General features: G+C 58.4%; 425 protein-coding genes, 15 pseudogenes and 4 riboswitches (1 of these 444 cut by a window edge). Of the genes and pseudogenes, 228 read left to right on the top strand and 212 right to left on the bottom strand.

The genetic code is table 11. The features are described 5' to 3' along the window. Nucleotides 1-274, bottom strand: partial view of a glycine betaine ABC transporter substrate-binding protein gene (locus BLQ41_RS18400; RefSeq protein ID WP_090183055.1) — the beginning only. 635 nt of this gene lie to the left of the window's left edge; 274 of the gene's 909 nt are visible here — the first part of the coding sequence; it begins with the start codon at nt 272-274; the stop codon falls past the left edge of the window. A 295-nt stretch (nt 275-569) separates the two neighbouring features. Between BLQ41_RS18400 and BLQ41_RS18395 the strand changes: the two genes are divergently transcribed. Beyond that, nucleotides 570-2606 (top strand): NADH:flavin oxidoreductase, encoded by a 2037-nt coding sequence (locus tag BLQ41_RS18395; protein ID WP_090183053.1) that lies wholly within the window; start codon nt 570-572, stop codon nt 2604-2606. Between the two features lie 39 nt (nt 2607-2645). Here BLQ41_RS18395 and BLQ41_RS18390 read toward each other — a convergent pair whose 3' ends face one another. The 5 genes from BLQ41_RS18390 to BLQ41_RS18370 all read right to left on the bottom strand — a co-directional run bounded on the left by BLQ41_RS18390 (nt 2646) and on the right by BLQ41_RS18370 (nt 7874). Then, on the bottom strand, nt 2646-3422 hold the full coding sequence (locus BLQ41_RS18390; RefSeq protein ID WP_090183052.1) for a pyrroline-5-carboxylate reductase family protein: 777 nt from the start codon (nt 3420-3422) through the stop codon (nt 2646-2648). Next, nucleotides 3412-4119, bottom strand: coding sequence for a TetR/AcrR family transcriptional regulator (locus BLQ41_RS18385; protein ID WP_090183051.1), 708 nt, complete (start codon nt 4117-4119; stop codon nt 3412-3414). The genes BLQ41_RS18390 and BLQ41_RS18385 overlap by 11 nt, the downstream gene beginning before the upstream one ends. Before the next feature lie 141 nt (nt 4120-4260). Next, the gene (locus BLQ41_RS18380; RefSeq protein WP_090183049.1) at nt 4261-5190 is read right to left on the bottom strand and encodes a LysR substrate-binding domain-containing protein; all 930 of its coding nucleotides are present in this window, start codon (nt 5188-5190) and stop codon (nt 4261-4263) included. Nucleotides 5191-5196: 6 nt separating this feature from the next. Next, complete coding sequence (locus tag BLQ41_RS18375; protein WP_090183048.1) at nt 5197-7410, bottom strand: xanthine dehydrogenase family protein molybdopterin-binding subunit; 2214 nt, start codon at nt 7408-7410, stop codon at nt 5197-5199. Next, the gene (locus BLQ41_RS18370) at nt 7410-7874 is read right to left on the bottom strand and encodes a (2Fe-2S)-binding protein (protein ID WP_090183046.1); all 465 of its coding nucleotides are present in this window, start codon (nt 7872-7874) and stop codon (nt 7410-7412) included. The genes BLQ41_RS18375 and BLQ41_RS18370 overlap by 1 nt, the downstream gene beginning before the upstream one ends. Nucleotides 7875-7992: 118 nt before the next feature. Here BLQ41_RS18370 and BLQ41_RS18365 point away from each other — a divergent pair, with 118 nt between their 5' ends. The 8 genes from BLQ41_RS18365 to BLQ41_RS18330 all read left to right on the top strand — a co-directional run bounded on the left by BLQ41_RS18365 (nt 7993) and on the right by BLQ41_RS18330 (nt 17137). Further along, nucleotides 7993-8883, top strand: coding sequence for a LysR substrate-binding domain-containing protein (locus tag BLQ41_RS18365; protein WP_090183045.1), 891 nt, complete (start codon nt 7993-7995; stop codon nt 8881-8883). A 305-nt stretch (nt 8884-9188) separates the two neighbouring features. Then, nucleotides 9189-10118, top strand: coding sequence for an amidohydrolase family protein (locus tag BLQ41_RS18360; protein ID WP_090183042.1), 930 nt, complete (start codon nt 9189-9191; stop codon nt 10116-10118). A 4-nt stretch (nt 10119-10122) separates the two neighbouring features. Next, complete coding sequence (locus BLQ41_RS18355; RefSeq protein WP_003224037.1) at nt 10123-11028, top strand: amidohydrolase family protein; 906 nt, start codon at nt 10123-10125, stop codon at nt 11026-11028. A gap of 132 nt (nt 11029-11160) precedes the next feature. Beyond that, a complete protein-coding gene (locus BLQ41_RS18350; protein WP_090183040.1) occupies nt 11161-12546 on the top strand; it encodes a UbiD family decarboxylase in 1386 nt (461 codons plus the stop codon). Continuing rightward, nucleotides 12543-13160 (top strand): UbiX family flavin prenyltransferase, encoded by a 618-nt coding sequence (locus BLQ41_RS18345; protein WP_090183038.1) that lies wholly within the window; start codon nt 12543-12545, stop codon nt 13158-13160. The genes BLQ41_RS18350 and BLQ41_RS18345 overlap by 4 nt, the downstream gene beginning before the upstream one ends. Nucleotides 13161-13238: 78 nt before the next feature. Continuing rightward, complete coding sequence (locus BLQ41_RS18340; protein ID WP_090183036.1) at nt 13239-14276, top strand: CobW family GTP-binding protein; 1038 nt, start codon at nt 13239-13241, stop codon at nt 14274-14276. Nucleotides 14277-14368: 92 nt separating this feature from the next. Beyond that, nucleotides 14369-15736, top strand: coding sequence for a nucleobase:cation symporter-2 family protein (locus BLQ41_RS18335; protein ID WP_090183035.1), 1368 nt, complete (start codon nt 14369-14371; stop codon nt 15734-15736). Between the two features lie 12 nt (nt 15737-15748). Continuing rightward, nucleotides 15749-17137, top strand: a complete 1389-nt coding sequence (locus BLQ41_RS18330; protein WP_090183033.1) for an amidohydrolase family protein — start codon at nt 15749-15751, stop codon at nt 17135-17137. A 416-nt stretch (nt 17138-17553) separates the two neighbouring features. Here the strand turns inward: BLQ41_RS18330 and BLQ41_RS18325 are convergent, their stop codons facing one another. Then, complete coding sequence (locus BLQ41_RS18325) at nt 17554-18438, bottom strand: LysR family transcriptional regulator (protein ID WP_090183031.1); 885 nt, start codon at nt 18436-18438, stop codon at nt 17554-17556. A gap of 133 nt (nt 18439-18571) precedes the next feature. Between BLQ41_RS18325 and BLQ41_RS18320 the strand changes: the two genes are divergently transcribed. The 3 genes from BLQ41_RS18320 to lldD all read left to right on the top strand — a co-directional run bounded on the left by BLQ41_RS18320 (nt 18572) and on the right by lldD (nt 23248). Beyond that, nucleotides 18572-20233 (top strand): GMC family oxidoreductase, encoded by a 1662-nt coding sequence (locus tag BLQ41_RS18320; RefSeq protein ID WP_090183029.1) that lies wholly within the window; start codon nt 18572-18574, stop codon nt 20231-20233. Nucleotides 20234-20374: 141 nt separating this feature from the next. After that, entirely contained in the window at nt 20375-21997 is a 1623-nt protein-coding gene (locus BLQ41_RS18315; protein ID WP_090183027.1) for an MFS transporter, read from the top strand. A 105-nt stretch (nt 21998-22102) separates the two neighbouring features. Beyond that, nucleotides 22103-23248 carry an FMN-dependent L-lactate dehydrogenase LldD gene (gene lldD / locus BLQ41_RS18310; protein ID WP_090183025.1) on the top strand — a complete coding sequence of 382 codons (1146 nt, stop codon included), beginning with the start codon at nt 22103-22105 and terminating at the stop codon, nt 23246-23248. 352 nt (nt 23249-23600) lie between these two features. On the opposite strand, the gene BLQ41_RS18305 is transcribed toward lldD, so the two are convergent. After that, on the bottom strand, nt 23601-23969 hold the full coding sequence (locus BLQ41_RS18305) for a DUF427 domain-containing protein (protein ID WP_090183023.1): 369 nt from the start codon (nt 23967-23969) through the stop codon (nt 23601-23603). 247 nt (nt 23970-24216) lie between these two features. Here BLQ41_RS18305 and BLQ41_RS18300 point away from each other — a divergent pair, with 247 nt between their 5' ends. From BLQ41_RS18300 to BLQ41_RS18280, 5 genes are all read left to right on the top strand, one after another. Next, nucleotides 24217-26166, top strand: coding sequence for a DNA topoisomerase III (locus BLQ41_RS18300; RefSeq protein ID WP_090183022.1), 1950 nt, complete (start codon nt 24217-24219; stop codon nt 26164-26166). 113 nt (nt 26167-26279) lie between these two features. Next, nucleotides 26280-26909 (top strand): glutathione S-transferase family protein, encoded by a 630-nt coding sequence (locus BLQ41_RS18295; protein WP_090183020.1) that lies wholly within the window; start codon nt 26280-26282, stop codon nt 26907-26909. 49 nt (nt 26910-26958) lie between these two features. Further along, nucleotides 26959-27462 carry a GNAT family N-acetyltransferase gene (locus BLQ41_RS18290; protein WP_090183018.1) on the top strand — a complete coding sequence of 168 codons (504 nt, stop codon included), beginning with the start codon at nt 26959-26961 and terminating at the stop codon, nt 27460-27462. Between the two features lie 519 nt (nt 27463-27981). Next, a complete protein-coding gene (locus BLQ41_RS18285; protein WP_090188653.1) occupies nt 27982-28311 on the top strand; it encodes a hypothetical protein in 330 nt (109 codons plus the stop codon). A gap of 144 nt (nt 28312-28455) precedes the next feature. Then, a complete protein-coding gene (locus BLQ41_RS18280) occupies nt 28456-28755 on the top strand; it encodes a hypothetical protein (protein ID WP_090183016.1) in 300 nt (99 codons plus the stop codon). Nucleotides 28756-28764: 9 nt separating this feature from the next. Here BLQ41_RS18280 and cynR read toward each other — a convergent pair whose 3' ends face one another. Next, nucleotides 28765-29646, bottom strand: coding sequence for a transcriptional regulator CynR (cynR, locus tag BLQ41_RS18275; RefSeq protein ID WP_090183014.1), 882 nt, complete (start codon nt 29644-29646; stop codon nt 28765-28767). Between the two features lie 122 nt (nt 29647-29768). On the opposite strand from cynR, the gene cynS reads away from it, so the two are divergent. From cynS to BLQ41_RS18260, 3 genes are all read left to right on the top strand, one after another. Then, the gene (gene cynS / locus BLQ41_RS18270; protein WP_008043963.1) at nt 29769-30236 is read left to right on the top strand and encodes a cyanase; all 468 of its coding nucleotides are present in this window, start codon (nt 29769-29771) and stop codon (nt 30234-30236) included. An 88-nt stretch (nt 30237-30324) separates the two neighbouring features. After that, nucleotides 30325-30561: a DUF2790 domain-containing protein gene (locus BLQ41_RS18265; RefSeq protein ID WP_090183012.1), complete on the top strand. Its 237-nt coding sequence runs from the start codon at nt 30325-30327 to the stop codon at nt 30559-30561. Nucleotides 30562-30595: 34 nt separating this feature from the next. After that, nucleotides 30596-31255 carry a carbonic anhydrase gene (locus BLQ41_RS18260; RefSeq protein ID WP_090183010.1) on the top strand — a complete coding sequence of 220 codons (660 nt, stop codon included), beginning with the start codon at nt 30596-30598 and terminating at the stop codon, nt 31253-31255. Nucleotides 31256-31336: 81 nt separating this feature from the next. On the opposite strand, the gene BLQ41_RS18255 is transcribed toward BLQ41_RS18260, so the two are convergent. The 3 genes from BLQ41_RS18255 to glsB all read right to left on the bottom strand — a co-directional run bounded on the left by BLQ41_RS18255 (nt 31337) and on the right by glsB (nt 34258). Further along, a complete protein-coding gene (locus BLQ41_RS18255) occupies nt 31337-31687 on the bottom strand; it encodes a BON domain-containing protein (protein ID WP_090183008.1) in 351 nt (116 codons plus the stop codon). 75 nt (nt 31688-31762) lie between these two features. Beyond that, entirely contained in the window at nt 31763-33265 is a 1503-nt protein-coding gene (locus BLQ41_RS18250; protein WP_090183007.1) for an aldehyde dehydrogenase family protein, read from the bottom strand. A gap of 84 nt (nt 33266-33349) precedes the next feature. After that, complete coding sequence (glsB, locus tag BLQ41_RS18245; protein WP_090183005.1) at nt 33350-34258, bottom strand: glutaminase B; 909 nt, start codon at nt 34256-34258, stop codon at nt 33350-33352. Nucleotides 34259-34636: 378 nt separating this feature from the next. Between glsB and BLQ41_RS18240 the strand changes: the two genes are divergently transcribed. From BLQ41_RS18240 to BLQ41_RS18220, 5 genes are all read left to right on the top strand, one after another. Beyond that, nucleotides 34637-34840 carry an HvfA family oxazolone/thioamide-modified RiPP metallophore gene (locus BLQ41_RS18240; RefSeq protein WP_090183003.1) on the top strand — a complete coding sequence of 68 codons (204 nt, stop codon included), beginning with the start codon at nt 34637-34639 and terminating at the stop codon, nt 34838-34840. Nucleotides 34841-34896: 56 nt separating this feature from the next. After that, nucleotides 34897-35412 (top strand): HvfX family Cu-binding RiPP maturation protein, encoded by a 516-nt coding sequence (locus BLQ41_RS18235; RefSeq protein WP_090183001.1) that lies wholly within the window; start codon nt 34897-34899, stop codon nt 35410-35412. A gap of 54 nt (nt 35413-35466) precedes the next feature. Further along, complete coding sequence (locus BLQ41_RS18230) at nt 35467-36090, top strand: glutathione S-transferase family protein (protein WP_090182999.1); 624 nt, start codon at nt 35467-35469, stop codon at nt 36088-36090. A gap of 37 nt (nt 36091-36127) precedes the next feature. Beyond that, nucleotides 36128-36826 (top strand): dienelactone hydrolase family protein, encoded by a 699-nt coding sequence (locus tag BLQ41_RS18225; RefSeq protein WP_090182997.1) that lies wholly within the window; start codon nt 36128-36130, stop codon nt 36824-36826. Nucleotides 36827-37264: 438 nt separating this feature from the next. Then, nucleotides 37265-40750 (top strand): hypothetical protein, encoded by a 3486-nt coding sequence (locus BLQ41_RS18220; protein ID WP_090182995.1) that lies wholly within the window; start codon nt 37265-37267, stop codon nt 40748-40750. Nucleotides 40751-40774: 24 nt separating this feature from the next. Here BLQ41_RS18220 and BLQ41_RS18215 read toward each other — a convergent pair whose 3' ends face one another. Next, nucleotides 40775-41395, bottom strand: a complete 621-nt coding sequence (locus tag BLQ41_RS18215) for a cell wall hydrolase (protein ID WP_090182993.1) — start codon at nt 41393-41395, stop codon at nt 40775-40777. Between the two features lie 139 nt (nt 41396-41534). Here BLQ41_RS18215 and BLQ41_RS18210 point away from each other — a divergent pair, with 139 nt between their 5' ends. Beyond that, nucleotides 41535-42386, top strand: coding sequence for a CAP domain-containing protein (locus BLQ41_RS18210; protein ID WP_090182991.1), 852 nt, complete (start codon nt 41535-41537; stop codon nt 42384-42386). Between the two features lie 31 nt (nt 42387-42417). On the opposite strand, the gene BLQ41_RS18205 is transcribed toward BLQ41_RS18210, so the two are convergent. Next, entirely contained in the window at nt 42418-42654 is a 237-nt protein-coding gene (locus BLQ41_RS18205; protein ID WP_090188651.1) for a hypothetical protein, read from the bottom strand. Nucleotides 42655-42861: 207 nt separating this feature from the next. Here BLQ41_RS18205 and BLQ41_RS18200 point away from each other — a divergent pair, with 207 nt between their 5' ends. Continuing rightward, nucleotides 42862-44625 carry an L-lactate permease gene (locus tag BLQ41_RS18200; RefSeq protein WP_090182989.1) on the top strand — a complete coding sequence of 588 codons (1764 nt, stop codon included), beginning with the start codon at nt 42862-42864 and terminating at the stop codon, nt 44623-44625. A 141-nt stretch (nt 44626-44766) separates the two neighbouring features. Beyond that, entirely contained in the window at nt 44767-45654 is an 888-nt protein-coding gene (gene yghX / locus BLQ41_RS18195) for a YghX family hydrolase (protein ID WP_090182988.1), read from the top strand. Between the two features lie 271 nt (nt 45655-45925). Here the strand turns inward: yghX and BLQ41_RS18185 are convergent, their stop codons facing one another. Further along, nucleotides 45926-46714: a DeoR/GlpR family DNA-binding transcription regulator gene (locus BLQ41_RS18185; RefSeq protein ID WP_090182985.1), complete on the bottom strand. Its 789-nt coding sequence runs from the start codon at nt 46712-46714 to the stop codon at nt 45926-45928. Nucleotides 46715-47097: 383 nt separating this feature from the next. On the opposite strand from BLQ41_RS18185, the gene BLQ41_RS18180 reads away from it, so the two are divergent. Then, nucleotides 47098-47976, top strand: a complete 879-nt coding sequence (locus tag BLQ41_RS18180) for a DUF1906 domain-containing protein (protein ID WP_090182982.1) — start codon at nt 47098-47100, stop codon at nt 47974-47976. A 15-nt stretch (nt 47977-47991) separates the two neighbouring features. Here the strand turns inward: BLQ41_RS18180 and BLQ41_RS18175 are convergent, their stop codons facing one another. Beyond that, nucleotides 47992-48660, bottom strand: a complete 669-nt coding sequence (locus BLQ41_RS18175) for an ATPase (protein WP_090182980.1) — start codon at nt 48658-48660, stop codon at nt 47992-47994. Between the two features lie 306 nt (nt 48661-48966). Between BLQ41_RS18175 and BLQ41_RS18170 the strand changes: the two genes are divergently transcribed. The 4 genes from BLQ41_RS18170 (at nt 48967) to BLQ41_RS18155 (ending at nt 52674) form a co-directional block, all read left to right on the top strand. Beyond that, nucleotides 48967-50643 carry an MFS transporter gene (locus tag BLQ41_RS18170; RefSeq protein ID WP_090182979.1) on the top strand — a complete coding sequence of 559 codons (1677 nt, stop codon included), beginning with the start codon at nt 48967-48969 and terminating at the stop codon, nt 50641-50643. 172 nt (nt 50644-50815) lie between these two features. Then, nucleotides 50816-51241, top strand: a complete 426-nt coding sequence (locus BLQ41_RS18165; protein ID WP_090182977.1) for a hypothetical protein — start codon at nt 50816-50818, stop codon at nt 51239-51241. A gap of 192 nt (nt 51242-51433) precedes the next feature. Then, nucleotides 51434-51682: a hypothetical protein gene (locus BLQ41_RS18160; RefSeq protein ID WP_090182976.1), complete on the top strand. Its 249-nt coding sequence runs from the start codon at nt 51434-51436 to the stop codon at nt 51680-51682. A 248-nt stretch (nt 51683-51930) separates the two neighbouring features. Further along, nucleotides 51931-52674: a hypothetical protein gene (locus tag BLQ41_RS18155; RefSeq protein WP_090182974.1), complete on the top strand. Its 744-nt coding sequence runs from the start codon at nt 51931-51933 to the stop codon at nt 52672-52674. 40 nt (nt 52675-52714) lie between these two features. Here the strand turns inward: BLQ41_RS18155 and BLQ41_RS18150 are convergent, their stop codons facing one another. After that, nucleotides 52715-53521 carry a hypothetical protein gene (locus BLQ41_RS18150; protein ID WP_090182973.1) on the bottom strand — a complete coding sequence of 269 codons (807 nt, stop codon included), beginning with the start codon at nt 53519-53521 and terminating at the stop codon, nt 52715-52717. Between the two features lie 391 nt (nt 53522-53912). Between BLQ41_RS18150 and BLQ41_RS18145 the strand changes: the two genes are divergently transcribed. Beyond that, entirely contained in the window at nt 53913-54518 is a 606-nt protein-coding gene (locus BLQ41_RS18145) for an SCO family protein (RefSeq protein WP_090182971.1), read from the top strand. Continuing rightward, nucleotides 54518-55006, top strand: a complete 489-nt coding sequence (locus BLQ41_RS18140) for a copper chaperone PCu(A)C (RefSeq protein ID WP_090182969.1) — start codon at nt 54518-54520, stop codon at nt 55004-55006. The genes BLQ41_RS18145 and BLQ41_RS18140 overlap by 1 nt, the downstream gene beginning before the upstream one ends. Nucleotides 55007-55024: 18 nt before the next feature. Here BLQ41_RS18140 and BLQ41_RS18135 read toward each other — a convergent pair whose 3' ends face one another. The 5 genes from BLQ41_RS18135 to BLQ41_RS18115 form a co-directional block, all read right to left on the bottom strand. Further along, nucleotides 55025-56008, bottom strand: a complete 984-nt coding sequence (locus tag BLQ41_RS18135) for a GlxA family transcriptional regulator (protein ID WP_090188648.1) — start codon at nt 56006-56008, stop codon at nt 55025-55027. A 155-nt stretch (nt 56009-56163) separates the two neighbouring features. Further along, a complete protein-coding gene (locus BLQ41_RS18130; protein ID WP_090182968.1) occupies nt 56164-56547 on the bottom strand; it encodes a VOC family protein in 384 nt (127 codons plus the stop codon). A gap of 38 nt (nt 56548-56585) precedes the next feature. Then, nucleotides 56586-57704, bottom strand: a complete 1119-nt coding sequence (locus tag BLQ41_RS18125) for an S-(hydroxymethyl)glutathione dehydrogenase/class III alcohol dehydrogenase (RefSeq protein ID WP_090182966.1) — start codon at nt 57702-57704, stop codon at nt 56586-56588. A 131-nt stretch (nt 57705-57835) separates the two neighbouring features. Continuing rightward, a complete protein-coding gene (locus BLQ41_RS18120; protein ID WP_090182965.1) occupies nt 57836-58804 on the bottom strand; it encodes a glycine betaine ABC transporter substrate-binding protein in 969 nt (322 codons plus the stop codon). 154 nt (nt 58805-58958) lie between these two features. Beyond that, nucleotides 58959-59798, bottom strand: a complete 840-nt coding sequence (locus BLQ41_RS18115) for a HalD/BesD family halogenase (RefSeq protein ID WP_090182962.1) — start codon at nt 59796-59798, stop codon at nt 58959-58961. A 112-nt stretch (nt 59799-59910) separates the two neighbouring features. Here BLQ41_RS18115 and BLQ41_RS18110 point away from each other — a divergent pair, with 112 nt between their 5' ends. The 9 genes and pseudogenes from BLQ41_RS18110 to BLQ41_RS18070 all read left to right on the top strand — a co-directional run bounded on the left by BLQ41_RS18110 (nt 59911) and on the right by BLQ41_RS18070 (nt 71872). Next, a complete protein-coding gene (locus BLQ41_RS18110; protein ID WP_090182960.1) occupies nt 59911-60813 on the top strand; it encodes a LysR family transcriptional regulator in 903 nt (300 codons plus the stop codon). A gap of 197 nt (nt 60814-61010) precedes the next feature. After that, nucleotides 61011-62321 carry a flavin-containing monooxygenase gene (locus BLQ41_RS18105; protein ID WP_090182958.1) on the top strand — a complete coding sequence of 437 codons (1311 nt, stop codon included), beginning with the start codon at nt 61011-61013 and terminating at the stop codon, nt 62319-62321. A 24-nt stretch (nt 62322-62345) separates the two neighbouring features. Further along, nucleotides 62346-62762, top strand: coding sequence for a RidA family protein (locus tag BLQ41_RS18100; protein WP_017338215.1), 417 nt, complete (start codon nt 62346-62348; stop codon nt 62760-62762). A gap of 156 nt (nt 62763-62918) precedes the next feature. After that, a complete protein-coding gene (locus BLQ41_RS18095) occupies nt 62919-63596 on the top strand; it encodes a DUF1028 domain-containing protein (RefSeq protein WP_090182956.1) in 678 nt (225 codons plus the stop codon). After that, complete coding sequence (gene argE / locus BLQ41_RS18090; RefSeq protein WP_090182953.1) at nt 63593-64744, top strand: acetylornithine deacetylase; 1152 nt, start codon at nt 63593-63595, stop codon at nt 64742-64744. Before BLQ41_RS18095 ends, argE (BLQ41_RS18090) begins: the two co-directional genes overlap by 4 nt. A 286-nt stretch (nt 64745-65030) precedes the next feature. After that, a pseudogene (locus BLQ41_RS18085) lies at nt 65031-66453 on the top strand (purine-cytosine permease family protein). 171 nt (nt 66454-66624) lie between these two features. Next, entirely contained in the window at nt 66625-68319 is a 1695-nt protein-coding gene (locus BLQ41_RS18080; RefSeq protein ID WP_197678892.1) for a phospholipase D-like domain-containing protein, read from the top strand. A 174-nt stretch (nt 68320-68493) separates the two neighbouring features. Next, complete coding sequence (locus BLQ41_RS18075; RefSeq protein ID WP_090182949.1) at nt 68494-68712, top strand: PLD nuclease N-terminal domain-containing protein; 219 nt, start codon at nt 68494-68496, stop codon at nt 68710-68712. A gap of 766 nt (nt 68713-69478) precedes the next feature. After that, a complete protein-coding gene (locus BLQ41_RS18070) occupies nt 69479-71872 on the top strand; it encodes a DUF4238 domain-containing protein (RefSeq protein WP_090182947.1) in 2394 nt (797 codons plus the stop codon). 108 nt (nt 71873-71980) lie between these two features. Here BLQ41_RS18070 and BLQ41_RS18065 read toward each other — a convergent pair whose 3' ends face one another. Both BLQ41_RS18065 and BLQ41_RS18060 read right to left on the bottom strand, forming a co-directional pair. Next, nucleotides 71981-73381 carry a DEAD/DEAH box helicase gene (locus BLQ41_RS18065; RefSeq protein WP_090182945.1) on the bottom strand — a complete coding sequence of 467 codons (1401 nt, stop codon included), beginning with the start codon at nt 73379-73381 and terminating at the stop codon, nt 71981-71983. Continuing rightward, the gene (locus BLQ41_RS18060; RefSeq protein ID WP_090182943.1) at nt 73378-73968 is read right to left on the bottom strand and encodes a hypothetical protein; all 591 of its coding nucleotides are present in this window, start codon (nt 73966-73968) and stop codon (nt 73378-73380) included. Before BLQ41_RS18060 ends, BLQ41_RS18065 begins: the two co-directional genes overlap by 4 nt. 104 nt (nt 73969-74072) lie before the next feature. Between BLQ41_RS18060 and BLQ41_RS18055 the strand changes: the two genes are divergently transcribed. Continuing rightward, entirely contained in the window at nt 74073-74294 is a 222-nt protein-coding gene (locus BLQ41_RS18055) for a helix-turn-helix domain-containing protein (protein WP_090182941.1), read from the top strand. Nucleotides 74295-74373: 79 nt separating this feature from the next. On the opposite strand, the gene BLQ41_RS18050 is transcribed toward BLQ41_RS18055, so the two are convergent. Continuing rightward, entirely contained in the window at nt 74374-75414 is a 1041-nt protein-coding gene (locus tag BLQ41_RS18050) for a hypothetical protein (protein ID WP_090182940.1), read from the bottom strand. Nucleotides 75415-75525: 111 nt separating this feature from the next. Between BLQ41_RS18050 and BLQ41_RS18045 the strand changes: the two genes are divergently transcribed. The 8 genes from BLQ41_RS18045 to BLQ41_RS18015 all read left to right on the top strand — a co-directional run bounded on the left by BLQ41_RS18045 (nt 75526) and on the right by BLQ41_RS18015 (nt 83791). Further along, nucleotides 75526-75813, top strand: coding sequence for a hypothetical protein (locus tag BLQ41_RS18045; RefSeq protein WP_090182938.1), 288 nt, complete (start codon nt 75526-75528; stop codon nt 75811-75813). Nucleotides 75814-76073: 260 nt separating this feature from the next. Continuing rightward, on the top strand, nt 76074-77624 hold the full coding sequence (gene istA / locus BLQ41_RS18040; protein WP_090182936.1) for an IS21 family transposase: 1551 nt from the start codon (nt 76074-76076) through the stop codon (nt 77622-77624). Beyond that, nucleotides 77621-78364 carry an IS21-like element helper ATPase IstB gene (istB, locus tag BLQ41_RS18035; RefSeq protein WP_090182935.1) on the top strand — a complete coding sequence of 248 codons (744 nt, stop codon included), beginning with the start codon at nt 77621-77623 and terminating at the stop codon, nt 78362-78364. The genes istA and istB overlap by 4 nt, the downstream gene beginning before the upstream one ends. A gap of 242 nt (nt 78365-78606) precedes the next feature. Next, nucleotides 78607-79419: an inositol monophosphatase family protein gene (locus BLQ41_RS18030; protein ID WP_090182933.1), complete on the top strand. Its 813-nt coding sequence runs from the start codon at nt 78607-78609 to the stop codon at nt 79417-79419. Nucleotides 79420-79709: 290 nt separating this feature from the next. Further along, nucleotides 79710-81083: a transposase gene (locus BLQ41_RS18025; RefSeq protein WP_090180061.1), complete on the top strand. Its 1374-nt coding sequence runs from the start codon at nt 79710-79712 to the stop codon at nt 81081-81083. Nucleotides 81084-81437: 354 nt separating this feature from the next. Further along, nucleotides 81438-81755, top strand: a complete 318-nt coding sequence (locus BLQ41_RS18020; protein ID WP_090182931.1) for a hypothetical protein — start codon at nt 81438-81440, stop codon at nt 81753-81755. After that, nucleotides 81748-82224 (top strand): metal-binding protein, encoded by a 477-nt coding sequence (locus BLQ41_RS30530; RefSeq protein WP_157695028.1) that lies wholly within the window; start codon nt 81748-81750, stop codon nt 82222-82224. The genes BLQ41_RS18020 and BLQ41_RS30530 overlap by 8 nt, the downstream gene beginning before the upstream one ends. Nucleotides 82225-82354: 130 nt before the next feature. Further along, a complete protein-coding gene (locus BLQ41_RS18015; protein ID WP_090182532.1) occupies nt 82355-83791 on the top strand; it encodes an IS1182 family transposase in 1437 nt (478 codons plus the stop codon). A gap of 247 nt (nt 83792-84038) precedes the next feature. Here BLQ41_RS18015 and BLQ41_RS18010 read toward each other — a convergent pair whose 3' ends face one another. After that, nucleotides 84039-84350 (bottom strand): hypothetical protein, encoded by a 312-nt coding sequence (locus BLQ41_RS18010; RefSeq protein WP_090182930.1) that lies wholly within the window; start codon nt 84348-84350, stop codon nt 84039-84041. Between the two features lie 223 nt (nt 84351-84573). Here BLQ41_RS18010 and BLQ41_RS18005 point away from each other — a divergent pair, with 223 nt between their 5' ends. The 3 genes from BLQ41_RS18005 to BLQ41_RS17995 all read left to right on the top strand — a co-directional run bounded on the left by BLQ41_RS18005 (nt 84574) and on the right by BLQ41_RS17995 (nt 87652). Further along, nucleotides 84574-84810 carry a hypothetical protein gene (locus BLQ41_RS18005; RefSeq protein ID WP_090182928.1) on the top strand — a complete coding sequence of 79 codons (237 nt, stop codon included), beginning with the start codon at nt 84574-84576 and terminating at the stop codon, nt 84808-84810. A gap of 146 nt (nt 84811-84956) precedes the next feature. After that, the gene (locus tag BLQ41_RS18000; RefSeq protein ID WP_090182926.1) at nt 84957-86330 is read left to right on the top strand and encodes a transposase; all 1374 of its coding nucleotides are present in this window, start codon (nt 84957-84959) and stop codon (nt 86328-86330) included. Between the two features lie 290 nt (nt 86331-86620). Then, on the top strand, nt 86621-87652 hold the full coding sequence (locus BLQ41_RS17995) for an IS110 family RNA-guided transposase (RefSeq protein ID WP_090182924.1): 1032 nt from the start codon (nt 86621-86623) through the stop codon (nt 87650-87652). Between the two features lie 271 nt (nt 87653-87923). Here BLQ41_RS17995 and BLQ41_RS17990 read toward each other — a convergent pair whose 3' ends face one another. Continuing rightward, nucleotides 87924-88850 (bottom strand): LysR family transcriptional regulator, encoded by a 927-nt coding sequence (locus BLQ41_RS17990; protein WP_090182923.1) that lies wholly within the window; start codon nt 88848-88850, stop codon nt 87924-87926. 153 nt (nt 88851-89003) lie between these two features. Between BLQ41_RS17990 and BLQ41_RS17985 the strand changes: the two genes are divergently transcribed. Next, on the top strand, nt 89004-90209 hold the full coding sequence (locus BLQ41_RS17985) for an MFS transporter (protein ID WP_090182922.1): 1206 nt from the start codon (nt 89004-89006) through the stop codon (nt 90207-90209). A 157-nt stretch (nt 90210-90366) separates the two neighbouring features. Continuing rightward, a complete protein-coding gene (locus tag BLQ41_RS17980; RefSeq protein ID WP_090182755.1) occupies nt 90367-91752 on the top strand; it encodes an IS4 family transposase in 1386 nt (461 codons plus the stop codon). A 105-nt stretch (nt 91753-91857) separates the two neighbouring features. On the opposite strand, the gene BLQ41_RS17975 is transcribed toward BLQ41_RS17980, so the two are convergent. The 6 genes from BLQ41_RS17975 to BLQ41_RS17950 all read right to left on the bottom strand — a co-directional run bounded on the left by BLQ41_RS17975 (nt 91858) and on the right by BLQ41_RS17950 (nt 98399). Beyond that, on the bottom strand, nt 91858-92280 hold the full coding sequence (locus tag BLQ41_RS17975; RefSeq protein ID WP_090182920.1) for a hypothetical protein: 423 nt from the start codon (nt 92278-92280) through the stop codon (nt 91858-91860). A 196-nt stretch (nt 92281-92476) separates the two neighbouring features. Further along, entirely contained in the window at nt 92477-92923 is a 447-nt protein-coding gene (locus BLQ41_RS17970) for an NUDIX hydrolase (RefSeq protein WP_090182918.1), read from the bottom strand. 115 nt (nt 92924-93038) lie between these two features. Next, nucleotides 93039-93587, bottom strand: a complete 549-nt coding sequence (locus BLQ41_RS17965) for a cupin domain-containing protein (protein WP_007946335.1) — start codon at nt 93585-93587, stop codon at nt 93039-93041. Nucleotides 93588-93982: 395 nt separating this feature from the next. Then, the gene (locus BLQ41_RS17960) at nt 93983-95269 is read right to left on the bottom strand and encodes an NAD(P)/FAD-dependent oxidoreductase (protein WP_090182916.1); all 1287 of its coding nucleotides are present in this window, start codon (nt 95267-95269) and stop codon (nt 93983-93985) included. 57 nt (nt 95270-95326) lie between these two features. Continuing rightward, on the bottom strand, nt 95327-96817 hold the full coding sequence (locus tag BLQ41_RS17955; protein ID WP_090182914.1) for an aldehyde dehydrogenase: 1491 nt from the start codon (nt 96815-96817) through the stop codon (nt 95327-95329). Nucleotides 96818-97022: 205 nt separating this feature from the next. Then, nucleotides 97023-98399, bottom strand: a complete 1377-nt coding sequence (locus BLQ41_RS17950; RefSeq protein WP_090182912.1) for a glutamine synthetase family protein — start codon at nt 98397-98399, stop codon at nt 97023-97025. A 280-nt stretch (nt 98400-98679) separates the two neighbouring features. Between BLQ41_RS17950 and BLQ41_RS17945 the strand changes: the two genes are divergently transcribed. The 5 genes from BLQ41_RS17945 to BLQ41_RS17925 all read left to right on the top strand — a co-directional run bounded on the left by BLQ41_RS17945 (nt 98680) and on the right by BLQ41_RS17925 (nt 103888). After that, nucleotides 98680-99441 carry a gamma-glutamyl-gamma-aminobutyrate hydrolase family protein gene (locus BLQ41_RS17945; RefSeq protein ID WP_090182911.1) on the top strand — a complete coding sequence of 254 codons (762 nt, stop codon included), beginning with the start codon at nt 98680-98682 and terminating at the stop codon, nt 99439-99441. A 369-nt stretch (nt 99442-99810) separates the two neighbouring features. Beyond that, entirely contained in the window at nt 99811-100953 is a 1143-nt protein-coding gene (potA, locus tag BLQ41_RS17940; RefSeq protein ID WP_090182909.1) for a polyamine ABC transporter ATP-binding protein, read from the top strand. 29 nt (nt 100954-100982) lie between these two features. Continuing rightward, nucleotides 100983-101864: an ABC transporter permease subunit gene (locus BLQ41_RS17935; protein WP_167360543.1), complete on the top strand. Its 882-nt coding sequence runs from the start codon at nt 100983-100985 to the stop codon at nt 101862-101864. Next, nucleotides 101861-102745: an ABC transporter permease subunit gene (locus BLQ41_RS17930; RefSeq protein ID WP_090182906.1), complete on the top strand. Its 885-nt coding sequence runs from the start codon at nt 101861-101863 to the stop codon at nt 102743-102745. Before BLQ41_RS17935 ends, BLQ41_RS17930 begins: the two co-directional genes overlap by 4 nt. A 45-nt stretch (nt 102746-102790) precedes the next feature. Then, on the top strand, nt 102791-103888 hold the full coding sequence (locus BLQ41_RS17925) for a polyamine ABC transporter substrate-binding protein (RefSeq protein ID WP_090182904.1): 1098 nt from the start codon (nt 102791-102793) through the stop codon (nt 103886-103888). Nucleotides 103889-104187: 299 nt separating this feature from the next. Here BLQ41_RS17925 and thpR read toward each other — a convergent pair whose 3' ends face one another. Continuing rightward, on the bottom strand, nt 104188-104727 hold the full coding sequence (gene thpR, locus BLQ41_RS17920) for an RNA 2',3'-cyclic phosphodiesterase (RefSeq protein ID WP_090182903.1): 540 nt from the start codon (nt 104725-104727) through the stop codon (nt 104188-104190). 59 nt (nt 104728-104786) lie between these two features. Between thpR and BLQ41_RS17915 the strand changes: the two genes are divergently transcribed. Continuing rightward, the gene (locus BLQ41_RS17915) at nt 104787-104981 is read left to right on the top strand and encodes a hypothetical protein (protein WP_090182901.1); all 195 of its coding nucleotides are present in this window, start codon (nt 104787-104789) and stop codon (nt 104979-104981) included. Between the two features lie 14 nt (nt 104982-104995). On the opposite strand, the gene BLQ41_RS17910 is transcribed toward BLQ41_RS17915, so the two are convergent. Continuing rightward, on the bottom strand, nt 104996-105349 hold the full coding sequence (locus BLQ41_RS17910) for a DUF1428 domain-containing protein (protein WP_090182900.1): 354 nt from the start codon (nt 105347-105349) through the stop codon (nt 104996-104998). Nucleotides 105350-105351: 2 nt separating this feature from the next. Then, the gene (locus BLQ41_RS17905) at nt 105352-106437 is read right to left on the bottom strand and encodes a hypothetical protein (RefSeq protein WP_090182898.1); all 1086 of its coding nucleotides are present in this window, start codon (nt 106435-106437) and stop codon (nt 105352-105354) included. A 398-nt stretch (nt 106438-106835) separates the two neighbouring features. Here BLQ41_RS17905 and BLQ41_RS17900 point away from each other — a divergent pair, with 398 nt between their 5' ends. After that, nucleotides 106836-107105: a hypothetical protein gene (locus BLQ41_RS17900; protein ID WP_090182896.1), complete on the top strand. Its 270-nt coding sequence runs from the start codon at nt 106836-106838 to the stop codon at nt 107103-107105. Here BLQ41_RS17900 and BLQ41_RS17895 read toward each other — a convergent pair. The 3 genes from BLQ41_RS17895 to BLQ41_RS17885 all read right to left on the bottom strand — a co-directional run bounded on the left by BLQ41_RS17895 (nt 107102) and on the right by BLQ41_RS17885 (nt 109933). Continuing rightward, nucleotides 107102-107740, bottom strand: a complete 639-nt coding sequence (locus BLQ41_RS17895; RefSeq protein ID WP_090182894.1) for a Vgb family protein — start codon at nt 107738-107740, stop codon at nt 107102-107104. The two genes, BLQ41_RS17900 and BLQ41_RS17895, sit on opposite strands and share 4 nt — an antisense overlap. A gap of 36 nt (nt 107741-107776) precedes the next feature. Continuing rightward, complete coding sequence (locus BLQ41_RS17890; protein ID WP_090182892.1) at nt 107777-108997, bottom strand: helix-turn-helix domain-containing protein; 1221 nt, start codon at nt 108995-108997, stop codon at nt 107777-107779. A 105-nt stretch (nt 108998-109102) separates the two neighbouring features. Next, nucleotides 109103-109933 carry an AraC family transcriptional regulator gene (locus BLQ41_RS17885; protein ID WP_090182890.1) on the bottom strand — a complete coding sequence of 277 codons (831 nt, stop codon included), beginning with the start codon at nt 109931-109933 and terminating at the stop codon, nt 109103-109105. A gap of 134 nt (nt 109934-110067) precedes the next feature. On the opposite strand from BLQ41_RS17885, the gene BLQ41_RS17880 reads away from it, so the two are divergent. From BLQ41_RS17880 to BLQ41_RS17850, 7 genes and pseudogenes are all read left to right on the top strand, one after another. Next, nucleotides 110068-110586 carry a carboxymuconolactone decarboxylase family protein gene (locus BLQ41_RS17880; protein WP_090182888.1) on the top strand — a complete coding sequence of 173 codons (519 nt, stop codon included), beginning with the start codon at nt 110068-110070 and terminating at the stop codon, nt 110584-110586. A 30-nt stretch (nt 110587-110616) separates the two neighbouring features. Next, the gene (gene grxC / locus BLQ41_RS17875; protein WP_090182886.1) at nt 110617-110868 is read left to right on the top strand and encodes a glutaredoxin 3; all 252 of its coding nucleotides are present in this window, start codon (nt 110617-110619) and stop codon (nt 110866-110868) included. A gap of 98 nt (nt 110869-110966) precedes the next feature. Beyond that, nucleotides 110967-111101 (top strand): annotated as a pseudogene (locus BLQ41_RS17870) (nuclear transport factor 2 family protein); the annotation flags it as partial. Between the two features lie 444 nt (nt 111102-111545). After that, complete coding sequence (locus BLQ41_RS17865; RefSeq protein ID WP_090182885.1) at nt 111546-111947, top strand: hypothetical protein; 402 nt, start codon at nt 111546-111548, stop codon at nt 111945-111947. A 10-nt stretch (nt 111948-111957) separates the two neighbouring features. Beyond that, nucleotides 111958-112497: an HD domain-containing protein gene (locus BLQ41_RS17860; RefSeq protein WP_090182883.1), complete on the top strand. Its 540-nt coding sequence runs from the start codon at nt 111958-111960 to the stop codon at nt 112495-112497. Nucleotides 112498-112690: 193 nt separating this feature from the next. Then, nucleotides 112691-112969 carry a DUF3303 domain-containing protein gene (locus tag BLQ41_RS17855; RefSeq protein ID WP_090182882.1) on the top strand — a complete coding sequence of 93 codons (279 nt, stop codon included), beginning with the start codon at nt 112691-112693 and terminating at the stop codon, nt 112967-112969. A 277-nt stretch (nt 112970-113246) separates the two neighbouring features. Beyond that, on the top strand, nt 113247-113702 hold the full coding sequence (locus BLQ41_RS17850) for an outer membrane lipoprotein (protein WP_090182880.1): 456 nt from the start codon (nt 113247-113249) through the stop codon (nt 113700-113702). 49 nt (nt 113703-113751) lie between these two features. On the opposite strand, the gene BLQ41_RS17845 is transcribed toward BLQ41_RS17850, so the two are convergent. Together BLQ41_RS17845 and BLQ41_RS17840 are read right to left on the bottom strand one after the other, a co-directional pair. Continuing rightward, entirely contained in the window at nt 113752-114567 is an 816-nt protein-coding gene (locus BLQ41_RS17845) for a hypothetical protein (RefSeq protein WP_090182879.1), read from the bottom strand. Nucleotides 114568-114583: 16 nt separating this feature from the next. Then, nucleotides 114584-115402 carry a DUF2092 domain-containing protein gene (locus BLQ41_RS17840; protein WP_090182877.1) on the bottom strand — a complete coding sequence of 273 codons (819 nt, stop codon included), beginning with the start codon at nt 115400-115402 and terminating at the stop codon, nt 114584-114586. A gap of 349 nt (nt 115403-115751) precedes the next feature. Here BLQ41_RS17840 and BLQ41_RS17835 point away from each other — a divergent pair, with 349 nt between their 5' ends. Together BLQ41_RS17835 and BLQ41_RS17830 are read left to right on the top strand one after the other, a co-directional pair. Next, nucleotides 115752-117365 carry an arylsulfatase gene (locus tag BLQ41_RS17835; RefSeq protein WP_090182876.1) on the top strand — a complete coding sequence of 538 codons (1614 nt, stop codon included), beginning with the start codon at nt 115752-115754 and terminating at the stop codon, nt 117363-117365. Between the two features lie 117 nt (nt 117366-117482). Beyond that, nucleotides 117483-118148 (top strand): DUF3313 domain-containing protein, encoded by a 666-nt coding sequence (locus BLQ41_RS17830; protein WP_090182874.1) that lies wholly within the window; start codon nt 117483-117485, stop codon nt 118146-118148. Here the strand turns inward: BLQ41_RS17830 and ligD are convergent, their stop codons facing one another. From ligD to BLQ41_RS17815, 3 genes are read right to left on the bottom strand one after another with little or no spacing between them, the layout of a single operon-like run. After that, nucleotides 118149-120728, bottom strand: coding sequence for a DNA ligase D (gene ligD / locus BLQ41_RS17825; RefSeq protein ID WP_090182873.1), 2580 nt, complete (start codon nt 120726-120728; stop codon nt 118149-118151). After that, on the bottom strand, nt 120725-121717 hold the full coding sequence (locus BLQ41_RS17820; protein WP_090182871.1) for a methyltransferase: 993 nt from the start codon (nt 121715-121717) through the stop codon (nt 120725-120727). Before BLQ41_RS17820 ends, ligD begins: the two co-directional genes overlap by 4 nt. 10 nt (nt 121718-121727) lie before the next feature. Next, nucleotides 121728-123113, bottom strand: a complete 1386-nt coding sequence (locus tag BLQ41_RS17815; RefSeq protein WP_090182869.1) for an iron-containing redox enzyme family protein — start codon at nt 123111-123113, stop codon at nt 121728-121730. Between the two features lie 194 nt (nt 123114-123307). On the opposite strand from BLQ41_RS17815, the gene BLQ41_RS17810 reads away from it, so the two are divergent. Then, the gene (locus tag BLQ41_RS17810; RefSeq protein WP_090182868.1) at nt 123308-123745 is read left to right on the top strand and encodes a cupin domain-containing protein; all 438 of its coding nucleotides are present in this window, start codon (nt 123308-123310) and stop codon (nt 123743-123745) included. Between the two features lie 130 nt (nt 123746-123875). On the opposite strand, the gene BLQ41_RS17805 is transcribed toward BLQ41_RS17810, so the two are convergent. Both BLQ41_RS17805 and BLQ41_RS17800 read right to left on the bottom strand, forming a co-directional pair. Beyond that, on the bottom strand, nt 123876-124319 hold the full coding sequence (locus tag BLQ41_RS17805; protein ID WP_090182866.1) for a hypothetical protein: 444 nt from the start codon (nt 124317-124319) through the stop codon (nt 123876-123878). Between the two features lie 114 nt (nt 124320-124433). After that, a complete protein-coding gene (locus BLQ41_RS17800; RefSeq protein ID WP_090182865.1) occupies nt 124434-125159 on the bottom strand; it encodes a tellurite resistance TerB family protein in 726 nt (241 codons plus the stop codon). A 298-nt stretch (nt 125160-125457) separates the two neighbouring features. Between BLQ41_RS17800 and pcsA the strand changes: the two genes are divergently transcribed. From pcsA to BLQ41_RS17785, 3 genes are all read left to right on the top strand, one after another. Continuing rightward, entirely contained in the window at nt 125458-126180 is a 723-nt protein-coding gene (gene pcsA, locus BLQ41_RS17795) for a phosphatidylcholine synthase (protein WP_090188645.1), read from the top strand. Nucleotides 126181-126184: 4 nt separating this feature from the next. Further along, nucleotides 126185-126571 carry a DUF488 domain-containing protein gene (locus tag BLQ41_RS17790; RefSeq protein ID WP_090182863.1) on the top strand — a complete coding sequence of 129 codons (387 nt, stop codon included), beginning with the start codon at nt 126185-126187 and terminating at the stop codon, nt 126569-126571. A gap of 235 nt (nt 126572-126806) precedes the next feature. Then, on the top strand, nt 126807-127733 hold the full coding sequence (locus tag BLQ41_RS17785) for a universal stress protein (protein ID WP_090182862.1): 927 nt from the start codon (nt 126807-126809) through the stop codon (nt 127731-127733). 143 nt (nt 127734-127876) lie between these two features. Here BLQ41_RS17785 and BLQ41_RS17780 read toward each other — a convergent pair whose 3' ends face one another. Together BLQ41_RS17780 and BLQ41_RS17775 are read right to left on the bottom strand one after the other, a co-directional pair. Next, a complete protein-coding gene (locus BLQ41_RS17780) occupies nt 127877-128689 on the bottom strand; it encodes a class I SAM-dependent methyltransferase (RefSeq protein WP_090182860.1) in 813 nt (270 codons plus the stop codon). Between the two features lie 30 nt (nt 128690-128719). Continuing rightward, nucleotides 128720-128989, bottom strand: a complete 270-nt coding sequence (locus tag BLQ41_RS17775) for a DUF4242 domain-containing protein (protein ID WP_090182858.1) — start codon at nt 128987-128989, stop codon at nt 128720-128722. Between the two features lie 182 nt (nt 128990-129171). Here BLQ41_RS17775 and BLQ41_RS17770 point away from each other — a divergent pair, with 182 nt between their 5' ends. Next, nucleotides 129172-130164 carry an AraC family transcriptional regulator gene (locus BLQ41_RS17770; RefSeq protein WP_090182856.1) on the top strand — a complete coding sequence of 331 codons (993 nt, stop codon included), beginning with the start codon at nt 129172-129174 and terminating at the stop codon, nt 130162-130164. 9 nt (nt 130165-130173) lie between these two features. Here the strand turns inward: BLQ41_RS17770 and BLQ41_RS17765 are convergent, their stop codons facing one another. From BLQ41_RS17765 to BLQ41_RS17755, 3 genes are all read right to left on the bottom strand, one after another. Then, a complete protein-coding gene (locus BLQ41_RS17765) occupies nt 130174-131385 on the bottom strand; it encodes a cytochrome c biogenesis protein DipZ (protein WP_090182854.1) in 1212 nt (403 codons plus the stop codon). A 183-nt stretch (nt 131386-131568) separates the two neighbouring features. Beyond that, on the bottom strand, nt 131569-131781 hold the full coding sequence (locus BLQ41_RS17760) for a hypothetical protein (RefSeq protein WP_090182852.1): 213 nt from the start codon (nt 131779-131781) through the stop codon (nt 131569-131571). A 37-nt stretch (nt 131782-131818) separates the two neighbouring features. Further along, nucleotides 131819-132085, bottom strand: a complete 267-nt coding sequence (locus BLQ41_RS17755; RefSeq protein ID WP_090182851.1) for a DUF2790 domain-containing protein — start codon at nt 132083-132085, stop codon at nt 131819-131821. A 311-nt stretch (nt 132086-132396) separates the two neighbouring features. On the opposite strand from BLQ41_RS17755, the gene BLQ41_RS17750 reads away from it, so the two are divergent. The 5 genes from BLQ41_RS17750 to BLQ41_RS17730 all read left to right on the top strand — a co-directional run bounded on the left by BLQ41_RS17750 (nt 132397) and on the right by BLQ41_RS17730 (nt 136712). Continuing rightward, nucleotides 132397-133137 (top strand): response regulator, encoded by a 741-nt coding sequence (locus BLQ41_RS17750; RefSeq protein ID WP_090182850.1) that lies wholly within the window; start codon nt 132397-132399, stop codon nt 133135-133137. Further along, on the top strand, nt 133134-134444 hold the full coding sequence (locus BLQ41_RS17745; RefSeq protein ID WP_090182848.1) for a sensor histidine kinase: 1311 nt from the start codon (nt 133134-133136) through the stop codon (nt 134442-134444). The genes BLQ41_RS17750 and BLQ41_RS17745 overlap by 4 nt, the downstream gene beginning before the upstream one ends. 105 nt (nt 134445-134549) lie before the next feature. Then, nucleotides 134550-135182, top strand: coding sequence for a CDP-alcohol phosphatidyltransferase family protein (locus BLQ41_RS17740; protein ID WP_090182846.1), 633 nt, complete (start codon nt 134550-134552; stop codon nt 135180-135182). After that, complete coding sequence (locus tag BLQ41_RS17735; protein WP_090182845.1) at nt 135169-135768, top strand: lysophospholipid acyltransferase family protein; 600 nt, start codon at nt 135169-135171, stop codon at nt 135766-135768. The genes BLQ41_RS17740 and BLQ41_RS17735 overlap by 14 nt, the downstream gene beginning before the upstream one ends. After that, the gene (locus BLQ41_RS17730) at nt 135765-136712 is read left to right on the top strand and encodes a phosphatidate cytidylyltransferase (protein ID WP_090182843.1); all 948 of its coding nucleotides are present in this window, start codon (nt 135765-135767) and stop codon (nt 136710-136712) included. Before BLQ41_RS17735 ends, BLQ41_RS17730 begins: the two co-directional genes overlap by 4 nt. Before the next feature lie 141 nt (nt 136713-136853). Here the strand turns inward: BLQ41_RS17730 and BLQ41_RS17725 are convergent, their stop codons facing one another. The 3 genes from BLQ41_RS17725 to BLQ41_RS17715 all read right to left on the bottom strand — a co-directional run bounded on the left by BLQ41_RS17725 (nt 136854) and on the right by BLQ41_RS17715 (nt 139917). Continuing rightward, complete coding sequence (locus tag BLQ41_RS17725) at nt 136854-137612, bottom strand: HvfC family RiPP maturation protein (RefSeq protein WP_090182842.1); 759 nt, start codon at nt 137610-137612, stop codon at nt 136854-136856. Beyond that, nucleotides 137605-138444 (bottom strand): HvfB family MNIO-type RiPP peptide maturase, encoded by an 840-nt coding sequence (locus BLQ41_RS17720; RefSeq protein WP_090182841.1) that lies wholly within the window; start codon nt 138442-138444, stop codon nt 137605-137607. Before BLQ41_RS17720 ends, BLQ41_RS17725 begins: the two co-directional genes overlap by 8 nt. A 144-nt stretch (nt 138445-138588) precedes the next feature. After that, on the bottom strand, nt 138589-139917 hold the full coding sequence (locus tag BLQ41_RS17715; RefSeq protein ID WP_090182839.1) for an acetamidase/formamidase family protein: 1329 nt from the start codon (nt 139915-139917) through the stop codon (nt 138589-138591). Nucleotides 139918-140418: 501 nt separating this feature from the next. Here BLQ41_RS17715 and BLQ41_RS17710 point away from each other — a divergent pair. Next, on the top strand, nt 140419-141465 hold the full coding sequence (locus BLQ41_RS17710) for a class I SAM-dependent methyltransferase (RefSeq protein ID WP_090182838.1): 1047 nt from the start codon (nt 140419-140421) through the stop codon (nt 141463-141465). Nucleotides 141466-141652: 187 nt separating this feature from the next. Then, on the top strand, nt 141653-142495 hold the full coding sequence (locus BLQ41_RS17705) for an NAD-dependent protein deacetylase (protein WP_090182836.1): 843 nt from the start codon (nt 141653-141655) through the stop codon (nt 142493-142495). A 115-nt stretch (nt 142496-142610) separates the two neighbouring features. Here the strand turns inward: BLQ41_RS17705 and BLQ41_RS17700 are convergent, their stop codons facing one another. After that, the gene (locus tag BLQ41_RS17700; protein ID WP_090182834.1) at nt 142611-143513 is read right to left on the bottom strand and encodes a LysR family transcriptional regulator; all 903 of its coding nucleotides are present in this window, start codon (nt 143511-143513) and stop codon (nt 142611-142613) included. Nucleotides 143514-143690: 177 nt separating this feature from the next. Here BLQ41_RS17700 and BLQ41_RS17695 point away from each other — a divergent pair, with 177 nt between their 5' ends. The 3 genes from BLQ41_RS17695 to BLQ41_RS17685 are packed head-to-tail and all read left to right on the top strand — an operon-like array spanning nt 143691 to nt 146284. Further along, nucleotides 143691-144389, top strand: coding sequence for a CoA transferase subunit A (locus tag BLQ41_RS17695; protein ID WP_090182832.1), 699 nt, complete (start codon nt 143691-143693; stop codon nt 144387-144389). Nucleotides 144390-144425: 36 nt separating this feature from the next. Further along, nucleotides 144426-145091 (top strand): CoA transferase subunit B, encoded by a 666-nt coding sequence (locus BLQ41_RS17690; protein ID WP_090182831.1) that lies wholly within the window; start codon nt 144426-144428, stop codon nt 145089-145091. An 11-nt stretch (nt 145092-145102) separates the two neighbouring features. After that, nucleotides 145103-146284: an acetyl-CoA C-acetyltransferase gene (locus BLQ41_RS17685; RefSeq protein WP_090182829.1), complete on the top strand. Its 1182-nt coding sequence runs from the start codon at nt 145103-145105 to the stop codon at nt 146282-146284. A 101-nt stretch (nt 146285-146385) separates the two neighbouring features. On the opposite strand, the gene BLQ41_RS17680 is transcribed toward BLQ41_RS17685, so the two are convergent. Further along, nucleotides 146386-146988 (bottom strand): NADPH-dependent F420 reductase, encoded by a 603-nt coding sequence (locus BLQ41_RS17680; protein ID WP_090182828.1) that lies wholly within the window; start codon nt 146986-146988, stop codon nt 146386-146388. A 113-nt stretch (nt 146989-147101) separates the two neighbouring features. Between BLQ41_RS17680 and BLQ41_RS17675 the strand changes: the two genes are divergently transcribed. Beyond that, nucleotides 147102-147995 (top strand): LysR family transcriptional regulator, encoded by an 894-nt coding sequence (locus BLQ41_RS17675; protein WP_090182826.1) that lies wholly within the window; start codon nt 147102-147104, stop codon nt 147993-147995. A 36-nt stretch (nt 147996-148031) separates the two neighbouring features. Here BLQ41_RS17675 and BLQ41_RS17670 read toward each other — a convergent pair whose 3' ends face one another. Next, on the bottom strand, nt 148032-149351 hold the full coding sequence (locus tag BLQ41_RS17670; protein WP_090182824.1) for an Nramp family divalent metal transporter: 1320 nt from the start codon (nt 149349-149351) through the stop codon (nt 148032-148034). Between the two features lie 241 nt (nt 149352-149592). Between BLQ41_RS17670 and BLQ41_RS17665 the strand changes: the two genes are divergently transcribed. The 3 genes from BLQ41_RS17665 (at nt 149593) to BLQ41_RS17655 (ending at nt 152043) form a co-directional block, all read left to right on the top strand. Continuing rightward, a complete protein-coding gene (locus BLQ41_RS17665; RefSeq protein WP_090182822.1) occupies nt 149593-150387 on the top strand; it encodes a hypothetical protein in 795 nt (264 codons plus the stop codon). A 56-nt stretch (nt 150388-150443) separates the two neighbouring features. Continuing rightward, complete coding sequence (gene yddG, locus BLQ41_RS17660; RefSeq protein ID WP_090182820.1) at nt 150444-151367, top strand: aromatic amino acid exporter YddG; 924 nt, start codon at nt 150444-150446, stop codon at nt 151365-151367. An 88-nt stretch (nt 151368-151455) separates the two neighbouring features. Beyond that, a complete protein-coding gene (locus BLQ41_RS17655; protein WP_090182818.1) occupies nt 151456-152043 on the top strand; it encodes a DcrB/PsbP domain-containing protein in 588 nt (195 codons plus the stop codon). A gap of 2 nt (nt 152044-152045) precedes the next feature. On the opposite strand, the gene BLQ41_RS17650 is transcribed toward BLQ41_RS17655, so the two are convergent. The 3 genes from BLQ41_RS17650 to BLQ41_RS17640 all read right to left on the bottom strand — a co-directional run bounded on the left by BLQ41_RS17650 (nt 152046) and on the right by BLQ41_RS17640 (nt 155115). Next, complete coding sequence (locus tag BLQ41_RS17650) at nt 152046-152762, bottom strand: alpha/beta hydrolase (protein ID WP_090182816.1); 717 nt, start codon at nt 152760-152762, stop codon at nt 152046-152048. 297 nt (nt 152763-153059) lie between these two features. Next, on the bottom strand, nt 153060-154172 hold the full coding sequence (locus BLQ41_RS17645; protein WP_090182814.1) for a succinylglutamate desuccinylase/aspartoacylase family protein: 1113 nt from the start codon (nt 154170-154172) through the stop codon (nt 153060-153062). A 163-nt stretch (nt 154173-154335) separates the two neighbouring features. Further along, a complete protein-coding gene (locus tag BLQ41_RS17640; RefSeq protein WP_090182812.1) occupies nt 154336-155115 on the bottom strand; it encodes an ABC transporter substrate-binding protein in 780 nt (259 codons plus the stop codon). A 248-nt stretch (nt 155116-155363) separates the two neighbouring features. On the opposite strand from BLQ41_RS17640, the gene BLQ41_RS17635 reads away from it, so the two are divergent. After that, nucleotides 155364-155996: a type 1 glutamine amidotransferase gene (locus BLQ41_RS17635; protein WP_090182810.1), complete on the top strand. Its 633-nt coding sequence runs from the start codon at nt 155364-155366 to the stop codon at nt 155994-155996. 79 nt (nt 155997-156075) lie between these two features. Here BLQ41_RS17635 and BLQ41_RS17630 read toward each other — a convergent pair whose 3' ends face one another. Then, nucleotides 156076-156510, bottom strand: coding sequence for a rhodanese-like domain-containing protein (locus BLQ41_RS17630; RefSeq protein WP_090182808.1), 435 nt, complete (start codon nt 156508-156510; stop codon nt 156076-156078). A gap of 101 nt (nt 156511-156611) precedes the next feature. Here BLQ41_RS17630 and ftrA point away from each other — a divergent pair, with 101 nt between their 5' ends. Further along, nucleotides 156612-157586 carry a transcriptional regulator FtrA gene (gene ftrA / locus BLQ41_RS17625; RefSeq protein ID WP_090182806.1) on the top strand — a complete coding sequence of 325 codons (975 nt, stop codon included), beginning with the start codon at nt 156612-156614 and terminating at the stop codon, nt 157584-157586. A gap of 115 nt (nt 157587-157701) precedes the next feature. Here ftrA and cobF read toward each other — a convergent pair whose 3' ends face one another. After that, nucleotides 157702-158457, bottom strand: a complete 756-nt coding sequence (gene cobF / locus BLQ41_RS17620; protein WP_090182804.1) for a precorrin-6A synthase (deacetylating) — start codon at nt 158455-158457, stop codon at nt 157702-157704. After that, nucleotides 158457-159029: a histidine phosphatase family protein gene (locus BLQ41_RS17615; protein WP_090182802.1), complete on the bottom strand. Its 573-nt coding sequence runs from the start codon at nt 159027-159029 to the stop codon at nt 158457-158459. The genes cobF and BLQ41_RS17615 overlap by 1 nt, the downstream gene beginning before the upstream one ends. 341 nt (nt 159030-159370) lie before the next feature. Between BLQ41_RS17615 and BLQ41_RS17610 the strand changes: the two genes are divergently transcribed. From BLQ41_RS17610 to BLQ41_RS17565, 11 genes are all read left to right on the top strand, one after another. Beyond that, nucleotides 159371-160225, top strand: a complete 855-nt coding sequence (locus tag BLQ41_RS17610) for a MurR/RpiR family transcriptional regulator (protein ID WP_090182800.1) — start codon at nt 159371-159373, stop codon at nt 160223-160225. 2 nt (nt 160226-160227) lie between these two features. Further along, nucleotides 160228-160872 carry an isochorismatase family cysteine hydrolase gene (locus tag BLQ41_RS17605; RefSeq protein WP_090182798.1) on the top strand — a complete coding sequence of 215 codons (645 nt, stop codon included), beginning with the start codon at nt 160228-160230 and terminating at the stop codon, nt 160870-160872. Beyond that, a complete protein-coding gene (locus tag BLQ41_RS17600; RefSeq protein ID WP_090182796.1) occupies nt 160869-162200 on the top strand; it encodes a type I glutamate--ammonia ligase in 1332 nt (443 codons plus the stop codon). Before BLQ41_RS17605 ends, BLQ41_RS17600 begins: the two co-directional genes overlap by 4 nt. Continuing rightward, entirely contained in the window at nt 162184-162936 is a 753-nt protein-coding gene (locus BLQ41_RS17595; RefSeq protein WP_090182794.1) for an N-formylglutamate amidohydrolase, read from the top strand. Before BLQ41_RS17600 ends, BLQ41_RS17595 begins: the two co-directional genes overlap by 17 nt. Nucleotides 162937-162993: 57 nt before the next feature. After that, nucleotides 162994-164343 (top strand): APC family permease, encoded by a 1350-nt coding sequence (locus BLQ41_RS17590; RefSeq protein ID WP_090182792.1) that lies wholly within the window; start codon nt 162994-162996, stop codon nt 164341-164343. A 119-nt stretch (nt 164344-164462) separates the two neighbouring features. Continuing rightward, entirely contained in the window at nt 164463-165479 is a 1017-nt protein-coding gene (locus tag BLQ41_RS17585; protein ID WP_090182790.1) for an arginine N-succinyltransferase, read from the top strand. Nucleotides 165480-165540: 61 nt separating this feature from the next. Further along, on the top strand, nt 165541-166575 hold the full coding sequence (gene astA, locus BLQ41_RS17580; RefSeq protein ID WP_090182788.1) for an arginine N-succinyltransferase: 1035 nt from the start codon (nt 165541-165543) through the stop codon (nt 166573-166575). A gap of 301 nt (nt 166576-166876) precedes the next feature. Continuing rightward, nucleotides 166877-167653, top strand: coding sequence for a hypothetical protein (locus BLQ41_RS17575; RefSeq protein ID WP_090182786.1), 777 nt, complete (start codon nt 166877-166879; stop codon nt 167651-167653). After that, nucleotides 167650-168291, top strand: coding sequence for a transposase (locus tag BLQ41_RS17570; protein ID WP_090182784.1), 642 nt, complete (start codon nt 167650-167652; stop codon nt 168289-168291). Before BLQ41_RS17575 ends, BLQ41_RS17570 begins: the two co-directional genes overlap by 4 nt. A 39-nt stretch (nt 168292-168330) precedes the next feature. Then, complete coding sequence (locus BLQ41_RS30700) at nt 168331-168507, top strand: hypothetical protein (RefSeq protein WP_167360493.1); 177 nt, start codon at nt 168331-168333, stop codon at nt 168505-168507. 208 nt (nt 168508-168715) lie between these two features. Further along, complete coding sequence (locus tag BLQ41_RS17565) at nt 168716-169585, top strand: isocitrate lyase/PEP mutase family protein (protein ID WP_090182783.1); 870 nt, start codon at nt 168716-168718, stop codon at nt 169583-169585. Between the two features lie 152 nt (nt 169586-169737). Here the strand turns inward: BLQ41_RS17565 and BLQ41_RS17560 are convergent, their stop codons facing one another. The 3 genes from BLQ41_RS17560 to BLQ41_RS17550 all read right to left on the bottom strand — a co-directional run bounded on the left by BLQ41_RS17560 (nt 169738) and on the right by BLQ41_RS17550 (nt 172889). Then, nucleotides 169738-170040 (bottom strand): hypothetical protein, encoded by a 303-nt coding sequence (locus BLQ41_RS17560; protein WP_090182781.1) that lies wholly within the window; start codon nt 170038-170040, stop codon nt 169738-169740. A gap of 403 nt (nt 170041-170443) precedes the next feature. Then, entirely contained in the window at nt 170444-171688 is a 1245-nt protein-coding gene (locus BLQ41_RS17555) for a M20/M25/M40 family metallo-hydrolase (RefSeq protein WP_090182780.1), read from the bottom strand. Between the two features lie 127 nt (nt 171689-171815). Next, nucleotides 171816-172889, bottom strand: a complete 1074-nt coding sequence (locus tag BLQ41_RS17550; RefSeq protein ID WP_090182778.1) for a diguanylate cyclase — start codon at nt 172887-172889, stop codon at nt 171816-171818. Nucleotides 172890-173063: 174 nt separating this feature from the next. Between BLQ41_RS17550 and BLQ41_RS17545 the strand changes: the two genes are divergently transcribed. From BLQ41_RS17545 to hglS, 3 genes are all read left to right on the top strand, one after another. Continuing rightward, complete coding sequence (locus BLQ41_RS17545; RefSeq protein WP_090182776.1) at nt 173064-174518, top strand: flavin-containing monooxygenase; 1455 nt, start codon at nt 173064-173066, stop codon at nt 174516-174518. Between the two features lie 22 nt (nt 174519-174540). Continuing rightward, on the top strand, nt 174541-175488 hold the full coding sequence (locus tag BLQ41_RS17540) for an alpha/beta fold hydrolase (RefSeq protein WP_090182775.1): 948 nt from the start codon (nt 174541-174543) through the stop codon (nt 175486-175488). A gap of 144 nt (nt 175489-175632) precedes the next feature. Continuing rightward, complete coding sequence (hglS, locus tag BLQ41_RS17535; RefSeq protein WP_090182773.1) at nt 175633-177009, top strand: 2-oxoadipate dioxygenase/decarboxylase HglS; 1377 nt, start codon at nt 175633-175635, stop codon at nt 177007-177009. A 105-nt stretch (nt 177010-177114) separates the two neighbouring features. Here the strand turns inward: hglS and BLQ41_RS17530 are convergent, their stop codons facing one another. Both BLQ41_RS17530 and BLQ41_RS31150 read right to left on the bottom strand, forming a co-directional pair. Then, nucleotides 177115-177792, bottom strand: a complete 678-nt coding sequence (locus tag BLQ41_RS17530; RefSeq protein WP_090182771.1) for a type 1 glutamine amidotransferase domain-containing protein — start codon at nt 177790-177792, stop codon at nt 177115-177117. 7 nt (nt 177793-177799) lie between these two features. Beyond that, complete coding sequence (locus BLQ41_RS31150) at nt 177800-177934, bottom strand: hypothetical protein (RefSeq protein ID WP_261985142.1); 135 nt, start codon at nt 177932-177934, stop codon at nt 177800-177802. Nucleotides 177935-178208: 274 nt separating this feature from the next. On the opposite strand from BLQ41_RS31150, the gene BLQ41_RS17525 reads away from it, so the two are divergent. The 9 genes from BLQ41_RS17525 to BLQ41_RS17480 all read left to right on the top strand — a co-directional run bounded on the left by BLQ41_RS17525 (nt 178209) and on the right by BLQ41_RS17480 (nt 190256). Further along, on the top strand, nt 178209-178724 hold the full coding sequence (locus BLQ41_RS17525; RefSeq protein WP_054051032.1) for an Hcp family type VI secretion system effector: 516 nt from the start codon (nt 178209-178211) through the stop codon (nt 178722-178724). A gap of 135 nt (nt 178725-178859) precedes the next feature. Beyond that, nucleotides 178860-181166: a type VI secretion system Vgr family protein gene (tssI, locus tag BLQ41_RS17520; RefSeq protein ID WP_090182769.1), complete on the top strand. Its 2307-nt coding sequence runs from the start codon at nt 178860-178862 to the stop codon at nt 181164-181166. A gap of 181 nt (nt 181167-181347) precedes the next feature. After that, nucleotides 181348-181758, top strand: a complete 411-nt coding sequence (locus BLQ41_RS17515) for a hypothetical protein (RefSeq protein WP_090182768.1) — start codon at nt 181348-181350, stop codon at nt 181756-181758. A gap of 1 nt (nt 181759) precedes the next feature. Beyond that, entirely contained in the window at nt 181760-182086 is a 327-nt protein-coding gene (locus BLQ41_RS17510; protein WP_090182766.1) for a hypothetical protein, read from the top strand. A gap of 24 nt (nt 182087-182110) precedes the next feature. Further along, nucleotides 182111-182848, top strand: a complete 738-nt coding sequence (locus tag BLQ41_RS17505; protein ID WP_090182765.1) for a DUF4123 domain-containing protein — start codon at nt 182111-182113, stop codon at nt 182846-182848. After that, a complete protein-coding gene (locus BLQ41_RS17500) occupies nt 182848-187545 on the top strand; it encodes an RHS repeat-associated core domain-containing protein (RefSeq protein WP_231997037.1) in 4698 nt (1565 codons plus the stop codon). Before BLQ41_RS17505 ends, BLQ41_RS17500 begins: the two co-directional genes overlap by 1 nt. 1092 nt (nt 187546-188637) lie before the next feature. Then, on the top strand, nt 188638-189033 hold the full coding sequence (locus BLQ41_RS17490) for a hypothetical protein (protein ID WP_090182761.1): 396 nt from the start codon (nt 188638-188640) through the stop codon (nt 189031-189033). A 64-nt stretch (nt 189034-189097) separates the two neighbouring features. Continuing rightward, the gene (locus tag BLQ41_RS31395) at nt 189098-189487 is read left to right on the top strand and encodes an Imm50 family immunity protein (protein ID WP_090182760.1); all 390 of its coding nucleotides are present in this window, start codon (nt 189098-189100) and stop codon (nt 189485-189487) included. A gap of 337 nt (nt 189488-189824) precedes the next feature. Further along, on the top strand, nt 189825-190256 hold the full coding sequence (locus BLQ41_RS17480; protein WP_090182757.1) for a hypothetical protein: 432 nt from the start codon (nt 189825-189827) through the stop codon (nt 190254-190256). 103 nt (nt 190257-190359) lie between these two features. On the opposite strand, the gene BLQ41_RS17475 is transcribed toward BLQ41_RS17480, so the two are convergent. Then, nucleotides 190360-191745 carry an IS4 family transposase gene (locus tag BLQ41_RS17475; protein WP_090182755.1) on the bottom strand — a complete coding sequence of 462 codons (1386 nt, stop codon included), beginning with the start codon at nt 191743-191745 and terminating at the stop codon, nt 190360-190362. A gap of 182 nt (nt 191746-191927) precedes the next feature. Between BLQ41_RS17475 and BLQ41_RS17470 the strand changes: the two genes are divergently transcribed. Continuing rightward, a complete protein-coding gene (locus BLQ41_RS17470; RefSeq protein ID WP_090182753.1) occupies nt 191928-192350 on the top strand; it encodes a hypothetical protein in 423 nt (140 codons plus the stop codon). A 176-nt stretch (nt 192351-192526) separates the two neighbouring features. Next, complete coding sequence (locus BLQ41_RS17465; RefSeq protein ID WP_090182752.1) at nt 192527-193552, top strand: hypothetical protein; 1026 nt, start codon at nt 192527-192529, stop codon at nt 193550-193552. A 580-nt stretch (nt 193553-194132) separates the two neighbouring features. On the opposite strand, the gene BLQ41_RS17460 is transcribed toward BLQ41_RS17465, so the two are convergent. The 7 genes from BLQ41_RS17460 to BLQ41_RS17435 form a co-directional block, all read right to left on the bottom strand. Next, nucleotides 194133-194717 carry a hypothetical protein gene (locus BLQ41_RS17460; protein ID WP_090182750.1) on the bottom strand — a complete coding sequence of 195 codons (585 nt, stop codon included), beginning with the start codon at nt 194715-194717 and terminating at the stop codon, nt 194133-194135. Nucleotides 194718-194803: 86 nt separating this feature from the next. Then, nucleotides 194804-194971, bottom strand: coding sequence for a hypothetical protein (locus tag BLQ41_RS30695; RefSeq protein WP_167360491.1), 168 nt, complete (start codon nt 194969-194971; stop codon nt 194804-194806). An 11-nt stretch (nt 194972-194982) separates the two neighbouring features. After that, a complete protein-coding gene (locus BLQ41_RS17455; RefSeq protein WP_090182749.1) occupies nt 194983-195225 on the bottom strand; it encodes a hypothetical protein in 243 nt (80 codons plus the stop codon). Nucleotides 195226-195287: 62 nt separating this feature from the next. Next, entirely contained in the window at nt 195288-196367 is a 1080-nt protein-coding gene (locus BLQ41_RS17450) for a lipocalin-like domain-containing protein (RefSeq protein WP_090182747.1), read from the bottom strand. Then, on the bottom strand, nt 196357-198828 hold the full coding sequence (locus BLQ41_RS17445; protein ID WP_090182746.1) for an ABC transporter permease: 2472 nt from the start codon (nt 198826-198828) through the stop codon (nt 196357-196359). Before BLQ41_RS17445 ends, BLQ41_RS17450 begins: the two co-directional genes overlap by 11 nt. Before the next feature lies 1 nt (nt 198829). Continuing rightward, entirely contained in the window at nt 198830-199498 is a 669-nt protein-coding gene (locus tag BLQ41_RS17440) for an ABC transporter ATP-binding protein (RefSeq protein WP_090182744.1), read from the bottom strand. 86 nt (nt 199499-199584) lie between these two features. Then, the gene (locus BLQ41_RS17435) at nt 199585-201282 is read right to left on the bottom strand and encodes a sulfatase-like hydrolase/transferase (RefSeq protein ID WP_090182742.1); all 1698 of its coding nucleotides are present in this window, start codon (nt 201280-201282) and stop codon (nt 199585-199587) included. Between the two features lie 389 nt (nt 201283-201671). Here BLQ41_RS17435 and BLQ41_RS17430 point away from each other — a divergent pair, with 389 nt between their 5' ends. From BLQ41_RS17430 to BLQ41_RS17350, 17 genes are all read left to right on the top strand, one after another. After that, a complete protein-coding gene (locus BLQ41_RS17430; RefSeq protein ID WP_090182741.1) occupies nt 201672-203024 on the top strand; it encodes a UDP-glucose dehydrogenase family protein in 1353 nt (450 codons plus the stop codon). After that, the gene (locus BLQ41_RS17425) at nt 203021-204079 is read left to right on the top strand and encodes an NAD-dependent epimerase (protein WP_090182739.1); all 1059 of its coding nucleotides are present in this window, start codon (nt 203021-203023) and stop codon (nt 204077-204079) included. Before BLQ41_RS17430 ends, BLQ41_RS17425 begins: the two co-directional genes overlap by 4 nt. Continuing rightward, nucleotides 204076-204822, top strand: a complete 747-nt coding sequence (locus BLQ41_RS17420; RefSeq protein ID WP_090182738.1) for a sugar transferase — start codon at nt 204076-204078, stop codon at nt 204820-204822. The genes BLQ41_RS17425 and BLQ41_RS17420 overlap by 4 nt, the downstream gene beginning before the upstream one ends. Beyond that, nucleotides 204823-205470 carry a CpsD/CapB family tyrosine-protein kinase gene (locus tag BLQ41_RS17415; RefSeq protein WP_090182736.1) on the top strand — a complete coding sequence of 216 codons (648 nt, stop codon included), beginning with the start codon at nt 204823-204825 and terminating at the stop codon, nt 205468-205470. A 21-nt stretch (nt 205471-205491) separates the two neighbouring features. Then, a complete protein-coding gene (locus BLQ41_RS17410; RefSeq protein WP_090182734.1) occupies nt 205492-206520 on the top strand; it encodes a polysaccharide biosynthesis/export family protein in 1029 nt (342 codons plus the stop codon). A gap of 17 nt (nt 206521-206537) precedes the next feature. Then, complete coding sequence (locus BLQ41_RS17405) at nt 206538-208130, top strand: GumC family protein (protein ID WP_090182733.1); 1593 nt, start codon at nt 206538-206540, stop codon at nt 208128-208130. Continuing rightward, nucleotides 208127-209215: a glycosyltransferase family 4 protein gene (locus BLQ41_RS17400; RefSeq protein WP_090188639.1), complete on the top strand. Its 1089-nt coding sequence runs from the start codon at nt 208127-208129 to the stop codon at nt 209213-209215. Before BLQ41_RS17405 ends, BLQ41_RS17400 begins: the two co-directional genes overlap by 4 nt. Next, complete coding sequence (locus BLQ41_RS17395) at nt 209212-210579, top strand: O-antigen ligase family protein (protein WP_090182731.1); 1368 nt, start codon at nt 209212-209214, stop codon at nt 210577-210579. Before BLQ41_RS17400 ends, BLQ41_RS17395 begins: the two co-directional genes overlap by 4 nt. After that, nucleotides 210576-211544, top strand: a complete 969-nt coding sequence (locus BLQ41_RS17390) for a glycosyltransferase (protein ID WP_090182729.1) — start codon at nt 210576-210578, stop codon at nt 211542-211544. The genes BLQ41_RS17395 and BLQ41_RS17390 overlap by 4 nt, the downstream gene beginning before the upstream one ends. After that, nucleotides 211537-212673 carry a glycosyltransferase gene (locus BLQ41_RS17385; RefSeq protein WP_090182727.1) on the top strand — a complete coding sequence of 379 codons (1137 nt, stop codon included), beginning with the start codon at nt 211537-211539 and terminating at the stop codon, nt 212671-212673. Before BLQ41_RS17390 ends, BLQ41_RS17385 begins: the two co-directional genes overlap by 8 nt. Nucleotides 212674-212685: 12 nt before the next feature. After that, entirely contained in the window at nt 212686-213687 is a 1002-nt protein-coding gene (locus BLQ41_RS17380) for a polysaccharide deacetylase family protein (RefSeq protein ID WP_090182726.1), read from the top strand. Beyond that, a complete protein-coding gene (locus tag BLQ41_RS17375; protein ID WP_090182724.1) occupies nt 213684-214988 on the top strand; it encodes a lipopolysaccharide biosynthesis protein in 1305 nt (434 codons plus the stop codon). The genes BLQ41_RS17380 and BLQ41_RS17375 overlap by 4 nt, the downstream gene beginning before the upstream one ends. Beyond that, a complete protein-coding gene (locus tag BLQ41_RS17370; RefSeq protein ID WP_090182723.1) occupies nt 214985-216904 on the top strand; it encodes a hypothetical protein in 1920 nt (639 codons plus the stop codon). The genes BLQ41_RS17375 and BLQ41_RS17370 overlap by 4 nt, the downstream gene beginning before the upstream one ends. 86 nt (nt 216905-216990) lie before the next feature. Beyond that, nucleotides 216991-217680, top strand: coding sequence for an N-acetyltransferase (locus BLQ41_RS17365; RefSeq protein WP_090188636.1), 690 nt, complete (start codon nt 216991-216993; stop codon nt 217678-217680). A gap of 4 nt (nt 217681-217684) precedes the next feature. Then, a complete protein-coding gene (locus tag BLQ41_RS17360; RefSeq protein WP_090182721.1) occupies nt 217685-218905 on the top strand; it encodes a GNAT family N-acetyltransferase in 1221 nt (406 codons plus the stop codon). Next, nucleotides 218877-219668, top strand: a complete 792-nt coding sequence (locus BLQ41_RS17355) for a ChbG/HpnK family deacetylase (RefSeq protein WP_090182719.1) — start codon at nt 218877-218879, stop codon at nt 219666-219668. Before BLQ41_RS17360 ends, BLQ41_RS17355 begins: the two co-directional genes overlap by 29 nt. Before the next feature lie 115 nt (nt 219669-219783). Further along, complete coding sequence (locus tag BLQ41_RS17350; protein WP_090182718.1) at nt 219784-220476, top strand: GNAT family N-acetyltransferase; 693 nt, start codon at nt 219784-219786, stop codon at nt 220474-220476. Between the two features lie 883 nt (nt 220477-221359). Here BLQ41_RS17350 and BLQ41_RS17345 read toward each other — a convergent pair. Beyond that, on the bottom strand, nt 221360-222169 hold the full coding sequence (locus BLQ41_RS17345) for a class I SAM-dependent methyltransferase (protein WP_090182717.1): 810 nt from the start codon (nt 222167-222169) through the stop codon (nt 221360-221362). 177 nt (nt 222170-222346) lie between these two features. Between BLQ41_RS17345 and BLQ41_RS17340 the strand changes: the two genes are divergently transcribed. Beyond that, entirely contained in the window at nt 222347-222733 is a 387-nt protein-coding gene (locus BLQ41_RS17340) for a hypothetical protein (protein ID WP_090182715.1), read from the top strand. Nucleotide 222734: 1 nt separating this feature from the next. On the opposite strand, the gene BLQ41_RS17335 is transcribed toward BLQ41_RS17340, so the two are convergent. From BLQ41_RS17335 to BLQ41_RS17315, 5 genes are all read right to left on the bottom strand, one after another. Beyond that, nucleotides 222735-224162 carry a sigma-54-dependent transcriptional regulator gene (locus BLQ41_RS17335; protein WP_090182714.1) on the bottom strand — a complete coding sequence of 476 codons (1428 nt, stop codon included), beginning with the start codon at nt 224160-224162 and terminating at the stop codon, nt 222735-222737. Next, entirely contained in the window at nt 224131-225624 is a 1494-nt protein-coding gene (locus BLQ41_RS17330; protein ID WP_090182712.1) for a sensor histidine kinase, read from the bottom strand. The genes BLQ41_RS17335 and BLQ41_RS17330 overlap by 32 nt, the downstream gene beginning before the upstream one ends. A 100-nt stretch (nt 225625-225724) precedes the next feature. Further along, nucleotides 225725-226756, bottom strand: a complete 1032-nt coding sequence (locus tag BLQ41_RS17325) for an SCO family protein (RefSeq protein WP_090182711.1) — start codon at nt 226754-226756, stop codon at nt 225725-225727. Next, entirely contained in the window at nt 226753-229560 is a 2808-nt protein-coding gene (locus tag BLQ41_RS17320; RefSeq protein WP_090182709.1) for a multicopper oxidase domain-containing protein, read from the bottom strand. Before BLQ41_RS17320 ends, BLQ41_RS17325 begins: the two co-directional genes overlap by 4 nt. 186 nt (nt 229561-229746) lie before the next feature. Beyond that, nucleotides 229747-231195 (bottom strand): sensor histidine kinase, encoded by a 1449-nt coding sequence (locus tag BLQ41_RS17315; protein ID WP_090182708.1) that lies wholly within the window; start codon nt 231193-231195, stop codon nt 229747-229749. Nucleotides 231196-231485: 290 nt separating this feature from the next. Between BLQ41_RS17315 and BLQ41_RS17310 the strand changes: the two genes are divergently transcribed. From BLQ41_RS17310 to BLQ41_RS17295, 4 genes are read left to right on the top strand one after another with little or no spacing between them, the layout of a single operon-like run. Further along, complete coding sequence (locus tag BLQ41_RS17310) at nt 231486-232832, top strand: hypothetical protein (RefSeq protein WP_090182706.1); 1347 nt, start codon at nt 231486-231488, stop codon at nt 232830-232832. A gap of 35 nt (nt 232833-232867) precedes the next feature. Continuing rightward, a complete protein-coding gene (locus BLQ41_RS17305) occupies nt 232868-235111 on the top strand; it encodes an Ig-like domain-containing protein (protein WP_090182704.1) in 2244 nt (747 codons plus the stop codon). Nucleotides 235112-235170: 59 nt separating this feature from the next. Then, entirely contained in the window at nt 235171-235632 is a 462-nt protein-coding gene (locus BLQ41_RS17300; RefSeq protein ID WP_090182702.1) for a curlin, read from the top strand. A 27-nt stretch (nt 235633-235659) separates the two neighbouring features. After that, entirely contained in the window at nt 235660-237108 is a 1449-nt protein-coding gene (locus BLQ41_RS17295; protein ID WP_090182701.1) for a curlin, read from the top strand. A 78-nt stretch (nt 237109-237186) separates the two neighbouring features. Here BLQ41_RS17295 and BLQ41_RS17290 read toward each other — a convergent pair whose 3' ends face one another. From BLQ41_RS17290 to BLQ41_RS17190, 21 genes are all read right to left on the bottom strand, one after another. Further along, nucleotides 237187-237546 carry a DUF6124 family protein gene (locus BLQ41_RS17290; RefSeq protein WP_090182699.1) on the bottom strand — a complete coding sequence of 120 codons (360 nt, stop codon included), beginning with the start codon at nt 237544-237546 and terminating at the stop codon, nt 237187-237189. A 1085-nt stretch (nt 237547-238631) separates the two neighbouring features. After that, nucleotides 238632-239498: a CsgG/HfaB family protein gene (locus tag BLQ41_RS17285; RefSeq protein WP_090182697.1), complete on the bottom strand. Its 867-nt coding sequence runs from the start codon at nt 239496-239498 to the stop codon at nt 238632-238634. A 31-nt stretch (nt 239499-239529) separates the two neighbouring features. After that, a complete protein-coding gene (locus BLQ41_RS17280) occupies nt 239530-239949 on the bottom strand; it encodes a curli assembly protein CsgF (RefSeq protein WP_090182696.1) in 420 nt (139 codons plus the stop codon). Further along, the gene (gene csgE, locus BLQ41_RS17275; RefSeq protein WP_090182694.1) at nt 239946-240338 is read right to left on the bottom strand and encodes a curli production assembly/transport protein CsgE; all 393 of its coding nucleotides are present in this window, start codon (nt 240336-240338) and stop codon (nt 239946-239948) included. Before csgE ends, BLQ41_RS17280 begins: the two co-directional genes overlap by 4 nt. Further along, entirely contained in the window at nt 240335-240874 is a 540-nt protein-coding gene (locus BLQ41_RS17270; RefSeq protein WP_090182693.1) for a type II secretion system protein, read from the bottom strand. Before BLQ41_RS17270 ends, csgE begins: the two co-directional genes overlap by 4 nt. Then, on the bottom strand, nt 240849-241223 hold the full coding sequence (locus tag BLQ41_RS17265; RefSeq protein ID WP_090182691.1) for a type II secretion system protein: 375 nt from the start codon (nt 241221-241223) through the stop codon (nt 240849-240851). The genes BLQ41_RS17270 and BLQ41_RS17265 overlap by 26 nt, the downstream gene beginning before the upstream one ends. 3 nt (nt 241224-241226) lie before the next feature. Beyond that, nucleotides 241227-241700 carry a type II secretion system protein gene (locus BLQ41_RS17260; protein ID WP_090182689.1) on the bottom strand — a complete coding sequence of 158 codons (474 nt, stop codon included), beginning with the start codon at nt 241698-241700 and terminating at the stop codon, nt 241227-241229. Between the two features lie 2 nt (nt 241701-241702). Beyond that, nucleotides 241703-243538 (bottom strand): secretin N-terminal domain-containing protein, encoded by a 1836-nt coding sequence (locus BLQ41_RS17255; RefSeq protein WP_090182688.1) that lies wholly within the window; start codon nt 243536-243538, stop codon nt 241703-241705. Continuing rightward, nucleotides 243535-244053: a hypothetical protein gene (locus BLQ41_RS17250; protein WP_090182687.1), complete on the bottom strand. Its 519-nt coding sequence runs from the start codon at nt 244051-244053 to the stop codon at nt 243535-243537. The genes BLQ41_RS17255 and BLQ41_RS17250 overlap by 4 nt, the downstream gene beginning before the upstream one ends. Beyond that, nucleotides 244053-244601, bottom strand: coding sequence for a GspMb/PilO family protein (locus BLQ41_RS17245; RefSeq protein WP_090182685.1), 549 nt, complete (start codon nt 244599-244601; stop codon nt 244053-244055). Before BLQ41_RS17245 ends, BLQ41_RS17250 begins: the two co-directional genes overlap by 1 nt. After that, complete coding sequence (locus BLQ41_RS17240; RefSeq protein WP_090182684.1) at nt 244588-245133, bottom strand: PilN domain-containing protein; 546 nt, start codon at nt 245131-245133, stop codon at nt 244588-244590. The genes BLQ41_RS17245 and BLQ41_RS17240 overlap by 14 nt, the downstream gene beginning before the upstream one ends. 1 nt (nt 245134) lies before the next feature. Beyond that, nucleotides 245135-245938 (bottom strand): hypothetical protein, encoded by an 804-nt coding sequence (locus BLQ41_RS17235; RefSeq protein ID WP_090182683.1) that lies wholly within the window; start codon nt 245936-245938, stop codon nt 245135-245137. Further along, nucleotides 245919-247625, bottom strand: a complete 1707-nt coding sequence (locus BLQ41_RS17230) for a GspE/PulE family protein (protein WP_090182681.1) — start codon at nt 247623-247625, stop codon at nt 245919-245921. Before BLQ41_RS17230 ends, BLQ41_RS17235 begins: the two co-directional genes overlap by 20 nt. A gap of 84 nt (nt 247626-247709) precedes the next feature. After that, nucleotides 247710-248243 (bottom strand): response regulator, encoded by a 534-nt coding sequence (locus tag BLQ41_RS17225; protein ID WP_090182680.1) that lies wholly within the window; start codon nt 248241-248243, stop codon nt 247710-247712. Nucleotides 248244-248462: 219 nt separating this feature from the next. Next, a complete protein-coding gene (locus BLQ41_RS17220; RefSeq protein ID WP_090182678.1) occupies nt 248463-249416 on the bottom strand; it encodes a peptidylprolyl isomerase in 954 nt (317 codons plus the stop codon). Nucleotides 249417-249430: 14 nt separating this feature from the next. Continuing rightward, nucleotides 249431-250981 (bottom strand): cytochrome c/ABC transporter substrate-binding protein, encoded by a 1551-nt coding sequence (locus tag BLQ41_RS17215; protein WP_090182676.1) that lies wholly within the window; start codon nt 250979-250981, stop codon nt 249431-249433. Nucleotides 250982-250990: 9 nt separating this feature from the next. After that, nucleotides 250991-251611, bottom strand: a complete 621-nt coding sequence (locus BLQ41_RS17210) for an SCO family protein (RefSeq protein WP_090182674.1) — start codon at nt 251609-251611, stop codon at nt 250991-250993. Beyond that, on the bottom strand, nt 251608-252264 hold the full coding sequence (locus tag BLQ41_RS17205) for an SCO family protein (RefSeq protein WP_090182672.1): 657 nt from the start codon (nt 252262-252264) through the stop codon (nt 251608-251610). The genes BLQ41_RS17210 and BLQ41_RS17205 overlap by 4 nt, the downstream gene beginning before the upstream one ends. 13 nt (nt 252265-252277) lie before the next feature. Further along, nucleotides 252278-254230 (bottom strand): YncE family protein, encoded by a 1953-nt coding sequence (locus BLQ41_RS17200; protein WP_090182671.1) that lies wholly within the window; start codon nt 254228-254230, stop codon nt 252278-252280. Nucleotides 254231-254301: 71 nt separating this feature from the next. Further along, on the bottom strand, nt 254302-260118 hold the full coding sequence (gene mnxG, locus BLQ41_RS17195; protein ID WP_090182669.1) for a manganese-oxidizing multicopper oxidase MnxG: 5817 nt from the start codon (nt 260116-260118) through the stop codon (nt 254302-254304). A gap of 203 nt (nt 260119-260321) precedes the next feature. Continuing rightward, nucleotides 260322-260930 (bottom strand): lytic transglycosylase domain-containing protein, encoded by a 609-nt coding sequence (locus tag BLQ41_RS17190; protein WP_090182668.1) that lies wholly within the window; start codon nt 260928-260930, stop codon nt 260322-260324. Between the two features lie 195 nt (nt 260931-261125). Here BLQ41_RS17190 and gspG point away from each other — a divergent pair, with 195 nt between their 5' ends. From gspG to BLQ41_RS31145, 3 genes are all read left to right on the top strand, one after another. Beyond that, nucleotides 261126-261560: a type II secretion system major pseudopilin GspG gene (gene gspG, locus BLQ41_RS17185; RefSeq protein ID WP_090182666.1), complete on the top strand. Its 435-nt coding sequence runs from the start codon at nt 261126-261128 to the stop codon at nt 261558-261560. Between the two features lie 14 nt (nt 261561-261574). Continuing rightward, nucleotides 261575-262762 (top strand): type II secretion system F family protein, encoded by a 1188-nt coding sequence (locus BLQ41_RS17180; RefSeq protein WP_090182664.1) that lies wholly within the window; start codon nt 261575-261577, stop codon nt 262760-262762. A gap of 150 nt (nt 262763-262912) precedes the next feature. Next, a complete protein-coding gene (locus BLQ41_RS31145; RefSeq protein WP_167360490.1) occupies nt 262913-263551 on the top strand; it encodes a hypothetical protein in 639 nt (212 codons plus the stop codon). A gap of 78 nt (nt 263552-263629) precedes the next feature. On the opposite strand, the gene BLQ41_RS17170 is transcribed toward BLQ41_RS31145, so the two are convergent. Beyond that, a complete protein-coding gene (locus BLQ41_RS17170) occupies nt 263630-264526 on the bottom strand; it encodes a LysR family transcriptional regulator (RefSeq protein ID WP_090182662.1) in 897 nt (298 codons plus the stop codon). A 162-nt stretch (nt 264527-264688) separates the two neighbouring features. Between BLQ41_RS17170 and BLQ41_RS17165 the strand changes: the two genes are divergently transcribed. The 3 genes from BLQ41_RS17165 (at nt 264689) to BLQ41_RS30520 (ending at nt 267858) form a co-directional block, all read left to right on the top strand. Next, entirely contained in the window at nt 264689-265708 is a 1020-nt protein-coding gene (locus BLQ41_RS17165; RefSeq protein ID WP_090182660.1) for an alpha/beta hydrolase, read from the top strand. A gap of 176 nt (nt 265709-265884) precedes the next feature. After that, nucleotides 265885-267321: a mechanosensitive ion channel family protein gene (locus BLQ41_RS17160; RefSeq protein ID WP_090182658.1), complete on the top strand. Its 1437-nt coding sequence runs from the start codon at nt 265885-265887 to the stop codon at nt 267319-267321. A gap of 390 nt (nt 267322-267711) precedes the next feature. Next, on the top strand, nt 267712-267858 hold the full coding sequence (locus BLQ41_RS30520) for a hypothetical protein (protein ID WP_157695026.1): 147 nt from the start codon (nt 267712-267714) through the stop codon (nt 267856-267858). A gap of 454 nt (nt 267859-268312) precedes the next feature. Here the strand turns inward: BLQ41_RS30520 and ycaC are convergent, their stop codons facing one another. From ycaC to BLQ41_RS17120, 7 genes are all read right to left on the bottom strand, one after another. Continuing rightward, nucleotides 268313-268939, bottom strand: a complete 627-nt coding sequence (ycaC, locus tag BLQ41_RS17150) for an isochorismate family cysteine hydrolase YcaC (RefSeq protein ID WP_090182654.1) — start codon at nt 268937-268939, stop codon at nt 268313-268315. A 69-nt stretch (nt 268940-269008) separates the two neighbouring features. Further along, a complete protein-coding gene (locus BLQ41_RS17145; RefSeq protein WP_090182653.1) occupies nt 269009-270847 on the bottom strand; it encodes an amidohydrolase in 1839 nt (612 codons plus the stop codon). Continuing rightward, a complete protein-coding gene (locus tag BLQ41_RS17140) occupies nt 270844-271437 on the bottom strand; it encodes an antibiotic biosynthesis monooxygenase (protein WP_090182651.1) in 594 nt (197 codons plus the stop codon). The genes BLQ41_RS17145 and BLQ41_RS17140 overlap by 4 nt, the downstream gene beginning before the upstream one ends. Beyond that, on the bottom strand, nt 271430-271846 hold the full coding sequence (locus BLQ41_RS17135; RefSeq protein ID WP_090182650.1) for a DoxX family protein: 417 nt from the start codon (nt 271844-271846) through the stop codon (nt 271430-271432). Before BLQ41_RS17135 ends, BLQ41_RS17140 begins: the two co-directional genes overlap by 8 nt. A gap of 238 nt (nt 271847-272084) precedes the next feature. After that, nucleotides 272085-273722 carry a hypothetical protein gene (locus BLQ41_RS17130; protein ID WP_157695025.1) on the bottom strand — a complete coding sequence of 546 codons (1638 nt, stop codon included), beginning with the start codon at nt 273720-273722 and terminating at the stop codon, nt 272085-272087. A 762-nt stretch (nt 273723-274484) separates the two neighbouring features. Then, on the bottom strand, nt 274485-275405 hold the full coding sequence (locus tag BLQ41_RS17125; RefSeq protein WP_090182646.1) for a LysR family transcriptional regulator: 921 nt from the start codon (nt 275403-275405) through the stop codon (nt 274485-274487). Between the two features lie 34 nt (nt 275406-275439). Then, nucleotides 275440-276426 (bottom strand): MBL fold metallo-hydrolase, encoded by a 987-nt coding sequence (locus tag BLQ41_RS17120; RefSeq protein WP_090182644.1) that lies wholly within the window; start codon nt 276424-276426, stop codon nt 275440-275442. A gap of 207 nt (nt 276427-276633) precedes the next feature. Between BLQ41_RS17120 and BLQ41_RS17115 the strand changes: the two genes are divergently transcribed. Then, entirely contained in the window at nt 276634-277071 is a 438-nt protein-coding gene (locus BLQ41_RS17115; RefSeq protein WP_090182642.1) for a helix-turn-helix domain-containing protein, read from the top strand. 58 nt (nt 277072-277129) lie between these two features. Here BLQ41_RS17115 and BLQ41_RS17110 read toward each other — a convergent pair whose 3' ends face one another. From BLQ41_RS17110 to BLQ41_RS17100, 3 genes are all read right to left on the bottom strand, one after another. Further along, on the bottom strand, nt 277130-278572 hold the full coding sequence (locus tag BLQ41_RS17110) for a catalase (RefSeq protein WP_090182640.1): 1443 nt from the start codon (nt 278570-278572) through the stop codon (nt 277130-277132). A gap of 75 nt (nt 278573-278647) precedes the next feature. Continuing rightward, complete coding sequence (locus BLQ41_RS17105; protein ID WP_090182638.1) at nt 278648-279472, bottom strand: alpha/beta fold hydrolase; 825 nt, start codon at nt 279470-279472, stop codon at nt 278648-278650. Between the two features lie 32 nt (nt 279473-279504). Beyond that, the gene (locus tag BLQ41_RS17100; protein WP_090182636.1) at nt 279505-280080 is read right to left on the bottom strand and encodes a flavodoxin family protein; all 576 of its coding nucleotides are present in this window, start codon (nt 280078-280080) and stop codon (nt 279505-279507) included. Between the two features lie 404 nt (nt 280081-280484). Here BLQ41_RS17100 and BLQ41_RS17095 point away from each other — a divergent pair, with 404 nt between their 5' ends. Continuing rightward, nucleotides 280485-283322, top strand: a complete 2838-nt coding sequence (locus tag BLQ41_RS17095; RefSeq protein ID WP_090182634.1) for an ATP-binding protein — start codon at nt 280485-280487, stop codon at nt 283320-283322. Here BLQ41_RS17095 and BLQ41_RS17090 read toward each other — a convergent pair. Together BLQ41_RS17090 and BLQ41_RS17085 are read right to left on the bottom strand one after the other, a co-directional pair. After that, nucleotides 283287-284771, bottom strand: a complete 1485-nt coding sequence (locus BLQ41_RS17090) for an ATP-binding protein (RefSeq protein WP_090182632.1) — start codon at nt 284769-284771, stop codon at nt 283287-283289. The genes BLQ41_RS17095 and BLQ41_RS17090 overlap by 36 nt on opposite strands. Before the next feature lie 184 nt (nt 284772-284955). After that, on the bottom strand, nt 284956-285906 hold the full coding sequence (locus tag BLQ41_RS17085; RefSeq protein WP_090182631.1) for a GlxA family transcriptional regulator: 951 nt from the start codon (nt 285904-285906) through the stop codon (nt 284956-284958). 346 nt (nt 285907-286252) lie between these two features. Between BLQ41_RS17085 and BLQ41_RS17080 the strand changes: the two genes are divergently transcribed. Beyond that, nucleotides 286253-286975: a pirin family protein gene (locus BLQ41_RS17080; RefSeq protein WP_090182629.1), complete on the top strand. Its 723-nt coding sequence runs from the start codon at nt 286253-286255 to the stop codon at nt 286973-286975. Between the two features lie 68 nt (nt 286976-287043). On the opposite strand, the gene BLQ41_RS17075 is transcribed toward BLQ41_RS17080, so the two are convergent. Beyond that, nucleotides 287044-287919, bottom strand: a complete 876-nt coding sequence (locus BLQ41_RS17075) for a LysR family transcriptional regulator (RefSeq protein WP_090182627.1) — start codon at nt 287917-287919, stop codon at nt 287044-287046. Between the two features lie 113 nt (nt 287920-288032). Between BLQ41_RS17075 and BLQ41_RS17070 the strand changes: the two are divergent. Then, nucleotides 288033-289245, top strand: a pseudogene (locus BLQ41_RS17070) (YbfB/YjiJ family MFS transporter). 144 nt (nt 289246-289389) lie between these two features. Further along, nucleotides 289390-290388 carry an NAD(P)H-quinone oxidoreductase gene (locus tag BLQ41_RS17065; protein ID WP_090182625.1) on the top strand — a complete coding sequence of 333 codons (999 nt, stop codon included), beginning with the start codon at nt 289390-289392 and terminating at the stop codon, nt 290386-290388. On the opposite strand, the gene deoC is transcribed toward BLQ41_RS17065, so the two are convergent. Then, the gene (gene deoC, locus BLQ41_RS17060; protein ID WP_090182624.1) at nt 290389-291072 is read right to left on the bottom strand and encodes a deoxyribose-phosphate aldolase; all 684 of its coding nucleotides are present in this window, start codon (nt 291070-291072) and stop codon (nt 290389-290391) included. 121 nt (nt 291073-291193) lie between these two features. On the opposite strand from deoC, the gene deoR reads away from it, so the two are divergent. After that, a complete protein-coding gene (deoR, locus tag BLQ41_RS17055; protein ID WP_197678891.1) occupies nt 291194-291964 on the top strand; it encodes a DNA-binding transcriptional repressor DeoR in 771 nt (256 codons plus the stop codon). Here the strand turns inward: deoR and BLQ41_RS17050 are convergent. Genes BLQ41_RS17050 through rbsK form a run of 3 tightly spaced genes read right to left on the bottom strand, consistent with a single transcriptional unit; the run spans nt 291957 to nt 295313 of the window. Beyond that, the gene (locus BLQ41_RS17050; protein ID WP_090182620.1) at nt 291957-293015 is read right to left on the bottom strand and encodes an aldose 1-epimerase family protein; all 1059 of its coding nucleotides are present in this window, start codon (nt 293013-293015) and stop codon (nt 291957-291959) included. The genes deoR and BLQ41_RS17050 overlap by 8 nt on opposite strands. Next, a complete protein-coding gene (fucP, locus tag BLQ41_RS17045) occupies nt 293012-294343 on the bottom strand; it encodes an L-fucose:H+ symporter permease (RefSeq protein WP_090182619.1) in 1332 nt (443 codons plus the stop codon). The genes BLQ41_RS17050 and fucP overlap by 4 nt, the downstream gene beginning before the upstream one ends. A gap of 43 nt (nt 294344-294386) precedes the next feature. Then, nucleotides 294387-295313, bottom strand: a complete 927-nt coding sequence (gene rbsK / locus BLQ41_RS17040) for a ribokinase (RefSeq protein WP_090182617.1) — start codon at nt 295311-295313, stop codon at nt 294387-294389. A 345-nt stretch (nt 295314-295658) separates the two neighbouring features. Between rbsK and BLQ41_RS17035 the strand changes: the two genes are divergently transcribed. Next, entirely contained in the window at nt 295659-296612 is a 954-nt protein-coding gene (locus BLQ41_RS17035) for an alpha/beta hydrolase (protein WP_090182616.1), read from the top strand. Here the strand turns inward: BLQ41_RS17035 and BLQ41_RS17030 are convergent. Both BLQ41_RS17030 and BLQ41_RS17025 read right to left on the bottom strand, forming a co-directional pair. Continuing rightward, nucleotides 296584-298398, bottom strand: a complete 1815-nt coding sequence (locus BLQ41_RS17030) for an ABC transporter ATP-binding protein (protein WP_090182613.1) — start codon at nt 298396-298398, stop codon at nt 296584-296586. The genes BLQ41_RS17035 and BLQ41_RS17030 overlap by 29 nt on opposite strands. A 173-nt stretch (nt 298399-298571) precedes the next feature. Continuing rightward, nucleotides 298572-298931, bottom strand: a complete 360-nt coding sequence (locus BLQ41_RS17025) for a DUF6124 family protein (protein ID WP_090182612.1) — start codon at nt 298929-298931, stop codon at nt 298572-298574. Nucleotides 298932-299430: 499 nt separating this feature from the next. Between BLQ41_RS17025 and BLQ41_RS31550 the strand changes: the two genes are divergently transcribed. The 3 genes and pseudogenes from BLQ41_RS31550 (at nt 299431) to BLQ41_RS17015 (ending at nt 300978) form a co-directional block, all read left to right on the top strand. Beyond that, nucleotides 299431-299643, top strand: coding sequence for a hypothetical protein (locus BLQ41_RS31550; RefSeq protein ID WP_456239004.1), 213 nt, complete (start codon nt 299431-299433; stop codon nt 299641-299643). Beyond that, nucleotides 299627-300322 (top strand): annotated as a pseudogene (locus BLQ41_RS17020) (DUF2235 domain-containing protein); the annotation flags it as partial. The gene BLQ41_RS31550 and the pseudogene BLQ41_RS17020, both read left to right, overlap by 17 nt. After that, nucleotides 300322-300978, top strand: coding sequence for a DUF2931 family protein (locus BLQ41_RS17015; protein ID WP_090182610.1), 657 nt, complete (start codon nt 300322-300324; stop codon nt 300976-300978). The pseudogene BLQ41_RS17020 and the gene BLQ41_RS17015, both read left to right, overlap by 1 nt. A 107-nt stretch (nt 300979-301085) precedes the next feature. On the opposite strand, the gene BLQ41_RS17010 is transcribed toward BLQ41_RS17015, so the two are convergent. Then, on the bottom strand, nt 301086-302105 hold the full coding sequence (locus BLQ41_RS17010) for an AraC family transcriptional regulator (RefSeq protein ID WP_090182608.1): 1020 nt from the start codon (nt 302103-302105) through the stop codon (nt 301086-301088). Between the two features lie 166 nt (nt 302106-302271). Between BLQ41_RS17010 and BLQ41_RS17005 the strand changes: the two genes are divergently transcribed. From BLQ41_RS17005 to BLQ41_RS16990, 4 genes are all read left to right on the top strand, one after another. Beyond that, nucleotides 302272-303123 carry a 3-hydroxybutyryl-CoA dehydrogenase gene (locus BLQ41_RS17005; protein ID WP_090182606.1) on the top strand — a complete coding sequence of 284 codons (852 nt, stop codon included), beginning with the start codon at nt 302272-302274 and terminating at the stop codon, nt 303121-303123. Then, the gene (locus BLQ41_RS17000) at nt 303110-303715 is read left to right on the top strand and encodes a TetR/AcrR family transcriptional regulator (RefSeq protein WP_090182605.1); all 606 of its coding nucleotides are present in this window, start codon (nt 303110-303112) and stop codon (nt 303713-303715) included. Before BLQ41_RS17005 ends, BLQ41_RS17000 begins: the two co-directional genes overlap by 14 nt. A 142-nt stretch (nt 303716-303857) precedes the next feature. Next, on the top strand, nt 303858-304271 hold the full coding sequence (locus BLQ41_RS16995; RefSeq protein WP_090182604.1) for a VOC family protein: 414 nt from the start codon (nt 303858-303860) through the stop codon (nt 304269-304271). A 120-nt stretch (nt 304272-304391) separates the two neighbouring features. Further along, on the top strand, nt 304392-304820 hold the full coding sequence (locus tag BLQ41_RS16990; RefSeq protein WP_090182603.1) for a YajG family lipoprotein: 429 nt from the start codon (nt 304392-304394) through the stop codon (nt 304818-304820). Between the two features lie 108 nt (nt 304821-304928). On the opposite strand, the gene BLQ41_RS16985 is transcribed toward BLQ41_RS16990, so the two are convergent. The 6 genes from BLQ41_RS16985 to BLQ41_RS16960 all read right to left on the bottom strand — a co-directional run bounded on the left by BLQ41_RS16985 (nt 304929) and on the right by BLQ41_RS16960 (nt 311571). Next, complete coding sequence (locus BLQ41_RS16985; protein WP_090188633.1) at nt 304929-306155, bottom strand: RtcB family protein; 1227 nt, start codon at nt 306153-306155, stop codon at nt 304929-304931. Nucleotides 306156-306464: 309 nt separating this feature from the next. Further along, nucleotides 306465-306680, bottom strand: a complete 216-nt coding sequence (locus BLQ41_RS16975; protein WP_027921432.1) for a TOBE domain-containing protein — start codon at nt 306678-306680, stop codon at nt 306465-306467. 170 nt (nt 306681-306850) lie between these two features. Next, the gene (locus tag BLQ41_RS16970) at nt 306851-308296 is read right to left on the bottom strand and encodes a ComEC/Rec2 family competence protein (protein ID WP_090182601.1); all 1446 of its coding nucleotides are present in this window, start codon (nt 308294-308296) and stop codon (nt 306851-306853) included. Nucleotides 308297-308300: 4 nt separating this feature from the next. Then, nucleotides 308301-310115 carry a gluzincin family metallopeptidase gene (locus BLQ41_RS16965; protein ID WP_157695024.1) on the bottom strand — a complete coding sequence of 605 codons (1815 nt, stop codon included), beginning with the start codon at nt 310113-310115 and terminating at the stop codon, nt 308301-308303. 24 nt (nt 310116-310139) lie between these two features. Beyond that, nucleotides 310140-310262 (bottom strand): hypothetical protein, encoded by a 123-nt coding sequence (locus tag BLQ41_RS31140; protein ID WP_269458057.1) that lies wholly within the window; start codon nt 310260-310262, stop codon nt 310140-310142. Nucleotides 310263-310359: 97 nt separating this feature from the next. Beyond that, nucleotides 310360-311571 (bottom strand): patatin-like phospholipase family protein, encoded by a 1212-nt coding sequence (locus tag BLQ41_RS16960; protein ID WP_090182597.1) that lies wholly within the window; start codon nt 311569-311571, stop codon nt 310360-310362. A gap of 385 nt (nt 311572-311956) precedes the next feature. Between BLQ41_RS16960 and BLQ41_RS30940 the strand changes: the two genes are divergently transcribed. The 3 genes from BLQ41_RS30940 to BLQ41_RS16945 all read left to right on the top strand — a co-directional run bounded on the left by BLQ41_RS30940 (nt 311957) and on the right by BLQ41_RS16945 (nt 313454). Beyond that, nucleotides 311957-312163, top strand: coding sequence for a hypothetical protein (locus tag BLQ41_RS30940; RefSeq protein ID WP_090182595.1), 207 nt, complete (start codon nt 311957-311959; stop codon nt 312161-312163). Nucleotides 312164-312306: 143 nt separating this feature from the next. Next, complete coding sequence (locus BLQ41_RS16950; RefSeq protein ID WP_090182593.1) at nt 312307-313011, top strand: metallophosphoesterase; 705 nt, start codon at nt 312307-312309, stop codon at nt 313009-313011. Between the two features lie 158 nt (nt 313012-313169). After that, entirely contained in the window at nt 313170-313454 is a 285-nt protein-coding gene (locus tag BLQ41_RS16945; RefSeq protein ID WP_090182591.1) for a hypothetical protein, read from the top strand. 96 nt (nt 313455-313550) lie between these two features. Here the strand turns inward: BLQ41_RS16945 and BLQ41_RS16940 are convergent, their stop codons facing one another. Further along, nucleotides 313551-313769, bottom strand: a complete 219-nt coding sequence (locus tag BLQ41_RS16940) for a hypothetical protein (protein ID WP_090182590.1) — start codon at nt 313767-313769, stop codon at nt 313551-313553. Between the two features lie 258 nt (nt 313770-314027). On the opposite strand from BLQ41_RS16940, the gene BLQ41_RS16935 reads away from it, so the two are divergent. Further along, nucleotides 314028-314744 (top strand): SOS response-associated peptidase family protein, encoded by a 717-nt coding sequence (locus BLQ41_RS16935; protein ID WP_090182589.1) that lies wholly within the window; start codon nt 314028-314030, stop codon nt 314742-314744. 62 nt (nt 314745-314806) lie between these two features. Here the strand turns inward: BLQ41_RS16935 and BLQ41_RS16930 are convergent, their stop codons facing one another. The 7 genes from BLQ41_RS16930 to BLQ41_RS16900 all read right to left on the bottom strand — a co-directional run bounded on the left by BLQ41_RS16930 (nt 314807) and on the right by BLQ41_RS16900 (nt 320073). Then, on the bottom strand, nt 314807-315286 hold the full coding sequence (locus BLQ41_RS16930; RefSeq protein ID WP_197678890.1) for a sn-glycerol-3-phosphate transporter: 480 nt from the start codon (nt 315284-315286) through the stop codon (nt 314807-314809). Between the two features lie 143 nt (nt 315287-315429). After that, the gene (locus BLQ41_RS16925) at nt 315430-315867 is read right to left on the bottom strand and encodes a heme-binding protein (protein ID WP_090188628.1); all 438 of its coding nucleotides are present in this window, start codon (nt 315865-315867) and stop codon (nt 315430-315432) included. Nucleotides 315868-315934: 67 nt separating this feature from the next. Further along, entirely contained in the window at nt 315935-316717 is a 783-nt protein-coding gene (locus BLQ41_RS16920; RefSeq protein WP_090182588.1) for an ABC transporter substrate-binding protein, read from the bottom strand. 160 nt (nt 316718-316877) lie between these two features. Beyond that, nucleotides 316878-317231 (bottom strand): RidA family protein, encoded by a 354-nt coding sequence (locus tag BLQ41_RS16915; protein WP_090182586.1) that lies wholly within the window; start codon nt 317229-317231, stop codon nt 316878-316880. Beyond that, complete coding sequence (locus BLQ41_RS16910; RefSeq protein ID WP_090182584.1) at nt 317228-318628, bottom strand: NAD(P)/FAD-dependent oxidoreductase; 1401 nt, start codon at nt 318626-318628, stop codon at nt 317228-317230. The genes BLQ41_RS16915 and BLQ41_RS16910 overlap by 4 nt, the downstream gene beginning before the upstream one ends. Then, nucleotides 318621-318959 carry a (2Fe-2S)-binding protein gene (locus BLQ41_RS16905; RefSeq protein ID WP_090182582.1) on the bottom strand — a complete coding sequence of 113 codons (339 nt, stop codon included), beginning with the start codon at nt 318957-318959 and terminating at the stop codon, nt 318621-318623. The genes BLQ41_RS16910 and BLQ41_RS16905 overlap by 8 nt, the downstream gene beginning before the upstream one ends. Beyond that, complete coding sequence (locus BLQ41_RS16900) at nt 318949-320073, bottom strand: NAD(P)/FAD-dependent oxidoreductase (RefSeq protein WP_090182581.1); 1125 nt, start codon at nt 320071-320073, stop codon at nt 318949-318951. Before BLQ41_RS16900 ends, BLQ41_RS16905 begins: the two co-directional genes overlap by 11 nt. Nucleotides 320074-320241: 168 nt before the next feature. Between BLQ41_RS16900 and BLQ41_RS16895 the strand changes: the two genes are divergently transcribed. The 3 genes from BLQ41_RS16895 (at nt 320242) to BLQ41_RS16885 (ending at nt 322495) form a co-directional block, all read left to right on the top strand. Then, a complete protein-coding gene (locus BLQ41_RS16895; RefSeq protein WP_090182579.1) occupies nt 320242-321147 on the top strand; it encodes a LysR substrate-binding domain-containing protein in 906 nt (301 codons plus the stop codon). 234 nt (nt 321148-321381) lie between these two features. Further along, complete coding sequence (locus BLQ41_RS16890; RefSeq protein ID WP_231997036.1) at nt 321382-322134, top strand: SPOR domain-containing protein; 753 nt, start codon at nt 321382-321384, stop codon at nt 322132-322134. Nucleotides 322135-322204: 70 nt separating this feature from the next. After that, nucleotides 322205-322495 carry a DUF6388 family protein gene (locus BLQ41_RS16885; protein ID WP_090182578.1) on the top strand — a complete coding sequence of 97 codons (291 nt, stop codon included), beginning with the start codon at nt 322205-322207 and terminating at the stop codon, nt 322493-322495. Between the two features lie 105 nt (nt 322496-322600). Here BLQ41_RS16885 and BLQ41_RS16880 read toward each other — a convergent pair whose 3' ends face one another. Continuing rightward, complete coding sequence (locus BLQ41_RS16880) at nt 322601-323455, bottom strand: helix-turn-helix transcriptional regulator (protein ID WP_090182576.1); 855 nt, start codon at nt 323453-323455, stop codon at nt 322601-322603. A 188-nt stretch (nt 323456-323643) separates the two neighbouring features. After that, nucleotides 323644-324615 (bottom strand): XdhC family protein, encoded by a 972-nt coding sequence (locus BLQ41_RS16875; RefSeq protein WP_090188623.1) that lies wholly within the window; start codon nt 324613-324615, stop codon nt 323644-323646. A gap of 90 nt (nt 324616-324705) precedes the next feature. On the opposite strand from BLQ41_RS16875, the gene BLQ41_RS16870 reads away from it, so the two are divergent. Beyond that, nucleotides 324706-325491 (top strand): alpha/beta fold hydrolase, encoded by a 786-nt coding sequence (locus BLQ41_RS16870; protein ID WP_090182574.1) that lies wholly within the window; start codon nt 324706-324708, stop codon nt 325489-325491. Here BLQ41_RS16870 and BLQ41_RS16865 read toward each other — a convergent pair. The 12 genes from BLQ41_RS16865 to BLQ41_RS16810 all read right to left on the bottom strand — a co-directional run bounded on the left by BLQ41_RS16865 (nt 325484) and on the right by BLQ41_RS16810 (nt 341503). Continuing rightward, complete coding sequence (locus tag BLQ41_RS16865) at nt 325484-326836, bottom strand: MFS transporter (RefSeq protein ID WP_090188619.1); 1353 nt, start codon at nt 326834-326836, stop codon at nt 325484-325486. The genes BLQ41_RS16870 and BLQ41_RS16865 overlap by 8 nt on opposite strands. 184 nt (nt 326837-327020) lie before the next feature. Beyond that, complete coding sequence (locus BLQ41_RS16860; protein WP_090182572.1) at nt 327021-327824, bottom strand: enoyl-CoA hydratase/isomerase family protein; 804 nt, start codon at nt 327822-327824, stop codon at nt 327021-327023. Nucleotides 327825-327843: 19 nt separating this feature from the next. Next, a complete protein-coding gene (locus tag BLQ41_RS16855) occupies nt 327844-329382 on the bottom strand; it encodes an AMP-binding protein (RefSeq protein WP_090182570.1) in 1539 nt (512 codons plus the stop codon). A 5-nt stretch (nt 329383-329387) separates the two neighbouring features. Beyond that, a complete protein-coding gene (locus BLQ41_RS16850; protein WP_008060977.1) occupies nt 329388-329888 on the bottom strand; it encodes a (2Fe-2S)-binding protein in 501 nt (166 codons plus the stop codon). Nucleotides 329889-329890: 2 nt separating this feature from the next. Continuing rightward, entirely contained in the window at nt 329891-330697 is an 807-nt protein-coding gene (locus BLQ41_RS16845; RefSeq protein ID WP_090182568.1) for an FAD binding domain-containing protein, read from the bottom strand. Beyond that, nucleotides 330694-333693, bottom strand: coding sequence for a xanthine dehydrogenase family protein molybdopterin-binding subunit (locus BLQ41_RS16840; protein ID WP_090182567.1), 3000 nt, complete (start codon nt 333691-333693; stop codon nt 330694-330696). The genes BLQ41_RS16845 and BLQ41_RS16840 overlap by 4 nt, the downstream gene beginning before the upstream one ends. Nucleotides 333694-333856: 163 nt before the next feature. Next, nucleotides 333857-336070, bottom strand: a complete 2214-nt coding sequence (locus BLQ41_RS16835) for a putative bifunctional diguanylate cyclase/phosphodiesterase (RefSeq protein ID WP_090182565.1) — start codon at nt 336068-336070, stop codon at nt 333857-333859. Between the two features lie 350 nt (nt 336071-336420). Continuing rightward, nucleotides 336421-337320 (bottom strand): LysR family transcriptional regulator, encoded by a 900-nt coding sequence (locus BLQ41_RS16830; RefSeq protein WP_090182564.1) that lies wholly within the window; start codon nt 337318-337320, stop codon nt 336421-336423. 166 nt (nt 337321-337486) lie between these two features. Further along, entirely contained in the window at nt 337487-338659 is a 1173-nt protein-coding gene (locus BLQ41_RS16825) for an FAD binding domain-containing protein (protein WP_231997035.1), read from the bottom strand. Between the two features lie 19 nt (nt 338660-338678). Beyond that, entirely contained in the window at nt 338679-339791 is a 1113-nt protein-coding gene (locus tag BLQ41_RS16820; RefSeq protein ID WP_090182559.1) for an alkene reductase, read from the bottom strand. 38 nt (nt 339792-339829) lie between these two features. Then, entirely contained in the window at nt 339830-340474 is a 645-nt protein-coding gene (locus BLQ41_RS16815; protein WP_090182557.1) for a DsbA family oxidoreductase, read from the bottom strand. Between the two features lie 111 nt (nt 340475-340585). Next, nucleotides 340586-341503, bottom strand: a complete 918-nt coding sequence (locus BLQ41_RS16810; protein WP_090182555.1) for a LysR family transcriptional regulator — start codon at nt 341501-341503, stop codon at nt 340586-340588. Between the two features lie 244 nt (nt 341504-341747). On the opposite strand from BLQ41_RS16810, the gene BLQ41_RS16805 reads away from it, so the two are divergent. The 3 genes from BLQ41_RS16805 to BLQ41_RS16795 are packed head-to-tail and all read left to right on the top strand — an operon-like array spanning nt 341748 to nt 345735. Continuing rightward, nucleotides 341748-343016, top strand: a complete 1269-nt coding sequence (locus tag BLQ41_RS16805; protein WP_090182554.1) for a c-type cytochrome — start codon at nt 341748-341750, stop codon at nt 343014-343016. A gap of 2 nt (nt 343017-343018) precedes the next feature. Next, nucleotides 343019-343483: a (2Fe-2S)-binding protein gene (locus BLQ41_RS16800; protein ID WP_090182552.1), complete on the top strand. Its 465-nt coding sequence runs from the start codon at nt 343019-343021 to the stop codon at nt 343481-343483. After that, a complete protein-coding gene (locus BLQ41_RS16795) occupies nt 343480-345735 on the top strand; it encodes a xanthine dehydrogenase family protein molybdopterin-binding subunit (RefSeq protein ID WP_090182550.1) in 2256 nt (751 codons plus the stop codon). Before BLQ41_RS16800 ends, BLQ41_RS16795 begins: the two co-directional genes overlap by 4 nt. 215 nt (nt 345736-345950) lie before the next feature. Here the strand turns inward: BLQ41_RS16795 and BLQ41_RS16790 are convergent, their stop codons facing one another. The 9 genes from BLQ41_RS16790 to BLQ41_RS16750 form a co-directional block, all read right to left on the bottom strand. After that, nucleotides 345951-347288, bottom strand: a complete 1338-nt coding sequence (locus BLQ41_RS16790) for an OprD family porin (protein ID WP_090182549.1) — start codon at nt 347286-347288, stop codon at nt 345951-345953. Nucleotides 347289-347413: 125 nt separating this feature from the next. Then, nucleotides 347414-349069, bottom strand: coding sequence for a cation acetate symporter (locus BLQ41_RS16785; RefSeq protein ID WP_090182547.1), 1656 nt, complete (start codon nt 349067-349069; stop codon nt 347414-347416). Next, nucleotides 349066-349428, bottom strand: a complete 363-nt coding sequence (locus BLQ41_RS16780; RefSeq protein WP_090182546.1) for a DUF485 domain-containing protein — start codon at nt 349426-349428, stop codon at nt 349066-349068. Before BLQ41_RS16780 ends, BLQ41_RS16785 begins: the two co-directional genes overlap by 4 nt. A gap of 31 nt (nt 349429-349459) precedes the next feature. Further along, the gene (locus BLQ41_RS16775) at nt 349460-350680 is read right to left on the bottom strand and encodes an FAD binding domain-containing protein (protein ID WP_090182544.1); all 1221 of its coding nucleotides are present in this window, start codon (nt 350678-350680) and stop codon (nt 349460-349462) included. After that, nucleotides 350677-351159 (bottom strand): VOC family protein, encoded by a 483-nt coding sequence (locus BLQ41_RS16770; RefSeq protein ID WP_090182543.1) that lies wholly within the window; start codon nt 351157-351159, stop codon nt 350677-350679. Before BLQ41_RS16770 ends, BLQ41_RS16775 begins: the two co-directional genes overlap by 4 nt. 290 nt (nt 351160-351449) lie before the next feature. Further along, entirely contained in the window at nt 351450-352169 is a 720-nt protein-coding gene (locus BLQ41_RS16765) for a TetR/AcrR family transcriptional regulator (RefSeq protein WP_090182541.1), read from the bottom strand. 67 nt (nt 352170-352236) lie between these two features. Beyond that, nucleotides 352237-352881: a DsbA family protein gene (locus BLQ41_RS16760; protein ID WP_090182539.1), complete on the bottom strand. Its 645-nt coding sequence runs from the start codon at nt 352879-352881 to the stop codon at nt 352237-352239. An 86-nt stretch (nt 352882-352967) separates the two neighbouring features. Next, entirely contained in the window at nt 352968-353885 is a 918-nt protein-coding gene (locus BLQ41_RS16755; RefSeq protein ID WP_090182537.1) for a LysR family transcriptional regulator, read from the bottom strand. Nucleotides 353886-353931: 46 nt separating this feature from the next. Beyond that, the gene (locus BLQ41_RS16750) at nt 353932-355131 is read right to left on the bottom strand and encodes an MFS transporter (protein WP_090182536.1); all 1200 of its coding nucleotides are present in this window, start codon (nt 355129-355131) and stop codon (nt 353932-353934) included. Between the two features lie 304 nt (nt 355132-355435). Between BLQ41_RS16750 and BLQ41_RS16745 the strand changes: the two genes are divergently transcribed. Continuing rightward, nucleotides 355436-356296, top strand: coding sequence for an AraC family transcriptional regulator (locus BLQ41_RS16745; protein ID WP_408003513.1), 861 nt, complete (start codon nt 355436-355438; stop codon nt 356294-356296). 195 nt (nt 356297-356491) lie between these two features. Here BLQ41_RS16745 and BLQ41_RS16740 read toward each other — a convergent pair whose 3' ends face one another. The 4 genes from BLQ41_RS16740 to gabT all read right to left on the bottom strand — a co-directional run bounded on the left by BLQ41_RS16740 (nt 356492) and on the right by gabT (nt 361599). Beyond that, a complete protein-coding gene (locus tag BLQ41_RS16740; RefSeq protein WP_090182532.1) occupies nt 356492-357928 on the bottom strand; it encodes an IS1182 family transposase in 1437 nt (478 codons plus the stop codon). A 1092-nt stretch (nt 357929-359020) separates the two neighbouring features. After that, nucleotides 359021-359509: an Lrp/AsnC family transcriptional regulator gene (locus BLQ41_RS16735; RefSeq protein ID WP_090182530.1), complete on the bottom strand. Its 489-nt coding sequence runs from the start codon at nt 359507-359509 to the stop codon at nt 359021-359023. A gap of 45 nt (nt 359510-359554) precedes the next feature. Further along, nucleotides 359555-360211, bottom strand: coding sequence for a 2-haloalkanoic acid dehalogenase (locus BLQ41_RS16730; RefSeq protein WP_090182527.1), 657 nt, complete (start codon nt 360209-360211; stop codon nt 359555-359557). 95 nt (nt 360212-360306) lie between these two features. Further along, the gene (gene gabT / locus BLQ41_RS16725) at nt 360307-361599 is read right to left on the bottom strand and encodes a 4-aminobutyrate--2-oxoglutarate transaminase (RefSeq protein ID WP_090182526.1); all 1293 of its coding nucleotides are present in this window, start codon (nt 361597-361599) and stop codon (nt 360307-360309) included. Between the two features lie 273 nt (nt 361600-361872). Between gabT and BLQ41_RS16720 the strand changes: the two genes are divergently transcribed. Next, nucleotides 361873-362799 carry a 2-hydroxyacid dehydrogenase gene (locus BLQ41_RS16720; protein WP_090182525.1) on the top strand — a complete coding sequence of 309 codons (927 nt, stop codon included), beginning with the start codon at nt 361873-361875 and terminating at the stop codon, nt 362797-362799. Nucleotides 362800-362954: 155 nt separating this feature from the next. On the opposite strand, the gene BLQ41_RS16715 is transcribed toward BLQ41_RS16720, so the two are convergent. Next, nucleotides 362955-363839 carry a LysR family transcriptional regulator gene (locus tag BLQ41_RS16715; RefSeq protein ID WP_090182523.1) on the bottom strand — a complete coding sequence of 295 codons (885 nt, stop codon included), beginning with the start codon at nt 363837-363839 and terminating at the stop codon, nt 362955-362957. A gap of 95 nt (nt 363840-363934) precedes the next feature. On the opposite strand from BLQ41_RS16715, the gene BLQ41_RS16710 reads away from it, so the two are divergent. The 5 genes from BLQ41_RS16710 to BLQ41_RS16690 all read left to right on the top strand — a co-directional run bounded on the left by BLQ41_RS16710 (nt 363935) and on the right by BLQ41_RS16690 (nt 369477). Further along, nucleotides 363935-365071 carry a DSD1 family PLP-dependent enzyme gene (locus tag BLQ41_RS16710; RefSeq protein WP_090182521.1) on the top strand — a complete coding sequence of 379 codons (1137 nt, stop codon included), beginning with the start codon at nt 363935-363937 and terminating at the stop codon, nt 365069-365071. After that, nucleotides 365061-365480 carry a RidA family protein gene (locus BLQ41_RS16705; RefSeq protein WP_090182520.1) on the top strand — a complete coding sequence of 140 codons (420 nt, stop codon included), beginning with the start codon at nt 365061-365063 and terminating at the stop codon, nt 365478-365480. The genes BLQ41_RS16710 and BLQ41_RS16705 overlap by 11 nt, the downstream gene beginning before the upstream one ends. A 141-nt stretch (nt 365481-365621) precedes the next feature. Next, nucleotides 365622-366806 (top strand): NAD(P)/FAD-dependent oxidoreductase, encoded by a 1185-nt coding sequence (locus tag BLQ41_RS16700; protein ID WP_090182518.1) that lies wholly within the window; start codon nt 365622-365624, stop codon nt 366804-366806. Between the two features lie 59 nt (nt 366807-366865). Beyond that, nucleotides 366866-367723, top strand: a complete 858-nt coding sequence (locus BLQ41_RS16695; protein WP_090182516.1) for a GNAT family N-acetyltransferase — start codon at nt 366866-366868, stop codon at nt 367721-367723. A gap of 266 nt (nt 367724-367989) precedes the next feature. After that, nucleotides 367990-369477: an aldehyde dehydrogenase family protein gene (locus BLQ41_RS16690; protein WP_090182515.1), complete on the top strand. Its 1488-nt coding sequence runs from the start codon at nt 367990-367992 to the stop codon at nt 369475-369477. Between the two features lie 273 nt (nt 369478-369750). On the opposite strand, the gene BLQ41_RS16685 is transcribed toward BLQ41_RS16690, so the two are convergent. The 13 genes and pseudogenes from BLQ41_RS16685 to BLQ41_RS31225 form a co-directional block, all read right to left on the bottom strand. Continuing rightward, entirely contained in the window at nt 369751-370830 is a 1080-nt protein-coding gene (locus tag BLQ41_RS16685) for a tartrate dehydrogenase (RefSeq protein WP_090182513.1), read from the bottom strand. Between the two features lie 41 nt (nt 370831-370871). Further along, nucleotides 370872-372329: an NAD-dependent succinate-semialdehyde dehydrogenase gene (locus BLQ41_RS16680; RefSeq protein ID WP_090182512.1), complete on the bottom strand. Its 1458-nt coding sequence runs from the start codon at nt 372327-372329 to the stop codon at nt 370872-370874. Nucleotides 372330-372616: 287 nt separating this feature from the next. Further along, complete coding sequence (gene argE / locus BLQ41_RS16675) at nt 372617-373774, bottom strand: acetylornithine deacetylase (RefSeq protein WP_090182509.1); 1158 nt, start codon at nt 373772-373774, stop codon at nt 372617-372619. Then, a complete protein-coding gene (locus BLQ41_RS16670; protein WP_090182508.1) occupies nt 373771-374925 on the bottom strand; it encodes an NAD(P)/FAD-dependent oxidoreductase in 1155 nt (384 codons plus the stop codon). Before BLQ41_RS16670 ends, argE (BLQ41_RS16675) begins: the two co-directional genes overlap by 4 nt. After that, a complete protein-coding gene (locus tag BLQ41_RS16665; protein ID WP_090182506.1) occupies nt 374922-376298 on the bottom strand; it encodes an FAD/NAD(P)-dependent oxidoreductase in 1377 nt (458 codons plus the stop codon). The genes BLQ41_RS16670 and BLQ41_RS16665 overlap by 4 nt, the downstream gene beginning before the upstream one ends. Further along, entirely contained in the window at nt 376280-376588 is a 309-nt protein-coding gene (locus tag BLQ41_RS16660; protein WP_090182505.1) for a (2Fe-2S)-binding protein, read from the bottom strand. The genes BLQ41_RS16665 and BLQ41_RS16660 overlap by 19 nt, the downstream gene beginning before the upstream one ends. Beyond that, on the bottom strand, nt 376585-378426 hold the full coding sequence (locus BLQ41_RS16655) for an ABC transporter ATP-binding protein (protein ID WP_090182503.1): 1842 nt from the start codon (nt 378424-378426) through the stop codon (nt 376585-376587). Before BLQ41_RS16655 ends, BLQ41_RS16660 begins: the two co-directional genes overlap by 4 nt. 1 nt (nt 378427) lies before the next feature. Continuing rightward, complete coding sequence (locus tag BLQ41_RS16650) at nt 378428-379303, bottom strand: ABC transporter permease (RefSeq protein WP_090182502.1); 876 nt, start codon at nt 379301-379303, stop codon at nt 378428-378430. Beyond that, nucleotides 379300-380256: an ABC transporter permease gene (locus BLQ41_RS16645; protein WP_090182500.1), complete on the bottom strand. Its 957-nt coding sequence runs from the start codon at nt 380254-380256 to the stop codon at nt 379300-379302. The genes BLQ41_RS16650 and BLQ41_RS16645 overlap by 4 nt, the downstream gene beginning before the upstream one ends. A gap of 45 nt (nt 380257-380301) precedes the next feature. Then, nucleotides 380302-381939 (bottom strand): ABC transporter substrate-binding protein, encoded by a 1638-nt coding sequence (locus tag BLQ41_RS16640; protein ID WP_090182498.1) that lies wholly within the window; start codon nt 381937-381939, stop codon nt 380302-380304. A gap of 93 nt (nt 381940-382032) precedes the next feature. Then, entirely contained in the window at nt 382033-383307 is a 1275-nt protein-coding gene (locus BLQ41_RS16635) for an NAD(P)/FAD-dependent oxidoreductase (RefSeq protein ID WP_090182497.1), read from the bottom strand. Nucleotides 383308-383350: 43 nt separating this feature from the next. Continuing rightward, nucleotides 383351-384019 carry a haloacid dehalogenase type II gene (locus BLQ41_RS16630; protein ID WP_090182495.1) on the bottom strand — a complete coding sequence of 223 codons (669 nt, stop codon included), beginning with the start codon at nt 384017-384019 and terminating at the stop codon, nt 383351-383353. Nucleotides 384020-384463: 444 nt separating this feature from the next. Beyond that, a pseudogene (locus BLQ41_RS31225) lies at nt 384464-384774 on the bottom strand (aldehyde dehydrogenase family protein); the annotation flags it as partial. A gap of 241 nt (nt 384775-385015) precedes the next feature. On the opposite strand from BLQ41_RS31225, the gene BLQ41_RS16620 reads away from it, so the two are divergent. The 4 genes from BLQ41_RS16620 to BLQ41_RS16605 all read left to right on the top strand — a co-directional run bounded on the left by BLQ41_RS16620 (nt 385016) and on the right by BLQ41_RS16605 (nt 389895). Continuing rightward, on the top strand, nt 385016-385873 hold the full coding sequence (locus BLQ41_RS16620; RefSeq protein WP_090182494.1) for a GNAT family N-acetyltransferase: 858 nt from the start codon (nt 385016-385018) through the stop codon (nt 385871-385873). 61 nt (nt 385874-385934) lie between these two features. Continuing rightward, nucleotides 385935-386642 (top strand): cupin domain-containing protein, encoded by a 708-nt coding sequence (locus BLQ41_RS16615; protein ID WP_090182492.1) that lies wholly within the window; start codon nt 385935-385937, stop codon nt 386640-386642. A gap of 1158 nt (nt 386643-387800) precedes the next feature. Beyond that, the gene (locus BLQ41_RS16610; RefSeq protein WP_090182491.1) at nt 387801-389288 is read left to right on the top strand and encodes a tyrosine-type recombinase/integrase; all 1488 of its coding nucleotides are present in this window, start codon (nt 387801-387803) and stop codon (nt 389286-389288) included. Nucleotides 389289-389494: 206 nt separating this feature from the next. After that, a riboswitch (Fluoride riboswitch) is annotated at nt 389495-389556 on the bottom strand. A 129-nt stretch (nt 389557-389685) separates the two neighbouring features. Then, complete coding sequence (locus BLQ41_RS16605) at nt 389686-389895, top strand: hypothetical protein (protein ID WP_090182489.1); 210 nt, start codon at nt 389686-389688, stop codon at nt 389893-389895. Between the two features lie 230 nt (nt 389896-390125). Here BLQ41_RS16605 and BLQ41_RS16600 read toward each other — a convergent pair whose 3' ends face one another. Continuing rightward, nucleotides 390126-390713 carry a TetR/AcrR family transcriptional regulator gene (locus BLQ41_RS16600; RefSeq protein ID WP_197678889.1) on the bottom strand — a complete coding sequence of 196 codons (588 nt, stop codon included), beginning with the start codon at nt 390711-390713 and terminating at the stop codon, nt 390126-390128. A 148-nt stretch (nt 390714-390861) separates the two neighbouring features. Here BLQ41_RS16600 and BLQ41_RS16595 point away from each other — a divergent pair, with 148 nt between their 5' ends. The 4 genes from BLQ41_RS16595 to BLQ41_RS16580 all read left to right on the top strand — a co-directional run bounded on the left by BLQ41_RS16595 (nt 390862) and on the right by BLQ41_RS16580 (nt 394826). Next, nucleotides 390862-391962, top strand: a complete 1101-nt coding sequence (locus tag BLQ41_RS16595) for an alkene reductase (protein ID WP_090182486.1) — start codon at nt 390862-390864, stop codon at nt 391960-391962. Nucleotides 391963-392016: 54 nt separating this feature from the next. Further along, nucleotides 392017-392805, top strand: coding sequence for an SDR family NAD(P)-dependent oxidoreductase (locus tag BLQ41_RS16590; protein WP_090182484.1), 789 nt, complete (start codon nt 392017-392019; stop codon nt 392803-392805). Nucleotides 392806-392889: 84 nt separating this feature from the next. After that, a complete protein-coding gene (locus BLQ41_RS16585; protein WP_090182482.1) occupies nt 392890-393759 on the top strand; it encodes an alpha/beta fold hydrolase in 870 nt (289 codons plus the stop codon). A gap of 68 nt (nt 393760-393827) precedes the next feature. Continuing rightward, nucleotides 393828-394826: an NADP-dependent oxidoreductase gene (locus tag BLQ41_RS16580; protein ID WP_090182480.1), complete on the top strand. Its 999-nt coding sequence runs from the start codon at nt 393828-393830 to the stop codon at nt 394824-394826. 275 nt (nt 394827-395101) lie between these two features. Here BLQ41_RS16580 and BLQ41_RS16575 read toward each other — a convergent pair. Then, nucleotides 395102-395836 (bottom strand): annotated as a pseudogene (locus BLQ41_RS16575) (IS5 family transposase). 801 nt (nt 395837-396637) lie between these two features. Between BLQ41_RS16575 and BLQ41_RS16565 the strand changes: the two are divergent. From BLQ41_RS16565 to BLQ41_RS16530, 6 genes are all read left to right on the top strand, one after another. Continuing rightward, complete coding sequence (locus BLQ41_RS16565) at nt 396638-396889, top strand: hypothetical protein (RefSeq protein WP_090182477.1); 252 nt, start codon at nt 396638-396640, stop codon at nt 396887-396889. A 31-nt stretch (nt 396890-396920) separates the two neighbouring features. Next, entirely contained in the window at nt 396921-397148 is a 228-nt protein-coding gene (locus BLQ41_RS16560) for a hypothetical protein (RefSeq protein ID WP_090182475.1), read from the top strand. A 596-nt stretch (nt 397149-397744) separates the two neighbouring features. After that, a complete protein-coding gene (locus BLQ41_RS16555) occupies nt 397745-398404 on the top strand; it encodes a carbonic anhydrase (protein ID WP_090182474.1) in 660 nt (219 codons plus the stop codon). Nucleotides 398405-398661: 257 nt separating this feature from the next. Further along, entirely contained in the window at nt 398662-398943 is a 282-nt protein-coding gene (locus BLQ41_RS16550; protein ID WP_090182472.1) for a hypothetical protein, read from the top strand. A gap of 465 nt (nt 398944-399408) precedes the next feature. Continuing rightward, nucleotides 399409-399723, top strand: a complete 315-nt coding sequence (locus BLQ41_RS16540) for a hypothetical protein (protein WP_090182469.1) — start codon at nt 399409-399411, stop codon at nt 399721-399723. A gap of 852 nt (nt 399724-400575) precedes the next feature. After that, nucleotides 400576-400851, top strand: a complete 276-nt coding sequence (locus tag BLQ41_RS16530; protein ID WP_090188616.1) for a hypothetical protein — start codon at nt 400576-400578, stop codon at nt 400849-400851. Nucleotides 400852-400857: 6 nt separating this feature from the next. Here the strand turns inward: BLQ41_RS16530 and BLQ41_RS16525 are convergent, their stop codons facing one another. Together BLQ41_RS16525 and BLQ41_RS30930 are read right to left on the bottom strand one after the other, a co-directional pair. Beyond that, the gene (locus tag BLQ41_RS16525) at nt 400858-401088 is read right to left on the bottom strand and encodes a hypothetical protein (protein WP_090182465.1); all 231 of its coding nucleotides are present in this window, start codon (nt 401086-401088) and stop codon (nt 400858-400860) included. Between the two features lie 94 nt (nt 401089-401182). After that, nucleotides 401183-401479 (bottom strand): hypothetical protein, encoded by a 297-nt coding sequence (locus BLQ41_RS30930; RefSeq protein WP_090182464.1) that lies wholly within the window; start codon nt 401477-401479, stop codon nt 401183-401185. A gap of 391 nt (nt 401480-401870) precedes the next feature. On the opposite strand from BLQ41_RS30930, the gene BLQ41_RS16515 reads away from it, so the two are divergent. The 3 genes and pseudogenes from BLQ41_RS16515 to BLQ41_RS16500 all read left to right on the top strand — a co-directional run bounded on the left by BLQ41_RS16515 (nt 401871) and on the right by BLQ41_RS16500 (nt 404890). Continuing rightward, on the top strand, nt 401871-402074 hold the full coding sequence (locus BLQ41_RS16515) for a hypothetical protein (RefSeq protein ID WP_408003463.1): 204 nt from the start codon (nt 401871-401873) through the stop codon (nt 402072-402074). A gap of 13 nt (nt 402075-402087) precedes the next feature. Beyond that, nucleotides 402088-402414, top strand: a pseudogene (locus BLQ41_RS16510) (phage integrase Arm DNA-binding domain-containing protein); the annotation flags it as partial. 1026 nt (nt 402415-403440) lie between these two features. Beyond that, a pseudogene (locus BLQ41_RS16500) lies at nt 403441-404890 on the top strand (tyrosine-type recombinase/integrase). Between the two features lie 310 nt (nt 404891-405200). On the opposite strand, the gene BLQ41_RS16495 reads toward BLQ41_RS16500, so the two are convergent. Continuing rightward, nucleotides 405201-406175, bottom strand: a complete 975-nt coding sequence (locus BLQ41_RS16495) for a TerC family protein (protein ID WP_090182460.1) — start codon at nt 406173-406175, stop codon at nt 405201-405203. A 387-nt stretch (nt 406176-406562) separates the two neighbouring features. Here BLQ41_RS16495 and BLQ41_RS16490 point away from each other — a divergent pair, with 387 nt between their 5' ends. From BLQ41_RS16490 to BLQ41_RS30925, 3 genes are all read left to right on the top strand, one after another. After that, the gene (locus BLQ41_RS16490) at nt 406563-407465 is read left to right on the top strand and encodes a universal stress protein (protein WP_090182458.1); all 903 of its coding nucleotides are present in this window, start codon (nt 406563-406565) and stop codon (nt 407463-407465) included. A gap of 222 nt (nt 407466-407687) precedes the next feature. Further along, a riboswitch (Fluoride riboswitch) is annotated at nt 407688-407749 on the bottom strand. Nucleotides 407750-408023: 274 nt separating this feature from the next. Further along, the gene (chrA, locus tag BLQ41_RS16485) at nt 408024-409229 is read left to right on the top strand and encodes a chromate efflux transporter (RefSeq protein ID WP_090188613.1); all 1206 of its coding nucleotides are present in this window, start codon (nt 408024-408026) and stop codon (nt 409227-409229) included. A 786-nt stretch (nt 409230-410015) separates the two neighbouring features. Then, on the top strand, nt 410016-410411 hold the full coding sequence (locus tag BLQ41_RS30925) for a C2 domain-containing protein (protein WP_231997032.1): 396 nt from the start codon (nt 410016-410018) through the stop codon (nt 410409-410411). Between the two features lie 70 nt (nt 410412-410481). On the opposite strand, the gene BLQ41_RS16475 is transcribed toward BLQ41_RS30925, so the two are convergent. Then, complete coding sequence (locus BLQ41_RS16475; protein ID WP_090182457.1) at nt 410482-410685, bottom strand: hypothetical protein; 204 nt, start codon at nt 410683-410685, stop codon at nt 410482-410484. Between the two features lie 52 nt (nt 410686-410737). Then, nucleotides 410738-411007: a hypothetical protein gene (locus tag BLQ41_RS16470; protein ID WP_090182455.1), complete on the bottom strand. Its 270-nt coding sequence runs from the start codon at nt 411005-411007 to the stop codon at nt 410738-410740. Between the two features lie 447 nt (nt 411008-411454). Next, a riboswitch (Fluoride riboswitch) is annotated at nt 411455-411516 on the bottom strand. 919 nt (nt 411517-412435) lie between these two features. Between BLQ41_RS16470 and BLQ41_RS16465 the strand changes: the two genes are divergently transcribed. From BLQ41_RS16465 to BLQ41_RS16455, 3 genes are all read left to right on the top strand, one after another. After that, entirely contained in the window at nt 412436-413923 is a 1488-nt protein-coding gene (locus tag BLQ41_RS16465; protein WP_090182453.1) for a SulP family inorganic anion transporter, read from the top strand. An 11-nt stretch (nt 413924-413934) separates the two neighbouring features. Next, entirely contained in the window at nt 413935-414786 is an 852-nt protein-coding gene (locus tag BLQ41_RS16460; protein ID WP_090182451.1) for a universal stress protein, read from the top strand. A 428-nt stretch (nt 414787-415214) separates the two neighbouring features. Continuing rightward, nucleotides 415215-415760 (top strand): hypothetical protein, encoded by a 546-nt coding sequence (locus BLQ41_RS16455; protein ID WP_090182450.1) that lies wholly within the window; start codon nt 415215-415217, stop codon nt 415758-415760. A gap of 3 nt (nt 415761-415763) precedes the next feature. On the opposite strand, the gene BLQ41_RS31390 is transcribed toward BLQ41_RS16455, so the two are convergent. Together BLQ41_RS31390 and BLQ41_RS16445 are read right to left on the bottom strand one after the other, a co-directional pair. Further along, nucleotides 415764-416042, bottom strand: coding sequence for a cation diffusion facilitator family transporter (locus BLQ41_RS31390; protein WP_408003462.1), 279 nt, complete (start codon nt 416040-416042; stop codon nt 415764-415766). Between the two features lie 158 nt (nt 416043-416200). Further along, on the bottom strand, nt 416201-417016 hold the full coding sequence (locus tag BLQ41_RS16445; protein WP_090182448.1) for a class II glutamine amidotransferase: 816 nt from the start codon (nt 417014-417016) through the stop codon (nt 416201-416203). Between the two features lie 286 nt (nt 417017-417302). Between BLQ41_RS16445 and BLQ41_RS16440 the strand changes: the two are divergent. Further along, nucleotides 417303-417515: pseudogene (locus tag BLQ41_RS16440) on the top strand (IS3 family transposase); the annotation flags it as partial. A 97-nt stretch (nt 417516-417612) separates the two neighbouring features. Here the strand turns inward: BLQ41_RS16440 and BLQ41_RS16435 are convergent. Further along, the gene (locus tag BLQ41_RS16435; RefSeq protein ID WP_090182445.1) at nt 417613-417936 is read right to left on the bottom strand and encodes a DUF190 domain-containing protein; all 324 of its coding nucleotides are present in this window, start codon (nt 417934-417936) and stop codon (nt 417613-417615) included. A gap of 10 nt (nt 417937-417946) precedes the next feature. Continuing rightward, on the bottom strand, nt 417947-418330 hold the full coding sequence (crcB, locus tag BLQ41_RS16430) for a fluoride efflux transporter CrcB (RefSeq protein WP_090182443.1): 384 nt from the start codon (nt 418328-418330) through the stop codon (nt 417947-417949). A 142-nt stretch (nt 418331-418472) separates the two neighbouring features. Next, nucleotides 418473-418534: riboswitch (Fluoride riboswitch) on the bottom strand. A 178-nt stretch (nt 418535-418712) separates the two neighbouring features. Between crcB and BLQ41_RS16425 the strand changes: the two genes are divergently transcribed. The 4 genes from BLQ41_RS16425 (at nt 418713) to BLQ41_RS16410 (ending at nt 422593) form a co-directional block, all read left to right on the top strand. After that, on the top strand, nt 418713-419792 hold the full coding sequence (locus BLQ41_RS16425; protein ID WP_090182442.1) for an ArsO family NAD(P)H-dependent flavin-containing monooxygenase: 1080 nt from the start codon (nt 418713-418715) through the stop codon (nt 419790-419792). Between the two features lie 27 nt (nt 419793-419819). Continuing rightward, on the top strand, nt 419820-420857 hold the full coding sequence (locus BLQ41_RS16420; protein ID WP_090182440.1) for a permease: 1038 nt from the start codon (nt 419820-419822) through the stop codon (nt 420855-420857). 19 nt (nt 420858-420876) lie between these two features. Then, a complete protein-coding gene (locus BLQ41_RS16415; RefSeq protein WP_090181972.1) occupies nt 420877-421113 on the top strand; it encodes a thioredoxin family protein in 237 nt (78 codons plus the stop codon). Nucleotides 421114-421240: 127 nt separating this feature from the next. Further along, the gene (locus tag BLQ41_RS16410; protein ID WP_231997031.1) at nt 421241-422593 is read left to right on the top strand and encodes a hypothetical protein; all 1353 of its coding nucleotides are present in this window, start codon (nt 421241-421243) and stop codon (nt 422591-422593) included. Between the two features lie 50 nt (nt 422594-422643). On the opposite strand, the gene BLQ41_RS16405 is transcribed toward BLQ41_RS16410, so the two are convergent. The 9 genes from BLQ41_RS16405 to BLQ41_RS16365 form a co-directional block, all read right to left on the bottom strand. Then, nucleotides 422644-423543: a cation diffusion facilitator family transporter gene (locus tag BLQ41_RS16405; RefSeq protein ID WP_090182439.1), complete on the bottom strand. Its 900-nt coding sequence runs from the start codon at nt 423541-423543 to the stop codon at nt 422644-422646. A 164-nt stretch (nt 423544-423707) separates the two neighbouring features. After that, complete coding sequence (gene arsJ / locus BLQ41_RS16400; RefSeq protein ID WP_090182437.1) at nt 423708-424928, bottom strand: organoarsenical effux MFS transporter ArsJ; 1221 nt, start codon at nt 424926-424928, stop codon at nt 423708-423710. Between the two features lie 12 nt (nt 424929-424940). Then, a complete protein-coding gene (locus tag BLQ41_RS16395; RefSeq protein ID WP_090182435.1) occupies nt 424941-425945 on the bottom strand; it encodes an ArsJ-associated glyceraldehyde-3-phosphate dehydrogenase in 1005 nt (334 codons plus the stop codon). Nucleotides 425946-425979: 34 nt separating this feature from the next. After that, nucleotides 425980-426486, bottom strand: coding sequence for a phosphatase domain-containing putative toxin (locus BLQ41_RS16390; protein ID WP_090182434.1), 507 nt, complete (start codon nt 426484-426486; stop codon nt 425980-425982). A 12-nt stretch (nt 426487-426498) separates the two neighbouring features. Further along, nucleotides 426499-427215 carry an arsenical resistance protein ArsH gene (gene arsH, locus BLQ41_RS16385; protein WP_090182432.1) on the bottom strand — a complete coding sequence of 239 codons (717 nt, stop codon included), beginning with the start codon at nt 427213-427215 and terminating at the stop codon, nt 426499-426501. Between the two features lie 4 nt (nt 427216-427219). Then, entirely contained in the window at nt 427220-428281 is a 1062-nt protein-coding gene (gene arsB, locus BLQ41_RS16380) for an ACR3 family arsenite efflux transporter (RefSeq protein WP_090182431.1), read from the bottom strand. Nucleotides 428282-428297: 16 nt separating this feature from the next. Beyond that, entirely contained in the window at nt 428298-428768 is a 471-nt protein-coding gene (locus tag BLQ41_RS16375) for an arsenate reductase ArsC (RefSeq protein WP_090182429.1), read from the bottom strand. 45 nt (nt 428769-428813) lie between these two features. After that, complete coding sequence (locus BLQ41_RS16370; protein ID WP_028621210.1) at nt 428814-429170, bottom strand: metalloregulator ArsR/SmtB family transcription factor; 357 nt, start codon at nt 429168-429170, stop codon at nt 428814-428816. A 7-nt stretch (nt 429171-429177) separates the two neighbouring features. Continuing rightward, nucleotides 429178-429591, bottom strand: a complete 414-nt coding sequence (locus BLQ41_RS16365) for an arsenate reductase ArsC (RefSeq protein ID WP_090182427.1) — start codon at nt 429589-429591, stop codon at nt 429178-429180. Nucleotides 429592-429855: 264 nt separating this feature from the next. On the opposite strand from BLQ41_RS16365, the gene BLQ41_RS16360 reads away from it, so the two are divergent. The 6 genes and pseudogenes from BLQ41_RS16360 to BLQ41_RS16325 all read left to right on the top strand — a co-directional run. Continuing rightward, complete coding sequence (locus tag BLQ41_RS16360) at nt 429856-430128, top strand: hypothetical protein (protein WP_090182426.1); 273 nt, start codon at nt 429856-429858, stop codon at nt 430126-430128. 91 nt (nt 430129-430219) lie between these two features. After that, the gene (locus BLQ41_RS16355; RefSeq protein ID WP_090182424.1) at nt 430220-430567 is read left to right on the top strand and encodes an ArsR/SmtB family transcription factor; all 348 of its coding nucleotides are present in this window, start codon (nt 430220-430222) and stop codon (nt 430565-430567) included. 37 nt (nt 430568-430604) lie between these two features. Then, a complete protein-coding gene (locus BLQ41_RS16350) occupies nt 430605-431690 on the top strand; it encodes a flavin-containing monooxygenase (protein ID WP_090182423.1) in 1086 nt (361 codons plus the stop codon). 198 nt (nt 431691-431888) lie between these two features. Next, on the top strand, nt 431889-432407 hold the full coding sequence (locus BLQ41_RS16345; RefSeq protein WP_090182421.1) for an arsenate reductase (azurin) small subunit: 519 nt from the start codon (nt 431889-431891) through the stop codon (nt 432405-432407). Between the two features lie 14 nt (nt 432408-432421). Continuing rightward, complete coding sequence (locus BLQ41_RS16340; protein ID WP_090182420.1) at nt 432422-434905, top strand: arsenate reductase (azurin) large subunit; 2484 nt, start codon at nt 432422-432424, stop codon at nt 434903-434905. Between the two features lie 1051 nt (nt 434906-435956). Next, nucleotides 435957-436576: pseudogene (locus BLQ41_RS16325) on the top strand (site-specific integrase); the annotation flags it as partial. Nucleotides 436577-436659: 83 nt separating this feature from the next. Here the strand turns inward: BLQ41_RS16325 and BLQ41_RS16320 are convergent. Both BLQ41_RS16320 and BLQ41_RS16315 read right to left on the bottom strand, forming a co-directional pair. After that, on the bottom strand, nt 436660-438030 hold the full coding sequence (locus BLQ41_RS16320) for a heavy metal sensor histidine kinase (protein WP_090182414.1): 1371 nt from the start codon (nt 438028-438030) through the stop codon (nt 436660-436662). Then, nucleotides 438027-438698 carry a heavy metal response regulator transcription factor gene (locus tag BLQ41_RS16315; protein WP_077748456.1) on the bottom strand — a complete coding sequence of 224 codons (672 nt, stop codon included), beginning with the start codon at nt 438696-438698 and terminating at the stop codon, nt 438027-438029. Before BLQ41_RS16315 ends, BLQ41_RS16320 begins: the two co-directional genes overlap by 4 nt. A 150-nt stretch (nt 438699-438848) precedes the next feature. Here BLQ41_RS16315 and BLQ41_RS16310 point away from each other — a divergent pair, with 150 nt between their 5' ends. The 9 genes and pseudogenes from BLQ41_RS16310 (at nt 438849) to BLQ41_RS30910 (ending at nt 447714) form a co-directional block, all read left to right on the top strand. Further along, nucleotides 438849-439352, top strand: coding sequence for a GlcG/HbpS family heme-binding protein (locus BLQ41_RS16310; protein ID WP_090182412.1), 504 nt, complete (start codon nt 438849-438851; stop codon nt 439350-439352). Between the two features lie 10 nt (nt 439353-439362). After that, nucleotides 439363-439773 (top strand): hydroxyisourate hydrolase, encoded by a 411-nt coding sequence (gene uraH / locus BLQ41_RS16305; RefSeq protein ID WP_090182411.1) that lies wholly within the window; start codon nt 439363-439365, stop codon nt 439771-439773. Nucleotides 439774-440532: 759 nt separating this feature from the next. Beyond that, nucleotides 440533-441306, top strand: a pseudogene (locus tag BLQ41_RS31385) (PAS domain-containing protein); the annotation flags it as partial. A gap of 33 nt (nt 441307-441339) precedes the next feature. Then, nucleotides 441340-441849, top strand: coding sequence for a methyl-accepting chemotaxis protein (locus BLQ41_RS31380; RefSeq protein WP_231997119.1), 510 nt, complete (start codon nt 441340-441342; stop codon nt 441847-441849). A 71-nt stretch (nt 441850-441920) separates the two neighbouring features. Next, on the top strand, nt 441921-442691 hold the full coding sequence (locus BLQ41_RS16290) for an EAL domain-containing protein (protein WP_197678887.1): 771 nt from the start codon (nt 441921-441923) through the stop codon (nt 442689-442691). A 468-nt stretch (nt 442692-443159) separates the two neighbouring features. Further along, nucleotides 443160-443441, top strand: a pseudogene (locus BLQ41_RS31375) (PAS domain-containing protein); the annotation flags it as partial. 258 nt (nt 443442-443699) lie between these two features. Beyond that, nucleotides 443700-444725 carry a methyl-accepting chemotaxis protein gene (locus tag BLQ41_RS16285; protein WP_408003512.1) on the top strand — a complete coding sequence of 342 codons (1026 nt, stop codon included), beginning with the start codon at nt 443700-443702 and terminating at the stop codon, nt 444723-444725. A 24-nt stretch (nt 444726-444749) separates the two neighbouring features. After that, nucleotides 444750-447398, top strand: a complete 2649-nt coding sequence (locus BLQ41_RS16280) for an EAL domain-containing protein (RefSeq protein WP_269458055.1) — start codon at nt 444750-444752, stop codon at nt 447396-447398. Next, the gene (locus tag BLQ41_RS30910; RefSeq protein ID WP_408003511.1) at nt 447391-447714 is read left to right on the top strand and encodes a glycine zipper domain-containing protein; all 324 of its coding nucleotides are present in this window, start codon (nt 447391-447393) and stop codon (nt 447712-447714) included. The genes BLQ41_RS16280 and BLQ41_RS30910 overlap by 8 nt, the downstream gene beginning before the upstream one ends. Nucleotides 447715-447903: 189 nt before the next feature. Here BLQ41_RS30910 and BLQ41_RS16270 read toward each other — a convergent pair whose 3' ends face one another. The 5 genes and pseudogenes from BLQ41_RS16270 to BLQ41_RS16250 form a co-directional block, all read right to left on the bottom strand. Further along, nucleotides 447904-448827 (bottom strand): sensor domain-containing diguanylate cyclase, encoded by a 924-nt coding sequence (locus BLQ41_RS16270; protein WP_090182402.1) that lies wholly within the window; start codon nt 448825-448827, stop codon nt 447904-447906. A 645-nt stretch (nt 448828-449472) separates the two neighbouring features. Then, nucleotides 449473-449580 (bottom strand): annotated as a pseudogene (locus BLQ41_RS30905) (terminase small subunit); the annotation flags it as partial. Between the two features lie 114 nt (nt 449581-449694). Next, the gene (locus BLQ41_RS16260) at nt 449695-450015 is read right to left on the bottom strand and encodes a hypothetical protein (RefSeq protein WP_090188605.1); all 321 of its coding nucleotides are present in this window, start codon (nt 450013-450015) and stop codon (nt 449695-449697) included. A gap of 1872 nt (nt 450016-451887) precedes the next feature. Further along, nucleotides 451888-454269, bottom strand: coding sequence for a PAS domain-containing protein (locus BLQ41_RS16255; protein ID WP_090188602.1), 2382 nt, complete (start codon nt 454267-454269; stop codon nt 451888-451890). A 424-nt stretch (nt 454270-454693) separates the two neighbouring features. Further along, on the bottom strand, nt 454694-455302 hold the full coding sequence (locus BLQ41_RS16250; protein WP_090182401.1) for a LysE family translocator: 609 nt from the start codon (nt 455300-455302) through the stop codon (nt 454694-454696). A 99-nt stretch (nt 455303-455401) separates the two neighbouring features. Between BLQ41_RS16250 and BLQ41_RS16245 the strand changes: the two genes are divergently transcribed. Then, a complete protein-coding gene (locus tag BLQ41_RS16245; RefSeq protein WP_090182399.1) occupies nt 455402-455854 on the top strand; it encodes an Lrp/AsnC family transcriptional regulator in 453 nt (150 codons plus the stop codon). Between the two features lie 458 nt (nt 455855-456312). Next, complete coding sequence (locus tag BLQ41_RS16235; RefSeq protein WP_090182398.1) at nt 456313-456675, top strand: response regulator; 363 nt, start codon at nt 456313-456315, stop codon at nt 456673-456675. Nucleotides 456676-456695: 20 nt separating this feature from the next. Here BLQ41_RS16235 and BLQ41_RS30900 read toward each other — a convergent pair. Continuing rightward, nucleotides 456696-456933 (bottom strand): annotated as a pseudogene (locus BLQ41_RS30900) (hypothetical protein); the annotation flags it as partial. 10 nt (nt 456934-456943) lie between these two features. Here BLQ41_RS30900 and BLQ41_RS30505 point away from each other — a divergent pair. Beyond that, a pseudogene (locus BLQ41_RS30505) lies at nt 456944-457111 on the top strand (XdhC family protein); the annotation flags it as partial. A gap of 385 nt (nt 457112-457496) precedes the next feature. On the opposite strand, the gene BLQ41_RS16225 reads toward BLQ41_RS30505, so the two are convergent. The 4 genes from BLQ41_RS16225 to BLQ41_RS31215 form a co-directional block, all read right to left on the bottom strand. Then, a complete protein-coding gene (locus BLQ41_RS16225) occupies nt 457497-457838 on the bottom strand; it encodes a type II toxin-antitoxin system HicB family antitoxin (RefSeq protein WP_090182395.1) in 342 nt (113 codons plus the stop codon). Continuing rightward, nucleotides 457838-458086 (bottom strand): type II toxin-antitoxin system HicA family toxin, encoded by a 249-nt coding sequence (locus BLQ41_RS16220; RefSeq protein ID WP_090182394.1) that lies wholly within the window; start codon nt 458084-458086, stop codon nt 457838-457840. Before BLQ41_RS16220 ends, BLQ41_RS16225 begins: the two co-directional genes overlap by 1 nt. Before the next feature lie 115 nt (nt 458087-458201). After that, nucleotides 458202-458450 (bottom strand): hypothetical protein, encoded by a 249-nt coding sequence (locus BLQ41_RS31220; RefSeq protein ID WP_331715163.1) that lies wholly within the window; start codon nt 458448-458450, stop codon nt 458202-458204. A 111-nt stretch (nt 458451-458561) separates the two neighbouring features. Further along, nucleotides 458562-458780 carry a hypothetical protein gene (locus BLQ41_RS31215; RefSeq protein WP_331715162.1) on the bottom strand — a complete coding sequence of 73 codons (219 nt, stop codon included), beginning with the start codon at nt 458778-458780 and terminating at the stop codon, nt 458562-458564. Between the two features lie 560 nt (nt 458781-459340). On the opposite strand from BLQ41_RS31215, the gene BLQ41_RS16210 reads away from it, so the two are divergent. Both BLQ41_RS16210 and BLQ41_RS16205 read left to right on the top strand, forming a co-directional pair. Next, entirely contained in the window at nt 459341-459715 is a 375-nt protein-coding gene (locus tag BLQ41_RS16210) for a nuclear transport factor 2 family protein (protein ID WP_090182392.1), read from the top strand. Nucleotides 459716-460234: 519 nt separating this feature from the next. Continuing rightward, nucleotides 460235-460444 carry a hypothetical protein gene (locus tag BLQ41_RS16205; RefSeq protein WP_090182391.1) on the top strand — a complete coding sequence of 70 codons (210 nt, stop codon included), beginning with the start codon at nt 460235-460237 and terminating at the stop codon, nt 460442-460444. A gap of 72 nt (nt 460445-460516) precedes the next feature. Here the strand turns inward: BLQ41_RS16205 and BLQ41_RS16200 are convergent, their stop codons facing one another. Further along, complete coding sequence (locus tag BLQ41_RS16200; RefSeq protein WP_090188598.1) at nt 460517-461347, bottom strand: MinD/ParA family protein; 831 nt, start codon at nt 461345-461347, stop codon at nt 460517-460519. Nucleotides 461348-461373 lie beyond the last annotated feature (26 nt).

Below are 461373 nucleotides of genomic sequence, written 5' to 3'. Positions count from 1 at the left end.
GTAGCCAGACCATCGGGATCAGGTCGATATTGCCGTTGGCCAGGGCTTGAAACTGAATGCCAATGTCGGCCATCACCAGTTTGACCGGTTGCTTGAGATGCTCCTGCAACGCGGTGCTGGCGAGCTTGACGGTGATTTCGGTGTCAGACCAATTGACCCAGCCAATGCGTACGGGCTCGGGTTCAGCGGCCTGCGTCAGCGCAGCGCTGCTCCCCAACGCAAAACCTAACAGACAGGCACAGACTGTTTTTCGATACGGCGAATGAGCGTTCATCAGGCGTCTTCCTATTGATGTGGGATAGGCAGGTTGTCTTCGTTTGAACGGCCTTACGGTCGTGAACAGTGCAGTCTTCGCTGCTTTCAATCCGGGCACGCAATCCTTTGCCCATCTTCTATCGGCACGATTTGACGGCGGGGTCTCTGCACCCTTTCGAGCCTGATCTTATCGACGAGTTTTGCCCCACGCAAGAAAAATGTACACCTGTGTCATTGATGATTGACACAGGTGTACAGTTATCCTAATTTCAAGTCGCCCAAGCCTGATGAAGCCCACGACGGAGCTCACCACGATGTCCAGCGATCCCTTGCTGCAACCGTACAAGATCAAGCACCTGACCCTGAAAAACCGGATCATGACCACCGCGCACGAACCGGCCTACCCGGTCGATGGCATGCCGCAAGCGTTGTATCGCGCGTACCACGTCGAACGCGCCAAGGCCGGCGTGGCCTTGACCATGACCGCCGGCTCCGCAGCCGTGTCCCGGGACAGTCCTCCGGTGTTCAACAACGTGCTCGCCTACAAGGACGAAGTCGTCAAATGGATGAAGGACCTGACCGACGAATGCCATGAACACGGTGCCGCGGTGATGATCCAACTGACCCACCTGGGCCGCCGTACACGTTGGGACAAAGCCGACTGGCTCCCCGTGGTGTCACCCTCACACCGTCGCGAGGCGTCCCATCGCTCCTTCCCGAAAAAGATGGAGGATTGGGACATCGAGCGGATCATCAAGGACTACGTGGACGCGGCCGAACGCATGAAGGCGGCGGGTCTGGATGGTCTGGAGCTGCAGGCTTACGGACATCTGATGGATCAGTTCTGGTCGCCGCTGACCAACGACCTCGAAGGCCCGTACGGCGGCTCACTGGAAAACCGCATGCGCTTTACCTTCGACATCCTCAGGGGCATTCGCCAACGTGTCGGCGAGGACTTCTTGCTCGGTGTTCGCTACACCGGTGACGAAACACTGCCGGGTGGCTTCAACGCCAGTGAGGGCATGCAGGTTTCCCACATGCTCAAGGACAGCGGGCTGGTCGACTTCCTCAACGTGGTGCGGGGCCACATCGACACCGATGCAGGCCTGACCGATGTCATTCCGATCCAGGGAATGCGCAACTCGCCGCACCTGGACTTCGCTGGTGAGATTCGCTCCGCCACAGGCTTTCCGACCTTCCACGCCGCGAAGATTCCCGACGTCGCCACGGCGCGCTATGCCATCGCCTCAGGCAAGGTGGACATGGTCGGCATGACCCGCGCGCACATGACCGATCCGCACATCGTGCGCAAGATCATCGAGAAACGCGAAGAAGACATCCGCCCATGCGTGGGCGCCAATTACTGCCTGGATCGCATCTATCAGGGTGGCGCCGCTTATTGCATCCACAACCCGGCAACCGGCCGGGAAACCACCATGCCCCATGACATTCCAAAAGCAACGGTGAAGCGCAAGGTGCTGGTCATCGGCAGTGGTCCTGGCGGATTGGAGGCGGCGCGCGTAGCCGGCGAGCGTGGCCACGACGTCACCGTACTGGAGGCAGCGGACCGTCCCGGCGGACAGATCCGCCTGACGGCATTGAACGAGCGGCGCCGCGAAATGATCGGCATCATCGACTGGCGGATGAGCCAGTGCGAGCGACTGGGCGTCAAGTTCCACTTCAACACTTGGGCCGAGGCCGACACGGTGCTGGCCCATGAACCGGACGTGGTGATTGTTGCCACTGGCGGCCTGCCGCATACGGAGGTGCTGTCGCAGGGCAATGAATTAGTGGTTTCGACCTGGGACATCATTTCCGGCGACATCAAGCCGGGGCGCAACGTCTTGATCTTTGACGATGCTGGCGACCATGCTGCCCTGCAAGCCGCCGAGGTCATCGCGCAAAGCGGTGCAACCGTGGAGATCGTCACCCCTGACCGTTCGTTTGCGCCTGAAGTGATGGCCATGAACCTGGTGCCCTACATGCGCAGCCTGCAGGACCTGAACGTCACCTTCACCGTCACCTACCGGGTCGAAGCGGTTGAAAAACGCGATGGCAAGCTCGTTGCGACTTTCGGCAGCGATTACGGCAAGGTCCACAAGCAGCGCGTCGTCGATCAGGTCGTGGTCAACCACGGCACGATTCCCCTGGACGATCTGTATTTCGACCTTCGTCCTCATTCGAGCAATGAAGGCGCCGTCGAACAGCACGACCTCATCGCGGGCAAGGCACAGAACATCGTCACTAACCCTCAGGGGCGTTTCCAGTTGTTCAGGATTGGTGACGCGGTGTCCGCGCGTAATACTCACGCGGCGATCTACGACGCCTTGCGCCTGGTGAAAGACATTTAACCCGTGGGCCTCCTTCCCTGGCAGGAAGGAGGCCCACGCCTACAAACCCCGCCGTGCCACTTCTGCGCCTTGTTGCACCGCCCGTCCGACCATGGCGTCAATGCCCTGATCAGCCATCGACTGCAACACGGCCGCCGTCACGCCACGGTAAGCCATCAACGCTTTAATCATTTCCCGAGGATCGTGGCGGGCAAGTAATTGACCGCCCCCCACCACCACGCCCTGTGCGGCGTGTTGAGCGATCGCCGGAGGAATACCGGCCGCGACTGCCTGGCTCACCAGCGCTTGGTGCAACATGGCGGCCAAGGCAGGCCCGGTGCCGGAGAGCGCACTGAGGTAATCGATACAGTCCTCTTTCGGGACTTCATCCGCCGTGCCCACACACTCGAACAACCCTTGCACCAGCGCCCGGTCCTGTTCGCTCAGACTGTCAGCGCTGTACCAGGGCGTGAAGGATTGCCTGATTTCCACCGCGGCATTGGGCATGGCCCGTATCAATGCGTCGGCTCCCGTAGCAGCGTGAATGGTCGCCGCCGGGACGCCAGCCATCAGGGAAATCACTAATTTGCCTTTGGCGTTGATCTGCAGTTCGCGAAATTGCTCCGGCCGGATCGACAGGACCACCACGTCACTCAGCGCCACCAGCTGCTGATTGTCCGCCAGGAGCCGCACCGGCGGTTCGAAGGTGTGGGTGCCAGAGCGGTTGGAGACCAATAGGCGATCAGGACTGATGAAGCCGCTATCGAGCAGCGCCTCGGCAATCGCACGGCCCAGCCAGCCGGTGCCACCGATAATGCCCAGGGTTCTATTGTGCATCGGGAGTCGACTCCTCAAAGGTGTCGACCAACGACACGAAAACACCGGGCTCTTTTTCCGCGTAGCCGAACTTTCCAAAAAAACGGTCGAGCTCGCGCCGCTTCGGCGCCTTGCCGGTAAACACCGTGACGTACTGGGGGATTCGCCGGAAACGCACAACGATATCCTCGCTGGTTTTCATCGAGATGTAGCCGATCTGCGTGAGATAGATCGTCCTGGCTCGGGCGTCGGCAGCTTCTGCCTCATAACCGAACCGCCGGAACATTCCTGCCAGGGCGTTGATCCGCGCCTCATCCGCGACCGCGATTTCAGCGGCCACCTCATTGGATTGCAGCGCCCAGCTGCGCACGGCAAATTCAAACTGCGAGTCGAACAGTTCAGGGTTCAGCCAGCATTCGAAAACGTTGAGGATCGCTTCCGAAATACTCTCCGAATAACTCTCGCACTGGCTGATCAAGCCGCCAGTGTTCTTGTCCCGCCATCTGGCCAGCAGCGCTGCAAGCAACTGCTCCCGGTCTTCATAGAACCAATAAAAACTGGTACGAGACAAATTCAGCCGCTTGGCCAAAGGCATTACCCGCACGGCATCTACGCCGGACTCCTTCAGCGCATCGTAAGCCGCGTCCAGCCAGCCGTTGACGGAGCCACGCCAGCCCGCATCCTGCGCCTTGATTCGCGTTTTTCCAGTCTGCGACATGCCAGACATCCCCCTTTATCGAAAAATATCAGTCCACTGTACGCGGCAGCTTCCACGACGTACATAGAATGTACATCAGCGTACATTTTAAGGGCGTCCGAGGTCAGAGGGAGGGACTTTCTATCTTCTTTTGGCCTTGGATCAGGAAACGGAATGGGCATCGATGCCGTCCATGCTCGGGCCAACACGCTCTTGAACGATCAACTCTCGCAACGTATCGAGAAACAGCTTGAGCACCGGCGAGTCATCGTCGGCGCGGTAAGTGGCATACAACGGCACTTCCGGCAATGCTGGCGTCAGGCGGCGGAATACCAGCCCGGCCGGCGCCATCTGCTCGATGGAGGCTGGCAATAACGCCACGCCGAAACCGGCCCGCACCAGGCTGAGCAAGGTTTGAACCTCGATCACCTGCTGGCGGATTTGCGGGGTGAATCCGGCCTTGATGCAGCACTGAAAGAGAAAATCGGCAAACCGCGACTGCTTGAGTTCCAGCGCTACAAAAGGCTCTTGTGCCAGATCCGCTGGCGCCAGGTTTTCGCGTCGGGCCAAGGGATGATCAACGGGCATGACCACGCGAATCGGTTCGTAGATCAGCAGTTCATTGCGTAATTGCGGATCGTCATAGCCGACCCGAAACACACAGGCGTCGATGCGTTTTTCCTTCAACGCCATGACCTGCGCCGCCGGCGTCATTTCATGCAGACGCCACGACACCTGAGGATAACGCTCGCGAAACAGGTGCAGGGCCCGTGGCAGCACGCCCACCATCACCGAACTGATCATGCCGATTTCCAGCTCACCCAACTGACCCCGACCGGTCTGACGAGTCAGGTCCAGCGCGCGGTTCAGTTGTTCGAACACCAGTGGTGCCTGTTCCTTGAGCATGTGTCCGGCCGCTGTCAGCTCGACCCGGTGATGACTGCGTTCGAACAGCGGCGTACCCAGCTCTTCTTCCAGCAGACGAATCTGCTGGCTCAACGGCGGCTGGCAGATGTGCAGGCGCGTGGCAGCCCGGCCAAAGTGCAACTCTTCGGCAAGGGCCATGAAATACCGCAGCAATCGCAGGTCCATGCCGGATTACCCCAAGGTCAGTGGCGTCGAGCGCTGGCGCACTCCGGTCAGGCTGAACAGCGCATTGGCGATGGCCGGGGCCACTGATGGGCTGCCCAGTTCACCGACGCCACCGGGTTTGCTTGGCTCACCGTCCAGCACCAGGATGTCCACCGCTGGCATGTCGGACATGCGCGTCACCCGATAGTCATGGAAGTTGCTCTGCACCACCCTGCCCTGCTTGATGTCCATGCGGTCGAACAGCGCGTGACCCAGGCCCCACATCAAGCCGCCGTAGATCTGCTCTTCGACACCGCCCGGCGATACGGCGAGGCCGCAATCGACTACGCAGGTGAGCTTATCGACCTTGATCACACCGTCTTTTTTCGACAGCCTGGCGACCACTGCGATGAAGCTGGTGTAACCCTGATTGGTGGCAATGCCCAATGCGCTGTCTTGCGGTAATGGCTGGCCCCACCCGGCGCGTTCGGCGGCGCTTTTGAGCACCGCAACGTGCCGAGGGCGATCGTGCATATTGGCCAGGCGAAAGGCCAACGGATCCTGCCCGGCACCGTGGGCCAGTTCATCCATGAAGCTTTCCACGGCGAACACGTTGGGAATGAAGCTCACCGAACGATACCAGCCGCTGGGCACGTTGCTTTCGTGCTTGACCCAGGCCAGGTCCAGATTCGCCGGGCGATAGGCGAAATCCCACGCGGTGATGGCTTCGGTGGTGCTGTAATCCATATGGTCCGGGCGCTCGAAATAGCCCGGCTCCCACTGCTCCGGCGACGCGGGCGACACCGCGTTGAGTTGCAACGCGGTCAATTGGCCCTGTGCGTCCAAAGCGCCTTTGGCCCGATGCAACGTGGCCGGGTGCATGAACAACGCACGCATTTCGTCTTCACGGCTATTCATCAACTTGACCGGCACCTTGGCCTGTTGCGCCAGGTACGCCACTTCGAACAGCCAGTATTTGGCCTCCCGTGCGCCGAAACTGCCGCCGGACACCATCTCATTGATGGTGACCTTATCCTTGGCGATCTTGCACACCGTTTGGGCGGCCTCCAGCGCCGACGACGGCACCTGCACACCGCCCCAATACGTGATGGCGTTGTCCGCCACCTGCGCGGTGATGCACACCGGTTCCAATGGATTTTGCACCTTGTACGGCATGCGATAGTCGGCTTCGAGCAGCTTCGCGGCTATCGGCCATTGCGCGGCGACATCCCCGGCTGCCATCGCAGACACCCGCTGCGCAGCCTTGTCGTTGATCGCCGCTGCTTGCGCCGTTGCCAGCTGATCACTGTCGAACCCGGCGAGTGGCGAGTCGCTCCATTGCACGTTCAGTAACTCGCGGCCTTGATGCGCGGCCCAGTAGTTATCGGCCAGGACGGCGACGCCTGCCTGGTTGCCGCCGAGGACATCGGGCCGGCCGGGAATCGTGATCACCTTGCGTACGCCCGGCACCTGCAACGCGGCGCTGGAATCTACTTTCAACACGGTCGCGCCAATCACGGGTGTGCGCTGAATCACCGCCACCAGCATCTGCGGCAAGACGACATCGATGCTGTATTTGAAGCGTCCGCACACCTTCGCCGCCGCATCCCGTTTATGCCGCAACTTACCGATGTACCTGAACTGCGTCGGGTCCTTCAGTGTGACGTTGGCCGGTGCCGACAACTGCGCGGCAAGCCCCGCCAGTTCACCGTAACCGAGGCTGCGTCGACTGGCGGCATGCAGCACTCGACCGTCTTCGGTCGTGCAACTGTCGAGGCTGACGTTCCACTGCTGCGCGGCCGCCGTCATCAACAGCACGCGGGCCGTGGCGCCGGCCATGCGCAACCGGTCGTATTCCAGCGACACGCTGGTGCTGCCGCCGGTGGAGTAAACCTTCCAGACCGGGTGGATGTAGGCCTCGAAGAATGGATTTTCCGGAGAGATCACCTGCACGGTCATCGGGTTGACGTCCAGTTCCTCGGCCACGCACGCGGCCAGCGCGGTGTGGGTGCCAGTGCCGGAATCGTGCTTGTGCACCACCAGTTTCACCGTGCCGTCGGGCAGCACCCGAACCCAGGCATTCGGTTCGAATTCACCGGCAGTCATTGGCGCCTTGGGCTCGGTCGCGGTGAGGCCCGAGGGCAGATACAGCGCAACTGCCAGGCCTGAAGCGAGCGTAATCGCTTGCTTGAGGAAAATACGCCGCGGCAGTTCAACGTCAATGTCGTCGATAAAAGGCATCACGCCTCCTTCGGCGCAGCGGCCGCGCGCTTGATGGCTTTGTTGATTCGCCCGTAAATGCCGCAGCGGCACAGGTTGCCGGACATGGCATTGCGGATCGATTCATCGGTGACCGCCGCCCCGGTGTTGAGCAGCGCGGCGGCGGACATGATCTGACCGGATTGACAGTAACCGCATTGCGGCACATCTTCGGCAACCCAGGCCAATTGCAGCGGATGCTGTTCGGTGGGCGACAAGCCTTCGATGGTGGTGATGCGGTGCCCCGCCACGGCAGCAACCGGCAGTTGGCAGGAACGTACCGCGACACCGTCCAGGTGCACGGTGCAGGCACCGCACAGGCCCATGCCGCATCCGAACTTGGTGCCGGTGAGTTTCAAGTGATCTCGCAACACCCATAACAAGGGCATGGAGGGCGATGGCTCTACCAGCTCGTGTCGTTCGCCGTTTACCGTGAATTCGATCATTGTCAGGCTCCAAGAGAGCGGCCCGTCTTTGTGCGGGCCTGGTCGCCGATTATTGGAAGCCTGCACAAAAACGGGCCAGCGACGATTTCTGCCATCCTGTGTAAGTAGGACTAACAGCATGTACAAGCGATACCCGTCGGTGCAGTCCATGAATGCCTTCATCCAGGCTGCTCGCAGCGGAAGTTTCTCCAGCGCCGCGCGCAGACTCGACTTGACCCACAGCGCTATCAGCCAGCAGATCCGCAGCCTGGAAGACTTCATTGGCCAGCCGCTGTTCGTTCGCGAAGGCGGCGGCAGCAACCTGACCGATGCCGGTCAATTGTTTGCCAGCGTGCTGTCCGACGGCCTCGCGCAGATCGACCGGGCGCTGTCCTCGGTGAAAAACCGCAGCGTCGCGCAACGGCTGACCCTGGATGTCGACAGTGAACTGGCGCAGAGCTGGCTCAACCCGCGGCTACCGCAACTGCTTGATTTGCTGCCCGACCATGAAGTGGTCCTGCTGTCGATGCCGCGCTCGGATCGCAGCTCGTTCGAGCGGGTCGACCTGGCGTTGCGCTACGGCTATGGCGATTGGGAAGACTGCGAGATGACACAGATTTGTGGCGACAGCGTCCGCGCGGTGGCTTCGCCCGCGTTGCTGGAACGACACGGTTTACAGGTGCCCATGACTCCTGCACAAGTGTTGGAATTGCCGTTGTTGGGGTATACGCGCCGTTCGTGGATCCCCTGGCTGGAGGCCTCTGAAATGGCGCCGAGCGAGCCGGCCGCGCGTGTGATTTTTGATAACGCGGCGAACCTGATCGCCGCCGCCGAGGCCGGGGTTGGCGCGGGCCTGGTGCGCGGCTTGCTGGCCGCTGATGCATTGCGCTCGGGACGTTTGGTGGCATTGAACGACACGATGATTGCAGCGCATTACAACCTGTACGCGGTGTGGCCGCCGGGACAAGCCGAGCGAGTGGCGCCGGTGGTTGAGGTGATCAAGACTCTGGCTCGGCAGACGCTGAGCTGACGCCATCGAGCGGGCTCGCTCCCTCAACAGATCGCCTGTGGGGAGCGAGCCCGCTCGCAAAAAGGGCCACATCCCCATCACAAAAAAACCGCCCGATATCGAACACGTATCAACCCCTCGCCCAATTAATATTGTACGAACCCGATCCCCCCTTCCAATACTCCTCCCCAAGCAGACAGCGTCCCGAGCCGGATGCGACCAGGCGAGGGAATGCGCAGCAATGCGCATAGAAATGGCCGATTGCCCGGGACGTGGCTGCTGCGAACCGCAAGGTTCCCTTCCCCGCTATCAGGAGATCGACTTCAATGATCATCGATATCAGTTGCTATCCCACCGATCTGGTGGACCTCGCCTGGAGGCATGACGGTGACCCGTTCACCGGCGAGCGTCTGCTGGAGATGATGGATGGCCCGTACATGGTCAACGGCAAACCTCGCCGCATCGACAAAGCCTTCATCCAGCCGCCACAAGGCAACACCATTTACACCTGGACCGACGGCGACCTCACCGGGCGCGAATCCATCGATGCCTACATGGCTTACACACTGAAGATGGTGCAGACCTACCCGGATCGCTTCATCGGCTGCTTCGTCTACAACCCGCGCTGCGGCGTGGAAAACGGTGTCGAGGCGATCGAGCGCTACGTCAAGGAACACGGTTTCAAGATGGTCCAGATGCAGGCCAACATGCACGCCTATCGCCCGGACCGGGCGCTGGACTGGGTCCGTCCGGCCTTCGAGAAATGCGCCGAGCTGGGCATCCCGGTCAAGCTGCACACCGGCGACGGCCCCTACAGCATCCCGTCGGAGTGGGTGCCGATGATCAAGGAATTCCCCAACGTCGATTTCATCATGGCGCACTTCGGGGTGCAGACGGGCGGCGTCTATGTCTTCGAACCCATGCAATGGGCGATGGAGTTGCCCAACGTCTACTGCGAATCGGGCTGGTGCCTGCAATCGCGGATCGTCGAGTTCGCCAAGGTCTTGCCGACCCACAAAATCCTCTTCGGCACCGACACCCCTCCCAACGAACCGGGCATGTGGCTGCGCCTGCTGGAAGTGCTCTGCCATGAGCCGCCGCAAGGCCTGAACCTGGACGAGGACACTCTCGAAGAGTACCTGGGCAACAACACCGCACGGATGATCGGCCTCGAACCGACGCCGCCGCCACGTTCCGTGTCCGAAGCCGAGGCGCAGTTGAAGCGCCCTGTCACCACCCAGCTGGCCAGGAGTTGAACCGATGATTATCGATACCCATCTGCACCCCACCAACCTGGTCGATGAGGCCTGGCGCCACACCGGCGAACCGTTCACCGGCGAGCGCATGCTCAAGCTGATGGACGGCCCGTACATGATCAATGGCAAACCACGGCGCATCGACATGGGCTTCATCCAGCCGCCACCGGGCAACACCGGCTATCGCGACGGCAACCGCCGGGGCCGCGAAGGCGTCCGCGACTACATGTCCTACGTCGCCGAACTGTGCGTGAAATACCCGGATCGCTTCATCGGCAACTTCAACTTCAACCCACGCTGGGGACCGGAAAACGGTGCGGCAGAGCTGGAATTCCACATCAAGGAATACGGCTTCAAGATGCTCAAGCTGCACGCCAACATGCACGGCTATCGTCCGGACCGGGCACTGGACTGGCTGCGGCCGGCGATGAAAGTCTGCGCCAAATACAACATCGTGGTGCTGATCCACACGGGCGACGGGCCGTACACCATCCCGACCATGTTCTACCCGATCATCCGCGAGTTCCCGATGGTCAATTTCATCATCGGTCACTTCGGCATCCAGACCGGCGGCAACTACTCCTTCGAAGCGTTCTGGATGGCCATGGACACGCCGAACGTGTACTGCGAATCCGGTTGGTGCTTCCAGTCGCGGATCGTCGAATTCGCCAAGGAACTGCCACGCAACAAGATCGTCTTCGGCACCGATTCGCCGCCGAACGAACCGGGCATGTGGCTTCGTGAGCTCGAAGTCTTGTGTTCGCCAGCGCCACAAGGCCTGGGGATCGATGAGGATCACCTTGAGGACTACCTGGGCAACAACATCGCCCGGTTGTGCGGCATCGAACCGACACCGCCACCCAAGGACCTGGTCGAAGCGGACATTCGTCTGACCACGACCTACCTCTAGGCTTTTTAAACAAGCGCACAGCGACCTTTCAGGCGTTCAGATGAACCGGCGTTCGATCGACCGGCAGGCCAACGGCTTGTCGATCGAACGTCGCCGATCCCCTGCGCGCCTGCTTTTTTACGAGGTGAAACCATGACCCTCTGCACGCTCGGCGATACCCAGGATTTCCACGACTTCATCGACGCCTATCGCCGCCAATACCCGGACGATGTGCTGACCATTCACGAAAAACTGTCCGCCGACCAGGACGTCACCGCCCTGGTCGATGCCCTCGCCTCACAAGGCCGCGACCCGCTGCTGATCTGCGAAAACGTCGGCCATCTGGGTGTGCCGGTCGCGACCAACCTGTTCGCCTCCCGGACCCGCATCGCGCGGATTTTCGGGGTTGCTCCGGCGCAGTTGCACGAAACCTTTCAGGCTCGCGCCAACAGCCCGATCGCCCCGCGCTACGTTGAAACCGGACCGGTGCTGGACGAAATCTTCGAAGGCGAAGCCGTGGACCTGGCGCTGTTGCCGATGCTCAAGCACTTCGACAGCGACCGTGGCCCGTACATCACCAACGCGATCATCATCGCCGAAGACCCGGTCACCGGCATCGCCAACATGAGCTACCACCGCTCGATGCGCCATGCCCGGCAGACCCTCGCCACCAGCCTGCATTCGCGTGGCCACTTGTGGCGCATGCTGCAAACCGCCCGCGAGCGCGGCGAAGAATTGCGCGTGGCCATGGTGGTTGGCGCCCATCCGTTGTTCATGCTTGCCGCCGCTGCACGCTTGCCTTTCGGCAGTGATGAGCGCGCGGTGGCCGGCGGCCTGTTCGGTGCCCCGCTGGAACTGGTCAAGACCCCGCTTTACGGTATCGGCGTGCCGGCATTTGCCGAGTTTGTCCTCGAAGGCGCCATCGACCCCGCGGCCTATGCCGAAGAAGGTCCGTTCGGTGAGTTCAGCGGCTATTCCTCAGACCGCTCAACCAATAACGTGCTGCGGGTCGACACGCTGATGCGGCGCAAGGACGCCTGGCTGGTGGACGTGGTCGGCGGGCGCTACGCCGAACACCTGACCCTGGCGCGGCTGCCACGGGAAGCGGAGATGAGCGAAAAACTCAAGGCTCGCTTCCCTGCTGTCACCGCCGTGCATTACCCCAATTCCGGCACGCATTTTCATTGCTATGTGGCGCTGGATCAGAGCCGTGACGGCGAGGCGCGGCAGATCATGCTCGCCTTGCTCGGCTGGGACCCCTACCTCAAAACCGTGATCGCGGTGGACAGCGACATCGACATCAGCGACGACAGCCATGTGCTCTGGGCGCTGGCCACGCACTTTCAACCCCATCAGGATATTTTCGTCATCGACGGTCTACCCGGCAGTCCGCTGGACCCTTCGTCCTCGGTCAACGGCACCACCTCGCGCATGGGGCTGGACGCCACGCGCGGATCGGGCTTCGACGGGATCAAGGCGCAACTGGATCAGCACGTGGTCGAGCGCGCACTGACGCTGCTGAAGAAGTATCCATCATGAACCGCCAGCGGATGGTCGTCGGCATCAGCGGCGCGTCAGGGTTCATCTACGGCGTACGACTGCTGGAGTTGCTGGCTGAACTGAACATCGAAAGCCACTTGATCATCAGCCGTGCCGCGCTGCTGACCATGGCCCATGAAACCGACTACAAGCTGGCCGACGTCAGCGCGTTGGCCAGCCACTACCACCGCGCCGACGACGTGGCCGCCGGGATCGCCAGCGGATCGTTCCGCTGCCTGGGCATGGTGGTCGCGCCCTGCTCGATGCGTACTTTGGCGGAGATCGCCACCGGCACCTCCTCAGGGCTGATCGGCCGCGCTGCCGACGTCACCTTGAAGGAACGCCGCACCTTGGTGCTGATGGCCCGGGAAACGCCGCTGACCCTCGCCCACCTGCGCAACATGACCGCTGTCACCGAGATGGGCGGGATCATCGCCCCACCGGTGCCGGCGTTCTACGCCCGTCCGCAAAACCTTTCGCAAATGGTCGATCACAGCCTCGGCCGTGTCCTCGACCTGTTCGGCCTCGACGCCGGAACCGCGCTGCGCTGGGGTGAAGCCCCGAAACCCGGCGCGAGCGATGAAGCCAAAGCAGTTCGCAGGGGTGTCGGCTGATCTACCGCTTCGCGAGCAAGCCCGCTCCCCACAAAAAAACATCACCCGGCCAATCGATCAGTCATCAAGGAGCTCTACATGAACCTTCCATTCAACGCCCCGACCCCGAACCGCAAAATCCCGGTGACCATCCTCACCGGTTTCCTCGGCGCCGGCAAAACCACCCTCCTCAACTACATCCTCAAGGAAAACCACGGGCGCAAGATTGCCGTGATCGAAAACGAATTCGGCGAAGTCGGCATCGACGGTGACCTGGTGCTCAGTTCCGAGACCGAAGAAATCTACGAGATGGTCAACGGTTGCGTGTGCTGCACCGCCGAAGTCCGCGAAGACCTGGTGCGCATCGTCCGCGAACTGGTGGCTCGCCCGGTAAGACTCGATCACATCCTGATCGAAACCAGCGGCCTGGCCGATCCGTACCCGGTAGCACAGAGCTTCTTTATCAACGACCCGATCGCCGATGAAGTGGAACTGGACGCCATCGTGACCATGGTCGATGCCAAGCACATCGCCCAGCATCTGGAGGATTTGCACCTCGATGGCGCGGACAACCAGGCGGTGGATCAGATCGTCTGCGCCGACCGCATCGTGATCAACAAGGTCGATCTGGTCAGCGAGGACGATGTAGCCGCGCTGCGAGGCAAGATTCGCGGGTTGAACGCCACGGCGCAGCTGGTGACGTCCAGCTACGCGCAGATCGACCTGACGAAGATCCTCGGCATCGGTGCGTTCGAGTCAACGCAGAAACTGATGGAAATCGGCGCTGAACACGATCACCACGCCGACGAACATCACCCCGATCTGGATCATGAGCACGACCCGAGCGTGACGTCAGTCGGGATCGCCGTGGACGGCGCGGTGAATCTGCTCGCTTTCCACCAGTGGATCAGCGGGTTGCGCACTGAGCAGGCCGACAACCTTTACCGCATGAAAGGTGTGCTGGCCGTCGCGGATCAGGATCAGCGCTACGTGCTACAGGGCGTCCACAGCCTGGTCGAGTTCCGCGCCTCCACTGCATGGGGTACGGAACCGCGCTCCAGCAAGATTGTGTTCATCGGCCGCGACCTGGACCGCGCAGCGCTGAACCAAGGCTTTGCCGCCTGCCTGGCAAGCTGAAAGAACGGCATCGGAGCCGGTGGATGGCGGCTCCGGGCACGCAGAACGAATACCCCTCTGTACCGAATAACAACAGCTAGAGGTGTTTCCCCATGTCGTCAGCCACATCCCCATCAAAAACCCCTTCCACCGTCCACCCGGTCGACCAGATTCTGCCGGTCCGCCAAATGCTCACCCTCGGCCTGCAACACATGGCCGTCTCGTACATCGGCGCCATTGCCGTGCCGTTGATTGTCGCAAGCGCGCTGAAAATGTCCCAGGCCGACACCGTGGTGCTGATCAGCACCACCCTGTTTTGCTCGGGCATTGCCACGCTTTTGCAAACCGTCGGCTTCTGGAAATTCGGCGTGCGATTGCCGATCTTGCAAGGCGTGGCATTCAGCAGTGTCGGCCCGGTCATCGCCATCGGCACCAACCCCCAGGTGGGGTTCGCCGGGGTCTGCGGGGCCGTGATCGGCGCGGGGATCTTTACGATGCTTGTCGCGCCGTTCGTGGGCCGATTGCGCCGCTACTTTCCGCCCGTGGTCACCGGCTGCATTGTCACCGTGATTGGTTTGCAGCTGTTCCCGATTGCCTATGAGTGGGTCGGGGGTGGGCGCAACGCCAGTGACTTCGGGGCGCCGGCCTACCTGGCCGTCGCCGCCGTGGTGCTCACGACCATCCTGCTGATCAACCGCTACGGCGGGCCGATGTTGCGCAACATGGCGGTGCTGATCGGGATGCTGGTGGGCGCGGGACTGGCTTACGGGTTGGGCATGGGCAGTTTTCACAGCGTGCAGCAATCACCCTGGTTCACCGTGCCCTACCCGTTCTACTTCGGCCTGCCGACCTTCAGCCTGATCCCGATTGCCACCATCATCGTGGTGATGATCGTGCAGATGGTCGAGTCCATGGGGCTGTTCGTGGCCATCGGCGACATCGTCGACAAACCGGTGGAAGAAAAACAGGTGATCAACGGCCTGCGCGCCAATGGCCTGGCGAGCACCATCGCCGGGATGTTCGCCGCGTTTCCGTTCATTGCCTTCATGGAGAACGTCGGGTTGGTGATTTTGACCGGCGTGCGCAGTCGCTGGGTGGTGGCGATCAGCGGTTTATTGATGTGTTGCGTGGCGTTGGTGCCCAAGGCCGGGGCGATTATCGCGTCGATGCCGACGGCGGCCCTCGGCGGTGCCGGGATTGCCATGTTTGGCGTGGTCGCCGCCGCGGGCATTCAAACCCTGGCCAAAGTCGATTACGAGCACAACCGCTTCAACGTATTGATCGTCGGTTTCACCATCGCCGCCGCCCTGGTGCCGGTGCTGGCGCCCGCCCTGTTCAAACAAATGCCCGAGTGGTCGCAGCCGTTCCTGCACAGCAGCGTGGTGATTGCCTGCCTGGTGTCGGTGCTGCTCAACGCGGCGCTCAACGGCGTCAGCGTTGCCGACAGCACCGCCACCAAGCCCGCCCCCCACAGCCTCTGACTGGAGAAGCACATGACTCAACTTCAAGACATCCTGATCAAAAACCCGGCGGCGGTGATGACCGGTGTGCGCGGTCCGCGAGCCCGGGCCGGTAACGTAGACATCCGCATCGTCAACGGCCGTATCGCTGAAATGGCCGCGGGCCTGGTGGCGCGCCCCGGCGAACGAGTGATTGATGCCCGCGACTCGGTCGTCTACCCAGGCTGGATCAATACCCATCACCACCTGTTTCAAAACCTGCTTAAAGCCGTGCCCGAAGGCATGAATCAAGACTTGCAAGGCTGGCTGGCCAGCGTGCCTTACCCGCGCCTCAACCGTTTTACCCCACAACTGGCGCAGATCGCCGCACGCCTGGGCATGGCCGAGCTGCTGTTGTCGGGGGTGACGACCTGCGCCGATCACCATTACCTGTATCACGCCAACGGCACCACCGAGACCGGCGACCTGCTGTTCGACACCGCAGAGACGTTCGGCATGCGCTTTGTACTGTGTCGCGGCGGCGCACTGGAATCCGCCAGCGCTCATCCGGGATTCTCCAAAACGGCGCTGCAACCGGAGACGCTTGATCAGATGGTCGGCGACATCGAACGGCTCAAATCGCTGTATCACCAAGACACCCCGGATGCGATGCGTCGCGTGGTGGTCGCGCCGACGACACCGACCTTCTCCCTGCCGCCGACCTTGCTGCGAGAGCTTGCCCACACCGCCCGTGGTCTCGGTTTGCGCTTGCACACGCACCTCTCGGAAACGCAAAACTACGTCAATTTCTGCCGCGAAAAATACAACTGCCTGCCGGTGGAGTTCGTCGCCGAGCATGAATGGCTCGGCCCGGATGTCTGGTTCGCCCACGCGGTGCATTTGCAACCGGCGGAAATCCGCATGCTCGCGCAAACCGGCACCGGCATTTCACATTGCCCGGTGAGCAACGCACGGTTGGGCAGCGGCATCGCGCCGGTGCCACAAATGCAGGAGGCCGGGGTGCCGATATCGCTTGGGGTCGATGGCGTAGCGTCGAACGAGTCCGGGAGTATGGTCGGTGAGGCGCACACGGCATGGTTGATTCATCGGGCTGAACAAGGGGCTTCAGCCACCACCGCCGAAGAGGTGATTCATTGGGGCGCGGCCGGCGGCGCGCAGGTGTTGGGACTAGGCTCGGTCGGAACGCTGGAAATTGGCCAGGCGGCGGACCTGGTGATCTATGGTCTCGATCATCCACGGTTCTTCGGCTTCCATGATGTCGCGATTGCACCTGTAGTCGCGGGAGAGCCGATTGCCGTGCGCTACAGCATGATCGGCGGGCGACTGGTGGTCGACGACGGGGTGATTCCGGGACTGGATCTGGAACGCATGCGCGCTGAAGCGTGGGAGGGGGTGCAACAGTTGATGCATGTCGTCGACTGATACCCGCGAGCCCACTCCCCCTGTTGGAGCTGGCTGCCAGCGAGTGCCCAGGCCAAAGGCACCTCGTCAGCATCCGGCTCCTGCAGGATCCACACATATAATCGCAATGAAACAAATCGCAACCGCATTTGCAGGCGCGGCGCTGGTGGGAAGATGTTTGAAGGGACCTTGTTCAAACGCCTCCCCGTGTGGACGAAGGGACTACACGGGAGAAATTGTGGCCAGGGCACCAATCAAAATGGTTAACACCAGAAATCCACCGAGGAAAATCGCCATCTTGCCCATAGGGCCTCCTACATAATGAGTTTACGGTGCAGTGGCTGCGCGACTGCGGACCGTGGCGTCATTGTGAGCCGCAGGCCTTATGCATGACAGATGCAGATAACGATGGAAAATACGGATCAGAGCCCCGGGAGCTATCCCAATAACAGCGCCTGCTCCGCCTCACACAACGCCACCACGTAATCCCACAGCACCCGCAGCCTGACCGATTTGTGCAGCTCGCGTCGGGTGCTTATCCAGTAGCTGCGCAGGATGTTTTCATCCGGCAGCAGCGGCACCAGCTGCGGATCGGCACTGGCCATATAGCAGGGCAACACCGCGATCCCCAGTCCCGAGCGCGCTGCCTGTTGCTGGGCGATGACGCTGGTGCTGTGAAACACCACGCGCGGATTGCGGCAAAAGCTGTTGAGGAACATCAGTTCCTGGCTGAACAGCAAATCGTCGACATAGCCGATCCAGGCGTGGCGACCCAGGTCTTCTCGGCTGTTCAGCGGGGGTGCCTGGTCGAGGTAGGCCTGGCTGGCATACAGCGCCAGTCGATAGTCGGTGAGTTTGCGCGTGACCAGCATGTCGGCGGCCGGGCGTTCGAGGTGGATGCTGATCTCGGCTTCGCGGTTGAGGATGCTGACAAAGCGCGGCACCGCCACCAGTTCCACTTCCAGCCCTGGATAACGTTCGAACAGCCCGTTCATGCGGCTGGCGAGAAACATGATTCCCAGCCCTTCCGTCACGCCAACGCGGATCTTGCCCAGCGGTGCGGTGGACTGGGTGATTTCCTCCTGCGCCAGCAACGCGACGTTTTCCATGGCTTCAGCATGTTTGAGCAACGCTTCGCCTGCCGGGGTCAGCTCATAGCCTTGGGCATGCTGGACGAACAACGCCGTGCCGAGGCTCTTTTCGATGGCTTCGATGTGCCGGGCCACGGTGGCATGAGTGGTGTTCAAGCGGCGGGCAGCGGTGAGCAAACGCCCGCTGCGTTGCAATTCGAGAAAAAACCGCAGGTCATTCCAGTCGAACATGTGTCGTCCTTGGGTCTACGCTGTTGGAGGCGCTGTTTAAAAACGCACAGCGGCTGCGCAAAAACTAACATTCTTTTGACGAAAGCTAACAACTAGGATGACTGACAACAAGAACAACAATACGAGGTCAGGGATGCAGACTTCCCTTGATGAATTCGACTACATCGTGGTTGGCGCCGGGCCGGCCGGTTGTTTGCTGGCCAATCGACTGTCGGCCAACCCGCAACACCGGGTGTTGCTGCTCGAAGCCGGTGGCCGCGATAACTATGCGTGGATTCACATCCCTGTGGGTTACCTGTTCTGCATCGGCAACCCGCGCACCGACTGGTGCTTCAAGACCGAAGCGCAACCGGGCCTGCAAGGTCGGGCCTTGAGTTACCCGCGCGGCAAAGTGCTGGGCGGCTGCTCCTCGATCAACGGCATGATCTACATGCGCGGCCAGGCAGGCGACTATGACAGCTGGGCTGCCGACGGCAATCCGGGCTGGAGCTGGAACGACGTCCTGCCGCTGTTCAAGAAAAGCGAAAACCATTTTGCCGGCGACTCGCAGTTTCACGGCGCTGCCGGGGAATGGCGGATCGAGCGTCAGCGGTTGTCGTGGCCGATTCTGGACGCGTTTCGCAGTGCCGCCGAGCAAAGCGGTATCGCCAGCATCGATGACTTCAACCAGGGCGATAACGAAGGTTGCGGTTATTTCCAGGTCAATCAAAAGGCCGGGATTCGCTGGAACGCGGCCAAGGCGTTTCTCAAACCGGTGCGCAACCGCCCAAACCTCACCGTATTGACCGACGTCGACGTTGATCGCGTGCTGCTGGAGAACGGCCGGGCATCGGCGGTCAGCGCGCGCTGCCAGGGTCAGGCGAAGACCTTCAAGGCACGCAAGGAAATCGTCCTGTGCGCTGGCTCCGTTGGCTCGCCGAGTATTCTGCAACGCTCCGGGATCGGCCCTCGCCCACTCCTGGAAAAACTCGGGATCGGCGTGGCCCATGAGCTGCCCGGCGTCGGCGGCAATCTGCAGGATCACCTGCAACTGCGGCTGATCTACAAACTGGAAAATGCGCGCACCCTGAACCAGATCGCCGGCAGTGTGTGGGGCAAGATGGGCATGGGCCTGCGTTACCTGTATGACCGCAGCGGCCCGCTGTCGATGGCGCCGAGTCAGCTCGGTGCGTTTGCCCGATCCGGGCCGGAGCAAACCTCGGCCAATCTCGAATACCACGTGCAGCCGCTGTCGCTGGAACGTTTCGGCGAGCCGTTGCATGCCTTCCCCGCGTTCACCGCATCGGTCTGCGATCTACGGCCGCAAAGCCGTGGCCGGGTGGAGATTCGCTCAGCCAATGCGCAGGAAGCACCACTGATCCAACCCAATTACCTGAGCCATCCGGAAGACTTGCGGGTCGCCGCCGACGCGATTCGCCTGACCCGGCGTATCGTCGCAGCCCCTGCCTTGCAGGCGTTCAAACCGGTGGAATACCTGCCCGGCGCCAGTTTGCAGACCGAAGAACAATTGCACGAAGCCGCAGCGCGGATTGGCACGACGATTTTCCATCCGGTGGGCACCTGCCGCATGGGCAACGACGTGGACGCGGTGGTCGACGCCGAGCTGCGGGTTCACGGGATTCCCGGCCTGCGCATCGCCGATGCCTCGATCATGCCGCGCATCACCTCGGGTAACACCTGTTCGCCTACGCTGATGATTGCCGAAAAGGCCGCACAGCTGATCCTCAACCCTGCTGTACACACCGAATCTGTTGGAGCGGGCTTGCCCGCGAAAGCGGTGGATCTTCAACATTGATGTGCACTGACACTCCGCCATCGCGGGCAAGCCCGCTCCCACAAGGGATCGCATCAGATTTACGGACGTAGAACTGCCCCGCTGCAAGGAATACGCAACACCAGTGGAACAACAAAAACAATCACTGTGAGGGATACCGATATGTCAGAACATGTTCAGCCGCTGGACGCCACGCTTAGCGTCGACACCAGCCCCGACACCCGCAAAGTCATCTTCGCCTCGTCACTCGGGACGGTTTTCGAGTGGTACGACTTTTTCCTCTATGGCGCCCTCGCGGCGGTGATCAGCAAGCAGTTTTTTGCCGGGGTCAACGACACCACCGCGTTCATCTTTGCACTGATGGCGTTCGCCGCAGGCTTCATCGTCAGGCCCTTCGGCGCGTTGGTGTTCGGACGACTGGGGGACATGATCGGGCGTAAATACACGTTCCTCGCGACCATCGTCCTCATGGGCCTGGCGACCTTCTGCGTCGGGCTGCTGCCGACCTACGCCAGCATCGGCATTGCCGCGCCGATCATCCTGGTGTTGTTGCGCATGCTTCAGGGCTTGGCCCTGGGCGGTGAATATGGCGGCGCTGCCACGTATGTCGCCGAACACGCGCCAATCGGCAAACGCGGTTTTCACACCAGCTGGATTCAATCCACGGCCACCCTCGGCCTGTTGCTGTCACTGCTGGTGGTGCTCGGTTGCCGCTATTTCACCGGTGACCAGTTCGAAGTCTGGGGCTGGCGGATTCCGTTTCTGTTTTCGATCATTCTGCTGGGCATCTCGACCTGGATTCGCCTGAGCCTGCACGAATCGCCGGCCTTCGTGAAAATGAAAGAGGAAGGCAAGCTCTGCAAGTCGCCGCTGCGCGACTCCTTCGGCAAGTGGGAAAACCTCAAAGTCGTGCTGATCGCCCTGTTCAGCATCAACGCCGGGCAAGCGGTGACCTTCTATGCCGCGCAATTCTACGTACTGTTCTTCCTCACCCAATTCCTGAAAATGGACCCGGCCCTGGCCAACAGCCTGCTGATCGTCAGCGTGATCATCGGCGCGCCATTCTTCATCTTCTTTGGCTGGCTGTCGGACAAGGTCGGGCGCAAACCGGTGCTGATGATCGGCCTGCTGCTGGCCACTGCGCTGTACTTCCCGATTTTCAAATCCATCGCTCACTACGCCAACCCGGCCATCGACCAGGCCAGCCGCCAGGCACCGATCACCGTGCTGGCGGACCCGGCCACCTGCACCTTCCAGTTCGATCCGGTGGGCAAGGCGAAATTTGACAGCCCCTGCGACAAGGTCAAAACCTTCCTGGTGAAACAGGGCCTGCCTTACACCAGCGAAGCGGCCCCGGCCGGCAGCGCCGTGCAGGTGAGCGTCGGCGATGTGAAAATCGATGGCTACGATGAAGCGGCGCTGCGCGGTGCAGTGGCCCTGGGCGGGTATCCGTCACAAGCCGATACCCAGTTGGTCAACAAACCGATGATCGTGGCGCTGATCGTCGCGCTGATCATCATCTCCGCGATGTGCTACGGCCCGCTGGCGGCGCTGATGGTCGAACTGTTTCCGACGCGCATCCGCTACACCTCGATGTCCCTTCCCTACCACATCGGCAATGGCTGGTTCGGCGGGTTCCTGCCGACGGTGTCGTTCGCCCTGGTGGTGTACACCGGCGATATCTTCTACGGGCTGTGGTACCCGGTGGTGATCACTGCGGTGAGCCTGGTGGTGGGGATGATCTGTCTGCGTGAGACGAAAAACGTCGACCTCGATAAAAACTGACCGACCCCGCAGAAAAAACGCCCCGCACACGCGGGGCGTTTTCGTTAACCTGAAGCAACGCACTTCGCAGCCCCGCCACTGACCAGAACGAGGCATCAGCACCCCATGATCATTTCATCCGCATCGGATTACCGTGAGGCCGCACGCCGCAAACTTCCGCGTTTTTTGTTCGATTACATTGATGGCGGCGCTTACGCCGAGCATACCTTGCGGGCTAACAGCGCCGACCTGACTGGCATCAGCCTGCGTCAGCGAATTCTGAAAAACGTCGAAACCCTGAGCCTGGGCACCACCCTCTTCGATCAGCCGCTTTCAATGCCCATCATCCTGGCCCCGGTCGGCCTGACGGGCATGTTCGCCCGTCGAGGTGAAGTGCAGGCCGTCAAAGCGGCGCAAAACAAAGGCATCCCGCTGTGCCTGTCGACCGTATCGGTGTGTTCGATCGAGGAAGTCGCGGCGCAGAGTCAGCAGTCCATCTGGTTTCAGCTGTATGTGTTGAAGGACCGGGGCTTCATGAAAAACGCGCTGGAGCGGGCGAAGGCGGCCGGGGTGAAGAATCTGGTATTTACCGTCGACATGCCCACGCCCGGCGCTCGCTACCGGGATGCGCATTCGGGGATGTCCGGGCCTTTTGCGTCATCGCGGCGGATGTTGCAGGCCATGACTCGTCCCGACTGGGCGTTCAACGTCGGCCTCATGGGGCGCCCGCATGATCTGGGCAATATCTCGAAGTACCTGGGCAAAGCCGTCACCCTCGAAGACTACATGGGTTGGCTGGCCAACAATTTCGACCCGTCGATCAGCTGGAGCGATCTGGAGTGGATTCGTGAGTTCTGGAAAGGCCCGATGATCATCAAGGGCATCCTCGACCCTCAGGATGCCCGGGACGCGGTGAGCTTCGGCGCGGACGGGATTGTGGTGTCGAACCACGGTGGGCGGCAGCTCGATGGGGTGCTTTCTACTGCGAAGGCATTGCCGCCGATCATGCAAGCGGTGGGGAATGACCTGACGGTGCTGGTCGATTCGGGGATCCGCTCCGGGCTCGATGTGGTGCGGATGTTGGCGCTGGGTGCGAAAGGTGTATTGCTTGGTCGGTCGATGGCTTATGCGTTGGCGGCTGATGGCCAGCGTGGGGTGGAAAACATGTTGGATATTTTTGCCAGGGAAATGCGTGTGGCGATGACGTTGACCGGGGTGACTTCGATTGGTCAGATTGATGAGTCGACGTTGGTGGGGGCTGGTGTTCGGTGAGCGGGTACGCTTTGGGTGTATATCCGTTTTTTGGGTGATGGCTGCTATTGGTTCCGCTTTTACAGCGGGTCACTTGGAAGAGCGCCAAGTAACCAAGCGCTTTTGCCCCTGACGTTCGGTGCCTCGCTAAGGCTCGGCATGCCCTCGCTCCGGTCCTGCTCCGTGGGCCCGCCGCCATCGGCCATCCATGGCCGGGGGCGGCTAACCCGGCATCCATGCCGGGTTGCCCACTGCGCAGAACCTCCACTCGGCCTCTCGAGGGGGCGTGTGCATCAAGATCAAAAGCGGAAGGCGAGCTAACGCTCGACCTGATGAGTGGTGAAGAGCGGAAGCATGTTTGTCTGGAAATCCATCATTCGATATTTTTCAGAACTTCAAACGTGACTTGATCGGGATAGAACGCCACGTATCCGCCAATCTGCTCTACCGATACTTTGGGGTTTTCATAGCGCCACACCGCGTTCGCGCCCTCATGCCCCGGGATTTGCAAGCTGTAGTAAGTGGCGTCGCCCTTGTAGGGGCAATAGGTCGTGTGGTCGGTTCGCGCGAAATATTGTTCGGCGATGTCCTCCCATGGAACGTAGTACACGGGAGGATAATTGGCTTCGAGCATCACAAGCGCACGTGTCGAGGCGGCGACTTGAATACCGTGAAACTTCACCAACAGGGTGCCCGGCTGTTCCGCGATGGTGATGACAGGACTGGGGCCAGTGCTTTTCATGGAATGCATTCCTCATGACGGTGATGGACCTGTGGGGCGCGCAGCGCCGCCAAAACCTTAGACCCGGGTTTATCAGGTATAACGCAATTTTCGCGGCAATGAATATCTCACAGCCGAACGGGCCGTTTGCGCTGCCGCAACCTGACGCAACAGCTTTGCCTGTACATCCATACAGATAAAGATTGCTCCATCGCTCGCCACCGGCCATTCTGTGCGCCTCTTGCCAACTTGATGAACGATGGTGGTTATGCGGCTGTACCTCTGTGAGAAACCTTCCCAGGCCAAAGACATCGCGGCCGTGCTCGGCGCCAAGCGCCGTGGCGACGGTTGCTGGCTGGGAACGGACGTCACGGTCACCTGGTGCATCGGCCATCTACTGGAAACCGCCCCGCCGGATGCCTACGACGCGAAGTACAAGCGCTGGGTGCTGGCGGACCTGCCGATTATCCCCGACAAATGGAAGATGACCGTCAAGCCGCGCACGGCCAGCCAGTTCAAGGCGGTCAAGCGCCTGCTCGGCGAGGCCGATGAGCTGGTGATTGCCACCGACGCCGACCGTGAGGGCGAAATGATTGCCCGGGAGCTGGTGGAGCATTGCCGTTATCGTGGGCCGATCCGCCGCCTGTGGCTGTCGGCGCTGGACGATGCATCGATCCGCAAGGCGCTGGCGGCGCTCAAACCGGGTGAAGAGACCTTCAGCCTTTATCATTCGGCGCTCGGACGGTCCCGGGCCGATTGGCTGATCGGCATGAACATGAGTCGGTTGTTCACGCTACTGGGGCGCCAGTCCGGTTATCAGGGCGTATTGCCGGTGGGTCGGGTGCAGACGCCGACCTTGCGCCTGGTGGTGGATCGCGACCGCAGCATTGCCGATTTCGTGCCGGTCGCCTACTGGGGCATTGACGTGCAGCTGCTGCACGATGGCACCGCGTTCTCCGCGCAATGGCGTGCGGCATCCGACGCCTGTGACGATCAGGATCGCTGCCTGAATCAGGCGCTGGCCCAGCAAGCAGCCGACGCACTGCGCAGCGCCACGAGTGCCCGGGTGATCAAGTTGCGCACTGAACGAATGCGTGAGGTCGCACCGTTGCCGTTCGATCTGGGCACCCTGCAGGAAGTCTGCTCGAAGAAACTCGGGCTCGGCGCCCAGGAAACCCTCGACATCGCCCAGGCGCTCTATGAAACCCACAAGGTCATCACCTACCCGCGCAGCGATTGCGGTTTCCTGCCCCTGAGCCAGCACAGCGAAGCACCGGGCATACTCGCCGCGCTACGGCAGGCCGACCCGTCGCTGAACGCCTTGAACGACTACCTGGAACCCCAGCGTCGCTCGCGGGCCTGGAACGATGCCAAGGTCACCGCGCACCACGGCATCATCCCGACCGCCGCCGCCAGGAACCTCGATCGGCTGGTGGGCAAGCAACGCGCGGTCTACACGCTGATCCGCGCGCGCTATCTGGCGCAGTTCCTGCCCAACCATGAATACGACCGCACCCAGGCCGACTTCAACTGCGCCGGCGAAGCCTTGCGCGCCGTCGGCAAGCAAATCGTCGAACCCGGCTGGAAACGAGCCCTACCCGAAGCACTGGCCCCGGCGAAAGGCCGCGAGGCACCAGCGCCGCAACCGCTGCCGGCATTGGCCGAAGGGCTTGATTGCGCCGTCGCCGAGGTCAAGCTCAAAGACCTCTGGACGCAACCGCCCAAGCCGTTTACCGAAGGCGACCTGATCAAGGCGATGAAGAATGTCGCGAAACTGGTGGAGGACCCGCTGCTAAAACAAAAGCTCAAGGACACCACCGGCATCGGCACCGAGGCGACACGCGCCTCGATCATCCAGGGTCTGCTGGATCGCGGTTACCTGATCAAGAACGGCAAGGCCCTGGCCGCCACCCCGGCCGCCTTCAGCCTGATCGATGCGGTGCCGCGCGCGATTGCCGACCCCGGGACCACGGCCATCTGGGAGCAGGCGCTGGACATGGTGCAAAGTGGCGAGATGAGCCTGGAAGAGTTCGTCACCAAGCAAGCGGCGTGGATGAGCAAGCAGGTCGCTCGTTGCGCTGGCCTGAGCCTGACCATCAGCGGGCCGGCAAGCCCGGCCGGTCGTGGCGCCACACCGTGGAAAAACAAACGCAAGCCCACCAAGCGAAAGCCGTCGACGGGTACCAAGCGCGCGGCAAAACCGGCCAGTAAAGCTTGAGGGCACTTCGAATGGACTGTGATGGTCTAGTGTTCTTCAAGCTCTCGACCGCCCATTTCTGACAAGACATCGCAGCCTCGTTTCACTCGATAGCTGCCGAAGGAAAAATATTTATGATTATCGTGCACCACCTGAACAACTCCCGCTCCCAACGGATTCTCTGGTTGCTGGAAGAACTGGCCATCCCTTATGAGCTGAAAACCTACCAACGTGACCCCAAGACCAACCTGGCACCACCAGAACTGAAAGCGGTCAACGCCCTCGGCAAGTCGCCAGTCGTTGAAGACGGCGCGCAAAAAGTGATCGAGTCCGCCGCGATCATCGACTACCTGATTCGCCGTCATGGCCAGGGACGCCTGCAACCCGATCCATCCACCGCCGCCTACGATGAATACATCCAGTGGCTGCACTTTGCCGAAGGCTCGGCCATGCTGCCGCTGATGCTGAACCTGTACGTCGGGCGCCTGGGTGAAGCCGGTGCACCGTTGCATCCGCGTATCAACTCGGAAGTGGCCAACTACCTCGGCTACCTCGACACCGCACTGAGCCAGTCCCCGTACCTGCTTGGCGATGAGTTCAGCGCTGCCGATATCCAGATGAGTTTCATCGGCGAGATCGCCAGAGCCCAGGGCAAACTCAGCGACTTCCCTCATGTAACGGCGTGGATTGAACGATTCCAGGCCCGCCCTGCTTACATCGCCGCATTGAAAAAAGGTGGGAAGTACGACTTCGCGCCCCACTGAGTGATCCCGAAAGGGCCACGGATGGCCCAGCGATCAGGAGCGACCTCACATGCCTTCGATTGAGTTGCACGCCGCCCACCGCGATGAACTGGAAACCATCGAAAACCTGATGCAGTTCTACTTGTACGACTTGAGCGAATGGCTGCCGTTGAAATTCGGTGACCACGGTTTTTTCAACTTTCTGCCCTCATGGGATTACTGGCGTAAACCCGCGACCCGGCCGTTTCTGATCACGGTGGACGCAGAACTGGCCGGGTTCGTGACCATGGACGACAACACCCCTATCGACGGTGCCGAATACAACATCGGCTATCTCTTTGTCAGTCGACGCTTTCGTGGCCAAGGTGTCGCGAAGTTTGTCGTTTCCACCCTCTTGAGCCGGTTCCCCGGTCAATGGCAGATTTTCCACATCGACGCGAACCAGCCAGCTCGGCTGTTCTGGGCCAAGGTGATGCCAGAACTCGCCGACACTGACTTCACCCTGCACCAGCAGCCAGTAGACGGTTATCCCTGCACCTTCTACCGCTTCCAGCGATTGCCGCCATCGGCCTGACAGCCCTGCCTCGCATGCCATTTTTTAATTCCAAACCGCTTTGTCCGACAATATGTAGTGACCAAAAATAATCACTACATAACTGTTGACGCCTTCGATTTGCCCTTGCATGATGCAGACATCTCCCCGATCGGGAGTACAGCAACATGTTTGAGCAAGCTCGTCTGACCGCCGAGCTGTTTTTCCCGGATACACGCTGCCCACAAGGCAGATTGAAGAAGCTGACCTGGCCCGAACGTCCAGTACAAGGACGAGAAGCGCTGGCGATCAATCCTCATGAAGCTTGTGGCCGATCCTCAAAAGTCGGCAGTGGCCTCCAGGTTTTCGCTGCTTCTCCTCGTTGTGACGCTAACGCGTAGCAGTTATTCAACACGACTACATGCAACAGACGCGCAACCCCGTCGATTTGACGGCCGACCGCTGACGTCCTGGTTTCGGTGCCAGGGATCAACTAACCGATGGGCTACCTGTATTAGCGAATCAACTTTGAAAGATCACCAAATGGTCAAGGGGCATATTATGAATCTGAACAATCAACCTACTATCGATGAACTGGCTCGTATCTTCGCTGCGCAAAAAGACAGCCACGACAGCCACATTCTGTGGATCAGCAAATCGGGCCAGGTTCATATCGACTGCCTGTCGCCTCACGCTCACGAAGCGGAGTTCGACCAGAACAACCAGAACCTGCTCGCCCGACTGAAGATGTACCGTCGCGGCCAGGGCTATGTCGGCAAGAAAGCCGCAGCCGACAGGGACTTCATCGGTAACGTTCTGCAAACGCTGAAACAGGCATGGGCCTCGCTGCAGAATCAGAATGAAGTTCGGGTGATTGACCGGTTCTACTGATATCCCCTCCAGGGTTTATCCCGTGTCTCATCAATAAAAAGGCCCCGCTCGACTATTCGAGCGGGGCCTTTTTTTGTTTGTCTCGTGCGCAGCAAATACAGCTATGGTTAATCTTATTCGCTGTTGTGCCCTTGGAGACTTGCGATGAGAAATACCCTGACAGTTTTGCTGTTGCTGGCAATCGCCAATACAGCCCATGCCGATATTTCCAGCCTGCCTTTGTTCGATGCCGACTGCCCCGGAAAAATAGCGGTGCATGCGGATTCCGGAGGCCCGGTCACAATCGCCGGCAAGGAAGCCGAGACCAAATCCATCGATGATAACCACTTCGAAGCCAAGGGTTCGGGCATCACAGTTTCGATTGAAGTGATTGATGACGAAACGGTCAAGGTGACAGCCGCCGGCAAGGGCTCGAATGGTGTGTGCCCAACACTGGAAGATTGATCCTGTCGACTAACGAGCCTCCGAGCTCAACACTAGATTCATAAACGCCACCGACGCTGCGCTGTGATAGTTGTTTTTACGCCGCAGCAGCGCCGCCCCCCGGGTGGGCGCCTCTCCCCGCAACGGGATTTTGCGCAATGCCCGATCCTGGGTGGCAATGGGCTCCGGGAGAATTGTGGCAATGGCCGTGTGCCGAATGACTTCCAGCAAGGTGTTCACCGAGTTGACTTCGATAACCACCTTCGGCGTGATCTGCTCCTGGGCAAAATACTCATTGATGCGGGTACGGGTGACGAAGTCAGGCGCCAGCAGCGCGAAGTCCAGTTGCGCCACCTGTTCAGCGGACAGCGCGACCTGACTTTCATACAACGGATGATCGCGCCCCACCATCACGCCCAACGTCTCGGTAAATGCCGGGATGGATTCGATGTCGGCATTTCTGACCTGGGTAAACGCGATGGCAACGTCCAGTGAGTCATCGAGCAGCCCGGCCTCGATGTCGTCCATCGATAGCTCGAAAATCTCCAGGTGAATGTTCGGAAATTGCGCCACGTAATCGCGCACCAACGGCCCCACCAGGTACGCCATGAACGTCGGCGTCATGGCCAGGCGCAAGCTGCCGCGGGACAAGTCCTTCACGTCATGCAACGCACGTTTCCCGGCTTCCAGCTCGACCAATACCCGACGCGCACACTCTATGTAGGCCGCCCCGGCATCGGTCGGCTTGACCGTGCGCGAAGTTCGGTCGAACAGGATCACGCCGAGGGTTTCTTCCAGCTGGCGGATCTGCTGGGACAGAGTCGGCTGTGAAACGTGCAGCGCCTCGGCGGCGCGGGTGAAACCGCCGTGGTCGGCAACCGCCAGCAAATAACGCAGATGTCGCAGCAGCATGGGGCTCACCATCTATAGGAAGGACTTATGCGCAGCATTGTATATCGGTCTTGGACGCTATGGATCAATCGGCAGAAGATTGCTTCACACCCAAGCAACACAACCCCGATAGGAGAATCACCATGCAACAGTCCCACGCTTACAACGACCCAAGTCTGGCCCTGACCACATCGATTCTCGATGCCAAGGCGCGTAAAAATCTGTCCTGGCAGGACCTGACCGACGGCACCGGCCTTGGTCTGGCCTACGTCACCGCCGCCCTGCTCGGCCAGCATCCACTGCCCGAATCCGCCGCCAAAGTCATCGGCGAGAAACTGGACCTGGACGCCGACACCGTGGCCCGCCTGCAGATCATTCCATTGCGCGGCAGCCTTTCCGGTGTTCCGACCGACCCGACCATCTACCGTTTCTACGAAATGATCCAGATCTACGGCACCACGCTCAAAGCCCTGGTCCATGAACAATTTGGCGACGGCATCATCAGCGCGATCAACTTCAAGCTCGACATGAAGAAAGTCGAAGATCCAGAAGGCGGTTCCCGCGCCGTGATTACCCTGGACGGCAAGTTCCTGCCTCTGCGTCCTTTCTAAATTGAAACCGGCCCGCACTCCGGTGCGGGCCAGACCCGATACACCAAACACGCTTCTGCGCTCACCACATTCGTCTGGAGGAGGCCCCATGAAAAAAATTCTGTTGGTTGTTTCGTTGCTGGCGGGCATCTCTGCCCAGGTTCACGCCCAGGACGCCGCCGTCGCTTACCAATATGACATGCACCTGGACATTGCCCAGGTCGTGGCAATCACCCCGGTTGCCGATGTCTGCGGCGTGGTTCCGATGGAGATGACTTATCTCGACTCCAAAGGCGCAACTCACATTCTGCAATACAGCGAATTCGGCACCGGTTGCTCGAACTGAGTAGCCACTGTTTATCACTTATGAGGACATCACCATGAAAGCGCTCATCGAAGGTTTTTTGAAGTTCCAGAACGAAGCTTTTCCGCAACGCACCGATCTGTTCAAACACCTGGCCACCACCCAGCATCCCGGCACGTTGTTCATCACCTGTTCCGACAGTCGCGTGGTGCCGGAACTGCTGACCCAGCAAGAACCGGGCGAGCTGTTTGTGATCCGCAACGCCGGCAATATCGTGCCTTCCTACAGCCCGCATCCAGGTGGCGTGTCGGCCACGGTCGAATATGCCGTCGCGGTACTGGGCGTGACGGACATCGTGATCTGCGGCCATTCCGATTGCGGCGCCATGACCGCTATCGCCAAGTGCAAATGCATGGATCACCTGCCTGCCGTCAGCGGATGGTTGCAACACGCCGAGTCGGCCAAGGTTATCAACGAGTCGCGCCCTCACGCCGATGACGCGGCAAAGGTAAGTTCGATGGTGCGTGAAAACGTCATCGCTCAACTGGCCAATATCCAGACCCACCCAAGCGTGCGCCTGGCCCAGGAAAAAGGTCAGTTGAACCTGCATGGCTGGGTCTACGACATCGAGACCGGTTCGATCGATGCGCTGGAAGCCAGTAGCCGCACCTTTGTGTCGCTGGCCGAACACCCGACGACTTGCGCTGTTTATGGCAAAGCAGTTGAAGCGGCTTGATGGGTTTCAGAACGTGGCCAAAAGACGATCGATGCAGCGCTCCCGGTTGACGGGAGCGCTGCCTTTACACGATCGCGAATGTCATTTGTCGTCCAGTCTGGAGGACGATGGCGACCGACGCTCAGCGGTTTCCTCGGCGTTGGGAGCCGTTGGAACGCTGCCTGGCGTGAACACGTGAGTGAGCAATTCCCTGGCATCGATCTCGACGACCCCCTGCACCGAACGGGCCAGCGCAACGACTTGCTCACACTGTTTATGGGTGATGACACGACCGCTCAGCGCCACCGTACCCGCATGGGTTTTGACATGAACCTGCATGGCCAGGCTGGGTTCGGCCAAGGCCAGGGCCGACTTCACCCGGCTGGTGATCCAGGTGTCGTGCACGACCGCTTCCAGATCATGAGAGTATTTCTGAAATGAATGAAGTTTCATGGCGGACCTCTCTCAAAACGCAGACGCAAACACACCTTAATTATAGTGCGCCTGGCGCCTGCGGTCGGGAAGAGATCAGCGTTTCACAGTCAGGTCCGTCTGGGTCATGCGACTGCGAACGGTGAACACCCCGTCGCCCGACAGAATGGCGCTGCGGGCGAACAAACGGCCGCTCTCCCAGTTCGAAAGGCCCAACTCCGGCTTGTTCAGCGCGTATTGGCCGTCGACCCAACGGGTGATGCCATTGCCGACAAACGGCGCGTTGACCGCATTGTAGAAACGCTCATGCGCGGCCGTATCCTCACTGATCAGCGACACCGTGAACTGCGGGCTGTAGCGATTAAACAAGGCGATGGCACGGTCCAGGTCGTCGACGATGTTCAGGCTGACTTCCGGGGTTTCTTCCCATTCCCACTCGCGGCCCAACTGGTCCTCTGGCAACGGTTCGGCCAAGGCTTCGGTCTGATAGCCTTCGGCGCGGTACACCTGGACGCTCGCCGTTTGCCATTCAGCCGGCAAGTACTGTTCGCTGCCCTCGACGATGTGCAACTTGCAGCCTTGGCCCCGAGCGGTGCCGGCCTGTTGCAGCGCGTCGAGGAACAGCGGCACCAGCTCCGAAGCGCGGTCACGCTGGATCAGGCAGACGTTCAGGGTGTTGCAGACCTTGCGGTCCAGGGAATTGCGCACCACGGCGGCGAAGCGCTCGGCGTCTGCATCCTTGTCGGCAATCAGCCAGGCGCCACCGGTGCCGTGCAGGCTGACGGCGGTGCCGGCCTGTTGGGCGATGCTGCCCAGTTGGCTGACCGCGCGCCCCGAACCACGGGCCACCGCCAGTGACAAACGACGGTCGGCAAACATTGCCCAGCCAGCGGCATGATTGACGCTTTCGACCAGTGACACCGCGCCGACCGGCAGCCCGGCCTCGCTGAGTGCCGGGTTCAGTGCATGAGTGACAATTGCCTGGGCGGTGCCCAATGCATCGCTGCCAATGCGCAACACCGCGGTATTACCGGTGCGCAACACGCCAGCCGCGTCGGCGAAGACATTCGGCCGTCCTTCGAACACGAACGCGACGATGCCCAGCGGCGACACCACTTGCTCGACTTTCCAGCCGTCATGTTCGACGCAACTGATGACCTTGCCGCGAGTGGCCGGCGCATCGCGCCAGGCCAGCAGGCCGGCGATCATGTCGCGGCGCATGCGCTCATCGGCCAGCAGCCGTGTGGTGGAACGCCCACGGGATTTGGCGCGTTCGATGTCGGCCAGGTTGGCGGCCTCGATCAAGGCCCAGCAGTCCGGATTTTCCAAACGTTGTGCAAAAAGATCGAAGAACGTGCTGATCGCCTGATCGGGGACGCTCGACAGCGCGGTGAACGCCGCTTCGGCGCGCTCGATCGCGACGGCTGCCGCTTGCTGGTCCACCACCGGGATCAGCAGCAACTCGCCGCTGACCTGCTCCACCAGTAAATGGTCGCCGGGCTGGAAGCGCGCGGCCAGTTCGGGGCTGACGACCGTGACACGATTACCGGCAAAAGGGATCGGCGTGCCAGCGATTAGACGTTCGAGCGCAAGAGACATGAAGCGGTTTCACCATGCAGAGGGCGGCTGGAAAATGTATAGGAAAATCCACGGAGCGTCATTAGCCCAGCCACCCCGATTGCCTTAGAACACCGACCAGCCAATGCGCTGGCTCAACAACTCCAGCGCCGCCATCCCGGCCAGCGAATTACCGGCGGCGTTCAATTCCGGTGACCAGACGCACACCGTGAACTGCCCCGGCACCACCGCGACAATCCCCCCGCCCACGCCGCTCTTACCCGGCAAACCGACGCGATAGGCAAAGTTACCGGCCTCGTCATACAAACCGCTGGTGGCCATGATCGAGTTGACCTGCTGAGTCTGGCGGGCGCTGAGAATCTGTTCGCCGCTGTGCTTGCAGAACCCGTCGTTGGCCAGGAAGCAGAACGCCCGGGCCAGGTCGACGCAATTCATGCGCAACGCGCAGTGGCTGAAATAGCTGCGCAACACCGCCTCGACGTCGTTGTGAAAGTTACCGAACGACTGCATCAGGTAAGCCATCGCCGCGTTACGCGCTCGGTGCTGGTATTCGGATTCGGCGACCTTGCCGTCCACCATCACCTGCGGGTTGCCGGACAGCCGACGGACAAAATCGCGCATCGACAACGCTGGCGCGGCAAAGCGTGACTGGTTGATGTCGCAGATCACCAGGGCACCGGCATTGATGAAGGGATTGCGCGGGCGGCCGCGCTCGAACTCCAGCTGCACCAGCGAGTTGAACGGTTGGCCGGACGGCTCGTGGCCGAGGCGTTCCCAGATCGCTTCACCCGAATGCTCGATGGCCTGCACCAGGCTGAACACCTTGGAAATACTTTGTACCGAAAACGGCGTCTCGGCATCGCCAGCGCAATACAGCTCGCCGTCGTTGCCATACACGGCAATGCCCAACTGATTGGCCGGGACCGTGCCTAGGGCCGGAATGTAGTCAGCCACCTTGCCCTGACCGATCAGCGGCCGGACGGCGTCAAGAATTTCGTTCAACAGCGCTTGCATGCCGGGTTCCGAAGTCTCGCCCCGTGGGATTGCGGGGACACGGAGGCTAGACGCTGCTGATTGGCGCTGGATCACAGATTGCTTAAACACCTCTCGCAAAATCACGAACATCCCCTGTGGGAGCGGGCTTGCCCGCGATTGCGGACTGCCAGTCAACATCATCGTTGAATGACACACCGTTATCGCGGGCAAGCCCGCTCCCACAAGGATTGATGGTGGCTATGTATCGGAGTGTGTACAGACCCGCCTGCGACACACCCCATCCATAAAACCCCGCACCCGCGACACATCGCAGATACACCCGCTTGATGAACTGTGCCTGTCGATCGGCCACGCCGATCAAAGCGCTCAACTCACTCAATCCTGCGGAGTATCACCATGTTCAAGCTCTCGACTTCTTCCCTGACCCTCGGCCTGATCATCGCGGGCGGCCTGGCCCTTTCCAATGTGGCGTCGGCCTCCGAATCCGAGGCATTCAGCATGAAACAGCTGGCCCACGGCTACAGCCAGGTCCAGGCCGACAGCGCGGAAAAACCCGCTGAAGGCAAATGTGGTGAAGGCAAGTGCGGTGCCGGCGAGTAACCCATTGCATGGGGCAACGCGTTGCCCCGCTTCCCTGACAGAACGGAGACCAGCCCATGACTTCTGCAATTTCGTCGGCCGTGAAAAGCCTGCACCTGAACCTCGACCGGGCCGGCAGCTGGCTCGCGCCATTGACGCTACGGCTGTTCATTGCCTGGGAATTTTTCGAATCGGGCCTGGAAAAATGGAACGGCGAAAACTGGTTCGCCGACATCCAGGATGCCTTTCCGTTTCCGTTCAATCACGTCCCGGCCACCTTGAACTGGGAACTGTCGATGTGGGCCGAGCTGATTTGTGCCCTGGCCATACTCGTCGGCCTGGGGACCCGTATGTCGGCAATCATCCTGATTATCGTCACGGTCGTTGCGACCGCTGCCGTTCACTGGCCGGCCGATTGGTCTACATTGAGTGAGCTTGCTCAGGGTTACGCCATCAGCAACAAGGGGCACGGCAACTTCAAGCTGCCGCTGATCTACCTCGCAGCCCTTATGCCGCTGTTGCTCTCGGGTGCCGGCAAGCTCAGCCTGGATGCACTGCTGGCCCGATTCGTCTGGCGTCGCACTCACATTTGACCGACCAGAGGCTCGGGCGCGTCCCCCACTCCCTGAAAAAACGGAGCAATCGCCATGAGCCTCACTCTCTACGGTTTTGACGGCAGTACGTATGTGCGCACTGTGAAGATGCTGCTGTCAGAAAAAGACGCGGACTACGAACAGGTCCAGGTCAACGTGATCAAGGGCGAGCCGCACCTGCCAGAGCATTTGGTGCGCCACCCTTTCGGCAAGGTGCCGGTCATCGATCATGACGGATTCCGGGTGATCGAAACCGGCGCGATCGTCGCCTATCTGGACGAAGTCCTGCCCGGACCGTCCATCACCCCGGATAACGCCCACGACCGCGCCCGCACGCACATGGCCCAGGGGATTTACGATTCCTATGGCTATGGCAACCTGGTACAGGTGTTCGGCTATCATCTTTTTCCTGACTTCATTGGCGGGCAGAATGAGGAAGCGCGCCGCAAAGGCATCGAAAACTCGAAACGGGTGCTGCGCGAACTGATGAAAATAAAAGGCACCGATCCGTATATTGCAGGTCTTGAACCCAGTATCGGCGACTTTTACCTCGCGCCGGGCTGCGCCTACATCGCGATGACGCCGGATGCGCCACAGGTGTTTGCGGTGGAAGGTTTCGACGGATGGTGGAAACGCATGCAGTCTCTGCCAAGCTTCAAGGCCACACAGCCGCATTAAGCTTCAACCCACTTCACTTGCGAAAACAGGAGCCACCATGAGCGTGACCACCCAATGGATCGAGATCGACAGCGACGAAGGCACATTCGGCGCTTACCTGGCCATTCCGCATACCCGCAAAGGTCCGGGGATTGTGCTGATCCAGGAGATCTTCGGCGTGAATGAACACATCCGCTCGGTCGCCGAGCAATACGCCGCCGACGGCTACCTGGTCATCGCACCGGACCTGTTCTGGCGCAACGGCCACCGCATCGAGCTGGGCTACGACGAAGCCGGCTGGAAACGCGCCGTCGAGTTGATGAACGCCACCGACATCGACAAGGCACAAGCCGACATCAAACTGGCCATCGACGCACTCGATGCGCAGCCAGGCCTGGACGGCGGCATTGCCTCCATCGGTTATTGCTTTGGCGGCTTGCTGTCGTACCTCACCGCCGCCAACGGCCTGGTGGAAGTGGCCGTGGCCTATTACGGCGGTGGCATCCAGAACCATCTGGACCGCGCCGATGAAATCGAGGTGCCATTGCTGATGCACTTCGGCGAACAGGACAGCCACATTCCACTGGAAGCCGTGGAGAAAATCGCCGAGCGTTTCGATAACAACGACAACGTGGAAATTGTTGTGTATCCGGAAGCCGAACATGGCTTCAACTGCTCGCACCGTGAAAGCTATAACCAGCGCGCCGCCGCTGAAGCCCATGGCAATACACTGATCTTCTTGGGTCAGGAACTGTAAAAGCAAAACTGGAAAAAGGGGACTTCCATCGCTCGGTGGAAGTCCCCTTTTTTTCAGCGTCTTTGATGGACCCATCGTCGAAACGCCATGTTCACGAACGCAACGACCCGCCGAAATTGGCGGTAATGGCAGCGTTCTCACTGAAGTAATGGGGCTCCAACGAGACCTGGATGACACAAATCATATTTTGCCTTGAATATCGAAGCCCCCACCTTTCAGAACACCTTGTAGGAGCTGTCGAGTGAAACGAGGCTGCGATCTTTTGATCTTGATTTTTCGGTGGATTCGAAATTGCTAAAGATCAAAAGATCGCAGCCTCGTTTCACTCGACAGCTCCTACACAGCTCCTACACAGCTCCTACACATCCGGCGAAAAACCAACTTGCTAATTGGGTCTATAACTAACGTTGTAACCGTCGGCCATTCGAGGGAAAGGCCATGGACACCTCTAAGGATTCAGGCCCTAACCTGGCCTTCTGGCTGCCTGGCAGTGCGGTCATCCTGAGTCTGGTGGTCTCGACGTTCGCCCTGACCCGCGAACCGTTCCTTGAACCGCGTCCCATCGGCGCACAATTTCAGGCGCAACTGCCAATCGAAGCGCGGTTGTGGCAGGACCCGTTTGATGCGCTGGAGCGTTATCGCAAAAAGCTCAACGACGCCAAAAGTCCCGACGCCGGCCATTTATGCAAACCCTTGATCGCCCTGCCGCCCGAGGAATCAACGGTTCCAGACATGATGGTGGCGCTGGTCGAGGGCGGCCCCTATGCCGATGAAGTCGAACGGCGGCGGCGCATTCGTTACGCGTTGCTGGCAGGTTTCAAGAACTCGCACCGGGTGCCGGATCAAGAGCAATACATCCAGTGCCTGAAACTTCCCGCTGATCTCTCGACGGATTCACCCAACGAGACCAATTTCACCGACATTCCCTATGAAATGTTTGTCGATAATCCCTTCGATCCACCGACCGATCCCCAAGACAAACCACTGCCGCCCAAACGCACGATCGTGTTCTGGCTGAAACAGGACGCACTCGGCACCACCCCGCTGCAAACCCTGGATAAATTGAACAAGACCCTGAACGCCACACTTCAGTCGAGGTGTACCGCTCAAGCGTGTCCCCAACGGTCCGACGATGCCATTTTGAAAGTCATTGGCCCGGCCACTTCAACGGTCTTGCGCGGCATGTACCAGGATGAAGCCAACGCCCACGCCACACCGAACATCGAGATCTATTCCCCCCTGGCCACTGCCGACAACGAGACACTCGCCAAAAGCATCCAGACCCCGGCGATAGAGCCGCCGAATAAACCACCGATGAAACTGCTGCGCACCGTCAGCGACGACGGCACCATGACGCAACTGATGCTGGAGGAACTGAAACTGCGTCATGTCGATCCGGCAACCGGTTTGAAGTGCAATAAAGGCAGCTTGCGGCGAGTGGGGTCCGATTGCGCCCGGACCCGGTGGCCGCGCGCCGACCGTATCGCATTGATTTCCGAGTGGGACAGTTTCTACAGTCGCGCGTTGATCGAAAGCTTCAAAGCCCAGGTCGCAGCGGATGCCGGCCTGCGCGAGAACAAGGAAAAAGCCGCGATCGATCGCTGGATTCTGCGTTTCAGCTATTTGCGTGGTCTGGACGGACGTCTTCCGGAGGAAGCCGCCAGCACTGACAAGGCGGCCAGCCCCGATGCCGGCAAAAGCAAGGACGCCACCGCTATTGATCTGAGTCCGCTGGAAAAAGCCGACGGCAACTCCCAACTGGATTATCTGCGCCGCCTGGCCGATCACATCGCCAGCGAAGACGCGACCTATAGACGCAACGGTGAAAGCGGCATCGGCGCCATCGGCATTCTGGGGGTCGATGCCTACGACAAACTGTTGGTGTTGCAGGCGCTCAAGAGCCGGATGCCGTACAAACTGTACTTTTCCACCGACCTCGACGCCCGCATGCTGCAGCGGGGCCAGGCGCAAACCACCCGCAACCTGATACTGGCAGCGCCTTACGGGCTGACGCTGACGCGAGCCCTGCAGCAAGACGTGCCGCCGTTTCGCGACAGCTTGCAAAGCTCGGTGTTCGTCTCCGTCCTCGCGGCGCTGGCGCCACAATCCTTCGACGCCAAGCGGGCGAAATTCGATTATTCAAAATCGGAGCTGCTCTCGCCCGGCATCTACGAGGTCGGCATCAGCGGTTTCATTCCCTTGGCGAGCCCGGTCACCGGCATACGCCCGGTGAGTTGCGAAGCGCCGACATTGCTTTCGCGCTCGGACAGCGACTTGCGTCCACACGACTTGATGGCGTTGCGTTGCCTTCAAGACCCCTCGCCCCCGCCCTACCCGCAGGCCTCCCAGGCCGTGCGCGAGCAGTTCAAAGCCATTCAGTCGTTCTTCTGGGCCGGGCCGCTGACGTTCACGCTGCTGCTGATGGCTGGATTTATTGTCTGGCGGTGGATCTCGGGGCCGAAGATCGACCCTGACACCAAGCTGGCCTGGGTGCGCGGCGTGCCCGTGACGTTGTACATGGTCGCGGTGGCCTGCGCCTTTATCGCCACGCGCTTCTGGCATGCCGAGTTTCTGTGGTTCACATTCGTGCTGATCCTGCTGGGCATCATCTCGTCGAACCTGATCCGTCGTTCCCGGCAACACGCCCACAGCAAAGACACGACGGCCAGCGCAGACAGCGGTTTTTACGACGCCTCGGCGTGGTACATCGTCGTGCCCCTCGTGGGGTTCATCCTTGCGTTGATGCTGGCGTATCAAATGCGCAGCACATTGACCGGCGAGGGCCTGGGTGAGCCGATGTTCCTGTTCGAAGGCATCAGTGCCTGGCCGACCGTGGCGCTGCGCGTGGCCGCCGTACTGATATCGCTCTCGGCGCTGGCATGGGGCTGGCGCAACCTGCGCGTCAACAGAGCCGAAATCGAAAGCGCCTACCATTTGCGCCAGTACATGCGCCGCTACCGGATCGGTGTGTGTGGGCAGGTTCTTCGCTTCCTACGCCACTGCAAACGCTGGAACCTGCGGCGCGGGTGCAATGAACTGGGGAACGGCCTGCTGCTGATATTTTTCCCGTTGATGAGCGCCAATGACGACTGGTCAAAACCCTGTCAGTCCGCAGAGGCCACCTGCGAGGACGGGCGCAAAATGATCTCCATTGCACGCTTCTGGGGTGAACACTGCGTATGCGGATCGTTCGGTGCCCGACTGCTGCGCGCCCTGCTCGCCACCTGGGTTTTCGTTGTGGTCACCAGCGTGCTGTTTGTGGTGTGGCCCATGGAGCGCATTCCCGTGCGCGGCGATTCAATCGTGTGGATGCTCAGCTGGCTGGTCCCCACCCTGGTGTTCCAGGTGCTGGTGTTCTGGGTCGTGGATGCCAATCTGCTGCTGACGCGTTTCATTCGGCACCTGAGCACACATCATGCGATCTGGCCCAAGTCGCTGCAGCTGGAACACCAGAAGATTTTCGGCATGCTCAAACATCCCTGCATCGACGAGTGGGTCGACATGCAGTTGATCGCCACCCGTACCTCGGCGGTCAGTCGTCTGATCTATGCGCCGACGGTGGTCATGTTGATCCTGTTGGCGGCGCGCAGCAGCGTGTTCGATAACTGGCCGACACCGCCCAGCATGGTCATTTCGTTTTTAATCACGGCGCTGATCCTGCTCGCCTCCGCGCTGTCATTACGCCGGGCTGCGGAAAAAGCCCGCACAGTCGCGTTGCAACGGATCGATGCCTACCTGCTGCAAACGCCGAAAGCGCCAGGCCCCTACGAGAAATTCCAGATCATTCGCGAGCGCGTCGCAACGCTCAATAAAGGCTCGTTCTCGCGTTACTCCGAGGACCCGCTGATTCGCGCACTGTTGCTGTCGCTGACCGGCATCGGCGGTTCGGCGATTGTCGATGCGTTGAACTATGCGAAGTTCTAAGCGCCCGGCATGGGCGCTGCGTGCCTACTTCGCCGACCCGTCATGCGGCTTGTAAAACTTGAACATCCCGATTTCCGCCGTTTTGATGTACTCCTTGGCCCAGTCCGGCTTTACCGTGCGGTCATGGAAATACATGGCGCCACCGGTGCGGTCCGGCAGTTGTTTATTCAGGGCCTTGCGCGCGATTTCCTTGGCGAGCGCATATTGGGTCTCTTCCTGGGCCGTGTCCGGGCGCCCGTCGCACCACCAGGAGAACTGACATTTCTTGGTTTCGGAGCCTTGCTTGACCACCGCACACACCGTGTCAGGAAAACCTTCGTGACCGAGGCGATTCATCACAACATTGGCGACCGCTTCCATGTCGGCGGTGTCCTTGCCTTTGGCTTCCCAGTAAATGGAGCGGGCCAGGCAGGTAATCGTCTCATCCAGCGGTGCCTTGCCGGACGGGTCGACCGCCTGAACCTCGGACTGGGTGATCTTCTCGGACTTGGGCACGGGCACGTTGTCGCCCTTTTCCGCCGCTTTCTGCTCAAGCACCTGAGCCTTGTCTTGAGCCACTTCTTTTTTTTGTTCCTGGTCGTCGGCGATGGCTTGGCCGGCGAGCAGGGTCACGGCGAGTAACGCTGCGATCCATTTAACGGACATGGTGGAAACACTCTTAGAGTCGTCGATTCAGTGTAGTAGCCAAATCATGTCAAAGGTTAATCAACAATCTGCAAAAAGCCATTGCCTTGAACGGGGTGAGTTCGCGCATTATGGGCGCACTCAGTCAAAGGGGATTTCCATGCGCGTTCCGTCATCCGTTTTGCGTCTTGCCGCGTTGCCGTTGGGCCTGGTGTTTGCCGCCACTGCCATGGCAACCGAGGATTCGCAACTGGTCGAATCGATCAACGTTTACCGCAGCCAGGCGCAACGCTGTGCCAACCAGGCTTCATCGGAACTGCCACCGCTGACGAGCGACCCGCGCCTGGTTTTGTCGCCCATCGGCAACGTCGATTTGCAGCAGGCGATGGCTCGTGCGTCGTACCCGATGGTCAACGTGCAGGCGATCAGCATGTCCGGACCGCGTGATGCGACCTCCGCCATGGCAGCGATCAAGGAGAGCTTTTGCCAGGTGGTGCTGAACCCGCAATTCATCGACGTCGGTGTCAGCCATGAGGGGCGCGACTGGCGCATCGTGCTGGCGCGTCCGCTGTTGACCGCGCGCCTGGGCGACGCCACGGCAGAAGGCCAGAAGCTTCTGGAAACGCTCAACGCCGCTCGCAGCCAACCTCGCCAGTGTGGCGGTCAACCGTTTGCCGCGGCCTCGCCGCTGGCTTGGAACGCGACCTTGGCGGCAGCGGCCGAAAAGCATTCCCGGTCCATGGCCAACAACAATTTCTTCGACCACAAGGACCGCGACGGTCGTACGCCCGGCGACCGTGCCGAACTGGAAGGTTATAGCGGCCAGCAAGTCGGCGAGAACATTGCCGCCGGGCAAGACACCGTGCGCAAGGTCGTCGATGGCTGGCTGGCCAGCCCCGGTCATTGCGCCAACCTGATGAACCCGCAATATCGCGAGTTGGGCGCCGCCTACGCAGTCGATCCGAAGAGTGATGCCGGGATCTACTGGACAGCCATGTTCGGTGCGCAATAAGGGCGATGGCCAGAGCGGTGATTCACCGCTCTTACAACGTGTGTTGTTTGTTACCGATGCCTTTGGCTATGTCGATGGCCCAATCCATGGCCCCTTCGAGGTCCAGCAAGTGCGGGGACGGATGCTCGTCCTCTTCAATCACCGAGCCGTCCGGCCGGTAAACGCCGATGAACATTTTCAGGGAGCCGTCCCCCAATATCTCGGCTCTCACCTCGATCTTGCATCCATTGGAAAGCGTTTCCTTGTGCTTCTCATGGCGTTCAGTCATCGCTGTCTCCCTCTCGTCGTGGATAGCAGGGTTTGCCGTCATTCTTTCTGAGCGTAGTAGAAGTTCGACCGGGATTATCGCGGGACGCTGGCAGGCGGTTTTACCGGCCACGAGCCTCACAGGACAGCGGCGCAATGCCACCTATACTCCATTCCACCAACCCCGCCCGGGGCCTGCACTACCAACAATAAAAAGCAGAGGTGGAACATGGTCTGGCAGCAAGTCTACGATCCCTTTGGCAACCCGGTGCTCTCAACCATTATGGCCGCAGTGCCGGTTGTGGTGATGCTGGCATCCCTTGCGTTTTTCCATATCAAGGCGCATCTGGCGGCATTGCTGGCCCTTGGTTCTGCCTTGTTGATCGCCATCTTCGCCTTCGGCATGCCCGCGAACATGGCCGGCACGGCGGCGCTATTCGGCGCCGCCAACGGCCTGCTGCCGATTGGCTGGATCGTGCTCAACATCATCTTTCTGCACCGGCTGACCACTGAGAACGGCTCGTTCAAAGTGTTGCAGGATTCCCTCGCGCGCATCACCGACGACCGACGCCTGCAATTGCTGCTGATTGCCTTCTGTTTCGGTGCTTTCTTCGAAGGCGCTGCCGGGTTCGGCACGCCGGTGGCGGTGACCGGCGCAATCCTGATCGGCCTGGGTTTCTCGCCCCTGGCGGCCTCCGGCCTGGCGTTGATCGCCAACACTGCGCCCGTGGCGTTCGGCGCCTTGGGCACGCCCATCATCACCCTCGCCAAGGTGACCGGGCTGGATGAAATGGAACTGTCGATGATGGTCGGCCGGCAATTGCCATTCTTCTCGGTGCTGGTGCCGTTCTGGCTGATCTGGGCCTTTGCCGGTTGGCGCAAGATGCTGGAAATCTGGCCGGCCATCATGGTCGCCGGTGTCAGCTTTGCCGTGCCGCAGTTCCTGGTGTCCAACTACCACGGGCCGATGCTGGTCGACGTGATCGCCGCGCTGATCTCCATGGCCTGCCTGACCTTGTTCCTGAAAGTCTGGAAACCGGCAACGATCCACACTTCCGCCGCGCTGTCGGGGCGTGTCGATACTTCAAAAATCGATGCCGAACATGAGCAGAAACCCGAAGTCAGCGGCACGTTTGCCAGCGATGCAAAACCGGCGGTGATGCGTGCGTGGATGCCGTGGATCATCCTCACGGTCTTCGTTTTCGCCTGGGGCACCCAAGGCTTCAAAAACATGTTCGACACTCGCCCGGCGATCGACCCGGCCACCCAATCGGCCAAGCTCGACCCACAAGGCAAACCGTTGCGCGAAGCCAATCCGCTGTTCGCCCCGGCCGTGACCTTCACCACCTTGCACCTGCAAGTCGAGAAGGTTCCACCGGTGGTGCCTGCACCAAAAACCGAGGAAGCGATCTACAAATTCACCTGGTTCACCAGCACTGGCAGCGGCATCCTCCTGGCGGCCATCGTCGGCGGGCTGCTGATGGGCTATTCGATCCCGCAACTGGCCCGCCAATACCTGCGAACGCTATGGGTGGTGCGCTATTCGCTGATCACCATCGCGGCGATGTTGGCCCTGGGCTTCCTCACCCGCTACTCGGGACTGGACGCGACCATGGGCCTGGCCTTCGCCGCCACCGGCATCTTCTACCCCATGTTCGGCACCCTGCTCGGCTGGCTCGGCGTCGCCTTGACCGGCTCGGACACGGCCTCCAACGTGCTGTTTGGCGGCTTGCAACGGGTGACGTCCGAACAACTGGGACTCAGCCCGGTGTTGATGGCCGCGGCCAACAGCTCCGGTGGGGTCATGGGCAAAATGGTCGACGCCCAGTCGATCGTGGTGGCGTCCACGGCGACTCGCTGGTACGGGCATGAAGGGGAAATCCTGCGCTACGTGTTCTTCCACTCCATCATCCTGGCGATTCTGGTCGGTGGTCTGGTCACGTTGCAGGCGTATGTCGCACCGTTCAGCCATATGGTGGTGGGCGGGCATTGATGAGCTGAGGTAAGTGTGTGATCCACACCCGGCGATCTGGCCGGGTTGTGGCGAACGATGCGGTGCGCGGGTGAATGAGCTTTCCAGTGTGCTAAACCCTGCTTTACTGATTCAAAGCCTGAACCCATGGGAAGCGCACCGATGGAACGCCTGACCGCCAAAGACTTCGCCCCGGAACTGCTTGAGCTCTACGACTATTACGCCCACGGCAAAATCAATCGGCGCGAGTTTCTTGACCGGGCGGCGCTGTTCACCTTGGGCGGCCTGACGGCCAGTGCTCTGCTCGCGACTCTGAGCCCCAATTACGCGTTGGCCGAACAAGTGGAGTTCACTGACCCGGACATCCTCGCCGAGTACATCAGCTACCCCTCACCCAAAGGCCATGGCAATGTCCGTGGCTATCTGGTGCGTCCGGCCAAAGCCACCGGCAAAGTGCCGACGGTGCTGGTCGTGCATGAAAACCGTGGGCTCAACCCCTACATCGAAGACGTCGCCCGGCGCGTCGCCAAAGCGGGATTTATTGCACTCGCCCCTGACGGCCTGAGTTCGGTGGGAGGTTATCCCGGCAATGACGACAAAGGCCGCGAGTTACAAGCGACTGTCGATCCTGAAAAGCTCATGAATGATTTTTTCGCCGCCATTGAATGGCTGATGAAACTGGATGGCGCCACGGGCAAGGTCGGGATTACCGGTTTCTGCTATGGCGGCGGTGTCGCCAACGCCGCTGCCGTGGCGTATCCAGAGTTGGCTGCCGCCGTGCCCTTCTATGGCCGCCAGCCCAAGGCCGAAGATGTGCCGAAGATCAAGGCGCCACTGCTGCTGCATTACGGTGAACTGGACAAAGCCATCAATGAAGGCTGGCCGGCGTATGAAAAAGCGTTGAAAGCGGCGGGCAAGACATACGAGGCGTATATCTATCCCGGCTGCAATCATGGTTTTCATAACGACTCCACACCTCGTTATGATGAAGCCGCAGCGAAACTCGCGTGGGACAGGACGGTGGCCTGGTTTCGTAAATACTTGGTGTAGCGTCGATGCTTTGAGGTCAAAAGATCGCAGCCTCGTTTCACTCGACAGCTCCTACAGGAGGGGCTTGTAGGTGTGGCTTGCGCAACTATCAATTCCTTCGATCTTTTACATCATGAAGCCGAATTTTTTATTTTTCAGCGGCATGTTCAAGATAGCGCCACTTCTAATAATTTCGGACGAAAGCTTCATGAACATAAATTTTGCATTTGCGTGTTTGATCGTCGTGTCCTTTGCCATCGCCCTGGGCCACGGCTGATAGCGCGTCCCTGGCTCAATCGTCCGTTTGCACCACTTCCAGGCCAAGCTTTCGATAGTCCCCGACATCACCCGAGGCGACATGCCGCTCGGTGATCAGCGTGTGAATACGATTGCACGGCGCGACCACAAAAGGCTCGACCGCCCCCAGTTTGTCCGCGGTTGTCACCGCCACCACATGGGACGCGCTGTCGAGCATCGCCAGCTTTATCGGCACCTCATCGAAATGCAGCGAGCTGATGCCGACTTCCGGGTGGATCGCACAGACCCCGGTGAACAGCAGATCAGCCTTGATGCCATCGATCAGTCGCAGCGTTTCATGTCCGCTGGCAGACATCGTCGCCGGGTTGAGTTGGCCACCGGCCAGGATCACCTTGATGCCGGGGTATTCGGCCAACGTGATGGCGATCATTGGCGATGCCGTTATAGCCGTGATGACAATGTCCGAGGGCAACGACCGGGCGATCTGCAGCGTAGTGCTGCCCGAATCGAACACCACGATCTGGCCGTTGCGCACTCGACTGGCCGCGAGTTGCGCCAGGCGGGTTTTCACCTCATCGGTTTCGTTCACCCGGGTAAAGAAGTCCTTGCCGGTGTCCTTCGGACGAGGCAACGCCCCACCATGCACGCGCTGCACCAGGCCAGCGGCGTGCAGCTCCGCTAGGTCGCGGCGGATGGTGTCTTCGGAAACGGCAAAATGCTGGCTCAACTCCGAAGCCATGACCTTGCCGTCTCGCTCCAGGAGCAGGAGGATTTTTTGCCGACGCACCGAAGGAAGCTCGACTGCCGAATGCTGATCTTGCATGTTAATGCCTGTTTTTGCGTGTTTGTGCGAGATTAGCCAAGCGACGATCCAAAAACAATGGATTCGGGAAAACGATGTGTTGTTTGGCCACCACCCTCCAGCCCACTTATCGGTGAGCGCCCATAAAAAATATCGCCAAAAAGTTGCTTAACTCCAGCGCAACTTTTAATAAAGCCAGAAACTAAAACCCATAAATCTCATTTTTTTATCAAACTTTGTTGCACTTGCTTAACACTGATTCAAACCTCTTACACCTTTCGTTAAAAGTTGCACGTGCCTGCATTGACGAGTTCCTTAAACGCGCTTTTCATTGACCCAATGGGCCGAGCAGACCTCACTCGGCCGCATCGCAAAAGCGCAAGACTCGCCAGAGGACATTGATCATGCTCATTATCGACACGCCCTATAACACGACGGCGAAACTTGGCTGTCTCGCAAAAGAAAATGTACAAACCATCATTCGTTACTACAACTTCAGCAACTCAAGAAGTTTTCCCGACAAATGTTTAACGCTGATGGAAGCACAATCCATTTGTTCCCAGGGAATGAACATTGCCGTGGTGTTCCAGCAACGACAAAACAGCGCAGACGACTTCTCGGAGACCAAAGGTTATGAAGCAGGACGCAGGGCCTATCGCTATGCCAGCAACGACATAGGGCAACCCGAGGGGTCGGGGATCTATTTTTCCGTCGACTTCGATGCCAGCCCCGCCGACATCACCGGCAGCATCATTCCTTTTTTCCAGGGCATCCAACGGGCCTTCGAAGAATTATCCGGCAATCAGCCAGCCTATCGGGTCGGCGTCTATGGCTCGGGAGCCACCGCCGCTGCGTTGTCGAAGAACAACTTGTGCGCGCTGGTCTGGCTCGCGATGTCATCGGGGTTTCGAGGGACGAAAGACGCAATAAAGAATGGCGCCTACCACATTCAGCAAAAGGCACCGGAAGCCACATTGTGCGGCTTGGGGCTCGACTACAACCTCATCAATCCTCAACAGAGTGATTTCGGCGCGTTTGTTGTCCCTGTCGAAACGTCGTCAGTCCCGACTGCTGTTTCTGCGCCCACCCATGAGGTGATATCGCGAACCAGTCTGAGACTGCGCGGTGGTCCCGGCACTGAATACAGCGTGCTGGGTAGCTTGAAGCCCAGACAGCTGGTCGTGGCGAAACCGGTCAATCCCGAGTGGTCGAGTATCGATCTTCAGGGTGATGGCTTGATCGATGGGTTTGCGGCTTCAGCATTTCTAAAAGAGTTGAGTTGAACGGTGCAGCGAAGGTCAGTTAGAGGCAACCTGACCCTTGCTTGCGGATGTCACCAACACCTTCAGCGAAGCATCGAACTGCTTCAACGCATCGACCTGCACCCCGTTTTGCTGGTCAATCTGCGCAGCGATCTCCGGAGCGGCCTTGCCATGCACCCAGACCGAAGGCATCTGTTGTTCCCGTGAGCCTTCGGCCTTGCCGATGTATTGCAAGTTCGAGTCGTAGAACTTGGCGAGGAAGCGCGCTTCGACCTGGTTGTTGCGTTTGGACACCAGGCGGCTGTAGGTGTCCAGCATCACCACGACGTCCGGATGGGCTTGCACCACTGCGTCGAGGCTGTCGTAGACGGTCACCGAGGCAAATTCTTTTTGCAGCGAGCCCTTGAGCCAATTGATCGCCAGTGTCGGATCGGAACTCTTGACGAAGGCGTTGCTGATGCGCGAATCCAGTGCAGGGTTCTTCGCGCCGTTGAGTGCCACAGCATGGTACTGCTCAAGGTATTCGATCGTGTTGAGGGTGTTCTCGCTGTAGAGCACGCCCACCGATTGAGTGCGCTGCAAGCTGGCGGTGCTGTCGCCCACCGGCAGGAAATGGCAGGCCGGATCGGCCGCGTAAGCCGGTACGGTGGCGGCAACGCCGGCGGTCAATACGGCGACAAGCGCCAGCAAGGTAGACATTCTCATCGCGCAGGTTCCTTCAGAGGCGACTTTGGTATGACGCTATCCTCCTCTCATGACAGAAAAACAGAACTTGCATTCCTTGATGGTGATTATTGATCAAACGAATGGTTGCGTGGGGTTGAACGGGATGGCCAGTGGATATCTGCGCGAAGCCGATTATGCTTCTAGAAAGCCTGCTGCGATGCGAGGCCGTCAGCCTGTGCGCATGCTTCGCGCAATGTGTAATCCGACGACATCAGCCCAAGGGCCTGGGTGCGGCAAACGATAGTGAGGTACTCCGGCCTACAACAAGAAAGACGGAGAAGACTCATGGCCGCAATCGACAGTGCAACCGCGGGCCGCGTGCCCAACCACGGAATCACCAAAGAGGAGCGCAAGGTCATTTTCGCCTCCTCCCTGGGCACCGTGTTCGAATGGTATGACTTCTACCTGTACGGTTCCCTCGCGGCGATTATCGCCAAGCACTTCTTCGCCGGCGTCAACGAGACGACCTCGTTCATCTTCGCGCTGCTCGCCTTCGCCGCGGGCTTCGCCGTACGTCCTTTCGGTGCCATCGTGTTCGGCCGACTGGGCGACATGATCGGGCGCAAGCACACCTTCCTCATCACCATTGTCATCATGGGTCTGTCCACGGCTGTGGTGGGCTTCCTGCCCGGCTACGCAACCATCGGCGTGGCGGCGCCGATCATCCTGATCACCCTGCGCCTGCTGCAAGGCCTGGCGCTGGGCGGTGAGTACGGCGGCGCGGCGACCTACGTGGCCGAACATGCACCAAAGGGCCGGCGCGGCTACTTCACCTCGTGGATTCAAACCACGGCCACCCTTGGACTGTTTCTCTCGCTGCTGGTGATCCTCGCCTGCCGCACCGCGCTGGGCACCGAAGCCTTCGAGGCCTGGGGCTGGCGGATTCCGTTCCTGCTGTCGATCCTGTTGCTGATCGTCTCGGTGTACATCCGCCTGCAACTCAGCGAGTCGCCGGTGTTCCTGAGAATGAAAGCCGAGGGCAAGTCCTCCAAGGCGCCGCTGACCGAGTCCTTCGCTCGCTGGGAGAACCTCAAGATCGTCATCATGGCGCTGCTCGGCGGCACCGCCGGCCAGGCTGTCGTCTGGTACACCGGGCAGTTCTATGCGCTGTTCTTCCTGCTGCAGACACTGAAGATCGACCCACAGACCGCCAACCTGCTGATTGCCGGTTCGCTGCTGATCGGCACGCCGTTCTTCGTCATCTTCGGCAGCCTGTCCGACCGGATCGGGCGCAAAGGGATCATCATGGCCGGCTGCATCCTGGCGGCGGTGACCTACTTCCCGATCTTCCATGCGTTGACCCAATACGGTAACCCCGACGTGTTCATCGCCCAGGAGAAGAACCCGGTCACGGTGGTGGCGGATCCTGCGCTGTGCTCGTTCCAGTTCGACCCGGTGGGCAAAGCCAAATTCACCAGTTCCTGCGACCTCGCCAAGACCGTACTGGCGAAACGGGCCATCCCCTACAAGAACCTCAAGGCTGAACCGGGCACCGTCGCGCAAGTGCGCATCGGCGATAGAGTCATTCAGAGCTTCGAGGGCACCGGCATGCCGGCCGCCGACTTCAAGACCAGGAACGACGCCTTCGCCGCCACGCTTGGCACAGCACTCAAGGACGCCGGCTACCCCGAGAAGGCCGACCCGGCCAAGACCAATTACCCGATGGTGTTGCTGCTCCTGACGATCCTGGTGATCTACGTGACCATGGTCTACGGCCCGATTGCCGCCTGGCTGGTGGAACTGTTCCCGGCGCGCATCCGCTACACCTCGATGTCGCTGCCCTACCACATCGGCAACGGCTGGTTCGGCGGCTTCCTGCCGACGGTGGCGTTCGCCATGGTCGCGGCCACGGGGGATATCTACTATGGGCTGTGGTATCCGATCGTCATCGCCGTGATGACGGCCATTCTTGGCACCTTCTTCCTGCCGGAAACCAAGGATCGGGAAATTCACCACACTTGAACGGACAAGCGCCCTCTCCCTTCCGGGAGGGGGCTCTTCCTGACGGAACGCACCCTGGGTCCGTTGCAGTTGCTGATCATCAAACGAATTGAACCGCGGGCCGCATCGTGTTTTCGAAACCCTATCAGCGCTGATCGTTGCCACGAGCAGTGCCATTGGAGAGGAAATCCCGATGAACAGTAAATGGCTGTTTCTGCTCGCCTGCCTTTGCCCCGCCCTGGTCTTCGCTGAAGGTTGCGATGTCCTGACCCGCTCTCAAAGCCCTTCCGTTCCGGTCATCGAATCCCATAGTTGCTATGAGTACGAGGGCATGCCGGTCAACGCCATCGATTGGTCATGCAGCAACGAAAGCAAGGACATGCTGACCAGCACCAAGAAAAAAGTCGAACAGTGCGGCGACCACTATCAGGCCACCTGCATTGCGACGCTGACCCAGGAATCGCTGGCCAATCCTCATTCCACCAGCAAGGACAAGAACAGCACCTCTTTCAACATTCCCGACAATGCTCAAGTCACCACGTATTACTACGATGCGGAACACTTGAACCAGGCCAGGATTGATTGCGAGTCGGGGGGTGGTCACTGGAAAGCGCAGTGACGACGCTGGCTGATACGTCGCTGTTACATCAGTCGATCAGCCTGGTTGCGTGTTGTTACCTCAGCGACCGTGTTGTCACTTCTGCGTCGCTCGACAGGCCAATAAAGTAAGGCCTTCGGTGTGCTGGCGGGGACGAGAGGTCTCATCGGCCCTGCTGTGCGCCGATCCCCCCATCACGGAAGAGGTGACACCATGAGTTTCGTAACCGTTGAAAAGAACCAGAGCAGTGCCCCGTCGGAAGCCGATCTGAAAAAAGCCATGGTCGAGTCTGGCGGCAAACCGGGCGAGGTCACCGGGACCAACGCCGCGCGCAAGCTGACCTACACCGGCACGGTCAATCAAACTGTGTATGAGAACAAGCTGATCGAGATTGCCAAAGGCAAGCGCACCAGCTGGAACTTCGTCTGGGCCGACGCGAAGGTGAGCACACCGGCGCATTGAGGCCACGGTGGGGCGGTCAAACGGCCGCCCCACCGTTTCATAGCGCCGACTCACTTGATACAACCCCGTTACGCTGACTGTTACCTTCAAGGTTTGCACCCGGTTCATGACCCTCCCGTCTGTAACGCCGAGATACTTCGCCGTCCTGCTCCTCCCGCCTACAGTGAAGCCGTCAATGTGTTTAGAGGGTGCTGATTCGCTGCCCGCTGCGCATTGATTGCCTAACACAACCAAGGAAGAGGGAAACCATGAGCAAGTCAACCGCAGTCAGCAACCAGAGCCAACAACTGCACAGTGAGGTGCAAGCGGCCCTCAAATCGTTCCAGAGTCTGGCCCCCACGGCCCTGAAAACGTCGGACTACAGCAAGGTACTGAACTCAACCCTGGCGGCCACCCAAAAGTCGGTCAAAATCCAGATTGCCGCCGGTGACCTGACCACGCTCAAACAATCAGGCTACAAGCTGTGCTTTGCCAAAAAAGTCGGAACGGAAGCCTATAACGTGGTCTGGCAGTCTTACGTCAACTACCTGAGCAATAACACCTTCAGCTGGACGCCTCAGTACCAGTTGTTCGGTTCCAACTCGTTCCAGGCCAATGTGCAGGTGGATGTTTCCACCAACCTCATCACCATCGGCCTGGGGCAACAGTCAGTGCTCGACAATTCCGGTTTGCTGGGCCCGGCCACCACCGGTGGTCCCGACACGTCCATTACCCTGGTGAACAACTACGGCGCGATCCACCCAGGCATCAGCCAATTGTCCACGGGCATCGATGGCAAGGTCATCAGTACGCCAATTTATGTGGCCACCAACCAGGTGGTAATGGGTTCGACCCAGTTGACTCCGGTCGAAACCATCCTTGTCTGGTTCGAACAGAATGTGCAGACAAGCACCATGTTCAGCACCTCACGTTCCCAGTCGGTCGAAGTCGACCTGACCTTTGATAACAACGCAACCCGCCTCTACTCCGGCGGCAGCTGGACCGTCGTGTAAGTGCAGCCAACGGGGCAACTTCGCAGTTGCCCCGCTTTACTCAGAAAACGTCATTTCCACCCCGGGAGAAATACCCGGTCAACGACCGACAGATCGACTCCGCCAGGTCTTCCTGAGTGGCGATGCCATAAGGCCGATTGCGATCAAATTGCTCCGACCAGCGGATCCGCCCCTGAGCCACATCAATCAGGCGCACCGAGGTACGGACACGGCTCGGCTCCACCCGCACGCTGCCTTCCAGCGAGTAATTGCCGCGCCCGGCCCGCATGACGTCCGAGGCGGTGACATTGCTGCGCGCCACCTTCATCAACACATGGTTGGTGCGGCTTTGCGTCTGTTCGAACGACTCGAACAGCCGGCAGCTCAACTCCTCGCACAGGCCACGGGTAAAGTCATCGCCGTCACGGGTGATGCAGGTAAACGGCTGAATTTGCAGCACTGGATGGCGAGTCGCGACGCCCTTGGGCCTGAGCCGTTGATACGCCAGGCGATAACAACCGGGCGGTATGCTCAGGTGCACCGGGTCCGACTGCCCCGTGGTGGTGTAATGCGTTGCAAGCTTGCGCCGCAATCGGCCCACCTGCACCCGCACCACCGGATCGTCGCCCGTGCAATACACCGCCGGGTCACGGCGAAACACCGCAAGGCCGATGGCATGCTCGGTGAGCGGCGTGTTCGAACTTTGAAGGTCGTGCTCGACCAGAAAGCGCAGCAGACTGCCCATCCGCCGGGACTTGGCGAACACCGGGCTGGCCAGCAGCAGCGCCAGCACGCGCTCCATCTCTTCACGATCGAGCGGCTCGGGAACCCCCTCTGCACTCGAATTGCCAACGTGTTTGATCACCATTGCCTGCCTCCGTGCAGGTTACCGACAATCGCTGGCCACCCCGATGGGGTGGATATGGATACTGAAGTCGTACTCCATGGCTACGCGCAACGCCCGACCGTTGAGTCACTCGGGCGCTGCAACGTCGAAGCTTAGCAGCCGTAAAGCAATGTCGAGGATATTGTGACGATCGTCACACTGGCCGCCGCCTGGAGCTGGAATGTGTCCGCAGTATTTGGAATGCCCTCGTCTACTGATCCGTATTTTTCCGCGCTGGCTGCCTCTGTACCAAAACGGCCCCTCGTCCAACAATGAGCGACGCACGGGCACAGTTTGTTAATATCCATGCGCTTTTTTCGTCTGACTCATCAGACGCAGTCGTTCTCAAGTCGCAACACAGGAATGCTTTTCCATGAGTACGTTGTATACCCGTCGCACGGTCCTGCGCGGCATGAGCCTGTTGAGCCTGGGTCTGCTCGCCGGCTGCGATGACAGCAGCAAACTGTCGTTCAAGTACGGCAAGGACCTCAGCGACAAGATCATGGGGCGTACCTTCAAGCTCAAGGACGCCCAGGGCGAAACGAAGATGCTGACCAGCTATCGCGGCCTGATGCCGATGGTGTTCTTCGGCTTCACCCAGTGCCCGGCGGTCTGCCCGACGACGCTGGCCCGGGCGGCGCAGGCGAAGAAGCTGATGGGGCGCGACGGCGAAAAGCTGCAAGTGATCTTCATCACCCTCGACCCCGAACGCGATACGCCGCAGATGCTCGACGCTTACGTCAAATCGTTCGATCCGAGTTTTGAAGCGCTGCATGGCTCGCTCGAAGAAACCGCTGAAACCGCCAAAGAGTTCGGCGTGTTCTTTGAAAAGATCCCCAGCGGGTCGAGCTACACCCTGTCCCACACGGCTACCAGCTTCGTCTTCGACTCCCGGGGCAATTTGCGCCTGGGGCTGTCCGCGTCCCTTACCGCCCAAGAGTGTGCAGACGATCTGCTCACCGTCATGGAAGTCTGCTAATGAATTCGATGTGCGCAAAAACCGCTGTCTCGCGACGTATCAAACAACTGGTCCTGGGCTGCTCCCTGATCGGCCTGGCGTGGCAGGTTTCCGCGCAAACCCAGGTGCAAGACGCCTGGGTCCGCGCAACGGTTGCCGGCCAGCCATCGACCGGCGCCTTCATGACCCTGCAAGCTGACAGCGACAGCAAATTGCTCAGCGTGCAGTCGCCCGCCGCAAAAACCGTGCAGATTCACCAATCCACCATGAAAGACGATGTGATGAGCATGCGTCAGGTCGAGTCCGTCGCGCTGCCGGCCGGCAAACCGGTGAGCTTTGATCCCCACGGCTACCACATCATGCTGATTGACCTGACGGCCCAGGTTCAGGAAGGCAGCAAAGTGCCCCTGACGCTGATAGTGGAAAACGCCAAGGGCGAGAAAGAAACGATTGAAGTGCAAGCCGACGCCCGGGCACTCGGCATGGCGGATCACAGCAAGATGCATTGACGGTTGGGCGAGCGGCTCTTATTTGACGAGTCGCTTTTCCTTGGAAGGCCGGTAGCCGAAATACGAGCTGTAGCACTTGCTGAAATGGCTCGGCGACACAAAACCACACGCTACCAGCACGTCCACTTGCGATAGCTCGGTGTGCTGGAGCAATCGACGTGCCTCGGTGATGCGCAATTCCATGTAATAGCGCTGCGGCGTCGTGCCCAGTTGCTCCTTGAACAAGCGTTCCAGTTGTCGCCGTGAACGCCCGGCATAGACCGCCAGTTGCTCCAGCTCCAAAGGCTCCTCGAGGTTGGCGTCCATCAGTTTCACCACCTCGCGCAGGGGCGCGCTCACGCAGATGTTTTCCGTCGGTTTGATGCGCCGGTAGCGCGACTCCTCAAACGCCAGAATGTCTTCGATCCCCTCGACCAGCGCTTTGCCGTGCTGGCTTTTGATCCAGTCCAGCGCCATGTGGAAGGCCCCGGACGGGCTGGAGGCTGTCAATCGGTCTCGATCAATGATGTAGGGTTCGCTGCTGACCTGCGTAACCTTGCAGAAATCGGCGAGCGCGGGGCGATGTTCGGGGTGAATCGCGCAACGGTAGCCGTCAAGCAAACCGGCCTTGCCCAGAAACCATGCACCGTTCCACAACCCGGCCAGGCTGACGCCCTGGTCTGCCGCCGTGCGCAACAGGGTGATAAAGCCCTCGCTGGCTTTCAGTTCAGTCCGGTAGCCGCCACACACGACCAGCAGGTCCAGCTCCTTGATCGCCGCACAATCGATACGCGCGTCGGGCCGAATGACCAGGCCCAGGTCGCTGACGACCTCCCCGTCATTCAAGCCGAAGGTGCGCGAAGAGAACGTGTCGGGCCGCAGCAGATTCGCCGTGACCAGCGTATCCAGCGCCTGGGTAAACGCGGGCAACGAGAAATGTTCGAGCAGCAGGAAGCCGGCCCGAACCGTTTGCCTGGTTTCGCCGGGTTGCTCATTCAGGTAGCGCAGGTTTTTTCCCTTCATGCCTCCGCTGAATTGGCGTCGTTCGATCAATGTCCGATCACTCCGTTGCGTTCACGAACCTATAGTTTGATGCATTCCTGATGTTTACCACCAGAAGCGAATAAAAAAGCCCCGTCCATTGCTGGCGGGGCCTTGGGTCATGCATCAGATTTCATTCAAACGGGCTTGAAGCAGTAGACCGCCAGTTTGTTTCCATCCAGGTCCCGGGCGTAGGCGGCATAGGCATGCGGCGCCCAGTCACGCGGGCCTGGCGCGCCTTCATTGATACCACCGGCCGCCAAAGCGCTGGCATGGAAGGCATCAATGGCGGCGCGATCCGGTGCTTCGAAGCTGACGGTGACACCGTTGCCGACGCTTGCAGGCGCGCCGTTCGCCGGCTTCAAGACGAAAAACGAAGGGGCGCTCTCGCCCCAGATCGAGCCGTTCTCGCCCAGATCGGCAATGCGCTTGTGGCCGAGTTGGGCCAGCACGCTGTCGTAGAAACGGCGGGCTTTTTCCAGGTCGTTGGTGCCGACAGTAACGTGAGTGAAAATGCTCATCTTAAAGATCTCTCGGGTTCAAAAATGGTGGGTGGGTTTTATCGGTTGAAATGAACAACGGTGCGAATGCTCTGGCCTTTGTGCATCAGCTCAAAAGCCTGATTGATCTCCTCCAGACCGAGGGTATGAGTGATGAACGTCTCCAGCGGGATTTCACCGGTTTGCGACTTTTCGACATAGCTGGGCAGTTCACTGCGACCTTTCACGCCGCCAAACGCCGAGCCGCGCCAGACGCGCCCGGTGACCAACTGGAAAGGACGGGTACTGATTTCCTGACCAGCACCGGCGACGCCAATAATCACCGACTCGCCCCAGCCCTTGTGGCAGCTCTCCAGGGCCGCACGCATGAGATTGACGTTGCCAATGCATTCGAAGGAGTAATCCACGCCGCCTTCAGTCAGCTCGACGATCACGTCCTGGATCGGCCGGTCGTAATCCTTCGGGTTGATGAAGTCGGTGGCGCCCAATTGCCGGGCGATCTCGAACTTGGCCGGGTTGATATCGATCGCGATGATGCGGCCGGCCTTGGCCATGGTCGCGCCGATGATGGCGGCCAGGCCGATGCCGCCCAGCCCGAAAATGGCCACGCTGGCGCCCTCTTCCACCTTGGCCGTGTTGAGCACCGCGCCAATCCCGGTGGTCACGCCGCAACCGAGCAGGCAAACCTTCTCCAGCGGCGCCTCCTGCGGAATTTTCGCCAGGGAAATTTCCGGCAGCACGGTGTACTCGCAAAAAGTCGAGGTGCCCATGTAGTGGAAGATGGGTTGGCCCTTGTAGGAAAAGCGGCTGGTGCCGTCCGGCATCAAGCCTTTGCCCTGCGTGGCGCGAATTTTCTGGCAGAGGTTGGTCTTGCCCGAGGTGCAGAATTTGCACTCGCCACATTCCGGGGTGTACAGCGGGATCACATGATCGCCCACCGCCACGGAGGTCACACCCTCGCCAATCGCCTCGACGATGCCGCCACCTTCGTGACCGAGGATCACCGGGAAGAGGCCTTCAGGATCCGCCCCGGACAGGGTGAATGCATCGGTATGGCAGACGCCGGTGGCAATGATGCGCACCAATACTTCCCCGGCCTGCGGCGGAGCCACGTCGACTTCGACGATTTGCAGGGGCTGGTTAGGCGCAAAGGCTACGGCAGCGCGTGATTTGATCATATTCATAATTTCCGGGCGCAAAGAGACGCCGCCTCTGTGTGGAAGCAAAAAACTCAGTCTTAAGAGTGTGTTTACGCGGATCGAGTCGAGGAGCAATACAACGGGCAAGGCATCCTTGCCTTCATTGCCGATTACAAGGTTGCGTCGATTTTTTTCGCGGCGGTTTCACTGACCCAGGCGTGCCAGACCTCCGGGTGCTCCTTGAGGAAAATCCTCGCCAGCTTCGGTGATTCAATACGTTCCTTGGTCATCCGCGCCAGGTTCAGATTCAACAGGTCAATGGGGATGTTGACCTTCTCCAGTACCGCCACCAGTTCGGGTGCCTGCTCATTAAAAGCCTTGGAGATGCCGACTCGAGTGATGACGTTCTTGTCGACACCCGGTTTTTCTTCGAGCCTGATCGCATCGATCTGCCCCATCAGCGGTGTCGGTGACCAGTAGTAAAACAGCACCGGCTCGCCGCGCTTGTAGCTCGACAGCACGGCCGCATCCAATGCCGCCCCGGTGCCTGGGCGGAAGTTGGTGTAGCTGCTTTCAAGACCGTACTCTTTCAACATCTCGGTATTGTCCTGCTCACAAATCCAACCCGCGGGGCAGTTGTAGAAGCGTCCTTTGGAAGGCTCCTCCGAGTCGCGAAACACTTCGGGATACTTGCTCAGGTCGGCCACCGACTTGAGGTCTGGAGCGCGAGCGGGCTTGTTGCGTTTTGCGTCCCCCTCAACGACATAACGCGGGACATACCAGCCCTGAACCGCACCGACGATGGGTGCGCCAACCGCCACCACCTTCCCTGCTGCCGCGGCTTTTTTCCAGACCTCGCTGCGCTCCATCCATTCTTCGCCAAACACTTGAATGTCGTTGCTGGCCAGAGCGGTCTCCAGAATGATGGTGTTACCCACCAACTGGTCGGTTTCACAGCCGTAGCCATCCTTGAGCACGATCATCATGATGTCGGTGAGGAGCATCCCGCTCTCCCAGTTCAAACCGGCAAACTTCACCGACTTGCCTGAGTCACACCAGCCGGAAGCCTGGCTTGAAACACTACCGACGAGCAGGCCAAGGGTGACTAACGATGCCAGCAAATTCTTCTTGTACTTCATGATCAGACGCTCCAAAACAGTATTGGGGGCAGGAAGCTCTTGCTTGCCACACACGGGGCCAGCGAGTGCCATCAGATCTAACGTGGACAGGTGCCTGTACAAACACGTGAAGCGATGGAGTCAATGAATGGATTCATTGTTAATGGGGCGTCACTTAAACCAATGGGTCTACGCTGGTACGTCCGTAAAACAACTGGCGGGCGTAGGCGCTGAATTCGACATTCGGCTGATCCACGTAGGCAAACACAGCGTTGAGCCTCAACCGGTCACCCTCTACTGGCGTGACTCGATGCAATGAATAGCGGCCGCGAAACAAGGTCAGCGTTCCAGGCACTTGAGGCAGGACTTCTATCGTCTGGGTCTCGGGATCATCAAGGAATTGCCGGACCGCGTCATAACAGTCGTCATCCTCGTTGCGAAGCATGCGTACGTACTCGAAATCCCCTCCGGCGCTGGCCGCCTGGAGTGACAGCGTGACGCTGAAGTCGGAACGGTCAAAGTGCCAGCCCAATTGCTGCCCCGTCGTGAAGCCCTGCAAGTTAAGCGCGGCCAACGGATCGGCATGGCGGTAAAGCGTGTCCAGACCCAATACATCCTTGATGAACGACAGCACCTCGTCGGATTCATAGATGTTGCGAATCACATTGTCGGCCGGAATGTCCGCGTAGGCGACGGTATCTTTCTCGGTTTTCATCAACCGCCGCAGCGGATGCCTTGAGTCAACGCCGTCTTCTTGAGGCTTGAAATAAACCGTGTGGTTTTCCCGAAAATGGAACATGCGTGGGTGCAGGGCAAGCGTCTGGTCCGCCATTGTGGCGACCATTTTGTCACGGACAAATCCCGGGAAGATCGCAACGCCTTCCTTGCCCAGTAATGCCTGGCTGTCAGCGACCAACGCCAGGTAAGCCGGGTTGGATCGATCAGTAATGGGATAGCGCTCCAGGTCGATGATATCGCCCAGGGTTGCGCCGGTTGTGAGAGGAAGCAAAGTCATGATTGTTGTTCTCCGTTGGCTCTTGCTGGAGTCAGATTGCATCGGAGGCAAAAACAAGTCACGCTCATATTTTTACGCAATTTTGTGAATTATTTTCAGGTCGCCCTCCCCTATGAGACTCACCCTGGATCACCTCGTCATGCTGCAAACCCTGTCCGAAGTCGATTCGATCACGGCGGTTGCCGAGCGTTTATGGCTGACGCCGTCAGCCGTCAGTCATCGCATGCGGGAGGCGGAACGGCGACTGGGGGTGCCCCTCACGGAGCGATCCGGCGGAAAGTTGAGACTGAGCCCCGCCGGCGTGCGCCTCGAACGCGCCGCCAGAGACATCATCGCCATTCTTAACGAAGCGGAGGCCGAGGCCCGGTCGATGGCCGGCGGGGTGACCGCCTTCGTACGCATGGGGGTCACCTCATACGGTCCGTTTCGCTGGATTCCGAAATTCATCAAACACTATTCGAGCCTGCGTCCAGACATCGAAATAACCCTGGTCACGGTGCCCCGTAACGACGTCTACGCGAGCCTGATGCAAGGAAGGATCGATGTATCGATCATCGACGACGGTATGGTGCCCAGCGGGGTCGCCAAGTTGCCGCTGTTTCGCGACGACTTGATCGCGATCATGGCCACCGATCATCCACTGGCCGGGAGGAAAAACATCTACGCCGAAGACTTCAAGACTTACAACCTGGTGACCTACTCGACCGACCGTGCCAGTGGTTGGGAATATGACCGTTTCTTCGCGCCCGCCAGTATTCTGCCAAGGCGAATGATCACCGTGGAGTTGATCGAAGCCATTGTCGAATTAGTGCGTTCAGGCTACGGAATCAGCATCTTGCAACGGGATTTGGTGACACCCAGTCTTGAGCGCGGAGAGCTCGCCTGGGCAGCCCTGAATGACGGCCTGGATATCGCCTGGAACGCTATCATTCGCCCCTCTGAGCCCGAAGCGAGTGAGGTCCATAAAATGGTCGGGGAGCTGGCCAGTTGGGTCGAAACCCTGGGTAAACCCTAGTCGAGGCGATTCCCTTCAGCCGCGGCGCGACCTGGCCTGCGCATAACGCGCAGCGCTTAGGCAAACGCTCTGCCTCAGTTATTTATACTCAAATGCCAGCTTAATAATATTTTACCGATACCAGGGTCATCCCTAGTCTTGAGCCCAAGAAATGGCAGGTCGTTCGCGACCGAACTCCAACTTCGAAGGGTATTGAGATGACCTCTGAAAAAATAAAAACAGATACGCTGATTGTTGGCGCCGGTCAGGCTGGCGTGGCCATGAGTGAACACTTGAGCAAACTCGGCGTGCCGCACCTGGTGCTGGAGCGCAACCGTATTGCCGAGCGCTGGCGCACCGGGCGCTGGGATTCGCTGGTCGCGAACGGTCCGGCGTGGCATGACCGCTTTCCTGGCCTTGATTTCGACGACCTCAGCCCTGACGCCTTTGCGCCCAAAGAACGCGTAGCCGATTACTTCGAAGCCTACGCGAAGAAATTCAATGCGCCGATCCGCACCGGCGTGGACGTACTGAAAGTCGAGCGCAATGTCGGGCGCCCGGGCTTCACCATTGAAACCTCGCAAGGTGTGATCGAAGCCAACCGTGTGGTGGCGGCCACCGGGCCTTTCCAGCGGCCGGTCATCCCGCCTATTGCGCCGAACGACCAGCCCTTCCTGCAGATCCACTCGGCGGACTACCGCAACCCGGCGCAACTGCCCGAAGGCGCGGTGTTGGTGGTCGGCGCGGGCTCGTCCGGCGTGCAGATCGCCGATGAATTGCAGCGGGCCGGCAAGAAGGTTTACCTCTCCGTCGGCGCCCACGACCGCCCGCCTCGCGCCTACCGCAACCGGGATTTCTGCTGGTGGCTGGGCGTGCTTGGCGAGTGGGACCAAGCGGCGATGAAACCGGGCCGCGAACACGTCACCATCGCGGTGAGCGGCGCCCACGGCGGCCGCACCGTGGACTTCCGTGGGCTGGCGCATCGCGGCATGACCCTGGTCGGCCTGACCCAATCGTTCAACGGTGCCGTGGCGACCTTTCAGCCAAACTTGGCGGAGAACCTTGCCCGTGGCGACGAGAACTATCTGGCGCTGCTCAATGCCGCCGATGCCTACATCGAACGCAATGGCCTGGACCTGCCGGAAGAACCGGAAGCGCGCCACACCTTTCCTGATCCGGAGTGTGTGACCCAGCCGATTCTTGAGCTCGACCTGGCCAAGGCCGGCGTGACTTCGATCATCTGGGCCACCGGTTTTGCCACCGACTACAGCTGGCTCAAGGTCAATGCCTTCGACGACAAAGGCAAGCCACAGCATCAGCGCGGCGTGTCGAGCGAGCCGGGGGTGTATTTCCTCGGGCTGCCATGGCAGTCGCGTCGCGGGTCTTCGTTCATCTGGGGCGTTTGGCACGACGCCAAGTACGTGGCGGATCACATCGCCATCCAGCGCTCTTATCTCGACTACCACGATGCGGCGCAACGCGAGGCTGAACAGGCCCCGGTCGCCCACAAAACCACGGTCAGCGCTTAAGCCTTTTTCTGTCAGGAGCTAAAAATGTCCACGCCAACCCATACCCGTATTCGCATGTTCAACACCAAGGAAACCTACCCGAACCAGAGCCTGGACAATGATCTGTGCCAGGCCGTCCGGGCCGGCAACACCGTTTATGTTCGTGGCCAGGTCGGCACCGATTTCGAAGGCAGACTGGTGGGCCTGGGTGACCCGCGTGCGCAAGCAGAGCAAGCCATGCGCAACGTCAAGCAGTTGCTGGAAGAGGCCGGCAGCGACCTGAGCCACATCGTCAAAACCACGACTTACCTGATCGATCCGCGGTATCGCGAGCCGGTGTATCAGGAAGTCGGGAAGTGGCTTAAAGGCGTGTTCCCGATTTCCACCGGGCTGGTGGTGTCGGCACTCGGGCAGCCGCAGTGGTTGATGGAGATTGATGTGATTGCGGTGATTCCTGAGTAAAGACCGCGTCGCGGCCATCGCTGGCAAGCCAGCTCCCACAGGGTTAATCGTAGGTCACACATTTGTGGCCACTGCAAATCCCTGTGGGAGCGGGCTTGCCAGCGATGAGGCCAGCCCAGACAACTTATTTGCCAAGGCAAACCAAGGAGCAAAACCATGACCTTCTCCATCGCCGCCCGTTGCCCCGAAACCGGTCAGTTCGGCATCGCGATCAGTTCCTCCAGCATCGCCGTCGGCGCCCGTTGCCCCTGGCTGCTGCCGGGTGTCGGTGCGGTCTCCACGCAAAACATCACCCTGCCCTCGTTGGGCCCGGACGTCCTTGCCCTGATGGAGCAAGGCCTCGCCCCCGCGGAGGCGCTGGACAAGGTGCTTACGCGCAACGGCTACAGCCAATACCGCCAGATCACCGCCATCGACCACCTCGGCCAGACCGCGCATTTCAGCGGCTCGCAAACCCTGGGCAACCACAACGCCGTGTCCGGCGAGCAGTGCGTGGCCGCCGGCAATATGCTCGCGGACCGCTCGGTGATCGCGGCGATGGTCGAGGCATTCGAGCATGGTGAAGGTCAACTCGCCGACCGCTTGCTCGCGGCCATGAAAGCCGCCATCGCCGCCGGCGGTGAAGCCGGGCCGGTGCATTCGGCAGCGCTGGTGGTGGTCGGCGAACTGACCTGGCCGATCATCAACCTGCGGGTCGATTGGGCGGACGAAAACCCCATCGGCGCGTTGGAAAAACTCTGGGACGCCTATCGCCCACAGGTCCAGGACTACATCGACCGCGCCCTCGCGCCCGATAAATCCCCAGGCTATGGCGTCGCCGGAGACGACCGATGAGCAGCAGCCGCGATTTGCTGCAAACCCTGGTGGCGTTCGACACCACGAGCCGCGAATCCAACCTGCAACTCATCGAGTTCGTGCGCGACTACCTCGCCGGCTTCGACGTGCCGTGCGAGCTGATCTACAACGAGCAACGCAGCAAGGCCAATCTGTTCGCCACCATCGGCCCGGCAAAGTTGTCGGGCATCGTGCTGTCGGGGCACACCGACGTGGTACCGGTCGATGGCCAGCCGTGGACCGTGGCGCCGTTCGAACTCACCGAGCGCGACGGCAACCTGTACGGTCGCGGCACGGCGGACATGAAAGGCTACATCGCCTGCGTGCTGGCCCTCGTCCCTTCCCTGGTAAAGGCATCGCTGCGGCTGCCGGTGCACATCGCGCTGTCCTACGATGAAGAAATCGGCTGCCTCGGCGTGCGCTCGTTGCTGGCGGAGCTGGAAAAGCGTCCGGTCAAACCGATGCTCTGCATCATTGGCGAGCCGACCGAACTCAAACCGGTGCTCGGGCATAAAGGCAAACTGGCGATGCGTTGCGACATTCACGGCGAAGCCTGCCACTCCGCCTATGCGCCGCTCGGGGTCAACGCCATCGAATACGCCGCCGAACTGATCGGTGAACTGGGGCGAATCGGCACCCGACTCAAAGCGCCCGAACACCATGACGCGCGGTTCGATCCGCCCTTCAGCACCGTGCAAACCGGTGTGATATCCGGCGGTAAGGCACTGAACATCGTCCCCGCCGATTGCCGCTTCGACTTCGAAATCCGCGCCCTGCCCTCGCATGATCCCAGTGAGGTCGCGCAGTCGCTTCAAGCCTATGCCGAGCAGCACATGTTGCCGCGCATGCGCGCCGTGAGTGAGCAGAGCGACATTCGCTTTAGCGAGTTGTCGGCGTACCCCGGCTTGGCGACGGATGCGCAGAGTGAAGCCGCTGAATTGATTGCGGCGTTCTGCGGTTCCCGAGAGTTCGGCACCGTGGCGTTTGGAACCGAGGGCGGCCTGTTCGACGCGGCCGGCATTCCCACCGTTGTCTGTGGCCCCGGCAGCATGGACCAAGGCCATAAACCGGACGAATTCGTCAGCCTCGAACAACTCACTGCCTGCGACGCCATGCTGCAAAGGATGCTGCTATCGATCAGCGCCTGACAAAGATTTCAAACACCCAAAAATCCCCTGTGGGAGCGGGCTTGCCCGCGATAGCGGTCTGTCAGCCAATATTTATTTGACTGACAGACCGCTATCGCGGGCAAGCCCGCTCCCACAGGTTTTTCGGCTACCCAACGGCATACATTTTTTAACGTCTATACCCACAATCTTACTAATTTATCTATCCGCCCCCACCCCACATCATCCACTCCAACAAGAAAAGCGTCGCCCTCGCGTGGCGCTCACCGAAGTACGTCCACGTACTCAAATTGCCTTGGAGTCCGTCATGGTTACCGCTGCAACAACCTCCGCCCCGCTCATCGAGAAACACACCATCGGCTACGTGCCGCCCGAAGATCGCCACGGCAAAACCCGCGACCTGTTCACCCTCTGGTTCGGCGGCAACATCGCGCCGCTGCCCATCGTCACCGGCGCCCTCGGCGTGCAGATGTTTCACCTGAACCTGGTGTGGGGCATCGTCGCCATCCTCGTCGGCCACCTGGTCGGCGGTGTGCTGATGGCGCTGCATTCGGCGCAAGGCCCGCAGATGGGCATCCCGCAAATGATCCAGAGCCGCGCCCAGTTCGGCTCCCTCGGCGCCCTGCTGGTGGTGCTGATCGCCGGCGTCATGTACATCGGCTTCTTCGCCTCCAACATCGTCCTCGCTGGCAAGTCCCTGCATGGCGTGGTCGACAGCGTCCCTGTGCCCGTCGGCATCGTCATCGGTGCGCTCGGTTCGGGCATCATCGGCATCATCGGCTACCGCTTCATCCACGTGCTAAACCGCATCGGCACCTGGGTGCTCGGCGCCGGCATCGTGCTCGGTTTCGGCTACATCTTCACCCACGTGCAGACCGCCGACTTCCTCACCCGCGGCAGCTTCAACATCTCCGGCTGGCTGGCCACCGTGTCCCTCGCCGCGCTCTGGCAAATCGCCTTCGCACCGTACGTGTCCGACTACTCGCGCTACCTGCCAGCCAACGTACCCGTGGCCGCCACATTCTGGACCACGTACCTGGGCACCGTGCTCGGCTCCAGCCTCTCGTTCATCTTCGGCGCCGTCGCCGTGCTCGCCACACCGGTCGGCATGGACACCATGGACGCCGTCAAACTCGCCACCGGCTCCATCGGCCCGTTGATGCTCGTGCTGTTTTTGCTCAGCGTCATCAGCCACAACGCCCTCAACCTCTACGGCGCCGTGCTGTCACTGATCACCCTGGTGCAAACCTTCGCCTACCGCTGGATCCCTACCGCCAGAAGCCGCGCCGTGCTCTCGGTCATCGTCCTCGCCGCTTGCTGCTTGCTGCTTCGCCGCCGTCGGCGCCTCGGCCAACTTCATCGGCCACTTCGTCGACATGGTGCTGGTGCTGCTCGTGGTGCTGGTGCCGTGGACCGCGATCAACCTGATCGACTTCTATGCGATTCACAAAGGTCAGTACGATATTGGTTCGATCTTCAAGGTCGACGGCGGCATCTACGGCCGCTACAACCCGCAGGCGTTGCTGGCGTATGCGATCGGGATCGTGGTGCAGATTCCGTTCATGAACACGCCGCTGTACGTCGGTCCGATTTCGGAACACATCAATGGTGCGGATTTGTCCTGGCTGGTCGGCCTGCTGATCACCTCGCCGCTCTACTACTGGCTGGCGAACCGTGACAGCGCGTACAAGCGTCGTCTCTCCACCGGAAAGCTCGCCAACAGTATGTAAACCGCTAGACAGCGAGGGCAGATCACCACGTGCTCTGCCCTCCTCGCCATAGAAATGTCACGAAGCCATCGCCGTCTTGCTCTACGCTGAACCAGGCCAGATAACCTCGCGTCACACACTCGAGTACTTACCATGACTGATTTCATCGCAAGGACGACCGACGGATTCACCATGAAACTTTGGCGCGGCGAGCGCACCTGCCTGATCGGCTTCGATGTCGAAGCCCCCGCCGCAACCTTCGTCGGGTTTGCCATTGAGTGCAAATTCCCCGGCGCCGCGGACTTCACCCCCCTGCCCAATCGCATCGCCTTCGAGTACGACAAACCCACCGCAGAAGCCGTCAGCGGCGCGCGCAAGTTTTCGTCGCTCACCGCACCGTTCCAGAAATTTCGCTGGATTCACTTCCCCCACGAAACCGGACACGGGACGTTCGTCTACCGGGGCACCCTGATGCACATGCCCGCAGACGGCCAACTGGTTGCCGGCACGTCCATTGAACTGGCGATTGATCTGGACCCCATCAGCTACGAAGGCATCGTCGATATCGGCTTTACCCGTGGCTTCACCTCTTCCCAGGCGTTTGTTGATCGAGTGCCCAAAGGCATGAACGTCAATGACTACGGAAGGAGCCTGATTCCATCGAAGACCGAAGACAGTCTCGACCACAAGAAGACCGACCCGGCAATCTATGAGTGGCTGGGTTTTGAAGCCGTCGAGATGATCTTCGGCTTGCTCAACGAAGTCCTTGAGGACAAGACCACCACGCTCGATGTGTTCGCCTATGACCTCAACGAGCCCGACATTGTCGGTTCATTCGAGAAACTCGGCAGTCGTCTGCGAATCATCATCGACGACGCTGGCGATCACCACGCACCTACCAGCTGCGAGACAAGAGCCGCCCTCCGCCTGGCCACCTCCGCTGGCGCGGCCAACGTCCACCGCACTCATTTCAAAGGGCTGCAACACCATAAAGTGCTCATCGCCCGGCGCAATGGCGTGCCTTACAAAGTCCTGTGCGGCTCCACCAACTTCAGCTTTCGCGGCTGCTACGTGCAAAACAACAATGCGCTGCTGTTCTCGGAACCGGCGGTGGCCGCGCTATTCGGACAAGTCTTCGACGCCTCTTTCGCAGACCCGGACCACTTCGCCGCCAGCGATCTGGCCAAGAAATGGCACGTCATCGAAACCCAAGGCCCGCGCCTGCACTTCTGCTTCTCACCCCACGAAAGCGCAAACCTCTCACTTGGTCCGTTAGGAGGCGCAATCGACCAAGCCACCAGTTCGGTGCTGTTCAACATCGCCTTCCTCAACCAAATCGTTTCGGGGCCCACATTCGATTCGATCACCCGCCTCTATAAACGGCCGATATTCAGCTATGGCGTCAGCGACAAACCCTCGGGCATGAACGTGACCAAGCCCGATGGCACCTCGGCTGAAGTCGATTTCGCATACCTGGCCAAGAACGCACCGGAACCCTTCCGCAGCGAATGGGCAGGCGGCAGCGGCGTTTCCGTGCACAACAAATTCGTGGTCACCGACTTCAACCTGCCCAGCGCCAAAGTCTTCACCGGCTCCTCGAACCTCTCCGTTGCCGGCGAAGAACACAACGGCGACCACCTGATCCTGATCGAGGATGGCCGAATTGCGCTGGCCTACGCCATTGAAGCGCTGCTGGTGTTCGATCACCTGCACTTTCGCACCGACATGAAAAAAGCCTTCGAACCGGCCGCTGGAGGCGTTGCCGGACACCCGCCGCCCATGACGCTGCGCAAACCCACCGCCATCACCGGCCAGCCCGCCTGGTTTGAGGATGACTACGTCGAGGGTTCACAAAAAGAACGAGACCGGCAGTTGTTCTCTCACTGACGGCTAGCGCTAGCCGGTAAACCTGTGGGAGCGAGCCTGCTCGCGATGACGCACTGACAGCCAATATCCATTTGCCTGACAGCCAGCCACCGCGAGCAACGTCTCGTCTCCCGAAATTTAATGAACCCTGCCGACCACCACCCGCCTAACGAAAGACTATCTGGAGGGTGACCCATGCAAATCGAAACAATCTGGATCGTACTGACAGCCGTTCTGTTGCTGATCGAGTTGTGGGCGATCAACCGGGTGCGCAAAGCCCAGGGCAAATCGAGCAACAAACTGTTATGGATCGTGGTGATCGTGTTTGTGCCACTGATTGGGGTGATCGCGTGGGCAGTCGCGGGACCGAAACACACCGAACACAACCCGCATGCGCCGCAGGCTGGGCAATGACATCGGAGCGTTTGCGCTAAAGATCTGGAAACTGCGTGATTCCAAACAACAAAGCCCAGACAACCTGAGCTTTGTTGTCCCCCCACCACAAGCCCACTGTAGGAGCTGTCGAGTGAAACGAGGCTGCGATCTCTTGACCTTGACGTCCGAATTTCGCGTAGGAAACAACCCTCTACACCGAAGGACCTAACCCCCATCACCCGAAGACCCCGCCCCACTCCCTACAAAGCGCTTAAACAACACCAAATCCCGTAACAACCAGCGAAGCCTGCGTTCGCCTGCGCTGCCGCCGTAATCCCGGCGCGCACGGTTCAGGTGACACTAAACACGTAGTGATTTCACGTTGGGTAATTGCACTGACTTGACCACTCGTTTGCATAGGACCTGACCAGCTGTTTGCATGGGACTTGACCAGTTGAGCTTCTAACCGTAATCGACCAGGAATGGTCATCAGCCGCATTTCCCCTAGCAGTGTAAAAAACGGGTTTACACGATTCGGTATACCCGCTCGAGATTTGCCACTCCAGGCAATCAGCCAGTCCTGACTGGTTGGCTTCGAGTAGTTTCTCCAGCGTGCTGGCGTTATCGCGCAAAAATATGCTTTTGACTCTGTTCAACCGTGGACGGGAGTACGGGGGCTAGCTATCGTCGATAGTCATCATTCATTTTAAAGGAGGCCGCCCGTTAGGCTCCGTGATCTTTAGCGCCCACCTGACGATGTGAAGCCGGCTATGTATCAACCCAAGCCTCTGGAAACCTCTATCAAATGGACCAACACACCCACGAAAACCACTACGTACCAATCTGGTACCAGAAGCGTTTCCTTCCCGCGCCTGGAGCGCAGTTTTTCTATCTTGATCTGTCACCCACCATCTATCGGAATGGCCCAGGAAAATCGGTCTCCAAACGCGTCCCGAAGAGCAGCTTCAAAAAAACTGATCTCTACACTACCTGGCCTGGTGGACAGCCCAATGATGAAATCGAACGTTTGCTTTTTGGAGAGATCGACAACTCTGGAGCCGTTGCGATTCGTCAACTGACTGGTGGTAAGCCAGAAGAAGTTCATGATGCGTTTAAGCCTTTTTTCGAGTACTTGGGTGCACAGAAGTTACGTACACCGAAAGGTCTAGATTGGATCAATGCGCACTACTCGCAGCTTGATCAGTTCGGGCTAATGAGAGAAATGCAGCAACTGTTGACACTGAACTTGACCATCTGGAGTGAAGGGGTTCGAGAGATCGTCTCCGCAGAAAAGTCGGACGTTAAATTCATCATTTCCGACAATCCTGTCACCCTTTACAACGCTGCCTGCCCTCCAGATGCACCGACATGTCACTACCCAAATGAGCCGTCCGTGCAATGGAACGGTACACAGACGATTTTCCCTCTAGATGCCGAGCATTGCCTAATCCTTAGCCACCTCGACTACGCGAAGCAGGCAGACGGTGTCGACCTGTTAGCCGAGAGACAGAATGCCCGCAACTTTGGAGAAAGCCTGGTTCGAACGGATGCATGGATCCGATCCAGGTCGCTGTCCAGAGAGCAAGTGCTGGCAATCAACTACCTTCTAAAATCTCGCGCCTGCAAACATGTGGCAGCGCCTGTGGAAGATTGGCTCTATCCGGAACAGGAATACGCCGGCGATTGGGGCAAGATCGCGGAAGTGCTTCGCCCACCAGCTGACGAGCTTTGGCATTTCGGCGGGGAAATGTACGTTGGGTACGAAGATGGCTCTACCCACTATCAGGACCCTTACGGGCGTACGTCAGGCAGCCATGAGTACCTGAAGAAATCGCCTCCCTCAGAACTCATCGATGATGAAGCCGAATGCGGTTGCGGTAGCGGGTATTCGTTTACAGCGTGTTGCAAGGATATTCCTGAAGCGCATAGGCCTACCTGGTCTGTTGCAAGCATTCGAGAGCGGAACCTAATGTTCGTCGGCAAGGTGAAAAACATCCTTGGACTGGACAGCGGCAAAAGCTGGAACGACGTGCGCGCAGAACTCAACGACGAGCACGTAACGCAAATTTATCGGTGCCTTCAAGCACTGTGGCCAACTGATACAAACTTCAGGGAGCTTTGGCGGCGGCCGGATCCTCGGATTTTCCGGGCGGTTTACATGGGGTGTATCGACCCTCGCACTGTGGTTACCAGTGTGCTGAGTTGGTCCAGCTACTTCGACGAGGTAGTTTTACTCAACCCGTTTATCAATCCGGCGTGTGTACGCCCCGAGTTCAGCCCTGTCGAAAACCCGTCTCAACACCGGGTGCAGACCCTGAAAAATGTAATGCTCCTACTGGAGCTTGAGCCCTTCATTCGGGCAGGTATAGTTCATTTTGTTCCTGACCCAGGGGAGGTGGAATTCGCTTTTGGTAAAGCGATACGGGACATGGCGCAAGCTCGCGTCAGTGATGCAGGGGACATTCACGATGACACCGGTATGTTTAAGCGGCTTGCCGAGGACGACACTGAGCGACTGTTCTCACGGCTACCACTTGGCTCTATCAGCAGTATCATCCGCCAATCGTCGCCTCATCTTAATAATGCCGCTGTCGATGAAATGGCGCGAAAGTTCAAGAAGCTTGGGGATGATGACCCATTGGCGCTGCTACAGCCGACTCAGCCAGGAAAGGATCATAGCCAGCTCATGGCGTTTCGCTGTGCACCGCTTGAACTTTCGATGTTCCTGGCGCAAGTGACCGGCGCCGCAATATTTACGGACCTTCCGATTTTCTGGCGGCAGTTGCATGCCGCAACGCAAGCTCAACCTACATCTGCATACTGGCTGCCGTTTACAAATTTGACCGACCAGTTGCTCTTCTCCCTGGCAGAGGTACCGCACGAAATCTATCGAATGCGGACATCTGTAGATTTAGCCAATTTCCGAGCGGTTTTTAGATCTGTATCAAAGTTGCTTATCGCGCCTGAGGGCGAGATTGCAGGCCAAGTTGAGCAGCTTGCAAATGACACTGGTATTGCCTCTCTGGTCGCTCAGGATTTTTGGGCAAGGGAATGTCCCGCTGTTTTTACACGACGACTCAGAGTTACGATACCCGATGAAGGATTTGCCTATGCCGGTGTGCAACGCCAGGTCCTAACCTATGGACATGAGGACGCACTCAAGACCGTTCCACTGGCTCTGTTGATAGAATTGCCATAAAAACTGTATTTCGAATGTGGCAGCTTTTTCATGCGTACGATCTGCTCAAGCGGTTGGGATCTATCTGTAAACGATGACCCCTTTTTCGTTGAGCTCTTGAGCCTCTCCCTACAAATAGGCTAGCAATTGCTGCCTGAAATGCTGGGAAAAACTCACCTGGTAGCTAGGTCCAGTTGCGCCCACGCCTAGTGAGACGATGTTTGTAGGGGCGGCACCGATGAATTGCTGATCTTCGCTTTCAATGTTTTTACCCAGGCCATTGTCATTGCCAACCGGGTCACTCATTCCTAGTTCTGAGCTGAAGCTGAAAGCTGGCACCTGCACCTCATTTAGCACCGCCAGATCATCCGGCAAGTCTTCTGCAATTCGCTCGGCAAAGCCTTGTAGCGTCGGCTCCGCTAGCATGAATAGCCAAGCCTGATTATCCGATTCACCTGTACGTCGAAGCACTCGTCCTAACACTTGCCGATAATGCAATTCAGTGCGGATGCGGCTGAGATAGCAGCACACTTGCAGGCGTGGTACGTCGGTGCCTTCACTGATCATCCCAACGGCGACAATCCAACGACAAGAACTTTGTCTGAATGCATTGATCACTTGCTGAGCATCAGGAGTTTTGTTGGTAACGATGCGGCAAGCTTCCCCTCTGGCATTCAGGGCCTGAGCAATTTCTTGAGCGTGCTCAATGTCGGTGGCTACTACCAACCCCGCGGCATCCGGCTTAGTCTCGCGAACCTCTCTCAGCTTGCTGCAGCCAAGATCGAGCAGTTGAGCGATCACCTCATTATGCCGAAGCAGTTCTTCGTAGGTGATTGGAGATTCTCCCAAGAGATTGGCAATGCTGGGAAACACCCTTACGGAGCTATCAGCACCTATTTCCTCAGTGAGTTTGACTTTCTTGTTGTCGAGTAGGGTAATTCGAGGAGAGCGACAAACACCGTCTGCAATTGCTTCTTTTAGGCCATAGCGGTAGTCGCAGATCAAGTGCCCTTCGGGTGTGGAGTATCTTGCCAATGCAATGGCTCGATCATCAGAGCGCCATGGGGTTCCGGAGAGGGCCAACGTAAAGGCAGCGCGATCCTGTATTCGGTGTAGGATCTGCTGTCCCCAAGCGTTGCAGAGCAGCGGATCATGGCCAGCACAGTGGTGGATCTCATCGAAGACCACGAGCACACGATAGTCATCAAGAAGCTGCCAGAAAGCTTCATCTCGATGTTCCATGGCTTGGTAGGTGAATGCCGCACCCGCGGCACCGATCCGACCGTCAAGGCGCCTGCCAAGTACGGCAGCAAAGGTTGAGCGAAAACCCTCCACAACCTGGCAGGACGGCGCGAAGCACAAAACTAGCTCGATTCTATCTTGCTCGAGCAATCGGCTAGCCAACTCTGCCGCCATACGCGTTTTGCCGGCGCCAGGCGTTGCCTGGCAGAAAAAATGTGGCATGACAGTAAAGTGGGCCAACGCCGTGTTGATACATCTGTGTTGCCAGTCTCGGAGCGATCTGATCATTGTGTGGCGGCTAGCGTCTTGAGTGTTTTCTCGATCGCGCGGAGATGGCCCAGCAAACGCGAACTGCGGTCTCTCGCTTCTAGATACTCGCTCTCGACCTTGTCACGCAGATACGGCATCTCATCCAGAAGCAGCTTGTACCGCTCCGCCTCGCCCATCGAAGACAGGAAGTCCAAACGGATTTCTTTATGGAGCGATTTTAAACGTTGATCTGAACCTGTCGGAGGGGCTAGAGGTGCGGCCGCATCATCGAGCACTAAAGGTTCCTGGTGTGGTTCCGGCGCAGTTTTAAGGCTGCTCTCAAAGCCGTTATCGATAAGCTCCAACTGCAAGTGGGCCGGAATGGGTTGTAGGTGGTAGACCTGTCCCCGCGCAAGACGCTCTTCATCGTGTGCAAGCCAGCCAATGCGTAACATTCGGCGGATCTGCTCATACACATAGCGGCGCACATCACCGATACGAAAAGTCATGCCATCCAGGCGTTTGGCATACGCATCACGAAGTTCCCGAGTCGTAAACGTTGAATGCCCTTCCTCGTGAAGCAGCCCATACAGACGCTTATCGAAGATATACGAGGCAGATTTCATTGAGGCACCAGAAGAGTTAACGCAAAAGAAATACGGATTATAATCCGTGGCTCCTGCGTCCGCAAACACACGATAGTGCCGCCTCATGTGAAATTGAGGCGGGCATGGATACGTTGGCGAAAGCGTTAGGGGAACTCATTCGGGCACAGAGAAAGGCCCGCAGGGTTTCTCAAGATGCATTAGCTCTAGCCTGCAACATCGACCGTAGCTATATGGGGCGGATTGAGCGTGGTGAAGTAAACATCACGGTTGAGAAGCTGTATCGCATCGCAAGCGAGCTCGCTTGTGATCCATCCTGCCTATTACCTCAGATGTCAGAGCTGTAGATCTGCATCTAGTCAGGAGCTGCTCTCAAGAAGGCCTGAGGTTGCCACCACTGTCATCTTGCTTCGTGCACGCGTGCTGTCAGAGGAAGAGCTCAGCCGGCGGGAAGGGTTCTGAACGTCCTTCAAGAATACATTTCCAACCCCAGCTCCGAAATTTAGAGGCGCTCTCAAAGTCTTTGATATCCTCTGGTGAAATATCCTTAATGTCAGACCTAAGCTCAAATCTTGGTCTCATGGCAAACTCAACGTCCATCCCCATTTTACCGTGAATTAACCGATGCATAACTTTGACGCGCTGAGGCCATTCCAGGCTTTTCCCTCTGCGGCTTTTATTTTGATAAACCATTGCGTTCAAATAAGCTGAAGCTTGCACGTAGTCACTGCTCACCATCGAAACTTTCAAGTGAGGCAGCACTCCTAGGGGCAATATATGCCTAATAACCCAATCTAAGAATGGAAGTGCTATATGACGAGACTGCAGTTCAATTCCAATCATTAAAAGTACATTATGCAAAGTATTTGCCGTTTTTACAGCCGTGGAATCGCGATTTTGCTGAATTGCTTCAAGAATCAAGCAAATGAGGCAAGCCATACTGTCGAGACTGGCACGTTTTTCAAGCTTATCTAACAGCCGCTGTGTGACAGGTTCGCGTTTCGAATACGCACACAAACCTGAAAAGCCTGACGAATAGATCGCCTCTTGCACATCGACACTAAGTTCTCTCATGTGCGTGTCTAATTCGATATCTTTCTTGGCTACATGCCGCATTATTTCCCAAAGAGGGTGTTCCACTTCTCGAGTTGAACCAGGCGCAAGCAGCTCAACGCGTTTAAGCGTTTTCGATTTCGGGGTGTTGAGGTCGTTGTCGTAACCTTCCCACTTACTTCGATAATGTCGAATGGTCCCATCACTGTTTCGTTGGAACGACTCCTTTTCGAAGTATTTCTCCAGTGCATATGCGGTCGACAAGTGAGTGCGTTGCTTGAGCCCTTCGTACCAGTAGCGAGTTCGCATCGTATCAATCGGACTTCGTAGCGGCGATTTTTCTTCACTTGAAAAATTCCGCATCTCATCTGGAAACGCTGCATAGATTTCAGCTATCCGTTTAAAATCAGTCATTTACACCGGTCTCTCGAAAGTCCATACCGTAAAAAATGTAGAAGTCTTACGGCTGGAAGGCAAGAGCTTGGTTTATTAAAATTATGCGTGACTACACGGGACAATTGCGTCATGCGAGAAGACATTGAAATAGAGGCTCTCGCCTCCGAATTGGAGGACGACCTTGTGGACCGTTACGGGCTTATGCTCGGAAGCAATGCGCTGTCGCGGGAGTTGGGCTACGCATCGCATGAGGCATTTCGCAAAGCCAAACAGCGAGGGCGAATCGAGGTGCCATTATTTGATGTGCCAAACCGACGCGGTTCCTTTGCGTTATCGAAAGAGGTGGCTACATGGATTGCCAAGCAGCGTTTGTCGCTTGCGAAGCTGCCAGACGGTATGCAAGAAGAGGCTCAATGACGTGATCGATATGATCTGCTACAGGAAAAAGAGGGAATGATATGAGAGCTGACTGAACCCTAATACGGTGGTTCTGGAGCACAAAAAAGCCCGGGGTTGGCGCCCCAGGCTTTTTTTGGTTATGTCAGGTTTCGACGCCAAGACATCGCCATTCTGTGTTCCCTTGCGTTCGGCGTCAAGCCGGCCAAACCCCGTTCATCTGTAAATTTCACACGGCGCGATTTGTGAGGCGTTCACACGCCTGTCGCGGGGGAGCAACGATGAAACTACCAGTAGAGAAGCAGCGCGAGGTATTGCGCCTTTTGTGTGATCTATCGCTTTCTAACCGAGCCATTGGCCGATTAGCGCAGGTATCTCACAATACGGTTCGTTCACTTCGAGATCAATTAAACCAAAGTGGCGAAACCTGGGAGAGTCTCAAGATTCTCGACAACAAAATGCTCACTGCTCGGCTATACAGCGACGCAAAAGAATCAGTTAATAGAAAAGTTTGTCCACAGTGGCTACATATCCACGAACAGCTTCAATTATCTGATATGACTCTGGAATTGTTATGGCAAGAGTATCGGGAAAATGAGCCTCTGGGAGTTTCTTATGCTCAATTTACGCGTCTCTATAAGGCTTGGCTAAACACCCAAAAGATCAGCATGAGACAGATACACTTACCAGGCGACAAGATGTTCGTCGACTTTTGCGGGCGAACGATGCCTGTAACAGACCCAGTAACAGGACTTGTCAGCAATGCTCAAATTTTCGTAGCTACATTGGGAGCTTCGGGGTACACATTCGCTACAGCCGTTTCAAGTCAGACGACTTCGGATTGGCTTCGTTGTCATGTGCGAGCTTTCGAGTTCTTTGAAGGTACACCCAAATTTGTTGTTCCCGATAATTTGAAGGCAGCAGTACTTAAGACGACACGTGACCAAATTATATTGAATCGTGCGTACTCCGAACTTTCAGAGCACTACGGCGTAGCCGTTACGCCAGCTAGGCCTCGAAGACCTAAGGATAAATCATTGGGTGAGATAGGCGTTCAAATTGTTCAAAGATTCGTGCTTGCGAGGCTTCGCACACGTACATTTTTCTCACTAGAAGAACTCAATGAGCAAATATTTCACTGGATCGGTGTTTTGAACGATAGGATTACTCGAACTTATCCAAAAAGCCGGATGACGCGTTTCCTTGAGATTGACTTGCCAGCTTTGCAACCACTACCTGAGAAAAGCTACAACTACAGTCAATGGGTTTACCACGTCCGCGTGGGCAAGGATTACCACGTTGAGTTCAATGAGCATAATTATTCGGTCCCTTATCAGTTCGCAAATCAGATTGTAGACCTGCGCGTAAGCGATGAGTGGCTTGAAGTCTGCTTTCAACGGCAAATCATCAGTACTCATCGTGTAGGTCACAGTAGAGGGTTCAGCACATTAAGAGAGCATTTATCTCCCAACCATGGGTACTTTCAGGATTCCCAACCTGAAATGTTATTGGTATGGGCAGAGAGTGTCGGTCCCGAAACTTTATATTACGTCAAAAAAAATCTCGAGGATCGTAGGGACTTCGCCACTGGGCTCCGGGCTGTGGCTGCACTTAAGCGCGACGTACGTAAAGGAAAAATTTTGTCTTCTCGGTTGGAGTCGGCTTGCGCTTACGCCAATTCGTTGAACATCCTGAGCTCGGAACGCCTGCGATCAATTTTACGTAACGAGTCTGATCTGCGCCCTTCGTTCAGAGTTTCAACACCACTCATCGAGCACTCAAACATTCGCGGCGCCCAATATTACGCCACGCAAGGAGATGAACAGGTATGAAACAATCAATGAACACTTCTCAGGGGTTGCTGAGCCTTGGTTTGTCGGGAATGGCAATGGCTTACGAGCGCCAACTGGAGGAGCCATCCCTGCTCAAACAGCCCTTCGATACACGATTGGGTCTGATGATGGAGGCAGAGACATCCGAACGCGAGACTAGAAAGATTGAGCGCTTGCTAAGAGCAGCCAAGCTGCGCGAGTCGGAAGCAACCCTTGAAAATATTGAATTCAAAGCCAGTCGGGGGCTTGATCGCAATGAAGTCATTGCTCTGGGTGAATGCGAATGGCTGCGACGTCGACAAAACTTAATCATCACCGGTGCAACCGGTACCGGAAAAACCTGGTTGGCTTGTGCCTTTGGAAATCAGGCCTGTCGATTTGGCAAAACTGTGGTCTATCGCACCGCCATAAAATTATTCGAAGAAATATCCCTATCTTGGGCGGACCACACGCTCCCGAAACTGCGTCGTCAATTGATCCGAGCCGAGCTACTGATCATTGATGATCTTGGTATTGGAGGCATCGATGCACAGCTTGGTCCATTTCTCCTAGATGTTATTGATCAACAGGCTCAAAATGGCTCGTTGCTAATCACCAGCCAATATCCAAAGGAGAAATGGTACGACCTGTTCTCTGACCCAACGATTGCAGACGCTATCCTTGACCGAATCGTGCACAAATCTCATGTTCTTCAGCTCAAGGGTGAGTCTATGCGCAAGGTCAAAAGCCGCAAGCGCTAAGCCTTTCGCCAGGCGGGAGGTGGGGCTGGTAGTGGAAGCGTCAAAAGCCCTCCGACCGGTGATGTCCAATGCACTGGTCAGATCGAATGCAATTGGTCAGATCGAATGCAAATGCCTGGTCAAATGGTATGCAACTAACTGTTTTGTAGGATGTTTCATGGATGAAGCCGTCTGCCCACGACCTATAATGTTTCGGCTGCGTTTGAGGAATTCACTGGCGGCCGTCATTTTTTTGGAGCGTTATGGCCAGTCAAAATCTTTCAAATCTCCTCGCTCAAGTCACCCAGATCGTTGAACTCACAGGCGTTTTGCTCTCGAAGGAGTGGAATCGTGCGGATGGACCCCGCGGCCAGGGCGACAAGGCCTTAGTTGACGTAGAAATCGAAGATATTTTGAGGCCTGAACTTCTCAACCTACTTGGGTGCGATTTTTGGGGTGAAGAGACGGGGCACTTGCTCGCGGGGCATGCCTGGTGTTGGGTTGTAGACCCAAACGACGGCACAAGTGATTTCTTGAAGGGGCTAAAGGGGTCTGCTCTGTCGGTGGGTCTGCTGCATGAGACTATCCCAGTGCTCGGGGTTGTGTATGCCCCTGTCACTCCTGAGGGGCTTCCTGATTGCATCGGTTGGGCAGAAGGTGTTCCACACTTGATTCGCAACGGCAAACCAGTAAGCGTACGTCTTGCTGATAAAAAGCTCTCGAAAGGCAGCACAGTAATGGTCAGCGCCGCGGCGGTGAATAAACCGGAGCTCAATCGTGAGCTGTGCGCACCGGCGTGTTTTCATGCAATGCCGTCAATTGCATACAGACTAGCAAGAGTCGCCGTCGGCGATGCTGTATGTGGCGTCTCGCTCTATCCTGTCTCAGCTCATGACGTCGTAGCTGGGCATGCGCTATTGAGAGGTGCAGGAGGGGTGTTGCTGGACGAAAACGGAGTCTGTATCCGTTACACGACAGAGGCCGAAATGGCGACTGTATCGAAACGATGCTTCGGCGGATCACCTTCAGCGTGTCACAAATTAGCAACTCGTGAATGGGAACGAGTGCTTCGATAACATTTCATACGAAAGCACAGCTGCGTGTTCCGAGTACAACCTGCGTACCCCGTGTAGTGTCATCAACGCTTCGACGTTCCATTGTATGCGAAATTGCACTCCACTTGAGCACCCGTTTGCATTCGACCTGACCAGTCATTTGCATTCGTTCGGGCCATCGATTGCATCGGATTTGACCAACACGCTTTCCAACCATGATAGGTAGAGAACGGCCGATTCTGTTGAAAAAGTAGCTCCCCTGGCTGGCCTCCGGCAAAATCTCCGCATTGGCCGGAGGGGGATCACACAGCATGATGGGACAGTTATCGAGTGGGCAGGAGCGACTGTTTTACTCGTTCAACCTTGAAGATCACATCCCAGCCAATCACCTTCTGCGCAGCATTGATCAGTGTCTTGATCTGAGCGACCTGCGCCATTACCTCGCCGATTTCTATAGCCCGATTGGGCGTCCGTCGATTGATCCCGAACTGATGATTCGCATGCTGATCGTCGGCTATTGCTACGGCATTCGCTCAGAGCGGCGGTTGTGCGAAGAGGCCCATTTGAACCTGGCGTATCGCTGGTTCTGCCGGTTGAGCCTTGAAGACGAAATCCCCAACCACTCGACCTTTTCCAAAAATCGACACGGCCGTTTTCGGGACAGTGATCTGTTTCGCTGGTTGTTCAATGAAGTCCTGCGTCGCTGCATGGACGCCGGTCTGGTCAAGGGCGAAGGCTTTGCCGTGGACGCCAGCATCATCAAAGCGGATGCGAGTCGGCAGCGCGGCGTACCGGGAGATGAACCGGTCAACTGGAGCGATCCATCCCTGAGCACCCGCGCCGTGCGTGAGTATCTTGAGGCACTCGATGAAGAGGCTCTGGCCGAAACGCTACCGAAGCGCCTGTCGCTGACGGATCCTCAGGCCCGCTGGACCGCTGCTTCAGGCGGCCCAGCTTTCTACGCTTACTCCACGAATTATCTGATCGATACCGAGCACGGCGTGATCATGGATGTGGAACCCACACCGGCTCATCGAACCGCAGAAGTCGAGAGCACCAAGACGATGATCGATCGGGTCGAAGCGCAGTTCGACATCAAGCCAGAGCGCCTCATCGGCGACACCGCTTACGGTACAGCTCCGATGCTGGCCTGGATGGTGGAGGAAAAAGACATCGAGCCGCATGTGCCGGTGTGGGACAAAACCGAGCGCAAGAACGACAGCTTTTCGAGTAACGATTTCCACTGGAATGAAGAGGCTGAGGAATACCGCTGCCCGGCCGGCAACCCATTGCGCAGCGAATGGCGAGCCTTCAAGAATGAGCGTTCACACGTCACCAAAGCCAACACCATCATCTTCCGATCCCGACAGGCCGACTGCGCTACGTGTCCGATGAAAGCCAAGTGCTGCCCGAACACTGCGTTCCGCAAGATCGCTCGCAGCGTCCATGAAGCCGCTCGCGATGTGGCTCGACGCATCGCGGCGACGCCGGAGTATGTGCGCTCTCGCCACGAACGTAAGAAGGTTGAAATGTTGTTTGCCCACCTCAAGCGCATCCTGAAACTGGATCGCTTGCGACTACGTGGCATGAGTGGCGCGTCCGATGAGTTCACGCTGGCGGCCGCGGTACAGAACCTGCGACGTCTGGCCAAACTTGCATCTCAAGGGCCACCTTCTACGGGATAGGTGCGCCTGCACGAAGCAAAAAACCTCAAATTAACCCAATAACAGAGCAGCAAAGGTCAACGAAGGGCCGAGAAACCACTGAATGTGGTGAGTAGGTTCTCCGGTGGTGGTCGTGCCTGAGTTCAGGCGAGCTGAAAATCCGACTTTTTCAACAGAATCGGCCACTCTCTGCCTGTCATCACCGGCATCAATCGACCCAAAAGCATTCGCTTGGAAAGGTGAAGGAACGACCAAAAGCTGACGATACTGTGATGCATTGATAGTCTGTATACGCGCTCAGTCGAGTAGGCCTTTTCCTCATAAACTACTCAGGCTCCACTCGCAACACCGAACGCATGACACAAGGATATCCCTATGACACTCGCTGACTTGCAACGGCTATCCGTATCTCAAAGCGAACTGGTTCTTCCCTATCCCCTCGCGATTACAGCTTTGCAACTCCTGGAGGCAACCGGCGCTATCCTGATGGGATGGGAGGGGTGTTTACGCTACCCAGACGGCAGGTTGGGACATTCCGACATGCACCAAGGCACCACTAACACTTCAGCGCTTTCTTCATCAGAGGCGTATAGCTGGGCCAAAGTCTCCATGAGACTGTCGCAAAAGGAATACGAACTCCAGAACGAGACCACCGATATCAAGCTGCTTTTTTGCATCATTTTGAATGCTTGAAAATGCGCCGCTGAACGATTTAGCAAATCTGTTTCGTCGTCAGGTTGAATCCGGCCAGGAACGGACGATCGAGTCTGGTGAAAAGCTCAGTATTAGGAGTGAAGCAATGCAATGTAGTTGTGGCAGTCGGGGCGACCTCGTAGAGATTGGTCATCACTATTCGGAGTTTGTCGCTGGTTTACGCTGCCTTGAGATAGGCCAATGGATCAAACTATTGCAGTGCCTTGATTGTGGTCAGTTTTGGCGAACGGATGAATGGGATAAACACCAAACCCTGTATGCGTTGAAGTTGAGTTCGCCAAAGGGCTGGGAGTCGGTCGATATAAAATCCTTGATAATAGAGCGTATGGTTGAGAATCACGGCGGATTAGATGCGTCTTTTTGTCTAGCTAAGAACTGCAAGCTACACGCACTCAAAGGGCGAGCATATTGCGGCCAACATTTTTACGACACTGGTGCAAGAGCTTGAGCAAGCTGATAGGGCTGACTGAAATCTGCCAATTGCCGCCTGTCGCCACCGTCCGTTTTGGGTCCAGGCTGTGTGAAAACGCCTGCGATTGTCTAATCTTCTGATCGTTTAGATCGTGGCGGGGACGATCATGAAGCGATTCATTGAAGGTGAGGCTCGGACGCAAGTCACCTTGCTGCCGGAGTGTCTGGACGATTACGTAGCCGAAGAAAATCCAGTGCGCGTGGTCGACGTTTTCGTCGATGAACTCGACTTGGGGGCACTTGGGTTTGAAGGTGTTGATCCTGCTGCAACGGGTCGTCCGGCCTACCACCCAGCGGTGTTGCTGAAGATCTATATCTACGGCTACCTCAATCGGATTCAGTCCAGCCGCCGGCTTGAGCGTGAGGCCGAGCGCAACGTCGAGTTGATGTGGCTAACGGGGCGTTTGGCTCCGGACTTCAAAACCATTGCCGACTTTCGCAAAGACAACGGTAAAGCCATTCGCAGCGTATGCCGCCAGTTCGTAGTGCTTTGCCGTAACCTCAATCTCTTCTCTCAATCGATCATCGCCATCGACGGCAGCAAGTTCAAAGCCGTCAATAATCGCGACCGCAACTTCACTCAGGGCAAGGTGAAGGCACGCATGCAGCAGATTGAACAGAGCATTGATCGCTATCTGGCGGCGATGGATTCGGCGGATCGGGCAACGCCCGAAGTGGCCGAGGCCAAAGCAGAGCGGTTGAAAGAAAAGATAGAAACACTGAAAAAGCAGATGCAGAAACTCAAGGAAATCGAGGCGCAGCTCCACGAAAGTCCAGACCAGCAGATTTCCCTCACAGATCCTGATGCACGTTCAATGGCCACGAGCGGCCGAGGCACCGGAACGGTCGGCTACAACGTACAAACAGCGGTCGACGACAAACACCATCTGATCGTTGCCCATGAGGTGACCAACGTTGGTAATGATCGTGGGCAACTGAGCAATATGGCGAGCCAGGCGCGTGAAGAAATTGGAGCTGAATCGCTAACGGTGGTGGCTGATCGAGGCTATTACAAAGGTCTGGAAATCCTTGCTTGCGAGCAAGCCGGCATCACTACCTTCGTACCGAAACCCCTCACATCTGGCAGCAAAGCGGAAGGCAGATTCGGCAAGCAGGATTTCATCTATCTTGCGGCGTCGGACGAGTATCGATGCCCTGCGGGGCAGTTACTAACCAGGAGACATTCGTCGACGGAAGACGGCATGTTATTGCATTGTTATTACTTCTCAGGCTGCCAGTCCTGCGCAATGCAAAAGCAATGTACGACGGGTAAGGAGCGTCGGGTGAAGCGCTGGGAACATGAGGCTGTAGTCGATGCGATGCAGGTTCGGCTAGAACATGATCCAGCGATGATGAGGGTTCGTCGACAGACCGTTGAACATCCTTTTGGAACGCTCAAGTACTGGATGGGAAGTACCCACTTCCTGACCAAAACCCTGCCGAGGGTGAGCACTGAGATGAGCCTTCATGTGCTCGCCTACAACCTCAAACGAATGATGAGCATCTTCGGCATCTTGGGATTGCTTGAAGCGATCAGGGCGTGATCATCCCGCTGGATCGTCGGTAAGTGGCTGTTGGGACCGCTGACGCGGCCCCAACAGCCATATGAGCGCCGATGTTGGTCGCACGGACCAATCTTTACTTCCTACTACCGACTTCGCAGGCAATCCAAGAAAATCTCAGCGTTGAACGTATCAAGTGTGTTTTCACACAGCCTGGGTCGTTTGCGGCCTGTCGCGATGGGCAGAAAACGACCCAGAGCTGCCTCTCAGAGAGCTAAAACTGAGGTTGTCACTTGTCAAACAGAGTCCAGCCATGGCAAATGCCGTCAAAGTCTTTTGCCGTAAAAAATAATACAAGTTCCTCTGGGTCAAATTTTGTGTACAGCCAGTGCCCAGGAACAGGGCCTCTCGTTATCACGTATTCCAAGCGGTACTTTTGAACAGCTGCAGAACTGAGAGAAGCTGAATTCAACTCAAATCTGTCACCTTGATTGAGCGCCCATAGCTTTCCAACAAGGCTATCATCAAGTACCACCTCTTCAGCTGTCTCCATCAGATGCCGTGTATGCAGTTTTTTTTGAAGCCTAACGCTTCTGGCCATGGATCAACCTACCTATAAACAGTCCGAAGATCGGCATAATAATACTGAAACGCGGAGATGACCGCTTTGGGGCGATTTCAGCCGATTCCAACAGGCAGCTATTGGCCGATTCTGTTGAAAAAGTCGGCGTTCGGATTCAGTCTCTTCTACAGAGCCGATCCATAACGGCCGTTCCATCAGAGTTTCGGGCACCATAACGACCTTAAAAAACAGAACCTCGAATATGAATCATGAACTTTGGCTGGAACCTGATGGCTGTCAGACCTTTTGTCTAGCCGGTGCTCAAGGTGATGGTGCGCGTGCGCTTATGCATTCGGAAGCGAAGCTTGTTTGGGAGGTCGAGGCTGAAAGTCATTTCGAAGCGATGACTAAATATTATTCGCACATGCAGTGGGGTGAGTACCTGACGGACTTTCCTGAACAAGACAAGACTTCCTACAGAAAACTGGGCTGGAAATGACCAGTCAAGAGTCGGATAAAACTGCGGAACCCTCTCAATCTGATAACCACTAGCCATGGTCTGCTTTGGGTCGACTTTGCTAAGAATGGCGCTCCTGTGTCGTCTACGGCAAAATCAGTCTATCGGCCAGCGAGAGAGTACGCAGCATGATGGGACAGTTATCGAGTGGGCAGGAGCGACTGTTTTACTCGTTCAACCTTGAAGATCACATCCCAGCCAATCACCTTCTGCGCAGCATTGATCAATGTCTCGATCTGAGTGACCTGCGCCACTACCTTGCCGATTTTTATAGCCCGATTGGGCGTCCGTCGATTGATCCAGAACTGATGATTCGCATGCTGATCGTGGGCTATTGCTACGGCATTCGCTCAGAGCGGCGGTTGTGCGAAGAAGCCCATTTGAACCTTGCGTATCGCTGGTTCTGCCGGTTGAGCCTTGAAGATGAAATCCCCAACCACTCGACCTTTTCCAAAAATCGACACGGCCGTTTTCGGGAAAGCGATTTGTTTCGCTGGTTGTTCAACGAGGTGCTGCGTCGTTGCATGGACGCCGGCCTGGTCAAAGGCGAAGGATTTGCTGTGGACGCCAGCATCATTAAAGCGGATGCGAGCCGGCAGCGCGGCGTACCGGGGGATGAACAGGTCAACTGGAGCGATCCGTCCCTGAGCACGCGCGCCGTGCGCGAGTACCTTGAGGCACTTGATGAAGAGGCTTTGGTCGAAACGCTGCCGAAGCGTTTATCACTGACTGATCCTCAGGCTCGCTGGACTGCTGCTCCAGGCGGCCCAGCGTTCTACGCTTACTCCACAAATTATCTGATCGATACCGAGCACGGCATCATCATGGATGTGGAACCCACACCGGCTCATCGCACGGCCGAGGTCGAGAGCACCAAGACGATGATCGATCGCGTTGAAGCGCAATTCGACATCAAGCCGGATCGCCTCATCGGCGATACCGCTTACGGCACCGCCCCGATGCTAGCCTGGATGGTGGAGGAAAAAGACATCGAACCGCACGTGCCGGTGTGGGACAAAACCGAGCGCAAGAACGACAGTTTTTCGAGCAACGATTTCCACTGGAATGAAGAGGCTGAAGAATACTGCTGCCCGGCCGGCAAGGCATTGCGCAGTGAATGGCGAGCCTTCAAGAATGAGCGTTCGCACGTTACCAAAGCCAGCACCATCATCTTCCGATCCAGGCAGACCGATTGCGTAACGTGTCCGATGAAAGCCCAGTGCTGCCCGAACACAACGTTCCGCAAGATCGCTCGCAGCGTCCATGAAGCCGCTCGTGATGTGGCGCGGCGCATTGCAGCAACGCCGGCGTATCAGCGCTCTCGCCACGAACGTAAAAAGGTCGAAATGTTGTTTGCCCACCTCAAGCGAATCCTGAAACTGGATCGCCTGCGGCTACGTGGCATAAGTGGTGCGACCGATGAGTTCACGCTGGCCGCTGCGGTGCAGAACCTGCGACGGCTGGCCAAATTTACCTCTCAAGGGCCACCGGTCCCGGGATAGGTGCGCCTGCACTAAGCCAAAAACCTCAAACTAACCCAATAACAACGCAGCAAAGGTCAACGAAGGGCCGAGAAACCACTCAATGTGGTGAGTAGGTTCTCCAATGGTAGTCCGTGCCTGAGTTCAGGTAATCTGAAAATCCGACTTTTTCAACAGAATCGGCCGATTGCAGCATTTCGCGACAGGCTCCAATCGGCCAGAAGCAATGGGATGGACTCCTCCTCACCTCGGCATCTTGAGTGCCAGACTGAAGGTGCGAACCACAGTCAACAGCGAGAAGGAGTCCACACATGAAGCTTATGCGAATTGGGGTCGACCTGGCCAAGAACGTGTTTCAGATCCACGGTGTGGATTGCCATGAGAAGCCGGTCTGGCGGCAGCGGCTACCACGTGATCGTTGGCTGCAAACGGTGCTGGAAAAAGTCGAACCTGGTTGTGAGATCGGAATGGAGAGTTGCGGTGGGGCCCATTATTGGGCGCGGCAACTCGAAGCTCGCGGATTCCGAGTCAAGCTAGTCGCTCCCCAGTTCGTTAAACCTTATGTCAAAAGCAACAAGAACGACGCGAACGATGCCGAGGCGATCTGTGAAGCGATGAGCCGTCCCAGCATGCGCTTCGTCGCCATCAAGACGATCGAACAACAGGATATCCAGGCAACGCATCGCATCCGGGCCGGCTTAATCGAACAGCGCACGGCCAAAGCCAATCAGATCCGTGGGCTGGTCGCCGAGTACGGCCTCGTTGCACCGAAGGAATTACTGATGCTGCGTCGGGCGATACCGTGCTGGCTGGAAGATGCGGATAACGGTTTGACGGCTCGCTTTCGTTGTCTGCTGGATGGTTTGTGGGGCGACCTTTGCACACTGGATAAGCGCGTGGGTGAACTCAATAACGAGCTATCCGCAATCGCGGCAAGCGCGCCACCTGCCGTCCGCTTGCAGCAATTACGCGGTGTTGGCCCCATGATCGCCACAGCGCTCATCGTCGCTCTCGGTGATGCCCGTCAGTTTGCCAATGGCCGACAGTTTGCCGCCTCGCTGGGACTGACACCGAGGCAACACAGTTCTGGTGGTAAGGATCGACTGCTCGGTATCAGCAAGCGCGGTGATGCGTATCTGCGAACATTGATGGTGCATGGTGCACGCTCGGCGCTACGCACAGCCAAATCCAAAGAGGATCGACTCAGCCAGTGGGCCGTTCGTTTAGCCGAGCGATCGCATCCCAATGTGGCCGCTATTGCGCTGGCCAACAAAACTGCACGCATGGCTTGGGCGATGCTGCGTTACGGCACTGATTACCAACCGGATCAGGCAGCGGCCTGATTTATTTACCCGACGTGCTCTACGAGAGAAACAACTCTTAACCACGATTGCGAAGCAACCCTAACGATGGCAAACCGGTCGAACCGGCGTCGGCAAAACCCTCAAATGTCCAGGTGCGCAAAGCACGTAGAAGCGATTGGGAGCTGGCGCGCGAATAGCCCATCATGGCCCTGCATCGAAACGATGCTGTATCCAGAGGCCGAATATACGTGTGCAGTCGGCACGGGTGCCAAAGCGAGGGGGCTTGCAATGAGGAGGAGTCCATATACGGTCATTGGGTTTTGCTAGCAGACGGCACCAAACCAGCGGCAAGTGCCTCTAATAATGCACTGACCTTGGGAAGCGCCTGACGGCTCTTTAGCCAAATCAGATTGATCGCCTGGCCATCGGTTGCCAACTGGGGAAGCACTTCAACCAATGTCCCCTCTTCAAGCTGACGTTTGATCAACCATGACGGTAACTGCGCGATCCCGCATCCCGCCGATACCGCGATTACCAGACCTTCGCCATCTCCCACAACGAACTTTGCGCCTATAGCCCTGCGTTCAATTTCGCCCGGATGCTTTCCTGAAAAACTCCAAGGGCTAACCGTTCCATCCGCCCAGCCGTAAGCGATGCACTGATGATGTTCCAGATCGCGATCGGTCACGGGCGTGCCGTGCTTACTCAAATATGCGGGAGACGCACAGAAGATATGCCACTCACTGCCCAGGTAGCGGTGCTCCAATGTGGCGGGCCAAACGTCCGAACCACCGATGCGTACGACGATATCGACACCTTCCTCGATAGGGTCGATGAAACGGTCGGAAAACGAAATGTGCGGCAGCAGCTGCGCATGTTCCTGGGCAAATCGCAGAATGACCGGAAGTGCCTGCAGGCGGCCGAATGCACCTGGAAGGTCAATGCGAATCCTGCCACGAGGCTCAGTATTTTCGGCAAGTAGGGACAGCTCAGCCTCTTCGAGCTCAGCCAGCACGCCTGTACATGTGCGATAGAACGCAATCCCCGCATCCGTCAGTGACAAGCTTCGAGTTGTTCGGTGGAACAACCGAGTCCCAAGCCTGCTCTCCAATCGAGCTATCCCTTTACTGATTGCCGAAGCCGTCAGACTCATCCGCTCGGCAGCACCTTTGAAGCTCCCGGCGTCGGCGACGCAGACAAATACATCAATGCCCTTTAAACGTTCGGAGGAAAACATGGACGCCCCGCATTCATGAATTGAGTTCTGTCGATCTGATAAAAAACATCATAAATCAGAACATAATTCCCCAGTAAGCTTGATTCGCGCATCAATCAACACTTTGCGACTGACAAACACTATCAAAACAACCTGCTGAACGATGAGGCAAGGATGCTGACCACGCTAAAAAACTATCCGACAACAATAAATTTGCTGCTATCGGCGTCCCTGATATTGACCCTGGCGCGAGCAATCACCCTGCCCTATCTGGTCATTTACCTTTCCGGCAGTTTCAGCTTAAGCGTCGCCGATATCGGCCTGGTTATAGGCAGCACACTGATCATTGGGTCGTTATTGAGTCTTTACGGTGGTTTTCTGGTCGACAAGATGTCCAGTTACCGGCTGATCCTGGCCTTCAGTGGCGTGTTCACGCTGGGGTTTCTCGGGACGTTTCTGGCTCGCGAACTTTGGCTGTTCTACAGCTGCCTGGTACTGATCAACCTGGCTTATGCGGTCATTGATATCGCGGTTAAATCAGGATTTGGCAGCCTGCTTCCCGTCACTGATCGCAGCGAAGTTTTCTCGATCAAATATACGCTGACCAACATCGGGTATGCCGTCGGCCCGTTTCTTGGCGCTGGCATGGCCAAACTGGATATCAGCTTGCCATTCCTGTTATCAGCCGGGCTTGGAGCAGGATTCTTCTTCATCTATTTCGTTTGGGCCAATAGAGACCTGAACGCCACCGATTCAGCTCAGAAACCAGTACCGTTTCTGTCCGTGGGAAAACTGTTACTCCAGGATTATCGGTTGGTGTGTTTCACCCTTGGTGGGCTGCTCAGTGCGGTGGTTTTTGGCCAGTTCACCGCTTATCTCTCCCAGTATCTGGTGGTCACTACTACACCAGAATCCACCTACCAGATCATCAGTACAGTTGTGGCGACCAATGCGCTGATGGTGATCAGTTTGCAATACTCCATAGGCAGGAAGATCTCTCACAGGCATCTGAATCTGTGGCTGGTCGCGGGACTGAGTATGTTCATGATGGGGTTGGCGGGTTTTGCCCTGTCGACCTCTATCCTGCTCTGGGTCATTTCCATAGCCATTTTTACGGTCGGCGAGATCATCGTATTCCCCGCCGAGTACATGTTCATCGACAAAATCGCTCCGGACAACCTGCGCGGCATGTATTACGGAGCACAAAACCTGTCCAACCTCGGCGCGGCGCTGGGGCCGGTGCTTTGCGGAATCGTATTGGCGACTCAGCCTCCCCACTACATCTTCTACATGCTTGCGCTCTTCATTGTTGCAGGTGGAATGTTTTACTTCCTAGGAGCTTCCAATTTGAGCGCTACAACGGATATGAATCCTGATTGAAGGGCTGCAATGAGAAAGACCAAAAAAGGGGACAGATTTGAATGGCACTTCCTTAGTAGCTAACCACTTGAGCTGAAAGCAAAAAATGAAGAAGGGCTGGTCTTGGTCTACGGTGATAGTTGCGAACACACCCCGACGAACCAAGGACACAGCCCCAATGAATCGTAGACGTCAAATTCTCCAGCATCAACAGCAACGTTTTCATCGACACGCTTCGGACTGCGATGCCTATGCGTTTTTCAATCTGCTCACTGCGCCCGAACTGTTACAGCGCGTCGAGTCTGCACTGCCGGAGTATCGGGAGCGCCTGTTTCCGCCGACTGAAACGCTGTCCATGTTTCTGGCTCAAGCGATGAGTGCCGACCGTTCCTGCCAGAACGCCGTCAACGACTTGTCCATCAAGCGGTTTTGTGGCGGCATGAAGCCCAACAGCACTCGCACGGGCGCCTACTGCAAAGCCAGAAAACGCCTGCCTGTGGAAATGGTTTCCACGCTGGTCAGGCACACAGGTGCTTCGATAAGTGACAACGCACCCTCGTCGTGGCGCTGGATGGGACGGCCTGTGCGGCTGGTGGATGGCACGACGGTCAGCATGCCCGACACAGCGGCCAATCAGGGTGCCTATCCGCAGTCACGCAGTCAGAATGTGGGGGTTGGTTTTCCGCTGTGTCGAGTGGTCGGCATCGTTTGCCTCTCCAGTGGCGCCGTTTTAGATGCCGCCCTTGGACGTTTCCGAGGCAAGGGCGGCGATGAACAGACGCTGCTCAGATCAATGCTCGACACGTTGAAAACAGGCGACATTTTGTTGGGCGATGCTTACTACGCAACCTACTTCCTTCTGTGCGAGTTGCAACGAAGAGGTATCGATGGCGTGTTCGAACAATATGGCGCTCGACGGCGCAGTACGGACTTTCGCTTGGGGCAGAGTCTCGGTTCGGAAGATCATTTGATCGAGTTGAAAAAGCCCGAAAGAAGGCCACCCTGGATGAGTCAGGCGCATTACGAACAGGCGCCTGAAAGACTGACAGTGCGGGAGCTGAAGGCTGGCGGAAAGACATTGGTGACCACGTTGCATTGCCCGAGGCAGACACCCAAAACAGCCCTCAAATCTTTGTACAAGGGGCGATGGCATGTCGAGCTGGATTTGCGAAATCTCAAAGCTACGCTGGGACTTGGAAAGTTGAGCTGCAAAACCCCAGGCATGGCAGTAAAGGAGTTATGGGTCTATCTGTTAGCTCACAATATGATCCGAATGCTGATGGCACAATCGGCTCTGTTAGCTGACTGTTTACCTCGCGAACTGAGCTTCAAACACAGCCTTCAGCTATGGCTGGCGCTGCGACAATATGGCAGCCCTGAAGAAGAGAATGGCCTTTCAAATTTATTGACGCTGATCGCTCAAAGGCGCGTTGGAAACCGGCCTGGTCGTATCGAGCCGCGAGCCATAAAACGAAGACCTCAAGCCTACCCCTTGCTGACCAAACCACGTCGGTCAGCAAGGGCAGATGTCAGGAAAAATGGGCACGCAAAACATGTTAAGTAAGTGCCATTCGTGACAGATCTATTTATTTAAACAGCTCTACCACCTTTTCCAGCCACCTTTTCTCTGTAGAAAAACCCGCACCGAGTTGCCGTTTTTTTGTTTTGTTCAGGCCTGTCTAGCTCGCGAGAGAATTGAATTCTCTATCATCGCAGCGACATCTTTCGCACCAAAACACCTGAACTTAACGCTGCCAGCGCCGGTATCAAGACGAATGATCTTCGTCATGAACCCACCTTCAATCGTGACCTTTCGGATCAATGCCAGTGGGAGTTCAATATCCAGCGTACCGTCCTGAACGACGCGGTTCATGGCATTGGCACTCAGATGAACCATTGTTTGGGTCAGCACCATCTTTCCACCAACCCAAAGTCCTCCGTATGCCTCCTTGAAAGCCTCTAGCACATCGCCCAACGCGTCAACATCGCCAGCTTCAGCCACGTAATATAAATCGTCCACGTTGGCGTAATTCACCTCAGCATCGGCGACCAGAAAATTTACCAATTTCGACTTCAAGACCTGTCCAGTCATCTTTACCTCTCCATAATTTGGGTAGCAGCCCTGGAATCCAGATGCCTGTTTTGTCCGGGGCGTACTGCACGAGTGCCCTATCGTCGCTACAAGCGCCGCCCTATTGGCAGCCAGCATTCATATTAGAAAAAAGGGAGGCAGATCTATTTATTTAAAATAGATCTGCCTCCCTTTTTTCATCTCTAATGACCGAATCTCAGCCCAGCAGTGCAACCTTCTTTAGTAGCTCGTACAACCCGGCAGGAACCAGCGGCGTATCGCCAGTAATACTGTCGAGCTGTAGCCATCGAGCAATAAAGGCAGCTCCATCGCTTTCTTGAGCGCTCAAGTGGGGCCGTCCATAGACGCTGGCATCCACGAATTTCGCATCGTAGACCTGCACAATTTCATGCCCTGGCTTGCCGGCGTACGTAAAGAGGCTTTCAAGCGTACCGAGCAAGCGAACATCGGTGACGGACAAACCGAGTTCTTCATCGACTTCACGTATTACGGCTTGGGCACTGGTTTCGCCAAATTCGATTCCGCCACCGATTGGGCGGAAGAATGGCTTTCCGGTAATGGGGTCGTGCGCTTCGTTAACCAGTATCTTGCCATCGTGATGGAAGATGCAGAGTGCGAGGGGGCGGATGCGGGGTGGGGTCATGAGGTGAAGTCCATTTACTTTAGATAAACGCTGAAACAGCTGCTTCCATTCAGCTTGGGTCTTGGATGCGGACGCAGCCTTCGGCAGCTGCTACAGGGTTGCGTCCGTATGGAGGTTAGAAGTTGGCTGGCGTGTTTGCGCTGATGATTTCAGCTTCATCCTGGCCAATATTGCGAAACTTGTGCGGCAGCGTCGTCGGAAAGTAATACCCATCCCCAGCATTCAGCACACTAATCTGCCCATCAACCGTCAACTCAACCGTCCCCCGCGTAACCAGCCCACACTCCTCCCCTTCCGAATGCACTATCGGCTCTTCCCCCGAACTCGCCCCAGGCGCGTACTGCTCGCGCAACAGCCGCATCTGCCGACTCGGCACCGAAGCGCCAATCAGCAGCAACCGCAGGCCATGACGCCCAAGATCCGGCTGTTCATTGGCGCGGAATACGTATTGGTGCTCGCGGGGCGGTTGGTCGAAGGTGAAGAAGTCCGCCAAAGACATGGGAATGCCTTCGAGCAGTTTTTTCAGGGAGCTGACGGAGGGACTGACGCGATTCTGTTCGATCAGGGAGATGGTGGCATTGGTGACGCCGCTACGCCGGGCCAGCTCGCGCTGGGACAGTTTGTAGCTTTCGCGTACTAATTTGAGTCTTGAGCCCGTGTCCATGACAGCCTTATGCGAAGAATACTTAAGGGTTATGGGGGTGGATGGCGGGCGACTTTTGGCCGCGAAAGTACCGCTTCCCTGTCCCGGAAATGTGAAAGGCGGGTATTAAATCACGTTTGGTGGTGTTGCTCAGCAGGTTCGATGAATGGGTGGGTGAAAAGGTTGTTTGGGCCTGAAATCAGGGTGTTTGGGTGGGGTTGATGGTGGCTGGTCGGGCCTCATCGCGGGCAAGCCCGCTCCCACAGGGTTCTGGTGGCGACCGCAAGATCTGTGATCGACTGGATCCCACTTGTGGGAGCGGGCTTGCCCGCGATGGCGGTGTGTCAGGCGACATTGATGGCGACTGATCGGGCCTTATCGCGGGCAAGCCCGCTCCCACAGGTTTCTGCGTTGGGTTAGATACCGAAGCGATCGCGCAGCGCGTAGTACGCGGCGCCCATGGCGGTGAGCGGGGCCTGGAAGGTGCGGCCGCCGAGCATTGGCATGTGCGGCAACGATGCGAAAGCATCGAAGCGTTCAGCGTCGCCGCGGATCATTTCCGAGATCAGTTTGCCGGCCAGGTGCGAGCAGGTGACGCCGTGGCCGCTGTAGCCTTGCATGTAGTAGGCGTTTTTCTCGATGCGGCCGAATTGCGGCATGCGCGACATGGTCAGCAGGAAGTTGCCGGTCCAGCGGTAGTCGATCTTCACGTCCTTCAGTTGCGGGAAGGTCTTGAGGATTTTCGGGCGGATCAGTTGTTCGATGTCGTCCGGTTCCCGCGCGCCGTAGACCACGCCGCCGCCGTACAGCAGGCGGTTGTCGGCGGTGAGGCGATAGTAGTCGAGCAGGTAGTTGCAGTCTTCGACGCAGTAGTTGTTTTTGATCAGGCTGCGCGCAACCTTTTCGGACAACGGTTCGGTGACGACGATTTGCGAACCGCACGGCATGCTTTTGCTGGTTACGCGATTGTCGAGGCCCTGCGGCAGGTAGGCATTACCGGCGATCAGCAGGTATTTGGCGCGGACCACGCCTTTGGCGGTGCGCACGGTGATCGGTTCGCCGTAGGTGATTTCCACCGCCGCCGATTGTTCGTAGATCTTGCCGCCCAGGCCGATGATGGCCGAGGCTTCGCCGAGGGCCAGGTTCAGCGGGTGGATGTGGCCGCCCTGCATGTCGAGCAGGCCGCCGACGTAGGCGTCGGAACTGACTTCACGCTTGATGTCGGCGGTGTCGAGCATTTTCAGGTTCTTGTTGCCGTAGCGCTCCCAGCTCTTCTTCTGCTCGGCCAGGCCTTTGAGTTGCTTCTTGTTCATCGCGGCGAAGATGCCGCCCGGCTTGTAGTCGCACTGGATGTCGTAGTGCTGTATGCGCTGACGGATGATGTCGGCGCCTTCGAAGATCATGCTGCCGAGGACTTCGGCGGTCTTGTCGCCGTAGCGCTCTTCGATCACATCGACGTCACGGCTGTAGGAGTTGACCAGTTGGCCGCCGTTGCGACCACTGGCGCCGAAGCCGACTTTGGCGGCTTCGAGGACGGTCACGCTGTAGCCCGCTTCCGCCAGGAACAGGGCCGAGGACAAGCCGGTGTAGCCGGCGCCGATCACGCAGACGTCGCATTCCACCAGCTCTTCAAGCACCGGGAATTCGCCGGTGAAGTTACGGGTGGCGGCGTAGTAGCTGTTTACATGTGTGGTGTGTTTCATACGTTTCTCCGATGGCCACCGGCAGCGTGCCGGCGACCGTCGCTTTTTTTATAGGTATTAGAGCTTGATCCAGGTCGCTTTGAGTTCGGTGTATTTGTCGAACGCATGCAGCGATTTGTCCCGACCGTTACCCGACTGCTTGTAGCCACCGAACGGCGCGGTCATGTCGCCGCCGTCGTACTGGTTGACCCAGACGCTGCCGGCGCGCAAGCCGCGAGCGAAGGTGTGGGCCTTGCTCAGGTTGCTGGTCCAGACGCCGGCGGCCAGGCCGAAGATGCTGTCGTTGGCAATCGCCAGCGCTTCTTCAGCGGTGTCGAAGGTGATCAGCGACAGCACCGGGCCGAAGATTTCTTCCCGGGCGATGGTCATGGCGTTGGTCACGCCGTCGAAAATCGCAGGTTCCACGTACAGGCCACCGGTGCTTTCGAGGGTGCGGCTGCCGCCCGCGATCAGTTGCGCGCCCTGGTCTTTACCGACCTGGATGTAGCGCAAGACGTTGTCCAGTTGACGTTGATCGACGACGGCGCCGACGGTGGTTTCCGGGTCCAGCGCATGCCCCGGTTTCCACGCTTGCAAGGCTTCCACCAGCAGCGGAATGAACTGCTCGCGAATCGAACGCTCGACCAGCAAGCGCGAACCGGCGGTGCAGACTTCGCCCTGGTTGAAGGCGATGGCGCCGGCCGCCGCTTGTGCTGCCGCGCGCAAATCCGGCGCGTCGGCGAACACCACGTTTGGACTCTTCCCCCCTGCTTCGAGCCAAACGCGTTTCATGTTGCTTTGCCCGGCGTAGATCAGCAGTTGCTTGGCAATCGCGGTGGAACCGGTGAAGGCCAGCACGTCGACGTCCATGTGCAACGCCAGCGCCTTGCCGACGGTGTGACCGTAACCTGGCAGGACGTTGAACACGCCTTTGGGGATGCCGGCATCCAGCGCCAGTTGGGCGATGCGGATCGCAGTCAGTGGCGACTTTTCCGACGGCTTGAGGATGAATGAGTTGCCCGCAGCCAAGGCCGGGGCGAACTTCCAGCTGGCCATGATCAACGGGAAGTTCCACGGCACGATGGCGGCGACGACGCCCGCAGGTTCGCGGGTGATGAGGCCGAGTTGGTCGTGCGGGGTGGCGGCGACTTCGTCGTAGATCTTGTCGATGGCTTCGGCGCTCCAGCGGATCGCGTTGGCGGTCGCCGGGATGTCGATGTTCATCGAGTCGTTGATCGGTTTGCCCATGTCGAGGGTTTCGAGCAGGGCGAGTTCTTCCTGGTTGGCCAGGATCAGGTCGGCGAAACGAATCAGGATGCGCTTGCGCTCGGCCGGGGCGAGATTGGCCCAGATGCCGGACTCGAAGGTGCGGCGTGCAACGGCGACAGCGGCATTGGCGTCGGCTTCGTCGGTGCTGGCAACGTTGGCCAGGAAGCGACCGTCGACCGGGCTCATGCATTCAAAGCTGTCGCCGCTGAGTGCCGGGCAATATTGACCGTCGATGAATGCGCGGCCTTCGATGTTGAGGGACTGGAAGCGTTGCTCCCAATCGCTGCGAGTGTTTGTCATGGTTGTGACTCGACGCAGGGGAATAGGTATTTGTTGGACATCAGTACACCGCAGTTCCCTGTGGGAGCGGGCTTGCCCGCGATAGCGGTGGGTCAGGCGACATCAATAGAGACTGTGATGACGCCATCGCGGGCAAGCCCGCTCCCACAGGGTTTAGCGGTGCACACAGGTTTTGTGTACACGCCCTCACCCGGGTTTTGGCCCATCAAACGGTGTGCAGGTACCAGTTGTACTCAAGGTCGGAGATGGAGTTCTCGAACTCAGCCAGCTCGCTTTCCTTGCACGCCACGAACACGTCGATGTACAGCGGGTCGATGTAGCGCGCCATGACTTCGCTGTCGTCCAGCTCGCGCAACGCATCGCGCAGGTTGTTCGGCAGGCTCTGTTCGTTCTGCTCGTAGCTGTTGCCTTCGACCGGGGCGCCCGGTTCGATCTGGTTGGTCAGGCCGTGGTGAATACCGGCAAGGACCGAGGCCATCAGCAGATACGGGTTGGCGTCGGCGCCGGCTACACGATGCTCAATGCGCACCGAATCGGCCGAACCGGTCGGCACACGCACCGCTACGGTACGGTTATCAATGCCCCAGCTTGGCGAGTTCGGCACGTAGAACTGTGCGCCGAAACGACGGTACGAGTTGACGTTCGGGCACAGGAACGCCATCTGCGCCGGCAGGGTCTCGAGCACACCGCCGATCGCGTGTCGCAGCGCGGCGTTCTGCTCGGGATCCTCGCTGGCAAAGATGTTGTTGCCTTCTTTGTCGAGAATCGAAATGTGCACGTGCAAACCGTTGCCCGCCTGACCAGGGTAAGGCTTGGCCATAAACGTGGTGTCCATCTCGTGGTCGTAGGCGATGTTCTTCACCAGACGCTTGAGCAACACCGCGTAATCGCAGGCCTTGATCGGGTCGTTGACGTGATGCAGGTTCACTTCGAATTGCGCCGGGGCGCTTTCCTTGACGATGGCGTCGGCAGGAATGCCCTGCTCTTTCGCGCCTTCGAGGATGTCTTGCAGGCAATCGACGTATTCGTCGAGGTCGTCGATCAGATACACCTGAGTCGACACCGGACGCTTGCCCGATACCGGCGAACGTGGCGATTGCGGACGACCGTTCACGTTGTCCTGGTCGATCAGATAGAACTCGAGTTCGAAGGCTGCGCAGATGGTCAGGCCCAGGTCATCGAACTTGCGCACGATATTGGCCAACACTTCTCGCGGGTCGGCAAAGAACGGCTGGCCTTCGAGTTCGTGCATGGTCATCAGCAACTGAGCGGTTGGGCGCTTCTGCCACGGCTCAATGCTCAGGGTACCGGGGATGGGGAAGCAGATTCGGTCAGAGTCGCCGATGTCCAGACCCAGGCCGGTGCTTTCCACCGTAGAACCGTTGATGTCCAGAGCAAACAGTGACGCCGGGAGGTTGATGCCTTTTTCGTAAACCTTATGAAGACTGGTGCGCTCGATGCGCTTGCCGCGCACCACACCGTTCATATCCGCAATCAGAAGGTCGACGTACAAAACCTCAGGATATTTCTTAAGGAATGCGTTTGCTTCGTTGAGTTGAACGGCACGCAGAGGGACCGACATGATGCACCTATTAGCTGTTAATTATTATGTTCACTACCTTGTTGCGAGCCCAGTCAACCCGAACGGCAAAGTGAAGTCAATAGCGAACACTTGGCCTTTCAACCTTTATTTTCGGGCCTTTTATGGGCACGAGAGTGCCACATTGGTCTTGCACACCGCGTAAAGCCTGAGGATCGGACGTACGGCGTTTAGAATTTTTTACATGAGAGTTGTTAATTAAAATCAACAAGGCTAAGCTCCGGAAAAGCTCGTTCAAGTGTGAAACTTCGAGGTGATAAAAATGGCATTCAAGCCATTGATCGGCGTTACAGCGTGCGTCAAACAGATTGGCCTGCACCCCTACCACATCAGCGGCGACAAGTACTTGCGTGCTGTCAGCGTCGCGGCTCTGGGGCTGCCCGTCATCATTCCTTCCCTGGGCGAACAGACTGAAATCGAGGATGTGCTGGCGCACCTTGACGGCCTGTTGCTGACCGGCTCGCCTTCGAATGTGGAACCTTTCCACTATCAAGGCCCGGCCAGCGCTCCCGGCACGGATCACGATCCGGCGCGGGACGCCACGACCCTTCCTTTATTACGTGCGGCCATTGCGGCTGGCGTGCCGGTGCTGGGCATCTGCCGCGGCTTCCAGGAAATGAACGTGGCGTTCGGCGGCAGCCTGCACCAGAAGGTGCATGAACTGCCCGGGATGCTCGATCACCGGGAAGCGGGCAGTCCGGAGCTGGCGGTGCAATACGCCCCGGCCCATGCGGTGACGGTGCAGCCGGGCGGCGTGTTCGAGGCGCTGGAGTTGCCTGCCGAGTTCATGGTCAATTCGATTCACAGCCAGGGCATCGACCGACTCGCCCCCGGCCTGCGTGCCGAAGCGATTGCGCCGGACGGTTTGATCGAAGCGATTTCGGTGGAACACAGCCCCACCTTTGCCGTCGGCGTGCAATGGCACCCGGAATGGCAGGTGCTTTCCAATCCTCCTTATTTGAGTATTTTCCAGGCGTTCGGCGATGCGTGCCGGCGACGGGCCGCGTTGCGTAAATCACGCTGACGCCAACCACGATTAATCAATTTACTGCCCCCGTGAGTCAGGCGGGCGCGCCTTTGCGCGCCCGACACTCGCGACAACAACACACTGCGATAACAACAAGTACTACCAGGCAGCCAGGACGGCGGCGCCGAATTAGCCCAAGGCGGGCGATGCCAGTGAAGCAAGCGTGAATCCCCCTGTGGGAGCGGGCTTGCCCGCGAAAGCGGTGTGTCAGCCAACGATGATATCGACTGACACAACGCCATCGCGGGCAAGCCCGCTCCCACGGAAGATCAGCGCTCTGACTGGCACCGCATGCCCCAAGGCTTGCAATCAACTATTAAGTCAGGCCGCGTTGGCCCGACGACTGAAACCTGTTGGGAGTTTCACATGGCAAACGCCTCCAGCACTTACAGGAAGGCTCTTGAAGGTCAGCAGACATCGAAAAAGGTGTTGCTGAAAGTCGACCGCGTCACCAAGAAGTTCGACGAAACCTGCGCAGTAGACGATGTCTCGCTTGAGATTCATCAAGGCGAGATCTTCGCCCTGCTCGGCGGTTCCGGTTCCGGCAAATCGACCCTGCTGCGCATGCTCGCAGGCTTCGAGCGCCCAACCGATGGACGGATTTTCCTCGATGGCGTGGACATCACTGACATGCCGCCGTACGAGCGGCCGATCAACATGATGTTCCAGTCGTACGCCTTGTTCCCGCACATGACGGTTGCGCAGAACATTGCCTTCGGCCTCAAGCAGGACCGTTTGCCAGCCAGCGAAATCGACGCTCGCGTCGAAGAGATGCTGCGCCTGGTGCACATGACCCAATACGCCAAACGCAAACCCCATCAGTTGTCCGGCGGTCAGCGTCAGCGTGTCGCCCTCGCCCGCTCCCTGGCCAAGCGTCCGAAACTGTTGCTGCTCGACGAACCGATGGGCGCACTGGATAAAAAACTGCGCTCGCAGATGCAACTGGAACTGGTCGAGATCATCGAACGCGTCGGCGTGACCTGCGTGATGGTGACCCACGATCAGGAAGAGGCCATGACCATGGCCCAACGCATCGCGATCATGCACTTGGGCTGGATCGCCCAGATCGGCAGCCCGGTCGACATTTATGAAGCACCGGTCAGCCGCATGGTCTGCGAATTCATCGGCAACGTGAACGCCTTCGACGGCACCGTGGTGGAAGACCTGGAAGGTCACGCGATCATTCACAGTCCGGACCTGGAACAGAAGATCTACGTCGGTCACGGCGTCAGCACCTCGGTGCAGGACAAGTCGATCACCTACGCCATCCGCCCGGAAAAAATGCTGGTCAGCACGATCAAGCCGGAGACTCGCTACAACTGGTCCCAGGGCAAAGTGCATGACATCGCCTACCTCGGCGGTCACTCGGTGTTTTACGTGGAATTGCCTGGCGGCAAGATCGTGCAGTCGTTCATGGCCAACGCCGAACGCCGTGGCGCCCGTCCGACCTGGGACGACAAGGTCTACGTGTGGTGGGAAGACGACAGCGGCGTGGTACTGCGCTCATGAAAACACTCAATCAGCAGTTCATGCGGCTGATGCCGAGTGGTCGAAAGCTCGTCATCGGGGTTCCATTCCTGTGGCTGTGCCTGTTTTTCCTGTTGCCGTTCTTCCTGGTGATGAAGATCAGCTTCTCGGAAGCGGCCCTGGCCATTCCTCCCTACTCTGAGATCTACACCTACGCCGAGCAGAAATTCCAGCTGCTATTGAACATCGGCAACTACGCGTTGCTGACCGACGATGAGCTGTACATCTCGGCCTACCTCGGTTCGTTGAAGGTGGCGTTTTTCAGCACGCTGATGTGCCTGGTGATCGGTTTCCCGATGGCCTACGCGATCACCAAAGCGAGCAAGGAAGCGCAAAACGTCTTGCTGTTGTTGATCATGATGCCGACTTGGACCGCGATCCTGATCCGCGTTTATGCGTGGATGGGCATTCTCAGCAACAACGGTTTGCTCAACGCGTTTTTGATGTGGACCGGGCTGACCGACCACCCGATCGAGATCCTCAACACCAACACCGCGGTGTACATCGGTGTGGTTTACGCCTACCTGCCGTTCATGGTGTTGCCGCTGTACGCCAACCTGGTCAAGCACGACCAGAGCTTGCTGGAAGCGGGTTCGGACCTGGGTTCGAGCAACTTCAACAACTTCTGGAAAATCACCGTGCCGCTGGCCAAGAACGGGATCATCGCCGGCTGCATGCTGGTGTTCATTCCGGTGGTCGGTGAGTTCGTGATTCCGGAACTGCTGGGCGGCCCGGAAACCCTGATGATCGGCCGTGTGCTGTGGCAAGAGTTCTTCAACAACCGCGACTGGCCGGTGGCGTCTGCGCTGGCGGTGGTGATGCTGTTGATCCTGATTGTGCCGATTCTGCTGTTCAACCGCAGTCAGGCCAAAGAGATGGAGGCACGGGGATGAAACGCTTCGGATTTTCAAAGTTCATGCTGATTTTCGGCTTGTCGTTTATCTACCTGCCGATGTTGATTCTGGTGATCTACTCCTTCAACGCCTCCAAACTGGTGACGGTCTGGGGCGGCTGGTCGATCAAGTGGTATGTCGGCCTGGCTGACAACACCCAACTGATGGGCTCGGTGGTGCGCTCGCTGGAAATCGCCTGCTACACCGCGATTGCCGCGGTCGCGCTGGGCACGTTGGCGGCATTCGTGCTGACCCGCGTGACGCGATTCAAGGGCCGCACGCTGTTCGGTGGCCTGGTGACCGCGCCGTTGGTGATGCCCGAAGTGATCACCGGCCTGTCGCTGTTGCTGCTGTTCGTGGCCATGGCGCAGTTGATCGGCTGGCCGCAGGAACGCGGCATCGTCACCATCTGGATTGCCCACACCACGTTCTGCGCCGCCTATGTCGCGGTGGTGGTCTCCGCCCGCCTTCGTGAGCTGGACCTGTCCATCGAAGAAGCGGCCATGGACCTGGGGGCGAAGCCGTTCAAGGTATTTTTCCTGATCACCATTCCGATGATCGCGCCGTCTCTGGCGGCTGGCGGCATGATGTCGTTTGCCTTGTCGCTGGATGACCTGGTGCTGGCGAGCTTCGTTTCCGGCCCGGGTTCGACGACCCTGCCGATGGAAGTGTTCTCGGCGGTGCGTCTGGGCGTGAAGCCTGAGATCAACGCCGTGGCCAGCCTGATTCTGCTCGCCGTCTCGATCGTAACGTTCATGGTCTGGTTCTTCAGCCGTCGCGCCGAAGCCACCCGTAAACGCGCGATCCAGGAAGCGATGGACCAGACCGCCAGCGAATCGTGGAAGCAACCTGAGAAGCAATTGGTAGAAGCGACGGCCTAGGCCGTCGCGTTTCAAACGCTTTGCGTAAAGAATGGAGTTGTACCGATGAAAATGTTTGGCAGGACTCTGCTGACACTGTCCTTATTGGGCGCAATGGCTACGGGCGCCCAGGCCAATGACAAGGTACTGCGCGTCTACAACTGGTCGGATTACATCGCCCCGGACACCGTCAAGAAATTCGAAGACGAGACCGGCATCCGCGTGACCTACGATGTGTTCGACAGTAACGAAACCCTTGAGGCACGCCTGCTCGCGGGCAAATCCGGCTACGACATCGTGGTGCCGTCCAACAGTTTCCTGGCCAAGCAGATCAAGGCTGGCGTCTATCAGACGCTGGACAAGTCGAAGCTGCCGAACTGGAAAAACCTCAACCCAGTGCTGTTGAAGAACGCCTCCGCCAGCGACCCGGATAACGGTCACGCCTTCCCGTACATGTGGGGCTCGATCGGCATCGGGTTCAATCCGCAAAAGGTCAAGGAAGTGCTCGGCACGAACGCGCCGACCAACTCCTGGGACTTGCTGTTCAAACCGGAAAACTCGCAAAAGCTCAAAGCCTGCGGGATCAGCTTCCTGGACTCGCCGACCGAGATGCTGCCGGCCGCCCTGCACTACCTGGGCTATCCGGTGAACTCTCAGGACAAAGGCCAGATCGCCGAAGCTGAAGCGCTGTTCATGAAGATTCGGCCGTCGGTGGCGTACTTCCATTCGTCGAAATACATCTCAGACCTGGCCAACGGCAACATCTGCGTCGCGGTCGGTTACTCCGGCGACGTGCTGCAGGCCAAGGCCCGCGCTCAGGAAGCGGGCGACAAGGTGAAGATCGACTACAGCATCCCCAAGGAAGGGGCCGGCAGTTTTTACGACATGGTCGCCATCCCTCGGGATGCGGCGAACGTCGAGAACGCCTACCTGTTCATGAATTTCCTGATGCGCCCGGACATCATTGCCGAGATCACCAACAACATCGGCTACAGCAATGCCAACGCGGCGGCGACGCCCTTGGTGGATGAAGCGATTCGCGATGATCCAGGGTCGTATCCGTCGCAGGAAGTGATGGCGACGTTGTATGCGATCCCGGACATGCCGATTGGTATTCAGCGAGTGATGACCCGAGGCTGGACGCGGGTGAAGCTCGGCAAATGATTCACCACTGATCCACTGATCCACTGATCGCTGATCGCTGATCAACTGATCGTTCCCACGCTCCGCGTGGGAATGCAGCCCGGGACGCTCCGCGTCCCTTCCAAAGCCGAACGCGGAGCGTCCGTGCAGGCATTCCCACGCGGAGCGTGGGAACGATCAAACGGTCAGTGGTCAGTGGTCAGTGACAACGTTTTCCGTTCACGCAGCGCCTTACCACCGCTGCACTCCTGTCAAGAACGGCCTCACCTGGCTTCCTCTCGGTTCAGGTGAATTTGGGCGCCCTCCTCGGGCGCCTTTTTTTATGGGAGCGCGAGCGGCCATTGCGCCAGTGCCCGATACCGGCCCTTATGGGATTCGAACAGCGTGAAATGATCGGCCCGCAGAAAAAACTCGGGCGGTGTCGCGGATTCAGGCACCGGCACCCGATAGTCACGCATCAACGTCAGGTGCGGCCGAAACTCCTTCGGCGAATCCTCGAAGCCAAACGGCAACATCGCCTGTTCCAGGCCGTAAACCAGTCGCAGCAATTCTGGCGATGCCTGCTCCGGCGCCAGCACCAACACCCCGGCCTTGCGCCAGACATCCAGCCGATCCAGCGCCACCCTCAAGGGCACACCGGGGACGCGAACCTTGGAAGCCGCCGTGCAGATCTCGGCGATGTGCGCCACCTCGACAGCGCCCAAAAACATCAACGTCAGGTGGAAGTTTTCCGCAGGCACCGGGCGACCGTTGCGAAGCTGCAGCGCGCTACGCCACTGAGCAATGGACTTACGCTGGGCCGGCGCACAATCCAGGGCAAAAAACAGCCGTTTCAGCGGTTCATGGGATTCGTCGCTCATACCTGGCACCTCCTGACAGGCAAGTTATAGTTCAAGCAACCGAATCAGTGGAGGGGGCCATGCGACAGATCATCAGCAAAGAGCCATGGTGGGCCGTGCCACCGAAACCCGGCCAGGATGAAGCCGAGCTGGAATGGGGCTGGCTGGTGCATTACAGCGAAGGCGAGCCGCGTTTCGAGTTTGTCAGGGAACGACCGACGGACACTGAAATCCGCAATCGCAAGAGCTGCAGGATCACCCCGACTCCGGAATGATCCTGCCGCGGGCGTCAGGCTTTGACGATTATTTCGAAACCACCAAAGATCAACCGCTGACCATCGAACGGCATCGGATTGGTGTCGGGCTGCATGCGCGGATCGTTCATGAGTTTGTCCATGCCGGCATTGCGGGTGGCCTTGTCCGGCCAGACGATCCAGGAAAACACCACGGTTTCATCCTCCTTGAGTTTCACCGCCATGGGGAACGAGGTCAGCTTGCCATCAGGCACGTCATCGCCCCAGCACTCGGTGACGCTGAGCGCACCGCTTTCCTTGAAAATCGCGGCGGCGGTTTCGGCGTGTTTCTTGAATTTTTCGCGATTGGCGGTCGGTACGGCCGCGACAAAACCATCGACGTAAGACATGGTCATTCTCCTGCGGGGGGTTGAGGGTCGATCTGCTGGTTAGTCGATTCCGGCGCGCGCCATTCGACAGCACCAGGGCCCGAGCTGACCGACGGTACATCGGCACTGCCTGCCAAACTGCCCTCAATTTGCCCCGCCATGTACAACGTGCCGGCCATCACGCCGGTCGTCGGGTTCTGCACCAGTTTCAACCAGGCTTTATCGAATGTATTGCCCAGGCTGCTGCGAATCAGCGCCTCGCTGTCTGGCCGGTCGCTGGCCTGAAGCATCGCGCGGATCCCCGCCACTCCCACGGTAATCAAACCTCCCGCGAGTTTGCCGGCCGCCGCCGCTACCGCACTGGCGGCGCCGCGCGGAGCCATTTCGGCTTCCATTCGCTGGCTGGCGCGCTTGGCCACGGGTGCCATCGCCGTGTCGGTCGACCCCACGCCTTTGTCGCCGCCCGCCTTGTGGATTTTGTCGATGAGCGCCGCGTAGGCCGGCAATGTATTCAGCGGTTGCGTATGCACCACTTGGTACAGCGAAGCATCCCGGGCCGGCGGCGGTCCCAGGGCGATGGCGGGGATTTTCTGGATTCGGGCGTTAAGTTGCTCCATCGGCACGCCGTGGCGCTGGGAAATCTTCTGCAGCTCTTCCTGAAGAATGTCGACGTAGAACGCCGTGGCCTGGCCGAGAATCGCGTCGGGATCGATCTCCACAGCGACTGGCGCCAACACGCGTTCCTGATATTGCTCCAGCAGATAGGCCGCCAGGCGCGTGGCCGAGGCATCCTGCTCACCCTTGGCGCTGAGGGTGTACCAGCTGACCTTCATCGACAGCCATTCCTGGGTCCAGTAACTGCTGAACCAGGGGATGAAGTTTTCTTCGGTCAGTTCGTAAACCCGGGTTCGCCAGTATTCCATGGCCCCGCGCGAGTAGATTTTGGTTTGTTCGGTGGCGGACTGGGAGGCAGCGACAATTTCGCGATCCACCTGGCGCCAGGTGCTCTCGGACACCACCACAACCGGCGCGACCACCGGGGCATGCGAAGACGTGGCGCAACCCGCCAACACCACCATCACGGCGACGATCAGCGAACGCAGGTTCAAGATCGCGGTTTCCTACAGTGATCCCCGAACGGTATGTCCGGCGCACGAAAAGCCTATTTATTTTGAGTATAGGTGCGGGGGTTTGTTCGCTTTGGATTGATTGCTTTCTCAAGGACCTCTTCGCGGGCAAGCCCACTCCCACAGTTCACCGCGTTCCAATGTGGGAGCGGGCTTGCCCGCGATGGAGCCCTGGAAGACACCATCATCTTTATCGATATTCACCATCGCGATGATTGCCTTCCGCTAAAAAACCGCTTGGCGCAGGATCAACCCATCCAAAGGCGAAACCCCACATCGGAGGGGAAAACCATGTTGATCCATCTGCTGACCTGCCTGGCCCTGACGGCCGTTACGCTGACTGCTTTTTCATACATTGTCCTGGCCGAGGAGCGCACCTCATGATCCACTCCGTCAATCTCGCCGTGAGTTTTCCGGTATTCGGCAACAACTACTATTCGCAAACATCCGTCTCTCGCAAAACGCTGTCACTGGTGTTCGACGAGGGCTTCGAGGCCCTGCTGATACCGGCAGCCGCCAACCACTTCAACAACGAAGTGGTCGGGCTGAACGATCAGTTCCGGTTTCTGAGCGACGTGCTGGCTGATCACCTGCTGGAGATCGAAATGGCCCGGAACGCACCTCGGTCTTCGCGTCAGTTCACCTTCTAAGAGGCGACGGGCCGGCGCACGGCCCTCACCTTGCCGCTCTTGCCACCGCCACAGAAAAACCGGTCTGCGCCATCGGACTCCAGTCCCGACACGCCGACGCCTGGCGGCATCACCACGCTTTCCAGGACCTCGCCGGTTTTCGGATCGATACGCCGCAATTCACTTTCTTCCTCTTCCCATGTGCCGTGCCACAGCGCGCCTTCGACCCAGGTCACGCCGGTGACAAAGCGGTTGGATTCGAGCGTGCGCAGCACTTTGCCGGTGTCGGGGTCGATTTGATGAATCTTGCGATCGCGATATTCGCCGACCCAAAGCGTCCCTTCCGCCCACGTCAGGCCCGAGTCGCCTCCGCCACCTGGCGCGGGAATCGTTGCGAGGACGCGGCCGGTCTGCGGGTCGATCTTGTGGATGCGATCCTCGGCGATCTGATACAGGTGCTGGCCGTCGAACGCGGTGCCGGCATGGGCAGCGACATCGATAGAGCGCAGTGTCTGCCCGCTTGCCGGGTCGAATACGTTGAGTTTTTCTCCAGAGGCAAACCAGACGTTGTGGCCGTCATAAGACACGCCATGCACGTGGTCGACGCCCGGAAACGGGCCGTATTCGCGGATGATTTCAGCTGCTGAGTGTTTCATGTCTGCGTCCTCGTCACAGGGGTGGTGAGGTGGATCCTAATCACCCGGCGCCCAAGGGGTGAGTAACAAAGTCGTCGCGAAACCGGGCATCGGCGGCGTCAACCAGCGCCGGGTTCGCCCGCGACCAAACGATTGCACCTTGCCAGACGCCGCCAGGGCATCGAGAGCCCGCTGCACGGTGCGTTGACCGGTGTTCAGCGCCAGGGCCAGCGCCGAGCTGGACCACGACTCGCCGTCGGCGAGAAAGGCCAGCAGCGCTGCTTGCGGTTCTTCGACCGGTCTGGCCAGCACCACGACGTCGTCGGCAACCTGAGGTTGCAGCGCGAACCCGCGCTTGGTCGCGGTGACACCCGCCAGCGGTTTGAGCGCCGCGCGCAGCCGGCCAATTTCCACACGCAACCGTGCGCGATGCGACTCGTCCGCAAGCTTCAAGCGAAAGGCCTGAGTGATGAGTGTTTCCCTCGCCACCTCGCCGGGCCAAGCCTCAGCCAACGCCCGTGCGAGGGTGAACAACACCGGGCGCGTGGCGAGGGACACCGACATCCCGGCGCCCCGCACAACGTAACGGCACGCATCGACCACCAGTGACGTTGACCCGAGCAGTGCTTCAACTTCGTCGAGTAACAAGGGTCGTTCCTGGCCTTGAGCAATCAGTCGCGCCACCGGGCTGTTCAACAGATGGGCAGCATTTTCGACCTCGGCGGTCAGTGCAGGAATGCCAGCCTGGAGCGCGGCGCGTTCGGCCCGTTCAAGCGCAGATCGGGCCTTCGTCGTCTCGAGCCGGCGCATCGCGATGCCTGCCACCACCAGCTCATGGGCGGCTCGCAATGCGGGCGGTAATGGCGCTGGGTCAAGCTCGGCGAGCAACGCTTCGACTTCCTCCAGTTGCCCGATCAACAACAAGCGGCGAACCTGCAAATACCGCGCGTGGGCGGCGTTGACCCAGTCGCCATGGGCTTGCAGTGTCACTCGCGCCGCTTCGAGCGCTTTCACCGGCCAGCCCAAGTCCCGTGAAGCCAGGGCGATTTCGGCCTCGGCCACCACACACCGCGCGCGGGCCATCGGCTCTTTCGGACCGAAAGCGCGGGCGGCGCGTCGGACCAGCTCCTTTGCCCGAACAAACTCGCCAAGCTGCGCCATGGCGATCCCACGCAGCGCCAGCGCCGGCGCGTCGTCGCGCAGGGCGACCCGATTTAATGCGCCAAGCGGATCACCCGCCGCGAGTGCGTGCGCTGCTGCGGTGATCAGCGAGTCCATTTGAATTGCGCCACGGCTGCCACTCCCACGGTTCGATGCCCGTTGATGAGTCTATCTCACGATCCCCCAACAGCCCGCCGGATTGAGATCCTTGTGGCGCGAGGGTCACCGTGGACGTTTACCTTCCTGCACCCACTCGCGCGGACTGACACCGGTTTTACGCCGAAAGGCCCGGGCCAGCGCCGAAGGGCTTTCATAGCCGACTTCATCGGCGATCAGCGCGATGGACTTGCCTTCACGCAAGCGTTTCTGCGCCAGGCTGATACGCCAGCTCACCAGATAATCGACCGGCGTCTGCCCCACCACCAGGCGAAAATGTTCGGCAAAACTAGCCCGGGACATGTTCGCCGCCGCCGACAATTCGGCCACGGTCCAGGCCTTGGCCGGCGCGTCGTGCATCAGGCTCATGGGGCGCGCCAGACGTGGATCGGCGAGACCGGCCATCATCCCGGGGCTTTGCTCGCGGTTGCTCAGAATGTGTCGCAGCAGCTGAATGACCAGCAGTTCGAACAACCGGTCCATCATCGCTTCGCGACCGCAGGTGCCGCCAAAGGCTTCGTTGAACAGCCAGTCCAGCGTTCCAGCCAGGGTCGGCACGCTGTCGAGGCCCAGCACCAGGTAATCCGGTAGCGCGGCCGCCAGGGCATTGCCCGCCCCGCCGTCGAAGGCCAGGGACGCGCACACCACTTGCGTGCCCGATGCTTCGTGGGCGAACAAGCGATGGCGGTATGGGCGAGGGAAAAAAATCAAGGTCGGCTGGTCGAGCCGAACCTCGCGATCATCAGCCAGCCTGAGCGTCAGTTCCCCCGCTTGAAGCAGATGCAGGTGGCCGGTGGCCTGTTCGCCGTCAAACGCAGTGGCTCCGCAAAAATGCCCGCTGTGGAAGGTTCCGGCACTGACGCCGAAATGCGTAAGCAAGGTGGATAAGCGATCCATGGAACAGCTCCCGGCGACTTATTTGGACGATCTGTCGCATATCCTCGACGATTTGCACCCTAAAAGCCAGTCTCGCCCCTTAGCATGGAGCCCGTACCCAGCGCACAACGCGCTTGAATCTACGGAGTATCACCATGAGCCGCATCACTGCCCTGAACCTCGAAAACGCCACTGAAGCCACTCGCCCGCTGCTGGAGGGTGTGCAAAAGAAAATCGGCTTTTTGCCCAATGTCTTCAAGACACTGGCCCATGCACCCGCCGTGCTGTCGGCCTATCTGCAACAGTCGGTGGCGCTGGGCAAGACGTCCCTGAGTGCGACTGAAAAGGAAGCGGTGTTTCTCGCCACCTCGCAGGCCAACGGCTGCGATTACTGCCTGGCGGCGCACACGCTGTTCGCCGGCAAGGCCGGGCTGTCCGCGCAGGACATCCTCAGTGCCCGACAAGGTCAACTCAATGCCTTTGCCGCACTGGCCCGACAAATCACCGAAAGCCGTGGCCACTTGAGCAACGAGCAGATTGAAGCGGCGCGCGCCGCCGGCATCGACGACGCCAGGATCATTGAGGTGGTCGCCCACGTCGCCTCGCAGACCCTGACCAACTACTTGAACAACCTGGCCCTGACCGACATCGATTTCCCTGCCATCGACGCCTGATCGCCGCTTTCAACCTGAGGAGACCACACCATGAACACTGTGACGCTTTACACCACCGACACCTGCCCCTATTGCCGCAACGCCAAGGCGCTGCTGGCGAACAAAGGCATCGCCACCGAAGAGATCAACGTTCAATCGGACCCTGGCAAATTCAAGGAAATGCTCGAGCGCAGCGGTCGACGTAGCGTGCCGCAGATTTTCATCGGCGACACCCATGTCGGTGGTTTCGACGACCTGGCCAAACTGGACCGGCAAGGAATCTTGCTGTCGATGCTGGCCTGAAACCCAAATGCAAACGCCCTTGCGTCTCGGCACGACCTTCATCACGGATGAACGTCGTGCCGAGTCGTTTTGCCACTACTTCAATAAAACTCTGCCAGGTGGTGCGCCCCCATTTCTCGGCCCAGGCGATCAAGGGCACCGAGCTGGTCCCGACCGAAATCGAAAACTTTCAGATCTGGCAGAAAAAGAACGGCCATTGGTTGCTGGTAGGCCGACAAGCCTTCCGTATCTGAATAAACAAATCCCGCCCCAGAACTAATGCTGTTCACTTAAGAAAGCGTTGCCGTTGATCGTTCCCATGCTCCGCGTGGGAATGCCGCCAGGGACGCTCTGCGTTCCGCTGTCGACATCAGGCTCGAGTCTTGCGCAAGGGTGACGCGGAGCGTCACGGGATGCATTCCCACGCAGAGCGTGGGAACGATCTGAACCAGGTCTGCTAACAATCAGTAGCCGTTCTGTTTTAGGTGGGAGCGAGCCTGCTCGCGATGCCGTTGATCTTGCTGTTGATCGTTCCCACGCTCCGCGTGGGAATGCCGCCGGGGACGCTATGCGTTCCGCTGTCGACACCAGGCTCGAGTCTTGCGCAAGGTGACGCGGAGCGTGGGACGATCACGATAGTTCCGACTGACGATTGACCTATGGGCAAACGGGTTGGGTGGGCTCTATGATTAGAGCCCATGACGACCTCTGTTCCGATCCGCTCCCCCTGCCCGCCCGGCGCCTGCATTTGCGGGCGAGACCCGTTGCTGGAAACACCGGGCGCGGACGTGCGCATCCTGTTTCTGACGCGCCAGGAAGAAAAGCGCCTGCTTGATCGACTGGAGAACCTGCAAAGCCTGGCCGAACTCGAGCGCTTGCAACATCGCATGTACGAACAACTGGGGATTCGCGTGGACATCGTCCCCAGCTTCAACGAAGTCCGCACCATGCGCGGCATCGGCATCACCCTCGGCGAATTACCAGGCCTGTGCCGCAAGACCCGTCAGTCGATCCCGGCCGCCATTCGCCGCAGCCTGGAAAAGCGCCCGGAAATTGCCTTCGAGATCCTCAACGCCAACGACCTGTTGCGCGATGCGTGAGGTCTGCCCCATGAATCTCATCCTCGAATTCCCCGTCACCGACGAAATACTCACGTCCTACACGCTGGCGATCGGTGCTGACCTGCCGGGCTATCGCAATCACATCTACCGCGTGCTGAACTTCTATCGCGCAATCTGCGGCATTGAAGGCCTGCCGTCCGAGGCTGTGCAGATTGCGGGGGCGTTTCACGACCTGGGGATCTGGACCGATCAAACCATCGATTACCTGGAACCGTCGGTTCGCCAGGCCACTGACTATCTCGACAAACAACACCTGTCGCACTTGGGCAGCGAAGTGGCGGCACTGATCCTCGAACACCACAAAATACGCCCCTACGCCGCCGAGCATGCCCTCAGCGTCGAGCCTTTCCGGCGCGCTGATGTGATTGATGTGTCCCTGGGCCTGCTGACGTTCGGGCTGCCACGGGCCTGGATCAAAACGGTGAAGTCGACGTTTCCTAATCATGGCTTTCACGGGATGCTGCTCAGGCAAACCGCGCGGCAATTTCTTCGTTCCCCGCTCAAGCCACTGCCGATGTTTCGCTGGTGAAACAGACGCCGGCCACGGCGTTGCTCAATTGTTGAAAATGCCCTTAAAGAGGATCAGCGGTCGTACACGCACCGCTGCGCACTGCTATGCCTTCACAGGGGACATGAAGCTGCAAACAGGCGCGCCATCGTGGTCCCGGCGCCAGCCAGGTGGCGTACTCCAACAGGTGCCAATCCGTAGCAGGAGGTGGCAAATGTTATTCATCGTCAGTTGGTCCATCAGTCCGGAAAATCGCAACACGGCCATCCAGCGTTTCCTCAAGACCGGAGGCGCTCCACCTGAGGGCGTGAAGATGCACGGACGCTGGCACGCGGTCGGTGGTTCAAGCGGTTGTGGCATAGCCGAGGCGAGTGATCTGGTACAGGTTCAGAAATGGGTGCTGGAGTGGAATGACATCATGAAGATGGAGGTTCAGGCGGCGTTGACCGATGCGCAGATGGCGCCGCTGTTGCAAGCCGCCGCCGGCAAGTAGCGCCCCCATGTCATGACCAAACCGTGTAGGAGCTGTCGAGTGAAACGAGGCTGCGATCTTTTGATCCTGTTTTGGCAATTTCAAAAATGCCGAAGATCAAAAGATCGCAGCCTCGTTTCACTCGACAGCTCCTACACGGCTCCTACATTACCGTGTGGGGTTATCGCACTTTACGCAACAGGAAGTGCGACAGCGCCTGGAAAATGTTGTGCTAGGCTTTTTTCTCACGTAACGCGATGCGTTTGAATCGACCATTCCCTGGCAGACGGAGTCCGCAATGAAAACGACTGTTTCCTGGCTAACGATCGCACTGGCCAGTCTGCTGATCAGTGCCTGTGCCGCCGTAGGTTCCAGCAACGGAGGTGCCGGCGAGACCGAGATCCGCTCTGGCAAGATCGAACAGATCACGCCCACACAGATGCAGACCAATCACGACAGCGGCGTCGGGGCCATTCTTGGCGGGCTCGCCGGCGTCGGGATCGGCAGCCTGATAGGCAGCGGCACCGGCCGCGATGTCGCCATGGTAGCCGGGGCTCTCGCCGGTGCGGCGGGCGGCAACTACGCGGAGAAAAAGCGTTATGACCAACCCAAGGACGCGCAGCAGATCATCGTTCGGGTTAGAAGCGGCGTGCTGGTATCGGTCACTCAGCCAGTCAACCCTGTGCTGAGCAAAGGCATGAACGTCTACATCGAAGGCAACGGGAACGATGCCCGGGTTGTTCCCCAAAGCTAAAAGCGCCAACAGCACAATCGGTGAGCCGGCCTGTATGGCGGCGCCTTGATTACGGCGTCGGCACGACGGTGTAGAACACGCCGTTGGCGCCGTACGCAGGTCGCACCCACGAATTGCCGCACTGATAAAAAGTCCCCGCTGCAACTGTCCTCAGCTCACATCCGGAGGGAAGGCTCGCGAAGGTTGCGCCCATGGGCATGGTCGGCGGTGCAGAAGCCACCATCCCGGCGTTATAGCCTGCCCCGTAGGCATTGTTGTTGGCAGCCCCATTGTCCACCGTGGCTACGGCAGCACCGGCCACCACCCCTGCCGCTGCCGCCGCGGCGGGATTCACGCCCTCGTTGTATCCACAGTTGTAGCAACCGCTGCTGGCATAGACAGCGGTTGGTGGATGGTAGTAACTGGTGCCGTAGGTTGCCGGATGGTAGGCCGTCGTACCATATCCGTCGGCATGGTAGCCGCTGGCGGTGGCGCCATTTTCACCTTGGGCGTGCCACGCGCCCTCGCCGCCGGACGCCGTTCCACCTTCGGCTCCGGTGCCATGCCACGAACCCTCGCCACCGGAGGCAGTGCCGCCCCTTTCGTCTGTGCCGCTCCAACTGCCGCCGCCACCCGAGGCCGAGCCGCCACGATAGCCTGACCCGCTCCAGCTCCCTTCGCCGCCGGATGCCGAGCCGCCTCGATTGCTTTCTCCACTCCAGCTGCCTCCGCCACCCGAAGCCGAGCCGTATTCACCGGAGTGACTCCAGGAACCACCACCGCCGGATGATCGACCGAAACTGGACGCGTGCGACCAGGCCAGCGCCTGGTTGCAACTGAGCAGCGCGGCGAGCAGGCCAGCGTATTTCAACGTAGATATGTTCATGGTGCAGCCTCCTCGCTCAGGGGTTCGCGACCGGTGCCTTGACCCCTGCCGGGGCACGCAAGTCGGGCGGCGGAGCAAACTCGATCCTGTGTGCATTCTCGATATGTTCGGGTTTGAAGAAGTCCGCAGTGAGCGCCGATTCGAGCTTCCAGTCACTGAACGCGACCTGGTGCCGGGATTGGGTCGGGTCGTCACGGAACACGGCACGCAGCATGCGCGGCAGCTTGTCTTGCGCACCGATCCAGGCTTGTACAAACACCACGTCATTGGCGTAGGCAATCACATCTGTCGTGGTGTCGCCGACCACCGTGGACTGACCGATGTAAAACGCCAGGCGCATGTCTCTTTCCAGATCCTTGTAGGGATCGGCAACGATGACGTCGGTAAAGGGAAAGTAGATGGCCGCGCGCTGGTAGGCCGCCTCAAGGGTCGCATCAATGGTGGGAGGTGCCTCTGCTTGCGCCAGCAGGTTTGCCTTCGGCTCATAGGCGTAGGCTTGCTTGCCGTCGTAATAGAACTCGGTCGCCGCACCGTCGCCCGAGGTCAATACGCGCAAATGATCGGGCCGCTGCATATTGACGAGTGCCACGGTGTTATAGGCCAGGGGTGGCCCCAGCCGGCTGGGCTTCTCGTAAGTGGTAATGGCTTTGAAGCTCATGCCCTGGGTGCTCGCCAGCCTGGCACTCATGGACTTCAAGATCTCCAGCGCCTTGGGCTCCAGTTGGTTCACTTGAGCATCCATGGCAGGAGGTTGGGCCGCGAGCAAGGGAGCTGCAAACACGCACATGACCAACCCGGAAACGAACAACCGGACACGCTGTAGACGGTGTGACATCGCTTGTTCTCCGCAGAGACCTGTCAGGTTTTAAAGCGTAGCAATGGAAATAGCGCCACAACGGATTAATTTTCGGCGACTCGCTGACGCCTGCGCTGTAATACCCGGTTTGGTGCCTTCGCTATTAAATCAGTCAGTAAAAACTTAGGGGCAAAGTCTGCCTGATTCAGATGTCGTCACCCTGCAAGTTGCGACTCCGCTGTAAACCCCGTGAAACACGGTAGTACCACCGTTAATTATTACTGGAAATTTCACAGTTCAAACCTACTCTCTTGCGGGGGATACATATTTAAATATAGGTCGGGGGGGGCCTGTTAAAGGTACTAACGCTAGTACACAGGAGCTTCACATGAGCCAGACAAAACTATCCAGATTGTTCGCGGTGTCGATGCTGTTGTCTGCAATGGTTCTACCTCTCACCACGCAAGCCGCCGACAAAGCGCCGAACATCGTGGTGATCATGGGCGACGATATTGGCTGGTCCAATATCGGCGTCTACAACCAAGGCATGATGGCCGGCCGCACTCCCAACCTCGACCAACTGGCCGCTGAAGGCATGCGCTTCACCGACTATTATGCCGAGGCCAGCTGCACGGCCGGACGCGCCAATTTCATTACCGGTGAACTGCCGATCCGCACGGGCATGACCACGGTCGGCCAAGCCGGCTCTCCTATCGGTATTCCCGCCGAAGCGGTCACCATCGCTACCACGCTCAAATCCATGGGTTACGCCACGGGCCAGTTCGGCAAAAACCACTTGGGCGATTTGAACGAGTTTCTGCCGACCGTACACGGCTTCGACGAATTCTTCGGCTACCTCTATCACCTCGACGCCATGGAAGACCCGGCGCACCCCAACTATCCGCAAGAGCTTTTGGCCACCGTCGGGCCGCGCAACATGGTTCACAGCTGGGCCACCGCCACCGATGACACAACGGTGATGCCACGCTGGGGCAAGGTCGGCAAACAGAAGATTGAAGACGCCGGCACGCTGTATCCTGATCGGATGAAAACGGTGGACGACGAGATCCGGGACAAGGCGTTCAGCTTTATCGACAAGGCCAAGACCGACAACAAACCGTTCTTCGTCTGGCTCAACCCGACCCGCATGCACATCGTCACGCACTTGTCTGACAAATACGAAGCGATGCGCAATGCACAAAATGGCTGGACAGAGCAGGAAGCCGGCATGGCGCAACTCGACGACATCGTCGGCGACGTCATGGCCAAGCTGAAAAAAGACGGTATGGATGACAACACCATCGTGATTTTCACCACCGACAACGGCGCAGAAAACTTCACCTGGCCGGACGGCGGCACCACGCCATTTGCCATGGGCAAAGGTACGGTGATGGAAGGTGGCTTCCGCGTACCTGCGATCATTCGCTGGCCGGGCAAAGTACCGACAAACACTGTGGCCAACGGCATCATGTCGGGCATGGACTGGTTCCCGACCCTGGTCGCGGCGGCGGGCAATCCCAACATCACCGACGAACTGCTCAAGGGCAAACAACTGGGCGATAAAACCTACAAGGTGCACCTGGACGGCTACGACCAGACACCGATGATCACCGGGAAAGGCCCGTCGAACCGGCATGAAATCTTCTACTTTGGTGAAAGCGCGCTGGGTGCCGTCCGCATCGATGACTACAAGTACCGCTTCATCGATCAACCCGGCGGCTGGATGGGCGCCAAAGTGGCGATCGATGTACCGATCCTGACCAACCTTCGTCTTGACCCGTTCGAGCGCATGGGTTGGCCGGAAAACCAGGCTGCCCAAGGTTCGCAGCAGTATTTCGACTGGTTCAAGTTTCAGTTCTGGCGTTTTGTATTCGTCCAGCAACAGGTGACCAAACTGGCTGAAACCGCGATTGAGTTCCCGCCAATGCAAAAAGGCGCGAGTTTCAACCTCGATTCAGTCAAAGCCAAGATCGCAGCGGCGCGAGCCGAGATGGCCAAGTAAAACGCCGGATCTACGGGTGGTCGACGCTGACCACCCGTTTTGGCAGTGAATATTCACAATAGCCACCTATGCTCAAACATGAGTAAACACGATGCAAACCATGGAGCACACACCACTATGAACCTGTCCCGAAATTTGTTCATCGGCGCTGCACTGGCCAGCCTGCTGCTCGGCGGGTGTACGTCAAAAGTCACTGAGAAAGACCAGTACTCAGGCTACCTGTCCAACTACAACAACCTGCAGGAAGTCACCACCACCAGCGGTGAGAAGGCGATGCGCTGGGTGAGTCCGTCGTGGAACCCCAATGCCTACGACACCGTAGCGTTCAACAAGCTGGAACTGTACCCGGCGCCAAAGCCCAACGAACGGGTCAATCGGCAAACCCTGGATGACATCCAGAACTACATGACCACCAAGACCAGATCCATTCTCGGTCAGAGATATCGCGTGGTTACCAGCGCACAACCAGGCTCGAAAACCCTGATCATGCGCGCGGCAATCACCGGGGTAACCGCCGAGAATGAAGGCATGAAGTGGTATGAAGTGGTTCCGGTCGCTGCGGTGGTGGGCGGTGTTTCTGCTGCCAGTGGTCATCGGGATCAGGACACCACGCTGTTCATCGAAGCCGAGTTCATCGACGCCAAAACCAATCAGACCGTGGCCAAGGTAGTACGCAAAGTCTTCGGCAGCACTCTGGAAAACGCCAGCCAGAAGATCACCGCCAAGGACTTCAAGGCGGCCATCGACAAACTGGGTACCGATTTGCAGGCGTTCATCCGTTAATCATTTCTTCATCCCGACCCGCCGACGCATGTCGGCGGTGATGGATTGCCGGGTTTTCTTCAGATCGGCCCACGGCTCATCGCCGACTTCAGCCAGGCGTTCATGGGCGTTGTGGATGTTCCACTGATTGCCGCCCTTGAGTTCGCCTACCTCTTCACGAAAGATCGGCATCGACACCGGCATCCCTTCGCGGGTGCGCGCCGCGTACGCGCAAATGGTCGTCGCGCCGAGCCCGTTACGCAGGTAATCGATGAAGATCCGCCCTACCCGGTTCTTCGGTCCCGACACCGCGGAAAAACGTTCCGGCAACAGCTTGGCCATATGACTGACGATGGCGTGGCTGAAGTCCTTCACCTCGTCCCAACCCAGCTTGCGAGTCAGTGGCACCACCAGGTGAATGCCTTTGCCGCCGCTGGTCTTGAGAAAGGCCTTGAGCCCCAATTCATCGAGGACCGAAAGAGTCAGTTGAGTCGCCTCGACCATGCTTTTCCAGGGCAGCGCCGGGTCCGGGTCAAGGTCGAGAACGAAGCGATCAGGTTTATCGAGGTTGTCCGTGGTGGCGTTCCAGGTGTGAAGTTCGACGGTGCTCATCTGCACGGCGCCGATCAGGGCTTCGGCATTGTTGATGATCATCACCGGTTGGCCGGTGAGTTCCTTGTCCAGCGTGGTGATCCCCGGAATCGCGAGGCGCTCGGCGTTTTTCTGGAAGAACAGCTCGCCGGTGATGCCGTCCGGGGCCCGTACCAAAGCCACCGGGCGGTCCTTGAGTTCGGGCAGAATCCACTGCGCGACGCTGGCGTAATACTCGGCCAGTTGCACTTTGGTGGTGCCGCTGCTGGCATCGATCACCCGGTCCGGGTGCGTGATGCGAACCTTGCCCGCGCCCAGTCCAATCTGCGACGGCGCGGTCTGGGCGGTTTTCTTTTCAGCGGCGGCGGCCGGTTTCTTCGCTTGAGTCTTCACCACTTTCGCGCGCTCCTCGGTGATGTTTTTGGCCGGTTTGTCATCGCGCAGACCATGGAACACCGCATGGCGCACCGAACCGTCCTTGGTCATCTCGGCGAACGCGATTTCTGCCAGCAGCACAGGTTTGAGCCAGTGCACGCCCTTGGCGTCAAATCCGGTCGGCGGATTGACCACCGATGGCTTTTTTACCTGTAAGGGTTTGAGTTGTTCGTGGATGTTTTTCAGCGTGGTTTCGTTGAACCCGGTGCCGACCTTGCCGGCGTAGCGCAACTCGCCGCTGTCACGGTCGTGTAATCCGAGTAGCAAGGCGCCGAAGGCATTTCGCGAACCTTTGGGATCGGTATAGCCGACCACCACAAACTCCTGCCGATGTTTGCATTTGAGCTTGATCCAGTCGCTGCTGCGCCGGGACACATAGGGCGACCCCAGGCGCTTGCCGATCAGCCCCTCCATTTGCATCTGGCAGGCGCTATTGAGCAGCGCTTCCGGCTCTTCGCCGAACGCGTCGGAGAAGCGCAGCAACGGGTCCTTGTTGGAATTGAGCACCGTCGCCAGCGCCACCCTTCGCTCCTCGACCGGCACCTCGCGCAGATCGACGCCGTTGAGGTAAGGCATGTCGAACAGGTAGTAAACGATAGCGCCGCTGCGACCCGACTCGAAAGCATTTTGCAGCGCCTGGAAGTCCGGCACGCCCTGCTCGTTGGCGACCACCATTTCCCCGTCGAGCCACGCGGATTCAAGCCCCAGCGCCGCCAGCGCCTCGGCTTGCGCGGGCAGCTTGTGGGTCCAGTCGTGGCCATTGCGGGTGAAGAGTTTGACCTCGCCGTGGTCGATGCGCGCCATGATCCGGTAGCCGTCGAACTTGATCTCGTAACTCCACTGGCCGCCCGGAGCTTTCTCCACCAGTGTCGCCAGTTCCGGTTTGAGCAGGTCTGGCAGTTTGGCTTTGTGGGCCCCGGTGAGTTGCGCCGACGATTCTTTAGGCGCGACCTTGCGCGCGGGTTTCTTGACCGGTTTGGGTTTATCCGCCGCTTTTGACTTGCTGGGGATGATGGTCCGGTCGCTGAGCACGCTGTCCGGCTCGGCGGCCACCACGTCGTAATCGCTTTCGGGTTTTGCCGCGTTGTCCTGATGCTTGATCAGAAACCATTGTTCCTGCTTGCCCGGCATGTGCGTGCGCACCAGGTTCCATAACCCACCGAGCTTCTCGCCTTGCAGCTCGAATTTGAGCTTGCCCTTGGCGTATGCCTCGGCCGGATCACCCTGGGGAATCCAGACGCCACGGTCCCAGACGATGACGTCACCGGCGCCGTAATGCCCTTCGGGGATGCTGCCCTCGAACGTTGCGTAGTCAATCGGATGGTCTTCGACATGCACGGCCAGGCGCTTGACCTTGGGGTCCAGCGACGGGCCCTTGGGCACCGCCCAACTCTTCAGCGCGCCATCGAGTTCCAGGCGAAAGTCGTAATGCAGGCGCGAGGCGTCGTGCTTCTGGATACAGAACTGCAACGCATGATCCTTCCCCGCTTTTTTGCCCGAGCGTTTACCGGCGGCCGGTTCCGAGGTGGCCGAAAAGTCGCGCATGCGGTTGTAATCTTCCAGGTTTTTGCTCATGGCGCACCTGCTGCTTCAACGCTTCCCCCAATGCCGGGGCCACTGCGGGTGACGATCAGCGCGACCACCGCGATGCGTTCCACCCGTTGATAACCGGCCGTCAACAGCTCTTCGCCGAACACGTCGGGATCGAGTTCGCGGTAGGTCCAGGCAAACCGTGGCGATTTCAGGAACGGGGTCAGGGCTTGCAGAAACGGATCGCGCCCCTCGATCATCGCCACCCCGGTGTACAGCACCAGGGAACCGCCGGGGGCCAGTCGATTCAAGGCTTGCTCGACGATGCGCAGCGACAGTTGCGCGCCGAATGCGCCGCCGCCATGCCGATAAGCGCGTTCGGCGGGGTCGGCCATATAGGGTGGATTGGCGACGATCAGGTCGAATTGGCCGTCGACGTCCTGCAACACATCGCTGGTCTCGACGCTGACGTTGGCCACTTCGGCAAGGGCCGCATTGACCGCCGTCAGACGCAGCGCCGCCGGGTTGATGTCCACGGCCAATACTTCGGCTTCGCGGCGTGCGCGGGCAATCACAATGGCCCCGACACCGGCACCACATCCGATGTCCACCGCGCGCCGGATCGGCGCGAAATTCTGTTGCAGGTGGGCATGTATCAACTGCGCAAAGCGATAGGTGTCGGGGCCGAAGAACACCGCGTCAGCTGCGTCGGTGGGGAAACCCGAATGCACGAACAGCAGATCGTCGAGGCTCGACCAGCGCACCCGGCTTTTCAAACGGCAGTCGTGTTCTTCGAGCACGCCGGCCTGTTGCAATTGCCGTTGCTCATCCGCCGACAGCAGACCGGGTTCGAAGGCGCGCGACCAGCCGAACACGTCGCGCAGGGTCTGGGCATTCTGCCCTTCGGCACGCTGATTGACCCGCTGATGCGTCAGCGGTGTCGGGGTGATGAAACGGTAGCCGTCGGCTTGCAAACGCCGGCCCAATTGCAGCAGCGCCAGATCGGCCGTGTCCAAATGTTCTTCCTGATTCATGTGCAGCTCCTTAGCGAAGGCTGGATTTGAGTTCGATGAACCGCCGCGTCGCCATCAATCCTGCAGGATGAGAATGTCGGCGCGCCGACAGCCACGTAATCAACGCCTGCATCTGCTCGGCAGCATCAAGCCCCTCCAGCGATTCTTGCAGGCTCTGCACATCCGGATCATTAACCGGCACTGGCGCTTCGCTGACGACACTTTTGCCCGTTCGAACCGCAGCGCCTGAACGCTCGGGTGTCCAGTCGCCAGCGATCCAGTCATGCAGCAGCTGTTTTTCATAGGGGCTGAACACCCCGAACATCGCCGCGCCGTCACCGTCGATCAATTGCCAGAAACGACTGTCTTGCGGGTCCTGGTGACGCTTGATCCAGCCCTTGTTTTGCAGGGCGTCGAGGAAACCTGGCAATTGCTCCGGCGAGGACAACCATTGGTTGACGGTCTGGCCTTCAAACCGGCAGTAGTCGGAGTGCATGTGCTGGCCGAAGGGACGTTTGCGCTCAAGCATGTTGAGCAACTCGGCGTCGAGGTCGAACGATTCGATGATCGCGCGACTGCCCTGCCCCAGGTCGTTAAGCCGATAACCCAGCGCCACCCGGCGCAGAAAGTCTTCGCGATCGCCCTCCAGCGGCAACAGCTCCAGCACCGCTTGCACCGCCTTGTGCGCATGGCCGGTGCTGGCATTGTCGATGGTCACGTGCAACGTGAAGTAATACGGATCGATGCCCAACTCACTGAGTTCGTAGGCGCTGATCAGCAAATGCAGCGGCAGCTGTTCATAGCCCAGGTTGTAGCCGATCACCTCAGGTAAAAATTCCTCGCTGCATTCGCCCAACGCCAGTTGTATCGCGCCTTGCAGGTAGTGTTCGTCAGCGATCACGCCAGTGTCTTGCAAACCATGCTCGGCGAGCAGCTTGCGGTAAATCACCACGTGATTCTGCGCCGGATTGCCGTCGCCCAGTTCTTCCAGATAGGTGCAGATCAGCCCTTCGAAACGCGGGTCGCGCCAGTGACGCAACAGGCCGTAAAGCCAGGCACCGTCGACCAGTTTGGTCGGGGCCACCGCTTGCAGGAAAAACAGCGCGTGGGCCTTGTTACTGAAGAACTGCCGCGCTCCGCCGTCCTTGCGTTGTTGCAGGTAGTCGGCGTATTGGCGAGCGACGTCGGCACTGTGTCGCTCGACCCAGTCTTGCAGCGCCGACAGCTCGCGGGGCATTTCTTCGGGCAGGTCCGCAGCGTGTTGCAACTGCACCTGCAGGAAGGCCTGGGCGAGCGCGCGTTGTTGCTCGGTATCGTCGCTCAGCAACAACTGTTCGTAGGTCTGTTTCATGCTGCCGGCAATGGAAATCGCGTGTTCGTGGGCAGGCTGGGAGTCGAGTCGTGTCAGGGCAGTCATGGGCGCTTCTCTCGGTCTAAGGCCAGTGGCAGGACGCTGAATCAACACGTCTCTACATCAGCAGAGCAATCGGGCCGGAGAAAAATTCAATCGACGTTGAAATCCCGCTGACAAACGGGCTTGTGCCGAGGTGCCGGGGGCGCACGCCAGTGAATATACTCAGCGGGTGGGGACTCACCTTTCGGAGAGCAATCATGCGAACGGTTCACGTCATCGAAAAGGCGCCCGCCCCTGTCTCTGTCGTCGGAGAAGCCATCACCATTCTCGCGGGCGGGGACTTGAGCAAGCCTTTTGAAATGCATATCCAGGAAGGCGTGCAAGGCGGCGGTCCGCCGCTGCACTATCACCCTTGGGATGAAGCGTTCTACGTCGTCGACGGACAAGTGGAAGTGACGGTCGAGGGCAAGGCCACCACCATTTCGGCCGGTGGCTACGTGCATATTCCAGGTGGATCGATTCATGCTTACAAAAACATCAGCCCCACCGCAAGAATGATCGGCGTGGTGTCCGATCCGCGAGGCGGTCAGTTCTTTGCCGCGGTGGATCGGTTGAAGGTGCCGCAGGATCTGCCCCGGATACTGCAGATTGGCGAAGAATACGGCGTCATCTTCCTGCTGCCAAAACCCCTGTAGACCTGTGGGACTGTAGGAGCTGTCGAGTGAAACGAGGCTGCGATCTTTTGATCTTGCTTTTAAACATCAAAGTCAAAAGATCGCAGCCTCGTTTCTCTCGACAGCTCCTACAAGAACGTATCGACTTTACTCAGCTCAGGGCACCGCAGAAAATATTCTGGTGACCATCAGCCGGGCTCTCACGCACCACCAGCACATAGTCGCCGGCCCGAAGGGTATCGATGGCGACCGGTGCGCTTTTCCAGAAGTACTGGAGTGACGCCTGCGAGTAGAACCGGGAGTTCGGACCGTCGTTCAGGTCATACGCCGGTTTCTCACCCAGGTTCGAACAGCTTCCTTGATAGATGTAGGCCAACAAACGACCGGGTAAAGCGCTGCCCTTAGGTTCGCCACTGACGGCGAACCAGAATGCGGTCGCATTGCCGTCGGGCATCATGATGGGTCGGGCGATATTCCCGGCATTCACGGTTGTAGCGTGCAGGGGAACGGTGCTTATCTGGTTGTCCGGTACGGTTGAGCATCCAGAGATCCACCCGACTGCTACCACCAACGCCAGCGAAGATACGATTTTCATCGTGGTACTCCCGCTTGGTTAGGACACGTTGAAGTGATCCCCCCTGTAAATTCTAGCGTTCAGGGCAAAGCAGGCATTTCTTCGGATGGTCGGTCTTGTTTCGGGAACGACCGGTCAGGCCGCGCCGCCCTTGGCCTGTTGCTCCAGATGCACTTGCAGCTCGGGCTCAATCTTCAGCGCCGCCGCCAGCTCATCCAAGTAATTGCGCTCGGCATCCCGCTGATCGTCCACCAGCATCACGCTGGCCAGGTACATCTCCGCCGCCATGCCAGGATCAGTCGCCGATTGCGCCACATCCGCGGCATCCAGTGGCCGGGCCACTTCGTCATCCAGCCATTGCTGCAATTGCGGGTCATCGGTGTGACGGCCGATTTCGGTGCTGATCATCTGCTTCTCGGCGTCATCGATCCGACCGTCAGCCTTGGCCGCCGCGATCAACGCGCGCAGGATCGCGTGACTGTGGTCCTCAATTTCCGGGCCCGACAACAAATCGACCGTCCGTGGTGCCTGCTGCGGCGCTGCGGCCTGGTTGCGCTGCCACGCTTGATACGCCTGAAAAGCTATCATGCCCAGGGACGCCAGCGCCGCATAATTGGTGCCGCCACCGGATCGACGCTGGGTCGAGCCGCCCATCGGTGAGCCGCCGCCCAGCAAACCTCCGAGCAAACCACCCAGGCCACCACCGCCCATGCCTGATCCGGCCCCGCCGCCCAACAGGCCACCCAGCAATCCGCCGAGGCCGCCGAGCCCGCCTTGAGGCGCCGCGCCACCGCCGCCCTGTTGTGACATCGAGCCCTGGCCGGCCCGCAGTAGTTGTTCGAGCAGATCGCTGGTGTTCATGACGATGTCCTCTTTGATAGGCGTGAATCAGTCAGGCAACGATAGTCCTCGCCTGTGAATGCGCCACCACCGTTTGGCTGACGTGAAATCGGCAGAACAGGCGAATCAAATACACAGAAACCCGGTTCGTGAGTACCCTGGATTTATCCGGGGTATTTTTTTGCCATCCAGCTAAGATTCACAGACGGTGAACCTTATTCCCGGATTTCCGGTCGATACCTGCAACCGAACCGGTTTGCCGCCGCCCTCAATGATGAGGGTGATGACTGGCTTGCTTCACTTTTTGGAGAACGCCCCCGTGATATCCACCTTACACATCGCCAGGCTCAAAGCATGGGGCGCCCATGGTTTTACCGCCACCGGCGTAGTCACTGCCTTCCTCGCCACCCTCGCGCTGCTGGAAAACCAGGCGACCAACTGCCTGCTGTGGCTGGGCGTCGCCTTGATCGTCGACGGGCTGGACGGCGCGCTGGCGCGCAAGGTCAACGTGCAGTCGGTGCTGCCGAGTTTCGATGGCTCGATCCTCGATCTGGTCATCGACTACCTGACGTATGTGTTTATTCCCGCCCTGTTCATCTATCGCTACATCCCGTTGCCGGACTACACGCTGCTGCTGACCGTGTCGCTGATTCTGGTCTCGTCGCTGTTCTGCTTCTGCAACGTCAACATGAAAAGCAAGGACAACTACTTCCAGGGCTTCCCCGCCGCGTGGAACGTGGTCGCCCTGTGCCTGTACATCATCGCCCCGTCGCCGTGGATCACCTTCCTCACCGTCATCGGCCTGGCATTGTTGACCGCGACGCGCATGAAGTTCCTTCATCCGTTCCGCGTGCGCAAATTCATGCCGATCAACATCGCCGTCACCGCCATCTGGCTGCTTTGCAGCTTGTCGCTGGTGGTCAACCATCCGGTCATCAATCCGCTGGTGATGGGCCTTTGGTTGCTGATGTCGGCCTATTTCCTGGGCATCTGCATCTGGCGCACGGCGCTGGAGTGGTTTGACGGGTCACGAAACAAGTAACGCCATGGCCATCCACATCGTTCGACTCGGTTCGCCCCGCACGCCTGACGAAGGCCTGCGTCTGGGCACGGTACGCCGCCCACCCCGGGGCGTGCCCAAGGCCGAGTTTGCCAGCCGTGATTTTTACGACGTCTGGCAACCGCTGCTCTCGCCCAGCGCGGAACTGGTTGCCGAAGCCAAAGCGGCGGTCGATGCAAAAGACTGGGAAGCCTTCCGACGCAAGTTCAAGGCCGAAATGAACCACCCCGCCCCCCACCAGCTGCTGGACCTGCTGGCCGCCCTCTCCCATCAAACCTCGCTGGCCGTCGGCTGCTATTGCGAGGAAGAGGCGCATTGTCACCGTTCGGTGTTGCGCGAACTGCTGGAGGCGCGGGGCGCCAAGGTTGTCTGAAAGACCAGACACCTCCCCCGTGTAGGAGCTGTGTAGGAGCTGTCGAGTGAAACGAGGCTGCGATCTTTTGATCTTGATCTTGAAAAAACAAAGTCAAAAGATCGCAGCCTCGTTTCACTCGACAGCTCCTACATAGCTTCTACATAGCTTCTACAGGCTTACGGGAAGTGGATCATGGTCAATACTTAGGGATTGAAGGACCGCTGTCTCTTCGTTCAGGCACGGGAGGTTCGTCATGTCCGAACAATCACGCTTCATGCTGGTCGCCTCGCCCCTGATGGAGCACAGCCCCGCCTTCGACCGGGCTGCGGCGCTGGCCAAGGCTGAAGGGGCGGCGCTGCACATCGTGGCGTTCGACTATCTGGAAGGCCTGGCGACCGCCAGCCTGGTCAACGAAAAGGCCCTGGAACAGATGCGCCTGGGCTACGTCGATCGCCACCGCCAGTGGCTTGAAGATCAGGCTCGCCCCTTGCGCAAGATCGGCGTGCACGTCACCACCGAGGTGGCGTGGGTCGAACGCCCGCTGGAGGAGATTCTAATTCACCTCAAAGAGCAACCGATGGACGTGCTGATCAAGGCACTGGAGCACCAATCGCTGCTGTCGCGGCTGATGTTTACCCCGCTCGACGTGCACCTGCTGCGCGAATGCCCGGTGCCACTGCATTTCGTCAGTCATGCCGTTAATGCCCTGCCTCGCAAGATCGTCGCGGCGATCGACCCCTTCCATCGCGATGATCACTACAAAACCTTCAACGACCGGATCCTTCACGAAGCCTCGAAACTGGCCAGCGCCTGTAATGCCGAGCTGGACGTGGTCTACGCCTATGACCTTTCCTCCATCACCTCCGACGAATTCGGCTTCGATAAAGGCTCGGGGTATTTCTCATCGGGCAAGGCCAAGACTCTGTTCGACTGTCAGGAGGAGGCCTTCAACGAATTGGCCGAACGCAACGGCATCGCGCCCGAGCAACGGCACATGATCATGGGCAGCCCGAGCAAAGTCCTGACTCGTTATGCCGATGCCTTTGACATCGACGTGCTCGTCATGGGCCGCATCGGCCATCGCGGGCTGGGGCGGTTTGTTGGCAGTACGGTGGAGCACTTGTTGTACAAAATGCCTTGCAGCGTGTGGGTGGTGTATACCGAGCGGCTGGATGAGTGATTGCCCCCTCGACGAAACAGCGTCGCTCCCACAGGTTGGGTACATATCCGTTTTTGGGGTAACGGCGGCTTAGGGTTCCGCCCTGACGGCGGGTCACTTGGAAAAGCGCCAAGTAACCAAAGGGGGGGTTGTGTATCGACAGTTCACCGTCGCGTAATGACAACCTCCAGATATTCACTAGGCACCACCAGCGATTTCTCTCCCGCCCGGTTCATCCGATTGATCAATTCCGTCAGGTCGTTTTCAAAGGCCTTGGCACCATCAGCAGGCAACGCCGCAAAGGCCTTGTGCAGCGGCCCGTACCAGTTGCGGAACACATCAATGAAATGCGCCGCCGACCGGTAACGGAAATTGAAAGTCCGCCGCGTAACCTGGACCAGAAAGTTGCGCTCATCGAAATGCTCATGCAGCCAGGGTTCCGACCCCCAATTCGAAGGCGATTGTGCCCCCGCCGGCGGTGGCAAGTGACGACCCAGGGTCTTGAACATCTGGCCGACAAAACCCTCAGGCGTCCAGTTCGCCAGGCCAATGCGCCCGCCAGGACGACACACCCTGGCCAGTTCCGATGCAGCCTTGGCCTGATCCGGCGCGAACATCACACCGAACGTCGACAGAACGGCATCGAAACTGCCATCGTCGAACGGCAGCGCCTCGGCGTCGGCCACCTGGAAGGTCACCTCCAGGCGTTCGGCCCGGGCGCGGTCTTCGCCGCGTTCCAGCAGCGCCGCGACATAGTCGGTCGAGGTCACGTAACAGCCACGGCGGGCGGCGGCGAGCGTCGCATTGCCGTTGCCGGCGGCAACGTCCAGCACCAACTCATCGCACAGCAGGTCGCAGGCTTCGGCCAGTTGCTCGCCGACAATCTGCAAGGTGGTGCCGATCACGGCATAGTCGCCGCTGGCCCATGCGGCCATTTGGCGGTTTTTCAGGGCAGTAAGATCAATGGGGGTACTCATCAAGTCTGCTCCGTACAGGTCTGTCGCGGCTTATTCCGCCGTGGTCGGATCGATGATGTTCATGACTTGGGAAATGCGGTTGGCTGGAAAACCACTCAGCCGGGCGTGCTCCTTGATCAGCTCTTCGCTTGGCGCGATGTACACGCAGTACAGCCTGTCACCCGTGACATAACTCTGAAGCCACTGCACCTCGGGCAAATCGCGCAACGTCCGGCAGGACTTTTGCGATGCCGCTTTCAAATCCCTTTCTGACAGTGTTCCAGCACCTGGAATATCGCGTTCTATAACGAACTTAGGCATGGCAACCTCTCATTGTTGTTATTGATGACAGGGTCAGCAGTGGCCCTGTGGGCAAACTATCGCTCTGCCAACTTACGGCGTCCTGCCCGATCGTCGGCCAACACTGTCCGATCGTCCGGAGATTTCGCACAGCGGCGCCACACGTTCACAATCGAAAGCATTCGCCTGCACGGAAAACCGTCATGGATGCCCTGTCCCAGACCCTGCGTGTCGTGCGCCTGGTCGGCGCGATTTTCATCAATGCCAGGTTCACTGCGCCCTGGTGCTATCAGTCGCCCAGCGCCGACACGGCCGCGCCGTTTCTGGAGCCCGGCGCCGAACGCGTGGTGATCTTTCACTTGATCACTGAAGGCGAGTGTTACGTCGAACTCGGTGATGAGCCGCCGCTGCTGCTGACGGCTGGCGATGTGGTGGTGTTTCCTCAAGGGGACGCCCACCGTATGAGCTCCAAACCCGGGCTTGCACCGGCCACCGGTGCGCGGCTGGACGCAGTGCTGGCACGCCGTCCCCGGCAACTGAGTTATGGCGGTGGCGGCGCGGTGACGCGCCTGGTGTGCGGCTACCTGGCATGCGACAAGCGGTTGGCGGGCATGTTGCTGACAGGGTTGCCGGCGGTGGTGCGGGTCAATGTGCGCGGTTCGAATGCGGGTATCTGGCTCGAATCTTCAGTGCGTTATGCGCTGGCCGAAGCGCGTTCGCCCAGGCCCGGTGGTGAAGGCGTGTTGGCCAAACTGGCCGAGGTGCTGTTCATCGAGGTATTGCGCCTGTACATGAACGAACACGGCGAAGGTCGGACCGGATGGCTGGCGGGTGTCAGCGACCGGATCGTCGGCGCCGCCCTCAACGCGCTGCACAAAAAACCCTGTCACGCCTGGACCCTGGAGGAACTGGCGCGCACCGCCGGCACGTCAAGGTCGGTGTTGGCAGAGCGTTTTGCGTGTCTGGTGGGGAGTTCGCCGATGCAGTACCTGACGCAATGGCGCATGTTGCTGGCCGCCAACCTGTTACGCAGCAGTAACAGTTCGTTGATGCGGATTGCCGAAGAAGTGGGTTACCAGACCGACACGGCGTTCAGCCGGGCCTTTCGTCGTGAGTACGGCGCGCCACCGGCGGCGTGGCGCCGCAGTCAGGAGAAAAAAACAATGGCCCACGGCGCGCAGCCTGTGAGCCAGTGATGTTGAGGGTTACGCGGCAGGTGCCTTGGCCTCTTCCAACAGTTGCTGAATCATCTGTTCCTGAGTCTCGTAGCTGCCTTCGCCAAAGTGGGTGTAACGCACCTGGCCCTTGGCGTCGATCAAGTAGTGAGCGGGCCAGTACTGGTTGTCGAATGCACGCCAGATCGCGTAGTTGTTATCGATGGCCACCGGGTAGGTGATGCCGAGCTTTTTCACCTGATCCTTGACGTTGTCGATGATGCGTTCGAAACCGTATTCCGGGGTGTGGACGCCAATCACCACCAGGCCATCCTTCTCGTATTTCTTCGCCCAGTCCTTCACGTACGGCAAGGTGTGCTGGCAGTTGATGCAGTCGAAGGTCCAGAAGTCCACCAGCACCACTTTGCCTTTCAGGGACTCGTTGCTCAGGGCCGGCGAGTTGAGCCATTCGACCGCGCCAGACAGCGACGGCATGGCGCCTTGGGCGTTGTCCATGGACGTATCGGCCTTGACCTTGCTGACGAAGTAGTCGACCACTTTCGGCACGGTTTCCAGCACACCTTTCTCCAGGCTGCTGACACCTTCGGACGAGGTGCCGGCCAGCAGTGTCTTGTCGGCGCCGGTGGAAATCACCGCGGCAGCGGCCAACACCGCCACACCCGCCCCCCGACGCAGCCAACCGGTGACCGGGATCGACGCTTTCAAGCGATTGACCAAACCGCGACCGGCGAAGATCAAGGTGCCCAGGGACAGCGCGCTGCCCACGCCATAAGCCAGCAACAACAAACTGGTCTGCGCATTGGCGCCTTGCAGCATGGCGCCGGTAAGAATCACCCCAAGGATCGGCCCGGCACAGGGTGCCCAAAGCAGCCCGGTGGCCACGCCAATCATCACCGATCCCAGTGGACCGGACATTTTGCGGGTGTCCGGGTCGAGGCGATTGCCCAACGCCACGAACGGGCGGGCCAGCCAGTCACCGACACGCGCGGAAATCAGCGACAGGGCGAACAACCCCATCACGATCAGGGCGATGTGACGGCCGGTGTTGTTGGCTTGTACCACCCATTCGCTGCTGACCACGGCCAGGCTGGAGATCAGCGCGAAGGTCAGGACCATGCCGCCAAGGGTCAACAAGATCGATGAACGCGTGCGTTTGACACCGGCGAACAGGAACGGCACGACCGGCAGGATGCAGGGGCTGAGGACGGTCAATATGCCGCCCAGGAACGCGATGAGAAACATGGGGTCACCTTTGAAATCAGAGGGTCGACACACCAACAATCCCTTGTAGGAGTGAGCTTGCTCAGGGCGGCATTCCGACGATGAGGCCAGAACATTCAACATCGATGTCGACTGACACTCCGTCATCGCGAGCAGGCTCACTCCCACAGGGATCGGCGGTATTTACAAAACCGTGTTTGGGCATCAAGCCGTCTGGTTATCCAGTTGTTGCCCCTGCGGCGTACGGCTCGAACCGTCCTGCGCCAGAAAGGCATTACCGGCCTGCTCCGCCACCGGCGTCAGCTGGAAGCATGTGGCACTGCCACAGGTTTTCTGTTCAACAGCGACATTGGCATGAGCCGCCGCACCAGCAATGGAGAAGGCAACAGCGGTCAAATAGCGCGTGACGTTGATCATGATGTTCTTCCTGTTTCAAAGGGGATCGGCAAAGGACTCAATTGTCGGTGGTGCAGCCATCGGCAAATTTGCTGTAATCGAGCACTTGGGTTTTGCCGTGGGAATCCAGGTAGGTCATCTGGGCATTGACGATCCCGCAGGAAGGCGTGGCGTCCTGTTTCAACGACAGCACTTTCTTGATGTCCAGGTGGGTGCCGTAGGTGTAGGTTTTGGCGGTGACATCGGCGGCTTCGGCGCGGGCCGCCAAGGTGCAGACGTTCAGGGCGGCAAACAGGCAAGCGGCATAGATGGCTTTGGTGTTCATGGTGGTTTCCTCAAGGCTTCAATGGATAGGTCGTTCATGTGGGCCGAGGCGGTCTGGTCTGGTGTGCCTCGATGGAACCTATTAGAAGCTTGCGAGGTATCTCGTCTGTGTCGAAAACAGGCGCATGTAAATCGTTGCGTATCAAAGCCGGCCCCTGATACAGAGCGATACAAAACCACTGAAAACCGGCGTTTTTGCGTCTGCGTGTATCCGTCGCCACGGCAGATACACTGCAATACAAAGGGCTGCGGGCGAGCGGGCAAAGGCTCGATAGACTGCGTGACATCCCCCATTGATAGAGGCTTGGTTCCATGGAACATGTCGATCACATTCTCATCGTCGACGATGACCGCGAGATCCGCGAGCTGGTGGGCAACTACCTGAAGAAGAACGGCTTGCGCACCACCGTCGTCGCCGACGGGCGTCAGATGCGCGCCTTTCTCGAAACCACGCCGGTGGACCTGATCGTGCTCGACATCATGATGCCGGGCGACGATGGCCTACTGCTCTGTCGCGAATTGCGCGCCGGCAAACACAAGGCCACGCCGGTGCTGATGCTGACCGCGCGCAACGATGAAACCGACCGCATCATCGGCCTGGAAATGGGCGCCGACGATTACCTGGTCAAGCCGTTCGCCGCCCGTGAACTGCTCGCGCGCATCAACGCCGTACTGCGGCGCACGCGGATGCTGCCGCCAAACCTGGTGGTCACTGAAAGTGGTCGCCTGCTGGCTTTCGGACGCTGGCGCCTGGACACCTCGGCCCGCCACCTGCTCGACCAAGACGGCACCATGGTTGCGCTCAGTGGCGCCGAATACCGCTTGCTGCGGGTGTTTCTCGATCACCCGCAACGGGTGCTCAATCGTGACCAGCTCCTCAACCTGACCCAGGGCCGCGACGCCGACCTGTTCGACCGCTCCATCGACTTGCTGGTCAGCCGCTTGCGCCAGCGCTTGCTCGACGATGCCCGCGAACCGGCCTACATCAAGACCGTGCGCAGCGAAGGCTATGTGTTTTCGCTGCCGGTGGAAGTGCTCGGTGCATCCTCATGAAGCTGGCGATTCGTTGGCCGCGCACCCTCGCCTCGCGGCTGTCGCTGATCTTCCTGATCGGCTTGATCCTCGCGCAGGCGCTGTCCTTCGGCGCGCAGTACTACGAGCGCTACGAAAGCGCGAAAAACACCATGCTGGGCAATCTGGAAACGGACGTCTCGACGTCCATCGCCATCCTTGACCGCTTGCCGGCCGATGAGCGCGCGAGCTGGCTGAAACAACTGGATCGGCGCAATTACCATTATTTGCTCAATGAAGGCTCGCCGGGCACCAGCATGCGCGACATGCCCATGGCGATGAGCTCGATCAAGGACGCCATCGGCAAGGATTACCCGATGAACGTGACTGACATTCCCGGCCCGCAAAAGCACTTTCAGGTCCACCTGAAACTGGCGGACGGCAGCCCGGTCACCATCGACGTCCGGCCATCCATGGTGCCACTGTCGCCGTGGCTGCCCGTCGTGTTGCTGGGCCAGTTGGCGCTGATGATTCTCTGCACCTGGCTGGCCGTGAAAATCGCCATCCGTCCCCTCACCCGCCTCGCCCAGGCCGTGGACAACCTCGATCCCAACACCCACGCGGTGCTGCTGGATGAAAACGGTCCGACCGAAGTCGCCCATGCCGCCATCGCCTTCAATTCGATGCAGGCGCGTATCGCGGCGTACCTCAAGGAGCGCATGCAACTGCTGGCGGCGATTTCCCACGACCTGCAAACCCCGATCACCCGCATGAAACTGCGCGCCGAATTCATGGACGACTCCAGCGAGAAAGACAAACTGTGGAACGACCTCGGTGAAATGGAGCACCTGGTGCGCGAAGGCGTGGCCTATGCCCGCAGCGTTCACGGCGCCACCGAAGAAAGCCGCCGTACCGACCTCGATTCGTTCCTCGACAGCCTGGTGTTCGACTATCAGGACATGGGCAAGGACGTGCAGCTCAGTGGCAAAAGTGGCGCGGTGATCGACACCCGGCCCCAGGCATTGAGGCGCATCCTGGTGAACCTCACGGACAACGCGCTGAAGTTTGCCGGGGCGGCTGAACTGTGGGTAGAAACGAAAAACGGCAACCTGTCGGTCAAGGTCATGGACCGCGGCCCCGGCATCGCCGAAGAGGAACTGGCCCATGTGATGGAGCCGTTTTACCGGGTGGAGAATTCACGCAATCGCAGCACTGGCGGGACCGGTTTGGGCCTGGCGATTGCCCAGCAGTTGGCATTGGCCATCGGCGGATCGTTGACCCTGAGTCAGCGTGAGGGCGGTGGACTGTGTGCGGAATTGAAGTTGCCACTTCGACCTGTCAGTCAGTAAACAGGCACAAGAGCGAAGGATAGCCTCTATAGTGTCGGGCACAGTCGCGCAACGCGCCGCTGTGCTGCTCCCGATAGCAACTGACACCTATATGGATATTGGCAAATGGATGACAACAGAAGGCCCATCAAGACACGCTCTGCGGGCTGGGCAAAATACCTCACCGACCTCTTGGTGAAACGAGACATTTCCCCCAATCAGATCTCCGTCGCCAGCATCGCCTTTGCGCTCGCTGGCGCAGTGGCGCTGAACATCGATAACGGCCTTGTCGGCTCGATCATCTGCGCAGTGGGCATCCAATTGCGCTTGCTGTGCAACCTCTTCGACGGGATGGTGGCGATCGAGGGCGGCAAGAAATCCGACATCGGCAGCCTCTATAACGAATTCCCCGACCGCATTGCCGACAGCCTGCTGATCATCGCCCTCGGGTATGCCATCGGACACGCCGACCTGGGCTGGTTCGCGGCGTTGGCCGCAGCACTGACGGCGTACGTGCGGGTATTTGGCGGCTCGATCGGTTTGAAGCAGAGCTTCATGGGGCCGATGGCCAAGCAGCATCGAATGGCCGTGATGACCGGCGCACTGCTGCTCAATGCGATCGAAACCAGCCTGTATGGCACTCACTACAGCCTGCTGGTCGCACTGATCGTGATCGCCGCCGGATCGGCCGCGACCTGCGTCACACGCACCCTGGCCATCTCCCGTCAGCTCAAGGAGAACGCCCATGTGGATCAGTAACGCACTGATTTCGGTCCTTCGATTCCTCATCGGCGTCACGGCCCGTTGGGAAAGCCCGCCAGACCTGACGCGCCAGCGCATCTATTTCGCCAACCACACCAGCCACATGGACACCCTGGCAATCATCGCGGCCCTGCCGCCCGAAGCCCGGATAAACGTGAAACCTGTGGCAGCCGCCGACTATTGGGGCAAGAACGCGTTTCTGTCGTACATCTCGCAGAAAGGCCTGAATGCGGTGCTGATCGAGCGTAATCCAGCGCCCGGCGTCAATGTGCTCGAGCCGATTTTCGATGTGGTGCGCGCCGGGCATTCGATCATCATCTTTCCGGAAGGCACCCGCGGCAACCAACCGTTGCCCGGCCCTTTCAAATCAGGGCTGTACCGCTTGGCCGAGACGTTCCCCGAGGTCGACCTGGTGCCCATCTACCTGGAAAACCTGCATCGCTCCATGCCAAAAGGCAAACACGTGCCGTTGCCCATCATCTGCACGATCCGCATCGGCGACCCGATGCAACGGATCGACGGTGAGGAAAAACAGCTGTTTCTGGACCGGGCGCGTGATGCGATTGTGAGGTTGGCGGAATGAATCTTGACCAAAAGTTTTTGTGGTTCTTCGGTGCTATCGCCGGCCTGTTGGCGATTGCCTCGATCATCGGCCGGATCCTGGCCAGCCGGGCTAAATCAGAAAGCTCGATGTCGACCATCGAGAACCTCAACCAGCGGGTCAATGCCTGGTGGGGGATGGTCATCATCTTCTTCGTGTCCTACCTGCTGGGCGGGAACGCGACGGTCATTCTGTTCGGCTTCATTTCCCTGTTCGCACTCAGGGAGTTCATCACCCTGACACCGACACGGCTGGGTGACCACAACGCGTTGTTCTCGGCGTTTTTCATTCTGATTCCGCTGCAATACGTGTTGATCGGCACGCACTGGTATTCGTTGTTCACGCTGTTGATTCCGGTGTACGCCTTCCTGCTGTTGCCGGCGATTGCGGTGCTGAGCCAGGACACCGACGCCTTCCTGGAACGGGCGGCCAAGATTCAGTGGGGGGTGATGATTTGCGTGTATTGCATCAGTCACGCCCCGGCACTGTTGCTGCTGGACCTGGAAGGCTTCAAGGGCCAGAACGCGTTGCTGCTGTTCTACCTGGTGTTTGTCGTGCAGATGAGTGACGTGCTGCAGTACGTGTTCGGCAAGCTCTTTGGCAAGCACAAGGTTGCGCCGCTGGTAAGCCCGTCGAAAACCGTGGAAGGCCTGGTGGGTGGCGGTCTGTCGGCCACGCTGATTGGCGGGTGCATGTTCTGGATGACACCGTTCAGTTTCTGGCAGTCGTTGTTGATGTCGTTGGTGATTGTGGTGATGGGGTTTCTCGGCGGGCTGGTCATGTCGGCAATCAAGCGCAGCTTGAGCGCCAAGGACTGGGGAACCATGATCAAGGGGCACGGCGGCATGCTGGACCGGATGGATTCGATCTGCTTTGCGGCACCGATCTTCTTTCACCTGACGCGGTATTTTTTCTCCGCGACATAAAACAGACACCACTAATCCCTGTGGGAGCGGGCTTGCCCGCGATGAGGCCGGCACATCCAACATTGATGTTGGCTGATGATCCGCCATCGCGGGCAAGCCCGCTCCCACAGGGCTCTCGGGTGGTTGGGAGATTGTGGTGGGTCAGGCAGTTACGCCCACCACCCCTTCCCCATGCATCTGCCGCAACAATGCCGCGCCACTCGCCATGAAATCCTGTGATCCCGCGGCCCCCGCCTCCATCGCCAGACCTTCCAGCTGCGCCCGCCCATCCAGCTCGGGAAATTCTTCGATCCGCTGCAACAAGCGCCATGCCAACGGGCTCAGTTCGGAAAACTTCACACTCCAGTCTTCTGCCCGACGCACCAACAATAACGTTGGTTGAGGCGGTGCACTGTCTGGCTGATGATCCGGCCCCACCAATTGCACCGGCCACGCATAGGCCAACGGCCAGGCCAGCGGCGACACCTGCAACGGTCGCTGCAAAATAAGCTCGACGTCGCTCGGCGCCAGCGGATCGGCGTCGGACTGCTGCAACGCCATCTCGACCCACTCGTAATGCGCCAACTCGACCATGAACGGCGGCCACACGCCCTCACTCAACGCCTGCGGTCCGGAGGCCAGGAACTCGACGAACTCCTGGGCGATTTCGCCGAACTTCGGCGTGCGCGCGCGGTAGTCCCGCAGGAAGATCCGCACCAGCGTGCGCCAGTGTTCATCACCCAATATCTTGATCAGCACCGGAAACGTCCCGCTGAGCAACGACGACAGGTTGGCGAAGATCAGGTCACGATAAACCTGTGCCCGCACGGCGTTCATTTCGCTGGGCGGCGCGCAGTGATCGGGGTCGCGCAGGTAAAGACCCATCGCCGTTTGCTGTTGAAACAGACTTGGCTTATCCACGGTTCACCCCCTCTGTTTGCAAGCGGCGAATGGTCTGCAATTCGGCGACCAGTTCAGAGAACGCCGGGAAATTGAAATCCCGTTCCAGCAACGTCGGTTGCGCGCCAAACCGGGCATACGCCTCGGCCAGCAACGACCAGACCGCCGGTTTTACCGAAGCGCCGTGGGTGTCGATTTTCAAGCTGTCCGATTCATCGAAGTGCCCGGCCACGTGCATAGCCACCACTCGGCCCGAATCGATGCCGGCCAGAAAGGCCTGCGGATCGAGGCCATGATTGATCGAGTTGACGTACACGTTGTTGACGTCGAGCAGCAGGTCGCAATCGGCTTCGCGCAACACCGCGTTGGTGAAGGTCACCTCGTCCATGTCCTGTTGCGGCGCGGCGTAATAGGAGACGTTTTCCACCGCCAGGCGCCGACCGAGAATGTCCTGGGCCTGGCGAATCCGCGCGGCAACGTGGTGCACCGCTTCTTCAGTGAACGGCAACGGCAACAGGTCATACAGGTGACCGTCGTCGCTGCAATAACTCAGGTGCTCGCTGTACAGCGGCACGTTGTAGTGATCGAGGAACATCCGCACTTCCTGAAGAAACCCGACGTCCAGTGGCGCCGGCCCGCCCAGGGACAATGACAAGCCGTGACAGGACAATGGAAAGCGCTCAGCGAGGGCTCGCAGTGCATGACCGTGGGCGCCGCCGATGCCGATCCAGTTCTCCGGCGCGACTTCCAGAAAATCGAAATCGCCGGCACCGGCGGCCTGGAGATCCTTGATTAAACCGCGACGCAGGCCCAGCCCGACGGTCGCTTTCGCTGAGGTGATGAGGGTTTGCATGCTGTCGGTCTCTCGGGTGGCCGGAACGGATTCACAGTTAACCGAAGCGGTGTATCTACTCTGTGTTCCGGTGCGGCAGAAAAGCGTGGCGAATGTATCGACGACGGGTCTGTACACACTCTGGTACAGACCCGCCGATGGGCATTACGGCAAGTCGTATTTCTCGCGTACCAGATGGCCGATGCCGATGCGGTCGAGCACGTGCATCGGACACAAGAACGTCACGCGGACGGTGCCGGGCAAGCGGCTGATGTCGATGGAGCCGGTGATGGTCGCGCGGTTGAGCACTTCGTCATACGGCAGGCCGGTGACTGAGGCGGCGCGTTTCAGGCCGTTTTCCACCGCGACGTTGAGGTTCTCGCCGCTGCCGATGAAAGTGATCGGGCCGCTCTGCTCTATGTCGTGCTGGCCCCAGCGCTCGCCCAGTTCACGGACTTTCTGCCGCTGCTCGGCGTTCATCGGCCGGGCCATCGGTGGCAGGTCGTCGAGGTTTTGCAGGAGGATCGGCCCTTCCAGCGTCAGGTTCTTCACCACTTCCACCACCACTTCGGTTTCCCCGGAGCAATCGGTGGCGTGTCCGGCGATCTCGCCGTTGCCTTGCTGGGCGTGCATGTCGCCCATGTACACGCCGGCACCCGGCACTTTTACCGGGCAGATCAGCACACAGCCTTCGCGGATCGAGTTGGTGTCCATGTGGCCGTCGGTCTTGGCCGCGTGCAGTTCTTCGCGGGTCATGCCGAAACGGTGCGGCGCATTGATCAGGTATTGGCCGAAATCGGCGCAGTTGTGCGAATCGGGCAAATCACGCGACGGCGTGGTACCGATGTTGCCGAGGAACGGGCGCATGTGGGCGGCGACGCCTGGAATGTCTGCGCGGGCCAGGGACAGGATCGAGTGTTGGGCGGCAAACTCCGGCAACGCCGACATTTCGGACGCGTTGCCGGCCAGTTGATTGGCGATGTCCTGATTGACGGTCAGGCTGACCTGATTCTGCGCATCGAACACGATTACGTAACCGTGGCTGAAGCGAAACGCGCTGACTTCGGCGCCGCAGTGGTTACAGCGAATCGAATCCTCACCGATGCCTTCGACATGGCTGGCCGGGTGCTCGGTGCCGCATTTGGCGCAGAATTTTGAAACAAACGGGTCGCCGTTGTAACGGCCCTCGACGAAGCTCATGACCCCGGACGAGGTCGCCAGGGACGTGACGCGCATGCGTTTTATCTTGATCGCCACGGCGTCGCCAATCTCGGCGCCGGCGATGGCCACCGGTTGGGTCACTTCGTGGCCGCCCTCAAAGGCCGGCGTAATCATCGGCCCCCAGCAACCCGGCGGCGTGCCAGTGATCAAGGTGCCACCGTCGGCCAGAGGGCCGAGCATCGGTTGGCTGGGGCCTATGAGGCCATTGGTGTACTGATCGACGCGCAGGCGATGGACGGGTTTCTGGTCGGTTTCAGGCAGGAGCGTGGTCATTATTGTCCCCTTGGCGGAGTCACGAGCGAAGACGGCCGCCTGGTGCGACGACCATGAAAGTGCCTCGACAGCCCCGTTTCCCGGGCGCTGAACAGCCTTTACAGTTCATCGCAGGTTTGTATCTGGTCTGTGTTCGGAGGTAGCCGGGAATGCAGCGGAATGTATCGCAACGGCGGCTGGATACAGTGCGATACACGCGCCCCTTCAGGTCACCAATGAACCCTGTGGGAGCGGGCTTGCCCGCGATGAGGCCAACGCATCCAACATATTTTTCGCCAGACACACTGCCATCGCGGGCAAGCCCGCTCCCACAGGGGCCGGTATCGTCAATGGAATGTGAGCTTTCGTCGCTCAAGGCCGCGGCGCGCGGCCCGCGAACTAAACTTACTGCACGCAGGACGAGCTTGATCGCCCTGTTCAATCCCCACGACCACCGCCCAGAGGTGAATGCCTCTACCCTCCTCGCCTCTGGACCGTGATCCTGTTGAAGGAGCACACGTGATGGACGAGGCCAGACTCAATGATTTCATGGGCAAACTGGTGGGTGACATGGGCGGCGCGGCGATGCTCGCCAACGTCATCTTGGGCGAAGAACTCGGCCTGTATCGCGCGATGGCCGACAGTCAGCCCATCACCCCAGAAGCACTTGCCGACAAAACCGGCTGCAACACCCGCCTGCTGCGCGAATGGCTCAGCGCCCACGCCGCTTCCGGTTATATGGAGCACCAAGGCGGCCAGTTCCGCCTGCCCGAAGAACAAGCCCTGGCGCTGGCCATCGAAGACTCGCCGGTCTATATCGCGGGCGGTGTCGGGGTGGTTGCATCGTTTTTCCATGACAAGGACAAACTGGTCAACGCCATGCGCGGCAATGGCGCCCTGGCCTGGGGCGATCACCATCCGTGCATGTTCAGCGGCACGGAACGGTTCTTCCGCCCTGGCTACAAAGCACACCTGGTCAACGAGTGGCTGCCGGCCCTCGACGGCGTCGTCGCCAAACTGGAGGGCGGCGCCAAAGTCGCTGACATCGGCTGCGGGCACGGCGCCTCCACGGTGATCATGGCCCAGGCGTTCCCGAACTCGCGCTTCGTCGGTTTCGACTACCACGCGCCCTCCGTCACCGTCGCCACCCAGCGCGCCGAAGAAGGTGGCGTGGGCGGACGTGCACGGTTCTTCCAGGGCACGGCAAAAAGCTTTCCCGGCAACGACTATGACCTGGTCTGCTATTTCGACTGCCTGCACGACATGGGCGACCCGGTGGGCGCGGCGAAACACGCCTACGACGCGCTGAAACCGGACGGCACGGTGCTGCTGGTGGAACCGTTCGCCAACGACAAGCTCGACGACAACATCACCCCGGTGGGCCGGCTGTACTACGCCGCTTCGACTTTCATTTGCACCCCGAACTCGCTGTCGCAAGAAGTCGGCCTGGGGCTCGGCGCCCAGGCGGGCGAGGCACGGTTGCGCAAAGTCTTCACCGACGCGGGGTTCAAAAGCTTCCGGCGAGCCACGGAAACGCCGTTCAACCTGATTCTGGAGGCGCGTAAATAACCACCCACTGAAAAACCTGTAGGAGCTGTCGAGTGCAACGAGGCTGCGATCTTTTGACTTTGATTTTTAAAAAAACAAGATCAAAAGATCGCAGCCTCGTTGCACTCGACAGCTCCTACAGGGGGTTGCGTGGGGTCAGTCGGTAAATGCTAACCTGCAAACACTCACGGCCCCCGGAGTGTTGAACATGCTCGACCGCCCCATCCGCGAACAACTCGACCGACTCCAGCAATGGATGGTCGACCAGCCGTTTATGGTCCTGACCGGTGCCGGCATCAGCACTCCCTCGGGCATTCCGGACTACCGCGACAACCAGGGCGTGCGGCGAGGCCGGCAACCGATGATGTATCAGGAGTTCCTGTCGGCCCCGGAATCGCGGCGGCGCTATTGGGCGCGGGCGATGCTCGGCTGGCCGCGCGTGCGCCAGGCGCAGCCGAACGTGGCTCACGAAGCCTTGGCCAGTTTGCAAAGCACCCGGCAGATCAGCGGGTTGATCACCCAGAACGTCGACACCTTGCACGACCAGGCCGGCAGCCATGACGTGATCGAGTTGCATGGCAGCCTGCACCGAGTGCTGTGCCTGGATTGCGGGCAACGCAGCGAACGGGATTCGATTCAGCAACTGATGGAGGCACAAAACCCCTATCTCGCCGGGGTGGATGCAGTGCAGGCGCCGGACGGCGACACGCTGCTGGATCCTGCATTCGAGGCGCGGTTCCAGGTGCCGCACTGTCCGCAGTGCGCCGGGGAACGGATGAAGCCGGACGTGGTGTTTTTTGGCGAGAACGTCGCGCAAGCGACAGCGGCCAAGGCAATGGCGGCGGTTGAACAGGCGGCGGGATTGTTGGTGGTGGGGTCATCGCTGATGGCGTATTCGGCGTTTCGGTTGTGCCGGGCGGTGGCGGATCAGGGGAAGCCGTTGATTGCGATCAACCTGGGCAAGACCCGGGCGGATGACCTTCTGGACATGAAGATTGAAGGATCGTGCGAGCAGCTGCTTCCGCTCCTGGCCCAGCGCCTCACTTCCTGATTCAACCTGAAACCCTGTGGGAGCGGGCTTGCCCGCGATGCGGTCGGCACAACCAATAAATTTGGCGACTGACACACCGCCATCGCGGGCAAGCCCGCTCCCACAGGTATTGTGTTTATCCCTCGGTCAATCGCGCGCCCAGATTTTCAGCTTTAAGGATATCGAACAACGCCTGCGCCGCCGCCGACAGTTCGATCCCCGGTTTGGTCAGCACCCCGATCGCCCGCTCCACCACCGGGTCGCGCAAGGTGATGCAGCGTGCGCCGAGTTCGCGCATCTGCCCGGCACACAACGCCGGCACCGCGCTCACGCCCAAGCCGCTGGCCACCATCCGCCCCACCGTCGCCAATTGATGGCTTTCAAACTCCACCGGCAATTTCATGCCCCGCGCCTGCAAGTGTTCTTCCAGCATCACCCGCACCGTCGACGGTCGCTGCAAGGTGATGAACGGCTCCTTGAGCAGGGTCTGCCAATCGATATCTTCCAAGTCGGCGAAAGGCGAATCCTTCGGCACGACCGCCACGAAGCGGTCCATGTACAACGGCGTGAATGCCAGCGATGAACTCTGGGTCGGCTCGAACGCCACCCCCAGTTCCACCTGCCGGTCGCGCACCATTTCCAGCACCTGCTCGTTGATCACGTCGTTCACCGTGACGTTGACCTTCGGATACCGCGCGCGAAAGGTCTTGAGGATCGGCGGCAGCAGGTTCCCGGCAAACGACGGCATCGCCGCCAGGGTCACGCGACCGCGCTGGAGGGTGAAACGCTGGCGCAGTTCGTCCTCGGCATTGTCCCAGTCGGCGATCAACCGCCGCGCCAGGGGAACCAGGGACTCGCCTTCGGCGGTCAGCGCCACGTTGCGCGTGTTGCGGGTGAACAGCCTCCCGCCCAGGCCTTCTTCCAGCGCCTTGATGGTGAGGCTCAACGCCGATTGCGACAGGTGCAACCGCTCGCATGCCACGGCAAAGCTCAGGCTCTGGGCCACGGCCAGGAATGCGCGGATCTGCTTGACGGTCATAGTCGCTTCGCTCCAGTTGTAAGCTACAAGCATTAAGCTGTAAGTTGAAAAGCCGTTATTTGTTGAGTTTTATGAATCAATCAACCTTAAAAATCAACTTAACAAATAAATCCTCCAGCGAGACACTCCTATCCCATACGGCTAGCCAGCCGCCCATCAAGAATAAAAGAGGTGCATATGGCAGGTTTCGACAAGCGCGTGAGTTCCTACGAGGAAGCTCTGGCAGGTCTTGAAGACGGCATGACCGTGATCGCCGGCGGCTTCGGCCTGTGTGGCATTCCGGAAAACCTGATCGCCGAGATCAAGCGCAAAGGCACTCGTGACCTCACCGTGGTTTCCAACAACTGCGGCGTCGACGGTTTCGGCCTCGGTGTGCTGCTGGAAGACCGGCAGATCAGCAAAGTGGTGGCCTCCTACGTCGGCGAGAACAAACTGTTCGAAGACCAACTGCTCAAAGGCGAAATCGAAGTCGTCCTGACCCCGCAAGGCACCCTCGCCGAAAAAATGCGCGCAGGCGGTGCCGGCATCCCGGCGTTCTTCACCGCCACCGGCGTCGGCACCCCGGTGGCCGAAGGCAAGGAAGTGCGCGAATTCCATGGCCGCAAGTACCTGATGGAAGAATCCATCACCGGTGACTTCGCCATCGTCAAAGGCTGGAAAGCCGACCATTTCGGTAACGTGATTTACCGCCACACCGCTCAGAACTTCAACCCGCTGGCCGCCACCGCCGGCAAGATCACCGTGGTCGAAGTCGAAGAAATCGTCGAACCCGGCGAGCTGGAGCCGTCGCAGATCCATACCCCTGGCATCTACGTCGATCGGGTCATTTGCGGCACGTTCGAGAAGCGCATCGAACAGCGCACCGTGCGTAAGTGATCCCCTGCCCCCGGACCGAATGAAGGAATAACAACAATGGCACTTTCCCGCGAACAAATGGCTCAACGCGTCGCCCGCGAAATGCAGGACGGCTTCTACGTGAACCTGGGCATCGGAATTCCGACCCTGGTCGCCAACTACATTCCCGAAGGCATGGAAGTCATGCTGCAGTCGGAAAACGGCCTGCTCGGCATGGGTCCGTTCCCGACTGAAGAAACCATCGATGCCGACATGATCAACGCCGGCAAACAAACCGTGACCGCGCGCATCGGCGCGTCGATCTTTTCCTCGGCCGAATCCTTCGCGATGATTCGCGGTGGTCATGTCGATCTGACCGTGCTGGGCGCCTTTGAAGTCGACGTCGAAGGCAACATCGCCTCGTGGATGATCCCCGGCAAGCTGGTCAAGGGCATGGGCGGCGCAATGGACCTGGTGGCCGGCGCGGACAACATCATCGTTATCATGACCCACGCCTCGAAAGACGGTGAGTCCAAGCTCTTGTCCAAATGCAGCCTGCCGCTGACCGGCGCCGGCTGCATCAAGCGTGTGCTGACCGACCTGGCTTACCTTGAAATCAAGGACGGCGCGTTCATTCTCAAGGAACGCGCACCGGGCGTCAGCGTTGAAGAGATCGTCGCCAAGACTGCCGGTAAACTGATCGTGCCGGATCACGTTCCGGAAATGCAGTTCGCTGCCCAGTGAGGAATCATTCCATGCAAGACGTCGTTATTGTTGCCGCCACCCGCACTGCCATCGGCAGCTTCCAGGGTGCGCTGGCCAGTGTGTCCGCCGTTGACCTGGGCGCTGCGGTGATCCGTCAGTTGCTGGCGCAGACCGGGCTCGACCCGGCGCAAGTCGATGAAGTGATCATGGGCCAGGTGTTGACCGCCGGTGCCGGGCAAAACCCTGCGCGCCAGTCCGCGATCAAGGCAGGCCTGCCATTTACCGTGCCGGCCATGACCCTGAACAAGGTCTGCGGTTCGGGCCTCAAGGCCCTGCACCTGGCCACTCAGGCGATTCGCTGCGGCGACGCTGACGTGATCATTGCCGGTGGCCAGGAAAACATGAGCCTGTCCAACTACGTCATGCCCGGCGCGCGCACCGGCCTGCGCATGGGTAATGCGCAAATCGTCGACACCATGATCAGCGACGGGCTGTGGGATGCGTTCAACGATTACCACATGGGCATCACCGCCGAGAACCTGGCCGAGAAATACAGCCTGACGCGCGAACAGCAGGACGCCTTCGCCGCAGCCTCGCAGCAGAAAGCCACGGCCGCCATCGAAGCCGGGCGTTTTGTAGATGAAATCACGCCGATCCTGATCCCGCAGCGCAAGGGCGATCCGCTGTCCTTCGCCACCGATGAACAGCCACGCGCCGGCACCACGGCCGAAGCGCTGGGCAAACTGAAACCGGCCTTCAAGAAGGACGGTTCGGTGACCGCCGGTAACGCTTCGTCGCTGAACGACGGCGCCGCCGCCGTGATCCTGATGAGCGCCGAAAAAGCCAAGGCCCTCGGCCTGCCGGTGCTGGCGAAAATCGCGGCTTACGCCAACGCGGGCGTCGACCCGGCGATCATGGGCATCGGCCCGGTGTCGGCCACTCGCCGCTGCCTGAGCAAGGCCGGCTGGTCCATCGACCAACTGGACCTGATCGAAGCCAACGAAGCATTCGCCGCGCAATCGCTGGCCGTGGCCAAGGACCTGGAATGGGACTTGAACAAGGTCAACGTCAACGGCGGCGCCATTGCTTTGGGCCACCCTATCGGTGCATCGGGTTGCCGGGTGCTGGTGACCTTGCTGCATGAAATGATCAAGCGCGACGCCAAGAAAGGCCTCGCCACCCTGTGCATCGGTGGTGGTCAGGGCGTGGCCCTGGCGATCGAGCGGGCGTAAAGCGTTCAACAGACTGCGCGGGGACCCACGAAGAGCCGCCGCAGTCTGGCAAAACACCCGGTGCGATTCACCTCGCACCGGGTTCTTTTTTTGTCTGGCCTTCAGGCAAATTTCACCAAATTGAGCGTGGGCAACGGGCCGCCCGGAAACTGCGCCAATTTCGCCCCGACACTCAGCGCCCCAAGATCAATCCCGAAGAAGCCCAATTGCTCGATCAGCGCAGCCACTTGAGCGTTCGCCTGGGCATCATCGCCCGAAACAAACAGCACCCGCCGTCCGCCCTCTGCCGCCGGATCGCTTTCCAGAAAACGCGCCTGCAGGTGATTGAACGCCTTGACCACGCGTGCTCCGGGCACCCATTCGGCAAACACTTCACTGGACATGCGTCCCTGCAAATCCACGGCTTTGAACGATGGCGCCTCGATTGAGTTGTTGGCATCGATGACAATCCGCCCGGCAAAATCCGGCAGACCGGCCAGTGCGCTCGGCAATTTCGACCAATTGACCGCCACCAGTACGATCGGCTGCGCGGCCGCTTCTTCACGGGTGCCGGCGCGCGCCGTTGGCCCGAGTTCTGCCACCAGCGAAGCCAGTGTTTCAGGTCCACGGCTGTTGGCGATGACCACTTCAATACCTTTGCGTGAAAGCGCCCGGGCAAAGGCCGAGCCGATGGCGCCGGCGCCGATGATTCCAATTGTGCTCATGATTGTTCACTCCGAGGGGGTTGTCGTTGGAATGAATACTGCACTTGCCATTAGCGCTTGATTAGTCGGTAATGCCTTGAATCATCTTCAAGCATTGCTATCAGGTGGAAGCCATGGAAACCCTCGCCAATCTTGAATCCTTCGTGCGCAGCGCCGAAACCGGGAGCTTTTCGGCGGCGGCACGCTTGCTCGCGCTGACACCTGCTGCGGTCAGCCGCAACGTGGCGATGCTCGAACGCAACCTCGGTGTGCGGCTATTCCAGCGTTCGACCCGCAAGCTGTCGTTGACCGAAGCCGGTGAACGTCTACTGGCGAGCATCGGCGGCAATCTGCAGGCGCTGCAATCGGCGATCAGCGCGGTGAGCAGTGACCGGAGCGAACCGGCCGGGGTGCTCAAGGTCAGCCTCGCGCCGACCTTTGGCATCGGGCATGTGTTGCCATTGCTGCCGGGGTTCCTGGCGCTTTACCCGTTGATCCGCCCTGAATGGCACTTCGAAAACCGTCAGGTGGACCTGATTGCCGAGGGCTATGACGCGGCCATCGGCGGCGGTTTCGAACTGACGCCCGGGGTCATCTCTCGAACACTGGCGGCGGCGGATATCGTGGCAGTGGCTTCCCCGGCCTATATGGCGGGGCGCGCGCTGCCCGACAGTCCGGAACACTTGCACCGATTCGACGGCATCGTGATGCGCGGCAGTCGCACGGGACGAATTCGCCAATGGGTCATGCAGGACAGCGCGGGCAATGAGGCGCAGGCGAACATCACCGAAAACATCGTGCTCAATGACCCAGCCGCGATGCGTGAAGCGGCGATCCTCGGTCTGGGGGTGACATTGCTGGTGTTGCCGGACGTGGCCGCGAATATCGAGCGCGGCGAACTGGTGCGCCTGCTGCCCGACTGGTACGCGAATGCGGGACCGATTTCGTTGTATTACCCGAGCCGGACACTGATGCCGGCCAAGACCCGAGTGTTTATCGATTTTGTGGTGGAGGCCTTTCAGCGGTAGACCGCGTCATCGCTTTTCACGAGCAGGCCCGCCCGGTCACGCCACAAACTGCAGGATCAACCAGCTGTTCGCCCCACTGATCACCACAAACAACCCCCACGACAACACCCGCGTCGGCCATTGATTCACCAACGGTCCCATGAGCTTGTGGTCGTTGGTCATGCGTATCAGCGGATACAGTGCAAACGGCAACTGCAGACTCAACACCACCTGACTCAACACCAACAGCTTGCCGATTGCGTTATCGCCCATCAGCCAGACGCCGATAAACGCCGGGATCAATGCCAGTCCCCGGGTAATCAGCCGGCGCTGATAGCAGGGAATCCGCAGGTTCAGAAAACCTTCCATTATCACCTGCCCGGCGATGGTCCCGGTAAAGGTCGAACTCTGCCCCGACGCCAGCAACGCCACGCCGAACAACACGCTGGCGAGCGCCCCGCCCACCAATGGATCGAGCAAGTGATAGGCGTCCTGGATGTCCACCACATCGGTGTGCCCGCTCTGGTGAAACGCGGCCGCCGCCAGGATCAGAATCGCCGCATTCACCAGCAACGCCAACGCCAGCGAACCGATGGTGTCGATGCGTGCCAGCTTGACCGCGTCCTGCTTGCTGGCCAGGTCCTTGCCGATCATCCGGGTCTGCACGATCGAGGTGTGCAGGTACAAGTTATGCGGCATCACCGTGGCCCCGAGAATGCCGATGGCCAGGTACAGCGGCGCAGCATCGCCAATGGCCGACAGTGACGGCGTAAAGCCGCGGGCAACGTCCGGCCAGTACGGCTTGATCAGCAGCAATTCAACGAAGAAACACACGCCGATGGTGCTCACCAGCACCAGCATGATCGCCTCCAGGCGACGGAAACCGCGGTTTTGCAGGGCCAGCACCAGCAGCGTGTCAAACGCGGTCAGTGCAATGCCGAAGGTCAGTGAACAACCCAGCAGCAGATGGAACGCCAGCGCGCAGCCGAGCACTTCTGCCAGGTCGGTGGCGATGATCGAGATTTCCGCCAGCAGCCATTGAGTCCGCGCCGTGCGCGTGCTGTAGCGCTCGCGGCACAGTTGCGCCAGATCACGGCCGGTGGCAATGCCCAGGCGCGAACACAGACATTGCACCACCATCCCCGCCAGACTCGCCAGCAACACCACGAACAACAGGCTGTAGCCAAATCGCGAGCCGGCTTCGATGGCCGTGGCCCAGTTGCCCGGGTCCATGTAGCCGATGGACACCAGCAAGCCAGGCCCGGCAAAGCGCAGGACCCGTTTGAAGAATGACGCGTTCGGGTCAACCGCAACGCTGCCGGCCACTTCCGGCGGGCAAAACGGCGCGGTGGCGACTTTGGGCAAACTGAATTTCACACAAACATCCAGAAACAGGTGGGAGGCAAAACCCTATAGGAGCGGTGTAGGAGCTGTCGAGTGAAACGAGGCTGCGATCTTTTGATCTTGATCTTTTAAAAGCAAGATCAAAAGATCGCAGCCTCGTTTCACTCGACAGCTCCTACAGGGGTTGGATTGTATACAAAATTGGTAAATCTGTGGGGCAATCTGTCGCCCGCAATGCTAACGTTGCCGCCTCACTCAGGTCGGAGACGCGTGCGTGCTGATGCTCAAACTGCTGGTGATTCCCGGTTTTCTATTGCTGATTTCCCTCGCGGGTAAACGCTGGGGGCCCAGCGTGGCCGGTTGGTTGTCGGGATTGCCTGTGGTGGTGGGGCCCATTCTGTTCTTCCTCGCCGTTGAACAAGGTGAGGCATTCGCCGCTCAGTCCGCGACGGCGGCGTTATCGGCGATGTTCGCGATGATCGCCTTTTGCGTGACCTATGCCCAGGTCGCTCAACGGAGGGGTTGGCCGTGGGCATTGAGCCTTTCACTGCTGGTCTGGGCCGGCGTGGCGGTGGCGCTCTCGCAGGTTCCGCCGTCGCTGCTGTTCTCGGTCGTCGCGGCCAGTACCGCATTGTTGGCGGCGCCTTACCTGTTTCCAAAGGTGCAGCCCATCGTGTCGGGGCCGGCGCCCAAGTCAGACAAACTGCTGCTGCGCATGATTGCCGGCGCCTTGCTGACGCTGGCCGTCACGCTTCTGGCCCGCACGGTCGGCGAAGGCTGGAGCGGTCTGCTCGCGGTGTTCCCGGTGCTGGGCAGCGTGATGGCAGTGTTTTCCCAACAGACCCGCGGCCCGGCCTTTACGGCCGCCCTGCTGCGCGCAACCGCCACCGGCATGTATTCCTTCGCGGCGTTTTGCCTGGTGTTGGCGCTGGCCTTGCCCGTTATGGGCATGAATGCATTTGTCCTGGGGGTGGCGGTGTCCGTGGGGATGCTGGGCATTACCCGACGTTTGCTGGCACGGCCGGTTAATCCGACGGTCGCAGCTGGACGTTCAGCGATCAAACGCTAAGCTCCTCCACACCCAGAGGGCCAGGATGTCGCCCGCTACGTGCTGAAGGAACAGACATGAGCCTCGCAACGCCCCTCATCCGAAGCCCCCAAGCCGCCACAACCATTGGCGTGATCGCGATAGCGCTCTGGTCCTGCCTGGCGCTGTTGACCACCCTCACCGAAGGCATTCCTCCCTTTGAACTGCTGACGCTGAGTTTCGGGATAGCGTTTGCGGTGAGCCTGGTGATTCTGGGTAGACGCGGCATCGCCGGTTTCAGCAGTTGGCGACAACCGTGGGCCGTGTGGGCAACCGGTTTCGTGGGCATTTTCGTTTATCACGGGCTGTATTTTTTCGCCCTCAAAGCCGCGCCCGCCGCCGAAGCCAGCCTGATCAATTATCTGTGGCCATTGTTGCTGGTGTTGCTCTCGGCGTTCGCCGCCGGAGAAAAGCTGCAAAAGCGGCAAATGCTCGGCGCCGTGCTGGGCCTGGCCGGCACCGCGTTCATCATGCAACAACACACCCCGGTGACGGGCGCGGCGATGCCGGTGGCCGGTTATCTCGCGGCGTTTGGCTGTGCGCTGATCTGGGCGGGATATTCGGTGATCAACCGACGGTTCAGCGAAGTGCCAAGCAGTATCATCGGCGGGATTTGCGGTTTGTCGGCGGTGTGCGGTCTGATCTGTCACCTGGCGTTCGAAACCACGGTTCGCCCCGACTTCAACCAATGGGCCGCCATCGTTGTGCTAGGCCTTGGGCCGGTGGGCATGGCATTTCTTGCCTGGGACCACGCCACCAAACACGGCAGTCTGGCGACGCTGGGGGCGCTGTCCTACCTCGCGCCGCTGATCTCGACGTTATTGCTGATCGCCGCAGGGCGCAGCCAGGCCGGACCGATCCTGATCGTTCCGGCGATATTGATCATCGCCGGGGCGGTGATCGCCACGACGCGATCAACAGAAAAGGTCAGTACGACAAGCTCGATTATTCCGAACGAGTAAAGCCCCCCACCTGACCATAGGGAGTGGAATGCATAACAGCCTCCATGGGATGATCGCCCGCAAAGCGCGACCATCCCTGGAGTTTCGAATGTCATTGTTGAGTAAAAAAGCCGTTGTCCTGTTGTTGACGGCGGCCGCCAGCCTTGGGGCGTTGAATGCCCATGCCGCCAAGGCCACCGCCAGCGATAAAGCGCCCGCACAAGAGGTCTCGATGCTCGGCGGCAAGTTCAAGTTCAGCCTGCCCAAGGGTTTCATCGCCAACCCGCTGCCCGCCGGCGATGCGGCCGCCGGAACCGCTGGGGCCACCGGCACCATGTACACCAACCAGGCCACGAAAACGGTGGTGATCGCCGCTGAAAACACCATCCCCGGCGGCGCCAATGTCAAAGACAACGACAGTCAGTTTCTCGACTCCGCCGCGTCCGACTTCGCCACCGAGCAAGCCCATGCGCTGCCGGACTTCACCAAGCTCAGCGAAAAAAGCCTGACCCAGAAAGGCACAGGTCTGGGTCTGCGGCAGATCGACAGCACCGCCACCCAGGGCGGCGGCAAGACCCTCGACACCACCGTCATGGCCGCGTCCAACACCCGCATGGCGATCGTTCAGGTGATTTCCCGTCTCAGCGACAATGCCGGCCACGAAACGCTGGTCAAGCAGATCGTATCCGGCAAGTAAAGTCAGGGGTTGAGACGCTGTAACCAGGCGTTCAAATCCGCCACCTCGGCCTCATTGATGTTGTGGCCGAGACCTTCGTAGCCATGGAACTCAGGCTTGAGTGACAGACGCTGCAACAGGCTGTCGGCGTCGGTGCCGTCTTTGTAGGGCAGGCGTTTGTCCGCGGTGCCATGACCAATGAAAATCGCCAGCTTCTGGCGTTTTTCATCCGGTTTGAGCTCGGATTTGAGCACCGGCAGAATCCGCCCGCTCAGCGCGGCAATCCCGCCCACGGCCTCGGGATGACGCAACGCCAGCTCGTAGGACATGATCGCGCCCTGACTGAAGCCCACGAGGAACACCTTGTCGGGTTCTGTCTGATATTTCTTCGCCGCCTGGGCGATGAAATCCAGCAGCACCTTGGCGCTGGTCTTCAAGTCATCGGTTTCACCGTTGTAGGCGCCTTCGCCTTTCTTGCGAAACCACTGATAACTGTCCTCATCCAACCTCACTGGCGCCTGAACCGACAGAAAGTTGTACTGCGCCGGCAACTCGTCCTTTATCCCGAACAGGTCCTGCTCGTTACTGCCGTAACCGTGGAGAAAAATCACCAGGGGCTGATGGCGGGATTCGGGGTTGGCCTGCTCCAGGTACTTGAGCGGCAGATCGTTAAGCAGCGGGGTTTGAGCCTGGACGGTGGCGGATGCCAGCAGCGTCAGCAGAGCGAGAATCTTCAACATAAACCTTCCTTCACAGCGCGCAGGATTCGGGGCAGAGCCTAACACTGTGAAGGATGTCAGGTATTTGATGATCGTTCCCACGCTCTGCGTGGGAATGCAGCCCGGGACGCTCCGCGTCCCAGAAGCCGAACGCGGAGCGTCCGTTGAGGCATTCCCACGCGGAGCGTGGGAACGATCGGACTTCGGTGTTGCTGATGGCCCCATCGCGAGCAAGCTCGCTCCCACATTTGAAATGCATTCCCCTGTGGGAGCGGGCTTGCCCGCGATGGGGCCTTATGAGCCGCCAACAATTCGGAATCAGTCGTTAATCAACTTGCCCGCCCGAATCGGCTCCCGCCCCGCCACTTTCGCCTGCCACGTCCCCGGCTGCGTATACCGTCCACGATCAATCGCGAACAACACGCCGCTGGTGCCGGCGCGCACGGTGGTCACGCGATCATTCAGCGGATCGACCACTTCAAACAGCGCATCGCCCTGCTCTACCCATTCGCCCGAATCACGCAGGAAACTCACCACACCGTGATGCGGCGCGAAAAGGTACTCAGTGCCCTCGAACGGCATGCCCTCACAGCATTCGCTCGGCGCCGCTGGCCAGGTGCCCTGGATGAAACCCTGCTCGGCGAGGAAGCCGAGAATCGCCTCGCAATTGGCCTGGGCCTGATCGACCCGGGTGTCGCACATACTGCCCAGTTCCAGCGTGGTCGCAAGGTTGGCCGGTGGAATGTTCGCCTCGGGAAAGGCCCGCGCCAGACGCAACCACGGCGAGGAACAGGACTCATCGAATGAACTGCCGCCGGAATCCTCACAGAGCAACGCCACGCCGGCCTTCAGGCGCGCCGCCAGGGACTGCCACTGAGGCCAATGTTGCGGCAAGGCATAGAGGTGAATCGCAGCATCGAAATCGCAATGCAGATCCAGGGTGATGTCGGCATCGCACGCATGACGCAGCAGCAAGCGGTGCATGGCTTCAAGTTGCGAAGCCGGTGCTGGCAAGCCGTCAAGTACCTGACCCATGGCTTGGCGAATCAACGCAATGTTGGCTTGCGCATCGTGCCCCAACTGATCGCCGATCAACGCCGCCACCGGAGCACTGAGTTCCACGAAGGAGCGGTTGAAGTTCTTGCCGCTGCCCAGTTCGAAGCGGCCCATGTGGCTGCCTTGCAAATGCTGGTCAAGACCGATTGGATTGGCCACCGGCACCAGTTCGATCACGCCCTGCAACTGGCCTTGGGTTTCGAGTTCGGTCAGGCGCTTTTTCAGCTCCCATGCGGTGCGCATGCCCGGCAGTTCATCGGCGTGCAGGCTGGCCTGGATGTAGACCTTGCGAGTGCCCGCGCCATAACGAAACACGCTGAGGGTGCGTTCGGTGCCCAGGTGGCTCCAGGGCAATGAATGGTCGATGCGTTGCATGGGTAACTCCTGAATAGCCTGAACGACGAAAATCACCTGTGGGAGCGACGGTGCGAGCAGGTCGAATCGTCGCACCGTCGCTCCCACAGGGATCTTATTTCAATGGTGAGCGCATAAAAAATGGCAACCGCGTCAACGGTTGCCACTTTTTCAAACGGCGTGATTACTCGCCGTAAACGTCAAACGCGAAGTACTTGTCCTGCACTTGCTTGTACTTGCCGTTGGCGCGGATTTCGGTGATGGCGGTGTTGAATTTGTCCGCCAGCTCTTTATCGCCTTTGCGCACCGCAATACCGGCGCCGCCGCCGAAGTACTTGGCGTCTTCGTAGGTCGGGCCAACGAAGGCGAAGCCTTTACCGGCGTCGGTTTTCAGGAAACCGTCGTCCAGGTTGACCGAGTCGGCCAGCAGCGCGTCAACGCGGCCAGAGACCATGTCCAGGTTGGCTTCCTGTTGCGAGCCATAACGCACCAGCTCGATGCCGGCCGGCACCAGCACTTCGGTGGCGAAACGGTCGTGGGTACTGGCACGCAGCACGCCGACTTTCTTGCCTTTGAGCTCGGTCAGCGGGTCTTTGATGTCGGTACCGGCCTTCATCACGAAGCGCGCCGGGGTGTGGTAGTACTTGATGGTGAAATCGACGTTCTTCTTGCGGTCGTCAGTGATGGTCATGGACGACAGGATCGCGTCGATTTTCTTCACTTTCAGCGCCGGGATCAGACCGTCGAATTCTTGCTCGACCCAGGTGCACTTCACTTTCATCTGCTCACACAGCGCATCGCCGATATCCACGTCGAAACCGGTGAGTTTGCCGTCGGGGGTTTTCATCGAGAATGGCGGGTAACCGGCTTCGATACCGATGCGGATCGGCTTGGCGTCTTCGGCCACAGCGGTCAGGGACAACATCGACAGTGCCAGGGCACCGAACATCACTAGCTTCTTCATTTATAACTCCTGTGTGCGGAGGCTTTTATTGGCAGCGTTCGATTAGCATCTTTCGGTCAGCAAAAACCGAAGTGGCCGGCAGTCTAGAGTGGCTTCATGCGAGCAAATTGTGTTTAAGCGACAAATACTTACAGAAAAACAGCGCCTGGATTCATGTCACTTGAAGCCTGCGCCAAGGCGGTGCAAAGACTGTAGGACAAACCCTTGTTTCAGACAAAAGCCACACACAAAAACGACAGAGAGCGCTGATGCCAACCTTGAATCTGATCCAGCACCACCCTGCCGAAGGCCCCGGTGCCATTGCCGACTGGGCCAAGTCCCGCGACATCCTGCTCAAGGTTTTTCGCGCCGATCTCGGGCAGCTTCCACCGGCGAGTGCGGCGCCGGTGATTGTGCTGGGCGGGCCTTATGAATCCAACGCCGGGCCGGCGTGGCTGGAGGCCGAGCGCCAGTGGCTGATGGCGAGCCTGGATCAGGGCGCGGCAGTGTTCGCGATTTGCCTGGGGGCGCAGTTACTGGCGCTGAGTCTGGGCGGGAACGTGCGGCGCATGAACCGCTACGAGACTGGCTGGACGCCGGTGACGTTCACCGATGGCCAGATGCTGAAGGTGCTCGAGTGGCACGAAGATGCGATCGACCTGCCGCCCGACGCGCAATTGCTGGCCAGCAGCGATCAATGCGCGCAGCAGATGTATCGCGTGGGCCCGACCCGGGTGGGGTTGCAGTTTCACCCTGAGTGGAATGCCGAGTCGGTGGCGATGCTCAATGCGCATTTTGGCGTTGAATCGCCGTTGCCCCGGGGACCACAGGACAGCGCCGCCCATGCAGCCGTGTTCGAGTGGTTGCAGGCGACGCTGGATGGGTGGTGGGAATCGGTTTAGGACCAGGATCAAAAGATCGCAGCCTCGTTTTACTCGACAGCTCCTACACGGGATCGAGGCTGCAAATTTTTTGGCTGAATCAACATTCGCAACCGATGGCAACGGTGGCCGGCCGTTGCACCGCACTACTCAACGCCAACCCTTCATCCAGCCACCCGGTCACGCCGCCGATCATCTCCTTGACCGGGTAACCCAACGCCGCCAGTTTCACCGCGGCCTTGTGCACACCGTTGCAGTGCGGCCCGGCGCAATAGACCACAAACACAGTGGATTTCGGGTAATCCGCCAAGCGCTCGGCGGTCAGCAATCGCCCCGGAATATTGATCGCGCCCGGCACATGGCCGCGCTCGAACGCCAGCGGTCCGCGCACGTCCACCAAGACAAAATCCACTTCGCCGGCCTGCTGGCTCGAAAAGACGTCGGAACAATCGGTTTCAAAGGTCAGGCGGTTGCTGAAATGCATCAGGGCAATCGCCGACGGGGCGGCGGGAATCTCGCGGACCAGGCTGGTCATGGGCTGTACTCCAAAGTCTCAGTGGGTGTGAGGGGACTTTATCCGCCCGACACTTGCCGCTACAGTGGCGCACAAGACACTCACCGGGAACTTTCCGCCAAATGCAGCCTGCCCCTGGATTGGTCGCAATTCTGGCCTACGACGGCCTCTGTACGTTCGAATTCGGCATCGCCGTGGAGATCTTTGGCCTGGCGCGGCCGGAGTTCGATTTCCCTTGGTATGAGCACCGTATCGTCGCCGTGGACCAGGGCCCGATGCGCGCCATGGGCGGCATTCAAGTGCTGGCCGATGGCGGCATGGAACTGCTCGAAAACGCCCGCACGATCATCGTTCCCGGTTGGCGCGACCGCCAGGCAGCGGTGCCTGAACACTTGCTCGTGGCCCTGCGCCAGGCCCACGCACGCGGGGCGCGGCTGCTGTCGATCTGCTCCGGCGTGTTTGTGCTGGCGGCGACCGGCTTGCTCGACGGCCGCAGCGCCACCACGCATTGGCGTTACACCACGGAGCTGGCGGAGCGCTTTCCCAACATCCTGGTGGACCCGGACGTGCTCTATGTCGATTCTGGTCAGTTGATCACCTCGGCCGGCAGCGCGGCGGGGATCGATGCGTGCCTGCACCTGGTGGCACGGGATTTCGGCACGCAGGTGGCGAACTCGGTGGCGCGGCGGCTGGTGATGTCGCCGCAGCGTACCGGCGGTCAGGCGCAGTTCATTCCCACACCGGTCAGCCCGACGCCGCGCAGCGATTTGTCACGCGTCATGCAATGGGCGCGCGAGCGCTTGCACGAACCGCTGGAAGTTCGCGAACTGGCCAGCGAGGCGGCCATGAGTGAACGCACCTTTCTGCGCCGGTTTACTGAAGCCACGGGCATGCCGCCCAAAGCGTGGCTGCAACACGAGCGGCTGGCGCGGGCGCGGGAGTTGCTGGAGAGCACCGGGCAGAACACCGATCAGATTGCCGAGCAGTGTGGTTATCGGTCGGTGGAGAGTTTTCGGGTGGCGTTTCGCGGGGTGGTGGGCGTGCCGCCGTCGGTGTATCGGGAGCGGTTTGGGCGTGGGGGCAAGGCCGTTTTTTGAGGTGTATTCAAGGGCCCCATCGCGGGCAAGCCCGCTCCCACAGGTTGTGTGAACACCGAATATCCCTGTGGGAGCGGGCTTGCCCGCGATGGGGCCCGCTCAGACACCAATACCTTTAAGGCTTGCGCACCAGATAGGTATCCATAATCCAGCCATTGGCCAGCCGCGCCGCCTTGCGCACCCGCTCGATCTCATCCGCCACGTCCTTGAGCTTGCCGCTGATCAAGATCTCATCCGGTGTCCCCAAGTAAGCCCCCCAGTAAATCTCGCTCTCCTGATCGGCCACCTGATGGTAGGCATCCTGCGCATCGAGCATCACCACCAGGCTGTCGGCATCGCTCACCTGCCCTGCCGCGAGCCGTCGGCCGGTGGTGATTTCAATTGATTGGCCAATGCGATTGAGCGGCACTTTATGCTGCGCCGCCAGCGCCTGAACGCTGGTGATGCCGGGGATCACTTCAAACTCGAACACGCAACGGCCCGAGGCCAGAATCGCCTGCAATATCCGAATCGTGCTGTCGTACAACGCCGGATCGCCCCACACCAGGAAACCTGCGCACTGATCATCGGACAGTTGCTCATTGATCAGTCGTTCAAAGGTGACTTGCTTGGCAAGATTCAGATCGTCCACGCTGCTCGTGTAGTCCACCTCCCCACGCTCGCGCTCAGGGCTGAGGGCTTCGACGAAGCGGTAGTCGCGGCCAGTGATGTAGCGCTCGCAGATCTCCCGGCGCAGGTCGATCAGTTTGTCTTTGGCCGGGCCCTTGTCCATCAGGAAAAACACGTCGACAAGGTTCAGCGCCTTCACGGCCTGCATCGTGATGTAGTCGGGGTTGCCGGCGCCGATGCCGATGACCAGCAGCTTTTTCATCAAAGGGCTCCTTCGGCGTCGGTGCCGAGCAAGCGTAACCTCCAGCGGCCGGTGAACCGCAACTCGATGGTCGATAACGGTTCAACGTCGATCAGGTTGAAGGCCGTTGCCTGAAGCACTTGCGTCAATGCAGCGCGAATGACAAAGGGATGGGTGATGGCAACGACATGCCCCGGTGTGGACTCCAGGGATTTGAGCCACTGCGCCACGCGCGCACCGAGTTGGGCTACCGACTCACCGCCATGCGGCGCCGACGCCGGGTCATCGAGCCAGGCCTCAAGTGCCTCGGGTTCGGCTTTTTGCAGATCGTCGATCCGTACACCTTTCCAGCGTCCGAAGTCGCAATCCCTCAGCGCCGGGACAATTTCAACGTCGTCGCCAAACAGCTCGGCCGTCTGCTGCGTCCGCAACTCCGGCGCACAGAGCAAACGCGGCGTTCCCTTGAACGGGCGACAACGCGCTCCCCTCGCCGATATCCACTCCGTTTCCAGGGGTTCGTTCGTAGGAAAGATCGCTAATTTTTGTGCGACGGTTCGAGCGTGGCACATCAGGGTCAAACGGGTCGCCTGCACGGATAATCACCCTGTCGGTGTAACAAAGAACGGCTCGACGCCGTGGATATTTGTTCAATTGTGCCGCAAGACGTGCGATCCAGGGCGTTTCGTTTCATCCGGCGACACGCACTCGCCGCCTGAGCTGATCGTTGGATTTCGGCAATCTCTGACAACTTGAAGGGCGATGGACTACACACTCAGTCGTCTTCCGTGTAGCCCACGGCGCACGCGGCTTTTGCCCCATTTCGGGGCGTTAAAAAACCACGGAAAAATTCACTAGACATGTAGCGAGCGCTACATAAATACTGTTTTAGCAATTTATGAAACGAAACCGACACCACATCCAGCAAGGAGCCCGGATGCCCTCCCTTAGAGACCTGATCACCGATCCTGGCCTGGAACTGACGCCGTCGGAACGCAAGGTCATCCGTGCCTTGCTGGACCAGTACCCGCGTAATGGGCTGGGCCCGATGTCGCGTCTGGCCGAACATGCCGGTGTCAGCGATCCGACCATCGTGCGCCTGGTCAAAAAACTCGGGTTCAGCGGTTATGCCGATTTTCAGGAGGCACTGCTCAGCGACATGGACCATCGCTTGCGGTCTCCCAGCGCGCAGTTACAGCCTCGCTCTCATCTGCAAAAAGGCGACGTCTGGAGCCAGTATCTGGCGGACAGCCATCGGGCGCTGGTGGAAACCCATGCACTGACCCAGCCCGAAGATGTGCGGATTCTGGTCGAGTGGCTGCTCGACACCCGCCATCAGGTGCACTGCTTCGGCGGGCGCTTCAGCAGTTTCCTCGCCCATTACCTGCTTAACCATTTGCGCCTGCTGCGCCCCGGCTGTTTCGCCCTGGAAGACAACGCGCAATTGCCGGACCGGCTGTTCGACGTGCAGCGCCAGGACGTGGTGCTGGTGTTCGACTATCGCCGCTACCAGTCTCAAGCGCTGCGGGTGGCGAGTGCGGCCAAGAATCGCTATGCGCGAGTGGTGCTGTTCACCGACATCTATGCTTCACCCTTGCGCGAGATGGCGGACCTGATCATCAGTGCGCCGGTGGAGTCGGTGTCAGCGTTCGACACCCTGGTCCCGGCACTGGCTCAGGTCGAGGCGCTGATCGCCTGCCTGACCTTGCGCAGCCCTGACCTGGCCGATCGCCTGGAAGGCATCGATGCGCTGCGCGCCGAATTCGACACCCACTTGCTGGAGGAAAAATAAGGATGTTTACGCTCCCCCACCATTCACCCAGGGACTTGCCGTTCACTGCCGACCACACCGCACTGTTGCTGGTGGACATGCAGCGGGCCTGGCTCGAGCCGCAGTTCGACCCGCACCTCAACGGACCGGACGCCGAATATTTCCAGACGCGCACGCACATGCAGGTGGTGCCCAATCAACGCCGGTTGCTCAGCGCCTTTCGCAGCGCACGGCAGAACGTGCTGCATACGATCATCGAAAGCCTGACCGCCGATGGCCGCGATCGCTCGCTCGATCACAAGCTCTCGGACATGCACTTGCCCAAAGGAAGTGAGCAAGCGCGCATCATCGACGACCTGACGCCGACAGAAAACGAAATCGTCCTGCCCAAGACCTCCTCCGGGGTGTTCAACTCCACCAACATTGACTACGTGCTGCGCAATCTCGAAACCCGGCACCTGATCATCGCCGGCATCGTCACCGACCAATGCGTGGACATGGCCGTGCGTGACGCCGCGGACCGCGGTTACCTGGTGACGCTGGTGGAAGATGCCTGTGCGACCTACACGCCACAACGGCATCAAGCCTGCCTGAACGCAATCAAGGGTTACTGCTGGATCACCGACACCCAGACCGTGCTCGGCCGGTTGCAGGAGCTGCAACCATGAGTGAACGCCTGTCGCCGTTGCCCATGACCACCCTCGTCACCACCGACCTGATCGGCGTGACACGCGGTCGCTCGTTTCCCACCGACGAGCTCGAACACTACCGGGTGGCGGGCTGTGGCTGGGTGCCGGCCAACAGCGCCCTGACCCCGCAAGACATCATCGCCGCCACCAACCCGTGGGGCGCTTATGGCGATTTGCGGCTGATTCCCGATTTGAGCAGCCGCGTGACGGTCAACAATGGCCCGGATGCCAAGGCCCCGGCGCTGGATTTCATCCACGGCGACATTTGCGAAACCGATGGGCGTCCGTGGGGCGCCTGCCCACGGACCTTGTTGCGCAATGAAGTGGAACGTTATCGCGCCGAGCTGGGCGTGCAGGTCAACGCCGCGTTCGAACATGAATTCAACCTGGACACTGGCGCGGCTGAACAACTGGCATTTTCCCTTGAGGCCCAGCGTCAAGGCGCCGAGTTTGGTGGCTGGCTGCTCAGTGCCTTGCGCGCAGGCGGCGTCGAACCGGAAATGTTCCTGCCCGAATACGGCAAGCATCAATACGAAATCACCTGCCGCCCGACCCTCGGCGTGGCCGCCGCCGACCGCGCAGTAAACGTGCGTGAAATCACCCGCGAGATCGCCCGGCAGATGGGCCTGGACGTGAGCTTCGCCCCCAAGACGTCCGAGCATGCAGTGTGCAACGGCGTACATCTGCATGTCAGCCTGCTGGACCTGAACGGCCAACCGCTGTTGTACGACGCCGGCACCACCAACGGCCTGTCGACCTTCGGTCAATATTGGGCCGCCGGCGTGCTGCATTATTTGCCGGCACTTTGTGCCTTTACCGCGCCGACGCCGGTGTCTTACCAGCGTTTGCAGCCGCATCACTGGAGCGCGTCGTACGCTTGCCTCGGCCAGCAGAACCGCGAAGCGGCGCTGCGGATTTGCCCGACCGTCAGCCTGGGCGGTAAATCGCTGGCGGCGCAATTCAACCTGGAGTTTCGCGCGATGGACGCCACGGCTTCGCCGCACCTGGCGATGGCCGCGCTCCTGATCGCCGGCCGCCTGGGCATCGAGCAACGCCTGGCCCTGAATGCCATCACCGACGAAGTGCCCGACTGCCTGAACGAAGAACAACGCCACGCTCGCGGCATCGTTGCCCTGCCCGCTTCCCTTGCCCAGGCACTGGACTGCCTGCGCAACAGTGAGGCACTGATCGAAAACCTGCCGAACGCGTTACTGGACACCTGGTTCGCCCTTAAAACCCAGGAGCTGACACTGACGGAACAGCTGTCGCCCGCCGAATGCTGTGAGCACTATGCGCGCCTGTACTGAATCCGCTGAACTCGGTCTTTTTACCGAGCCCGCCTACACCCTGCATCGGGAAGCCTCCGAGCACCCGCTGTTGCTGGTGTGCGAACACGCCAGTCGTTTCATCCCGGCCAGGTTAACGGACCTTGGCCTGAGTCACGACGCGGCTCGCGAGCATATCGCCTGGGACATCGGCGCCCTGGCGCTGGCCGAACGCTTGTCCGAAGCACTGGGCGCCACCTTGTTGGCCGCCAACTACTCGCGACTGCTGATCGACCTGAACCGGCCACTCGGTGCCCCGGACAGCATCCCCGCCAAAAGCGAGATTTATGACATTCCGGGCAATCGGGATCTGGATGAGGCCACCCGCGAATATCGCCGCGAATGCCTGTTCAAACCGTTTCATGACCGGCTGCAAACGTTGATCGACCAGCGTCTGGCCCAAGAGCGGCCCGTTCGCGTAGTGGGCATTCACAGCTTCACCCCGGTTTACCACGGCCAGCCGCGCACACTGGAAGCCGGCGTGCTGTTTGGCGAAGCCAAGGGCTATGCCCAACGATTGCTTGACGGATTGAGCCGGCATCCCTTGAAGGTAGCCGGTAACGAGCCGTACAAAATCAATCCGCTGGGCGACATGACCGTGCCGGTCCACGGCGATGCGAGAGGACTGGAGGCGGTGCTGATCGAGGTGCGCAACGATTTGCTACGCACACCTGAAGGCGTCGATCGCTGGACCGAATATCTGCGGCCGCTGTTGTAAAGGAATCGCGTCAAACCCGCAGCGTGCAGCTGCGTTGATCCCAAGGAGATGGGTGTTATGGAAATAGAAGAATTGGGCTACAAGCAAGAGTTGAAACGCAGCCTGACGCTGACCGACCTGGTGGTGTACGGGATGATCTTCATGATCCCCATCGCACCCTTTGGCGTGTATGGCTACGTCAATGCCGAAGCACCGGGGATGGTGCCGCTGGCCTACCTCATCGGCATGTTGGCGATGCTGTTCACGGCGCTGAGTTACGGCAGTATGGCGCGGGCCTTTCCGGTTGCCGGCTCGGTGTATTCCTACGCGCAACGCGGCCTCAATCCGCATGTCGGGTTTATCGCCGGCTGGCTGATGCTGCTCGATTACCTGCTGATTCCGCCGCTGCTCTACGTTTATGCGGCCATGGCGCTGAATCACCTTTACCCGGACATTCCCAAAGTCGGCTTCATCCTGGCCTTTCTGGTCAGTGCGACCTTCGTCAACCTGCGCGGCATCACCTTCACCGCGCGCCTGAACATCCTCTTTCTGCTCGCGCAACTCGTGGTGCTGGGGATTTTCCTGTTCTACGCCTGGAACGCCCTGTACAACGGCGGCGGCCACGGTCAGTTGACCCTCGCGCCGGTGTACAACCCTGAGACGTTTAACTTCGCCCTGCTGATGCAAGCCGTGTCGATTGCGGTGCTGTCGTTCCTCGGATTCGATGCGATTTCCACCCTCGCCGAAGAAATCAAGACTGACCCGGGCCGCAACGTTGGCAAGGCTGCGTTGATCACCCTGTTTGTGATGGGTGTGATCTTTATCGTGCAGACCTGGATCGCCACGGACCTGGCCGCCGGCATGGGCTTCACCTCGGCTGACACCGCGTTCTATGAAATCGCCGAATTGGCTGCCGGCAGTTGGCTGGCAACCCTGACCGGCGTAGCCACGGCCCTGGCCTGGGGTGTGGCGGTGGCAATCACTTCGCAAGCGGCGGTTTCGCGCCTGCTGTTCGGTATGGCCCGGGACGGCAAACTGCCGAAAGTACTGGCCAGGGTCCATCCCAAACACAACACCCCTTACCTCAGCATCTATCTGGTAGCGCTGCTGTCGCTGGTGATCTGCTACCTGTTCATCAACGCCGTGGACACCCTCACCTCGCTGGTGAACTTTGGCGCGCTGAGCGGATTCATGTTGCTGCACCTGACCGTCATCAATTATTACTGGCGTCGGAAAAAGTCCGGTCAGGTGATCCGTCACCTGATCTGCCCGGTCGTTGGCTTCATCATCGTCGCGGCCATCATGTACAACATGGGCGTCGATGCACAAAAACTCGGCTTGATCTGGATTGCCTTGGGTCTGGTGTACCTGTTTTTCCTGAACAAGCTCGGCGTCAACACAGCGTTGCCTGATCCGAGCAACGGCTGACAAGAAAAAGGGCGGCGTCTTACAAGAATTCAGGCGACCGCCGCTTTAACGCGTGGAAATTGACAGTGATAGTCAGGTTCGGTGCCAACCGCCGAACCCTTTGATACAGGAGTGCGTCCATGCTGGTCTTACGCCCAGTCGAACTAACCGACCTGCCCCAGTTGCAGCAACTGGCGCGCGACAGCCTGGTCGGCGTCACGTCCCTGCCGGACGACACCGAACGCCTGCGCATGAGGATTCTCGATTCCTGCGCCTCGTTCGAAAAAAACGTCGAGGCGCATGGCCCGGAGAACTATTTCTTCGTGCTTGAGGACCTGCAGGCCCAACGGCTGGTGGGCTGCTCGGAAATCCTGGCCACCGCCGGTTTCAACGAGCCGTTCTACAGCCTGCGCAATCGCCACTTCACCAGCGCTTCCCGGGAACTGAACATCGAGCATGGCGTGCCGGCGCTGTCGTTATGTCACGACCTCAACGGCCACACCTTGCTGCGCGGCTTTCACATCGACACCGCGCTGGTGCGAACAGCCTTTTCGCAGTTGCTGTCACGGGCACGGCTGCTGTTCATTGCCGCCCATTCGCAGCGCTTTGCCGACACGGTGATCACCGAGATCGTCGGCTTCAGCACCGATGAAGGGCAGTCGCCGTTCTGGGATGCGGTGGGCAAGCACTTCTTTGACCTGCCTTATGCCGAGGCCGAACGGCTCTGCGGCCTGGAAAGCCGGACCTTTCTCGCCGAGCTGATGCCGCAATACCCGATCTACGTGCCGATGCTGCCGCAGGCGGCGCAGGCGTGCATTGGCCGCATCCACCCCGATGGCCAGGAAGCCTTCGATATCCTCGAGCGCGAAGGATTTGAAACCAACAGCTACATCGACCTTTTCGACGGCGGGCCGACCCTGTATGCGCGCACCTCGAACATCCTTTCCATCGCCCAGAGCCAGACCGGCACGGTACAACTGGGTTCGATCATTGATGCACGCGGCAGTTACCTCGTAAGCAACGATTCACTGAAGGACTATCGGGCCATCGTCGCCGAACTGGATGTCCAGGCAGGACAGCCGGTGCAATTGAGCGCACAGATGTGCGCCGCCCTGAACGTGACCGAGGGCAGCCCGCTCCGGCTGATCGCCCTGTGAGCCTCACTCGCCCGCGTGACCAACGACAGCGCCCGAGCAGGCGCGAAGAAGGAGCTGCATCATGATTGTCCGCCCGGTTCGCGTCACCGACCTGCCTGCCTTGATGGATCTGGTGCAACAGGCCGGCCCCGGGTTCACCACCCTGCCGGCCAACGAGGAGCGCCTGGCACACCGGGTCCGCTGGGCCCAGCGCACCTTCGCCGAACAGGTCGAGCGAGCAGATGCCGATTATTTGTTCGTCCTTGAAGACGACGATCAGCAAGTGGTTGGTATCAGTGCCTTGGCCGGCGCCGTCGGCCTGCGTGAGCCCTGGTACAACTATCGGGTCGGGCTGACGGTCAGCTCGTCGCCGGACCTGGGCATCCAGCGGCAGATTCCGACGCTGTTCCTGAACAACGAGATGACCGGCCAATCGGAAATCTGCTCGCTCTTCCTGCGGCACGATCAACGCCACGGCAGTAACGGCCGGTTGCTGTCGCTGGGGCGCCTGTTGTTCGTTGCCGAATTCCCGCACTTTTTTGGCGACAAGTTAATCGCAGAACTGCGTGGCCGCGCCGATGAACATGGCTGTTCACCGTTCTGGGACAGCCTGGGCCGGCACTTCTTCAAGATGGATTTCAGCCACGCCGATCACCTGTCGGGGCTGGGCAGCAAATCGTTCATCGCCGAACTGATGCCCCGCCAACCGCTCTACACCTGCCTGCTCACCGAACAGGCCCAGGCCGTCATCGGCAAGGCACACCCCAACACCGAACCGGCGCTGAAGATCCTCAGCGCCGAAGGGTTTGCCCATCAGGGTTACATCGACATCTTCGACGCAGGCCCGGTGATCGAAGCCCAGATCGCGAAAATTCGCACCGTACGCGACAGCCAGCCACTGCTATTGGCCATCGGTACGCCAGACGAGCAGGCCCCGGTTTGGCTGATCCACAATCGGCGCCTGGAGAACTGCCGCATCACCGCAGCCCAGGCCAGACGGGTGGGCAACAGCCTGATCGTCGACCGCCTCACGGCCAAACGCCTGCAACTGCAACCCGGCGACTCGGTACGTGCCGTGTTGCTGCGCAATCAACAGCAGCAGGCTGTTGCGGCGTAATTCAACCGGGTTTGAAGGCACGGTCCAGTGGCACTCGCTAACCTGATCGCTGGATCACTTCTATTAACCCTCAACGTACTCTGCGTGAGTTGTTACAACGCCCCAAAACATCCAATAACAACTCACAACATCAACTAACAACTAACGATTTGCCTTCAATCACTGCCATCACCATACTTAAAACACACACCAACTACACCCACAGAATCAACCATGCGAGAGCCCACAAACAACTGACATAGTTGAACCAATCTATTTCTTGATACGCTCCACTTTAAAATCCAGCAAAGCAGGCCACTTCATGATCGAGACACTTTTAGACAAAGGCCTATCGCCAAGCCAAATTATAAAAAGCCTTGAAGCCCTGGACATCACCAGACACATCGAAAGACTCGCCAATCGGTTGAGCAACAACACTGCACTTACCCATGACACTTCCAGAAGTGCAGAGATCATGAAGTCGACAAACATCCATACCAGAACACTGATATTGCACTGTAACGGCGATGGCAACATCGGCCTCAAGGCACCTGACAACGCCGGTGCGTCAGAGCTGCTCTATACCGTTCCAGGAAACAGTATTCTTTTCGCTATCAACGATCAGTCTTTCCCGGTCCAGCTTTATGAAATACAGGACGACAAGTTGACGCTGGGGCAATTAATCATAGTCGACGCCGACAACCCGCTATTCATTGACGGCACGAAGGTTTTGTTCGACAGCAATCCGACAGGCCATGGGCATAAGGCCTTTATCGGCAGCATCAACCTGCCCGACCGAAGCGCAGACATTGGCGTGTTTGATCGTGCCTCATTGGACAAGATCGCCTGGTTCCCCCACGACGATAGCGCCGCACGCTACCTGGTAAGCCTTGAGTTGCTGGAGACCGCACAGGATCCAGAGGCACGTAACGTGGCCGAAGAATTGATTTATCACTACCACCCCGCTGTCGCCTGGAAGGCCTTTCAGATGATTCAGCAAGCGGACCAGCAGGCCGCACTGAATTACGCGCCACTGTTGAGGAACCTGCAAAACGACCACCTGAACTTCTTACTCGACCAACAAAGTGAAGCGGCATGAAACTCAATACATTTATTGAGCGTATAACGACTTACGATCTAGAGCGGGACAAACAAAAGATCATGGAAGATCTGCGCCAACTCGCGACCAACCGTACATTGTTGAGTGAGCACCTTTATACCGCTATTCAACAAGACGGTTTCAGCACACGGAACAGTCTCTACGGCGCTTATGCCTTTGTATTGCATTACAACGATCTGTTTACTGTCCGCTTGGGGTTTTGGTCTCCGGTCTCATCGAAAGATGAAAGTGAAACGTTCATCTATGACCTGAACCACACCCACGACTTTGAAATTTACGCCGTGGGTTATAGCGGAGACGGGTATACAACTGTTACACGAGAAATACTTGATGACGCGCCCATCCAAGCTGGGAAAAGACCAGTTCTTGGCGAAGAAAGAATACTTAAACTGGCGCCAGGGGAAATCCTGCACATGCGCCCACTGTACGAAGTGCACAAGCAGCTTCCACCCACAACAATGTCCGCATCGCTGAGTTTGCTTATTCATCCTCAACGGTCCGTTAAAACAGAGGAAGCCTGGTGCTTCGACGAGAACTATGTGCCGACCTATCCCGGCATTGCCATGCACGAAACAGCTTTCTATGAAGAAACGCTGTCGATGCTCGAACGCGGGTAGTTAATACCTGCACCCATAAATAAAAAAAGGAACAACCGTATGAACAAGCCTATGACCCAATGGAACCAAACCCCTCTGATGCACGCTGGCATCAACGTGATCAATACCCCGGTCAAGACCACTGCACTATCCCCGTGCTCCGGTTTCATGCCTCGCTATAACGTAGGCAATATCCACGAAATCAAAAACATCTGGAGCGTGCCAGCACACGGCTGAAATCGCTTTCGCTAAACGCTCCACCGAGGCTGCAGACTGATAAGGTCTGCGGTCTTTTTTGGCTTCGAAGTTAAGGCGCTGATCAATTGACTCAAGTCAGTGCAAAATTCGTCATCATCTTCACCTCCCCCGCGTGATAGCCTTTTGTTCCTTCGGCGTTGACACCTTTGCTCAAGCCTTTCCATTCCTTTGTATTGGTGGAACTCATATGTCCAGGCTCTCTCATCAAGATTTGCGCCGTAGCTTTCGCGAGCTGTTTGCGTCCAACGCTTGCTATCACACGGCGTCGGTCTTCGACCCGATGTCGGCCCGCATTGCCGCTGACCTGGGTTTTGAAGTGGGCATCCTGGGGGGATCGGTTGCGTCATTGCAGGTGCTGGGCGCCCCTGACTTCGCCTTGATCAGCCTCAGCGAGTTCGCCGAACAGGCCACGCGCATTGGCCGTGTGGCGCAATTGCCAGTGATCGCCGACGCCGACCACGGCTACGGCAACGCACTCAACGTGATGCGCACCATCGTCGAGCTGGAACGCGCCGGCATCGCTGCGCTGACCATCGAAGACACCCTGCTGCCGGCACAATTCGGCCGCAAATCCACCGACCTGATCGGGGTGGCGGAAGGCGTCGGCAAGATTCGCGCGGCCCTGGAAGCGCGGGTCGATACAGAGATGGCAATCATTGCTCGCACCAATGCCGGGATACTGCCGGTGCAGGAAGTCATCAGCCGCACCCAGCAATACCAGAAAGCCGGTGCCGACGGCATTTGCATGGTCGGCGTGCGCGACTTCGATCACCTCGAGCAGATTGCCGAACACCTGAGCGTGCCGCTGATGCTCGTCACTTACGGCAACCCGGCGCTGCGCGATGACAAACGCCTGGCTGAACTGGGCGTGCGAGTGACCATCGACGGTCACGGCGCGTACTTCGCAGCAATCAAGGCGACCTACGACAGCTTGCGCGAGCAGCGGCAGATCTTTACCCAGGCGGCGGATTTGAGCGCCACCGAGCTAACTCATACTTATACGCAGCCGGAGGAATACATCCGTTGGGCGGAAGAGTTTATGAGTGTGAAGGAGTAACTCGTTCAGCGAGTTTGAGTATATGAACCGAGCCGACGCCATCGCGAGCAGGCTCACTCCCACAGTGATTTTTTGGTGGACACATGATTTGTGTACGCCTGCAATCCAATGTGGGAGTGAGCCTGCTCGCGATGGCGTCAGTTCAATCACCGTTAAACTGCAGTCTTGAACCCCTCCTCCCGCTGCAACGCCCGCGCCTGAATCACATCCAGAATCGCACAGCCCTCGCGCATCAACAGATGCACGGCGCTCGTCACACGCGTCAAATCACAATCGGAAATGCCTTTGAGACCCAGAGTGGACAAGGTGTCAGCCAGATCGCGAACCACGGTAAAGCGATGCGCAGCGCAGGCGGCGAGATCACTGAGTTCTTTATGGGTATTGATGAAGAGCACCGGGTTTTCGGCGTCGTAGGTGTCGATGGGGAGGTAGCGCGGCATGACTTGGTCGAACATTGGTGTAACTCCAGGTTAGAACTACCACCGTTCGCGGCCAAGCGAGTAAAGGTGGCAGCCGTGTGCGGGTTGGCCGACCGGTACCTGAGACCCGGCACACCCGAAGGTGTCCCGCGCACAGCCGCCATGACGCGACGTGCTGTAGCGTTTCAGATATCGACCGGCCAAGGTCGTTCGCAGAGTATTCCGCGAGCCCGAACTATAGGGGTCGATACCGAAACGCGGCAACAGGGTACGTTGTAGGAAACGTCTTGGAAAGTTGTGCGCCACAAGTCGATCGTTCCCGCGCTCTGCGTGGGAATGCAGCCCGGGACGCTCTGCGTCCCTTCCGGAGCCGAACGCGGAGCGTCCGTTGAGGCATTCCCACGCAGACGGTTCGACGCCTCGACGTGGGAACGATCATTCAGTGAGCTTTGGCCAATTCCATAATCATCCGCGACAACAGATAAATCCGCGGCGCCACGCTTTCGACCTCCGCGTACTCCTCGGGCGTATGGATATTGCCGCCAACAATCCCGAACCCGTCCAGTGTCGGCGTGCCCACACCGGCCGATAGACTTGCGTCTGCCGCCCCGCCACTGCCTTCTTCGGTCAACTTGCGACCGATCTCACCGTAGATCCCTTGCGCCATCGCCATCAGTCGATCCGATTCCGCCGTCTGCGGCATCGGCGGCAGGCCGCGTTGGAGGGTGGTCGTGACTTGCGTATCCGCAATCAGCTTGTCCTGGGACACCCGCGCCAGGTCCTTCTCGATCCGGTCAAATTCTTCCGGCACCGCTGCCCGCACATCCGCCTTGGCCGTGGCCTGATCCGGAATCACGTTCGTGCGGTCGCCGGCCTTGAGCACGGTGAAGTTGATGGTGGTTTTCTTCGCTTCGTCGCCCAGTTTGCCGAGCTGCAGAATCTGGTGCGCGGCCTCCATCGCCGCGTTGCGCCCCAGCTCCGGCGCCACACCGGCGTGAGCGGCTTTGCCTTTGACTTCGACCACGGCGGTGGCGCTGCCTTTGCGCCACAGCACCAGGCCATCCGCCGGGCGGCCCGGTTCGAGGTTGAGGGTTACGTCGTGGGCCTTGGCGGTTTTCTTGATCAGGTCGGTGGCGATGTCCGAGCCGGTTTCTTCACTGGCGTCGAGCAGGAAAGTGATCTGCGCATAGTCCTTGAAGTCGAGATTCTTAAGGACTTTCAGCGCATAGATCCCGGCGACGATGCCGCCCTTGTCATCCATCACGCCCGGTCCGTAGGCGCGACCCTCCTTGATGTGAAACGGGCGCTCGGCGGCCGAGCCTTCCTTGAACACGGTGTCCATGTGCGCCATCAGCAGGATTTTCGCCTTGCCGGTGCCTTTGAGCGTGGCGATCACGTGGCTGCTCTTGTCCGGCGTGTTCGGCACCAGTTCGATGCTGAAGCCAAGTTTTTTCAGCTCATCGATGGCGATGTCGCGCACTTGCGTCAGGCCGGGCTCGTAGCCGGAACCGGAGTCGATGTTCACCAGCCGTTCCAGGAGTTTCAGGGCTTCACCCTTGTATTGTTCGGAATCGGCGAGGACTTGCTTGTGGGGTTCAGCGAAGGCCGCAGGGGCCAAAACGCCGAGGGCGAGGGTCAGGCCAAGGCTAGTGGCCAGCAGAGAGCGAGAGAGCTTGAGCGTCATGAATCGGTCCTTGTTTCGTGTCGGGGGTCAAAAACACCCTACCTGACTACGGCGCAAGGCTCTAGACCGAATGCGACACGCACAATTCTTACGCCGAAGATCTCCACAGGGGGATCTACGGTGAATATCAGACCGGATCGAGCAGTTCGTGCTCGGGCTGACCACCAATGCGACAGATCACGCGGTTGCGGCCGGTGGTCTTGGCTTCGTAGAGCGCCTGATCGGCGTCGTTGAGCCACAGGGTGGCGTCGGTGTGTGCCGGACTGAATGCGGCCAGACCAATGCTCAGGCTGACGTTCAGCGCCGGGTTCTGCTCGTAACCCAACGTGGCAAAGCGATCACGCAAGGCATCCATGGCGGCCGCAGCGCTGTCGAGAGGCAAGTCCGGCAGCAAAACGCAAAATTCATCACCGCCATAACGCCCCGCCACGTCAGTTGCCCGCAAGTTCTGCTTGAGCATTTTGCTCAGCTGACGCAACACAATGTCCCCGGCAACGTGGCCGTAGGTGTCATTGATGGCTTTGAAATGATCGATGTCGATCAGCGCAATCGCGGCGCCCTGTTGCTGGCGCTGGCAACGCTGGAATTCAACTTCCAGCTGATCCTTCCAGGCCCCGTGGTTCAACAGGCCGGTGAGGCTGTCGGTGCGGCTCAGGGCCAGCAGTTCACGTTTGTGCCGGCCCAGGGTGGTGGCCTGCCGAAAGCAGATCCAGCCCAGCGCCAGTGGGTACAGGATCAACAGAGGCAAACAGGCATAGAGCTGCAACGGACTGGTTTGCGCGATGAAGCCCGGAGTGAACACCAGCATGCCGACACCGATGCCGAGAGTCTGCGCGACCGTTCCCACCAGCAGGAAACGCAATCCGCCAATGGCCACGTTATTCATGGCCATCATCGAAAGAGTCGCTGCGCTCGCCAGTGGATTGAAGTGCATCGCCGCGACCCAGAATCCCCCCAGGCAAGCATCGATCAATATGTTGCGATGTTCGGCGTGAAAGGGAACCTTCGCCCGACGCGCCCATTGATAGGCAACATGCGGCCAAAGCACGCCATTGAATACCATCAGCCCCCACACCCACGGCGCCGGATCGAGTGGATACATCGCCGCGCCGACGCACAACAACCCAAGTACCAGCCCCAGGGTTCGCGATGTGTAGAGCCTCCTGGCCAGAGAAAGCCCTTTTCCTCCCGTTTTTCCCATAAGGGCCTCTGAACGAAAGCGGAAAACACCAGGGTAGCGGGTGTGCTGGGAGTCTATCAGGGCAACGTTAAATAGCCATCACCGGTGGGCAGCCAGGTTTGTGCAGGTCGACCGGCCAATGTTTGGCTATACATGAAGAGAGGGTTTAGTCAGCAACCATTACCAAGGAGGCCCATGCAGACCTTTCAAGTGTTGATCATCGGCAGCGGTTTTGGCGGTCAGTGCGCGGCGATCAATTTGCTCAAGGCAGGCATCGACGATTTTCGCCTGCTGGAACGACGGGACTTTTTTGGCGGCACCTGGTGCCAGAACACCTACCCCGGCGCCGCCGTGGACGTGCCCTCGCCGCTTTATTCACTGTCCTTCGCCCCTTACCGCTGGACGCAAATGTTCGCCGAACAGGCTGAACTGCACCACTACACCGAGTACGTGGTGGACCGCTTCGGCCTGCGGGAAAAGGTCGAGTTGCAAGCTAATGTCGAATCCATCGAATGGGACGCCGACCAACAGCGCTGGGCAGTCCACACCGGCACCAAAGGCACTTTTTATGCGCAGTTCCTGATCAATGCCACGGGGCCTTTGAGCCAACCCGTCATCCCGCGTTTTGAAGGCCAGGAACGTTTTCAAGGCAAGACTTTTCACACGAACAATTGGGATCACGCCTTCGACTACCGGCACAAACACGTCGCCATCGTCGGCAGCGGCGCCAGTGCCGCCCAGGTCATCCCGACGATTGCTCCCGACGTCGAGCACCTGCATGTGTTCCAGCGCACGCCACACTGGGTACTGCCACGCGCCGACCGTACCTTCGGTCCCTTCCAGCGTTGGCTGCTGGGCCTGAAACCGGCGTACAAGCTGCTGCGCTGGATGCTCTATTGGCAATTCGAAACCCGGGTGATTGCCTTCAAATACTCAAAACCGGCGATTCGCATGGTCCAGCAGCACGCCCTGCGCTTCCTCAAGCGCCAGGTGCCCGACCCCGAATTGCGCCGAAAACTGACCCCGGACTTCACCATCGGCTGCAAGCGCGTGATTATCTCAAGCACCCTGTACCCGGCGCTGGGTCGCAGCAACGTGACGCTGCACAGCCGCGAGCAAGGCATCGCGTCCATCGACGAAACCGGCATCGTCACCCAGGACGGCCAGCACATCGATCTGGACCTGATCGTCTGGTCCACCGGTTACGACGCCACCGACGGGGTGATTTCCTACCCGGTCACCGGCAAGAATGGCACCCGGCTCAAAGACGTCTGGGCGCAGTATCCCCGGGCGTACCTGGGCACCAGCCTGCCGGACTTTCCTAACCTGTTTATCGTCACCGGGCCCAATACCGGCATCGGTCACACCTCGGCGCTGTTCATCATCGAATCGCAGATGAACTACATCCTCGATTGCATTCGCACACTCAAAGAACGCGGTTTGCGCAGCATCGAAGTTCGCCCCGAGGCAGAACGTACCTACACTGAGATGATCCACCGGGAAATGGAACGCACCGTCTGGAAGTCCGGCGGCTGCCACAGTTGGTATCAAAGCAGGAGCGGTCACGTCGTTGCCATGTTTCCGGGGTTCAGTTTCAGCTATCACCGGTTGACCCGGGCACTGAAACCCGCCGACCACATTTTGTCCTGATCACTGCCAAGGAAAACGCCTGATGCTTGTTTTAGTTGTCGCTATCGCCGTTTTCGTAGCCTGGAGCTGGTTGAGCTACCCGGCGATCGGTTACTGGCTGTATGACTTGGACACCGCCCTGGAGGCCAAGCTGTATCGGCTGCACAAGATCGTTGTGCCGATCGCCGAAATGACCGTGTCGACCTGGCAAGGCGGGCCCTACGAAGCGTCCAGCAGCGTGCTGATGCTGCATGGCTTCAGCGCCGACAAGAATATCTGGCTACGTTTCGCCCGGCATTTTGTCGGCAACTATCGCGTGATCATCCCCGACATCGCCGGTCATGGCGAAACCGGCTTCAAGGCCGGGGGCGGCTACGACATCCCCTTGCAGGCCAAACGAATGATCCAGCTGCTGGATGTCTGCGGGGTCGATAAGGTCCATGTGATCGGCAACTCGATGGGCGGCTACATGGCGGCGTGGCTGGCGGCGACGTATCCGGAGCGGATTGCCTCGGTCGCGCTGATCGATCCGGCCGGCGTGACCGCCCCCGAAGCCAGCGACCTGGAGCGACACCTGGCCAAGGGACATAACCCGTTCCTGATTCATTCGCGGGAGGAATTCCAGCGTTTCTACGCCATGACCATGGCCGAACCGCCGTGGGTGCCGGGCGTGGTGCTGGACGCCATTGCACAGCGTTATGAACAGAGTCGCGAGGAGCTGGAGGAAATCTTCAACGATTTCCGTGCCAGCCCGCCGATGGAGCCCAAATTGCCCGACATCAAATGCCCGGCCCTGTTGCTATGGGGCCACAAGGACCGCTTGATCGATGTCAGCAGCGTGGCCGTGTGGAGTAAAGGCATCGCCGATTTGCGAGTGGTCATCTGGGACCACAGCGGCCATATGCCAATGGTCGAACAGCCGACCAATACCGCGCGCCTGTATCGGGAGTTCTTGGGATCGCTGCGCTCGGAAAGCCGTTCTCACCTGTAACCACAGGCTCGGTAGCGGCTACACCGGACGGAAGCATGCAGTCCTTGGCAGAATGAAGTCCGTAAGATTCTTCGTTTGTCGGCGCCGCAGAAGGCTGCGATCTTTTCCAACATCCTTCACGTCACCGCGCCAGGAATTTTTTTCATGAGCCACCCAAGCTTCGTCAGCCCTGACCTGATCCGCCAACGCTTCTCCAAAGCGATGTCCGACATGTACCGCGAAGAAGTGCCGCTGTACGGCGCGCTGATGGAATTGGTGGAGCAGACCAACCGCCACGTCCTGGAAAGCGAGCCGCAGATCGCCCGGCAATTGAACAGCACCGGCGAAATCGAGCGACTGGACCTTGAACGCCATGGCGCCATCCGCGTCGGCACCGCTGGTGAACTGGCCACCCTCGCCCGCCTGTTCGCGGTGATGGGCATGCAACCTGTCGGTTATTACGACCTGACCCCGGCCGGCGTACCGGTGCATTCCACTGCATTTCGCGCGGTGCACGAAGCTTCGCTGCAAGTCAGCCCGTTCCGGGTGTTCACCTCACTGCTGCGCCTGGAACTGATCGAAGACCCGGCACTGCGGGCCTTCGCCCAGTCAGTGCTGGATAAACGCCAGATCTTCACCCCGACCGCGCTGGCACTGATCGAGCGCGCTGAAACCGAAGGCGGCCTTACCGAACAAGAGGCCCTGGATTTCGTCGAACAGGCGCTGGAAACCTTTCGCTGGCACCACAGCGCCACCGTCACCGCCGAGCAGTACCAGAAACTCAGCGCACAGCACCGCCTGATCGCCGACGTGGTGGCGTTCAAAGGTCCGCACATCAATCACCTGACGCCGCGCACCCTGGACATCGACATCGTCCAGGCACAAATGCCCGCCCATGGCATCACGCCTAAAGCCGTGATCGAAGGCCCGCCCCGCCGTCAGTGCCCGATTCTGCTGCGCCAGACCAGCTTCAAGGCACTGGACGAACCGATTGCGTTCACCGATCAAGCCCAGACTCGCGGCAGCCACAGCGCACGTTTTGGTGAAATCGAACAACGGGGCGCGGCGCTCACTCCCAAGGGTCGGGCGCTGTACGACCGTTTGCTCAATGCCGCCCGCGATGAATTGAACGACTTCCCCAACGAAGCCAATGCCGCCCGTTACAACGCGCTGATGACGCAGCATTTCGGCGAATTCCCTGACACCTACGACGGCATGCGCCAACAGGAACTGGCGTACTTTCGCTATTTCGTCACGGAAAAAGGCCTGGCGGCGGATGAGCTGCAATCCTTGACCCTGGACGATTTGCTCAGCGGCGGCTATTTGCGGGTGGAACCGTTGGTGTATGAAGATTTTCTGCCGGTCAGTGCAGCGGGGATATTTCAGTCGAACCTGGGGGATGCCGCGCAGGTAAATTACGGCGTGCATTCGAACCGCCAGGCATTTGAACAGGCCCTTGGGCGGCCGACGATTGATGAACTAGGGCTGTACGCAGAAACGCAGCGTCGTTCAATTGAAGAGTGTTTTGCAGCGTTGAGCTAAACCTCAGTCGCACAAAAAAAATCGCAGCCTACGACACCTCCTACAGTTGAAAAGCGATCCAACTGTAGGAGCTGTCGAGTGAAACGAGGCTGCGATCTCTTGATCTTATTTCAACTTCGCCAACAACGCTTCGGCGGCAGCTTCAGACGACGCCGGATTCTGTCCAGTAATCAGCAACCCATCCGTAAGCACGTAACTCGCCCAATCCGCGCCCTTGGAATACACGCCACCTTTCTCCTTGAGCATGTCCTCCACCAAAAACGGCACGACCTTCGTCAGTTGCACCGCCTCTTCCTCTGTGTTGGTAAACCCGGTCACACGCTTGCCTTTAACCAGCGGCTGGCCGTCGGTGCCCTTGACGTCACGCAACACACCCGGCGCATGACAAACGGCTGCAACCGGCTTGCCCGCCTTGATAAACGCCTCGATCAGCGCGATCGAGTTCTTGTCTTCGGCCAGGTCCCACAACGGGCCATGACCGCCAGGGTAGAAAACCGCGTCATAATCTTCAGCTCGCGCGCTGCTCAGCAAAGCGGTAGACGCCAATGCAGACTGGGCGGCGGAATCTTTGCGAAAGCGATCAGTGGCCGCGGTTTGCGCGTCCGGCTCGTCACTTTTCGGGTCCAGCGGCGGCTGGCCACCTTTGGGCGAGACCAGGGTCAGTTGAGCGCCGGCATCCTTGAACGCGAAGTACGGCGCGGCGAATTCTTCCAGCCAGAAGCCGGTTTTCTTACCCGTGTCACCCAATTGATCGTGGGACGTTAAAACCATCAGGATTTTCATGTCGTTCTCACTCCATTTCAGGGTTGTTCGGACGCTCGACGGCGCTGTGTTTATGGACCACGGCGCCAGCCGATTCGTTGCAACGGATGTGCAGCGCCATCGAGTGGTAGCGCAAAGCCTTGATGCGCAAGTTCTTGCGCACTCTTCCTTCAGAACGGTCCTACCTTGGCGCTAAACACCCAGCCTGCCAAGCCTTTCAGCCAAGTGCGCAAGAAGTTGCGCAGTGGTGCGCAAGTTCTTGCGCACATTCCCCCGAGTTCTTTGTTGAACCTCGTTTCAACAACCTGAAAACAACCTCAACACTTTGATTTACATGGATTTGTCTATTTATGGCACGGACCTTGATAACAGTCAGGCACCCACCGGGCGATACCGCCTCCCGGGCACCCTCACTTTATTCAGCAAGGAGCACATCCATGGCTACACCAGCGTACATGTCCGTCACTGGCGAAAAACAAGGTCTGATCACTGCCGGCGCATTCACCGCCGACTCGGTTGGTAACACCTATCAGGAAGGTCACGAAGACCAGGTCATGGTTCAGGCTTTCAGCCACGACGTGATCATCCCGCGTGACCCGCAGTCCGGCCAGCCAACCGGCCAGCGCGTACACAAGCCAGTCGTGATCACCAAAGTCTACGACAAGGCTTCGCCACTGCTGCAAGCCGCCCTGACTTCCGGCGAGCGCATGAGCGAGATCGTTATCCAGTGGTACCGCACTTCGGCTCAAGGTACCCAAGAGCACTACTACACCACCAAACTGGAAGACGCGATCATCGTCGCCATCAACAACAAAATGCACAACTGCCAGGATCCGTCGAACTCGCACTTCACGCACCTGGAAGAAGTGCAATTCACCTACCGCAAAATCACCTGGACCCACGAAGTATCCGGTACTTCGGGTTCCGATGACTGGCGTCAGCCAGTCGCTTAATCGCGGCTGACCGCTTCACGCATCGGCCAGCTCTGCTGGTCGATGTTGTTTACGCCTTTCCAGAATTTTGCGTCTGCTGACCCCTTTTCCTGGGGGCTTTTGGCGAACGCCGCTGCACTGCACGAGGAACAAGGGATGTTCGCGCCGGCCAATCAGACTCACTTTGCCCTGACCATTGAAGGTCTTTCCAGCGACTTTCATGTGTTTTCCCTGCAAGGTCGGGAAGCCATCAGCCAGCCTTTTGTGTTTGAGGTGGAGCTGGTCAGTGAACAGCCGTCCCTGGACCTCGAAACCCTGCTGCACAAACCGGCCTTCTTGCAGCTCTCGCCTGACGGCAGCGGCATCCATGGCCAGATCTATCGCGCCGCCCAGGGTGATTCCGGCAAACGCCTGACCCGCTACGCGGTGACCCTGCGCCCGCAACTGTCCTACCTCGCGCACCGCATCAACCAACGCATCTTCCAGAACCTTACGGTGCCGAAAATCATCGGCATGGTCCTCGAAGAGCACGGCATCCAGAGCAATGCCTACGAATTCAAAGTCGGGGCGATTTATCCCGAGCGCATCTACTGCGTTCAGTACGATGAATCGGACCTGCAATTTGTCCAACGCCTGTGCGAGGAAGAAGGTATCCACTACCACTTCCAGCACAGCGCCACGGCCCACAAGCTGGTGTTCGGCGATGACCAGACGGTGTTCCCGAAACTCGCCCCCGTGGCCTATCAGCAAGACTCCGGCATGGTCGCCACCGACCCGGTGATCAAGCGTTTCGACCTGCGCCTGGAAACCCGCACCAGCCGCACCACCCGTCGCGACTACGACTTCGAAAAACCGCGCCTGACGCTGGAAAGCGAAAACCGTGGCGACGCCCTGCCCGACCTCGAAGACTATGACTATCCCGGTCGCTTCATCGACCGCGATCGCGGCAAACACCTGGCCAAACGCAACCTGGAACGCCACCGCAGCGACTTCCAGCTCGCCGAAGGCAAAAGCGATCAGCCATTGCTGGTCAGCGGCCACTTCCTGGCCCTGACCCAACACCCGAAAGCCAAATGGAACGACCTGTGGCTGCTCACTGAAGTCCTGCACGAAGGCAAACAGCCGCAAGTGCTGGAAGAATCGGTCACCAGCGACACCACCAGCCTCAAGGGCGATTTCCACCAGGGCTACCGCAACCGCTTTCAGGCCACCCCGTGGGACGTGCCGAACCGCCCGCCCCTGACGCAGAAGAAACCACGCATCCTCGGTAGCCAAAGCGCCGTGGTCACCGGCCCCAAAGGTGAAGAGATCCACTGCGACCAATACGGCCGCGTCAAAGTGCAATTCCACTGGGACCGCGAAGGCCAGGCCGACGACAAGACCAGCTGCTGGCTGCGCGTCTCCTCCGCCTGGGCCGGCGCCCACTACGGCGGCATCGCCATCCCGCGGATCGGCATGGAAGTGCTCGTCACCTTCCTCGAAGGCGACCCCGACCAACCGCTGATCAGCGGCTGCCTGTACCACAAGGAAAACGTCGTCCCCTACCCGCTGCCGGCAAACAAGACCCGCAGCACCTTCAAAACCCTCAGCTCCAAGGGCGGCGGCGGCTTCAACGAACTGCGCATCGAAGACAAAAAGGGCCAGGAACAGATCTTCCTCCACGCCCAGCGCGACTGGGACGAAAACGTCGAACACGACCAGAAAATCCGCGTCGGCAACGAACGCCACGACATCGTGGAGCAAAACAGCTACAGCGAATTCAAGGCCGAAGAACACCACACCGTCTACGCCGACCGCAAAGTCGAAGCCCGCGCCAACGACCACCTGACCGTAGGGGTCAACCAGCACATCAAGATCGGCACCGGGCAATTCATCGACGCAGGCCAAGAGATTCACTTGAGCAGCGGCATGAAAGTCGTGCTCGAAGCCGGCAGCGAACTGACCCTCAAGGGCGGCGGCAGCTTCATCAAGATCGACGCCAGCGGTGTGACCATGAGTGGGCCGGTGATCAACATGAACTCCGGCGGTGGACCGGGAAGTGGAACCGGGGCGGCGCCGTTGCTGCCGGGGGTGTTGAAGCAGGCGGATGCGGACAGGGCTGGGGCGTTGTTGACGCCGGCTCAGGTTAATACGTTGAAACGTAATGCGCCGTTTTGTGAAGAGTGTGAGAAATGCAAAGCGGGGGTTTGTGATATAGGAAGCCCCACCCAGGAATCTGAAAAAAGCACCCATGACTTAGTGTTCGTCCTGAATGACGAAGTAACAGGCAAGCCTAAGCCGGATACTCCTTACCGAATCAAGCTTGAATCTGGATTTATTGTTAAGGGTGTTACCGACAGTCAAGGAATGACCCAAAAAGTTTCATCCAACAAACCCGAAAAAGCCACCATCGAGGCCCCCTACTATGGCGACACTACAAGCGACACTCACTCCGACTGCGGATCAGACGCCTGTAGCTGTTAGTGTTTCAGCGGACGAGCCAAGCGGCGCTCAGTGGGTGGGAAGATTTCTGGGCAGCGCCAGCCTCACTACGCTTGCGTCTCCATTTCGGGAATCCGCGACCAAGTTTCTCGATGCAGTAAGAGCTGCTGGTGGGACTGTGCAAATTGCCGCAACGTACCGTCCCCCAGAAAGAGCTTATTTAATGCACTGGGCATGGAAAATCGTTAAAACGGGCTTCGATCCACAACAAGTTCCCAGTTATCCGGGTGACGTTATAAAAATCAAATGGGCACACGTTTCCGCGTCCGGCACTTATGACCAACAGGCCTCTGTACAGGGTGCCAGGGCCATGGTGAATGGCTACGGAATCAGTGGTCTTAACGTCGCCCCGGCGCTCAATTCCAGGCATACACAGAAACTGGCAATCGACATGAACATCAGTTGGAACGGGACCTTAGTGATTAATAACGCCTCTGGAACGACCGTCAGTATAAGCTCGGCCCCCAAAACCGGAATGAACAATGAGCTTCATACCGTCGGTGCCACTTATGGCGTAATCAAATTTGTTGGGGGAAGTAGTGACAAACCTCACTGGTCAAATGACGGGCATTAAAATGCACAAAATAGCGCCTTATTTTTTACTTGTTGCACTGACCTTGCCGTTGATTTCTTGCGCAGCGGAAAGCGATGGTTCAGTACCTGCCGACGTCTCCAGCTACATCCAAAGCAGAGACAACTGTGACTCTCTACGTGGCGATATTCCTGAACCGGACCCTGCCGACCCGGGAAGTCTCGATCGAGTCATCAGCGATATCAATAAATACTGCAAGGGTACGGACCAGAAGCTGAAGCAGCTGAAAGAAAAATACTCTGGAAACGAAAGCGTTGAGAAGTTGCTCTCCACTTACGAAGAAAATATTGAAGCTGACATGAGTTTTTAGATTCACTCATCAAGGACGACAGTTGTGACATCTGAAAACATCACCCCACAGATATGGCTATCCGAAACCCAACTGAGTTCGGGCGAACGACTGTACCTGATCGTCAGCGCTGCAAGCGATGCCGAAGCGCTCAAGACGCTTTATCAGAGCGACCCCACGACTCAGGCGACGCCAATTTGGGGTGGAACCCCCTACGCAGGTTGGCAACAGGTCATGCCCTACCTCGTCGAGTTGAAACCCAACTCCGGTTTTCTGCAGTGGATCGCCGAGACGGACGCGCAGGACTGGGGTTGGCTGGCGGTTTCAACCAGCTCGCCCGACGTGGTGTTCGAACACCTTCGCAGCCTGACTCAAGTGCGCATGCCTGACGGCACCGAGGTGTTTTTCCGCTTCTGGGATGGGCGGCATATTTATCCGATTCTGGAAGGATTGGATGACACGGCGGGTGAAGTGCTGCCGGTATTTGATCGGTATCTGATTAATGGGAAGCGGTTGGAAGTTGGGCCGCGAGTGGTGCCGAAGGCGAAGGATTGGCCTTGGTGGGAGGTGCCAAAGGAGTTGCTTGATGGCCTGGCGAAGAAAAACCCGTCAACCCTGGTCGGCAACTTGATGCAGTGGCTGGAAGTTGAACGTCCAGACCTCTACGCCGCTTACCCCGAGAGCAACCTGAAGCTGAAAATCGCACGTTTCGTGCGCCGCCCGGATGCTCCGAAAAACTTGAATGAAGCACTGTTAAACCACCTGATTCTGGAGCAAGGCTGATGGATCGCGTTGCCTACGTTGATAACCAACTGATTACGTTCAAGGACAGCTTGAAGCTGTATCAGGAACAAACCAAAACCTGGTACGCGAAAGTCGCCGATAAAGGCAGCCGCGCCGCAGACCTGCCCTCCCTGCTTGGCATGGAACGAGTGATTAAGGTTGGCAACACCAGTAAATCAGTGAGCACGACTGACGGCGACTTCACCTCAAACGTCGCCCAGTGTCCGCTCAAGGGGCCGTTGCTGATCGAGAGCAAATTCGAATCGGTTTACGACATCCCGTTAGGCGATATCGAAGTCGAAATCGTTGCGGTTGAAGGCGGCGCGATCAGCAAGGTCAAGCTGGATGCTCAAGGCAAAGCGGCCTGGACAGGTGGTGTTCCGGGCAAGTTCTACAAGATCCGTGTTCACAACGAAGTGACACCAGCGCAGATCGATACGCTGTTCAACTCCTATGGCGGTCTCACCGCGGACCTGGAAGGTTTCCTGCGCAAGGAGTGGGCCGGTTTCAAACCGCAATGGTCAAATGTGTCGGCTTCCGGCACCGCGATGGCTGTCGGCAACGGCATCCTTGAAGGCGGCTGGGAAGCGATAAAAGGCGTCTGGGACGGCATCAGTCTGGTGCTGGATATCCTGCAAGACCCCGGCAAATTTGCGAAGGACCTCGGTGCCGGCACTCAGAAACTGATCGATCTCGCCAAACAAACGCCCGATGTCATGAAAAAAGCCATGTTGCTGGCCAGCGACGAGGCCGCCCTGTTCTTGATGGTGCGCAGCGCCGTTATCTGGCTGGCCGGCCTGCCGCCAATGAAGATGGCCGGCGACGTCGCAAAAATGACCACGGCGGCGGTCGTCGGAATCGCCATCGACATCGTCATCTCGATCGTGCTGACCATCGCAGCGGAAGGCACTGGCGTCATTTACCTCGCTGCACGGTTGAAGAAGTACGGCGAAATCATCATCAAGGCGGTGACCGGCTTTGTGGAGTCGGTGTTCAAGATCATCAAAGGCTTCATGGAATACGTCACGAAATACACGGCGGTTGCGGCGCGTGGTGTGACGGCGCAGGTGAAGAGTGGTTTGGCGCAGTTGCGGTTTGACGGGAAGAAAAACGCGAAACTGGGCAAGGGTAAAGCCGGTGATGACGTTTCCAGACAAGCAAAGACGCCTGCTAATCAGAGCGCCGAGCCTGCCGCCAAAACCTGCACCGACAAATGCCCCGTTTCGATGGTCACGGGCGAAGAGTTGTTGACGTTGAGCGATGGCCAACTCGACGGTCTGCTGCCGTTTGAGTGGACACGCCTGTACCGAACCAGCGCCGTGGAGATCGATTGTGGTTTGGGATACGGCTGGAGCCATGCGCTGGCACACCGAATCGAAATCAACGGTGACGAAGTCATCTGGACCGACCACGAAAACCGTGCCACGCCGTTCCCGCTGCCGAGCCAACAACGCCCCGCCATTACCAACAGCCTGTCTCGAGCTGCGATATTCATCGGTGACGATCCATCGGAGCTTGTTCTGGCGCAGGCCGGAAACCGCCCCTCGTTCTACCACTTCCGTTTCAACAGCAAAGGCGCAACCTTGATTGCCATCAGCGATAGCTATGGCAACCGGTTGCACATCACTCGCGATATCCATGGGCGGATAAAGCGCCTCGACAACGGTGCCGGTCGTGCCCTCCTCCTGCGTTATGACCGCAAGCACATTGTCGCCGTCGATTATCAGCAGTTCCTTCCGGCAGACAATCTGGAAGACGCCTGGAACACCGTCCAGACGTTGGTCACCTATAGCTATGACGAGCAGCATCGCCTGATCGAAGCGAAGAACGCGGCCGGTGAAGCCGAGCGCTATCGCTACAACGATCAACACGTGATTCTTGAGCGGCAACTGGCAGGTGGCGCCAGCTTCTTCTGGGAGTGGGAGAACGAAGGCAAATTGGCGCGTTGCGTTCATCACTGGGCGAGTTTCTCGCAGATGGAAGCGCACTACGTCTGGGACGATAAAGGCAGCGTGACCGTTACCAACACCGATGGCAGCGAAGAGGTTTACACCCACGACGATAAGGCGCGGTTGATCAGCAAGATCGACCCCGATGGCGCTGAACACCTCAAAGCCTATGACGAAAAAGGCCAACTGATCGCGGAAAAAGATCCGTTGGGCGCTGTGACCGAATACCGGTACGACGAAGACGGCTTGATGACGGCCGTCATTCCTCCGGAAGATGAACCTGTCACTTATGAATACAGCAATGGATTCGTCAGTGATGTTCATCGCGGCAAAGCCATGTGGAAGTATCAACGCAACAATCAGGGCGACATCACTCAACAGATCGACCCCGACGGCAACGCCACTCTCTACAGCTACGACCGTCAGGGCCGACTGCTGGAAATCCGCCACCCCGATGGCAGCCGCCATCAATTAGGCTGGAACAACCTCGGTCAACTTCTGGAAGAAAGCCTGCCCGACGGCGGCCAGCGCAAATATCGTTACGACGCCTTGGGCAGGCAGATCACCCGCCAGGAAGAAACCGGCGCGATCACCCACTATCAATGGGACGCCGCCAATCGCCTCGCACTGGTTACCCTGCCAGGCGGCGCCACCCGAGCGTTTACCTACAACGCCTACGGCAAAGTCACCGCCGAGCGCGATGAATTGGGTCGCATCACCCGCTACGAATATGCCGATGGCCTACACCTCGTCAGCCGCCGTATCAATCCAGACGGCAGCCAGTTGCGCTACCGCTACGACAATTCGCGCTTGTTGTTGACCGAGATCGAAAACGAACGTGGCGAGCAGTATCACCTTGATTACTACGCCAACGGCCTGATCCAGCAGGAAACCGGGTTCGATAGTCGTCGCACTGCTTATGAATACGACCTCAACGGTCAGTTGCTGAAGAAAACCGAGTTCGGTGATGACGGCAGCGAACTGATTACCGCGTACCAACGCGACGCCGCTGGCCGCTTGCTGGTGAAGACCCTGGCCGATGGCGAGGAAATCCACTACAGCTACGACGCCTTCGGCCGCCTCGTAAACGTCGATGACGGCAACTGGCCGCTCGCCTACGAATACGACTTGCAGGACCGCCTCATCACCGAACACCAAGGCTGGGGCACCCTGCGCTACGAATACGACACGGTCGGTCAACTCAAACACTGCCGCCTGCCGGACGGCAGCAAACTCGATTACCACCATCAACGCGGCGGTCAACTCAGCAGCATCGACCTCAACGGTTCGCGTCTGACCACCCACCAGTTCAGCGCTGGTCAGGAACTACAGCGCCAACAAGGCTTGTTGCTGAGCCAGTACCAATACGACGAACAAGGCAGATTACAGGCGCATACCGTCAGCCAACAGGACCGCAACCTGTTCCGCCGTCGCTACGCCTACGACGCCAATGGCAACCTCGCCGGCATCGACGACAGCCGCAAAGGCAACCGCAGCTTCCACTACGATCCACTCGACCGGCTGATCAACGTTCGCGGCAGCACCCCGGAAAGCTTCGCCCACGATCCGGCCGGCAACTTGCTAGGCCAGGGCGACCAACCCGCCGCGAACCTGGCCAACGTCAAAGGCAACCGTCTGCTGATGCAGGGCGACCGCCACTACGACTACGACGCCTACGGCAACCTGACACGCGAACGTCGCGGCACCGGGCAGAAACTCGTCACCGAATACCGTTACGACTGCCAACACCGCTTGATCGGCGCCAGCCTGCCGGGTGGCAGTGTCGCGACCTACAAGTACGACGCCTTCGGCCGCCGCATTGAAAAAACCGTTGACGGCAGAACCACTGAATTCCTTTGGCAAGGCGAACGCTTGATCGCCGAAAGCGCTGACAACCGCTACCGCACTTACATCTATGAACCGGGCAGTTTCCGTCCGCTGGCGATGCTCGACGGTGAAGGCCCTCTAAAAGCCACGCCTTTCTACTACCAACTCGACCACCTTGGTACGCCGCAGGAACTGACCGATTACAGCGGTGAGATCATGTGGTCCGCCAAGTACCGCGCCTACGGCAACCTCGCCGCCCTCGACGTTGCTGAAATCGACAACCCGTTGCGGTTTCAGGGGCAGTACTTCGATGCGGAGACGGGCTTACATTACAACCGGCATCGCTACTACAATCCGGGGACCGGGCGGTTTCTGACGCCGGATCCGATCAAGCTTGCGGGTGGGTTGAATAACTACCAGTACGTGCCTAATCCTACGGGGTGGGTGGATCCGTTGGGGTTGAATGGGTGTCCTGGCGCCGGGGGCAGCCAAGATCCTACGGTAAATCCTGCGGGTAAAGCTAAGGTTGATACTAAGGAACCACCTGTTCCTGATATTCCTTGGTCAAGCCCAACTGTAAAACGTGCTTCGGATGCACTGGATCGTGGAGCGACTTCAGTAACCGTCAATAGCAGAGCCGAAGCTGAAGAACTATTTTTAGGAAAATATGTCGGTGAAGGATACAGAAACGCAGAGGAATTTAACTCCGCTACCGCAAAGACTCACTTCAGGAAAGTTCGAAACCCTGAAGATTACTATCACTGGGACGACGTGCCTGTCTCCGATATAAAAACAAGGAAGGTTACGATGGCAAATCATGACCCGAGTGACCCACACGGAGACAATCCACACTTGCAGCTTCAGCCTACTTTAGGTAAAGCAATTCGTATCTATTGGCCTAATCCTTTCGCGGGACAATAATGAACAGCCCAAAAACTATCCCAAGAAAAGTCTGGCATGGTCTTGAAAGCAAATCTTATCTTGAGATTGCACAGGAATTGCCGGATACAAACAATCTATTGCGCAAGTGGATTGCCATATATGCGGTATATCAAATCGATTTTATAAATCGACGCCCAACTCGATTGTTCTACGATTTCTTAGAAAGCGCAAAAGACTCCAATTATGTCGCGGTCGAATTCAGCATTCCACGGCACATACTTGAAACCAGAGACAGCATTGACGATAGTGACATTACAATATCCAAATGTGTGACTCTTAAAACCGAAGAAGACATTAATAGATTTCTTCAACAAAACAGTATTGATCCAGAGTTATTCACTCCGCCTTGGACATGCGAATACCCGCTAGACTAAGAACACCCAAAGGATGGATTTATTTTTCACTACAGAAAATAAATTCGTCCAGAGGGATCCCCACAAATCTACCGCAACGTCTGAGCTTGTTGATGCACATCGGTTCGCAATGCGTGATCAAGTCTCTCCCTTTTCGAAAGTTCGAGCCGCGTCCGCTGCTCCAGCATTCGAATCCCAGTCGCCCCGAAGCAAGTTCAAAAATACATGGAAAAGACCAAACAACATGAATTCCACATTAAAATATAAACTACAGCCAATTCGGGTACCAAGCTGCTGGACAATTACAATCAATAATTTATTTGAAGTAGAGCTTACTAAAGAAACTGCAGAATGGTTCAGCAGCTCAGTTCTTTTAGGAGGAGTTAGAAGAAGTACTGGTCATTGCTTTGACGCCAGGGTTTAGCCCGAGGGGGATCCGGACGGGGAATTTATTATTGAATTTCTAACAATTAAATATGACCACAAAGGTTTACCAGTAAAAAACTCCGAGGTTTTTTTAGGAGACTTCAAAACAAAGAACAAAGAGGAGTTTATTGAGAAAATTGAATCTTATATGATTAAGACTTGGCACCACTATGGAGCAACACCTGCTTATTTTTTACCAAACTTTCCTGCTATTGACCCTCACACTACAACCACACTCCCGAGAAAGATGAAAATCTCGAAAATATTGCCCAAACCAGTTTAATGGACAAATATGAGCAATAAGAAAACCATCCCGCAAAAAGTGTGGTGGGGGCTGGAAGCGAAATCTTATACGGAAATCGCGCAAGAACTCCCTACAAATGACGAGTACTTGCGCAGGTGGGTGGCCATATACGCGGTATACCACTTGAATTTCGTAGATAGATACCCCGGAGAACGCTATTACAAATTTTTGGAAGATTCAAAAAACTCAAAATTTGTCGCAATAGAATTTACCATTCCCAAGCACATACTTGAAACAAGAGATAGTATTGGTAGCAGCGACACCACAATCATAAAATGTCAAATACTAGAGTCTGAAGAGGACATAAATGTCTTTCTTCAGCAGAACAACATAAACCCAGAACTGTTCACACCACCTTGGACTTGTGAATATCCGCTGGACTGAGACCGGCAAACGGGCAACCCTTGTTTCTTTCTTTTTTTGCGTGTCTTAAATGAGTAAATAAAAGATGTGGACATCTTTAATATCCGACAAAAAACAATGGATTTCTGTTTTCGGGGATAAATACACACCTAAAAGCCTCAACATCTCCTACGCGATCTTCAAGGACAACTCTATAAAACTTAAATTATACGCTCCCATAGAGGAAAATAAATGCCCGGAAAAATGGCTAAGCAACGAACACAACAAGTATGAATTTGAGTTATTATTCAACCAGGTATGCGATGTAAAAATCTCAAACTTTAGCTTTTATGGCCCCATACATATAGACATCACAAACAATAAAAACCAAAACGACATACATATAGAAATCAATAACTATTGCAAACTTGCTTGTACAGCACAAAGCATTTCTGCGATAAATATAAAAGCCTACCACAATGATAACTCAGCCTAATCATACAACTTAAGCATAGAATATCCAATCTGAAAATAGCGGATTCGCCCTCACAACATTTTTTTGCGTTTAAAAGAAATTGATTCCCTCCCTTTTGGAGCTGAGAATCGCACTTGACAAAAAAAGGACGGATTTATTTTAACACTATACTTCATGGACAAGATCACCTGATATCGCCAGGCAATTTGCGAAAGAGGATGGACTTATTCTGGGAGTTAAAATTGGCTCCCCAAAAGAAGGGAATAAGTGGTCATGGCAGTATTCGGAAGATCGTTAGGGGGAGCAAGAAGTTCTCTTTAAAGGACCCCGCAGCGGGGAATATCGAGGTGTTTAAACCATGAACATTTTAGATTTGTTACAGCAGAATTTTCATCTCGCAGACGGCGGGATAAAATCGGCCAAACTGTTAAACAAATCAACTGAGGAAAGTTTCATTTTTAAAAACGATTACATTATAAAAAAAGCCAGCGATGCATATAAAAAAGAACTCACCACTCAAAAAGAAATTGCAAACACAACTTCATCGGTAATGCCGGGATTTGAAGAGCTTATAAATGCGCTTTCAAGTATGGCGCCTGACGCAATACTATCAATGCGTTTCATTGACAGTACCAGTTGGGACGGTCGCATTTTTTATGATGAAGAAAATACATTTATTGGCGCAATAATTGGGAAAAAGAAAAATAAAAATAAAAATTGGGAGACGCCCCCGAACTGGGACGGTTCAGAGGAAATGCTACGAACCTACAACGCACAAAAAGACAACTAAAAACCTTAATGAAACGGGGACACCCATTAGCCGGTCTCCAGTCAAGGCTAAAGGGTTTCTTCTTTCGTTTAAGACCAGGAAAGGGGACAGATTTGAATGGCACTTACTTAACATGTTTTGCGTGCCCATTTTTCCTGACATCTGCCCTTGCTGACCGACGTGGTTTGGTCAGCAAGGGGTAGGCTTGAGGTCTTCGTTTTATGGCTCGCGGCTCGATACGACCAGGCCGGTTTCCAACGCGCCTTTGAGCGATCAGCGTCAATAAATTTGAAAGGCCATTCTCTTCTTCAGGGCTGCCATATTGTCGCAGCGCCAGCCATAGCTGAAGGCTGTGTTTGAAGCTCAGTTCGCGAGGTAAACAGTCAGCTAACAGAGCCGATTGTGCCATCAGCATTCGGATCATATTGTGAGCTAACAGATAGACCCATAACTCCTTTACTGCCATGCCTGGGGTTTTGCAGCTCAACTTTCCAAGTCCCAGCGTAGCTTTGAGATTTCGCAAATCCAGCTCGACATGCCATCGCCCCTTGTACAAAGATTTGAGGGCTGTTTTGGGTGTCTGCCTCGGGCAATGCAACGTGGTCACCAATGTCTTTCCGCCAGCCTTCAGCTCCCGCACTGTCAGTCTTTCAGGCGCCTGTTCGTAATGCGCCTGACTCATCCAGGGTGGCCTTCTTTCGGGCTTTTTCAACTCGATCAAATGATCTTCCGAACCGAGACTCTGCCCCAAGCGAAAGTCCGTACTGCGCCGTCGAGCGCCATATTGTTCGAACACGCCATCGATACCTCTTCGTTGCAACTCGCACAGAAGGAAGTAGGTTGCGTAGTAAGCATCGCCCAACAAAATGTCGCCTGTTTTCAACGTGTCGAGCATTGATCTGAGCAGCGTCTGTTCATCGCCGCCCTTGCCTCGGAAACGTCCAAGGGCGGCATCTAAAACGGCGCCACTGGAGAGGCAAACGATGCCGACCACTCGACACAGCGGAAAACCAACCCCCACATTCTGACTGCGTGACTGCGGATAGGCACCCTGATTGGCCGCTGTGTCGGGCATGCTGACCGTCGTGCCATCCACCAGCCGCACAGGCCGTCCCATCCAGCGCCACGACGAGGGTGCGTTGTCACTTATCGAAGCACCTGTGTGCCTGACCAGCGTGGAAACCATTTCCACAGGCAGGCGTTTTCTGGCTTTGCAGTAGGCGCCCGTGCGAGTGCTGTTGGGCTTCATGCCGCCACAAAACCGCTTGATGGACAAGTCGTTGACGGCGTTCTGGCAGGAACGGTCGGCACTCATCGCTTGAGCCAGAAACATGGACAGCGTTTCAGTCGGCGGAAACAGGCGCTCCCGATACTCCGGCAGTGCAGACTCGACGCGCTGTAACAGTTCGGGCGCAGTGAGCAGATTGAAAAACGCATAGGCATCGCAGTCCGAAGCGTGTCGATGAAAACGTTGCTGTTGATGCTGGAGAATTTGACGTCTACGATTCATTGGGGCTGTGTCCTTGGTTCGTCGGGGTGTGTTCGCAACTATCACCGTAGACCAAGACCAGCCCTTCTTCATTTTTTGCTTTCAGCTCAAGTGGTTAGCTACTAAGGAAGTGCCATTCGGGACAGATTTATTTTCACAACAGAAATCAATCCGCCCCTTCTTGCTGATATCGAAAAAACGACATGTATAGCAAAGAGTTTGAAGAATTAAACTACTGGCTAGGCCCTGACGAAGAATCTAACTGGAATGAATACATCGCCGAGCAGGTAGCGAAAGGCGTGTTTGAGAAGTTCAGCACGGTGGATTGGAAAGAGCTCAATAGTTCCATCCTCTCAAAAGCCAAGTATTGGCAGGAGCGAAGCGCAGCCGCCTTTGGCGAGCAACGTTCAGCCTCTGCTATTGAAATTCTTAAAAAGCTTCTCGATTCGCAATACAAAGAAGTATTAATAGCTACCGCATCAGAATTAGACTGGACAGAAATTCCAATAGAACAAACATACGCCGACAAGATAAAACGAATTATAAGTAGTCTTTCAGAAGAGGTGCCTGAGTCCTGCCCTGAACTAACGAATTTATTATTGAAAGCACAAAACCCACAAGTATAAAAAATGACAGATTTATTTTTACGACCAAAATAAAAAACGAATCGATCTACTCACTTTTACAGGGCATAAAACCGTCACCTTTGGTTCTTGGAATATCCCATAAAGTTTTCACCATTTTTTTGAAAATAATCCACCTCTATACCTCCCGGATCACCACCCAACAAAGGAATGACCCCTTGTTTACCATCACACGTCTCTTTGCCCTATCATTAGCATTAACCTTCTCTCTCGAAGCCGCCGCTTTTTCCCTCCACTCAGAAAAACGCTCAGATGGTACAACGGTGCTCTTGCTCTCCAATGAGCCGGCCCCTACACAGCCGCCTAAACTCAACGAAGATCCAGCGATACGCGCGGCGCTGGTTGACTTCATGGGTTACGCGACCGGTAGTTACACCAAAGACAACTATATGATCGTGTCGCAAGTTCTGGATGCTCTGGACTCAGAGTTCTCGACGTTTGAGGAAGGAGTGCCTGCCGGGCGCAAGATGCTGACCGCCATGAATGACGGTAACAATGGCGACGAACGCGGCGCATTGTTGTTGGATGAAAAAGGTCAGCTAATCGCCGTTGGGTTGGTCAACGGACACTGCACAGTCAAATCGAGTAAAGAGACGTTGTCCTGCAACCCGAGCCCCGAAACTGTTTTGACTATCTTCCAGGCAAAAGACGCAAAGAAGAGTGACGCAGATCCAATCATCGCTTGGAGCAAACAGTTGCCGCCCATGATCGCGATTGGGGCAGAGAGTGAAGACCCCGAAACACGCGCCAAGGCGCAAAAAATTGCCACGGTCGAATACATCACAACTGCCCCGAAAAAAGACGCCTGGAGCGCCTCGCAATTACCTTCGGACTTTCCGAAAGCGATGCTTCCGCTGCTTCCAAAAAATACCTATCTCGTAGGCGCTGGCGTTGACGGTTCTTACATCACGCCCGGAATGAAAGGCGCGCCGATTTACGGCGATTTCGACGAAATGGCTGGTCGGCCGCGGCATGATTTCGAAGTCATGTTGAAGACCTATACGCCGTTCTCCGATGTCGTGGAGTTTTACCAACAGCACGCGAAGGATGCCGAGTTACGCGCCAATGACGAAAAGGCTCTAATTGACGGGGTTACTGGTGGCCGCACCTACAAAATCGAAATCAAGGATAAAGAGGAAGAAGGAACACTCATCACTTTCTCAGGGTGGAGAAAAGAGGTCTAACCCCCCCTAAACGTGCTAAAACGGGCAATCTTAAGATCGCCCGTTTTTCACAAAAGGAGATGCAAATCTACTTTAGGAGATAATAAGTACGCTCCCGTTGGCTTTCCACCGCCAATACCGCTACGAGCCTCACACAAACGACAGCCTCTCGCCTTCCATGCATCCGCACTCGCGGACCATTCACCCCAAACACCAAAAAACAAATTATCACCCCAACACAACCACCACCCCGCTTATCGACTAACCGGTCAGCTTTTTGATTAATGGCTTTGTTGTGCAGAAAAACTAGATCAAACGACAGGCACGCAACGCGCCCCAAGAAGGTGTTCGCCCAGTGTAATGGCCTTGGCAATCCATGCACCGGTAAAGAGCCCTGCCACTGGGCGAACGGGAAGTATTTTAATTGAAGTTATTGAAGTTGTCCGCACACACATCATGAATTTTATCGATACAACTTTTATTACATGTCGTTCCAAATATTATTTTTCAAACCTTCTAAACCCACCAGTTCGACCATTAAAACTGATTGTTCTTATACAAAAAATCTGTACAAGAACAATCAAACTTATAGAGCTAATACTCAACTCCCCTGTTTGCTGGTCACTTTCAGTGTGTCGGTGTAGGTCACGATGACACTCTGGCCAACTTTCAGGTCTTTCAATTTCGCTTGTATTTCGGGTCTTACGACATCAACGGTTTTGGATTGGCCGGCCGGGTTTTGGAAGGTGACCCGGTGTTTCTTCACATCGATTTTGGTGATTTTCAGCTGGACTCGTATCTGGCGGTAGGCTTCACCACCCGGGTTGTCGCTGCCTGGGGCGGCGCGGACTTCGCCGGCACTTTCGACAGTGCCTGGCAGGCCTTTATCGACATCGGTGTCGAGGGAGGCCGCGACGGAGCGGGTGACTTTGACGTTAACTTGATCGCCGACTTTCAGTTTGCCGAGGTTTTTTGCCTTGTCGGTCAGTTGCACATGAACCTGATTACCTTCAGGCCCTTCCAGGACGACTTGGTGGGCGGCAGCGTCGACCGAGACCACTTTGGTGGTGACTTGGTCTGCCTCCACAACGGCAGACAGAGGAATCTCCGCCGCCATGGCGCTGAGGCTGGCGGTGGACAGCAAGGTTGCGAGGGTGATGGCTTTGGTGAGTGCGTGGAGTTTCATAGGCGATACATTCCCTGTGATGGATGGCAGCAGACGGCTCTGGCCCTTGGGTCAGTGCTGTCTGTGCAAATCAGCATAGACGCTGATCAGGGCGTGTTCGCAGTTTCTTGCGCGGTGGATTCGCCGCTTTCTGTGCCTTTGCCGCTTTCCTTGCGTCGGTTCGGGTCGGTGGGGCGCAGGGCGTCGTTGTCGCGTTCGACTTCGCCCGGTGGGCGTGGTTCGTCGGGGTTTTCGGCATCCGGTGTGGGGTTCATGGCGGGTCTCCTCAGGCGTCGGGATCGTCAACTTCTTGGGCGACGTTCACGGCGGGCGAGTCTTTGTGGGATTGTTCGGCCTTGGCCTTCAAGGCCTGCCATTGTTCGAGGTCGATGGCGCCCTGCCCCAGCAAGTCGTCGGCCACCCGCAGCAGTTCGCTGTAATGGGCGTCGGGGGATTGCTGCCAGTAGGCCTTGTCTTCGTACAGGCGCTGCCAGGAATCGAGATCAGGCGGTTTGAGGTCTTCGCTCATGACGGGCTCCAGTGAACAGGCTTCTTAAAGTAGGAGGCCGTGGCCCGAGCGAGAGTTCCGCCTCAATACCCGGTCATTTCAAGGTACCCCGTGCCTCCGCTGAATTGCACCGGGCCTTCCCAATACGGAATGCGCAAATCCATCCAGGCATTGGGGTTGAGGGCATTGATCGTGACATCGAAGTGTTTGCCGGGGATTTTGATCGACCAGCGTACCGGCATCGAACGTCCGGCGACGTTGGCGGTGTCTTGCGGGGTGAGGATGATGTCGTCGGCGTGCAGCAATTGCGTCTGGCCCTGGGCGTCGATCCAGGTGCCGGTCAGGTAAGGCGCGCCGTCCTTTTGCCGCATGCGGTAGAGCATCACCTGTTCGCCGCTGTCCAGGTGCAGGGAGAACCAGTCCCAACCGGTTTGATTGGCGGTCAGCGGCTGGCTGCTCCACTCGCGATCGAGCCAGGCCGGGCCGCTGACTTGATAGGTCTTGCCGTCAATGACCAGCGCGCCACTGGCCTGGAAAAACGGCTGGCTGTAGTAATACGACGCCTGCCCTTGTTCGGATTTCTGACTGAAACCCTTATCCCCTTGAAGCACCAGCGGCCGTGTCGACGTGAGCCGCAGTTGATAGCTGAAATCCTTGTCCCGGGCACTGAGTTGCAGATCCGCCAAGGCATCGGCCCCCTGGCTGCTGAACCGCCAATCATCGATCCACGCATTAAAGGGCGCGACACTCACGCCCGCCTGGCCGACGCCGCCACGGGCGTAGCGCTCGGCCGCGTGATGGACCGTCGCCGAAGTGACCGCCGCATGCCCCAGCCAAATGGTCTGGTTGCCCCACCCCGGCTGCTCCGAAACGGCTTTCAATGCGCTGCGAAACAACGTCCATTGCACTCCAAACTCGCGGCCCTGCTCATCCTTGAGGTTGGCCGTGACGTACCACCATTCAATGCGAAAGCCGTCATGCGGCCCGTGATCCGCCGGGAAGCTGAAGATCCGGCCGGGCACCACCGGTGTGAATACCGAAGCCTCACCACCGAGGCCGGCAAAACCTTTCTCGGCAGGTTCCGGGTTATCGCAGCCGCTCAGCGACGCCAATAACAACGCCAATAACAATCCCAATAACGGCAAGCCGACCTTAATCCTCATGCGCAAAGGTCCTCAGCAGGTCCGCCGGTTGCGTGCGATACAACGAATACAGCGGCCACGCCGACGCCAGCAATGTCGCGAGCAACGCCAGTCCCATCAACTGCAACAGCTGCAATGGAAACACCCGTAATGGCAGTCGCCAGCCAAACGCCTGCACGTTGATCACCGCATCCAGACACCACGCCAACGCGATGCCCAACGGCAACGCCAGCACCAGCGTCAGCACCGCCAGCAGCCAGGTTTGCCCGAGGTTGAGCAACATCAATTGCCGTCGGGTCACGCCCAGTGCCCACAACGGCGCGAGTTGTCCGAGGCGACTCTGGCTCTGGGTCAGCAGGCTGATGAACAACGCCACGCCGGCAACGGCAAGGGTCAGGCTATTGAGCGCAGCGGTGGCGGCGAAGGTGCGTTCGAACACTTGCGTGGACCAACCCTTGAGCCGCGCCTGATCGACAATCCGACTGTCGTCCAGGGCGAAACGTGCTTGCAGCGTGTTCAGGAACCCGGGGATCAACGCCGGTTCGATGCGCAGGTTGAAACGATTGGGCGTGAGCTGCGGCCAGCCGCGCAGCAGGTGATCGACGTTCACCAGGATGTGGCCTTTGGGATTGCCATAGTCGGCGTAGATGCCGACGATCCGTGGCGACCATGGCCCGCCCGATGTGGGAATGGTCAGTTGATCACCCAAATGCACTTTCAAACGCCGGGCCAGTTGTTCGCTGAGCATCACGGCATCGTCCTTGGCCAAGCGATCCCACGGAGTGTCGCCCAAGGACTCGAGCAACGGCCAATGCTGTCGATAGGTCGGGTGATCGATCACGCCGAAGATATCCTCCGGCCAGCCCTGCAACTGGATCGATACCTGCCAGCTTGGCAATACGGCGGTCAGCGAAGGCTGATGTTTGAGCCAGGTATTCAGCTCTCGTGACTGAGACGGGTTTGTCGGATTGATGTAGAGCTCGGCGGTCAGCCGTTGTTCGAGCCAGTCGCTGAAGGTCTGACGGAAGCCGGCGGTCATGCTGCCCGCACCAATGTTCGCCGCCAGCGCCAACAGCAATGCCATCAGGGCCAGGCTCAGCGCGGGCAATTGCTGGCGACAATCGGCGACAAACCATTGACCGAGCACCGAGCGGCTGCGGCTCAATGCCAGGTTCAAGGCGCCATTGAGCACCACCGGCAGGGCCAGCGCCGCACCGATCAATAACGCCGCCATCAGCACGAATCCGCTGGCCAGGCTGTCACCCCAGATCAAGGCACTGAGTGCGATGACTGCGGCGAGCGACGCGACCCATCCCTGGCGGCGCAACCAGCGCGCGTGAGCCTGATGCCAGGCTTGCGGATCGGCCAGCGCCAGCAACGGCAGGCGCGCCGCCCGCAACAAACTATTGGCCCCGGCCAGCAACGCACCGAGCAAACTCAGGCCGACACCGCTGAACCACCACCAGGGACTGAGGCTCAACTGCCCCGCCACTTCGGCGCCATACAAACCGCGCAGGCTGGCGGCGACGTCCGGCAGCAGCACGCTTGCCAACAGATAACCGCTGACTACACCGGCGAGGCCGCCGATCAAAGCCAGCGCGCCCAATTCGACGGCGAGGCCCGCGATCAGCATGCGTGCGCTGACACCGCAGGCACGCAGGGTTCTGAGCAGTCCCCGGCGTTGCTCCAGCGCCAGACCGATGGCCGCGTGAACAATGAACAAGCCGACCACGAAGGATAGAAACCCCAAGGCATCGAGGTTCAGGTGAAAGCTCTCGGTCAGGCGTGAAAGGTTGTTCTCTTCACCGCTGGTTCTGAGCTGCAACTGCCCCTTGTATTGATCGGGTAATGCCGCGTTGAAATCCTTTGGCAACAGCAGGCGTGAGAGTTGATCCGGCAGGCCCAGAATCTGCTGGGCGAAGCCGATGTCGACCAACAGCACGCCGGGCGCCATGTCGGTTTGCACATGCAGCGGCGGCACCGCCACACCGCTCACGCTTACGGGCTGATCACCTTCGTGCAAACCCAGCGCCTGCAAGGTTTGCGGGGAAATCCAGGTGCTGCCCGGCGGACTGAAAAACCCCACGATCTGCTCGATCGCCAACGCCCGCCCCGCCACGGCAGAACCGGCCGGCAGCGACACCGGCTCGATACCCATCAGTTGCAATCGCTGATCTTCGTGGCCCTTGAGGATCAATCGGCCTTGCAGCACTGGCGACACCGGCCAACCTTCCCGACGCAAGTCCACAAACAGCGCCTGAGGAAAAGTCCCGCCGCCCGGCGCACTGAGGCTGGCTTGCGGCTCGCCACCTATCAATTGACTGGCCCGTGCGTAACTTTCCCGCGCCTGGCTGTTCAACGCCTGCACACCGGTCAGCAGGCTGGTGGCGAGCCAGAGCCCGGTCAGCACACTGAAAAATTGCACCGGATGCTGTCGCCAATGGCTCAGCAGCGCCCGCAGCGTCTCACCAAAAACGCGCACCTCAGCGCTCGTCCGCGCCAGCCAGGCGGCCGTGGTGCAACACCACTTTTTCCGCCAGCCGTGCGGCAACGCGGGGGCTGTGTGTGACCATCAACAACGTGGTCGGGCTGTCTTCGAGCAGTTCCAGCAGCAACTTCAAGACTTCATCGCTGGTGGCTTCATCGAGACTGCCGGTGGGCTCATCGGCCAGCAGCAGTTTCGGCTGTGATCCCAGGGCGCGGCCCAATGCAACACGCTGTTGTTGGCCGCCGGACAGTTGCTCGGGATAACGCCGCAGCAACTCGCCCAACCCCAGTCGTTGCACCAGGTGCGCCTGCCAGCGCGGATCATGCCGCCCCGCCAGACGCGCCTGAAACGCCAGGTTGTCCTCGACACGCAGACTGCCGATCAGGTTGAACTGCTGGAACACCAGGCCGATTTCGGTTCGCCGCCAGTTCGCCAGTTGCCCTTCGTTCATCTGGTCCAGCCGATGTTCACCGCTGCGGATGCTGCCCTGATCGACCTTGTCCAGCCCGGCGATCAAGTGCAGCAACGTGCTTTTACCGCTGCCCGACTCGCCCATCAGGGCCAGGCTGCTGCCGGGTTTCAGCGTGAGGTCGATGCCTTGCAGCACTGGCAATGGACCTTGCGCAGTGGCGTAGCTTTTGAAGACGCCTTGGACCGAAAGCATGGGGGGAGGCTCGCTGAAGTCAGTGAGCCTAGGATAGCGGACGGCAGTAGCGCCGCGTTATCGTTGATTGTCAGCCAATCAACACCTCACTGTCCCGCCGCCACACTCGTCGGCGCCTGCGAAGGCGTCACAATGCTGTTCAGATCAATATGCTTCCACTCAGGTTTGGCCCCCAGCCGCGCATTGAATCGATAGTTGAAGGTGAACTCGTCGGCGGTCGGCACGCTCAACGGTTTGCCATAAACGGCCTCGACCCCTGCCAGGTCATACCCCATCAACTGCAACAGCGTCGGGAAGATGTTGTAGTGACTGGAGCGATCCTTGTTCGCGGCCAGCGACTTCTGCCAATCGACGGTGCGCAACTGATCCCCTTGAATCACCACCAACGGCACCAATCCTTCCTCCTCCACCGGGTCACCGCCGCAATGGGTATTCAATCCGGGATTGCCTCGTTCATGCAGGTCCTGCCCATGATCGGAGGTGTAGATCAGCAGCGCATTGCGCATGTCCGCCTGGGCGAACACCCGTGAGAAAAACTCCCCGACGTTCCACAGCACGGTGTTTTTGTAGGCATTGCGGTACAGCATCCAGTCATCCGGCTGGCCATTGAAGCCATCGCGTTTGCCGGTGTCCGCGACCTCGACAAACTGCCCGCGCGGCAACGTCGGACGGTAGGCCATGAACGCGTCCGGGTATTTGTCGTGCACCGGGAAATGCGCGCCGACCTTGTTGATCACCACCAGCTCCGGTTTGCCGTCATTGAGCAAGTCGATCAGCTTCGCCGCCGCCGCCATGTCGCGATCACGCACGCTGGTCTGGTCGAATTGCACGAATTCGTCGATGTCCTTTTTCTCGGTCTCGCTCATCAGGTTCTGCAAGTTGCCACCGGTGCGCTGGGCATCGATGTACACGGTGCGAAGGCCAGCCTTCTTGGCGTACTGCCAGATCGACGGCTGTGTGGTGTTGATGCGCATGTAGTCGGCGCGGGTGCCGCCATAGCGCAACGTGACATTGGTGTCGGCGCTGCAATTGGCGATGGAGGCGGCGTAACCGTAATTGAAGATCTCGACGCCGGGGCGCGGTTCCTTGAGATTGCTGTGCACACCGAACGGCGCATTGATGTCCAGGTAGTTGCCGGAAATGCTCTCGTCGATGACCAGCACAATATCGTGATCCACCGCCTGCCCATTGCGCGCCAGGCTCACCGGCTCACGCGGGCCAACGGTGTTGTGCAGGGCTTCATAGGTAAACAGATTCAAGTAAGCCAACGGCGTATACATGATCGGCAGGCCACGGGCGCCCTCGCCGGCCCGCACAAACAACACCGCACTGAGCAGCAACACCCCAAGCACCGGCGCCGCCACCAGCAAACCTCCCGGCAACGGCATCCGCCGACGCGGCTTGAGCCCGATGCCAAACAGCAACAGCAAGCCGCCGACCACCCCGCTGATCAGCGCATCGCGATACTGATACGCCGCGTCCTGAATGAACCCGGCGGAATACACCAGCGACACAAAACTGCTGTAAGTCAGGTAATCGGCCGTGACACGCGTATAGACGTCGAAAAAAACCGCCGAGACGAACATCACCAGGGCAAACAGGTGGCGAACCAGCGTCTGGCGAATGTAGGCGGTCATGAACAACGCCACGGTCAGCACGACAAACATCGCGCCAAACAGCACGACCGCGAACCCAACGCCCATTGCACTAAGGCGTTCCAGGTAATAGTCGTAATTCTTGAGCAAATAGAGAACTAACAGCAGTTCTTTTAAGTATCGAATCATAGTTTTTCCGATGCTCGCGTCAGGTCGTTGGCCAATAGATTGTCGGCCATTTTTTGACACTAGCACCGGGCCATCAAAGCGCAAGAAATGTCGGACTTTTCTAAAAAGCGTCAAAAAAACGTTGACTCAAATCTGACACACTCGAACGGCTACAAGCCACGTATTTCATGCCCTACGACCGTTTATCGCTTTCTTGAAAATGTTAAAAACCCGTCAAAACCGCGGCAAATCCAGCAGCGGCAAGCACTTGATGGCAAAACGCCCCAAAAATGGGGGCTGTTATAGCAGCGCAACATGTCATTTTGCTGACACGTTTTCCCAATGCTGGGCTATACCCCTTTTGACAGTCTTATTTCCGTTCTTTCCACCGTCTTACGAGGCACGCCAATATGGACGTGAGCGTATTTGGTACGGGCTACGTTGGCCTGATACAAGCAGCGGCACTGGCCGATGTCGGACATCGTGTCCTGTGTGTCGATATTGATCCCAACAAGATCAAGCAACTGCAACAAGCGGTGCCAACGATCAGCGAACCAGGGCTGTCCGGCACGCTGGAAGAGAACATAAAGGCTGGTCGCTTGTTGTTCACCACCCAGGCCAGCGACGCGGTCGAACACGCCGAGCTGATTTTCATCGCGGTCGGTACGCCCGCCGATGAGGACGGTTCAGCCGATCTCAGCCATGTGCTGAATGTCGCCCGCCAGATCGCCAGTTTCATGGAGGCCGATCGCACCCTGATCATCAAGTCCACGGTGCCGGTCGGCACGGCGGACCAGGTGGCCGCTACCGCCAAAGAAGAACTGGTTCGCCGCGGCAAGCACGCCCTCCAGGTTCGGGTGGTGTCCAACCCCGAGTTTCTCAAGGAAGGCAGCGCGCTGGCCGATTGCATGCGCCCGGACCGGATCATCGTCGGCACCAGCGACGAGGACGCCCGCAACCAGATGAGCGATCTCTACGCGCCGTTCTGCCGCAACCATGAAAAGCTGATGTTCATGGACAACCGCAGCGCCGAGCTGACCAAGTACGCGGCCAACGCGATGCTCGCCACCCGCATCAGTTTCATGAACGAGCTGGCGAACCTCACCGAGCTGCTGGGAGCCGACATCGAAGCGGTACGCAAAGGCATTGGTTCGGACCCGCGCATCGGATACCACTTCATCTATCCGGGTTGCGGTTTTGGTGGTTCGTGCTTTCCCAAGGATCTGCGTGCCCTGCTCCATACCGCCGAACAAAACGGCATGCCCTTGCGCCTGCTGCGCAGCGTCACCGACGTGAACGACAGCCAGCGGCACATTCTCTTCAGCAAGCTCAGGGCGCAATTCCCCGACGGGCTGGCCGGTAAGTCCATCGCGATCTGGGGCCTGGCGTTCAAGCCCAACACCGATGACATGCGCGAAGCGCCCAGTCGTTACCTGATGGAAGCATTGTGGGCCGAAGGTGCGAGCGTGCAGGCCTACGACCCGGAAGCCATGTCCGAATGCCGACGCCTTTACGGCTACCGCAATGACCTGCACCTGTGCGCCACCCGCGACGACACGCTGGAAGATGCCGATGCGCTGGTGATCTGCACCGAGTGGAAGAATTTTCGCGTGGTCGACTTCGATTTGCTGGCGAGCAAACTGCGTTCGCGAATCATTGTCGACGGTCGCAATCTGTACAACCCGGAACAGGTGGCGGCGGCCGGTTTGCACTACAGCGGCATTGGCCTTCGGCACATCGCTCCCGAGGCGCCGCGACCATGAAGATACTTGTCACCGGAGCCGCCGGATTCATTGGTGCCCATTGCGTATTGCGACTGATGCGCGACGGCCACGATGTGTGCGGCCTCGACAATTTCAACGACTACTACGACCCGCAACTCAAACACGACCGTGTGCAGTGGGTGCGGGAGCAGGTCGGCCATTTCCAGCTCGCAACGGTTGACCTGGCCGACGGTCCGGCCATCGAAGCCCTGTTTGTCCGTGAAAAACCCGAGGTAGTAATTCACCTCGCGGCCCAGGCCGGGGTGCGTTACTCCCTGGAAAATCCTCGGGCTTACCTCGACAGCAATCTGAACGGCTTCCTCAACGTTCTCGAAGCCTGCCGCAACCACCCGGTCAAGCACTTGATCTACGCCTCGTCCAGTTCGGTGTACGGCGCCAACCAGCACACGCCTTATTCGGTGAAAGACGGCGTCAACCACCCGCTGTCGTTGTACGCCGCCACCAAGAAAGCCAATGAGCTGATGGCTCACAGCTACAGCCACCTGTTCAGCATTCCTTGCACCGGCCTGCGTTTTTTCACCGTGTATGGCCCCTGGGGCCGGCCGGACATGTCGCCCATCCAGTTCGCCCGGGCCATTGCCGAAGGCAAGCCACTGAAGTTGTTCAACTACGGCGAGCATCAGCGCGACTTCACCTACATAGACGACATCATCGAGAGCATCGCTCGCCTGATCGATCGTCCACCGCATGCCAACGCGCAATGGGACCGTGAACAGCCGGACCCGGCCAGCAGCATGGCGCCGTGGCGGATCTTCAATATCGGCGGCCAACACCCGGTTGAGCTCAAGCAATACCTGGCGCTGTTGGAGAAACACCTTGGAAAAAAAGCCGTCGTCGAGTTGCTGCCCCTGCAACCGGGCGATGTGCTCAACACCTATGCCGATGCCAGCGACCTGGCTCAAGCAACCGGATTTCAGCCTTGTATCGAGCTGGATGAAGGACTCAGGCGCTTTGTCGCCTGGTTCTGCGATTACTACTCACTGCCTGTCGCCCATGCGCCGTTTGCGGCTGATCTTCAGCGGAGGACTCTATGACTGGACTAGAAAAAGGTGTGCCGATCAACCAGATGCGCCGAGACAAGCGCCTGGACCCCGAGCACCGAATGCGCCTCGACTCCGCGATCCATATGCAAGGTCGCGGCTGGATGACCGGTCGCGATGGTGGGCGGCCCTGGACGCTGTCGCGCACCAACCGGGTCGTCGCCTGTATTGGCGCCTTGATGATTCTGCTGCTGCTCTCGCCTTTGCTGCTGGGCCTGGCACTGGCGATCAAGTTCAGCAGCCCGGGGCCGGTGATGTTCGTACAGAAACGCACCGGTTACCGCGGTCGCAAATTCGGCATGTACAAGTTTCGCACCATGGTGGCCAACGCCGAAGAGCTCAAGGAGTCCCTGCGTCACCTGAACAAACACGGTGCCGACGCCATCGACTTCAAGATCGACAAGGACCCGCGCATCACCGGTATCGGCGGCTTCCTGCGGCGCAGCAGCCTGGATGAGCTGCCCAACCTGATCAATGTGGTGACGGGCGACATGCGCCTGGTGGGCCCTCGGCCAACCTCGTTCAACGCCTATCGCTACAAGGACAATCACCTTGCACGCCTGAGCATCTACCCCGGCATGACCGGCCTGTGGCAGATCTCCGGGCGCAGCAATATCGACTTCGACCAGCGCGTTGAGTTGGACCTCAGCTATATCGCCGAGCAGAGCCTGTTGCTTGATCTGAAGATCCTGTTGAAAACCCCCTTCAAAGTATTTAGCGGCCACGGAGCGAGTTAAATGGACGGTTCATCAGCCAAAAGCCTAAGCATCGCAAACCCGAGCGAGTCCAATCTAACTTCGACCGTGCTCGATCAAGATCTGCGGATCCTATTCCTGACCTCCGCCAACCCCGGGGCAGGCACAACCACCAGCGCCCTGGCACTGGCCACCCAACTGGCGCAAATGAGCAGCGGCCAAGTGCTGTTGATCGACGCCAGCCAATCGGCAACCAACCTCACGCAGCAACTTGGTTTAAGCAAGGAGCGTGGTTTTCGCGACCTGGTGTTCAACACCCAGAGTCCGCCGCTGCTGCAAGATTGCGTGCTGCAAGTGGCCAGCCTGCCGTTCCACCTTCTGCCTAACGGCAAATATGTGCGCGGCAACGAACACCTGACCGCCGAACGCCTGGGCCCTCTGCTCGATCAGCTCGGCAGCCAGTACCGCTTTGTGGTGATCGACGGCGACGCGGTGTATTCCGCCGCCGACACCTTGGTCATCAGCACCCAGGTGGACGGCGTGATCATGGTTGTTCGCGCTGAAGACACGCGTTGGGAAGTGGCTCAGGCGGCAGTCCAGCGCCTGACACAGGCCGGGGCGAAACTGGTCGGCAGCGTGTTCAACCGACGCAAGTACTACATGCCCAAGTGGCTGTACAAAAACCTGTAAGCATCAGAAAAGGATGACGACATGAACGCCAAAATGCTTGTCCTGCTGTTGCTGCCGCTTGCAGGCTGCACCAGCAATACCGAAACCCAGCACATGCCGGTGAATATCCTCACGGCCTCACCGGCCAACGCCCAGGCCACCGACATGCCCAAGGTCGAACAGACCTTGCGGCCCCAGGATGTGCTGGACGTGATTTTCCACATCAGCACCAGCGGCTCGGATGCCTACCGCATCCAGTCCGGTGACCAGATCGGCCTGAATTTCACCGCCGCCAGCCAGCTCAACGGCAATCAACTGGTGCTGCCCGACGGCAGCATCGAACTGCCAGGCGCCAACACCTCGGTGAAAATCGCCGGGCTGACTTCCGAACAGGCGCGTGAGGAAATCCAGCGCGCCTATCAGCGCAAGCAGCTGTTCCAGCCCAATCGCAATCAGCTGTCCGTGCAGGTCATCAGCCCGCTGAGCAATGAGTCGAACCTCAAAAGCGCCCTCAACCACCCCGCCACCGGCATGAGCCGGGAGATCACCGTGGGCACTGACGGCTACGCCAGCTTCCCGGAAATCGGCGCCGTGCCGCTGCAAGGCATGACCGTCAATCAACTGGAAACCTTCCTCAATCAACGCTACGCGAACCTGCCAGGACGGATGACCGTCGACGTGATGCTCAAGTCCACCGCCGGCAACGAAATCTATGTGCTGGGTGAAGTCGGCCAACCGGGTTCCTACCCGATCCGCCGGCCGGTCTCGGTGCTTGAGGCACTGACCCTGGCCCGTGGCAGCAACACCAAGGCGCGGCTCGATTCGGTGATGATCATGCGCCGCAATGGCAATCAGGTGCAGGCCGTGCGCTACGACGTCGAAAAAGCCCTGGCGGGTGATGCGTCGCAGATTGCCTACCTGCAGCCGGACGACATGCTTTACGTGCCCAAGACCAAACTGGCCAGCGCCGGTGACCTCGCGCGGCAATTGGCGGATGTGGTGTTGTTCCAGGGCGTGGGCTTTAGCTTCGGCTACCGCGTCGACAACAAAGGCAGCAGTAACAGCAACTAACTCTCAGGTGACCCGACATGAATCCAAAGGAAAACTACCTGCACGAGTTCTTCAGGATCTTCTTCGCCAACAAGCAGTTGGTGAAGCGAGTCTTCCTGGTCTTTGCAGTGATCGCCCTGGTCTTGCCGCTGATGCTCAAACAGAGCTTCGATATCACCGCCCAGGTGATCGTGCAGTCCAAGAAACTTTCGCAGGGGGATGCCACCACATCCCTTACTCAAGACAACGCCACCTTTATTCCGCCTTCGCTGGCGGACATGGAAACCGAGAGCAATATCCTGCGCTCGCCCGCGTTGATTCGGCAGACCATCAGCGAGTTGCGCGACAAGGGCGAGTACACACCCGCCCCCAGCCTGCTCAGTAAACTGGTGAGCCAGCCGTTCAAGCGCTTCATCACCACCCCGCTGCGCGAGTACGTGATCAACCCGGTGAAAACCGCGTTGGGCATGGAAACCGATCCGGTGCGTGACACGACGCTGGATGCGCTGACCCAGGAAGCCGTCGACAAGCTCAAGATCGAAACCCTGCCTGGCTCCAACGTGATCTCGATCATCTACAGCTTTGGCGATCCGCATCAGGGCACGCAGTTTGTCGCCGCATTGCTGCAAAACTACCTGGCCAGCCGCCAGGAACTGCAATCGATCGACCTGCCGCAAGCCTTCTACGAAACCAAGAAGCATCAGTATCAGGTGCGTCTTGATGGCCTGGAAGGCACTCGGCTGGCGTTGCTCGAAGGCGTTGGTTCGGCGGATCCGAAGGAAGAAATCACCTTCCGCCTCAATGCCATCAACACCGAAGAGCAAGCGCTCAACCTCTACCAGGACCGCCGGTTGCAGAGCCAGCGCTGGCTCGACTACCTGAAAAGCAGCCTGGCCGCGGCGAGCAATTCCAAACTCAACGACTACACCTTCCCCTACACCTTCACCACCACTGTGGACAACGTGGCATTCGAAGACCGCGAGATCAAACAGATGGGTGAGGCACTGACCACCCAGGTCAGCCGTTACATGAACGACCTGGCGATCTTCCAGCCCGGCAGTGAACCGATGCTGCTGACCCGCGAGCAGATTTCCCGTACCCGTCAGCAGTTTTTGAAAGTGGTGAGCAACCGGATTCAGGAACGCACCAACGACCTGGCGATTGTCAGCTCGGTGATCGACCAGAAAACCGCGCGCATCGCCGAGTTCAAGAACCGCATTCACCAGTTGCAGGAAACCCAGAGCAAGCTGCGGCAGATGGACACCGAGATCGACGCCTTGCACGCGGCGTTCTCCACCTACGCCCAGCGCTTCGCCGAAAGCAGCACCGCTCGCTCGCTGGACAGCGACCTGTCCAACGCACGGGTGCTCAGCCCGCCGTATGAACCGACCGACGCGGCGTTCCCGAAACCGTTCCTGATCATTCCGTTCGGTCTGTTCACCGGTCTGCTGCTGGCCATTGCCCTGGTCTACGTGCGTGAGTTCTTCGATCATCGCTTCAAACACCCTGCGCAAATCACCCACGAACTGGGCTTGCCGGTGCTGTTGGTGATCAACGATCAGAACGTGGAACCGGTCAATCCACATGGCAACTGGTCCGTGCCTAGCCTCGTGCATTGGGTGCGCAATTGAACGCGCCGCTCATCCCTTCCCTGCCGATCATTCATTTGCTCAGCAGCGGCGGCTTCTATGGGGCTGAGCGGATGCTGCTGGACCACTGCCTGGCGACACCGGGGCAGCACCAAGTGCTGTTTCTCGATGCGCCGCCGGAACTGATCGCGCGGTTTCGCGAGGCAGGGGTCGATTGCCAGGGTTGCGCAGGGCTTGGGGAGTTGCTGGCGCATTTGCGCCAGCGCCGGGCTGAACGGCCATTGATCAATACCCACAACTTCAAGGGCCTGTTGTTCGGCTGGGTCGGCGCAACGTTGTTGCGCCTGCCGCTGGTCATCACTCAGCACGGTTTTACCCCACGCAGTCGCAAGCAGAAGTTCTACACCTGGCTGAGCCTGCAACTGTGCCGCACGGCGTCGGTGAATCGCGTGGTCTGCGTCGCCGAAAGCATCGCCGTGCTGTGCCGCCAGGCCAGTGTCCGCGCGGAAAAACTGCAAGTGATTCCCAATGGTTTGCCGGCGCCCACCGGTCCTCTGCCCCACAGCGTGACTAGCCAGCGTTGGCTGGCCGGTTACGTCGGACGGCTGAGCAGCGAAAAGGGCCCGGACCTGTTTCTCGATGCGCTGATTCCACTGTGTCAGCAACACCCGCAACTGGACGCCGTGATGCTTGGCGACGGCCCGGAACGGGACAGTCTGCTGGCGCGAATCAACGCCGCTGGTTTGCAAGATCGCATCACCCTGCCGGGTTACCAGACCGACATGGCGGTGTGGTGGCGGCGCCTCGATGGGCTGGTGATCAGCTCTCGCACCGAAGGCACGCCAATGATTCTGCTCGAAGCGATGCAGATCGGCGTGCCGGTGGTGGCGTTTGCCGTCGGTGGGATTCCCGACGTGCTGCAACATCGACACAACGGCCTGCTGGCAACACCTGCCGACGCCGCCGCACTCGCTAATCAGGTTGGCACCTTGCTGACTGAACCGGCGCTGGCACGGACGCTGATTGACAACGCAAGACGTACGCAACTGGATCGCTATGACCTCAAGGCCTTGGCCGAACGCTGGTCGCAGCTTTATATCCGTACAGCACGGGAGGCACGCGCGTGATTTTTCCGCTCTCGATTGTCAGTTTGCTCGGCCTGGTCTGCCTCGCTTTGTTGGCCAGCCCTTACCCGTATCTGGCACCGGGGGCGGTGTTGGGCCTGGTGGGTGTCACGCTGTTTTACCGAAAACCCACCTGGGGTTTGCTCGGGATCGCCGCGCTGGTGCCGTTTGAAGGGTTCTTCAAGGACAGTTCGCTGTCGGGCACCAAGTTCCTCGGTGCGTCACTGGCGGTGATCCTGATGCTGCAACTGGCCATCCACCAGATTCCGTCCGAGCGTCTGCGCAGCAACCTGTGGCGCTACCTGGTCTGGTTCATGGTCTTGTACTTCCTGAGCCTGCTCAATACCGATGACCTGGGCATGTCGTTGGGGCATTTGCGTGAGCTGAGCGTTGGCCTGGTGCTGTTTGTGATCACCTTGCTGATCGGCCGCGAATTGAACCTGGACCTGTTCGCCAAGTTCGTCACCCTCAGTGTGACGATGACCTGCATGCTGGCCATGTTCTCCAGCAAATATCAGGACCAGGGGCGGGCCGCCGGTCTGCTCGAAGACCCGAACGCCTTTGCCATGCTGATCGCATTCGCAGTACCGCTGGGCCTGCTGCTGGTGGTCCGCAGCCCGAAAATGTTGCATCGGTTGTTCTGGGGCGTTTGCTGCATCTTGCTGTTGGGCGGCATGACCAAGACCGAATCCCGTTCGGGCCTGGTGGTGCTGTTTCTCAGCTTGGTGATCGGCGCCTGGCACTACCGCACCGAGCTGGCGCGTATCCGCCCGCGGCATCTGGGGTTCGCCATGCTGGGTGTTGTGCTGGTGATTCCGCTGGCCATTGCCGTGATGCCGGCCGGTTATGTCGCGCGCATTCAATCGTTGAGCATCTTGAGCGCCGGGGCCAAGAGTCAGGACGAATCCCTGGGCCGTCGCGCCTCGTACATCGTGGTCGGCAGCCAGATGATCCGCGAGAACCCGTTGCTGGGTAGCGGGCCCGGGACCTTCCCGCTGCACTACGCCACCACCGGTTACGCCAAGGCCTTCTCCGCCAACCGCAAAGTCGGTGACTTGTACCGCCGTGCCCACAACACCTACCTGGAAATCTTCAGCGAACTGGGGATTCCCGCCGGCCTGTTGTTCGTCGGCATGCTCGCACTCGGCCTGTACAACCTGATCCGCGCCCGTCGCCTCTGGATGCAGCGAAACAACCGCGAAGAGGCGGACATGATGACGCACCTGGCCATGAGTTTTCTGTCGTTGACGCTGTTCTTGATGTTCCTCAGCGCACCCAACCAAAAGTACGTGTGGATCATGCTCGCCCTGACCAGCGTGCTGCGTTTGAAAGCTGAAGAACGCCCATTTCCGGAGGCCAAGGCATGAGCCGCATCAGTATTGTCATTCCGATGTACAACGAAGCCCGGCACATCGGGCGGACCTTGCTGGCGGCGCAAAAAGCCGCGCATGCCGCCAATCTCGAGTGCGAATTGATCGTCGTCGACAATGGCTCGCAGGATCAGGGCCCGCAGATTGCCCGCCAGTTCGGCGCCCAGGTGCTGGTGCAGCCGGGCTTGTTGATCGGCGCCCTGCGTAACCGCGGAACCGCCATCGCGACCGGCGAATGGCTGGCCTTCATCGACGCCGATGTCGAAATGCCCGAGGACTGGCTGACCCGTCTGATCGAACTCGAAGCCAGCGGCCAGGCCGACGTGTTCGGCCTGGACCTGCACACGCCAGCCCAGGCGCCCTGGTACGCCGCCGCGTGGCAACGACGCACCTTGCGCCCCTCTTCCCACGCGATTCGCGTAGTGGACTGGTTGCCCAGCTCCAACTTGCTGATGCGGCGGACATGGTTCGACAAGGTCAATGGGTTTGATGAAAGCCTACGTACTGGCGAGGACAAGGACTTCACCTTGCGCCAGCACCAGGCCGGCGCGCGGTTGTTGGCGATCAATGAATGCGTTGCCCTGCATTGGGGCTATGAAGCCAACTGGAACGAGTGGATGGGCAAGGAAATGTGGCGCCAGGGCAGCCACCTGCAACTGCTGCGCACCCATGGCGTGAGCCTGCGATTACTGCGCTTCCCGCTGCTCTCGCTCAGTGCCTGGGTGCTGGACTTGCTGGCGCTCTCGGCCTTGCTCGACGGCTTCCCTCACCATGCCGCTGTCATGCTGTCGCTGACCACCGTGCCGGCGCTGGTCATGAGCCTGCGCCAGAGCCACGAGCACCGAAACCCGTTCTTGTCCCTGCAACTCTGGGGCCTGCACTGGGTACGCCTGCACATCGCCGGCGCGGCGTTCATTCTTAGCCTTTGTCAGTGGAATGCCAGGAGACCTGCCCGTGGCTGAATTCATTTTCTGGTTGTGCCTGTTGCTTCCGGTGTATGCCTACCTGGGTTACCCATTGTTGTTGACGCTACTGTCGCCGTTGTTTGAGGCGCGGCGTCACACGGTGCCGCTGCCGATGAACGTGAGCATCGTGATTGCCGCCCACAACGAGGCGCGGCACATCGAGCACAAGCTGCGCACCCTGCTCGCGCAGGACTATGAGCCCACGTCACTGCAGATCATTCTGGCCAGCGACGGTTCGACCGATGACACCGTGGCCTGTGCGCACAAGGTCGTCGACCCGCGCATCACCGTGCTCGACCTGCCCCGCCAGGGCAAGGCCGCGACCCTCAATGCCGGCGTGGCGTTGAGCACCGGGGATATCCTGGTGTTCACCGATGCCGACAACCAATGGTCGCGCGAAACCCTCGGTCACTTGCTGGCGCCGCTGAGCGATCCGCAGGTCGGGGCCTGCGCCGGGCACATGGTGATTCCGGTCACCGGCGGTGGCCTGAGCGTCGGCGACAGCCTCTATCGACATTACGAAGGCTGGCTGCGCCGTGTGGAAAACCGCACCGGTTGCATGGTCTCCGCCGATGGCGCCCTGCTCGCCTTGCGCCGCGAGCTGTTCCAGGATGTGCCGGCCGAGGTCAACGACGACTTCTTCATCAGCACCTGCGCGCCGGTGGCGTTCAAACGCATTGTCTATGTGCCCGAAGCGCAAGTGATCGACCACGGTGTCGACGAAGCGGACAAGCAGTTCCGCCGTCGCCAGCGCGTCACCGTCGGAGGCTTGCAAAGCCTGGCCCAACGCAGCGAACTGCTCAATCCGCTGAAGCATGGCCTGTATTCGATTGCGCTGATCAGCCACAAGCTGATTCGCCGACTGGCGCCGATCCTGTTGTTGCCACTGTTCCTGAGTAATTTCTGGCTGTGGGAAGACCACGGTTTCTATCGCCTGAGCCTGATCGCGCAACTGTTCGGTTACACCGTGGCCATCGCCGGCCTGCTCGATTCGCAACACCGTTTACCCAAACCCTTTCGCCTCGCTGCGTACCTGCTGGTGACCCTTGTCGGCATGAGTATCGGCTTGTGGCAGTTCCTGCGTGGCCAGCGGTATGCCCAGTGGAATCCCGAGCAAAATCGTTGAAAGGACTGAGCCATGGCAATCAAACAACTCTTAAAAAGTACCAGTGGCTGGCTGTATCTCAATTCGTCGGTGGGGCGCAACCAATTGCAGGGCGCCGGGGTGATTCTGATGTTGCATCGGGTGCTGGCCAGCGATGACGCCGCCGACCTGCCCCACCGTAATGAGCTTTGCGTAGGACCCAAGGCCTTCGAGCATTTGTTGGGGTGGCTGAAGAAGCACTTCGATTGCGTGTCGTTGATGGAGATCCTGCAACCCGGCAAGGTCAGATCGGATCGGCCGAAAATCACCCTGACTTTCGATGACGGCTGGCGCGACAACGCCGTGAACGCTTTCCCGCTGCTGCAGAAATATCAGGTGCCAGCGAGCATTTTTCTCTCCACCGATTTCATCGGCAGCCGCCAGCGGTTCTGGTGGGAAAGCATCGGCGAAACCCTCTGGGGCAGCCACGGCGAACGGGCGCGCAAGCAATTGATCGATTGCCTGCAACAAGTCGGTCGGCCGCTGCCCGTGCCCTTCGACGAACTGCAGGTGGAACGTCGCAGCCTGGCTTTGCTGAATTTTCTGCAAAGCCTGAAAACCTTGAGCCCGCAAGACCTCAATCGACTGACCGATGAGTGCCCCGACGAGTCGTTGCCCCAAGCGCTGGACTGGCATCAGGTGCGCTCGCTGGAAGCCTCCGGGCTGGTGCGGTTCGGCCCTCACGGCGCCAGTCATGCGATTCTCACCGGCCTTGACGATCAGCGCTTGCATGAAGAACTGAGCCGCAGCCGCGATGCCTTGCTCAACGGATGCAATCGGCCGCTGCCGGTCTATTGCTACCCCAACGGCGACAACGATGCCCGGGTGCGCGAACAGGTCGCCGAGCATGATTTCCCGTTCGCCCTGGGTACCGGTACCGGGATTTATCGGCGCAACTGCGACCCCTTGAACCTGCCACGGTTCGGCGTCAGCCAGCGGGCGGCGCGCAACCCTCAGCTGCTGTCCTGGCGCTTGTATCGCGGGGCACGCGCATGAGCCGTAGCCACTACTTGAAACACCTGGCCCTGAGCATGGGCACCAAACTGGCCATGATCGGTTTGCGGCTGATGCGCAACGTGTTGCTGGCGCGGATTCTCGGACCCAGCGAACGCGGTCTGTTTGCCCTGCTCAGCACCCTGCCCGACCTGATCAGCGCCGCGACCAGCGGCGGCTTGAATTCAGCCGTGGGTTACCAGGCGGCCAAACAACGGCCCATGGGCTTGCTGTTGAGTCAGGTGCTGGTGTTCGGTTGCTTGCTGGCGGGTCTTTTGACCTTGCTCGTGGTGGCCCTGGTGCGTGAGTTCGGCAGTGAACTCGACATCACCACGCAACTGGGTCTGCTGGCCTGGCTGTTGCTGCTGGCGGTGCCGTTGACCGTGCTCAAGAGCGGTTTGCTGACGCTGCACAACGCGTCGGGTGGCGTGGTGGCATTCAATGCCTTGCGCCTTGTGGAATCGCTGGCGCCGCTGCTGCTGTTCCTGGCCTTGTTCTGGATGTGGAAAGACTCCGCGCTGGAAGCCGCGCTGATCAGTTGGCTGTCGGGGATCAGCCTGGTGGTGTTGGCCGGCTGGTTCTGGCTCAAACGCGATCAGCCCTTGAAATTGCAATGGGACCGCGCCAGCCAGAACGAACTGCTGCGCTACAGTGCCCGCAGCCATCCCGACCTGCTGTTCCAGCAAGTGATCCTGCGCTCCGATTACCTGTTCATCGGCGCCCTGCTCGGCAGCACCGCGCTCGGTCATTACGCGATGGCCAGCGCCGCCGCCGAATTGCTGCTGATCGTCCCGGAAGCCGTGACCACGCCGCTGATGAAACGCCTGCTGCAACAGGAAGAAGGCATCGACAAAGTCACGCCGCTGGCCCTACGCCTGACCGCCACGGTGATGCTCGGCGCCTGCCTGACCATGGCGGTGATCGGTGAATGGCTGATCGTGACGCTGTTCGGCGTCGCCTATCAGCCTGCCTATCCAGCCTTGCTGGCGCTGCTCCCGGGCCTGTTGGGTCTGTGTTACGCAAGCATCCTGCGCCTGGACCTGCTGGGCAAAAACCGTCCTGGCACGATTTCGCTGTTGATGGGCCTGGGGGCTTTGCTAAACCTGGCGCTGAACCTGTTGATGATTCCGGCCTACGGCATCGTCGGCGCGGCGGCGGCTTCCTCCATCGCTTATGTGGCGGTGACCTTGGCGCTGCTGGTGATGTATTGCCGGTTGAGCGGCGTGCCGGTCTGGCAAACCCTGATCATCCTGCCCAGCGATGTGACGCCGATGCTGCACATGCTGCAACGGAAGTCGGCATGAAGTATTTCGCGCTGCTGGTAGGCCTGGGCCTGTCGTTCGACGCCTGGAGTGCATCCATGCGCTGGGCCGACATTCGCGATGGCAGCCTGTACCTGCAAACGGATCGCCCCGACACGCTGACGGTGCGCTGGACTCCGGCCTGGCAAGCGGATGCCAACGAAGAACGCCTGTACCTGCTCGATGGTAAAGGCAACCTTGCGGGCGAACGGCTGATCGCCGCCAGCGAATCACGCGGCACCCAGAGCTGGCCGTTGGCGCCAGGCGCGGCCAGCTACCAGTTGGAGATTCCCGGCTACAGCTTCCGTCGCTACAAGGTCGAACACGACGAGCACACGGTGGCACTGTTCGCCCCGGCCAAGGTGCATTTCAGCGCCGAAACCCGTGACGGCGACGAGTTGTTTTTCAAGGTCGCGCCGGGAGAACACGCGGTGCTGGCCGGCAAATTCCACGGTGGCGTCAGCGCCTTGCAAGCGCAGCGGGTCGGTGACGGCAAGCAAGTGGCGCTGGCGTTGAAACCGTATCGGGCTTACTGGCAGTTCGACAAGGTCGAGTTGCCTGTCACCCGCGAGGAACAAGTCTGGCGCCTGCGCCTGCAAGGCAGCGGCAAAGTGGCGTTCTGGCTCGACGGCACGGCCAACCTGTTTGCGCAGAATCCGCAGCAACTCAAGCCCCTGCGCGAGGACGACGGCCAGACCCGTTTGACCCTGACCAAACAAGTGCTGGGGCCGACCCCGAACCTGGGCATTGCCCTGCCCTACGTCTCGCCACCGGAATCGAGTTTTGCAGTGCTCGACGCGCTCAAGCCGCAGGCGGGCACTTACTACAGCTTCGTCGACATTACGGCGAAGAACCCGCACTACGAAGACGCTTTCCGTCGGCTGTATCAAGACCGTTTCGGCATCACCCAGGACATCACCCTGTTGGCCGGTAGCGAGCGCCAAGCTGACCTGCGTGCCGACACCATGAGCAACGCCGGTCTCGACGCCTGGCTCGCGGCGACACGCGCCCTTGGCGGCAAAGGCACGCATTACATCGGTTTTGCCGACGAGCCGAACCTCAACTACCCCGACTACGCCCACTATCAAAGCATTTTCAACAGCATGGCCCGGCAAGTGCGCAGCGATCCGGCCAACGCCAAGGCGGGCGTGCGTATCGCCATGCCCGCCAGTTCACGGTTGATCAACGGACCGTTTGCCGACAACGCCGCCGACAAACGCGGCATCGATTGGGCCAAACGCCTGCTGGCCGAATCCGGCGACAACATCGACGCCCTGGCCTGGCACGAATGGATGATTCGCGACTTGCTGGCGACCCGGGTCTACCGTGATAGCGTGCGCCGCGCCGCCGATCTGGTCGGCCTCGATGCTCAGGGCCGGCCGCGCAAAGCCTTGCTGCTGGACCAGACCAACATGTCCAGCGGGTCGAGCCTCAGCCCTTACGATCAGGAAACCCACTTCGCCTCGCTGTGGTGGGCTTCGGTGGTGATCAACTCGTCTCAGGATGGCTTGCTGGAAATGCTGGGCTGGTTCCAGGCCGCCGACGAACCGAACTACCCCAAAGGCATGTTGCGCGTACTCGGCGACGACCGTTTCGAACTCAAACCGGTGGGACTGGCCCAGCAATTCATCCGGCAGCATTGGCTGCACGATGTGATTCGACTGGAGAACAGCGCCTTTGAGGTTGATGTGCTGGCCATGGCCGAGGACCTCAACCACAGCCTGCTGGGCGTCAATAAAGGCACGCGCTTGCAGCGTGTGGATCTGTCTGGAGTCAGCTGTCCGCTGGCCAAGGGTTCATTGCGCTATTTCGGCGCCGACAATCGCAGCCGCGACGCACCGTTCAACTGCCAGAACGGGCGCGTCAGCTTCGAACTGCCTGGACTGACCCTGTTCAGCCTCAGCTGGAGCGCCTCATGAATGCCCACGAATTGAAAAGCGACGCCGGTTATTGGCCGCGCCTCGCACCACTCCACTTTCGGCCCATGCCGTCAGGAGTCGATAAAATGAGTATTTTCAACAAGCTCAGCGAACACATCCGGCAAAAAGGCTTGCGCACCACCCTTAAAAAAGCCTGGAAACACTACGTATTTTCCCACGAGGAACTGCTGTGGATGGAGCGTGACCTGGTCAGTCCGGTGCCGCCGTACAAACTCAGGTCCTATCCACCGCTGCAAGTAGTCACCATCACCCCGGAGAACGCCGTGGCGTTCACCCGTTACTTCGGCGATCGCGTGGACACCATGGCCGAACTGGCCCGCGAAGGCTACACCGGGCACATGCACCTGGACGATAAGGGTGACGCGGTAGCGTTCATCTGGGGCGCCGCACGCGACTATTACGACAAGCACTATTACGGCTGCATGTTCCCAGTGAAAAAAGGTGAGTTCTTTGAATTCGGCGGCGAGCTGACCCGGGCGTATTGGGGTACCGCGCTGTCGATGGACCTACAAACGGAATTGTGGAAAGCCATGCTGGCCCAGGGCTGCAACAAGGTCGTGGATGTCTGTGAGTTCCACAATGTCCCGGCCCTCAAACTGCACATACGCACCGGTTACAACGAACAGGGGCGGATCATGAACGTCTACGAGCTGTTTGGTCGCTGGCGCTTCTACCGCGAATCCCATTACAGCGGCTCACGCCTGGATGCCTTGCGCAAACCGGCCCGTGAACCTGCCACAGCAGCGGCGACCTGACCCTATGGCAGCACGATTTGAATGGCGCACTTCGCTGTGCGCCCCTGACTTCCCGGCAACGGCGTATGAGACGTTGCGTCTGCGGGTGACGGACCACACGCCGTTCAATGCCCTGGCCTGGATGTGCGCATCCGAACAGGCATTGAAAGCCGGGGAAAGTCTGCACGTGCTGCTTGGCTGGCAAGGCAGTGAACTGGTCTTGTGCCTGCCCTTGGTGGCGTCCGTCGAGCGTTTCGGCGGACTTCCCTTTCGCGTGCTGCATCACCTTGGCTACCCCCTTACCGACCGCCTGGCCTTACTCGCCAGAATGGACCGGGAGAATGTCCGCAAGGCATTGGTCGAGATTCGCCGAAAGCTCCCCCATGCCCTGCTGCAACTCAATGAGTTATCCGAACCTGCCGGCGAAGAAAGTGCCTTGACCGAGTGGATGGTGCACTCCTCGACCGGTGAACGACGCCTCAGTTGTCGGGTGCCGGTGCACCTGATCAGCGACGCCGATCACCAGGAAGTCTCGGGCGACCCACGCTACAAATTGCGCCGGGCACGCAAACGCATCGCCGCCTGTGGCGCCCAGGTACGGCGGATCACGCCGGACGCCACGACCATGGGTCCATTGTTGCAGGCCATCAGTGAAGTCGAAGCGGTGAGCTGGAAAGGCGATGAAGGCGTCGGAATTTTTTCTGACGAACGCCACCGACAATGGATGGACCGAGCCTTCACCGCTTTGGCCGAACAAGGACTTGTGCGAGTGGTCGTGCTGGAACTGGACGGGCGCTGCATCAGCTATCGACTCGGGCTGCTGGAGCAAGGCCGGCTCTACGATTACAACCTGGCTTTCCTGCCGCAATACGCCGATCTGGGCAGCGGTCGGGTGCTGCTCGAAGAATGGATTCGCTGGGGGCTGGATGAGCACTGGCGCTGGATCGATGCGTCGCGGGTGAGCCTGGAAAACTCCAGCCATCAGCTTCACGAACGCATGACCGGGCAACTGGAACACTGGCGCTGGAGCTTCTATTCCTGGCGCCCCAGCGGTCTCGCGCTGGGTCTGGCGCTGAGGCTGTGGCAGGTGCTCAAACCCTCATTGCAAAAATGGCGAGCCAGACGTGCAGCAGCGGCTGTAGCCGTGGCACCCGCGCCGGCTCCCGTCGCCGCCCCCGTCAAGGCGGCGCCCATCGAACTGAACAGGGAGGGCGAACATGCCTCGCCAAGTCATAGTCAACGCTGACGATTTCGGTCTCAGCGCCTGCGAAAACGCGGTGATCCTGGGGGCTTTCCAGGCCGGGGTGATCAGCTCCGCCACGGCCATGGCCAACATGCCGGCCTTTGAGGCTGCCTGCGTCATGGCCCAGCATCCGTTACTGAAAAACCGGATCGGCCTGCATTTCAACCTGACGTACGGACGCCCGTTGAGTCAGTCGATCCTGGGTCGGACGAACTTCTGCGATCGCAACGGCGTGTTTGATCTCAATCTCTCCCGCCACCGTCTCTGGCTCAGTCGCCGGGACCGCGATGCGGTGCTGGAGGAGTTGCAGGCCCAATGGCAGCGTTGCGTGGACAACGGCGTTCGGCCGAGCCACATCGATTCTCATCAACACGTGCACAACATCTGGCCCATCGGCGAAATCGTCGCCTGCTTCGCTGCCAGCCAGGGCGTGGCGGTGCGCCTTGCGCGCAATCTCGGGCAAAACCTGAGCCTGCCCAAACGCGTGTTCAAGACCTTCCTCAATGGCCGACTGCAGCATCTGGCCGGTGTGACCGCCGATTACGTGTGCACCCCGGTTGACCTGCGCAATGAGGCGATGCCCACCGACGGAGTGCTGGAAATCGTGGCCCATCCGACCCAACTCGGGGCGGATTTCGGTGATGCCTATTTGCGTCCCGAGGAGTCACTGACACAGGTGCTAGAGCTGCGACTTCACGGTATTCCACGGGTGTCCTATGGCGCTGTGAACAGCGTGTCGGCCACCGCAGAAGTTGCACTCGAATGAGTTACATACGTTGCAACACATTCAAGGCCGGCGCTTTGAGATGAGTTTGCAACGTTGATCTATATCCATAAATAGCGTTTCCACACACACCCTGGCTATGGCTAAGGAGAGCTCCATGAGCACCATCGAAAAGCTTCGCGAACGTATCAAACAAAAAGGCTTGAGCCGCACGTTCAACACGCTGTGGAAACGCTACGTGTACTTCCACAGGGAACTTTTGTGGATGGAGCGCGACTTGATCAGCCCGGTACCGCCGCACAAATTGCGTCCCTATTCGGGCCTGCGTATGGAGAACATCACCCCGGAAAACGCCACGGCATTCGCCAAGCATTTTGGCGACCGCGTCGGCACCATGGCCGAGCTCGCCGCCGAAGGTTACACCGGGCACATGTACCTGGACGAAGACGGCCACGCTGTTGGATTTATCTGGGGCAGCGTGCGTGATTACCACGACCGCCACTATTACGGTTGCTGGTTCCCGGTCAAACCCGGTGAATTCTTCGAGTTTGGCGGCGAAATGACCCGGGCCTACTTCGGCACCAGCCTGTCGGTGGATGTTCAGGTCACCCTCTGGGAGGCCATGCGCGCCCAGGGTTGCCACAAAGTGGTAGACGTCTGCGAAACCCACAACATCCCGGCGCTGAAACTGCACATTCGCATGGGCTATCACGAACAGGGCCGCGTCACCCACGTCTACACCCTGTTCGGTCGCTGGCGCTTCTACCGCGAAACCACCTATAGCGGCTCACGCCTGGACCCGCTGCGCAAACCGGGGCGGCCTGTGGTGACCGGCGCGGCGAGTGCCTGACTGCTGGTACAGAGACCGGGTCGCGGCTTTCCTCGAAACGCCGCCCGGAGTAACGAATGCGGTCGTACATCTAGCTTTGAGGTGACTGGGATATCGCTATCGCGGGCAAGCCCGCTCCCACAAGGGATCTTCAGTGAACACAGCATTGGTGTTCGACGACGTTCAACTGTGGGAGCGAGCCTGCTCGCGATAGCGGTGGCACATTCAGCATTGCGGTGACTGGTATATCGCTATCGCCAGCAGGCTAGCTCCCACAAGGGATCTTCAGTGAACACAGCATTTGTGTCCGACGACGTTCAACTGTGGGAGCGAGCCTGCTCGCGATGACGGGCGTACATTCAGCATTGCGGTGACTGGTAAATCGCTATCGCCAGCAGGCTAGCTCCCACAAGGGATCTTCAGTGAACACAGCATTGGTGTTCGACGACGTTCAACTGTGGGAGCGAGCCTGCTCGCGATAGCGGTGGCACATTCAGCATTGCGGTGACTGCTAAATCGCTATCGCCAGCAGGCTAGCTCCCACGAGGGGTCTTCAGTGAACACAGCATTGGTGTTCGACGACGTTCAACTGTGGGAGCGAGCCTGCTCGCGATAGAGGTGGCACATTCAGCATTGCGGTGACGGGTATATCGCTATCGCCAGCAGGCTAGCTCCCACAAGGGATCTTCAGTGAACACAGCATTGGTGTTCGACGACGTTCAACTGTGGGAGCGGGCTTGCCCGCGATGACGGTCGTACATTTAGCATTGCGGTGACTGCTAAATCGCTATCGCCAGCAGGCTAGCTCCCACAAGGGATCTTCAGTGAACACAGCATTGGTGTTCGACAAAGATCAACTGTGGGAGCGGGCTTGCCCGCGAAGGGGTCAGCTGGTGCAACACATTTACTCGCGCTTCACCGCTACCATCGTAAAACACAATGGCAACTGCGCTTTCTGCTGTTCATACCGGTCGTAGAGTTCCTCGCGGTTGGAATGCGGGTGTTCCTTGAAGTGGCTGATCTGCAGCCCCGCTTCTATGGCACCGGTGAGGATCGCGCCCAGAGTGTGGACGAACCAGTAGGAGGAAGCCGCCGGCTGGTCGACTTTGCCTTCGTAGACGATCGGCTGGTTCTGCACGAACGGTTCGCTGCGAAAGTACGAGCTGTCCAGCCGATAGGGATCCTCAGACTCAGGGTCGAACATTTCCAGGAACGGATGGGTTTCGTACACCACCAGCGCGCCGCCGGGCTTGAGGGTGCGCGCGACATGGCGGAAAAACTGCGCAATGTCCGGCATCCAGTTCAGCACGCCGATGGTGATCAATGCCCTGTCGAACCGGTCGTGGAGCTCAGTGGGCAGGTGATGAATGTCTGCCTCGATGAATTGCGGTTCATGGGGCGAGCGGGACGCCAGTTCCCGCGCCTGAGCGAGAAACGCTTCAGACTGATCAACGCCCACCACACTGCGGGCGCCCAGGGCAAACAGCGAAATGCTTTCGCGCCCGTTGTTGCAGCCCAGTTGCACCACATCCTTGCCATCGACGCCCACCTGTTCCAGCACACCCGTCAACGTTGCATCCAGGCAGGAAAAGTCCCCCTGCCCAACGGCGATCAATAGCGTCTGCCATTCGGGGGTGTCCTTGTGGTGTCGGGCGGAGTCGTTCCAGGCATCGCGGTTGCTGGCGATGACTTTTTGGTTGGTCGGCATGTCCATTGCGCGCGTCCTCGCTCGGTCTTTATTGACCGGCACGAGTCTAGGTCAGGCCTTTGAAAAAGCCCATTTGGCGTTTGTTGGAATGTTGTAACCCGGGCATCGCGAACGCGTGCCTGTACGGCAGCTATAGTTAATGGCCTTGGGGATGTGCGGACAACCGACTTCACAGGTGTTGCCATGAAAAGAAACAATCTGACGCTGTTGATCGCCCTCAGCCTGACCGCCATCACTGGCGCCCAGGCGGACGACAGCCTGACACCCACCACCGACTACAGCAGTGAGTTCAATTATTACGGCGCCGACCAGCCCTTCGCTCACCCGGTGCCGCCGTCCATGAGCATCGTGCCGCCGGGATCGTACATCCCGACAGCCCCTCAGAATTTCATTCCGATTGCCAGTCAGCACGACTTCCACGATTCCCGGTTACCGACCGTCGCAGACGCTTCCGTGCGGGTCTTCGTTCGTTCCTACGATGCCGAACACGGCGTCTACGTGAACGAAGAAGTCCTCGACCCTTCGTGCCTGCTTGAGTGCCTCAGTCGCCAAGGGCCATTGATGCAGTGATTCACCATTGGCGTTTGTCCGGGCGCGCGAGGCCGAGCTTTTCGATCCGGTAGCGCAACATGTCGCGACTCAGGCCCAGCAGGCGTGCTGACTTGGTGACGTTCCAGTCGGTCTTGTCGAGCATCTTGCGCACCATGTCGCGCTCGACTTCCGGCAGATTCATCGACTCGTTGGCGCTGTACAGCGGACGCGGCTCGTGGTGTTGGGGTTCTTGCAGCACGATCGGATCATCCACCAGGCTCAGGCACACATTGAGCTGATGGGCCGCAATCGTGTCGCTCTGCGCCAGCAGCACGGTTTGTTCCAGCATGTTGCGCAGTTCACGCACGTTGCCCGGCCAGCTGTAGCTGAGTAGCAGTTGTTCAGCCTGATCGCTGAAATGCAGGTTCGGCTTGCCATAGCGTTTGCCGTGGGTCGCCAGGAAGTGTCGAGCCAGCAGCAGGATGTCCTCGCCACGGGCATACAGGCGCGGAACCTTGATCGAAATGATCCTCAGGCGAAAAAACAGGTCACGCCGGAATTTGCCCTGTTGAACCATCTGTTCGAGGTTGCAGTTGGTGGCGCTGATCACCCGCAGGTCGACCTTGCGCTCCTTGACCGAGCCGACCCGGCGAATGGTCCGGTCTTCCAGCAGCTTGAGCAATTTGGCTTGCAGCAGCAGGTCCATTTCCCCGACTTCATCGAGAAACAGCGTGCCGCCGTCAGCCGCTTCGACCAGACCGACACGGCGGTCCTTGGCATCGGTGAAGGCGCCCTTCTCGTGGCCGAACAGTTCCGACTCCACCAGATTGGAAGGAATCGAGGCGCAGTTGAACTCAATGAACGGGCCTTTGCTGCGCGGGCCGTCGAAGTGCAGCGCCCGGGCCACCAGTTCCTTGCCCGTACCGGTTTCACCCTCCACCAACACCGGCGGCAAATCGGTGTTGGCCATGCGCCGTTCGGCGTCGAGCAATTGAGCGATGGTGTTTTTCAGATAGTGCATCGGCGCCGATTCACCGATCAACGCTTGCACGCCAGACTTCTGCGCCTCGCGTTCCTGATAGAACGACAACGTGCGTTCCATGCGATCGGTGGCCAGGGCCTTGTCCAGCAGCAGCTTGAGTTCCGGCAAGGCCACCGGCTTGGTCACGTAATGAAACGCGCCCTCTTTCATCGCCACCACGGCGTCTTCGACGTTGCCGTAGCCGGTCATCATGATCACTTTCAGATCCGGCGCGCTGACGCGCAGCTTCTGGATCAGGTCATGACCGCTCATGCCCGGCAGCGAGTTATCGGTCAATACCACGTCTGGAGCAAATGTGCCCAATTGCTCCAACGCCTCTTCAGCCGAGTGGCAAACCGTTACCTCGAAGTCTTTGCGCTCCAGGTAGGTCTGAATATTCTCGGCCAGGAGTTCATCATCCTCGACCAGCAGTATGCTGTGCTCCATAGTCCCCTCCCGTTGCCACTTTAAAATTGAGACAGACGCGGGTTCCTTCCTGCTCCTGGCTGGTCAATTCAACCGAGCCTTCGAAGCGTTCCATTATTCGTTTGACGAGGGCCAGGCCAACGCCCAACCCGCCCTGTTTGGTTGTAAAAAACGGCTTGAAGACCATTTGCTGCTGCTGTTTGCTCATGCCTTTGCCGGTATCGCTCAACGTCATCCGCACCTCACCGGGCCGGGGTTGTTCAATATCGATATTAAGCACGCCGCCCTTGGGCATGGCCTCCAGAGCATTGGCGAACAGGCTATTGAGAATTTGCGTGAGCAGCACCTGTTGGCTGACGACCGGTGGGCAGGCCTGCGGCGTGAAGTGCACTTGCACGTTCGAACGTTTGATCAGCGCATCGAAAGCACTCAAGGTGTCATCGATGGCCAGCACCAGGTCCACGGTTTCGTAGTCGTCGTTCATGGGCCGCAATGACACCAGCAACTCCCGCACCCAGCGCGACATCCGGTCGACCTGACTGATGATGTCGCCAATGTTCCTTTGCGCCCCATCACTGGCGATTTCCTGGGCCAGTTCGGCACTGGAGCGAATGTTCGCCAGCGGATTGCGCAAGCTGTGGGCGACCGCCGAGGACATTTCCCCCAGGGCAACAAAAGTCTCGTTAGTAATCAATTGTTTCTGCTGGCTTTGCAGCAACATTGATGCGCGCCGCACAATCCAGAACAGCCCAAGGTAGATGACCAGGCCGCCAAGCGCGGTCGCCAGCCAGATGGCCTTGAAACCACGCTGGATACGCTCGACCAGGTCCGCCGGTTCCTTGTAGATCTCGACCATGGCGATGACTTTGCTCTTGTCGGCATTGAACATCGGGATGTAATTCTCGATGAACAGGTACTGGGGTTCGCGCAGCAGCATCTGTTCGGGACGCTCGTCGTCGATCTTGTGGTAGCTGGTGGACACGATTTCCTTCATTTCAAAGGACTCGTCCAGTTCCTCGTCACCTTCGACGCGCATGCCGATCATTTTCGGGTTGGTCGACCAGACCACCGTGCGATCCAGCGCATACACCACCGCCAGCAGCGTATCCGGCAGGTGTTCGACATGATCGAGAAACTCTATGCGGGCCGCCGCACGGGAACCCGGATCGACGTCGGGATAGGCATTTTCATCACGCGGATCAAGCATTTCACCCATGGTTCTTTCCAGCGTGATGCCGGCATGGCGAATTTCTCCATCACCGATGGCATGGATGAACTGCGCAGTCAGCATGGAATCACGCTCGACGCTTTCATCGACGACAAAACGCGTGGAGACATAGCCCAACCCCAACGCGACAGCCGCGATGATGAAAAAGCTGCCCAAGGAAAACCAGCGCAGCAGATTGAACTGTCCGTTGCGGCCCGGGGTGTCTGCTGCTGGCACTTCCGGTGCCGCTGTATTTTGAGTTTCCTGGGTCTGCATGGCGTTGTCCTGAAGGTATGCATCACGCCTTTAGCCGTTTCACCGATCAGTGTAGGTGGCATTGATCGCACGGGACGGCTTCACTGATAGTATTTCGCCGCTATTGCGCCTGCGCCGCTTCCATCGGTTTCTGGCGCTCGGTTTCTTCCTGCAAAAATCCCATGATTGACTGCGCAGCGTTCTCATCCAGACGCAGGTTGGGCATCGGGATTTTGTCGAAACGTTCAAACAACTCCACCGCAATCGGGTCTTTTTCCGCCAGCATCTTGTCTGGCTCACGAATCCAGCGGCTGAGCCAGGCCGGGTCGCGTTGGCGCGTCACGCCGATCAGGTCCGGACCGATGCTGCGCATGCCGATCCCCTGCCCGTCCATCGGGCCCAGGCTGTGGCACGACGCGCAACGGGTACGGAACAGTTCTTCGCCATTGCTCGGCGGGCGGATTTCAGGCGCGTTGGCGTAACTTTCTTCAACGCTGGCTTTCTTCCAGTTCTGCAACGTGTTGGCCAACTGGTCCGCGAGGATCCACGGGTTCTCGAAAGGCGAAGCTTTCATCCAGCGACCGGTGCTCTGGTTGCCGACGATCAGGCTCAGGTTGTGGTCCTTGCTGCGTCCGTTGTCGACGCCCTCGATGAACAGCCCGAGTTTTTTGCGCAGGTCAGTGACGTCGGCAAATTCTCCCGTCAGAAACTTCCAGCCGGGTCCGACCTTGAAGCGCTGAGCGTAAGCCTTGAGCACCTCGGGCGTGTCGCTGAGGGGGTCGATGCTGATGGAGTAGAAAAAGATGTCCTGGCCGACACGGTCCCCCAGCAACTTCTGCACCTGACGCAGGCGCGCGGTTTCCAGCGGGCAAGAGTCGCTGCACGAAGTGAAGATGAAGTTGATCACCACCACTTTGTCCTTGATCAGGTCATCGAAAAAATGCACCTGCCGACCGTCCTGATCGGTCAGCAGGGTGTTGGGGAAATAGTCGCCGCCCCAGGGTGTCGCCGACTCCGTCGGCGACAAGGCTCCTTCATGGGCTGTGAGCACCCGACTGACCAGCAGGCAGGTGATCAGCAACAACATCAGGTGCATGCCCAAGGCGCGGGAGCGCGGCGTGTGCACAGTCCTGTCGACGCGCTCCCGGTTCATGGCTTGACCACCACTTTAGGGCCCAGGCCATCGCCATTGCGGAAGGTTGGCAGCGCGGCGGAGTTCACGTAGCGCACGCCATCCCAGCTTGGCAGCGGTGTCGGCATCAACTGGAATTGCCCGGGTTTCTCAATGTCCCAGCGCAGCAGCATCGAGTTGTCCTCATGCTGAGTGTTGTGACAGTGCTCCATGTAGGTCCCGGCAAACTCGCGGAAGTTGATCGCCATCTCGACGTTGTCCAGCCCGTCCTTTTCCGAACCGATGCGATACACGTCTTTGCGGGCCCATTTTTCCCATTCCGGTGGCGCCTTGCCGCCGCGACTGAGAATGATCCCTTCCTCGAAGTGCACATGCACCGGGTGGCTCCAGCCCGTGCCGCCAGCCCTGATGTTCCAGACCTCCAGGGTGCCGAATCCGGCAGTCCCGGCATCGGTCGGACCGCTGGCCAGTTTGGTCGCCGCGTTCAAGCGCCGTGGGTCCATGTGGAAGCCGAAGCCGCCATCGGTCTTGACTGTCCACGGTGCCTCATCGGTGCCGTCGGAACGGCCGAAGGTGAAGGTGCGGTGACGAGCGTTGGCCAACAGGGCCTTGTCGGCGGGATTGTCGCGATGGATCTTCAGCGGAATCATCACCAGACCTTCGGCTTTACCCGGTTTGGCCGGTTCGTACGCCGCAGGGTCCATGGCCAGGTCCTGACCGGTGTAGGCCTTGACGTTGAGCTGCAAGACCTTGCCCACGCCCGGATCGCCCCTGTCCCACTGCGGACCTTTGCTGCCTTGCTTGATCACCGCCAGGTATTTTTCCGACAGCACATCACCCAGCGGGATCGGTTCTTTCGGGCCTTTGCCATCGTCGTGGGCCAGCAGGTTGACCACGAACAGTTTGTCGCCAGGCTTGATGCCGTTTTTCGCGAAGTTGACGATGATGTCGAAGCGCTCGGCGATGCCCTGGGTCGGCAGGATCGCGTTGTGATTTTGCTTATCGCCATCGGCGTCGAGGTCCATGCTGCCGTCGAACGGCACGCTGTGCTCCATGATGTTGCCGTCGTTGGCAATCATGTGGAACGGCACGCGGCTATAGGAAACGCCGGAGTTTTTCGGCCCCTGGAACTCGCCGCTGGTGCCCTTGACCTCACGCACTATCGCGAGTTTGAAGTAACGCGAGACCGAACCATTGAGGATGCGGAAACGATAACTGCGGGCGCGCACGTCGAGGGTCGGTTTCCACTGCCAGTTGACCAGCACCTGGTCACCGAGGAAGCCGTCAGTGTTGAACGGGTTGAACCACAACTGGCCGCTCTGATCCCAGGCCTTGTCGGCGAACACCAGGTTGACGTCGTAGTCGCGGTTACCCCACGGCAAGGCGCTGCCGCTGGGGAAACGCAGGTTGACGCCGTCGTTCACCGATTCGTTGCCACGGTCCAGGGCGCTGTAGTAGTTCATCATCGCCGCGTTGCCCTTGTAGACGTTCTGCGCGGTGAAATCGAGCATGTGGTCGTGGAACCAGTGGGTGCTCATGGTTTCGCGCCAGTCGCCGCGGATCTTGATCGTGCCGTGATCGCAGGTCTTGCGGCTGGGGCTCACGTCGTTGGTCCACAGGGTTTCGCCCGGTGCGCAAGGGAACGCCGCGCGTGGATCATGGGCGTCGGTGTTGATGCTGTCGTAACCGGCCAGCTGGATCGGCCAGCGATAGTCGTAATACTGCCCCGGGAAGAAAAACGCGTTGGCATAGCCATCGCTTTCCGCCGGTGCGTGGCCGTTGTGTTCATGGGTGGTGATGGTGTGCAGACCAAAGCCCATGTTGGCCGACGGGTCGATCGGCAAGCCGTTGTAGTGACGCATCAGGACCGGCTGACCGTACCGCACCATCAGCAGTTTGGGCGGCAAGGTGCCGTCGAAGGTCCAGACCGAATTGTGGTTCTGCACCGGCATGCTCGGGTGGAAACGCGCATCGACGCCTTTGGCGGTGCCATCGGTTGCCGGCACGCCCGCCACGTTGTGATAGAGGCCACCGGGGCCGAATTCGCCCACGGCATAACCATGCATCTGATGGCTGTCACGCCAACCGCTGTTGAGCCTCGCCCCGGTTTGCACGGTTTTGTAGGCCACTTGCGGGTAGAACTCGTTCCAGCGCTGATGCGACCAGCCTTTTCCCGGTGGACGACCTTCAGCCGAAGAGCCGATACGGCGGTTGAGGAACACCTCGATCTGCGCTTGCCAGGGGTTGCGGTCCACCACGTTCGAATACTGGCTGGGGAACGGCGTCAGACCCGGTTGCCGCAAAAACGCATCCAGCGCTGCGCTCGGTGGCGCACTGCGAGCCGCGTTGTTGGGGTCTTGCTGGGGCAACGGGCCCACGGCTGCCGGTGGAAATCCCAACGGCGCCGCCGGGGTGGTGGGGTCGAGTTTTTCCGGGCCGAACTCTTCGAACAACACCAGTTGCTGAGTGAACGGCTGGGCACCGAACAATGGGCTCGGCTTACCGTTGGTGGGGTAGTTGAAACTGGTCTGCACCGGCGGCGGCAGGACGTTTTCCTTGCGCGTCTCGTCCCGGGTGCCTTTGACGCCATTGGGCAAATCGAAGGAATCTACGTTGGCCTCCGGCATGGTCAAAATGGCGTTCAGGGCGGCCGGTTCGTCAGCCGGTTCGTCGTAGTAAGCCGAGGGGTCGGTAGGTTCCGGCTGTCGTTCGTCATCGATGGGGCTGGCGCGCAGTGTCGCTGTGCCTAGCGTCATTGTCAGTAGGACGCTCAATGGCGTCATCAGGCCGAACCATTTGAAGGGGTACCGCGCTTTTCTGTCCATCACCAGCCGCCTCGAAGTCATGAAGGGGGTAGTGGTGGTTTTGCAAGGAGCTCGCCAGATTTGTAACAGGTTTATACGAAAGTATTAACACTCGATAAAACAATGGCTTATCAACATCAATGTGCCATACCCGGGGAAAATGACTGGGGCCAGACACCCGCTAACGGGGAAAGTTCATACCCAGTTTCAGGGAATGCGCTTGAACGACAAACGGACCCGAGTGCCCTCGCCTTCGCGGCTATCGAGTTTCACCGCGCCACCAAAACGCTCCATGATCCGCTTCACTAGGACCAGCCCGACGCCGAGCCCGCCTTGCTTGGTGGTGAAAAAAGGCCGGAACGCCATGCTGCGCTGTTCTTCGTTCATGCCTTTGCCGGTGTCGCTCACCACCACGCCAATCCCTTTGGCATCGTTCGGTTCCAGTGTGATGGTCAGCGTACCGCCCCTGTCCATCGCTTCCACTGCGTTGGCCAGCAGGCTGTTGAGGATTTGCGTGAGCTGCACTTGCTGGCTCAGCACCATCGGCGTTTCCTTCGGCTCGAACACCACGTGGACCCCGGCCTTGGCAATCTGCTGCTCGAAAGCCATGAGGCTGTCATGCAAAGCCGCCACCAGATTCACCGGCTCGGGTTCATCATTAAGGGGTCGCAAGGACTGCAGCAATTCGCGAACCCATTTCGACATGCGATCCACCTGACCGATGATGTCGTTGATGTTCTTGTGCGCCGGACCACTGTCGAACTCCAGGGCCAGCTGGGCGCTGGAGCGAATGGTCGCCAACGGGTTGCGCAGACTATGGGCGACCGCCGATGACATCTCCCCCAGGGCCACGAAGGTTTCGTTGGTGATCAGTTGTTTTTGTTGCGTGGCCAGCAGGATCGCCGCCCGCCGCACGATCCAGTACAGCCCTGAATAAATCAGTCCACCGCCCAGCGCCGTGGCCAGCCAGATCAGCGCCAGGCCTCGTTCCATGCGCTCGATCAGGTCCTTGGGTTCCTTGTAGATCTCGACCATCGCCGTGACGTTTTCGTGGTCGGCATCGAATAGCGGTATGTAGTTTTCAATAAAGATGTAATCCGGGGGCGTTACGAACTTCTGCTCCATGCGCCCCTCGTCCACGTTGTGGTAACTGGCAGACACCGGCATCCTGGAAGCGAACGCCTGGTCGAGGTCTTCGTCGGCATGGATCGTAGTGCCCATCAGTTCCGGATTGGTCGACCAGATCACCATGCGGTCAGGGGCATAAATGTTGGCCAGGATCACGTCCGGCAAGTGCTCGACATGATCGAGGAATTCGCCACGGGCGCTGGCACGGGCCAAGGGATCGACGTCGGTAAAGTCTTTGTCTTTGCGCGGGTCCAGCAACTCGCCCATGGTCCGCACGTTGGGGATGGCAACATGGCGTACCTCGGCCGAGGCAATCGCCTGGATGAATTGCGAGGTCAGCAACGCATCGCGCTGCACGCTCTCGGTGATCACGAAACGCGTGGACACCGCCCCCAGCGCCACGGCCACCGTGCCGATCACGGCCATGCTGATCAGCGAGAACCAGCGCAGCAGATTGAACGGCTGTTTGCGCGAGCTCAGGCGGATATCGGCCTCTTCCTGCTGAAGGGGTCTGGTCTGGATATTCATGGACGTTGTTCCCCGAAACTCCCTATAGGTTTATAGCCTACTGACCGGCATTTGCCCGACTTCGGGTTTTGTCCCCCCACCAATTCCCCGTCTGCCCCGTTGCCCCCATCTACCCCCAATACTGGGGACAGTCGCCCGCTCGCGCGCTTTGCACGGTCCAGCCGATTGTGCGCCGCACGCCTTCACTGCGGGCCTCTGCCGGTGGTTTTGAAAAATTGGTATGGAAGTTGCCGAAGCCCTCCCAACTGACCCATCCCCACGGGACAGGTACTCTGATAGAGGGAATACTCATGCACCCTTTACTGTCCAAAACGGCGGCCGCCCTGGTCGTCAGCGCGCTTGCCCAAGGTATTGCCCAGGCAGCGCTGTTTGCGGTCGATCCCGGCCCCTATCAACCTGCCATCGGTTCCTTTGCCGGCTGGTATCAGGACACCCATGGTCGAACCCTCGACCTGTGCCTGTCCAAGGCGGTCAGTTCGCGCGTGCCAAGTGCTCCTGGCGCACCGACGTACATGTGCAACCTGCTGCCGGCGCCCGGAATTTTCGACGACACCAAACCACTGGTCTTTCCCACCAACTTCCCGGATGAGGCCTTCTGGTTCACCGCCGACGGTGCCATCGTCGACGCGGCCAGGGGCATCGACCTGACCTATGTCAGCGCGGTGGAAGCCGCCTTCAGCGGTGGTGACCCGGTGGAAGGTGATCAGATCAGCTTCGCCCGGATCCGCATTCGCGTCGATGTGCCCGCGGCCGGGACCTATGTCATCACCCACCCTTATGGCGTCGATGTGTTCAACGTTGACACCCCCGGGCGACGGGCGATCAACATGACCCGCGACATCGGTATCGGCGTGCCGAAAACCTACGACGGCGCCCTCAAGGGTGACGTCGGACCGTTCCTGCGCAGCGTTAACGGCCCTTACACCGAAACCAATCCGGTGACCGGTTCCGCCGAGCAATTCATCGGCGACCCGAACCTCTCGGAAGCCGTGACCGGCAGTCCGTTCAACACCAACTTCATCCGCATCGAAGGCCCCAACGGGATCGACCTGACCACCACGGCATTCGCCATCTCCGGCAAGTTGTCCACGGTCGTGCGGCCGACACCGATGATCACCCAGCGCAGCACCTATTCGCGCAAGGCCGGCGACAGTGCGCCAGTGGCCCAGCAAGACGTGTTCGTCCTGGCGCCGCCGCCTCCAGGCACCGTCGCCCTGACCAGCAACAATCCGGTGTTGAACCTGACAGAACTCAACGGCACCGGCAGCTGGTACGCCCAGTCGTCGACAAACCCGAGCTTGCCCACCACCTTGCAACTGACCGCGGACAACCACGTGGCCATCCCCAGCAGCACGCCCACCACCCTGTCGATGCCGTTATCGGATCTGGTGGTCATCCAGCGCGCCGAGTACAGCCTGAACACCGGGCAACTCACGATCGTGGCCTCCACCAGTGATGAAACCTCGCCACCGGTGCTCACCGCGACGTCCGGCAGCGGCGCCGCCATCGGCGCCCTCAGTGGTGACGGCGCAGTGAAAACCCTGGCGACCGGCATCTCGCCCATTCCACCGGCCAAGGTTCGCGTGACGTCCTCCAATGGCGGCACCGATACCGAAGAAGTGGTCATCCTGCCATGAACGCTCACATGCCCAGATCCTCATCAGGAGGCATCATGAACAACTGGCCACGCCTGGCGCTCAACGCCCTGGGACTGACTCTATCGCTGTCCGGCAGTGCTTTTGCGCAACTCGCTGCCGTCGACCCCGGCCCCTACACCTTCGCCACCGGGAAATTCCCGATGTGGTATCAGGACAACAACTTGCTGTCGATGGAACTGTGCCAGTCGCGCGCCACGAGTTCGCGGGTGCCGGCCGCCACGCCGCCGGCCTACATGTGCACCCTGCTGCCGACTCCGGGCATTTTCGATGACACCCTGCCGATGGTGTTCCCGGACAACTGGCCAGACGAAGGCTTCTGGTTCCTGGCCGACGCCACGATTCCCAATAACGCCGCTGGCTACGGGATGGACGCCTACGTGGCCGGGGTCGAAGCGGCATTCGCCTCGGGCACCCCTGTCGATGGCGATCAGCAAAGCTTCGCGCGGATCCGCATCCGGGTGAACGTGCCTACCGCCGGGACTTACACCATTACCCACCCGTACGGCGTGGAAACGGTCAACGTCACCACCCCGGGCCGTCGTGCGATCAACATCACCAAAGATGTCGGCATCGGTGCACCGGGCAATTTCACCGGAGCGCTCAACGGCGCCATCGGGCCATTCCTGCGCAGCGTCAACGGCCCTTACACTGAAGTGAACCCGGACACCGGGTCGGTAGAAACCTTTATCGGTGACCCGAACCTCACCGAAGCGGTCACCGGTAGCCCCAACAACACTAACTTCGTGCGCATCCAAGGACCGGCGGGGACCATCCAGACCAGCCTCTTCACCGTCTCCGGCAAAGTCCTCGACAACCGCGCACAGACCCATGTGGAGGTCAACCGCGCCACGTACCGCCGCACCTCCTCCGGCACCGGCAGCAGCACTCGGGTCGAAGTCTTCGGCTCTGCCGACAACAGCTCGAGCCTGTGCTTTCGCGAAACCCTCGCCCTGGTCCCCGGACCACCGCCTACGCCCTGCCAGACCAACCTGGTCGGTGACAACAATGGCTCGTTCTTCGGCAATCACCTGATCAACGGCCCCGTGCCTTCGGTCGTGGTGGTGACCGCCACCAACCCGGCCGGCACCACCCGGCCAACGGCGGTGTCGAGCAAACTCACAGACGTGGTGAAAATCCAGACTGCTCGCTACAACTGGAGCAATCACAGCCTGCTGATCGAGGCCACCTCCACGGACGAAGTAGCGGTGCCGGACATGGTTGCGCAAGGGTACGGACGCCTGTCGAAATCCGGCACCCTGCAAAAAATCACCGTTTCCGACCTGACCCAGCCACCGGCCACCGTCACCGTCAAATCCGCTGCCGGCGGCAGTGATACCGAGCCTGTCGTGGTCGTCGGGACGGCACCGGACACCGGCGAAAACCAGGCGCCGCTCTCCGTCGCCGACACCGGCAGTACCAGCTTCGGCGTGCCGATCACCCTCAACCTGCTGGCCAACGACAGTGACCCAGACGGCAACACGCCGTTGAGCATCACCGCGCTGACCCAACCGGCTGCCGGGCAAGGCACCGTGGCATTGAGCGGCACGACTGCGGTGGTCTATACCCCGCCCGCCGTGGTCAACGCACCGCTGACAACGACCTTCACCTACAAGGCCCAAGACGTCAAAGGCCTGGCCTCGACCACACCAGCCACCGTGACCATCACCGTGGCGCCTAACCGGCCACCGGTGGCAGTCAACGACGCCGTCGCGACCCTGGGCGTGGCGATACCGATCAACGTGCTGGCCAACGACACCGATCCGGAAGGCAACGTGCCGCTGGGCGTCGCCAGCCTGACGCAACCGGCAGCAGGTCGCGGCACCGTCAGCACCGACGGCACGGTGATCACCTACACGCCACCGGCCACGGTCACAACGGCCTTCACCACAACCTTCACCTACATCGCCCGGGACAGCTTCGGCGCCCTGTCGACACCGGCGACGGTCACGGTGCAAGTCTCGCCAAGGCCTGCTGCGGAAACCTTCACCGTGACCACCGCCACCGTGTCGGCCCGTTCCAACAACCGCTTCACCTGGGACTTCGCGGGCACCTCATCGGTGACCACCGGCAACACCATCACCGTGCAGGTCAGCACCCCGACCGGGCTGGCGACCCTGGGCACCACCACTGTGCCCGTGACCGGACGCTGGCGGTTGACGGTAAATAACACCACCACGGTGATCCCGTCAGCCAACCCGACAGCGACCATTAGCTCGTCCCAAGGCACCGTGCGCACCGTGACGGTCACCGCCAACTGAGCCCTCGCCCCACCCGCCGATCCGGTGGGTGGGGCTGGCCTCTTCCCAAGGACAACACCATGAAAATGTCGACCGCCACCTTGCTCTGCCTGCTTCTGCTTTGCAGCAGTGCCGGCGTGCGCGCCGACGATTTGATGGACAACGACGACCTGGCACCCGCCGCCGATCTGGGCGAGTTGCCGCCACCGGTGGGTCAGCATGCGCTGATCGACCAGAACGGCCAGGCCAACGTGGCGCTGCTGCAACAGAACGGTCAGTCGTTGCTCGGCACCATCGTCCAGTCGGGCAGCAATCAGGAAGCCTACATCCTGCAACAAGGCAGCGACCTGATGGCCATGATCACCCAGCAAGGCAGTGGCAACGCCGCCTCAATCACACAAAACGGCAGCCACAACCGCGCGCAGATTTCCCAGAACGGCAATAACAACGACGCCAGCATCGACCAGGCCGGTACGGGGCTTTCAAGCGCCGTGACCCAGTCAGGGAACGGCATGAGCGTTTCGGTCAAACAATATCGCTAAAGCACTGCACCACTTGGAGGATCCATCATGTTCAAACTGACGCCCCTCACCGCCGCCATACTGGTCATCGTCAGCGCCCAGGCAATGGCCGACGACAGCGTGTCCAACCAGTCCCAGGTCGGCACCGCCAACATCGCCGATGTGAAACAGACAGCGGCCCCGTTCAGCACCGCCACGCAACACCAACTCGGCCAGGGCAACGATGCCGCCGCGGTACAAGACACCGCCACCGGCACCATCACCCAGGATCAAATCGGCGACTACAACGCCGGCTATGCCGAGCAACTGTTCGAAGACGGCAGCACCATCACCCAACAACAGGTCGGCAGCTTCAACACCAGCCATGCCAGCCAGTCGATCGGCATGGGTGGAAACCAGGCGCTGCAACAACAGCAAGGCAGCGGCAACTTCTCGTTCGTCTATCAAGACAGCCAGGAAGCCACCAAAGGCCAGACCTTCCAGTTCGGTGACAACAACGAAGCCAACATCGAACAGATTCAACTGGGCGTCGGTAACAACGCGATGATCATCCAGTACGGCACCGCCAACTACGCGACCGCCGAACAGATCGCCCACATGGGCGGCCAGATCAACCTCAACCAGGCCGGCGAAGGCAACTACGCCTATGGCGACCAGCGCGATGGCATCGGCGGCACCATCACCGTCAACCAGTTCGGCGACTACAACGCCACGGAAGTCTGGCAAGGCGCACAAACCGCCAGCGAAGCCACCGTCAACCAGTACGGGCACACCAACGAAACCGTGGTCGACCAGAGTTTCGGCCAGAACAACAACGCCCAGGTCCTGCAAGTCGGCGACGTCAACGCCATCTACGCCGACCAGTTCGACTCCGTCGGCTCGGTCCTCGCGCTGTACCAGCAAGGCACCGGCAACGTCCACTTCACCTACCAGAGCGGCGACAGCCACGTGCTCAACGCCACTTCCGTGGGCAGCGAAAACAAGGTCTACGCCAGCAACTGGAAAGGCCCGCAACAGGGCGGCCAGTTCGGCAGCAACCAACGCGCGACCATCACCCAGGCCGGCAACGGCAACATCGCAAGCTTCAAACAAGACGGCGTCGGCCACATCATGACCACCAACCAAACCGGCAGCGGCAACAAAACCACGGTCAGCCAGGCAGACAACTACAACGAGCTGTACTTCGATCAGAACGGCAGCGATAACATCCTGATCGCCGACCAGCGCGGCACCACCAACCTGGCCCAGGGCACCAGCAACGGCTCAGGCAACACCACCGAGTTCGACCAGTCGGGCAGCGGCAACCAGGCGTACACCACGCAGCTGTATGGCAGCGACAACATGATCACCGTCAAACAGGCTGACACCATGAACGTCGCCTACGTGACCCAGGGCGGCACCGGCAACATTGCCAGTGTCGATCAGAGCGGCACGACCCAGATGGCGACGATTCAACAACTGGGGGCTGACAACCGGGCGACTGTGTTGCAGCAGTAATCTGCGCCATAAAAAAACCGCGACCCGTGAAGGGGTCGCGGTTTTTTTTGTGCCCACGCGAATGATCAGCGGCGGGGTTTACCCCTGCGGATCGACGTTATCCAGCGCCCGATTCACCGCCAACTCGCCCAGCATGATGATCTGCTGCAGCGCCAACATCGTGTTGCGTTGAGGGCCTTGCAACTGGCCCGCGAAATCACTCGCCATCACACTCGCCGAAGCCAGCGATTCGCAGGCGTTGGCCAACAGGGTTTCGGTGTCGATGTCCGGAGCGATCAGGTAAATGGTGCTGGGCTTGTGTGGTGGAATCGCGGACTTAAAGGGATTGAGATAGTGATCCAGCGCGCGGTCGGCGGCTTCGTTGAGTTTCTTCGGATCGAGGGGATCGTAGGGGGAAACGTCGTCGGGTTCAGGGGGATTGGGGGTGGATTTGAACATGGTGAATCTCCTTTGAAAAATGGCGCCACCAGCACCTGTCGCTAAACAAGTAAGGGTGGCGGCTGCATGCAGGTTAGCGAACCGGTCAAAGGCACCCGGTAGACCCGAAGGTCTCCCGCATACAGCCACCATAACGTGATTGCAGACGTCAAAAGTCTGCAAAAAAACCTGGAGCACTGATGCACTTTGGATAGCCCGGGTCGCTAAACCCGGCCGCTGAATTCAGCGACCTGGAAACGATAAAGACCAGGCCCAAAGCGCACAAGCCGGCGGATTCTGGCGCAGTCGTAGGCAACGGCGCAAGGATCTGTGGCTTTCAGGAAGTAACGTTAAACACCATTAAACAACACCCTAGAATCAGCACACATCCCCTGTGGGAGTGAGCCCGCTCGCGATAGCGGAGTATCAGCCACCACCAATGCTGAATGACACACCGCCATCGCGAGCAGGCTCGCTCCCACAGGTTCGGTGTACACCTGCAAGAGACTGGTCGGCTGGCAAGCCGTCATCGCTGGCAAGCCAGCTCCCACAGTTGGATTGAGTGCATCTGAGAGAGATTGGTCGGCTGTCAGGCCGCCATCGCTGGCAAGCCAGCTCCCACAGTAGATCGGGGTATACCGCACGCTTCTCACCACTCAACAGGCCGAGCGGTAGCTCGCCTGCAGCTCTTGATCTTGATCTGGCTTTTGATCTACCCGCCCCTTCGGGAGGCTGAGCGGAGGCGTTCATCTGGGGGGTAGGCGCGTAGCGCCGTGCGGCGAAGCCGTACACATCGAGAGGAGGTCGAAGCGAAGCCGACCGGAGGCGATGCCCCCAGATGAATGCCGGAGCGAAGGAACGCCGAGCCTAAGCGAGGGGCCGGACGCCGGGGCGAGCCTTTTTTTTGCTTACTTTTTTTGAGGCGTTTGTCAAAAAAAGTGAGTCGCCGTAAGGGCGAAACCCTAAGTGGCCGTTACCGCAGAAATGGATATGTACTCGGCCAACAAGAACCTGATCGGCTACCAGGCCGTCAAGGTCAAGATCAAGAGATCGCAGCCTCGTTGCACTCGACAGCTCCTACAGGGGACGGGGAAAGGCCGGGCGGCTCAATCGTCCTCCCCCTCAGGCACAACCTTGTTCTGAGTCAAATACCGATCCAGCGTCGCATTGTTATCAGGCGAAGAACTATCCCCCGCCACCTGCCACAAATGCCGCTCAATCCCCTGAGCCAAAAGATGCCCCACCGCAGCCTCAATCGCCGACAACACACACAACTGCGCCGGCTCGTTCGTCGTATACCCCACCTCAGCCTCAAGCAACTTCTTGAACTCGATAAACTTGAACACCCCCGCACTACGGCCCACCGAATAAATCGTCTTGCTCGTCATCACATTCGCCAACACCTGCCCACTGCGCACATCCACCGCACGAAGATTCACCGACACCTGATCCACCCGATACTCCCGAGAAAGATCAATCCCCAGATACCGCGCCCCTTCCCCGCCACTGCGCACGTTAGTGTCATAAGCAATGATCCCGCCCTCCAGCATCAGATTCGCCGCCTGCAACGGCGGCAACTCACCCTGGATATTCACCGGCGTATTAGGCTTCTTCTGCGAGGCGCGAATGATCTTGCGCTCGGTCAGCAAGTTCTGCAGCCCCTCCCGCTCCAGCACCACAAACCAGCCACTGGCCTGCAACGCATCCATCAACATGCTCGCCGCGCCCTGGGTCACACTGGTCGAAAACGAACTGGCCGGGGTCGGTTTGTACTGCCCGGTCTGATCCCGGAAACCGTACACCACCGCCATCAACCGGCCCTTGGGACGTGGCATGTTGAGCAAATCGTAATAGGTCGACGCCCGAGGTGTCAGGGTCGGTGATTCGGTGTCCTGCTCGGCTGGCATCGTGTCACGCAAACTGCACCCTTGTAATGCCGCCAACATCAGCCCTAGCGCTATTATTTTTTTCATGTCCTTAACTCCCCATCGACCCAAATGCCCCTCAAGGGGTCAGGCCATTCACCTGGATTTCCGAAACCTCACCGCTCGCTCGGTCCGTGACTTCAATGGTCAGTGCACCCGAGTCGTCGACGACGTTGACAATAAAAGCGTCGGTGGACAGGCTCCCGGTATTGCCCGTGGAGATGTTGTCCAGCAGTTGCCCCAGCAACCGCGATTGCAACTGACTGGTGAAGCGTTCCAGTGCCGACGTCCCGGCCGCCGTCGTGCGCTTCTTCAGGTCTGGATCGTCATAATCGTTTTGCGCCTGAGCGTTGTTGAGCAGCCAGGTGCCGTTCAACGGGTTACCGCCGAACGAGGGGTTGACCGGCGTGTAGACCAGCTCCGTGGCCTGGACCAGAGCCTGACTTCCGAGCCCCAGCAGCAAGCCTGCGGTGCACTGCAAGAACGTTTTCGTTTTCATAATTCGTCCCTCTCAAGGTCCGTCGTGTCCTGCAACAAGGTTTCCAGCTTGCGCTGCACAATCTGCCCGCGAACCCAGTCGGCGGCGTCATAGGCGTCATCCTTGAGTTCCACGGTGTTCGGCGGCAGGAAGCGCCGATAAACCAGTCGCTGCTGATATTCCACGGTCACCAGGCTGCCCCAGCGCGCCGAAGGCCGTTCGCGTACCACTAGGTTGAAATCCATCGGGCTGGTGGCGCGCAGGCGTTCACTGAACGAGTAGTAAAAGTCGTGGCCGATGTGCGAGATCGTGTCATCGACGATAAAGCCCAGCATCTCGTCCTCCTCAACGGCGCTGACGAGCGTCGCCACACACGCCAGGACCAGGGCCGCCAGCCATTGCCGGCTCATGGCGACAGCGCCTGGGGCAAGGTGGACTGGTTTTTCACCGGGCCGGAAGTGCCGTCGAGGAAGGCTTTCTCGGCGACAAACTGCCAGTCTGTGTAGCTCGCCATGCCGGTGAAGTCCGACCACTGGCTGGGGAAATCTGTCTGCTTGAGCGGCAGGTCCGTGGACGGGCTGTTGAGGCCGGTGATGCGTCCGTCGAAGCCGCGCATCAACGTCCATTCCCCGCCGCCGATCGGGTCCGGGTAGAGCTGGCGAAGATGGTGTTTAGGGGTCGGAAAACGCTCATCCTGCAACAGGTCTTCCAGCTCTTTGGGGTACTGCGCCAGCCCCGGCGAACTGCGGTAGTAGCTGCGCAAAGCCTGGGCGTATTGAGTGCCGACCCACAGCAACTGACGTTCGCGATCCCGGCGCGCGGCGGTCGCCCACAACTCACCGGCACTGGCCAGGCCCATGCCCATCAGCATGATCAGAAACAGCACGCCCAGGTAGGTGAAACCGGCCTCGTCGGAAGGCTTACCACTCGGAGTAAAGGCTGCCATCACGCGCCCTCCCTGTGGCACCGCTCTTGATATCGGCCACCCCGCCCGCCACGCCGTCAGGTGGCGCGACCAGCACCCAGGTGTCCTTGCGTTCGGCAATCGGGTCCGTCGGCGGGTTGCGCAGGTAACGCTGTTCCACCAGTTGTTCCAGGGAATCGGGGTAGCGCCCGGTGTCGCCGTAGTAGTGATCCAGGGCTTCGCGCATGGCCGACAGGCTCTGGCGCAGCGTGGTTTCCTTGGACGCTTCGAGGCTGTTGAAATAGCGCGGCAGGGCAATGGTCATCAAGGTTGCGATGATTGCCATGACCACCATCAGTTCCAACAGGGTAAAACCCTTCTGCCGACGCATGATTCACCACTCCCGGTAGGCGATGCCGTTGAGACCCTTGCCGCGCGCATGGGAATAAACGTCGAAGACGTCTTCGCCATCGCGCGGGTTTTCAGCCGTACTGTCGTAGGAGCGCAAGCCCCAGCCACCGTTGTCGTCACGCTTGACCGGTGTCAGCGGGTCATGCGGCAAGCGCCGTAGAAAGTAGAACTTGGCGCCCTTGGCGCTGCGCACATCACGCACGCCTTCGACCAGCACTTTCAGGTTCGGTGGATAGCCGCTGCTTTCCAGCGACTTCTCGATGTAACCGGCGTCGTAGGCACGTTTGTAGGCGTCGATGGCGTCGCGGATCTGGTACAACGCCGTGCGCAATTCCTGCTCTTTGCCCCGGCGCACCACGGTCTCGGTCAGCGGCGCGGCCATGCCGGCCAGCAGGCCGATCAGGGCCAGCGTCACCACGACTTCGATCAGGGTAAAACCACGTTGCGAGGCGTTCATGATCAGCGTTTCTCAACGACGACAGTGGTAGTGGCGGAAGCCACCGGCCGATCGATGTGTTCATTCTGGATCGGTGTTTCTATCCCGCGTTCCGGCGCCTGGATGTGCATGCTGGTTTCAGTGCCGGTGGTGAATTCCATGTCCGACGGGCTCTGGTACGGCAGGTTGCGCACCACGCGCGGTGTGATCGACAGCACCAGTTCGGACTTGCCGACGGTGTCCTTGTTGCTGCCGAACAGACGGCCCAGGCCTGGAATGTCGCCAAGCCCTGGAATCTTGTTGCCCGTGGCGCCGTGGTCGTTGCGCATCAGGCCGGCGAGGATCTGGGTTTCACCGTCATGCAGGCGCAGCGTGGTCTGGGCGTTGCGGGTGTCAACCTGCACCGGAATCGTGCCCTGACGGGTCGGTTCCAGCGGCGTGGCGTTACTGACTTCCAGGGCGATCTTGATCGCCACTTCGTTGTTCAGGTGCACGGTCGGCTGTACTTCCAGTTTAAGACCGACGTCCAGGTAGGTAACGCTTTCGGTGATGACCGGGCCCTGGGTAGAAGGCACCGAAGTGGCGCTGATGATCGGTACACGCTGACCGATGTGGATACGCGCCTGTTCGCGGTTGCTGACCCGAATGACCGGGCTGGCCAGGGTGTTGATGTCATTGTCCTGCGCGTTGATCTTGGCCTGGGGCGACGGCGAAATACTGATCCGGCTGGAGTTGATGCCTTTGAGTTGATCGAGCAGCGTCACGGCCGAGCCGTCGGTGTTGACCACGCCGAAGGTGTTCGGCCATTGCAGCCCGAGGTCGAGAATCCGTTGGGTGGCGACTTCCATCACCTCCACTTCCAGCACCACTTCGGGGTTGGACTGGTCCTGCGATTGCAGGAGTTTTTCGGCCATGCGCACCGCGTCTTCGGTGTCGCGCATGGTCAGGGTGTTGAGGCGTTCATCGACGAACACATCACGGGTCTTGAGCATGGTCTTGATCATGTTCAACGCGGTGTTGGCATCGATGCTGGTCAGGTAGAACGTGCGCATCACCAGCTCTTGATAGTCCTTGAGCTTTTGCGGCGAGTCGGGGTAGATCAGCAAGGTGTTTTCATTCACTACTTTCTGATGCAGCTGGTTCTGTTGCAGCAGCAGTTCCACAGCGTCTTCGATGCGCACGTCACGTACGAAGATGGTGGCCTTCATGTCCGGGCGCAGGTCCTTGTCGAAGATGAAGTTCAAACCGGCGACCTGGGACAGCACTTCGAAAATGGTTTTGAGGTTGGCGTCGCGAAATTCCAGGGTCACCGGCCGGTCCAGGCGAGTGCGCAGTTGCGGATACGGAATCACGTTGCGGCTCTGTACCAGGCGGATACTGCCTTGCAACTCCAGGGCGCCGTCATTCTTGGGGTCCAGTTCGAGGATCTGTTTGACTTGGCGATCGGCACCGTAGATGTCGCCGCGACGCAGGTCGCCCCGGGCCAGTTCGAGTTTGTCGTCCAGGCTGCGCATGTGCTCCAGCTGGCGCAGGCCATCCTGGGCCCGGCGGTTGTTCGGCTCCAAGGTCAACACCCGGCCATAGGTCAGGCGGGCAGAGGCGAAATCACGTTGGGCGCGGTCCATTTCGGCCTGGGTCAACAACGCCGTCACCGCACGGGCACGGCCGCTGGTCAGGGCCAGGTGCAATTCGGTGTCGCGAGGGTTTTCCTTGAGCCCTTCCTGAATACGCGCCAGGCCGGCTTCGTACTGACCCGACTCCATCAGGTCTGCCCCTTCCTGCTTGGCAACCTGCGCCGAGCTGCATGCTGCCAGCCCTGCACATATGCAAAGGTTCATCAGCAAACGGGATCTGTTCATTGCGCGCTCCCCACAGACAAGGTCTGGGACAAATGCAGAGGCAGGTAGACAAAGCGGAGTTCCACATCGGAAATCCCCTCGATCCTCCAGGTGTCGTCGATCACATCCCCTTTGCGCACGACGTATATTTTTTCGCCGTTCTGCAAGAACACTTGCAGGTCGGCACGATCATCAAGCTTGCCAATGAACTGGAAAGGCATCGGCGGCGCACTGGGGACTTGCACCACCGGGGTTTGGTTAACGGGTTGTTCGTTGACGCTGGCCAGTGTCGGTGCCGCTTTCCAGCTGTGGGCGGCGAACAGGTCGCCCGACGGGCTCAGGTCGTTGATCACGGTCGGTTTGTCACTGGCCGTAGTGGCCGGTAATGTGCCACGGGTTTTGCTTTTAGCCGGCGTGACGCTGGTCGCGACCGCCGCATCGCCCTGCTCCGAGGGCATGAAGTAATTAGGCCCCCAAGTCAGCGCCGCCGATACGCCGAAGAACGCCACCCAACCCACTACGCGTTTGGTATTCATCATGACCTCGACAGGTAAAGGGTCATGCGGATCCGCCCGGTCAGGTCGGTGTCGGCGATTTTTTTACGCTGGAACTCCACGTCCTCTACCACCACGGCCGGCAACTGGCCGAGCAAGGCGTGCAGGAAGCGCCGCAGTTGCGGGTAGCTGCCACGCACCGGCAGCAGAATCTGATAACGCGCGAGGTGGGTCTTGGGGTCGACGCCCAGCGAGTATTCACCGCGGGCCAGGGTGATGTGTTCCTGGGCCGCCAGCGCGTAGATCTTGTCGATGGCTACGGTGGCTTGTGGCTGCGACGGTAACTTGCTGCGGAAGTCATCGAGCTGACGTTGCGGCACCACCGGGGCGGCGACGCTGCCGTCTTCGACCTTGGCCAGGTACTCGCCGGCTTCGCGGGTCTGCTGGGTGAGGGTTTGCAACGAACTCCAGTCAGGCATCAGGCCACCCAAGGCCCAGACCAGTGCCAGCAACAGCATCGCCAATCCGGCCACGCCGGGCACACCCAGGCCTTGCAGGTATTCGTGGACGATCAATCTAGAGATTCGCATCGCCGATCTCCCAGTTAGCCGACAGGTTGAATAGCACCGGTTGTTCAGGGGACTTCACGACAATTTCATGGCTGAGCAGCGACACATCCGACAGTTCATCGCTGGCTTCCAGGCGGCGGTGGAAGTCGAGCATCGCTTCCAGGTCGCGCGCTTCGGCGCTGATGCGCACCTGACCTTTGCGGGCATCCGGGGTCAGGCTCAGCAAGGCAATGTTGTCGCGTGGCATGGCTTCGAGCATGGCGAACAGGCGCTCCCAGGGCCGGCGCAGTTGCTGCGAGACTTTGCGCATTTCAGCCAGGTTCTGCGCCTGCTCACGGGTTTCAGCCGGGGTCAGGGTGGACGTGGCGCCGGTGTCGCCAGTGAGGACGCGTTGGGCGTGCTGCAAATGGCCCTGCTGTTGCGAGGCCTGTTCGGTGACATGCTGTTGCGCGACAAAGCAGCTCATCACCAACACCACGCCGCCGGCCAGCAGGCTCCAGCCCAATGGGCCCGAGCGGCGGCGCGGCTGGAAGTCGAGCGTCAGGGCGCGCATGTCAGGCCACCGCCCGGGACATGACGTACAAACTATCGCGTACGCCAGTCCGGTCCTCTTCGAGGGTGCGCAGGTGCACACCGGGTACGTCAGGCTGCACATCAATGCGAGCTGGCGCGTGCAGGTAAATGTTCAGCGGCCGCTCGCTGGTGGAGGCTTGTAACTGGCTTTCACGGCCGATCAATGCACTCAGTGCGGCATCGCTGTCGTTGCTGCCGACCGAGCGCACCGAGGTCCAGCGCCCTTCCCTCGCCAGCAGCAAAACACTGCGCACCGGCTCAGCCACCACGAACAGGAAGTCGCCAGCATCGAGGCTTTTATCGAAGTGGTTGAACGCCGCCATCAGGTACGGTTGCACCGAGCGCAGACGCAGGCCGCGGCCGCTGACCAGGCTGCGCAGGCGCGCCAGCAAGTCTTCGGGCAGCGCGGTGGCGATCCGGTCGTAACCCGCAGGCTCAGCCGACAGCACCATGCTCCAGGGTTGCGTCGGTGCGCCGTAAAGGTCTTCGAAACACAGCTGGGCAAACCCGAGCAATTCGTCGGGGCTGCTGATCTGTTCGCTCCAGGGCACCAGGCAGAAGCGGCTGAAGTGACCGGAGATCACCACGCTCAATTCGGCACCGGCGGGGGCATGTTCGCCCAGCAAGCGGTCGAGGGTTTCGAGGGCGACGGCCCAGGCATGGAAGCCTTCGTCGATAAAGCCGACGCTGCCCAGCCACAGGATTTCACTGCCCTTGCGCTGACCGAGGCCGACACCACTGGCGCCGAGCACGGCGACATAACGATCACGAGACAAAAGTGACACGATTGATCTCCTCGAGCGTGGTCCGCCCCTCTGCAACCAGTTCCAGCGCCGACTCGCGCAGCAGGCGCAAGCCACGTTTGCACGCGTGTGCCTTGATTTTCGAAATGGGTTGGCGCTCGACGATCATCTGCCGCAGCTCATCGTCCAGGTGCAGCAGCTCGGCAATCGCGGTACGCCCGCGATAGCCAGTGCCACGGCAATGGCCGCAGCCTTTGCCATGGACGAAGTGGAAATGGTCGACGTTTTGCGGGTCGAGGCCGGATTGGCGCAGCTCTTCATCGCTCGGATTGCTCGGCGCGCTGCAACTGCTGCAGACCAGCCGGATCAGCCGTTGGGCCAGCACGGCGTTGAGGGCCGAGACGAGGCTGTAGGGGTCGATTTCCATCTGGGTGAACCGGCCGATCACGTCGAACACGTTGTTGGCGTGAATGGTGGTGAACACCAGGTGGCCAGTCAGTGCCGACTGCACGGCGATCTGCGCGGTATCGGGGTCGCGGATTTCACCGACCATGATCTTGTCCGGGTCATGGCGCAGGATCGAGCGCAGGCCACGGGCGAACGTCAGGCCTTTCTTTTCATTGACCGGAATTTGCAGGACGCCCGGCAGTTGGTATTCAACCGGGTCTTCGATGGTGATGATCTTGTCCACGCCGTGGTTGATCTCGGTGATCATCGCGTACAGCGTGGTGGTCTTGCCGCTACCGGTCGGGCCGGTCACCAGCACCATGCCGTAGGGTTCGGCCGCGAGCCGGCGCAGCGCACGCAGGGTTTCTTCTTCAAAGCCCAGGGCCTGCAATTGCACGCCACTGACCTTGTCCGCCAGGTCCTGTTTGTCGAGGACCCGCAACACCGCGTCTTCGCCAAAAATGCTCGGCATGATCGACACCCGAAAATCGATCTGCCGGCCGCTGATGCCGATCTTGAAGCGACCGTCCTGGGGCACGCGTTTTTCGCCGATGTCGAGTTCGGCCATGACTTTGACCCGGGAGATCACCTGCTCGGCGAACTCGCTGCCCTGGATCTTGCTGATGTTGTTGAGCACGCCATCGATCCGGTACTTGATCACCAGGCCGCTGCCGGTGGTGCCCAGGTGGATGTCGCTGGCATGCATTTTCAGCGCGTCGTACAAGGTCGAGTTGACCAGTTTGACGACAACGCTGGCATCTTCGCTGATGCTGGTCAGGGACAGGCTTTGCAGGGTATCGGTTTCGACGTTGGCGTCAGCCTGGGCATTGAGCGATTCCACCGCGTGGAAGCTCTCTTCGTGGCGAGCCAGATAGGCTTTGAGGTCGTCGGCATGCACCAGGTACAGCGGAGCACCGTGCAGGCAGTCATCGATCCAGGCCAGGCGCGTGGTATCGAAGGGGTCGGCAAATACGCCGATGACCGCATCGTCGTGACGCAGCAGGATGAATTCGCGTTTGAGGCATTGGGCCAGGGTGACCCGGTCGAACACCGGGGTGGCCTTGAACAGCGTGTCGGTGTCGAGCACCGGATAATGCAGGGTTGCGCCCAGGCACTGGATGAAGGGCATGGGGGCCAGTTCGCACAACACCCCGAGGGCTTCGAGGACCCGTTCCCCGGAACTGGTTGCCCTGGCCCGGGCCTGGGCCAGTTGCTCACTGGTAAAACGGGACGGTACACATTCCAACAGCGCCGGTTCTACGGCAAGGGATAGACGGTCCATGGCTTGCTCTCCAACGCCGGGGGCTTTGAGCCCTGTCGACGCGGCGAGCAATTTCGGTGGAGGCCGGAACCGCTGGTCGCGCCACTACTCCCCGGTGAGCAATTGTTCGTCGTCTGGTGCCATGGAAGTCGATGAGCTTCGTCGACGATCTGCCAGCACCCAACTGCCGTCGTACAACTGCAGCGGGAAACTTTCGGTCCTGCTCTGGCGTCGTTCGACGAATCCCTCGGATTGGCTTGCGCCTGCCCGGCGTTCGCGCTCCATCCCTAAAAGGTCACAGACTGCTCGGGCCAATTCCGCCATCGGAAACGGTTTGAACAGGATATGGCTGACTCCCAGTTCCCGGGCCCGCTCACAGACTTCAGCGGTGGGGTGCCCGGTAATCAGCACAAAATGACACTTCCTGTTCTGGCGGACGGCGTCGAGCACCTGAAAGCCTTCCATATCGGGCAAGCGGTAATCGAACACCATCACATCGGGTTCAAAGCGTTCGGCTTCGCCAATCGCTTCGTAACCGTTGTGCGCTATCCGGACGTTCAGCGCTTGCGCCTGCAGGTAATCCTGGAGGTTTTGTGCAAGGAGCTGTTCGTCTTCAACAACCAGTACTTTGTTTAACAAGGTGGACTCCTTGAAACCGCAGGTCCGATATTCGTGCCTGGGAGTACGCGCCTTGATTAGGCTAACGCACACTTCATGCCAGGCTGAGCGCCGGTTTTCGACCGATACAACTTATTGATTTTCGTGGAAAAAACTTTTATCTCAGGAACTCCATCCCCCAAAGGCGGGGAAGCACTCGGAATTGCCCCTGAAGCTTTCCCCACATTTGGGGGGAAACCTTCAATCATCGTCAATCCGCTCGATTCGATTGCTCGATCGAAGCTTCGCCAGAACCTGGAGACGAGCCTGAGCGTTTTGCTGTCGGGCAAGGTACGCCCGAACCATTTCAAGCCCCTGAACTTCTGAGACATCGGCTGCCTCCTGGTGGTTCTGTAGGTAGATCAAATGCCAACCCAACGGGGTACGCACCGGTGCGCTGACCTCGCCGGGGGCCAGGGCAAACGCCGCGGCGTCGAACGCCGGCATCATGCGTCCGCGAGGAAAATAGCCCAGATCCCCGCCAACGGTGGCCGTCGCGTCTTCGGAACCGGTCCGGGCCACGCTGGCGAAGTCCTCGCCCTGAGTCACTTTCACACGCATCTCTTCTAAGCGTAGTCGGGCGGCTTCAACTGTGGCGGCATCGGCTCCCTGAGGCACCTTGATCAAAATATGCCGTGCCTGGATCTGTTCGGGGCGGCTCATTTCGGCGCGATGTTCCTCAAAGAAAGCACGGACCTGCTGTTCATCCGGCTCCGCCACCCGGACCAGATCGGCAAACACCTGCTGCGCGGCCAGCTCACGGCGGGTGTACTCGGTAAAACCGGCCTCGTCGAAACCGGCATCGGCAAGACGGCGGGCGAACACCTCGGCACCGCCGATGGCCCGGCGGGTCTGGTCGATCTGGGTTTGCACCACCTCGTCACTGATCACCACCCCGCGCTTGAGCGCTTCCTGCCACAGCAACTCCTTGTCGATCAGAGCGTCCAGGGCTTTCTGGCGCAATTGCTTGTACGCCTTGGGACTGCGAATGCTGGCCACTGCCCGCCCCTGGTCCTCCAGGAATTCAGCGAAATAGCGCTCCAGGCGGAACTCGGAGATTTCCTCGCCATTGACCCGCGCGGCAGCCGGACCGTTATTGCACAACGCCACGGGGACCCACATCGTGAGCAGGATCAACAAAGCCTTGAGTTTCATTGTCAGGCCTCCGGTCAGGGTGTCGCGGCAATGGGTTTGTAAGGGGCCACCAGATAGAAGCGCTGGTCGGGTAAATCGACGGTGACGATATGGGCACCGTTCAAGCCCAGCCGGCGCCCCGGTCCGAAGCTGATCAGCGGGGTCAGCCCTGTGTCGAAATCGTGCAAGCCTTCCAGGGCGTTGATCAGCTTCTCGCGGCTGGCGTCGCGCCCGGCCTGCTTCATGCCTTCACTCAACAGCAGCATCGAACTGTAGGCACCGACTTGCAGCACCGCGTGCTCACCGCCAAGCCCCTGATGTTCGCGCAATTGCGTCAACGCCAGGCGTCCGGCCAGCGTCCAGTCACTGGGCACGAACGGATACGCCAGAAACACCCGCCGGGAAAAATCACTGGGCACCTGAAACAGATCGCCAGCGACCTGATTCGACGCCGCGAACAGGTACGGCACCTGCCCCGCCGTCTGCAAGCGCTCGGCCAGTCGGCTGAAACCGCCGCTGCTGCCCAGGTAGAACACCGAGCGCGAGCCCAACGGCAGTTCGTCCTGCGCGGAGTTGTAGGCTTGCAGCCGTACTTGCTGCCAGGCGTGGTCTTGCAGGTATTGGCCGAGGGTCTGCGCCGCCAGGCGTTGGCTCGGCTCGTCCGGGTAAGTGATCAGCGTCGGTCCCTGAAGCACGCGCAAACTGCTGGTGGCGTAGTCGGCCAGGGCGAACAGTTGCTCACGCAAGCCCGGCAGCGGTTCGAAAATCTGCCGACTGGCCTGGGGCGAGCCCTGCAGCGAGAGCGGCCCGATCAGCGGAACCCCGGCGCTTTCCAGGCGCTCGACCAGTTCCGTGTCGAGCGCCGGTGCCAACGGCGCGATCAGGGCGAACACCTGTTCCTGCCCGATCAAGCGCTCCAGCGCCTGCTCGGCACTGGCACGATCGGGCCCTGGGTCGAGGATGGTCAGGCGTAATTGCCGGCCATGAATGCCCCCCGCCTCATTGATCCGCGCCACGCAGCCCCTGAGCACCGCCGCCACCGTGGCGCCCTCTTCACTCAACGGCCCCTGGCGCGGCAGCAAGGTACCCAGGTGCAAAGTGTCGGCACTCAGGCCGGGATCGCGGTCATCGGCCACACGTTTGAGGTAGGCCGAGAGGTTGCGCTGATCATTCATCGACAACACAAACCGCGGCATGGCCGGGTCCAGTCGATTGTTGGCCGAGTCGCGTCCCTCCTGGATCGCACGGGCCAATGTGCCCTCGGTGTAGGCCGGGTAATCGCGGCCATTGACCTGCTGCTGACCGTAACTGCTGGTAAGACGCGACCAACTGATGTCCGGCGGCCTGACCCCACCCTCGGGCCGCCCCTGACCGTCGGCGCCATGACAATTGGCGCACGGCAGGCTGGTGGCTGGCAGCAGCATATCCGCCGCACCGACCCTGGCCATGATCGGCTCACCGCTCGCCGACACCCCTTCGCGGTACAGCCGTTTACCGGCGCTTTCGCTGGGGCTCAGTGGCAGCGCATCGGCGGCAAGGCTGATGCCGCCAAGGAGGAGCAGGCCGAGGACGAGGGAGGTTTTCATGGCCCGGACTCAACGGCCGGCCACGGGCATTGTCAGCAACTGCAAGCGCTGGGCAATGGCGGCAGCCGGCGCATCGGGACGAATCTTGCTCCAGCGTTTGTTGGCCACGTCACCCACGATCAACTGTGTTGAATGCTGCTCGGGGGTCGGCACGATCTGGCCGATGCGCCCCAGTACAAGGTCCATTTGGGCCTTGTCGCCGGTAAGAAAAAGCCAGTGAGGACCATCGACGCCCTGCTTCAAGGTGTAAGCCTTGAGCACCGCTGGCCTGTCCTGCAGCGGATCACTGGTAAGGGAAATAAAGGTGATGCCATCGGCCTTGTCGCCCAGCAACTCACGCACTTCCTTGAGCTTGCGGGTGATCAGCGGGCAGGCATCGGTGCAACTGGTGTAAATCACGTTGAGCAGCACCACACGGTTTTGCAGCGCATCGCTGTAGAAGCGCAGGGTGTTGCCGTTCTGGTCCTGCAACGGTGTGTCGGTAAACCAGGTTTTCGCATCATGAGTGCCGGTCGCCGGTTGTGCAGCGGCGACAGCCGGCGCGGGCTCTGCGTGTTCTTCATGGGAAAACGCGAGGAAGCTGATCACGCAGAAACACATGGTGAGGAAGATCAACGCGAGCGCTTTCATGGCTGTTGCTCCATGGCTATGGCGGTGTGTTTGGCATGGGCGTTGCGCTGGCCGCTGAGTTTCTCGACTTGGCGGGTCAGCACGGCCGGATCGGTGAAGCCGTAGTAGCGGGTCCAGTGGCGGCTGTTGCCGTCGCCGACGAGGATCAATGGCTGGTGGCTTTTGAAGTCGCCGCTGAAGGTGCCGAGGCCCTTGAGGGTTTCAGTGATCGATTGCGCGCTGCCGGTCAGCCAGCTCCAGCCCGGGCCGCGCTGGAAGTTGCGCGCGTAGTCGTTCAGACGCTTGGCGTCATCGCGCTGCGGGTCGATGCTGATCGACACCAGTTGCACTTCACCGCCAACCCGCGCGCCGAGCTGTTTCTGCACCTTGCCCATGATCGAGGACACCACCGGGCACACCGTGGTGCAGCTGGTGTAGATGAAGCTCATGACCACGATCTTGTTGGTCACCAGGTCCTTTTCAAGACGCACCGGTTTACCGTTCTGGTCCACCAGCGCGACGTCGGCGAATTTGACCTGGGCGCTTTCCGACGTGGCGCTCTTGGCCGGCATGTCATGCCCGGAATGCTCATCCGCCGAGTGCGCCAGGGCTTGACCGATACCGGCCGCCAGCAGGCAGAACGTCAGCAGTCCACGGTGTGCGAATCGCTTCATGTCGGTTTCCTCTTCAGTGGACATCGCCGGGCAACACCCGAACGCTGGCAAAGGTCGTGTCATCGAAATTCGCGCCCAGGGACGACGCCCGCACGTGCAGGTACCAGGCGCCGTCCTGGTCGAGGTTCACCGGGGCTTCGTAAATGCCGTTGCCCACTTCCAGCGCGGCGACTTGCTGGGCTCGGGACGTCGGGGCGCGGAAATAGCGCACCTGAACATCCTTGACCCCGCTGCGCTGCGCCTTCTGCTTGCCTTCGACGATGCGAAAGCGCACGACATAGGGACTGCCGAGGGCGGCGGTGGACTTGTCGAGCATGAACTCCACTTTCGGCACGCCTGCGTGCTGTTCAAGGTTCTTGTCCGGCTCTACCAGCGCGGTGAAGCAATGAATGATGTTCGGCTGGTTGAGCAGGAACGCCACGTCGAAGCGCCCCGCTGCCGGCAGCTTGATCCGCGCGCTGTACAGCCCTGGCTCGACTTCACGCAGGCTGCGGTCGATGACCATCGCTGCACGCGCCACTTGCCCGCGATTGGGGTAACCGGACATCGGCGCGTTCATGCCTTCGGCGTAGAAATAGGTGGTGTTGTCCACCGGGTTGACCACGAACACCGCATTGTCATCGCGCGACACCGCCAGGCTCGAGGCCAGTGGCAAATCACCAGCCAGCCGTGGCGCCTGAGGCCCGGCTTCAAAACCCTGGCTGATCGGCGTGCGCCCTGCCCCGAGTGACGACAGGTTGATCATCGTGACCTTGGCCGATGCCAGACCACGCACATAGGCATAAGCCTTGGTGAACACCACTTGGTAGGGTTCGGCGGACACGTCCAGTTCATGGATCAGCGAATCGGTGGCCGCATCGATCACCGCCACCTGGTTTTCCAGGGTGTTGAGGACGATGCCGAAACGCCCGTCGGCGCTGAAACCCATCGGGCCCAGGCCCAGCTTCATCTTGATCACCCGGCGCACGGCGAGGCTGCTGGTGTCGACCACGGTGACAGTGCCGTCCTGGCCATCGGCGACATAAATCGCCTGGGACAGCGGCGAGTACGCCACCGACAGCGGGTGCGAACCGGTCTTGAGCTGTTTGCTCAGGGTCAGGCTGGCAATCTCGATAATGCTCAGGGTGCCGTCGTCGCGGTTACTGACGAAGGCGTAACGGCTGTCTTTGCTGAAAGCGATTTCATGGTGCCCGGCACCGGTGGCCAGGTGTTTGAGCGGCTTGAGGCTGCGGGCGTCGATCACCGTGACGCCGGATTCCTCGACGGTTTTGGCATTGTTGCCCACCCACAGCAGGCGCTCGTCCGGTTGCAACGCCACGCGCACCGGGTTGCTGCCGGCGGCGACCGAGTCGAGCAACTTGAATTGGGCGCTGTCGATCACCGCGATTTCATTGGCCGTCGGCATGGAGACGAACACCCGCTTGTTGTCCTTGGGGGTGACCCAATCCATCGGCGGCTGCTTGATGTCGATGCGTGCCAGGGTGCTGGTGATGCCACCCACCGAGACCGAGGGATCGACCACCGAAACGCTGGCGTCGCGGCTCATCACCAACAGGAAGTAGCTGTTGAGGTCGAGCATCGGCCGTGCGCCGATACTCGATTTGAGGAAAACCCCGACCCGTGCCTTGCAGCTTTGTTCACGGCCCTGGGCCTGGTCGGCGGCGACGGTTTCCGGGTCGAGCCAGGCGCCGGGGTTCACCCCCGACAACGGCTGGCCCGAGGCACTATCGGTGACCCGGAACTGCACGTCGGCAAACTCGCCTTCACGCAACACGCCGTCTTTGGCCAATGGCTTGACCTCAAGTGCCACCGACACACCGTCACGGGAGAGGTTCTGAGCGCTCCAGGTGTCCGGCAGGGCAACCTCGCTCAGCATGCTCGGCGGCGCGGTGCGCCAGATGCCGAAGCTGATGAGCGCCACCGCAACGACCAGTACGCCAACGGTGGTTTTGATGGTCCTGTTCATACGACTCTCCCCTTACAGATCTGTGTCTGCCTTATCCCTTGTGGGAGCGGTGTCGGCCCCCATCCCTCGTCTTACGGCGCCGGCGCCGGTTCGGGCTCGTTGGTCACCCGCAACAATCCCCAAAGCCCTGCGGTGTTGCCGTACGCGCCGTAGTCGCGGAACAGGTAGTCGCCCGGTATCGCGTTGCTGCCGCCGGCGCTTGGGTGCATGAAGCTGAAGTGCGCCGCTGGCAGGATGCTTTCGTGGGCGCCGATGTACATCGACATCGGGTTGTAGCCGAAGCGCACCGACCCCACGCCAGGGGTGGCCATCGGATAACCACCGGTATCGCTCTTCTCCGACTGGAACGGGTTCACCGACCAGACGTGACCATCGAGCTGGAAGGTCGACCCACGGCTGCCACCGGTCGGCATCAGAATGTGGGTGCGGAACGGTTGCCCCGGTTTCACATAGAGCACCGGCGTTTGTGGATCGCCACCCACCAGCGCGTTGCTGAAGGCCATGTGCGCGTTGGGAACATCGCCGTAACCATGACCGTCGGCGTGGCCGAATGGCGCGTCCGGTGGCAGGCCGAAGCGGAACCACATCGGCTCGGTCTTGTAGTTGATGGCCATGCTCGAGTTGTCCTGCGGATCCGTCGGCACACCGGCTTCCGAGGCAATGCCTTCCACCGGACGACCGTTGGCCCAGCGCATGTTCAGCGCCTTCTGCCAGACCATCGCGAAATCGCGGTAGGTGGTTTGCCCGGGGGCGGTGACGGTCGCCGAGACTTTGCGTGCATCATCGACCCAGGTAGCGCCGATCGGCAGGATGCTCATCGCCCCCCCGAGGCCTTTTTGCGGCTGCTTGATCACGTCCGCCGGGGTGAAATTCAACCCGCCGAACTCCACAGCCGTGGCGTTGATGTTGTCGACGCTGCGGCCCAGCTGCGAGATCGGCTTGCCTTCGCGCTCCAGGTGCCCGGCGTAGTACTGATAGGTCCGGGTCGGGTATGCCCCGGTGCTGCCCACCCGTGGCGGCACGGTCTGGATCGGGTTGGTGCCGACGTTGGTGCCGTCGGATTTGGTGATGTCGTACGCCAGCAATTGTGCATGCAGGCCCACGGTGCTGGACGGCCGCATCAGGTTATTGCTGAAGGTGGTCGAGCCCTCGCCATCGTTGCGATCGCGCTTGACCATGCCCATCACCGTCGCGGTCTGGGTCAGGTCCGGCATCACGCTGGGCAGGCGATTTTCCAGGGTGATGTTGATGCAGTCACCCGCCGTCGCGCGCAGCACCAGCGGTTCGACAGGCACACCGGGTTTGAGCTTGCCGGTGACCGGATCGAGGTCTGACTTGCGCACATACAGGATCGCGGTCGGGTCGTGCAACGGACCGCTTTGCCCGCCAATGGTAAACGTCGTGCCGTCCTGGGGATCACTGACCGTGACCTGAGGAATATTCACAGCCCGCGAGTTGTACACCAGGGTACCGCCCGCTGCATTCAACGGCCCGCCGACGTGTTGGCCGATCCCGGCCGGGTCGGCCATGGACAGGTTCAACGGATTGCCAAGGATGTCATTGGCCAGCGCGGCAACCACTTCATAGTTGCGTTGCACCGTCGGCCGGGTGCCGATGCCGTTCGGGTTGGCGCTGATCCGTGGGCAGACGCCGTCAAACGCCACGGTGTTGCGCACACCGGCGGGTTTCGGGTTGTTCGGCAGCGCGAACAGGTCGCTACGTTGCGCGGTGTAGTTGCGCATCACGCCCCAGATCCCGCTCCAGTACCCTTCCAGCGAAGCGTCCATCGAGTACAGGTAATCGCCCGTGGTCGCCGCCGAACTGGACATCATAGAAACCGGCGCAATGAAGCCCATTTGCTCGGAGATCCCGATCATTTGCGAAGAGCGCCAGCCGGAGTTGGAACTGTTGCCGTAACCGGAACCGCTTTGCAGCCACTTCACGCCATGCAGGGTCACGTTGTGCTCTTCTTCGTGACCGCCGGCATGCACCCGCAGCCGCACGTTGTCACCGGTGTAGGTGCGCAGCATCGGGGTGAACGGGTCACCCGGTTCCGCGCCGCCACGGTTGATGTGCGGCGGGAAGAGCGTGGTGCCGCCGGTTGGACCGGTGGCGGCGGTGATCAGGTTCGGCGCCAGGTTCATCGCCGGGATCGCTCGGTCGGTGCGGCTTTGCATGGCGTACGCAAGGTCACCGCCCAGGCCGTCGGCCTGCATGCCACGCTTGCCGTCCGGGCCGACCTTGTTCGGGTCATACACCCGCAGGGCCAGCGGTTCGTTGCGGTAATTGACCACGAACATGCCAGGGTCATCGACCGAGATGGCTTGTGGGCACGGCCGGCTTGGGCAGCCAGGCATCAGTCCACCGCGAGCTTCGACCACCTGTTCAAGAAGGGTCTCGGCGTCTTTGCGCACTGGCGGGTTGATCGCGTAGCGGAAGCTGTCCGCGGTGGCCGGAAAGGCTTGCGCATTGGGCACGCCGTTGGGGCCGGCGCCGACGTACACCCCGGCTTCATAGGCGTGCTGGAAGTCACTGTATTCGAGGAAGAACTCACGGAAGCTGTCGTTCTTGCCGTCGCCGTCCAGGTCACCGGTGGACACCACCGCTTGCCATGACGTCGGCCCGCCGTCCTGCCGTGCGCCGCTGTACAACGGCTCGCCGGTTTCGGCGTGGAACCAGGTCGAACCGGCCGGTTCTGCCAGCACGGTGGCGTACAGGCCAATCTGTTGGTGAGTCGATGGGCCGAGGTGGTCGTGGGTGAAAATGGTCCCAAGGCCGCGGTCGACGCCTTTGCTGTTCACCACCGGATCGACAAACCAGCGTTGCATCGCAGTGCGCGCACCAAGCCAATCGGCTCGGCCAAACTGGCCGAAGTACGGGTGGTTCTTGGCTTTCGGACAGGCCGGCGTGCCGTCACGCGGATCGGTGCCTTGGCACTGGTTGAACTCGCGAATGGCATGGATACGTTCTTGCACGGCCCCCGGGGAAAGTACGCCGTCTTCGTAGTTCCAGCCGTTGGCCGAACCGTCGGCGGCCGTCAGGTCCCATTTCGGCAGGTGGATGTGCTGACCGATTACGTCGGTCGGTGTGCGCACTTGATAGTCGTCCATTTCATAGACGGCTGGCACCAGGTTGGTTTGCTGGTACTGCACGCAGTCGAAGGTGTTCATGCGCATCACCAGCGGCTCTGGCGGACGCTGCTTGGTGATCACCGGCCAGGCGTCTTCCCACAGCGCCAGAATGCGCGCTTGCGGGAAGTGGTAACCGACCTTGTTGTAGACCGCGTCGAACTGGATGTTCGCGGCTTTGTAGATGCGCGGCCGGTCGGCGGTGAAGGTCGACGAGCCGCTGTAGGACATGCCGTCGATACGCTCGCCACTATTGAACTCGCCGATTCCGGCACTGCTGGTCAGGCGTTTTTGCCGATCGTCCATGCACGGTTCGTAGTACGGCGCGCCGGCCATGGGCAATGCACCGTTGGTGCGGAAGTTGCGCGCCACCACTTGGTTGCCCGGCAGCACGGCGAAGCTTGGGTGTTCCTTTTTGGCGTGGTACGCCATGGCCGCCTGTTCGACTTCAGTGCCTTCTTCAGGCACGTAAAGCGGCTTGGCACGGGTCACTTCCTTGGAGAAATCCAGGGACGTGGTCACGGTGTGCGCCTGGCCACCGGAGGAAAATCCGCCCAGCGAATGACGCCCCAGACCGCCGTCCCAACCACCGGACTGCGCCGGATCGAGGTTGGCCCACAAGGCATTGCCGCTGCTTTTCAGGGCCTGCGCCTTGGCGGCGTCGAGCATGTCCAGCGGTGGGGTTGGTGGGCGTTGGCCAACCGAAGTTTCCATGCCGCCGATCCAGAACGGATAGCCCGGGTTTTTCAGGCTGCCGTCGGCATTGCGATTGGCTTCGCTGCGGTCCACCAGCGCCAGGGAACCGATAGCCTGAGCGCCGCCGCTGCCGCCGTGGTGTTCACCGTCGTCATCCGCCTCGTCGTCATCGCCACCGGCCACCAGGGTTTCGCCGATTTTCGGCACGATCGCGACTTTGCCTGGCATCGGCGCCATCGCTTTGCCTGGCAGCGGCACGACCGCAGGAATCGGCGTACCGGCAACGATTTCACCATCGGGCAAGGCCCGGGCACCGGCAGCCGGTTTACCGCTGCGCAAGGCATAAGGTTCGCTATGGAAACCGTCGGCGCCCTGTTGCGAGACTTCGAGCCTGGTGCCTTCTTCGAAGACATCGTGCACCCGCCACATGCTCCACATGCCCTGGGCAAAATGCGGATAGAAGTGGCAGTGGTAGATCGCATCGCCGGAAACGCGGTTGCGGTTGCCTGAACCGCCGTTGGCGATTTCATAGGTGTAGCCAGCACCCGGGCCGATGCCTTGGGCGTCGACATAGTCGGAGTTGTCGTCGTTGGGGTTGAACAGCCATTGGTGGCCGTGCAGGTGGAAGATGTGCTGCTCGTGGCCGTTGTGGGTGTTGCGGAATTTGACGAAATCGCCGATGTAGCTGTGGTTGACGTTGGACGGCTCGGACGGATACAGCGCCATGGTCGCTTTGACCCCGACCTGATCGGCGCGCGGTGTTTCACCGGGGCGAATGCCTTCCAGACCGGCGTTGGCCGGCACGTCCACCAGCATCGCGACGTCGCCCACGGTGTGCGAGCTGAGGAAAAACTCTTCATAGGCGCAGGACAGGCAATCGTGCATCGGCCCCACACCCAAGCGGTTGGCGAGAACCTCGGCGCCCATGCCGCCGGAGCCATAGTTGATCATGAACGCATCGCGGGTCGGCTCCAGCACGTGGGCCATGACCGGGTCCGCCCAGTAAGCGGGGAATGCCTGGGTGGCAGCCGTTTCATCCTGGAACTGCGAAGCGAAATCACGGAACGGCTCCAGGCGGTTGGGAATCGCCGGGTTGCGTTTGCCGATGGCTTCCAGCGGATAGGTTGATGGCGGGAAGCTGCCATCGGCGTTGCTGCCCATCACAATCGCGTCGCTCTCGCTGGAGATGATTTCATTGCCGTCGACCATGCTGATGATCGGCGTACCGGCCTTGCCTTCACGGATCCACGGTTGGCGCTGCGGGTAGCGCGCCTGGTAATCGACGATCGGCTGACCGGCCGGCGTGCGCCCGACACTGGCCAGGCGCATCTCTTCTTCGGTGACGGTGTTGCGGTAGGTGCGACCGCCCTTGGGCACGACCACCACCTGACCGAACAGGCCGTTGGCAACGTTGCCCGCATCGCCTTCACCACCGAAGGTCGCGCCACGGCTGCTGGCCGCGAATGCGCCTTCGCGCTCGGCGTACAAGGTGTAGGAACGGGTGCCGCCGGGAGCGATCAATGAATTGGCGTTGCGCCCGGTGTACGAGGCAATGTCATCGATGCTGTTGACCGCTTGCATGCCGTTGACCTGGAAGCCGACATGCCGGTCGGTGACTTGCTCATCGACTTTGAACTGATCGACGTCGCCGACTTTGATTTCGCCCTCGACACCACCATCGGCGTTTTCGTGGCCGCCGGGGTTGGCCTGGTAAGCCAGCAGGTTTTGCAGGTTGATGGTCAGACAGTCACCGGCGGCCACCCGCAACACCAAAGGACGCGGACGCTTGTCTGGCCGCAGCGAGACTTTGCCCGGCACTGCCGCGCCGCCCTGGGCCAGGGACATATTGTGGTCGTCGACCACGTCACGCCGCAGGGCGAACATCATGCCGTTGGCGTTCTGCGCACCGAGGCGGTTGAACATCAGCGGCTGGTCCAGGGCCACGACATTGGCCACCAGATTACGCTCGCAGCGTGCGGCGGCTTCTGCCATCTCGATGCCAAACATTGGCGCTAGAAACAGCAGCAGGTTAAGCAGGTGATGAGCGTGGGGTATGCCGGTCATGATCACGGGCCTCGCTGTGGGTGCTCACAGGGAAAATCTCGACAAAACCCTTTGAGCAAACCGCATGCCATAAATAATTCAGTTGTATTTCAGCTACTTAGCGCAACGACTTAATAACTCGGGGGATATTCCCCACTTATTCCCCACTTTTCGGCCCGGTCGTTGTTGCCCCAAACCTGGGGGAACATCCCCAAGCCTGCCGATCACAACGGCGCGTCCACGGCCAGGCCCTGCAAGCGGCGGTATTGGCGCAGCACGCTGGGCACGTAACGCTGGGTTTCGGCGAACGGCGGAATCACCCCGCCACGGCTGAGCACCGCTTGCGGCCCGGCGTTGTAAGCCGCCACGGCGAGGGCGATGTCGTTGTCGAACAGGGTCATCAGGCGCTTGAGGTATTTGGCGCCGCCCTGGATGTTGGCTTTCGGGTCGTAGACATTCTTGACCCCCATTTCCCGGGCGGTCTCAGGCATCAACTGCATCAGCCCACCGGCGCCTTTGGGCGATGTCGCATCCGAGTTGTAGCGGGACTCTTCCCGGATCACCGCGTGCAGCAGCGCCGCCGGTAATTCATTGGCCGTGGCAGCCGCCGAAACCAGTTCGGCATAGGGCTGCCGCGCAATCATCTGGGGCTGCTGATCAAGGCTGACCAGCGCCTTTTCCGGCTCATGAATGACCCGCTCATACGTGCGGCCGGGACGGTGAACGTTGGACAGCACGTAGCTGCCCTTGGCGTCCACGGAAACGAACACATCGGCCTGGACGACGCTGGTCAGCAGCAAGCAGCCGAGCAGCCCTGTGGTGAGTGTTTTCATTATTTTTCCTCCCCTGCCCGGCCCCGAAAAATGGGGGTATTGCCCCAATGGCCGGTAGTGAACCAGCCATACGCAAGCACTGTGCCGAAAGCGCAAAGCTCCGTAATACGGGGCTTTCACAAGGATGGATGGGGGTGAGCATGGCAATTGCATAGGCCTTCATGGCGACCCTTCTGCCGACTGTGTGAGGTCATCATGAATCAGCGTTTGCGTTCCGCCCCGCGTACTCAAAGCGGGTTCACCCTGCTCGAACTGTTGGTGGTGCTGGTGGTGCTGGGGCTGTTGGCCGGCATCGTCGCGCCGAAGTATTTCGCCCAGCTGGGCCGCTCCGAAGTGAAGGTGGCCAAAGCGCAAATCGAAGGCCTGGGCAAAGCCCTGGATCTTTACCGCCTGGAGGTCGGCCATTACCCGTCGACCGAACAAGGTTTGCAGGCGCTGATCACCGCGCCCAGCGATGAAACCAAATGGACCGGTCCTTACTTGCAGAAAAAATTGCCGCTGGATCCGTGGGGCCGTAGCTACACCTACCGCTACCCCGGTGAAAACGGCGAGTACGACTTGCTGTCCATGGGCAAGGACGGCCAACCCGGCGGCGAAGGCGAAAACGCCGAAATCACCAGCTGGCAGTGACGGGAGAGGCGACCATGCGCTTTCATCTCAAGGCCGTGGGCAAGGCCGGTGTGGTCTCGATGACCGTCGAGGCTCCCGGCCACAGTGAAGCCCGGCGCATCGTCGAAGACCAGGGCCTGCGGGTGGTCAGCCTGCACGTCGAGCGACACTGGCGCGCGTTGCGCTTGCAGAAGCGCGAGACCTTCAATCTGGTTTTGTTCAGCCAGGAATTGACCACGCTGCTCAACGCGGGCCTGCCGCTGATCGATGCACTGGAAAGTTTGGCGGAGAAAGAAACCGCGCCACAGGCCCGCAAAACCTTGAGTGAACTGGTGCGCCTGCTTTATGAAGGCAAATCTTTCTCCCAGGCCCTGGCACAGTTGTCGGCGGTGTTCCCGCCGTTGTATGTGGCGCTGGTGCAGTCCAGCGAGAAAACCGGCGCCGTGGGCGATGCCCTGGGCCGCTATGTCAGCTATCGCCAGCGCATGGACGAAGTTCGGCAAAAAATCATCAGCGCGTCGATCTACCCGCTGCTGTTGCTGGTGGTGGGCGGTGGCGTGGTGTTGTTTTTGATGGGCTACGTGGTGCCGCGCTTCAGCCTGGTGTTCGAAGGACTGGGGTCGAACCTGCCGTGGCTGTCGCAAGTGCTGATGAGCAGCGGGATGTTCCTGCATGCGCACCAGGGCGAATTCTTTGGCGCCTTGCTGGCAATCATCGTCGCCCTCGCCTTCCTCCAGCGCCAACCGGCCTTTCGTCGGGGCGTGGACCGCGTGATCGAAAAACTCCCGGCGGTCCATCAGCGCATCTTCATGTACGAACTGGCGCGTTTCTATCGCTCGTTGGGGATCCTGCTGCAAGGCGGCATCCCGCTCGTCACTGCCATGGGCATGGTCCGAGGCCTGCTCACCGTCGCCTCCCGCGCACGCCTGGACCAGGCCTGCGAACGGGTACGCGAGGGGCAATCGCTGTCCACCGCGCTGGAACTCAACCACCTGGTGACCCCGGTTTCCCTGCGCCTGCTGCGTGCGGGCGAACAGTCCGGCAACCTCGGCCAGATGATGGAACGCAGCGCCGACTTCTACGACGAGGAAATCAGCCGCTGGATCGAATGGTTCGTGCGCTTGTTCGAACCCTTGCTCATGACCTTCATCGGCCTGCTGATCGGGGTCATCGTGATCCTGATGTACATCCCGATTTTCGAGCTGGCCTCAAGTATTCACTGACCCTCTGGAACGGGGTTGAGTTGTACCGTTCATCGCTCATCCAAGGTGCAACTGAATTAATCGGCGCGCTGTGGTGTTCACCCAATGAATCGAGCAGCACGTTGCATTGTTCATCAACGTTCCAACCTGAATAAAAAGACGGAGAACGACATGCACATCAACAAGCTTTTACTGGCAGTAGCGATTGGCGCAGTTCTGTCGGCGTCTACCGTATTGATACCGGACAGTCTGTCCGGTGTGTCGAGTGCTCAGGCCAAGGATGGTGGTAGTGGCGGCGGAGGCGGCGGTGGTTCTGGCGGTGGTGGGGGCGGCTCTGGCGGTGGCGGATCGGGCGGCGGCGGCGGTGGCGGCAATGGCGGCGGTGGATCCGGCGGTGGCGGTGGCGGTAATGGCGGTGGTGGATCGGGCGGTGGCGGCAGTGGTGGAAGCGGTGGCGGCGGCAATGGCGGCGGTCACGGTGGAAGCGGCAGTGGCGGCAACAGTGGCAGCGGCGGCAATAGCGGCAGCGGTCACAGTGGCAGCGACCATGGCTCGGGACACTCCGGCGACTCGGCCTCATCCGGGCGCAGCGGCTCTCACTCCGAAGCGGGTGACGATCACGGCGCTCATCGCTCAGGCGAAATGGGTGATGACCACGGCGTACATCGCGCTGGCGAAATCGGTGATGACCATGGTGTCCATCGTGCCGGTGAAATCGGTGATGACCATGGCGTACATCGTGCCGGTGAAATCGGTGATGACCACGGCGTTCATCGTGCCGGTGAACCCGGCGATGATAAAAGGACCTGATAACCACTGATCGAAAGATCACTACAAAACCCTGTGGGAGCGGGCTTGCCCGCTCCCACAGTGGAATTGTGTTTGGCTCTACAACACACCTTCAGCCTGATCCAGCCGCTCACGCAAAAACTCGATCAGTGCCTGCACCGGTCGCGAACTCTGGCGATGCTGCGGGTACACCGCCGATAAAGTCAGTGGCGCCGGACGAAACTCATCCAGCACCGGCACCAGTCGGCCATCTTTCAGCGCCGAGCCGACAATGAACGTCGGCAGGTAGGTAACCCCCATCCCGGCCACCGCCGCATCCCTGAGCAATTCGCCGTTGTTGACGCGCATCCTGCCCGTTACGTTGACCGTCAGCGGCTTGCCCTGCCCTTCGAAACGCCATTGCACCTGTCGACCGTGGCCGTAGGGCAGGCAATCATGGCTGTGCAAGTCTTCGGGTTTGAGCGGCGTGCCGCGCTCGGCCAGGTAAGCCGGGCTGGCGCAATACACGCGCTGGATCGCGGCGATGCGGCGCGCAATCAGCGTAGAGTCTTCCAGGGTGCCGATGCGCAGCGCCAGGTCGTAACCCTCACCGAGCAAATCCACCGGGCGGTCGCTTAAATCCATCTCCACGGTGACGTCGCGATAGCGCTGCAAAAACAATGGCAACAAACACCCCAGATGCGCCAGCGCAAACGACAACGGTGCGCTCACCCGAATGGTCCCGCGTGGCTCGGTGGTCTGGCCGGCGATGCCCTGCTCCACTTGCTCGACTTCGCCAAGCAGGCGCAAGGCCGACTCGTAATAACTCTGCCCCAGTGGCGTGACGTCCAGCCGCCGCGTGGAACGGTTGAGCAAGCGCACGCCCAGGCGCTCTTCAAGTTGCATCAAGCGTCGGCTGACGAACTGCTTGGACAGCCCCAATTGATCCGCTGCCGAGGTGAAGCTGCCGGAGTCCATGACCTGGCAAAAAATACGCATATCTTCGAACGGGTTCATTGTCGCGCCCTGGTTGACAGTCAAACACTTTATAGCCGCTTTTTCCTTTTTCGGCACCCCATTAATCTGTGTCCACGGTGTTGCTGAGGCCTGAACGACAGAGCCGGCAGCAACCTGACCCTTAGGTACTCAACGTCGAAAAACTTAAAAAGGATTTACCCCATGAACATCGTCAAAAAAACCCTGACCGCCTCCCTCCTCGCCCTCTCCGTCGGCAACGCTTTTGCCGCGGGCAGCCCGGGTGTCGAACACACCACCCAAGCCTTCCTCGAAGCCCTGGCGGCCGGCGGTGGCAAGCCGCTTGAACAGCTGAGCCCTGTCGATGCCCGTGCGGTTCTGACCGGTGCGCAAAACTCGGTGAAGGTTGATCTGTCGGGTGTGGACGTCAGCGACCGCGCTATCAAAGTCGATGGACAAACCATCAACCTGAAAATCGTGCGGCCAGCCAAGGTCAAAGGTGAGTTGCCAGTGTTCATGTTCTTCCACGGTGGCGGCTGGGTGTTGGGCGACTACCCGACTCACCAGCGCCTGATCCACGACCTGGTGATCGGCTCCGGCGCGGTCGCGGTGTATGTCGATTACACCCCGTCGCCGGAAGCGCACTACCCGACCGCGATCAACCAGGCCTACGCCGCGACCCGTTGGGTGGCCGAGCACGGCAAGGACATCGGCGTCGACGGCAAACGCCTGGCGGTGGCCGGCAACAGCGTCGGCGGCAACATGGCGGCGGTCGTGGCCTTGATGGCCAAGGAACAGAAAACCCCGGCGCTGCGCTTCCAGCTGTTGATGTGGCCAGTGACCAACGCGCAGTTCGACAGCGGTTCGTACCAGCAATTTGCCGAGGGCCACTTCCTCACCAAAGGCATGATGAATTGGTTCTGGGACAACTACACCACCGACCAGGCCGAGCGTGCGCAGATCCATGCCTCGCCGTTGCAAGCCAGCGCCGAGCAGCTCAAAGGCCTGCCCGCCGCACTGGTGCAAACCGCCGAGTTCGACGTGTTGCGTGACGAAGGCGAAGCCTATGCCCGCCACCTCGACGCCGCCGGTGTGCCGGTCACGGCGGTGCGCTACAACGGCATGATTCACGACTTCGGCCTGCTCAATCCGCTGAGCCAGATTCCTGAAGTGAAAGCGGCGGTGCGTCAGGCGGCACTGGAACTCAAGACTCATCTGAACTGAGTTTTCCTCTCCTTCGCCACACAGGAGCTGTGTAGGAGCTGTCGAGTGCAACGAGGCTGCGATCTTTTGATCTTGTTTCTTAAAAATCAAAATCAAAAGATCGCAGCCTCGTTGCACTCGACAGCTCCTACACAGTTTCTGCACGAATCGAACGTAATCTTTCGCCGGAGTCGTCCATGTCCTTCGTCCTTGCTCATTTGCTGTCCTGGAGCGCCCTGCTGCTGGTGATCGACGCGCTGCTCTGGCAACTCGCGCCGTTCAAGCATCGCGTCACCCGGGTCGGTGTGCGGCTGGTGCTGTTTGTGATGTTCAGCGCACTGGTCATCAACGCCGGCGTCAGCCCGTTACTGGCGCCGCAGTTTGCCGAGGATCGCGTGGTGCAATTGGGCGCCACGGCGCTGGGGATTCTCTGGTGGTTGTACGCGGCACGGGTGCTCACCGAAGTCATCGGCCTGGTGCTGATGCGGCGCATCGGTCACAGCGGTCGATTGTTGCAGGATGTCATTGGTGCGCTGGTGTTTCTGGTGGCCATCGTGGCGGCGGCCGGGTATGTGTTGGAACTGCCGGTCAAAGGGTTGCTGGCGACCTCCGGGGTGGTGGCCATCGTTGTCGGTCTGGCGCTGCAAAGCACCTTGAGCGACGTGTTTTCCGGGATCGTACTAAACACCACCAAGCCGTATCAGGTCGATGACTGGATCATGATCGATGGCGTCGAAGGCAAAGTGCTCGACATTGACTGGCGCGCGACTCACCTTCTGACCAGTGCCGGCAGCACGGCGGTGGTGCCAAACTCAGTGGCGGCCAAGGCGAAAATCGTCAACCTGAGTCGGCCTACCAACATGCACGGCGTGTCGATCAGTATTCAGGTGCCCAACCACATTCGCCCGCGTCGGGTACTGGATGCACTGGAGCGCACACTGCAGGGCAGCAGCAGCTTGCTGCTCAACCCTCCCCCGAAAGCGGTGCTCAAGGAAGCCGGCGAAACCATGTCCGAATACGTGGCCAGCGGCTTTATCACCGAGCTTGGGAAAAAGAGCGAGGTGCGCAACCAACTGTTCGACCTGGCCCATCGGCACCTGGAAGCGGCGGGTATTTCCCGGCAGCTCGATGGCGTGATTGAGCCGACGACTCGCGCGCGGGCGTTGCTTGATGAAGTGAAAATCTTTCGTTCCCTGAGCGAGGATGAGCGTGACCAAATGGCCCAGTCGATGGTCCCGCAGCAGTACGCCGCAGGCCAGGTGGTATTGGCATTGGGCGACGTGCCGGACAGCTTGATGGTGATCGCCACGGGTGTGGTCAGCGCCACCGTGCCCGACGGTACCGGGCAAACCGAAGCCGGACGCATGGGCCCCAGCGAAGTGATGGGCGAACAAAGCATCCTCACCGATACGCCGTCCGAGGCGACCTTTACCACGTTGACGTCGTGCATCATTTACCGGATCGACAAGTCCCTGACTCGCCAGTGCATGGAGCAACGGGTTGAAGTGGGTCGGGCGCTGAACAAGTTGCAAGCGGTACGCACGCAAAACAGTCGGTTGGCGTTGATGGCCAAACCGGCGCCGATCAAGAAGAGTGGATTTCTGAGTTGGCTGCAGAAACGCCAACCGGTGTGACGGGTTAGACGGTCATGTTGGGTTGGGGTTGGGGTTGGGGTTGGGTACATATCCGTTTTTGGGGTCACGGCGACTATTGGTTCCGCCCTGACGGCGGGTCACTTGGAGAAGCGCCAAGTAACCAAGCGCTCTTGCCCCTGACGTACGGTGCCTCGCCTAGGCTCGGCATTCCCTCACTCCGGTCCTGCTCCGTGGGCCCGCCGCCATCGGCCATCCATGGCCGGGGGCGGCTAACCCGGCATCCATGCCGGGTTGCCCACTACGCAGAACCTGCGTTCGGCCTTCCGACGGGGCAGATCAAGATCAAGATCAAAAGCGGAAGGCGAGCTAACGCTCGACCTGATGAGTGGTGAGAAGCAAAAGCTGTGCGCCGATCTGCTTTAGGTGGGAGTGAGCCTGCTCGCAATGCTGTTGCTGTTGCTGTTGCTGTTGCTGTTGCTGTTGCTGTTGATCGTTCCCATGCTCCGCGTGGGAATGCCGCCGGGGACGCTCTGCGTTCCGCTATCGACACCAGGCTTGAGTCTTGTGCAAGGGTGACGCGGAGCGTCACGGGATGCATTCCCACGCGGAGCATCGGAACGATCAGGACGCGCAAGCGTTAAGGAACCAGGCCGGCCGGTAGGCCGCCTCGTTTTGGCTTTGGCGGTGCACGCCCCCTCGTGAGGCCGAGCGCAGGTTCTGCGCAGTGGGCAACCCGGCATGGATGCCGGGTTAGCCGCCCCCGGCCATGGATGGCCGATGGCGGCGGGCCCACGGAGCAGGACCGGAGCGAGGGCATGCCGAGCCTTAGCGAGGCACCGAACGTCAGGGGCAAGAGCCCTTTGGTTACTTTGGGGCTTTTCCAAAGTGACCCGCCGTCAGGGCGGAACCCTAAGCCGCCGTTACCGCAGAAACGGATATGCCCCCAACCCCAACCCCAACCCCAACCCCAAAACTATCGTAAGTGAACCGCATTACGCACAGTCACGGGCATTTTCATCGGCAACGAAACTTACTTCGACGTCAGTACCGAGTAGCTGTTCATCAGGTTGCGATAGTTAGGAATGCGCGGCGACAGCAGGTTCGCCAGGCCTTCCATATCGTTGCGCCAGTCGCCTTGCAGCTCGCAGGCCACCGCGAACCAGTTCACCAGTTGCGCACCCGCAGCCGACATGCGCGCCCAGGCGGCTTGCTGCACGGTTTCGTTGAACGTGCCCGAGGCGTCGGTCACCACAAACACTTCAAAGCCTTCGGCCAGCGCCGACAGCGTCGGGAACGTCACGCACACGTCAGTTACCACACCAGCGATGATCAGTTGCTTGCGGCCAGTGGCTTTCACGGCTTTGACGAAATCTTCGTTATCCCAAGCGTTGATCTGGCCTGGACGCGGGATGTACGGCGCGTCCGGGAACAGCTCCTTGAGCTCAGGCACCATTGGACCGTTAGGGCCATTTTCGAAGCTGGTGGTGAGGATGGTCGGCAGTTTGAAGAACTTGGCCAGGTCCGCAAGGGCCAGCACGTTGTTCTTGAATTCGTTCGGCGAGAAATCCTGGACCAGCGAGATCAGGCCGGTCTGGTGGTCGACCAACAGGACTACGGCATCGTCTTTGTTCAGGCGTTTGTACGGAACGTTGCTCATGTGAAGCTCCTCGATGGATGGGTATTACGTGAGGCGCCGATGCAGCCCATCGGCGCGTTTTCCTGAGAATCAGAACGCGAAGCACGAGCAGCCAAAGGCGCCCCAGAAACCCGCAAAATCACTGACCGGCGCGTTCGACAGGCGTGCTTTGTCATGGCTGTGGGCATGCACGCCGCACGGCCCGCTGCAATGGTGAACCTGCGCCTGCATCGGCGAGGTCGGCCGCCAGTGCCCCGGCACCTTCACCACCGGCGACCAGTCCGGCAGCACCGGCACGCTGGCCGGCCCGAGTTTTTCGAAATCACCGGCCGCGTACACCACCTTGCCGCCGACCACGGTCAACACCGATTCGATCCACTTGATCGCTTCTTCGTCGACGCTGAAAAAGTCCGCACTCAGCGCAGCGACGTCCGCCAGTTGGCCGACCTTGATCATGCCTTTCTTGCCCTGCTCGGAAGAGAACCAGGCGCTGCCGTGGGTGAACAGCTCCAGCGCGGTCTGCCGGGACAGGCCCTCGGCATGCAGCTCAAGCCCGCCCACTGTGCGGCCGCTGACCATCCAGTACAGCGAAGTCCATGGATTGTAGCTGGACACCCGGGTCGCGTCGGTGCCGGCGCCGACCGGCACGCCTTCGGCCAGCATGCGTTTGATCGGCGGGGTCGCTTCAGCGGCTTTGGCGCCATAACGCTCGACGAAATACTCACCCTGGAACGCCATCCGGTCCTGAATCGCGATACCGCCGCCCAGCGCCCTGACCCGCTCGATGTTCTGTGGGGTGATGGTTTCAGCGTGGTCGAAGAACCACGGCAAGCCGTTAAATGGAATGTCGCGATTAACCTTCTCGAACACGTCGAGCATGCGGCTGATGGATTCGTTGTAGGTGGCGTGCAAACGGAACGGCCAGCGTTGCTCCACCAGGTGGCGGACCACCGGTTCCAGCTCGTCTTCCATGGTTTGCGGCAGGTCCGGGCGCGGCTCGAGGAAGTCCTCGAAATCCGCCGCCGAAAACACCAGCATTTCCCCGGCGCCGTTGTGCCGCAGGAAATCGTCGCCCTGGTGCAGGGTCACGCTGCTGGTCCAGTTCTTGAAATCGCTCAGCTCTTCTTTCGGCTTCTGCGTGAACAGGTTGTAAGCGATGCGAATGGTCAGCTGCTGGTCCTTGGCCAACTGCTCGATCACCTGGTAATCGTCCGGATAATTCTGGAAACCACCCCCGGCATCGATCGCGCTGGTCAGGCCAAGACGATTGAGCTCGCGCATGAACTGGCGGGTCGAGTTGACCTGATATTCCAGCGGCAGCTTCGGCCCCTTGGCCAGCGTCGAGTAGAGAATCATCGCGTTCGGGCGAGCGACCAGCATGCCGGTCGGGTTGCCATTGGCATCCCGGACAATCTCGCCGCCCGGCGGGTTCGGCGTATCGCGGGTGTAACCGGCCACGCGCAAGGCAGCGCGGTTGAGCAAGGCACGGTCGTAGAGGTGCAGGACGAACACCGGGGTGTCCGGCGCGGCCTGGTTGAGCTCTTCCAGGGTCGGCATGCGTTTTTCAGCGAACTGGAATTCGTTCCAGCCACCGACCACGCGTACCCATTGCGGCGTCGGCGTACGGTCGGCCTGATCCTTGAGCATGCGCAGGGCATCGACCAACGACGGCACGCCTTCCCAGCGCAGTTCGAGGTTGTAGTTCAAACCGCCACGGATCAGGTGCAAGTGCGAGTCGTTGAGGCCAGGGATGACGCAGCGACCCTTGAGGTCGATGACCTGCGTACCCGACCCGCGCAGGGCCATGGCCTGGGCATCGGTGCCAACCGCGACGAAGCGACCATCGCTTATCGCAACAGCGCTGGCGCGTGGGTTTTCACGGTCAACGGTATGAAATTGGCCATTGAATAAAATCAGATCGGCGTTCATCGCGTTTCCTTGGGCTGAGTGGAAGAAGACAGCCAAGGCGCGAACAAGCGTGTGGCCCTTGGCATGAACAGGTACACCACCGAGACAACGATGGTCAGCGTGATCAGGAACGTCGCGACCACGTAATTGGACAGCACCGCGTTGAGCCGCAGCAGCGGGCCCCAGAGCAGCGGCACCAGCAACGTGTGCGGCAGAATCACCAGCAACGTGACCACGGCCTGCTTCCAGCGCGGGGGTGGTGGCGATGCGGTATCGGCTTGCGGGGCGAACCAGAACTCTTTGACCGGATTGACTTCGGTCTGGTCGCCATCGGCGAGCATCGGCGCGGCTTCGTTGACCAGCTCCAGGCGCTGCGGCGAATCGAGCCAGCGTTGCATCGCCTCGGTCGAGCAAAAGCGCAGCACGCAGGTGTACATGTCGAGCCCGGCGTTTTTACCGCGCATCACGTCCACACCCAAGTGCCCGTCCTGCTGCCCGGCAACGCTGACAATGTTGCGCAACCAGGCTTCGTAAGGCACTTCAAAACCGGCCTTGACCCGGTGCTTGATGACCAGGGTCACGACTTCTTCGAAACGGTTGGATTCAGGCATAACGCAAAGCTCCGGCGAATCGGACATTGAGCGCCAGCCGTCCCGGCCCGGCGATAAAAAGGCTGGTGAACAGAATCAGCAGCAGCCAGCCGAACTGCCCTTCATCGAGGCTCCACTGCGGATGCACGACCAACAGAGCGATCAGCAGGACACACAGAATCGGCAGGCACGCCAACCGCACCAACACCCCGACCATGATCAACAGCGGACACAACACCTCGGCAAAAATCGCCAGCATCAGCGTGACGTTCGCACCGAGGTGGAAAGGGTCCTCGATGACCTGCAACTGCGCGCTGTAGTTAAGCAGCTTGGGCAAACCGTGCACCCACAGCAGAAACAATCCGCCGCTGACCCGCAGAAAAAACAACCCGAAGTCCTGGGCCCGTTGATCCCATTGCGAAGCGTTCATGGGCTACCTGCACAAATGAAAAACCACCGGCGTCCAAGCGCCGGAACATCATTCGATAGTGCCGCTGCGGGGGCGGAAAAAATTGGATGTACGTGCTCTTTTTGGGGATCAGCCCGGGCTGAACAACTGCCGGGGCCTTCATTACCGAACGCTTTATGTCAGGCAGAAAAAACGGCCTCAATAGAGACCGTTACTTTCATCTGATACAGCCAACCACTGGCCGAGCGGCTGGCTCCCTTCAAGGTATGGCGCGAACGGTGTATTCACGCACGTCAAAGACCACCGCCGTCTCCGGGTTCGCGACCTGATCCATATTGATCCTGAATCGAATGGATAATTTGCTGCCATCTCTGAGATGCTGCAAATAGGTGTACGCAAGGGTAATGCTGTATCTACCGGTCAAGGCCCAAGTTTGATGAACTGAGTTACCCGTGCCTGTCCACAACATGCGATTGTGACTGCCTCCACTGGTGTTCGTGCCCTCCAGATCCAGCCAGATACGTTGTCCCATGGCCATATGCGGCCAGCCGCCAAACAAGAGAGTCGCACCGGTAGTGACATCTTTGAGATCCAGCACCGTCGTACCGTTCGCCTGGGTAATCACCGGAGCCACGAACTCCGCCGAGGGGATCGTCAGAACGTCAAGCACAAACGGTGGTGAAGTCACTGGAAGCGACTCCCCCCGTGTGTAGGTGAAGGTAAACACCAGTTTTTTGCCCAGGCTAAACGCCAACAATCTAACGGGCAGCGGTATTACTCTGGGCCGAATGTTGCCTGCAACCACCGGATTCGTAGTATGCGAACCCGCTGCCGGCGTGCCGGGCTCAGCGGTGCATTCCACGGTGATGCTGTCGTCGGGCTCCAGATCGACATTCAGCACGGCTGTCAGACTCTGCAAAGCCTCAAGGGGGTCCAGCGTCATACCGTCGTGCGATTCTTCAATCGACAGTTGTCGCTCCTTCAACATCACATTAATCGTCCAGGATCTGGATACCTCTCCCTCACCGTACAAGGCTTTGGCCTTCAGCTCGTGCTCTCCATCAGTCAGTCCAGTCACCAGACGTTTCCAACGCCCCGCCTCCGCCGTGGCCACGCCTTTGGAAACCAGCCCGTCAAAGATTTCCACTTGCTCCCCAGCCACCGCGGTGCCTTCTGCCGTCACACTGCCATGCCCAGTATCCGACCCATCGGCAATGTCGTCACCGAACGGATCTTTTACCGAATCGATGACTGGCCTTGTCGATCCGTTCGTGCTGACGATGTAGTTGCGATGCGCAAACCTCTGGGCAAGGGCCGGGGCCTGGTTACCCTGCAGCCCCGCCATAAACTCCAGAGTCAACGTACTGCGATCCTTGAGCCCCTTCAGCGGGTCAGCGGGGTAGTCTTGCTCATAGAAGCCTTTGCTGAATTTCTCGTCGACAACATTGTCCGGCGCACTCCAGTACAGCTCATCGAAAACGCTATCGTCGGCGTTGGTCCCTCTAAGACGCAACCAGAAATATTGACCCTCAGTTTGCAGCGGCCAAGCGTTGATCCGCAGGGTGAATTCAGTCAGCGCATTGACATCAAGGACCAAACCCGTGCCAAACCCGGGTGCCTGCGTGATAAAGGGTCTGGGCAACTCGCTTAGGGCTATGGGCAGCACGTATAAAATCAACGGCTGCGAAGTCACTGGTGCAAAGTTGCCGCGAATAACGGTATAGGTCAGCGTCACCGTCATCCCCAAATTGAAGATCACCAGCGGTATACCGCCTATCCCGACCTCCAAGGGACGCAACTCACCCACCGGGAAGAATACCGAAGTATACGAACCAGCCCCCGGAGCCCCTGCCCAGGTCACACTGACCCTGTCACCGGGCTCAATCGCATATTCCATGACAATCCTGCAGCTATGCCTGACCGCCAGTGGATTCAAAAGCTCGGAGGTCGGACTCTCCCGAATGAACAAAGGTGGCAAGTGGTCCGTGTCTAGTTCCGTATCCTGACCATTCATTATTCGTTCCCTGTACGTGATTAAACCTGCCACCTTGAGCACGCCTATCACACACCGAATCGCGAACACCGGCTACTGTCAGAACTTACAGGTCAACGACCATTACGGACGAATGGTAAAGATTGACAGAGCTGCGCTTTTTCAACTGACGACGTTACGCCCGTCCAGCCCCCCCAAATGCATTGGCGTAAACGCCCCGCCTCTAACCACTCAACAGGCCGAGCGGTAGCTCGCCTGCAGCTTTTGATCTTGATCTACCCGCCCCTTCGGAAGGCTGAGTGGAGGCGTTCATCTGGGGGGCAGGCGCGTAGCGCCGTTCGACGAAGTCGAACACATCGAGAGGAGGTCGTCGCGAAGCAGACCGGAGGCGATGCCCCCCCCGATGAATGCCGGAGCGAAGGAACACCGAGCCTAAGCGAGGGGCCGAACGCTCGGGGCGAGCGTTTTTTTGCTTACTTTTTTTAGGCGCTTGTAAAAAAAGTGAGTCGCCGTAAGGGCGAAACCCTAAGCCGCCGTTACCGCAGTAACGGATATGTACACCTGAAAGAGACTGGTCGACTGTCAGGCCGCCATCGCGGGCAAGCCCGCTCCCACAGGGTTCGATGTACACCCGAAAGAGATTGGTCGGCACAAAGGCCGCCACGTTTAAGAGGGAATAGCCAAAGGCAGCGACATAAACTGACTAATGCGAGCCCGCAACCACCGCTCCGCCGGATCATTGTCATGCACCCCACTCCAAGCCATCGACAACTGCGCAGCCTCAATCGGAAACGGCGGATCCTCAGCCCTCAACGCACAGCCCTCAACCAACGCACACGCCGCATAATCCGGCACCGTCGCAATCATCTCAGTCCCGGCCAACAACGCACGCAATCCGCTGAACTGCGGAACCCCCAACACCACCCGCCGACAGCGCCCGATTTTCGCCAGATCCAGATCAATGTTGCCGCTCAAATCCCCCGAAAACGACACCATCGCATGCGGCCGCTCACAATACTCATCCAGCGTCAGCGGTCCCGGCCGCTTGTCACCACGCAACACCTTGCACGGAATATCGCGCAAAGTCTTGCGCTTGGCATTCGCCGGCAAATCCGTGGTGTAACTCACCCCCACCGAAATTTCCCCGGACGCCAACAACGCCGGCATCAACAGATAATTCGCCCGCCGCACCACCACGACAATCCCCGGCGCCTCCTCGCGCAGCTGCGTCAACAGCGGCGGAAACAAGCCGAACTCGGCATCGTCCGACAGCCCGATACGAAACACATCGCAGCTGGTCGTCGGATCAAATTCCTTGGCCCGGCTCACCGCCCCGGAAATCACATCCATCGCCGGTTGCAGCTCCTTGAGAATCGCCAACGCCCGCGCCGTCGGCTCCATGCCGCGGCCATTGCGCAGCAACAACGGATCGTCGAACAGATCACGCAACCGTCCCAGCGCCGCACTCACCGCCGGCTGGCCCATAAACAGTTTTTCGGCCACTCGGGTGAGGTTCTTTTCGAACATCAACGCCTCGAAAATCACCAACAGGTTCATGTCGACGCGACGCAGATCGTTACGGTTCATAGGCACGATTCCCTTGTATGTTCAGCCGGCGACTTTACTCGATCAGCGGCACGTTCGCCGCACGTTTGTAAGGCCCGTATTCCACCGGCACCCATTGGAAATGCTGGCCCTGGGTGGCGATGTGACCAATGCCGGGAAACGGCAGATGCGCCGCCGTCACCCAGGTCTTGCTCGCCGCTGCGGCCGTGAACACGGTAGCGCGGCTCTTGATCGCCTGCTGGCTGTTGACGTCAAAACCGATCGACACCTCAGGGTGTTCGAACTGCACCGCCAGGTTATGCACCAGATCGCCCATGAACAGAATGCCCAGCCCCTGGGAAGTGAAACGGTAGGTGGTGCTGCCCGGCGTGTGCCCGGCTTCCAGCTCCGCATCGACCACACCCGGCACCGGCGACTGACCGGCATCGAACGTCTTGAAACGACCCTCGGCCACATACGGTGCGGTCGAGTCCTGAGCGATTTTGAAATACGGCTTGGCGCCCTCGGGTGCCTTGGCAAGCGCCTGAGGATCGAGCCAGTAAGCGGCTTCCGCCTTCGCCGCAAAGACTGTTGCATTGGCGAACACGGGTTTGTGCTGGGCGTCGACCAGCCCGCAGACATGGTCCAGATGCAGGTGCGTCAATAAAATCGTATCGACTTGCGCAGGCTCATAACCGGCGGCTTTCATGTTGTCCGAGAGCATGCCTGCCGTGGCGCCAATGCATTGGCCCGCGCCCGTATCGACCAGGATCAATTGCTTGCCGGTGTTGATCAGAAAGGCGTTGAACGCGGTCTGCACGCCCGGTGTTTCAATCGAACGGCGAGCCAGCAACGCGCGGATCTGACTCTGGGTCAGGCCCTTGAGCAGTTTGGGCGACAGGTCGTTGTAGCCGTCGAACAGCGCCGTGACTTCATAATCGCCCACTGCCAGGCGGAAATAGCCCGGCGCTTGCGTGCCGACCTGCGCAGGCGCCTGCGCCGCGCACACTCCGGCAGTCATCGCCACCGCCAGCCCCAATGCACGTACCAGAGAATGTTTCATACTTTCACCTTGATCGAGTCAGAAAAGCGGCCATACAAACGCCGCCCGATGACATCGATTGTGCACGGGACAGACCCTTGGAAATTGCAGCAATGTGCTGAGTTAGCGCTGTTGCCCACTGGCGTACACGGGCGGAATTAACAACGTTTAACTCGCCTGCCAGAGCGTCGCGACCAAGAATGAAGCTCACCGACACGGACATCTGTCATGGCCCAATCTCAGCGAAACGTCGCCCGTGCGACTGCCACTCAAACGCGAAAGAAAACCACCGGTGGCCTGACCCCGTGGCGCGAAAGCCTGGTCAAGCAGCTAATCCTCGAACGCCTCGGCGAAACCATTGAGGTGACCGAACTGGCCCGCGCCTGTGCCCTCTCGCGCAGTCATTTCTCCCGCGCATTCAAGTGCAGCACCGGGCTCTCGCCCCAGGACTGGATTCGCCACCAGCGTATTGCCCGCGCCAAGCAATTGATCCAGGACACTGAACTGACCCTGACGCAAATCAGCCTCGAATGCGGCTTCTGCGATCAGGCGCATTTCTGTCACATATTCACCCGCAGCGAAGGCATCACCCCGTTCGCCTGGCGTTGCCGTACGGTGCGCCCCCTTCCCCGCCGCCCCGCGTACGCCGCCGAACTTCACGCGTAATATTCGATGTCGCACGCTGCGTAGCAGCTGTCGAACGACAGCTGCTACGCGGGTTGCGTCAGCCCAACGGAGAAAGCCGCTCCAACGCCTCAGCCACCCCGAATCCATACGCTGGATCAGCCTTGGTGCAGTTCTCGATATGGCGCTGGCGAATCGCCTGTGGCACGCCATTCATTGCCCGTGCGGTGTTATCGAACAGCAACTGCTTGCGCACAGGGTCCAGCAATCGGAACAGGTTGCCCGGCTGCTCATAGTGGTCATTTTCAAGCCGATGGTCATAGTGCTGGGCAAAGCCTTCCACCGGCAGCGGCGGATCGGCCAGTTCCGGCGAATCAGGCCACTCGCCCACGCTGTTGGGGAAATAACTGGCGGTGCCACCCAGGTTGCCGTCGGTACGCATGGCGCCGTCGCGGTGATAGCTGTGGGACGGTGAGCGCGGTGCGTTGACCGGAATGTGATTGAAGTTGACGCCCAAGCGATAGCGCTGCGCATCACCATAGGAAAACAGCCGCGCCTGGAGCATGCGATCCGGCGAAAAGCTTACGCCTGGCACCACGTTGGCCGGCGAGAAGGCGGCCTGTTCGATCTCGGCGAAGTGGTTCTCGGCGTTGCGGTTGAGCTCCATGATGCCCACTTCGATCAGCGGGAAATCACCGTGCGGCCAGACTTTGGTCAGGTCGAATGGATTGTGCCGGTAGGTGTTGGCTTGTTCTTCCTCCATCACCTGAATGCACAATTTCCAGCGCGGGAAATTGCCCTGTTCGATGACTTCGTACAGGTCCCGCAAATTGCTCTCGCGGTCCTTGCCGACCACCGCTTGCGCCTCGGCATCCGTGAGGTTTTCGATGCCTTGCTGGCAGACAAAGTGAAACTTCACCCACACCCGTTTGTTGTCGCGGTCGATCAGGCTGAACGTGTGGCTGCCAAAACCGTGCATGTTGCGGAAACTGACGGGAATGCCGCGATCGCTCATGACGATGGTCACCTGGTGCAGCGCCTCCGGCAGCAAGCTCCAGAAATCCCAGTTGCTGGTGGCATTGCGCAGACCGGTGCGCGGGTCGCGCTTGACCACGTGATTGAGGTCGGCGAAACGCAGCGGGTCGCGGAAGAAAAACACCGGCGTGTTGTTGCCGACAATGTCCCAGTTGCCTTCGTCGGTGTAGAACTTGACCGCGAAGCCACGGATATCGCGCTCGGCATCCGCCGCGCCGCGCTCGCCGGCCACCGAGGAAAACCGCACGAACAGCGGCGTCTGCTTGCCCACGGCACTGAAAATACTGGCCTTGGTGTAGCGACTGATGTCATGTGTAACGGTGAACGTGCCGTAAGCGCCAGCGCCCTTGGCGTGCATGCGCCGCTCGGGGATAACTTCGCGGTCAAAGTGGGCAAGTTTTTCCAACAACCAGATGTCTTCTAAAAGTGCCGGCCCACGAGGGCCGGCAGTCTTGATATTGAGATTATTGGCCACCGGGGCGCCGGTGGCATTCGTCAGCTTTTTCATGGACTTGATCTCGACAGTTAGCTGCTCTCACCAGCAGCGAAAACCGGCGCGGATTTAAATCCGCGCCGGGGTTCTTCATCCCTTCAAGAACGCCAACAGCTCAGCGTTGAGCTGATCCTTGTGAGTGTCAGTCAAGCCATGGGGTGCACCGGGGTAGATTTTCAGCGTAGATCCTTTCACCAGTTTTGCCGACGCAATGCCCGCCGCCTCGATGGGCACCACCTGATCCGCGTCGCCGTGCACCACCAGCGTCGGGATATCGAACTTCTTCAAGTCCTCGGTGAAGTCGGTTTCGGAGAACGCCTTGATGCAGTCATAGGCATTCTTGTGACCGGCCATCATGCCTTGCATCCAGAACCAGTCGATCATGCCCTGGGAAGGCTTGGCGTCCGGCTTGTTGAAGCCGAAGAACGGTCCGCTGGCGAGATCGATGTACAGCTGCGAACGGTCAGTCAGGGACGCTTGGCGAATGCCGTCGAACACTTCGATTGGCAAGCCGCCGGGGTTGGCTTCGGTCTTGAGCATCAACGGCGGCACCGAGGAAATCAGCCCGGCCTTGGCCACGCGGCCAGTGCCGTGGCGACCGATGTAGCGCGCCACTTCGCCGCCGCCGGTGGAGAAGCCGAACAGCACGGCGTCCTTGAGGTCGAGCAACTCGATCAACTGCGCCAGGTCATCGGCGTAGGTGTCCATGTCGTTGCCGGTCCACGGCTGACTGGAGCGGCCATGGCCACGGCGGTCGTGGGCGATGACCCGATAACCTTTGGAGGCCAGGAAGATCATCTGCGATTCCCAGCTGTCGGCGTTCAGCGGCCAGCCGTGACTGAATACGATCGGCTGACCGGTGCCCCAGTCCTTGTAATAAATCTCGGTGCCGTCTCGGGTCGTGAATGTACTCATGCGATATCTCCTTAGCGAGTGTTGGGGGTGTTTCAAAGCGGTGAGTGGCCCATGCGCTCGGCGAGTCGCGCCACGCGCTCGCCCAGATGCGCGGCGGTGCAGCGGTCTTCTGGCGGAGGCGCCAGCTCGGGGGACTGTTCGACATTCGACTGGGCCATGACCCCGAGCGAACTGCCGAGGCGATTGAGCTGCCCGTCGAACACGCCGGTGCTCGACCGTGCCGGCAGCACGTCAAGGCCGACCCAGATCATCGAATGCTGCGCGGCGAACACCGCCAGCTGCAGCAAGGTGTTGAGTTTGTCGCCGCACAGGCAGCCGGAGTTGGTGAACCCCGCCGCCAGCTTGTTGCGCCATGGCTGGGCCAGGTAAAACGCCGCCGTGGATTCCATGAAGCTCTTGAAGGACGCCGAAGCGCTGCCCATGTAGGTCGGAGCGCCGAAAATGATGGCGTCGGCACTGTGCAACCGATCCCAGTGCTGGTCCACGTCCTCGACCGGCACCAGCAAACTGGTGCTGCCCAGGTGCCGCTCCACACCGAGGGCGACGGCCTCGGCCAAGACACGGGTGTGCCCGTAGCCACTGTGATAGACCACCACCACGTTGCTCATTCCAGCGTCCTCATGACATGTCTGATCCTCGCAGCAGCGTTGTAGGAGCTGTCGAGTGCAACGAGGCTGCGATCTTTTGATGTTGCCCTTGAGAAACAAGATCAAAAGATCGCAGCCTCGTTGCACTCGACAGCTCCTACAAGGCGCCTACTGGTGGGAGTTTTGGGCGTAGTCCACACTGAGTACGAGTTAAACGTTGTTAATTTTCCTTGGCGCGCCAAAAGCCGTAACACGTACTTTGCTACCCTCAGACCCAATGAACAGGTGCCAGAAAACGACACCCGGAACGCAACAGTCCGCACGGACACCCGACGGTCTTCCGGACACCGCGTTGCGTTCACCTCAAAACCTGAGGAATATGCTCGAAAATCGCGTACCAGACGGTTGCAAGCAGGAGTGACACGTTGACCCTTTCCCCTGAACAGGCCATCCATTTCGGCCCCTACCGGGTCTATCCCGGACAACGTCTGGTGATGGAGGCGGATCAGCCTTTGCGCCTGGGTCGGCGTGCGCTGGACATTCTGTTGATCCTGCTGGAACACGCGGGAAAAGTGGTCGCCAAGCAAGAATTGATCGCCAGGGTCTGGCCCAAAAGCGTGGTCGAAGACATCAACCTGCGGGTACACATGGCGACGCTGCGCAAAGCGCTTGGCGACGGCCAGGCCGGCCAGCGCTACATCATCACCATAGCCCAACGTGGCTACAGTTTTGTGGCGCCCTTTTCGCTGCAACAGATCGGGCAACATCCCGAGGCCGAAGAACCTGCAACAAGCGGCCACAACCTGCCCATCCGGCACACGCGCATGATTGGTCGCCAGCCACTGGTCGACAACCTGATGATGCAGCTGCCACGCCAACGTTTCATCACCCTCGTCGGCCCGGGCGGGATCGGCAAGACCACCGTGGCCCTGCGGGTCGCGGAACAACTGATTGGCCGCTACCGGGACGGCATTCGCCTGCTGGACCTGGCGCCGATCAGCGACCCGTTGATGATCGGCACTCACCTGGCCACGATGCTGGGTTTGTCGCTGCATGACGCCGAACCCGCGAGCGGCCTCGCGGCATTTCTGCGTGAACGGCAGATGCTGCTGGTGATCGACAACTGCGAACACCTGATCGACGCCATCGCGCTGCTCTGCGAAAGCCTCCTGCGCGCAGCCCCGCAGGTGCACATTCTGGCCACCAGCCGCGAGAGCCTGCGCGCCGAGGGCGAATACGTTCAGCGTCTTGACTCACTGGATTGTCCGCCGCCCATCGCCGTGCTCGACCGTGCTCAGGCGTTGACGTTTTCGGCGCTACAGCTGTTCGTCGAACGGGCCATGGCCAGCCAGGACAGCTTTGAATTGACCGAAGCAGAACTGCCGCTGGCGATTGAGATCTGTCGGCGCCTGGACGGCATTCCATTGGCCATCGAACTGGCGGCGGCGCAAGTGGACCACTTTGGCGTGAGCGGATTGCTGGCGCAATTGCAGGGCAGTTTCCGCGTGCTCACTCAGGGCTGTCAGTCGACGCTGGGCCGGCACCAGACACTGCGTGCCACCCTAGACTGGAGTTTCCAGTTGCTCAGTGCCTGCGAGCAGACATGCCTACGCCGCCTGGGTGTGTTCAAGGATGGTTTCACGCTGGAGTCGGCAGCGGCCGTAATCGTCGGCGAACACATTGAGCCCGAGGTTGTATTTGGCTCGATCACGCAACTGGTGGCCAAGTCGCTGTTGAATGTCGAGGTGGGCGACGAAGAAGTGTTCTATCGATTACTCGACACGACCCGCAGCTATGCCCTGGAAAAACTCGCCGAGGCCGCTGATCTGCCGGACACCCGTGAACGCCACGCCCAACGCTGCCTGGCCTTGATGGTTCAAGCCCGGGCAGACTGGGAACTGATTTCCACGAGCCTGTGGATCGAGCGTTACGCGCGCAGCCTGGAAGACATTCGCTCGGCCCTCGACTGGGGCTTGAATGGCCAGGGGCCGCAAGCGCTGGCCATCCGTCTGGCGGCGACGTCCACGCCTCTCTGGCAAGAACTGTCGCTGCTCAAGGAACACGGGGTCTATGTGCGCAAGGCGCTGGCCTTGCTCGACGCGAGCGCCGAGCCCTGCCCTCGATTGAAAATGGACCTGAAGCTGGCACTGGGCAGCTCCTGTTATCACACCCAAGGCGGCACCGCCGAAACCATCGAGGCGTTCGTCAGCGCCCGCACCCTGGCCAAAACCGCCAACGACGTGGCAGGCGAGCTCCGGGCGGTGTCGGGGCACATGGCGGTCAACCTCAGTTGCGGTCACTACCAAATGGCGCTGGAGCAGAGCCAACAATTCGACCGACTGGGGGGCGATGACGACGCCGTCCTGTCACTCAGTACACACCGCTTACGCGTTCTGGCGCTGCACTTTTCCGGTAATCAGTCACTGACACGGGAAAACGCCGAACAGGTCATCCAGCGCATGGCCCAAAGTGGCCACCTCAACCGTTTCACCCACGGGTTTGGCGTGCAATACGATCAGAGCGTGGCCGCCCTGACGATTCTGGCGCGCATCCTCTGGGTGCAAGGCCAGCCGGAACAAGCCTGGCGCACCGCGCGGCAGGCGCTGGACATCGCGATTCAGATCAACCACGGCACATCGATCTGCTACACCCTGGCGCTGGCCGGGTGCCTGATCGCCCACTACAACGGCGAGCCTCAGACCGCTCGCGAGCTCTTGCGCCTGTTGCTGGAGCAAGCGCAAAGACATTCGGTGCTGCTGTTTTATAACTGGGCACAACATTACGCGCAGGTGATTGATCGCGAAGAAGCGCAGCTGCCCGAGCGACCGGGGGCGGGCTTGATCGGCGAAATCATGGTCACGCTCGACAGCGGCTTTGTCGATGAAACCTTGCTGCAGCGGGCCGATACCGGAGCGGCGGGATGGAGCACGGCGGAAATATTGCGCGCCAGGGCTGATGCGTTGATGGCGCTGGACAATCCGTCGCAGGGGGATCATCGCGAGCAGGCTCGCTCCCACAACATCGAAGCGGCCGAAGAGATGCTGGTTCGGGCATTGAATGTGGCCAGGCATCAGGGTGCCCTGGCCTGGGAACTGCGCAGCGCCACCTCACTGGCGCAACTCTGGCAGCGCCAGGGCTTGTACCAGCAGGCCCATGAGTTGCTGGCGCCGGTCTACAACCGCTTCACCGAAGGTTTCGCGACGCCGGACTTGCACAAAGTCCGGTGCTTACTCGACGAGCTCCATGGACAATGGCACCCCTGAGGCCCTGCGCACGCGACTGATGTAGTGCGAGAAACGCCTCTCGAACACACGCTGTTGGCCGCTCAGTTCAAGCTTCTCCAGCGCATAGCGGCGGGTGGTGTTGAGAAAGCGATAGCGGCTGGTGCCGTTGACTTGGTCCTTTGACAGTAACGATTTGGCCACCAGTCGCTCCACCAGCGCCGCCAGCAGATCGGGTTTGAGCAGTGCGCAACTGCTCACGCCAATCGCCGCATCAAGGGTGAAAGACATCTTGAATACCGACAGACGCTGCAAGACGGTTTGCTCGCGCTCGCCGAGTCGTTCATAGCTCCAGTCCAGCGCAGCCTTGAGGGTTTGATGCCGGGGCACGGCGGTGCGCCGGCCTTGGGTCAGCAGTTGAAAACAGTTGTCCAGCTGCGCTTGCAAACCCACCAGCGCCAAGGCGTCGATCTGCCCCGCCGCCAGTTCAATCGCCAGTGGCAAACCGTCGAGCCGCCGACAGATTTCGCGCACAGCCTTGAGGTCTTGTTCGCGCAGGGCAAAACCTTGTTGACGGGCTCGGGCGCGACTGACGAACAACTGCACCGCCGAATACCCCATGGCTTCGGCGACGCTGTGCAAGGCCGATGCGGGCGGCACCGCCAGAGAGGCCAGGCGCTGGACCGTTTCCCCCACCGCCTGCAAGGGTTCGCGACTGGTCACCAGAATCGACAGGCGAGGCGCCGAGATCAATAAGTCCTCGACCAGGGTCCGACAGCGTTCCTGCAAGTGTTCGCAGTTATCGAGCACCAGCAATGTGTGCCGGTTTGCCAGCACGTCCAGCGTCGTGCCGACCTCCAGTTCAAGGGTCTGGATCAGATGATCGACCACCCGCGCCGGGTCATCGATCGCCGCGAAATCCACCAGCCACACGCCGTCTTCATAGTGCTGCAACAGCAGCTCGGCGACACGCAACGCCACCGTGGTCTTGCCGATACCGCCGGGGCCAGCCAGAGTCATGAGGCGACGGACTGGCAACTGCCGGACCAGACTGCCGACGATCGAATCCCGACCGGTCACCGGCGTCAACCGGGCCGGCAAGTTGTGCTGGTGTTTTTGCACGTTCTCGAACAATACCAGCATGCCCGCGGGCACTTGTTCCACCGGGGCGATAAAGCTGTAGCCGCGCTGGGGAATGTTGACGATGTAGCGCTGGCCATCCTGCCCGTCACCCAAGGCCCGACGCAGGGCCGCGATGTGCACACGCAGGTTGATTTCCTCGACCACGGAGGTCGGCCAGACTTGGGCAATCAGTTCATCCTTGCTGACCACGTCGCCGGCACGCTCGACCAGCACCTGCAAAATATCCAGGGCACGCCCGCCCATGCGCAGCGGTCGATCACCTTCCAGGATCAGCCGTTGCTGCAGGTGGAAGGCGTAGGGGCCGAATCGCAGCACCGCATCGCTGTTCAGATCTATGAGGCTGTTCATGTCCATTCACATGCTGCAACCTGGCTTGGCTCACCGTGCGACAACACCCATCGCATGCGCCTTCCAGGCTCCCGCACCTCCGTTGCAAAGCGTTGCCAAGTATCTTGGCAGGCCTCAGTGACGGTTCAACCGCCATGGTGGGAGTGTCACAGCCATCGCGGTGCGCATAACGGACACGAACGCTCTAGCTGAACTGTTCGCGGTACTGGCTGGGGGTCAGGCCCAGCTTTTCACTGAACAGAAAGCGCATGTGCCGCACGCTGCCAAAGCCACTTTTGAAGGCCACGGTCTTGAGTGGCAGGTCACTGGTTTCCAGCAGGTTGCGAGCGCAGTCGATGCGCGCACTTTGCAAAAACTCCATGGGCGTCATGTTCACTTCCCGGGCAAACGTGCGGGCGAAGTGCCGTTCACTCATGTTCGCGAAGCTGGCCATGCGTTCGATGCTGAAGCCTTCATCGAGGTGTTCGAGCACATGGTTCTGCACGCGGGTGATCGGCGTTTCCTGCGGTGCGACGGCGGCCATCAGGGGACTGAACTGCGCCTGTCCGCCCTGGCGTTTCATCACCACCAGCAACACCTTGGCCACGTCCTGGGCGACTTTCTTGCCGTGGTCTTCGGCGACCACCGCCAACGCCAGGTCGATACCGGCGGTCACGCCACCCGAGGTGATGAGGTTGCGGTCCTGCACGTAAATCTTGTCGGTCTCCACCGTTGCCTCGGGAAACCCCTTGATCAACCGCTCCGTGTAATGCCAATGGGTGGTGACGCGATAGCCGTCCAGCAAACCGGCATGCCCGAGGACGAACACGCCGGTGCAGATCGAGCCGTAGCGCCCTGCCCGTCCGACGGCGTCTTTGAGCCAGCACAGCAACGGCGGGTGCTTTTCGTTATAGGCCCCCGGACCACCCGGCACCAGCAACAAGTCATACGCCTGCGCAGCCTGATCGATGTGCAGATCGGCTTGCACGCTGACGCCGTTGGAGGCGCGCAACGCGCCAGGTTCAGTGCCAATGGTCGACAGCTCGTAACGCTCGTGCGCCGGCAGATAACGATTGGCGATGGAAAACACTTCCATGGGGCCGGCCATGTCCAGCAGGAGGAAGTCAGGAAACAACACCATAGCCACGGTTTTCATGGGTTCAAAATCACTGAAGTCAAAAGAAAGTCTATCTGCCAACACCCATCCCCGTGGGAGCGGGCTTGCCCGCGATGGCGGCGTCACATTCAACATTGTGGGTGACAGACACATCGCTATCGCGGGCAAGCCCGCTCCCACAGAGTCCGGTGCTCGGTAGGTAAGGGATGCTATGCATTATGGCCAAGTGTGGCGCCGGCGTCGGAGAAAAATACCTGATCGCCCACACATTACTGTCAACCTGAACAGGACAGTATTTCAATTTCCATCTACTTATTACACCAACCGATAAACATTAACCTTCTCCTCACTCGGACGAATCAACGTCCCCACAGGAGATTTCATCATGCTGACCCTTCGCAAAGCCTCGGATCGCGGCGCCGCCAATCACGGCTGGTTGAAGTCGTTCCATACCTTTTCCTTCGCCAACTATCGCAACCCCAAAGAGCAGGGTTTTTCCGACCTGCTGGTGATCAATGACGACCGCGTGACGGCCGGTAAAGGCTTCGGCCAGCACCCGCACCGCGACATGGAGATTTTCTCCTATGTGCTCGAAGGCGCTCTGGAACACAAGGACACCCTGGGCACCGGCTCGGTGATTCGTCCCGGTGACGTGCAGTTGATGAGCGCCGGCAGCGGCGTGGCGCACAGCGAATACAACCACTCGGCCACGCGGCCGGTGCACTTTCTGCAAATCTGGATCGTGCCTGAAGTCAGCGGCGCCAAACCGCGTTATCAGCAAGAGCACTTCAGCACCCAGAAAAAACGCGGGCGTCTGCAACTGATCATCTCCCCGGACGGGGCCAAGGGTTCGTTGAAGGTGCGTCAGGATGCACGGGTGTATGCCGCGCTGATCGACGGCAAGGAAAGCGCCACCCTGGAACTGGCCGCCGACCGCTACGCCTATGTGCACGTAGCCCGTGGCAGCGTCGAACTCAACGGCGTGCCGTTGCAGGAAGGCGATGGCGTGCGGATTCGCCAGGAACAGGTGCTGACCTTGAGCAATGGCGTGGATGCCGAAGTGTTGGTGTTTGATTTGCGGCCGCAAGAATTGCCTGAAATGCCGTAAATAAAAGATCGCAGCCTCGTTTCACTCGACAGTTCCTACAGGTGAACGGGGTTGCGATCTTTTGATGTTCATTCGCCGGTACCGGAAAACCCCGCGACAATTTCATCGATCACCGCGCGGACCCGGGCGGTATGCCGCAAGTCCGCGTGGGTCACCAGCCAGACATCATAGGGCACCGGTCGCGTGCGTTCCGGCCACAGCCTGACCAGCCCGTCCCTCTCCCCCATGTACACCGGAATTTCCCCCAGCCCGAGCCCCGCCGCAACGGCTCGACGCACCAGCAGGCCGGAGCCCAGGCTCGACACGATCCGCCCGCGGCTCACCGGTTCCGACACCAGCGTCATCTCCTTGTTGCCTGCCAGATAGGGCTGGTAAGCCACCAAATCATGTCCTTCAAACGCTGACCCCGGTTCCGGTACGCCGTGGCTGTCGACATACCGTTGCGAAGCGAACAGGCCCACGGGCCAACGGGCGATACGCCGGGCGATCAGGTCCGGGTTGTCCGGCCGGGCATTGCGCACCGCGATGTCGGCTTCGCGCTTGGCCAGGCTGATCATTTGCGTGGACGCGTCCAGTTGCACCCGCACATCCGGGTGTTTGTCGTGCAACCGGGCAATCGCCGGGATCAGGAAATCGATGGCCAGCGAGTCGGTGGTGCTGACCCTCACCGTACCGGTGAGCCGATCGTCCAGCCCGAGGATCTGCCGTTCCAGCTCCAACGCCGAGACCTCCATTTTTTCCACGGCCTGCAAGGCTGCTTCGCCGACCGCCGTCAGCGCGTAACCTTCGGAGGTGCGCAGGAACAGTGTCGCGCTCAAGGACTTTTCCAGCGCCGTGACCCGCCGCCCGACCGTGGCCTGATCGACCCCCAGCACCCGCGCTGCGCCACGCAGCGTCGATTCGCGGCACACCGCCAGAAACACCCGTGCGTCATCCCAATTCATGCGGCTTTCCTCGTGATGCAAGTTTGCATCACTGTATAGCGAAATCGCTGCATTACTGCATCAATAATTCTCGATACGCTGGACGCCAGAGATAACCTCACAGGACTGCTCTCATGCACAGCACATCGACCACCCCGCGCAGCGCGATCTGGCTGCCGATCTTCGCCGGCCTCGCTGCCAGCCTGGTCAGTATTGGCCTGGCCCGGTTTGCCTACACGCCGTTGATTCCGTCGCTGATTCAGGCGCACTGGTTTTCCGCCAGCGACGTGGTGTACCTCGGCGCCGCCAACCTTGTCGGATACTTGATCGGCGCACTGATCGGCCGACCGCTGGCCAACCGCACCTCCAACACCACGGCCCTGCGCCTGATGATGCTGGCCGTGACCCTGGCATTCTTTGCCTGTGGTTTTCCCTTGTCAGTGAGCTGGTTCTTCGGCTGGCGCCTGCTGTCCGGCGTTGCGGGCGGCGCGATCATGGTGTTGGTGGCTGCGACGGTATTGCCCCATGTGCCGGCGTCTCGCCGAGGGCTGGCCAGCGGCGCGATCTTCCTCGGTATCGGCCTGGGCATTGCCGGCTCGGGGACAATTGTTCCGCCGTTGCTGAGCCTTGGGTTGCAGCAAACCTGGTTTGGCCTGGGCATTCTGTCACTGGTCCTGACCGCCGCGAGCTGGTTCGGCTGGCCAAGCGGCGCACCCACAGGCCGTTGAAGTGTCGATTGAAAAATCCACGACACCGACCGATCCCGGCGTATACCTGTTGTTCGCCCAATACGCCTTCATGGCCGCCGGGCTGGTGCCGGCGATGGTCTTCCTGGTGGATTACGTGGCCCGCGGGCTCGGTGCCGGGGCGCATGTGGGTGCACTGATGTGGGTGATGTACGGCCTCGGCGCGATCATCGGGCCGGTGAGTTACGGTTTTCTGGCCGATAAGCTCGGCGCCCGGCTGAGCATCCGGCTGGTGCTTGTGGTGCAAGCGATTGCCGTGGGTTTGCTGTCGATAGCGAGTTCTTTCACGGCGCTGGCTGTGCTGGCGGTGATCCTCGGTTCGTTCCCGCCAGGCATCGTGCCACTGGCGCTGGCGCGGGTGCATGAGCTGATCCCCAACCATCACCAGCAGCAGATTGCCTGGAGCCGCGCGACGGTGTCGTTCGCCACGTTCCAGGCGATAGCAGGCTTTGCCTATTCGGCGTTGTTCAATGCCAGCGGCGGGCATCATGCGCTGTTGTTCGTTGTGGCGGCGGGTGCCATTGTGGTTGCACTGATGCTGGAACAGGCGATGCGCTTGCTGAATCGTCGCCCTCAGATGATTGCGGCGAGTTGCCCATGAAGATCAATAGATCGCAGCCTCGTTTCACTCGATAGCTCCTACATTTCGACCGCGATCCCCTTGTAGGAGCTATCGAGTGAAACGAGGCTGCGATCTTGTGATCTACCGTCCACTGACTGAACACTTTCTTGATAGGACACCCACATGACTTTGCCCCAAACCATGACCCTGATTGAAATCACCGAACCCGGTGGTCCCGACGTTCTGAAGCCGCGCCAGGAGCCGGTTCCAAGCGCCGGCGCCGGCGAAGTGCTGATTCGCGTGCATGCCGCCGGGGTCAACCGTCCCGATGTGATTCAACGCGCCGGCAAATACCCGATGAAACCCGGCATGAGCCCGATCCCGGGTCTGGAAGTGGCCGGTGAAGTGGTGGCCATCGGTGCCGGCGTCAGCGAATTCATTGTCGGCGACAAGGTCTGTGCGCTGACCAATGGCGGCGGTTACGCGCAGTATTGCGTCGCCCCGTCCAGCCAGACGTTGCCGATACCCGAAGGCATGGATTGGGTCCACGCCGCCGCAGTCCCGGAAACTTATTTTACCGTGTGGGCCAACCTGTTCGACATGGGCGGCGCCAGCAAAGGCCAGCGCGCACTGATTCACGGCGGCACCAGCGGCATCGGCACCACCGCGCTGATGCTCTGCCGCGAGTTCGGCGTCAAAGCCTTCGCCACCGCAGGCAGTGAGGAAAAATGCGCAGCGATCCGCCAGCTTGGCGCCGAGGCGATCAATTACCGTGATCAGGATTTCGTCCAGGTCATCCAGGAGAAAACCGCCGGCAAAGGCGTCAATGTCATCCTCGACATCATGGGCGGCTCGTATTTCAACCAGAACGTCGCGGCGCTGGGCATGGAAGGCCGACTGGTGATGCTGGGCTTTCTCGGCGGTGCACGCGCCAACGACGTCGATCTGTTGGGGATCATGAGCAAACGCGCGACGATCACAGGCTCCCTGCTGCGCTCGCGCACCCGCGAAGAAAAAGCCTCGATCGCCGAACAGTTGCGCGAATATGTCTGGCCGGTACTGTCCGCCGGCCGTTGCCTGCCGATGATCGACAAGGTCTATGCCTACACCGACGCAGCGCAGGCCCATGCGCGGATGGAAGCCGGCGATCACATCGGCAAGATTGTGTTGAAAGTGGACTGATCAGTAGCCCTCGCCTGCTGCTTGGGCGCCACTGATGATCGCGATGCCCGAGCTGGTGCCCAATCGCGTGGCGCCGGCTTCGATCATCGCCAGCGCAGTCGGGTAATCGCGTACGCCACCGGAGGCCTTGACGCCGATGTCAGGCCCGACGGTGCGGCGCATCAGCGCAACATCTTCCACGGTGGCGCCGCTGCGACTGAAACCGGTGGAGGTTTTGACGAAGGCGACGTTCAGCTCACGGCAAATCTCGCAGGCCTTGACCTTTTCGGCGTCGCTCAGCAGGCAGTTTTCCAGGATGACTTTCAACGGCACCTTGCCGCAGGTCTGCAAGACTTGGGCAATGTCGTCCCGCACTTGATCGTACAAACCGTCCTTCAGCCAGCCGATGTTCAACACCATGTCGACCTCCCCTGCGCCGGCGGCGATGGCCCGCTCGGCTTCGAAAGCCTTGGTGTCGCTCAGCCCGGCGCCCAGCGGAAAGCCGACCACCGCGCAGACTTTCACGGGCTGCCCTGCAAGGCATTGCGCGGCATGGGGCACCTGCCCCGAATTCACGCACACCGAATAGAAGCCGTGTTCCGTGGCTTCGCGGCACAATGTGGCGATTTGCTCGCGGGAGGCATCAGGCGCCAGCAAGGTATGATCGATGTACTGCGCCAGCGCTTGGGGTTCGAGGTGTGCCATCGCGAAAACTCCTGTTTGTATATTCAAATGCCCCTGCGCCACAATCGAGGGTGATTCGCGCAAAAACGTTGCAAAACTCACAAATAATGTTACTTAAATAACACCAACAATCAACCCCGGAATGCCTGTGGACAGTAAAAAAGCCGAGCGTCTCAAGCTGATTCAACAAGCCCTGCAAGACCAGAGCGCCATCCATTTGCGCGAGATGGCGGCATTGCTGGACGTGTCCGAGATGACCCTGCGCCGCGACCTCAGCAAGTACACCGACCACCTGCGGTTGCTCGGCGGCTACATCACTAAAATCCACGATGGCAACGAGCCCGGCGATTACCGCGTGGCCGAACAGGACACCCGCCACGTCGAGGAAAAACGCCGTATCGGCAAACTCGCCGCCGGGTTTATCCAGCCGGGCGACACGGTGTTCTTCGACTGCGGCACCACCACGCCTTTCGTGGTCGATTTCATCCCCGACGAGCTTGAGTTCACCGCCGTGTGCAACTCCCTGAACGTGCTGCTCAAACTCGCGCAAAAACCCAACTGCCAGGTCGTGATGTGCGGCGGCACGTTCCATCGCAAGAACCAGGTGTTCGAGAACACCAGCGAAACCGGCATCCTCGACAGCGTGCGCCTGACCTGGGCTTTCGTATCCGCGGCCGGCATCAGCCAGGACTTCGGCGTGACCTGCTTCAACTTCAACGAAGTGGAGGTCAAGCAGAAGGTCCTGCGCCAGGCGCAACAGCGGCTGCTGCTGGCCGACCACAGCAAGTTCGACACCGTGCGCACCGCGCATTTCGCCAACCTTGAGGATTTCCAGTTCGTGGTCAGCGACAAGAAAATTCCCAAGGCCTACCGCGACGCCATTACCGCCAGCGGCGCGCAGTTGATCATCTGATCAGCGCCTGTTGCTCCGCCGCACTCAAGTAGCCGGTGGTGACGCTGAAATCCGCCGTCGCCCCCGCCGCCAGCGACCGCACATGGCCCTTGGCGGACTCGGCGCGATAGCCTTCCGGCTCGCAGGTGGACGGCAGCACAAACGCCGCCACTTGCTGATCGGGGTTGTGCAAGATCCAGCGCGCGGCATGCTCGAACTGGTCGGGTCGATAGCCTGTGTAGAACGCCGCGCCGTCGGGATGGCTTAGCAGGAAATGCGCGTGACCACTGTCATCCGCCCGCACATCGTCGAAGAAAAACACGATTTCGGGATCGTAGAGCTGCGGCTGATCCAGACGCTTGAATTGCTGCGGATCTTGCGCCAGCGCTTGCATGTAGTCGGTCCAGGCTGGCGTCGGTTTCACGTGGGCCGGCACGCTGCTGCGCACCCGCACACGCTCAAAACCCAGGGGCTCGATGAACCGGGCACCTTCGACGTAGGCGTAGTTCATGTGCGCCATGTACATCAGGTCCATTGGTTTACCGGCAAGATTGGTCACTTGCATGGCGATGTCGAACAGCCCTGAATCAGCACGCAAGGTCACGCTCGGCCTGGCCAGGTATCGGTCACCGAAACCTTGCGCATATTCGTACTCGCCGCCGAGTCGCAGAAAGTGTCCAACCTCGTCCTCACCCACCTCCAGCCAGGCACGATCCATCGCCGCGCAAGGCATCTCGCCGTGCAGCGGATGATCGTCATCGGGGCTCGGGCAACCGTTGCGCAGCAGGCCGCTGTGGAACATGAAACAGCCGTAGGTGCCGATCACGGTCGGGCTCGGCCGGGGCTGGCTGAACAGGTTGCTCATGGTCAGGTCGCAACCGTCGAACACCGCCGACCAGATCATCTGGCCCTGATACGGCAACACCACCACGCTGCCGCGCGAGTTGGCCAATTCCACCGCCAGCACACCACTGGGATAGACCCAGGCGCTGACGGTGAACGCTGGCGATTCGAGCAAGGTCTTGCGCGCCTCACCGAACTGCGACGGATGCAGATTGATCCGCGTATTCATGAAGCCACCACCGCACCGACCGGCGCCCGTTCGCTGGCGGAGTGACGCAGGCAACGCACCGCGTACATCACGATCACGATGAAGCACAGCAACGGCACGCTGTAGGCCAGTTGCATGTTGCCGCCGCTGTAGTCGGACAGCAGGCCCTGGAAGATCGGGATCACCCCGCCACCGACGATGCTCATCACCAGCAGCGAACCGCCGACGCCGGTGTCTTCGCCCAGGCCATCAATGGTCAGGCCGTAAATGGTCGGCCAGCAAGGACCGAGGAACACGCTGACGCCCACCGCCGCATACACCGCGGTGATGTTCGGCACGAGAATGGTGTAAGCCAGCAACGCGATGCACAGCACGCCGTACACCGCCAGCACCTTGGCCGGGTGCAGTTTGCGCATCAGCACGTTGGCAATCAGCTTGCCGACGAAGTAGGCGGCGAAGGTGGTCAGCAAAAACCACGAGGCGCTGCGCTCGTTCATGCCGCCCAATTGCATGGCCAGCCGAATGGTAAAACTCCACACCCCGACCTGCGCCCCGACATACAGAAACTGCGCCAGCACGCCAAAGGTAAAGCGCTTGTTGCCCCACAGTCGCGACAGGCTCTGACCGAGGCTGGCGGTTTTCTTGCTGCTCGGTTGATTGCCCTTGCACTTCGGAAACCGGGTGACGGCGATCAGGATGAACATCAACACCAGCACTGCAATCATGTATTTGTACGGCAACAGCGTGGACTGGATCATCTGCAGTTGCTGGACCGCCGCATCAGACGCGCTCATTTGCGTGAGCTGCTCACGGGTTGCGTCGGTGTCCTTGAACATCACAAAGCTGCCGACATACACCCCGGCCATCGCGCCGAACGGGTGGAACGTCTGGGAAATATTCAGGCGACGGGTGCCGGTTTCACGCGGCCCCATCAGCGTCGAATAGGTGTTGCAGGCGGTTTCGAGAAACGACAGCCCCGCCGCAATCACAAACAGCGCCAGCAGGAACATGCCGTACTTGGCCGTCGACGCCGCCGGGAAAAACAGCAGGCAACCGAACATGTACAGCATCAATCCGATGAGGATGGTGGTCTTGTAGCTGAAACGGCGGACCACCAGCGCAGCCGGGATCGCCACGAAGAAATAGCCCAGGTAAAACGCCGATTGCACGAACGCCGTCTGGAAATCGCTGAGCAGAAAGGCCTTCTTGAAATGCGCGATGAGCACGTCGTTCATGCTCGCGGCGGCGGCCCACAGCGCGAAGATGCTGCACAGCAAAATGAAGGCGAACCAAGGCGTGCGGTTCAGGTAGAAACCATCGGACGTCTGTTGGAGCGGAGGCTTTGTCATTGTTGTTCTCCGGGATAAGCGTTGAGGGGTGAATCACTCGGCGTCAGGCGTCGAGTCGGCGCTGGAATTCAGCGAATGCAGTGGCGTCCGGGTAGGAGGTTTGAGTACCCAGACCTGTGACCGAGCAGGCGGAATAGGCCACGGCCTGGGTCATGGCGGCGCGGATGTCGCGGTCGCGACTCCAGTGATGAATGAAGCAACCGATAAAGGCGTCCCCCGCCCCGGTGGTGTCGCGTGCGGCGACCGACAGGCCGGGAATCTGAAACTCGCCCTCCTCGCCGACGTACAGCGCGCCTTGCTGGCCGAGGGTCACGATCACATGGCGAATGCCGCTGGCGACCAATGTCTGGGCGGCTTTATGGGCTGACTCGGGTGAGTCCACGACCTGGCCGGTGATCAGCGCCAGTTCGGACTCGTTGGGCACCAGGAAATCCAGGTGCGCCAGGTGTTCACGGCTCAGCCCCGACAAGGCCGGCGCCGGGTTGAGCAGCACCGGGATGTTGTGCGCGCGACCAAATTCGATGGCGTGGTAAACGGTCTCGACGTTGATTTCCAGTTGCAGAACGATCAGCGAACATTCGCGCAACGCCTGCCCGGCGACGTCGATATCCGCCGGGGCGAGGTGCGCATTGGCGCCTTTGACGATGAGGATGCTGTTGTGCGAGTCGGCCTGAACGAAGATCGGCGCCACACCGCTGGACACGCCGGGCACACGCTGCACGTAACGGGTGTCGATGCCAAAACGTTGGAAGTTGGCCAGGGTGTTGTCGGCAAACATGTCATCGCCGACCTTGGTCAGCATCAGCACATCCGCCCCAAGCTTGGCCGCGGCCACCGCCTGAATGGCGCCCTTGCCACCACAACCGAGGGCGAACCCCGGCGCTTCAAGCGTCTCGCCCTGGGCCGGCATGCGGTCGATGTAGGTGATCAGATCCACCATGTTGCTGCCGATGACTGCGATCTTGCTCATTGCTATCCCACCTTGATCCGGCTTGCCAGGCTGATGCCGGCGTTGTTGTTTTGTTATTTAAATAACATTTTATGTGATTATTCAATCTTTTTGTTGAGTGGGCCTTTGAAGCAAAGACGAATGGCTTTGCGCATGGCTTTAAAGATGTGTGGGCAGATATGGCCTCATCGCGGGCAAGCCCGCTCCCACATTGGAATGCTTAACCTGTGGGAGCGGGCTTGCCCGCGATGAGATTCGGCAAGTCACCGCCCAATCCGGCCATTCACACGACTGTCGAATTTATCCCCACGCCCCGCCAGGCATCTGTTAAAACCCGAGCTTTGATTCCCGTCACCGGACCACCGCATGTTTTCGAACCTGATGAGCCGCTTGAGCCGACGCTGGCTGCCAATCCTGTGCATGGCCGCGCTGATCCTCGGCTTGCCCGTGAGTTGTGGCGTGCTCAAGTACAAGGAGCGTGAGCTGCTGTTTCGTATCGAGCCGGGCACCGCCGGCTGGTATCACGGTTTGCCGCAGGATGTTCAGGAGTTCGACATCAAGCCTGCCAGCTTCAAGGCCGGGCAAAACCTGCATGCCTGGTGGTGGCCGGCCGCCCGTCGCGATGCGCCGTCGATCCTGTATTTGCACGGTGTGCGCTGGAACCTGACCGGCCAGGCGTTCCGCATCGAGCAGTTGCGGGCGATGGGTTATTCGGTGCTGGCCATCGATTACCGCGGCTTTGGTCAGAGCAAGGGGGACTTGCCGTCGGAAGCCAGCGTCTACGAAGACGCCCGCATCGCTTGGGAGCGCTTCACGGCGATGCAACCGGACGCCAACAAGCGCTTGATCTACGGTCATTCCCTGGGCGGTGCCGTGGCCATCGATCTCGCGGCAGACCTGGCGGCGCAGGCGAAAAAGGACCATAACGCGATACCGGTGCGCGGGCTGGTGATCGAGTCCACCTTCACCACCCTCGGCGATGCCGTGGCCGCAGTGGCCGAGAACAATCTGCCCGTGACCTGGTTGCCAGTACGCTGGCTGCTGTCGCAGAAATTCGATTCCATCGACAAGATCGTCGACATCGACATGCCGCTGCTGGTGGTCCATGGCCAGGCCGACACGTTCATGCCCTCGCGGTTCAGCCAGCAATTGTTCAATGCCGCCAGCGAACCCAAGCGCCTGTTGTTGATTCCCGGTGGTACGCACAACAACAGCATGAGCCTGAGTGGAAGCCAGTATCGTCAGGCAATCGACAGTTTAATGAAGGCAAAACCGCAGCGAGTCGCCGGGCCTAGCGGTAACCCCGGGCTTGCAGGTTGAACAACTGCGCATAGCGCCCACCCGCCGCGACCAGGCTTTCGTGATCACCGCGTTCAAGGATCGCCCCCTGATCCAGCACGATGATGTGGTCCGCGTTGCGCACGCTGGAAAACCGGTGGGAAATCAGCAGCGTCATGCGACCTTCCGTGTGTTCGCTGAAATGCTCGAACACTGCCGCTTCCGCCGCCGGGTCGAGGGCCGAAGTCGGCTCATCCAGAATCAGGATGTCAGCGTTGCGGCGCATGTAGGCGCGGGACAAGGCGATCTTCTGCCACTGCCCGCCCGACAGTTCCTGCCCACCGGCAAACCAGCGGCCCAGTTGCGTAGCGTAGCCTCGATCCAGCCCTTCGATGAACGGCGCTGCCATGCCTTCGGCGGCGGCTTCTTTCCAGCGTTGTTCGTCGTTGAACGCCAGCGTATCGCCGACGCCGATGTTCTCGCCGACGGAAAACTGGTAGCGGATGTAATCCTGAAAAATCACCCCGATGCGTCGGCGTAAAGCGTCCTCTTCCCAAGCCTGCAAGTCGCTGCCGTCGAGCAAAATACGGCCCTGATCCGGGCGGTACAGGCGGGTCAGCAACTTGATCATGGTGGTCTTGCCCGAACCGTTCTCCCCGACCAGCGCCATGCTGCGCCCCGGCACCAGGTGCAAGTCGATGCCTTCAAGGGCGGCGCGACTGGCCCCCGGATAACGAAAACCAACGTTCTCGAAACGCAAACCATCACCCGGCACCGCGCCAACGGTCAGATGCCCGGCATCGGCGACCACCGGCTCGGCGAGGTATTCATAAAGGCTCGACAGGTACAGGCCGTCTTCGTAGAGACCACTGATGGCGCTCAAACTGCTGCTCACCGCACTCTGTCCCTGCTTGAACAGCACCAGGTACATGGTCATCTGCCCCAGGCTGATATTGCCGTGGACGGTATCGACCACCACCCAGGCATAGGCCAGGTAAAAGGCGGCGGTGCCGAGCAGGCCAAGGACAAACCCCCAGCCATCGCGGCGCAAGGTCAGGCGCCGGTCTTCGGCATACAGGCGGGCAAACGTCTCACGGTAACGCATCAACAACAGCGGCGCGAAGCCGAACAGTTTGACCTCTTTGATGTAGCCCTCATGGGAGAGCAGCGTCTCGATGTAATTCTGCTGCCGGCTCTCCGGCGCACGGCGCGTGAACAGCCGAAAAGCGTCCCCGGAAAAATGCGCTTCTGCGAAGAACACCGGCAACGCGCCGACCACCAGCAACACCAGCGCCCACGGCGAAAAATGCACCAGCAACACGCCGAAGCTGATCAGCACGATCAGGTTCTGGATCAGCCCCAGCGACTTCATCACCAACGCCAAGGGCCGGGTCGACGCCTCGCGACGTACCCGCACCAACTTGTCGTAAAACTCGGAATTCTCGAACTGCACCAGCGATAACGTCTGGGCTTTCTCCAGAATCATCGTGTTGACCTTCTGCCCCAACTGCACCCGCAGCAACGATTGCTGCACCGACAGCGCCCGCTGCGCCCCGGACAACAACGCCAACACCCCCGCCTCAAACAACACATAACGAACCACCGGCCACAACGGCGCACTGCCCTGCTGCGCGTGCAATTGCATGGCGGTGACGACCGCATCGACGATGCGCTGGCCGAGCCACGCGGCCAACGCCGGCAGGACACCGGCGATCAGGGTGGCCAGTACCAGCCCCAGAAATAACCCGCGAGAAGTGCCCCAGACCAGCAGCAAGGCGCGCCGGGCCTGGTCGAGTAGTGAGGTGAAACGGGAGAGTGCCGCAGGCATGGATCGATGAACTCGGCAGAGGAAGGTCGCTGAATGCGACAGTGTCGACATGGTACTTCAGCTGGAAATTGCGCAGGTGGGAAACAACTGTGGCGAGGGCGCTTGTCGATACGCCGCAACGGCCCCAAAAAAGGGCCGCGGCATAGTTACTGATTCACCAGAGCAGACTGCACTTACTTGGGCAGATCAATTTTATCCAACACACGGTTTGCCGTGATCTCCGCCACCATGATGCTGTTGGAAATACCCAGCAAGGCGTAACGCGACTCGCCCTCCAGATGATCTACCAACTGGTGGACCATCACATCGACCGAAGCCAGTGTCTCGACCAGATAAACCGCCAGGGTTTCGGCCGTGGCTTCAGGGTCAACAGAAAACAGGGTGCTGCGGGTTCGCGGTGTGGCTTTGATGTCGGCAGTCGACGGGAAGTGGAAGTCGAGCGCTCGCTCGGCGGCTTCGTGGAATTTCTTTGTATCGGGTTCGTATGGCGAGGCTGGATCGGCGTCGGGTGGATTGGGTGTGACTTTGAACATGGCAAAACTCCTAGAGAAATGGAGCTGCCACCATTCGCTGCGAAACGACAAAGAGGTGGCAACTGTACGCGGGTTCGCAGACCAGGACTCTAGGAACCCGGCAGACCCGAAGGTCTCCCACGCACAGCCGCCATGACATGAATGACAGACTATGAATCGTCTGCTCACGAGCGGTAGACGTTGTGCGTCTAGAGTTTGCCCGGGCTGCGAAACCCGATCACTGAAGGGCAGTGACGGGAATAAAGTTACCGAGAGGCCCCAAGGCGCACAAGCCGGCGGATTCTGGCGTAGCCGTAGGCAACGGCGCAAGATTTTGTAGCTTTCAGGACGTAACTTCGATGACTCTTAAACAAGAGCACATTCGCGATGTTGAATAGTCTGCCAAGAACGTCCTACACCGCTAAGAATGCGGCTGAATCAAAGTGCCATCCATTGCTTCCCTCCACCCTGAGTGTCACCCTGCGCGCGTTAATCAGGGATCAAGTCCAAGGAATCAAGGATGAGCGGCTACGTACCCAACCCGCCCAAAAACTACCGTTATGACGAAGCCAAGCCAGTCGATATTCACGCTCAGCACTGGGCTGAATACGAAAAACACGGCAAAGCTCCCGCGCCCGCGCCACAAAAAACGGGCATTGCCTTACGCATTGGCGTCTTCTTCGATGGCACTGGTAATAACGCCAATAACGCGGAAGCGGGTTTGCGCGCGTGACGAATGCCGAGCCAACTTTGCCCTCAGCCGAATCAAACCCGATTTCACATAAATCACCGTCCCCGGCGTCCATTCAGATATTGGCGGCGGTTACCTCGAAGAGGCCCAAGAGTGCGTGCTAGTAAGTCCGATGCAAGCGCTTGACGTACCAGTCAATACGGATGTCACCGCCACGTCGATATACCGCGATGCGGCGAGGGTAAAAAGCCAATGGGTATCTAACGGCTGGCCCGCCCAGTTACTGGAAATTGTCACGCCTGCCGCCTTCGAATTACCGCATGAACCGCAAGACCGACTTAACCCAGGACAAAAACGAGTCTATGCCGCTTTGCAGCTAAAACGCCCGGTGAGCGGAAAGCTTTCAAGGGTGTATCTGCGCGTGATGCATCACTTGGCAAAAGAAAAAGGTGTTCGCTTTGACGACATTCCGGATTCGTCAGAGCTGGCGATACCACAAGAACTTCAGGAGATGTGCGACCGGTTTGTGGGCGGTGACTACAGCACCACGCCTCAGGAAGAACAGTTACTTAAACTGAAGTTCATCCACACGTCTGCCAACTGGAACCATCCACTCGGCAGAAACGACGGTAGCGGTCTCAGGGCGGTTTACATTAATGCCCCTACGCAGGACGCAATTCGCGTTCAACATCCTCATGTACCTGACTGGACGCTTTGGTAATGAAACGACTCATCACGTTACTGGGCCTTCTCTTCATTGCCGGCTGCCAAGCTGCGGAACCGCTTTCAGCAAAACATGACCCTAGGTCTCAATGGTGGGAACTTGACTTCGTCGAACCCCATTACATGAAAGTCTGGGTTGAGGACAGCGCCGTAGAAGATATCAACGGCAAGCGCTTCGACCACACCGGTAAGGGCTCAGCGTCAGGCGGTCAACCAGAGGACGGCACAGAGTCCGCCAAAGGGTGGCGAGGTGTCGGCGGTTCCGGCAAAGCGGTGGTCGGCGCTGACCTCCCCAAACGTATATTCGTGCGCTGGCAATCCATCGTAGAACCACAGACCTATAAAGTCTGGATAGAAATACCAGAGCAAGCCAGACAACTGATGCATTCATCCGTCACGCAACGGTGCCCGGACACCCCTGAACAAGAGGCCCGGTACATGGCGGCTGTCTATATAGGCATGGCCCCCGGCGGGGTCGTGAAGGTTTGGGTCAGAGATTCCTGCCATCGTCCCGTCGAGGTGGCTCAAGCTAAAGCAGATATTGAGCCTTTGGGCCCAGACCAGGGCAAGAACGAAGGCCGTTATGCGTACCCGGTGAGTGTGAAGTCCAAGCTTTATATTGAGAAGTTTGGAATTCCTTACGGCAGCTGGTGACCAACAAATGGGTCAATTTTTGGGGGATCGCAGCTGCACCGACGTATGAGGCATGAACAGTGGTCCGCCGCGTAAATAATGCGCGGCGGTAAATCACTTCAAATGAGTCAACCTGCCACTCCCCCCTGATACCGCGCCCGATAACGCCCCGGACTCTCCCCCGTCCACTTCTTGAACGCCCGATGGAACGCACTCGGTTCCTGAAAGCCCAGCTGTTCCGCAATGTCGCTGATACTCGCCCGGCTCTCGCGCAGCTGCTCAAACGCCACTCCACGGCGCACTTCATCCTTGATCTCCTGATACGAACAGCCTTCGCGCTCCAGTTTGCGGCGGAAGGTGCTGGGGCTCAGGTGTTGTTCCAGGGCGAAGGCCTGCAAGGTCGGCCAATCGCTGTAATGGCTGTTGCGCAGGCGCTGATGGACTTGTGAGGCCAGGCCATGCTGGTTACGGAAACGGATCACCAGCCATTGCGGTGCCGTGCGCAAGAACACTTTCAGCGAGGCCAGGTCCTGGACCACCGGCAGGCGCAGGTAGTGGCTGGCGAATTCGATTTCGGTGCGCGCGGCACCAAAGGTCAGGTTGGGGCCCCAGAGCAAGCGGTCATCGCTGAGGGACACGCGCTCGTGGCGAAAGTCGGCACGGTCGATGGGGATGCGTCGTCCGCCGAGCCAGCACAGCAGGCTGATCATCAACACCAGGAAGGTTTCTTCGCCAAAACGGCTGACATCGTCGTTCTGCGCGTGGGTGTCCAGGCTGATGATGGCGCGTTTGCCGCGCACGGTCAGGGTGCCGCGAAAGTCGCGCAGGAACAGCGCGAAGTTGGCCAGGCATTGGCGCATGGCTTTGTGCAGGTCGGGTTCCTGGATCAAGGCGCGGCAGATCAGCGCGAAGCTGCCGGGCGGCATGCCGTGGGAATCGAGGCGGAAGAATTCGTCGTTCAGGTCACGGATCTGAATCAGCCACAGCGCGGCAAACGCGCTCGCTGGCACTCGCGCAGTCGGCTGCTCGATCAACGCCGGGTCGATGCCCGCCTCTTCCAGCGCAGCTCGCGAGCGCTGTGGATTGTCCCCTTGCCCATGGATCATCGCCTGCACGAAGTAGGCCGCCACCGAGTCCTTTTCCCGCATTTGAACGCTTCTCTCCTCATCGCCCGAATGGCAAAAAACACCAGCACCGTTGAACAGTTGCGGCATAGGACAACTGCCCCGCCGGTTCTAGACTCGCGGCCAATAGTACGCCTTCGGCCACCCAGTCGGCCAAGGTATCGCGGGGTTTGACCGGAAGGACGCAAAGATGAATCTGCAAAACATTGGTGTGATCGGTGCGGGCACCATGGGCAACGGCATTGCGCAAGTCTGCGCGCTGGCCGGCTTTAACGTGACCTTGATCGACATCTCTGAAAGCGCCTTGCAAAAGGCCCTGGCCACCGTCGGCAAGAACCTCGACCGGCAGATTGCCAAGGAAACCCTGAGCGAGGCACAAAAGCTCGACGCCCTCGCCAGGATCCGCACCAGCACCGACTACAGCAGCCTGCAGAACGCGCAGATGGTGATTGAAGCCGCCACCGAGAACCTCGACCTGAAACTGCGCGTGCTGCAACAGATCGCCGCGCAGGTCAGCACCGAGTGCGTGATCGCCTCCAACACCTCGTCGCTGTCGATCACGCAGCTGGCCGCCAGCGTCAGCCAGCCTGAACGCTTCATCGGCCTGCACTTCTTCAACCCGGTGCCGGTGATGGGCCTGATCGAAGTGATCCGTGGCCTGCAAACCAGCGATGCGACCCATGCGCTGGCGCTGGACATGGCCACCACCCTCGGCAAGACCGCGATCACCGCCGGCAATCGCCCGGGCTTCGTGGTCAACCGGATTCTGGTGCCGATGATCAACGAAGCGATTCTGGTGTTTCAGGAAGGTTTGGCCAGCGCTGAAGACATCGACGCCGGCATGCGCCTGGGTTGCAATCAACCGATCGGCCCGCTGGCATTGGCGGACCTGATCGGCCTGGACACCGTGCTGGCGATTCTCGAAGCTTTCTACGACGGCTTCAACGACAGCAAATACCGCCCGGCCCCGCTGCTCAAGGAAATGGTCGCCGCCGGCTACCTGGGACGCAAGACAGGACGTGGCTTCCATGCCTATGCCTGAGCGTTGCTCACGTTTCGCCGAGTACCGGGACAAGGTGCTGGAGTTGTTCGCCAGCAAGGGTTTCGGTCAGGTCGGCATGCGTGAGCTGGCCACCTGCCTGGGGCTGTCCCCGGGCTCGTTGTATCACCATTACCCGAGCAAACAGCACTTGCTGCTCGACCTGATCGAAGAGTTCTATGAAGAACTGTTGTCGACCCTCGGGCGCATCGATCAAAAGGCCACGGCCAAACGCGACAAACTGCCCAACCTGATCCGCGCGCATTTGAACCTGCACCGGGAAATGCCTTGGCATTTTCGTCTGGCGGAACGTGACAGCGGCTGCCTCAACGAAGAACAGCAGGCGCGCGTCCGGCTGTTGCGCGAGCAATACGAGCGCACATTGCTGAAGATGCTTGGCGCCCCTTCACGTCTCGGAGAACAGGGTTTGATGGCCACCGGACACGCCATCGCCAACCTGCTCAACAGCGCGCCCGGCTGGCTGGCGCAGCATCCGCTGGAGGACGCGCAGCGTGATGAACTGCTGGAAAACCTGGTGAGTGGCGCCGTTGAGCGCTTGCTGCGCCCATCCTGCGCCCCGCGCGCGGTGGCCTGAGTTTTCAGGCAATAAGCGGTTCCCCTTCCATAGAAAAAACGTCTAAACAAACTCGGCACAATCGCGCCTCTAACGCTTTGCTACTTGGAGTCAATTCACAGGCCAATGTGGGCCTCCAATCCCTCGGTCAACGGGAGCAAACATGAAAATCAATCCCTACCTCATTTTCAACGGCGACTGCAAAGCCGCCTTCACTTTCTATGAGCAAGCCCTGCAAGGCCGGATCGAAATGATGATGACCTTCGGCGAAAGCCCGGCGCGCGAGCAGTTTCCTGCGGACCTGCATAATCTGATCATTCATACCCGCCTGGCAGTGGGCGATCAGGCGATCATGGGGTCGGACACCACGCCGGATCGTCCTACGGATGATATGAGCGGCTGTTCGGTTTCGTTGAATGTCGACAGTGTTGCCGAGGCCGAGCGTGTCTTTGGTGCGTTGTCGGAGGATGGCAAGGTGCAGATGCCGCTGGACAAGACCTTCTGGGCAGAGCGCTTCGGAATGCTGGTGGACCGGTTTGGTGTGTCTTGGATGGTGAACTGCGAAAAGGATCAGTGACGTTTTTAAAACATTAAAAAGCCCAACCTGAAAAGATTGGGCTTTCTGGAAACTCCCGGACCGTCTGCTACCGTCAACAAGGCAGCCCGCTAGCAGCGGACCCTTCGGAGGAGTTTCACCATGCCTGCACATGACGCCCCTTGGTCCACACGTTTCAAACTGTCCCTGTTGGCGGGGGGACTCACCGCCGCCCTGCTCGCACTCAGTGGTTGCGCCACTGTCGATGCGCAGACCACCGCGTATGTGGGTGTCGAGCATTCTGCGCCGACGCTGGCCAGTGAGGTCGTGGTGTTGCGCACCGAACCGCTGCGTCCGCATGTCCGGTTAGGTGAAGTGCTGATCGATGCGAGTGTCGACCCTGCCCCGCCGATTGCCAAGGTCGAAGAAAAACTGCGGGACGAGGCTGCCAAGCTCGGGGGCGATGCCGTGGTGGTGGTCTATGACCATATCCAGCCGGTGGGTGCCTATGTCAACGGGCCGCTGTGGGCGCGCGATGTCGAAACCATCGAGGGGCGCAAACTCAAGGGGATCGTGATCAAGTACCGGTAGATCGAAGGATCGCAGCCTCGTTGCACTCGACAGCTCCTACAGGGACTCGCATTCCAATGTAGGAGCTGTCGAGTGCAACGAGGCTGCGATCTGTTGATCTTGACTGACCTACCCCTTCACGCACACCACCTGACGCAAGGTGTGCAGCACTTCAACCAGCTCACGCTGGGCGTGCATGACGTGGTCGATGTCTTTGTAGGCCATCGGTATTTCATCGATGACGGCGGCGTCCTTGCGGCATTCGACGTGGGCAGTGGCGCGGATCTGGTCCTGGACGGTGAACAGGCTTTTCGCTTTGGTGCGGCTCATGACGCGGCCGGCGCCGTGGCTGCAGGAGCAAAACGACTCTTCATTGCCGAGGCCGCGGACGATGAAGCTTTTTGCGCCCATTGATCCCGGGATGATCCCCAACTCGCCCTTTTGCGCTGACACCGCACCCTTGCGGGTGACCAGAATGTCCTGGCCAAAGTGCTGCTCTTTTTGCACGTAGTTGTGGTGGCAGTTCACCGCGTCCAGTGCAACGTCGAAGGGTTTGCTGATCACTTTGCGTGTCGCCTGAATCACCGCTTGCATCATCAATGCCCGGTTCTGTTTGGCGAAATCCTGGGCCCAGTTCACGGCTTCGACGTAGTCGTCAAAATGCCGGCTGCCTTCCTTGAAATAGGCCAGGTCGCGGTCCGGCAGGTTGGCGATGTGCTGCCGCATGTCGGCCTGGGCCAGTTGAATGAACAAGTTACCGATGGCGTTGCCGACCCCGCGTGAGCCGCTGTGCAGCATGAACCAGACCCGGTTGGTTTCGTCCAGGCACACCTCGATGAAGTGGTTGCCGCTGCCCAGTGTCCCCAGGTGTCCACGGTTGTTGGTGCTGGCGAGTTTCGGGTATTTGTCGGTGATCGCCTTGAACCGTGGGTGCAACGCCGTCCAGGCGTGATCGGCCTGTTTGGGAACGCTGTCCCAGGCGCCTTTGTCGCGGATACCACGGCCCATCGTGCGGCCATGGGGCACCGCTTTTTCGATGGCGCAGCGCAAGCCATGCAGGTTGTCCGGCAAATCGGCAGCCGTCAGCGATGTGCGCGCGGCGATCATGCCGCAGCCGATGTCGACCCCGACGGCGGCGGGAATGATCGCCCCCACCGTAGGGATGACACTGCCAATGGTCGAGCCCTTGCCCAGGTGGACGTCGGGCATCACCGCCAGGTGCTTGAAGATGAACGGCATCTTCGCGGTGTTGATCAACTGCTGCCGGGCTTCGGGTTCTACCGGGACGCCTTCGGTCCAGAGCTTGATCGGTTTGCCGTTGGCGACTTCCAGCAACTGATAGGTCGGGGCTTGCATGATGTCGGGTCTGTTCTCGGCGGCCTGTGCTGCCATGTGCTTTCTCAAAAACGGTCAGCGTTGTTTTTCAACCTGCTGACGACTGCAGTCGCTCGGCGAATAAACGTCCGCTGTGACCCGACGAAATAGTCGATTTCGAGGTCGGCGACGATTTTCTCCACCAACGGCAAGGATAGTGTCGATTGCTCTGCACGGATACAGGTCTGGATGACTGCGGGCTTATCCGTCTTGATGCTGTGTCCGACCTCGCCGCGCGCCGCGCAGAACAATGCGAATTGATCTCCGCGCCGCCGGCAAGCAAATGGCAATTCAGAGCTTGGCGATGGAGACCTCGGTGGATTTCACGAAGGCAATCACTTCGCTGCCCACCTTCAACTCCAGGTCGCGCACCGAACGAGTCGTGATCACCGAGGTGACGATTCCAGAAGCGGTTTGCACATCGATTTCGGACACCACTTCGCCTTGAACAATTTCCTTGATGACACCCTTGAACTGGTTACGGACGTTGATCGCTTTAATGGTCATCTGGAGGCTTCCTGTCTGATTTTGGCCCATCCGCATGGATGCGCAGGCCTTCAAAGTGCATCAGCCGAACCGACAACAAAAGGAATATATAATTATCTATTTATATCATTAAGGAATATAAGCAGCACGCCTATGTTGGACCGGCCCTGCTTGCCGGGCAGCGATCGGACTCAATACGGGATCGAAACCTCCACCCACAAATCATCAGCGCCATAACTCAGGCTGACCGGGTGATTGGGGTCTGTGGGTGAATCGTTGAAAGCCTTGATTTCGTTCGCGGGCGTCCCGTCACCGCTGACGACCCGCTGTCGGGTACGTTCTTGCAACGCACTCAACAGATCCGGATAGGGCATTTTCCAGTCTTTGCCTTTGGCAACATCAGCGTCCACCGGGATCATCGCCACCAGCCGGGGATCGTGCATTTTTTCCAATCCTGCTGCACGAGCGGTGGCGTTGTGGCTGCAATGGTGAGCGACCTTGTAGAGCGTGACCCGGGCGAGAATATCGTCGCGCGTTAGTGGCGCCGGCTCTGCGGGCGCGCTGTCCTTGGGATACGTCTGGTCTCCCCAGGACAACCAGTTGCCGACCTGGGCATCTCCGGGAAACAGCAGTATTTGCCCGTCAGGCAGCTCGAAAGCCAGGACCAGACTCGTGTTATTAGTGTCCGAATCCATCTTCAGGGCGAGGGTTTCCGCGCCGTCCAGCCATTCATCTTCAATACAGCGCCATTGGTTTTCGTGGCTGAAATAGCGCTGTTCGACGCTGTCGGCTTTGTCATCGTTTGCACGGTTGGGGTAGGTCCCTTTTTGCGCGTCCAAAGTCTTGCGCTGATAAGGACGGGCAAACGGAGTATCAACGTCGAGCGCAGCCACGCCTTTGAGCCGCAGTGTTCGCTCCTCCAGCGCCATCGCGTCGTCCAGGCTGGTCATGTAGACCTCTTTCCCCGCGCCGCTGCTGGGCAGGTTCTTGCGCAGGCGATCTTCAGAGCGCGGCGGTCCCATGACGTACGCCTTGAGCGTCTGGAGAGCAGCCGGTTGCACCACGTCACCAGGCTCCAGGAACCGGATCGCTTTCGACCCCACCTTGTCCTTGAGCTTTTCGATTGTCGTGCGCTTGTCCTTGCTGGCCGGATCGGCAAGCGGTTCGATAAAGGCGGACAGACCCTGTACGGTTTTGATCCGCGCATCTTCATTCAATGCGCTGACACTGTCACAGAGGCCGACGACGCCGGCCAATGCCACCTTGGCTTTGTTGAAACGGGCATGCAGCGCGACAGCCTGAGGATCGTTGAGGTCCTCGGTCCAGGCCAGCCAGAGTTCACCGATGTGAAAGTCGTCACCCAAAAAACGCGCCTGTTCGTAGAGAAAACCAGACAGGTGATCATGGTGCTCGTGGGTCACCACCACCAGGTCCAGCACGCCACCGGTGGTCTGGTGAACATCATCGACAATGCGCGCCATTCGCTCCTTGCCGTCCTTCTCCCCTTGCAGCACACCACAGTCGATCAACAGATGACGCGTCACCCCGGCTTCGGTGTAGCGCAGCAAAAAGCAGTCACCCAGAATTCCCCGGTACATGCGGATCGCCACCTTGTCTTTTAGACCGGAATCCGTCATGGCGTCAGACTCCACGGTGGGTCATGGCGAAGGCGTTATCGCCCGGGCGCGGACCGCGGTAGGTCATGGCCAGGCCATCACTGCCGGCCTGGAGGAAGCGTCGCTGCGCATCCAGACGCTCATCGTCATCGATGCGCTTGCGGATGACGTACCGCAGCGTGCCGTCGCGCAGATCGATGATCAGCGTCGCCCCACCGCGGAAGGTGAAATCGTAGTGGCGATGCCCTCTTTCACGCACCGGTTTCAGGTCTTCTTTGAGTTGTTCCCCGACATCGAAGTAACCGCGACGGCGCTGAGCAATTTCAACCACCAGTTGCCGCAGGTCCTGACCGTCCGGCCCTGCCCTGCGACACGTGCGGACCGAGTGCACTTCCACGGCCGGTTGAACCCCGTCCGCGCCGATGAACAACGCCCCTTGCTTCCTTGATTCGCCGGGATGGGCCATGAAGTAAATCCCCAGAACCTTCTCCCACTGCGCATCATGCGCCGACTCTGCCATCAGCCAGTTCCACACCACTTGGCGATTGTGCTCAGCCTGAAGAAAGGCTTTCTCCCGCACGTATTGCGGCGTGAGATCAAGCGCGCCCCCGGCCCATCCGTGCTTCGGTTTTGCAGCGGCATGGAAGTCGAGCAGGTCATTAGCCGTCAGTGCAAGGTCTTCTGACTGAACACCTTTCACCGACTCCCAGAGCAGGCTGTCCGGTGCCAGCGACAAACACTTGTCCGGGAAAATGCCGCGCCGTCGAAACGCCTGAATGACGGCCAGGCGATAGTGCATCGGGTCATCCGGCACCAGGTCGTTATCGGCGGTAACGATGGCCCGCAGAAATTCACCAAAATGCACATCCACCGGTGGCAGGTAATCCAGTGCGCGGATGCATAGGCGCAGGACATGATCGGCCGATTTCACGGCTTCGCGGGTCAGGCGTGCAATCAGTTCCGTCGACAGGTTGGCGGTCGACGTCTTGTCATGCCCGGCCAGTCGAAAAAGATCCTCCGTGCGTTGCTCGTAGATAGTGATAAAGGCGTCGAAAACAGCGGCAACCAGAATCGCGCCGCGCTCATGTGGCTCGCTCAACTGCGCCAGGCGTGTCGGGTCTGGCAAGCCGTCCTGGCCTTTTTCGTCGATGGCGTCGCGCAAGGCCGCATAACGCCCCGACGCCTCGCCGAATTGGCGCGCCAGGCCGCTCAGCCAGGAGCGCTCGCTCAAGCTGCCACGACGTGCCGCCAGTTGACTGGAGACCACCTCAGGCAAGGTGAAATGCATCAACAACGCCACGATGTCGGCAAAGGCTTCATGAAACGCCAGGCTATCGACATTGGTCGACTCGATGTAACGACGATGCAAGCCATCGAGGATCGCATGGGTCGTTTCATGCGCGACGATATCGTGGGACAGCGCGGTAAAGATCCAGCCACCCGGCAAGTTCACCCCGGCGTTGGTCATCGAGGCCTTGAAGTAACCGAACAACAACGCCTTTTTCGCGGGGCTGTAATAGGCGTTGGCTTCGCGTAACGCGTGGGGATAGATGCGCAGCCGCCGGACATAGGTGTGAGACGTCACCCGCTTTCTCACGGCATCCTCGACCGCTCTGGGTGACCAGAACACCTTGCGCCCCAGCGCCCGCTCAAACAATTTGATGGTCTTCATCGCGACGGCAAAGACCATCTGCTGATGGAAACGCGGATCCCCCTCGGAAGGCGCGAGGCCGTCCTGGGCCAACAAATGCGGATCATTCAAGTCCACCGGTTTATAGAACTGGCCGCTGGTAGGGTCGACATCAATGACTTCCAGATACTCGTTCACCGGCCCCGGCAAGATGTCGGGCTCCCATCGTTGCTCCTAGGGCAATTCGATGGTGGCGTGGTTGATCTGCACCGTTTCCATTTGAGTCGAGGCTTGCGGATCGAAGGCATACACCCGCAGTTTGCGCATGGCCGGTGGAGAGTAGTCGGACGTGTCCATTCCAGATCTCCTTGTCTGACCAACGTTTGAAACACGTACGCCAGAGGCTGGTTACTGCGTTAGCGCGGTCATTCGATATCAGCCTGAAAATGACGACTCACAAAGCGCTCTCGGGATAGGGAAATCCAATCGGCGGCGGCAGTTGTCCATTGAAATGCGCCCGGACGGCCGCATCAGCTACCGCATAACCCCAGTTGATCAGGCGTTTCTGGGTTTCCATGTCCTTTGTCGCAAGGTCAGTCGGCACCTGGGCCAGCCTGCGCGTGCTATCTAGTGGGCAAGGCAGGCAATTGGCAAGTGCGTGAACGCCGATGTCCTGTTTGATATCCCAAAAGGCTCCATAGCGCTCACGGGCTTCAAAGGCCTGGATAAGCAGACGCTTTCTAAGACTCAGCACCTGGTTGTCCATCACGTCGAGGCAGCGACTGCCGATGGACACCCAATTCACCGACACGTCGGGCTGCTCGGCAAAGGGCTTGCCGGCGTTACTGACGAACAGTGTCTTGAAGGACTTGTAGCAAGTCTCCAACCCGAGGTTATCGTAGACCCCGCCGTCGGCGAGGGCGACCGATGTCGTGTAGGGCGCATGCCGCAGGAACTGCGTGCCGTCGTCAGGCGCAAAATCGCTGTCCTTGAGATCCAGTGTCGCTGGCGCCAGGACCGGCGGAAACGCCGCAGACGCCCCGACGGCGCGGGCAATCGAAAGTGCAGGATTCATGACTCTGCCCACTTTCCAGTCACCCATGTAAGGCTTTGAAAATCGCCAGACCGCCCCCGACTGCAGGTTTGAGGCGTTAAAGATAAAGCGCACGCGGTCGGGCAAATCCTGCAGTGTCTTACCGCTATACAACCCATCATCGAGAGCTTTGGCCACATGCGCGTTCACCTCGCCAGGCAGCGCGATGTCCTTGATGACTTGAAAAACACCCTTGGCCGACATGCCCGCAAGCGTCACTCCGGCCAGATGGCGTATCGGCCCCACCACCAACTCTGTAAAAGCCCTATCGAAATCAACAGGCCCCAGGTTTTCCAGCGAGCTGAACTCCAGCGCCAGTTTCGCGGAGATGATCGAGCCGCCGGAAACACTCGATATGCGCTCAAGCTTGCCGACACTTTCAGTGCCGTCGGTACCGAATCGCTGAAGCGGCTTATCCTGAAAAAACCCCAGTTGCCCCAGCCGCCAAAGAGTGCCGGTATGGAACAACATCGCACGATACCCCCCGCCGGACAGTGCGAGCGCGGCACTTTCGCGCAAAGGTTGGGGTTTATCCGGTTGAGGAAGATTCGAGACGGGTTCGACGGTGGGCATGACTGATCTCCAGAACCAATGACGGGACCAAGATTCACTCGTAAGCCATGCCAGCAATGTTGAAGTGATTTCAGAATGCAGGACAGCAGACCTGTCCACTTTCCCTGCATGAAGCGACTGGGAACGGCCGCCCACTGCCTGTGCGAGACTTGGTTATAAGGTCTAGTTGGCTCAAGGCACGCGGTCAAGTTCAGGGCAGCGGTTGTTGGCGATACCACTCGTCGGCAACAAAAATCTGACGCCTTGCGTACCCTCCTGTCTGGCTCAAGGATTGCAATGGCCGGTCTTGCCAGCCCCGCAACGACGTATTTCTGACGCGGCGGCAACACCCTATAAACGCTTAAGGACGCCAGCGATACGCTTGGTCAGTCACCGGAGATGTAACGTGTCAACTCTCAATGAAATCGCAGCGAACCACGCGAGAATGGCTATGGCAAAGGCACAAGAGTCGACCCGACTGAGTGAGCGACCACTTCACATCGTGGGCAGCGTTGAAATCCCGTCCATCAATGAACACCCGCACGTTCCACTGCACCTTATTGCGGCAGTGCAAGACAACAATCTCGGACAATCCAGCAGCTTTTCGCTCTGATAGCGTCTGTTCGTCGAGGAGTGGCCTCCACCGTCCGGTGACCGCTCCCACGAATTACCGATGTGCTCTACCGCGATTCGCGCCGACGCGGCCTAAACTCAATGGACTACCATCGCGCCGGTGAGCGGCGCACGAGGTATTCCATGCACGAATTGCCAGAGGTGCCAGGCGTAAAGCGCTTCGCCGCCAACCCGGTCGGCCGAGACATCGCCGTCGGCGACATTCATGGCCATTTCACCCGGTTGCAGGCAGCCCTGGAGGCCGCCCGGTTCAACCCGAAGGTTGATCGTTTGTTCAGTGTGGGCGATCTGATCGACCGCGGCCCCGAGTGCCCGGATGCACTGGATTGGCTGGACAAGCCATGGTTCCACCCCGTGTGTGGAAACCACGACGACTACGTGGTTCATTTCGATACGTGCGACGTCGACAGCTGGATATTCAACGGCGGCTTATGGTTTACGAAGCTGTCGCAGGCGGAGCGCGAACAGTTCGCCGCGAAATTTGCCGGGCTACCCATCGCAATCGAAGTCGAAACAGCGCAAGGCCTGATCGGCATCGTGCACGCCGACTGCCCGTTCCCTTCATGGGAACAGATGCGCAAGGAACTGCAATTCCCCGAATCCGGACAGCGCCTGAGGCAGGTGCAGAACCGCATCATGTGGTCGCGAAGCCGTATCGATCAGCTGGAGCGTCATGGCGTTGAAGGCCTGCGTGCGTTGATCGTTGGGCACACACCGCTGCAGCAACCCGTCAGATTGGGCAATGTGATTCATATCGACACCGCAGGCTGGAAGCCGGGGCTTGGGTACTTCACCCTTTTGAATCTGGCGACGCTCGAAACCGTCTGAGCTGGCTCATCAAGAACGCTGAGTGATGCGTAAAAAATAACCGTCAGGTTTCGATGTGGTTTTTTTACGTCTACCTTTATCCGTCAGAACTCACCTCTGCATCCAAAGGCAAACAACTAACGACACGAATACATGCTCCCCCACTTAGAGGATCAGACATGCATCCATCCTTTCTGCAGCGCATCGACGAACTCTGCGCCCTGCTCGGCCCGTCCAGCACAACCCGCCTCGAATTCTTCCGGCGCTGTAACCGACTGAAGTCGCGCCGTGGTGTTCGCTTTCAGGTGGTGACCAAAAAGCTCGGCATTTTCCATGTCGTCGAGCGATACACGGGCAAGACGTGGGCCCTGCGCTCCAGTTACCGGGAGGCCATGGAATTCGCCATCCAACTCGAGCAAAAGTCCAACCGTCGCAAGGAAGGCGTGCGGCGCATGGCGAGTTGATGCCGCATCGTTGAGACGCGGTAATCGAAAACTGTAAAATCCGTCTCTAAAGGACCACTGTCAGCAGTGAGCCTGCTCATCTACGGGGGCAGAATCTCACGCGACTTTGAGCGCGATGGTCGGTCGTCGCCCGTCCGCCATGAGCTGCAGATACTCTTGCCATTTTTTGAACGCTTGTTGCTGTCGGTTGGAGGCTTCCTGCCACCGAGCGCCACCGATGAGTTCGACCGGGATAGACATCATCAGCTCGGTCGCAACATCAAGCTCATCAACGAGCTTGCGCCCGTTCGGCATTTCGGAAATTAGAGATCGCATAGGAACCTGTTTTTTTTGGGCTACTACATCGACTTGCTAACTGTTTGATCGTGCGCGGGTTCCGACGAACGGCTACTTAATTGCTTATCTGCGTTTCGCGCGGCATGAAACACCCGCCGCCCGCGCCCCGGGTGGCGTATTCGTTGACCAGGGGAGTCCTTATTCAAACGCCCTCAACCACTTCCCTGATCTGATCCAACAAATAATGAAACCGGCGGCCACGGGTCTATCCTGAATACACAGCAGGAGGGTGCAATCATGTGCGGACGCCTTTCCCAGTACCGTGGCATTCACGACTTTGTCGCGGCCCTCAGCATCCCCAACGCCCTGCTCAACTATGCCGGCGACCAGCCTTTGGAGTGCTACAACGCGGCGCCGACCATGCAGCTCGCGCTCTTTCACCGCGATGGTGAATACCTGCGTGCTGACAGGGTGCGTTGGGGCTGGCGCCCACACTGGGCCAGAGACCGTGCCGCGCCGATCAATGCCCGGGTGGAAAAGGTCGCCCATGGCCCCTTCTTCAAAGACATCTGGCCGCACCGGGCGATTCTTGCGATCGACAACTGGTTTGAGTGGGTTTACGAAGGCGGCCCGAAAAAACAGCCCTACCTGATCCGTCACCACGACCGCACGCCCATTCTCTGTGCAGCGATAGGCCATTACCCCATCGGCGAGCATGAGCCCAGCGAGCATGACGGCTTTGTGATCATCACCGCCGACAGTGCCGGCGGCATGGTGGACATTCATGATCGGCGGCCGGTGGTGCTTGCACCAGAGCTGGCGCGGGAATGGCTGGACCCGGCCACGCCCAAGGAGCGGGCCGAACAGATGGTGCTGTTGCAGGGTGAGCCGGCTGAGGCGTTTGAATGGTTTCAGGTAGATCGCGCGGTGGGCAACGTTCGCAATCAAGGGCCGGAGCTTATTATGCCAACGAGCAAGATCAGCGGCGGTGACTACAAGGGTAACTGTGGATAGTCGGCAAACTGCGACACGCTTGGCCGATCTGGCCGTACTGCAAGCGCGCCGGCGGAGTTTTTTTAGAATCGCAGGCCTGCGGTGATCATGGCCGCATTGAAACCGAGCAACACCAGCTCGGTGGTTACCGGCCCGTAATGAACCCCCAATGACGGAATGATCACGGGCGCAACGCCGAAGTGATTGAGCGGGATTTTGTCTTTGTATTTGCCGTGATAGCCCTCAACGGCGCCGCCGGTCACTTTTACATAGACCGGGTAGTCCGCGCTTTCGTAGCGCTTACCGACGTAGGCGTAATAAGAGCGCTGGCTGAACGAGTTGCGAAAGGTCGCCCCGCCAAACAACCAGCCGGAGGGTTCGTTGCGCTCCAGCCCGATCAATTCCTGATTGTTATTGTGGTCAGGGTCCGGCGAGTAGTGCCGGGTGTAGACGCTCGTTTGCAGCTGCCAAAATCCCTGGTTCTTTTGAGACGCGTCGTCCTGAGCCAGTGCATGGGCAGACTGGGCCATCAGCAGAAAAGCGCAGATCCATGGTTTTTTCATCGGTAGCCTCCTGAGAGGCAATTGGGCTCACGCTGGAAGGCGTGCCCTATTTTGGGTGTGCAGTGAATCGGAAACGTTAGTCTAGTCGGTGAAAAAGGAACATCCGAACAGTTCGACCCAGCCGCTAAGAGTCCCTCTAATGCTCACTCCCCCGCTACCGGGTGGTCGACGGCCGTTTGCAACAGTGCATCAACCACTAAACGGGCCAGTTCTGCATCCTCTTCAGCCTTTACGCCGGACACACCAATTGCACCTATGCAGTGCCCTTCGTACCAGATGGCGACGCCTCCCTCGAGCATGCCTTTAAGGTTTGGCGCACTGATAAAGGCCTGGCGCCCGCCATTGATCATGTCTTCGTAAACCTTGCTGTCGCGACGCCCCAGCGCCGCGGTACGTGCTTTTTCCGTGGCGATGTAACCCGCAATTGGCGCCGTATTATCCAGACGCAGCAGACCCAGCGGATGACCGCCGTCATCGACGACGCAAATCGCCACGGGCCACTTGCGACGATGGGCCAGGTCTTTGGCCGTCGACAGCATTTGCGAAACGTGTTGCTCGCTCAGTAACGCCTTGGTTTGCATCTCGACCCCAATCAATTGAAAAAAAGGCGGCATGCTCAAGCATGCGCGCCGAAAGAAAGCCCGGTCGTTACTCGCCGTAGATATCGAAGTCGAAATACTTCTGGCGAATCTTGTCGTAGGTGCCGTTGGCACGAATCGTCGCCAGGGCCTGATTGAAACGACCGGCCAGTGGATCGCTCTTGCGCACCGCAATACCGATGCCGGTGCCGAAGAATTGCTCGTCGGTAAAATTCGGGCCGACGAACTCGTAGTCCTGCCCTTCCGGGCGCTTCAACAGGCTTTCATCGATCACCACCGAACTGGCCATGGTGGCATCCAGGCGCCCACCCAGCAGGTCGAGGAAAATTTCATTCTGCGAGCCGTAGCGCACCACTTCGGCACCGGCCGGGGCGAATTTCTCGGTGACGTAGCGATCGAAATTGGTCGCGCGCTGCACGCCGATCCGCTTGCCCTTGAGCTGTGCCGGAATGTCGCTGATGCCGCTGCCCTTCTTGAACACCAGACGCGCCGGAATACGGTAATAGCGATTGCTGAAATCGACCGATTTCATCCGCTCCGGGGTCATGGACATCGATGAAATCACCGCATCGACTTTCTTCACCTTGAGTGCAGGTATCAACCCGTCGAACTCTTGTTCCTGCCACACGCACTGGACTTTCATCTCGGCGCACAGGGCCTGACCAATGTCGTAATCGAAACCCACAATTTGGTTGTCGGGGGTTTTCGAAGCGAACGGCGGGTAGGCCGCTTCGATGCCCAGGCGCAGAGGTTGCTCCGCCGCCTGCACGCCGACACCCAAGGCCAGCAGTGAGACGAGTCCTACTTTCAAGACCATGCTTTTTACGTTCATTCATAGCTCCAGATGCGATGTTGTTTATGTCGGGCGCTCCGCAATCGAAGTCATCCGTTATGGCAGCAGCAATGTGAACTCACGGGAGTGGCGGCTCTGTTGGCCGTCTGCTCCTCGCTGCGCAAGACTCGAGCGAGCGCAGCGGTGACAACGGGATCGGTCAGACGGCGGCGGTGACGATCAACTCCAGCAGGATCTGTGGGTCATCGAACATCACTTGAGCGGTGGCGCGTGCTGGGGTTTGCCCGGCGTCGACCCAGGCGCTCCAGGTTTCATTCATGCCGGCGAAATCGGCGCCCATGTCTTTCATCCAGATCTGCACGCTGAGCAGACGGCTCTTGTCACTGCCAGAGGCTTCCAACAGTTCGTCGACCCGTTGCAGCACCTGGCGCGTCTGGCCACGGATGTCCTGGCTGCAATCGGCGGCGACGATGCCGCTGAGCCAGGCCACGCCGTTATGCACGACGCTGCGGCTCAGGCGTGGATTGCTTTCGATGCGTTGGATAGGGCTCATGGATGCTCCTGGATAAGAGGTGTTTCGGTGGACAATTGGGCAAGCGTGATCGGTTTGAGTGGCGAGCGAATCCGGTAATACCCGACCTCTGCGGGGGGGACCTTGCGCTGCTCGGCAATGATTTCGGTGACGCTCAAACCGCACAGACGGCCCTGACACGGCCCCATGCCGCAGCGACCGAACGCCTTGGTTTGATTGGGTCCCAAACAGCCAAGCTCGACGTGCTGGCGAATCGAGCCGGCGCTGACGTCTTCACACCGGCAGACAATCACCTCGTCGGCGGGAATGCGGTTTTGCTGTTGCGGGCGGTACAACGCATCAATCAGTGGCCGTGCAGCACGCTGGCGGCGCAGGGCCTTTTGATAAGGGGCGGCGAATGGTTGCAATGATTGCCCATCGACTTTTCCTGACTTTGCTGCAATCGCCAGCCCGACCAGGCGGCCTTCGAGCAGCGCCACTTGCGCACCGCCGATAGCGCCACCGTCACCGGCGATATAAATGCCCGGCAGACTGGTTTCACCCTGGCTGTCGCGACGCGTGACCCAGCACAGTTGCTGTTCGCTCCAGTCATGTTCGAGGCGTAGCGACCAACTGATCTGGGTGTTGGGCACCACACCTTGGTGCAGCAAAATCAGCGAGGCGGGAATCGTCCAGCGCCGACCGCCACTGTCGAAACTCAGGGCACTGGCGTGTGCCTGACCTTCGATACGCAAATCACGGGCATCGCGAATATGTCTGACCCCGGCACGCTTCAATTCGATAAGCAGTTGCAGGCCCTTGAGCACGTCACGCCACCCGCGCAAGGCGCCTGGGACTTTGCGCCAGGCGCGCAGCAGATCGCCCTGACCGCTAGTGTCCACCAGCGCTTCGATCGCGATGCCGGCCCGCAGGTATTGCACCGCCAGCAGGTACAACAAGGGTCCGCAGCCGGCCAATACCACCGGCCCGACCGGCACCAGCGCGGCGCTTTTGAGCAGGATCTGCCCGGCACCGGCGGTCATGACACCGGGCAAGGTCCAGCCAGGGATGGGCATCGGTCGTTCGAACGCACCGGTGGCGATCAACAGATGACGCCCTTGCAGCACTTCAGCGCGGCCATCGATCAGGTAATGCACCTGACGCTGCGGCGTCACTTGCCAGATCGCCGCATTGGCCAGATACCGGGCCCCGCACTGGAGAAACTGAGCGACAAGCTCCGTGCCCGCCGTGTAGTCATCGCCCAGTACGCTGCGGCTGCGCGCATCGGCCTGCAGGATATTGCGATAGATTTGCCCACCGGGGCTGCCCTGCTCATCCAGCACCACAACCGAAAGCCCGTATCGGGTGGCCTCCAGCGCCGCGCTCATTCCCGCAGGGCCTGCGCCAACCACAATCAGGTCGACCGTTTGATTATTCATCAGCGCCCTCCTCGCCGTGGTCACTGGCCAGAAACTCACGAGCGCCGCGCTGCCTGCGAACACGCATGCCAGCTCGAACCGGCAGCAGGCACGCCTGACAGTTGGCTTGCCCGTCCACCTCGACCAGGCATTCGAAGCACACTCCCATCATGCAATAGGGCGCGCCGGACCTGCCGCTGACGGCACTTTCGCGGGTATGAGTGACGCCGCTGAGCAGCAATGCGCTGGCCAGTGAAACACCGGCTGGCACCGACAATGACGCGCCTTCGAATTCGATCTGCAGGTTTTTTTGCGCAGGCACCAAAGCCCGGAACAAGCTGTCAGCCGGCATGGCGCACCTCACGTTTGAGACTGAAACGCTGCAGACTGAAAGGCGCCACAGCCGGCTCGTCGAACTCACCGCCAATCCACGGTGCCAGGCGCAAGGCGTGGATCGCCGCCAGGGTCACGCCGCTGTGGCAACTGACCACAAACGCCCCCGGGCAAGCCTGCGAGGCTTCATAGATCGGAAAACCGTCGGTACTCATCACCCGCAACGCGCCCCAGGCCCGTACCAGGCGCACGTTGCCCAACTGAGGAAAACACTGCACGGCGCGCCGGGCGATGGTGCTCATTACCTCGCTGCTGGTGCCATCGTCGAAACCCGTGGACTCATGGGAGTCACCCAACTGCACCGTGCCTTCATCGGTCTGCCGAACGTAGGTGGTGGGGTAATGCAGAAACGGTTTGAGTCGCTCGGTAACCAGGATCTGCCCACGATTGGGACTCACCGGCACGTCCATCCCCAACTGCGTGCCCAGCTTGCGATTGCCCAGGCCAGCGGCCAGTACGACCTGCCCGGCGAACCAGCGCTGTTGGTCGGTGTGCAACTCGAAGCCCGAATCTCGCTGACCAATGGCGCTGACCCGGTGACCATTGATGATCTTGACCCCACGCATCCGGCAGGCGGCATAGAGGGAGCGCAACAATTTCAACGGATTGACGTGACCGTCCATGGGCGAATAACAGCCCCCCACGACAGTCGGCCCCAGGCCGGGCAAGCGGGTGCGCAATTGTGCCGAATCCAGCAGCTCGAACGGATAATCACCGTCCATGGCTTCGCGCAGCCAGAGCAGTCGACGGCTTTCTTGCGCCATCTCCTTATCACTCAAACACAGCTGGAAGCCGCCCGGCTGGCGCAGATGGATGTCGATGCCGGTGTCGGCCTGCAACGCGGCGGCGAATCGTGGCCACAGCGCCACCGATTCACGAGTCCATTTCGCGTAGGGACTCATTCCATAGCCCTTGCCCTGAACCCACAACAGGCCGAAGTTGCCACGGGCAGCCCGTAAGGCGTCGTCCCCCTCATCCAGGACGCTGACCTGGCGACCGAGCATGGCCAGTCCATAGGCGATCGACAGCCCGACCAGACCACCCCCAACGATAACTACATCAGTTTTTTGCATGAGTTGCGTATTCGCTCTCTCGGCACTGAAAACTGGCTTCAGCGCAGGCCATACCACTGGATATTCTCGATAGAGAAGATCCTAGAGAGCTGACAACGGCTTGAAAAATGCTTTATTTTGGCAAGCCCATGTCTTTTTGGTATGGATTTATCTTCAAGGAATAGCGCCATGAACCTTCGTCAACTGGAAGCCTTTCGCGCCGTGATTCTGGGCCAGACCGTGACCCGTGCCGCCGAGATGCTGTGCATCTCGCAACCGGCTGCAACGCGACTGATCGCCAGTCTTGAGGAGGACATCGGATTCAGCCTGTTCGACCGGATCAAAGGCCGACTTCAGCCCACCCCCGAAGCCATGACGCTGTATCAGGAGGTGCAACGCTCGCTGCTCGGGGTCGAACGCATTGCCCGCACGGCGCAAGACATCCGCAGCTTGAAACGCGGCTCACTGCACATCGCCTGCGCACCGGCCATGGGCCTGTCATTCATGCCGCGAGCCATCGCCGCATTCATGGCCGAACATGATCAAGTGCAGGTATCGCTGGTTGTGCATTCATCGCGCGAGATCGTCGATCTGGTGGTCGGTCAGCGCTGTGATCTGGGCATCATCGTACTGCCCAACACCTACCCCAGCCCCCGCGCCGAAAAACTGCTGGCGACCCGCATGCTGTGCGCATTGCCGGCCAATCATCGCTTACAGGACAACAGCACGATCCGGCCCGAGGATCTGCAAGGCGAGGCGTTTATTTCCTATCCGCAATCCATCGGCTCGCGCCAACACATCGATGCAATATTTGCCGCTCATGGGGTCGAGCGCGAACTGCGGCTGGAGACCCAGCTGTCGCTGCCCATGTGCGCCTTCGTCGAACAAGGCCTGGGAGTCGCGCTGGTCGATGCCATCAGCGCCGTTGAATACCGAGGCAGTGGCATCGTGTTCAGAGCGTTCGAACCGGCGATCGAAATGGACTTCAGCATGCTGTTGCCGGTTCAAGGACCGGCGTCGAAACTGCAAATCAGCTTTCTCGAACACATGCAGCACTTTATCGCTCAGGAGGTGCCGGCGGATTATCGGTTTTAGGGATCACCCATACATCCATCTGATCCGGTTTTTTTTTGAACACCTGAGCCTTCTTCGCCAACCAACAGTCTATAAAGTGCATGTTTGATGCTCTTTCAAACAATAAAAAGCAGCCAACTAGTTTTGGCTCTTGTGCACACTGACGCGCTCAAGATTTAGACCATCCCAGGATCAACAATAGAACCCCGTTTATCAGAAGAAAACGGGACAAATAACTATTCATTTTATTTGGAGATGGCCACTGTGCGAAAGCTCGGTTTGGGTTTCCTTGTAACTGGCGTCTTGGGGCAACTATCAGCGCTACTATGGACCTTCACACCCACAGGGCCCACTTGTCAAAATAACGTCGACAACTCATACATCCAGCAAAAAGTGACGAAATTCGAACAACTAATTGACGACACCGTTAATAAAGTTGCGACAGAGCTCAGTACAAAGCATTCGGAAGAGCTCGCGCCCCTTGCGAAAAACGGATCACACTTACCCGAATCAACAGAGGCTGACGCCGTACAGTTTTTGGTCAAAAAGCCAGACGAAACACCCGTACTTACGCTGCCTTCATTGTCCACGCAGGCACGCAAGTGGACGATTATTCTCAGTGGTCTGATTACTTTTACCGGCCTGCTCCTGGCGCTCTTCGCCCGCAAAAAAACCTTTGATCCGCAATGGCACCTCTTTCGCACGGTGCCAGGCTCGCTCATCACGCTGGAGCGCCCGTGCTTGACGTGTGGTGGCTTCATTTCCAACATTAAAAAAGACGCTTCGACCACGCCCTCATCCGGCCTGTGGGTGGTCGAAATTGCGTTGAACACACCCAGCCGCCATCGCGCCGTAAAAGCCATTCAGCAGCTGGGGTTGCCGGTAGCGCGTAAAGAAAACAACTTTGTCGTCATCGGGCCGTATAAACAAAAGCAGGATGCGGCTCGCGTCGTGAAAGAGTTGAGTGAAGGTCATGCCGTTCGAGGATGGATGATGGCAGGAAATTGAAATAGTCCGATGTAGCGCTGGGCCGACTTTGAACAACCCGCCACTTATTGCATGCCACAAGAGAGCCTTCATGATCGCAAAAGAATTTAGAGCCGAACTCGCCCTGAGGAAATTCCTGGACGCCAACTTATGGCTCCAACTTGAACTCAGCGAGTTGAACTACAGCCTCGCTGAAAGTTGCGGGCTGTCGCCGGAAGAATATCGCTTGAAATTTTTGCAAGAAGAATTTGAAGCCGAAGCCGATGCTCACGACTGCGACTGCTGGGACTTCACTCTGCAGTGGGTAGCCGACACTAAGGAAGAACTTGAGTTGATGCGCGAAGAACGCATGAAAGAGATTTATGACTTTCTGGGCGATTAGCGGACTCTACAAGTTTCGTCGTCTACACAAGCTGCCAGCATTCAAGATGAAAGACTGACTTTATCAACGGGAGGGTTGCCCAATCCCTCTCGCCCTCCTCTCGGTTCAAACCTTCGCATAACAATCCACTACACGCCGATACTGGCTGGGTGAAGCGCCGATGTGCTGACGGAAAAACCGTGTGAAATGACCTTGCTCGGAGAACCCGAGGTTCTCCGACAACAGACCCAACGTTCCGCTGCGCTCACGCTCAAGCCAGGCAAACGCCCGGCGCATGCGCGCGTCGTTAAGCAGCAGGGTCGGCGTCATGCCGGTATCTTTCTTGAACAGCGCAAAGAAGTGCGCACGCGACAGACCACAAGCCCGCGCGGCGTTGTCGATCGGGTTCGGATCATCGAGGTGTTCAAGCAACCAGGCGGTGCCACGGCGCACGCGTGCGTCCCGGAACTCGCCTGAGTTCGGTGCACCCATCAGCGACAAATGCCGCCAGCTGGAAAAGTCCTCAATCAATTCGATCAGGAAGTCGAACAGGATGAACTCCATGCGCTCTTTCGGCACGATCCCGCAACCATGCGCTTCGGCGACCAGGATGTCGGCCAAGGTGCGGTTACGACTCGACAACTCGATGCATGACTGGGCAAAAAAGTCCGGCCGACCGCTGAGCGCCAGCGACTGCTGGGCAGTGGCCAGCCAGGCGGGCTCGATGTAGAGCGCCAGAATAAGGGTGGTACCGGCACCAGGCTGCGGATCGTAGAAATGCGGTTCCCAGGCGTTGACCAGCACCGCCGTGCGATCGCTGAGCGGAACTCGCCGACCGTTGACGTTGAAGTAAGTGTCTTCGCCGGACACTTTGACCAGTACATGGCATTCGGAATGGGTGTGGGTGACCAGCGAACGATCCATATTCAGCAAGGCGACCCGGCCAAACCTACCGTGGAAAACCCGTTGGGCAATCGACATCAGATTCCTCCGCTCGCTTGAAGCGATATCGTTATCGGCCTCAATGAATATCATCGGGGCGTCTATCTATTTCTCAAGCCCGTCGATCGGTCCATGGTTCAGCAACACTTGGCTGGCCACTATCGCGCGCGAATGACCGAGCGTCTACCTCGACTTTCGCAGCCCCCACGCTCGTCGGAAAAACTGCCTTACAAGGCATGGCGTTCTTTGCCGTGATAAACGCGCAGGATATCGGCGACCACCGCCAGCGCGATTTCCGCCGGGGCTTTGCTGCCCAGATCGAGACCGATGGGCATGTGCAAACGGGCAATCTGTTCATCCGTCAGACCACCGATGCGTTTGAGCCGCTCGGCGCGCTTGGCCGAGGTTGCCTGAGAGCCCATGGCGCCGATGTAAAACGCCGGGGTGTGAACCGCTTCCATCAGCGCCAGATCATCAATTCGCGGATCGTGAGTCAACGCCACCACTGCGGTCGCTGCGTGACAACCTCCGGCGGCGATAAACATCGAGGGCAGCACACGCTGCATCTCCACGCCTTCAAGATTTAGATGCAGCGTTTCTTCCCGGGGGTCGCAGGCGATGACTTCGCAGCCGATGGCGCGGGCGAAACTGGCGCAGACTTCCGCGACCGGCGAGAGCCCAGCCAGAATCAGGCGTAACGCCGGGCCCACACTGATGCGCACCCTCTCGCCATCGACTTGCACCCGCTCGCTGCCGTGTCCGGTATCCGGGTCCAGGCGCAACGCACCGCTGCTCAGCTCGACATGACGTTGCAGACGTCGCTGGCCAAGTAACGCCGCTTGCAGACTCTCCAGGTGTGCGATCCACTCGAGACTGGCCGCGCGGTGCTCGACCAGCACGATCAGCACGCCACCACAGGGCAATCTTAGACGGTGGCGTTGCTCGACGCTGTCGCCATAGCTGACGATCTGCGCCGGTTCGCGTAATTCACCGCGCGTCAGGCTTTCGAGAAACTCCTCCTCGACGCAGCCACCGGACAACGAGCCGACGTGTTCTCCAGCCCCATTGGTCACCAGCATCGCACCCGGCGCACGCGGCGCCGAGCCATAGGTGGAGAGCACCGTGCACAGCCACTGGGCCTGCCCGGCGCGAGCCCAATGCAGTGCCTGGTCGATCACCTGAACATCGAGATGACGCATGTTTTGCATACCTCAAGCAAAGCGTGGTGCTGCATGCGGGGTTACGTTTACGGTAACCTGCGAGCAACCTTGTTCAATCGTTGATTCGACATGTCGCCACAACAATTTTTGCAACTTGGGCCGCTGCGCCTGGAATATCGCCAACTGCCTGCGGCTGACCCATCGCGACCGACGCTCGTGCTGCTGCACGAAGGCCTCGGCAGCGCCGAGCAGTGGAAAGACTTCCCCCTGCGCCTGGCCCAAATGAGCGGTTACGGCGTGGTCACTTACAGCCGTCAGGGTTATGGGCAATCGAGCCCGATAACCCTGCCGCGTCCGCTGAACTACCTGACCAGCGACGGCCCTCGCGAGCTGCGGCAATTGCTCGATGCCTTGCAACTACCGCAGGTGGTCTTGCTCGGTCACAGTGACGGCGCATCCATCGTCCTCGCCTATGCCGCCGCCAACGATCCACGCGTGTTGGGCAGCATTGCACTGGCGCCCCACGTGATAGTCGAGGCCGAGAGCCTCAATGGCATTCGCCATACCACTGAGGTTTGGCATCAAGGCCAACTGCGCGAACGCCTGGCACGCCACCATGGGACAAATGTCGACGGCGCTTTTCACGGTTGGAGCGACAGTTGGTTGCACCCGGACTTTTCCCTGGATGATCTCCAAGCGCAGTTGGCTCATATCGAGAAGCCGCTGTTGGTCATTCAGGGTCGCGAAGACCACTACGCCACGCCCGAGCAACTGGCGGTCATCCAGCGACAGGTGCCTGGACCGTGCCGCTGTGTGTTGCTGGATGACTGTCGGCACTTTCCCCAAACCGAAGCGACCGAGCGGACCTTGCAGCTGATCGGCGAATTCCTGGAGCGCCTCCCCACCGTTATTTGAAGTTGCCTTGGGTTTCTGGAATCACCACGCTGCCGATCAGGTAGATCACCGACAGAACGGCGGCGAAAATCGCCAGCACCATGGGGATCTGCGCCGGGCTGCTGCTGACCAGCGAGACAAAGGTCGGCATGGTGCCGCCGAGGGCGAAACCGATGTTCCAGGACAACCCCGTGCCACTGGCTCGCAGCTCGGTGGCAAAGCGTTCGTTGAGGAAGATCAGAATCGGCGCGATGATCGCCCCGCCCATGAAGCCTATGCCCATGCAATACAGCGCAGTGCGGGTCAGCGAACCCGGCTCGGCGACGCCAAGGAACATCATCGGCAGGCTCACCAGGTTGATCACACCCAGCAGCATGAAGGTCTTCTTGCGACCGATCAGGTCACTCAGGTAACCGAAGGCCAGTGCTCCGACAATGGTTGCCGTCGACCCGTACATAAGCATCTGCGAAGTCTGTGTATGCGGCACTTTGGCGACCACGTTGAGCAGTGTCGGCAGATAACCGCAGGCCAGGTAATACGTGGCCCCGCCTCCGAATGTAATCAGCAGATTGACCATCATCACGGCGCGGTACTCGCGTCCAAACAGACGCTTGAGTGGCGACACCACCACTATTGCCGGCCCCTTGGTTTTGCGGGCTTGTTGCAGTTGCCGCCAGACCGGGCTTTCTTCCAGGTAACGAAACATCACCAGACCGAAAAACGTGCTGAGCAGGCCGCAGAAGAACATGAAGCGCCAGCCCCAGACGTCAAATTCTTCCCCGGTAAAAATCTCCGACAACACCAGATAAGTGACTGACGCCAACAGCGCGCCCATGCCGGCGCCGGCGCCACCGATCATCCCGGACATCAATCCGCGATAGCGTGGCGAGATGGATTCGGTGCCGATGGTGTGAGTGGAGGCGACGATGCCCCCAACGAAAATGCCCTGAATCACCCGTAATACCAGGAACAGTATCGGGGCCAATATGCCGACCTGGTGAATGGTCGGCAACGCACCAAACAGTGCCGTGGAAATGCCGACGCCGACCATCGACACCATCAACGCACGCTTGCGGCCGTGTTTATCGGCATACGCACCGAAGATCGCCGAGCCCAGCGGACGCACCAGCAAGGCCACGGCGAACGACGCATACACGGCGGCCAGCGACAGTGTCGGGGTGTCAGAGGGGAAGAACAGGCGGCCGATGATCGGCGCCACATAGAGCAGAATGAACAGATCAAACAAATCCAGCGCCCAGCCGAATGTCGAGGCAAATGCCGCCAGCAAGGCCTTGCCCGGTGGAATTTGCGGTGTATCGATAGCGGCGCTGGTGGGTGATGCATTTATTGTTGTTGTCGTAGTCATGGTTGCCTCACACAAACGGTGAATCGAAACGTTCAGCATCCCGGTGCACGGGTTGCGGGTAATCAGCAGGTCAGCGGTGATGCCTTGATGTGTCCTTTTCAGTTGCATTGAAGGGGCTGCAGGCCCTGCTCCGTAGGGCGTACGTCGTTACCGACATACTCCCGGGCCTGCTCGCCGGTACGATTTACTCGCCGATAAACACGGCCGTACGCTTGCTGTGAAACGCTTCGACGCCTTCCTTGAAGTCCTTGGAGCTACGCAGACGGCTGTAGCAGTGACCTTCCATTTCGATCGCGACGGTCAGCGGCGCATCTTCGTTGTCGTTGATCAGTTTTTTCGCCGTGCGCTGAGCCAGCGGCGAGAAGCGACGCAGTTCATCGACCAACGCATCGACGGTGCTTTCCAGTTCGCTATCCGGCACGACTTCGGTTGCGATACCCCAGTCATAGGCCTGGTCGCCGGTGATGCGTTTGGCGCGCATCACCATGTGCTTGGTGCGGGTGATGCCGATGATTTTCTGCAAGCGTGCGGAGCCACCCGAGCCTGGGATCTGACCCAGGTTCTGCTCAGGCAAGGCGTAGCGAGTGGTCTGCGAAGCAATGCGGAAATCGCAGGCCAGGGACAATTCGAAACCGACGCCGAAGGTGTAACCACGGTTGGCAACGATCACCGGCTTTTCGCAACGTGCCGGTGCCGCGACATTCCAGGCCAGCTTCGAAACGTGCTCCGGCGACGCTTCGAGAAAGCCCTTGATATCGCCTCCGCTGGAGAAGTGTTCACCCACCGAGCGCAGCACGATAACGCGCACGCCTTGGTGTGCATCGAGGGCTTCGAAGACCAGGCGCAGTTGGTCGCGCTGCCCCATGGAAATGACGTTCAACGGTGCCCGGTTGAGGATGATGTCGGCGCGCTCGCGGGACACATCGACTTCAACCTGGAAGCCATCGAACTGAGTGTCGAGAAATTGCTGGATCGCTTGCTGTTGCATGAGAGTGTCCTCTGGATGATTAGCTGATGGCCTTCAAGGCCTGTTCCTGAAATTCGGCCAGCAGCACGCGCCGCAGCACCTTGCCCACTGGAGATTTGGGAATCTGATCGATGAACTGGTAACGCCGTGGCCGCTTGAATTTGGCCAGTCCCGAAGCGATGCAATGGGCATCGAGGTCGCCTTCCGAGACGTCGGCGCGCAGCTTGATAAACGCGGCAATGATCTTGCCCCACTGCTCGTCGGGCAGACCGACCACCACCACTTCTTCCACTGCCGGGTGCAGAGAGAGCATGTTTTCGATTTCTGCCGGGCTGACGTTTTCGCCGCCGGTGATGATCAAGTCATCGACACGCCCCGTGACGAACAGATCGCCCTCCAGATCGAAGTAGCCGATGTCACCGGTGAAATACCATCCGTCTCGCAACGCCTTGGCGGTCGCTTCGGGGCGGTTCAGGTAGCCTTCGAACGCCTCGTCACTCGCCAGGTCGGCGATGATCTGGCCCTCCTCCAACGGGTTGGCCTGCACGTCCACCGTTTCCGCATCGATCGGCACAACGCGCACTCGCTGGTTCATAGCGCTGCGCCCTGACGAACCGGGTTTGCGGCTGGCTTGCTGGTCGATGGTGAAGGTGTAAATCTCCGAGCTGCCGTAATGATTGACGAACAATTGCGGCTGGAACGCCTGCTCGACGCGACGCATCAAGCCGTCGCTCATCGGTGCACCGGCAAAGCCGATTTTCTCCACACTGGCGACTCGCTCGCGGGCAAAGGCCGGGTGTTCGATGAGCATGTGGTAGAGCGTCGGCACCAGGTACAGATTGCTGACCTTTTCCCGCTCGATGGCCTGCAGCGTGGTTTCGACGTCGAATTTGGGCACACAGACGAAATGCCCGTCGATCAACGCCATGGACAGCAACGAACGCACGCCCATGGTGTGGTAAAGCGGCATGACACCCAGCGTGCACTCGCCCTGGCGATAAAGGTTTTGCGCTACGTGGGCAACCGCCGCGGCGCGTTCGCTACGGTGCCGACGGGGCACGCCCTTGGGCTTGCTGGTGGTTCCGGAGGTGTATAGCAGCAGTGAAAAGTCTTCGGCGTCGGCCTGCAAAATGATGCCGGAGGGTGTCTGCGAACACAGCTCCTCGAAACTCAGGTCGGTGTTGGCGGCACGCAGACCGGCGGCGATGCGTGGCAGCCTTGTGGCGGCGCTGCAACCGGCCACTGCGGTCACGGTAGCGTCGTCGTAAGCCACTGCGCGGATTTGCGCATCTTCGATGCAGTAGCCCAGTTCATCGGCAGTCGAACGCCAATTCAACGGGGTCATGACGATGCCCGCAAATTGACAGGCCCAATGCAGGGTCGCCATCTGCCAGCGGTTTTGCATGGCTACCAGCAGTCGGTCACCGCGTTGCAGCCCGAGGCATTGCAAACCCCAAGCGGCGCTCTGGATATCAACGAACCATTCTTCATAGGTTTTCTTCAACGCACCGTCACTGACCGCCACGGCGTGCGGTCGGCGTTCAACGGCAGCGAGAAAGCTGCGTCCGAGATCGAACATTTTTGTTATACCCCTTTGTTCGTTTGGCGCTGGGCAGCGACTTCGAGCACGGCCTGGACGATGCCGGTGTAGCCCGTGCAGCGACATAGATGCCCCGAAAGCATGTCGCGTACCTGGGTCTCGTCCGGGTTGGGTACCCGTTCCAGGAAATCCACGCAGGACATGAGAATGCCCGCAGTGCAAAAGCCGCACTGCAAGGCGTGATGACGGCGAAAGGCTTGTTGCAGGTCGCTCAGTGTGTCGTCGTCGGCCAGGGACTCGACGGTCTCGATACGCCGCTCGTGCCCCTGTACCGCGAGCATCAGGCAAGAACGCATGGCGACCCCGTCCACCAGCACCGTGCAGGCGCCGCAGACACCGTGTTCGCATCCGACATGGACTCCGGTGGCACCGAGGTCGTGGCGCAGGAAGTCGCAGAGTTGGGTCCGCGGTTCGGCCAGCGCCTCGCGGGAGCGGCCATTGAGTTCCAGGCGAATCGGAAAGGTTTGGTCGGCAGTTACACGCATGTTCAGACTCCTTCGATCAGCTGATGACCCAGCTCGCGAATCAGTTGGCGGCGATAGGCAGCGCTGGCGTGCACGTCGTCTTGTGCATCGAGCGACCAGGCGGTTTGATTGAGCGCATCTGGCAGCGCCGCACCACGTGGCAGGCTGCGACGTTGCGGACGGTCGGCGACCCCGCCGATCCCAAGTTCGACCTGGTCCAGGCCGATGGCCGCGGCCAGGGAAACAATTGCAAAGTCGCCGTGGCGCATGGCGATTTCGCGGAAGCGATAGGTGATGCCTTCGCGCTTGAGCGGAAAACGCACCTCGACGACCAGTTCATCCGCACGCTTGTCGGTGGTGAGAATGCCTTGGAAGAAGTCGGCAGCCTTGACGATGCGCTTGCCCTTTTTCGACTCCAGAACGATCTCGCCGCCCAGCGTCACCAGGCACAGCGGCAACTCGGCGCTCGGGTCGGCATGAGCCACCGAACCGCAGACTGTGCCGCGATTACGCGTCTGGAAGTGACCGATCCAGGGCATCGCCAGGGCCAATAAAGGCACCTCGTCCATCAGGGTCGAACGCGCCAGCAACTGCGCCTGCCGTACCCCGGCACCTACCGCCAGGCAATCCTTGCGCAGTTCGATATAGGCCAGGTCAGCCACATGATTGATATCGATCAGCAACTTGGGTTGAGCCAGGCGCATGTTCAGCACCGCCATCAGCGATTGGCCTCCGGCAATGATGCGAGCCTCTTGGCCGTACTCGGCGAGCAGCTCAACCACCTGACGACGCGTTTCAGCCCGAACGTAATCAAAAGCAGCGGGTTTCATTGCGCACCTCCCTTGCCAAACAGCGCACCAAGCGAGGCACGCAGGCGCGCCCACCAGCCGGTGGAGATGGCTTGGCCACTGACCCGTTGCGACAAGCGAGTAAAGATTTGTCCGATGATCACTTTCGAGGCCCCTTGCAACATACGGCCGCCGACCGCGGCAACTTTGCCGCTGACCGCCACCTGGTATTGGTATTCCAGGCGTGTGTGGCCATTTTCCAGTTCGACGAAACGCACCTTGGCCTGGCCCTGGGCCGAGCCCATCGAGCTGCTGCCGGAACCGGACAGACGCAATGAATGCGGCGGGTCCAGATCACTCAGGGCAACCTTGGCCTCGAAGCGCGCGCGGATCATGCCGACGCCGACGGTGACGTCTGCGCGGTAACGGTTTTCGCCTTCCAGCACGAGGTCGTGGCAACCGGGAATGATCGCCGCCAGCGTCTGTGGGTCGAGCAAGGTATCGAAGACCTGTTGCGGCGACGCAGGAATCACCACCGAGTCGTTGGCCCGCAGTGCCGGTCCACCGGCAGCTACCGCCTCCAGGCTTTCATCGGGCTCCATGCCGGCGGGCCGTGGCGGCTCGTCGATGCCGATCAGCGTGCGTACTTTCGAGGGTGTCAGTGGCAGACGGATGTCCGAGCGACCGAGGGCGTCGGCCACCGCGTTGGCGATGCATACCGGCGTGCTCATGTTGTTGCCCTCGCCCACACCCTTGGCGCCCAGTGGGGTGAATGGCGATGGCGTTTCCATGTGCAGGATCACCGGTTCGATCACTTCCGGTGCGGTCGGCACCAGATAATCGGCGAAGGTCCCGGAGAGGAAGCTGCCGTCCTCGCCATAGGCGAATTCTTCCATCAGCGCCGCGCCCAGGCCTTGGGTGAAGCCACCCCGAATCTGGCCATCGACCAGTGCCGGGTTGAGCAGGCGGCCGGCGTCATGGCAGGTGACATAACGATCGATGTGGATCTCGCCGGTCATGCGGTCGATTTCCAGACCACAGATGTCGAAGACAAAGCCGTAGCACAGCGAGCTATTGACCTGATCCTGATCGTCCGGTGCGACCAATTGCGGCGGGCTCCAGAAAGCGGTTTCGCGCAGACCGCCGCTTTCACCTTCCGGCAGCAGGCCCGGCGACCAGTGGGTTGCCCCGGCAATCCGATGGAATGGCGCTACCGCCCCGCCATTGACCACAAAAATCTTGCCGCCCGCGAAACGAATATCTTCGGGACTGGCCTGCAATTGCTCGGCGGCAATCGCGGCGAGGCGATCGCGGATCTTCAGCGCAGCCTTGTAGACGGCACCGGCCACCGCGCCGGCAAAGCGGCTGGAATAGTTGCCCGAGGCAATCGACCAAGCGTCCTTCTGGGTGTCCAGTTCGACGTTGACCACGATGGATTCCAGCGCAACCCCAAGCACTTCGGCGACGACCTGAGCCACGGTGGTTTGATGGCCCTGCCCTTGCGGCGCAGAGGACACGTGCACACTGACGTCACCCAACGGGCCGACGTTGATGGTTGCGGTTGCGACAGCGCCGTTTTTCGGACCGGCCTTGCGCCGTTCTTCGGGCGTCATCGCGGTGGTGATGTAACCCATGTTGGAAATCGAGGGTTCGATGACGGCGGCATAACCGATGCCATAGATTCGGCCTTCGGCACGCGCCTGATCACGACGCTTGAGCAACTCGTCGAGACCGCCATCAGCGATTGCCAAGGCAATGCCTGCCTGGTAATTGCCGGAATCGAGCAATGCACCGGCGGCCGCGCGATATGGGAAGGCATCGGCCGGCACCAGGTTGCGGCGGATCACGTCCAACGGATCAAGCTTCAACTGCACGGCAATGTGTTGCAGCAGCCGCTCCAGGGCGAAATACACCTGCGGTCCACCGAACCCACGGTTCAGGCCCGAAGGAGTTTTGTTGGTCAGCACCACCCGGTTGCGTACTTGCAAATTGCGGATCGCGTAGGCGCCTGTCAGGTTGCCGTGCATGCGGTAGAACGTCGCCGGTTCGGGCGCTCTCAGGTAGGCACCACAGTCGTCGATCTGGTCATAACGCAAAGCGGTGATACGGCCATCGGCTTCTACCGCCGCTTCAATCTCGGTCACCCGATTGGTCGCAGAAGAAGCCCCCTGAAGATGTTCCAAACGGTCCTCGACCCACTTCACCGGTGCGCCGACCTTGCGTGACGCCAGGCCCATCATCACGACGTAAGGGAACACACCTTGCTTGATGCCAAAGCTGCCGCCGGAATCTTTCGGTGTGCGCAAACGCAAGCGGTTACCCGGCACATTCAGTGCCCGGGCCATGACCGTGTGCAACGCGTAGGGTCCCTGGAAGTTGGCCAGCACGTCATAAATGCCGGTCGCGCGCTCGTACTGAGCCAGCACCACATAGCATTCGATGGGTGTGCAGGAACTGCGCGGAAACTTCACTTTGAGCGAGACCTTGTGCGGCGCCTGCTCAAAGGCCTGCTCCGGCTCGCCATAACGAAAGTGCCGTTCGTTGACCACGTTGCTGCCAACTGCTTCGTGCAGGATCGGCGCCTGTTCGGCGGTGGCCAGTTCAGGATCGATGATCGGGGGCAGCGGCTCGTATTCAACGCGCACACCTTCGATGGCGTCCTCGGCCAGGTAGCGGCTCTCAGCAATCACCACGGCCACCGGTTCCCCGACATAACGCACCTTGTCGACGGCGACGCACCAGTGCTCCATCGGCTGACGTACACCTACCGGGAAAGGCAGCGCCCAGCGTTTGACGTCTTCGCCGACCAGCACGCCGTGCACGCCTTTCATCAGCAGCGCTCGGGAGAAGTCCACCGAAGTGATCCGCGCATGAGCGTGGGGTGAACGGATGATCGCCGCATGTAGCGTGCCCGGAGGGATCGCAGCGTCATCGGCGTAGCAGCCCAGGCCACGCAACAATGCAGCGTCCTCGACACGGGTCTGACGGGCGCCGATATGGCCGGTCTGGCTTTCGATAGCAGTTTCTAAAGTAGTCATTTTTTCGCGGCTCTTGTTGTATTGCAGCGCGATAGCGTTAGAGCCGAGTGTGTGAGAAAGGCGCGGGGAGCGCCTTGCCTGGGGAGATGGAGTTCTGCGCGGGAGTCTGAAAATTTGCCTTTGCGTCTGATTTTTCAGGTCTGGGCCCCGGCAGAACTGCCGGTCAGTGATGGGATGCGGGTTGGCTCAGGAACACTTCGATTTCTGTATAGGGCATCGGTTTGGCAAAGTAATACCCCTGAAAAATATCGCAGCGACTGCCCTTCAGGAAATTCACCTGAGACGCCGTTTCCACGCCTTCGGCGACCACCGTCAGGCTGAGGTGATGGGCCATTGAAATAATGCCTTGAGTGATCGCTGCATCGTGATTGCCGGCGACGATTTCCTGGATGAACGAGCGGTCAATCTTGATCTTGTCGATGGGCAAACGCTTGAGGTAGCTGAGGCTGGAAAAACCGGTGCCGAAATCATCGAGCGCAATGCGCACCCCCAACGCCTTGAGCCGGTGCAAGGTTTCAATCGCCTGTTCAGCGTTGTTCAACATCAGCGACTCGGTGATCTCCAGCTCTAACTGCTCACCACGCAGACCATGTTTCTCCAGGGCGGCCTGGACGCACTGGACGAAATTGCCACGCTGAAAATGCATCGGCGAAATATTCACGGCCATCGAGATGCCGGTGATGCCTTGATCGCCTAGCTGACGAAGCTGCGCACAGGCCGTATCGAGCACCCAAAGGCTCAGCGGGATGATCTGACCACTGTCCTCTGCCACCGGTACAAACACCGCTGGCGAGATAAATCCTTTTTCCGGATGCTCCCAGCGCAGCAACGCTTCGATCCCGACCACCCGTAACGTTCGCGCGTCTATCTGCGGTTGATAATGCAACTTGAGCGACTCGGTTTCGATTGCCTTCTGCAGGTCATTGCGCAGGCTCGCCTGCTCGCAAACACGCTGATTGAGATCGCTGGTGTACCACTGAAAGTTGTTGCGCCCTTGCTGCTTGGCTTTGTACATGGCCATGTCAGCCTGCTGGATCAGTTGCATCGGCTGCTCGATGTCACCATCGCTCAAGGTGATGCCGATACTTGCACTCACGTGCAGGTCAATGCCCTGGATGCAGTAGGGTTTGGCAATGCTGACCATCAAGCGCTCTGCCACCGGCACAACGTCCTCATCACGAAGCAGGTCCGGCAGCAGAACGATAAATTCGTCACCGCCCATGCGCACGATGGTATCGCCGGGACGAACCTGCTGGGTCATACGCTGCGCGACCTCAATCAGCACCTGATCGCCGAAGTAGTGTCCGATCGAATCGTTGATGGATTTGAATCCATCCAGATCAATGCAAATCACCGCCAGGCGACGCTTTCGCCGACGAGTGATGTGACAATCCAGCATAAGCCGGTCTTCAAGAGAGACACGGTTAAGCAAACCAGTCAGACGATCATGGCTGGCGTTGAAGCTCAATTGACGCTCGTAATGCTTCTGCTCGCTGATGTCCCGAGCAATGCCAAATACCCCGACGATCTCTCCGTTGACCATGATCGGCAGGTTGGAGATGTCCATGGTCAGCAGCTTTTCACTCTCGTCGAAAATCCGTGCCTCGAAGCGCTGAGGCGCGCCGGCGCGGGCTGCGGAAAAATGCTGACTGGCCCGTTCCAGGTCCTCTTCGAGCACCAGATGAGAAAAGTGATGACCAATGAAATCCGTAGCGGTGTGAGGTTTTAGCTTCAGGCCTGCCGGATTCACACTCAGGATGTTGCCCGCCAGATCGAGGGCGAACACCGGGTTGGGGTTGTAAGTGAACAATGAACGAAATTGTTGTTCGCTTTTCTCCAGACGTTGGCCGTCACGCTCATGACGGATCGCAATGACTGCCAGCTGGGCTGCGCAGGCCAGTCGTTGAATCTGCGTCTCGTCCGGCGCATGGGCGCGGCTCTGGTACAGGGCAAATGTACCCAGCACACTTCCTTGATGGGAGAGCAAAGGCACCGACCAGCAGGAACGCAGGTTATGCCCCAGCGCCAGGCTGCGAAAACGCTCCCAGTTGGGGTCGCGGGCGATGTCTTCGGTGACCACCAGCTCGCGCCGGAAGGCCGCGGTGCCACAGGTTCCTTCGTGTGGACCAATGGCCATTCCATGAATCGCTTCGCTGTATTCGACCGGCAGGCTGGGCGCCGCGCCGCTCAGCAAGCGTTTGCCCTCGGCATCAGTGAGCAGGATCGAGCAGAAGGTTTCCGGGGATTGATCGTCAAGCATCAGGCAGATGGCACTGAGTATTTCGCCTAGATGATGATCGGTTGCGATCATACCGAGAATGTCACGTTGAGACTCGGGGAGCGTCTTGCTGTGAAAGCTCATGTGACGAGTATTCATGGTGGTTCCTGAAGACTCTCAAGGTCGTCCGGTCGTCAGAGAGCCTGGAATAGTGGGAGGCCGATCACTGTCCACTAGTACGTCGGTCGCGCACTGTATAGAGCACCGGCCAGCAAAAAAAAGACTCAGATCCAATATAAAAAACAGCATCAGATTGCCTGCGTTTGGCTGATTTTCTGGCCGCAGGCAGGCTTTCGAGAAACGACAGATCGGTAAAGCGCGACGCCGAAGACTGGTGGTCTCATCTCCGGATTATCTATATGGGTTAGACGACGAAATCGGTATTGGCCAGCATTCAACTCGATCAAAAGCGACGCGCAAAACGATCTTGCCAGACGCACAGCACATGCTCAGGGCGCGAGTATTTCCTGAAGAAACTCTATGAATACATTGATGCGACTGGAGCCTCGGTGGTTGGGCAGATACAGCGCATTGATGCAGGTGCTGGCGCTGCCAGGGTTAACCTCGTATTGCTCCAACAACCGCGTCAACCGACCTGCGCTGACATCGTCACGCACCAGCCAATCGGCCAATAGCGTCACGCCGCCACCGGCCAAGGCGGCCTCGCGCAGAATGTCGGCATTGTTGCTTTGCAGCCGTCCCTGCACGTTCAAGCGGATGACGTCCTCATCGCCCTGGAATGTCCAGTTGTGGTGGCCGGTGCGGTAATCGAAACGCAAGCACTGATGCTCCAGCAGGTCGCGAGGGTGTCGGGGCAGACCGGTTCGCGTCAGGTATTCGGGACTCGCCACCACCCAACGCTGGAAATCACCCAGCCGCTTGCTGACGATGTCATCACTGACGACCGATGAACCGAGACGCACGGACACGTCGATTTGTTCGCTGAGCAGGTCACTGACCTCATCGCTCAGCGAGAGGCTGATTTCCAGGCCGGGATGGCGCTCAAGCAACCGCCCCAGGTGTGGAGCGATGATACGTCGGCCGAATTCCACCGGAACGCTGACCCGCAAACGCCCCTGAGCGTCGCTGCCACGGTCGGCAACGACGGCATCGGCTTCGTCGATGGCCTCGAGGATCGCCACGGCTTTATCGAAATAGTGCTGCCCCGCCACCGTGACGCTCGTGTTGCGCGTGGTGCGGTTTAGCAGGCTGGCACCCAACTCACTTTCCAGCCCCGCGACCTGCCGCGTCACTGATGAAGTGGAGATGCCGAGCTTGCGCGCCGCCGATGAGTAACCTCCACAGCGCACCGTTTCGACAAACATTTTCAGCGCCAGCAACTTATCCATGAACGGATTCCGAGATCGAAAGGTAAAGGTAGCGACTGTGCATGACCAGGCGATCGGAGTCTTGCATGGTTGTGCTCAATGGCTTGATTGATTAACGAGGTTGCGATCCCCCCCATTCCGGACCGTGCTGGGTTATTTGAGGCAACGACTACTGCTTCGATATGGGCTATGAGGCGATACCCATAATCCGATTGCCCATACGCACCCCCCAATCGCCCATGCGATTGCCTTCCGCAAGTTGTTGTTTCTGCCAGACTAGCAGGGCTTCATCGATGTCGCCGACGTCGTCGATTACCTGGGCCAGGGACAATGCGTTGCGAGCCGCCTTGGCCGTGCTTCCGGCGGTATGAGGACGCGGCACAAAAGCGGCATCGCCGGTCAACAGCACACGGCCAAACACCATTTGCGGAACTTTGAGATCAAGGATCGCTTGCACAAAAATATCCTTGGTCTGGCGAATCACTTCTCGAAAAGCCGGGTTCGCCTGCCGTTCACCCATTCCCCGTATATAAGCGTCCTGCCCTGGGGCCAAGGCTCCGGGGGGAATGGAGTGACTACGGCGATGGCCGTTGTTGTCAGTGAGCACAGCGTCCAGTTCCGGCCCTTGCGCAGCTTTTAAATACCACAGCCAATTGAACCGACGCTCGCCAGGATTAACGGAGCCATTCACGCCCGGCACCATGTATTCCAGCATCAGCGATTCAGGGTCCTGTTGAAAAACAAAGTCCTCGTAAAGCTGCGTTTTGGCGAAGTCTGGAAGTTGCTCTTCATCGACAAGCCCACGCCACACCACATACCCCGAATAGGCCGGTGCGGCTCCAGGCAACACCACGCTACGCACGGTTGAGCCCGCACCATCAGCGCCAATCAGCAGGTCGGCCTCGGCAGTGCTGCCATCGGCAAAAATCGCAGTCACCCGGTGCTCATTCTGAGTCAGATCCACCAGCGTTTTGCCACGGTGATAATGCTCAGCAGGAAATGCAGAAAATAATGAGCTGTACAGTGTGTTCCAGGACGTCTGGGTTTGCGGCATCGGCTCTTTATGCACCACGGCACCGGCTCGATCCAGGTAGAGACGATCATGGGACCGAACGCCAAGCGCACCTGCCGGATGAATGCCCGCATAACGAAAATGCTGCAGGACATCGGCTTGCAGAACGATGCCACCGCCACGGCTATCCATCGCCGCCGGGGATCGCTCGTAAATATCGACCTGCCAACCAATCGCGCGTAACGCCGTGGCGGCGAACAGCCCACCCAGGGAACCGCCGATGACCAAGGCCTTCGGAACGCCTGAACTTTTCATTACCTTTCTCCTCGTTGCATGATGATTGCCCAAGTGCCGGTTTACCGTTGCGTTATGCCAACACCGGATAATCGATGTAGCCCTTGGCGTCGCCACCAAAAAAGCTGTTGCCGTCCGCCACGTTGAGTTCGTTGCTACCGCGCAAACGAGCTGGCAAGTCGGGGTTGGCAATAAACGGGCGACCAAAAGCGATGAGGTCCGCACGCCCCTGTGCAATGGCCTGTTCAGCCGTTTCGCCGGAGTAACCACCCGCCAGCATCAGAACGCCGTGAAAGTCACTACGCAGCTGCTTGATGATCGCGTCCCAGCGCGGATCATTACTTTCGTCGAGCACTGTGCCGACCATCATTGGTTCGACCAGGTGCAGGTAAGCGAGATTCCAGTGATTGAGCCTTGACGCAATGTAGCCAAAGGTTTGTTCCGGGGTGTCATCGCCCATCCCCATGAAACGCCCCATCGGTGTCAGGCGAACAGCAACGCGTTCGGCACCTACTTCCGCGGTCACGGCTTCCACGACCTCAAGCAGCAGTCGCGCACGGTTTTCGATACTTCCACCGTAGCGATCACTGCGCTGATTGCTGGCGCTATTGATGAATTGGTCGAGCAGGTAGCCATTGCCCGCGTGAATTTCCACACCGTCCATACCGGCCAGAAGCGCATTGCGAGCGGCTTTGCGGAAGTCGGCAACGATCGCTTCGATCCCCGCAATGTCGAGCTCCTGAGGCACAGGTACATCACCCCAGACGCCCTCGCCTTGTTCATTGAGGATGAAGGTCTTGCCGGGTACCGGCTGCGCGGTCGGCGCCACCGGCAAGCCGCCGTTGGGCTGGAACACCGGGTGCGACACTCGCCCCACATGCCAGAGCTGGAGGAAAATGCGTCCGCCTTCAGCGTGTACCGCCTCGCTGACAGCTCGCCAGCCCTGAATCTGTTCGTCGCTATGAATGCCGGGCGTCCAGGCGTAGCCCTGGCCCTGCTGCGAAATCTGCGTAGCCTCGGTAATGATCAATGCGGCACTGGCACGCTGACGGTAGTACTCGACGTTCATCGGTGTCGGTACGTTGCCCGGTTGTCCTGCCCGCGAGCGAGTCAGAGGCGCCATGGCGACGCGGTGATTGAGGGTGAGTTGACCGAGTTTGATCGGGCTGAACAAGTGATGAGTCATGATGATTTCCTGAATGGATAGGGATTGAAAAAAGCGCCTTAAGCGGCTTCGCTTCGTTTCAGTATCTGGATCATTATTTCGATGGGCTGGGCGCCACTGATCACGTCATCGGCGATCTGAATACTCGGCACCGAGCGCACACCGGACGCCTTGGTTTGGGCTTCGAGCTTCAAGACTTCAGCCGTGCCTTCATCGGCCTTGAGAAAGTCGACAACGGCCGCTCGGTCCTGCCCGGTTTCGGCAGCGATGTCGGCCAGCACCGTGAGGTCGCCGATATCCCGTCCCTCGCCGAAGTACGCCTTGAAAATGGCCTTGACCAGCGGCGATGCGTCTCGACCCGCCTGTTGCTCGCGCCATACCAACCGATGCGCGGCCAGGGTGTTGGGCGTTTTTTTGACTCGCTCGTAATCGAACTCAAGGCCGACCGCCTTACCGGCGTGGGTGACCTGTGCGTCCATGGCCTGGCTACGTGCCCAGCTGCCGAATTTGCCAGAGCGATAGGCTTTGCGATCCATGCCTCGAACAGGCATGTCAGGGTTCAACTGATAAGGCAGGAAACTGATTGGGCGGGCCGTTGATAAACCCGAAGCGGCAAGAGCGCGTTCGAGATTTTCCTCGCCGATCCAGCACCATGGGCAGATGAAGTCGTAAGTCACTTGAATTTTGGATGAGTGCAAACTCATGACGGTCTCCGTGGTTGAATGTTTCACACCCCCAAGGTAGGTGCCGGAGCGCCGTCAGAGAATCCGTCAGTTGCACAACGTAGCGTTTCGCAAAACGCAACGATGAGCCGATCACTCCTTCGGTTGGCTTTGCAACTGGAGTAATTCGGTGAGGAACTCAATGAACGCATTAATACGTTTCGAGCCGCGGTGATTGGGCAGGTACAGGGCCGAGATCGCCGAACTTGCGCTGTTCGGATTGATGACAAAAGCATCGAACAAGGACGTGAGGCGACCACCGTCGATATCGTCCTTGACCAGCCAATCGGGTAACAGCGCCAACCCGCACCCGGCCAGCACCACTTCGCGCAGGACCTCGTCATTGCTGCTCTTGAATTGCCCTTCGACGTGCACGCGCATCTCTTCACCCTGCTCTGTAAATGTCCAGAACTGCTGCGGTGCGCCATCGTTGGAGCACATGCACTCGTGCTGCATGAGGTCCATGGGGCGAGCTGGAAATCCTCGAGCTTCCAGGTACTCGGCGCTGGCGACTACCCGGCGTCGAATGCTGCCGATGCACCGGCTGACCACCGTTTCCATCGCCGCTGGCGACCCCATCCGGATCGATAGATCGATGCGCTCGCCGAGCAAATCGACGATGTCGTCTGACAGCGTCATATCCAGCGCGAGCAGTGGGTAGCGCGCTAAAAGCGCGCCGATGTGGGGGGCAATGAGACGGTGACCCAACGCCACCGGCACTGAGATACGCAACTGTCCGGCGGGCACTTCACCGCGGTCCGAGACTGACTCGTCCGCGTCAGCCATGGCGCTCAGAATATCCAGGCTTTTCAGGTAGTACACACCACCGGCATCCGTCAACGTGACTTGCCGGGTGGAGCGATTCAACAGCACGGCACCCAGGTCATCCTCAAGCCTGTCGATCATTCTGGTCACTGAAGAGGTGGCCAGATTGAGTTGCCTGGCGGCAGATGCAAAGCCCTTGGAATCTACCGACTGGACGAACATTTTCAGTGCGAGCAGCTTATCCATGAAACCCCTTCAGTGGCATCGATGCAATCCTTAAGGGTCTATCTTTGAGCATGGGCGCACGCTGCGCGAGTTAACGGTTGTTAATTCTGCCGCCATTGCGCCTGGCGCAATGTAGCGTTGCGCCTGGATGGGGTACTCCATCACAAGCGCCCTCTCTAAGCTCATGCCATGGAAAATCGCCGTACGCCAATCGCACGCGGCGGATTGAAAAATCTGTCGTTAATTCAGCTCGAGAGGTAAGGCGATGAAGCGCAAAACGATCATCGGTGCCGTTCTGGCGATCGGCGTCGTGGGGTTAGGGTTTGCGTTCTGGATGATGTGGAGGCCGGAAATTGCCACTGTCAGCCACCCCCTGAATGCTGATCGCGAGACACTGGACAGAGGCCGCCGCGTCGTCGAAGCGGGAGACTGTGCGGTCTGTCACACGCGGCCAGGAGGCGCCTACATGGCTGGCGGTTTGCCGCTGGTAACGCCCTTCGGAACCCTCTTCACCACCAACATCACCCCGGATCCGGAATCCGGTATCGGAAAGTGGTCGCTGGACGCCTTTGAACGGGCCATGCGTGAAGGCATCGCGCGTGACGGCCACTTTCTCTATCCGGCCTTCCCCTATGTGCATTACCGCAAGATGAGCGATGCCGATATTGCCGACGCCTATGCCTACCTGATGAGCGTGGACCCGATCAAATACACCGCGCCGCAAAACCACATGGTCTTCCCCATGAACTTCCGTCCGCTGGTGTCCTTCTGGAACTTGCTGTTCCTGCATGGAGATCCGCTGGAGCCAGTTCCCAACAGGTCAGCACAATGGAACCGCGGACGCTATCTGGTCGAGGGAGCGGGACACTGTTCATCCTGCCATTCGCCCCTGAATCTGATTGGCGGGGAGAAAGGCAGCGAACTGTTCAACGGTGGTGTCGTCGACGGCTGGACAGCCCCTGCCCTGCGCGGAATGACCGAGGCGCAACACCCCTGGAATGAAGCCCAGTTGGTCGCCTACCTGACGGGCGAGGTCGCCGAAGGACATGGCGCCGCGGCGGGCCCGATGTTGCCGGTCAGCCTGAGCATCGCGCAATTGCCGACGGAAGATGCCCATGCCATCGCGCAGTACATTCTTGACCTCAAGAAAACCTCATCGGATGCCCCATCGCCGCCCTGCACCTCTGGGGTAAAGCCTAGCGACAAGGCGCTTCTGGGTGCCTCGTTGTTCGAGGGTGCCTGCGCGAGTTGCCACAGCAAAGCGGCACCGATGCGCGTCATTGAATCGCGGCCGGCGCTGGCGAACACCTCGGCGGTGATGGCGGACTCGCCACGCAATTTGATCCAGACCATCCTGCAGGGCATCCCGATGTCCAGCGCCGCTTCCAGCCACTACATGCCAGCCTTCGCCCATAGCCTGGACGACACCCATGTGGCTGCACTTGCCGAGTACTTGCGCAACGAGAGCTGTGCGAACCGCCCCTGGACGGATCTCGACAAGACCATCAAAAGCATTCGGGCTCAGGAGCAGTAACCGTGATCACACTCGACATCAACGGCAAGACTCACGAACTGGACATCGCGGACGACATGCCCCTGCTGTATGCCTTGCGCAATCAGGTGGGGCTCAATGGCGCCAAATACGGCTGCGGTCTGGGTCAGTGCGGCGCCTGCACCGTGTTAGTGAACGACAAACCGGTGTTTTCCTGCCTGACGCCGTGCGGCGCGTTGGCGGGCAAATCGGTGCGCACCGTCGAAAGCCTGGGCAGCGCCGACCAACCGGGGCCGTTGCAGAAAGCTTTTATCGACGAGCAGGCCGCCCAGTGTGGTTATTGCATCGCGGGAATGATCGTACGGGCACAGGCGCTGCTGGAGGCTAACCCTCATCCAGACGATGAAACGATCCTCCGTCACATGGCGCCCAACTTGTGCCGCTGTGGCACCCATGTGCGGATCCTCGCGGCAATCAAGTCGGTTGTCGCCCAGGGAGGCAAGGTATGAAAAACCCCACGCAAAACGTCGATCTGAGCCGCCGTGCCTTTGTGATAAACGGGGCATTGGTGATGGGCTTCGCGATGCTTCCGGGTATTCCCCGCGCCTTCGCTGACACCGAAGTGGACACCTTGGGTACGACAATCCTGGCGCCTGATCTGCCCGGCAGCCTGCGGGCCACGCCCTATCTGGACGCCTGGATCCGCATCGATGCGAAAGATGGCATCACCGTCTACACCGGCAAAGTGGAGCTGGGCACTGGCGTAAAAACTGCGCTCCTGCAGATCGCCGCCGAACGCCTGGAGGTGCCACCGGGACTCATCCGTTTTCTTACCGCCGACACCGCGCTGACACCCAATGAAGGTTATACCGCCGGCAGCCATACGATCGTCGACAGCGGCACTGCGCTGTTCAACGCCGCGGCTCAGGTGCGTCAGTTGTTACTCGAGTCCGCGGCGCGGCATTGGCAGCGCCCCATCGACAGCCTGACCACGCGGGATGCGGTGATCTACGATGCACAAGGCCGCAGCATGACCTATGCACAAGCCGTGGAAGGCGTTCAACTGCATCGCTTTGCATCGGCCAACTCGCCCTTCAAGCCCGCCAGCAGTTTCACTCTGATCGGCAAATCGTTGCCTCGGCTGGACATCCCGGCCAAAGTCAGCGGCGGTGCGGCCTATGTGCAGGACATGCGCCTGCCCGACATGCTGCATGCCCGTGTGATACGCCCTCCCCGGCGCGGCAGTCAGCTTCTGGACATTGACGAGGCCGCCCTCAAGAAACTCCCTGGCGTGGTGAAACTGGTCCGCAACGGCAGCTACCTCGCCGTGGTCGCCACCGATGAATGGCTGTCGGTCAAAGCGATGCGCGAGGGCTACGCCACGGCCCGCTGGACAGAAGGTAACCCGCTACCTGACTCGACACACATCCATCAACTCCTCACCGAATTGCCGGCGCGGCGCTACCCGGTGAGCGCCAAGGGCAACCTCCCGCAACCGGTGCCGCGCGCCTACAAGGCCCGGGTGACCAAGCAATACCTGATGCACGGCTCCATCGGGCCCTCCTGCGCAGTGGCCTGGTTCAAGGACGGCACACTGACCGTGTGGACCCACTCTCAAGGTGTGTATCCGTTGCGCGCGGGCATCGCCGAGATGGTCGGCCTGCCGGTGGCTCAGGTGCGCTGCATCCACGCTGAAGGTTCCGGTTGCTATGGCCACAACGGCGCCGATGACGCCGCCGCCGATGCCGCGCTGATCGCCATGGCCATTCCCGGCAAGCCGATACGGGTGCAATGGATGCGCGAACAGGAAAATCTCTGGGAGCCCTACAGCTCGGCCATGCTTGCCGAAGTGGAAGCGGGACTGGACGACAGCGGGCGTCTTCGCGACTGGAAATACGAACTCTGGAGTACGCCGCACAACGAACGCATCGTCAATGCCGGGCGCCTGTTGCCGGCGTGGTTGTTGGCCAATCCCATCGCCCCGGCTCCTTCGGTGCCGATCGCTCAGCCCGAAGGTGACGGCGACCGTAATGCCGTTCCGTTGTATGAGATACCCAACCTGAAGGTCGATATGAACTTTGTGCTGACCATGCCATTCAGGACCTCGGCCATGCGTTCGCTCGGTGCCCATATCAACATCTTCGCGATCGAGAGCACCGTCGATGAACTGGCGACTCGGGCCGCCGTGGACCCGGTGCAATTTCGCCTCAACCACTTGAGCGATCCGCGAGCACGGGCGGTGGTGGAGCGCGTGGCCGCAGAGTTCCGCTGGCCGCAAAAAGCAACGGGCCCCGGCAGCGGAATCGGCTTCGCCTTCGCCCGCTACAAAAACATCATGGGTTACTGCGCGATTGCCGTGCAGTTGCATGTGCAGCGCCAGACCGGGCAGGTGACGATTGATCGCGTTGTCGCCGCCGTCGACGTGGGACAAATTGTCAGCCCCGACGGACTGCTCAATCAGATCCAGGGCGGCATCGTGCAGTCCGCCAGCTGGACGCTCTATGAACGAATCCTCTATGACGCCAGTGGCATGCACAGCTTCGACTGGAGCGGCTACCCGATCATGCGTTTTCCGGATCTGCCGCAACAAGTCGAGATCCACATGATTGATCAGCCGGATCAGCCATTTCTGGGTGCCGCGGAAATCGTCCAGGGCCCCATGGCGGCAGCGTTGGGCAATGCCATCAACGATGCCACGGGTAAGCGCTTGCTGGATCTGCCGCTGGCGCGACGTGGTTGGCAGGATGTACTGGGGTCATGATCGAGACAGAATCAGAATAAAAAAGGCGGTGAAGGATCACTTACACCGCCCTACCCCAATCAAGGGAAATGTTGCTCTTCTATAAAACATGCCGTTGGAAGAGAACGACATGTACACGCAACACTCGTAAAAGCGTTGCCTGTCAGTTACAGCGGTCAGCCAGCTCTTTCAATACGAACAATCGCTTCCGCGAAGCGAGCACTACCGCTTAGAAATCAAAACAACGCCAATTGGTAATTTATGATCACGCGGTTCTCATCTTGCTGGCGGGTGTTCGGGATATTGTTTCGCACCATTGCATTTTTCCACATGACACCCAACCCTTTCAGGGGGCCAGATTGCACGGCATAGGCCAGCGTAATATCTCGTTCCCATTCACTGGAATTGCTGGAAGCAACAGTATTGATATCATCACCCCGGACATACACAACACCCGCCGTGGCTCCTGGCAAGCCCACTTTTGCAAAGTCATAAGAGTAACGGGCTTGCCATGACTTCTCGCCGGCACGAACGAATTTCTGAACCTGCATCTCCGTGATGGTGTAGGTGGTTGGGCCGTCACCCTGGTTTAAATAGGGGAAGTCACTTTCACCATTGCTGACTTCATAACCTGCACCAAAGGTGTGACCCTCAACGGCGTAGGTAAATAATCCACTGAACAGATTATTGTCGACCTTCCCTTTTAATGTAGTACCACCGTAATAACCCGTCGTGAAATACGCAGGGTCATGGCCGTTTGCGCCATCATCCTTGCTATTAAAGTATCGAACATCGCTGGTCAGGACCCCAGGCCCGATTGCCCAGTTATGAATGAGACCAAGAAAGTTTTGCTTATAAAAATCTTTCAGATTGCCGTAATAGTATTGCAAGGTTAAATCTTTAGTCAGTTTGTAATCGCCACCGGCGTAAGTGAATTTATTACTGAAGCGACCCGTGACAGGATTGTTCGCACCCGCGATGGACATGTTTTCATTGTTGCTGGAGTTTCGGCCCTTCACCTCATCAATTTGGCCTCCTACCAAGGTCAAATCTTTGATATCTGCCGAAGTAACCTGGGTTCCTTGCCAGGTTTGCGGCAACAATCGTCCATCATTACTGAAGATCACCGGCAGTTTCGGGACCAAGGTTCCAAGCTTCAACTCGGTCTTGGATATTTTGACTTTGCCGGTCAATCCCAAACTGGAAAAATCGTCAACAGCATGGTTGCCGTCGCTTGGAAACACGATGCCTCCGTAGTTTGTCCCTGTTGGGTTGCCATGCTTGCCAACGCTCGAATCCAGCTTGACACCCAACATGCCCAACGCATCAACACCGAAACCTACAGGCCCCGGGGTGTAACCCGAGATAAATTCGAGCTGAAAGGCTTGTCCCCACTCCGCTTGATAGCTCTGGTTAGCGGCTTTCTGAGCGGGTGTTGCCGAGTCTCGGTAATCGCTATTGATATAGAAATTACGCAGTTTCAGCGCAGCTTTACTATCTTCGATAAAACCCGCTGCATGGGCTTGCTGCGCCAATACACACATGGCCGCTACAACGATCAAAGTACACTTCATTTATCCGCACCCAAGTTGAGATTATTATTTTTGTATAAACTAGTTGGCGACTTTTCGGGCGCAAGTACTCACATGAGCTGCACTTTCATGCAGCCACTAGTTAATGTGAATAGCAATAACCCGAATTAATCAGCTTGCAGCTGCGCGTTCCATGTGGCTGGCGTACCCAGTTCAGAATCGACCAGTTGATTTTCGAAACGATTGCGCTCACCGATGGCACTGACCGAGCGATCGGTAATAGAGAACCAAAAGATACCGACAAATGCCACGGCCATGGAAAACAAGGCCGGATATTCGTATGGGAACCAGGCTTGCGGATTATGGAGAATCTTGACCCAAACGGTGGGACTGAGAATGCAAAGCGTAATCGCTGATACGAGTCCCAATGATCCGCCAATTACGGCGCCACGTGTCGTCAGGCCTTTCCAGTAAATCGACAATAACAGCACGGGGAAATTTGAACTCGCAGCGATGGAGAACGTTAAGCTCACAATAAATGCGATGTTCTGTTTTTCAAAAGCGATGGCCAATAGAATCGACAACACACCTAACACGATGGTTGTCACGCGAGAGACGCGCATCTCTTCACGGTCGCTGGCGGTGCCCCGGCGCAAGGCATGTGCGTAGAGGTCATGTGAAACAGCAGAGGAGCCTGCAAGGGTGAGCCCTGCTACTACCGCCAATATCGTCGAGAACGACACAGCACACATAAACCCTAGGAACACATTGCCGCCAACGTTGTGTGCGAGGTGAATCGCAACCATATTAACGCCGCCTAATATGCCACCTGATGCATCGTGATAATCGGGATTGCTGGCAACCAGGGCGATGGTGCCAAAGCCGATAATAACGATCAGGGCATAACCAATGCCGACCAGGCCTGTGGCATAAAGAATACTTTGGCGCGCGGCCTTGACGTTACCGACAGTGAAAAACCGCATGAGAATATGTGGAAGGCCTGCCGTGCCGAAGACTAATGCCAAGCCTAGTGAAATCGCAGACACCGGGTCGGTAATCAGACCACCTGGACTCATGATTGCTACATGGGAAGGATGTACCTGGGTCGCTTGAGTAAACAGTTGGTTCAGGCTGAATCCGAATTGGGACAACACCATGAACGCCATGAACACGCAGCCGGTCAGCAGTAATACGGCCTTGATAATCTGAATCCAGGTGGTTGCCAACATCCCACCAAAGAAAACGTAAATCACCATAAGCGTGCCCACTAGAAGCACCGCGGCGGTGTAATCAAAACCAAACAGCAACTCCACCAGTTTTCCAGCACCTACCAGTTGAGAAACCAGGTAAAGCAACACGATCACGATGGAACTGGAGGCCGAAAACGCTCGAATAGGTCGCTGTTTCAGCCGATAGGACAGTACGTCCGCCAGGGTATAGCGCCCCAGATTTCGCAATGGCTCCGCAATCAAAAACAGAATGACCGGCCAACTGGCAAGAAAGCCGATCGAGTAAATCAGACCATCAAATCCACTGGTGAAAACCAACGCGGAGATGCCCAGCAAAGACGCCGCGGACATATAGTCGCCCGCGATAGCCCACCCATTCTGGAAGCCGGTAATCTTTCCTCCTGCGGCATAGTGATCCGCGACGCTATTGTTTTTGCGTGCCGCCCAACGTGTGACGAACAGAGTGAAAATAACGAAGGCCAAAAACATACCGATGGCAATGGGATTATGTTTTTGTACTGCGCCAGGAACATCGGCCGCGTATACCGTTATCGAAGCAAGCATGGCTGAGATTGCAATAAGTAGACGCTTCATTTGTTGAAGCTCCTGATGATTGTTTTTATTTTTGGGTCGTAGCAGGTGTTAGTGCGCCAGACATAGACAGCGACGAGGAGAATCGTGAAGGCGAGCATTCCAAAACCGATTGGCACGCCCCACGTCATCGGCTGCCCTTCTGTAATAGGCGTACCCAAACGAGCAGGTATAAACGCCAGAGAAAGAATAAAACCAAAATAAACGGCGAGCATAAGCGCCGTCATGCTCCACGAAAACAGTCGGCGCTGTTTTACCAACGCACGAAACTCCGGATTTACGAGAATCGGGTTTTGAATAGTGTCGTCAACCTGCTCAGCGGGCATGGTCGGGCCACCGTCTTGCGGATATGCATGTTCCATGGTGATCTCCTGCAAATAGCTTTTGGCTGAGTTAGAACTTCACGGGCACTGCGGTCTCACGCATCACGGCTTCCGGGGTCCGGTACAACTCCGCCATCTCACGCTCTTCTTCGCTTTTCAGTTGCGCCTGCATATACGCGCCAAGATGCCTGGCATGCTGAACAATTGACGCCCCGAAACGACAGCGTTGCTCGCTATAATCCGCTAATGCCTCTTCAACGGATTCATGTCGCTCCAGTGCCTCCACGATTGCCAACGCATCACCGGCGGCCTTGGTAACACCCATCCCGCAATGGGGGCGCGCCACAAATGCCGCATCGCCGAGTAACGCGACACGTCCGAAATTCATCTTCGGTACTTCCAGATCGTAAATTGGCTGGAATAACGGCTGCGTAGCTTTTTTAACGACTTCGGCAAACTGCGGAGCCAGTAATGTCTCTGCGCACTCGTACATGTTGTCGAGCACATCACGGCGTATCAGCGCAGGAGGAATCCCGCCTTCAAATTGTTTACCGCTTTCATCCCTCAGTAAATCCTTCAAGTCATCGTCACCGCTGGTGCGGTACCACACAAAGTTATAACGACGCTCGCCGACGAGGGTGCTGTTGGAGTTCCCGGCAACTGGATACCCCAAGATCTGTTCATGCGGGGGCAAACAAAAAGCGAATTTATCGAAAAGTGCGGTGTGGGCAGCATCAGACAAAGCACTTTCATCGACTAACCCGCGCCAGGCGATATAGCCGGCATATTGGAGGTGCACATCGGGTAAAAAATGCTGGCGAATCGTCGACCGAAACCCATCAGCCGCAATAATGACGTCTGCTTGATGAGTCGTCCCATCGGCTAATGTGACGCTGGCATGGGTTTCAGTACTTTCGACCGACACGACACTGCCACCGCAGCGATACAGTGAATCCGGGAATGCGCTGCGAAGCACTTGGTACATCTTCCCCCACGCGGTCAACGTTTGTGGAAGTGCGTTCTCAAGTACGACTTCGCCGTCCTGGGCCAAAGTGACGCGCGAAAGCACATCGATACCAACAGATGCGTCGAGTGGAATTCCTGCTGCGGCCATCGCTTCGAATAATTCAGGGTGTGTAACGATCCCCGCGCCTCGTCCAGCGAGTTCATCCGGAACGCGTTCGAAGACCTCAACGTCCCAACCTTTGCGCAACAGCATATTTGCTGCAAACAGGCCACCCAGCGAGCCGCCCACGACAATGGCGCGGGGCTTGTTCAAGGAATTCATCATGGCTGCTCTCCCGCCGTTGCGGTGACATGGGAGGCGTAAGAACCCACCGCTTCAATCTCGGAGGCCGGAAAATTGAGCTCGATGGTGACACCCGACGGATCTTCGATGAACACCTGATGCAGGCCAAGACTCGGCACGGTGCGGTCGCGCCATGTAATCCCTTCAGCCTTGAAGACGTTCCAGAACTCGACCAGGCCAGTGACCAAAAAAGCGATGTGATCAACGGTCCCAGTGCCCGTCAGCGGGATTTCTTTATCGCCCAGGTATTTTTTCAGGCCTTCAGGGTTGGACGGATCAATCCCGATAATGTGGACCGTGCCGAAGTCCGCCTCATCCCCTCCCATGTACAACCACACGCCAGGAAAATCGAATGGGGGTCGGTAGCCAGGCGTAAAACCGAGCACCCTTTCATAAAATCGACTGGACTTTTCCAGGTCGAACGACCGGATCGAATAATGAGCGAGCTTCACGACTTGCATGGTGCCTCCAACAGTTTTTTGTATTTATTTATCACTTGATAAACAATACGACCTGAGGAAATTGAAGTAAATAGGTGAAGGCTCAAATTTTTGAGGACAGGCTTGAACCACGTCGTGGCGTCGCCAAGGGAGAGAAAGCTTCAGGCGTTGGGAAAGGGCTTTTCAGAGCGGAATGGCGCGCGTACGTCCCTCGTCACCCGCTCAGTTGAAAGCTGAAACAGGTGATGAGTGGTCGACAAAAAAGGGGAAAACAGTAGATCAGCAGGCAAGAAACAGGGAATCGAAACCGATCAATTCAGGCGAGGCTTCTCACCCAAGTCGCTATCGACTTGCTGCAGTACGTGGGGACTCCCGTTAAGAAACGCATCGACCATTTGCTCGATCAGCGCATCAATGTCTTCAGTCACTGGAAGATCGTAAATCCATTTGCGCACACCGATATAGAAAATGCTGGCATGCAGACTCCAGATCAGTTCGAGCTCTTTTTCATTGATCGTTTCACCTGAGGCCGGCGCCAATCCATGAGCGTGGCGGATTTCTGCAATGACGGGAATGAAGACCCGCTCACGCAATTTAGCCAGATACCGATCATTGATACCTTCACGTGTCAGCCCGGCGAATACGAAGATACGAATCCACTCTCGGCGCAGAATCACACGAGCGTATGAGGTGTAGAAATGCACCAGGCGAGACTGAAGGGGTTCGCAGCGATCTTTGATAATCGCCTCCCACGAGGAATCCCACTGATATACCTCGTCGTACACGCGGTCTATCAGTGCCTCTTTGCTGGGGAAATATCGATAGAGTAAGGGTTGGGTAATGTCCAGTTGTCGCGCCAGCTCACGGGTACTGCCCGAGAATCCGCACGTTGCAAAATGCTCAATGGCTTTCTGCACGATTTGCTTTTCCCTGACCTCAGGCGAAAGGCGTCGAGTCGTCGATTTGACGAGGTCTGCTGATTTCGCTGATTTCCCCGACTCGTTCTCGTCTCTATTTTTTGAGTCTTGCATAACGCCTCACTGGAGCTTCATTAAGGCATCATACAAAACAAAAGAATGCACTGGCTATGAACCGCACCTATTTGCCCAGACGGCTTTCAATATCCTTCTTGAACAAAGCGGGTCGGCTTAAATAATGCCCCATGGCCAACACTTCCATTTGGCCATCGATCTCCAGCGCAAATGCCGGAAAGCCGCGCGCATTCAGAGCTTCAAGCATCTCGTTGCTGCGGTCGATGTGGTCCTGCAAGGAGTCGGCAGTGATCGCATCAAACGTTGCCATAAACGCATCGGGTTCAAACCCAAGCTCACTGGCAATGTCGGCGATTACTCCTCGATCAGCTATAGCCCGCCCCTCTTGGTAGTAAGCCATTTGCAAGCGTTTGAGCATTTCGATGCCATCTCCTGACAGCTGTTGAGCGGTCAACATCGCGGCAATCGGTGGTGAAGAGTCCAAGTAGACGGTTTCATTTTCAAGTACGCCTTGAACATAGGCGTCTGCGAAGGTTTGTTTGCTGAACGCGGTAATCCGAGCTTCATGAGGACGAACAAAATCGCGCCAATCACTCGACATCGACTTGCTTTTGTCCCCTGAGAGCATGCCCACACCATGGGCCTGAATTTCCAGGCCGGGAATAGCGGTGGCCGCCGTGATCATCGGCGCCGCGCCATAGCACCAGCCACAGAACGGGTCGTAGACGTAATGCAGTGTCGCAGTTCTCATTCAAATCTCCGGGATCTGACGTACCCACACGGCGAAAGGCGTCCGTTACGTGGAGGATTCAACGTTCGAAAACAACAAAGAGCAGATCAGCTCTGCACCAAGCCTTCAGGTCCTAGCAGTTCGCTGATGAAATCAATAAACGCATTGACGCGTTTGGAGCCACGATGATTGGGAAGATACAGCGCGGAAATTGCCGAACTTGCATCGTTCGGATTGATAACGAAAGACTCGAACAATGAAGTCAAATCACCGCTACCAATATCATCGTTGACGAGCCAGTCAGGTAATAGAGCTACCCCGCCACCCGCCAGTACAATCTCACGTAAAACCTCGGCATTGTTGCTTTTGAAGCGACCCTCAATCGGTACTCGAATCTCCTCACCTTCCTTCAGGAAAGTCCAAACCTGTTGCTTTGGGCCATAACTGAAACGCAGGCACTCATGCTGCATGAGGTCCAAGGGGTGTTCAGGGATACCACGTGCATTCAGGTATTCAGCACTGACTACCGCCCTGCGTCTGAAATGACCGACGGGACGACTGACGACACCATCCATTGCCGCTGCAGATCCCAATCGGATCGCCAGATCGACGCGCTCACCCAACAATTCAACAATGTCGTCAGAGAGCGTCATGTCCAACACGAGTTGCGGGTATCGCTTCAAAAGCGAGGCGATGTGAGGGGCAATCAGACGGCGTCCAAACGCCACGGGTACGGAAATACGAAGGTGACCTGCCGGGAGATCCCCACGGTCAGTGACCGAGGCATCCGCCTCGGCCACAGCATTGAGCACCTCCCGTGCTTTCAAATAATAGGCGGCCCCAGCGTCCGACAATGAGATTTGACGGGTGGAACGGTTGAGCAGGACAGCGCCCAACTCAGCCTCCAGCCCATCGATCATCCGAGTCACCGAAGACGTCGCCAGGCCCAACTGTCGAGCGGCGGAAGAAAAGCCCTTCGAATCCACAGCCTGGACGAACATCTTCAATGCGAGCAGCTTGTCCATGACACTCCCTGACTCATCCGTTGTTCATCTTGAGCATTGCGCCAATTCAGGTCCGACGAGAAACCACTGAGAAGACGACTAGAGTAAGCAGTGACAATGCACTTCCCACCGCAGCAATCGCCAACCAGCCGGCATGTTCATAAAGCGAACTGGCCACCGAAGAACCGATTGCACCGCCAATAAAGATACTGATCATGTACAACGCATTCAGACGGCCTCTGTTGGCAGTGCCCAAGGCATAGACGGCTCGCTGACCAAGTACCATGTTCATCTGCACTGCAAAATCCAGCGCTATCCCGGTGACTGCCAACCCAATCACACCGTAAAAGGGATTGATGAAGGCCGGGAGAAAGCTCAATACCCCCAGCACCATGGCTAACTGCGACGCTCTTCGAGTATGGCCTGCATCAGCGAGTCGACCACTGATAGGTGCGGCAATTGCACCGATGGCGCCAACCAGAGAGAAAATCGCAATCTGACTTTGCGTAAGACCGAACTCACGACTCAATACCAGCGGAACAGCCGTCCAGAACAAACTGAACGCCGCAAACATCAGCCCTTGATAGAGTGCGCGCTGACGCAGCACGGGCTCGCGGCAAAACAGTTGTCCCAGGGACATCAGCAATTGACCGTACGACGCGCGATGGGTCGGTTGCCATTTGGGCATGGTCATGCCAATCACGATGGAGATAACGAGCATCAAGGCAGCGGCCCCGATAAACACTGCCCGCCAGCCCAAATGATCGGCAACCAGACTCGACAGAGGCCGCGCAAGCAGAATCCCCAACAGCAAGCCACCCATAATCCCGCCAACCACCCGACCGCGAGACTCTTCCGGTGCCAGATGTGCCGCCAACGGGATAAGCATCTGCACGGAGACCGAGCTGAAACCGATGAGTGCCGACACCACTAGAAATACACTCGGCTGCTTCGACAAACCGGCGGCGACCAGGCTGAAGATCGTAATCACGATTGTCGCGATCATCAGCCGGCGGTTTTCTACCAGATCCGCCAAGGGCACCAGGAAAAACAATCCAAGCGCATAACCAATCTGAGTCAGCGAAACGATGAAACTCGCGCTTCCACTCGACATGCCGATATCCGGGGCGATCAAGCTAATGATCGGTTGCGCGTAGTAGATGTTGGCCACGATGGCACCACAACAAAAGGCAAACAGAAGCACCAACCCCTTTGTCATTGATGCTTTTTGTATCGTCGCTGCTGTATCACTTGTAGTAAGGCCCATGCCATAGACTCCTGAGGTTCGACAGCGGTGACTCTCCAGTGGAAGGTCAACCGCATTCATGTTTTTCAGGACAACAACATAGGCGGCAGTGCACCGCGGGAGAATATGGAGAGGACGCAACGTCGTGTTGCGTCGTGCGCAAGAGGTACTTGGGGTCAGTCAATACGTATCAAACCCGCCTGTGCGCGCCCGGCGGGATCGCATTGACCAACGTGCCTTGAGCAAGCACGGCTAGGCGCATTCGCGCCGCTATAGTCGATTCTATGACCGACCGTACTTCCAGGAGCTTTTCCCAGTGTCTGAGATGCCGAGCAATTTCGCTTACACAAAACGCTTCAACGCCGTACTCACCTACATTGATGCCAATCTCGAAGGCGACCTGTCGGTGAAGACGTTGAGCCATGTGGCGAACTTTTCGGCGTTTCACTTCCATCGACAATTCACTGCGTTCGTTGGAGTGCCTGTCTCACGTTATGTGCAACTGATGCGACTACGTCGCGCGGCACATCGCCTGGCCGCCTTCACTGATCACTCGGTACTGGACGCCGCACTCAGTGCCGGCTTTGAAAGCCCCGAGGCATTTTGCAGGGCGTTCAGGCGGGCGTTCGGTACGACGCCGAGTGCGTTCAGGAAGGAACCGAACTGGCAGGTCTGGAATGCGGTATTCGCAATCCCTCACTTTTCCAGGACTATCGTCATGCAAGTAAGAATCGTAGATTTCCCTGAAGTCAGGGTGGCAGCGCTTGAGCACTGTGGACCACCCGGGCTCGTCAATGAGAGCGTGCGCACGTTCATTGAGTGGCGTATGCAGAGCGGACAGTCGCCGGTGGCGTCGAGTCGCACCTTTGGCATCCCCTATAGCAACCCCGATACGACACCTCCACAAGCATTCCGCTTCGCAATCTGCGGCGAGATTCACGAGGCCGTGGAGCCGAATGAGTTCGGTGTGCACGAGATCATCATTCCTGCCGGCCGCTGCGTCGTAGTGCGACACACAGGGTCACCGGATCACATCGGCGAAACGATCTACCCGATTTACCGCGATTGGCTTCCTGCCAGTGGAGAGGAACTTCGTGACCATCCACTGTTCTTCAATTACCTGAGCGCCTATCCCGAGACACCGCAGGATCAATGGCAAACAGATGTATATGTTCCGCTGCAATAGCGGAGCAAGCAGCTTTCGACCCAGGCTGTGTGAAAACACACTTGATACGTTCAACGCTGAGATTTTCTTGGATTGCCTGCGAAGTCGGTAGTAGGAAGTAAAGATTGGTCCGTGCGACCAACATCGGCGCTCATATGGCTGTTGGGGCCGCGTCAGCGGTCCCAACAGCCACTTACCGACGATCCAGCGGGATGATCACGCCCTGATCGCTTCAAGCAATCCCAAGATGCCGAAGATGCTCATCATTCGTTTGAGGTTGTAGGCGAGCACATGAAGGCTCATCTCAGTGCTCACCCTCGGCAGGGTTTTGGTCAGGAAGTGGGTACTTCCCATCCAGTACTTGAGCGTTCCAAAAGGATGTTCAACGGTCTGTCGACGAACCCTCATCATCGCTGGATCATGTTCTAGCCGAACCTGCATCGCATCGACTACAGCCTCATGTTCCCAGCGCTTCACCCGACGCTCCTTACCCGTCGTACATTGCTTTTGCATTGCGCAGGACTGGCAGCCTGAGAAGTAATAACAATGCAATAACATGCCGTCTTCCGTCGACGAATGTCTCCTGGTTAGTAACTGCCCCGCAGGGCATCGATACTCGTCCGACGCCGCAAGATAGATGAAATCCTGCTTGCCGAATCTGCCTTCCGCTTTGCTGCCAGATGTGAGGGGTTTCGGTACGAAGGTAGTGATGCCGGCTTGCTCGCAAGCAAGGATTTCCAGACCTTTGTAATAGCCTCGATCAGCCACCACCGTTAGCGATTCAGCTCCAATTTCTTCACGCGCCTGGCTCGCCATATTGCTCAGTTGCCCACGATCATTACCAACGTTGGTCACCTCATGGGCAACGATCAGATGGTGTTTGTCGTCGACCGCTGTTTGTACGTTGTAGCCGACCGTTCCGGTGCCTCGGCCGCTCGTGGCCATTGAACGTGCATCAGGATCTGTGAGGGAAATCTGCTGGTCTGGACTTTCGTGGAGCTGCGCCTCGATTTCCTTGAGTTTCTGCATCTGCTTTTTCAGTGTTTCTATCTTTTCTTTCAACCGCTCTGCTTTGGCCTCGGCCACTTCGGGCGTTGCCCGATCCGCCGAATCCATCGCCGCCAGATAGCGATCAATGCTCTGTTCAATCTGCTGCATGCGTGCCTTCACCTTGCCCTGAGTGAAGTTGCGGTCGCGATTATTGACGGCTTTGAACTTGCTGCCGTCGATGGCGATGATCGATTGAGAGAAGAGATTGAGGTTACGGCAAAGCACTACGAACTGGCGGCATACGCTGCGAATGGCTTTACCGTTGTCTTTGCGAAAGTCGGCAATGGTTTTGAAGTCCGGAGCCAAACGCCCCGTTAGCCACATCAACTCGACGTTGCGCTCGGCCTCACGCTCAAGCCGGCGGCTGGACTGAATCCGATTGAGGTAGCCGTAGATATAGATCTTCAGCAACACCGCTGGGTGGTAGGCCGGACGACCCGTTGCAGCAGGATCAACACCTTCAAACCCAAGTGCCCCCAAGTCGAGTTCATCGACGAAAACGTCGACCACGCGCACTGGATTTTCTTCGGCTACGTAATCGTCCAGACACTCCGGCAGCAAGGTGACTTGCGTCCGAGCCTCACCTTCAATGAATCGCTTCATGATCGTCCCCGCCACGATCTAAACGATCAGAAGATTAGACAATCGCAGGCGTTTTCACACAGCCTGGACCCTGAGCTGACGTTGACGAGTGTCCGTTCAGGGCCGGTTGCCTCTGCGACTATCTGGAAGAGATCAAGGGCCTATGTTGAGCGGCTCTCATTACGACTATGTTGTTTTTTAACGCCACTACCAGTCTTTCGCTCGTATTGATGATGAAAAAACCATACGACCAAAAGTAAAGCTACCAAGCCGAAAACGAACAGCAGCAGCTCTATTGCGGGACCTTCGTGTGAAAACATTTTTCGTTCCTCATCCTGAAGTAGCGTGACCCGAAAGCGGCCACTACGAAATTATTCGTAATAATTCAAACATTTTCAGGGTAGTCGCCAATGCTTGAGGTGACAACCCCAAAGGTCTCAGAACCATTGATCTAGACACGTCACTCGTCGAAAAGCACTTCATGGGTTTCAATGAAAAGCAGCTCGCGTTCCACGCTAAGGAGACTGTAGGGTTCGCCCATGATCTCCTACTAGCGCGCCAAGCGCTTCTGCCCGGATAACACGGCATACAGCACTATCAACCAGGCCGAGAAGAAACAACGCAAACGACACGCGATTGAGGACCTGAGAGCTATCCGGGATAAGTCACCGACCTGGCTGCAGAACGCAATCGACCGGGCACAGATCACCACGCAACGCCCGCACCGACATTCTCAATCTGCGATTCGATGGTGTTCAGGAAGGGTATTGAATGTGGTGCAGCAGAAGACGGCCAAGGCCAGCGTCGAATTTGCCCAGACGGGAAATTAGCTCGGCCGGTGCATGTCCTTGCCAAACCACAGCCCGATGGCCCAACCCGGCAGAATCACTCCGAAACAGATATTCATGCGGTTTTCACCAGGATGAGGCGCGTCAAGTGGGGTCTCTAGGCTCAACGCCCCAACGCAGTGCATTGCTGCAAATCAAAACGACTGTGGGAGCGAGTTTGCTCGCGATGGCGGTGCAACATTCACGGGGATGTTGAATGTGATGCCCTCAACGCGAGCAACCTCACTCCCATAGGTTATTCATAACGGATCGAGAATGAAGTCTGTCAGTGACGCAGCAATTTGCGCAGTGGCACGCCGTCCTTGAGCACGGGTGATTTGATGACGATGTAACTGAAGTACTTGGAAATGCCGATGTTCTTGTCCAGCAGGCTTTCGATGACTTCCTGGTAGTGCTGAATGCTGCGTGTCATGAAGCGCACCAGGTAATCGTAGCCACCGCTGATCAAATGGCATTCAAGCACTTCATCCACCTGGCGGATGTTGGACTCGAACTTGGCGAAGTCTTCGCGCTTGTGGTCGCTCAAGGTGATCTCGGTGAAGACCGTGACCGAGTCAGTGATCTTCGCCAGGTTCAGGTGCGCCTTGTAGCTGGAAATATACCCCGCCGACTCCAGTCTCTTGACCCGTTGCAGGCAGGGACTGGCCGACAATCCCACAGCATCGGCCAGGCTGACGTTGGTCATGCGGCCGTCTTTTTGCAGCTCAACCAAAATGCTGATGTCGATCCGGTCCAGTTTCACTAAACCTTCCATTGCGTACCTCGTGACTGCCATTTGTAGGACAATCTTCTAGCAAAATCAGCGCCGTAAAGACAGCTGATGCTGAGCCACCAGATCTGCCATGCTGTTGATGCAGTAATCCGCCGCGCAAGGGGAAGGCTTATTTTCACGGGCACGACTGATCAGGCATACATTGGCGACCAACCGCCGACCGGCAAAAGGCCGCGTCACTTGCAGGATATCTCCGGCTTCAAGTCCGTTGGCTTTTAACCAATCCTGATCCTGCAACGGATCGCTGGCCAGTGAAATGAAATCGTCGGGCATAATCCCCAGCCGCTCACAGAGCAGCGCTCGATCTTCAACATCCCGATCGCCTTGCACCAGCAGGCGATAGAACTTGCGCAGGTACAGCATCGCCCCCGGCGCATCCTCGAACAGCGACCAATTGGCGACCGAACGGGCAAAGCTCATGCCCTCCTCCCAGCTGGCTTTGAGCCCCCAGCATTCAGCCAACTGGCGATGGGCGAAACACAGCAGACCACTAAAACCCAGCTCACCGAAGCGCGGATACAGTGCGCGCAACACCTCGCTGTATTCGGCCAGCACCTGTTCCTTGTCCGGGTGTCCGCCCCGGCTGTCGAGCAAGGGTTGCAATGCTGCCCAGACTCCCGAGTCGCGATCGACCAGGACTTCATCGCAATTGATGAGCAGTGCTCGATATTCAGTCAGCCCCATCGTGTGCAAAGCCTCCAATGATGCATTCCATCAATCCATGCTCCATAAACGCTCACGGGCGATGCCTTGCAGCAGCGCCCGGAGCCGGCAGGAGCTTAGTTCAAGACCCGTGCCAAGGCGGCTTCCAGAATCTGCAGGGCTTCATCGACCTGTGCCTGGGTAGCCACCAACGGCGCGAGGAAGCGCAATACGTTGCGGTAAACGCCGCACTTGATCACCAGCAAGCCACCCTTGCGGGCTTCATCGATCAGCTGTTGATTTAGATCGGCATCCGGAGTGCGGGCCGTATCGTTCTTGATCAGTTCGATCGCCAGCATGAAGCCAGTACCTCGCACATCGCCAACTTGCGGGTGACGGCTTTGCAAGCGCAGCAGTCCCTGGCGCAGACGCTCGCCCAGCGCTTCGCCGCGCACCAGCAACTGTTCTTCCTCAAAGGCATCGATGACCGCCAGTGCCGCCGCGCAGGACAATGCGTTGCCGCCGTAGGTGCCGCCCAGGCCACCGGGCAGCGGTGCGTCCATGATCTCGGCTTTACCGACCACGCCGGACAGCGGCAAACCGCCGGCCAGACTCTTGGCGACGGTCACCAGGTCCGGCTGAATGCCGGCGTGCTGAAAGCCGAACCATTTGCCGGTACGACCGAAACCGGTCTGGATCTCGTCGAGGATCAGCACGATGCCGTGTTTCTCCGTCAGCGTGCGCAAGCCTTGGAGGAACTCGACAGGCGCCGAGAGGAACCCGCCGTCGCCCTGTACCGGTTCGATGATGATCGCAGCGACCCGCTCCGGCGCCACTTGCGTCGCGAGCAATTCATCCAGTGACTTGAGCGCCATCTCGCTGGTGACACCACGATAGGCATTCGGATACGGCGTATGGAACACCTCTGGTGCGAACGGCCCGAAGTTCTGTTTATAAGGCTGGCTCATGCCGGTCAGCGTGGTGCCAAGCAAGGTCCGGCCGTGGAAACCACCACGGAAGGCAATCACCGCCGAACGATTGGTGTGGGCGCGGGCGATCTTGATCGCGTTTTCCACTGCTTCGGCGCCTGAGGTGAAGAACGCTGCTTTATATGGGTCCTGACCGCCTATCATTTCGCAAAGGCGTTGGGCCAGATCGAGGTAAGGCTTATAGGCAACCACCTGGAAACAGGCGTGGGAGACCTTTTGCAATTGTGCCTGCACGGCCGCGACCACTTTTGGGTGATTGTGGCCGATGTTTAGCACGCCAATACCGCCGACGAAGTCCAGGTAGCGCTTGCCGTCCACATCCCACAATTCGGCACCTTGGGCGCGATCGATCACCAATGGGTGAGCGGTAATCAGGCCACGCGGCACGAATTGATCGCGCTGACGGAGCAAATGAGGGGTTTCGTCGACTTTGCTATTCATGGCATATCCCATCGTGAGTCCGGCAACCGGGAGGTGGTTGCGATGGTGTTCAGGTTAAGCCTTGCGCGAAACGATCTACGCCGAACTTGGCCCCTGAGAAATTCGGATCAACTGTTTTCACCCTGCCAAACGGCAGATTCCTTCAGCACACCGAATCTGCCGGAGCATCGCCAATAAAACCTCGCGCAACCCGTTTAACCCGGTGCTTTCGACATATCCTGCGCTGGCATTGCGCGAGGATGGAGAGCACCTTCACCCTTTCAGGAAATGCCCATGGCCCTGCTTTACAAAGCTGACCCTGTACGCGGCGAGCAGTGGAAAGCGCTGTTCGCCGAACACGCCCCGGATATCGAATGGCGCGCTTGGCCGGACATCGGCGACCCCACGGACATCGAGTATCTGGCCGCCTGGCAGGCGCCCGACGATTTTGAGGCGTTGCTGCCCAATCTTAAAGTGCTGTTCGCCCTGTCCGCCGGGGTCGATCAACTGGACTTCGCCCGCTTGCCCGTCAGCTTGCCGCTGGTGCGCCTGCTGGATCCGGGCATCACCCGCGGCATGTGCGAGTACGCCTGTTTCGCTGTGTTGAGCCTGCATCGGGACATGCTCCGTTATCGCCAGCAACAAATGGCTCGCTGCTGGCAGGCGCACTTGCTGCAACCGGCCAACAAGCGTCGGATCGGGATCATGGGCCTCGGCACCCAGGCCCAGCAGATTCTGGCGGCGTTACGCCCCCTGGGGTTTGCATTGTCAGGTTGGGCCCGCAGTGTCCATCAGATTCCTGATGTGGATTGCTATGCCGGCAACGAGCAACTGCCTGCGTTCCTGAGCCAGTGCGACATTTTATTGTGCGTGCTGCCGCTGACCGAACAGACCCAGGGCATTCTCGATGACAAACTGTTTCGCCAACTGCCCCATGGCGCGGCGCTGATCAACATGGGCCGTGGCGGGCATCTGGTGGAAAGTGATCTGCTGGCGGCCCTGGACACCGGGCAACTCAGTGGCGCGGTCATCGACGTGTTGCAGCAAGAGCCGGCGGCGGCGGACCATCCATTCTGGCACCATCCAAAGATTCTGCTGACCCCGCACATCGCGGCCATGACCCAGCCGGAAAGTGCGTTCAGGGTGTTGCTGGAGAATATTCGGCGACATCAACGTGGAGAGCAGATGGTGGGTGAGATCGACCGCACCCTGGGTTACTGAATACAGCGCAAATCCACTGTGGGAGCAGGCATGCTCAAGTCCACAGTGGATCAGCGGCGTGGATCAAAGTCGCTCGGCAATTGCTCTGCCCACCTCCTGCGTTGAGCCCTTCCCGCCCACGTCTGGCGTGATTGGCACCTCGGCGATCACCCCGATCATGCTTTCAACGCAGCTTCCAGAAATGCCACTAACGCCTGTACACGCGGACTGCGAAGTTTGCGTGAGGGGACCAACAGGTTGATCGGAGCGCTGTCGAATTGCCAATCCGCCATCACCCGTACCAGGCCGCCGCTAGCAATAGCGTCACTTACGTCCCATTGCGATCGTAAAACCAACCCCAAGCCTTGCTCGGCCCAACGCCGAGCTACGCTTCCGTCGTTGCTCAACAACATGGGTTCGATGCGCAGCGTTTTCCGCTCCGCCCCCTTACGCATATGCCATAGCGTGACATCTTCATCATTTTCACGAATGCAAATGTAACGATGCTCGGTGAGTTGGTCCGGCGACGACGGCACACCGTGATGCTCTAGATAGGCCGGACTGGCGCATAACCATCGGTTGTTTTGCGTGAGAGGCTTGGCGATCCACAGGCTGTCATTGAGGTGACCGATGTGAATCACAGCATCGCTGTCGTGACGATCAGGCCATGGCGTTTCGCGCAAATCCAGGTGCAGGCACAGCTGTGGGTGCAACCTGGCAAAACGAGCCAGCAGCGGCGCAATGCGTTGTCGCCCATAGCCGAACGGCGCCGCTAACCTGAGTGTGCCAACTAGCCGCTCGTCCTGCTGCTTGAAGGATTCCGGAAGCGCCTCCAACTGTTCCAGCAAGAGCGCGCTTTCTCGGGAGAAACGCTCGCCATCGGCGGTGAGACTCAGGCGCCGGGCATCGCGATTAGCCAGGGTCAGACCGAGCAGCGTCTCCAGCTTACGCAGACGCATGGACAACGCCGGAGGTGAGACATTCAGAATTCTGGCAGCAGCGCTTAAAGACTCGGAGCGCGCCAGCGTTACAGCCAGACGTAGGTCTTCGACGGAGATCATTCAATTTTACTTAATGATTGATGACTATCCATTGAACCATAACTTAACGACAGCTGAGTAGAGTGGCCCCCGTACCCAGCCACCCGAGTTCTGTCATGTCAGCCTCTATTGCCTCCCTCGATACCCCCGTCGCGATAGTCGATGTCTCGCGAATGCAGCGCAATATCCAGCGCATGCAGCAACGCATGGACACCCTGGGTGTGCGTTTGCGCCCGCACATCAAAACCAGCAAATGCCTCCCCGTGATCAAGGCACAGATAGCCGCTGGCGCAAGCGGTGTCACAGTTTCCACCCTGAAAGAAGCTGAGCATTGTTTCGCTGAAGGCATCAGCGACATTTTTTATGCCGTTGCAATAGCGCCTGGCAAATTGGCCCAGGCACTGACACTCAGGCGCAAAGGCTGCAGACTGAGCGTGCTAACCGACAGCGTCATTGGGGCTCAAGCCATCGCCTCCTTCGGACAGCAGAACGACGAACGATTCGAGGTCTGGATCGAAATAGATTGCGACGGCCATCGATCAGGTCTGACCGTTGAAGACAACGCACTCATAGACGTCGCACGGGTCCTTTCCGAGGGGGGCATGCAATTGCGAGGCGTGATGACCCACGCAGGATCCAGCTACGAACTCGACAGCCTTGAAGCGCTGCAGATTTTGGCCGAACAAGAACGCTTCCTCTGCGTCAGCGCCGCCGAAAGAATCCGCGAAGCCGGGCTGGTGTGCCCGGAGGTCAGCATCGGCTCCACTCCCACGGCACTATCGGCACTGAGTCTGGAAGACGTCACTGAAGTACGCGCAGGCGTTTATGTGTTCTTCGACCTGGTGATGCACAACATCGGCGTCTGCCAGACAGACGAGTTGGCACTGAGCGTGCTGACCACCGTGATCGGCCACCAGCAAGATAAAGGCTGGATCATCACCGATGCCGGCTGGATGGCCATGAGTCGCGATCGAGGCACGCAGCGCCAGCGACAGGACTTCGGCTACGGACAGGTGTGTACCGAAGCTGGCGACTGGATCGAGGGCGCGCTGGTCACTGGCGCCAACCAGGAACACGGCATCATCACTCTTGGAGCGGCCGAGAGCACCGACATCGTAGCGCGCTTCCCCATCGGCAGCCGTCTGCGCATTCTGCCCAACCATGCATGTGCCACAGGCGCGCAATTCCCGGACTATCACGCCTGTGACGCCGAGGGCGTCGTGCACACATGGAGTCGCTTACATGGCTGGTAATCAAGCAGGTTCGATCGAGTTAATCCAAACGGCTAACGCAGCAGCTCCGGGTGGACATTACTCCCAGGCGGTAGCGCACGAGGGTGTTTTATATGTGTCTGGGCAACTGCCGGTACGCGCGAATGGCGACCACAGTGCCGACCAACCGTTTGAGGTTCAAACATCAATCGCCCTCGACAACCTCGTGGCGATCCTCAAAGAAGCGGGCCGGAGCACGAGTGATCTCCTGAAGGTCACGGTCTATGTCGTAGGGATAGAACACTGGCCCGCCTTTGATCGGATTTATGCCCGTTACCTGGGTGAACATCGACCAGCACGCGCCGTGGTGCCTGTTCCGGTCTTGCATCATGGTTACTTGATCGAAATCGAAGCGCTGGCCCGCGGTGAACAAAAGGAAATCTACCAATGACGGTTGCCAGGGCCGGTATTGCTCTCAGGCCGGAGCCGAAGTGATTGCCGCGGCGGCCGGCGTCAGTGTGAAACAGGTCGGTCGGCAACGGGGGCAGGCCCCGGTCAAACCCTTACCGATGACGATCATCGAGGAACCATTATGAAACCGCAAAAAAGCGATGTTCTGATTATCGGCGGCGGCATCATGGGCTCGACGTCGGCGTTTTTCCTGCGCCAGCGTGGGCACTCAGTCACCCTGCTGGAGCGTGACCAGATCGGTCAGTACGCCAGTGGCGTGAACTTCGGCAACGTGCGACGCCAGGGGCGGTACCTCGGGCAGCTGGAACTGGCCAACCGCTCCTGGGCGCTATGGAAACGACTGCCGGAGCTGATCGACGACGACCTCGAGTTCATCGCCAGCGGCCATATGCGTGTGTGTTATCGCGAAGATGAAATTGCTGAACTGGAGGCCTATGCGGCGGCCCCGGAGGCCCGTGAACTGGACTTGCAGATCCTCACGGGCAAGGCTTTGCACGCACGCTTCCCGTTCCTCGGCCCGGAGGTCAAGGGCGGTTCCTACGCGCCTCACGATGGTCACGCCAACCCGCGTCTGGCAGCGCCTGCGTTTGCCCGGGCAGCCCGGCGCCTCGGCGCGAGGATCGAAGAGCGCACCGAGGTCGTCGAGGTGCAGAAGGTCAATGACGAATTCCACGTCACGACCACCGATGGTCAGCTGTTCGTCGCCCAGCAACTGTTGATCACCGCGGGCGCCTGGGCCGCCAAGCTGTCCGAGCAATTCGGCGAACCGGTGCCGCTGGAACCCAATGGTCCGCAAATGTCGGTGACAGAGCCGGTGCCCTACGCCTTGCCGACGGTGATTGGCGTGTTTACCAAAATCAAGGAAGAGGTGATCTACTTCCGCCAGATCCCCCGCGGCAACATCATCATCGGCGGCGGCAACCGCTGCACACCGGACATGCTCAACCGGCGTGCCTACTTCCAGCCGGAAAGCCTGCTCAACCAGATGCGGCAAATGCGCCGCCTGCTGCCAGGGGCCGAAAAGCTGAACATCATCCGGGTCTGGAGCGGTATCGAGAGCTATACGCCGGACTCCCTGCCGGTCATCGGCCCCAGCGGCACCGTCGACGGTTTGTTCTACGCCTTCGGCTTCTGCGGCCATGGCTTCCAGCTTGGCCCGGGCGTCGGTGACGTGATGGCCGAACTGATCAGCACGGGCAGTACCAGCACCTTGATCAGTCCATTCGATATCCGTCGATTTACTAACCCATCCGCGATTGCGATGCCTTTATCTACAAGCCTCCTCAGCACAGGCAAACTTATATGAGCCGCACACCGCAACTCCCTGATCGCCCCGCTCAAGTTGGCCATTTTCAAGGAGGCTCTATGCCTGCAACGTCAGATTCTGCCTATCTGTACCGCACTGTAACCGCGGCGGACATGCCCGCGGCACACGCCCTCTCCTTGCACCTGAAATGGCCTCACCGAGAAGAAGACTGGGCCATGGTACAGCGCACGTCCGAAGGCTTTGTCACGGAACATAACGGACAGTTGGTCGGCGTAGCATTCGCCTGCCATCAAGGCGCTTATTCCTCAATCGGCCTAGTGATCGTGAGTGACGAGCACCAAGGAAAGGGGATCGGACGTCGACTGATGAACCTGTGCCTGGAAGCCACCGCTCCACGCACGCCAATTCTCAATGCCACCGAGTCAGGCGCTGCGCTTTATGAAAGCATGGGATTCGTCGACTTCGCGCGAATCCAGCAGCATCAAGGCGTGCCACAGACACCTGCGCTGATCCCTTTGATCAAGGGCTCGTATTGTCGCGCATTAGGCCCAGCCGATTACCCGAAGCTGATTGAATTGGCTAATGCTGGTAGCGGCCTGGACCGCACAACGGTACTTAACGATTTGCTCCCGATGGCTGAGTACGTGATCGGCATTGACGTGGATGGAAAACTACAAGGTACTGCCCTGCTCCGTCGTTTTGGTCGTGGCCATATCATTGGTCCGGTTGTCGCGCAAAACCTGGAACAGGCCCAACACTTGATTACCCACCTCCTGCGTTTGATACCTGGTGCCTTTGTTCGCTTCGACATTCTGGCCGATTGCGGGTTGGCCGACTGGCTGGAGAGCCTGGGGTTGCAATGCGTCGACAGAGCACCGCGAATGGTTCTCGGAGTCCCCCCGCAATCAAGCGGTGGAATCAAGCAGTTTGCTCTGGTTACACAAGCTATCGGCTAGCGATCACGACCACCAGCAAGGGTTTTATCGCACGCAATACCAACGTGAACGGCTCAGTTGCATTGATGCAACGTTAGCCAGGCAGATACAGCAGATTATCCCTTGCCGACTTGAATAACGGCATATGTTGCTTGGCCCGCTTTGTTAGCTTATTGAGGTAACAGGGCATAAGGATGTACTGGTCGCGACGGCGATGCTCTGGTGACTCACTACCTCCCCGGCCATGCTGTTCGCAGTGCCTATTACCGCTCCAAGGAGCTAGTTGGATGACAACACAATCTTCGAATAGCTACAGCGTTGATCCGGAAACATCTCACAAGTTTTATATCAACGGCCGTTGGTCTTCCCCTGCAGTCCCGGCAAGTTTGCCGGTAGTCAATCCGGCAAGTGAAGAGGTCATTGCGCAGGTCGCGCGTGGATCTGCCGAGGATGTTGATCGGGCAGTAGCCGCGGCACGTGCAGCGTTTCCTGGTTGGTCTGCTTCCTCGACAGAGTCGCGTGCGCTTATCCTTGGAAAGATCTACGAACTTATCCTTGAGCGCAAAGAGGCTCTTGCACAGGCCCTCTCTCTCGAAATGGGCGCCGCCATCGGTTTCGCACGGGCGATGCAAGTGCCTCTGGCGGCCGAACACGTTCGGGTCGCACGTGATCTGCTGTCCACCTATCGTTTCCAAACGGTTGAAGACGGCACCGCGATCCAACGCGAACCAATAGGCGTCTGCGGCCTCATCACCCCTTGGAACTGGCCGCTTTATCAAATCACCGCGAAAGTCGCTCCGGCTATTGCTGCCGGATGCACAGTAGTCCTGAAACCAAGCGAACTGTCGCCTCTGAGCGCCCTTCTTTTTGCACAACTGGTGCACGACGCAGGCCTCCCGCCTGGCGTCTTCAATCTGGTGAACGGAAGTGGTCCCGAGGTCGGCGCAGCCATGGCCGCGCATCCCGATATCGACATGATTTCCATTACCGGCTCAAACCGCGCAGGCGCTCTGGTTGCACAGGCGGCCGCCCATACGGTGAAACGCGTCACACAAGAGCTGGGAGGCAAGTCCCCGAATCTTCTGCTTCCCGATGCCGACTTCGCCAAAGCGGTCCCGCTGGGAGTGATGTCTGCGTTTCGCAACGTCGGACAGTCCTGCAGCGCTCCGACAAGAATGATCGTCCCAAAGGACAGGCTGGCCGAGGTCGAATCTCTGGCTGCAGCAACCGCCAATGCAATCATCGTGGGTGACCCGCAGTCGGAAGATACGGTGCTGGGGCCTATTGCCAACGGAGCCCAGTTCAATCGCGTGCAAGCAATGATCGAGGCTGGCCTTGATGAGGGCGCAAAACTCATTTGCGGCGGACCAGGACGTGTACCGGGCTATGAAAAGGGCTTCTACACCCGACCGACTGTTTTTTCCGAGGTGGATTCCGGAATGCGGATCGCCCAAGAAGAAATTTTTGGTCCAGTGCTGTGCATCATTCCCTATGAGACGGTCGATGAGGCGGTCACTATCGCAAACGATACGGTATATGGTCTGGGTGCCCATGTTCAGGCTCAGGACCTTGATCTTGCACGTACCGTTGCCTCTCGTATCCGAGCCGGACAAGTGCATCTGAATTACCCCGCGTGGAATCCAATGGCTCCGTTCGGCGGCTACAAGCGGTCTGGTAATGGTCGTGAGTATGGTGTCTACGGGTTTGAAGAGTACCTGGAAACCAAAGCAATCATCGGATTTGGCGAAGCTCCAGGTCTCCCTTCGCGCGCATAGAACACGCTTGTCGCTGCCGGTATTGCGGCTCACCAATAATCTGGGTGTCAGGCTGTGAGGTTATTACCTCACTCGCCTGCATTTCAGTAGTTCCCGCCAGCTCCTGGTTTCACTCACTTACAGAATTCCGTGGAACTCTGCGGCTCAGTATTTTGAGCGAAAACGAGGCTCATATATTGGACGTGATAAAAAAAGCCCGCAGTGTGGGCGGGCTAAAAGCGTGAAGCACCAGAAATGAAGAGGGCTTCCAAGCCGATCTGTTGTCACCTCAGTTCAAAGCGCTGCAACGATTGCCATACCGACATCCTGGGTCGAGCCCTGCCCTCCCAGGTCGGGGGTAATCGGGCCCTCGGCGATAACCCGCTCGATGGCCTTGAGAATGCCGTCATGCGCCGCGCGATAACGCTCATCACCATTGCCCAGGAAATCCAGCATCAACGCCCCGGACCAGATCATCGCAATCGGGTTGGCGATGTTCTGCCCGTATATGTCCGGCGCCGAGCCATGCACCGGCTCGAACAACGACGGAAAGCGCCGCTCGGGATCGAGGTTGGCCGACGGCGCGATACCGATGGTCCCGGCGCAGGCCGGCCCGAGATCGGAAAGAATGTCGCCGAACAGATTCGACGCCACCACCACATCAAAACGGTCCGGTTGCAGCACGAAACGCGCGCACAGAATGTCGATGTGCTGTTTGTCCCAGGTGATGTCCGGGTACTGTTCAGCCATCAATGCGGTGCGCTCATCCCAATACGGCATGCTGATCGAGATCCCGTTGGACTTGGTCGCCGCCGTCAGGCGCTTGCGGGGTCGGGTCTGTGCGAGGTCAAAGGCGTATTTGAGAATCCGGTCGACTCCACGGCGGGTGAACACCGATTCCTGCAGCACGAACTCATGGTCGGTGCCTTCGAACATTTTGCCGCCGACCGAGGAATATTCACCCTCGGTGTTCTCGCGGATCACCACGAAATCGATGTCCCCCGGTTTGCGTCCGGCCAGTGGGCACGGCACGCCAGGAAACAGCCGCACCGGGCGAATGTTCACGTACTGGTCGAAGTCGCGGCGAAACTTCAGCAGCGAACCCCACAACGAAATGTGGTCCGGCACCTTGTCCGGCCAACCCACGGCGCCGAAGTAGATCGCATCGAAACCCTTGAGCTGTTCAAACCAGTCATCGGGCATCATCTGCCCGTGTTCCAGGTAGTAATCGCAGTGTGCCCAGTCGAGCACTTCGATGCTCAAATCCAGCTGCCATTTCTTCGCGGCCTGCTCCAGTACCCGCAACCCTTCCGGCAGCACTTCCTTGCCGATGCCATCGCCGGCAATCGCGGCGATTTTGAATGTCTTGCTCATCAATCATGCCTCGCAAAATGTCTGTGCCATCGTGGGTCGGGTTACAGCCCACCGATATGGAAGGCTTTGACTTCCAGGTATTCGTCCAGGCCGTACTTGCTGCCTTCACGGCCCAGGCCTGACTGCTTGATGCCGCCGAACGGGGCGACTTCCATGGAAATGATCCCCGTGTTGAGCCCGACCATGCCGAACTCCAGCGCCTCACCGAAACGCCAGGAACGGCGCAGGTCCTGGGTGAAGAAGTAGGCACCCAGGCCGTAAGGGGTTGCATTGGCTAGGACGAGCGCTTCGGCTTCGTCGGTAAAGCGCATCAGCGGCGCCACCGGGCCGAAGGTCTCTTCGTTGGCCAACAGCATGCCGGCGTGGGTATCGCCCAGAACCGTGGGCTGCACGAACTGACTGTCGCCCTCAGGAATACCGCCGCAGAGCAACCGCGCGCCCTGGCTCAAGGCATCGTCGATGTGTCGGGCGACCTTGCTCACGGCAGCCGGGTTGATCAGCGGCCCGATGGTGACATCGGCGTCCAGACCATTGCCGACCTTGAGTTTGCCCACCTCCTCCACCAGACGTTGAGCGAAGCGCTCGTAGATGCCGTCCTGCACCAGAATCCGGTTGGCGCAGACACAGGTCTGGCCTGCGTTGCGAAACTTGCTGAGCATGATCCCGGCCACAGCCTGCTCAAGGTCAGCGTCGTCGAACACAATGAATGGCGCATTGCCGCCCAGCTCCAGGCTCAATCGTTTGATGTGCTCGGCGCTCTGGCGCATCAGCAGCCGACCGACAGCGGTCGAGCCAGTAAAGGAAATCTTCCGTACCGCCGGGTTGCCGGTCAGCTCCTCACCGATCCCGGCGGGCATGCCGGTCAACACGTTGAACACCCCGGCCGGAATGCCAACACGCTCGGCTAATACCGCCAGGGCCAGGGCCGATAACGGCGTCAGGTCCGAGGGTTTGACGATGATTGGGCAGCCGGCCGCCAAGGCAGGTGCGCATTTGCGGGTGATCATCGCGTTGGGGAAGTTCCACGGGGTGATCGCTGCGCAAACTCCAACCGGTTGCTTGAGTGTCAGCAGTCGGCGGTCACTGCTGGGGGCCGGCATGGTTTCGCCGTAGACCCGCCGGGCCTCTTCGGCGAACCATTTGACGAAACCGGCACCGTAGCGGATTTCGCCTTTGGCCTCGTTCAGCGGTTTACCCTGTTCGCAGGTCATGATCAGCGCCAGGTCATCGAGGTTGTCGATCATGGCTTGATACCAGCGCTCCAACAGCGCCGCACGTTCTGCTGCCGGTCGTGCGCGCCAGGCGGGCCAGGCTTTTTCGGCGGCTTCGATGGCACAACGGGTTTCCGCGCCTTGCATGGCCGGCACGCGAGCCAGCAACAGACCGCTGGCCGGGTCGATGACGTCCAGGGTCGCGTCGTTGTCGGCGCCGATCCACTGCCCGTCCACATACGCGAGTTCTGCCAAAAGGCTGGGGTCTTTCAAATGATTCTTGAGCATGGTCGAGTCCTGATCCGAGACACGTTCCAGTCTAGGGTGGTGCTTCGGATGAGGATGCTGAAAGCGCGGGGACAGCAGTGTCGGATGCTGAAATTTGCAGTGGGACGGCAGGCTCTACCGAGGGGATATAAGGCCTGTCAGACAAACGCAAAACCCTGTGGGAGCGAGCTTGTTCGCGATGAGGGCCCGACATTCAACATTGATGTTGACTGATAGTCCGCAATCGCGAGCAAGCTCGCTCCCATACTTGACCTCTGTTTGCCCTAGAACCTATCAACACCACCGTCCTACAATTTCAGGGAACCGAGCAACCCTTCAAGAAACCGTTCCCCAGCCTCCATCTGGCTGATCTCTATAAACTCGTCCGGCTTGTGCGCCTGTTCAATCGACCCCGGCCCGCAAACCACCACTGGCACATCCAGACGTTGCTTGAACAACCCGCCTTCGGTACCAAACGAAACCTTGGATGTACCGGTATCCGGCGCGGCGAAGCTCTTCAGAAAGCGCACCGCTTCGACGCTCGGGTGGGTGTCGAGGCCGGGGTAGACGTTCAGGGTTTCGATCTCGATGTCCGCAACACTGGACAGGCGCTTGGCCTCACGAACGATCACCTCTGCACGCTCTCGCATCTGTTCCAGAAACTGATCCAGATCGTCGGCCGGCAAGTTGCGCACTTCGAAATCCAGGGTGCACAGGTTCGGCACGATGTTCAGAGCTTTGCCGCCGACAATTTGTCCGACATGCACGGTGCTGTAGGGCACGTCGTAGTCCGCATCCTGGGCGCCCTGCTCTTGCAGTTGGAGCTGACTTTGGCGCAGTGCCGTGATGAAATCGCACGCCACGTGAATAGCATTGACCGAGCGCGGTGCCAGGGAAGAATGCGCTTCCAGGCCTCGACAGTAGGTGCGGTAGGAGCCCTTGCCCTTGTGCCCGAGCACGAATTGCATGTTGGTCGGTTCACCGATCATGCACAGAAACGGCCGCACCGGTGCCAGGTGCAACACGTCCAGCAACCGTCGCACGCCGACACAACCGATCTCTTCATCATGGGACAGCGCCAGTTGCAGCGGCCGGCTCAGGGAATGGTCGGCGGCGTCGAGCATCGCGTCGATGGCCAAGGCGATGAAGCCTTTCATGTCGCAACTGCCGCGACCGTAAATTTTGCCGTCCAGCACCGTCGCCTGAAACGCCGGAAAGGTCCACGCCTGCCCCGCCGCCGGCACCACGTCGGTATGCCCGGACAGCAGAATTCCTGGCAGCTCTCGCGGGCCGGTGCTGGCGAACAGATTGGCTTTTTTACCGGTCTCGTCCTTGACGATCAGCGACTCGATGCCCTTGGTCAGCAGCAGGTCGCGCACGTAGTCGATCAGGGCCATGTTCGACTCCGACGACACGGTGTCGAAGGCCATCAAGCGTTTGAGGATATCCAGTACGCGGGGTTTCATGAGGCCATGCTCCGTTGCTCGGCTGAAAGGGCGAACCGGCGGATGGAGAACGGCTCAATCGAAGTGCTGGTGCTGCCGGTGCTGATCAGTTCGGCCATCACATCGCCGACGCCCGGGCCGAGCTGGAAGCCGTGACCGCAGAAACCGAACGCGTAGAACAAGCCGTCGACGGTGCCACTCGGGCCCATCACCGGCAGGGAATCCGGCAGGTAGCCTTCGATGCCACTCCAGACCCGGATGATGTTCAGGTTACCGACACCCGGCAGCAGGCGGCGCATTTGATTGATCTGGTTGAGGATGCTGCGCGGCTCCACGTAGGCCCGGCGATTGAGCATGTCCGGTTTACTGCGATAGCCGCCACCGATGACAATGTTGCCGCGAGGGATCTGGCGGAAGTAAATCACTTCCTCGGGAATCTTGGTGTACACGCCGATCACTGTTGGCAAGGCGTAAGGCACCGGTTCGGTCACGGCCATTTGCGGGCCGTGGGTGTCCAGCGGCACCGGTTCGCCGAATTGCAGTGACAGCTTCTGCCCCCAGGCCCCGGCGGTAATCAAGAGTTGTGCGGCGCTGAACTGGCGACCGTCAGTGGTGGTGACGCTGAACTCGCCACCGACCTTTTGCACCTCGGCCACTTCAGTCTGCTCCTCGATCTGCGCGCCGAGACGCCGTGCCGCCCGGGCAAACGCCGGGGCTGCCAGACGCGGATTGGCGTGACCGTCGTGGGGCGCATAGGAGCCACCCTTCACATCCGGCCCGAGGAATGGAAAACGCCGATGCAACTCGGCACCGCGATAAATCCTCAGATCCAGTTGCGCCGCCTCAGGCGCTGCGGCATAGGCCTGCAGCTCGGCGATTTCATCTTCGCGATAACACACACGCATGTGGCCGCTAGCGATGAACTCAAGGTCATCGTCGATCAATTCCGGCAAGCGTTTCCACAGCGCCCAGGAACGGTTGGCCAATTCCAATTGGCCCAGATACCGCCCCTGACGCCGGACATTGCCGAAGTTCACGCCGCTGGCGTACTGACCAATCTGGTCGCGCTCCAGCAGGATGACCGATTGCCCGCGCTGGCGCAGGAAAAACGCTGCCGCCGAGCCCATCAGGCCTCCGCCGACGATAACGACATCGGCTTTGTGTACGGTCATGGCGACACCTCCTCGGTGAGCATCGAAAGGGGTTTGACCGGCGCCTGGCTGCGTTGGCGTCCAACCTGTTGCACGCTGACACCTGCCGCTGCAGCGATCACTTCCGCCCCGGCCTGGGAGCAATAACGGCCCTGGCAACGGCCCATGCCGACCCGACTGAATGCCTTGGCCCGATTGACTTCGCAGGCGCCCTTCTCGCTGACTGTACGGCGCAGCTCACCAACACTGATCATCTCGCAACGGCAAACGATGGCGGTGTCCGGCAAGGCTTTGGCATGTTCGGCTGGCCAGGGAAACGCCTGGGCCAAACCGAGGCGGAACTGGTCCATCACCGCCAAGGCATGGCGTTGTTCATCGCGTAAACCGGCGTTCACCGGTTGGTGCAGGTCTTCCAGCAACGCCATGGCCACCAGGCGTCCGGCGTGCTCAGCGGCGTCCGCACCTCGAATCTTCGAACCATCACCCGCGGCATACACACCGCTGACCGACGTTCGACCCTCCTCATCAACCGCCAGCCACCATTGGCCGGACGCTTCATCGAAGCGCATACGGCAACCGGCCAGGTCGGCCAGTTGGGTTTCCGGGCGCAAGTGATAACCCAGCGCCAACGCATCACAATCCACACTCAACGTCTCGCCGCGTGCGGTCAGCACCCGCACACCACTGACACCACTGGCCGCATCGCCCAGCACTTGTAGCGGCTTGATGCCGAGGTGCACCGGAATCTTCGCCCGATATAGCTGCGCCAACAGTTTCATCCCGGTGAACAGTAATCCTGGACGCGCCAGCAGTTTCGACAAGGCACCGATACGTTTGCTCAGCGGTGACGTGTCGAGCACCGCCGCCACTTTCGCACCCGCCTTGACGTACTGACTGGCGACCAGATACAGCAACGGTCCGCTGCCCATGAACACCACGCTGCGGCCAATGGAAACTGCCTGGGACTTGAGCGCAATCTGCGCCCCGCCGAGGCTGTAGGTGCCCGCCAATTGCCAACCTTCAATCGGCATCAGGCGGTCGGTGGCACCGGTACAGAGGATCAGCGCATCGTAATCCACCGTCGAGTGTTTACCCTGGCTGACGCAGCACAACTGCCTCGGTGTCAGATTCCACACCAATGTGTCCGGGCGGTAGTCGATCCGTTCGCGCAGGTGATCAAAACTTTCGTGCAGGTCCCGAGCCTTGGCGGCTTCTGTGCCGTACAGCGTGGCGTAATCCCTGGTGAAACCTTCGGGCTGTCGACGATAGATCTGTCCACCATCGCGGCGATTCTCATCGATCAGGATCGGCTTGAAGCCCGCTGCCAACAAGGTCTCGGCACAGCGAATACCCGCCGGCCCGGCACCAACGATGACTATCCGTGCAGTGGCCATGTCGCCTCCGGTTGTGTAGTGACGATGTCCAGCCCTTCACGGACTTCATTGGAGCAAGCACGCAGACGCTCGCCACTGCGGGTCCAGACCCAGCAATCCTGGCAAGCGCCCATCAAACAGAAACCCGCGCGCCGGCCGGAATCGAACTCCGATTGGCGCAACGCGTTGCTCTGGGTCAGCAATGCCACCATCAGGGTGTCGCCCTGCAACGCCTCGATGGGTGCGCCGTCCACCTTCAAACTGATGGTTGGCCGGCCCTGCTCGGCCAGCCTCACAAAACGCCCCTTCATGCATAGGCTCCCTGGGTCATGGTGATTAAATCCAGCTGGGTTTTCAGCAACTCGGCGCTGTCATGGTGGCAAAGGATTTCACTACCGCCATCAATGGTCCGGCGGTTCGGTGCCGTGCTATTGCACAAGCCATCGACCCGCACCGGACAGCGGCTGAGAAAGGTGCACAACTCCGGCACATTGGCCTTGGCGCCAATCGGCGGCAGCGTGCCGCAGGTTGTGCTGCAGGTTTCCAACCAGCCTTGACGCAGTTCCGGCACCGAATGGATCAACAGGTCTGTATACGGATGGAAGGGTGCCTGGGCGAATGACTGGCGAGTGCCGGCCTGGACTTTGTGGCCGCTGTACATCACCACAATGTCATCGCATAGCGCCCGCACCGTGGAGATGTCGTGGCTGATGAACAGATAGGAAACCCCCAGCTCCTGACGCAGGTCGCGCAGCAGTTCAAGAATTGCTGCTCCGACCACGGTATCCAGCGCCGAGGTCACCTCGTCACAGAGGATCAGATCAGGTTTTGCCGCCAGTGCCCGGGCCAGGTTGACCCGTTGCTTTTGACCGCCAGACAGTTCATTCGGGCGCCGTTCGGCCAGGGTTCGGGGCAAGCGCACCAGGTCCAGCAACTCGCCGATACGCTCACGCAACGCCGCGCCCTTAAGGCCGAAATACATCTTCAGCGGCCGGCTCAGAATGGTGCTAACACTGTGCATCGGGTTGAGCGCGGTGTCGGCGTTTTGAAAGACCATTTGGATGCGACGGAACTGTTCGTCGGTGCGCTCGGACAGGCTGCCGCCCAGTGGCTGACCATCGAAAGTCAGCCCACCGAGGGCCGGTGTCAGCAACCCCGCCACTACCCGCGCCAGGGTCGATTTGCCGGACCCCGACTCACCGATCACGCCGATGGCCTGGCCCCGGCGCACAGTCAAGTCGATGTCTTCCAGCACGCGGATCGCCGGCATGCCGTGCATGTCCTTGTTGCCGTAACCGGCGGTCAGGCCCTTTATGGTCAGCAATGGCGTGTCTTGCGCCATATCGCAGGGCGGGCGAATCGTCGTATCCGGCCGCGCCGCCGCCAGCAGACTGCGGGTGTATTCATGGGCAGGGCCTTTGAGCAACGGCGCGGTGGCGCTCTGTTCGAAGATCTGGCCGCCGTTGAGCACGACGATCTGATCAGCCATCTGCGCCACCACCGCCAGGTCGTGGGAAACATAGACCGCCGTCGCCCCGCGTTCACGCACTACACGTTTGAAGGCTCGCAGCACATCGATCTGGGTGGTGACATCGAGGGCAGTGGTCGGTTCGTCGAGCACCACCAGCAACGGATCGCTGATCAACGCCATGGCCGCCATCACCCTTTGCAGTTGCCCGCCAGACACCTGGTGCGGGTAGCGTTGGCCGATGTTGTCCGGGTCAGGCAGCGCCAGGTCGCGGAACAATTGGATGGCTTTGGCTTCAAGCACCGCCCGAGTGCCCAGGCCATGAATCAACGCGCCCTCCACCACTTGATCGATCAACTTCTTCGCCGGGTTGAACGCTGCCGCCGCGCTTTGCGCGATGTACGACACTCGGTTTCCGCGCAGTCCCTGCAATTCTTTTTCGCTGAGTGCGAGCATGTTGTGCTCGCCGACCTGCACCACGCCGCCGGACAACCTGCAGCCACGTCTTGCATAGCCCAGCAGCGCCAGGGCGATAGTGGTCTTGCCGGAGCCAGACTCGCCAATCAACGCCAGCACTTCACCTTTTTCCAGGGCGAAGCTCACGCCTTTGACGATTTCCGTTTCGCCACGCTCGCCACAGGCGACCACACGCAGGTCTTCGACTCGAATCAATTCACTCATTTCAATGTCCTCCCGTACGGCGACTACGTCGGGACGACAGTCTGTCGATAAACAAATTCACGCCGATGGTCAGGGTGCCGATGGCCAGGGCCGGAATCACGATGGCCGGCGCGCCCTGATTGAGGCCGCCGATATTTTCCCGCACCAGCGAACCGAGGTCGGCATCTGGAGGCTGCACGCCGAGGCCGAGGAAACTCATGCCGCTGAGCAGCAACACGATGAAGCCAAAGCGCAGGCCAAGGTCGGTCAACACCGGATTGAGCATGTTGGGCAAAATTTCCACGCAAGCGATGTACAACCGGCGCTCACCACGGGTACGGGCCACTTGCACGTATTCCAGCGCCTCGATGTTCACCGCCATGCTGCGCGCAATGCGAAACGCGCCAGGGGTGAAACTCAATACGGCGGTGCAAATCAGCAAGGTCACTGAGGAGCCGAAAGCCGAGACCATGATCAATGCCAGCATCTTGCTCGGGATCGAAATGAACGCGTCCATCAAGCGACTGATCACTTCGTCCAGCCATTTGGGCGAAACCACAGACAGTAGCGCGCAACTGGTACCCAGGCCGCTGGCCAACACCGCCGCGATCAACGCCAGGCCAACGGTGAACCGTGCACCTACGAGGATGCGACTAAGCATGTCACGCCCAAGGTAATCAGTGCCGAACGGGTAAAGGGCGCTGATGCTGTCGAAGACATTATCGGAGACCACTTCGCCCACCGGGTGTGGTGCCAACCACGGGCCGAAGATCGCCACCAGCAACCAGATAACGCACATCGCAGCCCCGATCAGACCCAGCCAGCCCGGGCCATGAGTCCCCTTGCCAGCCGACAGGTCGGGGGTCGCAGGCGTCGATTTCACAATGAGATTGTTCATTGGTTTCTCAGCCTCGGGTTAGACAGAATCGCGCAAAGGTCGGCGAGTAGCACCAGCACCAGGTATGCCGTACAAAACAGCATGGTGCAGGCCTGAACCAGCGCCATGTCACGGTTGGTCACGGCATCGACCATCAGGCTGGCGATGCCGGGATAGTTGAAGATCGTCTCGACAATCACCACCCCGCCCAGCAGGTACGACAGGCTCAGGGCGATCGCGTTGGCAATTGGCCCTATGGCATTGGGCAAGGCATGGCGCAGCACGATGCGCATCGGGCCGACGCCTTTGAGCCGAGCCATTTCCACGTAAGGGCTGTCGAGCTGGTCGATCACCGCAGCCCGGGTCATCCGGGCCATTTGCGCGACGATGACGCAGCACAGCGTCATCACCGGCAAGGCGTAAGTACGCATGAATTGCCAGGGTGAGGTGATGTCGCTGGCATAGGACAACGCCGACAACCAGCCCAGGTTTACCGCAAAAATCAGCACCGCCAGGGTCGCCACCAGAAACTCCGGGACGGCGACCATGGCCAGGGTGAAAAAGCTCAGGAAGCTGTCTATGCGCCCACCGCGCGCCATCGCCGAGCCGATGCCCAGAATCAATGCCACCGGCACCGACACCAGCGCCGTAGCGGCCGCCAGCATCAGGGTGTTCGGCACGCGGCCGGCCATCAAATCGCTGACCGGCATGGCGTTGGACACCGACACCCCCATGTCACCGCTGAGCAGGTTCATCAACCAGTGCAAGTAACGCAGCACACCGGGCTGATCGAGCCCCAGTTTCAGGCGCAGCGCCGCCACCTGTTCCGGCGTGGCGAACTGTCCGAGGGATTGTTGCGCCGCGTCCCCCGGCAGGACCGCCGTGATCGCAAACACGACCATGGACACGATCAACAAAGTCACGATCGCGGCGCCCAGACGCCGGCCGATCAACCACAGTGTGTTGCTATTCATCGCCTACCCTCCTGCACTGTCCTTGACGTACCAACCGAGCATCCATCAAGCGTCCAGCCAGACCTGCTCAGCGAACATGTAGCCCATGAAGCCGCCCAGCGGGTTGCTGCCGTAGCCCTTGACGCGCTGGTCGACACCGTCGATGTTGCTGATAAACACTGGCACGCCGATACCACAGTGGTCATGCACCAGGGTTTGCATGTCCGCGTACATCTTGCTGCGCTTGGCGTCGTCGGTTTCACCGCGAGCGAGCATCAGCAACTGGTCGAACTGATCGTTCTGCCAACCGGATTCGTTCCACGGCGCTTTCGACTGGAAGAACTGCGAGAACATCACGTCGGCGTTCGGCCGTGGGTTGATGTTGCCGAAGCTCAACGGGTGCTTCATCCAGTGGTTGGACCAGTAGCCGTCACTCGGCAAACGGTTGACGTCGAGCTTGAGCCCGGCCTGTTTCGCCGACTGTTGCAACAGCACTGCGATGTCCACCGAACCGGTGGCGGCCGGCGATGCCGCCACCGGCATGCTGATGTTTTCCATGCCGGCCTTCTTCAGCAGGAATTTGGCTTTTTCCGGGTCGTAGACGGTCTGCGGCAGATCGGCATTGTAGTAGCGCGAACCCGGGGCAATCGGATGGTCGTTACCCACGACCGCGAAGCCACGGAACACCGCGGATTTGATCTGTTCGCGGTCAATCAGGTACTTCATGGCCTGGGTGAATTCAGGGCTTTTGCCGGGCAACTGATCCTGACGGATGATCAAGTCAGTGTAGTTGCCCGACGGCGCATCGACGACCCGGTGCTTGGCGCTGGCCTTGATACGCACCGTCGAGCGCGGGTTGACTTCGTTGATGATCTGCACGTCGCCCGACAGCAACGCATTGATCCGCGAGGGTTCATCGCCAATGGCGATAAATTCGATTTCGTCCAGGTAAGGCAGACCTGGTTTCCAATAGTCGGTGTTGCGCACAGCAAGCGAACGCACACCCGGTTTGAACTCCTTGGCCTTGAACGGCCCGGTGCCGATTCCCTGGTTGAAGTCGGTGGTGCCTTCGGGAACGATTAACAAATGTGAAACTGCGAGCATCGACGGCAGCTCGGCATTCGGGCCGCTCAGACGGATCTGCACTTCGTTGGTGCCCGTGGCCTTGATCTCGGCAAACTGCTCCGCCAGAGGCATGACCTTGGAACCCGTGATTGGGTCCTTGTGCCGCAATAGAGAAAACACCACGTCAGCGGCTGTCAGAGCCTTGCCATTGTGGAAGGTCACCTCTTTGCGCAAGGTAATCACCCAGAGCGTGGCGTCACTGGTTTCGATGCGCTCGGCCAACTCCAATTGCGGCACCATATGGCTGTCGAAACGGGTCAGGCCGTTGTAGAACATGAAATGGCGCGCGTAGTCTGTGGATGAGGAACCTTTGGCCGGGTCTAACGTATCGGCGGTGGAACTGGTCATGCCGGCGACTCGAATCCGCCCGCCCGGTTTGCCTTTGCCAGGACTCGCGGCTTCGTCGGCAAACAGTTTGCCGGCGGCGCCGAACAGGCTACCGGCGCCTGCGGCAGCCACCCCGGCGACCCCCAGCATTTGCAAGGCACTGCGGCGTGACATGCCGCGATTGAGGCCTTCGAATACTCTCAGGCTTTCTTGGCCGGAGATCAGTTTCGAGTCGATTTTGTTGTCAGTCATATCAGCTGTACCTGTCGATAATGAGAAGGCTCATGCTCGCGGTTGTCCGGAGCGTCTTGAAACGCAAACGACGGTGAAGCCACAACTTCAAATTCAATGTAAATAATCCTGGAACCGGTAATAAGCGCCCACCAGCGGCAGGAACCACGGTTTGCCGAAATGCCCGGGAATCGCCGGCCAGTCCAGTTCGCGCCAGGGGTTGGCCTCGACCTTGCCGTCCATGACCTCGGCCATGACCTGGCCCATGTGCACAGACATCTGCACCCCGTGACCGCTGTAGCCCATGGAGTGATAAACCCCGCCGTGCTGACCGGCCCGAGGCAAACGGTCGGAAGTCATGTCGACCAGCCCGCCCCAGCAGTAATCGATTTTCACGTTGGCCAACTGCGGGAACATCTGCACCATCGCTGCTTGCAGCACCTTGCCGCTCTTGGCGTCATTGACGCTGTCGGACATGGCAAACCGCGCACGACCGCCGAACAGCAGACGGTTGTCCGGGGTCAAGCGGAAATAGTTGCCGATCATGCGGCTGGTGACATAGGCGCGTTTGCCTGGCAGCAGTTGGTCGATCAACCACTGGGGCAGCACTTCGGTGGCAATGACAAAACTGCCCACCGGCACGATCCGCCGCCGATACCAGCCCAAACCGCCGTGCTGACAGGCACCGGTGGCCAGCAGCACCTGCCCGGCGTGCAGCGAACCCTTGCTTGTGTTGACCTGATATCCGCCAGCCCGGGCTTTCCAGTCCATTACCGAGGTGCCTTGATGAATGAGCGCACCATGTCGTGCCGCCGCTTCCGCCAGGCCGACACCGAAGCGCCCGACGTGCATCTGCACACCGTTGCGTTGCAGCAAGCCACCGTGGAACTGCGCCGAACTCACTTCAGTGCGGGTCTGTTCGGCGCTTAGCAACTCGACATCGGCATCGACTTCCCGGCGAATCAGTTCGCAGGTTCGTGCCAGTCCTTCGTAGTGCATCGGCTTGGCTGCCAGTTTCAGCTTGCCGTTACGGATCAGATCGCAGGCGATTTGCTCCTGATCTACCAGCGACACCACGCTCTGCACCGCACTTTCGTAAGCCTTGTAATAGGCCCGAGCCTTGTCGACACCGAGGCTGGCACTAAGACCGGCGTAGTCCTGGGCTACCCCGGTGTTGCACTGGCCGCCGTTGCGTCCAGAGGCTTCACCGATCACCCGCCCGGCCTCCAGCACTACGACACTGGCGCCTTTCAAGGCCAACGCCCGAGCCGCCGCCAGGCCGGTGAAACCGCCACCGACGATGGCCACGTCGACCTGCCCGGGCAACGCGCCGAGCTGGGCACCGGTGAACGCCGGTGCGGTGTCGAGCCAGTAGGATTCACTGCCCATGTCTAATCCGCCTATGCCAGGAAAAGTGCCATTACGTTACAACTCAAAGACCGACCAACGCCGCCAGCCCGCCGATGTCGGGGATTTGCTGGTAGCTGTAGAAGGCATTGGCAGGAACTTCATGACCACGGGCGACAAACGCCTTGTTTTTGATCTTCATGTCATGGGCCGGCATCAGGTCATAACGGAAGCTGGAGGACACATGCAAGATGTCTTCCGGGCCGCAGTTGAGGTTGTCGAGCATGTACTCAAAGGCGGCCAGACGTGGCTTGTAAGCCTGTGCCTGTTCGGCGGTGAAGACCTTATGGAACGGCGCGCCGAGCTTGTCGACGTTGGACATTATCTGGCTGTTGCTGGCGTTGGAGAAAATGACCAGGGGAATTTTGTCGGCGATTTTCGACAGACCTGCCGGCACGTCAGGGTGCGGGCCCCAGGTGGGTACGGCGTCGTAATACAGCTGGCCTTCGTCGCGGTATTCGATACCCCAACGCTTGCAGGTCCGGGCCAGGGCGGTCTTGAGGATTTCGTCATAAGGCATCCAGTCACCCATGACCTGATCCAGGCGATAGGCCGAGAAATCCTTGACGAATTGGTCCATCTGCGCCGCAGGAACACGATCAGCGAAAATCTCGCGAGTCATCGTGCCCATGTGAAAATTGGTCAGTGTACCGTAGCAGTCGAACGTAATGAATTTGGGGCGAAGAAAGCTCATTGAGTGCGGTCCTGAAGTTCGTTTAGGTCATGGCGTGACTAGCATTCGCTTCATTCGAGAAGCTGTGATGCAACGCTGCAGCACACCGTCATTACAACACCGTGAATTCAGCAGATGGCGTTAAAAGCGACCTCTACTCGATACAAACCACCGTTTTAGCCTCCCCCCCCAGCAGACTTTGCGGCGCGCTCCTACCTTGGGCAAAGCCCGTATTTGTGCGCTTTTATGGACCTCTATAACCCTGTACGACCCGCGCGTGCCGTCATTAACCGCAGAAACTGCGCCGGTCTGAACGAAAACGGGCGCCCCCCTGAGGAAGCGCCCGTTTGCTGTGGTTTGGAGCCTGCCAGCTCTCTCCGGCTGCCCAGCTACCTGCGGAATCATGATGTTATTGGAGGATGTCGATCTGCACGCTTTTGAAACGCAAATTGGCTTCGAATGTCAGGCCAACACGTCTTTATGTGGTCGGGTCGAACCCGCTTCAAGCGGTGCGAGAGTCTCGGCATCCGCTTCGATCAGATCGGCCCAACGACGCATTACCCGCGCCCGCTCCCGAGGTGGACGGAGGGACCAATCACTGCAGTTGAACGCCTGCCAGGCATCGTTGACGGCCTCATCCACCAAGGTTGGCTTCGGCAATCCGGCATACACCTGACCGTCCGCACCACCTCCAGTACAGGCTGAGCATCGCGGTATTGGCCGCCAATAAAATGAGCGCTACGCACAGCGATTAGACGAGGATCAAAACTATCCATGGAGCGCTCCAGATATGGGCCGGCGAGTCATTTACTCTGTTTCCATAGTAGAAAAAAAGCCCAGGCATTTGCTGCCGACCTTGCCATGCGATTAAGTAGTAAATGTGGTCTTGCGGCCTCTGCCTCGCGGAATCTGCCGAATGTACAACGCCCTCTTGTCAGCCCTTCATGCAGATGGGATACAGGCACCATCGCGCTGGAAATCCGGCCGCTCGTGAACACTATTTAACGGAGACTCGCCATGTCCGCCTCGCAACAATCCACTTATGGTTATCGCCCTATGACGGTTGAGGATCTCCCGGCAGCCCACGCGTTGTCCGTGCAATTGAAGTGGCCCCATCGGCTGGATGACTGGGCCATGCTGCTGCGGATCAGCGACGGCTTTGTGGCGCTCGATGGCGAGCGCCTGATCGGCACCGCATTCGCATGCCCCCAGGGTGATTTCTCCACCATCGGGTTGGTGATCGTGAGCGACGCCTATCAAGGCAAGGGGATCGGACGCCAATTGATGGAACGGGCGCTTGATGCGTGCCAGCCACGCATCCCGGTTTTGAACGCAACCTTGGCCGGAGCCCCGCTTTACGTGAGCCAGGGCTTCGTCGAGTTCGGTCGGATTCTGCAGCACCAAGGTCAGGCGCAAGTCCCGGCAATTACCCCATTGGCCGATGGTGAAAAATGTCGCCCACTGCATGACGCCGATAAGGCGCGCGTGCTGGAACTGGCTAACGCCGGTACCGGGCTGGAGCGCAGTACCGTGATCACCGACCTGCTCGAGGTCGTCGAGCATTCGGTGGGCATTGAGCGCGATGGCCAACTGCGTGCCTTCGCCATGTTGCGTCCCTACGGCCGGGGTCGCGTTATTGGCCCGGTGGTCTGCGAGAACCTTGAACAAGCTCAACATCTGATCAGCGTGTTACTGGCCCAAGTGCCGGACACCTTCGTGCGTATCGACATTCCGGCGGATTGTGGCTTGAGCGACTGGCTGGAAACCGCCGGCTTAAAACAGGTCGATACCGTGGCGCAAATGGCCCGTGGCACACCGCCGCAAGCCAGCAACGGCGTGCGCCAGTTTGCCCTGGTCACCCAAGCCATCGCCTGATCGCTTGTCGTGACAGACCACTTACCACCCAACACTTTTATTTGCATGGAGCGTCACCCGCATGCCCCAACCTACCGTTTTACTGTTAGCTCGAGCCGACGGCAGTCGCGTTGTCACACCTTTCAAATCGCTGCCATTGAGTGCTGCCGATCCATTGATTGACTGTCGTCAGGTCGCCTGGTCCGGGACCGACGGCGTGTCTGCCGGCATTGTGGCAATCGATGATGTGCTTGATATCGACGACTTCCCACACACAGAAGTGATCGTGATCCATGCCGGTCACGTCGTGCTAAAAACCGAGGAGCAGACACTGCAATTGGGTGTCGGCGCAAGCGCAGTGATCGGTCGCGGGACCGCGCTACAGATCGAGGCGAACATCGGAACGCAATGGGCGTTTTGTAGTATGACCACCGTAACTCCGACGCCCGGCCTGACCATGCTGGATCCGCTGGCGATGCTGTCCCCTTCCTCCCCACCAGAACCGCAAATATTGATCGGCCCGACGCCGCAATGCCGTTCACGTAATGCCTTCGAGGATGCGGCAACCAATCTGCGCGTCGGGGTCTGGGACTCGACGCCTTACGAGCGACACGGCCGAGCGCACAAGCTCAATGAACTGATGTACTTGATCGAAGGCAGCGTGACCCTACAGGGATCTGACGGATCAAGCGTTACAGTCAACGCCGGTGACAGCGTGTTCGTCGCGCAGGGTGTACCGTGCGCCTGGAAAAGCACAGGGTATGTGCGCAAGGTGTATGCAGTTAAATAGACACCAATGGTCAAAAAAATGCCGGGATGGAAGATTCGTTGATGAAACAACGATCGAATTCATGCTCTCGGCGGTCGATGACCTGATTGCTGAGATCAATATTTTGATCTCAGCAAACGCCAGGAAAAATCCATCGTAACGACGGCGGTCAAGGCATCGCCACCCCAGTTGTGAGTTAGCAGCGGATTTGGCACCGACCAGGACCTTGCAAGAGATTCCGAGCTGACCGCTAGAAGCCGCGGCCGACGGATCTTTCGAGGGTTCAGCGGCACTCAATCGGTGCCAACTACCTGCAAAATGGTTTGTCACCAAAACAGCAAGAAGTCGGGTGAATTTGCGGTCTGTTTGGCACTGCGGTTTGGGCCCAAAAACGTCGAATTTGGAGGTATCCGTCAGGCTCTCGGACGCGATGGTTTGATTCCAAATCGGCCCCTGGGCCTTGTAATCAACGGGTCTTCAGAAGGCCCACAGCCCGTCAGCAATCAATTCGAATAGATGCGCCCTCCCCGCGCTCTGTTCCGTTTCCCTAGCGCACAATCGGAAGTCCGGCCTAAAGGTGCTTCCGTTTGTCTTCAAAGGCACGGCCCGCGTGACGTACAGCCGGTTTCGCTGATTTGGGATGGTGACCTTTAAGAACGAAGAATCGGAACTGAGCTTCCAGGGTTTAGCGCCGCGGAGCGGGTGAGGAAAAACGCCCTAATCGCCCGGAAACAGGGCGTTTGGCAAGGGCTATCTGACATGCGAAAAAGCGGAGAAAGGAAGAGAAATATCAGACAGGATTGGTGCCAAAGGCAGCGCGAAAAAGGGCCAAAAGCGGCGTGAACTCACACCAGTTCGCGTTGATTATTGACACCGATGCCGAATAGAACCCAGAGCCAGTCTTTTTGTGGGGTAAAACACTTACTAATAAAAAAGGGTCGCGAGATAAAATCTCGCGACCCTTTTGAATTATATGGTCGGGACGGAGTGATTCGAACACTCGACCCCTAGCACCCCATCTCCTTTTTCATACTTCTTGAAAGATCCCAAAAGTTTACTCTGGATTTTTCTAAGCTAGTATTTACTTGAGCTCCAGCGGTGTTCTGCTCTACGAGAGTCCAGTAACGTCCATCCAGAGCCGACGTTTTTGTGGGGGTAAAAGTAGGGGGAGTCCATTTCATGGCCAAAATTACCATCAAAGAACTTGAGTCGCTGACCGCCAATGATGCCGGTCGAATCCTCCGGGAGGATGGCAATCTCGCGGGTCGAATTTCCCTGCGTAAGGGCGGCGTCTCGGTCAGCTTTTTCTATCGCTATCGCTGGGGCGACCAGAACAAAGAGTACGCCTGCGGAACCTGGCCGCGCAAATCCCTGACGGACATCCGTAAAGCCCGTAACCAGGCCCGAGCACTCATTGATGAGCAAATCAATCCCAACGAACACAAGAAAACCGCCAAGGCACAGGCATACGCCGCGGCTAACTTAGAGGCTGAACAGGTAAAAACGACGAAGGTTCAAACGCTGACCGTCCAAGATTTGGCCAAGGCGTGGCTGTTGGATGGCGTGGCGCGCAAAGACGGCAATGCCGAGTTGCAACGACGCTTTAACAAGGACCTATTCCCGGCACTGGGCAGGACAGCAGTGAACAGTGTGTCCGAACACGATGTTCGGGCGCTGATCCGGGCCGTGGTCAACCGCGGCGCTCACCGCCAAGCCATCAGTTTCTTTGCCGACCTCACCCAGATGTTCAGCTGGGCCAGAAAGCGCCAACCTTGGCGAGCCTTATTGGTCGAGGGCGATCCGACGGAACTGGTCGACATCTCCCCATTGATCCCTGCCGACTACGAAGCCGAAAGAAGCCGCATCCTTTCCCCGGCGGAGCTGTTGGAACTGCACAACCTCTTCCAACAAATGACCGCCGATTACGACGCCCTCCCTGCGGGCCAAAAATACGACGGAATTCGACCGCTAAAGAAGGAAACGCAGCTCGCGCTCTGGATCAGCCTGGGCACGCTGTGCCGGATTGGTGAGTTGCTCCAAGCCGAATGGAAGAATGTCGATCTCGACCGGCAGACCTGGTTCCTCCCCAGTGAAAACGTCAAAGGCACCCGGGGCAAGAAGCAGGACCACCATGTCTTCCTCTCCCCCTTCGCGCTGCATTTCTTTCAGGAACTCAAGACCCTCACGGGCGATACTCAGTGGTGCTTTCCTAACAAGCAGGATGATGGGCATGTGGACGTAAAGGTAGTGAGTAAACAGGTCGGTGATCGTCAAGCCCGGTTCAAAAACCGTAAGGCTCTCTCCAGACGGCGTCATGACGACACCCTGGTCCTGGCCGACGGCCAAAACGGCGACTGGACGCCGCATGACCTGCGCCGCACGGGCGCGACCATGATGCAGGCCTTAGGGGTCAGCCTGGACGTTATCGACCGCTGCCAAAATCATGTGCTGGCTGGCTCTCGGGTCAGGCGCCATTACTTGCATCACGACTATGCCGAAGAGAAGAAACACGCCTGGAATCTGCTGGGTGATCGACTCAGTGCTGTCTTGTCCTCGACCTACGAACATCAACCAACCGAGCCAATGATGTCATTTCCAGCGTACACCGCGACTGGATCCCTACCACCTGTAGGCGCCGACGCCAAATTGAACCAAGTGCCGATGTAAGACTGCCCCCACCTCAAATAGACACCAATGTAGAACAGGCAATGGTTTGTGAGGAGTCAGAATGGGTCAGTGACATCTCGGCAAGTAGGTCAATTCGGCGTCGGAGCCAACACGCGCACTAAGAGAGGGAGCTGATATGAGGTTTTGAGTCACGATCCTGTCCTAAATTGGAGGACAGGGAGACACACCTACGCACCCTGTCGAGGGTTCACGTAGGCATCATCAGCACAAAGGCGGTTAAAGGAGGAATGCCATCTCCTGTTCTCATCCTATAGCAGCAACTGTAAGACTTTCAAGGTACAACGAGTTCGTATGAACTGGTTTAATCGTAGCGTTTAGACAATTGGTCATCTCAAATTTTCCTACTGCTACGCTGTCCTCACACGGAGAACAACCAATGACCAATTCAGACCTGCTCCCTTCCCTGCTTTTCAAGATCAATCAAAACCAACTCGCCCTCGAAGCTGCCATCATGGAGCTAACACTTTGGGTCGAGCATCGAGGTTCTGCTGAAGTCGCCGAGAATGTTCGCGGTGCGCTAGACACAATCAGCAAAAACGAAAAGTTCATCAAAATGACACTCGCGGTGCTGATGGCGCCGGAGTGACGCCGTCTGTTGGCGCACATGCCGCGCGCCGCTTAATGCCTCCGCGGGCACAAGTCTCCAAACAATCCCAGGGTGACTGACTGAAAATTGCTGCTGCAACTCGACCGGTTGAATCCACAGCCAAAAAAGCCGTCATTCGTGAGCCGCAGCTTTCGACCCCAAATTGACGTTCTGGTCCGAGCATAAAATCGAACTTCAACCGAACACTACGCGTTGAATAAGCCGCCCTTCTAAACCGCTTCCACATCATCATTCGGCAACGAAGCAAACATTTCAGCGTGGCACACCTCAAGGATCTCGTCAGCCAGCGCGGAATCATCCGGGCAGGCACGCGACAAAATAATCGCACCGACAGCACGAGACAACAGGTCGATCATTTTCTTTCTCCCCTCACCTGAAGCGGCATCCGGCCTTGTCGGATATTTGTCCCCTAGTGTTTGCAGGGTGTGCTCGATCCCTTCGGCAAACGTCGCTTTCAAATCATCCGATTGACGCGCCGCGTCGCCACACAACGCGGCCATGGTGCAACCGCTGCCACGTCCGTCCCGATGTTCCCTCGTCACATAGACGTCAATGAAGCCCGGAATATCGAGCGATTCAGCACCTTCCAACGATTTGGAAAGGCCGCTGGCCGAGGCTTCGGCCATCAGGTCGGCCTTCGAACCGAAATGCTTGTAGAAACCTCCGTGAGTGAAACCGGCAGCGGCCATGAGATCCGACACACCGACGCCGTCGAAGCCGCGCTCACGGAACAGCTCAGAGGCCGTCTCAACGATGTGCTCCCGATTGGCCTGCGCCTGGGCTTTGGTCACTCTCACGTGCAATACCTCATGTCCACTGGGAAATCATGCGCGAATGATACATAGATGTTGGTCATAATCAAAATTGTTGACAGTTTAGATTATGATCGCCATCATAATTGCACGCACAACCGATCTCCATCAACGGGCACGGAAGAATGACCAAATGACCGACCAGAATCTGTTCACCCCTTACACGCTTGGCGCTCTCACGCTGTCGAACCGTGTCGTCCTCGCGCCACTGACACGCAACCGGGCAGGCGAAGGCTTTGTGCCAAGCGAGTTCGCGGCCACCTATTACAGCCAACGCGCAAGCGCAGGCTTGCTGATCAGCGAAGCCACGCAGATTTCCCAACAGGGCCAGGGCTATCAGGACACCCCCGGAATCTACACGCAGGCGCAGATAGATGGCTGGCGCAAAGTGACCGATGCCGTCCACACCAAGGGCGGAAAAATCTTCCTGCAACTTTGGCATGTCGGCCGTGTGTCGCACGTTGATCTGCAAGAAAGCGGCGCCGCTCCCGTGGCCCCTTCTGCGTTGCGCGCCGCCACCAAAGTGTTCGTCAACAACCGCTTTGAAGATGTCTCCGAGCCGCGCGCACTGGATATCAGCGAACTACCGGGGATCGTCTCCGATTTCCGCCAGGCCGCGGCAAACGCCGCCGCCGCCGGGTTCGATGGCGTGGAGATTCACGGCGCGAACGGCTATTTGCTGGATCAATTCCTCAAGGACAGCGCCAACTTGCGTACCGATGCTTACGGCGGCTCGATTGAAAATCGTGCTCGTCTGTTGCTTGAAGTAACGGCCGCCGTCGTCAATGAAATCGGCGCGGATCGCACCGGTGTGCGCTTGTCGCCGGTGTCGCCGGCCAATGGCGTTTCCAGCAGTGATCCGCAGGCGCAATTCGATTACGTCGTCGATCAACTCAACGCCCTCGGCGTCGTTTATCTGCACGTGGTCGAAGGCGCGACCGGCGGCCCGCGTGACGTGGCGCCATTCGATTTCGGCGCCCTGCGCCAGCGCTTCAAACATACCTACATCGCCAACAACGGCTATGACCTGGACCTGGCGATTTCGCGGCTCGCCGAAGACCAGGCCGATCTGATTGCGTTCGGTCGCCCGTTCATTGGCAACCCGGATCTGGTGGAGCGCCTCAAGAGCGGCGCGCCGTTGTCCGCCTTCAATCCCGCCACCCTCTATGGCGGCGGCTCGGCAGGCTACATCGACTACCCGACGTTGGCTGAATCGAGCGCCACCGCAAGCTGAGCAATCAGTGACCGCGCTTTCTGTTTTCACACATCCTGAAAGAGAGATGACCCCATGAGCACTCGCCCTACCGTTCTCATCACTGGCGCCTCCACTGGCATCGGCGCCGTCTACGCCGAGCGCTTCGCGCAACGCGGCCACGATCTGGTCGTGGTCGCCCGCGACCAGGCACGCCTTGACGCACTTGCAGCCCGATTGCGCAGCGAACACGGCGTCGCCGTCGATGTGATTCCGGCGGATCTAACCCACCTCGGCGATCTGACAACCGTTGAAGTACGCCTGCGCGACGACGCCCGTATCGGCATTCTCGTCAATAACGCCGGCGCCGCTCTGTCCGGCAACTTCATCGACCAAAGCACCGACAGCGTTGCGCAACTGGTCGCCCTCAACACCACGGCGCTGGTGCGGCTCGCCAGCGCCATCGCTCCACGCCTGGCCAAAGCAGGCGACGGTGCGATCATCAACATCGGTTCGGTGGTGGGTCTGGCGCCGGAGTTCGGCATGTCGGTCTACGGTGCGACCAAGGCGTTTGTGCTGTTCCTTTCCCAAGGCCTGAGCCTGGAACTTTCGCCCCTGGGCGTTTACGTGCAGGCCGTGCTGCCGGCCGCCACCCGCACGGAGATCTGGGATCGCTCCGGCGTCGACATCAACACCTTGAACGAAATCATGGAAGTGAGCGATTTGGTGGATGCCGCACTGGTCGGTTTTGATCGGCGTGAGCCGGTGACTATCCCGCCGCTGCATGAAGCTGAACGCTGGGATGGCCTGCAGACCGCACGTCAGGGCCTGCTGCAGCAAATCCGCCAGTCTGCGGTTGCCCGGCGCTACCAGACCCAACAGTGATCATTTTGTAGCGAACACCCGTGCAGGTTTCGATGCAGGCGCCCAAGGCACTGCATCAACTACGGGCCTTTGTTCGGAGTAGACATGACCCCCACGAAAACAAATAACCCCGCGGGCTCGCAGACGTCGTTCGTCAACGCAACGAATCAGTCGATCCGGGTCAACGGCATTCCCTTCGCCTATCGCGACATCGGCCCCAAGACCGGCGTGCCCCTCGTACTGTTCAATCATTGGGGCGCGGTGCTGGACAACTTCGACCCCCGGATCATCGATGGCCTGGCACAAACACGACGCGTCATTGCCACCGACTATCGCGGCATCGGCGGCTCTGGTGGAACCGCTCCACTGACGGTCGGCGAAATGGCAGATGATGCCATTCAATTGATACGCGCGCTGGGTTTCGAGAACGTCGATGTGCTCGGTTTTTCACTCGGCGGTTTCGTCGCTCAAGACATCGCCCTGAAGGCGCCCGAATTGGTGCGCCGCTTGATTCTCGCCGGCACCGGGCCGGCCGGCGGGACCGGTATCGACAAGGTCGGCTCGGTGACGTGGCCATTGATGCTCAAAGGCTTGCTGACCTTGCGTGATCCCAAGTTCTACCTATTCTTTACTTCGACGCCCAATGGCCGTCGAACCGCATCGCTGTTTTTGCAACGCTTGAAAGAGCGCAAAAAAAATCGGGACAAAGGCCCGTCGCCCAGTGCTTTCCTACGGCAGTTGAAAGCCATCACCGCGTGGGGCAAACAGGCACCCCAAAACCTCGGGCGCTTGCGGACGCCGACGCTGATCGTCAACGGCGACAACGACATCATGGTGCCCAGCGTTAACTCGATTGCGCTGGCCAACCGCATCCCCAACGCGCAACTGGTCATTTATGAGGATGCCGGGCACGGCGGCATTTTCCAGCACTACGTTGACTTTGTGACCAAGGCACTGGCATTCCTTGATGCCTGACAACACAGCACATTAACGCCGCAAACGCTCCGCCCCCCCTCATTCCAACCGACAAGAGCCGCACAACGATGAAGGCATTTTTAATTGATCGCTATGGCAAGAACACCGGGCGCATTGGCGAAACGCCCACCCCCGCGGTGGGTGCCCACGACGTCTTGATTGAGGTGCACGCCAGCAGCGTCAACCTGCTGGACTCGAAGATCCGCAAAGGCGAATTCAAACTGATTATGCCCTATTCATTTCCGCTAGTACTGGGCAATGACCTGGCGGGCGTAGTGGTTGAGGTTGGCTCGCAAGTGAAGCGGTTCAAACAGGGAGACGAAGTTTACGCTCGCCCGCCCGAAGCGCGGATCGGGACGTTCGCCCAATTGATCGCCGTGAACGAAAACGCGATCGCCCTGAAACCTGCCAATACCAACATGACACAAGCTGCGTCCATCCCCTTGGTCGCACTGACCGCCTGGCAAGTGCTGGTCGAAACCGCCCAACTGAAAAAGGGCCAGAAAGTGCTGATCCATGCCGGCTCCGGCGGTGTCGGCACTCTCGCCATCCAACTTGCCAAACACCTCGGCGCCTTTGTCGCGACCACCACCAGCACCGCGAATGTCGAATGGGTGAAGGCGCTGGGGGCCGATCTGGTGATCGACTACACACAGCAGAACTTCGAAAGTGTCTTGCACGACTACGACGTGGTGTTGAACAGCCTCGGCGCGGACGTACTGGTGACGTCACTCAAGGTCCTCAAGTCCGGTGGCCAACTCATTTCCATCTCAGGGCCACCCTCTGCGCAGTTCGCGCAGGAGCAAGGGTTGTCCTGGCCATTGAAGCAAGTCATGCGCCTGCTGAGCCTCGGTATTCGGTGCAAGGCACGCAAGCAGGACGTCAGCTACACGTTCGTGTTCATGCGGGCCAATGGCGCCCAACTGCAACAAATCACCGCGCTCATTGAGGCCGGAATCATCAAACCTGTGGTTGACCGCTCCTTCACCTTTGAATCAACGGGAGAAGCATTGACGTACGTCGAGCAGGGACGAGCCAAGGGCAAGGTCGTTGTGACGATCAAATGACTACGCTGCCTATCGATGAGTCGACCGCAGAGGCCGCGCAACTTTTTCCGCATCAGCAGCCATCATCCGTGGTGACTCCGCCAGAGTTGCAGAAACAGGAAGAGTTGCAACCGGAAGTTGTATCTGTTGAACCGCCAGTGATCGTTTGGCGCAGTTTGATGCTAGAGCAGTAGGACGAAACGGGTTGCATGGATGGCCACAGATCAGACTACAGAACTCGGATCAATCGCCTCGGCCACCGACCTGGTTAGGCAGATGCTACAGAGCGCTCTCAATCAGGCCAGCCAGATGACGGCTGACGCGAGGCTCAATATCGCCAGATAGTTCTTGGCCAGTCGCTCATATCGGATCGCTATCCGGCGGAACTGCTTCAGCTTCAGGAAGATTCGCTCCACCAGGTTGCGCGCCTTATAGAGATGCCGATCCAGTGTGCGAGCGTACAGACGATTCCTTTTGGATGGGGTCAGCCTCAGCTCCCATACATTGGATCACATCGACGAAGCGGCGGAGTCATAGCCTTTGTCTGCCAAAACGGCTTCGCAGGTAAAACCGTCAATCAGGGCTGCGGCTTGCTTAAACTCCGAAGCTTGCCCCCGGCGTTAACAGCAGGCGCAGCGGATTACAGAGGGCATCCACGGTTGCGTGAACCTTGGTGCTCAAGCCACCTCGGGACTTACCCATAGCTTCGGCAGTCTGTAGTGCTTTGTTGCGACACCATGCTGATGAACGCGGACAATGCTGTCATCCAACATTAGGTGTTCCAGGTCTGCCTCCCTGGCGAGCGAGGCCATCAGAGTCAGCCAAACGCCTTTGCGTGACCATTGGTCATAGCGGATAGTGACCATAGCTATCGGGCATATCACACCAAGGGGAGTCGGTTCGGGCCACCCACAATACGGTTTCAACAAATGGGCGGCTATCGCGGGCAGTGACACCTCGGTCGCTGGTTTTTCCCGGCAGTAGATCTTGATGTGCTCCCATTGATTATCGCGCAGCCAGTAGAGCCTCATCCCGCCCCAAAAATAGTTCAAGGGTACTTAGTCGGCATTGCAGTCCGAACTAGCGCCGGCTGTATCGCGCTATACCGAGTCACGAGATTGATTCAAGAGATCTAGCTGACAACCTCGATCAGTCTCATTGCAGCCCGGCCCAGCGCCGGGCTTTTCATTTCTGTCCCCTTCACGCTCATGCATCTCCCCAAATAAGCGTATAACTGAACGAAGGGGCCGACTCTGGCTCTGTGCTTTATATAGCCTGCGCAGGCATCAGCAATGGTCATTCAGGAAAACGCGGCTCTTCTCACGAGCTTGATTTCTCAGCTCTCAGCCGTTGACGCCCGCTCTTCATTCTCACTGACCGGTGATGTGGACGACAACCTAATGGGCCTCTGGGATCTCCTGGCACTGGAAATGATCACGGGAGAATTTAGTTACGGGCGGATTGTTGCCAAGGGCTTCAGCCATCTAATTCCTGGCAACAGTTTGCGGTTTTTCTGTACTGCGGCAAGATCTATGAATGAACGTAACCGTCCGCACAGCACACAATCTGGACACCGTCGCTTGTGGCGATAGTGCCCGCCTACGCGGACTCAAATACCCTTATCGACCAGGCTCGGAAGGTGTGTTCGCAGGCCCCTTAAAGCCCGGTGCCAGTTCCGAAGCAATATCCGTAGAATACTCGTCACCTGATGTTCAAGACTAAAACATGAGAATTAAGTTTTCTTAGCACAAGTGCTCAAGAAATTATCCCTAAGGCGTAGGCGTTACGCGGACAAGGTCAAAAGTGTCGCGATGATAAGGGCGGTGGAGTAGATGGCTGATCTAATAAAAGGGCTCGACGGACCCAGAACCGCCCAGCAGGAGCTGTTTTATGGCCTTGAGGACTCTGCCGCAATCCTCGGTTGGTCGGTGATTGAACTGACAGATACGGCTAGTAAGTCCAATGAAAGCCAATCTGCCTTTTTTATGAAAATTTGTAAGATGTTGAAAGCCGAGCAGGATAAGCTCCGCGGCTATGCGGCAGAAGTGAAGGCTGGAACGATTGTGCGCGCCAAACCCGAATAAGTGGCGCGGTAGGTATTTTTACGAGGTAATCATGGGGCCAAGAAACCCTGAGGTGGGACTGAAGCGTGACCTTAAGGACATAGCTGATAATTTGGAGCTTGTCTCTGGTGAACTGAGCAAGCTGGCTGAACGCATTGATGGAGTGGATATCACCGCCGTCCTCAATCTGATGTCGATGCTATACAGTGATGCAGACAAGCTCAGGGCTTATGCGGCAGAAGTGAAAGCGGGGAGGATTGTGCGGGCCAAGACGGGGTGAAAATCCATTCGCGGAGCCCTGACCGGCGTCTTTTCTTCTAACGCCCTGGCAAGATGCAAGTGATAGTATAAACTTTCATTTGATCCTCATGACTTTTTACAGCCCGTCTCCCCTTAACGGGCTTTTTTATTTCTACTGCCCTTTGTGCCCTTGCCTCAAGTCGCTCACTCGCTTGAGCACAGACCAAACCCGAGTGACTGCTCAACACGAGCTATTCTGTCCAGTGATCAGTTTTTCTTCAATCGCAGCTACCATTCCGAGCAGTTCGGCATGCGTTTCAGGGCCTGGCAGACAGAGCATCAGATTATTCCAACCATGCCCTGCTAGATTCAGTTAGATAAAGTCCTCTAGAGTGTCCGATTTCCGCCTGTCGCGGTGTGCAGCTCTCGACCCGCACTCGCCTTTCAGGCCAGCAAAAGATAAATAGCGGCTGCCAGTGGGGGCTTCCGTCATCCGCCGCGCTGGTCGCGGCTCGAAGTCCATCGCTGATCGGGTAAAGTCAACGCGCGCGACGTCTGCGATAATGACGACCGAAGTGGCGCGATGGCATATCGAGTGCTCGTGCCAGCACCCGGCATTCTGGTTTGGAGGACTCCATGCGTGACATTATTGATGGCTTTCTGCGCTTTCAGCGCGAGGTTTATCCGCAACGCGTCGAGCTTTTCAGGCAGCTCGCGACTACACAAAATCCGAAGGCGTTATTCGTCACCTGCTCGGACAGTCGTGTTGTGCCCGAACTCCTAACACAGCGCGAACCGGGCGAGCTGTTTGTGATTCGCAACGCGGGCAACATTGTGCCGTCGTATGGTCCCGAACCCGGCGGCGTCTCGGCCACCGTCGAATATGCGGTCGCAGTGCTCGGCGTACAGGACATCGTGATCTGCGGCCACTCGGACTGCGGAGCAATGGGCGCGATTTCACGCTGCACGTGTCTGGATCATCTTCCGGCGGTCGCTAACTGGCTACGTCACTCGGACGCCGCGAAAGCGATTAACGCGGCGCATGAGTTCGACACACCCCGCGCGAAGCTCGATGGCCTCGTGCGCGAAAACGTGATCGCGCAACTGGCGAATCTGCGTACGCATCCATCGGTGGCCCTCGCGCTCGAGCAGGGGCGGATGAATCTGCACGGCTGGGTCTACGACATCGAGGCGGGATGCATCGATGCGCTGGATGGCGCGACACGACACTTCGTTCCACTTGCTGATTCGCCAACCACTGTTGCGATCACTGCGCGTAACGGCAGACAGGTGTAATGGCGACAGACACTTGAGGGTCGCCGCCGCATTACTTCCGAAATACTTTCGCCCCAGCAAAGGTTAGCGAAGCGTCATTGCCTCTATCGGGCAGTTTCAGAGCGGACCAGCCGTTCGAATAATTGCTCGGCGGGGCTGGCGAACGACCAGAACTGGCGGAATTCTGCCGATGCTGACCGGTAGCTATGGGTCGGCTAGCGACCTCCGCTCATTGTGACTGATCCACCCTTGTCTTCTCTCAACGTGGAGGACGAGCCATGAACATTATTGCTAAAAAACAGACATCAGCCTTGGAACAAGGGAAAGCTTGTCGGGCATTCCCACAACCATGCATCTCAGAAACCTATAGAACAGGGCATGGACTCCCGCTCCAGCAGAATGCCTTCAAGCCGCTCCACGTTGAGCCGCTGGCACTCATTCTCACCCTCTTCCCGGGTCTCAAAGGTAGTCCTAAGGCGCAGCTTTTCCTCATTGTTGTCGGCGCTGATGCGATTTTAAGCCCCGTTGCTGATATTAACTGCCCCAGTTGCTGCCTTTGATATATCCCGCAATACCACCACTTTTTGAGTATTCGGGTGGGCCGATGAATTCCGGCAGCCTGGTTCAAAATCGCATCAGCGCCAACAGTCCTGCTTACCAAATCGGCCTTCGGCTTTGCTGCCAGATGTGAGGGATTTCGGCACGAAGGTAGTGATACCGGACGTCCCATACCCACAAAAACATCATGCCTGGCGAAAGCGCGATCACTCATCTTCATCTAGTCGGAACCTGCTCAAGGCAGGGAGGCCCGGCAGTTTGCCGGTCTCTACCTCAACATGCCTCCCACCACAGTGCTCGCAATTGAAGACCTGGCTGTCGATGTCATCGTCAAAGCAAAGCAAAGCTCTACAGACGTGTCTTGATTGCACTTCTGGCAGATCAGTTTTCTCGTCATGGCTGTACCCCTGAGATTTCACCGCCATGAGCTTAGCCAACTTTTCCTTTACCCACCGAGGCACACAATCATGCCCACAGAGAATAAACCGGCCGATCCGTTTGGGCCAAATGGCCGCACCTTTCATATCCATCTGAGCGTGCGCGGTGCGCTGCGTGACTTCAGCAAGCGCCAGCTCAAAGGCATGTTCCGAATGGAGGGTGGTCGGGAGTGCACTGCCGACGAGGCGAAGGATCATCTTCTCGAAGCGCTGGCCCTGGGAAAAGAAGCGCTGCCGTTTGGTCCGCCCTGTGAGGGCTTCGATTTCACCGGCAACGGCTGTCCCGGCCACGACAACCCGCCGCAGGTTGTGAACCATGATCTGACCGGGCTGATAGCAAGCTAATCAGAGAGGTGCAGGGAACATTCAACTGGACGACTGTCAAGAATCGGCATCGGATCAATTCCAGTGGGGGATAGAAGCGCAGCCCACGCCTCAGATGCACTTTTATGGAGGGACACTGCTTCTTCCCAGCGACTGCCCGAAACTTCGCGGGACACAACGAGCATCATCAGGTGGGTTGTAGCTTCGTCAATATCAAGAAGGCGGTGATGTGCAGTGAAACGAAAATCATCAATCGAAGGCATGACGTCACATATGGTTTAAGGGTTGCTGCGATATCATTGTGACATCACCGCATTTGCTTTTGGACGCCAGCTGACGATTGGTTACTATGGTAATTGGCTGTCTACACTTTCCTCCACCGCAGCCATCACCGTGACATGAGTCCGATCTGTACGACATGACCCTCTCCTGGGTTCGGCACTGATCTGAAAATTCAATCTCGTCATTACTGCCATAACCTCAATCGAGGCTAGAGCCATTCCCTCCTCCTTTAAAGTCAGCCGCTATAGCGGCAAGGACGTAGTCATGTCTGAAGAAAATACAGCCCGCCTCAATCGCGCGGCCCGAGATGTTATCGCTGAGCGCCGGCGCCAAGTATCAGCCGAAAGCTATTCGCTGTTCCAGGATGATCTGTACGTGAAAGGTGAGCTTGCCGAGGCGGCAGCCACATATGCAAATCTTGCCAGCCGCCCGCGCAGCATGAGTACATCATGGCCATGGAAGCAAAATACGTTCAAACCCAGCTCGGATCGCCGCCGAGATCTTGTGAAGGCTGGCGCTCTTCTGCTGGCAGAGATAGAGCGCCTTGACCGGGTTGGCCTTATTCAACCAGCGCCGGTCGTGCGCGACGAAATGGGTTCATTTCAGCATCTAGATATGCCCGACTTCGACGAGGGTGACGGTGACAAGTGCAAAGCCTGGGTCGCCGAACAGGGTTTGGAAGTGGCGATGATGAGCCTTGAGTATACCGACGAGGCCATTGCCAATCGCTACTTCGAATCCGGCGATCCCGATTACAGCTACTGGGAGCCTGATCGCCCAGATGGTGAAGGCTGGTTCTGCCTAGCGATCCACGACACTGACGACGGCCCGGTCTGCAGGTGGGCACGGCGTGAGGTGACGCCATGATCACCCTCACCTATTTCGCTGATTTCTGCGGAATGAAGGGAAGTTCTCTTGGGCATTTTCAATTTCATTGATCGCTTCTTTCAGCAACCCAGCCCTGCTCCACTTCAATGATTCGTCTCCATTAATGACCTCGATCGTCATCCGACATAACTCATTAACATCCATGCCCTGAAGTCTCGCCGTCCCAATGACGTATCTCAGTGCAGTCTCAAGCGCAGTAATTCGATCCTCGGCCATACGCAATACTCTCTACAGATAAAATATCGTAGACCAAAAAACTTCACCGCCCAGGCATGCCCCGGCCGCCCTCCCACTTCAAAGCCAGTGGCTATTAGGAAGAAGCCGCTCGGAGAGAACTCGCTCCTCCGGAGGTAGCCAATTGACGAGCTCGACCGACAGCCCAAGCCAGAACTCTTGTCATTGATTCTCTTGGGTGTGAGTCATCAGCCTCTTCATGCAGCGCCATGCCATCGGGAGTATAAATCCCGATAAACATCTGAGTCGTTCCGGCACTCGAAAGCCGGACTTGCACATCAATGTAAGTCCCATCATTGAGAGTTTCATCGTGTGTTCTGGTGTGGAGCTCAGGGTCTGCCCAATCCCAAAAAACATTGCCTCGATGCCTCATAAATCCCTCCTGCCCGTTCCTTTTGAGGGTCAACAGAGTTCAAAACTAGACCCATTCGAACGAAGTGCAACAGTGCCGAAACAGTATCGGACAGCTGGTCTCAACAACTGTACGAATTCAAATTCTCTGTACAACTTCCAGCCACTATTGCGGCAAGGAGGAAGCAATACCTGAAGAAAAGTTGATGTAGTGCGTGACGAAAACGAGTACATGCACTGCTAAAAGAGACCGCAGCTATGGGGGTCCACCCCGCCAGGCACTTCATGGGAGAAAGCGTGTACGCAACTGGCGAGGCGAACGAATAAACCATAGCTCAGCCTTTCAACCTCCCTCACACCCCTCATGATTCCCATCACCACCTTCTGCCGCCACGCGCGGTATGGAGCATCCTATGAAAAAAGAACTGATCAAGATCAGCGAGTTTCAGCGCCGGCGCTGGGGCGAAGGCGCCCCCCCGCAATGCCCACAGGCAATCCGCAACCACATCCGGAACGGAACGGAATGGTACCCGGCGAGCAGATCGGCAAACTCTGGTACGTTGATTGGGCCGCTTTCAGTCGCTCGAACGGCAACGACCTGGTCGCAATGGTATTGAAAGGAGCTGCATGATGGTGCCACGGCCGCGCAACCCTGCGAACAAGGGACTTCCGCAGAACCTGTACTACGACGCGCAGCGCTCGACCTATCGCTACCGGCGGCCTACCGATGGGAAGTGGTTTCCGTTCGGCGCCGACCGCCTCAAGGCAATTGATGCCGCGAAGCAGCTGAACCTTGAGTTCATGCGCGGTGCCGACTTGGTCGGTGCCGTAATGAACAACGCCTCAGAAACGTTCGCCGGATTCCTCGACACCTACGAGCGCGACGTCCTGCCACCCCGCGAGCTGGCGATGGGAGTCCTGGGCTTGTATGCGGTGCATTTCCTTCGCTTTCGCAAGCATCTCTCGCCACAATTCGCCCTTTTCGTGCATGTGGAGTGCAAGCGTCAACGGAACCGGCGACGCTGTTTCCATCCCTAAATATTTGGCGGTGTCTTGCCACATACGCTCCCAAAGGAAAATGTCGCCGCTGGCCACGTTGAAAGCCTCGCCACGGACTCGCTGAGCGCAGCCCAAACCCTGGCTCATGCCTGCAAACCGGCGCCCGTGAATTGCAGTAGCTGGCCGTAGGCCTAATCGGTGCCGGGGAATCGCATCGGGATACTTAGCGCATGGGACAGCTCGGCGAAGACACTGATGACCATCGTAATATTCATCGGGTTGCCGTAGATATCCCCGACCATGAGATCAGGATGCCACGCCACATAATCCCAACGGCTATGCTCGGCACGCTTTCTCAGTTGGGCTTCCTGAGCGACGTACAGGTTCGGTGGCGTATGCCCCGCATCGCTCTCCCGTGCAGGCGTGCGAACCTTGCCCCAAGGTGGGAGCCGTAAATTTTGAAGCCCTAATAGATGACCACGAGCCGCAACGCAGAATTGGCTTGCTCCAGTCCGTCGAGCACGTTGGCCAACATGGCGGCGTTGCGACTGGCTTCCACCACCAGATTCCCTCCGACTGCCTGATGAGCCGCCAACTAGGTCCATCTCTGCCCTCCATCACCAAACTTCCTGGGGGGGGCATTGGCACACCTAAATCTTGCGCCCATCTCCTCCCCAAGAGGTGAGGATTCCACCGAAAGCCAGCCGTTTTGTAGGGGTAAAAACGACCAAAAATAAAAAGGGGTTGCGAGATAAAATCTCGCAACCCCTTGAATTATATGGTCGGGACGGAGTGATTCGAACACTCGACCCCTAGCATCACATCTCCTTTTGCATACTTCTTGAAAGCTTCCAAAATTTTACTCTGGATTTTTCTAAGCTAGTATTTACTTGAGCTCCAGCGGCGTTCTGCTCTACGAGAGACCAGTAACGTCCATCAAGAGCCGACGTTTTTGTGGGGGTAAAAGTAGGGGGAGTCCATTTCATGGCCAAAATCACCATCAAAGAACTCGAGTCGCTGACTCCCAACGATGCTGGCCGAATCCTCCGAGAGGATGGCAATCTGGCCGGTCGAATCTCAGTCCGCAAGGACGGTGTGTCGGTCAGTTTTTTCTATCGCTATCGCTGGGGCGACCAGAATAAAGAGTACGCCTGCGGAACCTGGCCGCGCAAATCCCTGACGGACATTCGCAAGGCGCGTAACCACGCCAGGACGCTCATCGATCAGCAAATCAATCCCAACGAGCAAAAGAAAACCGCCAAGGCACAAGCATACGCCGATGCTAACGTGAAGGCCGAACAAGTAAAAACGACGAAGGTGCAAACGCTGACCGTCCAGGATCTGGCCAAGGCCTGGCTGTTGGATGCGTCGCGCGTAAAGATGGCAATGCCGAGTTGCAGCGCCGTTTTAACAAGGACCTTTTTCCGGTACTCGGTAAGACCGCAGTGAGCAGCGTCTCCGAACATGATGTTCGGCGCTGATCCGCACCGTGGTCAACCGCGGCGCTCACCGGCAAGCCATCAGCTTCTTCGCCGACCTTTCCCAGATGTTTAGCTGGGCTAGAAAGCGTCAACCTTGGCGAGCCTTATTGATCGAGGGGGACCCGACGGAACTGGTCGACATCTCTCCCTTGATCCCGGCCGACTACGAGGCAGAAAGAAGCCGCATCCTTTCCCCGACGGAGCTGTTGGAACTGCACAACCGCTTCCAGCAAATGACCACCGATTACGACGCCCTCCCCGCGGGCCAAAAATACGACGGTATTCGACCGCTAAAGAAAGAAACGCAACTCGCGCTCTGGATTAGCCTAGGCACACTATGCCGCATTGGCGAGTTGCTGCAGGCCGAATGGAAGAATGTCGATCTGGACGAGCAGACCTGGTTCCTCCCCAGCGAAAACGTCAAAGGCGCCCGGGGCAAAAAACAAGACCACCATGTTTGCCTCTCCCCCTTCACCTTGCATTTCTTTCAGGAACTCAAAAACCTGACGGGAGACTCGCAATGGTGCTTTCCGAACAAACTGAATGACGGGCATGTGGACGTGAAAGTGGTGAGCAAACAGGTCGGCGATCGCCAGGCCCGCTTCAAAAACCGCAAGGCTCTCTCCAGACGGCGTCATGATGACACGCTGGTGCTTGCCGAGGGCCAGAACGGTGACTGGACGCCGCATGACCTACGCCGCACCGGCGCAACCATGATGCAGGCGTTGGGGGTCAGCCTGGACGTGATCGATCGCTGCCAAAACCATGTGCTGGCGGGTTCTCGGGTGAGACGCCACTACCTGCATCACGACTATGCCGAAGAGAAGAAAAACGCCTGGAACCTGTTAGGCGATCGACTCAGTGCCGTGCTGTCCTCAAATTACGAGCACGCGCCAAACACGTCGATGTTGTCTTTTCCAACGTACGATGTGTCAGAGCGGGCTCCCTTATAAGGCGGTTACACCCGCTCCGCGGAATTTAACATCCGCGACAACCGATGTTGTGACCTTTCATTCGCGATGAGCAAAGGTGACAGACTGCATGTACACATTCGTAAGCTTCACCATTGCGGAACTGTTCGAAAAAGTATGGCAAACGCCTATGTATTGGTGCTGGTGCGGTTTTGACCCAAGCTGCTGAATTCAGTTGACCCTTAGGCGGTCTGTGAAGACACACATAAGACCATCGATTACCGAGTATTCGGGTGGGTCATTGATTTCCGGAAGCCTGGGTCACTCCATCAGCGCCAACATCTCTGATTCATCACTGCTCTCCCGTAACCCGTGTTTTGCCCTTCGTCAAAGTCAGGCTCAACAGTACCGAAATCAATATGATGCCGCCGACGGTGGTCAGCGACCATTGGATCGGCATGTGCCACCACGGCGCGACCAGCATCTTGCCGCCGATGAACAACAGTACGATGGCCAGGCCATATTTGAGCAAGTGAAAGCGGTTGGCCATGTCGGCAAGCAGAAAATACAGTGCGCGCAGGCCCATGATGGCGAAGATGTTGGAGGTGAACACGATGAAGGGGTCGGTGGTGACGGCGAAGATAGCCGGGATGCTATCGACCGCGAACACCAGGTCGCTGGCCTCGATCAGTACAAGCACCAGGAACATCGGCGTCGCCCAGAGCAGGCCGTTCTGGCGCACGAAGAAGCGCTCGCCGTGAAAGCCGTCGGTGATGCGAAGATGCCTACGCATCCAGCGCAGCAAAGGGTTCTTTTCGAGGTCTGGCTGCTGGTTGGCGAAGATCAGCATCTTGATGCCGGTGATGACGAGGAAAGCACCAAAGACATAGAGTAGCCAGGCAAACTCCTGCACCAGCCAGACACCGGCGAAAATCATACCGGCGCGCATGACGATGGCGCCGAGCACGCCATAGAGCAGGACGCGGCGCTGCAACTCTGGCGGCACGGCGAAGTAACCGAAGATCATCACGAAAACGAACATGTTGTCGATCGACAGCGACTGCTCGATCAGGTAGCCCGTCAGGAATTCGAGCGTTGTACGCTGGGCCACTTCGGCGCCGAACATGCTGCGCAGATACCACCAGAGCAGGATGGCGAAGACCAACGCCAAACTGGTCCAGGCGATGACCCAGGCCAGCGCTTCGCGCACCGAAACACGATGCGCCTTGCGTCCGCCGAAGACGAACAGATCGAGCGCCAGCATGGCAAGGACGAACACGATGAAGGCGGCCCACATCCAGGATTGGCCGACGCTGATGGCGGTCATTTACTGTATCCGTATGAAGCAGCAACAGGCTGAGGAGACATGCTAACGAGCCTGTCACATCAACAAAAATCGTTTATTCGTTGCGAATAGTTCGTTTTTTACGAAGTATTGATTCAGGTGCTTAACTACCGGCAATCGCATTGGTTCTGCTTCATGGTCAAGGTGGGGGGGCATGGCGCGCGGTTCCAGCAACCCCGTTCCCTGTTCGATCGTGATGAAAAGGTCTGCTACCCCCTTCGACAGGCTTGGCAACTGGTAAGCCGGTGATGCAGGCGTATATTGATAGTGTCGATCCAGTTAGTTGAGGCGATAATAGATCGCCAATGGTGGGACAAGCGAGAGAGCTGGGGGCGCTAGCGGATAACCCAGAACGTTTGGAGGTGTCACATGAGACAGTGTCAACGACTCTTTCTAATCGCAGGTCCCACCATGCGTCACTCGCCGGCGATGGAGCGGGCAATCGCACTGGCCGACGCTACAGGCGCAGCGCTGCATATCGCGGTGTTCATCGAAGACTTCGACCTTATGCGGTTAATGAGCAACAGTGAACAACTTCGTGAGAGTTGCCGGCGGGAAAACCTGCAGTGGTTGACGGATGAGGCCGAACTCATGCGCAGGAAGGGCATCAATGTGACCACCGAAGTTGCATTGACCCGTGACCCGCTGCAAGAGATCCTTGGGCATGTGGCTGAAATGCAGCCGGACCTGATCATCAAGGACGTACATCATGAATCAGCGCTCAAACGCATATTCGTCACGCCTTTGGATTGGCAGTTGTTGCGCGAATGTCCGACCCCCATACATCTGGTCAGCGAAGTCAGGTGTCCGCTTCCTCGGGTGATTGTGGCGGCGGTTGATCCATCGCATCCAGAGGGTCAGATCAGCGGAATCAACGACAGCGTCATTCAGGCGGCGAACGAATTGGCGACGCAATGTGATGCTGAATTGCACATGCTGTATGCCTATGAACTGACCCACACACATTTCTCTGATGCAGGTGCTGGCGCCGTGACGATGCCAGGCTTCAGCAACGACGTGCGCCGGTCACTTGAAAAGTGCTTCATTGCCTTGGCTGGACGCCACGGCGTGCCACCTGAGCGACAACACTTCATTGCGGGGCCGCCAACCAAAGCGATGGCCGACTTTGCCACTCATACTCGAGCGGATGTCTTCGTAATGGGAAATACCCATCACAAAGGGGTGGATAAGCTGATTGGCAGTACCACGGAGCATGTTCTGTATCAGATGCCCTGCAGCGTTTTGGCCATCAAGGGAGAAGCGGATCACTGATCGAAAAAACCGCCACTATCGCAGCCGGCTGTTACCCAGGCTGCTGACTTCAGCTGACCCTTAGGCGGTCTATGAAGACACGCATAAGACCCTTGATTACCGAGTTTTCAGGTAGGTCTGCGGATAACCGCGCACTAAGAGAGAGAGCTGATATGAGATTTTGAGTCACGATCCTGTCCTAAATTGGAGGACAGGGAGACACACCTACGCACCCTGTCCAGGGTTCACGTAGGCATCATCAGCACAATGGCGGTTAAAGGAGGAATGCCATCTCCTTTTTTCATCCTATAGCAGTAACTGTAGGACTTTCAAGGTACAACGAGTTCGTATGAATTGGCTTAATGAGTTTTGACACCGCAATCGAGCGCTACGATGGCGCCCAGATTCGAGGTGTATCTCTAACCGAGCCCTAGTCTACGCGGCGCAAATCGCGAGAGAAAACCATGACATGAAGGTTCACGACCTTTTTCCGCCCTCCGCTTTCATAGACGCAGATCCGTTTGCAGTCTTCTTTTCCTCATCGTCATAAATGGCTAATTAAATGCGGAACGCATGTGCATGAACATAAACAGCAAGGATGACCGTCGACCGTTTTTTATATTCCTCATCTTTTTGCGCTTGGGACTGACCTCATTTGGCGGCCCCATCGCACACTTGGGGTATTTCCACGATGAGTTCGTCACGCGCCGGCAATGGCTCACTGAGCGTAGTTATGCTGATTTGGTCGCACTTTGCCAGTTCTTGCCAGGCCCCGCGAGTAGTCAGGTTGGTATGGCGCTGGGACTCTCTCGTTCGGGCTACTATGGGGCGCTGGCCGCCTGGGCGGGTTTCACGTTGCCCTCGGCGATCCTTCTGATTCTGTTTGCGTTAGGTATTTCCAACTATGGCGATATCATCGCGCCTGGCGTACTGCACGGCCTGAAAGTCGTGGCCGTTGCGGTGGTCGCTCAAGCCGTATGGGGAATGGCACGGAATCTATGCCCAGATGCGTTGCGTATCACGATCATGGCGATTACGACGTGTGTGGTGCTGTTGGTTCCATCTGCATGGGGGCAGATCGGCTCAATTGTTGTAGCTGCTTTTGCCGGCTTGCTTTTATTCAAACCAGCTTGCGCCGCCGAACATGATCCACTGCCCATAAAGCTCGGTTACCGAGCAGGTTTGTTCTGGTTATCACTGTTCTTCACTTTGCTGGTCGGTTTACCGATAATGAGCCAGATGCTACTCAATCAGACGCTCTCCATGGTAGATGCATTTTATCGCGCCGGGTCTCTAGTATTTGGTGGCGGTCATGTGGTGTTGCCATTGTTGCAGGCAGAAGTAGTGCCTTCAGGCTGGGTCAGCAATGAAACCTTTCTTGCCGGGTATGGTGCAACGCAGGCTGTTCCTGGGCCGCTTTTGACGTTCTCTGCATTTCTAGGTGCTTCGATGAGCGCCGAACCCTCTGGCTGGGTCGGCGGGTTCATTTGTTTGCTAGCCATTTTTCTGCCGTCGTTTCTATTGATCGTTGGTACGTTACCGTTTTGGGAGCAACTGCGGCGCAGCGTACATATCCAAGCTGCATTGCTTGGGATCAATGCGGCGGTGGTTGGTTTGCTTCTGGCAGCGCTTTATCAGCCTGTATGGACGAGTGCGATCCTTAAGCCACAGGACTTCGGTTTGGCGTTGGTGTGCCTAGTCGCTCTGACGTTTTGGAAGCAACCGCCATGGTTGGTCGTGATCGGTGGCGGTGTAGCCGGATGGTTGCTGAGTGCCATGCTTTGACAGTCTTTCAAACTCCTTAGGGCTTTCTCGTCTACTTGGAGTGCCCTTCCATTGCATCCTTAGCATGGTCGGAGCGTTGGGCGTCAAATCACTTGTGCAAGGCCATCACGAAGCTGGCATCTGACGTTATATATGAACTCGCCCCCTCAACGTGAGCTAGATCAGTTTGCCCGCCGCCAATGGCAGCGCTCGCCCGGGAGAATGATCCGTGGCGAGGCGCTGAACACCGGGCAAAGGCTGCCTAATGTTTTGCGAGACGGACCGCGTTACCTCTATCAATCACAGGTATATGCCCACTCCCGAAAAATGAATTCAGCCACTCATGTGCCCTTTCAACGTCGAATATCAATCAATGGTTTTCCATTTCTTGAATAGCGGTTCTGGTGATTTTGTATTCGCTACACCCTAGACAAACAATTTGCCAGTAATTACCCGACGGATCGAGTTCGGTCGATCGAGTCCCGCAAATAAAGCACTCCATACCCACCTCCAGTAGCTAATCGCTCTACTGTAGCTGAACCGATCAAACTCTCCACCGCCCGCGCATGCCCCGGCATAGGACTCCCATGCCCACAGAAAACAAACCGGCCGAACTCAAGGTTGAGCGCTCGACGGTCACGAAGCTGGTGATCACCGGCGCACCGCGGCTCGACCCAATCAGCGTATTTCTTGAAGACTTCGGCCGCCGGGCTATCCCGACCGAATCCAACCCGAACTACGAGACCCGCCCAAGGCAAGGTCACGATCAACTGCTGGGACAAGAGCTGGAATGCTTGCTGGGGCGGCATGGGCCCGCGCACCGTCGCGGAGTTCGTCGCCGACTGCGGATGGGACTATGTCCTGAACTGCCTGGATGGCGGTATCAGTTCGACGGTATTCAGCGGCAATGCGCTGCATGCCTTTGCTAAGAGGTGCATCGTCCAGCGCCGCCGACAACAGACCAGCCGCCACGACTGGGAACTGGGCGATCTGAGCAAAGGTAAAGCGCGCGAGCTTTGGGACGAAATTGATGTTCTACGCAACATCGAGAGTTCAAACGAGTGCTGGCATCACAGCCATCTGCTGACGGAGCTGTTCGGTGATGAGTGCCATTACGCGCTCGATGGAAAGACGGTCGAGGAGAACCACGAATTCACTTACCTAAGGCGCATTGTCGAAACAGTGCAACAAGCGTTGAACTAGGAACAGCAGCAGGTGGCTGCACGACGGCTGTGAATGCCCATGACCTGATATCAGTGGAAATTCCAGGCAGTTAGTCATCCGCCGTGAAATCGCCGTACCCGCGTGGCAACTCCATCCATGTATCAAGAGCTGCCGGCTGCCGCGCGACCGCAGCATCCCATTCAGGGCCTATGGCTACGCTTTTGCTCATCATGTCGCGAATGACTGCTGTTGCCACTTCGTACTCATGATGTATTTCTAGCGCTTTGGCTAAAAATTCTTCTTTCTGATTCATGGAATAGCTCCAGAGATTATGAATCCCCTCCCCGCTGCACGAGAAGATGCTCTTAATCCGTTAGGGTCCACAACTTCCCCGCCGGTCGTCCGTCGAGCGACGGAATCGGGTCTGTTTCAGGTGAAGGTGAAGGTGAAGGTGAAGGTGCATAAAGAAAAGCTGCCCAAGCTTCGTACGCCAGCTTTTGGCGACTAGCAGCTTCCTCCCATGCATAGCCTGAGACTTGCCGCGCCGACACCAGCATCATGATGTGGTTGGTAGCTGCGTCGAGCTCGAGTAATAACTGGTGGGAGCGGAAGCGAAAATCGTCTGTACTGTTCATCTAACGGCACACCTGTCATAGGCTTGGTACCGAATAGAGCCAATACACCTATGTAGGCATTTTGCCATCAACGTTGGTTGCCGCGCTATTTCACACGACAATCGGTTCGCTCTAGGGATGGTCATCTGTTTCTGGCGGACTTCGGCCACCACCGATTTTGAAAGTGGCGAGTTGATCCACAACACTCAGTTCACCCACTCATTTCTGTTTTTATTAGCCACCGCGTATTGGCGTTAATGTGTTTTTGACCCAGGAGGCTGATTTTGACTGACCCACATGCAGCGTCTGAAACCACTCGCATTATCATCATTTGCTGAGTATTCGGGAGGGGCAGTGAATTCCGGCAGCCTGGATCAGAAACGCATCAGCGCCAACAGATAGGTCATAGCATCTGCCCCTAATCATAGTCATGGACAGATAGGCAAAGCCTACGCGGCCACAAGGGATATATGCGTAGGCATCACTAGCCGGAAGGCAGTCAACGGAGGAATGCCATCTCCTGCCATAACTCTAGCACTGCATTCTTTTCTTGCATGCAGGAAGTCGGATTGATCACTAGCCGTTTTTGTAGACAAAAGAGGAATATGACCGGTGAGCGAGCCCATGAAATACAGTTGCGTTCCTCGATAAATGTGATGTGGATTTATTGGGCCCTAAGTGCTCACAACTTGCTGCCTGCGCGCCGCATGAAATAGCCCGGCGTGCCGCGTCGGCATGTGCACCAACCTGCTTATTTTCGTAGGCAGAATTCGGCACCATTTCGGTGCTGTTTGGCCCGTCCCTCGAGCTCCGCACAGACATAGAAAGTAGCCGACCAAATTACCGCCGCTCAGTATCGGATGCTCAACCTCAAAGCCCCGTACATTTTGCGTAAAATTTCTACGGTCTATCGATTACCAAGGTTCGCCTGCTACGTAGCAGACCTTTGGTCGCCTACAGGCACTAAAAAAAAGGTCCGTTTTTCTTTGGTTAAAATTTAACCAGCGAATAAAACCCGGCACTTGGCCGGGTTTTACCTGCGCTCCTTAACAACGCAGTTCCCAACTGAGAGGGATGGAGAACTGACAAAAAGGCGCGCAGGCGGCTGATATTGCCAAAAGGCATTTCTCAAAGCAATCCACCCAACGCGAGATAGCAGGTCGCAATCGACGATAGTTTCGCTATATACTTCCGAATCCGCATACCCTTTGAGCTACAGGTACATCAGCATGACTGTACTCCAAACGAGCTACTGGCAGCCTACGCCGCCTTAGCGCTACGCCCCCTCGCAACACCTCGCACCCGCCTGTTTCGCTCGCGGTGCGTACTGCTGTATGCCCGGTTCTTACACCCAAAGCACACAGTCCAATAATCCTCACAATTTGAATTCGTATCGACGCGCTCGCCATTCGCCTGGTGTGCGTGCGGTGCATTGCCTTGGATATTTCTATGCTGCAAAAACTTAAACAAACGTGGCTTTCCAACGTCCGTGGAGACGTGCTCGCGGGTCTCGTCGTCGCTCTGGCGCTCATCCCGGAAGCCATTGCCTTCTCTATCATTGCCGGCGTCGACCCCAAGGTCGGTCTTTACGCTTCCTTCTGCATCTGTGCCGTCATTGCCTTCGTCGGCGGACGTCCGGGCATGATCTCAGCGGCAACCGGCGCCATGGCACTGCTCATGGTTACTCTGGTTAAAGAGCACGGGCTACAGTATTTGCTGGCAGCCACCCTAGTGTGTGGGGTGCTTCAGATACTTGCCGGTTACCTGAAGCTGGGCTCACTGATGCGCTTTGTCTCGCGCTCGGTGGTCACTGGCTTTGTGAACGCTTTGGCGATCCTGATTTTCATGGCGCAATTGCCTGAACTCACCAATGTCACCTGGCATGTTTACGCCATGACCGCCGTGGGCCTTGGAATCATCTACCTGTTCCCGTATGTACCGAAGATCGGCAAGCTGATTCCTTCGCCGCTGGTCTGTATCCTGACCCTGACCGCAATTGCCATTTACCTCGGTCTGGATATCCGCACCGTGGGAGACATGGGCCAACTGCCGGACACGTTGCCGATTTTCCTGTGGCCTGAAGTCCCGCTGAACTTTGAAACTCTGCGCATCATCTTCCCGTACTCAGCAGCGCTGGCAGTTGTAGGCCTACTCGAGTCCATGATGACCGCGACCATCGTCGATGATTTGACTGATACCACCAGCAACAAAAACCGCGAATGCAAGGGCCAAGGCATCTCCAACATCATCGCTGGCATGCTTGGCGGTATGGCAGGCTGTGCCATGATCGGCCAGTCAATCATCAACGTAAAATCAGGTGGCCGAACCCGCCTGTCGACACTTTGTGCCGGCGTCTTCTTGCTACTGCTCATCGTCTTTCTGGGTGAGTGGCTGTCTAAAATCCCTATGGCTGCGCTAGTCGCCGTGATGATCATGGTGTCCATCGGCACCTTCAGTTGGGACTCTCTGCGTAACCTCAAGCAGCACCCGCTATCGACCAACATTGTTATGGTCGCCACCGTTGTGGTGGTCGTGGCAACGCACAACCTGGCCTATGGTGTCCTGGTGGGCGTGCTGCTGGCTTCGCTGTTCTTTGCGAACAAAATCGGCCACTACCTCGACATCCAGTCCAGCCTGGATGCCAAAAATTCACACCGGACGTACACCGTGGTGGGTCAGGTGTTTTTCAATTCGGCTGAAAAATTCACCAACGTTTTCGACTTCAAGGAAGCACTCAAGAAAGTCACCATCGACCTGACCCAAGCCCATTTCTGGGATATCACTGCCGTAGCGGCGCTGGATAAAGTGGTGATCAAGTTCCGCCGTGAAGGCGCTGAAGTTGTGGTGCTGGGTCTGAACGAAGCCAGCGCCACCATCGTTGACCGCTTTGGCGTGCATGACAAACCTGACGCCATCGACAAGCTCATGAGCCACTAAGGAGATCGATAATGACCCGCGTAATGGCATGCATTGATAACTCACAATCCTCACTAGCGGTCTGCGACTACGCAGCATGGGCGTCGCAACAGTTAGATGCGCCACTGACCTTGCTGCATGTATTGGATGAAGAGAAATACCCTGCAGCAGCTGACCTGAGTGGAAACATTGGCCTCGGCAGTCGAGAACACCTGCTGGAGGAACTGGCTACGTTGGATGCCCAGCGTGCCAGGCTCGCTCTGGAGCAGGGCCAGCACATGCTTGAAAAAGCCAGGGAGCGAACTGTCATCTCCGGTGCTGGTTTTCCTGAGTTGAAGCAGCGCCACGGCCACTTGGTAGAAAGTCTGAGCGACCTTCAGGAGGATATTCGGCTATTGGTGATCGGAAGAGTGGGAGAAGACAGCGCACGCTGTACGCGTACCCTTGGTAGCCAGATAGAAGCTGTCGTGCGAACAATTCACCGGCCCATCTTGATCACAGCCAATAGCTATAAAAAGCCCGAAAAAGTGATGCTCGCATTTGACGGCAGCCCTACGGCCTACAAAACCATTCAGATACTTGCCGCCAGCCAGCTTTGCGAAGGCCTGCCCATTCATCTCGTTATGGTCGGAGCAGACTCGGAAGATAATCGTGATGCTCTGGCGAAGGCTGTAGGCATGTTCCTCTCTGCCGGCTTTGAAGTACAGGCCCAGATCCGACAAGGAGAAGTGGAGGCGGCTTTGCACGTTTATCAAGCGGAGCACGGAATTGATCTGCTGGTCATGGGTGCCTTCGGGCACTCACGCATCAGACAATTTCTGGTAGGCAGCACAACTACGACGATGCTTCGAACGGCCACCATGCCTGTGTTGTTACTTCGCTGAGGCAAGCCTCTAAAGTAGGGGTATCTGGCTCGCGCGGTTCCGGCGCAAGACAGGGACATCAACTGGACGCGCCCAGCTCGAATACCTGCGGCCCCTGAATGGAGCATGAAGCGTGAGCTGCTGAGTCCTAGCTATAGTCGTTATGCCGAGATAAAGGAAAATCAGGACATCTGCGTCCAAGCAGTTGTTCCATTGAGGTTTAAGTACAATTCACCTCAATTTCTCGTTCATGGATGTCCTACTCGGACAATCCGCGCACGCCAATCACGTCCTCTCTAGCCGTCGTTCACCGGCAGGCTGTAGGGTAAATTGAAGTTGGAATTTGAGGGTGATGCCAGCGGCGGTCAGTGCGCTTTGCAAGGACAGAGGCGCAGCGCAAGCGAGTCGCGCGAATCGAAACTGCCAATGCATGATAATCGAGTAGTGCCATGAAAAAAAAACATCACCATGAGCATCACCTTCAACTCCGGGTTAGCGAACTTGCACAGTTGTTTAACTCGATGGATCCAACACCTTTTCTTAACAAGGATCTTGATCGCGAGGCTGAAGCGTTCATCGAGACCTGGGCAGCAGAGTTTCCGTCGGACAGCCTGTTTCGTATCACAATCCACCTTGAGCACCTGCCAGCAGAAGGCGATCCAAGTGCGATCATGGTCGAGGCAATCCACAACTACTTTGATCATAAAGCAGGTCTCGTGCGCAGTGAGTTGAAACGCCTCCTTCGAGAGGGCCGCATTAGCCTGTTGATCGGCATCGGCTTTGTTACCCTTTGCCTGATCGCAGTCGATGTCATCGGCCAACTTAGTGCTAGCGCCGTAGTCAGCATAGCGCGCGAAAGTCTGATGATCGTTGGCTGGGTGGCAATGTGGCGTCCGCTGCAGATTTTTCTATATGACTGGTGGCCGCTTTTAAGATCGATTCGCGTCTACAAAGCTATAAGCCATGCACATGTTCGAGTAGTGCAGGGCAAATAATGCCTACCGCAAGCCGCAATAGGTGTGGGCCCTATGGGGCGTTCTCAATTGAGCAAAGTAGGCGGTATAGGCACTGGCGCCTGCAAGCGCTGGAGAGACTCCCAGCCGAGCGAGCCCATGGCCACCAGCAAAATTACGGCATTGATAAAGCTGGCGAGGATCGAGCCGCGCCGACAGCCGTCGGTAGTAGCCGGGTAGCTGCCAGTGCAGCCAGGCCAGAATCAGCCAACCGACATCACTGAGGTTATGCCTGGCATCTGCTAGCAAGGTCAGGGAATTCACTTGCCAACCATAGACCCCCTCGACCAATACAAACCCCAGGTTCAGGCAAATGCTAATGGCAAAGGCGGGGCGAATAGCTTGGGGCTGTGTACATGCTGCGCGTGATCGTGGGAAATCTGCGGCTGTACCTCGGCGTTTGATCTGCGCTTGCTGACGTTTTACAAATCGTTCTTGCCCTTGCCGAGCAATAACGTCTCGACGACTGCACCGTCGTGCAGCGCGATCACTTCGCCTTCCGCCATTGGCCGCCAGTCGTCTTCGCTGAGCGGCACGCTTGCGATGAAGCTCACCCGCTGTTCGCCGCTTGCCTCATCCTGCAACAAGGTATGGGGGACAGGGCAATGCCAGTGGTACAGGGCTGGCGCCTCTACCTTGCCGCTCAGCGCGTTGAAACGTCGATCAGCGTGAGCGAATAGCGCATCACCATCGCTATAAAGAAAATTGGCCGGGCCAAGCCGACGCAAATCAGCAGCAAAACGGCCAATCAAGGCCAGACGCTCATGCAGGGAGGGCAGTTCCGGGTACTGCATCTCCATCAGTTGCAGGCGTGCCAGCAACGCACAAAAAGCCTGTTCGGAATCGCTTTCCCCTATGGCCTGATAACAGCCACCGTCGAACTCGGCGGATAGAGCGAGGCCACGCAGATTTCCATTATGGGCAAATATACGCATACGCCCCCTGAGTTCACGGGCAAATGGCCCCGTATTGGCCAAGTTGACCGCCCCCTGAGTAGCATGCCTCAGATGCGCAACGATTAACTTGGTGCTGGGCCCTTGGTTCTGTAAGAGTTTTACCAACTCGCTGTCACTGGCGGCAGTAGGCTCCCTGAACAGGGCAACATCGCGTCCCCGGTAAAACCCCACACCCCAGCCATCACGATTGTGACCTTCGCCACCGGCATGCGCTGCCAGAGCGGCGAGCGAGTGCGTCAGTTGCGTAGGCAACCGGCTGCTCATGGCCAGCAATTCACACATCGGTTGCAACTCGCGTCACTTCCGTGCGGGCCTCACCTTCAATGAGTCGTTTCATGACAGTCCCCGATACCAGTTCGACGACTAGAAGGGTAGACAACTGCAAGCGATTTCACACAGCCTGGGTCGGTTTTGGCCGGTCGTGCCCATTAGGCGGTCTGTTCAAATCCGATGCAAAACACTGGTCAGTGTCGAATGCAAATGGGTGGTCAAATTCATGCGATTACGCACCCAGAGGCGCTGCCACCTCGCACGTACCATTTTTTCGCAGCCTAACGCCTACCGCCGTTGCGGTTTCCGGCCAGTAGCCGAGAGTTTTTTCCAGCTTCTAAAGCGAGAGCGGATCAAGCGAAAAATCTGCACCACGCGGCAGGATGCTCCTAGCGATGTGTTCGACTACGTCGAGATGTTCTACAACGCAAAACGCCGCCATGGTTTCAACAATCAGCTGTCACCGGTAGAGTTTGAAAAGCGTTACGTAATGAGCTTGCAAGGTGTTTAGAGAATCCGGGGCGATTCAGTCATCGTGGATTGCGTTACCAGCTGGGACGTCTGCATAGCTCATGTTCGTATCTCCGAAGGTCTAGGGTGGGGCCGGGCTAGTTGGCCTTTTTGCCAACGGTGCCCATCTCGATTGGGGTCTTTATGTAAAACACGGAGATTTCCTCAACCTCCAATCGCTTGAACAACCTTTCGCATTCATCCTCGGTGATAGCCATGCGAATTTCGGTGGGCTGATCGGCCAGTTCAAAAAAATGTGAGGAATGCAGCCGACCAGTGTGCCCAAAACCCTCGATACCTGTAGAAAGGGTCGCACCACGCAGTCCCATTTCTTTGGCTAAATCTACGATCCAGTCGCCAAGCATCTTTCCCTGATAACGACGGTTCTGTTGAGTAAAGAAAATCACGAGAAAACCTTTCATTTTCATCTCCTCAGCGCGTGCCAATCATTTGATAAGTCAAAAGCCCGGCAGCGGTCATTGCTAACGAGCCTACGACGTGCAATGAAATCGAGCCGAACGCCCAGAGCAGTTTGCCTTCCTGAATCAGGACGACTGTCTCGGCTGAAAACGTGGAAAAGGTAGTAAGTCCGCCGCAGAAACCCGTGATGATCAGGAGACGCCACTCTGGACTAAGGGTGGGAGATGCGGCCAAGAAGGCGATGGCCAGACCGATGATGTAACCCCCAACCATGTTCGCGACCACCGTGCCTGGAGGAATCGTGGGGAACAGGGCGTTTAACTTCATGCCCAAAAGCCAACGCAACCAAGCACCCAGTGATGCGCCTATAGCGATGACCAGAAGTGATTTCAGCATGGTTGCATGTCTCCTCTGGGCTGATGTCGCCGAGGAGGTGCGGATAACCGCGCACTAAGAGAGGGAGCTGATATGAGGTTTTGAGTCACGATCCTGTCCTAAATTGGAGGACAGGGAGACACACCTACGCACCCTGTCCAGGGTTCACGTAGGCATCATCAGCACAAAGGCGGTTAAAGGAGGAATGCCATCTCCTGCTTTTATCCTATAGCAGCGGCGGTCAAACATTCAAGCTGCTATACGGTCGGGAATCCAAAACTGAATGCCGTCAATCGAAGCATTCAATAAATGTCGATCAGCATTCCCAACATATGAGCTAGATCAGTTGGATTTAAACCTGAGTCGCTATACTGACCGCCCAGCACCGACCTAAGGCTTCCCCATGACTCATTCGATCAGTGGCCAGCTAGATGTAGTCATTATCGGCGGGGGCCAGTCAGCCTTGGCGGTAGCGTATTTCCTACGCCGAACTCAATTGTCATTCGTTATCCTCGATGCGGAGGAAGAACCCGGTGGTGCCTGGCGACACGGCTGGAATTCGCTACATCTATTCTCCCCAGCCACTTGGAGTTCGATCCCTGGCTGGATGATGCCCCCCACGCAAGAGGGTTACCCTTCGCGCAACCATGTGATCGGTTACCTCAACCAGTACGAGCAGCGCTACCAATTTCCTGTCGAGCGCCCGGTTCGGGTCACTTCTGTGGAGCATATGGCGTCTGGTTTACGGGTTCGTTCTGACGACAGGCATTGGGATGCCAGGGTTGTGGTCAGCGCTACAGGCACCTGGAGCAATCCCTACATCCCTCACTACTCAGGTGCCGATTTATTCGCCGGTCGGCAGTTGCACTCCGCGCACTATGTCGACGCCCAACCGTTCGAGGGCAAGAAGGTGTTGGTGGTGGGTGGCGGTAATTCAGGGGCACAGATTTTGGCCGAGGTTTCCAAGGTCGCCGAGACCACCTGGGTGACCCCCGTCGAACCATTGTTTTTACCGGACGAAGTGGATGGGCGGGTACTGTTCGAGCGCGCAACCGAGCGCTGGAAAGCCCAACTGGAGGGGCGCGTCATTGAGCAGCCCGTTGGTGGACTGGGTGACATTGTCATGGTGCCGCCAGTTGTCGAAGCCCGTGAGCGCGACGTCCTCAAGTCTGTACGCCCTTTTGAACGTTTCACTCGCAACGGCGTGATTTGGGTCGACGGTTCCGAATCTGCGGTGGACGTGGTGATTTGGTGCACTGGATTCAGACCAGCCCTACAGCATCTGGATACGCTAGGGGTGATCAACACCGAGGGCCGCGTTGATGTCGAAGGTACCCACTCGACCGAAGAGCCAAGGCTGTGGCTGGTCGGTTACGGCGAGTGGACAGGTTCGGCTTCCGCCACGCTGATCGGTGTAACACGCACAGCACGCAGCACAGTCAATGAGATCGCAACCTTTCTTGGCGATCCGTCCGAGGCCTAGTGCGTCTACACCATAGGAGTAGTGGACATGAGCGAAATGATTGTGCGCTGGCCTGAGCGGAATCCCCGCCTCTTCTTAGCAGTAGCCGCACTGATTTGGTTTGGTTTGTATGAGGCCCTGATTCCCATTTCGGAGGCTTTGGTCGCAGCGATTCCGGTTGATCGTAATAGCCACCTTGGAGGCGCCTTACAGTTTTTTTTCTACGACACGCCCAAAGTGCTGATGCTGCTGACCGGCATCGTGTTCTTGATGGGTATGCTCAACTCCCACTTCACCCCTGAGCGCACCCGCGCACTGTTGGCGGGGCGAAGCGAGGGTATGGCCAATGTAATGGCGGCCTCTCTGGGTGTGTTTACCCCCTTTTGTTCCTGTTCAGCCGTTCCTCTATTTATAGGTTTTGTTCAAGCCGGGGTGCCACTAGGGGTGACTTTCTCTTTCCTCATTTCTGCGCCCATGGTGAATGAGGTAGCGCTGACACTGCTGCTTGGCCTGTTCGGCTGGAAAGTTGCGCTGCTATACCTCAGCCTGGGTTTGTTTATTGCGATTGTTGCTGGTTGGGTCATCGGGCGCCTGAAAATGGAGGCCCATCTGGAAGACTGGGTTCGTAATATGCCCAAGATCCAGGCAACCGCCGGGGACACGAGTATGCCGCTGCATGAGCGAATAAATGCCGGGTTTACCAGCGTGCGTGAAATCGTCGGGAAAGTATGGCCTTACATCCTTGCCGGCATAGCCATTGGCGCAGGCATTCACGGGTATGTGCCTGAGGATTTCATGGCCAGTTTCATGGGCAAAGAAGCATGGTGGTCGGTACCTCTCGCGGTTCTTATAGGCATCCCCATGTATACCAATGCGGCTGGCATCATTCCTATTGTGCAGGCACTGCTCGCAAAGGGCGCGGCATTGGGCACTGTGCTGGCCTTCATGATGAGTGTCATCGCTCTATCCCTTCCTGAGATGGTGATCTTGCGCAAGGTGCTGAAAGTTCGCCTGATAGCCACCTTTATTGGGGTCGTAGCCGTCGGCATTCTGATCGTTGGTTACGTCTTCAACTTCACTTTGTAATCCACCTACCGAGGTTTTTATGAAAGACATCAAGGTTCTGGGCTCCGGTTGTGCAAAATGTAAATCGACAGTAGCCATCATCGAACAGGTGGCGAGTGCGAAAGGCGTCCCCGTAAAACTGGAAAAAATCGAAGACATGCAACAGATCGTCAGCTACGGGGTAATGTCCACGCCAAGTGTCGTGATTGATGGAAAGGTTGTTCACTCAGGTGGCATCCCGACCCGTGACAAGGTCGAACAGTGGCTCAGTGCTTGAGGTAAGCCGCTTCTGGACGTCCAGACACACTCGGTGTTGAGAGGCCCAACTGTGCCCGCCTCAAACCATGACAGGCTCGGGCTAGGGACTCGGCCCGTCAAGTCTCAAAGCCCTATGGGAAATGGCGATGCCTAAATTGGTTATGCCCTTGTCCGACAATGACGCGGCGTTTCTTTCGTCGGCAGCCGCTGCGGCGGCTCTGGCAGGGGTGCCTATAGAAACCCTCAACAGCCAGTGCTTTTGCATCAGTCTGGATAAAAATGCCCTGCGCGAGACTCTGGAGTCGACGCTCGGTCAGCCAGGTTTGTTTGAGCTTGTGCAGCAACGCTGCCCTCATCTATTCGCCGCCCATCCGGTCTTCATCGCACCGGCCCACTTGGATCGCATGGCGCAGGTCGTGCGCGCGGTCGAATCAGTCGTTGCACTCCCGGCTTACCGAGAGGAAGTGCTAGCTCACTCTCCTACTATCGCACGACATGACCCGGGTGGGGTCAAGGGAGTGTTCTTTGGGTATGACTTTCATGTCACTGAGAACAATTTCGGCCTGATCGAGATCAACACCAATGCTGGTGGAGCAATGCTCAATGCCGTGTTGTCACGAGCGCAGCACGCCTGCTGCCCGGCGATAGAACAGCTGCTGCCACCATCGACAAGGGCCGAAACGTTTGAAAGCAAAATCATTGCAATGTTTCGTCAGGAGTGGTCACAGTACGGCCTGGATAAACCGTTGCGCAGTATCGCCATTGTCGATGAGGCGCCCGAGCAACAGTACCTGTACCCAGAGTTTCTGCTGTTCCAACAGCTGTTCCAGCGTAATGGACTAGAAGCTGTGATCATCGATCCCTCTGAGCTCAACCTGAGGGATGGTTTACTTTGGCATGACCAGTTGGCCATCGACATGGTCTACAACCGGTTGACCGACTTTTCTCTTGAGGCAGTTGGCAACGCCACGCTACGCCAAGCCTACCTTGAACGAGCCACGCTACTCACACCACATCCGCGAGCCCATTCCTTGTACGCAGACAAGCGCAATCTGGCCTTACTCTGCGATGCCCAGCGATTGAAAGCATGGGGGGTGCCACAAACTACCCAGGATCTATTACTGACCAGCATTCCGCATACAGAAATAGTAACGGCAGAAAATGCAGAGCGCCTATGGCGTGAGCGCCGGGGGCTGTTCTTCAAACCTTGCGCCGGATTTGGCAGCCGGGCTGCCTACCGTGGTGACAAGCTCACTCAGCGGGTCTGGAAGGAGATTCTCGCCGGTGATTATGTTGCCCAAGCCTTGATCTTGCCTGGTCAACGAACGCTATCAAATGAAACTAAGGCCCAAGTGCTGAGGTTCGACGTTCGTAACTACACCTATGCTGGCGAGGTACTGTCGGTGGCCGCACGGTTATACCAAGGCCAGACAACTAATTTCCGTACATTGGGCGGCGGTTTTGCACCCGTGTATCCAGGCCCACAAACGGCAGGTTGACGATTAGACAGATCATTCATTCAGGTAGAACGTAAATAACACCCCAGCTTCTATAGCCCGTTACAACCTGACGAACAGCCTAGATCGCGCTCCAGTTGCAGAGTGCAATGAGTGATCTCGAAGTGCTCACGTAATTCTTCAGCTACATCCCGCAACAACTGATCGCTATCCGGCAATGACGCCATAACCAAATGTGCAGTCAGCGCAACCTCCGTCGTGCTCATAGCCCACACATGCAAATCGTGGATATCGATGATGCCTGGCTGACTCAGGAGATATTGACGTATCGAAGGCAAATTGACCTGATCGGGAACGCCGTCAAACAGCAAATGTAGGGATTTACGAAACAATGACCAAGTAGTAACGACGATAATAACGGCAATCACCAAACTAATTACCGGGTCAATCCAGTTCCAACCTTTCCATTGATACAACGCCCCTGCCAGCAATACGCCTACCGATACCAGAGCATCGGCTGACATATGAAGGAAAGCTCCGCGCAAATTTAGATCGTTTCGGCTTCCAGAAATGAACAGCCAAGCGGTAATGGTATTGACCAAAATACCGATACCAGCAACGAGCATCACTGTTACACCAGCTATCGCCACCGGAGCCTGCAGGCGTTGAAACGCCTCCCATCCAAGCGATCCCATCGCAATCAGCAAAACAAACGCATTGATAAAACTAGCGAGAATCGAGCCCCGTCGCCAACCAAAGGTATGCCGATCATTTGGCTGTAAGCGTGTAGCGGCCAACGCCGCCCAAGCCAGAATCAATCCTCCCACATCGCTAAGGTTATGGCCCGCATCCGCCAAGAGAGCCAGTGAGTCAATTTTCCAGCCATAGAACGCTTCGATTAAAACAAAACCGAAATTTAGCGCTATACCAAGACCGAAAGCCTTGTCGTATCTCTTGGGTACGTCAGCATGACCATCATGCGAATGAGTCATTTTATGAAACCTTCCGGCTAGGGTATGAGCAATGCCATATGCCTTAGGAATTGTTAGGTCTAAAATTTCTTCAGCGGAAATGGGGACTGATTCTCCCTCGGTTAACCTCTCGCGACTTGCAAGCTGGATCTCGAGAGCAAGGCAATTATCTCAGCATAACTTCTTCATATCGCCTCGGCATGCCTGGGTAAGGCGATAGAAATTAGAGCGGCCAGCAGCACGAAGACCGAGGAAACCCACAAACAGGCCTCCAATCCGTAACTCTGATAAATCCAGCCGGACAGCACGGTGCCGAGCAATCGGCCCAAGGCGTTGGACATATAGTAGAAACCCACATCCAGCGATACCCCGTCTTCTTTGGCATACGAGACGATGAGATAGCTGTGCAGCGAGGAATTCACCGCGAACAGCACGCCGAACACCATTAACCCACCCAGCAACACAACGTGAGGCGACCAACCCGCCGAGAGACCGAGGGCTATTGCTGCAGGCAGACCCGCCAGCAATGCTGCCCAAACGAAGGCAGCCCGCCCATCAGGGACGTGGCCGTGCTTCTTTCCGGTGATGTTCGGGGCCAACGACTGCACGATGCCATAGCCGATGACCCAGGCCGCCAAGAAGCCGCCAACCAACCAGAAGTCCCAGCCAAACACCGTGCTCAGGTAGACCGGCAACGCCACCACGAACCACACGTCTCGGGCACCAAAGAGGAACATCCGCGCCGCCGAGAGGATATTGATCGCCCGGCTCTTGGAGAGAATGTCGCGAAACTTCGGTTTGGCCTTGGCTTTACCCAGATCTTTCTTCAGCAGGAACAGGCTGGCTATCCATATCAGCGCCAGCGTTGCGGCCATCGCCAGCACGGCAACCGTAAAGCCTAGCAATGCCAGCAGCGCACCGCCCAGGAAGAAACCCACGCCTTTGAGCGCGTTCTTCGAACCGGTGAGAATTGCCACCCACTGATAAAGGGTGCCTTGCTGGTTGTCGGGCACTAGCAGCTTGATGGAGCTTTTCGCGCTCATCTTGTTGAGGTCTTTGGCAATACCCGACAGCGCCTGGGCCCCCATCACCCAAGGGATGGTCAGCCAGGCGGCGGGCACAGTCAGCATCAATAAGGCTGCCACCTGTAAGCCCAAACCAATGTTCATGGTGCGATTCAGGCCTAGACGGGCACCCAGGTAACCGCCGACTAGATTGGTAATGACACCGAAGATTTCGTAGAACAGAAACAGGAACGCAATCTGCAACGGGCTGTAGCCCAACGCATGGAAGTGCAACACCACCAACATGCGTAGCGCACCGTCGGTGAGGGTAAAGGCCCAGTAATTGCCGGTCACCAACAGGTACTGGCGCACTTGCGGGGAAAGGGCTGACAACGCGCTCATGATCTCTCCCTGTTAATCGGCCAAACCGACCAGTTTGGCCAACTCAACAGCGCGGTTCGCGTAACCCCATTCATTGTCGTACCAGGCGTAGATCTTCACTTGAGTGCCATTGATCACCATCGTCGACAGTGCATCGATGATCGATGAACGCGGGTCAGTGCGGTAGTCGATGGACACCAGTGGGCGTACTTCATAGCCGAGGATATTTTTCAGCGGGCCTTCTGCTGCTGCTTTGAGCAACGCATTAACTTCATCCACCGAGGTGGCGCGCTCCACTTCGAACACACAGTCGGTGAGCGAGGCGTTGGCCAGCGGTACGCGCACCGCGTGACCATTCAGGCGCCCACGCAGCCCGGGGAAAATTTCCGCAATGGCGGTGGCCGAGCCGGTGCTGGTCGGGATGAGGCTCATGCCGGAAGCGCGGGCGCGGCGCAGATCCTTGTGCGGCTGATCGAGGATGCTCTGGGTGTTGGTCAGGTCGTGAATGGTAGTGATCGAGCCGTGGCGAATGCCCAGATTCTCGTGGATCACTTTGACGACCGGGGCCAGGCAATTGGTGGTGCAGGAGGCAGCGGTCACAATACGGTGCTGCGCCGGGTCGAACAGGTGCTGGTTAACGCCCATCACCACGTTCAAGGCGCCTTGCTCCTTGACCGGCGCACAGACCACCACACGCTTAACGCCCTGATCCAGGTAGGCCTGCAACACCGCCACAGTCTTCATCTTGCCGCTGGCCTCGATCACCAGATCGCAACCCGACCAGTCGGTTTCGGCAATCGTTTTGTTTGCGGTGACCTTGATGCGGTTACCGCCAATCATTACATGATCGCCTTCGGCGCTGGCTTCGTTGTGCCAACGGCCATGCACAGAGTCGAAGTTGATTAGGTGCGCATGGGTTGCTGCATCGCCTGCCGGATCGTTGATTTGCACGAACTCGAACTCTGGCCAGCCCCAGGCTGCACGCAGGGCGAGACGACCGATACGACCGAAACCATTGATACCTACTTTGATACTCATATTGTTGTTCTCTGGGGCTGCTGTCTGTGGGCAATTACGACTTCGCGATGTCGAATTGGCTGATGTAGTCGATATGGGCAGGATGCTGGATAGCGCGTGGACGCAACGACTGAACGTCACGGATGGCATCGTTGAACGGCACACCGCTCTCGATTAACAGCTGCGCCGCAATCAAGCCGGTACGACCCGAGCCGCCCTTGCAATGGATGGCGATGGTTTTCCCTTCGCTCAGAAGCTGCTTAAGTCGTGAATGGTACTGTTCCCATGCGGTTTTGAATGCTTCGCCAGGAGCTTGATCATCGTCCACCGGCAGGTGAAACCACTCGATGCCGAGCATTTGGCACTCTTCGGGCAGCAGGTCGATTTCGTTCTGAAGCAACTCCTCGGTCGGCATCAGCGTCAGCAACGCCGATGCACCTGCTGCCTTAAGAGTTTGCAGCGCCTCGAAAGGTAGGGTGCCCTTGGTGCCGGGGCACGGGGTGAAGATCAATTGGCCACTGAACTGTGCCAGGGGCAGTACGGAGTATGGGTGTTGTTGCACGGAGAATTACCCTCAGATGGAGCGCTGATTAACACGTTTCATGAGTTCTTCCGCCGATTCCTTACGCTCGGAATAGCGGTCGACCAGATAGTCCTGGCGGTCGCGAAGCAGTAGTGTGAATTTCACCAACTCTTCCATTACGTCCACAACACGGTCGTAGAAGGGAGAAGGTTTCATCCGACCGTTGTCATCGAACTCCAGGTAGGCCTTCGGCACCGAGGACTGGTTGGGAATAGTGAACATACGCATCCAGCGACCGAGCACACGCAGCTGGTTGACCACGTTGAAGGATTGCGAGCCGCCACAGACCTGCATCACCGCCAGCGTCTTACCCTGGGTTGGGCGCACAGCGCCCATGGCCAACGGAATCCAGTCGATCTGCGCCTTGAACACTGCGCTCATCGAACCGTGGCGCTCGGGGGAGCACCAGACCTGACCTTCTGACCAGAGCACCAGTTCGCGTAGCTCTTGCACTTTGGGATGGCTGTCCGGCACGTCATCGGGCAACGGCAGCTCGGATGGATTGAAGATGCGTGTTTCTGCGCCCAAGTGCTGCAACAGGCGCGCAGCTTCTTCGGTCATCAGGCGACTGAACGAACGCTCGCGAGTCGAGCCGTAGAGCAGCAGGATGCGCGGCTTGTGCGTGGCCGAGAACGTACTGCGGAGCTTATCGAGGGTCGGCAGATCGACCAGTTCGGCATCGAGGTTGGGGATATGTTCATCAGTCATGTATTTACTCCTCAGCGAGGGCGCCCTTTGGATGATCAAACCAGCGGCGCTTGAGCCAAAGGGCCACACTGACCAGCATGATCAATACCGGCACTTCAACCAGTGGGCCGATCACCGTAGCGAAGGCCACTGGCGAGGCCAGGCCGAATGTGGCGATGGCCACAGCGATGGCGAGTTCAAAGTTGTTGCTGGCGGCAGTAAAGGCCAGCGCCGTGGTGCGTGGATAGTCAGCGTGGAGCACCTTGCCCATCCAGAAGCTGATGAAGAACATCACCACGAAGTAGATCGTCAGGGGAATCGCGATGCGCAACACATCAAATGGCAATTGCAGCACCACGTCACCCTTGAGGCTGAACATGGCAACGATGGTCAGCAGCAACGCGACCAGCGTCAGCGGGCTGATGCGCGGAATGAAGCGTTGGCTGTACCAGTTCTCGCCTTTGCGGCTGATGAGGATCTTGCGCGTAAGAAAGCCAGCCAGGAATGGGATGCCCAGGTAGATCAGCACGGACTCGGCGATGCTGACAAAGTTGGTGTCAATCACGCTGCCCTGCAGGCCGAACAATGGCGGCAGCAGGCCGAGGAAGATCCATGCATAAACACTGAAGAACAGGATCTGGAAGATGCTGTTGAAGGCCACCAGCCCAGCGACGTATTGGTTGTTGCCGCCTGCGATTTGATTCCACACCAGCACCATGGCGATGCAGCGCGCCAGGCCGATGAGGATCAGGCCGGTCATGTACTCTGGCTTGTCAGCGAGAAAGACGATGGCCAGTACGAACATCAGCACTGGGCCAATCACCCAGTTTTGGATCAACGATAGCGCCAAGATGCGCTTGTCCTTGAAAACCGCCGGCAGCTCTTCGTACCTGACCTTGGCCAACGGCGGATACATCATCACAATCAGGCCGATGGCAATCGGGATGTTGGTCGAACCCACCGACAGGCTGTTAAGCCAGGCCGGCAGCCCCTCGAACAGACTGCCCAAGCTGACACCAATTGCCATGGCGAGAAAGATCCAGACCGTCAGATAGCGATCCAAAAAAGAAAGACGGCTTTTACTCATCGTCATGTCTCCAGTGTCAGAGGGTGCCGATCAGGGCCAGCTCGGCCTTGAGTTGTTCGGCACTTAACTGCTTGAGCGGTAAAGCCAGGAAGGCTTCGATACGGGTTCTAATCTGTTCCAGAGTGGCTTCGAAGGCCGCCACGATTTCTTCTTGAGTCCCTTGATATTCCGATGGGTCAGCCAGCCCCCAGTGGGCCTTGGTGGCCGGCCCGAAAAATACCGGGCAGGCGTCACCGGCAGCCTTGTCGCACACCGTGATGACGAAATCAGGTGCCAGGCTCTCGTGGACTTCGCTGGACTTGCTGTAGAGCCCCCCAGTCGAGACTCCAGCCTTATTCAGCGTTTTCAGGCTCAGCGGATGCACTTCTCCCTTCGGCTGGCTGCCGGCGCTGTAGGCGTGCATATCCGTCGGAGCCAAATGATTGAACATGGCTTCACAAAGAATGCTGCGGCAGCTGTTGGCGGTGCAGAGAAACAGAATCTTCATCGGGCTATCTCGTAAAGGCCGAGCGCTGCTCGGGCGGGCGTTAACTCAGCAGCAAGCGGCTAGGCGCTGAGGGCGATCACCCATCACGTCGAGGCGTTTGGCGTCAGGACTGAGCCAATGCTGGTTGGCGTCAAGCGTGGTTTTCAGTACGGCGATCACCCAATCCGGCAGACTGGGATGCAAGCGGTAATACACCCATTGGCCTTGTCGACGATCCTCCAGCAAACCGCAATTGCGCAGTTGCGCCAGGTGGCGGGAAATCTTCGGCTGGCTCTCATCGAGTGCGCAGGTCAGTTCGCAAACGCACAGATCGTCCTCACGGGTGATAAGCAACATCAGGCGAATGCGGGTTTCGTCGGCCAGGCATTTGAATACGGTGGTCGGTGTCAGATGGTCAGCCATAGGGGTCTCAACGTTTAGATTTCACCAACACGAACATCTTGATGCGTTCATGGATCTCGTGAAGGGTGTGACGAAATGCATCGTGCTTGGTGCTAGTCACCGGATCTTCAAAATTCCAGGCCAGTACCTCTCCTGCGCCTGAAAGGGCATGACATTCCAGAGCCGATTTATCGCACAGCGTGATGACGTAATCGAAACGCTCTCCCGAAAACTCATTGATAGACTTGCTGTACAACCCTTCGGTACTCACACCTAGGTGCTGAAGCGATTCCAAGGTGCGGGGATCGATCTCGCTGGGCGCAGTACCTGCACTGAAGGCGTCGAATCGCTCTGAATCAGTGTGCCGCAGCAGTGCTTCAGCCAGCTGCGAGCGGGCAGCATTAGCCACACAAACAAACAGCACGCGGGTCTTGTCGGTCATTGCCAAGTCTCGAAGAGGATATGGTTCGACGAATATATGGTTTTACGAATATCCAGTAAAGCACTAACGCCGATTTCTGATCGACAAGCTGCTCAAGAAACCAATATTGGCAATAAACATGGAGCTAAAGCGCAAGAATCGATCATTTATCAGCAAGCACCGGCACGTAACATCTGGTTACTCGTATATCCGTATTTTGTAATTAATCTGTCATCGCAGTGGCTTTAGGCTCCCCGCACCTCAACCCAAAGCAGGAACCTTGCGATGAACAAACTGCCCCTGACCGCGATGCTACTCACCAGCCTGTTCGCCAGCGCTACCTTCGCCAGTCAATACGACAAACCAGGCTTCATCACCGAGGTCGAAGATGGTCGACTTTGGGTATTCCGCGAAGGCTCCAAGGAGCTGGTAGATTTCAAAAAAACCGGTGAGCCCGCCAAACAGTTCTCCGACATCGGTGCTGGCCCGAACGGAATGACGGTGAAATCGGCTGATGAAAAAACCCTGAAAGACTATCTACAGACCATTAAGAAATAAGCTGCAGTGGCACTGCTCTCTACTGAAGGAGGCAGTGCCACCCTCCAAATGGGACTTTACATGTGCATAAACATGCACATATATTCTCGGCATGAACGTCACCACCAACCGATCACAAGCCATTGAGTCTGCCATTGAGTCTCTCGATGGTGCATTTTTCAAAGCCCTCTGCGAGCCGCCAAGAGTCGCTGTGCTGAAGCGCGTGATGCAATTAGGTCGAGCAGATGTGACCGCGATTGCGGCTGATTTACCCCAGGAGCGTTCGGTGGTTTCTCGTCATCTTCAGGTGCTGCTGGACGCCGGGATCGTGCGCGCCACGAAGGTGGGTCGCCAGGTGTTCTATGAGGTGGACGGCCCAGCCATCGTCAAGCGACTGGAGGACATCCTCTATCACACCAAGAGCATTGCGTCATTGTGCTGCCCAGGCGGATCTCCTTGATTTTTTCTTACCTCAATACGTGCATAGGTGCGCATACATGAACTCAATAAATCACCCATTCGATGTTGTCGTAATTGGCGCAGGGCAGGCAGGACTGGCCTGTGGCTGGCATTTGAAACAGCAGGGACTCGATTTCCTGATCCTGGATGAGCAGCAGCAACCGGGTGGTAACTGGCGCAACTACTACAACAGCCTTGAACTGTTCTCGCCGGCAGCCTACTCGTCACTACCGGGGCTGCGGTTTCCTGGAGAACCGGGGCACTACCCCTCCCGCGATGAAGTAGTGCGCTACCTGGAGCAGTACGCCAACTTCTTCCAGTTGCCGATTCTTCCAGGGATACAAGTCATAAAGGTGCATCAAGAAGCTGGGGGGTTCCAGATAGTGGCTGCCAATGGGCAGCGCTTCTTTACCAGGGCGCTGATCGTGGCATCGGGGGCATTCAGTCGCCCCCACACACCGGACGTTCCTGGGCTCGAAAGCTTCCAAGGTGTTCGCCTTCACAGTGCCGAGTATCGGAATGTGGAAATGCTCAATGGAAAACGCATCGTAGTAATTGGAGCGGCAAACTCGGCGGTACAGATTGCTTACGAGCTAGCCAAAGTGGCCAAGGTCACGCTTGCCACGCGAGAGGCGATTCGATTCTTTCCGCAGAAGCTACTCGGTGCGGACTTCCATGCCTGGCTGAAATGGACGGGCCTGGAGAGAACCCGCTGGCTCAATGATCAGAGCACGCCGGTACTGGATGACGGCACTTACAAAAAGGCACTGAAGTCAGGCCTTTTCAACCAGCGGTCGATGTTCGGGCAAGTAACCCCAACCGGAGTTGTTTGGGCGGATGGTCACCACGAAGCCGTTGATTGCCTTGTCTTCGCCACAGGGTTCCGCCCAAATATTTCCTTTCTTGAAGACCTCGCAGTGACGGATGATCGAGGGCGATTGATGCAGCGCGATGGACGAGCACTGCACATCCCGGGCCTGTACTTTATGGGGTTACCAAAGCAACGTAATTTCGCCTCAGCAACCCTCAGAGGCGTAGGGCCTGACGCTGGAGTCATCCTTCCACATTTGTTACGCCATATGCGTTCCACAAGCACAGAACCGGTGATAGCCACGCAGCGATGAGCAACCAAAGCAATGATGCACACCTCTCTTGACCGGCTCCTTGCATTGCCAATAGCAGTCTCTATGAACTCACTCGACATCTAAAGCCACTTTGGCCACAAAACAGGGCTTTCTATCCTATGCTGAATAGGTTGAAGTAAAAGTCGCTTACGACACCGGCGGGGCCGACTGCATCGCAAGCGTAATGCGGAGGCGGAGATGGCATCGATATCCAGAAGACTCTTCTTGAAAGTTGGAGGCGGGGCTGCTGCCAGCGTGGCGATAGGTTTGCCCGAACTCACACAAGCCGCGACACCAAAGCCAACAGCAGAGGGGCGAGTCAATCTCCCCTACCAAATGAAGGCGCTCACCAAAGCACAGAAATTGCTGGTGAATACGCCAGTCTTGTTTTCCTATCCCGACGCTGCCTCACCTTGCGCATTGATCAAGATGGGCGCTCCCGTTCCGGGCGGCGTCGGCCCGGAGCGCGACATCGTCGCCTACAGCACACTATGCACGCACATGGGCTGTCCGGTTGCCTATGACCCAGGGCAAAAGGTGTTCAAATGTCCCTGCCATTTCAGCATTTTCGACCCTGAGAATATTGGCCAAATGGTTTCCGGCCAAGCCACCGAGAATTTGCCGAGCATAGTGCTTGAGTACAACCCCAATGACGATTCGGTACGTGCAGTTGCCGTTGAAGGGTTGATCTACGGACGTCAGTCCAACCTCCTTTGATAAGGAGATTAAAAATGGCAACCAACAAAGATCGTGTGGCACTGCCTCCGACAGATGCCCAAAAGACCAACCTGACATGCCACTTCTGCATCGTGGGTTGTGGCTATCACGTGTACAAATGGCCGGAAAATCAGGAAGGGGGACGAGCACCCGATGAGAACGCACTGGGGCTCGACTTCCGCAAACAGTTACCCCCGTTGGCTGTCATCATGACACCGGCAATGCAGAACACGATCACTGACAAGGATGGCAAGCGCTACAACATCATGATCGTGCCCGACAAGCAGTGCGAGGTAAACAAAGGGCTGTCGTCCACGCGAGGCGGTCAACTGGCTAAAGTCATGTACAGCCCCGATGGCGTAGGCAAGGAGCGGTTGCGCAGTCCACGCGTCTATGTGGCTGACCAGTGGGTAGACACCAGTTGGGATGATGCGCTGGCACTTTATGCCGGCGTGACCAAGAAGATTCTTGATAATGACGGGCCCGCCGCTCTCGCCTTTGACTGCTTCGATCACGGAGGCGCTGGAGGCGGATTCGAGAATACCTGGGGCACCGGCAAGTTGATGTTCACCGCACTGCAAACCCCATTGGTGCGAATCCACAACCGCCCAGCCTATAACTCCGAGTGCCACGCTACCCGCGAGATGGGCATTGGCGAACTCAACAACAGCTACGAAGACGCGGAGTTGGCTGACGTCATTGTTGCCATTGGCTGCAACTCATACGAAACCCAAACCAACTACTTCCTGGCGCATTGGCTGCCCAACTTGCAGGGGCAGACAGTCGACAAACGTAAGCAGCGTTTTCCAGGAGAGGCCGTTGTCCCAGCCAAGGTGATTTTTGTCGACCCTCGCAGGACGCCGACCATCGCTATAGCGGAGCAAGCAGCAGGTAAAGACAACGTGCTTCACCTGGATATCGAACCGGGAACGGATATCGCTCTGTTCAATGGTCTGCTGACCTACGTGGTCGACCAAAAATGGCATGACCAGGAATTTATCGCGGCCCATACCAAAGCGTTTGAGCAGGCACTTCAAGCCAATCGAATGTCGCTTGAGGAAACCAGTCGCGTTACCGGGGTATCGGTGGACAAACTCAGGCAAGCAGCCGAATGGGCTTACAAACCCAAAACCTCTGGCCATCGTCCCCACACCATGCACGCCTACGAAAAAGGAATCATCTGGGGCAATGACAACTACCTCATCCAGTCGGCATTGGTCGACTTGGTGCTGGCCACTCACAACGTCGGACGACGAGGTACGGGGGTGGTGCGGATGGGTGGGCACCAAGAGGGTTACACACGCCCCCCTTATCCAGGCAATACCAAGATCTATGTGGATCAGGAGATCATCAACGGCAAGGGCATGATGTACACGGCATGGGGGGCCAATCCCTTCCAGACCACACTCAATGCTGAGCAACATCGTGCGGTCATTCTAAAACGCGCGAACATTGTCAGGGAGGCCATGGCCAATGTTCGCGGCGGTACAACTGCGCAGATGGTGGACGCAATCTACGACGCGGTGAAAAACAAAGGCGGTCTCTTTTTCGCCAACATCAACCTCTACCCAACCAAGCTGGCAGAAGCCGCCCATGTGATGCTGCCTGCGACCCATCCAGGCGAAATGAATCTCACCTCAATGAATGGCGAGCGACGGATGCGCCTGTCACAAAAATTCATGGATCCCCCTGGTTCGGCAAAAGCCGATTGCCTCATCGCTGCGGCTATCGCTAACACCCTTCGGCAGATGTATACGGACGAAGGGAAACAGGACATGGCGGCGCGTTTTGCAGGGTTCGACTGGAAAAGCGAGGAGGACGCCTTCAATGACGGCTTCCGTATGGCTGGCCAACCCGGTGCTGGCCCAATCGACAGTCAGGGCGGCACCACGGGAAATCTCGTCACCTACGAGCGGCTGAAAGCCATGGGCAACAATGGCGTCCAGTTACCCACTAAAGAATACCGAGACGGTAAGCTGATCGGCACCGAGATGCTCTACACCGATTACAAATTTGACACTCCGGACGGCAAAGCTGAGTTCAAACCAGCAACATGGCCCGGATTGCCAAAACCGGTGGCAGAACAGAAGGAGAAACACCAGTTCTGGGTGAACAACGGGCGCATCAACGAAGTGTGGCAAACGCTCTACCACGATCAATACAACGACTTCGTACAACGGCGTGTACCGATGGCCTATCTGGAAATCAACCCCGACGATGCACAAGCCTTGGCTATTACATCGGGGGACGTGGTCGAAGTGTTTAACGACTACGGTTCATCCTACGCGCTGGCCTACCTGGAGCCGGATATCAAGCGTAACCAGACGTTTATGCAGTTCGGCCATTTCAACGGCGTGATGGGCGATCTGACCACGCCATGGACAGACCGAAACGTAATCCCATATTACAAAGGGACGTGGGCGAGCATTCGCCGCATCGGGAAAGTAGAGGAATTCAAAGAGAAGATCAGCTTCAAGTCGCGGAGGTTTAACGTGTAATCACGCTTGTTTTGCAGCTAGCTGGGCGGTTCTTCCCTAGGTCGTCCAGTTAGACTCTCCGCCCTTGGTGCCTAGTTAAACCAAATGAGGGGCGCTAGGTATCCTTCTCAGCCAGGAAGAGGTCTGGGCAAATACCTAGTTACTTCGCATACAGCTACGAGCAGCAGGAGCGGTCGATGTCGATGTCGATGTCGATGTCGATGTCGGCACAACTTCAGCAGCCTTAGCCGCATCGGTGCAACAAATTGGCTCGCAGCAATGCTGCGACCAGACGCCTATTCCGGAGCAGAGTTGCACGCTTATGGGTCGGAGTTGCCGGTTGCCGAGGCGATCAAACGCTTCGACCAAGCCGGAATCCAGGCCCGTGAAGTGGAATGGAGGTTCATCGGCGGTAGGAGTTATCTGGTGGCTTACGACGGTGTCGGGAACAGTCGGATAATGCCCAGCAACGGAGGTACCGAGCCACAGGCTCAACTGCCGTCAATTATCTTGGAGCGAGCGGCCCAGTCGATGTCGCCGGGTGCGCAAGTAGAACTCGAATGGCTGACTGACTATGACTTTTACTACTTCGCTCGCGTCGAGAAGTGCAGAGCATGTACGGTAACAAAAACAAGCGCTTGCCTATGCTGCGCGTTCGCTTCAACGTAACCGTCCGCCCAACACACCTTCCCGACCGCAGCACTTAGGGCAATGATGCCAAATCAATCCAAAGCCCACAACTGAAATGCCCATACCGGCACAGTCGCATTAGTTTTGGCTAATGTCAGTTATCCCGCCATGCGTCTCGAGGCGTGTTTGCCTGCGATAAAAGGCGTGAATAGCCCACACCACCCCTACGAATAGCAACCCTGTCCCAAGCGCTTCCATAGGAGAGGGCCAGCGTTGGTTGATGAGCAGGCCTGTTGGCGCTGATGGGATTTTGAACCAGCTACCGGAATTCATTGACCCACCCGAGTATTCAAAAAATGATGACCTTGCGGGTGATCTCGGAGGCAGCATGTGGGTCAGTCAAAATCAGCAGCCTGGGTCAAAATCGTATCAGCGCCAACAGCTGTGCCGGATTGGCGAGTTGCTGCAGGCCGAATGGAAAAATGTCGATCTGGACCGGCAGACCTGGTTCCTCCCCAGTGAAAACGTCAAAGGCACCCGGGGCAAGAAACAGGACCACCATGTCGTCCTCTCGCCCTTCACCCTGCATTTCTTTCAGGAACTCAAGAGCCTGACGGGAGATTCACAGTGGTGTTTCCCCAACAAGCAGAATGATCAGCATATGACGTGAAGGTGGTGAGCAAACAGGTAGGTGACCGCCAGGCCCGCTTCAAAAACCTTAAGGCTCTCTCCAGACGGCGTCATGACGATACCCTGGTCCTCGCCGACGGCCAGAACGGCGATTGGACGCAGCATGACCTGCGCCGCACCGGCGCGACCATGATGCAGGCCTTGGGGATCAACCTGGACGTCATTGATCGCTGTCAGAATCATGTGCTGGCCGGCTCGCGGGTGAGGCGACACTACCTGCATCACGACTATGCCGAAGAGAAGAAAAAAGTCTGGCATCTGTTGGGCGACCGACTTAGTGCCGTGCTGTCCTCAACCTATGAGCACCCTCCAGCCGAGTCAATGCTGTCTTTTCCTGCGTATGCGACGACGGAGACGCGGTCCCCCACATAAAGTCGGTCATCACTGCAACAAAACTTACTATAGGGCAATTTGCCAGTATTCGCTGTGTCGTGTGCAATACCTTCGGTTCGAGCTCAGGCGTTTATAAGGGGAAACTCCAAGTGAAAGCTCGTACCTGCGTCAGTGCTATCAACGGTTATACAACCGCCATGCAGTTGCATAATCGAACGAACGATGGCCAATCCCAGCCCACCGGAATCGTCGGGTTGATTGCGTGATGGGTCACACCGGTAAAAGCGCTCAAACAATCGTGGAAGATGTTCTGCCGCAATCGGCTCGCCGTGGTTGTGCACAGTGATGTCGAGACGGTGCTCCAAAACCCTGCTGCTGATCGTCACTGCAGAGGTAGGAGTTGCGTAGCGCAGCGCATTCGCCAGCAAGTTAGCAAGTGCTCGACGGATCAAGCCTGGATCACCCAGCAATTGATCCTGGGCCTGGTTTATCAGCTGTACATCTCGTTCTTGCGCTACCCCTTCGAAATACTCACAGAGCTGCTCGATCAGATCGTGCAGGTTGATTTTCTCGAATTTTACGCAAGCGTTTGGTTGCTCGGTGCGAGCGAGGAACAGCATGCTGTCGATCATGCGGGCCAGCCTTTCATACTCTTCCTGATTGGAAACCAGCAGGTTCTGATAGTCTTCTATAGAGCGACTGCGCCTCAGGGTTTGTTGGGTATGTCCCATCAGGTTGCCTAGTGGGGTTCGCATCTCATGGGCGAGGTCTTCCGAGAAACGTGAAAGCTGGGCGAATCCATCCTCAAGACGTGCAAGCATCTGGTTGAGGGCATTACAGAGCGGTTTGAGTTCATTCAGCTCTCTGAACTCATCCAGCCGCAGATGCAGATGCTGCACATCGATAGCGGCCGCGCGCTTGGCCAGCAGGCGCACAGGGTGCAGGCCTCGTTGACTAACCCACCAACCGAATCCAAAAGCCAATAGCGCTCCGACTGACATGGCCAGCCAAAGCCTGAGTCGGTAAACCCCCAACATCTGCTCGCGCTCACCCAACAACTTGCCAGCGATCAAGGTCAAGCCGCGATCACCTTGTATGACATCCTGCCAGGCAAGCCGCACAGCCTCGGAAGAGTGATCCTCAACAAGGCGCGCCTGGGGGGCAGCCGGCAACTTTGGAAAAGTCATACCCACCGGGTTGATTTCGATCAACACCTTGCCGGTGTCATCGACAATCCATAGCAGACTGTCGCGATTGCCCAACATGTTTTCGTAGAGCTTGGGCCGACCTCGCAGTTGCTCGATGCTGTCGCTATCGCTGATCAATGCTTGCATTCGCTCCAGGCGTCCCAGCAGGGCCTGGTCGTCGCGCCACGCAATCTCTCGCTGTAACGATTGATAAAGATAAAAACCGATGGAGCCCAATAACAATGCGCTGACCAATGCGAACATGATCGCCAGGCGCAGGCTCAGAGTGCGCGGAAACAGAGTCAAGATTGCACCTCGAGCATGTAACCGATACCACGGACTGTGTGGATCAATTTCAGCGGGTAAGGATCATCAACCTTGGCGCGCAGTCGGCGGATGGCGACATCGACCACATTGGTGTCACTGTCAAAGTTCATTTGCCAGATCTGTGAGGCGATCAATGAACGCGATAGCACCTCCCCTTCACGACTAAGCAGCAAGTGCAGTAGGGCGAACTCCTTATTGGTCAGGGTGAGACGCTCTCCGTTGCGCGTTACCTTGCGTCGCAACAAGTCCAGACTAAGGTCGCCAGCCACAAAATGCTCCACCTCGCGAGGCGGTCCACGGCGCAGCAAAGTGCGTACGCGTGCCAACAACTCGGCATAGGAAAAGGGTTTCACCAGATAATCATCAGCCCCCAACTCCAGCCCTTTGACCCGATCATCAACCGAATCACGTGCGGTAAGAAACAGTACCGGGGTCTGCCACTTACGCCGGATGATTTGCAGCAATTGCCAGCCGTCCAACCCCGGCAACATGACATCCAGAATGATCAGATCGAACTCACTCTCCTGTGCCAAATGCTGGCCATCGAGGCCGTCAAGAGCGATCTCTACCGAATAGCCCGATTCAGTCAGGGCTTTGCGCAGGTAATCCGCCATTTTCGTTTCATCTTCAACCACCAGGATACGCATTTTTTCCTCCAGGACTGGCGCACAGGCTAGCCCGCTTCGCTGATTTCTCACATTACATATTGGTAATCAGGAGGTAATCATTCTGACGGAGCGGGCTGGTCATGATGTCTGGCAATGACCCAGACAGACTCAACCAACCAAGGAAACAGCATGCGTACAAGCCTATCGACTTCATTGCTGATCACACTCGCAACGAACTCTGCGTTCGCCGTTGCAGCGCCGGATCAGGTTGCGCAGCGCCAGGACGTGTCACTTGCAATGGCCAACGATTTGCTAACGGCCGCGCTGACCGCCTGTCATGCCGATGGCCGCACAGCCGTTGCCGCAGTTGTCGACCGTGGCGGCAATCTGGTTGCCGTGCAACGCGATGACAATGTCGGCCCGCACAACACGCTAGCCGCGCAACGCAAAGCCTATACCGCCCTGTCGACCAAGACTTCGACGCGGTTGTTAGCTGAGCGCGCTCGCGCTAATCCAGATGCTGAAAACCTCAACACCCTCGATGAGTTGTTACTGCTCGGTGGAGGCGTGCCATTGAAATTCGATGGTCAGGTCATCGGCGCCATTGGGGTGGCTGGTGCGGGGGGTGCAACACACGATGAAGGTTGCGCAGAGGTCGCTATCAACAAAGTTTTACCTGCCGTTAAAAACTAAGGACATCACCATGACTGTATTGAAAAGTATCTTCGCTGGCGCTGTATTGAGTGCCCTTTCAGCCCTTGCATCAGCGGCAACAAATCCGTTGAGCGTGCATGTACTCAACTTGCAGGATGGTCTGCCCTCCCCTGGAGTCAATGTCACGTTGGAAAAACAGGATGGGAAAAACTGGGACATGCTCAACAGCGCAGCTACCAACGAGCAAGGTCGTATCACCGGGCTGTATCCGCAAGGTCGGGGTCTGGAGAAAGGTACCTACCGTGTCACCTTCAAGACTGGTGAGTGGTTCAAGTCGCACAAAATGTCCAGCTTCTTTCCGGAGGTACCCGTCATTTTTGAGGTGGACGGTACCGTTCCTCACTATCACATCCCGTTGCTTCTGAGCCCTTACGGTTTCTCCACATACCGAGGAAATTGATCGTAAAGCGATACCAAAGGATACCGCCCGAAGGTGAAGACAGCCGCCCCTACTCAAAAGGGCGGCACTGTCGCCTAAATTTTCGGCGTCAAAACCTTCCGTGATGACCACTCCTTAGCACGGTTCTCATTACAGGGGATGATGCCGGTGCCAGCATCTTTCTGATCCTTGACCATGAAATGCGGGACGCTCATCCCCTCCCCGATTGGCCATCCTGAGATAAGGGCATACGGTCGATTTCACGGCGGAATGAATATCGCTCATGTTCAGCCTGTTCCTGGGCGTACTTGATACAAACCTATACAAAATACTGTCATGCGCATAAGACTGATCAGAAGGCAGCGACGCTTTACTTTGACGAGAAATGTCCGCTCTGCATTCTCTAAATCAATGTCCTGCACAAAAAGCGCCAATCAGTCCCAACCGTTTTTTTCGGCGTCAGTTATGATGGGCTTGATCCCGCGCCATAGAGCTTGCGCGCGGTAAGCCCCAGGTATTTCGGCTACTAAAATGACTTGAGGCGCAATCCGTGCGCCCCCTTTCAGTCGGATATCGACTGCTCTGCTGATTATGCGACAGCTGCGTAAACAGATAGTCAATTGCCGTTGCTCAACCCCCTTCCCGATCAACGCATTACCCCCGTTCGACATGCACGCCTCGTGTTTGACCTCGAAAATACTTGTACAATAAATATTTATTGTATAGGTTTTGCGTTAGCTTGATGAAAGTGCCAAGCAGTCCATAGCCACTGAGGTACGTATGTTCAACTCGCAAATCAAAAAAGAACTGGCCGTCAGCCAGCAGCGCTTGGCTGCCTGCGAAGCTACGCTCGCAGCATTGGGTGGCTCCATGGCTCTGATTGAGTTCCAACCTGATGGGACGATCCTCGGCGCCAATATCAATTTCCTGAGCGTAATAGGCTATCGCCTTGAGGAAATTCACTCCAGGCATCACCGCATATTCTGTACGCCGACATACGCCAACAGCGTCGCTTATCAAGATTTTTGGTCACGCCTGAGTAAGGGTGAATTCATAAACGACCGCTTCCTGCGCCTGGACAAACAGGGACGTGAGATCTGGCTAGAGGCCAGTTATAACCCTGTTCGCGACACCTCTGGACGGGTGATTAAGGTCGTCAAGATTGCTACTGATGTCACTGCCCGGGTGTTGAAGGAACAAGAGCAGGAGAGCCAAATCAAGGCGATTAACCGTTCCATGGCAACCATTGAGTTCAACCGGCAGGGAGAAGTCATCAGCGCCAACGAAAATTTCCTTGCAGTGATGGGTTACCGCCTCGATGAGATTATTGGCAAGCACCATCGTCTATTCTGTGAGCGTAGCGAAAGTGAATCCAACGAATATCGCCAGTTCTGGGAGCGCCTAAATCACGGAGAATTTTTCTCCGGTAACTTCAAACGCCTCAACAACCAGGGACACACTGTCTGGTTACGTGCGACGTACAATCCGGTGTTCGACGCCAGCGGCAGCCTTTACAAAGTCGTTAAGTTTGCGAGCGATATCACTGCTCAGGTTCTCCAGCAGGAAACTGAGTCACGAGCAGCACGCATGGCCTATGAGACTTCACTGAAAACCGACGATACAGCGCACGAAGGTGCCCGAGTGGTGCAGGAGACAGTGGATGTCATGCAAAGCCTGGCTGGCGAATTGAATCAAGCAGCCGAAGGTATCAATGCTGTCAGTCAGCAGTCGGAAATAATCAGCAGCATCGTGCAGACCATCCGTGGCATTGCCGAACAAACGAATCTTCTAGCGCTAAACGCAGCCATCGAAGCGGCTCGTGCCGGAGAACAGGGTCGTGGTTTTGCGGTGGTCGCTGACGAAGTGCGCAATCTCGCTTCGCGCACAAGCCAAGCCACCATCAAGATTGTCGAGGTGGTGCAGCACAATCGTGAACTGGCCAAGGGGGCAGTGGCCAAGATGGAGGCGAGTAAAGACAAGGCAGAACAAGGAGTCAAATTAGCCGGTGAGGCTGGACAAGTGATCTTGGATATTCAGGATAGTGCTCGCCAAGTCGTACACGCGATCAGCAATTTCTCCTCGACATTAGCACGATGATTCAGCCTCGCGGCCTGTGCAAAATATTGGTTTGATCGACACATTAATAGTTATTGAAAAATGGGTTTTGAATGAACAAAAAATCACGACCAGTCCCTCCTTGTAGTGCCTGCAGGGATGGCAAAGAACTGGATTTTGAGTTCAGTATGGCGTTCCAGCCAATCGTCGATCTGCGCGACGGCAGTATTTTTGCCTACGAGGCTTTGGTACGTGGTTGCGATGGCAGCGGAGCCGTAGCCATTCTTGGAAAGGTGAACGAACAGAATCGTTATGCTTTTGACCAAGCCTGTCGGGTCAAGGCTGTTGAGCTTGCTTCACGCTTGCAAATCCCCTGTTTTGTCAGCATCAACTTCTTGCCCAATGCGGTATACCAGGCAGCCACGTGCATTCGTGCGACGCTTGAATCGGCACGCAGATTTGGTTTTCCCACAGAAAGACTGATTTTCGAGATCACCGAAAACGAAGAACTGGTGGACAAGGAACATCTGAAAAGCATCATTCGAGAATATCGTCTTAAAGGCTTCAAGACAGCGATAGATGATTTCGGTGCCGGGTACTCAGGGCTCAATTTGCTGGCAGAGTTTCAACCCGACATCATCAAACTGGACATAGCCTTGGTGCGTAGCATCTGCACTGACCCGGTGCGACAGGCAATCGTCCAAGGCATTCTCGGTGTATGCAAAGCACTCAGTATTGAAGTGATTGCAGAGGGCGTAGAGACCAATGCTGAATTACAGCAGTTACTAGCCCTCGGCATTAATTTCTATCAGGGCTATCTGTTCGCAAAACCCGAATATGAAACACTGCCTAACGTGAACTGGCCGTTACCGAACATCGGTTAGTCATAAAGTGTCCTCATTTTTTATAAATCGAGGCGAAGAATATTCTGAGTCTTTTGCTGAAAACATGTTTGCTTACAGCATTACTCGGGCTGCCCCATCTCCTTTGTAATCACCTTGAAATCGCACGGCCTAGATCGTCGAAGTTGAACACCCACGGTCATGTACTTTCAACTCGACCACTGACCATTTCAGGCCAGAGGCGACACCCTGGAGGTCGCGTTTTAGATCATGCTCTGAATTATTGAGGCCCGTTACCCCTTTCTAGATTTCCGTGCCATACCAGATGCCCTAGCCTCCATGCAAGCTACGGCAGATGTGCTTCCAGGACTGATACCGTCCTTGACGGAAAACTACGCAATGTAAAGACGGCAGTCTTCAATTCAGCTCAATAACCTTACAAAAATGACGGAAATAGCAGAAGTAATGGCACAATGGCCAAAACGTATGTCTTTTTGTAGAGAATAAACCTTGCGTACAACCCAAACGATTACGCCTGTTGAGCAAATTTTTCCTGCCCAGCAGCGCTTGATATCAGCTACTGATTCCAGCGGTAAAATCACCTACTGCAATGATGAGTTCGCGAAAATTAGCGGCTACTCCCGTGAGGAGCTGGTCGGTAGCCCACACAATTTGGTTCGCCACCCTGACATGCCACCTGCCATATTTGGGATGATGTGGAGCTACCTGAAGGCCGGAAAAAGCTGGATGGGCGTCGTAAAAAATCGCTGTAAGAATGGCGATTATTACTGGGTCAATGCTTACGTCACTCCCATTCTCGAAAATGGCCATCTGGTAGGCTACGAGTCCGTTAGGGTCAAGCCGACTCGCGAACAGATTGAGCGTGCACAAACATTGTATCAGCGGCTTCGTGCCGGCAAAAAGGCCGTACCGAAAAGGCGCCACTATGCCGCTTTTTTGGACAGGCTGATTGTCCCGGCAATTGCGGCACTGGCAGCTATCGGAGTGGTTAACACGCTTCCGAATCTGCTGGCGCAAACAATAATCGCCATGCTCTTTCTAGCCATTGGATTGTGGACTTATACGCGCGAGGTTAACCAACTCCATCGAATCATTAGGAGCGCTCCTGATGCTTTCAGTGATCCGATCAGCGCCCTCACTTACAGCAATACATACGGCCCTTCAGCGCAACTGGAAATGGTGCTGATCAGCGAAGATGCCCGCCTTAAAACCGCCTTAACTCGGCTGAGCGATCTGGCTAAACAGGTGACTGAAGCTGCTGCACACTCCTCCTTGCTCTCTAACCAAACCGAGCATGCCTTACTGGAGCAGAGGGCCGAAACGGACATGACTGCAGCGGCCATGACCGAAATGGCGGCTTCGATCAGTGAGGTGGCGGGGCATGTTCAACAAACCGCAATTGAAGCGCAAACGGCGAATGAACTGGCAGAACAAGGCGACAAAGTCGCCGGCACCACGAGAGAGGCGATTCAACTTCTGGCTAGCACGGTAACAAATATCAGCACTGCGGTGGATAACCTCGCCAATGAAACGCAGCAAATCATGACTGCTGCTGGTGTGATCCAATCTATTGCGGATCAAACCAACTTGCTTGCGCTCAATGCAGCAATTGAAGCGGCTAGGGCTGGTGAACAAGGCCGGGGCTTTGCTGTGGTCGCTGATGAAGTTCGCGCTTTGGCCAGTAAAACCCGCGTGTCTACCCAACAAATTCAGAGTGTTATTGAAACCCTTAAAAAGGGTGCGGATGATGCAGTGAGCATTGCCAGACATGGTATCCGCGAGGCAGATCACGGCGTGAAACAGGTTATAGAGGCTCAGGGAGCGCTTCAAGGTATTCGCCAGGCGGTTGAACGCATTAGTGGCATGAGTCAGCAAATGGCCGCCGCGTCAGAAGAACAGGCGCATGTCGCCGAAGATATTGCTCGGCAGATTAACAACGTCGCAGGGACGGTTGATAGAACAGCTAAAAATGCTAACGCAGCAGTCGCTCGTGGGAGTGAGCTTGAAACTACTTCTCGTGGTTTACGGGCTCTGGTTGAACGCTTCAACAGGTAACTAGACCTAAAGGAGGGGGTCGTTTTGATTGTCAGTCTAATTAATGGCGCAACTTTGCTTCTGGCTTTGTGCTGGCTACACGCTTTCATTACGCGCCGCTGGGACAAGCACAGCATAGCCATACAATTGGTTTTAGGGCTGCTATTCGGCGCTATTTGCGTGATTGGCATGCTAAATCCCATCTCGCCAGAGCCCGGAATATTCTTCGATGGCCGCAGCGTAGTTCTGAGCATGGCCGCACTATTTAACGGGCCACTCGTAGCTGGCGTCGCCGGCCTAATCGCAGGTATTTACCGAATATGGATGGGTGGCAGCGGTATGGCGTTTGGTCTGGTGGACATCTGCCTATCCATACTGTTCGGCCTGTTTTACCGGCATTGCTCCTTAAGCGGAAAGCTCGCTATCAGCCCTTGGCAGCTCTGGTTTTTAGGCCTGTTAATGCAGGTTTTGGATATGCTGTTGTTACCCGCAGCACAAGCAGCATCCAGCCTGGAACAGACAGCTGTCCCCTTGCTGCTGGTCATGCCGGTTGCGACAGTTGTACTGGGTTTGATGCTCAAGGAGATCGAGCAACGCAAACGAACAGAGCTCGCCCTGCAACTTAGAGAGTCGCGCCTGCGCGCAATCACCGAGGCGATCCCTGACACCCTATTGGTGCTGGACGAAGATGGACTCTATCTTGAGGTGACCCCTTCCAAGAAAGAGGAGCACCGTGGTGCCCTGACCGCACGTATTGGGCAAAGCGTGCACGATGTATTGCCTCAAAGCGAAGCCGAGCGCTTTATGGAGCTCATACGGCAGACCTTAGCCAGCGATAGACCGCAACTCATCGAATACACTCAGCAGAGCGCAGATGGCATAAAGATACTTGAGGGGCATGCTCAACGTCTGGATATTCAACTCAATGGTAAGCAGGCGGTGGTCGTACTCGCCCGCGATGTAACCCAGCGGGTCGATGACGAACATGAATTGCGCATCGCAGCCGTCGCGTTTGAAACGCAGCAAGGCATGATTATCACCGATGAGTTCAACCGCATCCTGCGAGTCAATCAGGCCTTCAGCACCATCACCGGGTATAGCAGTGAGGAAGCTGTTGGGCAGCGAACTAGCCTGCTCAGCTCTGGACGCCAGAGCCTGGCGTTTTATCAAAGCATGTGGCAACAGCTCAAGGCAGCGGATCGCTGGCAAGGCGAAATCTGGAATCGCCGTAAAAACGGAGAGGTTTTTCCTGAATGGCTGTCGATCAGCGCGGTACGAAACACCCAAGGCCAAGTCATCAATTATGTCGCATCAATTGACGATACCTCCGAGCGTAAGGCGGCTGAGGAGCGTATCCAGCGCCTTGCGTTTTTTGATGGGCTAACCGACCTGCCCAATCGGAGCCTTCTCCTCGATCGCTTGCAGTACGTGCTGGATGGTTGCGTGCGTAGCGGCGAATGCGCAGCGCTGATGTTTCTCGACCTCGACGGATTTAAGAACATCAACGATCTGCATGGGCATCATATTGGTGATAAAGTCTTGTGTCTGGCTGCTGCACGGCTCAACGGCGCAGTGCGGGTGAGTGACACCGTGGCACGCCTAGGCGGCGATGAGTTCGTGGTGCTGCTGGAGCATCTCAACAAGCAACCAGAACAGGCCGCCATGCAGGTCGAGCATGTCACCACATTACTGCTAGCGACACTGGCCGAACCTTACCAGATTGACGGTATGGAACTGCGCAGCAGTGCGAGTATCGGCGTGACACTGTTCAACGACAGTTCTAGTTCGATAGATGAGCTCATGCAACGTGCGGACTTGTCGATGTATGAAGCTAAAGCGGCGGGCAAGCATACGGCACGGTTTTTCGATCCACGCATGCAAGAGGCCATTAGCGAGCGCCTGAACCTCGAACAGGATATCCGCCGGGGGCTGTTATCTGAAGAGTTCATCCCCTACCTGCAACCACAGCTGGATAACACAGGTTGCCTGGTTGGCGCTGAAATATTGGCACGCTGGCAACACCCTCAGCGTGGCCTACTGAGTCCGGCGGCCTTTGTTGAGGTGGCAGAACTCGCCGGCTTGATTGAGACACTGGATTTGCAAATGCTGCAGAAGGCTTGCCATCAACTAGCGTTGTGGCACCATCAATCGGCCACTGCATCGCTCAGTTTGTCCGTCAATCTAAGTGCACGGCTCCTCTATCAGCCAAACTTTGTTGAGCGAGTGCTTCAGATTTTGGAGCAAAGTGGTGCAGATCCGCACAGGCTGAAACTTGAGCTTACCGAAACGCTGCTCCTTGACGACTTGCCATGTGCCGTTGCTCGCATATGCGAACTCAAAGCCCATGGCATTCGCTTCTCGATCGACGACTTCGGCACCGGATACTCGTCACTCGCCTACTTGCAGCAATTGTCGCTAGATCAATTGAAGATCGACCAGTCCTTTGTTCGCGGGCTGCCAGGCGATACAAACAGTCTTGCAATCATCAGTGCCATCTGCGCGTTGGCCAGCAGTCTGCAGCTAGAAGTGATTGCCGAAGGGGTGGAGACTCATGAGCAATACACCGCTCTACTGGAGCTCGGCTGCCGGAGTTTCCAAGGCTACCTGTTTGGCCGACCAATGCCGCTGACCGAGTTCGAGCGCCTAGTACCGACGAGTATTGTGAAAGTCGAGGTGCAGCCCCAATATTTTTAACCAAACCAAGCGCAGTAGGAGCGGAAGCACCGGGGCAGCGGTAGGGGCTGGTGTCAGCGGCGCTGCCGGCGGAGCTTTAACTGCTGAAAAAGGCAAAAGAACCGAAGCTGCAATTGGTGGTGGGATTGGATCTGCGGGCGGCTCAGTAGTTGGCAACAGTTTAGGTGGCGCTACCGGGTCAACTATTGGTGCAGGTCTTGGTGGAGCAGCCGGCGGGGCGCTGGGTAATAACCTGGCCGATGATGGAGATAATCATGGGTCACACGGTAAACAGCATGGGCATAAGTACGGGCATAAAAAACACAAACACGATTGAGTAGCTTTGTTTCCCGGCACAGCGCCGGGCTTTTTTGTTTCCGTTCTGTCATGCCTTAGTCGTATCTACCAAACACAATGCTGGCAGCCAAAGGGATTCGGTCCGATCTACACAGATCTTGGCATATAGTGCTAGGTTTACGTACCAGTCGAAAAGCGTGGAAAAGCTTGGCTTACCTGTCCACTGCTGTCAGGCCGACTTCTTCTGACGTTTCTGCTGATACATCGCCTGATCCGCCAGTGTGAGAGCATGAGAAATTCGTATCGTCTTGTTGGTTGCAGCCAACCCGTAGGAAGCGTTGACTCCCTCACTTTCGAGCGCTAATTTCATCCTCTCGCACAGCGCAAGGCCGCCTTCTAGATCGCAGTTAACGCCGATGATTCCGAACTCATCCCCCCCTAGCCTTGCCACAACATCATCTGCCCTTGAGGCTTTCAACAATGCAGTTGCTGCACGTTTTATTAGTGCGTCGCCGGCAGCATGACCAAAGCGGTCATTAGCATATTTCAGTCCATCCAGGTCCACAACGATGACGACAGAGGATTGGCGGTAGCGCTGGTATCGTGCCTCCTCTTTTACAAGAAGCTGATCCCATCCCGTACGATTATAAAGACCTGTAAGCGCATCTGTCATTGCTTGGGCCTGATAGCGCTCAGCCCTTCGTTCTTCCTCGTCGGCTTTCAACTCCATCTGCAAAATCGTGCTAAGCATACTGCCAACCAGCTCGATCAGATCTTGATTATCAGCAAGGCTGTCGGGCTGCGGCCGGGGATCAATGCCGCACAAGGTCCCAAACAAGCGGCCATCAGAGAGCAGAAGCGGAACGCCTATGTAGGCACCTATCGGAATTTTTCGACCTATTTCCGCCGCGGCGTAGACCGGCACCAGGCTTGAATTGGGGGCGATATTGGGACCATTACCTTCAACCATTTCACTACAGAACGAATCGCCCCAATTAAAGACATCGCCAGGAGCCACGCCATAGCCTTGGTCGTCGCGATGTATAACCGCCCAGTCGTTGCCCTCAGTTCTCGTGACCATACACATCTGGAAGCCTAATTTTCGACGAAGAAACGCCAGCGCTTTTTTGGATGCGCTTTCAAATCCATCCATGATCACTCCCAATAAAGTTAACCAGTCACAGGCACGGTAAAGCGGTGAGCAGCCACTGCCGCTGGTTATGGCTAAAGATTATAGTGTCAGCACCTTAAGAATGCATAAGCCGTGCAGGTTAGGTTAGGAGCGCTGCAGATCATTCCAGCTCCATCACGAGCGCCTAACCGTTACGGCGAACGATGATGGAACGCTGAGGATTGTGTGGCAAAGATACTGCGGAGCATGAGGCGAGCCCGCCGCGTGCGGACTTTTTTGTTTCTTCCCTCTTGGCGAGACGCGCGCGTTGATCTACGACTATTTTTGTCCCATTTCTCCTTACAGCCCGCCTCCCCTTGGCGGGATTTTTTCGCCTGCCCTTCCCTGCCGCCAATGGTGATGTCTTTTCCAACGTACGATGCGTCAGAGTGGGCCCCCCTTATATGGCGGTTACACCCTGCTCTCGGCGGAATTTAATATCCGCGACAACCGGTGTTGTGACCTTACATTCGCGATGAACAAAGGTGACAGACTGCATGTATGTACATATTCGTAAGCTTCACCATTGCGGAACTGTTCGAAAAAGTATGTCAAATGCCCATGGTCAAGTTGTCCCATGACATTAGTGTTTCCTTCATCGCCGTCGCTAAAGCTTGCCCCAAAGCAGGCAGCCTTCCTAGGGTCAGCGGTGTCTCGGATCAACGCCTCAGTGGCTAGCACATGGACCTGCTTGCCATTGGGAGAAAGAACCAACCGGCCATCATGCTGAAGCCAATCAGCACCGGAAAAAGCACTTTAACTATCGTCACCTTCTGCTCGATCGACCAAGAAACGGCTAGGCAGCGAGGCGGTCTTCTTGCGCCATGACCTAGCTGCTGAAATGAGCAATTAAATTGGCTTGATCGAAACCAACTCAAAGTACTTAAATTTTTTCTTCTTAGCCTCGGCCTTTGCTTCCTGCTCGGCAATGAGGGTACTTAATGTGTTTGCATCATAAATAAGCTGTTCCGCGTCGCCTTCAAACTCTCGGGTAACACGGAGCGTAACTCTCAGCGTTGGCGAAAGCGATGCAGACGCCTTTCGGGATTTGGATACATGCTGCTGATCGGAGGTTACCGATGAGACCGGAGCTTCGCACGGTACTGACTCATTGCTCTCCGTGCCAAAGAGTGCCTGACGCATCTCTTCTTCACTTAGGTTTTCTTTCATCTGGAAGTCTCGCCACGTTTTCAAGGCTGGGTACAGAAACAGCGAGAAAATTTTACCATCCATTATCGACCAACATAATCTGAAAATGGATACGGAGGCGCTTGGCTGATGATAGCCATGCAAGCTTCCCTTTCATTCAAGAGGGTGACTGCCTCGCTAGCCACATCAGGGACGAGCCGAAGGGCTTTTGGCTAGTGAGGCAGACTATTGGACGGTAGCTGAAATGAGTAGCTTGTCACGCCAGTCCACGGCAAAAGCAGACATACTTCGCTGTCCGTTTTTGTATCGGATAGCGGCCAACAACCCACCTCCCTAAGTAGACCATCAACAAAGCCCCTCCCTACCGTGTTGGCGCGGATGCCAATTTGACCCGTGCGCCGAGATGCCACTGACTCGATCTGATTCCTTGCGAACTCTTGCTTGTGCTGGATCTATACCGACGGGAGGTGGGTCAGTTTTGCGTCGGCACGTGGGTCAATGTGGCATTGGCGCTAACAGCCTGGGATCAGCTAAAACAGGATAAAACGGTGCTAATTTCGTGGATGATTGCTTCTTGCCTCAGTACGCAGGCTGCGTTGGGTGGACCGGCGTGTCGAGACAGGCGACCCGACCCACTGTCGACCTTCGACACTGGCAGAAATGGGCCAAGACGACTTGCGTAAGTCGTGGCCGTTGCACTGCAGCCCCAATCTATTGAAAGCGAGTTTCCTTGCTAGGAAACGCGTCCACTTCTTTGTGCTCAGGTTTTCCGCGAGGGCGTTCCGGCGGATGACAAAGCTCTGCCGAACAACCGTTCGTCGGAACAAGGGTCTACCATCTTGAAAATATCGCCGCGGGAAATTATTTTTCAACCACGCGATGCCGAGACGGATCGCGGTTAAGATCAATTAGAGGACTCTCTGGATACACCCTTCCGTAAATCTGTAGGCTTTGAACGCTTCAACTAGCTGTTTGAATAGTCGCTTCCCGGTTAAACACCTAACACGTATCTGCCTTACTAGGTGGAGACACGGTGAATGAGCAGTGCCGCATTGTAATATCGGCATGTTGGTTGGCTTAGGATGATCTGGATATACAGGTCGAGAATCGCTTACTGGCCGCTTATGCGGAAACCTGAGAACGTAAAGGAGGTGACCTATCCATATTGAGGTATCGCACAGCTTACGTTCCGTTTGTCGTTCCAACTGACCGACCACATCCAGGGATAGGGTGCTTCTCTCACTAATGGGTTGTTGAGCATAATCTGCTCCGGGTGATCAGTGAGGAAGCAAAGCTAAAACGTATTGAGATTGATGGTGAAGGTAGATCTGGTCTGCGGTCGGTCAGCTTGTAGTAACCAGCAAAGAGAAAAAGGCGCTCTACGGAGCGCCTTTTTTCGTTATCAATCGCCCGACTCCAGTGAGCCATAGCGCAGAAATAGAGATGAAGCTGTTATGAAACGTTACATAGGTCTGATTACACTCGTGCAGATGGCTGGATGCGAGTCAAATCCCCCATCGCCGCTTACCACCATCGCCTCAAGCGACGGTATCAGGAGGGTGTGTTGCCCGGACGGTTTCGTAACAAATTGATTGAATCAGCGAGAAAGGCGTTGAAAGTCCCCCTTAACCTAGCAATTACGAAGCGAGGCGTTTCTCAGGAAGCCGCAGTCGAAATGCTGGCTGATTCCACTGGTAGGCTTGCTGACATGCTTTGGGTCACGGTGCGACTGTCTGGGAAACCTGGTGTAAGAACGGGTGCCAATCTGGCGAAAAGTAGCAGCGCCGGTTAAACGTGCCATCCCAGGCCGGTGGGAGTTGAGGCCCTCGGTATCGAAGACCTATCCAATGCAGCTTATCTGGACTTGAAGAGGCTGCCCCAAAGCGACAAAGGTTAGGATTGTAAAGACGCTCGGCGTTGGACAACCTTCGCGAGCAAGCTTGAAAGGGATTCAATGGAGTAAGGTTTCTGCAGCAGCTCGAATCGCTGGTTGGCAGACTCTATTCTGGAAAATTCCGAGCTGTAGCCGGTGGTCAGAACAACGGGCAACCATGGATACAGCACTTCAATTCGTTCGAGCAGTTCGAGGCCACTCATGCCAGGCATCGCTATATCAGAAAAGACCACATGGAAACTCTCTGGCTTAAGTGAAAGTGCCGTCAGCGCTTCGCGCGCGCCAGTAACGCAATGCACGTTATAGCCCAGTTGCTGCAGGGCCTCAGACGTGAAAATACCGATATCTTCATTGTCCTCAACCACAAGCACGCCATACCCTGGCACGACCTCATTGATCACGGGTTCTGCAAGAGTAACCTGTGGTTTTACCGCGTCGATCAGTGGCAGGTAGATAGTAAATGTGCTCCCAACACCTTCCTTGCTGCTGACCAGTACCTCGCCGCCGGACTGCTTTGCAAAACCGAACACTTGAGATAGCCCGAGTCCGGTGCCTTGCCCTATACCTTTCGTTGTATAGAAGGGCTCGAATATATGCTCCAAGTTAGCCAATGATATGCCCGTACCCGTATCAGATATCGAGACAGTCAGGAAATTACCACTGCGCAAAGAGTGTGAGCGCACTGCTGGTAGCCATGCACTGGTGGCCATCTTGATGGATAGCTCCCCGACACCGCCCATTGCATCGCGCGCGTTCACAATCATGTTCACCAGAGCGGTATCGAACTGGCTTTCATCGGCGTTGATGAAGCAGGATTCGTCAGGGAGGTCGACGGTCACACTGATCCGTGAGCCGGTGAGAGTGTCCATCATTTCACCGGTACGCCTGACACTGTCGCTGGCGTTAAACACTTCCGGCTGGAGTACTTGTCGCCGAGCGAAGGCCAGCAACTGGCTCGTCAATTTCGCAGCGCGATCCACCGTCCCTGAGATTGCCTTGATGTATTTTTCCCGACGCTCTTGGGTCAAGCCCGGGCGATCAAGAAGATCAGTACACGATTTGATGACCGTCAGCAGATTATTGAAGTCATGTGCAACACCCCCGGTGAGTTGCCCGATGGCTTCCAATTTCTGCGATTGTCGCAAGGCTTCTTCAGAAAGCTTTAAAGCTTCTGCTGCATCCTGTTCGTCTTGAGTGTCCCGCCCAACTGCGTGAATGAAGTCGTTATCCGGCACAGCCGTCCAAGAGATCATGCGATACGAGCCATCTGAATGTCGGAAGCGATTCTTGAACGTAGGGAAACTGATGCCCTCCTTCAAATCCGTTATCACGGCAATCGTGCTCTTGATGTCTTCAGGGTGCACCAGCTCAAGGAACTGATGAGCTATCAGTTGCTCTTCAGACCATCCCAATATTCTTGTCCACGCAGGATTTACTGCTGAAATCATCCCATTGAAGTGGGCTACCAGCATTAAGTCTGCGGAGAGGCGCCAAATTCGATCCCTATCCTGACTCTTTTCAACAACCTGCTGCTCCAGCGACTCATTGAGCTTAGCCAATGAATCCTGGGCATCCCGCAGCGCCGTCATGTCACGCGAGACGCTGAGGATTTTCTCCGGTTTCCCATCCGCGCCAAAAATTGGGCTGACCTGAACGTGCCACCATTTCAGCGTTCCACCCATCGTAAAAGCAGACCCCATGAAGCTGGCATTCTTGCCGTCACGAGCTGCCTGTATGGCCGCTTTGGCATCAAGGTTACTTTGATCTTGCCAGAAGTCAGGCCAGAGACAGCCGCGTATCTCGTTGAAGTCACTGACCTCCATGATCTCTTTGCCCATTTCACTCATGAAGGTCACGCGGGCATCCAGATCCAGCACCTTGATGCAGTCATTGATACTCGCCAGCACCCGGTCGGTAAACGCCTCGTTTTTCTCCAGCTTCAGAGCCCCACGAACCTGCTCAGTGGTTTCCTGGACGAGGCAGAGTATTCCTTCGGGGCGTACGGTATCCCCATGCAGTGGCGAGAACGAAAATGACCAAAACGTCAGTTCCGCTACTCCCCCGCGAGCGAGAGTGATCGGGTGGTTTTCACACCGGCTTGCCTGCCCCTCTAGTGCGCTTTGCGCGATGGAGCGCACCTGAGCCCAGGCGTCGCCCAATACGGACTCGATAGGAGCACCTAGTGCGGTTTCCGGGGCGCAAGGAAGGATATCGATGTAGGCGTCATTGAAGAACAGCTGTAAATCATCTCCCCACACCAGGTACATGCTCTCAGGAGAGTTGAGCATCAGTCCCAGGTAGTTTTTGAGAGTCGATGGCCAGGATTCGCGGGAACCCAATGGCGTTGCAGACCAATCTTTTTCACGTAAGAGGCGCCCCATGTCTCCACCGCCAGCGGGGAGGTCGAACAAAACCATGTACTTTAAAACTCCCCTCAGCCTAGGCGCCCATCGCGCAGCGGTAATCGAACGAGCATGATGTCACCATCTCCCGATAATGGGCAATATTGCGAGGGGCTATCATTCGCCGCTTCGGCTGACCCACAACACCATTTAATCGCCCTTACAGGCAGAGGCGCGAAGGCAGTGGTGACCGCTGCATAGGCCGACTTCCGCTGGTCACCTTTTGCAGTGGTCGACTCAGTGCTTCCACCAATCAGTCTATGACTTCAATTTACCCAACGCGCTTGGCGATAACGGCGAATCGAGCAGGCTCTGCGCTATATCCAGTTGCTGTACGAAATCGAAAGTGAAGTTCGTGACCTGGAGCGGGATTTTTTATGCTGAATAACTGCTCATGCGCGTATTAACTCGATAATCGCAGAATTGCTGGCATCGTAGCCAACACTAAGACCAGCGCCATGAAGCTGTTAAATGCTAACGCATAAGTTGGATGACTTAGAATTCGCCGAAATGCTACTCCGCCTACAGCCCAAGCACCAACACATGGAACTGACAAGGCAGTCAAAATAGCAGCAGCGATACACAGATTTAAAATATGGTTCTGTGCGGGAACATAAGTCGCCGCTGCGCTAATAGAGAGAGCCCAAGCTTTAGGATTGATCCATTGAAAGGCTGCGCCCCCCAGAAGCCCCATGGGAGGGCGCTGTTCAACATTGATTTGTAACGGCCCGCTGGTGGCTATTTTCCACGCGAGCCACAGGATGTAAGCGGCTCCGGAAACACTCAATACAGTGTGGAAACCAGGGATTTTTTCGAACACCGCCCCAAGACCTGACCCGACCACTGCGAGTTGCAAACCGATTCCAAGCGCGATACCACAAACGAGCGGCATTGTGCGCCAGATACCCACTCGCGCGCCCGAAACAAGAACCATAGCGTTGTTCGGCCCCGGTGTCCCTGTCATTACGATGCCGAAAATCAGAAATGGTATCAGGACTGCAAGGTCATTCATGAGGACGATTCTTCGAAGGTGATTGAGCTGCGTATTTTATTGCGCGCAGCTAAATATTTGGTTGCATAATTTCGCCATAGAACCATCGAAGCACAACAAATGACTGAAATTGATCGGATTGACAGAAAAATATTGTGTGAGCTCTCAAGAGATGCTCGTCAGACGAACTTGAAGCTTGCCGAACGGGTCGGTTTGTCCCCGTCCGCTTGTTTGAGGCGGGTGCAGGAATTAGAGCGGGCCGGAATCATTACAGGCTATCGCGCCGTGATCGACAGGTCTCGTCTGGGGGCGGGCTTTGTCGTCTATGTTGCAGTTGGCCTCTCCAACCACACGAAAGCGAGTCTTGAAGCTTTTGAGTGTGCAATAAGTCTCTCTGGCGACGTAGTGGAGTTTCACACCGTCACCGGGGCAGTGGAGTACCTATTGCGTGTGGAGGTAGCTGATATAAAAGCCTACAAGGCATTTCACACGGATGTGCTTGGCACCCTGCCTCATGTTTCCTCAATTACCAGCTACATCGTAATGGACTCACCAAAAAGTGAGCGGGATTAGCTCGGTTTCCAAGGGCATGAAAGAAAGCGGGGCATTGAGCATTGCCTGACAGCCCCTACCGAAGGCGTGCTGGACAACTGGGCGAGCGCTCCGACAAACCCAGCGTGGATTACAGACCTCTACAGTCCCCTGATGAATGAGCTGCGATCTCGGGGCGTTACGGTATTCGCGTCTTGGGAAAGGTGCGATGTATTTGGCTCCGAGGTCAGCTCACCAAACTCAGACCTGTCCAGCATCGTCGACAACCTGATGCTTATGCGGTTCTTCGAGAATCACTCTGAACTTAGCAGGGCGCTTTCCGTTCTTAATGTACGAGATAGCTTTTACGATCCCTCGAGATTTGAGATAGCCATCGGCGATCAAAGTGTTTTCCTGAAAAAGGCTTCAAGATATGAGCCAGTCCCGACTGAGTCATCGCCCGGTTCAAATTCTTAAGCTGTTGAGCGGGTTGAATTAACATGGCCACTATCCTGGTCGTCGACGACGAGTATTTGATCGCTGACATGCTCAGCTTCGTGTTGGAGGATGAGGGGTTCATGGTGCTAACGGCCAGCAATGGTCGAAAAGGACTCGAAGTTCTTGATAGAGAACAGCCAGCCCTGATCATCACCGACTTTCTGATGCCGGTCATGGACGGTCTAGAATTCGCTACAGCGGTCCGAGCCCTTCCTTCAGCTCGTCATTTGCCGATCATCTTGATGAGCGGTGCTCAGGCACACATCGGTACGCAGAGGTCGGATTTGTTTGATGCGGTATTGGCAAAGCCATTCAGCATCGACTTGATCATTGCCGAAGTTAAAAAGCTCTTGGCTTCTGATTAGTAGGTGTTGGATCTACATACCTAGATCAGACTCAAGCCATCACCGCCCTCGACCTCCAAGACGCACATTGGCACCTCATCTGCCTGGTGAACCCCATGGATAGCGATGTCCGTTTTTCCATTTTCAGCTCGAACCCTTGTTCATCCAACCTGGGGGTACAACCTGAATTTCTTGGACGACCACGCTCTCGCCTTGAGAAATCAGTAGTTCAACCAGGCGCGGCTCATCGTTCAGCATTTCCTCGTAAGCCACGAAGCGATCCTAATGTCGGCGCTTGGGGGGGGCACGTGATTCAGGTGTTCAAATTAGTGTGAGCAACCGTGTCCATGCTCCGATTGGTCTGAACCTTGGGAGCAAACCACCTGCCGAGATCGCGTTCGCGGTTATGTCCGACATCGTGAGGGTGAAAGATGGAATTGTTCGTGACGCGCTGTAATGTCGGGAGTTTTTAGGAGATGAAAATGCAAGCTGCTTCTGAGAGGAATCTCGCCGACGGCGACATAAGTTATCTGGTTGATTTAGTGAGTCAGATTGTGCGCACTGATTTCGATTACCAGACAACCATCCCGGTCTGAGCTTTTATCGACGTAATGCGGTTACACTATTGGCGTTGACGTGTTTTTGACCCAGGAGGCTGATTTTGACTGGCCCACATGCAGCGTCTGAAACCACTCGCATTATCATCATTTGCTGAGTATTCGGGTGGGGCAGTGAATTCCGGCAGCCTGGATCAAAAACGCATCAGCGCCAACACCTTGGCTGACGCAGCAGGCATTGTTTTAGTTTCAGCCCGCCCATGCGGCCATTTTCCTGCCTGCTGATTACGCGTGATGCTCCAGATACTCGCTCAGCGCCTTTCGGGTCAGATCGTTCAAGGAAATGCTCTGCCGGATGGCGGCAACGCTCGCGGCCAGATGTAGGTCATGCCCTACCCTCACGTTAAACGATCCCTTGCAAGGGACCTCTGCCTCCTGTCCTAGTGACTCGCAGGTGTTCAGGTAGTCGTCCACGGCTTCGCGGAATGCCTGGCTCAGCTCGGCAACCGTATCCCCTTCATAGCTGACCAGGGCGCGGACGAACTGAAGCTTGCCAAACAGGCAGTTATCCTCAGGGCTGGCCTCGATGGAGCCGTAGTAGCCACGGTGTTGCAGCATGGTGCTCATCAGATCAATCCTCCTGCCTTCAGATGCTCGATCACCTGACGTTTGACGTAGGCCTTCAGTTCATTGCCGGGGTGCGGCTTGTGCAGGTTGATCATCGCCTGCGGGTTGCCATTATCGAACTTGACCCGGCTGCCATCACCCCCCAGCTGGCTGTAGCCAAGCCCCTGCAGCAGCGTTACCAGCTCGGGCCAGGTGAATCCGGCCTGCCTATTAAGCAGTTTGGCGAGCAGCTTTTCGTGCTTTGACATCAGGCCTCCTTATATGCGACTAATTTTAGTCGCATATAAGGAGCCAGTCAATCCTTCCTAAATGAACCCGCCCCCCTCCTGAGCGGGCTATTTGTTTCTGCTCTCCCTGCGCGTCCTACTGTTCAACTCCTGAAGAGCAATATCTGTTGGCGCTGGTGCGATTTTGACCCCACAAACCAGCAAAAGCATGACCATGGGTGAATACGATCACAGGGTTAAGACCGATCTGCTCCAATGCCGCGCAGAAAAGCAGAGTCAGGTCGAGACAAGTAGCCAACCCGAAGTCAGCAATCTGATCGGGGCTACGAATCTTCTGTCCTGATTGTTCAAAGCTAGCCGGCGGCAACGCATAGTCGAGCTTCATGCGCGCCACCGCGCCCCACACTGCCGACGCCAACTGCCAAGCTCTTTTGGGGCCACCCTCATATCCATCAAGTGCGGATGGCTTATCGCTAAGACGAAGCAACTCGGCCGCCTATTTAAGCAACCGCTCAACCGCTGCATCATTCGGCTGAACAAATGCCGCAGTCATGTCTGGTATATGCCACAATCCGCCCCACTGGTTTCTCGGCAAAAGGTCTACGACCTGTTCAAGCCGAGCAACTTCCTTGCGACCGCTCTCTGTCTCTTTGTCATCGGCTTCGAGGACGAAAGTAAAGGTTAACATCTCTGCTTCTGTCAGGCGGTTGAACAACGAGCCGTCTAGGACAAGATCAACCCCAGGTATGACCCGGAAGCTTTCTGCAGCGATCTCGTCAATCCGCCAGATCTTGGACTTAAATACCTCGGGCGCCGAGCTAAGGGTAAGAGTGGCATTGACGAAACGATCACTCGTCTCGTTCGAGATGCGAAGCTCGCGAATTACGGGATGGCGTTCTGGAAATCTGCAAGGTTCAGCTTCGCCACCAAGGTGGCAAGGATTTTTACTTCTTTAGGTTGGATTTCTTCTTGGGGCGTGAGGGGCTGAACGATGTCGTCCATGCGCAACCATCCTTGTCGTTATGCCCAAGGGAGTGCCGGAATTGGCCGGCCAGGGGGCCCCTCTTGAGCTGATGGCGGGATGATAGCTCTTCTAGTGACAGTCGTAATATGCCTCTGGTCGTCACTGATTTCTCATCCCATCATCGAATGGCCGCCTACCTAGACCGGAGCAAAGGTAGTGCTAGACTACTTTCGGATCAGCCTTGGGGAGACTGCCAGACCACGTTCGCCAGCGCTGCACAGCAGTGCATGACGAAAAACCGGAGTCCAATCATGACTGCGCTCTCGACAGATATCGAACAGATCAACCTTGTGGTGCGCCAGTATGTAGAAGGTATGGTGTTCGCAGATGAAGCGCTGCTGCGCCACGCCTTTCATCCCGATTGCCGCATCATTGGCCACTATCATAAAGAACTGGAGTGGTCGTCCCTTGACGACTTTATCGGCGCCATCAATGCCGAAAGCTCGGCGGTAAAAAAAGATGTGCAGCCCTTTTGGCGGGTCATTGACTTCGATATAACGGGTGATGCTGCCGCAGTAAAGGTCATCGATGATTTTGCTGGGATGAGATTTACCGATTACCTGTCGCTACTGAAAGTGAATGATCGATGGGTGATTATCAATAAGCTTTATTACTACCAAGAGTAGCGTCTGGTGCAGATCGCTTCAGCCTCGACAGCCTCAGTTCAGAAACTGGCCGATATTTTCCTGTCAGAATCTACCAGCCACATGCACTCATCACGAGAGACGCGACATTTAATTATGACGTCTCCATGAGCTCCACCGGGGGATTGGCCTTTGAATTCAAAGGCCAATCCCTAGCCTTTCCCCGCAGAACTCCGCCATTCCCCGATAAACTGGCCCAAGAGTTGGCCCAGCCATCTACGGCGTTCTGCCTGCGATAAACCAACCCAACAGCGCGCCTCAGTGGTTGATGCTACTACCCGCCTACGGCGTTCCGCCAACCGAACACAACCCACCTATCGCAGTAGTGATTCGCTGGCACATCGCTGGTAATCTCCACGCCACGTTCGCCAAACATTAAGGGATGGAGGCGGAAATAGAAGCCCCAAGGCCGCGAACCTTCGGGGCTTTGCTTTTTCTGAACCACCCGGCATCCCCCCGACACTCCGGTGCTACGCTGAAATCTCCACGGAGGATTTCGCGATGCCAAACTCAGACCTACTCCCGTCCCTGCTATTCAAGATCAATGAAAACCAGCTCGCCCTAGAAGCCGCCATCATGGAGCTTTCAAACTGGGTTGAGCAACGCGGTGCGGCCGACGTGGCCGATAACGTCCGCGGCGCCATGGACACCATCGATAAAAATGAAGAGTTCATCAAGATGACGCTCGCGGTGATGATGACGCCGGAATGACTTGGCGCTTAAAGCAGAAGAGATGGCGGTTAACACAACTCGCAAGCCAGAAGCGACGAGCCAAGCCCACCACTACTGGAGGAGCCTGCTCGACTTAAGAACGAGCTGATCAACGAAGAACTCCACATGCCCTCTGGGGCTGGTCGGCAAGGGCAAAGCGTCGATCTTTCGAGCGATGCTCTGAAAAGCTTGCGTGCACTTGGAACGCGGAAACGCTTCGTAAACGGCGCGCTGCTTCTGCACAGCCTTGCGCATGCATTCGTCGTAAGGCACCGCGCCCACATAACACAGGGCAACGTCGAGGAAGTTATCGGTGAGCTTGGTCAATTTAGCGAACAGGGCTCGACCCTCCAGCGGGCTCTGCGTCATATTTGCCAATACCCGGAAGCGGTTCATGCCGCAATCACGACTAAGCAGTTTGATCAACGCGTATGCATCGGTGATCGAGGTCGGCTCGTCGCTGACCACCAGCAACACTTCCTGGGCTGCCCGGACGAAGCTGACCACCGAATCGCCGATGCCCGCGGCGGTGTCGATCACCAGCACATCGATACTGTCACCGATTTCACTGAAGGCCTGGATCAGGCCTGCGTACTGAGCCGGAGATAAACGCACCATGTTCTGGATACCTGAAGCCGCGGGGACGATTCGCACCCCGCCCGGCCCCCGCACCAGTACATCGGATAGCTCACAGTGACCTTCGATTAAATCGGCAAGCGTGTACTGCGGGGAAAGCCCCAACAGGGCATCAATATTCGCCAAGCCAAGATCGCCATCCAGCAAAACGACTCGCCTTCCAAGTTCCGCCAGCGCCAATGACAGATTCACAGCCACAGTCGTCTTGCCGACGCCGCCCTTTCCGCCAGTCACGGCGATAACTTGTACAGAATGCACACCCTCCATGCTATTTATCCCTTCCATGTGCAACG

The sequence above is a fragment of the Pseudomonas arsenicoxydans genome, assembly GCF_900103875.1.
Classification (GTDB): Bacteria; Pseudomonadota; Gammaproteobacteria; order Pseudomonadales; family Pseudomonadaceae; genus Aquipseudomonas; species Aquipseudomonas arsenicoxydans.
Note: the sequence above shows the minus strand (reverse complement) of the source record. Positions and strands in the feature narration are given on the sequence as shown.

Coding starts and splice junctions, on each gene's coding strand:
- BLQ41_RS17950 (WP_090182912.1), bottom strand. CDS start 98,399: ATGTCGGTCCCTCTGCGTGCCGTTCAACTCAACGAAGCAAACGCATTC.
- BLQ41_RS16285 (WP_408003512.1), top strand. CDS start 443,700: ATGCTCTTTCTAGCCATTGGATTGTGGACTTATACGCGCGAGGTTAAC.
- BLQ41_RS18210 (WP_090182991.1), top strand. CDS start 41,535: ATGCGCGTTCCGTCATCCGTTTTGCGTCTTGCCGCGTTGCCGTTGGGC.
- BLQ41_RS17550 (WP_090182778.1), bottom strand. CDS start 172,889: ATGGGAAAAACGGGAGGAAAAGGGCTTTCTCTGGCCAGGAGGCTCTAC.
- BLQ41_RS16705 (WP_090182520.1), top strand. CDS start 365,061: ATGGCTGGTAATCAAGCAGGTTCGATCGAGTTAATCCAAACGGCTAAC.
- BLQ41_RS17380 (WP_090182726.1), top strand. CDS start 212,686: ATGGCAATCAAACAACTCTTAAAAAGTACCAGTGGCTGGCTGTATCTC.
- BLQ41_RS16790 (WP_090182549.1), bottom strand. CDS start 347,288: ATGAAGTGTACTTTGATCGTTGTAGCGGCCATGTGTGTATTGGCGCAG.
- BLQ41_RS16935 (WP_090182589.1), top strand. CDS start 314,028: ATGTGCGGACGCCTTTCCCAGTACCGTGGCATTCACGACTTTGTCGCG.
- BLQ41_RS17575 (WP_090182786.1), top strand. CDS start 166,877: ATGATCGAGACACTTTTAGACAAAGGCCTATCGCCAAGCCAAATTATA.
- BLQ41_RS16960 (WP_090182597.1), bottom strand. CDS start 311,571: ATGCCCACCGTCGAACCCGTCTCGAATCTTCCTCAACCGGATAAACCC.
- grxC (WP_090182886.1), top strand. CDS start 110,617: ATGAACACTGTGACGCTTTACACCACCGACACCTGCCCCTATTGCCGC.
- BLQ41_RS16565 (WP_090182477.1), top strand. CDS start 396,638: ATGGCTGATCTAATAAAAGGGCTCGACGGACCCAGAACCGCCCAGCAG.
- BLQ41_RS16900 (WP_090182581.1), bottom strand. CDS start 320,073: ATGCAAAAAACTGATGTAGTTATCGTTGGGGGTGGTCTGGTCGGGCTG.
- BLQ41_RS16925 (WP_090188628.1), bottom strand. CDS start 315,867: ATGCAAACCAAGGCGTTACTGAGCGAGCAACACGTTTCGCAAATGCTG.
- BLQ41_RS18380 (WP_090183049.1), bottom strand. CDS start 5,190: ATGGACCTGCGATTGCTGCGGTATTTCATGGCCCTTGCCGAAGAGTTG.
- BLQ41_RS16995 (WP_090182604.1), top strand. CDS start 303,858: ATGAAAATCAATCCCTACCTCATTTTCAACGGCGACTGCAAAGCCGCC.
- BLQ41_RS17970 (WP_090182918.1), bottom strand. CDS start 92,923: ATGACCCCACCCCGCATCCGCCCCCTCGCACTCTGCATCTTCCATCAC.
- BLQ41_RS16635 (WP_090182497.1), bottom strand. CDS start 383,307: ATGGGCAGTGAATCCTACTGGCTCGACACCGCACCGGCGTTCACCGGT.
- BLQ41_RS16885 (WP_090182578.1), top strand. CDS start 322,205: ATGATCGCAAAAGAATTTAGAGCCGAACTCGCCCTGAGGAAATTCCTG.
- BLQ41_RS17755 (WP_090182851.1), bottom strand. CDS start 132,085: ATGAACACCAAAGCCATCTATGCCGCTTGCCTGTTTGCCGCCCTGAAC.
- BLQ41_RS17125 (WP_090182646.1), bottom strand. CDS start 275,405: ATGAACCGTAACGATCTGCGTCGCGTCGACATGAACCTGTTGGTGATT.
- BLQ41_RS16515 (WP_408003463.1), top strand. CDS start 401,871: ATGAAAAAAGAACTGATCAAGATCAGCGAGTTTCAGCGCCGGCGCTGG.
- BLQ41_RS30930 (WP_090182464.1), bottom strand. CDS start 401,479: ATGAGGCATCGAGGCAATGTTTTTTGGGATTGGGCAGACCCTGAGCTC.
- BLQ41_RS17430 (WP_090182741.1), top strand. CDS start 201,672: ATGGACGTGAGCGTATTTGGTACGGGCTACGTTGGCCTGATACAAGCA.
- chrA (WP_090188613.1), top strand. CDS start 408,024: ATGAACATAAACAGCAAGGATGACCGTCGACCGTTTTTTATATTCCTC.
- BLQ41_RS16950 (WP_090182593.1), top strand. CDS start 312,307: ATGCACGAATTGCCAGAGGTGCCAGGCGTAAAGCGCTTCGCCGCCAAC.
- BLQ41_RS18360 (WP_090183042.1), top strand. CDS start 9,189: ATGATCATCGATATCAGTTGCTATCCCACCGATCTGGTGGACCTCGCC.
- BLQ41_RS16210 (WP_090182392.1), top strand. CDS start 459,341: ATGACTGCGCTCTCGACAGATATCGAACAGATCAACCTTGTGGTGCGC.
- BLQ41_RS17210 (WP_090182674.1), bottom strand. CDS start 251,611: ATGAAAGCGCTCGCGTTGATCTTCCTCACCATGTGTTTCTGCGTGATC.
- BLQ41_RS16580 (WP_090182480.1), top strand. CDS start 393,828: ATGAAGGCATTTTTAATTGATCGCTATGGCAAGAACACCGGGCGCATT.
- BLQ41_RS17845 (WP_090182879.1), bottom strand. CDS start 114,567: ATGAACATATCTACGTTGAAATACGCTGGCCTGCTCGCCGCGCTGCTC.
- BLQ41_RS17365 (WP_090188636.1), top strand. CDS start 216,991: ATGAGTATTTTCAACAAGCTCAGCGAACACATCCGGCAAAAAGGCTTG.
- BLQ41_RS17500 (WP_231997037.1), top strand. CDS start 182,848: ATGGATCGCGTTGCCTACGTTGATAACCAACTGATTACGTTCAAGGAC.
- BLQ41_RS17785 (WP_090182862.1), top strand. CDS start 126,807: ATGTCCGAACAATCACGCTTCATGCTGGTCGCCTCGCCCCTGATGGAG.
- BLQ41_RS16260 (WP_090188605.1), bottom strand. CDS start 450,015: ATGAAAGAAAACCTAAGTGAAGAAGAGATGCGTCAGGCACTCTTTGGC.
- thpR (WP_090182903.1), bottom strand. CDS start 104,727: ATGAGCGACGAATCCCATGAACCGCTGAAACGGCTGTTTTTTGCCCTG.
- BLQ41_RS18385 (WP_090183051.1), bottom strand. CDS start 4,119: ATGTCGCAGACTGGAAAAACGCGAATCAAGGCGCAGGATGCGGGCTGG.
- BLQ41_RS17420 (WP_090182738.1), top strand. CDS start 204,076: ATGACTGGACTAGAAAAAGGTGTGCCGATCAACCAGATGCGCCGAGAC.
- BLQ41_RS17830 (WP_090182874.1), top strand. CDS start 117,483: ATGAACCTGTCCCGAAATTTGTTCATCGGCGCTGCACTGGCCAGCCTG.
- BLQ41_RS18065 (WP_090182945.1), bottom strand. CDS start 73,381: ATGATCAGATCGCTCCGAGACTGGCAACACAGATGTATCAACACGGCG.
- BLQ41_RS18325 (WP_090183031.1), bottom strand. CDS start 18,438: ATGTTCGACTGGAATGACCTGCGGTTTTTTCTCGAATTGCAACGCAGC.
- BLQ41_RS16660 (WP_090182505.1), bottom strand. CDS start 376,588: ATGAAGGGGCGTTTTGTGAGGCTGGCCGAGCAGGGCCGGCCAACCATC.
- BLQ41_RS17255 (WP_090182688.1), bottom strand. CDS start 243,538: ATGAACAGATCCCGTTTGCTGATGAACCTTTGCATATGTGCAGGGCTG.
- BLQ41_RS18295 (WP_090183020.1), top strand. CDS start 26,280: ATGATTATCGTGCACCACCTGAACAACTCCCGCTCCCAACGGATTCTC.
- BLQ41_RS16555 (WP_090182474.1), top strand. CDS start 397,745: ATGCGTGACATTATTGATGGCTTTCTGCGCTTTCAGCGCGAGGTTTAT.
- BLQ41_RS16245 (WP_090182399.1), top strand. CDS start 455,402: ATGACTGAAATTGATCGGATTGACAGAAAAATATTGTGTGAGCTCTCA.
- BLQ41_RS16590 (WP_090182484.1), top strand. CDS start 392,017: ATGAGCACTCGCCCTACCGTTCTCATCACTGGCGCCTCCACTGGCATC.
- cobF (WP_090182804.1), bottom strand. CDS start 158,457: ATGAAAAAGCTGCTGGTCATCGGCATCGGCGCCGGCAACCCCGACTAC.
- gspG (WP_090182666.1), top strand. CDS start 261,126: ATGAATCAGCGTTTGCGTTCCGCCCCGCGTACTCAAAGCGGGTTCACC.
- BLQ41_RS17560 (WP_090182781.1), bottom strand. CDS start 170,040: ATGTTCGACCAAGTCATGCCGCGCTACCTCCCCATCGACACCTACGAC.
- BLQ41_RS16425 (WP_090182442.1), top strand. CDS start 418,713: ATGACTCATTCGATCAGTGGCCAGCTAGATGTAGTCATTATCGGCGGG.
- BLQ41_RS17850 (WP_090182880.1), top strand. CDS start 113,247: ATGAAAACGACTGTTTCCTGGCTAACGATCGCACTGGCCAGTCTGCTG.
- BLQ41_RS18155 (WP_090182974.1), top strand. CDS start 51,931: ATGAGCAAGTCAACCGCAGTCAGCAACCAGAGCCAACAACTGCACAGT.
- BLQ41_RS16805 (WP_090182554.1), top strand. CDS start 341,748: ATGAAGCGCAAAACGATCATCGGTGCCGTTCTGGCGATCGGCGTCGTG.
- BLQ41_RS16250 (WP_090182401.1), bottom strand. CDS start 455,302: ATGAATGACCTTGCAGTCCTGATACCATTTCTGATTTTCGGCATCGTA.
- BLQ41_RS17715 (WP_090182839.1), bottom strand. CDS start 139,917: ATGACCACGCTCCTGCCTGAAACCGACCAGAAACCCGTCCATCGCCTG.
- BLQ41_RS18305 (WP_090183023.1), bottom strand. CDS start 23,969: ATGAAAAGCACTGGCCCCAGTCCTGTCATCACCATCGCGGAACAGCCG.
- mnxG (WP_090182669.1), bottom strand. CDS start 260,118: ATGACCGGCATACCCCACGCTCATCACCTGCTTAACCTGCTGCTGTTT.
- yghX (WP_090182988.1), top strand. CDS start 44,767: ATGGAACGCCTGACCGCCAAAGACTTCGCCCCGGAACTGCTTGAGCTC.
- BLQ41_RS16815 (WP_090182557.1), bottom strand. CDS start 340,474: ATGAGTTTGCACTCATCCAAAATTCAAGTGACTTACGACTTCATCTGC.
- BLQ41_RS16620 (WP_090182494.1), top strand. CDS start 385,016: ATGTCCGCCTCGCAACAATCCACTTATGGTTATCGCCCTATGACGGTT.
- BLQ41_RS16405 (WP_090182439.1), bottom strand. CDS start 423,543: ATGACTCATTCGCATGATGGTCATGCTGACGTACCCAAGAGATACGAC.
- BLQ41_RS16780 (WP_090182546.1), bottom strand. CDS start 349,428: ATGGAACATGCATATCCGCAAGACGGTGGCCCGACCATGCCCGCTGAG.
- BLQ41_RS17050 (WP_090182620.1), bottom strand. CDS start 293,015: ATGAATACGCGGATCAATCTGCATCCGTCGCAGTTCGGTGAGGCGCGC.
- BLQ41_RS16795 (WP_090182550.1), top strand. CDS start 343,480: ATGAAAAACCCCACGCAAAACGTCGATCTGAGCCGCCGTGCCTTTGTG.
- BLQ41_RS30695 (WP_167360491.1), bottom strand. CDS start 194,971: ATGAACCCCACACCGGATGCCGAAAACCCCGACGAACCACGCCCACCG.
- BLQ41_RS17190 (WP_090182668.1), bottom strand. CDS start 260,930: ATGAAAACACTCACCACAGGGCTGCTCGGCTGCTTGCTGCTGACCAGC.
- BLQ41_RS17455 (WP_090182749.1), bottom strand. CDS start 195,225: ATGAGCGAAGACCTCAAACCGCCTGATCTCGATTCCTGGCAGCGCCTG.
- BLQ41_RS16420 (WP_090182440.1), top strand. CDS start 419,820: ATGAGCGAAATGATTGTGCGCTGGCCTGAGCGGAATCCCCGCCTCTTC.
- BLQ41_RS17285 (WP_090182697.1), bottom strand. CDS start 239,498: ATGAAAAAAATAATAGCGCTAGGGCTGATGTTGGCGGCATTACAAGGG.
- BLQ41_RS17340 (WP_090182715.1), top strand. CDS start 222,347: ATGAAAAGAAACAATCTGACGCTGTTGATCGCCCTCAGCCTGACCGCC.
- BLQ41_RS17245 (WP_090182685.1), bottom strand. CDS start 244,601: ATGCGAATCTCTAGATTGATCGTCCACGAATACCTGCAAGGCCTGGGT.
- BLQ41_RS16890 (WP_231997036.1), top strand. CDS start 321,382: ATGGCCACTGTGCGAAAGCTCGGTTTGGGTTTCCTTGTAACTGGCGTC.
- BLQ41_RS18350 (WP_090183040.1), top strand. CDS start 11,161: ATGACCCTCTGCACGCTCGGCGATACCCAGGATTTCCACGACTTCATC.
- BLQ41_RS18395 (WP_090183053.1), top strand. CDS start 570: ATGTCCAGCGATCCCTTGCTGCAACCGTACAAGATCAAGCACCTGACC.
- BLQ41_RS18370 (WP_090183046.1), bottom strand. CDS start 7,874: ATGATCGAATTCACGGTAAACGGCGAACGACACGAGCTGGTAGAGCCA.
- BLQ41_RS18185 (WP_090182985.1), bottom strand. CDS start 46,714: ATGCAAGATCAGCATTCGGCAGTCGAGCTTCCTTCGGTGCGTCGGCAA.
- BLQ41_RS16710 (WP_090182521.1), top strand. CDS start 363,935: ATGTCAGCCTCTATTGCCTCCCTCGATACCCCCGTCGCGATAGTCGAT.
- ycaC (WP_090182654.1), bottom strand. CDS start 268,939: ATGAGCAACGTTCCGTACAAACGCCTGAACAAAGACGATGCCGTAGTC.
- BLQ41_RS18230 (WP_090182999.1), top strand. CDS start 35,467: ATGAGCCTCACTCTCTACGGTTTTGACGGCAGTACGTATGTGCGCACT.
- BLQ41_RS18175 (WP_090182980.1), bottom strand. CDS start 48,660: ATGAGAATGTCTACCTTGCTGGCGCTTGTCGCCGTATTGACCGCCGGC.
- BLQ41_RS17910 (WP_090182900.1), bottom strand. CDS start 105,349: ATGTCTTACGTCGATGGTTTTGTCGCGGCCGTACCGACCGCCAATCGC.
- BLQ41_RS17655 (WP_090182818.1), top strand. CDS start 151,456: ATGTCATTGTTGAGTAAAAAAGCCGTTGTCCTGTTGTTGACGGCGGCC.
- BLQ41_RS17805 (WP_090182866.1), bottom strand. CDS start 124,319: ATGAAAATCGTATCTTCGCTGGCGTTGGTGGTAGCAGTCGGGTGGATC.
- BLQ41_RS17335 (WP_090182714.1), bottom strand. CDS start 224,162: ATGGAGCACAGCATACTGCTGGTCGAGGATGATGAACTCCTGGCCGAG.
- BLQ41_RS18030 (WP_090182933.1), top strand. CDS start 78,607: ATGGCCAGTCAAAATCTTTCAAATCTCCTCGCTCAAGTCACCCAGATC.
- BLQ41_RS16490 (WP_090182458.1), top strand. CDS start 406,563: ATGAGACAGTGTCAACGACTCTTTCTAATCGCAGGTCCCACCATGCGT.
- BLQ41_RS17810 (WP_090182868.1), top strand. CDS start 123,308: ATGCGAACGGTTCACGTCATCGAAAAGGCGCCCGCCCCTGTCTCTGTC.
- BLQ41_RS16340 (WP_090182420.1), top strand. CDS start 432,422: ATGGCAACCAACAAAGATCGTGTGGCACTGCCTCCGACAGATGCCCAA.
- BLQ41_RS17280 (WP_090182696.1), bottom strand. CDS start 239,949: ATGAAAACGAAAACGTTCTTGCAGTGCACCGCAGGCTTGCTGCTGGGG.
- BLQ41_RS18330 (WP_090183033.1), top strand. CDS start 15,749: ATGACTCAACTTCAAGACATCCTGATCAAAAACCCGGCGGCGGTGATG.
- BLQ41_RS17130 (WP_157695025.1), bottom strand. CDS start 273,722: ATGGAATATGCGATTGAGCCCGGTGACAGGGTCAGTGTGACCTGGGCA.
- BLQ41_RS18005 (WP_090182928.1), top strand. CDS start 84,574: ATGAATCATGAACTTTGGCTGGAACCTGATGGCTGTCAGACCTTTTGT.
- BLQ41_RS17475 (WP_090182755.1), bottom strand. CDS start 191,745: ATGAATCGTAGACGTCAAATTCTCCAGCATCAACAGCAACGTTTTCAT.
- BLQ41_RS17925 (WP_090182904.1), top strand. CDS start 102,791: ATGAAAATGTTTGGCAGGACTCTGCTGACACTGTCCTTATTGGGCGCA.
- BLQ41_RS16730 (WP_090182527.1), bottom strand. CDS start 360,211: ATGGGGCTGACTGAATATCGAGCACTGCTCATCAATTGCGATGAAGTC.
- BLQ41_RS17820 (WP_090182871.1), bottom strand. CDS start 121,717: ATGAATCAGGAAGAACATTTGGACACGGCCGATCTGGCGCTGCTGCAA.
- hglS (WP_090182773.1), top strand. CDS start 175,633: ATGAGCCACCCAAGCTTCGTCAGCCCTGACCTGATCCGCCAACGCTTC.
- BLQ41_RS18355 (WP_003224037.1), top strand. CDS start 10,123: ATGATTATCGATACCCATCTGCACCCCACCAACCTGGTCGATGAGGCC.
- BLQ41_RS16740 (WP_090182532.1), bottom strand. CDS start 357,928: ATGAAGCGATTCATTGAAGGTGAGGCTCGGACGCAAGTCACCTTGCTG.
- BLQ41_RS16820 (WP_090182559.1), bottom strand. CDS start 339,791: ATGACTCATCACTTGTTCAGCCCGATCAAACTCGGTCAACTCACCCTC.
- BLQ41_RS18225 (WP_090182997.1), top strand. CDS start 36,128: ATGAGCGTGACCACCCAATGGATCGAGATCGACAGCGACGAAGGCACA.
- BLQ41_RS17205 (WP_090182672.1), bottom strand. CDS start 252,264: ATGAAGCGATTCGCACACCGTGGACTGCTGACGTTCTGCCTGCTGGCG.
- BLQ41_RS16445 (WP_090182448.1), bottom strand. CDS start 417,016: ATGTGTGAATTGCTGGCCATGAGCAGCCGGTTGCCTACGCAACTGACG.
- BLQ41_RS16755 (WP_090182537.1), bottom strand. CDS start 353,885: ATGGACAAGCTGCTCGCATTGAAGATGTTCGTCCAGGCTGTGGATTCG.
- BLQ41_RS17355 (WP_090182719.1), top strand. CDS start 218,877: ATGCCTCGCCAAGTCATAGTCAACGCTGACGATTTCGGTCTCAGCGCC.
- deoR (WP_197678891.1), top strand. CDS start 291,194: ATGCCTGTGGACAGTAAAAAAGCCGAGCGTCTCAAGCTGATTCAACAA.
- BLQ41_RS17305 (WP_090182704.1), top strand. CDS start 232,868: ATGAACAACTGGCCACGCCTGGCGCTCAACGCCCTGGGACTGACTCTA.
- BLQ41_RS31145 (WP_167360490.1), top strand. CDS start 262,913: ATGCACATCAACAAGCTTTTACTGGCAGTAGCGATTGGCGCAGTTCTG.
- BLQ41_RS17435 (WP_090182742.1), bottom strand. CDS start 201,282: ATGATTCGATACTTAAAAGAACTGCTGTTAGTTCTCTATTTGCTCAAG.
- tssI (WP_090182769.1), top strand. CDS start 178,860: ATGTTCGCGCCGGCCAATCAGACTCACTTTGCCCTGACCATTGAAGGT.
- BLQ41_RS18045 (WP_090182938.1), top strand. CDS start 75,526: ATGCGAGAAGACATTGAAATAGAGGCTCTCGCCTCCGAATTGGAGGAC.
- BLQ41_RS18000 (WP_090182926.1), top strand. CDS start 84,957: ATGATGGGACAGTTATCGAGTGGGCAGGAGCGACTGTTTTACTCGTTC.
- BLQ41_RS18250 (WP_090183007.1), bottom strand. CDS start 33,265: ATGTCTCTTGCGCTCGAACGTCTAATCGCTGGCACGCCGATCCCTTTT.
- BLQ41_RS17770 (WP_090182856.1), top strand. CDS start 129,172: ATGGATGCCCTGTCCCAGACCCTGCGTGTCGTGCGCCTGGTCGGCGCG.
- BLQ41_RS16630 (WP_090182495.1), bottom strand. CDS start 384,019: ATGAGCTTTCTTCGCCCCAAATTCATTACGTTCGACTGCTACGGTACA.
- BLQ41_RS16970 (WP_090182601.1), bottom strand. CDS start 308,296: ATGACGGATTCCGGTCTAAAAGACAAGGTGGCGATCCGCATGTACCGG.
- BLQ41_RS17180 (WP_090182664.1), top strand. CDS start 261,575: ATGCGCTTTCATCTCAAGGCCGTGGGCAAGGCCGGTGTGGTCTCGATG.
- BLQ41_RS18320 (WP_090183029.1), top strand. CDS start 18,572: ATGCAGACTTCCCTTGATGAATTCGACTACATCGTGGTTGGCGCCGGG.
- BLQ41_RS16560 (WP_090182475.1), top strand. CDS start 396,921: ATGGGGCCAAGAAACCCTGAGGTGGGACTGAAGCGTGACCTTAAGGAC.
- BLQ41_RS17750 (WP_090182850.1), top strand. CDS start 132,397: ATGGAACATGTCGATCACATTCTCATCGTCGACGATGACCGCGAGATC.
- BLQ41_RS17515 (WP_090182768.1), top strand. CDS start 181,348: ATGCACTGGGCATGGAAAATCGTTAAAACGGGCTTCGATCCACAACAA.
- BLQ41_RS18280 (WP_090183016.1), top strand. CDS start 28,456: ATGAGAAATACCCTGACAGTTTTGCTGTTGCTGGCAATCGCCAATACA.
- BLQ41_RS17570 (WP_090182784.1), top strand. CDS start 167,650: ATGAAACTCAATACATTTATTGAGCGTATAACGACTTACGATCTAGAG.
- BLQ41_RS17160 (WP_090182658.1), top strand. CDS start 265,885: ATGTCCTTCGTCCTTGCTCATTTGCTGTCCTGGAGCGCCCTGCTGCTG.
- BLQ41_RS17935 (WP_167360543.1), top strand. CDS start 100,983: ATGCCGAGTGGTCGAAAGCTCGTCATCGGGGTTCCATTCCTGTGGCTG.
- lldD (WP_090183025.1), top strand. CDS start 22,103: ATGATCATTTCATCCGCATCGGATTACCGTGAGGCCGCACGCCGCAAA.
- BLQ41_RS16860 (WP_090182572.1), bottom strand. CDS start 327,824: ATGCAACAGCAAGCGATCCAGCAATTTCTCGACACTCAGTTCGATGGC.
- BLQ41_RS18015 (WP_090182532.1), top strand. CDS start 82,355: ATGAAGCGATTCATTGAAGGTGAGGCTCGGACGCAAGTCACCTTGCTG.
- BLQ41_RS18140 (WP_090182969.1), top strand. CDS start 54,518: ATGAATTCGATGTGCGCAAAAACCGCTGTCTCGCGACGTATCAAACAA.
- BLQ41_RS16345 (WP_090182421.1), top strand. CDS start 431,889: ATGGCATCGATATCCAGAAGACTCTTCTTGAAAGTTGGAGGCGGGGCT.
- BLQ41_RS16410 (WP_231997031.1), top strand. CDS start 421,241: ATGCCTAAATTGGTTATGCCCTTGTCCGACAATGACGCGGCGTTTCTT.
- BLQ41_RS17555 (WP_090182780.1), bottom strand. CDS start 171,688: ATGACGCTCAAGCTCTCTCGCTCTCTGCTGGCCACTAGCCTTGGCCTG.
- BLQ41_RS18335 (WP_090183035.1), top strand. CDS start 14,369: ATGTCGTCAGCCACATCCCCATCAAAAACCCCTTCCACCGTCCACCCG.
- BLQ41_RS17955 (WP_090182914.1), bottom strand. CDS start 96,817: ATGACAAACACTCGCAGCGATTGGGAGCAACGCTTCCAGTCCCTCAAC.
- BLQ41_RS18020 (WP_090182931.1), top strand. CDS start 81,438: ATGACACTCGCTGACTTGCAACGGCTATCCGTATCTCAAAGCGAACTG.
- fucP (WP_090182619.1), bottom strand. CDS start 294,343: ATGACAAAGCCTCCGCTCCAACAGACGTCCGATGGTTTCTACCTGAAC.
- BLQ41_RS17980 (WP_090182755.1), top strand. CDS start 90,367: ATGAATCGTAGACGTCAAATTCTCCAGCATCAACAGCAACGTTTTCAT.
- BLQ41_RS18055 (WP_090182941.1), top strand. CDS start 74,073: ATGGATACGTTGGCGAAAGCGTTAGGGGAACTCATTCGGGCACAGAGA.
- BLQ41_RS16460 (WP_090182451.1), top strand. CDS start 413,935: ATGACCCGCGTAATGGCATGCATTGATAACTCACAATCCTCACTAGCG.
- BLQ41_RS18220 (WP_090182995.1), top strand. CDS start 37,265: ATGGACACCTCTAAGGATTCAGGCCCTAACCTGGCCTTCTGGCTGCCT.
- BLQ41_RS18110 (WP_090182960.1), top strand. CDS start 59,911: ATGAGACTCACCCTGGATCACCTCGTCATGCTGCAAACCCTGTCCGAA.
- BLQ41_RS16895 (WP_090182579.1), top strand. CDS start 320,242: ATGAACCTTCGTCAACTGGAAGCCTTTCGCGCCGTGATTCTGGGCCAG.
- BLQ41_RS16975 (WP_027921432.1), bottom strand. CDS start 306,680: ATGACCATTAAAGCGATCAACGTCCGTAACCAGTTCAAGGGTGTCATC.
- BLQ41_RS16735 (WP_090182530.1), bottom strand. CDS start 359,509: ATGGAAGGTTTAGTGAAACTGGACCGGATCGACATCAGCATTTTGGTT.
- BLQ41_RS18345 (WP_090183038.1), top strand. CDS start 12,543: ATGAACCGCCAGCGGATGGTCGTCGGCATCAGCGGCGCGTCAGGGTTC.
- BLQ41_RS17800 (WP_090182865.1), bottom strand. CDS start 125,159: ATGAACACCAGCGATCTGCTCGAACAACTACTGCGGGCCGGCCAGGGC.
- BLQ41_RS18365 (WP_090183045.1), top strand. CDS start 7,993: ATGTACAAGCGATACCCGTCGGTGCAGTCCATGAATGCCTTCATCCAG.
- BLQ41_RS17315 (WP_090182708.1), bottom strand. CDS start 231,195: ATGAATATCCAGACCAGACCCCTTCAGCAGGAAGAGGCCGATATCCGC.
- BLQ41_RS17775 (WP_090182858.1), bottom strand. CDS start 128,989: ATGCCTAAGTTCGTTATAGAACGCGATATTCCAGGTGCTGGAACACTG.
- BLQ41_RS16465 (WP_090182453.1), top strand. CDS start 412,436: ATGCTGCAAAAACTTAAACAAACGTGGCTTTCCAACGTCCGTGGAGAC.
- BLQ41_RS17915 (WP_090182901.1), top strand. CDS start 104,787: ATGCGACAGATCATCAGCAAAGAGCCATGGTGGGCCGTGCCACCGAAA.
- BLQ41_RS16920 (WP_090182588.1), bottom strand. CDS start 316,717: ATGAACGTAAAAAGCATGGTCTTGAAAGTAGGACTCGTCTCACTGCTG.
- BLQ41_RS17975 (WP_090182920.1), bottom strand. CDS start 92,280: ATGACTGGACAGGTCTTGAAGTCGAAATTGGTAAATTTTCTGGTCGCC.
- BLQ41_RS17735 (WP_090182845.1), top strand. CDS start 135,169: ATGTGGATCAGTAACGCACTGATTTCGGTCCTTCGATTCCTCATCGGC.
- BLQ41_RS16985 (WP_090188633.1), bottom strand. CDS start 306,155: ATGCAAGCCCCGACCTATCAGTTGCTGGAAGTCGCCAACGGCAAACCG.
- BLQ41_RS18120 (WP_090182965.1), bottom strand. CDS start 58,804: ATGAAGTACAAGAAGAATTTGCTGGCATCGTTAGTCACCCTTGGCCTG.
- arsJ (WP_090182437.1), bottom strand. CDS start 424,928: ATGAGCGCGTTGTCAGCCCTTTCCCCGCAAGTGCGCCAGTACCTGTTG.
- BLQ41_RS17080 (WP_090182629.1), top strand. CDS start 286,253: ATGCTGACCCTTCGCAAAGCCTCGGATCGCGGCGCCGCCAATCACGGC.
- BLQ41_RS17685 (WP_090182829.1), top strand. CDS start 145,103: ATGCAAGACGTCGTTATTGTTGCCGCCACCCGCACTGCCATCGGCAGC.
- BLQ41_RS17990 (WP_090182923.1), bottom strand. CDS start 88,850: ATGTTTTCCTCCGAACGTTTAAAGGGCATTGATGTATTTGTCTGCGTC.
- BLQ41_RS17145 (WP_090182653.1), bottom strand. CDS start 270,847: ATGAACGCCGATCTGATTTTATTCAATGGCCAATTTCATACCGTTGAC.
- BLQ41_RS17885 (WP_090182890.1), bottom strand. CDS start 109,933: ATGGATCGCTTATCCACCTTGCTTACGCATTTCGGCGTCAGTGCCGGA.
- BLQ41_RS16290 (WP_197678887.1), top strand. CDS start 441,921: ATGAACAAAAAATCACGACCAGTCCCTCCTTGTAGTGCCTGCAGGGAT.
- BLQ41_RS16435 (WP_090182445.1), bottom strand. CDS start 417,936: ATGAAAGGTTTTCTCGTGATTTTCTTTACTCAACAGAACCGTCGTTAT.
- BLQ41_RS18165 (WP_090182977.1), top strand. CDS start 50,816: ATGAACAGTAAATGGCTGTTTCTGCTCGCCTGCCTTTGCCCCGCCCTG.
- BLQ41_RS16845 (WP_090182568.1), bottom strand. CDS start 330,697: ATGAAACCCGCTGCTTTTGATTACGTTCGGGCTGAAACGCGTCGTCAG.
- BLQ41_RS18315 (WP_090183027.1), top strand. CDS start 20,375: ATGTCAGAACATGTTCAGCCGCTGGACGCCACGCTTAGCGTCGACACC.
- BLQ41_RS18240 (WP_090183003.1), top strand. CDS start 34,637: ATGTTCAAGCTCTCGACTTCTTCCCTGACCCTCGGCCTGATCATCGCG.
- BLQ41_RS16350 (WP_090182423.1), top strand. CDS start 430,605: ATGAACTCAATAAATCACCCATTCGATGTTGTCGTAATTGGCGCAGGG.
- BLQ41_RS17135 (WP_090182650.1), bottom strand. CDS start 271,846: ATGAACGCTTCGCAATGGGATCAACGGGCCCAGGACTTCGGGTTGTTT.
- BLQ41_RS18125 (WP_090182966.1), bottom strand. CDS start 57,704: ATGATCAAATCACGCGCTGCCGTAGCCTTTGCGCCTAACCAGCCCCTG.
- BLQ41_RS16200 (WP_090188598.1), bottom strand. CDS start 461,347: ATGGAGGGTGTGCATTCTGTACAAGTTATCGCCGTGACTGGCGGAAAG.
- BLQ41_RS17215 (WP_090182676.1), bottom strand. CDS start 250,981: ATGAAAACCTCCCTCGTCCTCGGCCTGCTCCTCCTTGGCGGCATCAGC.
- BLQ41_RS31380 (WP_231997119.1), top strand. CDS start 441,340: ATGGCCTATGAGACTTCACTGAAAACCGACGATACAGCGCACGAAGGT.
- BLQ41_RS16680 (WP_090182512.1), bottom strand. CDS start 372,329: ATGCTCAAGAATCATTTGAAAGACCCCAGCCTTTTGGCAGAACTCGCG.
- BLQ41_RS17900 (WP_090182896.1), top strand. CDS start 106,836: ATGATCCACTCCGTCAATCTCGCCGTGAGTTTTCCGGTATTCGGCAAC.
- BLQ41_RS17585 (WP_090182790.1), top strand. CDS start 164,463: ATGCTGGTCTTACGCCCAGTCGAACTAACCGACCTGCCCCAGTTGCAG.
- BLQ41_RS17005 (WP_090182606.1), top strand. CDS start 302,272: ATGAATCTGCAAAACATTGGTGTGATCGGTGCGGGCACCATGGGCAAC.
- BLQ41_RS18340 (WP_090183036.1), top strand. CDS start 13,239: ATGAACCTTCCATTCAACGCCCCGACCCCGAACCGCAAAATCCCGGTG.
- BLQ41_RS17730 (WP_090182843.1), top strand. CDS start 135,765: ATGAATCTTGACCAAAAGTTTTTGTGGTTCTTCGGTGCTATCGCCGGC.
- BLQ41_RS17930 (WP_090182906.1), top strand. CDS start 101,861: ATGAAACGCTTCGGATTTTCAAAGTTCATGCTGATTTTCGGCTTGTCG.
- BLQ41_RS16770 (WP_090182543.1), bottom strand. CDS start 351,159: ATGCAAGTCGTGAAGCTCGCTCATTATTCGATCCGGTCGTTCGACCTG.
- glsB (WP_090183005.1), bottom strand. CDS start 34,258: ATGCAAGCGCTGTTGAACGAAATTCTTGACGCCGTCCGGCCGCTGATC.
- uraH (WP_090182411.1), top strand. CDS start 439,363: ATGACTGTATTGAAAAGTATCTTCGCTGGCGCTGTATTGAGTGCCCTT.
- BLQ41_RS17835 (WP_090182876.1), top strand. CDS start 115,752: ATGAGCCAGACAAAACTATCCAGATTGTTCGCGGTGTCGATGCTGTTG.
- BLQ41_RS16225 (WP_090182395.1), bottom strand. CDS start 457,838: ATGAGCACCATGCTGCAACACCGTGGCTACTACGGCTCCATCGAGGCC.
- BLQ41_RS31140 (WP_269458057.1), bottom strand. CDS start 310,262: ATGGACACGTCCGACTACTCTCCACCGGCCATGCGCAAACTGCGGGTG.
- BLQ41_RS17640 (WP_090182812.1), bottom strand. CDS start 155,115: ATGAAGAAGCTAGTGATGTTCGGTGCCCTGGCACTGTCGATGTTGTCC.
- BLQ41_RS17525 (WP_054051032.1), top strand. CDS start 178,209: ATGGCTACACCAGCGTACATGTCCGTCACTGGCGAAAAACAAGGTCTG.
- BLQ41_RS17700 (WP_090182834.1), bottom strand. CDS start 143,513: ATGACCGTCAAGCAGATCCGCGCATTCCTGGCCGTGGCCCAGAGCCTG.
- argE (WP_090182953.1), top strand. CDS start 63,593: ATGAGCAGCAGCCGCGATTTGCTGCAAACCCTGGTGGCGTTCGACACC.
- BLQ41_RS17675 (WP_090182826.1), top strand. CDS start 147,102: ATGGAAACCCTCGCCAATCTTGAATCCTTCGTGCGCAGCGCCGAAACC.
- BLQ41_RS31550 (WP_456239004.1), top strand. CDS start 299,431: ATGAGCGGCTACGTACCCAACCCGCCCAAAAACTACCGTTATGACGAA.
- BLQ41_RS16880 (WP_090182576.1), bottom strand. CDS start 323,455: ATGTCGATTGCCCAACGGGTTTTCCACGGTAGGTTTGGCCGGGTCGCC.
- BLQ41_RS18080 (WP_197678892.1), top strand. CDS start 66,625: ATGAAACTTTGGCGCGGCGAGCGCACCTGCCTGATCGGCTTCGATGTC.
- BLQ41_RS18200 (WP_090182989.1), top strand. CDS start 42,862: ATGGTCTGGCAGCAAGTCTACGATCCCTTTGGCAACCCGGTGCTCTCA.
- BLQ41_RS17965 (WP_007946335.1), bottom strand. CDS start 93,587: ATGGACACGGGCTCAAGACTCAAATTAGTACGCGAAAGCTACAAACTG.
- BLQ41_RS17360 (WP_090182721.1), top strand. CDS start 217,685: ATGGCAGCACGATTTGAATGGCGCACTTCGCTGTGCGCCCCTGACTTC.
- potA (WP_090182909.1), top strand. CDS start 99,811: ATGGCAAACGCCTCCAGCACTTACAGGAAGGCTCTTGAAGGTCAGCAG.
- BLQ41_RS17995 (WP_090182924.1), top strand. CDS start 86,621: ATGAAGCTTATGCGAATTGGGGTCGACCTGGCCAAGAACGTGTTTCAG.
- BLQ41_RS16930 (WP_197678890.1), bottom strand. CDS start 315,286: ATGAAAAAACCATGGATCTGCGCTTTTCTGCTGATGGCCCAGTCTGCC.
- BLQ41_RS16650 (WP_090182502.1), bottom strand. CDS start 379,303: ATGAACAATCTCATTGTGAAATCGACGCCTGCGACCCCCGACCTGTCG.
- BLQ41_RS17690 (WP_090182831.1), top strand. CDS start 144,426: ATGGCACTTTCCCGCGAACAAATGGCTCAACGCGTCGCCCGCGAAATG.
- BLQ41_RS17030 (WP_090182613.1), bottom strand. CDS start 298,398: ATGCCTGCGGCACTCTCCCGTTTCACCTCACTACTCGACCAGGCCCGG.
- BLQ41_RS17270 (WP_090182693.1), bottom strand. CDS start 240,874: ATGGCAGCCTTTACTCCGAGTGGTAAGCCTTCCGACGAGGCCGGTTTC.
- crcB (WP_090182443.1), bottom strand. CDS start 418,330: ATGCTGAAATCACTTCTGGTCATCGCTATAGGCGCATCACTGGGTGCT.
- BLQ41_RS17015 (WP_090182610.1), top strand. CDS start 300,322: ATGAAACGACTCATCACGTTACTGGGCCTTCTCTTCATTGCCGGCTGC.
- BLQ41_RS16610 (WP_090182491.1), top strand. CDS start 387,801: ATGGCCAAAATTACCATCAAAGAACTTGAGTCGCTGACCGCCAATGAT.
- BLQ41_RS16720 (WP_090182525.1), top strand. CDS start 361,873: ATGGCCCTGCTTTACAAAGCTGACCCTGTACGCGGCGAGCAGTGGAAA.
- BLQ41_RS16875 (WP_090188623.1), bottom strand. CDS start 324,615: ATGCGTCATCTCGATGTTCAGGTGATCGACCAGGCACTGCATTGGGCT.
- astA (WP_090182788.1), top strand. CDS start 165,541: ATGATTGTCCGCCCGGTTCGCGTCACCGACCTGCCTGCCTTGATGGAT.
- BLQ41_RS17115 (WP_090182642.1), top strand. CDS start 276,634: ATGGCCCAATCTCAGCGAAACGTCGCCCGTGCGACTGCCACTCAAACG.
- cynS (WP_008043963.1), top strand. CDS start 29,769: ATGCAACAGTCCCACGCTTACAACGACCCAAGTCTGGCCCTGACCACA.
- BLQ41_RS16375 (WP_090182429.1), bottom strand. CDS start 428,768: ATGAAGATTCTGTTTCTCTGCACCGCCAACAGCTGCCGCAGCATTCTT.
- BLQ41_RS17295 (WP_090182701.1), top strand. CDS start 235,660: ATGTTCAAACTGACGCCCCTCACCGCCGCCATACTGGTCATCGTCAGC.
- BLQ41_RS18025 (WP_090180061.1), top strand. CDS start 79,710: ATGATGGGACAGTTATCGAGTGGGCAGGAGCGACTGTTTTACTCGTTC.
- BLQ41_RS18145 (WP_090182971.1), top strand. CDS start 53,913: ATGAGTACGTTGTATACCCGTCGCACGGTCCTGCGCGGCATGAGCCTG.
- BLQ41_RS17220 (WP_090182678.1), bottom strand. CDS start 249,416: ATGAAACTCAAGGCTTTGTTGATCCTGCTCACGATGTGGGTCCCCGTG.
- BLQ41_RS16745 (WP_408003513.1), top strand. CDS start 355,436: ATGCCGAGCAATTTCGCTTACACAAAACGCTTCAACGCCGTACTCACC.
- ligD (WP_090182873.1), bottom strand. CDS start 120,728: ATGAGCAAAAACCTGGAAGATTACAACCGCATGCGCGACTTTTCGGCC.
- BLQ41_RS17460 (WP_090182750.1), bottom strand. CDS start 194,717: ATGAAACTCCACGCACTCACCAAAGCCATCACCCTCGCAACCTTGCTG.
- BLQ41_RS16530 (WP_090188616.1), top strand. CDS start 400,576: ATGGGTTCATTTCAGCATCTAGATATGCCCGACTTCGACGAGGGTGAC.
- BLQ41_RS16470 (WP_090182455.1), bottom strand. CDS start 411,007: ATGAACAGTACAGACGATTTTCGCTTCCGCTCCCACCAGTTATTACTC.
- BLQ41_RS16945 (WP_090182591.1), top strand. CDS start 313,170: ATGCATCCATCCTTTCTGCAGCGCATCGACGAACTCTGCGCCCTGCTC.
- BLQ41_RS17405 (WP_090182733.1), top strand. CDS start 206,538: ATGAATCCAAAGGAAAACTACCTGCACGAGTTCTTCAGGATCTTCTTC.
- BLQ41_RS16810 (WP_090182555.1), bottom strand. CDS start 341,503: ATGGATAAGCTGCTCGCACTGAAAATGTTCGTCCAGTCGGTAGATTCC.
- BLQ41_RS18130 (WP_090182968.1), bottom strand. CDS start 56,547: ATGAGCATTTTCACTCACGTTACTGTCGGCACCAACGACCTGGAAAAA.
- BLQ41_RS16395 (WP_090182435.1), bottom strand. CDS start 425,945: ATGAGTATCAAAGTAGGTATCAATGGTTTCGGTCGTATCGGTCGTCTC.
- BLQ41_RS17330 (WP_090182712.1), bottom strand. CDS start 225,624: ATGCAGACCCAGGAAACTCAAAATACAGCGGCACCGGAAGTGCCAGCA.
- BLQ41_RS17345 (WP_090182717.1), bottom strand. CDS start 222,169: ATGGACATGCCGACCAACCAAAAAGTCATCGCCAGCAACCGCGATGCC.
- BLQ41_RS16255 (WP_090188602.1), bottom strand. CDS start 454,269: ATGGGGCGCCTCTTACGTGAAAAAGATTGGTCTGCAACGCCATTGGGT.
- BLQ41_RS18260 (WP_090183010.1), top strand. CDS start 30,596: ATGAAAGCGCTCATCGAAGGTTTTTTGAAGTTCCAGAACGAAGCTTTT.
- BLQ41_RS17880 (WP_090182888.1), top strand. CDS start 110,068: ATGAGCCGCATCACTGCCCTGAACCTCGAAAACGCCACTGAAGCCACT.
- BLQ41_RS16360 (WP_090182426.1), top strand. CDS start 429,856: ATGAACAAACTGCCCCTGACCGCGATGCTACTCACCAGCCTGTTCGCC.
- BLQ41_RS18010 (WP_090182930.1), bottom strand. CDS start 84,350: ATGGCCAGAAGCGTTAGGCTTCAAAAAAAACTGCATACACGGCATCTG.
- BLQ41_RS17895 (WP_090182894.1), bottom strand. CDS start 107,740: ATGAAACACTCAGCAGCTGAAATCATCCGCGAATACGGCCCGTTTCCG.
- BLQ41_RS17375 (WP_090182724.1), top strand. CDS start 213,684: ATGAGCCGTAGCCACTACTTGAAACACCTGGCCCTGAGCATGGGCACC.
- BLQ41_RS17470 (WP_090182753.1), top strand. CDS start 191,928: ATGTATAGCAAAGAGTTTGAAGAATTAAACTACTGGCTAGGCCCTGAC.
- yddG (WP_090182820.1), top strand. CDS start 150,444: ATGAGCCTCGCAACGCCCCTCATCCGAAGCCCCCAAGCCGCCACAACC.
- BLQ41_RS31395 (WP_090182760.1), top strand. CDS start 189,098: ATGTGGACATCTTTAATATCCGACAAAAAACAATGGATTTCTGTTTTC.
- BLQ41_RS18115 (WP_090182962.1), bottom strand. CDS start 59,798: ATGACTTTGCTTCCTCTCACAACCGGCGCAACCCTGGGCGATATCATC.
- BLQ41_RS16615 (WP_090182492.1), top strand. CDS start 385,935: ATGCCCCAACCTACCGTTTTACTGTTAGCTCGAGCCGACGGCAGTCGC.
- BLQ41_RS16750 (WP_090182536.1), bottom strand. CDS start 355,131: ATGGGCCTTACTACAAGTGATACAGCAGCGACGATACAAAAAGCATCA.
- gabT (WP_090182526.1), bottom strand. CDS start 361,599: ATGAATAGCAAAGTCGACGAAACCCCTCATTTGCTCCGTCAGCGCGAT.
- BLQ41_RS17035 (WP_090182616.1), top strand. CDS start 295,659: ATGTTTTCGAACCTGATGAGCCGCTTGAGCCGACGCTGGCTGCCAATC.
- BLQ41_RS16690 (WP_090182515.1), top strand. CDS start 367,990: ATGACAACACAATCTTCGAATAGCTACAGCGTTGATCCGGAAACATCT.
- BLQ41_RS16765 (WP_090182541.1), bottom strand. CDS start 352,169: ATGCAAGACTCAAAAAATAGAGACGAGAACGAGTCGGGGAAATCAGCG.
- cynR (WP_090183014.1), bottom strand. CDS start 29,646: ATGCTGCTGCGACATCTGCGTTATTTGCTGGCGGTTGCCGACCACGGC.
- argE (WP_090182509.1), bottom strand. CDS start 373,774: ATGAAACCCCGCGTACTGGATATCCTCAAACGCTTGATGGCCTTCGAC.
- istA (WP_090182936.1), top strand. CDS start 76,074: ATGAAACTACCAGTAGAGAAGCAGCGCGAGGTATTGCGCCTTTTGTGT.
- BLQ41_RS16365 (WP_090182427.1), bottom strand. CDS start 429,591: ATGACCGACAAGACCCGCGTGCTGTTTGTTTGTGTGGCTAATGCTGCC.
- BLQ41_RS18235 (WP_090183001.1), top strand. CDS start 34,897: ATGACTTCTGCAATTTCGTCGGCCGTGAAAAGCCTGCACCTGAACCTC.
- BLQ41_RS17545 (WP_090182776.1), top strand. CDS start 173,064: ATGCAGACCTTTCAAGTGTTGATCATCGGCAGCGGTTTTGGCGGTCAG.
- BLQ41_RS16785 (WP_090182547.1), bottom strand. CDS start 349,069: ATGAAGCGTCTACTTATTGCAATCTCAGCCATGCTTGCTTCGATAACG.
- BLQ41_RS16370 (WP_028621210.1), bottom strand. CDS start 429,170: ATGGCTGACCATCTGACACCGACCACCGTATTCAAATGCCTGGCCGAC.
- arsH (WP_090182432.1), bottom strand. CDS start 427,215: ATGACTGATGAACATATCCCCAACCTCGATGCCGAACTGGTCGATCTG.
- arsB (WP_090182431.1), bottom strand. CDS start 428,281: ATGAGTAAAAGCCGTCTTTCTTTTTTGGATCGCTATCTGACGGTCTGG.
- BLQ41_RS16540 (WP_090182469.1), top strand. CDS start 399,409: ATGCCCACAGAGAATAAACCGGCCGATCCGTTTGGGCCAAATGGCCGC.
- BLQ41_RS17065 (WP_090182625.1), top strand. CDS start 289,390: ATGACTTTGCCCCAAACCATGACCCTGATTGAAATCACCGAACCCGGT.
- BLQ41_RS31220 (WP_331715163.1), bottom strand. CDS start 458,450: ATGAAGCTCGACTATGCGTTGCCGCCGGCTAGCTTTGAACAATCAGGA.
- BLQ41_RS17010 (WP_090182608.1), bottom strand. CDS start 302,105: ATGCGGGAAAAGGACTCGGTGGCGGCCTACTTCGTGCAGGCGATGATC.
- BLQ41_RS16850 (WP_008060977.1), bottom strand. CDS start 329,888: ATGCGTGTAACTGCCGACCAAACCTTTCCGATTCGCCTGGAACTCAAT.
- BLQ41_RS18075 (WP_090182949.1), top strand. CDS start 68,494: ATGCAAATCGAAACAATCTGGATCGTACTGACAGCCGTTCTGTTGCTG.
- BLQ41_RS30530 (WP_157695028.1), top strand. CDS start 81,748: ATGCTTGAAAATGCGCCGCTGAACGATTTAGCAAATCTGTTTCGTCGT.
- BLQ41_RS16775 (WP_090182544.1), bottom strand. CDS start 350,680: ATGATGAATTCCTTGAACAAGCCCCGCGCCATTGTCGTGGGCGGCTCG.
- BLQ41_RS18095 (WP_090182956.1), top strand. CDS start 62,919: ATGACCTTCTCCATCGCCGCCCGTTGCCCCGAAACCGGTCAGTTCGGC.
- BLQ41_RS16865 (WP_090188619.1), bottom strand. CDS start 326,836: ATGACTACGACAACAACAATAAATGCATCACCCACCAGCGCCGCTATC.
- BLQ41_RS16990 (WP_090182603.1), top strand. CDS start 304,392: ATGCCTGCACATGACGCCCCTTGGTCCACACGTTTCAAACTGTCCCTG.
- BLQ41_RS16940 (WP_090182590.1), bottom strand. CDS start 313,769: ATGCGATCTCTAATTTCCGAAATGCCGAACGGGCGCAAGCTCGTTGAT.
- BLQ41_RS18300 (WP_090183022.1), top strand. CDS start 24,217: ATGCGGCTGTACCTCTGTGAGAAACCTTCCCAGGCCAAAGACATCGCG.
- BLQ41_RS18060 (WP_090182943.1), bottom strand. CDS start 73,968: ATGAAATCTGCCTCGTATATCTTCGATAAGCGTCTGTATGGGCTGCTT.
- BLQ41_RS17480 (WP_090182757.1), top strand. CDS start 189,825: ATGAACATTTTAGATTTGTTACAGCAGAATTTTCATCTCGCAGACGGC.
- BLQ41_RS18205 (WP_090188651.1), bottom strand. CDS start 42,654: ATGACTGAACGCCATGAGAAGCACAAGGAAACGCTTTCCAATGGATGC.
- BLQ41_RS17765 (WP_090182854.1), bottom strand. CDS start 131,385: ATGTTTCTCATCGCGTTCCTGGGCGGCATATTGACCGTCCTCAGCCCC.
- BLQ41_RS17865 (WP_090182885.1), top strand. CDS start 111,546: ATGACGACCTCTGTTCCGATCCGCTCCCCCTGCCCGCCCGGCGCCTGC.
- BLQ41_RS16715 (WP_090182523.1), bottom strand. CDS start 363,839: ATGATCTCCGTCGAAGACCTACGTCTGGCTGTAACGCTGGCGCGCTCC.
- BLQ41_RS17610 (WP_090182800.1), top strand. CDS start 159,371: ATGCCCTCCCTTAGAGACCTGATCACCGATCCTGGCCTGGAACTGACG.
- BLQ41_RS16670 (WP_090182508.1), bottom strand. CDS start 374,925: ATGACCGTACACAAAGCCGATGTCGTTATCGTCGGCGGAGGCCTGATG.
- BLQ41_RS16655 (WP_090182503.1), bottom strand. CDS start 378,426: ATGAGTGAATTGATTCGAGTCGAAGACCTGCGTGTGGTCGCCTGTGGC.
- BLQ41_RS17590 (WP_090182792.1), top strand. CDS start 162,994: ATGGAAATAGAAGAATTGGGCTACAAGCAAGAGTTGAAACGCAGCCTG.
- BLQ41_RS17320 (WP_090182709.1), bottom strand. CDS start 229,560: ATGGACAGAAAAGCGCGGTACCCCTTCAAATGGTTCGGCCTGATGACG.
- BLQ41_RS17450 (WP_090182747.1), bottom strand. CDS start 196,367: ATGAGGATTAAGGTCGGCTTGCCGTTATTGGGATTGTTATTGGCGTTG.
- BLQ41_RS17635 (WP_090182810.1), top strand. CDS start 155,364: ATGCCAACCTTGAATCTGATCCAGCACCACCCTGCCGAAGGCCCCGGT.
- BLQ41_RS17110 (WP_090182640.1), bottom strand. CDS start 278,572: ATGAAAAAGCTGACGAATGCCACCGGCGCCCCGGTGGCCAATAATCTC.
- BLQ41_RS17300 (WP_090182702.1), top strand. CDS start 235,171: ATGAAAATGTCGACCGCCACCTTGCTCTGCCTGCTTCTGCTTTGCAGC.
- BLQ41_RS17860 (WP_090182883.1), top strand. CDS start 111,958: ATGAATCTCATCCTCGAATTCCCCGTCACCGACGAAATACTCACGTCC.
- BLQ41_RS16685 (WP_090182513.1), bottom strand. CDS start 370,830: ATGAGCAAGACATTCAAAATCGCCGCGATTGCCGGCGATGGCATCGGC.
- BLQ41_RS17350 (WP_090182718.1), top strand. CDS start 219,784: ATGAGCACCATCGAAAAGCTTCGCGAACGTATCAAACAAAAAGGCTTG.
- BLQ41_RS17000 (WP_090182605.1), top strand. CDS start 303,110: ATGCCTATGCCTGAGCGTTGCTCACGTTTCGCCGAGTACCGGGACAAG.
- BLQ41_RS17760 (WP_090182852.1), bottom strand. CDS start 131,781: ATGATCAACGTCACGCGCTATTTGACCGCTGTTGCCTTCTCCATTGCT.
- BLQ41_RS18100 (WP_017338215.1), top strand. CDS start 62,346: ATGTCCACGCCAACCCATACCCGTATTCGCATGTTCAACACCAAGGAA.
- BLQ41_RS16475 (WP_090182457.1), bottom strand. CDS start 410,685: ATGAATCAGAAAGAAGAATTTTTAGCCAAAGCGCTAGAAATACATCAT.
- BLQ41_RS17510 (WP_090182766.1), top strand. CDS start 181,760: ATGCACAAAATAGCGCCTTATTTTTTACTTGTTGCACTGACCTTGCCG.
- BLQ41_RS17410 (WP_090182734.1), top strand. CDS start 205,492: ATGAACGCCAAAATGCTTGTCCTGCTGTTGCTGCCGCTTGCAGGCTGC.
- BLQ41_RS17415 (WP_090182736.1), top strand. CDS start 204,823: ATGGACGGTTCATCAGCCAAAAGCCTAAGCATCGCAAACCCGAGCGAG.
- BLQ41_RS17645 (WP_090182814.1), bottom strand. CDS start 154,172: ATGCAACGCATCGACCATTCATTGCCCTGGAGCCACCTGGGCACCGAA.
- BLQ41_RS18105 (WP_090182958.1), top strand. CDS start 61,011: ATGACCTCTGAAAAAATAAAAACAGATACGCTGATTGTTGGCGCCGGT.
- BLQ41_RS17605 (WP_090182798.1), top strand. CDS start 160,228: ATGTTTACGCTCCCCCACCATTCACCCAGGGACTTGCCGTTCACTGCC.
- BLQ41_RS16220 (WP_090182394.1), bottom strand. CDS start 458,086: ATGTCAAAGCACGAAAAGCTGCTCGCCAAACTGCTTAATAGGCAGGCC.
- BLQ41_RS16310 (WP_090182412.1), top strand. CDS start 438,849: ATGCGTACAAGCCTATCGACTTCATTGCTGATCACACTCGCAACGAAC.
- BLQ41_RS17695 (WP_090182832.1), top strand. CDS start 143,691: ATGGCAGGTTTCGACAAGCGCGTGAGTTCCTACGAGGAAGCTCTGGCA.
- BLQ41_RS17650 (WP_090182816.1), bottom strand. CDS start 152,762: ATGTTGAAGATTCTCGCTCTGCTGACGCTGCTGGCATCCGCCACCGTC.
- BLQ41_RS30925 (WP_231997032.1), top strand. CDS start 410,016: ATGGGCCCGCGCACCGTCGCGGAGTTCGTCGCCGACTGCGGATGGGAC.
- BLQ41_RS18215 (WP_090182993.1), bottom strand. CDS start 41,395: ATGTCCGTTAAATGGATCGCAGCGTTACTCGCCGTGACCCTGCTCGCC.
- BLQ41_RS16855 (WP_090182570.1), bottom strand. CDS start 329,382: ATGTTCGATCTCGGACGCAGCTTTCTCGCTGCCGTTGAACGCCGACCG.
- BLQ41_RS16910 (WP_090182584.1), bottom strand. CDS start 318,628: ATGAATAATCAAACGGTCGACCTGATTGTGGTTGGCGCAGGCCCTGCG.
- BLQ41_RS16495 (WP_090182460.1), bottom strand. CDS start 406,175: ATGACCGCCATCAGCGTCGGCCAATCCTGGATGTGGGCCGCCTTCATC.
- BLQ41_RS18290 (WP_090183018.1), top strand. CDS start 26,959: ATGCCTTCGATTGAGTTGCACGCCGCCCACCGCGATGAACTGGAAACC.
- BLQ41_RS17325 (WP_090182711.1), bottom strand. CDS start 226,756: ATGAACCGGGAGCGCGTCGACAGGACTGTGCACACGCCGCGCTCCCGC.
- BLQ41_RS30700 (WP_167360493.1), top strand. CDS start 168,331: ATGAACAAGCCTATGACCCAATGGAACCAAACCCCTCTGATGCACGCT.
- BLQ41_RS16665 (WP_090182506.1), bottom strand. CDS start 376,298: ATGGCCACTGCACGGATAGTCATCGTTGGTGCCGGGCCGGCGGGTATT.
- BLQ41_RS16550 (WP_090182472.1), top strand. CDS start 398,662: ATGAACATTATTGCTAAAAAACAGACATCAGCCTTGGAACAAGGGAAA.
- BLQ41_RS18050 (WP_090182940.1), bottom strand. CDS start 75,414: ATGACTGATTTTAAACGGATAGCTGAAATCTATGCAGCGTTTCCAGAT.
- BLQ41_RS18265 (WP_090183012.1), top strand. CDS start 30,325: ATGAAAAAAATTCTGTTGGTTGTTTCGTTGCTGGCGGGCATCTCTGCC.
- BLQ41_RS18375 (WP_090183048.1), bottom strand. CDS start 7,410: ATGCCTTTTATCGACGACATTGACGTTGAACTGCCGCGGCGTATTTTC.
- BLQ41_RS16870 (WP_090182574.1), top strand. CDS start 324,706: ATGTCGCCACAACAATTTTTGCAACTTGGGCCGCTGCGCCTGGAATAT.
- BLQ41_RS16645 (WP_090182500.1), bottom strand. CDS start 380,256: ATGAATAGCAACACACTGTGGTTGATCGGCCGGCGTCTGGGCGCCGCG.
- BLQ41_RS17240 (WP_090182684.1), bottom strand. CDS start 245,133: ATGCGCGCCCTGACGCTCGACTTCCAGCCGCGCCGCCGCTCGGGCCCA.
- BLQ41_RS17290 (WP_090182699.1), bottom strand. CDS start 237,546: ATGTTCAAATCCACCCCCAATCCCCCTGAACCCGACGACGTTTCCCCC.
- BLQ41_RS16905 (WP_090182582.1), bottom strand. CDS start 318,959: ATGCCGGCTGACAGCTTGTTCCGGGCTTTGGTGCCTGCGCAAAAAAAC.
- deoC (WP_090182624.1), bottom strand. CDS start 291,072: ATGGCACACCTCGAACCCCAAGCGCTGGCGCAGTACATCGATCATACC.
- BLQ41_RS16585 (WP_090182482.1), top strand. CDS start 392,890: ATGACCCCCACGAAAACAAATAACCCCGCGGGCTCGCAGACGTCGTTC.
- BLQ41_RS17025 (WP_090182612.1), bottom strand. CDS start 298,931: ATGTTCAAAGTCACACCCAATCCACCCGACGCCGATCCAGCCTCGCCA.
- BLQ41_RS18180 (WP_090182982.1), top strand. CDS start 47,098: ATGCTCATTATCGACACGCCCTATAACACGACGGCGAAACTTGGCTGT.
- ftrA (WP_090182806.1), top strand. CDS start 156,612: ATGCAGCCTGCCCCTGGATTGGTCGCAATTCTGGCCTACGACGGCCTC.
- BLQ41_RS17265 (WP_090182691.1), bottom strand. CDS start 241,223: ATGCGTCGGCAGAAGGGTTTTACCCTGTTGGAACTGATGGTGGTCATG.
- BLQ41_RS17120 (WP_090182644.1), bottom strand. CDS start 276,426: ATGAAACATTCTCTGGTACGTGCATTGGGGCTGGCGGTGGCGATGACT.
- BLQ41_RS16760 (WP_090182539.1), bottom strand. CDS start 352,881: ATGAGAACTGCGACACTGCATTACGTCTACGACCCGTTCTGTGGCTGG.
- BLQ41_RS17530 (WP_090182771.1), bottom strand. CDS start 177,792: ATGAAAATCCTGATGGTTTTAACGTCCCACGATCAATTGGGTGACACG.
- BLQ41_RS16235 (WP_090182398.1), top strand. CDS start 456,313: ATGGCCACTATCCTGGTCGTCGACGACGAGTATTTGATCGCTGACATG.
- BLQ41_RS17780 (WP_090182860.1), bottom strand. CDS start 128,689: ATGAGTACCCCCATTGATCTTACTGCCCTGAAAAACCGCCAAATGGCC.
- BLQ41_RS17100 (WP_090182636.1), bottom strand. CDS start 280,080: ATGAGCAACGTGGTGGTGGTCTATCACAGTGGCTACGGGCACACCCGT.
- BLQ41_RS17565 (WP_090182783.1), top strand. CDS start 168,716: ATGTCCAGGCTCTCTCATCAAGATTTGCGCCGTAGCTTTCGCGAGCTG.
- BLQ41_RS17090 (WP_090182632.1), bottom strand. CDS start 284,771: ATGAACAGCCTCATAGATCTGAACAGCGATGCGGTGCTGCGATTCGGC.
- BLQ41_RS17370 (WP_090182723.1), top strand. CDS start 214,985: ATGAAGTATTTCGCGCTGCTGGTAGGCCTGGGCCTGTCGTTCGACGCC.
- BLQ41_RS17250 (WP_090182687.1), bottom strand. CDS start 244,053: ATGAATACCAAACGCGTAGTGGGTTGGGTGGCGTTCTTCGGCGTATCG.
- BLQ41_RS17960 (WP_090182916.1), bottom strand. CDS start 95,269: ATGAAACACACCACACATGTAAACAGCTACTACGCCGCCACCCGTAAC.
- BLQ41_RS16355 (WP_090182424.1), top strand. CDS start 430,220: ATGAACGTCACCACCAACCGATCACAAGCCATTGAGTCTGCCATTGAG.
- BLQ41_RS16915 (WP_090182586.1), bottom strand. CDS start 317,231: ATGAGCCCTATCCAACGCATCGAAAGCAATCCACGCCTGAGCCGCAGC.
- BLQ41_RS17740 (WP_090182846.1), top strand. CDS start 134,550: ATGGATGACAACAGAAGGCCCATCAAGACACGCTCTGCGGGCTGGGCA.
- BLQ41_RS16205 (WP_090182391.1), top strand. CDS start 460,235: ATGCCAAACTCAGACCTACTCCCGTCCCTGCTATTCAAGATCAATGAA.
- rbsK (WP_090182617.1), bottom strand. CDS start 295,313: ATGAGCAAGATCGCAGTCATCGGCAGCAACATGGTGGATCTGATCACC.
- BLQ41_RS18070 (WP_090182947.1), top strand. CDS start 69,479: ATGGACCAACACACCCACGAAAACCACTACGTACCAATCTGGTACCAG.
- BLQ41_RS17165 (WP_090182660.1), top strand. CDS start 264,689: ATGAACATCGTCAAAAAAACCCTGACCGCCTCCCTCCTCGCCCTCTCC.
- BLQ41_RS17680 (WP_090182828.1), bottom strand. CDS start 146,988: ATGAGCACAATTGGAATCATCGGCGCCGGCGCCATCGGCTCGGCCTTT.
- BLQ41_RS17600 (WP_090182796.1), top strand. CDS start 160,869: ATGAGTGAACGCCTGTCGCCGTTGCCCATGACCACCCTCGTCACCACC.
- BLQ41_RS16830 (WP_090182564.1), bottom strand. CDS start 337,320: ATGGATAAGTTGCTGGCGCTGAAAATGTTTGTCGAAACGGTGCGCTGT.
- BLQ41_RS16700 (WP_090182518.1), top strand. CDS start 365,622: ATGAAACCGCAAAAAAGCGATGTTCTGATTATCGGCGGCGGCATCATG.
- BLQ41_RS17425 (WP_090182739.1), top strand. CDS start 203,021: ATGAAGATACTTGTCACCGGAGCCGCCGGATTCATTGGTGCCCATTGC.
- BLQ41_RS17540 (WP_090182775.1), top strand. CDS start 174,541: ATGCTTGTTTTAGTTGTCGCTATCGCCGTTTTCGTAGCCTGGAGCTGG.
- BLQ41_RS17855 (WP_090182882.1), top strand. CDS start 112,691: ATGTTATTCATCGTCAGTTGGTCCATCAGTCCGGAAAATCGCAACACG.
- BLQ41_RS17840 (WP_090182877.1), bottom strand. CDS start 115,402: ATGTCACACCGTCTACAGCGTGTCCGGTTGTTCGTTTCCGGGTTGGTC.
- BLQ41_RS18150 (WP_090182973.1), bottom strand. CDS start 53,521: ATGGTGATCAAACACGTTGGCAATTCGAGTGCAGAGGGGGTTCCCGAG.
- BLQ41_RS17945 (WP_090182911.1), top strand. CDS start 98,680: ATGGCATTCAAGCCATTGATCGGCGTTACAGCGTGCGTCAAACAGATT.
- BLQ41_RS17075 (WP_090182627.1), bottom strand. CDS start 287,919: ATGAATTGGGATGACGCACGGGTGTTTCTGGCGGTGTGCCGCGAATCG.
- BLQ41_RS17390 (WP_090182729.1), top strand. CDS start 210,576: ATGAGCCGCATCAGTATTGTCATTCCGATGTACAACGAAGCCCGGCAC.
- BLQ41_RS16595 (WP_090182486.1), top strand. CDS start 390,862: ATGACCGACCAGAATCTGTTCACCCCTTACACGCTTGGCGCTCTCACG.
- BLQ41_RS16840 (WP_090182567.1), bottom strand. CDS start 333,693: ATGACTACTTTAGAAACTGCTATCGAAAGCCAGACCGGCCATATCGGC.
- BLQ41_RS16315 (WP_077748456.1), bottom strand. CDS start 438,698: ATGCGTATCCTGGTGGTTGAAGATGAAACGAAAATGGCGGATTACCTG.
- BLQ41_RS17790 (WP_090182863.1), top strand. CDS start 126,185: ATGGCCATCCACATCGTTCGACTCGGTTCGCCCCGCACGCCTGACGAA.
- BLQ41_RS17105 (WP_090182638.1), bottom strand. CDS start 279,472: ATGAGTACATTCACGACCCGAGACGGCACCGAGATTTATTACAAGGAC.
- BLQ41_RS17170 (WP_090182662.1), bottom strand. CDS start 264,526: ATGAACCCGTTCGAAGATATGCGTATTTTTTGCCAGGTCATGGACTCC.
- BLQ41_RS17310 (WP_090182706.1), top strand. CDS start 231,486: ATGCACCCTTTACTGTCCAAAACGGCGGCCGCCCTGGTCGTCAGCGCG.
- BLQ41_RS17985 (WP_090182922.1), top strand. CDS start 89,004: ATGCTGACCACGCTAAAAAACTATCCGACAACAATAAATTTGCTGCTA.
- BLQ41_RS16605 (WP_090182489.1), top strand. CDS start 389,686: ATGACCAATTCAGACCTGCTCCCTTCCCTGCTTTTCAAGATCAATCAA.
- BLQ41_RS18135 (WP_090188648.1), bottom strand. CDS start 56,008: ATGAAGGGAAAAAACCTGCGCTACCTGAATGAGCAACCCGGCGAAACC.
- BLQ41_RS18255 (WP_090183008.1), bottom strand. CDS start 31,687: ATGAAACTTCATTCATTTCAGAAATACTCTCATGATCTGGAAGCGGTC.
- BLQ41_RS18160 (WP_090182976.1), top strand. CDS start 51,434: ATGAGTTTCGTAACCGTTGAAAAGAACCAGAGCAGTGCCCCGTCGGAA.
- BLQ41_RS17140 (WP_090182651.1), bottom strand. CDS start 271,437: ATGCCTGAATCCAACCGTTTCGAAGAAGTCGTGACCCTGGTCATCAAG.
- BLQ41_RS18285 (WP_090188653.1), top strand. CDS start 27,982: ATGAATCTGAACAATCAACCTACTATCGATGAACTGGCTCGTATCTTC.
- BLQ41_RS18390 (WP_090183052.1), bottom strand. CDS start 3,422: ATGCACAATAGAACCCTGGGCATTATCGGTGGCACCGGCTGGCTGGGC.
- BLQ41_RS17230 (WP_090182681.1), bottom strand. CDS start 247,625: ATGGACCGTCTATCCCTTGCCGTAGAACCGGCGCTGTTGGAATGTGTA.
- BLQ41_RS16695 (WP_090182516.1), top strand. CDS start 366,866: ATGCCTGCAACGTCAGATTCTGCCTATCTGTACCGCACTGTAACCGCG.
- BLQ41_RS17705 (WP_090182836.1), top strand. CDS start 141,653: ATGCTCGACCGCCCCATCCGCGAACAACTCGACCGACTCCAGCAATGG.
- BLQ41_RS16640 (WP_090182498.1), bottom strand. CDS start 381,939: ATGACTGACAACAAAATCGACTCGAAACTGATCTCCGGCCAAGAAAGC.
- BLQ41_RS17490 (WP_090182761.1), top strand. CDS start 188,638: ATGAGCAATAAGAAAACCATCCCGCAAAAAGTGTGGTGGGGGCTGGAA.
- BLQ41_RS17630 (WP_090182808.1), bottom strand. CDS start 156,510: ATGACCAGCCTGGTCCGCGAGATTCCCGCCGCCCCGTCGGCGATTGCC.
- BLQ41_RS16835 (WP_090182565.1), bottom strand. CDS start 336,070: ATGAATACTCGTCACATGAGCTTTCACAGCAAGACGCTCCCCGAGTCT.
- BLQ41_RS17720 (WP_090182841.1), bottom strand. CDS start 138,444: ATGCAAACCCTCATCACCTCAGCGAAAGCGACCGTCGGGCTGGGCCTG.
- BLQ41_RS17890 (WP_090182892.1), bottom strand. CDS start 108,997: ATGGACTCGCTGATCACCGCAGCAGCGCACGCACTCGCGGCGGGTGAT.
- BLQ41_RS17745 (WP_090182848.1), top strand. CDS start 133,134: ATGAAGCTGGCGATTCGTTGGCCGCGCACCCTCGCCTCGCGGCTGTCG.
- BLQ41_RS16270 (WP_090182402.1), bottom strand. CDS start 448,827: ATGGATGGATTTGAAAGCGCATCCAAAAAAGCGCTGGCGTTTCTTCGT.
- csgE (WP_090182694.1), bottom strand. CDS start 240,338: ATGAGCCGGCAATGGCTGGCGGCCCTGGTCCTGGCGTGTGTGGCGACG.
- BLQ41_RS17440 (WP_090182744.1), bottom strand. CDS start 199,498: ATGCTTTCGGTCCAAGGCGTCTTCAAAAGCTACGCCACTGCGCAAGGT.
- BLQ41_RS17710 (WP_090182838.1), top strand. CDS start 140,419: ATGGACGAGGCCAGACTCAATGATTTCATGGGCAAACTGGTGGGTGAC.
- BLQ41_RS17815 (WP_090182869.1), bottom strand. CDS start 123,113: ATGACTGCCCTGACACGACTCGACTCCCAGCCTGCCCACGAACACGCG.
- BLQ41_RS17595 (WP_090182794.1), top strand. CDS start 162,184: ATGCGCGCCTGTACTGAATCCGCTGAACTCGGTCTTTTTACCGAGCCC.
- istB (WP_090182935.1), top strand. CDS start 77,621: ATGAAACAATCAATGAACACTTCTCAGGGGTTGCTGAGCCTTGGTTTG.
- BLQ41_RS16525 (WP_090182465.1), bottom strand. CDS start 401,088: ATGGCCGAGGATCGAATTACTGCGCTTGAGACTGCACTGAGATACGTC.
- BLQ41_RS18170 (WP_090182979.1), top strand. CDS start 48,967: ATGGCCGCAATCGACAGTGCAACCGCGGGCCGCGTGCCCAACCACGGA.
- BLQ41_RS17260 (WP_090182689.1), bottom strand. CDS start 241,700: ATGAACGCCTCGCAACGTGGTTTTACCCTGATCGAAGTCGTGGTGACG.
- BLQ41_RS16455 (WP_090182450.1), top strand. CDS start 415,215: ATGAAAAAAAAACATCACCATGAGCATCACCTTCAACTCCGGGTTAGC.
- BLQ41_RS17085 (WP_090182631.1), bottom strand. CDS start 285,906: ATGAAAACCGTGGCTATGGTGTTGTTTCCTGACTTCCTCCTGCTGGAC.
- BLQ41_RS16415 (WP_090181972.1), top strand. CDS start 420,877: ATGAAAGACATCAAGGTTCTGGGCTCCGGTTGTGCAAAATGTAAATCG.
- BLQ41_RS17200 (WP_090182671.1), bottom strand. CDS start 254,230: ATGAACAGGACCATCAAAACCACCGTTGGCGTACTGGTCGTTGCGGTG.